At 35.2% G+C, this 420387-nt stretch carries 349 protein-coding genes, 7 tRNA genes and 2 pseudogenes; 191 read left to right on the top strand and 167 right to left on the bottom strand.

Annotated features, from left to right (window positions below; all coding sequences use genetic code 11):
- Positions 1-1271 (top strand): annotated as a pseudogene (locus tag B5X55_RS19330) (transposase); the annotation flags it as partial.
- Positions 1272-1372: 101 nt separating this feature from the next.
- Here B5X55_RS19330 and B5X55_RS07205 read toward each other — a convergent pair.
- The 3 genes from B5X55_RS07205 to B5X55_RS07195 all read right to left on the bottom strand — a co-directional run bounded on the left by B5X55_RS07205 (position 1373) and on the right by B5X55_RS07195 (position 2956).
- Positions 1373-1657 (bottom strand): addiction module antidote protein, encoded by a 285-nt coding sequence (locus B5X55_RS07205; protein ID WP_079511929.1) that lies wholly within the window; start codon positions 1655-1657, stop codon positions 1373-1375.
- A gap of 4 nt (positions 1658-1661) precedes the next feature.
- Positions 1662-1961: a type II toxin-antitoxin system RelE/ParE family toxin gene (locus B5X55_RS07200; protein ID WP_079511928.1), complete on the bottom strand. Its 300-nt coding sequence runs from the start codon at positions 1959-1961 to the stop codon at positions 1662-1664.
- 557 nt (positions 1962-2518) lie between these two features.
- Positions 2519-2956, bottom strand: a complete 438-nt coding sequence (locus tag B5X55_RS07195) for an RrF2 family transcriptional regulator (protein ID WP_317042694.1) — start codon at positions 2954-2956, stop codon at positions 2519-2521.
- 122 nt (positions 2957-3078) lie between these two features.
- Between B5X55_RS07195 and B5X55_RS07190 the strand changes: the two genes are divergently transcribed.
- From B5X55_RS07190 to B5X55_RS07150, 9 genes are all read left to right on the top strand, one after another.
- Positions 3079-3585 (top strand): c-type cytochrome, encoded by a 507-nt coding sequence (locus B5X55_RS07190; protein ID WP_079511927.1) that lies wholly within the window; start codon positions 3079-3081, stop codon positions 3583-3585.
- Between the two features lie 10 nt (positions 3586-3595).
- Positions 3596-4177, top strand: coding sequence for a fasciclin domain-containing protein (locus B5X55_RS07185; protein ID WP_079511926.1), 582 nt, complete (start codon positions 3596-3598; stop codon positions 4175-4177).
- A 37-nt stretch (positions 4178-4214) separates the two neighbouring features.
- On the top strand, positions 4215-6176 hold the full coding sequence (gene nosZ, locus B5X55_RS07180; RefSeq protein WP_079511925.1) for a Sec-dependent nitrous-oxide reductase: 1962 nt from the start codon (positions 4215-4217) through the stop codon (positions 6174-6176).
- Between the two features lie 124 nt (positions 6177-6300).
- A complete protein-coding gene (locus tag B5X55_RS07175) occupies positions 6301-6912 on the top strand; it encodes a hypothetical protein (RefSeq protein ID WP_079511924.1) in 612 nt (203 codons plus the stop codon).
- Positions 6913-6941: 29 nt separating this feature from the next.
- Positions 6942-7373 carry a nitrous oxide reductase accessory protein NosL gene (locus B5X55_RS07170; RefSeq protein ID WP_079511923.1) on the top strand — a complete coding sequence of 144 codons (432 nt, stop codon included), beginning with the start codon at positions 6942-6944 and terminating at the stop codon, positions 7371-7373.
- Positions 7374-7473: 100 nt separating this feature from the next.
- Positions 7474-8706 carry a nitrous oxide reductase family maturation protein NosD gene (locus B5X55_RS07165; protein ID WP_079511922.1) on the top strand — a complete coding sequence of 411 codons (1233 nt, stop codon included), beginning with the start codon at positions 7474-7476 and terminating at the stop codon, positions 8704-8706.
- Positions 8703-9413: an ABC transporter ATP-binding protein gene (locus B5X55_RS07160; RefSeq protein WP_079511921.1), complete on the top strand. Its 711-nt coding sequence runs from the start codon at positions 8703-8705 to the stop codon at positions 9411-9413. The genes B5X55_RS07165 and B5X55_RS07160 overlap by 4 nt, the downstream gene beginning before the upstream one ends.
- On the top strand, positions 9406-10188 hold the full coding sequence (locus B5X55_RS07155) for an ABC transporter permease (RefSeq protein WP_079511920.1): 783 nt from the start codon (positions 9406-9408) through the stop codon (positions 10186-10188). Before B5X55_RS07160 ends, B5X55_RS07155 begins: the two co-directional genes overlap by 8 nt.
- Before the next feature lie 18 nt (positions 10189-10206).
- On the top strand, positions 10207-11418 hold the full coding sequence (locus tag B5X55_RS07150; RefSeq protein WP_079511919.1) for a hypothetical protein: 1212 nt from the start codon (positions 10207-10209) through the stop codon (positions 11416-11418).
- A gap of 87 nt (positions 11419-11505) precedes the next feature.
- On the opposite strand, the gene B5X55_RS07145 is transcribed toward B5X55_RS07150, so the two are convergent.
- On the bottom strand, positions 11506-12252 hold the full coding sequence (locus tag B5X55_RS07145; protein WP_079511918.1) for a DUF4488 domain-containing protein: 747 nt from the start codon (positions 12250-12252) through the stop codon (positions 11506-11508).
- A gap of 459 nt (positions 12253-12711) precedes the next feature.
- Between B5X55_RS07145 and B5X55_RS07140 the strand changes: the two genes are divergently transcribed.
- The 6 genes from B5X55_RS07140 (at position 12712) to rimK (B5X55_RS07115) (ending at position 19523) form a co-directional block, all read left to right on the top strand.
- Positions 12712-14124: an arginine decarboxylase gene (locus tag B5X55_RS07140; RefSeq protein ID WP_079511917.1), complete on the top strand. Its 1413-nt coding sequence runs from the start codon at positions 12712-12714 to the stop codon at positions 14122-14124.
- Positions 14125-14217: 93 nt separating this feature from the next.
- The gene (gene speB, locus B5X55_RS07135; RefSeq protein WP_079511916.1) at positions 14218-15156 is read left to right on the top strand and encodes an agmatinase; all 939 of its coding nucleotides are present in this window, start codon (positions 14218-14220) and stop codon (positions 15154-15156) included.
- Positions 15143-16120 (top strand): deoxyhypusine synthase family protein, encoded by a 978-nt coding sequence (locus B5X55_RS07130; protein WP_079511915.1) that lies wholly within the window; start codon positions 15143-15145, stop codon positions 16118-16120. Before speB ends, B5X55_RS07130 begins: the two co-directional genes overlap by 14 nt.
- Positions 16121-16122: 2 nt before the next feature.
- Positions 16123-16446, top strand: coding sequence for a hypothetical protein (locus B5X55_RS07125; RefSeq protein WP_079511914.1), 324 nt, complete (start codon positions 16123-16125; stop codon positions 16444-16446).
- Between the two features lie 141 nt (positions 16447-16587).
- On the top strand, positions 16588-18114 hold the full coding sequence (locus tag B5X55_RS07120) for a bifunctional GNAT family N-acetyltransferase/carbon-nitrogen hydrolase family protein (protein WP_079511913.1): 1527 nt from the start codon (positions 16588-16590) through the stop codon (positions 18112-18114).
- 38 nt (positions 18115-18152) lie between these two features.
- The gene (rimK, locus tag B5X55_RS07115; protein WP_079511912.1) at positions 18153-19523 is read left to right on the top strand and encodes a 30S ribosomal protein S6--L-glutamate ligase; all 1371 of its coding nucleotides are present in this window, start codon (positions 18153-18155) and stop codon (positions 19521-19523) included.
- A gap of 16 nt (positions 19524-19539) precedes the next feature.
- Here the strand turns inward: rimK (B5X55_RS07115) and B5X55_RS07110 are convergent, their stop codons facing one another.
- On the bottom strand, positions 19540-20487 hold the full coding sequence (locus tag B5X55_RS07110) for an NAD-dependent epimerase/dehydratase family protein (RefSeq protein ID WP_079511911.1): 948 nt from the start codon (positions 20485-20487) through the stop codon (positions 19540-19542).
- A 63-nt stretch (positions 20488-20550) separates the two neighbouring features.
- Here B5X55_RS07110 and B5X55_RS07105 point away from each other — a divergent pair, with 63 nt between their 5' ends.
- Together B5X55_RS07105 and B5X55_RS07100 are read left to right on the top strand one after the other, a co-directional pair.
- The gene (locus B5X55_RS07105) at positions 20551-21048 is read left to right on the top strand and encodes a hypothetical protein (RefSeq protein WP_079511910.1); all 498 of its coding nucleotides are present in this window, start codon (positions 20551-20553) and stop codon (positions 21046-21048) included.
- Positions 21035-21526 carry a nuclear transport factor 2 family protein gene (locus B5X55_RS07100; RefSeq protein WP_079511909.1) on the top strand — a complete coding sequence of 164 codons (492 nt, stop codon included), beginning with the start codon at positions 21035-21037 and terminating at the stop codon, positions 21524-21526. Before B5X55_RS07105 ends, B5X55_RS07100 begins: the two co-directional genes overlap by 14 nt.
- A gap of 49 nt (positions 21527-21575) precedes the next feature.
- Here B5X55_RS07100 and B5X55_RS07095 read toward each other — a convergent pair whose 3' ends face one another.
- The 4 genes from B5X55_RS07095 to B5X55_RS07080 all read right to left on the bottom strand — a co-directional run bounded on the left by B5X55_RS07095 (position 21576) and on the right by B5X55_RS07080 (position 26000).
- The gene (locus B5X55_RS07095; RefSeq protein ID WP_079511908.1) at positions 21576-22280 is read right to left on the bottom strand and encodes a hypothetical protein; all 705 of its coding nucleotides are present in this window, start codon (positions 22278-22280) and stop codon (positions 21576-21578) included.
- A 132-nt stretch (positions 22281-22412) separates the two neighbouring features.
- Positions 22413-22787: a hypothetical protein gene (locus B5X55_RS07090; protein WP_079511907.1), complete on the bottom strand. Its 375-nt coding sequence runs from the start codon at positions 22785-22787 to the stop codon at positions 22413-22415.
- Between the two features lie 125 nt (positions 22788-22912).
- Positions 22913-23722 (bottom strand): NAD-dependent epimerase/dehydratase family protein, encoded by an 810-nt coding sequence (locus B5X55_RS07085; RefSeq protein ID WP_079511906.1) that lies wholly within the window; start codon positions 23720-23722, stop codon positions 22913-22915.
- The gene (locus B5X55_RS07080; protein WP_079511947.1) at positions 23715-26000 is read right to left on the bottom strand and encodes a M28 family peptidase; all 2286 of its coding nucleotides are present in this window, start codon (positions 25998-26000) and stop codon (positions 23715-23717) included. The genes B5X55_RS07085 and B5X55_RS07080 overlap by 8 nt, the downstream gene beginning before the upstream one ends.
- Before the next feature lie 120 nt (positions 26001-26120).
- Between B5X55_RS07080 and B5X55_RS07075 the strand changes: the two genes are divergently transcribed.
- Positions 26121-26585 (top strand): CBS domain-containing protein, encoded by a 465-nt coding sequence (locus B5X55_RS07075; protein ID WP_079511905.1) that lies wholly within the window; start codon positions 26121-26123, stop codon positions 26583-26585.
- A 60-nt stretch (positions 26586-26645) separates the two neighbouring features.
- Here the strand turns inward: B5X55_RS07075 and B5X55_RS07070 are convergent, their stop codons facing one another.
- The 6 genes from B5X55_RS07070 to B5X55_RS07045 all read right to left on the bottom strand — a co-directional run bounded on the left by B5X55_RS07070 (position 26646) and on the right by B5X55_RS07045 (position 32855).
- Positions 26646-26999 (bottom strand): hypothetical protein, encoded by a 354-nt coding sequence (locus B5X55_RS07070; RefSeq protein WP_079511904.1) that lies wholly within the window; start codon positions 26997-26999, stop codon positions 26646-26648.
- 3 nt (positions 27000-27002) lie between these two features.
- Positions 27003-27494 carry a DUF6265 family protein gene (locus B5X55_RS07065; protein ID WP_079511903.1) on the bottom strand — a complete coding sequence of 164 codons (492 nt, stop codon included), beginning with the start codon at positions 27492-27494 and terminating at the stop codon, positions 27003-27005.
- 51 nt (positions 27495-27545) lie between these two features.
- Positions 27546-27926, bottom strand: coding sequence for a VOC family protein (locus B5X55_RS07060; RefSeq protein ID WP_079511902.1), 381 nt, complete (start codon positions 27924-27926; stop codon positions 27546-27548).
- A gap of 464 nt (positions 27927-28390) precedes the next feature.
- On the bottom strand, positions 28391-30784 hold the full coding sequence (locus tag B5X55_RS07055; protein ID WP_079511901.1) for a DUF2309 domain-containing protein: 2394 nt from the start codon (positions 30782-30784) through the stop codon (positions 28391-28393).
- The gene (locus tag B5X55_RS07050) at positions 30784-32268 is read right to left on the bottom strand and encodes a proton-conducting transporter transmembrane domain-containing protein (RefSeq protein WP_079511900.1); all 1485 of its coding nucleotides are present in this window, start codon (positions 32266-32268) and stop codon (positions 30784-30786) included. The genes B5X55_RS07055 and B5X55_RS07050 overlap by 1 nt, the downstream gene beginning before the upstream one ends.
- Positions 32269-32558: 290 nt before the next feature.
- Positions 32559-32855: a hypothetical protein gene (locus B5X55_RS07045; protein ID WP_079511899.1), complete on the bottom strand. Its 297-nt coding sequence runs from the start codon at positions 32853-32855 to the stop codon at positions 32559-32561.
- Between the two features lie 102 nt (positions 32856-32957).
- On the opposite strand from B5X55_RS07045, the gene B5X55_RS07040 reads away from it, so the two are divergent.
- On the top strand, positions 32958-33881 hold the full coding sequence (locus tag B5X55_RS07040) for a LysR family transcriptional regulator (protein ID WP_079511898.1): 924 nt from the start codon (positions 32958-32960) through the stop codon (positions 33879-33881).
- 434 nt (positions 33882-34315) lie between these two features.
- Here the strand turns inward: B5X55_RS07040 and B5X55_RS07035 are convergent, their stop codons facing one another.
- The 7 genes from B5X55_RS07035 to B5X55_RS07005 are packed head-to-tail and all read right to left on the bottom strand — an operon-like array spanning position 34316 to position 42122.
- Positions 34316-34888: a pentapeptide repeat-containing protein gene (locus B5X55_RS07035; protein WP_079511897.1), complete on the bottom strand. Its 573-nt coding sequence runs from the start codon at positions 34886-34888 to the stop codon at positions 34316-34318.
- 17 nt (positions 34889-34905) lie between these two features.
- Positions 34906-38055: a WD40/YVTN/BNR-like repeat-containing protein gene (locus tag B5X55_RS07030; protein ID WP_079511896.1), complete on the bottom strand. Its 3150-nt coding sequence runs from the start codon at positions 38053-38055 to the stop codon at positions 34906-34908.
- 36 nt (positions 38056-38091) lie between these two features.
- Positions 38092-39645, bottom strand: a complete 1554-nt coding sequence (locus B5X55_RS07025; protein ID WP_079511895.1) for a M20/M25/M40 family metallo-hydrolase — start codon at positions 39643-39645, stop codon at positions 38092-38094.
- A gap of 60 nt (positions 39646-39705) precedes the next feature.
- Positions 39706-40152, bottom strand: coding sequence for an SRPBCC family protein (locus B5X55_RS07020; protein ID WP_079511894.1), 447 nt, complete (start codon positions 40150-40152; stop codon positions 39706-39708).
- A complete protein-coding gene (locus B5X55_RS07015; RefSeq protein WP_079511893.1) occupies positions 40153-41448 on the bottom strand; it encodes a Zn-dependent hydrolase in 1296 nt (431 codons plus the stop codon).
- Between the two features lie 6 nt (positions 41449-41454).
- Positions 41455-41664, bottom strand: a complete 210-nt coding sequence (locus tag B5X55_RS07010) for a hypothetical protein (RefSeq protein ID WP_079511892.1) — start codon at positions 41662-41664, stop codon at positions 41455-41457.
- A 23-nt stretch (positions 41665-41687) separates the two neighbouring features.
- Complete coding sequence (locus B5X55_RS07005; protein ID WP_079511891.1) at positions 41688-42122, bottom strand: (4Fe-4S)-binding protein; 435 nt, start codon at positions 42120-42122, stop codon at positions 41688-41690.
- Positions 42123-42352: 230 nt separating this feature from the next.
- Here B5X55_RS07005 and B5X55_RS19275 point away from each other — a divergent pair, with 230 nt between their 5' ends.
- Positions 42353-42541 (top strand): DUF5713 family protein, encoded by a 189-nt coding sequence (locus B5X55_RS19275; RefSeq protein ID WP_394332839.1) that lies wholly within the window; start codon positions 42353-42355, stop codon positions 42539-42541.
- Between the two features lie 85 nt (positions 42542-42626).
- On the top strand, positions 42627-43313 hold the full coding sequence (locus tag B5X55_RS07000; protein ID WP_079511890.1) for a GNAT family N-acetyltransferase: 687 nt from the start codon (positions 42627-42629) through the stop codon (positions 43311-43313).
- A 155-nt stretch (positions 43314-43468) separates the two neighbouring features.
- On the opposite strand, the gene B5X55_RS06995 is transcribed toward B5X55_RS07000, so the two are convergent.
- Both B5X55_RS06995 and B5X55_RS18845 read right to left on the bottom strand, forming a co-directional pair.
- Positions 43469-44230 (bottom strand): alpha/beta hydrolase, encoded by a 762-nt coding sequence (locus B5X55_RS06995; RefSeq protein WP_200811593.1) that lies wholly within the window; start codon positions 44228-44230, stop codon positions 43469-43471.
- The gene (locus B5X55_RS18845; protein WP_200811592.1) at positions 44223-44387 is read right to left on the bottom strand and encodes a hypothetical protein; all 165 of its coding nucleotides are present in this window, start codon (positions 44385-44387) and stop codon (positions 44223-44225) included. The genes B5X55_RS06995 and B5X55_RS18845 overlap by 8 nt, the downstream gene beginning before the upstream one ends.
- 360 nt (positions 44388-44747) lie before the next feature.
- On the opposite strand from B5X55_RS18845, the gene B5X55_RS06990 reads away from it, so the two are divergent.
- Both B5X55_RS06990 and recQ read left to right on the top strand, forming a co-directional pair.
- On the top strand, positions 44748-45080 hold the full coding sequence (locus B5X55_RS06990; protein WP_079511889.1) for a single-stranded DNA-binding protein: 333 nt from the start codon (positions 44748-44750) through the stop codon (positions 45078-45080).
- Positions 45081-45272: 192 nt separating this feature from the next.
- Positions 45273-47357 (top strand): DNA helicase RecQ, encoded by a 2085-nt coding sequence (recQ, locus tag B5X55_RS06985; protein WP_079511888.1) that lies wholly within the window; start codon positions 45273-45275, stop codon positions 47355-47357.
- A 5-nt stretch (positions 47358-47362) separates the two neighbouring features.
- Here the strand turns inward: recQ and B5X55_RS06980 are convergent, their stop codons facing one another.
- The 4 genes from B5X55_RS06980 to metG are packed head-to-tail and all read right to left on the bottom strand — an operon-like array spanning position 47363 to position 53841.
- On the bottom strand, positions 47363-48649 hold the full coding sequence (locus tag B5X55_RS06980; RefSeq protein WP_079511887.1) for a serine hydrolase domain-containing protein: 1287 nt from the start codon (positions 48647-48649) through the stop codon (positions 47363-47365).
- A 31-nt stretch (positions 48650-48680) separates the two neighbouring features.
- Positions 48681-49583 carry a histone deacetylase family protein gene (locus B5X55_RS06975; protein ID WP_079511886.1) on the bottom strand — a complete coding sequence of 301 codons (903 nt, stop codon included), beginning with the start codon at positions 49581-49583 and terminating at the stop codon, positions 48681-48683.
- A gap of 8 nt (positions 49584-49591) precedes the next feature.
- Positions 49592-51733: a Tex family protein gene (locus B5X55_RS06970; protein ID WP_079511885.1), complete on the bottom strand. Its 2142-nt coding sequence runs from the start codon at positions 51731-51733 to the stop codon at positions 49592-49594.
- A gap of 29 nt (positions 51734-51762) precedes the next feature.
- Complete coding sequence (metG, locus tag B5X55_RS06965; RefSeq protein ID WP_079511884.1) at positions 51763-53841, bottom strand: methionine--tRNA ligase; 2079 nt, start codon at positions 53839-53841, stop codon at positions 51763-51765.
- Between the two features lie 210 nt (positions 53842-54051).
- On the opposite strand from metG, the gene B5X55_RS06960 reads away from it, so the two are divergent.
- Complete coding sequence (locus B5X55_RS06960) at positions 54052-54231, top strand: hypothetical protein (RefSeq protein ID WP_079511883.1); 180 nt, start codon at positions 54052-54054, stop codon at positions 54229-54231.
- A 58-nt stretch (positions 54232-54289) separates the two neighbouring features.
- On the opposite strand, the gene B5X55_RS06955 is transcribed toward B5X55_RS06960, so the two are convergent.
- Both B5X55_RS06955 and B5X55_RS06950 read right to left on the bottom strand, forming a co-directional pair.
- The gene (locus tag B5X55_RS06955; protein ID WP_079511882.1) at positions 54290-55993 is read right to left on the bottom strand and encodes a DUF1501 domain-containing protein; all 1704 of its coding nucleotides are present in this window, start codon (positions 55991-55993) and stop codon (positions 54290-54292) included.
- Between the two features lie 11 nt (positions 55994-56004).
- Positions 56005-57498, bottom strand: coding sequence for a DUF1800 domain-containing protein (locus B5X55_RS06950; protein ID WP_079511881.1), 1494 nt, complete (start codon positions 57496-57498; stop codon positions 56005-56007).
- A gap of 186 nt (positions 57499-57684) precedes the next feature.
- On the opposite strand from B5X55_RS06950, the gene B5X55_RS06945 reads away from it, so the two are divergent.
- Positions 57685-58044, top strand: coding sequence for a YraN family protein (locus B5X55_RS06945; RefSeq protein ID WP_079511880.1), 360 nt, complete (start codon positions 57685-57687; stop codon positions 58042-58044).
- 89 nt (positions 58045-58133) lie between these two features.
- Positions 58134-58793: an aspartate kinase gene (locus B5X55_RS06940; protein ID WP_079511879.1), complete on the top strand. Its 660-nt coding sequence runs from the start codon at positions 58134-58136 to the stop codon at positions 58791-58793.
- On the opposite strand, the gene B5X55_RS06935 is transcribed toward B5X55_RS06940, so the two are convergent.
- The 12 genes from B5X55_RS06935 to B5X55_RS06880 all read right to left on the bottom strand — a co-directional run bounded on the left by B5X55_RS06935 (position 58790) and on the right by B5X55_RS06880 (position 74038).
- Positions 58790-60109 (bottom strand): thioredoxin-like domain-containing protein, encoded by a 1320-nt coding sequence (locus B5X55_RS06935; protein WP_079511878.1) that lies wholly within the window; start codon positions 60107-60109, stop codon positions 58790-58792. The genes B5X55_RS06940 and B5X55_RS06935 overlap by 4 nt on opposite strands.
- Positions 60110-60254: 145 nt before the next feature.
- Complete coding sequence (locus B5X55_RS06930; protein WP_143814423.1) at positions 60255-60605, bottom strand: tellurite resistance TerB family protein; 351 nt, start codon at positions 60603-60605, stop codon at positions 60255-60257.
- Positions 60589-60918 (bottom strand): hypothetical protein, encoded by a 330-nt coding sequence (locus B5X55_RS06925; RefSeq protein ID WP_079511876.1) that lies wholly within the window; start codon positions 60916-60918, stop codon positions 60589-60591. The genes B5X55_RS06930 and B5X55_RS06925 overlap by 17 nt, the downstream gene beginning before the upstream one ends.
- Positions 60919-61026: 108 nt before the next feature.
- Positions 61027-62295 carry a serine hydrolase domain-containing protein gene (locus B5X55_RS06920; protein WP_079511875.1) on the bottom strand — a complete coding sequence of 423 codons (1269 nt, stop codon included), beginning with the start codon at positions 62293-62295 and terminating at the stop codon, positions 61027-61029.
- Positions 62296-62337: 42 nt separating this feature from the next.
- Positions 62338-63351 carry a 3-dehydro-L-gulonate 2-dehydrogenase gene (yiaK, locus tag B5X55_RS06915; protein ID WP_200811591.1) on the bottom strand — a complete coding sequence of 338 codons (1014 nt, stop codon included), beginning with the start codon at positions 63349-63351 and terminating at the stop codon, positions 62338-62340.
- Positions 63352-63468: 117 nt separating this feature from the next.
- Entirely contained in the window at positions 63469-63789 is a 321-nt protein-coding gene (locus tag B5X55_RS06910) for a tellurite resistance TerB family protein (protein ID WP_079511874.1), read from the bottom strand.
- Between the two features lies 1 nt (position 63790).
- Positions 63791-67159, bottom strand: coding sequence for a transcription-repair coupling factor (mfd, locus tag B5X55_RS06905; RefSeq protein ID WP_079511873.1), 3369 nt, complete (start codon positions 67157-67159; stop codon positions 63791-63793).
- Between the two features lie 231 nt (positions 67160-67390).
- Positions 67391-68194: a TspO-related membrane protein gene (locus B5X55_RS06900; protein WP_079511872.1), complete on the bottom strand. Its 804-nt coding sequence runs from the start codon at positions 68192-68194 to the stop codon at positions 67391-67393.
- 49 nt (positions 68195-68243) lie between these two features.
- Positions 68244-68924, bottom strand: coding sequence for a ligase-associated DNA damage response endonuclease PdeM (gene pdeM, locus B5X55_RS06895; protein ID WP_079511871.1), 681 nt, complete (start codon positions 68922-68924; stop codon positions 68244-68246).
- Between the two features lie 13 nt (positions 68925-68937).
- A complete protein-coding gene (locus B5X55_RS06890) occupies positions 68938-71406 on the bottom strand; it encodes a ligase-associated DNA damage response DEXH box helicase (RefSeq protein ID WP_079511870.1) in 2469 nt (822 codons plus the stop codon).
- Positions 71406-73016, bottom strand: a complete 1611-nt coding sequence (locus B5X55_RS06885; protein ID WP_079511869.1) for an ATP-dependent DNA ligase — start codon at positions 73014-73016, stop codon at positions 71406-71408. The genes B5X55_RS06890 and B5X55_RS06885 overlap by 1 nt, the downstream gene beginning before the upstream one ends.
- Positions 73013-74038: a ligase-associated DNA damage response exonuclease gene (locus B5X55_RS06880; RefSeq protein WP_079511868.1), complete on the bottom strand. Its 1026-nt coding sequence runs from the start codon at positions 74036-74038 to the stop codon at positions 73013-73015. Before B5X55_RS06880 ends, B5X55_RS06885 begins: the two co-directional genes overlap by 4 nt.
- Before the next feature lie 102 nt (positions 74039-74140).
- On the opposite strand from B5X55_RS06880, the gene B5X55_RS06875 reads away from it, so the two are divergent.
- Positions 74141-74563 carry a hypothetical protein gene (locus tag B5X55_RS06875; protein WP_079511867.1) on the top strand — a complete coding sequence of 141 codons (423 nt, stop codon included), beginning with the start codon at positions 74141-74143 and terminating at the stop codon, positions 74561-74563.
- Between the two features lie 45 nt (positions 74564-74608).
- Here B5X55_RS06875 and fbp read toward each other — a convergent pair whose 3' ends face one another.
- Positions 74609-75619, bottom strand: coding sequence for a class 1 fructose-bisphosphatase (fbp, locus tag B5X55_RS06870; protein ID WP_079511866.1), 1011 nt, complete (start codon positions 75617-75619; stop codon positions 74609-74611).
- Between the two features lie 108 nt (positions 75620-75727).
- On the opposite strand from fbp, the gene B5X55_RS06865 reads away from it, so the two are divergent.
- The 3 genes from B5X55_RS06865 (at position 75728) to B5X55_RS06855 (ending at position 79387) form a co-directional block, all read left to right on the top strand.
- Complete coding sequence (locus B5X55_RS06865) at positions 75728-76210, top strand: GNAT family N-acetyltransferase (protein WP_079511865.1); 483 nt, start codon at positions 75728-75730, stop codon at positions 76208-76210.
- A 41-nt stretch (positions 76211-76251) separates the two neighbouring features.
- Positions 76252-77499 carry an aspartate kinase gene (locus B5X55_RS06860; RefSeq protein ID WP_079511864.1) on the top strand — a complete coding sequence of 416 codons (1248 nt, stop codon included), beginning with the start codon at positions 76252-76254 and terminating at the stop codon, positions 77497-77499.
- 70 nt (positions 77500-77569) lie between these two features.
- The gene (locus B5X55_RS06855; RefSeq protein ID WP_079511863.1) at positions 77570-79387 is read left to right on the top strand and encodes a lysophospholipid acyltransferase family protein; all 1818 of its coding nucleotides are present in this window, start codon (positions 77570-77572) and stop codon (positions 79385-79387) included.
- A 1-nt stretch (position 79388) separates the two neighbouring features.
- On the opposite strand, the gene B5X55_RS06850 is transcribed toward B5X55_RS06855, so the two are convergent.
- The 16 genes from B5X55_RS06850 to serS all read right to left on the bottom strand — a co-directional run bounded on the left by B5X55_RS06850 (position 79389) and on the right by serS (position 91483).
- A complete protein-coding gene (locus B5X55_RS06850) occupies positions 79389-79889 on the bottom strand; it encodes a GNAT family N-acetyltransferase (RefSeq protein ID WP_079511862.1) in 501 nt (166 codons plus the stop codon).
- 11 nt (positions 79890-79900) lie between these two features.
- Positions 79901-80386, bottom strand: a complete 486-nt coding sequence (locus B5X55_RS06845) for a DUF6428 family protein (RefSeq protein WP_079511861.1) — start codon at positions 80384-80386, stop codon at positions 79901-79903.
- A gap of 15 nt (positions 80387-80401) precedes the next feature.
- Positions 80402-80725 (bottom strand): ArsR/SmtB family transcription factor, encoded by a 324-nt coding sequence (locus tag B5X55_RS06840; RefSeq protein WP_079511860.1) that lies wholly within the window; start codon positions 80723-80725, stop codon positions 80402-80404.
- 79 nt (positions 80726-80804) lie between these two features.
- Positions 80805-81299, bottom strand: a complete 495-nt coding sequence (locus B5X55_RS18995) for a YtxH domain-containing protein (RefSeq protein ID WP_234999686.1) — start codon at positions 81297-81299, stop codon at positions 80805-80807.
- Positions 81300-81354: 55 nt separating this feature from the next.
- The gene (locus B5X55_RS06830; protein ID WP_079511859.1) at positions 81355-81741 is read right to left on the bottom strand and encodes a VOC family protein; all 387 of its coding nucleotides are present in this window, start codon (positions 81739-81741) and stop codon (positions 81355-81357) included.
- A gap of 31 nt (positions 81742-81772) precedes the next feature.
- Positions 81773-82228, bottom strand: a complete 456-nt coding sequence (locus B5X55_RS06825; protein WP_079511858.1) for a DUF1801 domain-containing protein — start codon at positions 82226-82228, stop codon at positions 81773-81775.
- Positions 82229-83173, bottom strand: coding sequence for a 2-hydroxyacid dehydrogenase (locus tag B5X55_RS06820; protein WP_079511857.1), 945 nt, complete (start codon positions 83171-83173; stop codon positions 82229-82231).
- Positions 83174-83183: 10 nt separating this feature from the next.
- Positions 83184-83549 carry a cupin domain-containing protein gene (locus B5X55_RS06815; RefSeq protein WP_079511856.1) on the bottom strand — a complete coding sequence of 122 codons (366 nt, stop codon included), beginning with the start codon at positions 83547-83549 and terminating at the stop codon, positions 83184-83186.
- Positions 83550-83690: 141 nt separating this feature from the next.
- Positions 83691-85043 carry a magnesium transporter gene (gene mgtE, locus B5X55_RS06810; protein WP_200811590.1) on the bottom strand — a complete coding sequence of 451 codons (1353 nt, stop codon included), beginning with the start codon at positions 85041-85043 and terminating at the stop codon, positions 83691-83693.
- Positions 85030-85896 carry a 16S rRNA (adenine(1518)-N(6)/adenine(1519)-N(6))-dimethyltransferase RsmA gene (gene rsmA, locus B5X55_RS06805; RefSeq protein ID WP_079511855.1) on the bottom strand — a complete coding sequence of 289 codons (867 nt, stop codon included), beginning with the start codon at positions 85894-85896 and terminating at the stop codon, positions 85030-85032. The genes mgtE and rsmA overlap by 14 nt, the downstream gene beginning before the upstream one ends.
- 20 nt (positions 85897-85916) lie before the next feature.
- Positions 85917-86549 (bottom strand): DUF4286 family protein, encoded by a 633-nt coding sequence (locus tag B5X55_RS19205; RefSeq protein WP_079511854.1) that lies wholly within the window; start codon positions 86547-86549, stop codon positions 85917-85919.
- An 86-nt stretch (positions 86550-86635) separates the two neighbouring features.
- Positions 86636-88423, bottom strand: a complete 1788-nt coding sequence (locus B5X55_RS06795) for a tetratricopeptide repeat protein (RefSeq protein ID WP_079511853.1) — start codon at positions 88421-88423, stop codon at positions 86636-86638.
- Between the two features lie 68 nt (positions 88424-88491).
- On the bottom strand, positions 88492-89136 hold the full coding sequence (locus B5X55_RS06790; protein WP_079511852.1) for a DUF1801 domain-containing protein: 645 nt from the start codon (positions 89134-89136) through the stop codon (positions 88492-88494).
- A gap of 83 nt (positions 89137-89219) precedes the next feature.
- A complete protein-coding gene (locus B5X55_RS06785; protein WP_079511851.1) occupies positions 89220-89546 on the bottom strand; it encodes a DMT family transporter in 327 nt (108 codons plus the stop codon).
- 111 nt (positions 89547-89657) lie between these two features.
- Entirely contained in the window at positions 89658-90062 is a 405-nt protein-coding gene (locus B5X55_RS06780) for an OsmC family protein (RefSeq protein WP_079511850.1), read from the bottom strand.
- 149 nt (positions 90063-90211) lie between these two features.
- Entirely contained in the window at positions 90212-91483 is a 1272-nt protein-coding gene (gene serS, locus B5X55_RS06775; RefSeq protein WP_079511849.1) for a serine--tRNA ligase, read from the bottom strand.
- Between the two features lie 79 nt (positions 91484-91562).
- On the opposite strand from serS, the gene B5X55_RS06770 reads away from it, so the two are divergent.
- Complete coding sequence (locus tag B5X55_RS06770; RefSeq protein ID WP_079511848.1) at positions 91563-91943, top strand: VOC family protein; 381 nt, start codon at positions 91563-91565, stop codon at positions 91941-91943.
- 4 nt (positions 91944-91947) lie between these two features.
- Here B5X55_RS06770 and B5X55_RS06765 read toward each other — a convergent pair whose 3' ends face one another.
- Together B5X55_RS06765 and B5X55_RS06760 are read right to left on the bottom strand one after the other, a co-directional pair.
- Positions 91948-93279: an HTTM domain-containing protein gene (locus B5X55_RS06765; RefSeq protein WP_079511847.1), complete on the bottom strand. Its 1332-nt coding sequence runs from the start codon at positions 93277-93279 to the stop codon at positions 91948-91950.
- 1 nt (position 93280) lies between these two features.
- On the bottom strand, positions 93281-94207 hold the full coding sequence (locus B5X55_RS06760) for a bifunctional riboflavin kinase/FAD synthetase (RefSeq protein WP_079511846.1): 927 nt from the start codon (positions 94205-94207) through the stop codon (positions 93281-93283).
- 52 nt (positions 94208-94259) lie between these two features.
- Here B5X55_RS06760 and B5X55_RS06755 point away from each other — a divergent pair, with 52 nt between their 5' ends.
- Both B5X55_RS06755 and B5X55_RS06750 read left to right on the top strand, forming a co-directional pair.
- Positions 94260-98024 carry a zinc-dependent metalloprotease gene (locus tag B5X55_RS06755; protein WP_079511845.1) on the top strand — a complete coding sequence of 1255 codons (3765 nt, stop codon included), beginning with the start codon at positions 94260-94262 and terminating at the stop codon, positions 98022-98024.
- Positions 98021-98707, top strand: a complete 687-nt coding sequence (locus tag B5X55_RS06750) for a hypothetical protein (RefSeq protein ID WP_079511844.1) — start codon at positions 98021-98023, stop codon at positions 98705-98707. The genes B5X55_RS06755 and B5X55_RS06750 overlap by 4 nt, the downstream gene beginning before the upstream one ends.
- A 1-nt stretch (position 98708) precedes the next feature.
- Here B5X55_RS06750 and pth read toward each other — a convergent pair whose 3' ends face one another.
- The 3 genes from pth to B5X55_RS06735 form a co-directional block, all read right to left on the bottom strand.
- The gene (gene pth / locus B5X55_RS06745) at positions 98709-99338 is read right to left on the bottom strand and encodes an aminoacyl-tRNA hydrolase (RefSeq protein ID WP_079511843.1); all 630 of its coding nucleotides are present in this window, start codon (positions 99336-99338) and stop codon (positions 98709-98711) included.
- An 86-nt stretch (positions 99339-99424) separates the two neighbouring features.
- A complete protein-coding gene (locus tag B5X55_RS06740; RefSeq protein ID WP_079511842.1) occupies positions 99425-100048 on the bottom strand; it encodes a 50S ribosomal protein L25/general stress protein Ctc in 624 nt (207 codons plus the stop codon).
- Between the two features lie 46 nt (positions 100049-100094).
- A complete protein-coding gene (locus B5X55_RS06735; RefSeq protein WP_079511841.1) occupies positions 100095-101036 on the bottom strand; it encodes a ribose-phosphate pyrophosphokinase in 942 nt (313 codons plus the stop codon).
- Between the two features lie 191 nt (positions 101037-101227).
- Here B5X55_RS06735 and B5X55_RS06730 point away from each other — a divergent pair.
- From B5X55_RS06730 to B5X55_RS06705, 6 genes are all read left to right on the top strand, one after another.
- Positions 101228-101307: transfer RNA gene (locus B5X55_RS06730), tRNA-Leu, on the top strand.
- 452 nt (positions 101308-101759) lie between these two features.
- Entirely contained in the window at positions 101760-104144 is a 2385-nt protein-coding gene (locus B5X55_RS06725) for a P-loop NTPase family protein (RefSeq protein ID WP_079511840.1), read from the top strand.
- Positions 104145-104861 (top strand): hypothetical protein, encoded by a 717-nt coding sequence (locus B5X55_RS06720; protein WP_079511839.1) that lies wholly within the window; start codon positions 104145-104147, stop codon positions 104859-104861. It begins immediately after the preceding gene.
- Entirely contained in the window at positions 104861-106120 is a 1260-nt protein-coding gene (locus B5X55_RS06715) for a cation:proton antiporter domain-containing protein (protein WP_079511838.1), read from the top strand. Before B5X55_RS06720 ends, B5X55_RS06715 begins: the two co-directional genes overlap by 1 nt.
- 502 nt (positions 106121-106622) lie before the next feature.
- Positions 106623-107498 carry a 30S ribosomal protein S6--L-glutamate ligase gene (rimK, locus tag B5X55_RS06710; RefSeq protein ID WP_079511837.1) on the top strand — a complete coding sequence of 292 codons (876 nt, stop codon included), beginning with the start codon at positions 106623-106625 and terminating at the stop codon, positions 107496-107498.
- 240 nt (positions 107499-107738) lie between these two features.
- Entirely contained in the window at positions 107739-108692 is a 954-nt protein-coding gene (locus tag B5X55_RS06705; protein WP_079511836.1) for a hypothetical protein, read from the top strand.
- A gap of 68 nt (positions 108693-108760) precedes the next feature.
- Here the strand turns inward: B5X55_RS06705 and B5X55_RS06700 are convergent, their stop codons facing one another.
- On the bottom strand, positions 108761-109636 hold the full coding sequence (locus B5X55_RS06700; RefSeq protein ID WP_079511835.1) for a hypothetical protein: 876 nt from the start codon (positions 109634-109636) through the stop codon (positions 108761-108763).
- Between the two features lie 145 nt (positions 109637-109781).
- On the opposite strand from B5X55_RS06700, the gene B5X55_RS06695 reads away from it, so the two are divergent.
- The 3 genes from B5X55_RS06695 (at position 109782) to B5X55_RS06685 (ending at position 115667) form a co-directional block, all read left to right on the top strand.
- The gene (locus B5X55_RS06695; RefSeq protein ID WP_079511834.1) at positions 109782-111179 is read left to right on the top strand and encodes an ADP-ribosylglycohydrolase family protein; all 1398 of its coding nucleotides are present in this window, start codon (positions 109782-109784) and stop codon (positions 111177-111179) included.
- 100 nt (positions 111180-111279) lie between these two features.
- Positions 111280-112494: a DNA polymerase IV gene (gene dinB / locus B5X55_RS06690; protein ID WP_079511833.1), complete on the top strand. Its 1215-nt coding sequence runs from the start codon at positions 111280-111282 to the stop codon at positions 112492-112494.
- A 131-nt stretch (positions 112495-112625) separates the two neighbouring features.
- The gene (locus tag B5X55_RS06685) at positions 112626-115667 is read left to right on the top strand and encodes a DNA polymerase III subunit alpha (RefSeq protein WP_079511832.1); all 3042 of its coding nucleotides are present in this window, start codon (positions 112626-112628) and stop codon (positions 115665-115667) included.
- A gap of 243 nt (positions 115668-115910) precedes the next feature.
- Here B5X55_RS06685 and B5X55_RS06680 read toward each other — a convergent pair whose 3' ends face one another.
- Positions 115911-117542: a carboxylesterase/lipase family protein gene (locus B5X55_RS06680; RefSeq protein ID WP_079511831.1), complete on the bottom strand. Its 1632-nt coding sequence runs from the start codon at positions 117540-117542 to the stop codon at positions 115911-115913.
- 241 nt (positions 117543-117783) lie between these two features.
- Here B5X55_RS06680 and B5X55_RS06675 point away from each other — a divergent pair, with 241 nt between their 5' ends.
- Complete coding sequence (locus B5X55_RS06675) at positions 117784-118806, top strand: nucleoside hydrolase (RefSeq protein ID WP_079511830.1); 1023 nt, start codon at positions 117784-117786, stop codon at positions 118804-118806.
- A gap of 367 nt (positions 118807-119173) precedes the next feature.
- On the opposite strand, the gene B5X55_RS06670 is transcribed toward B5X55_RS06675, so the two are convergent.
- On the bottom strand, positions 119174-119605 hold the full coding sequence (locus B5X55_RS06670; protein WP_079511829.1) for a BLUF domain-containing protein: 432 nt from the start codon (positions 119603-119605) through the stop codon (positions 119174-119176).
- 93 nt (positions 119606-119698) lie between these two features.
- Positions 119699-121375, bottom strand: a complete 1677-nt coding sequence (locus B5X55_RS06665; RefSeq protein WP_079511943.1) for a sulfatase family protein — start codon at positions 121373-121375, stop codon at positions 119699-119701.
- A gap of 222 nt (positions 121376-121597) precedes the next feature.
- Between B5X55_RS06665 and B5X55_RS06660 the strand changes: the two genes are divergently transcribed.
- On the top strand, positions 121598-122470 hold the full coding sequence (locus B5X55_RS06660; RefSeq protein WP_079511828.1) for a DUF808 domain-containing protein: 873 nt from the start codon (positions 121598-121600) through the stop codon (positions 122468-122470).
- A 139-nt stretch (positions 122471-122609) separates the two neighbouring features.
- Here the strand turns inward: B5X55_RS06660 and B5X55_RS06655 are convergent.
- The 6 genes from B5X55_RS06655 to B5X55_RS06630 all read right to left on the bottom strand — a co-directional run bounded on the left by B5X55_RS06655 (position 122610) and on the right by B5X55_RS06630 (position 130655).
- Positions 122610-122683: transfer RNA gene (locus B5X55_RS06655), tRNA-Asp, on the bottom strand.
- Positions 122684-122754: 71 nt separating this feature from the next.
- Positions 122755-123684, bottom strand: coding sequence for a DUF58 domain-containing protein (locus B5X55_RS06650; protein WP_079511827.1), 930 nt, complete (start codon positions 123682-123684; stop codon positions 122755-122757).
- Positions 123685-123807: 123 nt separating this feature from the next.
- Complete coding sequence (gene trxA / locus B5X55_RS06645) at positions 123808-124125, bottom strand: thioredoxin (RefSeq protein ID WP_079511826.1); 318 nt, start codon at positions 124123-124125, stop codon at positions 123808-123810.
- 239 nt (positions 124126-124364) lie between these two features.
- Complete coding sequence (gene dnaE, locus B5X55_RS06640; protein WP_079511825.1) at positions 124365-128750, bottom strand: DNA polymerase III subunit alpha; 4386 nt, start codon at positions 128748-128750, stop codon at positions 124365-124367.
- A 152-nt stretch (positions 128751-128902) separates the two neighbouring features.
- Positions 128903-129775: a carboxypeptidase-like regulatory domain-containing protein gene (locus tag B5X55_RS06635; RefSeq protein ID WP_079511824.1), complete on the bottom strand. Its 873-nt coding sequence runs from the start codon at positions 129773-129775 to the stop codon at positions 128903-128905.
- Positions 129776-129785: 10 nt separating this feature from the next.
- Positions 129786-130655: a carboxypeptidase-like regulatory domain-containing protein gene (locus tag B5X55_RS06630; RefSeq protein WP_079511823.1), complete on the bottom strand. Its 870-nt coding sequence runs from the start codon at positions 130653-130655 to the stop codon at positions 129786-129788.
- Between the two features lie 37 nt (positions 130656-130692).
- On the opposite strand from B5X55_RS06630, the gene B5X55_RS06625 reads away from it, so the two are divergent.
- The 8 genes from B5X55_RS06625 to B5X55_RS06590 all read left to right on the top strand — a co-directional run bounded on the left by B5X55_RS06625 (position 130693) and on the right by B5X55_RS06590 (position 140114).
- Positions 130693-130935 carry a hypothetical protein gene (locus tag B5X55_RS06625; protein ID WP_079511822.1) on the top strand — a complete coding sequence of 81 codons (243 nt, stop codon included), beginning with the start codon at positions 130693-130695 and terminating at the stop codon, positions 130933-130935.
- 110 nt (positions 130936-131045) lie between these two features.
- Positions 131046-131633, top strand: a complete 588-nt coding sequence (locus B5X55_RS06620; protein ID WP_079511821.1) for a 30S ribosomal protein S16 — start codon at positions 131046-131048, stop codon at positions 131631-131633.
- Between the two features lie 13 nt (positions 131634-131646).
- The gene (rimM, locus tag B5X55_RS06615) at positions 131647-132174 is read left to right on the top strand and encodes a ribosome maturation factor RimM (RefSeq protein ID WP_079511820.1); all 528 of its coding nucleotides are present in this window, start codon (positions 131647-131649) and stop codon (positions 132172-132174) included.
- A 151-nt stretch (positions 132175-132325) separates the two neighbouring features.
- Complete coding sequence (locus B5X55_RS06610; RefSeq protein ID WP_234999685.1) at positions 132326-134722, top strand: PSD1 and planctomycete cytochrome C domain-containing protein; 2397 nt, start codon at positions 132326-132328, stop codon at positions 134720-134722.
- A gap of 2 nt (positions 134723-134724) precedes the next feature.
- Positions 134725-136218: a DUF1501 domain-containing protein gene (locus B5X55_RS06605; protein ID WP_079511819.1), complete on the top strand. Its 1494-nt coding sequence runs from the start codon at positions 134725-134727 to the stop codon at positions 136216-136218.
- A complete protein-coding gene (locus B5X55_RS06600; RefSeq protein WP_079511818.1) occupies positions 136218-137252 on the top strand; it encodes an NHL repeat-containing protein in 1035 nt (344 codons plus the stop codon). The genes B5X55_RS06605 and B5X55_RS06600 overlap by 1 nt, the downstream gene beginning before the upstream one ends.
- A 2-nt stretch (positions 137253-137254) precedes the next feature.
- Positions 137255-138055: a chitobiase/beta-hexosaminidase C-terminal domain-containing protein gene (locus B5X55_RS06595; RefSeq protein WP_079511817.1), complete on the top strand. Its 801-nt coding sequence runs from the start codon at positions 137255-137257 to the stop codon at positions 138053-138055.
- Position 138056: 1 nt separating this feature from the next.
- On the top strand, positions 138057-140114 hold the full coding sequence (locus B5X55_RS06590; RefSeq protein ID WP_079511816.1) for an FN3 associated domain-containing protein: 2058 nt from the start codon (positions 138057-138059) through the stop codon (positions 140112-140114).
- Here B5X55_RS06590 and B5X55_RS06585 read toward each other — a convergent pair.
- Positions 140111-141157 carry a sugar phosphate isomerase/epimerase family protein gene (locus tag B5X55_RS06585; protein WP_079511815.1) on the bottom strand — a complete coding sequence of 349 codons (1047 nt, stop codon included), beginning with the start codon at positions 141155-141157 and terminating at the stop codon, positions 140111-140113. The two genes, B5X55_RS06590 and B5X55_RS06585, sit on opposite strands and share 4 nt — an antisense overlap.
- A gap of 38 nt (positions 141158-141195) precedes the next feature.
- Positions 141196-143961, bottom strand: coding sequence for a DUF7133 domain-containing protein (locus tag B5X55_RS06580; RefSeq protein WP_079511814.1), 2766 nt, complete (start codon positions 143959-143961; stop codon positions 141196-141198).
- A gap of 123 nt (positions 143962-144084) precedes the next feature.
- Here B5X55_RS06580 and B5X55_RS06575 point away from each other — a divergent pair, with 123 nt between their 5' ends.
- Positions 144085-145518 (top strand): sulfatase family protein, encoded by a 1434-nt coding sequence (locus tag B5X55_RS06575; protein ID WP_079511813.1) that lies wholly within the window; start codon positions 144085-144087, stop codon positions 145516-145518.
- A gap of 77 nt (positions 145519-145595) precedes the next feature.
- On the opposite strand, the gene B5X55_RS06570 is transcribed toward B5X55_RS06575, so the two are convergent.
- Together B5X55_RS06570 and B5X55_RS06565 are read right to left on the bottom strand one after the other, a co-directional pair.
- Entirely contained in the window at positions 145596-145952 is a 357-nt protein-coding gene (locus B5X55_RS06570) for a hypothetical protein (protein ID WP_079511812.1), read from the bottom strand.
- 75 nt (positions 145953-146027) lie between these two features.
- Positions 146028-146447, bottom strand: coding sequence for a carbohydrate-binding family 9-like protein (locus tag B5X55_RS06565; RefSeq protein WP_079511811.1), 420 nt, complete (start codon positions 146445-146447; stop codon positions 146028-146030).
- Positions 146448-147029: 582 nt separating this feature from the next.
- On the opposite strand from B5X55_RS06565, the gene B5X55_RS06560 reads away from it, so the two are divergent.
- From B5X55_RS06560 to B5X55_RS06545, 4 genes are read left to right on the top strand one after another with little or no spacing between them, the layout of a single operon-like run.
- A complete protein-coding gene (locus B5X55_RS06560) occupies positions 147030-147899 on the top strand; it encodes a sensor histidine kinase (protein ID WP_234999684.1) in 870 nt (289 codons plus the stop codon).
- A complete protein-coding gene (locus tag B5X55_RS06555; protein WP_079511809.1) occupies positions 147896-148609 on the top strand; it encodes a LytR/AlgR family response regulator transcription factor in 714 nt (237 codons plus the stop codon). The genes B5X55_RS06560 and B5X55_RS06555 overlap by 4 nt, the downstream gene beginning before the upstream one ends.
- Positions 148610-148648: 39 nt before the next feature.
- On the top strand, positions 148649-149359 hold the full coding sequence (locus B5X55_RS06550; protein WP_079511808.1) for a tRNA1(Val) (adenine(37)-N6)-methyltransferase: 711 nt from the start codon (positions 148649-148651) through the stop codon (positions 149357-149359).
- A 55-nt stretch (positions 149360-149414) separates the two neighbouring features.
- Positions 149415-150593, top strand: coding sequence for an acyl-CoA dehydrogenase family protein (locus B5X55_RS06545; RefSeq protein ID WP_079511807.1), 1179 nt, complete (start codon positions 149415-149417; stop codon positions 150591-150593).
- A 184-nt stretch (positions 150594-150777) separates the two neighbouring features.
- On the opposite strand, the gene B5X55_RS06540 is transcribed toward B5X55_RS06545, so the two are convergent.
- The 3 genes from B5X55_RS06540 to B5X55_RS06530 all read right to left on the bottom strand — a co-directional run bounded on the left by B5X55_RS06540 (position 150778) and on the right by B5X55_RS06530 (position 154681).
- Positions 150778-153075 (bottom strand): FdhF/YdeP family oxidoreductase, encoded by a 2298-nt coding sequence (locus B5X55_RS06540; RefSeq protein WP_079511806.1) that lies wholly within the window; start codon positions 153073-153075, stop codon positions 150778-150780.
- Positions 153076-153170: 95 nt separating this feature from the next.
- Entirely contained in the window at positions 153171-153536 is a 366-nt protein-coding gene (locus B5X55_RS06535; protein WP_079511805.1) for a DUF7009 family protein, read from the bottom strand.
- A 269-nt stretch (positions 153537-153805) separates the two neighbouring features.
- A complete protein-coding gene (locus B5X55_RS06530; RefSeq protein ID WP_234999683.1) occupies positions 153806-154681 on the bottom strand; it encodes a nucleotidyltransferase family protein in 876 nt (291 codons plus the stop codon).
- A 141-nt stretch (positions 154682-154822) separates the two neighbouring features.
- Here B5X55_RS06530 and B5X55_RS06525 point away from each other — a divergent pair, with 141 nt between their 5' ends.
- The gene (locus B5X55_RS06525; RefSeq protein WP_079511804.1) at positions 154823-156175 is read left to right on the top strand and encodes a Gfo/Idh/MocA family protein; all 1353 of its coding nucleotides are present in this window, start codon (positions 154823-154825) and stop codon (positions 156173-156175) included.
- A 121-nt stretch (positions 156176-156296) separates the two neighbouring features.
- Positions 156297-156629 carry a hypothetical protein gene (locus tag B5X55_RS06520; protein ID WP_079511803.1) on the top strand — a complete coding sequence of 111 codons (333 nt, stop codon included), beginning with the start codon at positions 156297-156299 and terminating at the stop codon, positions 156627-156629.
- 262 nt (positions 156630-156891) lie between these two features.
- Here the strand turns inward: B5X55_RS06520 and B5X55_RS06515 are convergent, their stop codons facing one another.
- The 4 genes from B5X55_RS06515 to B5X55_RS06500 all read right to left on the bottom strand — a co-directional run bounded on the left by B5X55_RS06515 (position 156892) and on the right by B5X55_RS06500 (position 162899).
- A complete protein-coding gene (locus B5X55_RS06515; protein ID WP_200811589.1) occupies positions 156892-158088 on the bottom strand; it encodes an AEC family transporter in 1197 nt (398 codons plus the stop codon).
- A gap of 119 nt (positions 158089-158207) precedes the next feature.
- Positions 158208-159398 carry a pyridoxal phosphate-dependent aminotransferase gene (locus tag B5X55_RS06510; protein WP_079511802.1) on the bottom strand — a complete coding sequence of 397 codons (1191 nt, stop codon included), beginning with the start codon at positions 159396-159398 and terminating at the stop codon, positions 158208-158210.
- Between the two features lie 27 nt (positions 159399-159425).
- The gene (locus tag B5X55_RS06505) at positions 159426-159923 is read right to left on the bottom strand and encodes a hypothetical protein (RefSeq protein WP_079511801.1); all 498 of its coding nucleotides are present in this window, start codon (positions 159921-159923) and stop codon (positions 159426-159428) included.
- Between the two features lie 30 nt (positions 159924-159953).
- Positions 159954-162899: a TonB-dependent receptor gene (locus B5X55_RS06500; RefSeq protein ID WP_079511800.1), complete on the bottom strand. Its 2946-nt coding sequence runs from the start codon at positions 162897-162899 to the stop codon at positions 159954-159956.
- Between the two features lie 529 nt (positions 162900-163428).
- Between B5X55_RS06500 and B5X55_RS06495 the strand changes: the two genes are divergently transcribed.
- Positions 163429-163902 (top strand): Lrp/AsnC family transcriptional regulator, encoded by a 474-nt coding sequence (locus tag B5X55_RS06495; protein WP_079511799.1) that lies wholly within the window; start codon positions 163429-163431, stop codon positions 163900-163902.
- Between the two features lies 1 nt (position 163903).
- On the opposite strand, the gene B5X55_RS06490 is transcribed toward B5X55_RS06495, so the two are convergent.
- Positions 163904-165295, bottom strand: a complete 1392-nt coding sequence (locus tag B5X55_RS06490; RefSeq protein ID WP_079511798.1) for a Gfo/Idh/MocA family protein — start codon at positions 165293-165295, stop codon at positions 163904-163906.
- A 232-nt stretch (positions 165296-165527) separates the two neighbouring features.
- Here B5X55_RS06490 and B5X55_RS06485 point away from each other — a divergent pair, with 232 nt between their 5' ends.
- Positions 165528-165986 (top strand): COG2426 family protein, encoded by a 459-nt coding sequence (locus tag B5X55_RS06485; protein WP_079511797.1) that lies wholly within the window; start codon positions 165528-165530, stop codon positions 165984-165986.
- Positions 165987-166091: 105 nt separating this feature from the next.
- Positions 166092-166442, top strand: coding sequence for a pyruvate kinase (locus B5X55_RS06480; RefSeq protein ID WP_079511796.1), 351 nt, complete (start codon positions 166092-166094; stop codon positions 166440-166442).
- 185 nt (positions 166443-166627) lie between these two features.
- Here B5X55_RS06480 and hutG read toward each other — a convergent pair whose 3' ends face one another.
- The 4 genes from hutG to hutH all read right to left on the bottom strand — a co-directional run bounded on the left by hutG (position 166628) and on the right by hutH (position 172525).
- The gene (gene hutG, locus B5X55_RS06475; protein ID WP_079511795.1) at positions 166628-167584 is read right to left on the bottom strand and encodes a formimidoylglutamase; all 957 of its coding nucleotides are present in this window, start codon (positions 167582-167584) and stop codon (positions 166628-166630) included.
- 65 nt (positions 167585-167649) lie between these two features.
- Positions 167650-169650, bottom strand: a complete 2001-nt coding sequence (locus tag B5X55_RS06470) for a urocanate hydratase (protein ID WP_079511940.1) — start codon at positions 169648-169650, stop codon at positions 167650-167652.
- Between the two features lie 48 nt (positions 169651-169698).
- On the bottom strand, positions 169699-170946 hold the full coding sequence (hutI, locus tag B5X55_RS06465; RefSeq protein WP_079511794.1) for an imidazolonepropionase: 1248 nt from the start codon (positions 170944-170946) through the stop codon (positions 169699-169701).
- A gap of 4 nt (positions 170947-170950) precedes the next feature.
- Entirely contained in the window at positions 170951-172525 is a 1575-nt protein-coding gene (gene hutH / locus B5X55_RS06460; RefSeq protein ID WP_079511793.1) for a histidine ammonia-lyase, read from the bottom strand.
- 84 nt (positions 172526-172609) lie between these two features.
- On the opposite strand from hutH, the gene B5X55_RS06455 reads away from it, so the two are divergent.
- The gene (locus B5X55_RS06455; RefSeq protein ID WP_079511792.1) at positions 172610-173506 is read left to right on the top strand and encodes a LysR family transcriptional regulator; all 897 of its coding nucleotides are present in this window, start codon (positions 172610-172612) and stop codon (positions 173504-173506) included.
- Positions 173507-173588: 82 nt separating this feature from the next.
- Complete coding sequence (locus tag B5X55_RS06450) at positions 173589-174146, top strand: nitroreductase family protein (protein ID WP_079511791.1); 558 nt, start codon at positions 173589-173591, stop codon at positions 174144-174146.
- Positions 174147-174148: 2 nt separating this feature from the next.
- On the opposite strand, the gene B5X55_RS06445 is transcribed toward B5X55_RS06450, so the two are convergent.
- Positions 174149-174664, bottom strand: a complete 516-nt coding sequence (locus B5X55_RS06445; RefSeq protein ID WP_079511790.1) for a DUF456 domain-containing protein — start codon at positions 174662-174664, stop codon at positions 174149-174151.
- A 144-nt stretch (positions 174665-174808) separates the two neighbouring features.
- On the opposite strand from B5X55_RS06445, the gene B5X55_RS06440 reads away from it, so the two are divergent.
- The 16 genes from B5X55_RS06440 to B5X55_RS06365 all read left to right on the top strand — a co-directional run bounded on the left by B5X55_RS06440 (position 174809) and on the right by B5X55_RS06365 (position 186787).
- The gene (locus B5X55_RS06440; RefSeq protein ID WP_079511789.1) at positions 174809-175171 is read left to right on the top strand and encodes a BlaI/MecI/CopY family transcriptional regulator; all 363 of its coding nucleotides are present in this window, start codon (positions 174809-174811) and stop codon (positions 175169-175171) included.
- Positions 175168-176610, top strand: a complete 1443-nt coding sequence (locus B5X55_RS06435) for a M56 family metallopeptidase (protein WP_079511788.1) — start codon at positions 175168-175170, stop codon at positions 176608-176610. Before B5X55_RS06440 ends, B5X55_RS06435 begins: the two co-directional genes overlap by 4 nt.
- Before the next feature lie 152 nt (positions 176611-176762).
- On the top strand, positions 176763-177284 hold the full coding sequence (locus B5X55_RS06430; RefSeq protein ID WP_234999682.1) for a hypothetical protein: 522 nt from the start codon (positions 176763-176765) through the stop codon (positions 177282-177284).
- Between the two features lie 5 nt (positions 177285-177289).
- Positions 177290-177844 carry a crossover junction endodeoxyribonuclease RuvC gene (gene ruvC / locus B5X55_RS06425; RefSeq protein WP_079511787.1) on the top strand — a complete coding sequence of 185 codons (555 nt, stop codon included), beginning with the start codon at positions 177290-177292 and terminating at the stop codon, positions 177842-177844.
- A 25-nt stretch (positions 177845-177869) separates the two neighbouring features.
- Positions 177870-178232: a four helix bundle protein gene (locus B5X55_RS06420; protein ID WP_079511786.1), complete on the top strand. Its 363-nt coding sequence runs from the start codon at positions 177870-177872 to the stop codon at positions 178230-178232.
- Positions 178233-178267: 35 nt separating this feature from the next.
- Positions 178268-179401, top strand: a complete 1134-nt coding sequence (gene hemW, locus B5X55_RS06415; protein WP_079511785.1) for a radical SAM family heme chaperone HemW — start codon at positions 178268-178270, stop codon at positions 179399-179401.
- Between the two features lie 128 nt (positions 179402-179529).
- Entirely contained in the window at positions 179530-180276 is a 747-nt protein-coding gene (locus tag B5X55_RS06410; protein ID WP_079511784.1) for a cyclase family protein, read from the top strand.
- A 2-nt stretch (positions 180277-180278) separates the two neighbouring features.
- Positions 180279-180638 carry a DUF4260 domain-containing protein gene (locus tag B5X55_RS06405; protein WP_079511783.1) on the top strand — a complete coding sequence of 120 codons (360 nt, stop codon included), beginning with the start codon at positions 180279-180281 and terminating at the stop codon, positions 180636-180638.
- Positions 180631-181257, top strand: a complete 627-nt coding sequence (locus B5X55_RS06400) for a DUF4230 domain-containing protein (protein WP_079511782.1) — start codon at positions 180631-180633, stop codon at positions 181255-181257. Before B5X55_RS06405 ends, B5X55_RS06400 begins: the two co-directional genes overlap by 8 nt.
- 17 nt (positions 181258-181274) lie before the next feature.
- On the top strand, positions 181275-181670 hold the full coding sequence (locus B5X55_RS06395; protein ID WP_079511781.1) for a Dabb family protein: 396 nt from the start codon (positions 181275-181277) through the stop codon (positions 181668-181670).
- A gap of 5 nt (positions 181671-181675) precedes the next feature.
- On the top strand, positions 181676-182218 hold the full coding sequence (locus B5X55_RS06390) for a GNAT family N-acetyltransferase (protein WP_079511780.1): 543 nt from the start codon (positions 181676-181678) through the stop codon (positions 182216-182218).
- Positions 182219-182225: 7 nt separating this feature from the next.
- Entirely contained in the window at positions 182226-182582 is a 357-nt protein-coding gene (locus B5X55_RS06385; protein ID WP_079511779.1) for an MmcQ/YjbR family DNA-binding protein, read from the top strand.
- A gap of 128 nt (positions 182583-182710) precedes the next feature.
- On the top strand, positions 182711-183328 hold the full coding sequence (locus tag B5X55_RS06380; protein ID WP_079511778.1) for an ExbD/TolR family protein: 618 nt from the start codon (positions 182711-182713) through the stop codon (positions 183326-183328).
- A gap of 4 nt (positions 183329-183332) precedes the next feature.
- Entirely contained in the window at positions 183333-183815 is a 483-nt protein-coding gene (locus tag B5X55_RS06375; protein ID WP_079511777.1) for an ExbD/TolR family protein, read from the top strand.
- A 146-nt stretch (positions 183816-183961) separates the two neighbouring features.
- Entirely contained in the window at positions 183962-185734 is a 1773-nt protein-coding gene (locus tag B5X55_RS06370; RefSeq protein WP_079511776.1) for a MutS-related protein, read from the top strand.
- A gap of 51 nt (positions 185735-185785) precedes the next feature.
- Positions 185786-186787 (top strand): metal-dependent hydrolase, encoded by a 1002-nt coding sequence (locus B5X55_RS06365; RefSeq protein ID WP_079511775.1) that lies wholly within the window; start codon positions 185786-185788, stop codon positions 186785-186787.
- 4 nt (positions 186788-186791) lie between these two features.
- Here the strand turns inward: B5X55_RS06365 and tamL are convergent, their stop codons facing one another.
- The 5 genes from tamL to B5X55_RS06340 all read right to left on the bottom strand — a co-directional run bounded on the left by tamL (position 186792) and on the right by B5X55_RS06340 (position 198701).
- Positions 186792-189116: a translocation and assembly module lipoprotein TamL gene (tamL, locus tag B5X55_RS06360; protein ID WP_079511774.1), complete on the bottom strand. Its 2325-nt coding sequence runs from the start codon at positions 189114-189116 to the stop codon at positions 186792-186794.
- A 21-nt stretch (positions 189117-189137) separates the two neighbouring features.
- Positions 189138-194120, bottom strand: coding sequence for a translocation/assembly module TamB domain-containing protein (locus B5X55_RS06355; RefSeq protein ID WP_159447528.1), 4983 nt, complete (start codon positions 194118-194120; stop codon positions 189138-189140).
- Between the two features lie 612 nt (positions 194121-194732).
- On the bottom strand, positions 194733-195836 hold the full coding sequence (locus B5X55_RS06350; RefSeq protein WP_079511772.1) for a DUF4407 domain-containing protein: 1104 nt from the start codon (positions 195834-195836) through the stop codon (positions 194733-194735).
- A gap of 112 nt (positions 195837-195948) precedes the next feature.
- On the bottom strand, positions 195949-198333 hold the full coding sequence (locus tag B5X55_RS06345; protein ID WP_079511771.1) for a M56 family metallopeptidase: 2385 nt from the start codon (positions 198331-198333) through the stop codon (positions 195949-195951).
- A gap of 2 nt (positions 198334-198335) precedes the next feature.
- On the bottom strand, positions 198336-198701 hold the full coding sequence (locus tag B5X55_RS06340) for a BlaI/MecI/CopY family transcriptional regulator (RefSeq protein WP_079511770.1): 366 nt from the start codon (positions 198699-198701) through the stop codon (positions 198336-198338).
- Positions 198702-198922: 221 nt separating this feature from the next.
- On the opposite strand from B5X55_RS06340, the gene B5X55_RS06335 reads away from it, so the two are divergent.
- Entirely contained in the window at positions 198923-199501 is a 579-nt protein-coding gene (locus B5X55_RS06335) for a PhnA domain-containing protein (RefSeq protein WP_079511769.1), read from the top strand.
- A gap of 94 nt (positions 199502-199595) precedes the next feature.
- Here the strand turns inward: B5X55_RS06335 and B5X55_RS06330 are convergent, their stop codons facing one another.
- A complete protein-coding gene (locus B5X55_RS06330; RefSeq protein WP_079511768.1) occupies positions 199596-200984 on the bottom strand; it encodes a dipeptidase in 1389 nt (462 codons plus the stop codon).
- Positions 200985-201182: 198 nt separating this feature from the next.
- Between B5X55_RS06330 and B5X55_RS06325 the strand changes: the two genes are divergently transcribed.
- The 4 genes from B5X55_RS06325 (at position 201183) to B5X55_RS06310 (ending at position 207873) form a co-directional block, all read left to right on the top strand.
- Positions 201183-205556 (top strand): response regulator, encoded by a 4374-nt coding sequence (locus B5X55_RS06325; protein WP_234999681.1) that lies wholly within the window; start codon positions 201183-201185, stop codon positions 205554-205556.
- Positions 205557-205592: 36 nt separating this feature from the next.
- On the top strand, positions 205593-205970 hold the full coding sequence (locus tag B5X55_RS06320) for a response regulator transcription factor (RefSeq protein WP_079511767.1): 378 nt from the start codon (positions 205593-205595) through the stop codon (positions 205968-205970).
- Positions 205971-205977: 7 nt separating this feature from the next.
- On the top strand, positions 205978-207675 hold the full coding sequence (locus B5X55_RS06315) for an adenylate/guanylate cyclase domain-containing protein (protein WP_079511766.1): 1698 nt from the start codon (positions 205978-205980) through the stop codon (positions 207673-207675).
- Positions 207676-207791: 116 nt separating this feature from the next.
- A tRNA-Leu gene (locus B5X55_RS06310) sits at positions 207792-207873 on the top strand.
- Positions 207874-208096: 223 nt separating this feature from the next.
- On the opposite strand, the gene B5X55_RS06305 is transcribed toward B5X55_RS06310, so the two are convergent.
- Positions 208097-209185 carry an immunoglobulin domain-containing protein gene (locus tag B5X55_RS06305; protein ID WP_143814422.1) on the bottom strand — a complete coding sequence of 363 codons (1089 nt, stop codon included), beginning with the start codon at positions 209183-209185 and terminating at the stop codon, positions 208097-208099.
- 292 nt (positions 209186-209477) lie between these two features.
- On the opposite strand from B5X55_RS06305, the gene B5X55_RS06300 reads away from it, so the two are divergent.
- The 11 genes from B5X55_RS06300 (at position 209478) to B5X55_RS06250 (ending at position 222204) form a co-directional block, all read left to right on the top strand.
- Positions 209478-210185: a Crp/Fnr family transcriptional regulator gene (locus B5X55_RS06300; protein ID WP_079511764.1), complete on the top strand. Its 708-nt coding sequence runs from the start codon at positions 209478-209480 to the stop codon at positions 210183-210185.
- A 283-nt stretch (positions 210186-210468) separates the two neighbouring features.
- Complete coding sequence (locus B5X55_RS06295) at positions 210469-210876, top strand: PepSY-like domain-containing protein (protein WP_143814421.1); 408 nt, start codon at positions 210469-210471, stop codon at positions 210874-210876.
- Between the two features lie 91 nt (positions 210877-210967).
- Positions 210968-212284: an aspartate aminotransferase family protein gene (locus tag B5X55_RS06290; protein ID WP_079511762.1), complete on the top strand. Its 1317-nt coding sequence runs from the start codon at positions 210968-210970 to the stop codon at positions 212282-212284.
- Positions 212281-213201, top strand: a complete 921-nt coding sequence (locus B5X55_RS06285) for a carbon-nitrogen hydrolase family protein (protein ID WP_079511761.1) — start codon at positions 212281-212283, stop codon at positions 213199-213201. The genes B5X55_RS06290 and B5X55_RS06285 overlap by 4 nt, the downstream gene beginning before the upstream one ends.
- A 33-nt stretch (positions 213202-213234) precedes the next feature.
- On the top strand, positions 213235-213642 hold the full coding sequence (locus tag B5X55_RS06280; RefSeq protein WP_079511760.1) for a VOC family protein: 408 nt from the start codon (positions 213235-213237) through the stop codon (positions 213640-213642).
- Between the two features lie 3 nt (positions 213643-213645).
- Positions 213646-216393 carry an aminotransferase class I/II-fold pyridoxal phosphate-dependent enzyme gene (locus B5X55_RS19200; protein WP_079511759.1) on the top strand — a complete coding sequence of 916 codons (2748 nt, stop codon included), beginning with the start codon at positions 213646-213648 and terminating at the stop codon, positions 216391-216393.
- A gap of 18 nt (positions 216394-216411) precedes the next feature.
- Positions 216412-217950 carry a biotin carboxylase gene (locus B5X55_RS19195; RefSeq protein ID WP_079511758.1) on the top strand — a complete coding sequence of 513 codons (1539 nt, stop codon included), beginning with the start codon at positions 216412-216414 and terminating at the stop codon, positions 217948-217950.
- Positions 217951-218053: 103 nt separating this feature from the next.
- Entirely contained in the window at positions 218054-219244 is a 1191-nt protein-coding gene (locus B5X55_RS06265; protein ID WP_079511757.1) for a C45 family autoproteolytic acyltransferase/hydrolase, read from the top strand.
- A gap of 16 nt (positions 219245-219260) precedes the next feature.
- The gene (locus B5X55_RS06260; RefSeq protein WP_079511937.1) at positions 219261-220619 is read left to right on the top strand and encodes an NAD-dependent succinate-semialdehyde dehydrogenase; all 1359 of its coding nucleotides are present in this window, start codon (positions 219261-219263) and stop codon (positions 220617-220619) included.
- Between the two features lie 76 nt (positions 220620-220695).
- Positions 220696-221901, top strand: coding sequence for a bifunctional alpha/beta hydrolase/OsmC family protein (locus tag B5X55_RS06255; protein WP_079511756.1), 1206 nt, complete (start codon positions 220696-220698; stop codon positions 221899-221901).
- 24 nt (positions 221902-221925) lie between these two features.
- Entirely contained in the window at positions 221926-222204 is a 279-nt protein-coding gene (locus B5X55_RS06250) for a DUF427 domain-containing protein (RefSeq protein ID WP_200811594.1), read from the top strand.
- 71 nt (positions 222205-222275) lie between these two features.
- Here B5X55_RS06250 and B5X55_RS06245 read toward each other — a convergent pair whose 3' ends face one another.
- Complete coding sequence (locus B5X55_RS06245) at positions 222276-223847, bottom strand: outer membrane beta-barrel family protein (RefSeq protein WP_394332838.1); 1572 nt, start codon at positions 223845-223847, stop codon at positions 222276-222278.
- 195 nt (positions 223848-224042) lie between these two features.
- Positions 224043-224654 (bottom strand): annotated as a pseudogene (locus B5X55_RS19270) (carboxypeptidase-like regulatory domain-containing protein); the annotation flags it as partial.
- 188 nt (positions 224655-224842) lie between these two features.
- Here B5X55_RS19270 and B5X55_RS18975 point away from each other — a divergent pair.
- The 6 genes from B5X55_RS18975 (at position 224843) to B5X55_RS18640 (ending at position 231880) form a co-directional block, all read left to right on the top strand.
- A complete protein-coding gene (locus B5X55_RS18975; protein ID WP_234999680.1) occupies positions 224843-225289 on the top strand; it encodes a hypothetical protein in 447 nt (148 codons plus the stop codon).
- A gap of 35 nt (positions 225290-225324) precedes the next feature.
- The gene (locus B5X55_RS18970; RefSeq protein WP_234999679.1) at positions 225325-225858 is read left to right on the top strand and encodes a sensor histidine kinase; all 534 of its coding nucleotides are present in this window, start codon (positions 225325-225327) and stop codon (positions 225856-225858) included.
- Positions 225855-226562: a LytR/AlgR family response regulator transcription factor gene (locus B5X55_RS06235; protein WP_079511753.1), complete on the top strand. Its 708-nt coding sequence runs from the start codon at positions 225855-225857 to the stop codon at positions 226560-226562. The genes B5X55_RS18970 and B5X55_RS06235 overlap by 4 nt, the downstream gene beginning before the upstream one ends.
- Before the next feature lie 135 nt (positions 226563-226697).
- Positions 226698-227264 (top strand): hypothetical protein, encoded by a 567-nt coding sequence (locus tag B5X55_RS18965; RefSeq protein WP_234999678.1) that lies wholly within the window; start codon positions 226698-226700, stop codon positions 227262-227264.
- Between the two features lie 338 nt (positions 227265-227602).
- Positions 227603-229495: a triple tyrosine motif-containing protein gene (locus B5X55_RS06230; protein ID WP_234999677.1), complete on the top strand. Its 1893-nt coding sequence runs from the start codon at positions 227603-227605 to the stop codon at positions 229493-229495.
- A 291-nt stretch (positions 229496-229786) separates the two neighbouring features.
- On the top strand, positions 229787-231880 hold the full coding sequence (locus B5X55_RS18640) for a family 16 glycosylhydrolase (RefSeq protein WP_234999676.1): 2094 nt from the start codon (positions 229787-229789) through the stop codon (positions 231878-231880).
- 794 nt (positions 231881-232674) lie between these two features.
- Here the strand turns inward: B5X55_RS18640 and B5X55_RS19135 are convergent.
- Together B5X55_RS19135 and B5X55_RS06220 are read right to left on the bottom strand one after the other, a co-directional pair.
- Entirely contained in the window at positions 232675-232806 is a 132-nt protein-coding gene (locus B5X55_RS19135; protein ID WP_262494152.1) for a hypothetical protein, read from the bottom strand.
- A 173-nt stretch (positions 232807-232979) separates the two neighbouring features.
- The gene (locus B5X55_RS06220; protein ID WP_079511752.1) at positions 232980-234236 is read right to left on the bottom strand and encodes a 3-deoxy-D-manno-octulosonic acid transferase; all 1257 of its coding nucleotides are present in this window, start codon (positions 234234-234236) and stop codon (positions 232980-232982) included.
- Positions 234237-234326: 90 nt separating this feature from the next.
- Between B5X55_RS06220 and B5X55_RS06215 the strand changes: the two genes are divergently transcribed.
- The 4 genes from B5X55_RS06215 to B5X55_RS06200 all read left to right on the top strand — a co-directional run bounded on the left by B5X55_RS06215 (position 234327) and on the right by B5X55_RS06200 (position 238285).
- Positions 234327-235481 carry a DegT/DnrJ/EryC1/StrS family aminotransferase gene (locus tag B5X55_RS06215; protein WP_079511751.1) on the top strand — a complete coding sequence of 385 codons (1155 nt, stop codon included), beginning with the start codon at positions 234327-234329 and terminating at the stop codon, positions 235479-235481.
- A gap of 45 nt (positions 235482-235526) precedes the next feature.
- Entirely contained in the window at positions 235527-236543 is a 1017-nt protein-coding gene (galE, locus tag B5X55_RS06210; RefSeq protein WP_079511750.1) for a UDP-glucose 4-epimerase GalE, read from the top strand.
- Between the two features lie 73 nt (positions 236544-236616).
- A complete protein-coding gene (locus B5X55_RS06205; protein ID WP_079511749.1) occupies positions 236617-237891 on the top strand; it encodes a metal-dependent hydrolase family protein in 1275 nt (424 codons plus the stop codon).
- Between the two features lie 40 nt (positions 237892-237931).
- Entirely contained in the window at positions 237932-238285 is a 354-nt protein-coding gene (locus tag B5X55_RS06200; protein WP_079511748.1) for a hypothetical protein, read from the top strand.
- Between the two features lie 34 nt (positions 238286-238319).
- On the opposite strand, the gene B5X55_RS06195 is transcribed toward B5X55_RS06200, so the two are convergent.
- Positions 238320-239423 (bottom strand): acyltransferase family protein, encoded by a 1104-nt coding sequence (locus B5X55_RS06195; RefSeq protein ID WP_079511747.1) that lies wholly within the window; start codon positions 239421-239423, stop codon positions 238320-238322.
- A 37-nt stretch (positions 239424-239460) separates the two neighbouring features.
- Complete coding sequence (locus B5X55_RS06190) at positions 239461-239976, bottom strand: alpha-ketoglutarate decarboxylase (RefSeq protein ID WP_079511746.1); 516 nt, start codon at positions 239974-239976, stop codon at positions 239461-239463.
- 116 nt (positions 239977-240092) lie between these two features.
- Between B5X55_RS06190 and B5X55_RS06185 the strand changes: the two genes are divergently transcribed.
- Positions 240093-242894 carry a 2-oxoglutarate dehydrogenase E1 component gene (locus B5X55_RS06185; RefSeq protein ID WP_079511745.1) on the top strand — a complete coding sequence of 934 codons (2802 nt, stop codon included), beginning with the start codon at positions 240093-240095 and terminating at the stop codon, positions 242892-242894.
- 20 nt (positions 242895-242914) lie between these two features.
- On the top strand, positions 242915-244141 hold the full coding sequence (gene odhB, locus B5X55_RS06180; RefSeq protein ID WP_079511744.1) for a 2-oxoglutarate dehydrogenase complex dihydrolipoyllysine-residue succinyltransferase: 1227 nt from the start codon (positions 242915-242917) through the stop codon (positions 244139-244141).
- Between the two features lie 42 nt (positions 244142-244183).
- Here odhB and B5X55_RS06175 read toward each other — a convergent pair whose 3' ends face one another.
- Positions 244184-244633, bottom strand: coding sequence for a retropepsin-like aspartic protease (locus B5X55_RS06175; protein ID WP_079511743.1), 450 nt, complete (start codon positions 244631-244633; stop codon positions 244184-244186).
- A 37-nt stretch (positions 244634-244670) separates the two neighbouring features.
- Between B5X55_RS06175 and B5X55_RS06170 the strand changes: the two genes are divergently transcribed.
- The 8 genes from B5X55_RS06170 to B5X55_RS06135 all read left to right on the top strand — a co-directional run bounded on the left by B5X55_RS06170 (position 244671) and on the right by B5X55_RS06135 (position 249821).
- Positions 244671-245438 carry a TatD family hydrolase gene (locus B5X55_RS06170; RefSeq protein ID WP_079511742.1) on the top strand — a complete coding sequence of 256 codons (768 nt, stop codon included), beginning with the start codon at positions 244671-244673 and terminating at the stop codon, positions 245436-245438.
- Between the two features lie 21 nt (positions 245439-245459).
- On the top strand, positions 245460-246491 hold the full coding sequence (locus tag B5X55_RS06165; protein WP_079511741.1) for an asparaginase: 1032 nt from the start codon (positions 245460-245462) through the stop codon (positions 246489-246491).
- Between the two features lie 71 nt (positions 246492-246562).
- Positions 246563-246650, top strand: a tRNA-Ser gene (locus B5X55_RS06160).
- Between the two features lie 77 nt (positions 246651-246727).
- Positions 246728-247477, top strand: a complete 750-nt coding sequence (locus B5X55_RS06155; protein WP_079511740.1) for a MotA/TolQ/ExbB proton channel family protein — start codon at positions 246728-246730, stop codon at positions 247475-247477.
- Between the two features lie 26 nt (positions 247478-247503).
- The gene (locus B5X55_RS06150; protein WP_079511739.1) at positions 247504-247935 is read left to right on the top strand and encodes a hypothetical protein; all 432 of its coding nucleotides are present in this window, start codon (positions 247504-247506) and stop codon (positions 247933-247935) included.
- Between the two features lie 14 nt (positions 247936-247949).
- Positions 247950-248573 carry an ExbD/TolR family protein gene (locus tag B5X55_RS06145; protein WP_079511738.1) on the top strand — a complete coding sequence of 208 codons (624 nt, stop codon included), beginning with the start codon at positions 247950-247952 and terminating at the stop codon, positions 248571-248573.
- Between the two features lie 21 nt (positions 248574-248594).
- The gene (locus tag B5X55_RS06140; RefSeq protein ID WP_079511737.1) at positions 248595-249077 is read left to right on the top strand and encodes an ExbD/TolR family protein; all 483 of its coding nucleotides are present in this window, start codon (positions 248595-248597) and stop codon (positions 249075-249077) included.
- A 75-nt stretch (positions 249078-249152) separates the two neighbouring features.
- Positions 249153-249821: a porin family protein gene (locus B5X55_RS06135; RefSeq protein ID WP_079511736.1), complete on the top strand. Its 669-nt coding sequence runs from the start codon at positions 249153-249155 to the stop codon at positions 249819-249821.
- On the opposite strand, the gene B5X55_RS06130 is transcribed toward B5X55_RS06135, so the two are convergent.
- From B5X55_RS06130 to pyrH, 6 genes are all read right to left on the bottom strand, one after another.
- Entirely contained in the window at positions 249816-250421 is a 606-nt protein-coding gene (locus B5X55_RS06130) for a hypothetical protein (RefSeq protein WP_079511735.1), read from the bottom strand. The genes B5X55_RS06135 and B5X55_RS06130 overlap by 6 nt on opposite strands.
- A complete protein-coding gene (gene rpoN, locus B5X55_RS06125) occupies positions 250421-251878 on the bottom strand; it encodes an RNA polymerase factor sigma-54 (RefSeq protein WP_079511734.1) in 1458 nt (485 codons plus the stop codon). Before rpoN ends, B5X55_RS06130 begins: the two co-directional genes overlap by 1 nt.
- Before the next feature lie 38 nt (positions 251879-251916).
- Positions 251917-253350, bottom strand: a complete 1434-nt coding sequence (asnS, locus tag B5X55_RS06120; RefSeq protein WP_079511733.1) for an asparagine--tRNA ligase — start codon at positions 253348-253350, stop codon at positions 251917-251919.
- Positions 253351-253448: 98 nt separating this feature from the next.
- Positions 253449-255836 (bottom strand): efflux RND transporter permease subunit, encoded by a 2388-nt coding sequence (locus tag B5X55_RS06115; RefSeq protein ID WP_079511732.1) that lies wholly within the window; start codon positions 255834-255836, stop codon positions 253449-253451.
- Between the two features lie 131 nt (positions 255837-255967).
- The gene (gene frr, locus B5X55_RS06110; protein WP_079511731.1) at positions 255968-256522 is read right to left on the bottom strand and encodes a ribosome recycling factor; all 555 of its coding nucleotides are present in this window, start codon (positions 256520-256522) and stop codon (positions 255968-255970) included.
- Between the two features lie 43 nt (positions 256523-256565).
- Positions 256566-257273 (bottom strand): UMP kinase, encoded by a 708-nt coding sequence (pyrH, locus tag B5X55_RS06105; protein ID WP_079511730.1) that lies wholly within the window; start codon positions 257271-257273, stop codon positions 256566-256568.
- Positions 257274-257425: 152 nt separating this feature from the next.
- On the opposite strand from pyrH, the gene B5X55_RS06100 reads away from it, so the two are divergent.
- Positions 257426-259297: a M61 family metallopeptidase gene (locus tag B5X55_RS06100; RefSeq protein WP_079511729.1), complete on the top strand. Its 1872-nt coding sequence runs from the start codon at positions 257426-257428 to the stop codon at positions 259295-259297.
- A gap of 119 nt (positions 259298-259416) precedes the next feature.
- Here the strand turns inward: B5X55_RS06100 and tsf are convergent, their stop codons facing one another.
- From tsf to rplM, 4 genes are all read right to left on the bottom strand, one after another.
- Positions 259417-260241, bottom strand: coding sequence for a translation elongation factor Ts (gene tsf / locus B5X55_RS06095; RefSeq protein WP_079511728.1), 825 nt, complete (start codon positions 260239-260241; stop codon positions 259417-259419).
- Positions 260242-260311: 70 nt separating this feature from the next.
- Positions 260312-261451: a 30S ribosomal protein S2 gene (gene rpsB, locus B5X55_RS06090; protein ID WP_079511727.1), complete on the bottom strand. Its 1140-nt coding sequence runs from the start codon at positions 261449-261451 to the stop codon at positions 260312-260314.
- A gap of 237 nt (positions 261452-261688) precedes the next feature.
- A complete protein-coding gene (gene rpsI, locus B5X55_RS06085) occupies positions 261689-262075 on the bottom strand; it encodes a 30S ribosomal protein S9 (RefSeq protein WP_079511726.1) in 387 nt (128 codons plus the stop codon).
- 1 nt (position 262076) lies between these two features.
- A complete protein-coding gene (gene rplM, locus B5X55_RS06080; protein ID WP_079511725.1) occupies positions 262077-262532 on the bottom strand; it encodes a 50S ribosomal protein L13 in 456 nt (151 codons plus the stop codon).
- 1092 nt (positions 262533-263624) lie between these two features.
- Between rplM and B5X55_RS06075 the strand changes: the two genes are divergently transcribed.
- The 3 genes from B5X55_RS06075 to B5X55_RS06065 all read left to right on the top strand — a co-directional run bounded on the left by B5X55_RS06075 (position 263625) and on the right by B5X55_RS06065 (position 267816).
- On the top strand, positions 263625-264134 hold the full coding sequence (locus B5X55_RS06075) for a lipocalin family protein (RefSeq protein ID WP_079511724.1): 510 nt from the start codon (positions 263625-263627) through the stop codon (positions 264132-264134).
- A gap of 122 nt (positions 264135-264256) precedes the next feature.
- Positions 264257-265381, top strand: a complete 1125-nt coding sequence (locus B5X55_RS06070; protein WP_079511723.1) for a DUF4249 domain-containing protein — start codon at positions 264257-264259, stop codon at positions 265379-265381.
- A complete protein-coding gene (locus B5X55_RS06065; RefSeq protein WP_079511722.1) occupies positions 265369-267816 on the top strand; it encodes a TonB-dependent receptor in 2448 nt (815 codons plus the stop codon). Before B5X55_RS06070 ends, B5X55_RS06065 begins: the two co-directional genes overlap by 13 nt.
- 7 nt (positions 267817-267823) lie before the next feature.
- Here the strand turns inward: B5X55_RS06065 and B5X55_RS06060 are convergent, their stop codons facing one another.
- The 3 genes from B5X55_RS06060 to B5X55_RS06050 form a co-directional block, all read right to left on the bottom strand.
- Entirely contained in the window at positions 267824-268162 is a 339-nt protein-coding gene (locus B5X55_RS06060) for a T9SS type A sorting domain-containing protein (protein ID WP_079511721.1), read from the bottom strand.
- 87 nt (positions 268163-268249) lie between these two features.
- Positions 268250-271078: a DNA polymerase I gene (gene polA, locus B5X55_RS06055; RefSeq protein WP_079511720.1), complete on the bottom strand. Its 2829-nt coding sequence runs from the start codon at positions 271076-271078 to the stop codon at positions 268250-268252.
- Between the two features lie 105 nt (positions 271079-271183).
- Positions 271184-272170: an isoaspartyl peptidase/L-asparaginase family protein gene (locus tag B5X55_RS06050; RefSeq protein ID WP_079511719.1), complete on the bottom strand. Its 987-nt coding sequence runs from the start codon at positions 272168-272170 to the stop codon at positions 271184-271186.
- 41 nt (positions 272171-272211) lie between these two features.
- Here B5X55_RS06050 and B5X55_RS06045 point away from each other — a divergent pair, with 41 nt between their 5' ends.
- From B5X55_RS06045 to B5X55_RS06035, 3 genes are all read left to right on the top strand, one after another.
- The gene (locus B5X55_RS06045) at positions 272212-272934 is read left to right on the top strand and encodes a copper homeostasis protein CutC (RefSeq protein WP_079511718.1); all 723 of its coding nucleotides are present in this window, start codon (positions 272212-272214) and stop codon (positions 272932-272934) included.
- A 58-nt stretch (positions 272935-272992) separates the two neighbouring features.
- Complete coding sequence (locus B5X55_RS06040) at positions 272993-274222, top strand: metallophosphoesterase (RefSeq protein ID WP_079511717.1); 1230 nt, start codon at positions 272993-272995, stop codon at positions 274220-274222.
- A 92-nt stretch (positions 274223-274314) separates the two neighbouring features.
- On the top strand, positions 274315-274611 hold the full coding sequence (locus B5X55_RS06035) for a thioredoxin family protein (protein ID WP_079511716.1): 297 nt from the start codon (positions 274315-274317) through the stop codon (positions 274609-274611).
- A 57-nt stretch (positions 274612-274668) separates the two neighbouring features.
- On the opposite strand, the gene B5X55_RS06030 is transcribed toward B5X55_RS06035, so the two are convergent.
- Positions 274669-278016 (bottom strand): glycosyltransferase family 117 protein, encoded by a 3348-nt coding sequence (locus B5X55_RS06030; RefSeq protein ID WP_079511715.1) that lies wholly within the window; start codon positions 278014-278016, stop codon positions 274669-274671.
- Between the two features lie 167 nt (positions 278017-278183).
- On the opposite strand from B5X55_RS06030, the gene B5X55_RS06025 reads away from it, so the two are divergent.
- Together B5X55_RS06025 and B5X55_RS06020 are read left to right on the top strand one after the other, a co-directional pair.
- Positions 278184-278254 (top strand) — tRNA-Gln (locus tag B5X55_RS06025).
- Between the two features lie 251 nt (positions 278255-278505).
- Complete coding sequence (locus tag B5X55_RS06020; RefSeq protein WP_079511714.1) at positions 278506-278838, top strand: hypothetical protein; 333 nt, start codon at positions 278506-278508, stop codon at positions 278836-278838.
- Between the two features lie 65 nt (positions 278839-278903).
- On the opposite strand, the gene B5X55_RS06015 is transcribed toward B5X55_RS06020, so the two are convergent.
- Positions 278904-280229 carry a cation:proton antiporter domain-containing protein gene (locus B5X55_RS06015; protein WP_079511713.1) on the bottom strand — a complete coding sequence of 442 codons (1326 nt, stop codon included), beginning with the start codon at positions 280227-280229 and terminating at the stop codon, positions 278904-278906.
- A 220-nt stretch (positions 280230-280449) separates the two neighbouring features.
- Here B5X55_RS06015 and rimP point away from each other — a divergent pair, with 220 nt between their 5' ends.
- The 3 genes from rimP to infB are packed head-to-tail and all read left to right on the top strand — an operon-like array spanning position 280450 to position 285042.
- Positions 280450-280911: a ribosome assembly cofactor RimP gene (gene rimP / locus B5X55_RS06010; protein WP_079511712.1), complete on the top strand. Its 462-nt coding sequence runs from the start codon at positions 280450-280452 to the stop codon at positions 280909-280911.
- A 12-nt stretch (positions 280912-280923) separates the two neighbouring features.
- Positions 280924-282156, top strand: a complete 1233-nt coding sequence (gene nusA, locus B5X55_RS06005) for a transcription termination factor NusA (protein ID WP_079511711.1) — start codon at positions 280924-280926, stop codon at positions 282154-282156.
- A gap of 42 nt (positions 282157-282198) precedes the next feature.
- A complete protein-coding gene (infB, locus tag B5X55_RS06000; RefSeq protein WP_079511710.1) occupies positions 282199-285042 on the top strand; it encodes a translation initiation factor IF-2 in 2844 nt (947 codons plus the stop codon).
- 55 nt (positions 285043-285097) lie between these two features.
- Here infB and B5X55_RS05995 read toward each other — a convergent pair whose 3' ends face one another.
- The gene (locus B5X55_RS05995) at positions 285098-285469 is read right to left on the bottom strand and encodes an SPOR domain-containing protein (protein WP_079511709.1); all 372 of its coding nucleotides are present in this window, start codon (positions 285467-285469) and stop codon (positions 285098-285100) included.
- Between the two features lie 231 nt (positions 285470-285700).
- On the opposite strand from B5X55_RS05995, the gene B5X55_RS05990 reads away from it, so the two are divergent.
- The 9 genes from B5X55_RS05990 to B5X55_RS05950 all read left to right on the top strand — a co-directional run bounded on the left by B5X55_RS05990 (position 285701) and on the right by B5X55_RS05950 (position 298443).
- Positions 285701-287071, top strand: coding sequence for a c-type cytochrome (locus B5X55_RS05990; RefSeq protein WP_079511708.1), 1371 nt, complete (start codon positions 285701-285703; stop codon positions 287069-287071).
- 35 nt (positions 287072-287106) lie between these two features.
- Positions 287107-290226, top strand: a complete 3120-nt coding sequence (locus B5X55_RS05985; RefSeq protein WP_079511707.1) for a TAT-variant-translocated molybdopterin oxidoreductase — start codon at positions 287107-287109, stop codon at positions 290224-290226.
- A gap of 32 nt (positions 290227-290258) precedes the next feature.
- Positions 290259-292004: a helix-hairpin-helix domain-containing protein gene (gene nrfD, locus B5X55_RS05980; RefSeq protein ID WP_079511706.1), complete on the top strand. Its 1746-nt coding sequence runs from the start codon at positions 290259-290261 to the stop codon at positions 292002-292004.
- 2 nt (positions 292005-292006) lie between these two features.
- Positions 292007-292537 carry a DUF3341 domain-containing protein gene (locus B5X55_RS05975; protein ID WP_079511705.1) on the top strand — a complete coding sequence of 177 codons (531 nt, stop codon included), beginning with the start codon at positions 292007-292009 and terminating at the stop codon, positions 292535-292537.
- Between the two features lie 2 nt (positions 292538-292539).
- On the top strand, positions 292540-293100 hold the full coding sequence (locus tag B5X55_RS05970) for a c-type cytochrome (RefSeq protein ID WP_079511704.1): 561 nt from the start codon (positions 292540-292542) through the stop codon (positions 293098-293100).
- A gap of 15 nt (positions 293101-293115) precedes the next feature.
- Positions 293116-294450, top strand: a complete 1335-nt coding sequence (locus tag B5X55_RS05965; RefSeq protein WP_079511703.1) for a quinol:cytochrome C oxidoreductase — start codon at positions 293116-293118, stop codon at positions 294448-294450.
- 32 nt (positions 294451-294482) lie between these two features.
- The gene (locus tag B5X55_RS05960) at positions 294483-295586 is read left to right on the top strand and encodes a cytochrome c oxidase subunit II (RefSeq protein ID WP_079511702.1); all 1104 of its coding nucleotides are present in this window, start codon (positions 294483-294485) and stop codon (positions 295584-295586) included.
- Between the two features lie 63 nt (positions 295587-295649).
- A complete protein-coding gene (locus B5X55_RS05955; RefSeq protein ID WP_079511701.1) occupies positions 295650-297482 on the top strand; it encodes a cytochrome c oxidase subunit I in 1833 nt (610 codons plus the stop codon).
- Positions 297483-297615: 133 nt separating this feature from the next.
- Positions 297616-298443, top strand: coding sequence for a GIN domain-containing protein (locus B5X55_RS05950; protein WP_079511700.1), 828 nt, complete (start codon positions 297616-297618; stop codon positions 298441-298443).
- Here B5X55_RS05950 and B5X55_RS05945 read toward each other — a convergent pair.
- Positions 298440-300704: an acyl-CoA dehydrogenase family protein gene (locus B5X55_RS05945; RefSeq protein WP_079511699.1), complete on the bottom strand. Its 2265-nt coding sequence runs from the start codon at positions 300702-300704 to the stop codon at positions 298440-298442. The two genes, B5X55_RS05950 and B5X55_RS05945, sit on opposite strands and share 4 nt — an antisense overlap.
- A 130-nt stretch (positions 300705-300834) precedes the next feature.
- On the opposite strand from B5X55_RS05945, the gene ruvB reads away from it, so the two are divergent.
- The 9 genes from ruvB (at position 300835) to B5X55_RS05900 (ending at position 316187) form a co-directional block, all read left to right on the top strand.
- Positions 300835-301857, top strand: coding sequence for a Holliday junction branch migration DNA helicase RuvB (gene ruvB / locus B5X55_RS05940; protein ID WP_079511698.1), 1023 nt, complete (start codon positions 300835-300837; stop codon positions 301855-301857).
- Between the two features lie 2 nt (positions 301858-301859).
- Positions 301860-302780, top strand: a complete 921-nt coding sequence (gene queG, locus B5X55_RS05935; RefSeq protein ID WP_079511935.1) for a tRNA epoxyqueuosine(34) reductase QueG — start codon at positions 301860-301862, stop codon at positions 302778-302780.
- Positions 302781-302947: 167 nt separating this feature from the next.
- Positions 302948-304267, top strand: coding sequence for an MFS transporter (locus B5X55_RS05930; RefSeq protein ID WP_079511697.1), 1320 nt, complete (start codon positions 302948-302950; stop codon positions 304265-304267).
- A 120-nt stretch (positions 304268-304387) separates the two neighbouring features.
- Entirely contained in the window at positions 304388-306682 is a 2295-nt protein-coding gene (locus tag B5X55_RS05925; protein ID WP_079511696.1) for an NADP-dependent malic enzyme, read from the top strand.
- Positions 306683-306755: 73 nt separating this feature from the next.
- Positions 306756-307337, top strand: a complete 582-nt coding sequence (ruvA, locus tag B5X55_RS05920; protein WP_079511695.1) for a Holliday junction branch migration protein RuvA — start codon at positions 306756-306758, stop codon at positions 307335-307337.
- A 66-nt stretch (positions 307338-307403) separates the two neighbouring features.
- Positions 307404-314522: a T9SS outer membrane translocon Sov/SprA gene (sov, locus tag B5X55_RS05915; protein ID WP_079511694.1), complete on the top strand. Its 7119-nt coding sequence runs from the start codon at positions 307404-307406 to the stop codon at positions 314520-314522.
- Positions 314523-314654: 132 nt separating this feature from the next.
- Entirely contained in the window at positions 314655-315035 is a 381-nt protein-coding gene (gene gcvH / locus B5X55_RS05910; protein ID WP_079511693.1) for a glycine cleavage system protein GcvH, read from the top strand.
- Positions 315028-315420 (top strand): VanZ family protein, encoded by a 393-nt coding sequence (locus B5X55_RS05905; RefSeq protein WP_143814420.1) that lies wholly within the window; start codon positions 315028-315030, stop codon positions 315418-315420. The genes gcvH and B5X55_RS05905 overlap by 8 nt, the downstream gene beginning before the upstream one ends.
- 62 nt (positions 315421-315482) lie before the next feature.
- Complete coding sequence (locus B5X55_RS05900; protein WP_079511691.1) at positions 315483-316187, top strand: energy transducer TonB; 705 nt, start codon at positions 315483-315485, stop codon at positions 316185-316187.
- 73 nt (positions 316188-316260) lie between these two features.
- On the opposite strand, the gene B5X55_RS05895 is transcribed toward B5X55_RS05900, so the two are convergent.
- Positions 316261-317139 (bottom strand): MBL fold metallo-hydrolase, encoded by an 879-nt coding sequence (locus B5X55_RS05895; protein ID WP_143814419.1) that lies wholly within the window; start codon positions 317137-317139, stop codon positions 316261-316263.
- Positions 317140-317251: 112 nt separating this feature from the next.
- On the opposite strand from B5X55_RS05895, the gene cyoE reads away from it, so the two are divergent.
- From cyoE to tsaB, 17 genes are all read left to right on the top strand, one after another.
- Positions 317252-318154, top strand: coding sequence for a heme o synthase (gene cyoE, locus B5X55_RS05890; RefSeq protein WP_079511690.1), 903 nt, complete (start codon positions 317252-317254; stop codon positions 318152-318154).
- Between the two features lies 1 nt (position 318155).
- Positions 318156-318737, top strand: coding sequence for a cytochrome c oxidase subunit 3 (locus B5X55_RS05885; RefSeq protein ID WP_079511689.1), 582 nt, complete (start codon positions 318156-318158; stop codon positions 318735-318737).
- 96 nt (positions 318738-318833) lie between these two features.
- Positions 318834-319808, top strand: a complete 975-nt coding sequence (locus B5X55_RS05880; RefSeq protein WP_079511688.1) for a cytochrome c oxidase subunit 3 — start codon at positions 318834-318836, stop codon at positions 319806-319808.
- Positions 319809-319862: 54 nt separating this feature from the next.
- A complete protein-coding gene (locus B5X55_RS05875; protein ID WP_079511687.1) occupies positions 319863-320246 on the top strand; it encodes a cytochrome C oxidase subunit IV family protein in 384 nt (127 codons plus the stop codon).
- Between the two features lie 123 nt (positions 320247-320369).
- On the top strand, positions 320370-320999 hold the full coding sequence (locus B5X55_RS05870) for a hypothetical protein (protein ID WP_079511686.1): 630 nt from the start codon (positions 320370-320372) through the stop codon (positions 320997-320999).
- Positions 320999-321724 carry an SCO family protein gene (locus B5X55_RS05865; protein ID WP_079511685.1) on the top strand — a complete coding sequence of 242 codons (726 nt, stop codon included), beginning with the start codon at positions 320999-321001 and terminating at the stop codon, positions 321722-321724. Before B5X55_RS05870 ends, B5X55_RS05865 begins: the two co-directional genes overlap by 1 nt.
- Positions 321725-321734: 10 nt before the next feature.
- Positions 321735-322265 carry a DUF420 domain-containing protein gene (locus tag B5X55_RS05860; RefSeq protein WP_079511684.1) on the top strand — a complete coding sequence of 177 codons (531 nt, stop codon included), beginning with the start codon at positions 321735-321737 and terminating at the stop codon, positions 322263-322265.
- Positions 322258-322476 (top strand): CAMCR motif-containing small membrane protein, encoded by a 219-nt coding sequence (locus tag B5X55_RS05855; protein WP_079511683.1) that lies wholly within the window; start codon positions 322258-322260, stop codon positions 322474-322476. The genes B5X55_RS05860 and B5X55_RS05855 overlap by 8 nt, the downstream gene beginning before the upstream one ends.
- A gap of 111 nt (positions 322477-322587) precedes the next feature.
- The gene (locus tag B5X55_RS05850; protein WP_079511682.1) at positions 322588-323835 is read left to right on the top strand and encodes an ABC transporter permease; all 1248 of its coding nucleotides are present in this window, start codon (positions 322588-322590) and stop codon (positions 323833-323835) included.
- Between the two features lie 75 nt (positions 323836-323910).
- On the top strand, positions 323911-325170 hold the full coding sequence (locus B5X55_RS05845; protein ID WP_079511681.1) for an ABC transporter permease: 1260 nt from the start codon (positions 323911-323913) through the stop codon (positions 325168-325170).
- Positions 325171-325207: 37 nt separating this feature from the next.
- Complete coding sequence (locus B5X55_RS05840) at positions 325208-326323, top strand: efflux RND transporter periplasmic adaptor subunit (protein ID WP_079511680.1); 1116 nt, start codon at positions 325208-325210, stop codon at positions 326321-326323.
- Positions 326324-326415: 92 nt separating this feature from the next.
- Positions 326416-327117: an ABC transporter ATP-binding protein gene (locus B5X55_RS05835; RefSeq protein ID WP_079511679.1), complete on the top strand. Its 702-nt coding sequence runs from the start codon at positions 326416-326418 to the stop codon at positions 327115-327117.
- Complete coding sequence (locus tag B5X55_RS05830; protein WP_079511678.1) at positions 327110-328339, top strand: ABC transporter permease; 1230 nt, start codon at positions 327110-327112, stop codon at positions 328337-328339. Before B5X55_RS05835 ends, B5X55_RS05830 begins: the two co-directional genes overlap by 8 nt.
- A gap of 1 nt (position 328340) precedes the next feature.
- A complete protein-coding gene (locus tag B5X55_RS05825) occupies positions 328341-329603 on the top strand; it encodes an ABC transporter permease (RefSeq protein WP_079511677.1) in 1263 nt (420 codons plus the stop codon).
- 43 nt (positions 329604-329646) lie between these two features.
- Positions 329647-330795 carry an efflux RND transporter periplasmic adaptor subunit gene (locus tag B5X55_RS05820; protein WP_079511676.1) on the top strand — a complete coding sequence of 383 codons (1149 nt, stop codon included), beginning with the start codon at positions 329647-329649 and terminating at the stop codon, positions 330793-330795.
- Positions 330796-330831: 36 nt separating this feature from the next.
- The gene (locus tag B5X55_RS05815; protein ID WP_079511675.1) at positions 330832-332190 is read left to right on the top strand and encodes a TolC family protein; all 1359 of its coding nucleotides are present in this window, start codon (positions 330832-330834) and stop codon (positions 332188-332190) included.
- 83 nt (positions 332191-332273) lie between these two features.
- Positions 332274-332954: a tRNA (adenosine(37)-N6)-threonylcarbamoyltransferase complex dimerization subunit type 1 TsaB gene (gene tsaB / locus B5X55_RS05810; protein WP_079511674.1), complete on the top strand. Its 681-nt coding sequence runs from the start codon at positions 332274-332276 to the stop codon at positions 332952-332954.
- Positions 332955-332966: 12 nt separating this feature from the next.
- Here tsaB and B5X55_RS05805 read toward each other — a convergent pair whose 3' ends face one another.
- From B5X55_RS05805 to B5X55_RS05785, 5 genes are all read right to left on the bottom strand, one after another.
- Positions 332967-333656, bottom strand: a complete 690-nt coding sequence (locus B5X55_RS05805; RefSeq protein ID WP_143814418.1) for a hypothetical protein — start codon at positions 333654-333656, stop codon at positions 332967-332969.
- Positions 333657-333763: 107 nt separating this feature from the next.
- Positions 333764-334588 (bottom strand): mechanosensitive ion channel family protein, encoded by an 825-nt coding sequence (locus B5X55_RS05800; RefSeq protein WP_079511672.1) that lies wholly within the window; start codon positions 334586-334588, stop codon positions 333764-333766.
- Between the two features lie 74 nt (positions 334589-334662).
- Positions 334663-336714, bottom strand: coding sequence for a thioredoxin domain-containing protein (locus tag B5X55_RS05795; RefSeq protein WP_079511671.1), 2052 nt, complete (start codon positions 336712-336714; stop codon positions 334663-334665).
- Positions 336715-336783: 69 nt separating this feature from the next.
- Entirely contained in the window at positions 336784-336984 is a 201-nt protein-coding gene (locus B5X55_RS05790) for a dodecin family protein (protein WP_027064938.1), read from the bottom strand.
- A gap of 71 nt (positions 336985-337055) precedes the next feature.
- On the bottom strand, positions 337056-337967 hold the full coding sequence (locus B5X55_RS05785; protein ID WP_079511670.1) for a NifU family protein: 912 nt from the start codon (positions 337965-337967) through the stop codon (positions 337056-337058).
- Between the two features lie 123 nt (positions 337968-338090).
- Between B5X55_RS05785 and B5X55_RS05780 the strand changes: the two genes are divergently transcribed.
- Entirely contained in the window at positions 338091-339113 is a 1023-nt protein-coding gene (locus B5X55_RS05780) for a PorP/SprF family type IX secretion system membrane protein (RefSeq protein ID WP_079511669.1), read from the top strand.
- 47 nt (positions 339114-339160) lie between these two features.
- Here the strand turns inward: B5X55_RS05780 and B5X55_RS05775 are convergent, their stop codons facing one another.
- Positions 339161-340336 carry a vWA domain-containing protein gene (locus B5X55_RS05775; protein ID WP_079511668.1) on the bottom strand — a complete coding sequence of 392 codons (1176 nt, stop codon included), beginning with the start codon at positions 340334-340336 and terminating at the stop codon, positions 339161-339163.
- A 203-nt stretch (positions 340337-340539) separates the two neighbouring features.
- On the opposite strand from B5X55_RS05775, the gene B5X55_RS05770 reads away from it, so the two are divergent.
- From B5X55_RS05770 to B5X55_RS05740, 7 genes are all read left to right on the top strand, one after another.
- Entirely contained in the window at positions 340540-342744 is a 2205-nt protein-coding gene (locus B5X55_RS05770) for a tetratricopeptide repeat-containing sensor histidine kinase (protein WP_079511667.1), read from the top strand.
- Complete coding sequence (locus tag B5X55_RS05765) at positions 342741-343472, top strand: LytR/AlgR family response regulator transcription factor (protein ID WP_079511666.1); 732 nt, start codon at positions 342741-342743, stop codon at positions 343470-343472. The genes B5X55_RS05770 and B5X55_RS05765 overlap by 4 nt, the downstream gene beginning before the upstream one ends.
- A gap of 9 nt (positions 343473-343481) precedes the next feature.
- Positions 343482-343997: a gamma carbonic anhydrase family protein gene (locus tag B5X55_RS05760; protein WP_079511665.1), complete on the top strand. Its 516-nt coding sequence runs from the start codon at positions 343482-343484 to the stop codon at positions 343995-343997.
- Between the two features lie 70 nt (positions 343998-344067).
- On the top strand, positions 344068-344955 hold the full coding sequence (fabD, locus tag B5X55_RS05755) for an ACP S-malonyltransferase (protein WP_079511664.1): 888 nt from the start codon (positions 344068-344070) through the stop codon (positions 344953-344955).
- 157 nt (positions 344956-345112) lie between these two features.
- Positions 345113-349879: a Calx-beta domain-containing protein gene (locus B5X55_RS05750; RefSeq protein WP_079511663.1), complete on the top strand. Its 4767-nt coding sequence runs from the start codon at positions 345113-345115 to the stop codon at positions 349877-349879.
- Positions 349880-349884: 5 nt separating this feature from the next.
- A complete protein-coding gene (locus B5X55_RS05745; protein ID WP_200811588.1) occupies positions 349885-350868 on the top strand; it encodes a PorP/SprF family type IX secretion system membrane protein in 984 nt (327 codons plus the stop codon).
- Between the two features lie 11 nt (positions 350869-350879).
- Positions 350880-352793 carry an OmpA family protein gene (locus B5X55_RS05740; protein WP_079511662.1) on the top strand — a complete coding sequence of 638 codons (1914 nt, stop codon included), beginning with the start codon at positions 350880-350882 and terminating at the stop codon, positions 352791-352793.
- Between the two features lie 15 nt (positions 352794-352808).
- Here B5X55_RS05740 and B5X55_RS05735 read toward each other — a convergent pair whose 3' ends face one another.
- The 5 genes from B5X55_RS05735 to mutS all read right to left on the bottom strand — a co-directional run bounded on the left by B5X55_RS05735 (position 352809) and on the right by mutS (position 357768).
- Complete coding sequence (locus B5X55_RS05735) at positions 352809-354059, bottom strand: NRAMP family divalent metal transporter (protein WP_079511661.1); 1251 nt, start codon at positions 354057-354059, stop codon at positions 352809-352811.
- 56 nt (positions 354060-354115) lie between these two features.
- On the bottom strand, positions 354116-354751 hold the full coding sequence (locus B5X55_RS05730; RefSeq protein WP_079511660.1) for a SanA/YdcF family protein: 636 nt from the start codon (positions 354749-354751) through the stop codon (positions 354116-354118).
- Between the two features lie 134 nt (positions 354752-354885).
- A tRNA-Leu gene (locus B5X55_RS05725) sits at positions 354886-354972 on the bottom strand.
- 45 nt (positions 354973-355017) lie between these two features.
- Positions 355018-355089, bottom strand: a tRNA-Gly gene (locus B5X55_RS05720).
- Positions 355090-355185: 96 nt separating this feature from the next.
- The gene (gene mutS / locus B5X55_RS05715) at positions 355186-357768 is read right to left on the bottom strand and encodes a DNA mismatch repair protein MutS (RefSeq protein ID WP_079511932.1); all 2583 of its coding nucleotides are present in this window, start codon (positions 357766-357768) and stop codon (positions 355186-355188) included.
- Between the two features lie 165 nt (positions 357769-357933).
- Here mutS and B5X55_RS05710 point away from each other — a divergent pair, with 165 nt between their 5' ends.
- Entirely contained in the window at positions 357934-358464 is a 531-nt protein-coding gene (locus tag B5X55_RS05710; RefSeq protein ID WP_079511659.1) for a TrmH family RNA methyltransferase, read from the top strand.
- Between the two features lie 117 nt (positions 358465-358581).
- On the opposite strand, the gene folK is transcribed toward B5X55_RS05710, so the two are convergent.
- A complete protein-coding gene (gene folK, locus B5X55_RS05705; RefSeq protein ID WP_079511658.1) occupies positions 358582-359724 on the bottom strand; it encodes a 2-amino-4-hydroxy-6-hydroxymethyldihydropteridine diphosphokinase in 1143 nt (380 codons plus the stop codon).
- Between the two features lie 72 nt (positions 359725-359796).
- On the opposite strand from folK, the gene sppA reads away from it, so the two are divergent.
- The 3 genes from sppA to B5X55_RS05690 are packed head-to-tail and all read left to right on the top strand — an operon-like array spanning position 359797 to position 365038.
- Positions 359797-361557, top strand: coding sequence for a signal peptide peptidase SppA (sppA, locus tag B5X55_RS05700; protein ID WP_079511657.1), 1761 nt, complete (start codon positions 359797-359799; stop codon positions 361555-361557).
- A gap of 3 nt (positions 361558-361560) precedes the next feature.
- Positions 361561-362277, top strand: a complete 717-nt coding sequence (locus tag B5X55_RS05695; protein WP_079511656.1) for a queuosine precursor transporter — start codon at positions 361561-361563, stop codon at positions 362275-362277.
- A 31-nt stretch (positions 362278-362308) separates the two neighbouring features.
- Positions 362309-365038, top strand: a complete 2730-nt coding sequence (locus tag B5X55_RS05690) for an AsmA-like C-terminal region-containing protein (protein ID WP_079511655.1) — start codon at positions 362309-362311, stop codon at positions 365036-365038.
- On the opposite strand, the gene B5X55_RS05685 is transcribed toward B5X55_RS05690, so the two are convergent.
- Positions 365031-365825, bottom strand: a complete 795-nt coding sequence (locus tag B5X55_RS05685) for a DUF2797 domain-containing protein (protein WP_079511654.1) — start codon at positions 365823-365825, stop codon at positions 365031-365033. The two genes, B5X55_RS05690 and B5X55_RS05685, sit on opposite strands and share 8 nt — an antisense overlap.
- 79 nt (positions 365826-365904) lie before the next feature.
- Between B5X55_RS05685 and B5X55_RS05680 the strand changes: the two genes are divergently transcribed.
- Positions 365905-367419, top strand: coding sequence for a GH3 auxin-responsive promoter family protein (locus B5X55_RS05680; RefSeq protein WP_079511653.1), 1515 nt, complete (start codon positions 365905-365907; stop codon positions 367417-367419).
- Positions 367420-367671: 252 nt separating this feature from the next.
- A complete protein-coding gene (locus B5X55_RS05675) occupies positions 367672-368229 on the top strand; it encodes a dienelactone hydrolase family protein (protein WP_079511652.1) in 558 nt (185 codons plus the stop codon).
- Positions 368230-368308: 79 nt separating this feature from the next.
- Here the strand turns inward: B5X55_RS05675 and clpX are convergent, their stop codons facing one another.
- The 6 genes from clpX to B5X55_RS05645 all read right to left on the bottom strand — a co-directional run bounded on the left by clpX (position 368309) and on the right by B5X55_RS05645 (position 373692).
- A complete protein-coding gene (gene clpX, locus B5X55_RS05670; protein WP_079511651.1) occupies positions 368309-369544 on the bottom strand; it encodes an ATP-dependent Clp protease ATP-binding subunit ClpX in 1236 nt (411 codons plus the stop codon).
- A gap of 87 nt (positions 369545-369631) precedes the next feature.
- Complete coding sequence (gene clpP, locus B5X55_RS05665; RefSeq protein WP_079511650.1) at positions 369632-370312, bottom strand: ATP-dependent Clp endopeptidase proteolytic subunit ClpP; 681 nt, start codon at positions 370310-370312, stop codon at positions 369632-369634.
- A gap of 87 nt (positions 370313-370399) precedes the next feature.
- On the bottom strand, positions 370400-371722 hold the full coding sequence (tig, locus tag B5X55_RS05660; protein WP_079511649.1) for a trigger factor: 1323 nt from the start codon (positions 371720-371722) through the stop codon (positions 370400-370402).
- 100 nt (positions 371723-371822) lie between these two features.
- The gene (locus B5X55_RS05655; RefSeq protein ID WP_079511648.1) at positions 371823-372170 is read right to left on the bottom strand and encodes a phage holin family protein; all 348 of its coding nucleotides are present in this window, start codon (positions 372168-372170) and stop codon (positions 371823-371825) included.
- 29 nt (positions 372171-372199) lie between these two features.
- On the bottom strand, positions 372200-372982 hold the full coding sequence (locus tag B5X55_RS05650) for an alpha/beta fold hydrolase (protein ID WP_079511647.1): 783 nt from the start codon (positions 372980-372982) through the stop codon (positions 372200-372202).
- Complete coding sequence (locus B5X55_RS05645) at positions 372979-373692, bottom strand: pyridoxine 5'-phosphate synthase (RefSeq protein WP_079511646.1); 714 nt, start codon at positions 373690-373692, stop codon at positions 372979-372981. Before B5X55_RS05645 ends, B5X55_RS05650 begins: the two co-directional genes overlap by 4 nt.
- Positions 373693-373784: 92 nt before the next feature.
- On the opposite strand from B5X55_RS05645, the gene B5X55_RS05640 reads away from it, so the two are divergent.
- From B5X55_RS05640 to B5X55_RS05610, 7 genes are all read left to right on the top strand, one after another.
- Positions 373785-374441, top strand: coding sequence for a CBS domain-containing protein (locus B5X55_RS05640; RefSeq protein WP_079511645.1), 657 nt, complete (start codon positions 373785-373787; stop codon positions 374439-374441).
- Between the two features lies 1 nt (position 374442).
- On the top strand, positions 374443-375324 hold the full coding sequence (locus B5X55_RS05635) for an NAD kinase (protein ID WP_079511644.1): 882 nt from the start codon (positions 374443-374445) through the stop codon (positions 375322-375324).
- Positions 375325-375437: 113 nt separating this feature from the next.
- Positions 375438-376124 carry a type IX secretion system protein PorG gene (gene porG / locus B5X55_RS05630; RefSeq protein WP_079511643.1) on the top strand — a complete coding sequence of 229 codons (687 nt, stop codon included), beginning with the start codon at positions 375438-375440 and terminating at the stop codon, positions 376122-376124.
- 7 nt (positions 376125-376131) lie between these two features.
- The gene (locus B5X55_RS05625) at positions 376132-376872 is read left to right on the top strand and encodes an undecaprenyl pyrophosphate synthase (protein ID WP_079511642.1); all 741 of its coding nucleotides are present in this window, start codon (positions 376132-376134) and stop codon (positions 376870-376872) included.
- A gap of 4 nt (positions 376873-376876) precedes the next feature.
- Positions 376877-379486 (top strand): BamA/OMP85 family outer membrane protein, encoded by a 2610-nt coding sequence (locus B5X55_RS05620; RefSeq protein WP_079511641.1) that lies wholly within the window; start codon positions 376877-376879, stop codon positions 379484-379486.
- A 103-nt stretch (positions 379487-379589) separates the two neighbouring features.
- Positions 379590-380426, top strand: coding sequence for an OmpH/Skp family outer membrane protein (locus B5X55_RS05615; RefSeq protein ID WP_079511640.1), 837 nt, complete (start codon positions 379590-379592; stop codon positions 380424-380426).
- A 54-nt stretch (positions 380427-380480) separates the two neighbouring features.
- Complete coding sequence (locus B5X55_RS05610; protein ID WP_079511639.1) at positions 380481-380990, top strand: OmpH/Skp family outer membrane protein; 510 nt, start codon at positions 380481-380483, stop codon at positions 380988-380990.
- Between the two features lie 48 nt (positions 380991-381038).
- On the opposite strand, the gene B5X55_RS05605 is transcribed toward B5X55_RS05610, so the two are convergent.
- The 4 genes from B5X55_RS05605 to gcvP all read right to left on the bottom strand — a co-directional run bounded on the left by B5X55_RS05605 (position 381039) and on the right by gcvP (position 386504).
- Positions 381039-381893 (bottom strand): glycosyltransferase family 2 protein, encoded by an 855-nt coding sequence (locus tag B5X55_RS05605; RefSeq protein WP_079511638.1) that lies wholly within the window; start codon positions 381891-381893, stop codon positions 381039-381041.
- Between the two features lie 15 nt (positions 381894-381908).
- A complete protein-coding gene (locus B5X55_RS05600; RefSeq protein ID WP_079511637.1) occupies positions 381909-382430 on the bottom strand; it encodes a methyltransferase in 522 nt (173 codons plus the stop codon).
- Position 382431: 1 nt separating this feature from the next.
- A complete protein-coding gene (locus B5X55_RS05595) occupies positions 382432-383490 on the bottom strand; it encodes a 3-oxoacyl-ACP synthase III family protein (RefSeq protein WP_079511636.1) in 1059 nt (352 codons plus the stop codon).
- A gap of 161 nt (positions 383491-383651) precedes the next feature.
- The gene (gcvP, locus tag B5X55_RS05590) at positions 383652-386504 is read right to left on the bottom strand and encodes an aminomethyl-transferring glycine dehydrogenase (RefSeq protein WP_079511635.1); all 2853 of its coding nucleotides are present in this window, start codon (positions 386502-386504) and stop codon (positions 383652-383654) included.
- A gap of 129 nt (positions 386505-386633) precedes the next feature.
- Here gcvP and B5X55_RS05585 point away from each other — a divergent pair, with 129 nt between their 5' ends.
- Positions 386634-387467, top strand: coding sequence for a UbiA prenyltransferase family protein (locus tag B5X55_RS05585; protein ID WP_079511634.1), 834 nt, complete (start codon positions 386634-386636; stop codon positions 387465-387467).
- A gap of 219 nt (positions 387468-387686) precedes the next feature.
- Here B5X55_RS05585 and B5X55_RS05575 read toward each other — a convergent pair whose 3' ends face one another.
- On the bottom strand, positions 387687-388241 hold the full coding sequence (locus B5X55_RS05575) for a sigma-70 family RNA polymerase sigma factor (protein WP_079511633.1): 555 nt from the start codon (positions 388239-388241) through the stop codon (positions 387687-387689).
- Between the two features lie 72 nt (positions 388242-388313).
- Between B5X55_RS05575 and B5X55_RS05570 the strand changes: the two genes are divergently transcribed.
- Positions 388314-388670, top strand: coding sequence for a rhodanese-like domain-containing protein (locus B5X55_RS05570; RefSeq protein ID WP_079511632.1), 357 nt, complete (start codon positions 388314-388316; stop codon positions 388668-388670).
- 225 nt (positions 388671-388895) lie between these two features.
- Here B5X55_RS05570 and B5X55_RS19265 read toward each other — a convergent pair whose 3' ends face one another.
- The 4 genes from B5X55_RS19265 to B5X55_RS05550 all read right to left on the bottom strand — a co-directional run bounded on the left by B5X55_RS19265 (position 388896) and on the right by B5X55_RS05550 (position 392923).
- Positions 388896-389117: a TMEM175 family protein gene (locus B5X55_RS19265; RefSeq protein ID WP_394332837.1), complete on the bottom strand. Its 222-nt coding sequence runs from the start codon at positions 389115-389117 to the stop codon at positions 388896-388898.
- 56 nt (positions 389118-389173) lie between these two features.
- Entirely contained in the window at positions 389174-391192 is a 2019-nt protein-coding gene (locus tag B5X55_RS05560; RefSeq protein ID WP_079511630.1) for a M3 family metallopeptidase, read from the bottom strand.
- 82 nt (positions 391193-391274) lie between these two features.
- Entirely contained in the window at positions 391275-391763 is a 489-nt protein-coding gene (gene purE, locus B5X55_RS05555) for a 5-(carboxyamino)imidazole ribonucleotide mutase (RefSeq protein WP_079511629.1), read from the bottom strand.
- A 5-nt stretch (positions 391764-391768) separates the two neighbouring features.
- Positions 391769-392923: a 5-(carboxyamino)imidazole ribonucleotide synthase gene (locus B5X55_RS05550; protein WP_079511628.1), complete on the bottom strand. Its 1155-nt coding sequence runs from the start codon at positions 392921-392923 to the stop codon at positions 391769-391771.
- A 136-nt stretch (positions 392924-393059) separates the two neighbouring features.
- On the opposite strand from B5X55_RS05550, the gene B5X55_RS05545 reads away from it, so the two are divergent.
- From B5X55_RS05545 to B5X55_RS05535, 3 genes are all read left to right on the top strand, one after another.
- The gene (locus B5X55_RS05545; RefSeq protein WP_079511627.1) at positions 393060-394166 is read left to right on the top strand and encodes an adenylate kinase; all 1107 of its coding nucleotides are present in this window, start codon (positions 393060-393062) and stop codon (positions 394164-394166) included.
- A 284-nt stretch (positions 394167-394450) separates the two neighbouring features.
- A complete protein-coding gene (obgE, locus tag B5X55_RS05540) occupies positions 394451-395452 on the top strand; it encodes a GTPase ObgE (RefSeq protein WP_079511626.1) in 1002 nt (333 codons plus the stop codon).
- Positions 395453-395518: 66 nt separating this feature from the next.
- Positions 395519-396037: a DUF4136 domain-containing protein gene (locus B5X55_RS05535; protein ID WP_079511625.1), complete on the top strand. Its 519-nt coding sequence runs from the start codon at positions 395519-395521 to the stop codon at positions 396035-396037.
- A gap of 18 nt (positions 396038-396055) precedes the next feature.
- On the opposite strand, the gene B5X55_RS05530 is transcribed toward B5X55_RS05535, so the two are convergent.
- Both B5X55_RS05530 and B5X55_RS05525 read right to left on the bottom strand, forming a co-directional pair.
- Positions 396056-397072 carry a transglutaminase domain-containing protein gene (locus tag B5X55_RS05530; protein ID WP_079511624.1) on the bottom strand — a complete coding sequence of 339 codons (1017 nt, stop codon included), beginning with the start codon at positions 397070-397072 and terminating at the stop codon, positions 396056-396058.
- On the bottom strand, positions 397072-397803 hold the full coding sequence (locus tag B5X55_RS05525) for a carboxypeptidase-like regulatory domain-containing protein (protein WP_079511623.1): 732 nt from the start codon (positions 397801-397803) through the stop codon (positions 397072-397074). The genes B5X55_RS05530 and B5X55_RS05525 overlap by 1 nt, the downstream gene beginning before the upstream one ends.
- Positions 397804-398064: 261 nt before the next feature.
- Here B5X55_RS05525 and B5X55_RS05520 point away from each other — a divergent pair, with 261 nt between their 5' ends.
- Positions 398065-400113, top strand: a complete 2049-nt coding sequence (locus B5X55_RS05520; protein WP_079511622.1) for a M13 family metallopeptidase — start codon at positions 398065-398067, stop codon at positions 400111-400113.
- 152 nt (positions 400114-400265) lie between these two features.
- On the opposite strand, the gene B5X55_RS05515 is transcribed toward B5X55_RS05520, so the two are convergent.
- The 14 genes from B5X55_RS05515 to B5X55_RS05445 all read right to left on the bottom strand — a co-directional run bounded on the left by B5X55_RS05515 (position 400266) and on the right by B5X55_RS05445 (position 420142).
- Positions 400266-406340, bottom strand: a complete 6075-nt coding sequence (locus B5X55_RS05515) for an alpha-2-macroglobulin family protein (protein WP_079511621.1) — start codon at positions 406338-406340, stop codon at positions 400266-400268.
- A 185-nt stretch (positions 406341-406525) separates the two neighbouring features.
- Positions 406526-406996 (bottom strand): OsmC family protein, encoded by a 471-nt coding sequence (locus B5X55_RS05510; protein ID WP_079511620.1) that lies wholly within the window; start codon positions 406994-406996, stop codon positions 406526-406528.
- Positions 406997-407021: 25 nt separating this feature from the next.
- Positions 407022-407510, bottom strand: a complete 489-nt coding sequence (locus B5X55_RS05505; RefSeq protein WP_079511619.1) for a MepB family protein — start codon at positions 407508-407510, stop codon at positions 407022-407024.
- 19 nt (positions 407511-407529) lie between these two features.
- On the bottom strand, positions 407530-407754 hold the full coding sequence (locus B5X55_RS05500) for a hypothetical protein (RefSeq protein WP_079511618.1): 225 nt from the start codon (positions 407752-407754) through the stop codon (positions 407530-407532).
- A gap of 137 nt (positions 407755-407891) precedes the next feature.
- On the bottom strand, positions 407892-409019 hold the full coding sequence (locus B5X55_RS05495; protein ID WP_079511617.1) for a sialidase family protein: 1128 nt from the start codon (positions 409017-409019) through the stop codon (positions 407892-407894).
- Between the two features lie 463 nt (positions 409020-409482).
- Positions 409483-410034, bottom strand: coding sequence for a methyltransferase family protein (locus B5X55_RS05485; protein ID WP_079511616.1), 552 nt, complete (start codon positions 410032-410034; stop codon positions 409483-409485).
- A 280-nt stretch (positions 410035-410314) separates the two neighbouring features.
- Positions 410315-410932: a class I SAM-dependent methyltransferase gene (locus B5X55_RS05480; RefSeq protein ID WP_079511615.1), complete on the bottom strand. Its 618-nt coding sequence runs from the start codon at positions 410930-410932 to the stop codon at positions 410315-410317.
- Positions 410933-411215: 283 nt separating this feature from the next.
- A complete protein-coding gene (locus tag B5X55_RS05475) occupies positions 411216-412553 on the bottom strand; it encodes a polysaccharide deacetylase family protein (protein WP_079511614.1) in 1338 nt (445 codons plus the stop codon).
- 226 nt (positions 412554-412779) lie between these two features.
- Positions 412780-413442, bottom strand: a complete 663-nt coding sequence (locus B5X55_RS05470) for a hypothetical protein (RefSeq protein ID WP_079511613.1) — start codon at positions 413440-413442, stop codon at positions 412780-412782.
- 187 nt (positions 413443-413629) lie between these two features.
- Complete coding sequence (locus B5X55_RS05465; RefSeq protein WP_079511612.1) at positions 413630-414532, bottom strand: NmrA family NAD(P)-binding protein; 903 nt, start codon at positions 414530-414532, stop codon at positions 413630-413632.
- Positions 414533-414734: 202 nt separating this feature from the next.
- Positions 414735-416771 carry a kojibiose hydrolase gene (locus B5X55_RS05460; protein WP_079511611.1) on the bottom strand — a complete coding sequence of 679 codons (2037 nt, stop codon included), beginning with the start codon at positions 416769-416771 and terminating at the stop codon, positions 414735-414737.
- Between the two features lie 173 nt (positions 416772-416944).
- A complete protein-coding gene (locus B5X55_RS05455) occupies positions 416945-417703 on the bottom strand; it encodes a DUF6090 family protein (RefSeq protein ID WP_079511610.1) in 759 nt (252 codons plus the stop codon).
- Between the two features lie 183 nt (positions 417704-417886).
- The gene (locus tag B5X55_RS05450; RefSeq protein WP_079511609.1) at positions 417887-419467 is read right to left on the bottom strand and encodes a phytoene desaturase family protein; all 1581 of its coding nucleotides are present in this window, start codon (positions 419465-419467) and stop codon (positions 417887-417889) included.
- Positions 419468-419602: 135 nt separating this feature from the next.
- Positions 419603-420142 (bottom strand): GNAT family N-acetyltransferase, encoded by a 540-nt coding sequence (locus B5X55_RS05445; protein WP_079511608.1) that lies wholly within the window; start codon positions 420140-420142, stop codon positions 419603-419605.
- Positions 420143-420387 lie beyond the last annotated feature (245 nt).

Here is a 420387-nt window from a genome sequence, read left to right as displayed (position 1 = left end):
ACCCTGGCACAGTACTATAAGTAGAACCCGTCAACTATTTCCAGAATCTGTTTTTGAAGAGGTTTTTACTACGGTATTAGAGAAGTGTATAGACAAAGGCATGGTGAGTGGTCACACTCAAGCTATAGATTCAGCACCTGTAAAAGCGAATGCGAGTATGGATACTTTGGAGCTCAAAGTACCGGAGGAAGAACTTGAAGAGCATCTAAAAAAGATACGTGCGATAAGTTCGATGGATAAACAAGCTCCGCACCGTAAATCTAAGAACGACAAGTCAGATAAAGGCGGTCGTAGCATTACCGCAAGCAATAAAGAGTTAGCTGCCATAGCGAGTCGTAACAAGAAATGGGCAAAAGACCAAGACCAGAGACCTGGCGCAGGTAACAAGGGCTCAAAGTATACGAGTAACAAAACACATTATAGCCCTACAGACCCAGATGCTCGAATAAGTGTAAAGCCTGGTAAGGCCAGAAAACTGAACTACCTGAGCCAGCTTAGTGTGGACACCGCGCATCATGTGATAACGGATATTAGAGCGTATCACGCAGATGGTAAGGATAACCAACAGCTACAGGATATCGTAAAGCGATTACAAGGTCGTTTATGGAAACAGGGCTTGTATTGGGAGAACTGTGTTGCAGACACCGGGTATAGTAGTGGAGAGAACTATGCATTTCTTGAGGCAACAGGACTTAAAAGTTTCATTCCACCACATGGCACCTATAAAGGAGGCCCCTCGGACATGTTTTATTGTAAAAGAACATGACCATTACTTATGCGCTCAAGGGAAGGTAATTCCATTCAAGAAGATCTTTTTAGATAGTAGAACCAAAACCAAGAAGAAGTCTTATCGTGCATCGAGTAAAATTTGCAAAGGCTGCCCGCTACGCGAGACATGTTTGGGCAAAGTAAACGAGAAACAGTTCTCGGTGACCTACTATCGAGATGAATATGAAAGGAACATCGCACGGGTTCAAAGCCCACAGGGAAGGTATATGAAGGGCAAGCGGCAAAGTACGGTAGAACCGGTTTTTGGAACACTCACCCAGTTCATGGGCCTGCGTAAAATAAATACGATTGGAATCAAGCAGGCCAACAAAGTGATGCACCTCTCTGCAATTGCCTACAATCTTAAAAAGTATCTCAAATTCGAACAAAAACGTTCCAATAGTGAAGCAGGACAGTTCGCTTTTAAGTTCTTGGTAAAAAGTGTGGTTCAAGGTGCATTTTCAGTATTGCTAAAGCATCCAAAATTGACGTTACAGTACTAAGTTGACATTTAAAAAGCCTCTTAAAGAGGCTTATATTGAACCGTTCTGTTCAGAATTTAAGCTTGCGCAACGGTTACTATTGTTGTGGTGTCGTTATTTTTTTAAGCAGACATTGGATTCACCTGAATTTGTCCTCCAATCGCTTTCAAAACTTTCATAATCGTAGCAAATTGAGGTTTAGAACCATCAGATAAGGCTTTATACAAACTCGGTCTACTTAATCCAGTTTCTTCAGATATCTTGGTCATTCCAATCGCTTTTGCAATGTGTCCAATTGCATTAATGACATCTGCATTATCTCCTTCTTCTAAAACAGTATTGAGATACTCTGCAATCATTTCTTTGCTGTCCAAATAATCTGCTATGTCAAATTTTGAAGTTCTCATTTTTCTATTTATTTAAATTGTTCCAGATTTCTTTCGCTTTTTTTATGTCTTTCTGTTGAGTCGACTTATCTCCACCAATGAGTAAAACAATTATTTTACCATCTTTTTCTTTGAAGTAAACTCTGTAACCTTTTGCGAAATTCACTCGTAATTCCCTAATTCCGTCACCGACAGGTTTACAATCCCCAAAGTGTTCGTCGCTTTCTAGTTTCTGTATTCTAAACAGAATCTTGGCCTTTCCTTTCAAGTCTTTTAACTTTCTCAGCCACTTATCAAATTCGATTGTTTTCTCAATAAAGAACATAAAACTGTATCTACTTGGATACAAATTTAAGATATTTATTTTTATTTTGGAGTGAATTTTTGAAATTTTCCTTTTGAGTGAGATAATGCACCACAACGGTTTGTGTATGAAACGTAGCGTATAAAACTATTTATTTGTTTACGAATATGGTTTCTTAACAAAGAACGAAAATGGAAAGGACAAATATGTATTGGTCATATGGCAAGACTATATGGATAAGAATTTTAAGCTGAACATGTAATATTATTACAAACAATATAACCTACAAAAAACACTTTCTATTTTATTTCACCCTTTACAATCTTTCCTTTTAATTCAATTTACATACATTTGATATGACGGAAAAAAAATCACCAAAAAAGTTCACAAATCGTCAACATTGTAATCAGTAAATTTTTATAACCCTTTAAAAATAAGGGCTTAGCGAATGAAGTTCGATTCTTGCCGAGGTCACTTTTTATTAAAATATACTAATACTAAACTTGGTATTATTAAACCCGAGAATTTTTTATAAAAAGATTGGAATGCCTTTTTGCTGTCTAGATGAAACTATAGACTTAATAGTTAAGAAATGTTTCCCCTTTTTGAACTTTTTCCGCAAATGCTGAAATGGAATTGTTGCTAAGCTCATATAAAAATTTTTTTCTAAGAGGTTGAACAAGGGTGTGCATAGGACAAGGTTTTTCGCTGTTGCAACTTGAAAGCCCTAGTACACATTCTTTTAATTTAGATAGGCCATCAATATGATCTATTACCACCAAAAGTTTCTGTAATCTATTTTCTTCTGTTAAATAAAAACCACCATTAGGTCCTTTGGTTGAAGATACTACCCCTTTACGAGATAAATTTTGAAGCAATTTTGCAAGAAAAGCCACGGGTACATCAATACCTGCAGCAATCTCTTTAACCCCTATTTTACGGTCTTTATGAGCGTCGAGAGCCAAAAACAAAACGGCATTTATTGCATACTTGCTGGCGTTTGATAACATTTCCATACGAAGGTAAGTTATTGTCGCATATTATTAATAAATCTTTTATGATGGAAAGATATAAAATAAAATAAGACCTTTATATCTTTTATTATTATATTTGCTGAAGCAACCTTAAATATAACCATATGAAAATTCGAATACATCACCCTATTTTAATCGCCTCAATCTTACTATTAATTAGTTGTGGAGGTAAAGAAGAAAAGAAAGAAGGCTTTGGTATAGATCGTTCAAAGTCTACCGAGAAATCTGCAGAAGCTGCTCCAGCGATAGATCAAGTTCCAGCATCACAACGTATTACACTTGATGATAAAGGAGTAGGTCAAATTAAGGATATTACCCTTGATGCAGAAATTAATAAAGAAATGGCTGCTGCTGGTGGAGCACTTTACAAAACTAACTGTACGGCCTGTCATAAGTTAGACAAGAGATTTATTGGTCCATCACCAATAGGTATCCTAGAAAGAAGAAGTCCTGAATGGATTATGAATATGATTCTTGATCCTAAGTTAATGACAGAACAAGATAGATGTGCTAAAGATTTATTAATTGAATTTAATGGTGCAGCTATGTCTAACCAAAATTTAACGGTAGAAGAAACCCGTTCAATATTAGAATATTTTAGAACCTTATAATCAACATATTATGAAATCAACCACTTTAAAATTATTATTCGGTTCATTTTTAATGCTGTCATTAATATACAGCTGTAAGAATGAAGCCAAGACTGACAACACGAGTACTTCTGCTGCAACAAATGAAGCGGCTGATACTCAGAAAAAAGGACAAGCCTTTATTGAAGATGATGGCTCAACACCAAACGTATTGCAAATAGCTATAGGTTCACCAGACCACACCACCTTGGTGGCCGCGGTACAAGCTGCAAGTTTGGAAAATGCTTTAGTGAACGCAGGTCCTTTAATGGTATTTGCACCCACTAATGCTGCCTTTGATGCGCTACCAGAAGGTACTGTAGAAAACTTATTGAAACCTGAAAACAAAGAAACTTTAGCGAAGATTCTAAAACATCATGTTACGGCCGGAAACTACGACAAAGAGTTTCTAAAAAAGTTTAAGAAATTAGGGCAGGCAGATGATACAAATGCCATTGTGGAAGTAAAAGGTGACGATGTATATGTTGGCGGCGCTAAAATTATTGCGAGCATACCTGCTGGTAATGGAATTGTACACGTAGTAGATAAAGTCATTTTGCCTCCTTCTAATTAAATCATAACAACTTTAATACAGATAAAATAAATACACAATGAAAAAATATACATATCAATTATTTGCGTTACTAGGGTCGGCTTTGATGCTATCTAGTTGCGGTAATCAAAACGGGAACTCATCTAGTGGAGCACTTAATTCGAGTAATGCTGAAAAAGTCTATGTAGCACCTGGTGAACACGATGAGTTTTACGCCTTTATGTCTGGCGGTTATAGTGGTAACCTTACGGTGTACGGTTTACCGTCTGGTCGTATGTTTAAAGAAATACCTGTTTTCTCACAATTCCCTACCTCCGGCTATGGTTATTCTGAAGAAACCAAACCTATGCTAGAAACTTCTCATGGATTTGTACCTTGGGATGATTCTCATCATCCAGATATTTCACAAACTAATGGAGAGTTAGATGGTAGATGGATATTTATTAATGGTAATAATACACCAAGAATTGCACGTATAAGCCTTACTACATTCGAGACGGAAGAAATTATTGAAGTTCCTAATAGTGCAGGTAATCATAGTTCGTCTTTCGTAACTGAAAATACAGAATATGTGGTTGCTGGAACACGTTTTTCTGTGCCTATTCCACAACGTGATATGCCTATTAATGAATATAAAGGAAATTTTCAAGGAGCATTATCTTTTATAAGCGTTGATCCAGAACATGGCCATATGGATATTAAATTTCAAATAATAATGCCTGGATTTAACTACGATTTATCTCATCCAGGTCGGGGAAAATCTCACGGTTGGTTCTTCTTTACAACTTATAATACTGAGGAAGCTAATTCATTACAAGAAGTTAATTCTTCTCAAAATGATAAGGATTTTATTGCTGCAATAAATTGGAAGATGGTGGAAGAGTATGTAAATAATGGTGGTGGTAAAAAAGTGCCGGCAAATTATGCACACAACCTTTATGATGAGTCTACGCATACTGCAACAAGTACAATGAAAAAAGAGGTGCTTACGGTAAATCCACTTGATGTGCCTGGGGCTGTATTTTTTCTACCTACACCAAAATCTCCTCACGGTTGTGATGTAGATCCATCAGGAGAATACATCATTGGAAATGGTAAACTTTCTGCAGATCTAACTGTGCACTCATTTGACAATATGATAGCTGCTATTGAAGGTAAAAAGTTCGATGGTGAAGCATATGGTATTCCTATCTTGAAGTTCGAGGATGTTTTGGCTGGTGTTGTTAAAAGTGGTGGTTTAGGTCCATTACATACCGAGTTTGATGGAAAAGGAAATGCCTATACTACGTTCTTTATTTCTTCTGAAGTTGTAAAATGGAAACTGGGTACTTGGGAAGTAATTGACAGAAAACCGACGTATTATTCTGTAGGACACTTAATGATACCTGGCGGAAACTCAAGAAAACCATTTGGTAAGTATGTAGTTGCGTTGAATAAAATTACTAAGGATAGATACCTACCTGTAGGCCCAGAGATGGAACATTCAGCACAGATATATGATATTTCTGGTGAAAAAATGGAGCTTCTTTATGATTTTCCAACCCATGGTGAGCCGCATTATGCAGCGGGTATTCCGGCAGAATTATTGGCTCCGAAATCTAAAAAAATCTATCGTTTAGATGAGAATAAGCATCCTTATGCAGTACTAACTCCCGATCAAGCTAGAGTTGAGCGTAAGGGCAATGAAGTGCACATCTATATGTCTACTATACGTAGTCACTTTACTCCAGATAATATCGAAGGTGTAAAAGTAGGGGATAAAGTGTATTTCCATATTACAAACCACGAGCAAGACTTTGATGTACCGCACGGTTTCGCAATGATAGGTCAGAATACTTCTGAGTTATTAATTATGCCAGGCCAAACAAAAAGTTCGGTTTGGGAACCCAAAAAACCAGGTGTTTGGCCATTTTATTGTACAGATTTCTGTTCTGCTTTGCACCAAGAAATGCAAGGTTACGTAAGGGTGTCTCCAGCAGATTCAAATATTGAGCTTTCTTGGTCTTTGGGCGAGGATTAGTCAAACTTCTTTAAGAATATTTTTCAAACGAAAAGCGGGTACGTTATTTAATTTGCCCGCTTTTTTTACAACTAAATACAACCTTCCACAACAAAATTAATGTTGAATTTTAAAGTGTGATACAATGAAAAAAGCTAGTATAATAATGATGGTAGGTCCTTTATTTCTATTAGGATTGTATATTTTTCCTTTATGGAATATTATGTTAGGTGCTCCACAATATCCAGAACCTCTAGGGATGAATATTTTTATAGATGGCATTAAAGGTTTTAATGAATTCGATATAGTCAATATCGATGGCCTAAATCATTATATCGGCATGAAAACCATACCAAAGCCAGAAGAAATGTGGGAGTTTAGTGCTTTTCCTAAAGTAATTGGTGCTATGGTGTTTTTAGGTGTATTAATTGGCTTTTTAGGGTTTATTGGTAAGGTAAGTTATAAATGGTTTATAGGATGGTTTCTTTTAATGTCAGTTTTGGGTGTTTTAGGAATGTATGATTTTAATGCTTGGATGATAGATTATGGCACTAATTTAGACCCTCACGCTATTATGAAAATGGCAAATCCTGATGGCACACCTATGACATATAAGCCGCCATTATTTGGTCATGCCAATATGTTGAATTTTCAAGTTACCTCTTTGCCAAAAACTGGTGCATGGATGATGTTTGTTGGGATGATGCTTACTGTGGTTGCTTTTCTTGTAGGTAAGAAAAATACTTCCAAAACTTAGGGTTAGCATATAATATAATTAGCAAAATCATGAAAAATTATTTCATCCTAATAAGTGCCTTTTGTCTGATGCTAACGAGCTGTAACAGTACTCCGAAAGAAATAGCGTATGGTTCAGACGGCTGTCATTTTTGTAGCATGACCATTGTTGATAAGCAGCATGCAGCACAGTTTATGACACAAAAAGGTAGAAGTTATGTTTTTGATGCTTCCGAATGTATGTTGAACCATTTAAAGGAAATTGACCCTTCAACAGTAGCTGTGTTTTTGGTAAATGATTATAATGCTCCCGGAAAGATGCTTGACGCTACTCAAGCAATCTATTTAATTAGCAAAAATATACCAAGCCCTATGGGCGAATATTTGACTGCGTTTGCTTCAAAAGAGGCTGCTCAGAAAGCACAATTAACCAATGACGGTGAACTTTTTAACTGGGCAGAACTAAAAGCAAGATTTGATTAACAATACAGAAGATATACTAAAAATCTCGGTTAAGTTTCAATACTTTTAAGCAAGTAATAATTATGCTATCCTTTAATTCTAAATTCTTGATCATTAAATTATGAGGTATTTCCTTATATTTTTTATTTCATTTTTTATTACCTCCATGGGTTGGTCTAGAACACTACCAATTTGTTCAGATTGTACTATACAATCTATTACAGAAGGGGTAAGCATGGCATCTGATTTTGATACATTGTTGATTAAAAAAGGGACCTATAAAGAGTTTAATATTCTGATAGATAAACCATTGACGTTAATAGGTTTAAATTACCCAATAGTTGATGGTGAAGACCAAGGTGAAATAATTCGAATTGTATCTGACAATGTAACTATAGATGGACTTTTTATCATCAATGTAGGTACAAGTTATACTACAGATTATGCCGCAATTAGGGTAGTAAAAAGTGAACATTTCATGATTAAAAATGTGGTATTGGAAAAGTTGTTTTTTGGTATCTATCTGGAAAAATCAAATAACGGTAAAGTATATCATAATAAAATAATAGGTGATGCGGTAGACGAGTATAACTCTGGTAATGGTATACAGCTTTGGTATTGTAAGAATGTTGAAGTCGAAAAAAATATTGTACAGCATGTTCGTGATGGCATTTATTTGGAATTTTCTGATAACATCGTTATAAAGGACAATTTAAGCACAGATAATTTGCGTTACGGACTCCATTTTATGTTTTCTAACGATGACATTTACACAAATAATACATTTGAAAATAATGGGGCAGGGGTGGCGGTAATGTTTTCGAAACGGATAAAAATGATTGGCAATACCTTTCGCAAAAATTGGGGAACTGCTGCTTTTGGAATGCTTTTAAAAGAGATTAATGATGCTGAAATATCTGGTAATATCTTTGAAGAAAACACCATCGGTATTAATATTGAAGGCTCTAACAGAATAAGGTATGAGAATAATAGTTTCCTAAAAAACGGATGGGCCGTTAAAGTGCTTGGGGCATGTTACGAAAACACATTTACCAAAAATAATTTTCTATATAATTCATTTGATATTTCCTATAACAGTAAGTTGAACGATAATGTATTCGACCAAAATTACTGGAGCGAATACACGGGTTATGATTTGGATAAGAATGGTATCGGTGATATTCCCTATAGACCAGTAAAACTCTTTTCTTATATCGTTAATAAGACTCCCGAGACTATTGTTTTATTACGAAGTCTCTTTATGGATATAATTGATTTTTCAGAAAAAGTTTCACCAGTATTTACGCCCGATAACCTTTTAGATAAAAATCCTTTAATGATGAAAACACTATGATTCAGGTCGAAAATCTATATAAAAAATTTGGAAAGAACGAGGTCCTTTCTGGTCTGAATCTCACTATTGATAAAGGTGGCATTTTTGCAGTACTAGGTCCTAATGGTTCTGGAAAAACTACTTTGATTAAAAGTATTTTGGGTATGGTGGTGCCGAATAAAGGAGATGTCAGTGTATCGGGAATAGCAATTAAGAAGAATTGGAAATATCGGCAAGAGATAGATTACTTACCTCAAATTGCTAACTTTCCAGGTAACCTAAAAGTAAAAGAACTGATTCGAATGATCAAAGACATTCGACAAAGACCTAGTGATGAGCAAACTTTAATTGAGCTTTTTAAGCTAGATTCTTTTCTAGATAAAAAATTGTCAACCCTATCAGGTGGCACCAGACAAAAAGTAAATATTGTTCTGGCTTTTATGTTCGATTGCCCTTTGCTTATTTTAGATGAACCTACTACAGGGTTGGATCCTGCTTCTTTAATTCGATTAAAAGAATTGATAAAAAAAGAAAAGGCGAATGGAAAAACCATTCTTATTACCTCACATATAATGCAGTTTGTGGCTGAAGTGGCAGATGAAATAATTTACCTTTTAGAAGGCAAAATTTATTTTAAGGGTAGTATTGAGCAATTGAAGAAAAAGACCGATCAAACCGATTTAGAACACGCCATTGCGGCCATAGCAACTACACCAGCCAATGCTTAAAATATTAAAGTATAGTTTTTACGACTTAATTCGTAGCCGATGGAGCTACGTATATTTTCTTTTCTATTTGCTTTTAGGGTTCGTACTCCTCTTTTTAAACAACGATGTTTCAAAAGCGGTTATTACACTCATGAATATTATCATAGTTCTAGTACCCCTGATAGGAACCATTTTTGGGGTTATGTATTATTATAATTCTAAAGAATTCATTGAGCTATTATTGGCGCAGCCAATTAAACGTTCCTCAATTTTTTTAGGACAATATTTAGGCGTAGCAGGTTCGTTGACGTTGAGTTTAGTCTTAGGACTTGGGATACCTTTTGTGCTTTATGGACTATTTAAAAGTGATGCCATTTTCGACTTTTCATTGCTTTTGGTTACGGGTGCATTTTTAACTTTAATATTTACAGCACTTTCATTTAACATAGCACTATCTAACGAAAATAAAATAAAAGGATTTGGTTATGCGGTATTGTTGTGGTTATTTATGGCAGTTATATATGATGGCCTTTTTCTAATGTCACTTATCATTTTTAAAGAATATCCTTTAGATACTTTTTCATTGGTTGCAACAATGTTCAACCCTATAGATTTATCAAGAACACTGATTCTTTTAAAGTTGGATATTTCTGCTCTTTTAGGATATACAGGTGCGGTTTTTAAACAATTTTTCGGAACCGATAAGGGTCTTTTTATTTCTATATTCATGTTAGTACTCTGGACGGTGATACCTATTTGGAGATTGTCTTATAAAGCAAAGCGACAAGATTTTTAAAGAGCTTAATTATTTAGAATGTTAGTATTAAAAAAGCACAGTAGAGTTGCATTAATCTATTTTTTATTGGCAGCTCTCTTAGGTGTTGTTTTAAGAGCATTTTATACAATTGAAATCCCAATCAATTACCGCTTTGTAGTACATGGCCATTCGCACATAGCATTATTGGGTTGGGTATATGTGGCATTGACTACATTGATTTATAAAACATATATAGATCAAGCCTCCTATTATTCTAAGTACCGCTACATTTTTTGGTTTACTCAAATTACTATTGTTGGTATGTTGGTGACCTTTCCTTTTATAGGGTATAAGGCTCTTTCTATTGTTTTTTCAACCTTATTTCTATTTGCATCATATAGTTTTACTTGGTTTATATTAAAACATGGTAAGAAAGAATTAAAAGACTCAAATTCGTTTAAATGTGTTAAGATAGCTTTAGGTTATATGGTGCTTTCTAGTATAGGGCCTTGGGCCTTAGGGGCAATAATGAGCACAATTGGTGCTGAGTCTATTTGGTACAGAATGGCCATCTATTTCTATTTGCATTTTCAATATAATGGGTGGATGGTTTTAGCCTTAATAGGGCTGTTACTTTATCTGCTGGAGCAAAACAATATTCAATTACCAAAAAATGTGTTCAGACGCTTTTTCTGGAGCTTTAATTTAGGAATCATATTGACATTTTCTTTATCTGCTTTATGGACTAAACCTTCTTTTTTATTCAATATTTTAGGAGGATTGGGGAGTGTTATTCAGATTATAGCAGTCTTAGGTTTAGCTAAATATATTTCCACAAAAAAGTCGACATTAAAACAATTATATTCGAATTTTCAATTTAAATTATTGACTACTGTTTCGGTATTGTTGCTAATCAAAATGATACTTCAGTTAATAACGTCAATTCCGTTCTTTGCAAACTTGGCAGCAACTTATGTTGATTTTACAATCGGTTATCTCCATTGGACATTTTTGGGTGTTGTAACCTTAAGCTTATTCTTACTCATGGATTTTTATAAGTTGTTACATATATCAAGACTAGGTTATGTAGTTTACTTAACAGGATTTATAATGACCGAATTTTTAATTTTCTATAAAGGTTTAGCGGGGTTGTTAAGCCTACAAATAGGAGATGGTTACTTTTTGACTCTAATCTTAGGTAGTTTGCTTATTCCGGTAAGCATCCTATTAATTTTAATTGCGAACATAAAAACAAAGCATTCTTTGTGAGTTATGTTTTTGAGTTTCATTTTTTATAAAAGCAATCGCTTACGCTTAAAGCGCGACAAAAGATTCTTTTAAATTTAAATCAACCATTTATTCACGTTTTGCCCATATCTCATACATAGGCTCTCCTTTACTATTATTGCCTGTATGGTGCCAGTCATTTTCATTAAGCTCATAGTTAAACTCAAGTGTAGCGCCTACCCTTGAATTGTCTTTAGAGAAAAATTCAATCTGTTCGGTATATACACCATCCTTCGAACTATAACTACCTCCGCCAGTACCTGAAAATCGAAAAGATTCTGTATCGTAAGCAATCCACTGAAACGTACCATCTTTTAGAAATTTTAAGGTTTTTCTTGAGCTTTCTTCCCCTCGCCTTTCTTGACCTGTATCAGGGCCTCTAGTTGCAAAAAGCCATTCGCCATCTAAATCTTGAGTTTTAGTTTCAATAGGTTCTAAAGTCAGTTCTTCAAACCAGTTCAATTGTAATTTTTCTCCAATCATTTTTACCGGTATACTTAGCTGCCTAATAGAATCTTGTTCGTAATTAGAGTTAAATTCTAGTAAAACGACCAATAGAGTCTTAGCATCAGTCTTCTCTATGGTAAAAAAACCACCAAATGTTTTTATGAAATTAGCGGGTTCATTTTCATAAGCGGTATAGATAAAATAATCATCAAGTATTTTAACCTGGTGTATTCGTTTTGAGCTGGTATTTTCTAAAGTGTCAACATAAATCCCCTCAGATATCTGACCATTTGCGATAAAATTGGCCGTCAAAAACAGTAAAGTGAGTAAGGAGCAACTCAATACGGTATATTTTCTCTTTTCTTTCATCGCTTTAAGTGTTTTTAATGTGTTAAAAATAAACTAGTTACATGATATTTGAAAGTATTATTACGAATTTAATACTTCAATAAAGTAGCTCATCGTAAAAAAAATGAAAACGCTTGTTTTTTCATTTTTTTTGATTTCATTTGTTCTATCCTAATACGCTATTATGAGTGTTAGAGATTTCAAGCTTTTAGCTGAACATTATGTGTGATTTTTTTATGTTTGGATTTAGGGGAAGTTGGAAATATTTTCAACAGATAGCTTATAACATTGGTTTTAGACTAGTAAAGCTAACATCCCATCCTTTTTCAACAATCGTGCAAAGTCAGCATGATTATTTCTTCATTCCTACCACACAAAAGCAAATTCTAGTTTGATTTTCCATTAGATGGTTACGTTTTCTTAACTTTCAAACTGTAGGCGAGTTGCTATATTTATAAAAAATCATTATAATTCAATTTCATGAATACCAAATACATTGATCTTATTGATCAAACTTATTATTTTCCTCAAGAAGAGTTTAATTTAGATGGTGAACACTTACAATTTCACGGTATTCCTTTACACGATTTAGTACAGGAATATGGTAGTCCTTTAAAATTCACCTACCTCCCTAAAATTTCTGAGAATATTGTAAGAGCCAAAAACTGGTTTGCGAATGCCATAGAAAAGAATGATTACAAGGGTAGGTACCACTACTGCTATTGTACAAAAAGTTCTCATTTTCAGCATGTAATGCACGAGGCTTTAAAAAACGATATTCATATGGAAACTTCATCAGCCTTTGATATCAATATTATTGAAAAACTTAAGGCAGATGGTAAATTAACGGATAAAACTTATGTAATCTGCAATGGGTTTAAGCGTGAAAAATATATAGATAATATTGCTAGGTTAATTAATAACGGCCATCAGAATTGTATACCGATTATTGATAACTATGAAGAAATAGATTTATTGGCCGACGCTATAAATGACACCTTTAAAGTGGGTATTCGAATTGCGTCTGAAGAAGAGCCTAAATTTGAGTTCTATACATCTCGATTGGGTATAGGCTATAAAAACATAGTTCCGTTTTATGAAAATCAAATAAAAGACAATGATAAGGTAGAGCTTAAAATGCTTCACTTTTTTATCAATACCGGTATTCGTGATAATGCTTACTATTGGAACGAATTAGTAAAGTGCCTTAAGGTATATGTTCGTTTAAAGAAAATTTGCCCTTCTTTAGATAGTTTAAATATTGGTGGAGGCTTTCCTATTAAAAATTCTCTGCAATTTGATTATGACTATCAATATATGATAGATGAAATATTAAATCAGATAAGTATTACATGTTCTGAGGCAGATGTGCCGGTGCCACATATTTTTACCGAATTCGGTAGTTTTACCGTAGGTGAAAGTGGTGGTGCTATTTATGAAATCTTGTATCAAAAGCAACAGAACGACCGTGAAAAATGGAACATGATTGATTCTTCTTTTATTACTACATTACCAGACACTTGGGCGATAAACAAAAGATTTATCATGTTGCCTATTAATCGTTGGAATGATGAATATGAACGTGTACTTTTAGGAGGCCTTACTTGCGATAGTGATGATTATTATAACAGTGAGCAGAACATGAACGCTATTTATTTACCAAAATATAGAAAAGATAAACCTTTATATATAGGCTTTTTTAATACGGGTGCTTACCAAGAATCAATAGGAGGTTATGGGGGTTTACAACACTGCCTTATTCCTCAGCCAAAACATATTTTGATAGATAAAGATGAAAATGGTAATTTCACTTATAAGCTCTTTAGAGGGCAGCAAAAAGCAGAAGACCTTTTAGGTATATTAGGTTATGATGTTGATGCTTCTAATGAATAAAAATAAGTAGATTTAAAAGACCGTTAAATATAGAATTACGTATATAAAATTGAAAATTTTTCTTAAAAACCACTTAACAATAGCTGAAATATCATGAGTACATCTAAGAATTATGCCGGTATTGCCGATGAATTCGCCCAACTAGAAAAATCCAAAATTATCTTGATTCCTGTTCCTTATGATGGAACCAGTACTTGGGGTAAAGGAGCGGACAAAGGTCCAGAAGCTTTTTTAGAAGCATCTGAAAACATGGAATTGTATGATATTGAAACCGATTCTGAAGTTTACAAACAAGGAATTCATTTAACTGACCCCATAACCGAAAACAGCTCGCCTGAGGCTATGGTCAATGAGGTGCATGCAATCACGAAAGACTTTATTAAACGTAATAAATTTGTTACGTTATTTGGTGGCGAGCATTCTATGTCCATTGGTTCAATTCGTGCTTTTAATGAATGTTTTGATAATCTAACTGTGTTGCAGATTGATGCACATGCAGATTTAAGAGAATCATATGAAGGCACAAAGTATAATCATGCATGTGCTGTATATGAAGCCAACCAGACTACAAATTTGGTGCAGGTAGGTATTCGCTCTATGGATGCTATCGAAAAAACATTAATGGATGAAGAAAAAACATTTTTTGCCCATGATATGGTGAATGATGAATATTGGACGGATAAGGTGATAGAAGCCATGACTGAAAATGTTTTTATAACATTAGATTTAGATGCTTTTGACCCTTCTATTATGCCTTCTACAGGTACACCAGAGCCAGGCGGGTTACTTTGGTATGAGACTTTAGAGTTTTTAAAGCAAGTTTTCGAAGATAAGAATGTGGTTGGTTTTGATATTGTAGAACTTTGCCCGAATAAAAATGATAAATCATCAGATTTCTTAGCAGCTAAATTATATTACAAAATGCTTAGCTATAAATTTGCTGGTCAAGATATTGATCAAGAGTATGATAATACCTTCGATATAGATTATAAATCAAATACGAATTCAAAATTTGAAGATGACGAAGACTAAAGGTGCAATCACCAATTTTATAGAAAAATACTATTTACATTTCAATGCTGCGGCTTTGGTAGATGCTGCCAAAGGTTATGAAGAGCAACTAAATAATGGAGCTAAAATGCTAGTTTCATTAGCGGGCGCAATGTCAACAGCTGAGCTAGGTAAAATTTTCGCAGAGGTTATTCGTCAAGATAAGGTTCAAATTATATCTTGTACTGGCGCTAATCTTGAAGAAGATATTATGAACTTGGTAGCACATTCTCATTACAAACGCGTACCAAATTACAGAGATTTAACGCCTCAAGATGAATGGGATTTGTTAGAGAAAGGTTTAAATCGAGTTACCGATACCTGTATTCCAGAAGAAGAGGCTTTTAGAAGATTACAAGAGCATATCTTTAAAATATGGAAAGATGCAGATGATAAAGGTGAGCGCTTTTTGCCTCATGAATTTATGTACAAAATGTTACTTTCTGGAGTATTAGAGGAATATTACGAAATAGACCTTAAAGATTCTTGGATGTATGCTGCTGCAGAGAAAAACCTGCCTATTATTTGCCCAGGTTGGGAAGATAGTACTATGGGTAATATTTTTGCTTCCTATGTTATGAAAGGAGAATTAAAGGCAAGTACTATGAAATCGGGTATTGAGTACATGACTTTCTTGGCCGATTGGTATACCGAAAATTCTAAAAACGGAATCGGATTCTTTCAAATTGGTGGTGGCATTGCAGGCGATTTCCCAATATGTGTAGTACCAATGTTATATCAAGATATGGAACGTACAGATACACCTTTCTGGAGTTATTTCTGTCAAATTAGTGATAGCACAACCAGTTATGGCTCATATTCTGGTGCTGTACCAAACGAAAAGATTACTTGGGGTAAATTAGATATTAATACTCCCAAATATATTATCGAGAGTGATGCGACTATTGTTGCACCCTTGATTTTTGCTTACCTTTTAGATATGTAATTATGGACAAGAACGCACATTTAAACAGAGTCATTGTAGACTTTAAAAAATTGACTCCAGAAGTTCTTAAACTTTTGGTAGATAAATATCCTGACGGTTACGATGATCGTAATATTATCTCTTTCAGAAATGGACAAGGAGAGCGTATTGAAGCTGTTGAGGTGTTAACTGCTGATACCAAGTATTTAGTGAAGATAAGCGCTAAGCTTGAGTATACTATGGAGAATTATGACGAAGATGATTATGAAGATTTCGATGATGATGATCCAGCAGCAGTAGTAGAGCCAGATCCAGAAGATATGGCCGATGGTCAAGATGAAGACTAGCTTTAATACCTAGTTAGAACTACAAAGACATTTAAATAAGATTAAAATATTCCTTTTCCGGTTTGCTATTTGTATTCCGGAAAAGGATTATATTATATACAGACATTTTAAACTTAACATCGTTGTATTTACAACACCTATATGAAAATTGATGAAATTGAAAATATTGAATTAAAGTTTTTAGATCTTGATGATTATCAAGAGCTTAAAGCAGCAATGATTTCTGCTTATGCTAGTATGCCTGGGTCATACTGGAAAGAGGAGCATATAAAATCTTTAATCAATAAATTTCCAGAAGGCCAAGTAGTCATAAAAATCAATGGACAAATTGCTGGTGTAGCGTTGTCTATAATTGTAGATTATGATGCGTTCGACGATAATCATACATACGAACAAATTACTGGTAAATATACTTTCGATACCCATAATAATGAAGGTGATGTACTTTATGGTATAGAAGTTTTTATAAAACCTAGTTTTAGGGGCTTACGTTTAGGTCGACGTTTGTATGATTATAGAAAAGAACTATGTGAGAAGTTGAACCTAAAAAGTATTGTATTTGGTGGTCGTATGCCTAACTACCATTCACATGCTTCAGAACTTTCGCCAAAAGAATATATTGCTAAGGTTCGTCGTAAAGAAATTCATGATCCAGTACTGAGTTTTCAAATCAGTAACGACTTTCATCCCGCTAAAGTAATGAAAGGGTATTTAGATGGTGATAAAGCTTCTCAAGACTTTGCTATTCTTATGGAATGGGATAATATCTATTATCAAAAACCGAATAAAAAGGCGGCTACCAAAAAATCAATTGTTCGTTTAGGATTGATTCAATGGCAAATGCGCCCTTACAAAGACTTGGAGGAACTTTTACAGCAAGCGGAATTTTTTATAGATTCTGTTTCTGGTTACAGGTCGGATTTTGCTCTGTTTCCAGAATTTTTTAATGCTCCCTTAATGGCAGGTAACAATCATATGTCTACATCCAATGCTATTAGAGAGCTCGCTAAACATACCCAAGCCATAGTTCAGAAATTTTCTGAATTCTCTATATCCTATAATATCAACATTATTTCAGGTAGTATGCCTGAAATGATAGATGGCCGCCTTTATAATGTAGGTTATTTATGTAGACGCGATGGTAGTATGGAACGTTATGAAAAGCTGCACGTTACCCCAGACGAGGCAAAGGTTTGGGGAATGCAAGGAGGTACGCAGTTCAAGACTTTCGATACGGATTGTGGTAGAATAGGAGTTTTGATTTGTTATGATTCTGAATTTCCTGAACTAAGTAGGTTATTGGCAGATGAAGGCATGGACATTTTATTTATTCCGTTCCTGACCGATACCCAAAACGGTTATTCACGTGTGCGCCATTGCGCACAAGCACGTGCGATTGAAAATGAATGCTATGTAGCCATTGCTGGTAGTGTTGGCAATTTGCCAAATGTTCAGAATATGGATATACAGTTCGCTCAATCTATGGTGTTTACACCGTGCGATTTCTCTTTTCCAACCAATGGTATTAAGGCGGAAGCTACCCCAAATACAGAAATGATTTTAATCGCAGATGTGGATATTGACCTATTGCGAGAGCTTAATCAATTTGGCGCGGTACGCAATTTAAAGGATAGAAGAACAGATTTATTTGAGTTAAAAAAGAAATAAGAAAAACTCCATACTTAAAGGAGTCAAAAAATAACAATTTGGATAATTTACAGATTATAGGTAGTGAAGAGTGGTGTGTTTTTAATGAGTTGGGTATACCAGCTATAAAAGCAAGGGTCGATTCTGGCGCAAAAACATCTTCTTTACAGGCTGCGAATATAAAAATAGTTAATAGAGGGGCTAACGAATGGGTGAAGTTTGAAGTGAGCCCATTACAAGAAAATCGGAGTATTGCAATCGAATGTCAGGCAAGATTGGTTGATCGTCGGATGGTAAAAAGTTCTTCAGGTATATCTGAAGTACGCTTGGTTATAAAAACACCGGTTACCATTGGGGATTCCACTTTTGATATTGAGCTAACATTGGCGAATAGAGATACGATGGAGTTTAGAATGTTATTGGGTAGAGAGGCACTTAATGAGCGTTTTATAGTGAACCCAGCGGTTAATTATCAATTGCAAGATTTTGATGATACCGAAGTCAATAAAATGTACGCACCTTACTTTAAGGAAAAATCTGGATTAAAGATTGCGCTTTTGGCGAGTAATCCGTTATTGTACAGCAATAAAAGATTAATGGAAGCTGCTGAGGCTAGAGGACACGAAATTGTGTTTTTAAATGTAGAGCAGGTCTATATGAAACTTGATGCCCATTCTCCTGAAATAAGATATCGTGGTGGTACTATTCTTAAAGATTTTGATGCTGTTATACCACGTATTAAACCTGCGGTTACGTTTTATGGTTGTGCATTGATTCGTCAATTTAAAAACCTAGGGGTGTATTGTCAAAATTCTGCTGAAGCAATTACCCAATCCCGTGATAAGCTTTTTGCTTCTCAGTTATTCTCCAATAACGATATTCATATTCCTATTACAGGTTTTGCAAAATCACCTATGGATACCAAAGACCTTATTAAGATGGTTAACGGTGCGCCATTAATTATAAAACTTTTAGAAAGTACCCAAGGTAAGGGTGTGGTTCTGGCAGAAACAAATAAAGCTGCAGAAAGTGTTATCAATGCTTTCAAAAGTGTGAATACTAATATTTTGGTGCAAGAGTTCATTAAAGAAGCAAATGGTCAGGATATTCGTTGTTTTGTAGTGAACGGTAAGGTTGTCGCTAGCATGCAACGACAAGCTCAAAAAGGTGAATTTAGGGCGAATATTCATCAAGGTGGTGTAGCTTCAATTATTAAGATTACTCCAGAAGAAAAGAAATTAGCCTTAAAAGCAGCTAAAGTATTGAACTTGGCGGTTGCCGGCGTTGATATTATTAGATCTAATAAAGGGCCTTTATTGTTAGAGGTGAATTCATCTCCAGGACTTGAAGGTATTGAAAACGCTACAGGTAAGGATATTGCCAATGCTATGATTGTGGCAATTGAAAAACGTTTGAAGTATAGTAATTAAGAATTTGAAAAACAGGCTAAACCCTGTTTTTCAAATTTTCTAACATCGTTTCCGTAGTCTTTTGAAGGTCAAATTCGGCCTTCCATTTCCAATCTTTTTGTGCCTTAGAGTCATCTATACTACTTGGCCATGAATCGGCAATGGCTTGTCTGAAATCAGGCTTGTAGCCAATTTTAAACTCAGGAATAACTGCTTTAATGTTTTCAGCCATTTCTTTTGGGGTAAAACTCATTGCTGCTAAATTATAAGAAGAACGTTCCTTAATATTCTTGGCAGGAGCTTCCATTATCTGTAAAGTTGCACGTATCGCATCATCCATAAACATCATGGGCAATTTAGTGTCTTCTTTTAAAAAGCACGTGTATGAGCTTTCTGATAAGGCTTTATGGTATATTTCAACAGCATAATCGGTTGTACCACCTCCAGGCATTGTTTTCCAGCTAATAAGTCCAGGGTAACGAATACTACGCACATCCACATTAAACTTGTTGAAATAATACTCGCACCAGCGTTCGCCAGATTGTTTACTGATCCCATATACGGTACTAGGCTCCATTATGGTGTTTTGTGGGGTATCGTCTTTAGGGGTATTTGGACCGAAAACGGCTATGCTTGACGGCCAAAAAACTTTATCGATTTTTTTCTCTTTTGCTAAATTCAGTACGTTAAACAACGTATTCATGTTCAAGTTCCACGCACGCATCGGAAATTTCTCTGCCGTAGCACTTAACATGGCTGCCATTAAATAAATTTCACATATATCATAATAGGCAATAACTTCCTCTAAGTTATCATAGTTGGTGGCATCGAGTATCTCAAAGGGTCCAGACTGCATTAATTCGTCGTTACCTTCTCTTATGTCACTTGCTATGACATGTTGGTTTCCGTATTTTTCACGGAGGGCTAATGTTAGTTCAGTTCCTATTTGACCACAAGCTCCAATTATTAATATGTATTTTGGCATTTAAAATAGCGTTAAATGAATATTGGATAAAGATACCTTTTCTTAAAATTTGTACATTCGCTTATGCCCAAAATTATCTTTTTTTTAATAGTAATAATTCTGGCTTCTTCATGTAAAGAAGCTGTGTCAGGAACAGAAAATGTTCAGGATTCTCAATGGCAGGTTACTGATGGTCTTCCCAATAAAGTACGTCTAGATTCAAAAGCTCAGACTATACTTAATAATTGGAAAGATTTTATGGTCTTGGAAAGCAGTTTTGATAAGATTTATTCAACTGAAAATAGAGAAGATTTCGTTTTAATAATAGATGAATTAGTTGAAAATCAAAAAAAAATGGAGGCTGGTATTTATCCAAATTCTTTTGATATCCCTCAGATAAAAGGAAGACAAAAGGTTTTTAAAACCTATGTTTTAAAAACTAAAGGTGATTTAGAATATCGCCAAAACCCAAAAGAATCTTTGGTAGAAATGATAACCGCTTTCAATGACCTTAGAAATCAGTTTAATGTGGTGGTAAATAATACGCTACCAGATGAATTACGTGCGAATGAAGAAAATTAGTGTATTAATTCTATTTATGGGTACTGTGCTTTTTGGACAGAGTGATGAAAAAATTCTAATTGCTAAAGCTTTAGACGATTGGCATGCTGCTGCCAGTTCGGCTGATTTTGATACGTACTTTGGTCTAATGACTAAAGATGCTGTATTTATAGGAACAGATGCAACTGAAAATTGGCAGCGAGATGAGTTCATAAATTATGCTAAACCTCATTTTGATAAGGGTAGGGCTTGGAATTTTATGGCTTTCGAGCGGAATATTTATTTAAATAGTGAAACGAATTTTTCTTGGTTCGATGAACTTTTAGATACGCAAATGAAAATTTGTAGAGGTTCTGGTGTTTTGAAAAAAGTAAACGGTGAATGGAAAATTGCCCATTACGTTCTTTCTATAGCTGTGCCTAATGAGAATGTTGATGCATTAGTGAAAATCAAAAGTGAAAAGGACAGTCTTTTGATGAAACAAATAAGAAATAAATAAAAAAAGCGGATTCATTGGATCCGCTTTTTTTATTTAGTAAAACTTGATGTTATTTTTTTTCTTGAGGAGCATCTTTTCTAGATGTCAAAGCTTGCTTGCTTAAACTTGCCAAATTAAAATTTGGGTCTATTTGTAAAGCTTGGTCAATTGTAGCAATTGCTTGATCAATATTATTTTTGTCTATATTGTACTGTATAAGACCTTTAATGTGCATAAAAGCTGCTTTTAAAGGAACCTCGTAAGGTTGTTGACGCTCATAAAAAGCATATTTCATGTCGTCGGTAGCATTAGCAATACCATATTCTACATTGGTCATGGCGCCTGCATTGTCACCTAATTGAACTTTTAAATCTGCCAATTCATAAGCAAGATATGCATTAGGCTCTCTGATATTTAAAATTTCAAATTGCTCTAAAGATCTTTTTGGCTGATTTAAGGCCTTTAAAGAAATAGCTTTTACCTGTACTGCTAAGTCAGAATCAGAATCTACTTTTTCAATTCCAATGGTATTTAAAGCCTGTAAATGCTGATTATCATTTGCATAGATGTATGCAAGGGTATCATTTCTTTCCTTAGAAGGCGATAATACGTTCAAATGGGTCAATGCATTGATAACACCATCTACATCTCCTTGTAGACGCATTTGGTCATAAAATGCTTGATAATGCTTTTCTAATTCTGTCTTCGTTTGTGAATATCCAAAACTGCCAGAAAATAATGTGGCAATTAATACTATCAAAACTGTCTTTTTCATCTTTTTAGTTCTATTTAAGGTGCGCTAAACTATTAAAATATTCTGTATGATCCTGTTAAGGAAAGCCTTAAATGCTAAAAAAGGAAAAGGCGCCTAATAGACGCCTTCTCAGATTAATGATTTTATAAGAGTTTAAACCAATTCAATGATATTATTAGACTTTCTAAAAGAGTTTAAAAGATGGGAGTAAAACCCAATACTTTTATTGTCTTTTTCAACACAAGAATTTAAAAATTTACTTAGACTATTAAAAAGTAAATTAGTGTAAATTATTGGTAAATAGGTATTTATCGTTTTTGGGTCATATAAACTATCATCTTGTATTACCTCCATCTTTATTCTATGTCGGTGATAATCTATGGTTACATTGGTAGCATTGTAGTACTTTTTTAATAATGCGACATGTAATTGTTCGTACTTTCTAGAACCGTTAGGATTCTTACAACTTAGGGAGATGAGCTTCTCTAATTCAACTAAAACCCTCTCCCTCAATTTTGCTTTTTTCATGACATTTTGGTTTTATATTGCTATATAAAGGTATGCCATATATTGCTAAGTACTTGAAAATCAATAATATATTAACTATTTTGCATTCGATATGTTGTGAAAATGAATATAAGTGTTGTAAAGGGTTAGTTTATCGATGTAAGAAATTCATAATTATTAATAAGAAAAGGACTACAAGTGGTTATTAATTTATAGGTTTTGTTGCTTTCCGACTCATAGTATGGTGGAGTTAACCCTCTTTTCAATGCTTCCTTAGTGTAATATTCTTCTTTGGTTGGGTGTTGTGGATATACTGCATTGAGAATCGCATTCCAATGATTATGTTCAATAAGAGATTTTATTATTCCTATACAATCATCTAAATGAATTAGGTTGATGGGTGCATTACCTCCTTTAAGATTTTCCCTCCCAGATAGCATGGTAATCGGATGCCTTTTTGGACCAATTAATCCTCCAAATCGAATAATGGTAGTTTGTATTTGTTCATCATTTAGAAATAGATTTTCACACTCCAATAATTGAACCCCAGATGCTGTATTTGGGGAAGGCTTAGTTTTTTCTGTAACCCTACCTTCAGCTTCCCCATAAACAGCAGTGCTACTAGCAAAAATTACATGCTTTACACTCGATTTCTTAATGGCACCATACAATAGCTTTATTTTTTCGATATAGCTTTCCTTTGGCCCCTTACCTCTTAAGCCAGGAGGAATATTAATGATAAGTATGGATAACGTATTTAGAAACTCCGTGATTGGTCCTTTAATACCCTCCTCAGAAATTAATATTTTAAAGGGTTGAATCCCTTTTGTTTTCAATACTTTTATTTTTTCTTCTGAAGTGGTTGTACCGCTAATTCGATATCCTGTTTTATGCAACTCTTCCGCTAAGGGAAGTCCTAGCCATCCGCAACCTATAATTCCTATGTTTTTAGTCAAATTTTACTTTTTGAATGGTTAAAATGGCATCGTTAAGTATAAAAGGCATAGGTATTTCATTCTCTTTCCTTTGAGGTATAGTGAACAAAGCATTGCTCAATAAATCATTCGATGCCTCATAAACTGTTAATTCTAATTTTGCACCTAAAGGAATTTCTAAGTTTAGTTCTGTATAAACAATATCACTGATGTAATGGGTTATTAGTTTTCCATTCCCTCTATTTTTTAAATAATATTCAGATAGTTCTATGCCGTTTACATCAGCTTTTAAAATAGCTACCTCATTAGTAAAAACTTCTAGACGATTAATAGCCCTATTAGGTGTAATGCAAATTCTTAGCTGTCTAATCGAACCAATAACCGTGTCAAATTGTATATCGATATTTGGCGTTGGCACTTCCTTTAGAGGAGCCTTATTGGTATAGGTGAAATTAGAGCCATATTTACTGCTAATCGTATTCTTGGTTAATGTACTGTCTACGTAATTTTTATTGGTAATATATTGAGATGTCCAATCAGATAGAACATTTTCATACGTTGCCCACATCGCTTTTTCTTCATCAACATTTAAGACATAAAGTAAGCTCGTAGGTTTCGGACTTTCTTTAGTGAAATTAGATTGCATATGAGCAGATGCCATAAAACCTGCAAATAGCAAAAAACTAAGGAATGCCAATGCCGCTTTTTGTCGATATTTTGTAATCAGGGGTAATAATAAAAAGAAAATCAAAGTAGTAAGTAGGGTTGTGGCAACCATCATCTTTAGACCTAGACCAACAGGAAACATTTTAACAAATGGCGATAGAATAAATAAGGCAGGGATACCCAAAAATACCAACAAAAATGGATTCGGATTCTTTTGATTGATATGAACGTAAAGAGCAACTAAAAAACTAAATAACGGCACAATAAAAAATGCTGCTCCCTTAAGATAGACTGCTAATAAACCGCAAATTATTAGCCATAAAAAAAGAGGCGCCACCAATAAATTGGCTGTTTTCACCACTTTAAATCTATGGTATGCGTAGAAACATGTGCCTAGTGAGAAAAGAGTGAATGCAATAATATAGGCATGACCATTATAGGTGAACCCATGTAAAATATCTTTATAGCTCGGATAAAGCCATTTAAGTATCGACCAACTATAAAAACCAACAATACCGTTAATGCCAAGTGAGAATAATACCGGTATAAAACCCTTTAATATGTCCTTACCATTTAACACCTTCTTTTTAAAACCAGCTATTAAAAGAATAATAAATAATAGAACTGCTAGAATTAGCATGGGCATAATCCATGTAAAAGGGTAGGAGACCATTTTGAAAAATGGCACGTTAAAATAGACATTATCATTCAAGCTTTTCAAATCTCCTAAATCAATATTGCTAAAATGATTCAGTAAAGGCATTAGATAACTGCCTTGGTGGGCCAAGGTATTTCTATCTAATCGTTCATAATTATCATTTGCAGTATGATAATCGAAGTGATCATCGATAAAAGCAAAGTTAAAACCCTCTATATCGGCATCTTCCCTAAATACGGTTAAATCGGTATCATTAGGCAACATTTTATATATGCTATAGGCCAAGGAATTTGCTACCGGAAATTCAGGATTCGCAGTAATAAATTCTGAAATTAATCGGCTATTACCACGGTTAGTTTCCATTAGCATGTAACTAGGACCACCACTGCCACGTGCTTCAAAGTTTAAAACTAGACCTACATCTTTTAGCCATTCATGTTCGTCGACAAACAAGTCTGCACCATTTAAACCTAATTCTTCAGCATCAGAAATAAGGATGATAATATCGTTTTTAGAATTTGGATTCGTTTTTAGAAAAGCTCTTACACCTTCAAGTATAGTGGCAACTCCGCTGCCTGCATCACTTGCACCGAGTGATGAATGCGGATTGCTGTCATAATGACTTAATAATAACAAAGCCTTACCAGATTCTTTCCCTTTAATACGTGCAAGAATATTTTCCGCTTTGCTAAGATTACCCCAATCACCTGCAGTGTACCCTTCTTGTATAGATGTTTCGAGACCTAATTTTTGAAGCTCAGCGATGATATATGAACGTACTTTAGCGTGAGCAGGAAAACCAACTGCATGCGGTTCTTTTGATATTTCTTTTACATGTACTAATGCTCTGTCTGTAGAGAATTCAGTTTCTACAATCGTATTATCTGCATTGTATTGAGGCAAGAGTGCACGAAAGCTCCAATAGACAGCAAGAACAACTACTAGTAAAGTTAGAATGGTTGGTGTTTTTTTCATCATTATGATATTCTTTTATAAAGTCATAAATTATTAAAAAATAAGTTGCATACGTCGACTTTTATTAGTAAAAGTGATATTTTTTAGTATCTTTAGTAATCAACCTCTAAATAAACTGTTATGGGAATCAAAAGCTTTCAAGGCGTTCGAAAGATATTTAAAAAGGAATTTGAGGCCCCAATTTTGGTAGCCGATTACATGACGACTAAGTTAATCACTTTTTCGCCAGATGAGTCTATTTTGACTGTAATGGAAAAATTTGCCAAACACCACATTTCAGGTGGGCCAGTTTTAGACAATAATGGGTTTTTGGTTGGTATTATTTCGGAAGCAGATTGTATGAAGCAAATTTCTGAAAGTCGTTATTTTAACCAACCCATTTTAGATAAAAATGTTGAAAATTTTATGACTAAATCTGTAGAGACGATACCTCATGATATTTCAATTTTTGATGCTGCAGGTATTTTTGCACAACATAACAGAAGAAGATTACCTGTTATGAAAAGAGGTATTCTAGTAGGTCAAATTAGTAGAAAAGATATTGTTATCGCAGCTCTTAAGTTAAGCGGACATAACTGGAAGTAGTTTATTTTTTTATATTTTTAATAGCTAAAGGCACTCATTAGAGTGCCATTTTTTTACTCGTTACTCTCGCTTCACAATCATATAAAAATCATTGTCTAAAGGAAGGTACCCAAGGTCATATAAAAAGTAATACGTAGTTCCTTTTTTTGTGGTGTATAGATTGGTGACATAATCAAAATCGAAACCTTTATCTATTAAACGGGTTCTTGTTGTTTTGGTTTTACCATCGGTGAGTTTGTAACTATCTAAAACCCTATAATTTTTTCGAAGTCGATTGTTGATATTTCGAATGAGATTCTTACTATCAGGGTTCACCTTATTATTATAGGCATTACGACAATAATCATTACAGAATTTTTTATCTATTCTACCAATGACTTCTTTTCCACATTCCAAACATTTTTTCTTTTCCATATTTTATTGTCTGTGGTAATTAAATTTTACCTCGTTAGAGGTGCCATCTTCTTCGCCTACCTCAACATACATGTTTATCTCTTTATCTGATATTCGTTCTATAGTGAAGTCATCGAAATAAAAGCGGTCGCCTTCTTCCTTTACTAACTTAAAATCTATAGTTTCTTCTTTTTCTTCCCAACCACTTAAGTCAGCATTAAAGTGTTTTAGTTGTAGTATTAATGTGCCGTCTGTTTCTAGAATATGCCCAAATTCATAAAAACTTATCGCGCCATCTGCCACTAATCGAAATGAAAACATCATGACGCCGCCTAATGGTGGACTCCATATTTCTTCGGCAATACCACCAAAGGCTTCTCCTTTCCAATGACCTGTTAGCCACTCAATATTTTTAAGATTAGATTCTGGACTTGTCATTCCTGGTTTGAAAGACAATGTATTTTGAGCGTGTAATAAGCACGTGGCGCTAAAGAAGAATAGCAGTATTAGTTTCATATTGAGGTATTTCTACCAATATACAAATTAAACGGTTACAAACGCCTTTGTCTACTTTTCGTAAAATTCAATAGGTAAATCATCTGGGTCTGCAATAAATGTAAATCGCTTTTGAGTGAATTCATCAATCCGTATGGGCTCAGCAATTACATTATATGATTTACAATGTGCTATGATTTTATCTAAATCATCTACTTCAAAGGCTAAATGTCTGAGTCCGCACGATTCTGGTCTCGATGGTCGTTTTGGTGGATTAGGGAAAGAAAACAGTTCAATGATGTACTCACCATGTAAAGCCAAATCAAGTTTATATGATTTACGTTCTTCTCGGTATACTTCTCTTATTACTTCCAAGCTTAATACATCAATGTAGAATTGCTTAGAAACCTCATAATCTGAACTTATGATGGCAATATGGTGTACTTTATTCATTGATTGTTTAAGCTTTTGAAGTTTCCTTTCAATAATAGTATATTGAAAAAAGTTTATGATTGGTATTCTTTTGTTCTACGGTAAACTTTTCTTTTAAATTTTCGTTCGCTATTTATGGTTTATTTTTAGGTTGTTTAAATGACGCATTACGGTTGTATATTGTAACAAGTTACAATATTTCTTTTTTTATGATGGTTTTGATTTTTAAGGTATTATATACGTTAGAAAGCGCTTATTTGTCTTTATGAAGACAAAAGTACTCATCTGTTTGGCACATTGATATTTAGTGATTTCGTAAAATTCTATAGACTTGTAGTTGTTGCTTTATTTTTTAATTAGATATGCAGTAATACTTGTTTTAAAGCAAATTAACCAAATAAAAAACCACTGCCTTAGCCGTGGTTTTTTATAAGAATACCAATCTTGAACCGGAGAAACATCTTCCCTTAATTGTGGATGATATTTTATACTAGATTCCCATCTAAAGTAATTAGCTCTATTTCAGAACGATATTTATTTTCATCAAATCGCTTTTCCTTTGTTGGAATCCATTCCATGCCGTTTTCATACCTCATTACCACATTTTGTTTCAAGGGTTCCATGACCAGTAAATATATCCACTCATTATCTAAAAGTGTTTTTAGATGTTCATTTTGTAAAAGAATTTTTTGAACCCGATCTAATGGCGCTTGTACAAGTACTGTTAGTCGAAGAGGTTGATGATACATCTTATTATCTGTTTGGCGAATAGATTGTAAGGGAAGGCCCATTTTAAGATCGCCTCCATTTCCTTGTACTACACCAAATTTACCTGTTATGTTATGGGTAATCTTTGTGCCTCCACCAAAATTCTCATTATCTACAGTAGAAAAATAATAATGATTGTTAATCCATTGAGTGACTACCATGGGTCCTTGCAGTATGCTTTCTAATGCGGTACCTTCTGTATCCATTTCCCAGTCGTAAGAGTGAAGAAAGCAGCGGCTATAAAGATTAACGTTTTTAGTAAGTTCTCTAGGGCCTATTATAAAACCTGCGTTTTTGGCTAACCCCCATTCTGGTCTAGTTTCTCCCCAGTTATTAGCTTTTTTCTGGGCTTTAGAAATACTATTTTTTTCAACACCAAGCCTATCTTGAGTTGCTGTTTTTTGTGCTTTGAATAAATCCGAATTTATTTGAAATAGTAGTTTTTGATGTGAATTAGGTACTTCAGTATCAAATATTTCAATCTTATCTGTTGTGGTATTGTGTTCTGCTCCTACAAATACTGTAGTATATGGAATGATAATTTTATATTGATTTAGGAGTGCCTTTCTAACTTCAGAAAGATTTGCCAGCTTAGCCAGCATTCGGGCATTATGTCTACCTGGACTCGCTGCACATGCACCACAATCTAGACTGGAACCGAACGGATTGTTCGCAGAATGACTACCATGGCCTATAAAAAGTACCAAGGGCGAAAAATATTTCCATCCAGTGAGTTCAAATGCGGATTTTACGATAGCAACCTTTTCATCTAAAGGAATTCCATAATTAGAGTCATCAACAGTTAATCTATTGATTTTTGGTTCACATATACGCTCAAATGAAGGTGTGTTTTTTATTTTGAATTTATAAAAATACCCAGGTACTAGAGTGCGGGCCAATATTGAAAGGCCATAAAAAAATCCAGACCCTTCTACATACCCGAAAGCTGAGGGTAGCATATTCTTCATTCGAGATAGAAAAAATTCTCCGAATTTGAAGATTTTATTTTTCTTTTTGTAAGCTAATACCTTTTCTATTTTCTTTTCTTGTGGTATTTCAGAAACTTGATACGATGAAGACACAATTGGTGGACATGATTTACGAGACAGGCCGTTGTTTAAGTCTTTATAATCCATTGCAATTCCAAAAAATCCTGCATATCCAAATGTTTCATAATTACCTTTAGTTTCCACATGTCTCCTAATAAGTTCAGATCTTGTATCTATACAAAAGACCATTTGAGCATCTGGTGATTTTACTATAGGCTGAATATTTTTTATCTCATTCGATTCCTTTTCTAAATTATGGATTAATTGGTCTTGCCAACTTTTTTCCCAGGCTTTTAACCAGAGATATTGAAGTAGTTCTATGCTGCCATTTTTTTTTAGCTCATCATTTTGTGGAAGAATCTGTATTTTTAGTTGTTGGGCTACATATAACCGTACTGCTAAATAATCCTTTATGTTTATAGGATATTTTTGTTGCCAAAGTGAATTAGATTCAGACCTGTGTTTAATATACCCTGTCCATCCAGGTAAAGCTGCTAAATGACAAACTAAAATTTCAATATAGTCATCTTTTATATAGTCTTTTAAAACATGTGCTAAGGCTTCAGAGCTTGTTTTTGGAATATCGGTATTTTTTAGTATTACCAGCTCATCATCATACAGTGCCAAGGAGCGCCACGCATCATAAAACCCTTTTTCCTTACCGGGCATATCCCATTCTGCAAGACCCTCATCCATAAAAGCGGATAGCCACTTCACCATAATTCTATCCAAACTGTGAAAGCTATTTTTTTTCTCTGTCGGTACTTGCGATTCCAATTGACGAAGGTAGAATTCTGGAGTATTGGTGAGCCCGTTCTGTTTCAGAAGGTGCAATATATTTTCCTTTGCAATTTCTCCTTTTTCCCATGCTTGTCGGTAGAGAGTAGCTTCTGGAAAAACTCTCGCATTCAAAAGTTTTTTGGCGTGTCTTAAAGCGACTTTAAAAGGCGATTTTTCATACCCCGAAAGTGGGTTGGAGGTCACAAAGGAGTACAATGGCCAAGTCTTTCCAAAAATTTTAGAGGCTTCTTCGATACTTTTTAGAATATTTTGCTGGTTCATTAGAAGTTTGATTTATAAAATAATATGGATTTTTTATAGGGCTGAGACAGGTTAAGAAGTTTTACATATAACCAGGGAATCTTGCGGTAAAACCCAAGTTTCATAATGAAAAACCCTGCTAAGAAAATAATGCCAAAAACTATCTGTAGAGAGGAAAGAGGCAAGGGAACCGCGATCATTGGCATGTCTGCTAACATAAGGGTTACTGCATTATATAGCATTGCATACGTGCCTATGCCTAAGAAAAAAAGTAAGGGGGGCAAAATGATTTTTTGAGAAATTGACAGACTTCGCTCCTTTACGATATTATAGGTTACCTGACCTACGGTAATCGCTACTATTAAGGTTAGGAAAATACTACTGTCTATTTGGGTTCCCTTTCCTGTAAGCAAAACGAAAAGTGCGGCTCCTAGAGCTCCAAATAAAATTACAATTACTGCTTGTAGCGGTCTTATCTTAATTTCTAGTGGGGTTCGCGGTTTTGAATGTGCGATTTCTTCCCCAGAAGATAGAAATAGATAGGCCTTATAAAACCCGTGTAAGATTAAGTGTACTATTGCCGCATTGAAATAACCCAACCCGCATTGCATAATCATAAAGCCCATTTGAGCTATGGTAGAGCATGCCAGTTTTTGTTTTACATTAACTTGTAAAAGCTTGGTGAACTGAGCAATGATTGCAGTAAGTCCCCCAACAATCAACAGAATATTTAATGTGTTAGATGTAAAGATTAAGGTAGAAAATAAAGCTAATAATATTCCCGAACCATTTACGAAACCAGCGTGCATTAGTGCTGATGCAGGCGTGGGCGAGGTCATGGATGAAAGTAACCAACGATGGAATGGGTATATGGCAGATTGGATAAATGCCGCAATAATGATGCAAAGAGCTGATATGAAAACGATGTGCTGTGGTAGATTCTCTAGTATAAGAATTATTTTACTTATGGTAAAGGTTCCACTTTCATAAGCCAATAGTAGTAATCCAGAGCTTAGGAATAAACTACCAGTAAGAAAATAGCGAAAAGTAAATTTTAAAGCTTCCCGCGCCTCTCCCCATTCAGAATCTACACCGATTAAGTAAGACATGAAACCGCCCATCATCAGCCAGCTAAATAGTAATAGTAATACATGATTAGACGTGACTAAAAGCATTACAGAAAGCGTAAACCCTATGCAAAGCAACATGAATTTGGTATGGTATTTAAAGCCTTGTAGATAGGTTTTTGCATAACTACTTACAATGGCACTGAAGAAGGTGACGGTTGTCCAGATTAAAATAGTGAAACCATTAATTTTCAATATAGTTCCTTTAGACCATTCAGGTATCGTAGGAAAAAAATATAAGGCGTACATAATATTTCCAATAAATAATACCCACAGAAAAAGTGGAATAATATTTATAAGTGATATAGAAAGGGGGGTATTGTTTTTTTTGTTTGTATTTAAGGTCGTTTCTTCTTGTGACTTGTTTTCAAGAATCATGTGCAGATTTTATAAGAATTTTTAATTTTTGGATGTAGCATCTATTGTTTCCTATTTTCGCCCAGCTTGGCAATAAATACGAAACTTAAAATGACGCTACATATTAAAATACGGTCTAAAAAAATGGCTCCATTTACATAGGACATTATAATTAATAATGCAAGTAAGATTATGCCCATTACCGGTAAAATAGTAGATTTTGAAAATTGCATGTTCGATTTTTTTAGTGAAAGATGTTGTTAAAAGGTTCAATAAATAGGATTTTGATTGTTTAATTCGATGTAAAATTTTTATTCAGAAACCTTGATTTCCAAAATCCCATTGATTTCATATTTTTTACCAATTTCTTTGGTATTTACTAAGAACTCTTTGGTATTTAATTTTTCTTTTAGAAGTTCTTTAATGCGACCGTCCAAAAGGTCTGTTTTACAAATGTGATTTCCTTCCCAAAGCTGTAGCCTTTGTAGTTTGTGAAAGTTGATTTTTTCATCGATGAGTGACATAATAATATCGTTCGCTTCTGAGGAAGTGAATTCACCTTTGATCAATTGAATTTTTTTTGTTGAGGATACTTTTTTTGTTTCCATTTTAAGACTTTTAAGATTAATTACTATTTGTTAAAGCAAAGATTATGTATTTTAATTATAAATTTTTATTTATATTAGTTATACTATACATAAACAAATTTTATGCATTATACGTTGCACCAACTTCAAATATTTTTAAAAATAACCCAAATACAGAGTATTACTAAAGCTGCTGAGGAGCTCCATTTGACCCAGCCTGCAGTTTCTATTCAGTTAAAAAATTTTCAAGACCAGTTTCCTATTCCCTTGACCGAGGTGGTAGGTAGAAAGCTTTATATCACAGATTTCGGAAAGGAAATAGCCTTGGCAGCGGAAAAAATACTAAATGAGGTTTATGCTATTAATTACAAAACCTTGGCATACCAAGGTTCCCTTTCAGGGAGGCTCAAAATATCAATAGTATCAACTGGTAAATATGTAATGCCTTATTTTTTATCTGACTTCATGAAGATTAATTCTGGGATAGACCTTTTTATGGATGTAACCAATAAAGCGAGAGTGATTGAAAATCTAGAATTGAACGAAGTAGATTTTGCACTAGTTTCCGTTTTGCCTAATAAATTGAAAGTAAACAGGGTGGAACTGATGTCTAATAGATTGTTTTATGTAGGTAGTTCAGATCTTAAGTTTAAGGGAACTCCAAACAAAAAGAAATTGTTTGAGGACCTGCCCTTAATTTATAGAGAACAGGGATCGGCGACTAGAAATGCAATGGAAACTTTTATTGAAACGAATAAGCTTTCTGTCCGAAAAAAGATTGAACTGACCTCAAATGAGGCAGTTAAACAAGCAGTAGTTTCTGGCTTAGGATGTTCTATAATGCCTTTAATCGGTATTAAAAATGAACTTAAATATGGGGATTTGCAAATTATACCGGTAAAAGGACTTCCCCTCGTAACTACTTGGAATTTAATTTGGCTGCAATCAAAGAAATTGTCTCCTGCTGCAAGTGCCTTACTTGAATTTTTGGAAAAACAAAAGGAAGATATTATAAAAGAGAAATTTGCCTGGATCAATAATTTTTAATCTCGCAACAAAAGTATTCTTGACTAAATTTTATTGGAATCCTTTGTATGTTGTTAAAAAGCCTTAATCTAAGGAATATTGAGTTTCTCGAATTCTTTAATCATCTATTTGAACTTTTCGAATTGCAACACCCTGGCCCTGGCGCATCCTTTTTTTTAAAATTTAGTTGATGTTAATTAGATTAATGAAATTGTGATAAATACTAACCCTATTTTGATTTTTTTAACCTCTTTTCTTCTTTTTTTTCTTTAGCTGTTTTTACCGGTGCCTTTTTTACATTTTTCTTTGCGTCTTGACCTTTTCCCATGATTTTTTATTTAATAATTATTAATATATGTTTTTATTCCTCTTTGTAATCAATTCTTCTAATGAACTTTATTTTTTGTCTCTTGCCTTGTAATTAACTTCAATTTAAGCTTTTTATAAATTACTTATCATTTAGCTATCTTAAGTTTATACTTCTGCAATAAACCGACAAGGCCATCATTTGAAAAAATGGCACCTGTCATTCTATTGTTTTCAGGGTTTATGCTATAATTTAAAGCACTGCTAAAATCTGTTTTTTCAAGATTTGCTCTCGAGAAAATAGTACGATTTAAATCGCACGAATCAAAGTTTGCTTTACTAAGGTCGCAATCTGAAAATTCTGCTTCATTCAATTTACACGATACAAATAACTGCCCTACAAGTTTTAATTCATTAAAAATCGCATAACTGAGATTACAGTCAAAGAACGATATGTCCATTAAAAACGTATTGCACGTATTAAAGGCCACTCCCATAAGTTTACAATGTGAAAACTTCACCTCTTTAAAGGTGGTATTTACAATATTCGAATTACTTAAGTTACATTCTATAAATTCACATTCCATGAATAACTGGTTGTCTAAATATCCTTCAGAAAAGGTACATCCTTCAAAAACGCAATTTTCATATTCTGCTCTTGGTAAACGAGTTTTTGTAAAATCTTCTCCTTTATAAGTTATGTCAATAATTAGAGTGTTCAATACGTCGTATCTTTATTTTATTTATTAGATATTATTAGTGCCGGAATTTCTAAACTTCTAAACGCCTCATTGTATGCTGCCATTTCAGTAGTAATGATTGCATTATGTTCTGTTTTAAACGTTTTCCATTGCGTTAAAAGGTCTTGTAATCTAACCTTGGCACCTGCTGTAACTTTTGGTTCAACTACATCTATGTAACCTCTTAAATTTAAAAGTTGAGCATTCAACTTATTTTCAAAATTGATTACATCTTGAAATGTTTTTTGATTGGGTTGTATTAAATTTTCTTCCCAAGCCGTTATACGTTTAATCAATGTATCTCCTTGTTTTAAGAGAGATTTAGCCTTCTCATTATCTTTTAGGAGTTTAGCATAATCTTTTAATTGGGTCTTTGCCGAACGCATCGAATTCACTGAATTATGTATATCAACCACAGTTGCTTCTATAGTCTTTAAAAGTTCTTGTTGCCCTGCATAATCTGTTGGACTACTTTTCACTTTCGGATTCGGTAAAATTTTCACTATAGTTTCTGTGATAGTCGTTCCTAAACTTAGTTTTAAAGTATAGTCTCCTGGGCCTACTGTAGAACCATCATGACCACCAAGTACAAACACATTATCAACAGCGGGTAAACGCTCTCTTTTAAAATCCCAAGTAAATCGATTGTAACCTTTTTTAGAAGGTAATACATCTGGTTTAGACGGGCCTCCTGGCCAAGATTTGAAGTCTTTTGGTTTTTGGTTGGTAATGGAACGAATGACTTCACCGTCTTTTAAGACCTCTAACTTTAGTTCTGTGCTATCTTGTTTTTCACTTAAATAGTAGTCAAACGTTACTCCGCTTTTAGGATTGCTCCCTAACCCAGGAATAGGTTTGTCACTTGACCCACCCATAAATAAATAAGTGTCTTTAGGTTGAAAAATAGTAACTTCTTGTTTAGGTGTTTTTATATTTTGTAACGTAGCCAAATCATCTAAAATCCAAAATGCACGACCGGCAGTGGCCACAACTAAATCATTATCTTGAATAGTTAAATCATTAATTGGAGTTACCGGTAGGTTTAATTGTAAAGGTTGCCAATTTAAGCCATCGTCCAAAGAGATGAAAAGACCTGTTTCGGTACCTGCATAAAGTAATCCCTTTATCTTTCTGTCTTCATGAACAACACGGGTAAAGGTATTGTCACCAGTTATTCCATTCGTAATCTTCGTCCAAGTGGTGCCATAGTCTGTGGTTTTAAAAATATAATTATCAAAATCCATCGACTTATACCGCATAAGCACAATATAAGCCGTTGCTGGGTCATGTGGAGATACTTCAATGCTATTAATAATTCCTTCTTTAATACCCGTTGGTGTAACATTTTTCCAAGTATTACCACCGTCTTTTGTGACATGTACCAAACCATCATCGCTACCTGACCAAATAACACCTTCTTCATGTGATGATTCGGTAAGGTAGGTAAGGGTATTATATATTTCACCACCTGCAGCTTCGTTGGTAAATGGCCCACCACCTAGACCGTGTCTGTCTTTTTCGTTTCGAGTTAAATCGGGACTAATGACAGACCAGCTTTGTCCTTCGTCTGTAGATTTGAAAACTACATTACCACCGTGATAAATCGTTTTTCTATTATGAGGTGATGTAATAATGGGTGCATTCCAGTTATACCTGTATTTTGCATTTTCGGGCGAGATACTCAAACCGAGTTCTGGATATTCTTTAATAGGTTTTGATTCTTTTGTATTGGCATCCCACTTATCAATATTTCCTTGGTAAGTACCACCATAAATCAATTGCGGATTATCTGGGTCAAAAGCTAAAAAAGCGCTTTCTCCACCGGCAACTGAATACCAATCTTTCCAATCGATACCTCCATCGTTAGTTCTTGAAGCTATGGCAACTGTAGAATTATCTTGTTGGCCACCATATACATTGTAAGGCACTAAATTATCTGTAATAACCCTGTAAAATTGTGCTGTGTTTTGATTTTCTTGGGTGCTCCAACTTTTGCCGCCATTGTTTGACACATTAGACCCACCATCATTAGAATTAATCATGCGTTGATTGTTCAAAGGGTCAATCCATAAATCGTGATTATCACCATGTGGAGTAGATAGTGGGGAAAAAGATTTTCCCCCATCAATGGATTTAGTCACTGGGGCGTTCAAAACATATACAATATTCTCATTTTGTGTATCAGCGAAAATCTCCATATAATACCACGAACGGGTAATATTGATTCTGTCCTTATTAATTAATGTCCACTTCTTACCCGCGTTATCAGATCTATAAACACCTCCTTTTTCACCTTCAGCCTCTATTACAGCAAATACCCGCTCAGGATTTGCTCGTGACACCGAAACACCGATTTTTCCCATTTCTTTTGGAAGACCTTCGGTTAATTGTTTCCAAGTATCACCGCCATCAGTTGATTTATAGATACCCGAATTTTTTCCGCCAGATTCCATCGTCCAAGGAAAACGTCTATGTTGCCACATTGCAGCATACAGTATCGTTGGGTTGGTCATATCCATAGATAAGGCAGAGGCACCTGTGATATTGTCTATAAAAAGAACATTCTCCCAAGTTTCACCACCATCTATAGATTTATAAATACCACGTTGCGATGAAGGACCATATTGTGCTCCTTGGGCAGAAATAAGAATAATATCAGGATTGGTTGGGTCTATGATAACATCAGAAATATGTCTGGTTTCACCTAACCCTATATGTTTCCAGGTTTTGCCTGCATCGGTAGATTTGTAAACACCATCACCCATAGAGGTCATTACTCCTCTAGCGGCATGCTCGCCCATACCGGCAATAACAATATTGGGATTGCTTTCAGATACTGAAATGGCACCTACGGTCGCAGTTTTCAAGAATCCGTCAGAAATATTGTTCCATGTAATTCCGTCATCCGTAGTTTTCCAAATTCCACCACCAACAGTTCCCATGTAGTAGGTCATGGGTTGACCGACTACACCGGTTGAAGCAACACTTCTTCCACCTCTAAACGGACCAATATTTCGCCATTTTAATCCTTGAAAAAGTGAATCTTCTAGTTTGATCGTTGGCTCGGTGACCTTATTTTTTCTACGTTGCGATTGTAGTGCTAGAGGAGAAATAAAGAGCAGTAGTAGTAAAAGTTTGATGGTTTTCATAATGTGGTTGATTTTTGGTCTTTTTATTTGGTTTTTTTATTCTTGACCGCCATTGCGTTCTGGAGTTCTTGGTGTTGGCCATTCTCCTTTTTCGCCAGATCTAGGGTTAATGCCTAAAACAGCTTTTTCACGTGATGTTTTTTCAGGATCTTCACAAGCCATATAGGTAAGGATTGCGGTTAGGATGGCATTGTTGCGAACATCATCGAAAACGATTTTATCATATGTATCCAAGTTAGTATGCCATGTATAGTTCCAATAATCCCAACTTAGGGAACTTAACGAAAAGGCCGGAGCACCAGCTGCAACAAAAGAAGCGTAATCAGAACCGCCACGGCCTGGTGAACCTGGGAATGTAGTTTCTATTTCATTTTTATACCCTTCAGGAACAGCTTCTAACCAACGCCCTAAATAATCATAGGCATGAAGAAAACCTTGACCTGAAAGATTAACTACACGACCAGTACCATTATCTTGATTGAAAACAGCTTGTACACCTGCAACAATTTCCGGATGGTCTTGTACAAAAGAGCTAGAACCGTTCAATCCTTGTTCTTCACTTCCCCAATGCCCAATTAAGATGGTTCGTTTAGGGTTAGGATATACTTTTTTAAGAATACGGGCAGCTTCTAACATGGTGATAGTTCCTGTTCCATTATCGGTAGCACCTGTCGCTCCATCCCAAGAATCGAAATGTGCTGATAGAATTACATACTCATCTGGGAATTCTGTTCCTGGTATAGTAGCAATGGTATTGAAAGTCGGTACTTTACCTAAGTCTTTTGATTCAGCTACTATTTTTATCTGCGGATTAGCTCCATGCTCAACCATTCGGTATAACATGCCGTAATCTTCTAGCGATATATCTACTGCAGGGATTTTCTCAGTACCTGCACTGAATATTTTATTTGCCCCAAAACCTTCAGACCATCTTGACTGGGCAATACCTACAGCACCTGCTTTTTCAAAAGCAGCATTGATATTTCTACTCGTATAGCCCGTATTATTAATATTCTGTCTCCAAATTTTTTCTAATGAATCTCGTTCAGATTTCATTTTTTCAAAAGATTCTTTGGTTGCATATTCTTCCCAGTTTTCATCTGGTCGCCCAGTAGGCTGTAACATGCTTACCATTACAATTTTACCTTTTACTGAAGGCAGCCATTTTACAAAGGCCAAAGAATCAGAGAAGCTTGGTAATGTAATTAAAGATGCAGTAACGCCTTTTTTATCTGTACTAGGGTTCCAAGCTAATTGTGTGGCATGAAGGGATGCTATGCGAGGCGATACCATATCTACATGGGTGATGCCACGTTGCCAACCTTTCCAAGTTCCCCATTGTTGATTTTCTGCAGAAATGCCCCATTTTTTATAGGTGTTAATGGCCCAATCATGAGCAGTTTTCATTTCGGGGGTTCCTACTAATCTTGGTCCGTTAAGGTCCATTAATTCGTAAGCTAGCTGTTCAAGCTGTGAATTTCCATTGCCTTCTTTTTCAATGGCCTCAATAATATCTTTTTGGGTTTGTGCAGAAACAATAGTACTGCATAGTAATAGTGTTAAAGCTAAAATAGATAGTAGTTTTTTCATTAGAATATGTTTTTTGCTTTGATTTAACTAAAATAGTGATAATAACAGGAAAGTTGGTGCTTAGAAATCCTTAGATTTTTGTAAAAATTCCACCAAATTCTTATTGATTAGATAATCCCATCCGGCTTCGCCACTTTCTCTTTTAAATTCAGGAATATCTTTAGGGTAAGGTGTAAGAACTTGACTTTCTAGTTTTAACTGTGTGGTGTTATTTTCAGTGGTTGTTAACTCAAAGATTGACAGGCCTTCGCCAGGATATTCTTCAAACTTCCATGTGTAAGAGATTTTTTTAAAAGGAATTACTTCGGTGATTTTCCAAATGTGGGTAAAAATTCGCTCCCCATTTTTTACTTCGAATTTTGTTTCAAAACCTTCTTCAGGTTTAAAATCGGGTATATTTTCAAAGTACCATTCTCGCATTTGGGTAACATTAGTCAATGCTTCCCATACTTTATTTACAGGGACATTTAAACTGATTTCAATGCGTATAGGTTCTTGATTATCCATTTAGTCAAGCTTCTTGTCCAACGCTAAAATAGTTTTCAATAATACATTGGCACCATTTGCCATATCTGAAGCGGAAGTGAATTCTTTAGGCGAATGACTAATGCCACCTTTGCTTGGAACGAATATCATTCCTGTTGGTGCAATAAGTGCCATGTCTTGAGCATCATGACCTGCACCACTTGGCATAGATTTATAACTTAGCCCAAGCGAATTGATGCTTTTTTCTATCTCGTTCTGAATAGAAGCATCCATTATTGCAGGATTAGCCGTTGTATCTAAAGCAGTAATTTTAATTTCAACACCCGATGCTTTACTAATCTCTAAAGCTCGTTTTTCAATTTCTTGATATACCTTTTCAATAACTTCAGATGAAAGGTCTCGTATTTCTAAACTGGTAACAACTTTTCCTGGAATTACATTTGGGGCACCTGGCTCCGCAGAAATTCTACCTACGGTGGCAACTTGTGCGCCCTCAAAACTTGTGGCAACTTCATTCACCGTAACTATAAATTTTGCTGCGACCAATAAGGCATCTTGTCTTGCATTCATGGGTGTAGTACCCGCATGATTTGCAAAACCATTGAATTCTACGTCCCACCATTTTAAACCTACAATACCTTCTACAATACCAATGTCAAGACTCTCTTTTTCTAGAATACCGCCTTGCTCAATATGTAATTCTAAAAATGCAGCTATATCACCTTCTTTACGAGCGACTTCTGCAAGTCTGGTGGTGTCACCACCTAATCGCATCATACCTTCGCCAATGGTATACCCTGTGGAATTTTTAACTGAAAAGGCAGTTTTTTTCAAATGGCCTGCAATTGCCCTACTACCTACAACACCACCTTCTTCATTAGAAAATATAATAATTTCTAATGGATGCTTCGTTTTGACATTGTTTTCATCGAGCACCTTAAGAACTTCTATGGCTGCCATGCTTCCAACACAGCCATCATAATTTCCACCATGTGGAACACGGTCTATATGTGACCCAAATGAAATTGGTTTTTTAGAAGCGCTTGTTCCTTTTCTAGTACCAATTATATTTCCTGCGAAATCTATATGGGTTTCTATGCCCATTTCTTTTAATTGAGATATTACCCATTGTTGTGCAGCAACATCTGCATCACTAAAAGCTACTCGTTCCGTTTCCCCATTCTCTTGTATTCCAAATTGGGCTAGTTTGGTTATTCTTTTTTCTAAACGGTCTTGGTTAACCGTGAGTTGAGCATATAGACTAATCATTGGACTAATGAGTAAAACTATAAGAAGTAGGCTTTTGTGATTTTTCATAGTATTCTAGTTGGTGCTCAATTCTTTTCTATTGTAAATACAATTGGCCATAGGTTGCTTATTTGCTAAAATTGCTAATGTATTTTCAACAGTCATGGTGCACATTTTTGTGTAGGTAGTCCCTGTATTTCTATATGTGTAGTCTAATTTATTAATTCTATTGAGTGTGTGTTCTAGAGATTCAGCACGCATCCAATGGTGCATGGCTAATTCCATTCGTGAGTTTTACTTTTATAGTTTTATCCGACAAAGTCAATTTTTCTGTGCGAACCATCGCAGAATGGTTTGTTTTCAGAAACGCCGCAACGGCAAAAACCCGTAGTACCCTCTTTAGTGACTATTTCTCCTGATGCTAATTGTATTTCTAAATCCCCTTTGATTTTTAAAGGTCCGTTGTTGGCTACAATAATTTGAGTAGCGTTAGTTTCATTTACTTTTTGTTCTTCCATTATTTCGTTTTTCATGTAATAGGTTAATGCCCCAGACGGGCATTCATTAATTTGTGATTTTAAAGCTGACGTAGTTGTAGTTTCAGGAGTAATCCAAGGTTTTTCTCTTGGTTTGTATACTTCCGGAAGCATATGAATACATACTGCAGAATGGATACATTTTTTTGGTTTCCAAACAACAATAAGTTCCCCGTTCGAATATTCTTTGGTTATTTCTTTCTCCATGATTTATTACCCGAGGTTAATTCCTTCAATTGCTTTCGGTACTTTGGTGTGGGTTAAATATATTTTGTTCTGAGCCTTAATTTATTTAATATAAACAATTGAGCCATCGAAAATTGCTTCATATATTTTTCTGATGGGTTATCAATCAAAATCAAATTCATTGAGCTTAAAAATTAAGAAGTTTTAAGGTAGGAAAAAAATGCTTCTTTTGATAGTTAAGTGGACATCTAATTGTTCAATATTGTTATTTTAATATTCAAGACCTTAATAACCTGCCCACAGCTTCAATTGATGTATTAATTGACTTGTTAGATGAATTTTATGAGAATACTAGTGAAACTGAAACAGCTACTAGGGAAATTCTAACGTTGGATTTTGAATTCATTTCTAAGGTATATGGATTTGCTGCGGATATATAAAGAATTGATTACGAATAAAGATTGTTTGAAATTAAAGTTTTAATTAACGATTAATTCTCTTTCAATCTTTTTTATATTTATTCTAATGATAGCATTAGAAGAACAACTCAAAAACCCGGTGTGGTATTCCTTAAACGAAACTCATAAAAAGTTTGTTGAAGAATATGACGGAGTTCAATTTTATAAACCAGAGGTGTGCACCTTTGGTTCTTTTTTCGATGAAACTAAAACAGCCAAAGCTTCAAATCAATATCTAAAAACTACAGATCATTTCTTTTTTGTTTCAGAGAATCAAACACCTATAATAGATGATGATAAAGTATTCTTAGAGAAGAAAATTGATGGATGTCAGATGGTATTAAATAAGCTAACAGACGTTGAAATATCCGAAGACATTGTGCTTTTAGGTCATGAATTTATAGATGAGATTTATGATTTAATTTGGTTGGTTATGCCTGGTTATTATAGAAAGGGAACTTATGAAATGGGCAAATATTTTGGGATATTTAAGTATGGTAAATTAGTGTCAATAACCGGTCAGCGAATGCAAACGAATCAGTTTATAGAAGTAAGCGCTGTTGTAACGCATCCTGAATATACCAGAAAAGGGTTAGCAAAACAGTTAATTGCGCATACTACAAAAGAAATTTTAAAAGAAAATAAGACACCTATTTTACATACGAACAAAGGTAACCTTGCAATTCCGCTTTATGAGAAATTAGGTTTTGAATTAACAAGAGATATGAATTGGTGGTTGTATCGTATAAAATAAGAACACCAATACATAGAATTGGTATTCTTGTTAATTAATCCTTTTATTTCTTTAATGAGAATTGGTTTAAATAATGTTTAATTTATTGATGATAATAGTAATCATTATTTAAACAAATTTTCTTATGATGCCTCATGTAATTATCCCGAGGTATTTTACTCTGATTTCTTTATAGGAGCTGCTTCCAAAAATTTGTTGACTTCAAGCCAGTACATAAAAGAATCGAACCAACGGTTACTTGTTCTATTGGGGTTGCCAAGGCCAAAACCGTGACCGCCATTTTGGTAAAGATGAAATTCAACGGGAATTCCTGCTTTATTCCAAGATTCGATAATGCCAAATTTCCCATTAAAAAGAAAATCATCGGTGGCAATAACATTGAACATCGGGGGGGCATTTTGTGGTACATCAACAGCTCCCATACCACCATATATAGGACCAATAAAAGCCAATTTCATGGTCTTAGAATTTAGGGTGGAATGCATGGTGAGGCCAGCACCGGCAGAGAAACCAATCATGCCTATTCTATTTATATCTACTCCCCACTCATCCGCTCGGTCTACTATCATTGCATAGGCTGCTTCTGCATCTTCCAATTGATTGGAAAGGTCACGTTCCTGCGGACTAGTTGGTCTAGTGGGCTTCACGGTACTTGAAGTTTCAGATGGTGGTGTTCGTGGGCGATTCATCCAAGAGGTAAAGTCCTCAAGCGATTCTGCAGTGGGCTGAAGACGGTATTTTAAAACAAAGGCTGTAACTCCTTGTTTTGCCAATGCTTCAGCAACTTCCCAGCCCTCGTTAGCCATAGATAGCCACATAAAACCTCCTCCGGGTGTTACAATGACCGCTGTGCCATTTGCTTTTTCTGGATCGGGTAAAAAGGGCGTGAGTGTGGCCTCTGTAATATTTCTAGCCATTGGATCTCCCCATTGGCGAAACCAAGTCTCTTAATACAGGTTGGTCATCAACCCCACCTGTATTAAGAGGAATGGCGGTTGGCTCTTCTGGTGTCTCTAGAGGTGTTATAGTTCCATCCTGAGCAGTTGCTACTGAAATTAAAAGAAGTGCCGTCATACAAATGAGGCTTTTAGGTAGGGGGTAAGGCATAATTGATATATTTAAGTGTTTTAATAACACTTAAATATATATAATGTCTATGATATTTTGAAATTTAATACTTGATTATTTTGTTAATAATATAGAATTTTTATAAAAAAGATAATTTACGTCGAAAAACAAACTTTATTATCTAGTGTAAAAAGGTATATAATTTACTGATTATTAAGTTAATAAAAGTTTTCAATTGACTGTAAACGATTACAAACGATAGTAAGTGTTTAGTGACCGAATAGTATTTGGAAGCTGTTCTAGGTTTGCAGTGTCGAGTCAAGGAGGCTTGATAGAAAGAACTGTTTAACGATAAAATTTAGTAAGATGAACGCATTAAAAAACAAAGTACAGTTAATTGGAAACTTAGGGCAAGACCCAGAAATAGTAAATCTTGAAGGGGGCACTAAATTGGCTAAATTTTCTATAGCTACCACAGATAGCTATAAGAACGCAAAAGGCGAGAAAGTAGATGACACCCAATGGCATAATATTGTAGCCTGGGGAAAAACGGCAGAGATTGTTGAGAATTATTTAACCAAAGGAAAACAAGTTGCCGTTGAGGGTAAACTAACGCATCGCTCTTATGAAACTAAAGAAGGTGAGAAAAGATATATCACCGAGATTAGGTGTAATGAGTTGTTGATGTTGGGGAAATAATCACTTTTTCATAAGCCTTCGACTGCGCTTAGGATGACATTCTGAAAAGTAATTTGTTTAGTAATGAATCCCTCCATTAAGGATGGTGAATATCTATTAACTTATTTAAAAAAAACTGAAATCGAATTATTAATGTCAGTCTGAGCGTAGTCGAAGACCTTATTGGTATATAAACTTCCTATTTTTGCACCTATGACATCAACAGTACAAGAACTACTTCCTTTATTAAAAACTCATTTTGGCTATGATTCTTTTAAGCCGAATCAATTATCCATAATTGAGGATGCTTTGAACAAAAAAGATGTGTTGGCAATTATGCCAACAGGAGGGGGAAAATCGCTCTGTTATCAATTAACGGCCTTAGCTTTAGAAGGTACGGCTATTGTAATTTCACCGTTGATTGCCTTAATGAAGGACCAGGTTGATGTATTGCAAGCCAATGGCATTGCTGCTGCATATTACAATAGTTCCCAATCAGAAGAAACTCGGCAGGCAATTTTGCAACAATTAGAAAACAGCGAATTGAAACTGTTTTATGTTGCTCCAGAAAGCTTAGGCTTCTTTGATTCAATCTTAGAAAATTTGAAGATTAGCTTATTTGCAGTAGATGAAGCACATTGTATTTCTTCATGGGGACATGACTTTAGACCTGCATATACCCAGTTGGGTAGTTTAAAGAAACGCTTTCCGAATATTCCAGTTATGGCACTTACGGCAACAGCTGATAGAACCACGCAAGATGATATTGCCGATCAATTGAAGATTCCGAATGCAGAGCGACATTTAGCTTCTTTCAATAGGCCAAATCTATACTTAGATATAAAGCCTGCACAAGACCGAATTAAGCACATTCTCGATTTTTTAGATGATCGATCCAACGAAAGCGGAATTATCTATTGTTTGAGCAGAAAAAGTACTGAAGCTATTGCTCAAAAATTACAAAAGGCTGGTTTTAAGGCTAAGGCATATCACGCAGGTATGTCATCTGAAGAACGGTCTAAGGTACAAGAAGAATTTATTACAGATAGAGTTCCCATAATCGCTGCAACAATTGCTTTTGGTATGGGAATAGATAAGAGTAATGTGCGTTGGGTAATTCATTATAACCTTCCGAAGAATATAGAAGGTTACTATCAAGAAATTGGTAGAGGTGGTCGTGACGGACTCCCAGCTCATGCTTTGCTGTTTTATAGTTTTGCCGATGTGGCACAGCTGCGTCGATTTATCACACAAAGTGAAAATGCAGACGTAGAATTTGCCAAATTGGAACGGATGCAGCAATTTGCGGAGGCGTTGAGTTGCCGCCGAATTGCATTGTTAAACTACTTTGGTGAGCAAGTAACCAAAGGATGTGGAAATTGTGATATTTGTATGAGTCCACCAGCATATTTTGATGCTACATTATTAGCTCAAAAAGTATGCTCTGGGGTTGCTCGACTACGAGAGCGTGAACCTATGGGTATGGTTATCGATGTCTTACGAGGAGCACAGAATGCCCAAGTATTAGAACGAGGATATCAAAATATTAAAACATATGGCGCCATAAAAGATGTTTCGTGGCTAGACTTACAACAGTATGTGATTCAGTTATTGAACCAAGGCGTGTTGGATATTAATTTTAGGGAAGGAGCCAGATTAGGCTTGACGCCATTGGCTAAAGAAGTGCTTTTTTCCAATAAAACAATTCAATTAGCAATCTTGCAAACCGAAAAGGAAAAGAAGAAAAGTACAGCAAAAGCAAAAACTCCAAAAACAGGACTTTTCGAAAAGCTTCGCCTTTTAAGACAACGAATTGCCGAGGATCAAGGCGTGCCGGCATATGTTGTTTTTGGTGATGCCAGTTTAAAGGATATGGAACTCAAGATGCCTAAAAATGAAAAAGAATTCATGGAGGTGTCTGGTGTAGGGCAGGCAAAATTAGAAAAGTACGCTGATATTTTTATTAAGGAAATTACTACTTATGCGCCTGCTAAAAAATCAAAGAAAGCAACGCATGAGCAAACGTTCGATTTATTCTCTGACGGATTAACAGTTTCTGAAATTGCAACTGCAAGAAACCTTTCTGAGAATACCATTTACGGTCACTTAATGAAAAAACATGCAGAAGGTGAGGAGCTTGATTTGAATCAATTCGTAAGTGCTGATGAAGTATCAAAAATAGCGAATGCAAAATCAGAATTAACTGAAGCTACAGGTTTAAAAGACTATTTTGAGTTTTTTAAAGAGCAAATGCCGTATTGGAAAATTAAGTTTGGGCTGTATTTGTTAGATTCTTAAGGCCTTTAATCATCAATACTAGAAAAAAGCATTTGCTTAAATTTCCAACTGGTCGTATCATTTACAGGGCCTTGGGTCTGTTTCATTAAAATACCGATTACTTTTTCTTTTGGGTCTGCAAAATATTGGGTATTGAAATAACCTCCCCATTCAAATGTTCCGTCACTTCCAAGGCCACCAGAAATTTCTCCTTTTTCATTTACTATTGAAAAGGCAAGGCCATGGTTTTTTGGTCCATCCCATATATCTCCAATTTGATTCCCCAAAATACTTTTTACCGTGGTTCTACTCAATAATCGCACTCCGTTTAATTCACCTTCGTTCAAATACATCTGTAAAAAAGTAGCGTAGTCTTTTGCTGTGCTTGAAAGACCTGCACCACCAGAAAAGAAAGTTTTTGCTCCTTTTATAGGATAATCAGTGTCATAAAAGGTAATAGGATATTTTATCCATTTGTCATTTTCCTTTTTTTGAACTGCTACTAATCTATTATAGTTTTCTTTCGGTTGGTAGAACCAAGTATCTTTCATGTTAAGTGGTTCGAAGATTCTCGTTTTAAAAAATTCATCAAAGGGTACACCAGAAATAACTTCGATAAAATAGCCTAACACATCAAGGCCTTCACTATAGGTAAATGCCTCTCCTGGCTCATGATGTAGTGGTAACTTTGCCAGTTTTTTTACGCTTTCGGCAATCGTAATTTTTTCTGTTGTAAATAAATCGGTGATTCCTGCTTTTGCATAAATCTTCTTGAAACGTTCATCCCCATCAATCACTCCATAACCAATACCTGATGTATGAGTCAACAAATCTCTAATGGTGATTTGGTTTTCTGCTCGTTTAGTAGTGTACGTACCGTCGGCTTCATTATAGGTATCTAATATTTGCGCCTCACCGAATTCTGGAATGTATTTTGAAATATTATCATCTAATTGAAACTTACCTTCTTCCCAAAGCATCATTACAGCGGTTGAGGTTATGGCCTTTGTTTGAGAGGCAATACGGAAAATGGCATCTTTTTCCATCGAAATGTTCGCTTCATTATCAGACATGCCGAACGCCTTGTGAAAAACTATTTTGCCATTACGTGCAATTAGTGCAACAGCCCCAGGTATATTACCATTAGTAACTTCTTCTGAAATCATGGCGTCTATTTTTGAAAGACGCTCTGTTGACATGCCTGCATCTTTTGCATTTCCTGTTTCTAATGCAGATGATTTTTGAATGGATATTGTTTGGGAGAAGGAAACTAGTGTAAATAGAGCAAAATAAATGTGAATCAGCGTTTTCATTAGTTTGGTTTTCAGGTGTTGTACTAATGTACTAAAAATATAGAGATTGCGCCAACCGAAACGTATTCGCATGTGCTTCTACAATAATTCTAATGTCTTCGGAATACCCACCACCCATACTACATTGCACAGGAATTTTATGCTTTTTGCAAGTGTCTAGAACATATTGGTCGCGAAGTTTGCAACCATGCACAGTTAGGCCTAATGTGCCAAGTTTATCACTTTTAAGAACATCTACCCCGCTGAGATAAAAGATAAAGTCTGGCTGAACAATGTCTAATAATTTAGGTAAGTTTTGTTTGAGTATAGACAGGTATAAATCATCTGTTGTCCCTTTTTCAAGTTCAATGTCTAAATCTGATTTTTCCTTTTTTAAGGGATAGTTAGACTTACCATGCATAGAAAATGTAAAGACATTGGTATCATTTTGAAAGATTTCTGCTGTACCATTACCTTGGTGAACATCTAAATCTACAATGAGTATTTTTTTTGCTAGCCCTTTATTCAATAGATATTTTGCGCCAATGGCTTGGTCGTTTAGCATACAAAATGCTTCGCCATGATCACTGAATGCATGGTGAGTACCGCCAGCAATATTCATTGAAATTCCGTAGTGAAGCGCGAAATCACAGTTTTTTAGGGTGCCATCAGCTATAATACGTTCTCGCTCTACCAAATCTTCAGATATTGGAAAACCGATTTTACGAGACATTTTTGCTGAAATCATCATATTCAACAAATCGTAAAAATATTCAGGATCGTGAACGGCTACAATATGTTTATCATTCGGAATTTCAGGCTCGAAAAAATTAGATTGGGTACAGGTACCTTCATATATTAATTGCTGTGGTAGAAGCTCATATTTCATCATAGGAAAACGATGACCTTCTGGTAATGGATGTTTATAAATAGTATGGTAGGCTATTTTAAGCATTAGCTGAACTATTTGTGCAGCTTTAGTTGAATACGCTTTCTAGGTACATCGACTTCTAAAACCTTCACAATTATTTGTTGATGTAAATGAACATGTTCATTTACATCTTTAACAAACGAATCGGAGAGATTAGAAACGTGAATCAGTCCGCTTTCTTTGATGCCGATATCTACAAAACACCCAAAATTAGTAATGTTGTTTACGATACCAGGAAGTAATTGACCACTGTGTAAATCGGTAATCGATTTAATATTTTGGTCAAAAGTGAATACTCTAGCTTTTTCCCTTCGGTCTAATCCTGGTTTTTCTAATTCTGAAAGTATGTCTTTTAAAGTGGGTAGGCCAACATTTTCAGTGCAATATTTTTTTAATTCTATTTCTTTAAGTAATGCCTTGTTGCCAATTAAAGAAAGAATTTCGGTTCCTTTATCTTTGGCCATTTGCTTTACTATAGCATAGCTTTCTGGATGTACGGCAGAATCATCTAACGGATTTTTGGCATCTTTAATACGTAAAAATGCAGCTCCTTGTTCAAAGGCTTTACCCCCTAAGCGAGGAACATCCATAATCTCTTTTCTGCTTTTGAACGCGCCTTTTTCCTTTCTTTGGATGACAATATTTTCGGCCAATTTTGGTCCAATACCTGAAACATAACTTAATAAGGGAACACTTGCGGTATTTATATTTACCCCAATGGAGTTTACACAACTTTCTACTACGACGTCAAGCGAATTTTTTAGTTTAGTCTGGTCTACGTCATGCTGATATTGCCCTACACCAATAGACTTAGGGTCTATTTTAACCAGTTCTGCAAGTGGGTCGGCCAAACGTCTACCTATAGAAACTGCGCCACGAACGGTAACATCGTAGTTCGGGAATTCATCACGAGCAATCTTAGATGCTGAGTAAATAGATGCCCCAGCTTCACTTACTACAAAAACTTCAACCGGATTATTGAATATCACTTTTTTGACAAGATGTTCAGTTTCTCTTGAAGCTGTGCCATTACCTATGGCGATAGCTTCAATCTTATAGGCATTAACTAACGAACTCAATTTTTTAATAGCACCGCTTACATCATTTTGTGGCGCATGCGGATAGATATTTTCATTATGCACTAAATTACCTTGGGCATCTAAACACACCAATTTACAGCCCGATTTAAAACCTGGGTCAATGGCGAGAATACGTTTTTCGCCTAAAGGCGCACCCAACAACAATTGTCTAAGATTATTGGAGAATACACTGATAGCTTCATCATCTGCCTTTTCCTTTGCAGCTTTTAATAGTTCGTTGGATAAAGATGGGAATAGTAATCTTTTATAAGCATCTGCAATGGCAAGTTCTATTTGCTTTGCACACGCATTATTAGATTTGATAATTCTATTTTCTATACGGTCTAGTAATCGTTCATCATCCAACTCAATTTTAACCCGGATAAATTTCTCTGATTCTGCTCTTAAAATCGCCAATAAACGGTGCGACGGACATTTATTTAATGGTTCACTCCATTCAAAATAATCGCGATACTTCTGTGCTTTTTCGTCTTCTTTTTTAGCAGTAATTACTTTTGTAGATATAATTGCAAAGCGAGCTAATTGTGACCGTATTTGATTTCTAATATCAGTTCGTTCATTAATCCATTCAGAAATAATATGGCGAGCTCCTTCTAAAGCATCGTCTTCGTTTTCAACTTCTTTGTTTACGTATTTTGATGCCGTAAATTCAATATCATCATTACGCTGCGCCATAATGATTTTAGCCAAAGGTTCTAAACCGTTTTTACGGGCTATTTCGGCTTTTGTTTTTTTGCTCTTTTTAAATGGTAGATATAAATCTTCTAACTGCGTTAAGTCTTCTGCGTTCTCAAAGCTTTGTTTGAGTTCTGCGGTCAAGGCATTCTGTTCCTCGACAGCTTTAATGATAGCTTTTTTACGTTTTTCTAGTACTTCAAACTGGTCTTTAAACTGTACAATGGCACCTACTTGAACTTCATCTAAATTGCCTGTTTTCTCTTTTCGATACCTCGAAATAAAAGGAATCGTACAATCTTGGTTTAGAAGTTCAATCGTATTTTGAATCCCTTTTTCTGGGAGTTGGGTATACTTTAAGATATAGCCAACTATTTGGGCCGAGTCCAATTTTGCCATTTATATTGTAATATTTTTAGGAGAGGTAATTAGTTTATTCCTTCTCCATTACCAACGCCATCTTCATCAGGATTAACGAATACCAATTTTCCATCGGCATTTTCGGTCATCAAAATCATTCCTTCACTATCTACACCGCGAAGGGCACGAGGTGCCAAATTGATTAAAACAGTTACTTTTTTTCCAACAATCTCTTCTGGGGTAAAACTTTCTGCAATACCAGAAACTATAGTACGTATATCTAAGCCAGTATCTACTTTTAAAACTAAAAGCTTTTTGGCTTTTGCCATTTTTTCGGCTTCGATTATAGTTCCGACACGCATGTCTAGCTTAGAAAAATCATCAAAGGTAATGGTGTCTTTTTGGGGCATTAGTTTTTTATTTTCGTTCGCATTCGCTTTTTTGGTGGCTTCCAACTTGTCTAATTGTGATTGAATCTCACTATCTTCTATTTTTCTAAAGAGCAACTCTGCTTGGTTGATTTGGTGGTCTGCAGATAGTAACACCTTGGTGGCTGAAACTGATTCCCAATTTAGGCCTTCGACTGCGCTCAGGTTGATATTGAGTATGTTTTTAAGTTTAGCAGAGGTAAATGGTAAAAATGGTTCACTTAATACAGCTAAACCAGCAGCGATTTGCAAGGCTACGTTCATGATAGTTTTAACACGCTCTTCGTCGACCTTAATAACTTTCCAAGGTTCGGCATCTGCTAAATATTTGTTTCCTAAACGGGCTAGGTTCATTAATTCTTGTCCGGCTTCTCTAAAGCGATAGCGCTCTATCGAGCTAGATATCGTATCTGGAAACTTACGAAGTTGGTCAAGGGTTTCTGTATCAACATCAGAAAAATTACCAGCGGCTGGGACTTTTCCGTCATAATATTTATTGGTCAATACAACTACTCTGTTTATGAAATTCCCTAGGATAGCAACCAATTCGTTATTGTTACGAGCTTGAAAATCTTTCCAGGTAAAATCATTATCCTTAGATTCTGGAGCATTCGCTGTTAACGTATAACGTAACGAATCTTGTAACTCAGGAAAATCAATTAGGTACTCGTGCAACCAAACCGCCCAATTCTTAGAGGTAGATAATTTGTTGCCTTCTAAATTTAAAAATTCGTTGGCAGGTACATTATCCGGTAAAATATAACTTCCTTCTGCTTTCAGCATAGAAGGGAAAATGATACAGTGAAAAACGATATTATCCTTCCCAATGAAATGAACCAATTTGGTGTCTTTGTCTTTCCAATAGGGTTCCCAATCTTTACCTTCACGGGCTGCCCATTCTTTGGTAGATGAAATGTATCCGATAGGTGCATCAAACCATACATAAAGTACTTTGCCTTCCCCACCTTCAACAGGTACGGGTATACCCCAATCTAAATCTCTAGTTACTGCTCTTGGTTCTAGACCACCATCAATCCATGATTTACATTGACCGTATACATTAGGTTTCCAGTCATCTTTATGTCCTTTTAAAATCCAATCGGTAAGAAATTCTTCATACCTGTCTAAAGGCAAAAACCAGTGTTTGGTTTCTTTAGTAGTCGGTATTGTACCTGTTATGGTTGATTTCGGATTTATTAAATCGGTGGCATTTAAACTTGACCCGCAATTTTCACACTGATCGCCATACGCTTCTTCATTACCACATTTAGGGCAAGTACCAATTACAAAACGATCTGCTAAAAATTGTTGTGCTTCTTCATCGTATAACTGGGCCGTAGTTTCTTCAATAAAATCTCCTTTTTCATAAAGATTTATAAAAAATTCTGATGCGGTTTCATGATGTATAGGTGCAGAGGTTCTAGAATAGTTGTCGAATGTAATTCCGAAATCCAAGAAAGACTGCTTAATTATCGCATGATACTTATCGATAATATCTTTAGGAGTAACGCCTTCTTTTTTAGCTTTCATTGAAATTGCAACACCATGTTCATCGCTGCCACAAACAAAGGCTACATCTTTTCCTGTTAAACGAAGATAGCGGGCGTATATATCTGCTGGCACGTAAACACCTGCTAAATGGCCAATATGTATTGGGCCATTCGTATAAGGTAAAGCTGCAGTAATCGTATATCTAGAAGGTGATTTAATATCGGACATCAAAATAAATTAAGCTACAAAAATACTGAATTTGATGGGAGAATCACGAAATACTTGCCAATTGTAATCAGCACCTAAATAGATTAAAAGGTGAAGTTTTAATTAAAACTGATGTCAAACAGTGTGACTTGTCGATTATTTATACGAAAGATTTATAAAAACTGTTTTATTGTAAGAAAAGACTTAATTAATAGTTAAAATTTTAATAATATGAGTGTTGGTAAACCAATAAAATTGCGATTCTCTGAAGGTTTAGAAAAAATAGATGTAGTCACAAAAAGTACAGAAGCTAATGTAGAAGATATAGCATTAGTTCATAAGGATAAGAACCATAGAGTAAAAAGGGAATTGTCCTTTAAAACTAAAAATAACAAATCGAAATTAGCGTAAATAAAAAGTCCCTATTCAATTTATTGAATAGGGACTTTTTATAATAGGGGGAAACAGTTTAAGCTACCATCACGGATTTACTCATCTTTTGATTCTGTACACTGATACGATAAATGTACTTTCCGGTTGATAGTTGTTCGGGCATGCGCTCTCGTATATTTATTTCGGTTGAACCTTCGAACATCATTTCGTTAAAAACAGTGCCTACTCGTTGACCGAGAATATTAAAAAGTTGGATATCTACGTGTGCCGAAAAAGGCATTTCTAAATAGATATGTGGAGTACTATCTGTTGGGTAATAAGGTTTGTGAACAACGGCATTCAATAAATCTGGATTGAAAGGTGTTTCTGCTTCTTCCCCAGGTGGTACTGGTGGTGTAACCTCACCATCACTATACGCTATTTCTGGGAATGCTTCACCACTACAACTAAAGCCTAAATTTACAGGCACATATGGTTTGTAATTTAATAAATGTGCTTCGACTAGAGGAACATCTACACATAACCATTCAGCAAGTACTGTAGCATAAAGATCTCTAAAATCCATCGTGTACTCTAAATTTCCACGTCCGTCCGGGTCATCTAATGTTGGATGGTCGCCAACAAATGCACTACCATTTAAACCTGATCCAAAGAACAGCGTTGGTGATGCCTTACCATGATCGGTACCGTTAGATCCGTTTTCAAAAATACGTCGTCCGAATTCAGAAAAAGTCATACTCAATACCTTATCGTCTTGTTGTGTAAAGGCTAAATCTTCATAAAAATTGTTGACTGCAACAGAAAGATTTGTCATTAAACGTGCGTGTGCTTGTGGCTGATTGCCATGGGTATCAAAACCACCCATTGAAATCATAAATACTTTTGTGCCCAAGTTTCCTTTTATCAATCGTGCTATAAGCGCCAATTGGCGTGCAAATCCGTTTTCTTGATATTCTACTTGATTTTGGCCTCTTTCATAGGCTTCGTGAATGAGTCCTGAGTATTCATAGGTTGTATTTGCTACTCCTCTCAAAAACTTTAGTTGATCGCCGTACATACAATTATTGAAAAGAGTATCGTCTAAGCCATAAACTACGCCTGATTCTGCGATTTCTTCTAACTGGTCGATGTTCGATGTCACGAAAGCATAATTGGTTTCGTCACCTTGAAATACTAAACTGCCGAATTGACCTATCTGAATTGCCGCCGGTGCTGCCGGTGGGTTTATTAAGTAATCTGGATAAATATTTTCAAAATGTCTACCCATCCATCCGGTGTTTAAACCGCTAAACCCTGTTGTTTCTATATCTGTGTTGGCAAAAATATCAGAACCTGTAAAATGCGAAAGACTTTGCCCTTCGTATCCAACTCCGTGTACAGCCTTAAATTGGCCTTCTTGCCACATGGGTGCCAATGCATTCATGTAAGATGGTACACCGAATTCATCGGTAAGTTTTAATACTTTACTTTCAGGAACATAAATATTTGGTCGTGCATTCGCATAACTGTCATACTGCTCTAAAGGTATAACGGTGCTTAGACCATCATTACCACCTGATAGACGTATTAATATCAAAATATTGTCAGTTTCCGCTGCAGCAATACCTGCTGATAGGGGTGAAGGGGCAGAGGCTGTAAGCATATTAGAACCTAGCATCATTGAGCCAGATCCTGCGATACCCATTGCCTGTAGAAATGAACGTCTGCTCCAAGTTTTGTGTTCGTCATCGTGGCCTTCATGTTGTAGACCTTTATATGGGGAGTGTTGTGAATTGCACATAGTTGTAGGTATTATTTTAATTGAAACTCAGGTTGTCTAGCTAAATATTGTAAAAGAAGATATACTTGAAATGGAGCTTGTGGCCAAGTAGCCAAAGTCCAAGATTCTTGGTTGCCACCTTCATAATAAACTTCTTCTATATCACTTCTAAATATGGCAAACGCTTTACTATATTCAGGCTCGTCTAGAAGTCCTTTAGGGAGAATAAAATCAATAATTAGTCTTGCAACTACATCAGGATTTGTGCTTGTCAATCCTGCATTGCCGGATATATCTAGACCTAATGTTCTAAATTGTTCATTGTCGGCCATATAAAAGTTTTCCAAAATACTTTCAATAGTTAGCCAACGCCCAATCATAAAATTGGTATTGATCCAAGATCTATCACGTTGCCATCCGGCCACATCAACTGGTTCAAAGATTTCTTGACTCAGAAGTGCACTATAGTTGACCATTTCAGCAACATTTGTATCTGTATAGCTGAAACCGGTTTCTTTTAGTGTATTGAAATAAAAATCTATCGGACTTTTAATGATTACACCAATTGCTTCGTCATCAAAGAAATGTTGACTTTTAAATAGCTGTCGTAAGACAGGTGCGATTTCAAAGTCATTAGAAACAAATGTTGCGGCCATACCATTTATTATGGTTTGTGCATTATTTGCTTCATCCTTAGAATCTGGATGCACGAAAAATTCATATAATTTGCGACAGATAAATTCTGCAATTTCTGGAGCCCTCTGGTCAAAAAGAATATTAATAACATCATCATAACCCCAATTACCGGTCTGTCCTAGAATGGTTTTGGATCCTGCATCGTGTTTGGTGGCATCAAAAGCTACTGGTGAACAGCCTATTTCAGTGCGTTCAACATAACCACTTAAAGCTTTGGCGGTTTCTATGATATCCTCTTCTGTATAGCCATTGCCTTCACCTAGTGTGAAAAGCTCATATAACTCACGACCATAATTTTCGTTAGGATTGTTACCATTATTGAATACTCCATCTAAGTAGTATAACATAGCATTGGTCAACCCTATTTCACTTACAAAAGTTTTAAAATTACGTAATGAATTTCGCTGTAGACAATCGATGTATTCATATAAATATGAATTACAATTATAGACCTCTAGTTCTGTTACAAAATGGTTGCTCCAGAAAAAGCTTAACCGATCTCTTAGATTATTATTCAATAATCCGTTCGCGTAATTTAATTGAAATTCAGATTTCTGCTGATTCTTCAATTGATTGCGTGCATCATCGTCTTCAGGATAATTGGCATTTGTCCAATTCGCCCATGTTGGTGCGGGTATTGGTGCCATGTTTAGAGCTTGGTCTACCAAACTATCAACTAAAGCTGCCGCGGATTGGCCCGTGGCTTGATTAATAGTAGCGACCGAGGCACTGAATCCTAATCTTCTGTATAAATGTGATGCTCGTAATTGGTCTAAATTGGCAGTGTACGGAGTAAGAGTAGAAGTATTACAATTAATGAAATATTCCATATTCTTAAATAGGCATTTATATTACGTTCGTAGAGTTGGGGCTTCTATTCTAAACGTTTCGAAATTTGGTATAGTATTTTAAACTATCTATTTTCGATACTTAAAATCCAAATAACGATATTTATTAACAAAAAAGCGTCGAAAGACTGGTATTTTCGATGAATTGCACAATCTTTAGTGGTTATTATGGGAAAACATAATGAATTTGGTAAGGAAGGCGAACAAATAGCGGTTGACTATCTAATAAAAAAAGGATACACTATTAATTATAAGAATTACAGATACTTGCAAGCAGAAATAGATATCATTGCTCAAAAGAATGATATATTGGCCATTGTTGAAGTAAGGTCAAGAAGATCTGATTATATCGAGAATATAGCGGAAACGGTAACACCGAAAAAAATTAAACTATTGGTTATGGCTGCAGATCATTATGTTACCGATAATGAAATTGATGTGGATGTCCGTTTTGATATCATTACAATTCTAAAAAATAAAAATCGGTTTAAGCTGGAACATTTGGAATCTGCTTTCTATCATTTTTGAATAATCTACTTGCGGAGTAGATTTTATATACAAACATTTTGTTTTATTTGTAACAAGTTGTTATATTTGCACAACAACCAAGCAGTAAAATGAAAACAATATCATCAGTCGTAGAAGAGTACATTAAGAAAAAACCATTTCTACAAAGCGCCTTAGCACAAGGTATCATCAACCTTACATCATTATCAAGAATAGTAAAACCAGAGATTGAGCACGAATTAGGAAAAGACATTCGTAATGGTGCCATAGTAATGGCTTTAAAAAGATTATCGGATGATTTGGAATTTAGGGCAACCCATAAAATTTTAAAGGTTTTAAAGAATATCGGTGAAATAACAGTTCGTTCTTCATTGACAGATTATACCTTTTTAGCATCGGATAAAATTTTAGTGCATCAAGCGAAATTATTGGAAGAAATCAATAATAATCAAGATGTCTTTTATACTTCTAGCCGTGGTGTAAATGAAATTAATATCGTGATTAGCAATGTTATGGACAAAACCGTTGAGTTGTTGTTTAAGGATGAAAAATGCACGCAGAAGGCAGAAGATCTTTCTTCAATTACCGTTAAATTACCAGCGGAGAACGTATCTGTACCTGGTATTTATTATTTCATTTTTCAGCGTTTGGCTTGGGAAGGAATTGTTCTTTACGAAGTAATTTCTACTACAAATGAATTTACTATTCTAGTGAATGACGAACAAGTAGATATAGCCTTTAAAACTATAAAGGATTTAAAAGCTCTTTAATTTTCTAGAAATTCAACCACTTCTTTATCCGATTCAGGCTTGGCTATAAAGCGTTTTTCACTATCTAAAATAAAGTAGGTGGGTGTGCTTTGAATTTTGAAGGTGTGGGCATATTCACTTTCCCATTTTCCAAGCGCAATGGCATGACTGAAATCGGGTAGGGTAGCAGATACCTTTTTCCAATTTATTTCATCATCTTCTAATCCTATGGCTAATACCTTTAAAGAATCATAACCTTTTAATTCTTTGTGTAATTCGGGTAGTTCTTTTAGACAATGTGAACAGGTACTGCTCCAAAATACCAGTAAGTAGTTTTCTGCTTTTTCCATAGTAGAAAGAGCATGTTTTTTTCCATTGGCTTCCCAAGTAATTTCGGGTGATTTTGCACCTACCCTTAGTCTTGTAGAAGATTCAATATCATCAACCATTTTCTGATTTCCATTTGCAATAGCTAATTTTTTTAAATGATTTGTGAACGTATAATCTTGCACAGGGCCCATAGAATTTGCTTCTGCTATTTCCCAAATATGATGTAAGGCCTTAGTTTGAAAGTTTATAGGTGTATTTTTAATAAAGTCAGCAGCAGTCTTTACATTTTTAATTATTTCTATATCTAACGCATTGTTGGTTGCAATATCTGATGGTAAGGCAGAGAAAACATAACTGGCAATTTTATCAGTTAGAAAATTTGAGCCTTGTAAAATAGGGTCGTTTAAATTTAAATTATCAAAATGATGTTTCTTCTTATGTTTTAGAAATGTTTCTAAATCTTCATAATCTTCAGAAAGATAAGACCTATTTGCCTTTATGAATTTATGGGCTATAGTATTGGTATGGTTTTCCTCGTAAGACTTTTGAATAGTTTTTAATTCTTTTATTATATCTGTAAACTCCTTCTTCGATTCATTTCCTTTTTCATAATACTCCATTAGCCTATCTTGGGCCTTTGTAATCTTAGAAAAATATTCATTGAACCACTTATTCTCTTCTGAATTAGTGATTGTTAATCCGTCTTGAATGTTAAAATTGAATTTTACCTGCTCCTTTTTATCATAGATAACATCAATATAAAATTCATTTTGTGGTACAGCATACACTAATCTATACATGCCGGGTTGTGCATTAATAGGCATTTCTAATGTAAATGAACCCTCTTTTACAGCTGTGTCTGCAGTGTATTTTTCGCCACCTGGGGTTAATTCATAGGCTATTAACCATTTAAAATCTTTTGCAGGAGAGAAATTACCAGAGATAGAACCTTGAGCGTTTAACCCAATTGAAATTAATAAGATGCAGTATGTATATAAAACTTTCATAGAAAAGGAAAAACAATTATTGGACCAGAATTGCTTTAAAAGAATGATATTTTAACGTCTTTTAGTGTGCTAAAGTCCTTATTAATTAACTTTTTGTTGAGATGGACGATAATGGCTAAGTTATTCGAATGGTACTTAAACGCTATTAAAACAACTCTCTACCGATTTCCATATGGCCAAGAGCTTCTGTTATTTTGATGATTTCTTTTTCATGAATGAAGCCATCAGATATGGCAACTTCGTCTAAAAGTTGAGCTAAGGTTTTCTTCTTGCTCAAAGACATTAATCTTAAGGTTTTAAAAGCTTTATCCTTATTTAAATTTCTGGCTTGCCCAATAAAAAAGCTATCAAAACTAAATCGTTCCATTAATTGAGTAAGTAAATTCATTTCGGCAGGATCTACTTTGCTGTCGGCTAATATTACATAATCTACCATTTTAACTACAGCTAATTTTTCCTCTCTTGTAAATTCCATACTGCTATTCTGTCTCTTCACCTAAACCAATATTAATAAATGTATCTATGATTAAAGCCATTTCTTTTTTGTGAACTGACCCATCAGATATGGCTACCTCATCTAAAATATTCACCAAAGCTTTCTTTTGCTCATGAGGTATATTGTAAAGAGTAACAAGCGCATTATCGTAATCTAGCTTTTTAGTTCGTTCTAAAAATGCATCATCAAAACCTAGGGTTTTTTTAAGATCATTTAGTATTTCTAATTCTCCGGGGTGAACTTTACCGTCTGCCTGTATAACCTCGTAAATCATCTTTACAAAGGCTGCTTTTACAAACTCTTCAAACTTCATGTGTTTTTTTTAAGAGTTTAAAGATAAGAAAAACCCAAGAAATTTTGAATGTACTTTATTAATGAGTTTTCCAAGGTTGTTAAAAGTTATTAAGGGATAGGTCTTATGTTATTTGTCAAACGAATATGGACCATAAACAGCATCTCTAAACTGCTTATGTAGACCTATTTGGTCATAAGGGAATAGTTGTACAAAAAGAACTGCAGTTAAGTTGTTAACTGGATCTATCCAAAATAAGGTTGAAGCGGCTCCATCCCAGTAAAACTCACCAACTACACCATTATTTTCTTCAGGTGTTTTTGGTGGTGCTACCCGCACGGCAAAGTCGATACCGAAACCAACTTGGCCTTTAGAAGGTAACCAAGAACGTTCAGTAACACTATCTGCCAATTGATTGGTCGCCATTAATTGAATAGTTTCTGGTTTTAAAATTTTAACGGAATCTAAACTACCTTGATGAACTAGCATCTGTGCGAAACGCATATAGTTGTCTAACGTTGAGGTGAGTCCAGAGCCACCTCTGGTAAGTGGCCAATGTTCGGTATAATTACTATATGTTATAGAATCTTGAACTAATTCACCTTCACCTTTTCTTATGTACAATTTGGCGAATCGATCTCTATCTTCATTAGGAATAAAATATCTGGTTTCGCTCATTTCAAGTGGGTCTAAAATGTGTTTTTTAACATATTCACCATAAGGCACACCTGCTATACGCTCTACCAATAATGCTTGTACATCAACACATGGTCCATATTCCCATTGTGTGCCTGGCTGAAACCATAATGGGACTTCTCCCATTTTCTCTCCCATTTGGGCTAAGGTATTTTCGCGATTCATAGCATCGGCTTTTATCATAAGTTCACTAAGTCCGATAATGTCTGCTCTGTTCGGAAAACCTGCGGTATGCCTTGTAATATCTCTAATGCTAACCTCTCTTTTAAGTGGTTCAGTCATTACATTTCCCTTTGAATCTACACCTGTGTAAACAGTCATGTTTGAAAATTCTGGAAGATATTTCGAGATTGGATCATCTAGTTTAAACTTACCTTCTTCGTAAAGGGTCATTAACGCTGTACCTGTTATGGGTTTGGTCATGGAATAAATTTGAACAATCGTATTCCGGTCCATTGGTTTTTTTGCATTTAGGTCTGCATAGCCAAAAGCATTGTAATATACTTCCTCGCCTTGTTCAAAAATTAGAGCCGAAACACCAGCAATGTTTTTGGTATCAACAAAATTCTTTAGTACGGAATCTATTCGAGCTTTGGCTAATGAGTTTATTATTACGGGTTCTACAATCGATTCTTTTTTTGGTGATTCTTTACAGGAAGAAACAAAAAGTAGAAATACTAATAAGAAATACAAATTTTTCATGAGTGGTTGATTGAAAGTGTAGTTACTAAAAGTACTAAATATTTATTTTGAAAGTAGTAGTATTTGTTCCCAGATTTTTGAGCTTACAGGTATACCTTCTTTTTGGTTTTTTAATCTTGTAGCTAACGTTCGTTCCCCAGGATAATAGGTCCGATCTTCTTTGCTCATTGGTGAAACGTCATGGCTATATTGAATAATTTCACTCAACAATTTTTCTTGTAATTGGCGATCAGAAAATACATTCGGATTAATGCAAAGAAACACTTGAGAAATAGCTGTTTCATCTCCTTTCTGACCAATTTTATAGGTGGAATTACCAGCAGAAAGTATGGTAGCCAACATGTCTAAAACCATAGACAATGCAGAACCTTTCCAATACCCAACAGGTAATGCACGACCAGAAGCCATTATGTCTTTAGGGTTTTTACTTAGTTGATTATTAGTATCCCAACCACCATGAAATGGTAATTGCTCCCCTTTTAAATGTAGGTTTTCCATCTTGCCAAATGAAAATTGCGAGAGTGCCATATCTAAAACTACATGACCTTCTTTTCTGGGAATGGAAACGACTAAAGGATTATTTCCTATTCTATTTTCTTTACCTCCCCAAGCTGGCATATTGGGTGCGGTATTGGTAAACATAATTGAAATGCAGCCCTGTTCGGCTGCTTGCCATCCATAAGTGCCGCCACGCATCCAATGATTTGTATTTCGTAAGGCGATTAAACCTATTCCGGAGGTTTTTGCAAGCTGAACAGCCTTATTGGTGCAAGTGATAGCGTTTAAAACCCCCGAGCCAAGGTTGCCGTCCCATCTTTCAATACTTCCCAGTGATGCTACTAGTGTTGGGGTGGAATCAATTTTTACAAGGCCTTTGGTGATATAATTTAAAAAGATGGGCACTCTATTAATGCCATGAGAGTTAATGCCGTCTAAGGTGCTTTCAGCATGTATTTTGGCTAGTATTTTGGCTTGTTCATTAGAAAAAGAATACTTGAGAAACAAGGATTCTAAAACCTTTTTCATTTCATTAAATGAAATTTTTATTTCGTTCAAAGCCAAAAAATTAATGATTAATATCTTTTGTCAATATACAAAAGTTGATTTTCCTATTTTAACATTAATGTTGCTTACCTATGAAAAACTTAAATGTAGTTTAGGGCATTAGCTACGCTATTTTATAATCCTAATTTCTGAAAAGATATGATGCATAAAATCAATTTCCTTTTCATGAATAAAACCATCAGAAATAGCAACATCTTTTAAGATTTGGGCTAGGTTATTTTTTTTATCTTGAGACATACCTTTTAAGATTTTTACGCTTTGGTCTGTGTCGATAGTACGTGCCTGAACCAAAAAATTACTGTCAAAATCAATTATTTTCATTAATAGACTTAATGCGTTTATTTCTCCTTTATGTACTTTGCCATCAGCTACGATTACAGAATCAATTACATTGACCATGGCCAATTTTTCAGATATATCAAATTTCATTTTAAACAAATTGTTTTTCCTTTATTTCGAATGGCTTCAGCGCCAAATACGCCCTATCTACAGATCGTATGTTTTCAAAAACCAATAATAAACGCAATCCGTTTCGGGTTTGTTTCTCTTTTATTTTACATTGCTGTGCGTGCGATTGTACATATTGTAAAACACGTGTAAAGGTAGGTGTCTGATAAAAGGCTGACTGTTGGTCACTAATGAAATAACCAATCATTTTGCCTTGTTTCATTACAATTTTCTCCAAGCCAATGCTATTTGAAATCCACTTTATTCGAACAGAATTCAATAAATCTGCAGCTTGGTCAGGTAATTCGCCAAAGCGGTCTACTAGTTGTTCTTCGAATTTTTGAAGCGCTTGTTCATCCTTAACTTGATTTAAATCAGTGTATAAGGTAAGCCTTTCTGTTATATTGTTAATATAATCGTCTGGGAAGAGCAATTCAAAATCTGAATCGATTTGTGTTTCCTTGACAAAAATTTTCTCATGCGGACCTTCAACTTCGTCATACAAGTCTTTAAACTCATTTTCTTTCAGTTCGTCAATAGCTTCTGCTAATATTTTCTGATAAGTTTCAAAACCTATTTCGTTGATGAAACCACTTTGTTCGCCTCCTAATAAATCTCCTGCACCTCTAATCTCCAAGTCTTTCATCGCAATATTAAAGCCACTACCTAATTCGGTAAATTGCTCAAGAGCTTCGATTCGTTTACGGGCATCGTTTGTCATTACTTCGTAAGGCGGAGTTATGAAATAACAAAAGGCTTTTTTATTGCCTCGACCAACACGACCTCTCATTTGATGTAAATCGCTTAAACCAAAATTATTGGCATTGTTGATAAAAATGGTGTTGGCGTTGGTAACGTCTAAACCACTTTCTACAATGGTGGTAGAAACTAGAACATCAAATTCGCTGTTCATGAAAGCTAGCATTAGGGCTTCTAATTTTTTCCCTTCCATTTGGCCGTGACCAACAGCCACTTTCGCATCAGGTACCAGACGCTGAATCAATCCTGCTACTTCTTTAATATTTTCAATTCGATTGTGAATAAAGAAAACCTGACCGCCTCGTTCAATTTCATAACTAACGGCATCTCTAATTATTTCTTCATTGAACCGCACAACTTGACTTTCAATAGGATATCTATTCGGTGGGGCAGTCGTAATGGTAGAAAGGTCACGAGCAGCCATTAAGCTAAATTGAAGTGTACGAGGAATTGGTGTTGCCGTCAACGTTAGTACATCAACATTCTCTTTAATAGATTTTAATTTATCCTTTACGGCAACACCAAATTTTTGTTCTTCATCTACAATTAAAAGACCAAGGTCTTTAAACTGCACATTTTTGTTGACCAACTGATGTGTGCCAATAATGATATCGACCTTACCAGCGGCTAGTCTTTCTATAGTATCTTTTTTCTCCTTTGCCGTACGAAACCTGTTCAAGTAATCTACCGTTACCGGCATGTCTTTTAAACGTTCTGTAAAAGTGCGGTGATGTTGAAATGCCAAAATTGTGGTCGGCACCAAAATGGCTACTTGTTTACCATTATCAACCGCTTTAAAGGCGGCGCGAATGGCAATTTCTGTTTTTCCAAACCCTACATCTCCACATATTAAACGATCCATGGGACGCTCACTTTCCATGTCCCGTTTTACATCTTCGGTAGCCGTACTTTGGTCGGGCGTGTCTTCATAAATAAAAGATGCTTCTAGTTCGTTCTGTAGGTAACTATCAGGGTTGTATTGAAATCCTTTTTCGAGTCTTCGTTTTGCATATACCTTTATTAGGTTAAAAGCAATTTTCTTGACTCGGCTCTTTGTTTTATCCTTTATTTTTTTCCATGCGCCAGAGCCTAATTTGTAAATCTTTGGTGGCGTACCGTCCTTACCATTAAACTTAGAAATTTTATGTAATGAATGTATGCTCACATATAAAATATCGCGCTCGCCATACATCAGTTTTATAGCTTCTTGTTTTTTGCCTTCTACATCTATTTTTTGAAGTCCACCGAACTTACCTATACCATGGTCAATGTGAGTAACATAATCACCTATTTCAAGTTTGTTTAGTTCTTTTAATGTAATGGCTTGCTTTTTTGCATAACCGTTTTTTACATGAAACTTATGATATCGTTCAAAAATTTGATGGTCGGTATAGCAAACTAATTTTTGGTCGTCATCGACAAAACCTTGAAACAATGGAAAAACAATAATTTGATAGTGAACCTGCTCGTTTACCTCTTCAAAAATGTCATGAAATCGTTTTGCCTGCTGTTCGCTGGCGCAAAAAATATAATTGGTATACCCTTGCTCACGGTAACCGTTAAGATTTTCGATAAGCAAGTCGAACTTCTTATTGAATGAAGGCTGAGGTTTAGTGTGAAACTCTACCAGAGATTCAGAGTTGCGTTTAGAATCTTGGGTTAAAAGAGTGAAATCTGAAAGGTGCTTTCTAAATTCTGTACCACCCATAAACAATTCTTCTGGCTCGGCATGTTTAATATCTTTCGAGAGTTTGGTGAAAGCTTCTTTTGCCTTTTCAAAGAAATCGTCTAAACGATCATAAAGGAAATCTGTGTTTTTTGCAAAAACTAAAGTTTTTGATGCGACATAGGTTAAAAAGCTCTGCCTTTTTTCAGTTAAGAACTTGTTGGCCATATTCGGCACAATAGTTATCGACTTTACCTTTTCTTTAGAAAGTTGTGTTTCTACATCGAAAGTTCGAATGCTATCTATCTCATCACCAAAAAATTCAATACGATACGGTTCATCATGTGAAAAGGAATACACGTCAACAATACCACCACGTACCGAAAATTCACCTGGCTCGGTTACAAAATCTACGCGTTTAAATTTATACTCAAACAAGATTTCATTTAAAAAATCTAAGGAGAGTGTGTCTCCTAATTTCATTTTTAGAGTATTCTTATCTAGTTCTTTACGCGTAACAACTTTCTCAAAAAGGGCATCTGGGTAAGTAACAATTATCGCCGGTTTTTTTCTAGAATTTATTCTATTTAATACTTCGGCACGTAAAAGCACATTGGCATTATCGGTTTCTTCAATTTGATAGGGTCTTCTATAACTACCTGGGTAAAAAAGAACATCATCTTCTCCAATTAGGCGCTCTAAATCATTAAGATAATAGGCAGCTTCTTCCTTATCATTGAATATGGCTAGAAAAGGACGGTCTACAGTCTTAAAAATATTTGCCAAAACAAACGAAAGCGATGAGCCGATTAGCCCTTTTAATTGGATATTTTTAGTTCCCGAATTTTCAGAATCGGCAATAGTATTTAGCAGTTTCCCTATTTGGGGAGACTGACCGTACTGTTGTTGGATAGAAGAATGACTCAACAATTTAAAATTTGTGCAAATATAAGAATACCTAAGAAACGGATACGATTCATTTTTATTGAAAATGCGTCACATATTGCTCCAAAAAAAGGATGCTCAACTATTAAGATCAGATTCAGGTGAGATCGTTAGAGATTTTGCTGTGATTATGAATACCTAAAGGATATACAAAGACATTTAATCATCTATTTTAATATACCTGTTATGGGTAAATGATATTAAAAGTATGGTTTAAGATTTTTGTTTTAATCGTTCTTGAAGTTTAATAACCGGATTCGTTTCCTTGTTTTTAAAGGCATGTGCTGAAATAGCTAGAAAAAGAATAATACACCCAATTAAAGCAGTGTATGCTATAGAATTATAGGAGCCTTCATGTCTAATATATATGGCAAACAAAGCCCAAATACCAACCAGTGCAAATTCACGCATATTCCTTTTCCAAATCATCAATAAATTGAGAATTATTGCCACTACAATCATACCAATTGTCCAAGCTTGTTCAGAAAGTATACCACCATTCCAATTAAGTTTACTTAAGTATGCTGAAATATTTGCAATGGAAGCGACAGAAATCCATCCGCTATAGATACAAATGGGCCACCAAACGAATGCTATCGTAGAAATGGGAGCGTCCCAACGTTCCATATTAGTGTTTAAAATAATCTTAATAAGTGAAATTAGAATACCGAACATGATAAGTACCGAAAGCCCAGTATAGTTATAAACAAAGGCAAATACCCAACAACAATTTAAAATATTGGCCAAAACGAACCAGTAGCCTGTCTGTTCTATGAATAGGCTTTCTTTTTCACTAAAAAAGGCTCTGCGAGCCTGAAATATACCATAAGCCAATAATGCTAAAAATATGATTCCCCAAATAGCAAAGGCATAGCTAGCGGGCGTAAACAGGTTTACATACCTTGAGCTAATTTCACCAATAGTGGTGCCATTAAACTCCATTATCTGAGAAATATAATTTACGGCGATTACTAAAATAACCGACATTAGGTTTAAAATGGATAGCTTTTTCTTCATAATGCTTAAAGCTAGTATGATAAATTAAAGAAAAGAATTTTTTGCAAAATTAAATGGACTTTTTTCGAAAAGAGCGCTTCTTTTTCACTTCTTTGATTGGAACAGGAAGTACTGAATCGCCTAAAAGAGCAAAAACTTCACATCCATCACAAGGTTCTAGGGTATAGGTGCCGGTAAATTCTCCAAAAGCAGGAAGAATCATTTGAGATTCCGTTTTATAAAAACAGGGTAATCTTACCGATTGTCGTCCTAATCCGCTTAATTTTATTGCGGGATGAATATGACCAGAAAAATTAAAAAATCCGTCTCGTTCTTCTGGGTGATGGGTCAATAAAAAGGAATCTAAAACTAACTCAGAAATTACCGTTATATGTATATCCTCATATTTCAATGGTGAAATAATATCATGGTTGCCACTAACTAGTATCATTTCTGAGGTTATTGTATTTACCCAATTTTCAAAAAGTTCCCATTCTTTATTTAAGGATGAATGGAATAAATCTCCCAGAAAAACCACTTTTGTTGGCTTAAAAAATTCTATTGCCATGGTCATTGCTTCAAAATTTTGCTGAACCGCATTTTGTGGTACTGCAGCCCCATATTTTCTAAAATGTGAAATCTTACCCAAATGAACATCACTAATTAACAGCATCGATTTCTCTACCCAAAAAAGTGCACCCGAGAAATGCATTTGAAAAGATTGGCCTTGAAGCTGAATGGGGTGGGTCATAAAACAAAATTACCTATTTCTTCATCAAAAGAGCAGCCATTTTTTTAATACGGTCTGCTAATTTTTCGCTCGATAATTTTTCTCGACTCATCCGGTCTGTAATCAATGGAAAAGAAAAAGGAGTAGCCTTTTCACATTGTTTCCATACCATATCTTGGGTAGCAATACGTTCTAATGAAAGACGTAAACGGTCTTCTTCTAATTGATGTTCGAAGGTTTCAGTAAACGCTTGTTGAAAAAGTAAGTTGTCGGGTTCATAATCTCGAAATACATCGAATAGTAATTGAGAGCTGCTTTGTAAATGCTTCATCTTAATACCTTTTTTAGGGTAGCCGGTAAAAACCATTCCGCTGATAATGGCAACATCTCTAAACCTACGTCGTGCCATTTCTGTAGCATTGAGACTTTTCTGTAAATCATCTAACATGAAATCTATAGTAAACAGATCATTGTCCAGAACTTGCTGAATATCTATCAGTTGGTCTGATAATAATTCAAAACCGTAATCATTGAACGCCAATGAAAAAGTGATTGGCGAAAGCAAACTTATGCGATACCCTAAAAGGCTACCCATTGCTTCATGAACAAATCGACCTTCAAAAGGATAGAATAGGTGGTGATACCCATCTCGTGTTTTAAATGTTTCAATTAAAAATTCAGAAGGTTTAGGCACAATACTTTCTCTTCGCTGACGAACAAAAAGTGGCGCTAAAGCACGAATTTCAGCGGACTGATTTTCTAATGGTTCGCTAGAACTGTACAATTCGTTTCTTAGTAATTCTGACATTTGTGCTGATAGGGTTAGACGACTCCCCATCCAGCTAGAGATTTTATTGGTTTTTTTAGTGGAGTTTTTAACCTGTACGGTCATTTCCTTAATTCTTATAAACTCCAGATTTCTGCCTGCAAAGGTGAAAACATCGCCCTTGTTTAATTTAGAGATAAAGAACTCTTCAATAGAACCTATGTACCCTCCTTTTTGGTATTTTACGGCTAAATTGACATCGCCCACAATGGTACCGATTTGGAATCGATGTCGCATCGCTACACCACGGTTGGTTACCGTGAACTTACCATCGCTTTCTACCTCTACTTTTTTGTATTCGTCATACGATTGTAAACTCTGGCTTCCCATAACCAAAAAGTTCAATAACCATCGCCATTGGTCATCAGATATGGCTTGGTAACAAAATGTTTGTTTTATTTCCTTATAAATTTCATCAGGGTAAAACCCGTTTGAAATTGCCAATGTGGTCAAATACTGCAAAAGCACATCATAGCTGTTAAGGTGCGGCATGCGGTCTTCTACTGTATTTTGTTTAACAGCTTTTTGCAGCGCGGAAGCTTCAATAAGCTCAATGGAATGGGTGGGTAAAAAATGAATTATACTTTCTTTACCAGGTTGATGACCACTACGCCCAGCACGTTGTAAAAAACGCGCAACACCCTTTGGCCCACCAATTTGTATAACGGTTTCTACTGGGGCAAAATCAACACCCAAGTCTAAACTTGAGGTGCATACCACGGCTTTTAAACCTTCATTTCTAATGGCATTTTCTACCCAAACCCTAGTTTCTTTATTGATGCTACCATGATGCATTGCCATTTCACCGGCATATTCAGGGTGTTTTTCTAATATTTTCTGAAACCAAATTTCACATTGGCTACGGGTGTTGGTAAACAGTAATGTGGTTTTGCTATTATTGATGATAGGGATAACATCTTCCAATAAGTGAAGTCCTAAATGACCTCGCCAGGGAAAAGTTTCCATTTTCTTTGGAATAATACTTTTAACCGTGATTTTTTTATTGATGTTCGCTTTAATCAATACCGAATTTTTCAGGGCTTTTGACTCGGGACCTAATAGAACATCTCGTGCTTGTTCCAAATTACCAATGGTTGCAGATATGCCCCAGATGCGTAATTCGCTTGAAATGGTTTTTATTCGAGATAATGCCAATTCCATTTGTACTCCTCGTTTGGTACCTAAAATTTCATGCCACTCATCTACTACGATAGCTGAGCAGTCTTTGAAAATTTTATCATATCCCTTAGTGGCTATTAACAATTGTAGGCTTTCTGGAGTAGTAATTAGAAGGTCGGGCATTTGTTTTTTCTGTTGGACTCGTTCCTTTGTAGTTGTATCTCCCGAGCGTATGCCGACGGTCATTTGAGTTCCTAAATCTGAAGTTACACGTTCTGCAGACTGTTTTATTTCTTGCGATAGTGCTCTTAAAGGAGTTATCCAAATAGCTTTTAAACCTTTTTTATGTTTAGTCTTATAATCTGGATTTTTCTTAATGTAGTTTAACACAATAGGAAACCAAAGCGCGTATGTTTTACCACTACCAGTAGGTGCATTTAGAAGTCCATTTTTACTCTGTAAAAAAGCCTTCCAAGTATCTTTTTGGAATTTAAACGGTTTCCATTGCTGTTCTTGAAACCAATTTTCTGCGATATTGAAAAGCTCCTCTCTATTCATTAGGGAATTAAGGCTTTTAAATCATCTAGTGAATTCGCTTCATGAATATTTTTGTCTTTTCGCCAGTGTAACATTCTTGGAAATCGCGTAGCAATCCCACTTTTATGACGTTTTGATAACGCAATACCTTCAAAAGCTATTTCAAAAACATGGTGCGGAGTAACACTTCGTACTGGTCCGAATCGTTCTAAAGTATTTTTTTTTATCCATGCATCTAATTTTCTAAATTCAGTATCGGTAAGACCAGAATAGGCTTTTGCAAACGTGACCAATTCTTTTTCCCCATTATCCTCTTCTTTCCAAAGGGCAAATGTGTAATCGGTAAAAAGATTACTTCGCCTACCATGACCACGCATGGCATAGGTGAGTACAGCATCAACAGTTAGTGGATCTACTTTCCATTTCCACCAGTCCCCTTTTTTACGGCCTACTAAATACGGAGAGTCTTTGCGTTTTAGCATTAGACCTTCACTATGTTTTTCTCTTGATTTTTCCCGTTCTTGAGCTACTTCTTCCCAAGTTGAAAAATACATATTTTCTGAAAGATACAGGGGTATTTCAATTCGGTTCTCCTTAGTGACCATAGAAAAAAGCTGCTCTAATAATTTTCTACGCTCTATGAACGGTAGCTTTCTAATATCTTTTCCTTCCCATTCTAAAAGGTCATATGCTTTTAAGATTACAGGGACTTTTTTCACTAATGCTGCTGAAACAGTTTTACGCCCTATTCTAGTTTGTAAATCATTAAAGGTGCCAATACTGCCTTTTGGAAATGATAAAATTTCGCCATCGATTACAGTGCCGGATGGTATAGTGCCAATGAATTTTTCGAATTCGGGATATTTATCGGTTACTAATTCTTCACCACGACTCCACACGAACAATTCATCATTTCTTAGAATCACTTGAGAGCGTATACCGTCCCATTTGTGTTCTGCAGACCAATCTGATACATTTCCTAAATTTTGAGGCGCGCCCTCTATGGCGTAGGCTAAGTAGAACGGATACGGCTTTGAGAGATAATCACTTTTATTTTCTTCAAGCACCAATTGTTGAAAAGTGATACTATTTGGGTCCCAATTTCCCATTAATTTGTAGGCTAAAATATCTTCATCTATTTCAGTGGCTTTCGCTAAAGCTCTTGTCATTAGTTTTTGACTTACTCCAATTCTAAAACCACCCGTTATCAATTTGGTAAAAACGAAACGTTCGTAGTAATTAAGAATTTTCCAGTTTTCATATAAATAAGATTTTTTGTCCTCTTCAGATTTTTTCTTGAGTGCAATCATTTCCTCAAGAAACCTTGTTAAGCTTTTCTCTGATGATTGTTGTGCCGTAGGTATTACTAAAGCTATAGTTTCCGCTAGGTCACCAACTATGTGATAGCTTTCTTCAAAAAGCCAAAGAGGAATATTCGCAAGGTCAGATGCCCATTCTCTCAATAAGGTTGTATTGACAGGTCTCGGTGGCCTACGGTGAGACAGAATAGCAATGGTCCACACCTTATCGACATCGCTTGCATTTAAAAAATAATCTGTCAATGCTTGAACCTTTACAATTGTTTTGTTAGTGCTATCTAGAGCTTTTATGAGGAGGGCAAAACTTTTCATGCTGTTACGGTAGATTTTGAAGCTAATGCTGCTTCTGTTTCTTCCTCTCCGTATTGAGTTGCTTCGGTACGTGCATCGTACCCTTGTTCTCTTAAATAACGAGAAAATATGTCTGTATAACCATGGGTGCATATCACTTTTTCTGCCCCAGTTTCTTTAATGCTCGAAAGTAATCCTGTCCAATCACAATGGTCACTTAGCACAAAACCTTTATCAATGGCTCTTCTACGTCTAGCTCCTCTAAAAGTCATCCACCCACTGGCAGATGCAGTAACGTAAGGTGCCATTTTACGTATCCAAGTGCTGCCATGTGCGCTCGGTGGCGCTAATACAATATTGCCTAATAGCTGTTCTTTTTTTGTGTCTTTTGTGATGAGTGTTGTTTTAGGAAAATCTACTAAAGGCCGTAATACTTCAGTCATATTTTCTATAGCGCCATGGGTATAAATTTGGCCTATATCTGTATTTAAGTATTTGAGAAGACGTTGTGCCTTACCTAAACTATATCCGAATAAAATAGAAGTTTTTCCTTCAGCTCTATTTTCAGCCCACCAATTATTTATATTCTCGAAAACTTCAACCTGTGACGTCCATTTAAAAGCGGGTAACCCGAAGGTACATTCGGTTATGAACGTATCACATTTAATAGGTTCATAAGGAGTTGAAATACCATCATTTTCTGTTTTGTAATCACCAGAAAATACCCATACCTCACCCTTATGTTCAACTCTAATCTGTGAAGAACCAATGATATGCCCAGCAGGGTGCAGACTAAATTTTACGTTGTTTATGACAAAAGTTTCTCCCCATTCTTTGCCAATAACATTAATATCTCCTAATCGATGAGAAATGATGGGAACATTTCTGTGATGGGTAATATAATTTTTATGCCCATATCGGCTATGGTCTGCATGACCATGAGATATAATGGCTTTGTCAACAGGCTTCCAAGGGTCAAGGTAAACCCTGGCCTTTTCGCAATAAATGCCGTTAGAAGTAAATTGTAAAAGTGGTGATTTCATAGCAAGGGAAAGTTACAATTTTTTGAAAACAACAAAGTTGTGTCAGATGTAAACTATGACCTCTAAAAAATTTATATTTGCTCAATAATTAAAAATTAAGATATGTCTTTTGCAGATTTATATACAAGTGGTGAGCATAGAAGAAATCTAGCCCATTTTGCAGCTCTAGCTACTTTGGCCGCCATAGATGGAGAACTAAGTATTGAAGAAAAAAATATGTTAGATCGTTTCGCAACTAAATTGGACATTACCAAATCAGAATTTGAGGAGGTAATGAAAAAGGAAAATAAATACCCAATAGATGCTTCCCACGATGCAGAAAAGCGTTTAGAAAGACTTTTTGACTTCTTTCGTATTATTTATACAGATCATGGAATAGATTATGAGGAAATGATTTTGGTAAAAAAATATGCCATTGGAATGGGCTTTACAGGTGAAAAAGCTGATAAAGTTATTGAGCGTTCAGTTGCTATTTTTGGAGGCAAAATAGATTTTGACGATTATCTGTACCTTGTTAAGCACTAACGAGCAAAAAAGAAAGTAAAAAGGGAGCATTTTGCTCCCTTTTTTTTATTGATATTGATTTAAAAATTCTTGAAGTTTTTCAACCATATTACGACTTCCGCAGAAGAACGGCACACGTTGGTGCAATTCAGTGGGTTCAATATCCATAATACGATTTACACCACCAATTGCAAGTCCATTGGCTTGTTCTGCGATAAAGGCCATAGGATTGCATTCATAAAGTAGTCTAAGTTTACCATTCTGTGTTACGCTGCTTTTTGGGTACATGTAAATACCACCTTTAATCATGTTTCTATGAAAATCTGAAACTAACGAACCTATATATCTAGAAGTATAAGGTCTATCGCCTTCTTCCATCTGACAGTATTTGATATAGTCTTTTACCCCTTGATGAAAATGGACATAATTACCTTCATTTACAGAATATATAGTACCATCTTCTGGAAATTTCATGTTGGGGTGAGATAGGTAAAAAGTACCTAGGGCAGGGTTCAAAGTAAAACCATTTACTCCGTCACCAGTCGTATAGACCAACATGGTTGAGGTTCCATAAACAACATAACCTGCAGCGACTTGTTTATTACCTGGTTGTAAAAAGTCTTCTATTGTAACAGGTGTGCCAACAGGCGTAACCCTTCTATATATAGAGAAAATAGTTCCAACAGATACGTTTACATCAATATTCGATGACCCATCTAAAGGGTCGATAAGCACAACATATTTGTTCTGATGATTATCATCATTACTGTTAATGCTTATAAAACTATCTTCTTCCTCTGAGGCAATGCCGCAAACTATTTCACGGTTTTTTAAGGTTTGAATAAATTTGTCATTTGCGAATAAATCTAATTTTTGCTGATCTTCACCTTGAATATTGGTCTCGCCGACCCCACCCAAAATATCAATTAAGCCAGCTTTATTAACTTCATGATTAACAACTTTGGCCGCTAATCGAATAGCATTGATGAGTTTTGATAGTTCTCCTGAGGAGTATTGAAATGAGTCTTGATTTTCAATAATAAACTCCCCAAGGGTTTGATTTTTTTTAGGTGACATTTTTTAGTTTATAGTTATATACAAATATCCGATATTTTGTTAAACGTTCAATTTTGGTTTTAATTTCATTTTTTAAATTTATAACTTTGTGTTTTATTTGTAACAATTATGAAATATACAATCAGAGCTGCCCAAAAAGAAGATATGAGGCAAGTGCTTCATTTAATTCAAGAATTAGCCACTTTTGAAAAGGAAGAAAATGCCGTAGAAGTGAGTGAGCAAAATCTTGTGGAAGATGGTTTTGGTAAACATAAGTTGTTTCATTGCTTTGTTGCTGAAAAGGAAGAAAAAGTTGTAGGTATGGCATTGGTCTATCCAAGATATTCTACATGGAAAGGACCTGTTATTCATTTAGAAGATTTAATAGTAACTAAAGAAATGCGCGGTACCGGTTTAGGCACTGCACTTTTAGACGAAGTTGTAAAATATGGAAACGACTTAGGTGTTAAAAGAATTAGCTGGGAAGTAATTGACTGGAATGAACCTGCAATCGGATTTTACGAAAGTAAAGGAGCGAACGTAATGCGTGATTGGGATGTTGTACAGTTAGATGAAGCGGGTATGAAAAATTATTTGAACGCAATAGCGTAAAAAAAGACAGATAGAATTAAGATTTAAGATAAAAGAAGACTATGAGGGTTTTTAAATTTGGGGGAGCATCTGTTAAAGATGCAGATGCAGTTAGAAATGTGGTAAAGGTTTTAAAAGAAGTAGGGTATGAAAATACTTTGCTAGTTGTTTCTGCCATGGGTAAGACTACAAATGCCATGGAAGATATAATAAACGCGTACTTTAATGATAAAAAAGAAATACCATCGAAGGTAGCCGAAATGGTAGATTACCACCTTGGTATTGTCTCTGAATTATTTCCAAATGCTCAACATTCCATCTACAAGGAAATTAAAATTCTAGTGGATGAAATAAATGGTTTTCTAGTTTGGAACAAATCACCTAATTACAACTTTGTGTATGATCAAGTTGTAGGATATGGTGAATTGATTTCAACCACAATTATTAGCGCATATTTCAAAGAAATTGGTATCTCAAATAATTGGTTGGATGTAAGAAACTTTATAAAAACAGATAGTAGTTATAGAGATACTGCCGTGAATTGGGAGCGTACACAAGAGAATGTTACCAAAATAGACAAGAAAGTTTTGAATATTACTCAAGGATTTTTGGGTAGTGATGATAATAATTTCACGACTACCTTGGGCCGAGAAGGTTCAGATTATACGGCAGCAATTTTGGCATTTTGTTTAAATGCAGACTCTGTGACGATTTGGAAAGATGTACCTGGTGTTTTAAATGCAGATCCACGGTATTTTAAAGAAACGCAGTTATTGAACAATATCTCGTACAGAGAAGCAATAGAATTAGCTTTTTACGGGGCAACGGTAATTCACCCAAAAACATTGCAACCATTACAAAGAAAAGAAATTCCATTACACGTTAAATCCTTTATAAATCCTACGAATAAAGGAACAACGGTTGGCAAGGGTGTTGGTATCGAGCCAAAAGTCCCGTGTTTTATTGTTAAGAAGAATCAAGTTTTAATAAAATTATCTTCGCTCGATTTTTCATTTATTGTAGAAGACAGTATCAGCGAACTTTTTAAGTTATTTCATCAGCATAAAATTAAAGTGGATCTTATTCAGAACTCTGCAATTAGTTTTTCGGTTTGTATAGATAATAAGTTTGGAGGTTTAGACGCGATGCTTCTACAATTGAAAAGCAAGTTTAAGGTGGCGTATCATGAGAATGTATCTTTATATACTATTCGTCATTTTGATACGCAATCATTAGAAACATTGCAGAATGGTAATGAGTTACTTTTAGAACAGCGAGGAACAGAAACCGTACAGCTCGTTGTAAAGTAATTTCACCTAATTTAAAAGCGAAGCTACTACTGCTATTTTCCTATATTTACAGTCTAATTGAGGATGAAATATGGGTTTAGTTACCGCTAAAGAAGTTGCCAAGGCCATTAATCTAGCCAAATATGGAGCATTAGGTACTTTTATTGGTTGGGTTTTATTAAAAGTTACCCGATTATCGGGCATCAATAGGTATTATGATTCTATTGCCCATTTAGAAGGCGAAGCCTATGCTGATGCTATTTTGGAGCATTTTGAAATCGACTACGAAATTCCTGAAGAAGATTATAGAAGATTGCCAAAAGAAGGGCCATATGTTACCATTAGTAATCATCCGTTAGGTGCTATTGATGGTATTTTGCTTTTTAAGTTAATGGTAAAGCAACGGCCTGACTATAAGATAATGGCTAATTTTCTATTACAGAGAATGGTGCCTCTAGTGCCTTTTATTTTGCCAGTAAATCCTTTTAGCGAACATAAAGATGCAAGAAGTAGTATTGCAGGTTTTAAAAATACACTTCAACATTTAAAGGACGGCCATGTGTTGGGTGTTTTTCCAGCTGGTGAGGTCTCTACGCTTAAAGAGGGTAAAATGATGGTGGATAAACCTTGGGAAGAGGCTGCCATAAAATTAATTAGAAAAGCAGATGTACCTGTAGTCCCTATATATTTTCATGCAAAGAATAGTGGGCTGTTTTATCGTATGTCCAAATTGGGCGATTCGTTACGAACTGCCATGATACCTTCACAAGTTTTTACGCAAAGAAATAGGCCTATTAAAGTTAGAATAGGACAGCCAATTTCTGTCGCTACCCAAAAGGATCAAGAAAGTTTAGAGGAATATACAGATTTGCTACGTCGCAAAACCTACATCTTGTCGAATGCATATGAAAAAGAACGTTTAATAGACCAAATACCTACATCTCTTAAACTTCCTAAGCAACCTAAGAAAATTGCAACTGCAGTACGTAAAGAGGTAATGGAAGGTGAGATTGAGAAGCTTAGGGAGAAAGATTGTCGTTTGTTGCAAAGCAAGAATTACGAAGTGTTTTTAGCTAAGGAAAAGGATATGCCTTTTATCTTAAAGGAAATAGGAAGACAGCGAGAGGTGACATTTAGAGCTATTGGTGAAGGCACCAATAAAGCGATAGATTTAGATAACTTCGATTCGTATTACCACCACTTATTTCTTTGGGATGACGAGGCCAAATGTATTGTCGGAGCTTACAGAATGGGAATGGGTTCTGAAATTTTTCCGAAACATGGTATTGACGGATTCTACGTTCAAGATTTATTTAGAGTAGAACCAGAATTATATGATATGATGCAACACTCTATTGAAATGGGTAGAGCATACATTACTAAAGAATATCAGCAAAAACCAATGCCCTTATTTTTACTATGGAAAGGTATTGTACATACTACCTTAAGATTTCCTGAACATAAATACCTAATTGGTGGTGTAAGTATTAGTAATCAGTTTTCAAATTTCTCGAAATCATTGATGATAGAGTTTATGAAATCTAATTATTGGGATCCGTATGTGGCGCAATATATAAGACCAAAAAAAGAATTTAAGGTGAAACTTAATGATTCCGATAAAGAGTTTGTATTTGATGAAACTCAGGCAGATTTAAATAAGTTTGATAGATTAATTGATGAGGTCGAGCCAGGTAATTTGAGGCTGCCGGTATTAATTAAAAAATACATTAAACAAAACGCAAGGGTTGTTGCTTTTAATGTAGATCCTCTATTCAATAATTCAGTTGATGGTTTAATGTATATAAAGATTGCAGATTTACCTGAAAGCACTGTTAAACCGGTTATGGAAGAATTTCAAGCTGAATTGGAACGAAGACTTCAAGAAGCTCAAAGCCCTGAGAAGGAGTAATTTAGTCTACACCTACCAAGCGACTTCTTCGTTCAAAAAGAACATTATCAATCCATAGTCCATTTAATTTTCCAACACGTTCGCGGCTACCTATCATTCTAAAGCCTACTGCCTCATGTATTTTAATACTGGCATGGTTGGTTGGGAAAACTCCAGATTGTAATGTCCAAATGCCTTCCTGCTCACTGGCATCTATTAAATGTTTCAATAATAATTTGCCAATACCTTTACCTCTACTAGCTTTTGATATATATACGCTGACTTCTGCTACTCCGCCATAGACGCATCTACTAGAAACAGGTGAAAGTGCCACCCATCCTAAGATAATATTGGAGCTTTCCGCTACAAACCTGCAATAGGTCATATGTGCTTTGTCCCAAGATTCAAAAGCGGGTACAGTAGTTTCAAAAGTTGCGACACCGGTAGCGATACCTTCTTTGTAAATGTCAGCAACAGAGTTCCAATCTGTTGCCGACATTTTTCTTATACTTACCTTATTCATAGGTGTAATAATTAGCAGCAGCCACTGCCTGGTGCGCATGAAGATTCCATAACTTCTTCATTTTCAGATACACCACAAGTTTCTTTTGCCTTGCAATCTGTTTTTTCAACTCCTAAATGAAGTAGTAGATTATTATCTTTTATTTGATAGGATAAGACAAATAACTGAGCAGTATGAAAAAGGGCATTGCTGTATTCGAATTTTACTTCAACATCTTTTTCCATCGGCTTTATTTTATCTACCCTATTTAAAATAGATAATGCCTTTTCGACTACCATGTAGTCTCTTTTGCCTAGTTCTTCGGGACTTTCCCATAGTTGAATAATAGTTTCTTTCCAGAAATCGGTGCCTGCTCCACAATCAACAGAATCTATGGTAATGTTTTTTACCTCTGTAATATGATAATTTGCACCAACCAGTAGACCGGGAGCATATTCAAACATTAAACTTTTTTCTAAGTTTTCGTTTAATAAGGCAAGAAATTCATTTGTTTTCATGTTTTGAAATTTTAATTAACAACAATTGTTTTTAGTGGTGTTGAAGAAGATATTAAGGAGGGTCTGTATTTCTGTCCATTTCGGTAGATTTATGCAATAACAAACCTTCTTGCCTTCAACTTCTCCTTTTATGAGGTCAATACTCTTTAGTTCTTTTAAATGTTGTGAAATGGTTGGTTGCGCCAGTCCGATTTCATCAACGATATCATTACAAATACACGAGTCTTGTTGACTTATATATTGTAAGATGGCAATACGAGCAGGATTAGATAATACCTTAAAGATAACTGCCAATTCGTTTTGCTCTAAATTGAATATTTGTGTTTTAGTAACGCCCATTTCATATTTATATATTGCAATATTACGATAATAAATTAAATAAAAAAAGTCAGATAGAATTTTACCCGACTTAATTTTTTTATAGACTTTTAAACCAATCCTGAAAATACTCCCCAACTATAGGAGTTGGAACTTTTTTTTCATTTACGGCATTAATTACACTCATAACTATTAGTACAACACATATCAAAAATGCAAAACACCCTACAATAGGGATCCAACTAAGTACGAGGGCAAGAAGCCAAATACCTAAAGTTTGCCGTATATAATAACTACCAAGATCTGTTTTATTGTTACTGTTCATAATTATAGCCACTATCCAACCGATCAAAGTTATATGAGCAATAATTGCTACAGTTTTACCGCTATCAGGATTATTGGAGTCAAAGGTTTTTTTTACATCTTCTGAAAATTCCTTTGCAGATTCTTTCGCGTTATCGTATGCTTTTTCGGTTTTGTCTTTGGCATTGTCAAAGGCATCTTCTGCCTTGTCGCCTAAGTTTTTTGCAGATTCTTTAGCTTTATCGAAAGCATCTTCTGCCTTATCTCCTAAATCTTTATTTTCATCTGACATTTTAGTGGTTATTAGGTGGTTATTAGTAGTGATAAATGTAGCAAATATTTGAACATCATAGAAATGCTTTATCAATAGGTTCCCAAAGTTCTATTTTATTGCCATCAGGATCTAGTATCCAACCAAATTTTCCGTATTCAAATTCTTGAATTTCACCGACTACAGTAACACCTTCCTCTTTTAAAACCTGTATTAGTTCTACTAAATTCTCGACCCTAAAATTCATCATAAAATTCGATGTGCTAGGCTCAAAATAGGTTGTGTCATCTTTCATTGGGCTCCATTGTGTTGAGCAGTCATTCCCCTCTTTATCTTTCCACCAAAAGGTGCTACCATATTGGTCAGTATTTAGACCTAAATGCTTATTGTACCAATCCTTTACCTTGCTAGGATCTTTTGTTTTAAAAAAAAAACCTCCTAATCCTGTAACTCTTTTTTTCATGATTACGCTGTTTTATATGTTTCGAAGTATGTTATTTCTTTACATTTTTTTCATACAAGGTAATCCACTCCTTAGTTGTCATCTTTGTGCATAATTCTGCAATTAAGGTATAAGGAATATCATTTAGGTTTTTAAACCGGATACAACTTTTACCCATGTTTAGTTTGAGTTTACAATGCTTTGGATATTCTACTACAAACCAAGCTAATAAATTAGTGTCAGCATAAATGCCAGAATGGTATAACGCTATAAAATTCTTTTGTGATGCTAAGTTGATGAATGGTAATGGTAATTCTGGATTCACATAATAACCAGCCGGATATAATGTGTGTGGTACAACATAACCCAGCATACCATAGCTCAGTTGTTCTTCAAAACCTTGAGGCAAATTTTGTAAAATAACAGCGCGTATTTTTTCAATTACTTCGCGACGTTCTTGAGGTAGTTGGTCAATATAGTCGTTAGGTGAATTTGCTGCATATTTCATTTAGGTTATAAATTTTGCTTTAATTTTATCCACTATGGTTTGGGCTAATTTTATTTTGCTTTCAACCGTCCAACCTGCTACGTGAGGTGATAGTACTACCTGGTCAGAGTTAATTAAATATTGAAAAGCATCAGGTAAATTATTGTCTGAAAACATATTCTCGAAAGAAGCTTTTTCATACTCTAATACATCTAAACCTGCACCTAAAACTTTACCAGATTTCATTGCTTCCACTAAATCTGAGGTTATGATACATTTTCCTCTAGCGGTATTTATTATCCAAATGGGTTTTTGAAATTTATTTAGGAATTCGGAGTGAACCATACCTACCGTCTCTGCTGTTTGAGGTACATGTAGACTCACTACATCAGCACGATTTTGAAATTCCATAATACCAACTTGACGCGCGTTTTCATCTTCTACACCACCTTGAATATCATAGCAGATTACCTCTTCAACATCAAAACCTATTAGTTTTTTCGCAAAGGCTTTACCCATATTGCCGTAGCCAATTATACCAACCACTTTACCTTCTAATTCTAAACCTCTATTACCTTCGCGATCCCATTTGCCACTTCTAACTTCACGGTCTGCAGTATTTAACTTATTAAATAGAGACAACAGCATACCCATGGCATGCTCACCTACTGCATTTCGATTACCTTCTGGCGCCGCCGCAAGAAATATACCGAGCGATTTGGCGTGTTTGATGTCAATATTTTCAAGTCCGGCACCTAATCGACCAATAAATTTAAGGTTCTTTGCCTTGTCTAAGAATTGAGAATCTATGGTAAAACGACTACGAATAATTAAACCATCGTACTGGTCAATTTTGCTTTCAATTTCTTTTTTAGTTGAGGTATAGTCTTCAACGTTCTGAAAACCTAATTCAGAAAATTGTTCAATAATTAGTGGGTGATTAATATCTACGTGTAATACTTTCATTTACTGGGAATTATATTTTTGGATAATCGGTTTGGGTTAATTCAGATTCAACCTTTCCCGTATGGTTTGTTGTTAATTTTTCAAATAATAATACCTGAACTTCTTCTTTGTTTTTTGTGGTTGGGCAATGCTCAATTCCTTTGGGAACAATAATTATTTCACCTTCGTTCACGACTTCGGTACGGTCTCTAAATTGCATATGCAATGTACCCTTTATAACATGAAATAGCTCATCTTCATTTTCATGTGCATGCCAAACAAATTCGCCTTTTAGCTTGGCCAACAAGACCTGCATGTTATCGACAATACCAATTTGATGTGGATGCCAATGGGCATCAACTAACTCATATTTTTCTTTAAGGTTTATGCTTTTCATTTTTTAGATTAAAAACTAGGAATAATATAAATTCTTGATACGACAAAAAAATACTTCATCACTGCTGTAAATCAATAGCGTGTATTGTACAAAGTAAGATACGTAAAGTAGCGGTTTTCTAAAAATAAGAATCCTGGTTTATTAAATACCTAAAATGAGTTTCGCAATAGAAAAGTAAATTAGAATCCCAAAAATATCATTACTGGTGGTTATAAAAGGCCCTGTTGCGATTGCTGGGTCAATACCTCTTTTGTGAAGAAATAAAGGAACGAATGTGCCGATAAAGCCTGCAACGACGATTACAGCAATAAGTGAAATAGAGATTGCCAAAGAGGTTAAGAAGTCCCCTTTCCAGACCCAAGTAAATACTAATAATAGACATGATAGAATAAACCCGTTTAATAAGGCCAGTAGCATTTCTTTAATCAAACGGTTACCGATACTTCCCTTTATATCATCGTTTGCCAAACCTTGTACGATAATTGCGCTAGATTGAACACCCACGTTACCAGCCATTGCAGCTATCAAAGGTGTGAATAAGAACAATACGGTATATGCGCGAAACATTTCTTCAAAACCACCCATGATAACGGCTGCTGCCGCACCTCCAAAAAGGCCTAAAATCAACCATGGTAAACGTGCACGGGTAAGTTCCCAAATGCTTGCATCTGCTTCAACACCTTGCGATATACCAGCAGCCATTTGATAATCACGCTCTGCTTCTTCTTTAATAACATCAATAATGTCGTCAATCGTAATACGCCCAACAAGCCTACCAATTTCATCAACTACAGGTATAGCCTCTAAGTCATACTTACTCATAATACGAGCTACCTCTTCGGGGTCTTCATTTACGTTGACCGAATCTACGTTCTTAATAAAAACGTCCTTAATATGTGTTTTGGTAGAAGTAGTCAATAGATCCTTTAAGGATAACCGTCCCTTAAGCTTGTCTTCATCATCAACTACATAAATGGAGTGAACACGGGTTACATTTTCAGCTTGTGCTCGCATTTCTTTAACACAGGTCAATACATTCCAATTCTCGTTCACTTTTACGAGTTCTTTCGCCATAAGTCCACCAGCAGAATTCTCTGCATAGCGCAATAAGTCTACGATATCTTTGGCGTGTTCCCTATCTTCAATTTTAGAAATAACGTCTTGTACTTGCTCTTTAGGGAGTTCACCAATAATATCAGCTGCATCATCAGTATCTAGTTCTTCTAGTTCGCTTGCAATTTCTTGCGAGGAAAGGTTGCCTAGTATCGCTTCACGAATATCTTCATCTAACTCAGTAAGAATATCAGAGGTTTTATCGCTATCTAATAATTTAATTAAGTAGGTAGCCTCATCATCATCAAGTTCATTAATGATTTCTGCAATATCTGCATAATGGACATCTTGAAACAATGTGGTTAGTTCAGCATCATTTTTATTTTCAATGTGCTGTTCTATGTCTTTTACAAGTTCTTCGGTAAGTTTAAAGGGTATCATCTGCTATCTTCTTCGTCAATGCTATAAAATCTGCTACGGACAGTTGTTCTGGTCTCTGGTCAAATATAGCATCTTCTTTGAGAATATCTGAAAGGGCGAAGGTTTTTAAACTGTTCCGTAAGGTCTTTCTACGTTGATTAAAGGCGGTTTTTACTACTCTTCTGAATAATTGTTCGTCGCAGGGAAGTTGAAAATTTGTTTTACGGGTTAATCGTAATACGCCCGATTGTACTTTTGGTGGCGGGTCGAATACTTCTGGCTGTACCGTAAAAAGATATTCAGTATCATAGAAAGCCTGTGCTAAAACAGATAGAATTCCATAGGTCTTACTACCTTCTTGTGCACAAATTCGTTGCGCGACCTCTTTCTGGAACATTCCTGAAAATTCAGGAATCTGATTTCTTAATTCCAGTACTTTGAATACAATCTGTGTAGAAATATTATAGGGGAAGTTACCTGTAATTCCAAATTGTTCATCACCGAACAATGTTTGTAGGTCATAATTTAAAAAATCGGCCTCGATCACCTTAAAAGAACCTTCTCCTTCCAACAACTTATGATGTTCTAACGGAAATGTTTCATTAAGGTAAATAATGGATTCAGAATCTAGGTCCATCGCCACCAGGTTAATGTCTCGTGTTAGTAGGTATTTTGTCAACACCCCGGTACCCGGACCGATTTCTACAATATTCTTGTAATCTTTTTGTAAAAGTGTATCTGCAATTTGTTTTGCGATATCTTCATCTTTTAAAAAATGCTGACCTAGATATTTCTTTGCCTTTACCGGTCCTTTTTCGTGATGCTTATTATGAGCATATTTATCACCTTTATTTTTTTGCCTTTTCGTTCCCATACTATGTTCTTAAGCCAAGCTTATTTTGCAATATATGCCCATGCATTTTTACCAGAAGCCAATTGAATTTGAATTCGTTCGTAGGCCTCCCCTTCGTAAATATCTGCTTTTTGTAATTCTTGATGAGATAGCGTATAGACTTGCCCTTTAATACGATCTTCTTTTTGTCCGGTGTGATGCACGGTTGGATATAAGCCTGCTACTTTTGTATCCGAAAGAATATAAAGTGGTAATTCATCTTCAAAACCAGTTAAGGGTCTTGAAAAAACGCCTAATTGTACTTCTCTTTCTTGTAATGTACCATAGGTGAACATATAGTGTGTGGCAGTAGCACGCTGCACAAAATATTCATCTACAACCTCTAATTCAGTTTTAAAGGAAACCAATTTACCTGCAAAATTACGTTGAATACTTTCTATTAATTTAGGAGCGTCTTCCTCGTAATATCGTTCTAAAGTAGCTTTATCCTTTACAGTGTATTGAACCGAATAGGTGAAACCTCCCATGTCTTCTTCAATCAATACTTTTGTAAATTTTGCACTTAGAAACTTACCAGTAGATAGTACTTCTGGTATATGAATTTCTTTCATCCATTTTACCCAAGCATCATGGCTGGTTTCTTCAATATTGGTGGTTACGTTATAAATGTACATATGTTAAATTCAGATTCTTCCTTAAAATTACATGTTAGATACAAAGTTAATTGAACAGTGTCTTAAATATAATTGTGAGGATGTTTTTAATTAATTGAGTCGCCTCTTAATATTCTAAAGTTCTTTCGTGCTTGTGGAAAATAATAGCTGTCTTGATAATTGTAAATTATTTTTTCATACTGTTCTTTAGCTTTTGCGGTGTCTTTGTAAACTTTTCTGTAAAGCTCGCCCAATGCATAATACGCATCATCGGCCAAAATGCCATTACCATAAAAGGTGATTATTTTTTGATAATTCAACAGGGCTTCGTCGTATTTTTTTTGTGATTCATACAGTTCAGCCTGCTTAAGTAAGGCTTCGTCTTCAATTTTTTCGCCTTTATGGTTTTCAAGAATATCATTTAAGGCAGTTATGGCATCATCGGTTTTGTTTTGATAGGACAGAAAATCTGCTCGTGCATACTTCTTTAAAGCTGTTTGTGTAGAATCTTCTAAGGAATTATCTGAAATCAACAAGCTTAATTGCATAGCATCATTTGCAATCAATTGTGAAGTTGAACTTCTTAAAACCTTTAACTGTGTCAACGCCCAATCAAAATCACCCTTGTAAAAACTTGTTTGAGCAACCTTATACCGGGCATCTTGCCCTAGAACGTCATTTTTTAATTTTTGCTGTATCTGTGAGAAATAAATAAGAGCTTCATTGAATTTTTTATCATAGACCAATATATCACCCAAAGCTAATTTTAGATACGCAGTTCCACGGTCACTTAAAGGCAGTTCAAGACTATTTTTTAAAAGCTTTTCCGCTGGTTGTGGCTCATTTTTTTTAAACGTGAGAAAATTTGCGTAGGCTACTTGAAGTTGAAGTGTTTGTGACTTGTACCCGTAAATATCTATAAGTTGGTCATATTTTTTTTGAATTGATTCTAACTGACCTTTAGAGGCGTCTATTAACTCAATATCGAGTAGGTTTAATTCTGCATCTAATTTGGTAATCTCATTGTTGGTGTTATCGATGATATAGCTAAAAATCTCTTTAGCTGTTTCGTTATCTTCAGCTTCTAAAGTATTATCACCCAAATTTTCTAAACGCACTGTAGAACTACCGTTTATACGCTTGAATATGGCTTTTTCTTGCCTAAAGGCACTGCTGTATTGATTTTGTTGCACAAAAAGCCAACTAAGTAATTCGTTCCAAACAATATCCGGATTTTTCTGAGCTCGTTCAAGTAATACTTTCTTTAATAGAATATTATTGGTATCCTCAGGATTTTCTGAAACGAAATCATCGATACTCCTTAAAATGTTCGATTTTGAAGTTTTTCCGTCCATAACCAAATTCAGATACGAATTGTACATAGCTTCAATATTACCTTGTTCGCCATAAATACGTGCTAATTGAAAGTTGAAATCTAATGCTGGGTTAAGCTGCATTGATTTTTCAAAAGCGTTAATCGCCATATCTAATAAACTATATTTTTGAAACTGAAGACCGATGGCATATCCGTAATTCGGATTTTTAGGAATAATATCTAAGGCTTGATTATAATAGGTTTGTGCCATTTCTGGCTGCTCTTGAAGGGCGTGATTGTATCCTAAATCTATCAATAAAGTAGGGTAGGGGTTTCGGTCTTTTAAACGTTCCTTGAGAAATTCACCTGCATCTTCATAACGCTCTAATTGTTGGTAGCAGGCAACTAAATCTTGTGCATATTCTGTTCGACGCGGATTTTTCTCTACTAATTTTTCGTAGAAAACCACTGCCTTTTCAAAATCGCCGTCAGCAAAATATTGCTTTGCCAAAAAATTTTCTTGAGCCCAAGCAAAAGTGGCTAGTGACAAATACGAAATAAGGAAAATTAGAAAACGCATATTCAAAGATACGTAGAATGCTATAAGATGGTGTATAGGTGACGGTAACAACGCGTGCGTAAAAAAAATTATTTAGAAGAGAGTTGATTGTGAGAGCCATCGCAATTCGGCATTCGCTTAGAAAGTCCGCAAATACAATCGTTTAATCCTTTGCCTTCAAAAATTCGCTTCGTATTTTTTTCTATTCTTGATAGTCGCGTTGAAGACTGTTTTGCTTGAGAAAAATTCAGTAAATAACCTTTCTGTCGCCCAGGTGTTAGATTGTTGAAGGCAGTTTCAAGTTCAGGGTTTTCTTTAAATTTATCTCCTAGTTCTGACGGAAAATCAAAATCAGATACCTTTTTCATTGGTATTTTTTGACCAGATTTTTCATGCTCTATAGCTTCAAGTAAATAACTTTTAATTACAGCCTCTAATTGATTTATCTCTTCTAAATTTATAAATCTAATTTGTCGACCGGCCTGTACATTTTTCGTTTGTTGAATCAGTATTTTCTTTGGGTCTTTTAAAAGTGCTCCTTTATAAAATAGAAGGGCACTATATTCCTTAAAATCATGCATCAGTGCAATGTTTTTACCCTTATAAGTATAACAAGGATGCTTCCATTTAAAGTCTTCTACCAAGTCACAGTCAAGAATTATCTCTCGAAGCCTTATAAGCTCATCTTTCCATTGGGTAAGTCCATTAAGATAATCTGTAACTTTTTTATTCATGATAATCAGATATTCTATTTATAATCTTAAAAAAGTAGACTGTAAATCTACTTAATAGTTACTGAATTTCTAATTGCTTTAATTTAATGAGATACCACCTTTAACCCAATAATAGAGCCAATGAGGGTAGTGATAAAAAGTAGTCTAAGAAAAGTAGCAGGTTCTTTGAATACCACAATACCCAGTAACACTGTTCCAACAGCACCAATACCTGTCCACACGGCGTAAGCTGTTCCTATAGGTAGAGTTTGCGTTGCCTTTACTAAAAGGGCCATGCTAATACATAGTGCAACGAAAAAACCTACATACCATAAATACATTTCGTTTCCTGTAGTTTCTTTGGCCTTTCCCAAACAGAATGCAAAGACAACTTCGAATACCCCTGCAATAATTAAAACAATCCAATTCATGTTTTGGTTTTTATTTATTGTAGTGAATATTCATTTTCAAGTTGGTTTGTTTACAGGAAAATTGAGATTTTATTCGTTGCAAAAATAGGCGGATTAAAATTTTCGTTTTTGCTATTCTGAAATTTTTTCAATAGTGCCATTTATCGCACAAGATAACTTAACAGTATTATATATTGTACCGAACTTTTCAATGTTCTTTTTAAGTAATTCTATGTTTAAATTATTGTCTTTGCTATGCACTTTTAGCACATAGTTTATCTCGTCCATTCTGGCAGGTTTTTCTAAACGTGTTGCCTTTACCGAAATTTCAGCAGATATATAATCAAAATGCATTAGAATAGAGAAACGCTCAACATTTTTAAGAATACAAGACGAGAATGAACCTAAGAATAATTCTGCTGGGTTTGGAAGGCTATTATCTGTTTCTGGGGTAATTCCAAAATCAATTTTTGACTGCTTTATGGCTATTGTAGCATTTGTTTTTGAGGCTGAGTATGCTGTTGTAAAGTATTCCATATGCGAATTATGTTTTAAACTAACCTTTAAATTTAGGTAAATTCTTATAATAAACATGCTGTGTAAACCAGTTTACAGAGCGTGTTTATTGATTGTTCTTACAACTACCATTTCAAATTGGCAGTGCTAAAAGTTAAATTAGATCAAGATTAATCAATCATTTCAAAACCACAATATGGCACCAATACATCTGGTATTTTAATGCCTTCTGGAGTTTGATAATTTTCTAAAATACCTGCCAAAACACGAGGTAAAGCTAAAGAGCTACCGTTTAAGGTATGTGCTAATTGATTTTTACCATTCTCATCTTTATACCTCAATTTTAATCTATTGGCTTGGTAGGTTTCGAAATTCGAAACAGAACTAATTTCTAGCCAACGGTCTTGCGCTGTAGAAAACACTTCAAAATCAAAAGTAAGAGCGGCGGTAAACCCTAAATCACCACCACAAAGGCGAAGAATACGATACGGTAATTTTAATTCCCTTAAAATATTTTTGACATGTTCTACCATGCCATCTAATGCTTCATATGATTTTGTAGGATGCTCTACACGTACAATTTCAACCTTGTCAAACTGATGTAAACGGTTCAGACCACGCACATGCGCGCCATAACTACCTGCTTCTCTTCTAAAACAAGGTGTGTAGCCAGTATATGTAATTGGGAAATCGCTTTCATTAACGATTACATCCCTAAAAATATTGGTAATAGGAACTTCTGCTGTAGGTATTAAATACAGGTCGTCTGCAGTAACATGATACATTTGACCTTCTTTATCGGGTAATTGCCCTGTACCGTAGCCAGATAGTTCGTTTACTAAATGGGGCACTTGAATTTCAGTATATCCTGCTTCAGTATTTTTATCTAAAAAGTAAGCTATTAAGGCACGTTGTAAACGGGCTCCTTTTCCTTTATATACAGGAAAACCTGCTCCTGCAATTTTAACTCCTAATTCAAAATCTATGATGTCATACTTTTTTGCCAACTCCCAATGAGGTAGTGCTGTAGTATCTAAAGTTGGAATATCTCCTTCTTTAAATACCTCTTCATTATCTTCTTCACTACTACCTTTACGTACAGATGTATGCGGAGCATTCGGTATTTGATACAACAAGTTTTGAAGCTCTTCTGCAGCTGCATTCAAATCTTCACCCAATTGTTTTGATTCCTCTTTTAAATGGACTGTTTTCTCTTTTAATACATTGGCCTCTTGAGCCTTTCCTGTTTTGTACAATGCACCAATTTCTTTGGAAAGGGAATTAGATTCAGCCAAGACATTATCCAATTGAGTTTGGGTTGTACGTCTTTTTTCATCCAATTGAAGAACATTATCTAAGAGGGTTTGAGCGTCAATATTTCTTTTTCCAAGGGCAAGGATAATTTCTTTCTTATTTTCCCGGATGGTCTGTAATTGTAACATTTTTGGCTGTATTTGACTACAAATTTACGTTAATCTTAGTTTTAAATTAGATACTTTTAAGGTCTAATCATCGAATAAAATGACTTTTGAACATTTTGCATTAAATGTGGTTGATATTAACGGGGTCGTTAATTGGTATTGTACCCATTTAGGGCTAACTATAGCAAACCAGCAGAAGGTATCTCCATTCATGACTTTTTTGGCCGATAGTACGGATCGCGTCGTTATTGAATTTTATAAACGAGAAGATGAATTAGCCGAAGATTTTAGTAATAGGCATCCTTTAACGTTTCATGTAGCTTTTATTTCTGAAAATGCACAAGAAGATAAGCAACGATTACTAAAGGCTGGAGCTAGTTTTTTTGAAGAAATTTTTAAGGAAGATGGTAGTCATCTGGTAATGTTACGAGATCCTTGGGGGATGCCGCTTCAACTTTGCCAGCGAACTGTTAAGTTCTAAAAAGCTACTTGAGTTCCTTAAAGTTCGAAGGCAGTATCCAATTATGGTGTTTTAATGGTTTCCAAGGTTCTGCCGCCAAGTCGGTGGTTGAATCTAAAAAGGGCATATAAGGTTTTCCGTTGATGCTGATTTGAGAATCTTCTAGATACACGGCAACGTCCATATTCTTATTTTCAAAATCCATTTTTAAATATTGGGCGAATTGCCATGCAAAATCTGGGTATGCAAACACTTTTCGTTCTTGGCTTGTCGTAAGGTAGTTTTTGGGGATTATCTTAATTAGTTGCCCGGTATTTTTGTCAACTATCTTAAAATTGCCTTTGCCAACTCTGCTGCGCAACATCATTCGCCAGCTCATACGATGACCTTCTTCTGTCCATAGAATATTATCTTCAATAACATAATGCCTAACGGGTAATAATAACTGAACAATAAAGTATATCCACATTAGTAATAGTAGGTTGTTTTTGTAATTTGGAACTACAATTTTATTAAAGCTGGTAAACGGTTCTTTTGATTTGAAGAATATACTGCGAATGGTTTCTGGTCCAAAAAAGAACACACTGAATGCTAGTGCCAAATAAGGAAATATGCCTATCTGAAATATGAAGGAATTGAATAAATGAAAAAATATGGATATTAGAAAGGCAGCTTTGCGAGTGGGTTTCCAAAGCAGAGCTGGAATAATTAGTAGGTCGAAAAGAATACCTGCCGTTCCAATAATGGTATGTACCCAAGGTTGTTGCAAAACTTCGCCGATTAACCAGTAATTTCTTCTTGGGTGCATTAATACTTCAATCATACTGAAATCTAACCAGTCTATGTATATTTTGGCAAAAGATGCGTATACGTAAACTATAAAGAGTTGAAGCACGATGGTCCATTTCACATAGCTATACATGTAGTTGGTCTCTAGCTTTGGGTTCAGTTTTACATCAATTGATTTTGCTTTTTCCGCTGGAAAAAAGCACATCAATAAAGAAATTAAAATAAGTAGATAATAGTGATTGTTATAGGCGGTCTTTTGCATTAAATAAGTTGCTGTCCATAGTAGGGTAAACGTAATTATGCTCACCCTATATTTAAAACCAAAAGCTATACATAGACCCAAAAGGCCCATAAGACTAAAATAGAAATACATGCTCGGACCAGGTAATGGGTGTAGCCAGTCAAAATCTATAAAAGGAAAATTATATTTAGGGTCTATTAGATTTCGTCTTACCCATCCTGTAGCGATTGCTCCAAAACATTCAAGAGATATTAAAATACCGAAGAATATGCGAAAAATGATTAGTGAGCTATTATCTACCTTTTGAAATAATAACTTGTTAAACATTTTATCGCAGAATATATTGAAGAGATTTTTCTTTGTCTTTCGCTAATTGGTCTTTTAAACCATCTATCGATTCAAATTTGTGTTCGTCACGTAAACGCGCTAAAATATCTACCTGTATCTTTTTATTATAAAGGTCGGCATCAAAGTCGAAAAAATTGATTTCTATAGATTTTTCTGTACCATTTACTGTTGGGTTGAAGCCTATATTCATCATGCCATAAACCGTGGCTCCATCTAGCTCACTTTTTACTATATATGCACCGTTTTTAGGTATTAGCTTATAACTCTCAGCTATAGATAGGTTTGCAGTTGGGTAGCCCAATTGCTTACCAATTCCTTTTCCTCTGACTATAGTGCCTGTAAGCATATATTCATAGCCTAAGTAACTGTTTGCTGTAACTATATCTCCATCCTCTAAGGCTTTTCTGATTTTTGTTGAGCTTACCGATACATCATCAATTTCTTGCGCAGGTATTTCATCTACGGTGAAATCTAACGCATTTCCGAAAGCTATTAGGTCTGTAATATTGGCATTTCTATTACGACCAAACCTATGATCGTAGCCGATAATGACTTTTTTAATGTTCAATGTATTTACTAGAATGTCGCGAACGAATTCTGTAGCGGTAAGTCTAGAAAACTCTATGGTAAACGGATGAATAATTAAAATATCTAATCCAAGTCGTTCTAAGATACTGACCTTTTCGTCTATTGTATTCAATAGTTTAATATCGGTATCTTTCTGTAAAACCATTCTCGGATGAGGAAAAAAGGTAAGTACTGATGATTTCAATTCCGTGCTCTTGGCATGGTTTATGATTTTGTTCAGTATTTTTAGGTGACCTATATGCACCCCATCAAAAGTGCCAATAGTAATGACTGTGGGATATTCTTCTTTGTATTTGGAAATGTTGCGGACTGTAATCACCTATGATAGAAAATAAAAAGACTTATATTTGATTTGAGATAAAAGCCCCTTAATGATTGTAAAATTACGCCTAGTTTTTTCAATTACCATACTATTTCTTTCCTTTTACGGGGTAGCTCAATCTACATATTGGAAAAATACGGAATTAACTGCACTCGCTAAACAATTTTCTAAACAACGTATAAAAGTTGATAGAGGAATCGCTTTTAGCTTGAATCAGAATCAATTTTTATATGCTCTATCTGCAAAAGAGAGTTTTAGAATTATTTATTTTCCTGATGAAAAGGGCAATCTTGTTCCTTTTAAAGTAGAAGAGGCAAAATTATTCTCGACTAAGCTTGCAGAAAAATATCCTAGTATAAAATCATATAAAGGTACTGCGTTGCATGATGCAACATTGCAGGTTCGCTTTAGTGTTTCTCCGAAAGGTATACAAAGTATGATAAGTACTCCTGGGGAAAATGGAGCGCTATTCATGCAAAAATCAGTTGACGATACGTATGTTTTATATCGAAGGACAGATCAAGAAGAGCGAGATATCGATTTTATATGTCGTACGATGCCTAAAATGATGGACTATTCTCAGACTATAACGGCAAAATTAGTAGATGATCAAACTCTCAGAACTTTTAGGGTCGCAATTTCTGCTTCTGGCGAATATACCCAATTTCATGGCGGTACAAAGGCAGATGCACTTTCGGCAATCAATGCAACCTTGACAAGAATAAATGCAATTTTTGAACGTGATTTGGCAATTACCCTTGAATTAATCGATAATACTGATTTAGTAATATATACTGATCCTGAGACTGATCCCTATACCGGAAGTTTAAGTGCTCAAGTTCAAAGTACCCTTACCAATATTATAGGTGAGGCTAATTATGATATAGGACATCTTTTTAATCAACAGGATAATACTTTAGATGGTAATTCTGGCTTTATAGGTGCGGTTTGTACAGATAATAGAAAGGGTAGTGGCTATACTACGTTGTCATCACCCACAGGTGATGCTTTTGATATTGATTTGGTAGCACATGAAATGGGGCATCAATTTGGGGCAAACCATTCTTTTTCACATATTTCTGAAGGTACCACAGTACAGGTTGAACCAGCTAGTGGTACTACAATTATGGGTTACGCTGGTATTACAGGCAGCAATAACGTAGCAACGAATAGTAATGATTATTTTCATTATGTGAGTGTCGTACAAATAAGAGATTATCTGCAAACGGTTTCTTGTGGACAAACTCAGGTATTGACCAATTCACCACCAACGTTACTTCCTTTGTCTAACTATAGCATACCTAAAGGAACACCCTTCGTATTAACAGGTGTGGCAAATGATGTTGATGCTTCAAATATACTAAGTTATACTTGGGAGCAGATAGATAATGGGGTCGTTACCCAAGCAACTTTCGGACCCAATAATCCGGCAGGGGCCAATTTTAGGTCATTACCTCCTAGTACTTTACCGGATCGTTATTTTCCGAATTTGAATCTAATTTTGAGTGGGCAATTGACACAAACAACGCCTACAGTGGGAGAAGCTTGGGAAACACTTTCGAATATTGGTCGTGAATTTAATTTTTCGTTGATGGTGCGCGACAATGCTTTAAACGGTGGCCAATCAATTTCAGATGAGTTACGGGTGTCCGTAATAAATGAAGCAGGGCCATTTTTAGTAACCTCACAAATTACAGAACTTTCCTTTGAAGCAGGTTCGGTACAAACGATTTCTTGGGATGTAGCCAATACCAATATTGCACCCATTAGTGCTGAAACGGTATCAGTATTTTTGTCTACAGACGGCGGTTTTACCTATCCTATAACATTACTTGAAAACACTATAAATGATGGAAATCAAAGTGTTATTATCCCAAATATTTCGGCCAGTGCAGGTCGTATTATGGTAAAAGCTGATAATAATATCTTCTTTGCTGTTAACGCTGCTGATTTTTCTATAACACCGTCAGAAATCGTATTGAATTTTGAGCAGGTGGTATATGATGTGTGCAAGCCAAACGATATTAGTGTTCCTTTTACATATGAGATGGGCTTAGGCTTTAATGAGGAGAGTACGTTCAGTGCTATTGGAACGCCCGCAGGCTTAACGGCGCAGTTTACTCCTGTATCTGCTGATGCTACTAATACACCTGTTATTATTGATTTTGTAGGTATTTCGAATTTAGCTGTTGGTACATACCCTATACGAGTTTTGGCAACTTCTGCGACGGTTACTAAAGAGGTTATTCTACAGTTAAGAGTATACGATGATAATTTTGAAGCGGTGCAATTATTGGCTCCTGAAGACGGTTTTGTAGATGCTTCAAAGGATATTATTTTACAATGGAATGCGGAAATGGGCAACACATTGTATGATGTGGAAATTTCGACTGATGCTGGTTTTTCAAATATTATAGAATTTGCTACTGTGAGTACAGCTACCTATTCCCCGGTACAAATAGATAATAATAGTCAGTATTTCTGGAGGGTAAAACCGAAAAATGATTGCGGAGAGGGAGTTTTCAGTACAGTATTTAGCTTTTCTACCATACAGTTTAATTGCACGACAAAAGATGATATAGCATTGCCTATTTCTATTTCAAGCAGTGGTACACCGGTAATCAGTTCTAAAATTGTATTCTATGAAGACTTGCCTGTGGCCGATATGAATGTTGTAATAGACCTTGATCATACTTTTTTGGCAGATTTGGTCATTAGTCTAACATCACCAGCGGGTACTGTAGTTACTTTGGTTTCTAGTTCTTGTGGTGAAGCACGAAATATAAATGCCACTTTTGATGATGATAGTCCATCGTTCAATTGCTCGATTGACCCAGGTATTAGTGGTATGGTAAAACCGTTAGGCAGTCTAAGTGCTTTTAATGGAGAATCTATACTTGGAGAATGGGTTTTAGAAGTTCGAGATAACGCACCTTCAGATGGTGGTAGCTTAAAAGTCTTTGCTCTTGAAGTTTGTGTAGAAGGTGATTTTAGGCCAGATGATGATAACGATGGAGTTTTTGATGACGGAGATGACCTTTGTCTTGGTACGCCAGATGGTTTAGAGGTAAATGCCTCAGGATGCTCAGTTTACCGCTTTCCGGCTGAAAATTTCACCGTAAGTTTGGTAAGTGAAACATGTAGTGAGAATAATGATGGTTCATTATCTGTAATTCCTAAACTTGCCCTTGATTATCAGATAAGAGTATTAGGGAATGGACTTGATTTAACTCAGAATTTTTCGAATTCCTTTAATTTGGCAAATTTAAGTTCTGGAACGTATTCGCTTTGTATTACTGCAACAGACGGAAGCATTTCTTACAATGAATACTGCTTAGAGATTCAAATAACAGAACCTGAGCCGCTAAGCGTCACATCTAAAATGGCTTTAGATGGCACGCAGATTACCCTTGAGTTGGAAGGCTCTTCTTTCTATACCATAGAGTTAAACGGAATTTCTATACAGACCGAGGCTTCAAGTGTGGTTTTAGATTTAGGAAAAGGATGGAATACATTAAAGGTGTTTACCGATATTCCTTGCCAAGGAATTTATGAAGAGCAAGTAAGCTTTTTTGAGAAACCAATAATTTTCCCAAACCCTGTAATAGATTTTGTTCAAGTTTATTTGGGCAATACCGAAGAAGATATAAATGTGAGTATTTTTAGTGCTGATGGAAGATTGATTTCCAGTTCTAGTGAATATGTACAACAAGGTGTAATAGAGTTGAATTTAAGTTCATTGTCTACCGGTATCTATTACCTGAAATATGAAGGTAAGACGATAAAAGGAACCTCTAAAGTAATTAAAGAATGATGCGGTTTTTGTTTTTAGGTATATGTATGATGATGGCTTTTACGGGTTGTAAAAAGAAGCGTACGCCTTCCCCGCCAGAAGCTGTGCAATTGGTATTTCCAGAACAAAATTCTGAATGCACTACTGGTCTTAGCTTAGGACAAGAAACGAGTCAGGTAGAATTTAGGTGGTCTACAGCAGATAATACTGAAACATATGAATTAAGAGTAACCAATACTTCTACAGGTACTGTGCAGACTATTGCATCATCTAGTAATTCAGCAAAATTACCATTAGCAAAAGGCGAGCAATTTTCTTGGATAGTGCGCTCAAAAAATAATCAGGTAGACCAAACGGTATCAAGTGAGGTGTGGAATTTCTATAACTCTGGTTCAAGAACTACGTTTGCACCTTTTCCTGCAACGAATGTGAGTCCAGCGTCTTCAGAAAATGTATTTAAAGATATTAACAACGAAGTTACCTTGTCTTGGACAGCATCAGATTTAGATAATGATATTGTTAGTTACGAAGTTTATTTTTCGGTAGAGGCAATTCCGGTCGACTTAATTCGAACACTTCAGCCTACAGTTAATAGTATAAAGGTTTCAGTCACGGCAGATACTGTTTATTATTGGAGTATAATTGTAATCGATGCTGAAGGCAATAAATCTAATTCAGGAATTTATAATTTTAGAGTACTATAGTTTACGTGTTATTATATTGATTCATAGTGCGAGCAATACCCGCTAGTACAAATGAATTGATTATTTCGGTTGATTTTTTTAATCGCTCTGGTAACAATGCTTTTTCTTCGTCGTCCCATTGTCCTAATACGTATTCTACTTGTCTGCCTTTGCCAAAATCTGCACCTACACCAAAACGATATCGGTTGTAGAGAATAGTTTGTAGAAATAACTCTATATCCTTTAAGCCGTTATGGCCGCCATTACTTCCTTTTGTTTTAATACGTATAGTACCAAAAGGTAAATTGATGTCATCTGTAATAACAAGAACATTGCTTTGTGGAATATTTTCTTTATCCATCCAATACTTCAATGCTTTGCCGCTACGGTTCATATATGTTGACGGTTTTAAGCAAATTATGGTTCTGCCCTTGATTTTATATGATCCTATATCACCAAGTTTTGCTGTTTCAAAAGTAAAGTCGTTTGCTTGTGCCACTTCATCCAATACCTTAAAACCAATATTGTGACGGGTCTCCGCATATTCATCGCCTATATTACCAAGGCCAACAATTAAATATTTCTTCATGGGGTCTTTCTCGTCTTGAATTATGCCGTGTTTTGTAAATAATGATTTGAAAAAACCGAACATAGCTTGTTAGAATTATGGGGTAAAAATACAAAAGCATCCCGATACACGTATCGAGATGCTTATTAGTAAATCTTAAAAAAAGAGGTCTATTCTTGAGCAGTTTCTTCTGCTGCACCTTCAGCACCTTCTTCTCCTTCTTCATCTTCATCATCAAGAACAACCGCGGTACGAGCAGTTTTAACTTGTACAACAACAGTAGTATCAGGATGTAGAATGCTGAAATCATCATTTAACAATGAACCAACAGATATGTTTTGACCGATTTTCAATTTAGAAATATCGATATCAAAGAAATCTGGTAATTTGTCTGGTAATGCTTTAATAGCCAGTTTACGTTTTCTAAATAATAAACGTCCACCATTACGAACACCTGGAGAATTTCCTTCTAAACGAACAGGAATGTCCATAGTAACCATTTTATCATCGAACAATTGATAAAAATCAATGTGTATGATGGCATCAGTTACAGGGTGAAACTGAATATCTTGCATAACCGCTCTAACAGAAGCTCCACCATCCAATTCAATTGCAACTGTATGTGCATTTGGAGTGTAAACCAAGTCTCTGAACGCTAGTTCATCTGCTGAAAAGTGTAATGGTTTATCCCCTCCGTATACTACGCAAGGAACCTTTCCAGCATTACGTAGGGCTTTCGTTGCCTTTTTGCCCACGCTTTCTCTTTCTGATCCTTTAATTGTAATTGACTTCATTATATGTATTAAAAATTAATATTCTACTTTAAATTTTTCTTCTGATCTACATTAAGAACTTAGAAGAAATAGAGTTATTGTTGTGAACCTTGTCCATAACATCTGCAAATAGATTCGCACAACTTAATACTCTTACTTTATCACTTTTTATTTCTACTGGAATAGAATCGGTGATAATTAATTCTGTTAGTTTCGATTTCTCGATTTTCTCATAGGCATCACCTGACAGTAAGCCATGTGTTGTAATAGCTCTTACGCTAATAGCACCACGCTCCATCATTAAATCTGCTGCTTTCGTCAAAGTACCTGCTGTATCGACCATATCATCAACGAGAACAACATTTTTCCCCTGTACGTCACCAATCAATTCCATGTGAGAAATAACATTTGCTTTTGCTCTTTGTTTGTAACAAACAACTACATCAGAATCTAATGCTTTAGAATAGGCGTATGCTCTTTTAGAACCTCCCATATCTGGTGAGGCTATAGTAAGGTCTTTTAATCCAAGATTTTTCAAATATGGTAAAAACAGGGTAGATGCGAAAAGATGGTCTACAGGCTTTTCGAAAAAGCCTTGTATTTGATCAGCATGCAAATCCATGGTAATAATTCTAGTAGCTCCTGCTGTTTCTAGCATTTTCGCAACAAGTTTCGCTGCTATTGGCACTCTAGGTTTGTCTTTTCTATCTTGTCTTGCCCAGCCGAAATAAGGCATTACTGCAGTAATGTGACGTGCAGATGCTCTTTTTGCAGCATCAATCATTAGCAACATCTCCATTAAATTTTCTGAGCCTGGGTGTGTAGAACCTATAATAAAGATTCGTGTACCTCGGATAGATTCTTCAAATGAAGGCTGAAATTCCCCATCGCTATAACGGGAAAAAATCACATTGCCCAGCTCCATTCCATATGCCTTAGCGATTTTTTCGCCTAAGATTTTACTTTGGGTGCAAGCAAATATTTTCGGTTGTGGAACTTGGTATGGCATGTCTTTAATTGTTGTTTCCCAAATAGTTGCTTCGATAAATTGTTGAAGTTCTAATTTTAAGGAGGTGCAAATTTAAAAATTAAATTTGGTTGCTAACGCATAAATCTTGATATTTTTGGTGATAGAAAGAAAATAATTATTTAGTTTTGCAGTCCTATTTTTATGGGATGTCGTTTCTTAACGGCAATTATGCTCGAGTGGCGGAACTGGTAGACGCGCTGGATTCAAAATCCAGTTCTTCGGAGTGCGGGTTCGATTCCCGCCTCGAGTACAGAGTAGAACCCTAACAATCTAAATTTTAGAATGTTAGGGTTTTTTTTGTTTTTTAATTATTTTGTTGAAAACATTTAAGACAAGATGTATATGCGCCTATGGCATTGATACTAGGCCAATTTAATAGAGGAATATCTTCTTCAACCAGAAAATTAGAGATTCTTGCGATGATTACGCCTGTATTTGCTGAAGCAAATAAATATTCGTCACCTTTTATCACAATTATCAGTTTTTAGATTAAAACCTTATTTTAATTATGGTTTTTGAGAAGTAATAAACTTATTGAAATTTTTTAATTACAATAAGTTTAATTTAGAGCAAACATGCTTTCGGGTAGTCAATTAAAAAGATAATATTATCGTATGTTTTTTTTTCAACTATTTTTAAGGAACTTTTTTCATACCAAGCGTAAAAAGAAATTAATATCAATGCAATAAAAGTACGATCTCTATGACCGAAAATGAAGTAGCATCACCTAGTTCTATTTTGAAAGAAGCAGTTCATGATTTAATGAACGATTTAACCCATTATAATGGTATTTTGCTTGAAAATAGGTCTCAAAGGGAACTAATAGAGGTTATTAATAAAAAATTCATTGAAATTTGTAAGCACTACCAGTCTATTGGACAGAATGAACTTGAACTGCTTGAAAGAGAAGCATATGAAATAGGTGAGGTGGCGTATTTAATGCATTATCGATTACCTAATTTTTTTAAAGATATCATGTTTATTCATCGAGATGTGCTTTTACAATTACAAATAGCTAAGCATAAACACTTAGAGGGCGTTGTTTCTAAAAAGGCCCTTGAAAACCATAGTGTCTCATCACAAAATATACTTTTTGAAGCCGTAGAGTTTTTTATTAAAAAATTTAAGGAAGAAGAAATTTTAACAGAAAGGTTAAGCCAGAGAAAAAAGGGAATCGATTCAAAAGTGAGGCATCACCAAAATCCATGGAACACCTACACAAAACAGTTTGAGATAATATTGGGTCAATTGGATAATATAAATAATAATGATTCAATTGTCGACCAGTCAATACGTGTTTTCCAAGAGCTATCAAATAATACAAATGAGATAACAGCCATGTCTGTTACTGAGTCTGAAGCTATTATAAAAGAACTTAAGTTAAGTATTTCTAATATTGAAAAAATAGTAGGTAAGGAAGATATTAGCCATATTATACATGCTCTTGAAAAAATAGAAACTAGTATCGACACGCCAAAAAACTATCAAGAAAGTTTTACGCAGTCTATTGCCTTTACATCTAATAACTTGTCAAGAACCAATATTCCTGTAGCTACAGAAGGTGGTTTACTTCTAGAAAAAAGAGTGGATTTTGGAAAATCGGCTAAAAAATGGTTGGATTTTAATATTCTGCCAGAAGTAATAGCCCTTTGGGATTATAAATCTGATTTAATCGCGTTTGCGAAACACAGTATACTTAACTTAAAAGGGAGCCTGGTTGTTGCTAAAAATCAAGAAAGTATCTCTGGTTCAACTATAGATTCACAGTCATTTAAAAGTATCGAAGAGACTTTTGATGCGAATTTAAAAGCGCAGAGAAAACTATCTAATACTATTTCGAATAAGTTGAAAACGGAGTTTTTAGCAACATCTATTTATCATCAAGAGGAGTTTTTAGAGGTTTCACTACAGAGTTCCCTTACTCAGTATACCTCTGAGACCAACGATCGTTTCACTAATTGGATGGGACGCTTAAAAGGATTTTTCGGCAATGTTAATACCGCTTATGATAAAGTTGTATCTGTAAAAACTAGCGATGTGCTTGATACCGCTACAGAATGTATCGCACATAGAATGTTCAAAGAGGAGAATGCACAATATGATATGCTTTTTTTGAACAAAAGTTTTTTGGGTGACCATTTTTTGACGGATAGAACGAATGAGGAAATAATATTTGATAAGTGTCTTGCTCATTGGGATCAAGGTTTTCATAAATCTATTTTAATTGTAGGGGATGACCATAGCGGTAAATCAACTTTCATAAATAAGGCGGTTAAAAATAGATTAAGAAAAGAGGTGGTAGTGCTAGCTCCTGACAGTACTATTTCCTTTCAGGGAAGAAAATTTAAAACCACAAAAAACCTCAATGAAGCTTTACAAGAAATTAAAAAATCAAGATTCAATTCAAAACCTATTGTAATAATTGATGACTTGGAATTTTGGCAAGATAAAGCACATAGTTTTTTAGATAATGTAAGGGCAACCCTAAAGTTTATTGAATCTGAATCTGATGATATTTTGTTGATAATTTCGGTCTCTAAACTAATGCAGCTGCATTTAGACCATCGTATATCTTTTTCCAATTCCTTTTCTACATATATAGATGTATCAATAAGTTCAACTACTGAGGTATTTAATGCAGTAAGACTAAGGCATGGTGCTTCACATAGAAAGTTAGTAGATGATAATGATGAGCTTCTTTCACCTCGTCAATTCGAAAGGCTGGTTCATAGACTCTGTAAGAAATTCGATAATAACTTAGGTGAAGTTTTACAAGCATGGACTTACGGTACCAATCTAACCACAGATAATAAAGTAGTTTACGTAGAAAGTACGCATTACTTGCCAGATTTTTTCACTAACGAAGAAGCCATACTACTTAAGTATGTTTTATTATATTTCATAATAGATGAGCTTACTATAAAGGCATTTCTTGGCAAACGATATGACGATGGTTATGAATCAGGATTAAAGCGTTTGGCTAATACGAAGGTTTTAGTGCGTAATGAAAAAGGGTATTTATCCCTTAATACTGTAGTCTCACACGAAGTCCGAAAAAGTTTAATATATAGAGGAATTTTAAAATAAATGGAAACAATAGAATCTTTCAATACGTGGAAAGGCTTGTTTTACTTAACAACAGGGCTATTTATACTCTATTGGTTAATAAAAACGCTTCAAGTAGTGATACAGCAATTTTCGCGAAAAAATCTGTTCACAAAAAGAGGCTTAAACCTTTTGCAAAATATTCTTTCAGTATATAAACCAGTGGCATTTCTGCTAATTATATTAGACTTTATTGCCATAAATTATGTGGTTCATGGTCTTTTTTTAGTCATTATAGGGGCTTTGGCTTATATGCCAATACGTAATTATATCAGCGGACTTTTATTAAACATGAATCCTTTGGTTACACAGGGGTCAATGATAACTATTGATAATTTCAAAGGAGAGATTAAACAACTGCTGCCCCAAGGTATGGTAATAAGTACCGAGTCTGGCCAAAGCTTTTTAGAATATGTGGCGATAGACAAATATGGTTTCTCTATAACTTCTAAAGATACAGGTATATATAGACATACGCTTTATCTCAATACAGAATTAACCAAAGAACAACTACTAGATTTTCTTTTTGCAAATCCGATATTGAATTTTCAAGAACCGCCATCGGTACGGGAAAGTGAGATACAAAATGTTCTAAAATTACAGTACACCTTAGAAGAAGGTGCGAATGATGAGGACTTTATGGCATTCTTGGCCGAAAATAAAATAAGCACAACCTTAACTCAAAACAACAAAGCATAATGGACATATTATCTTCTTATAATCTCATTATCGAGGTATCTATCATTATTATATTATCATTTTTATTCAATAGAATCTCTAGTAAGACCAATATACCAGCGGTATTAATGCTGATAATTCTAGGTGTTGCTATTCAATATGGTTTAAAATATGCAAATGTCGGTGATATAGACTTTTTTCCCATTCTAGAAGTATTGGGTATTGTAGGTCTAATTATGATTGTGCTTGAAGCAGCATTAGAGTTAGAACTGAAGAAAGAAAAACTGATGCCCATCTTAAAATCGTTGGTTATAGGTCTATTTGGCTTAGTAGCATCCGCATGGATCGCAGCATTAATTTTATATCAATTTATACCAGAAATGAGCATGCAGTCTGCATGGTTATACGCAACGCCGCTGTCTATTCTATCAAGTGCCATTATAATACCGAGTGTTACCGGGTTAAAAGAGCATAAAAAAGAGTTTCATGTGTATGAAAGTACATTTTCAGATATTTTGGGGATTATGATGTTCTATTTTTTAACTGGTGGCTTAAACCCAGAAGAAGATGCAGGCGTAGTTGGGTTCTTTGGTAATTTAATACTTACGGTTGTAATTGCCCTTGTAGCTAGTTATGCCATTATCCTTATTTTTCAAAATATCAAAAGCCATATTAAGCTATTCTTGCTGATTGCCGTGTTATTGTTGTTATATGGTCTTGGAAAAAAAATGCACCTATCCTCATTAATAATCATATTGATATTTGGCTTGGTCATTGCAAACATGAAGTTGTTCTTCAAAGGCAAATTGTCAAAGTATCTCAAGTTTAAACAAGCGCATCATATTTATCATGAGCTTCATACGATAACGGGTGAAACAGCTTTCGTTGTGCGTACTTTTTTCTTTGTAATATTCGGACTGAGCATTGCCATTACGTCTATATTTAATTTGAATGTGGCACTTATAAGCTCGCTTATCATTCTCTCTATATACGCTATTCGATTTGTGCTATTGTTCATTTTTGTTGGTAAGGATATATTACCTCAATTGTTTATAGCACCAAGGGGATTGATTACGGTGTTGTTATTTTACGCGATACCGGTAGAAGCACAAGTGGCTACTTTTGACCAGGGTATTCTTCTTTTTGTAATTATAGGCACTAGTTTGATAATGACCTTCGCCATGATTTATGACAAGCGTAGGGCAGGCACGGCAATCAACGCCGCAAATAGTAAAAAGGTAGGAACCGCAAAATGGAAAGCACCCACAATTAGCGAGTAAAAGTAAATAGCGGACTATAGTAACCGTAACAACAGTAGGTTATGGGATACTCGATATACCTACAGGTAAAGGAACTTCTGAGATGACTAAAATTTAAGTGCAAGAAAATACCTTTAAGCCTTATGTTTGCCATAAATGTGGTGCTGACAATCACCCAGTTAGTGCAAAATACTGTCATGGTTATCGAGAAGAACGGCTTAATTAAAATCTAAAAATAATAGCATCATTCCATTTTCTTAAAGAGATGTACATATTTATAACCGCTAAAAATTTAGTTTTAAAAGTGGCTTTTGAATATATGAGTATATAAATATAAACACTCATAATAAAGATTATCTTGGCGATTACTAGTCCTAAAAGTTAAGGGATAATAAAGTTAACTTGATTTTCGACCTTTAGGCTTGTTCTGAAGTATTTTGATTAAATTATTTTTTCAAATTTCAAGTGTCGAAATTCTAACTTTTAATTCAAATTAATAACCTAAATAAAGCAAAAAAGTAATATGAAGATTGTAGTTCTATCACAAAATCCAAACTTATATTCTACCAAGAGATTAGTTGAAGCCGGAGAGAAAAAGGGTCACGAAATGGTAGTTGTAGATCATACCAAATGTAATTTGGTTATTGAAAAGAAAAAACCAAGTATTATTTATAAAGGGCAAGAAATTACTGATGTAGACGGTGTTATACCTAGAATTGGGGCTTCTGTGACTTTTTTCGGTACAGCTGTTGTAAGGCAGTTCGAAATGATGAAGGTTTTTACCGCAACTGAATCTCAAGCATTGGTTAGATCTAGAGATAAACTAAGAAGTCTACAGATTTTGTCTAGAGCGGGCTTAGGGCTACCAAAAACTGTTTTTAGTAATTACTCAAAAGATGTAAGTCAAATTGTTGAACGTGTAGGCGGGGCTCCCTTAGTTATTAAACTTTTGGAAGGAACTCAAGGTTTAGGAGTGGTGTTGGCAGATAATCAAAATTCAGCAGAGTCTATTTTAGAAGCATTTAATGGGCTACAAGCTCGTGTAATCGTACAAGAATTTATAAAGGAAGCCAAAGGTGCAGATATAAGAGTATTTATAGTTGACGGTGTAGTAGTAGGTGCTATGAAGAGACAAGGAAAAGAAGGTGAGTTTAGGTCAAATCTTCATAGAGGTGGTAGTGCGAATATCATAGAATTAACTGATGAAGAAGAAAATGCGGCACTTAAGGCAGCTCGGGCTATGGGCTTAGGAATCGCAGGGGTAGATTTGCTACAGTCAGCCCGTGGTCCTCTAATATTAGAGGTGAATTCTTCACCAGGCTTAGAAGGCATTGAAAATGCAACTGGCAAAAACATTGCAAATCATATTATTAGATATGTTGAAAGAAATGCCGAATAACAATATTGGAATAAGTGGTAATTAAAAGAAAAGGGATACTGTTAAATTTAGATTATTCAAAATTGCATACTAGAACTATAATATAGGCGTAATTTGATGGTAGAATTATATGTCCAATATATTGAAAACATGTGTGTTAAAACATTTTTAAATTTTAATTTCCGTGTTAAAATTTAATATACTTTCGCACACTTTTTACCAGCAAAGAAAACTATGTAAAAGTGGTAAATTGAATATAATATGGATCAGTATATTATCTACTTAGGTTTTTTTATAGCAGCCTATGCTGTTATTGCGAATGATGTAATTCAGACATTGGGCACATTTATCGCTTCGAACTCGGGTGTAAAATGGTGGTTACTTTGGGCATTTGCGGGGTCAATATTGACATTGACTTTAGTATACGGCTGGTATGTAAATGTAGGTGATGTATCGTATGGGAGGTTGTCAGGTATTCCATTACCTGACTCTATGCCATGGTGGTACCTACTTGCACCTATTTCATTATTGGTAATTACACGTTTTGGAATTCCTGCAAGTACCACATTTATGATTTTGAGTGTTTTTTCTTCTAGTCAGTTGATAGAAAAAATGATTTTAAAGTCTGTCTTGGGTTATTCCTTGGCCTTCGTTTCTGCCTTCGTTCTATATTTATTAATAACCAAAAAATTTGAATCTCCAGCCTCTATACGATTGATGGATAAAAAGAAGCAAAAGCCATATTGGTTGGTTGCTCAATGGTTTTCTACAGGGTTTTTATGGTCACAATGGCTTATACAAGATTTCGCCAATATTTATGTTTTTTTACCTAGAAGCCTTTCGGTGTACGAGCTTATTGTTTCTTTAGGTTTGATTTTGTTGATTATGGCCTATATTTTTAACGTAAAAGGAGGCAAAATACAAAGCATCGTAAATCAAAAGTCGAACACTCAACATATACGCTCAGCTACTATAATTGACGCGTGTTATGGTCTATTGTTGTTATTTTTTACGACAATCAATACAATACCAATGAGCACAACTTGGGCATTTATAGGTATTTTGGCAGGAAGGGAAATAGCAATTAGCTATCGTCTTAAAAAAGACGAGCTTAATAAAACATACCGTATCATCGTCAAAGACTTTGCTAAAGTAAATATCGGGCTATTTGTAAGTATTTTAATAGCCTATTTTATTCAGTTTCTAAAAGGGTAGGCTACAATTGTAAATATATCAGATTTGTTCTTTAACAATTGGGTATGCTTATGAGTTATGAGATTGTATTACTTAACACTAATCAATACAGCTTCACAACTTTGAAGGTCTGAGTTAAGAACAATATTCTCAGATTTTTTACCATCTGATATTTCAATTGACACGGTGTTAGGTGGGGAGTCTCCTAAATTGTGTGCATAAAGAAATAGGTCGTTAGATTTTTTAGGGTCCAATTTTACGTTAAATTCTTTTTTCCAATACGTTAAATAATATTTGGAAACAACTGACACGCCATTAAGGTATATAGAAACAATATCACCATCTTGTCTCCCATGATCCCAAATCTTTATAGTTATATTTTCTGAATCGAATTGTAATTCCTTGGTGTATGAAATTTTTCTACCCTCAAAAATTTCTCTTAAGACCGGTTTCTTTTCAGTTTGGGTTACTTCGGTATTTTTAGTAGCAATTGCTTTTTTAGGTTTTGATTTTTTCTGACTTGGAACTGAACTGATGTTTGCTAATTGTTGTTTTTTCTTTCGCTCATCAGATGCCGCATTGGTTATGGTAAAGAAGGGAGTCACTCTTTTGGCTATCTTAAATTTATTGTCTGGAAATAATTCTATGGCAACAACTTGATATCGACTGCCTGAGCCAATATTCTTAGCAAGCTCAATGCCTTCTTCAAAACCATCATTTTTAAAAGTCCCTAATTCTTGAACTACCATTTCATTTCGTACCAGAAAAAAACGGATAGTTTTACTTGTGTCAATATTTATGGTGTTCCATTCTAAAGTAATTTTATCAGGAATGTTCCAATTTGTACCTGTATCGGGTTTGGTAAGGTTAATTACAGAATTTTCACTATCCAGATTACCTTGTCCAAATGAAGTTGCTGTAAACAGGCTTAAAAGACATAAAATTAAAAAAGGGCTTTGACGCATATATAAAGTCTTGTTTCAAAGATAGTATTTAACCTTAATATGTTACCGTGCTTTAGTAGATTGCAATTTACTTGGTATTTATTAATAGAAACTATAATCAGATTATATTATTTACTTAGCTTTATTCTGTATGAAATTGTTCACTATGATATTATATTTAAATAGATTTTCAAGAAAAATTAGCTTTTACTTTTTAGGATTATTAATAGTAATTTCTGCAATTTCCTGTAAGGATAAAATGGGTTCTACAGGAAAAATGTCACACGATATAGTACAAGATTCTTTGTTGGATTATAAAACCTATCAACCAAAAAGCATTGATATTACAATCTCGAGATCAGCATACAAGAATAAATTATATGGTTTTTGGTTGGGCCAATGTATTGCCAATTGGACAGGTTTGATTACCGAAATGGATAAAATTGGAATTCCCAATAGTGAGGGTAAAGGAGAAGGTTTTTATACTCGTGATAACTGGGGTAAACCCGATGAACCTAATTTATGGGGCTCAAATAACTATTCTAAGACAATTGATTTTTTATTCGCTGATCAAGACAGTATTTGGGGGGCAGATGATGATACTGATATTGAATATATGTACCAGCAGTTGCTCTATGAAAATAAGACATCAATCTTAACGGGTGAAATGATTAGGACCGGATGGTTAAAGCATATTAAAAAAGAAGAAGAAAATTATTTATGGGTTTCAAATCAGCAAGCGCTTGATTTAATGGAGGAAGGTATGCTACCGCCAGAAACAGGATTACCTGAGAATAACCAGTATTATGAAATGATTGATGCTCAACTGACTACCGAAATATTTGGTTTTTTCGCTCCTACGCGCTCAGATGTAGCACTGAAAATGGCGCATTTGCCCATACAAACCGTTGCTAGAGAAAACGCAGAGTGGATTTCTAATTTTAATGTAGTTATGTATGCTTTGGCTCCTTTGGCAGATGATGATAAATCTATTAAAGCGAATTTAAATTGGATGGCTGCAGAAGCCCGTAAGCAATTACCCAATGATTCATACTCAGCTAAAATGTTCGATTTTGTAAGAGGGGAATATGAATCTGGAGTTACATGGGAAGAAGCTAGAGATGCTTTACATGAGAAATATCAAATTCGTCAAGAAGATGGGTATTTATGGGCTACTAAAGATGAGACTTGTAATGGTTGTTTTGCGGCAGGTATTAATTTTGGGGCAAGTATTGTTAGCTTATTATATGGTGAGGGCGATATAAAGGAAACTATTAAAATTGGAACTTTATGTGGATGGGATTCTGATAACCCTACCGCAACATGGGGTGGATTATTGGGTTTTATGTTAGGTAAAGAAGGGGTTGAAAAGGCTTTTAATAGAAAATTTGCTGATAAGTTTAATATTCATCGCACAAGAATCGGGTTTCCAAACGACGGTATTGATGATTTTGACCATATGGCTACAAAAGGAATTTATATCATTGACAGGGTAGTGCAAGAAGAACTTGATGGTGGGGTGGATTTAAATAATGATGTTTGGTACATACCTCAAAAAAACTGACTTCGCTATTAAAATATAATAATGTTAATATTAGGAATAAATCCTAATTATTGGAAATAATCCATAATTTAGCTATCCCGATTTTTTTGGAGGGATAGTTATGAGCAAGACCATACTTCACATAGATTTAGATACATTTTATGTATCCGTAGAGCGACTCAATAATCGTGAGTTGCAAAATAAACCCTTGCTAGTGGGTGGTACGGGAGACCGTGGTGTGGTAGCGGCATGTAGTTATGAAACCCGCGGGTTTGGAGTGCATTCTGGTATGCCCATGAAAATGGCCCGCGAACTATGTCCCGAAGCTTTTGTGATTCGTGGTAATGCAGGGGAGTACAGCAAGCACTCAGATTTGGTGACGGAAATCATCAAAGAGTATGTTCCCGTATTTGAAAAATCGAGTATCGATGAGTTTTATGCAGACCTTTCTGGTATGGACCGTTTTTTTGGTTGCTACCAGTATGCCTCTGAAATGCGGAAGAAAATCATCAGAGAAACCGGACTCCCCATTTCCTTTGGCCTATCGGCAAACAAGGTTGTTTCTAAAGTAGCAACAAATGAGGCCAAGCCTAATAATCAATTGAAAATTGATGAAGGATTGGAGAAACCTTTTTTAGCGCCACTTTCTATAAAGAAAATCCCTATGGTGGGTGATAAAACCTACCAGACCTTGCGAAATTTGGGTTTACGACAAGTACGAACCGTACAAGAAATGCCTATGGAGGTCATGCAGCGGGTATTGGGAGCCAATGGAGGTGTTATTTGGAAAAGAGCCAACGGTATAGATAATACGCCCGTAATCCCATTCTGTGAACGAAAATCGATTTCAACCGAACGTACATTTGATAAGGATACTATTGATGTAAATAGACTGCGAGGTATTCTCATTGCCATGACCGAGAATCTAGCGTATCAATTACGACGAGGTGAAAAGTTGACAGCGTGTATTTCAGTAAAAATTCGATATTCTGATTTTAACACCTATTCAAAACAACTACGCATTCCCTATACGAGTGCCGACCATATTTTGATTCCCAAGATTTTAGATTTATTCAAGAATTTATATAACCGTAGGCTATTGGTACGGTTGATAGGCATACGTTTTAGTCATTTGGTTACTGGTAATTATCAAATTAATCTGTTCGATGATACCGAAGAAATTCTAAGTCTTTATAATGCGATGGATGAAATTCGTAAACGCTATGGAGATAAGAGTGTACTACGAGCATCGGGCATGGGAGCCAAAACTATTGGGCGAATGCATAATCCTTTTAACGGCCTGCCACCTGTTGTGCTAGCACACCGGAAGCTTTAGTTTTTGAAGCGCATTGCGCAAAACGCCTAGCGCCCAACGCAAAAAGACCAACCACCAAAAACCAGCGTTTAGCGAATAGCGAACAGCGCCAAGCGAATAGCACAAAAAACAAAAAACGAACAACAAAAAACGTGTACCTAAACTGCCATACATATTACAGCCTTCGCTACGGTACCTTTTCAGAACTGGAGCTCTTGCAATTGGCAAAAGAGCATCACGTGACGCAATTGGCATTGACAGATATCAACAATACATCTGCCTGCTTAAACTTTGTTCGTAAGGCATCGGAATATGATATACGGCCTATTTTGGGTATTGATTTTAGAAACGGAGTAGAGCCTTGTTTTGTAGGTATTGCAATGAATAATGAAGGATTTTTAGAGCTCAATAATTTTCTATCAGACCATATTCATCAAGGAAAGAACATCCCAGAAATAGCTCCGAAGTTTGAACATGCATATGTTATTTATCCGTTTGAAAAAGTGCTTCAGAATGAAAAGAAAAGCTTTGCAGAAAATGAGTTTATAGGAGTTTCTGTTAGCGAATTAAAGCGACTCCGTTTTTCGAAATTATTGGAGCAACGAGACAAAATAGTATTGTTGCAGCCCGTAACGTTTAGAAATAAACGCGATTTTAATGCGCACCGATTGTTACGTGCCGTTGATAATAACACCTTGCTCAGTATGTTGTCGGTTACAGAACAGGCGAGTGAAGATGAAAAAATGTATTCTATCCCTAATCTGGCGGCACATTTTTCTGAACATAGTTTTATTCTAGAAAATACACAGCGGTTGATGGATTCTTGCTCCATTCATTTTGATTTTTCTGAAGGCCGAAAACCACAGAACCTTCAAACTTATTTAAAAACAAAGGAAGAGGATGAGGTTTTTTTGGAAAAACTCTGTCAAGAGGGCTTGCCCTATAGATATCCAGAAATTGATCAACCAATTTTAGACCGTTTAGCAAAAGAACTCTACCTCATTAAAAAGATGGGTTTTGTCTCTTATTTTCTCATTAATTGGGATATTATTTCGCACGCACGAAAGCAGAACTTTTTTTATGTGGGGCGGGGTAGTGGTGCCAATAGTATTGTAGCTTATTTGCTTTTTATTACCGATGTAGATCCAATGGAGCTCGACCTGTATTTTGAGCGGTTTATTAATCTGTATCGCGTTAATCCACCAGATTTTGATATCGATTTTTCGCACAGGGATAGACCTTTAATGACCGAGTATATTTTTAACCGATTTGAGAATGTAGCGCTGTTAGGTACCTATGTTACTTTTCAGTCGCGCGGTGTTATACGTGAACTGGGCAAGGTATTTGGCCTTCCTAAAGATGAAATCGATTTGCTCTGCGATGGTACTATTCAAGCGGGTCGTCTAGATACTATTTCGGCTTTAGTGCTAAAATACACGCAGTTGCTACACGGCATGCCCAATTACCTGAGTATACATGCGGGCGGAATTTTAATTACCGAGAAACCCATTCATTGGTTCTCGGCGACCAATATGCCTCCAAAAGGATTTCCTACCACACAGTTCGATATGGTGATTGCGGAGGATGTCGGACTCTATAAATTCGATATTCTCGCACAACGCGGATTATCTAAAATAAAGGAGACATTGGATATTTTGGAGCGTGACCGCCCAGAGGAATTCTCCAAGTTTGATATTCATGATATTAAGGCGTTTAAAAAAGACCCTAAAATCAATAACATGGTGAAAATGGCGCAATGTATGGGTTGTTTTTATGTGGAATCGCCCGCTATGCGCATGTTGTTGAAGAAGCTAGAAGTGGATACCTACTTGGGGCTGGTGGCTGCGAGTTCTATCATTCGCCCAGGAGTTTCTAAAAGTGGAATGATGCGAGAGTATATTCTACGCCATCGTAATAAAGGTAGGGCAGAGGAGTTGGCGCACCCAGTGATGTTAGAAATTATGCCAGAAACTTATGGGGTTATGGTATACCAAGAAGATGTTATTAAAGTAGCACACCATTTTGCAGGTTTAGATTTGGGTGAAGCTGATGTGTTGAGACGTGGAATGAGCGGTAAATTTCGTTCTCGGGAAGAGTTTCAAAAAGTTCAGGACAAGTTTATGGATAACTGTAGAAAGAAGGGGTATGAAGAAAAGCTCATTAAAGAAATTTGGGACCAAGTGGCTAGTTTTGCTGGTTATGCCTTTGCAAAGGGCCACTCAGCTTCGTACGCGGTAGAGAGCTATCAGAGTTTGTTTTTGCGCGCCTATTATCCGTTAGAATATATGGTGGCAGTACTTAACAATGGAGGGGGATTTTATAGGCCTGAGTTTTATGTACATGAAGCTCGTATATTGGGTGCTACCATACATCCGCCTTGCGTAAACAAAAGTAATGCTGGTAATCGAATATATAATACCGATTTATATTTAGGCTTAGGTTATTTACGTGAATTGGAAGAACGTGTTATGGAGCGTATTTTGAAAGAGCGCTATGCTAATGGAATTTTTATTTCGTTGGAAGATTTTCTAGACCGCTTGATTATTTCCATAGAGCAAGTAAGTATTTTGATACGAATTGACGCCTTTAGGTTTACGGATGCTAATAAACACGAGTTGTTATGGAAAGCACATCTTTTTTTGAACAAGACAAAAAAAATAGACCATCCCAAACTTTTTGCACCACGGCAGCAACATTTTGAAATTCCCTCATTATACAGTACCAATTTAGAGGTTGCTTTTACGCAACTAGAGTTGTTGGGCTTTAGTTTGTGTAGCCCGTTCGAGCTCTTGTCAGAACCGCTATTGAATAGCACGGGCAGTAAAGATTTTGAAAGATTCCTGAATAAAAATATCGATATCTATGGCTATTTGGTGACTGTTAAACGCACTAAAACACATACAAATAAGGCGATGTATTTTGCAACACTAATAGATCAACAAGGGCAGGTTTTTGACACCGTATTGTTTCCGCCGGTAGCTGCTAAATTTATGTTTAGAGGTAGAGGTATTTACCGATTCTATGGTAAGGTGGTAAGCGAATTCGGCTTTTTAAGCATAGAAGTTATCAAACTACAAAAACAAGATTTTGTTCAAGATCCAAGGTATGCCGATATGAAAACCAGCGTCAAAGTTTTTGACCAAAAGAAAATGAATGACCAAGAAGAAAATAGATTAGGGAATCAGCTTGCTTAAAAAGCGTCAAGTACGTATCCTAAAATCCAGAATAATATAAGAAATACAAAAAAGGTTCCTATACATCCACATTTACCACCTCCAATTTTCTTTGCGCCATACCAGGCACCAATAATTTGAATGATTTTTTTCATGGGGGCAATTTACGGGTTTTGGTGGTTACATTTAAAACAAAATGTAACTCAAAAAACATAATTGGTATTTCTTTTTAAGAAACCCAATACCAATTATAAAACTATCCTTTTAATTGTTTTTATAGGCTTTATCTAAAAACTCGTAACGTGCATCATTCTCGGCTTCTATTAATTTGCTTTCTGTATCGATTACCATAACAGAAGGTCTACTGTCTTTTGGTTCTGCGGCTTCCCAATTTGGTAAACCTTCTCCATTCGGGTTGCCAGTTTTAATAAAATTAGCGAAATAGGTCATCATGTCTTTAGAAACCTTAAAGTCATCTGCAGTCCAAGCATAGTCTTTTACCAAGTGTAAATTTCCCATACAGTATTCAATTTCGCAAGCATGTGGCGCACCAACTGCTTTTGGCATTGGTGGTGCTTCAGATCCTTTTTCTACTGTTCCTCCAGCTAAACCTGAAGCAAGGTTGTTATCAACAAGAGATGGTCTTAATTTGCTGTATAAATAACGGTATACAGGTTGGTTGCTATTTTTTCTATGAAGATCAAACCATTTCCAGGTACTGTAAGATATGAATCGGTCAGAAGCTAATGCCGTGGCCGATAATTCAATTTCTTTTTCTGACCCATGTGGGTACAATTCTAATACCTTGGCATATTCCTTAGGGTAAGCTTCTTTTACCTTGTTCACATAATTTTCTTCGGAATAAGGACCTTGGGTAAATGCCATACCGGGGATTTCGGCAGAATTCCAACCAAGTAATAAGGGTACCATGGCTTGTTCTTTACTTTCGAATATTTCAGGAAGGGTCTTAGGTAAAAAATAGCCATCTAATACAGCAGAGAACCCAAATCTTTTTGAACTATTGTATAATTCATATACTTCTCTTGTGCTCAATTTACGTAATTCCGCAAGTGTAGGATATCCAATACTTTTAGCAAATTCTAATCCTGTTTTTTCAGCTTCTTTTAAAGTCACCGGAGACATTGTAGGGTTTATTGAAGCACCGCTTTCCCCTATTGCACCAGCAATTAGATTTTTTGATAATGGCGAAGCCATTTGTTGACTTGCGCCAATTGATCCAGCCGATTCGCCAGCAATGGTTACTTTATTCGGGTCGCCACCAAAAGCAGAAATATTTTTATTCACCCACTTTAACGCTGCGTTTTGGTCTAATAAGCCATAATTTCCTGATGCTTTATATGAGGCCTCTGCACTTAATTCTGGATGCGCTAAAAAACCAAATATATTTAAACGATAATTAGTAGTTACCACAACGATACCTTCTTTAGCCATGCTCTCACCATCATATCGTGGCTCAGATGCATCACCGGCAACATTACCACCTCCGAAGAAGTAAACAAGTACTGGTAAATCTTTAGTATCCATGTTCGCCGGTGTCCAAACATTTAAATAAAGACAATCTTCACTAACTCCATTTGACCTAGAATTCATATCACCAAAAACCATAGTTTGCATCGGTCTTGGTCCAAAGGCTTTGGTTTCCTTTATACCATCCCAATTATCTAGCGGTTGTGGAGCTTTCCAACGAAGTTCACCTACTGGTGGTTTAGCAAATGGAATTCCGAAATAACGCTGAATACCATTATGGGTGTCATAATTACCTTCTATAGTTCCGTTTTCAATTTTTACTTGAACAGGAAATGAGTTGGTCTCTTGCGCTGGGGAATAGTTGCTAGATAGAATTAGAATGAATATTAGAATTTGTATGTTTTTCATTTGGATAAGTTTTCTATTGTCTCAATATGTAACAATAATACATTTATTATTTTAAATATTTGACCATCTGTTAATTAAAAACATTCTTATGAACGCGTGTTAGAAAAACAAAAACCGAAAGATATTTCTGAAATTATTTTTTGATTGTATAGGTTCTTCTTTTGTTTGATATCGCTAACCTGCTATTTAGTAGAATGTATTATCTATAAAAAACCTAAATTTAGATGCTAATCTGAATCTTATGAAATCGATATTATTTTGCTTTTTCTTGACTTTTTCAATCTTTAGTTTTTCACAACAGGATGATTTGTCAGAATTAAACGATTTGGTAAAACCACGTATGCGGGTGATTATCGATAATGATTTAGGGGGTGATCCAGACGGACTTTTTCAATTAGCACACCATTTGATGTCACCATCGGTAGAGATACGTGGAGTAATTGCTTCTCATTTATATGAACGAGGTTTTGGGGGTCCAGGAACTTCTGAGTATGCGAAAGAGAAAGCGTTAGAGATTCTAAAGATTTTAAAATTGGAAAACTCGATACAGGTCTACACTGATAAAAGTGAAAGCATGACTGATGTTAAGAAACCAATAGACAGTGATGCCGTACAGGCAATTATTAAAGAAGCAATGCGAACAGATACAGATTTGCCTCTTTATGTAGTTTGTGGTGGTGGTTTAACCAATATCGCAAGTGCATATTTGTTAGAGCCTAAAATTGCAGATAAAATAACCTTAGTATGGATTGGTGGGCCAGAATATACAGACATTGCCATACCACCACCAGGATATACCACTTTAGAATACAATTTGGGTATTGATATTAAAGCTGCTCAGGTCATTTTCAACACCTCTAACATAATGTTATGGCAAGTGCCTAGAAATGTATACAGGCAACCGATAATGTCTGACGCTGAACTTTTAACAAGAGTTAAAGGAAAGGGTGAATTGGGTAACCATTTATATGGGGTAATGAAAGAAGCTTTAGGTAAAATGAATACATGGAATATACCTATTGGTGAAGTTTATATTTATGGAGATAACCCCCTAGTGCTATTGACCGCTATTCAATCTTCTTTTGAGCCAGATCCATCTTCAAGTACTTATGTGGTTAAGCAAGCGCCAAGAATTAATGATGTTGGAGTTTATGAAACTAACCTAAACGGTAGAATTATTCGAGTTTATCAACAATTAGATAACAGACTTCTATTCGAAGATTTTTATGCTAAATTAGAGTTACTATCAAAACAGAAAAATTAAGTAGTTCGTCCACTCAAATTCTCTAATAGTTCCATAAACAATAATACATCTTCAGCGGGGCAGGGGTTTTCGCCTTTGCTAAGAAAATAGTCTACGGTCACTTTTATCATTAGCTATTGACCATGTTTTGGGTTGTTGACCTGTTATAAAGGTGCACAGCTTTTTAATTCTGCAACATCGCCACAGCCAATTATACCCCAATGTATTTGCTTTATACAAGCTAATTATAGATCAAACCAAATATAATAACCATTAAGTTTTAGCGATCACTTACTTACTCTTCTTTGAGAAACACCACAAAGGGTAATTAATATAGTTATTAGGTCTGTAGAAGCTTAAAAAAGAGATATAGGCTTTGTCTGAGCAGCTAAGCTAGCACACTTACCGATAATTCATCCATCAATCTGAACAATTGACTTTTTGATGATGCACTGAGCGTTAAATTATTGTCTTTAAATAATGTCAATGTTTTAATTATAGTAGTTTCAACGACACTATTACTGAACATTACTTCTACGATACTTTTCATACCCCAATCTGGAAATCTTCTTTCCTCTAAGTTATTTTCTTCAATGGCCATTATTAACCGATGTCTTGGGTCTAACTTAATTGTTTTGATTAATTCATCAATATGCTGCTCATCTCCTTCAACATATTGTAGAAAATGTTTGTCTTTATAGTATAAATATCCACTTATTCCATTACTATTATTATTCTGCACAGAAGATAAAGAGAGTTCTTTTAGTTCTTGAGCCGTAAATGAATTTAGTGCTTCACTAATGTATAAGACTGATTTCATGGTAAGAATTTACTAATAATTAAACTATTTTATCTTAAATTTATTTCAACACCACATGACTTAAATAGAGCTATAACAGAAAATAGTTAATCTTTACTTATTCTCATTGCGTTTTTTAATAATCTCACCTAGCTTCCCTTTATTGACTCCGAAAATGCCATTTTTCTCTACATCGTCCATAAAGGTATTTATGTATTCTTGGTTCAATTCATCACTGTCACCATACTTTTTTCTTACTTCTTCTAACTCGTTATGCAGTTTCTCTTTAACAGAAGAATAAGCAGGGTTATCATATTCATTCGTTAATTCTTTAGGGTCTTTTAATCGGTCTATTAATTCCCAATGATCTAAGTCAAAATAGTAATGAATTAATTTGTATTCTTTGGTGATAATAGCATAATGTCTATTAACCATATGCTCTGCTGGATATTCGTAATAATGATAGTAAACAGCTTCGCGATTCCAGTCTTCCATTTTACCAGTAAGAATAGGCATTAGGCTTTCCCCTTGCATATCTGTTGGTTGTTCTACACCGGCTGCATCTAAAAATGTTTGTGCGAAATCTAAGTTCTGAACCATTTCATCTGATGTTGTGCCCGGCTTTACTTTGTTGGGCCATGCAACAAGAAGTGGGGTTTTAAACGATTCATCGTACACAAAACGCTTGTCGAACCAACCATGTTCCCCTAAATAGAAACCTTGGTCAGAGGTGTAGACGATGATGGTATTTTCCATTAAATCATTTTCTTCTAAATAATCTAACACCCTACCTACATTTTCATCAACAGATTTAATAGTGCCTAGATAATCTTGCATATAGCGTTGGTATCTCCATTTCATTTTGTCTTCATCGCTGAGTGAAGGGTAGTTGTTTTTAAAATCTTCATTTATTTTATCGTAATGAGCTCTAAATTTGACCATTTGCTCAGCATTCATTCTACCTACCGAATTTTCAAATCTTCTTTTATCGATGCCTATTTCTGGTTCGTTCATTTCATCGATGGTTTCAGGGTAAATTTTATTATCCCCTGTCCAGCTTAAATGTTTTAGTATACTCATTTCAGCCTCTGCCGCAGCAGGGCGACCCTCATAGGTATCGAAAAGTGTTGCCGGTACTGGAAAGGTTCTATTGGTAAATTCTTCCATATGGCGTTCGGCCATTAACCAAGAACGGTGTGGTGCTTTGTGTAAATACATTAATAAAAAAGGATCTTCTGGTTTGCGTTCGGTCTTTAGCCAGTTTAAAGTCATATCGGTTATAATATCAGTCACGTACCCTTTTACATTGATTTCACCTTCATTTTTTGTAATGAAATCAGGATTGTAATAGGCGCCTTGACCTGGCAGGATTTTGAATTGGTCAAATCCCTTAGGGTTATTTCCAAAGTGGAGTTTTCCGAACATTGCCGTTTGGTAGCCTGCCTTTTGAAGAATCTGTGGAAAGGTGACATTAGTAGTGTCAAAAGGAAAATGATTGTCAATTTTACCATTGATGTGAGAATGCTTTCCTGTAAGAATTACGGCTCTAGAAGGTGCACATATAGAATTGGTTACACTTGCATTGGTAAACAGCATTCCCATTTTTGCAATACGATCTATATTCGGTGTTTCAATCAAACTATTGTCGTATGCAGAAATTGCCTGATACGCGTGATCGTCAGACATTATGAAAACAATATTAGGTCTAGTTTGTAGAATTTCTTCTTTCTTAGAGTTACAACCTATGCATAAAAGAGAAGTAATTCCTAATAGGTATATGAAATTTTTCATGAAAGGTCTTGGTTGTTTAATTAGAAAATTAAGGTACATAAAATAGAGCAATCTTTATTAATAGGTATGCTTTGATATGTTTCGTTCTTTAGTTGGATATTAGATATACCTATAATAAAAATAGGCTGATAGCTCTTAAAAATGGGTCTCAAGTTACCATTTATACGGATAGAATTCTAAAATATGATTTGGATAAATTTTTTTTGACCAAAATACAAAACAATGGCTTCAGGATTTTTTGCGATTTTAGATGATGTAGCAGCACTGTTAGATGATGTTGCGGCAATGAGTAAAATTGCAACTAAAAAAACTGCAGGTATACTTGGCGATGATTTAGCGGTAAATGCAGAAAAAGCTTCTGGTTTTGTTTCTAAACGTGAGCTGCCTGTGTTGTGGGCCATTACAAAAGGGTCTCTTCTCAATAAAATTATAATTCTACCAATAGCCTTTTTATTAAGTGCCTTTTTACCTTGGGCAGTAACGGTGGTATTGGTGTTGGGCGGAGTCTACCTTGCTTTTGAAGGTGCCGAAAAAATTTACGAATTTTTTGTACCCCATGAGCATGCCCATGCTGTTGCAGAAATGGAAGAAATAAGCGAGGAAGAAATTTTGGAAATGGAAAAGACAAAGGTAAAATCGGCTATAGTAACCGATTTTATTTTAAGTATAGAAATTGTAATCATTGCTTTAGGCGCAGTGATTAAAGAACCTTTAGTAACTCAAATTGCTGTAGTTTCTGTGGTAGCATTATTAGCAACGGTAGGTGTTTATGGTATTGTGGCACTAATTGTTCGAATGGATGAATTCGGATTTAGATTAATTAACCTCAACAAAGAAGATGATAGTATCTCAGATAAAATAGGGCACTTTTTTGTTAATGCATTACCTAAGGTGATTAAAGCGCTTTCGGTAATCGGAACAATTGCCTTGCTACTAGTTTCTGGTGGTATTTTTGTTCACAACATTGATTTTTTTCATCATCTTTTGCCTAATGTGCCAAGTATACTTGTGGAGTTTGGTGTCGGCTTGGCTGTCGGCTTTGTTGCACTACTGTTATTTATGGCCTTTAAGAAAGTATTTTTTAAAACCACCTAGAGTTACGTTGTTTTTTACAAAGTGATTTAATAAAAAACCTTTAGTGTTATATAGCTACTTAACTAGTCGCTTTAGTTAGTGTTATTCCTAAGAAATTTTTATAAACGAAAAAAGCTCTCAATTTCTTGAGAGCTTCTTGCGGTCTGGACGGGACTCGAACCCGCGACCCCCTGCGTGACAGGCAGGTATTCTAACCAACTGAACTACCAGACCGTAGCGTTTAGCGAGTGCAAATATATGTTGTTTATTGAATTGCACAAACATTTTCTTTAAATTTTTTTAGTCTAAAGAAATTTATTTCGTTCAACTAAGAACGTGTTAAGTACTGTATAGAAATCACTTTTAATATCAATATCCACATATTTAATTTTATATTGAGCGCATTTCATCTTAATATCAGCAATATAGCTGCTTATTTGCTCATGGTAGGCATCTTTGATATTGTCTGCATAAAGGTCTAAATGCTCACCTGTTTCAACATCAATAAATCGTTTTGGAGTATTTTCAAAATTGAAAAATAATTCATGTTGCTTGTCCATCGGGTGAAAAAGGACCACATCATGCTTATTATATTTCAAATGGCGTAGTGCTTTGAACAGTTCTTCGTCATCTTTTTCGGTTTGAAACATGTCGGTAAACAAGAATATTAGGCTACGACGTTTTATATTTTCTGCAATCTGATGTAGGTAGGTATACGTCTTCGTTTCTTTTGGTGGGTTCTTTGTTTTACCAATCTCACTTAATTGCGCCAATAACATTTGAAAATGACGCTCGCTTCCCTTTTCTGGAGCATAGTAATTATAACTGTCTGAATAGATACTTAAGCCAACGGCGTCTCGTTGTCTTTTAAGAACGTTCATCAAAGCTGCTATAGCTAGAACACTAAATCCGATTTTATTTAATGAATCGATGCTTAGATTTTCAACCTCGGGATAATACATAGATGCCGAATTATCTAAAATCATGTGGCACCTGAGGTTGGTTTCTTCCTCGTAGCGTTTCGTATAGAGCTTATCCGTCTTTGCAAATAGTTTCCAATCGATATACTTTGTGCTTTCCCCGTTATTGTAGATTTTGTGCTCTGCGAATTCTGCAGAAAAGCCATGAAACGGACTTCTGTGTATACCACTAATAAACCCTTCTACTACTTGATTGGCAAGTAGTTCAAGATTAGAGAATAAAGATGATTTATTTAATTCTGATTGTAAGTTCACGAGATTAAAGATAGTAATTGCCCCCTACCTTCCAAAGGTTGAACTGCTAAGATTTAGGTAAAAAAAAGAGGATGACTTGTTAGACATCCTCTTTTTAAGAAAATTATATTGTATATAAACAGCTTATAAAACAGCATCAATAGCATCTGTGTAAACTTTCTTAGGTGAAACACCTACTTGTCTGCTTACAATTTCGCCATTTTTAAACACCAATACTGTTGGTATGTTACGTACACCGTACTTTGCAGCGAATTCTTGATTTGCATCAACATCAACCTTACCTACGACAGCTTTACCTTCATATTCGGTACTAACTTCGTCAATAATAGGACCAACCATTCTACAAGGACCACACCATGCTGCCCAAAAATCTACTACTACTGGTTTATCGCTTTTTAAAACTACCTCGTCAAAAGTAGCATCTGTTATTTCTAATGCCATCTTATTTACTTTTATTGATTATGCAAATTTAGTCAATTATTCTTCCGATTCCTTACGGGGTCACGATTCGTTTTACCTATAAAGGTATCAAGCTAATTTATCAATATATATATAGCTAGTTTTCACGTATCCTTATCTAAATTTAAGTTATACGGTTGCTATTAGGCTTGTACATGATAGAGCTGTGTTGTTAACGAGATAAAGACTCAATTTAGTATTGTTGTTTTAATTCAGTTCGTCTAATTCAATTTATAATGTACATTTTGTTCTTCAAGCCGATGTAATAATTCAGTCGAGATTTGTACTTTTTGTCTTCTGCTCGATAAATTGACCTTTATTTTTTCCTCCATCTCATACACTATAAAATTAATAGGATGCTCTCCTTTATGATTTACAAGTGTGTCTTTTAACTGCAGTACTTTGTTTTCTTCTAATTCGGTGATGTTTAATTTTATGGTCAATTTTCGTGCATAGGTTTCCATAACCTCTTGCAGCATCATAAAACTGTTGAATTGCATTCTTGGGTCACCTTTCTTGCCCGTGTCTTTATTTGTCCAACCCTCGCGAACAAAGAGCTTCACATAAGCGAAAGAATTGATCATTAGAAAATGACGGAATTTTAAATATTCTTCCCCAAAAATTCGAAATTCAAAGGAGTCTGTATAATCTTCCATGGTAAATGCGGCCCAACCTTTTCCATTTTTAGAAACTCTATGCTGAACATCGGTGATAACGCCTGCAAAGGTGAGTTCTCTGTTCACATAACTCGGCAAATCTGTAGCACAGGCAACATTGGCATTACAGAAAGACTTTATTTCTGTTTTAAAATCATCTAGCGGATGACCAGAAATATAGATGCCTACTACTTCTTTTTCCCTACGCAACTTTTCCATGGTTCCCCATTCCTCGCAAGGGGGCACCATAGGTTCAGGAATTTGTACTTCACTGGCATCGCCAAATAAACTTACTTGTGCTGAGTTTTCGTTTTCTTGAAATTTTGCTCCGTATTTGATAACCTTTTCCAAAAAGGTAATTCCATCACCCTCATCATGAAAATATTGGGCTCTATGTGAGGTGCCAAAAGAATCAAAACCACCTGCTACCGCTAAATTTTCAAATGCTTTCTTATTCGCTGCCCGAAGATCTATACGTTTTGTTAAATCAAATACCGATTTAAAAGAACCATCTTCCTGACGGTTCTTTACAATGGTCTCTACAGCTCCACGGCCAACACCTTTTACGGCGCCCATGCCAAAACGAACTGCCCCTTGTTTGTTTACTGCAAATTTGTAATACGATTCATTCACATCTGGTCCAAGTACATCTAAGCCCATGCGTTTACATTCTTCCATGAAGAATGTTACTTGCTTAATATCGTTCATATTATTGCTTAATACGGCTGCCATATATTCGGCAGGGTAGTGAGCCTTTAAATAGGCGGTCTGATAAGCGATATATGCGTAGCAGGTAGAGTGACTTTTGTTGAATGCATAAGCAGCAAAGGCTTCCCAATCTTTCCAGATTTTCTCTAAAACTTCTGTAGGGTGCCCATTTGCAGCGCCACCTTCTAAAAATTGGGGTTTCATTTTTTGCAGTACCGCAAAGATTTTTTTACCCATCGCTTTTCGTAAAACATCGGCATCACCTTTAGAGAAGCCTGCCAGTTTTTGCGACAAAAGCATCACTTGCTCTTGGTATACGGTAATACCATAAGTTTCTTTAAGATATTCTTCCATGTCTGGAAGGTCATAAGCGATTTCTTCATTACCGTTTTTACGGGCAATGAAACTAGGTATATATTCCATCGGACCAGGGCGATACAAGGCATTCATGGCAATAAGGTCATCAAAAACGGAAGGCTTCAAATCCTTCATGTGTTTTTGCATCCCGGGAGATTCATATTGAAAAACCCCTACCGTTTCTCCACGTTGGAAAAGTGCATAGGTCTTTTCATCATCCAACGGAAAATCATCAGGAACTAAATCAATACCATGTTTTGCCTTTACAATTTTTACGGTATCCTTGATTAAGGTCAAGGTTTTTAATCCCAAGAAATCCATTTTTAGTAAGCCAGCACTTTCAACAACGGAGTTATCGAATTGGGTTACATATAAATCGGAATCTTTGGCCGTGGCAACGGGGACGAAGTCGGTAATGTCACTCGGTGTAATAATCACCCCACAGGCATGAATACCGGTGTTACGCACAGAACCTTCTAATATTCTGGCCATTTTAAGGGTCTGCCCTTCTAAGTCATCACCGTCATGTATGTTTAAAAGCTGATGTATTTTTTCTAAATCATCGGCCCTAAATTTTTTCTTTAAATCTGCTTCACTTTGTCCAAAAATTTTGCTCAATTTGGACATGGTAGGAATCAATTTCGCTATTCTATCGGAATCACTCAAGGGTAAATCAAGTACACGAGCCGTATCTCTAATTGAAGATTTGGCGGCCATGGTACCATACGTGATAATCTGCGCTACTTGATTAGAGCCATATTTTTTGATTACATAGTCCATTACCCTACTACGGCCTTCGTCATCAAAATCAATATCAATATCGGGCATGGACACACGATCCGGATTCAAGAAACGTTCAAAAAGTAAATCGTATTTAAGGGGGTTAATATTGGTAATTTTTAAGCAATAGGCTACTACAGAACCGGCTGCCGAGCCACGACCCGGGCCTACCGATACATCCATATTTCGGGCTTCACGGATAAAATCTTCCGTAATTAAAAAGTATCCGGGGTATCCTGAGTTTCGAATCGTATCCAATTCAAAATCGATACGTTCCCTTATTTCTGGTGTAATTTCTGGATATCGTTTCTTAGCGCCTTCATAAGTGATATGTCTTAAATAGGCATTTTCACCACGATTTCCTCCATCTTTAGCATCTTCAGGGTCTTTAAATTCTTCTGGGATATCAAAAACAGGTAAGAGTACATCACGTGCTAATTCATACGGTTCAATCTTATCAAGAATTTCCGATATGTTTAAAATAGCATCGGGTAAATCCTTAAAGAGTTCTTTCATCTCATTTTGAGACTTAAAATAGTACTCTTGATTCGGTAGTCCGTATCTGTACCCTCTTCCTCGACCAATTGGCGTAGCTTGTTTTTCTCCGTCTTTTACGCAGAGCAGAACATCATGTGCATTGGCATCTTCTTTAGCGCAATAATAGGTGTTGTTTGTAGCGACGAGTTTTACCTCATGTTTTTTGGCAAATTCTAGTAACACCTTGTTTACTCTTTCTTCATCTTCCTGGCCATGGCGCATGAGTTCCATATACAAGTCGTCACCAAATTCTTGTTTCCACCATAGTAAGGCTTCTTCAGCTTGGTGTTCACCGACGTTCAATACTTTTCCGGGTACTTCACCATACAAGTTACCGGTCAATACAATGATATCCTCCTTGTATTTTTGGATTACTTTTTTGTCGATACGCGGCACGTAGTAAAACCCGTCCGTATAAGCGATAGAAGACATTTTGGCCAAATTGTGATATCCTTTTTTGTTTTTGGCCAATAAAACAATCTGATATCCGTAATCCTTAACACTTTTATTGGTATGGTCTTCACAGACAAAGAATTCACAGCCGATAATTGGTTTTACTTCTTTTGCCGTAGGTTCCTCACCTTTTTCAATTGCTTCAGCATTCTTAGCTTGAACAGATTTGTTATACGCACCTATTTCTTTTACGAAATGGAACGCGCCCATCATATTGGCATGATCAGTTATTGCAACTGCCGGCATTTCTGCATCACCAGCGGCATTTACCAAATCTTTTACGGAAATAGTAGATTGTAATACCGAAAATTGGGAATGGTTATGAAGATGGGCAAAGGTCGCATCTTCTAAGGTCTTTATATTTTCTTTTATCTCTTCTTGAGAAACGCCACCGGTATCTTTCGCCCACAGCGCATCTGAAATTTTCTTAGATGCTTTTTTGAGATTGATATGCTTAAGACCGATGAGTTCGATTTCTTTCGGATTAGCTTCCGAGAAATTTTTGAAATAATCAGGCTGAACATCTAATTGTTCGGTAGTGTATTGTTGTTTTCTGACCAACTCTAAAAAACACCGAGTTGTAGCCTCAACATCTGCCGTTGCATTGTGCGCTTCCCCAAAAGGTTCGCCGAATAAATACTGATGTAGCTCTGTAAGAGTGGGTAATTTGAATTTACCGCCACGGCCACCAGGAATCTGACACAATTTAGCAGTGTGTTCAGTACAAGTATCTAAAACAGGAAGTTCTTGCAACGGATTTTCAACACTTAAACGGTGAAATTCTGCACCCATAATATTAAGGTCGAACTTTACATTCTGCCCAACAATAAATTTGGTTTTGGACATTGCAATATTGAACTTCTCTAAAACTTCTGCTAACGGAATACCTTTTTGTTCTGCCAACTCGGTCGAGATACCGTGAATCTGTTCTGCATCGAACGGAATCGTAAAACCGTCTGGTTTTACCAAATAATCTTGATGCTCAATCAACATCCCCATGTCATCATGCAATTGCCAAGCAATTTGTATGCAACGTGGCCAGTTGTCCGTGTCAGTAAAAGGAGCATTCCAATTTTTAGGAAGACCGGTGGTTTCGGTATCAAAGATGAGGTACATAGCGAATTTTATGAGTGTTCAAAAGAGGCCTGTTCATTGGCCTAAAAAGTGCTTATAAAATTACTAAAAAGTAAGGTGTTGAAAAAGTGGAGTTGCTAGGAGTTATTAACGACCTTGATCTAATTGTTTATAGTAAGAAACCTTTTCAGACTTTAATTGCTTAAAACCAGTTCAAGGGCTAAGTGATTGTATTTGTTTCTATATTTTTCTAATTCTGTTAATTTCCAAATTCTATTCCATCTTCCATACCGGTAATACCAGCTGTCTTTTTGAGTTTCTAGTTGCATAAAACCAATTTCTGGTTGAATGGCACCCCACATTCTTCTATACTTTTGAAAAGGTATCCACTCAACTGCAATAAAAAAACCTTCCTTAGGGAAAGCTATTTTTAATGCTTGTAAATTTATTTTAGTAACTTTTTTGCCTTTGCGTGCGGTTACGATGATGTTGTCTTTGAAAAGATAACCTTCTGGTTCTCCTTTACTATTAACAGTGTACAATTTTAAAATAAATTTTGCATCTTCCATATCACTATGGGTTGCAATGCGTACTTCATTTAAATAGGGTGTCTTTTTATAATATGGTTGATATCTAAAATATTTTGCAAATATCCATTGTTCTTTAAATCCCGGCAAGTAGAAGCCTAATTTAGAGTGTTGAATTTTTCCAACTTTTTGGGTTAGTTTTTTTCTTTTTGATGTCGCTAAGACTACAACTTCCTCCAAGTATGTTATTTGCGGTATAAGTTGAATGGTATTGGTTATTTGATTACTAGCTATTTTTTTGGTTATGTAACCAACTGCAGAAAACACTATTGTTTTAGTACCGTTAAAGCTGCCAAGTTTAAAGCTTCCGTCTGTATTGCTCATTGTACCAAGATTCCAGTCTTGTACCCAAATATTTACATAAGGGATTGGGTCTTTGGTTATCGAGTCTAATACAATAGCCTTTATTTGAGAAAATAGCGTGTTGGTATAAAGGAAAATAATTAATATTCTGACAGGTAAAGATGGACTCAAAAACATAGGGAATAATTTAATTGCTTAAAACTAGCTCCATGGCTAAATGGTTATACTTCTCTTTATAATGTTTATGTTCACCTCTATTCTTCCAAATTTTCACCCATCTACCGTAGCGGTAATGCCAACTTCCTGTATGGGTTTCTAATTGCATAAAACCCATTTCGGGTTGGTATGAGTCCCAATAGTAGCCGTCTTCCTTAAGATAAAGCCATTCTATAGCGATAAAAAAACCTTCTTTAGGTATTTTTAGGTTTAACGAAGACAGGTCAATCTTTGTTTTATGTTTTCCTTTTTTTGCGGTTACAATTATATTTTTTGGGTAGATATAGCCTTCTGGTTCTCCGTTTTTATTGACGGTAAATAATCTAACATTGAATTTGGCATCTTTAATTTCACTATTTGTGGCAATTTTTATCTCATTTAAAAACGGTGTTTTTTGGTAATCTTCATCGTACTGATAGTATTTAGCGAACATGGTTCTAGCGCTTTTAGATCCTGGTAAGTAGGCCCCCAATTTTGACCTATCTATTATACTCGCAAGTTTAAAAAGTTTCTTTTTTTTAGATGGCGCAAATACAGTAGCTTCTTCCAAGTACTCCACTTGTGGTGCCATAGTTATGCTATCGCCAATTTTATCTACGTATACTCTTTTAGTTACATAGCCAACCGCAGAAAGCACCAATGTTTTATTTCCATAAGTTTTAGGTAAGCTAAATATTCCTTGAAGATTAGTCATTGTACTTACATCTTGGTCTATTACCCAAATATTTACATGCGGTATGGGGTCTTGAGATATAGAATCTATGACAGTGCTGTTAATTTGTGAATATAAAAAGTTTGTGAAAAGAATAATAAAAAGAATAATGAAGTTTTTGCTTGTCATTTGTTGTTAGCTTATTAATATTCAAAAGTAAATAATTATGATACGTAAATTCACTATAAATCATAAGGTAAATCTTATTAATGATAATATAATATGGCAGACAAATACCTCCTTGTTTTACCAAAAAGAGGATAGTGAGTGGGGTTTTGAAGTAGAGGTGAGCAATATTTTTGACACTAAATTTAAACAACAAAGCTCCTTTTCTGATTTTTTAATTACCGATCAACGCACATTTATTTTGCCAAGAATGGTAATGTTGAAGGTTTCGTATAAACTGTAAAAATTATGTTGTGTATTTGTCAAAATCAGCTATATTTGCACCCGCTTAAGAGTAAGCGAAATAAAAAGAATTAATAACCAAGGGTCGGGCACCCTACAAATTAATGTGATATGCCAGTAAAAATTAGATTACAAAGACACGGTAAAAAAGGAAAACCATTCTATTGGGTAGTTGCTGCAGATGCAAGAGCTAAAAGAGATGGTAAATTCTTAGAGAAATTAGGGATCTACAATCCTAATACAAACCCTGCAACAATTGAACTTGATATTGATAGTACAGTAAAATGGTTGCAAAACGGTGCGCAACCTACAGATACTGCAAAAGCTATTCTTTCTTATAGAGGTGTACTTTTAAAGCATCACTTATTAGGTGGTGTTCGTAAAGGAGCTTTAACAGAAGAGCAAGCTGAAGAAAAATTTAACACTTGGGTTTCTGAAAAAGAACAAGCTATCGCTGATAAAGTAGGTGGTTTAGATAAAGTAAAAGCTGACGCTAGAGTTGCTGCATTAAAAGCAGAGAAAGAAGTAAATGATAAGCGTGCTGCTGAAGCTGCTGCTGCATTACTTCCTGAAGTTCCAGAAGGCGAAAGTGCTGAAGCTGAAGTAGAAGCTGTTGAAGCTGCTGGTGAGCCAGAACAAGTTGTTGAAGCTGCAGATGCAACTCCAGAAGCTCCTGCTACTGAAGAAGATAAAGCATAATTTACAAGAAACGATGCAAAAGGAAGATTGTTTCTACCTAGGTAATATCGTTTCGAAATATAGTTTCAAAGGTGAGGTGCTAGTAAAACTAGATACTGATGACCCCGAGATATACGAAAACATGGAATCAGTATTCGTTTCTTTAGGAAACAATCTGGTTCCATTTTTTATTAAAAGATGTCGGCTTCATAAATCTAATCTACTTCGTATAGATTTTGAAGAAGTAAAATCTGAATCAGATGCAGACCGTATTATGAAATGTGGTCTTTACTTACCACTAAATCAATTGCCAAAACTTACAGGTGATAAATTCTACTTTCACGAGGTTATTGGTTTTACCATGTTAGACGATGTTCATGGTGATATTGGTATTATTCAAAGTATTAACGATAGTACTGCACAAGCCTTGTTCGAGGTTCAAAAAGATGACAAACAATTGCTTATTCCTCTAAACGATGAAATTATTACCAAAGTAGATCGTGAGAATAAGACCATACATGTAAGTACACCAGAAGGTTTGGTCGACCTATACCTGTCTTAAAAATCAAGACCTAATTCCTTTTATTTATAGTTTTAACGATATATCTGTTATTAATTGTGATAATCATAAAATTTTCACATTTAATTTGCATGATTAATAGTATTATTTAGAGGTCTTGTATCGTTATTGGTCGAATTTTAACTATTACTATATGGTAAAGTTCGTAAGTTCAGTATTGTATTGTAACATGCATGCTATGATAAGTAATTTTAAGAAGTCTTCCGTTATATTTATTGTAGCAATTTTCTGTTGTGTTGCTTTAGTGAGTTGTACCTCTAAATCTGAAAAAACAATTGCTTTAGCAGAAGGGGATAACAATAATCAAGTTCCTGAAAAAATAGATTTCACGTTTCATGTAAAACCAATTTTGTCGGATCGTTGCTTTAAGTGTCATGGTCCTGATAAGAATGCTGTTGAGGGAGGTTTTTCGCTTCATTCTCCTGAAGAAGCGTATAAAGTGTTGGGGGAACTCAAAGATCACTTTGCCATAGTACCAGGTGATGTTTCTAAAAGTGAATTGGTAAATAGAATTTATGCAGAAGATTCAAACCAATTAATGCCTCCGCCAGAATCTAATTTGGTTCTTGAAGATTACGAAAAGGCGATATTACAAAAATGGATAGCACAAGGTGCGGAGTATAAAACGCATTGGGCATTTATTCCACCAGTTCAGCCAGAAATTCCTGTGCATGAAGGTGATAGTATTTGGGGGAATAATGAGATTGATGCCTTTGTTTTAGATAAATTTAAAGAAAAAAACCTGAGCCCTAGTGATGCTGTAAGTAGTGAAAAGTTGCTGAGAAGAATTACGTTTGATCTTACTGGTTTACCTCCAACTTTAGAACAGGTAGAAAAATTTGCTGCTAATCCATCAAAAGAGAAGTATGAAGAAATCATAGATTCATTGCTCGTATCGGTCGACTATGCTGAAAATATGACTGCAGAATGGATGGACATTGCTAGATATGCAGATACGCACGGTTATCAAGATGATTTTGAGCGTACGATGTGGCCATGGAGAGACTGGGTTATACATGCTTTTAAGGAGAATATGCCTTATGATCAATTTGTGACGTATCAGTTGGCAGGTGATTTATTGCCAAATGCCAATTTAGAACAGATTTTAGCCACAGGTTTTAATAGAAACCATAAAATTACAGCAGAAGGTGGAGTAATTCCTGAAGAGTATCGGGTGGAGTATGTGGAAGATAGAACCACAACATTAGGTACTGCATTTTTAGGTCTTACCTTAGAGTGCGCCCGTTGTCATGATCACAAATATGATCCTATAAGTCAGAAAGAACATTTTCAATTTTATAGTTTTTTTAATACTATTCCTGAGCAAGGTTTGTTGGCCAATGCAGCAGAATTACCTACCCCATACATAACGGTTACTTCAAAAGAAGTTAAAGACGTTTTAGGTTTTATCAATTTGCAAAAAAGTGAGCTGAAAGAAGTACCGGTAATGGTTATGAAAGAAATGGTAAAGCCAAGGTCTTCCTATATTTTAGATAGAGGAATTTATGACCAATATGGCGCGGAGGTATTTCCTGATACACCAAAATCTATACTACCTTTTGAGGGATACTCTAAGGATAGATTAGGGCTGGCAAAATGGCTTTTTGAAGATGAGCATCCGCTAACCGCAAGAGTAGCTGTAAATAGGTTATGGCAGCGGATGTTCGGTAATGGAATTGTAGCAACATCATTTGATTTTGGAAATCAAGGTTCATTGCCCACACATCCTGAGTTATTAGACTTCTTAGCTATTAAATACCGTATTGAAGGTTGGGATACCAGAAAAATGTTGAAATATATTGCGATGTCTGCAACCTATCAACAAGATACCAAAACTACCAAAGAGAAATTGGAGCAGGATCCAGAGAATAAATATTTAGCACGTGTCTCTCGTTTGCGTTTATCTTCTGAAGCTATACGTGATCAAGCTTTGGCCTTTAGCGGATTGTTGAATAGAGAGGTGGGTGGGCCAAGTGTTAAACCATACCAACCTGATGGGATTTGGGAAGAAACCACTGGTGGCGGAGGTGGAAGTACAGCTTCATATACACTAAGTGAAGGTAATGATGTGTATAGAAAGAGCTTGTATACGTTTTGGAAACGTACCGTACCACCGCCAAGTATGATGACCTTTGATAGTAGTTCTAGAGACTATTGCTCAGTAAAACGACAAGAGACAAATACACCATTACAAGCCCTAGTTCTTCTTAATGACCCACAAATGGTTGAAGCAGCACGGGTAGCTGCAGTAGGTGAGATGGTTGCGAATCCGAATTCGGAGAATGAACAGATAAAGAAACTATTCTATAAGGCTACTTCTAGATTGCCTAATGAAGTTGAGATTAAATCATTGGTTGCCTATTATACCGAAATGTTAGAAAAAGTTGAAAAAGGAGATATCTCAACCGATGAGTACTTAAGTATTGGAAGAAGTAGTGTGCCTTCAGACATAAATAAAAAGAAGTTGGTTGCAATGACGTTAACGGCGCACACGATTTTGAATTTAGATGAAACTATAAATAGAGGCTGATTATGAGCGAAAAGAAAATAGTTGAAGAGCGATCGCTAATATTGAACAGAAGGTCTTTTTTGGGAAAAGCGGCAATGGGCGTTGGCGGTATAGGATTAGCGTCTTTAATCGGGAATAATTTATTCAGAAAAGGGTCTAATGGTTTATATACAGCCGATAGTGGAGCTGGTGGAGTAAAGGGTGTTTTAGATTCTTTGCATCATCCGTCTAAGATAAAAAGGGTTATCTATCTTTTTCAAAGTGGAGGTCCTTCTCAACTTGAATTGTTCGATTATAAACCATTATTGAATCAACGCAGGGGAGAAGATTTACCAGAATCTATACGTAACGGACAACGATTAACTGGTATGACATCGGGACAAGATAGGTTCCCGCTTGTGGGGTCTAATTTTGGCTTTCAACGGCATGGTAAAAATGGTACATATGTAAGTGATCTGTTACCCTATACCGCTAAGATGGTTGATGATATTTGTATCATAAAATCTATGTATACCGAAGCAATAAATCATGATCCAGCAGTGACCTTTTTTCAAACAGGATCACAACAGCCAGGTAGGCCAAGCATTGGCTCTTGGTTGAGTTATGGTTTGGGTAGTGAGAATGAGAATTTGCCAGCTTTTACGGTTTTACTTTCTAGAGGTTCGGGTAGGCCAAACGGGCAACCACTATATACGCGACTATGGGGAAATGGGTTTTTGCATTCTCTTCATCAAGGTGTTCAGTTTAGAGCTGCCAAAGATCCGGTGCTGTATTTGAATGACCCTAAAGGGACTACTGCAGATGTGAAAAGGTCTATGCTAGACAAATTGGCCGAACTTAATGATCAACATTATCAAGAATCGGGTGATCCTGAAATACAAAGTAGAATTGCACAGTATGAAATGGCATACAGAATGCAAACCTCGGTTCCTGATGTAATGAATACTGATGGTGAGCCAGATTACATCTATAAAATGTATGGTTCAGATGCTAAAATTCCAGGTACTTTTGCAGCAAACTGTTTGTTGGCTAGAAGATTAGCCGAAAAAGATGTTCGTTTTATACAATTGTACCATATGGGATGGGATCAGCATGATAACCTTCCTGGTGCTATTCAAAAACAAGCGAAAGACGTAGATCAAGCTTCTGCAGCGTTGGTAGCAGATCTAAAACAACGTGGGTTATTAGAAGATACCTTGGTGATATGGGGAGGCGAATTTGGCAGAACTAATTATTCTCAAGGTTTGCTTACAGATACTACTTATGGTAGAGATCATCACCCAAGATGTTTTACCATGTGGATGGCCGGTGGTGGTATAAAACCGGGTATGGTTTATGGCGAAACAGATGAATTTGGCTATAATATTGTTAAGAACCCTGTGCATGTACATGATTTTCAAGCAACAATGTTACACCAACTTGGTATCAACCATGAAAAATTTACCTATAAATATCAAGGTAGACGATTTAGGCTAACCGATGTAGAAGGTAAAGTAATCAATGATATTTTAGCATAATGGAGAGAAGAAAATTTATTATAAATACTGCTGCTGCCTCGGCTGGGATATTGACGTATTCTTCGGTAAGTGCAAACCTGTTACGTTATAAAGATGCTATTATTGGGCATGGTAGTCACCAGTATAAAATTGATTTAAATTGGGGCGCGTTGAATCCGAATTACTACCCAGTGAATGATTGTCATGAGATGGTACAAGACTCTAAAGGTCGGATTTTGCTCTTAACGAATCATATTAAAAACAATGTGATTGTTTATGACCGGTCTGGTAAATTGTTAGAAACCTGGGGGACAGATTATCCTGGCGCTCACGGTTTAACCTTGAACGTTGAAAATGGGGAGGACTTTCTCTATATATCAGATAACACCCGTCATGAGGTTATAAAGACGACTATTGACGGTAAGGTAGTTCAAGTTTTTACCTATCCGAAAGAATCCGGAAAGTATAGTTCAAAAGAACAATATATACCGACAGAGACAGCTATTGCCGAAAATGGGGATGTCTATATTGCTGATGGTTATGGTGCACAATATATAATGCGGTACAATGCCCAAGGAGAATTATTACAAACTTTTGGGGGTAAAGGCGACGAAAATCATCTATTTCAGAATGCTCATGGTATTTGTATTGATACAAGAAATGGTAAAAATCCTGAGCTTTTAATCACGGCTAGGAAACAGAATAAACTAAAGCGTTTTACCATGGAAGGTGAATTTATAGAAAGTATAGATTTACCTGGGGCATTCATATGTAGGCCCGTAATTAAAGGGGATAACGTTTACTTGGCAACGATATGGTCTGGTGATGGGTCAGATGGCACTGGCTTTATTTCAATTTTGGATAAACACAATAAATTAATTTCAGCACCAGGTGGTTGTGCTCCCTTATATGAAAAAGCCGGACTGAGACCAATGTATCAAGCTATCAAAATTTTTACCCACCCTCATGATGTTTGTGTTGATGATGATGAGAATTTGTACGTTGCACAATGGAATTCAGGAAAGACCTATCCAATAAAGCTAAATAGAATCTAGCCATGCGCACTATCTATTCACTTTTGGCATTAGTCATGTTATGTCAAGCATGTATTTCTCAGAATTCTATTAATGCGTCTACGGAAATTTTTCCATTATCAGCTCCGCAATTAAATGTGTCTTCTGTATTTTTTGACTCCATAACGACTGTGCGAATTAGTTTTGACTTTCCGAATGCTGTTATAAAATATTCATTTAATGGCGGTGCAGTTAATCAAAGTTCTAAAATATATACTGCGCCATTAGAATTAACCGAAAGTGCAGTAATAAAAGCGAAAGTTTATCATCCTGATTATTTAGAGAGTGAAGAGGTCCAAGTAGAGGTGGTGAAAACTTCTACCGAGAAAACGATTGAAGAGATAATACTTACGCCAAGCGCAAGTGAGAATTATCCTGGTTTAGGTGCTGCAGGTTTGGGAGATTTTATTAATGGTGCAGAGCAATTTGGTGGAGATAAACAGTGGATGGGTTTTCAAACTGATACCATTTCAGCTGCGATAAAATTGAACTCAAATATTGAGGTGTCAAACCTTGTTCTTAGCGTACTTACGAATCAGTCTAATTGGATTTTTGCTCCCGCCAAAATCGAAGTATTTAATGAAGGCGAAAAAGTTGGTGTACTATCGAACCCAAATAGTGCGATTGAAACTTCAAGTGGTGCTACATTTTTAAGTGTTCCTATTACAAAAGGTACCTATAGTGAATTTACTGTTGTAGTCTATCCTCTTGCTGAAATACCAGAATGGCATCAAGGAAAAGGTAGTACACCATGGTTATTTATAGACGAAATTATAATTCAATAGAATGATTCAATTAGGAATACAAATAGGTCATCTTCACCCACTTTTCGTGCATTTACCCATCGGTATTATTTTGTTGACGTTTTTGCTCGAAGTGTATAGTAGATTTATAGCTAAGAAATCATTTGATGAAGTTATTGAGTTTACACTATTGGTTGCTGGCGTTACAGCTATACTGTCTTTAGGTACGGGCTGGTTGTTGAGCGAAGAAAGTGGCTATGATGAAGATGCTATTTTTCTACATAGATGGATGGCTGTTGCGTTTACCATTACCACCATACTTCTGTATTTGGTAAAAAGAAGTAAGCGAAATGGGGTGAACAAAACATATATTCCTTTGTTCCTAGTTGTTCTTGGTTTAATTAGCCTTACAGGTCACTTCGGCGGAAACATGACCCACGGCGAAGATTATCTGTTCGTAGAAGAAAAGGAAGAGATTGTCATCACCAATGTGCAAGAGGCTCAAGTATATGCTCAAATCATTCAACCTATTTTAGATGATAAATGTATGAGTTGTCATAATGCAAGCAAGGCGAAAGGTGGCTTGGTAATGAGTTCTCCCAATGAAATGATTAAAGGTGGGGACAATGGCAGACTATTAGACACTCTAAGTGGAAGTACTGGTTCGCTATTTCTTGAGCGTGTGCATTTACCTATAGAAAATGAGGACCATATGCCACCGAAAGGAAAAGTTCAATTGACAGATAATGAAAAAGCCTTATTAGAATGGTGGATGGAAAATAACCATTGTTTTGATTGTAGGGTGATGGAATTATCTACAGAAGAAAGAATGGCTGCAGTGCTAACTTCGTTAGAGCAAGATACATCTACAATAGCAGTCTTGTCAAAAGAAGCAAAAGAGGTTCCTAAAGATTGGCTACAAGGTATGAGAAATGCTGGTATACCTATACAGACACTTTCTGGAAAAAACCAATTGTTGGCAGTGAATTTGGCGGGTATAGATTCCATCACAAAAGACCAATTGAAAGCATTGGAGGAATATGCTCCAAATATTGTCGAGATAGACCTTGGTTTTAGCAATTTCAATGATGAGTTAATGTCATACATTAGGCCATTTAGAAATCTTTTGAAACTAAAACTACAGAATACTAAAGTGACAGATGCTATTGGTAAATACCTTGTTGATTTTGAACTGTTAGAGTCATTAAATCTTTATGGAACTTCGGTTACCGATAAATTAATACAAGAATTAAAAAGGAATAAAAAGTTGCAAAATATTTACCTCTGGAAAACAGATGTTACTGATGACGGTTTAGTTCAATTGCAACGGAACCTACCTAATCTTACAATTCAGCAATTAGAGGCAGATTTATTTGAAGCGACAGTACTAGATCCGCCAACTATTTTAAGTGATGCCAGTTTTTTTAGTGACAGCCTAGTACTTACAATTGAAAATCTTTTTGAAGGAACTGATATTTATTACACGCTTGATGGCTCTGTGCCAAATTCATCTTCTACAAAATATGAGGCTAATATTATTTTAAATAATACTGCTAGTGTGAAAGCCATTGCAGTTAAGAAAGATTGGGAGCCTAGTTTTGTGACTGAACGAACCTTTATTAAAAATAATATAGCATATACCGATGTAAACTTACTTACTACTCCAAACGAAAAATATAAAGGTCAAAAAGGTAAAACCTTAATAGATCAAAAACGAGGTTCTATCAATTTTGTTGATGGTAATTGGTTAGGTTTCGAGGGTAAGCACTTAAATGCTATAATAGAACTCAAAGAAAAGAATACTATTTCGAAAGTTTCGATAGGGGCATTATCGGCACCTGCTAGTTGGATTTTTTACCCAACTGCCTTTGTTATTTCATCTTCTAATGATGGTGTTAATTTTAAAGAAATTGGAAGAAAGGACATGGGTATTGAAAGCCCTAATGCAGAAGTAAAGCTAGCTTTTTTCGATATGGAGTTTACACCTACCGATGCTAAGTATGTGAAATTACAAATACAAAGTCCACTAAAAAACCCAGATTGGCATACCAATCCGGGTGGTAAAAGCTGGATTTTTATTGATGAGGTTGTACTTAATTAACTTTCTAAAGCTTTTTTAGCATAGGCTAGACATTTCTTAACTTCTTGAACCGCATCAGACCCTTCTGGAATATCATATTCTAATTCAATAGTTGCCGGGAATGTATATTTATTGTCTCGCATTAATTGTAGTACTTCAACAATAGGTGTGTCACCGGTTCCCCATAATACATTGCCTTTATCATGTTCAGGAGTTTGTCTATCTTTTAAGTGCATACTCTTGATATGGCTGTGTTTTTCCTTTACAATTTCTAGAGGGGCTTCGTTTCCTGCAGCTACAAAATGGCCTAGGTCTAGGTTTAAAGCATTATGGCTAGATTGTTCTAAGGCTGTATCCCAAAAGGTAGGAGTTTGTTGTTCATGACCATGGTAAGCTACAAAAACATCATGTTTTTCTGCCATTTGACCCAATTTTAACGTGTGTGCGTCATCGCTAGGGTGTTCTAAAGTTACATGACTAGCACCTAGAGCTTTAGCTGCTTTCATGCCCCAATTGATTTCTTCGTCAGTATTGTCTTTTCCAAAGGCATTTGGCTTAAAAGCATAAATGTTTACACCAGCATCATTATACATTTTACGAAGCGCTACAAACTTGTCCATCGAGACCGTTGCACGCCAGGCCGCAACGGTTTTACTATATGCCTCTAATTTCGATTGCATTTCTATAAATTCCTTTTCCTCTTCATCATTCAGTTCATTGTTCCTTTTCCGTCTCATTAGACCATAAAAAGCCATTCTGTTTACGGGACTCTCTGGTTTTCCTGCATATTGTTCTGCAGGGTCTCCCATAAGTTCTACTGCATTTATTCCAGTATCTAAAATATATTGCAATGTAGCTTCAGCGCTTTGGTCTGGCATAGTTCTAAACGAGTAGGTGATAAGACCCAATTGAACGCCCTTAATTTTAGAATTTGGTTGTGTCGTAAAATTTAGAAAACTAGGTGCTCCAAAAACGGAAGGTCCTAATAGGGTTGCACCAGCAATTAGCGCTGTTGAGTTTTTAAGAAAAGACCTTCGTTGTTGAATTGAATTTTTTGGTTTCATTATGATAGGTTTTGGTGCTGTGAAAAATTGAAATACGTTTATTTAGATAGTTCCTTTTGTGTATTTAGAGCATATAGTTTTAACTGTCTTATACGCCATGGAATTTCATTCTCATCTTTTACGGTAGAGGTCAATTTAAATTTTAAAAATTTTGTCGTAACCGGATTGAAATCTAATTTAAAATCTTGGTCTGTTCCTTCACCTTTATCCAACACAACCCAATTTTTTCCATCCTTTGAAGTCAATATTTCATAAGAATTTGCAAATGTTTGTAATGGCGGTGGTGATCCTTCTCTCCAACCTCTTGATATTGGAGGGGAATTGAATTGTAAACCAGTAAGTTCTAAAGCATTTGGAAATTCAATTTGAAACCACATTCCTTCCTTTTGATTTTCACCGGTAGTCCATCCCTCAAAATTAAATGCACTTTTTGGCGAAGCTGTTCCTCCAATTCGATTAGGCGCTGTGTGACTTGCTGTAACCTTCCAATCAGGTTGTAATGGTAATGAAGTCGGTACAGATTGAATTAACTCATTATATCTATAGGTTCCTTTTTGGTTAAGGGTTTTCGATCTTACTTCGGCTACATATTCACTGGTCACGGTTGAAGCTTCGTTAGATAGGTTGTTTCTAATATAGGAGGCTATCGCAGCAACCCAATCATCAGATTGTTCTTTATTACCTACCATAATACCAGCAGCATACGTTTTACCATCTAAAGGACCTTCTAGACCATGAAGAATGGTTTTAATAATATATTCTGGATGTTCTTGTACCCTTATGGATCCAGATAAAGGTGGGGCCATTACGGTTCCATTTCCTAATGGAGTTCCTGTGCCATCGTTGCCGTGGCATTGTACACAAAGTTCATTGAATATCACTTTGCCTTTTTCCAAACTTTCTTGCTGTACCTCACTCAAAAGAACTTCATTTCGATTCCAACGATTTTCTTGTTTTAAAGGGGTTAATATTTGAGTGCCCACTGTTTGTATTCCTTTAGCTTGATTGGTTTTTACAATCTTGGAAAGAGCTTTTTGATAATTGGGTACCTCAAGAAACTTAACGGTTAACATGGCTTGTAGGGCTACATCTACATTGACATCCTCCAATAATTTTAAATAGGATGTTGCTAGACTTTTATTCCCAGATTTATACAATGTTTCGCTAGCGCGGATTGCTTGTCTTCTTATTTTAGGATCAGGGTCTTGAAAAAGTGTTGTCAATAGGTCTGTTTGTAGCGCTCCAAGACCTTCTAGACACCAAATGGCATGGGTTCTAGCAAATTGATTTTTATTCGATAATGCCACCTTTCGTAGTTCTGGCACGGTACTCTGGTCACGTGAAAGAACAATTAATTGTTGGGCCTTGTCTCGCCACCAACCGTTAGGGTGTTCCAAATACGTTATTAATTCACCCGGAGTTTTATCGAACATTTTAGGTTGGGTCTTGTCACGTTCTTTACTATCATGGGTAATACGCCATATTCTACCTAGTCCGATCACTTTATCCAATTGGTATTGTTCTATTTTGGTTCTCAGATAGGTTCCTTTTTGTGCCCATTGCCCTTCTTGAATAATACCATGATACATATCAGTAATATATAAAGTGCCATCGGGAGCGGTGGTCATGTCTACAGGTCTAAATAATGGGTCTGTAGAACGAAGAAATTCAGATTGTTCTTCTTGATAGGCATTGTGTAAGGTGGTTAAACCTTCAGAAACTACCGGATTAATTTGCCTTACGATTCTCGCAACGGGTTCGCCATAAAAATACTGACCATATAATTCAGATGGTAAACGATCACCACGGTAAATATCATTACCTGCTGAACCGGTGACACTGTTCAATGATCCATCTGCCGCTCTTATCTGATCCATACCTCCTTGCATGTCTGCAATTTTAACAGCAGCGCCATAGGGTACTTTAAACCCTTCTGCCAATTCGTTTTCAATAGTGTAATTTCCATAATGAATGGGAAATTGAAAATGAGATGGTACTCCGCTAGCACCTCCTTGAAACCATAATTTTCCATCATCATCATGCGTAACACCCCATTGTGCTCTATTGTAGCCAGTTTTTTCCCTTATTACGCCATTTGGTGTTTCTTTAACTCTAAATGCATTTACCGTGCTGTATAGCCAATTGTCCATTCCATAATACATAAATGCTTGTTGATGCTCTACATTGCCAGACCTGCCATATTTATTGGTAAAAAACTCTTTTTTATCGGCTTTACCATCGCCAGTAGTATCTGTATATTTATACACATTGTCGGTATCCGATTCCATAGTTAAAATACAATCCTTACCGTATGGCAATACAAACCGCGGAAAAATTAAACTATCAACAAATACGGTTCCTGTTTCGTAGATGCCATCATTGTCTTTATCCTCCCATCTAGAGATTCTGCTTTTTGGGTCTAAAGTACCATCAGAATCTGCAGTTAGCATATAGGTTCTTAATTCTAATACATACATTCTACCGTTTCCATCAAAAGAAATAGCTCCTGGCTGTTCAATTTGGGGTTCTGTTAGAATGGGTTCAATATGATATCCTTCAGGAAGTAAGAACTTTGCTGCTTCTTGTTCTGGGAAAAGGGGAAGTACAGGAGATTTTGGTTCAAGGTCTATCCCTGCCCAATCTTCATTTTCTGGGTCTGCATCTTCTGGAAGAGTTAAAACTGGAAGTGAATCTGACATCGAGTTAATAACAACATCTACGGGTTTTGGGCTTGTTTTTTCTCTGTTACAACTAAACAATAGGCCAGAAATAATAATTGTACTAAAAAGTAGTGATGTTTTCATTTAAGATAGTAATGATTTAAATACAACAAAGGCGATTTTCTAATCTTTGAAATTATTAAAATTTACTTTGTTAGCTTCATTTAATTTTTAGTATTTACTTTTATTATTGTTAAAAAAAATGTAATGATTGGAAAAATTCACTTTTTGCTGGTATTATCATTATTTATTTGGCAAAAAACATCTGGACAGAAACCTGAAGGTCAACAAGATTTATTGCCCAATATCATTTTAATTTTCACAGATGACCAAGGGTATAATGATGTAGGTGTATTTGGGGCCGAGGATATTGCTACGCCCAATCTTGATCAAATGGCTAAAGATGGGGCGAAGCTCACGAATTTTTATGCCGCTCAGGCGGTTTGTTCAGCTTCACGAGCTGCTATTCTAACAGGTAGTTATCCCAATCGCATAGGTATACATAATGCTCTTATGCCAAATAGTAAGAAAGGACTTAACCCTAAAGAGACTACTCTTGCAGAAATGCTAAAAAATAAAGGCTATGCAACAGCGATATTTGGGAAGTGGCACTTAGGTGATGCGGCTGAGTTTATGCCGACTAAGCAGGGATTTGACGAGTATTTCGGAATTCCGTATTCTAACGATATGTGGCCATTACATCCTCAGCAAGGCCCAATATTTGATTTTGGTCCTTTACCATTATATGAGAACGAGAAAGTAATCGATACCCTGACAGATCAGACAAACTTAACAACATTGATTACCCAGCACAGTGTTGATTTTATTGAACGGAATAAGGATAATCCATTTTTCTTATATGTTCCGCATCCTCAACCTCATGTTCCTCTTTTTGTTTCCGATAAGTTTAGAGGCAAGTCGAATAGAGGTCTTTATGGTGATGTGATTATGGAGCTAGATTGGTCGGTTGGTGAAATTATAAAGTCCGTAGAGAAAAATGGCTTAACCGAGAACACAATTATAATTTTTACATCAGATAATGGACCATGGCTGGCATACGGTAATCATTCAGGTAGTGCATATCCTTTTAGAGAAGGTAAAGGTACTGGCTGGGAAGGTGGCCAACGAGAACCTTTTATAATTAAGTATCCGAAAGAAATTGAAGCAGGGGTTACAATAGATGCTCCATTAATGGCTATCGATATTTTCCCATCCCTCGCAGAGGTAACAAACTCTGAACTTCCTGATGAGGTAATAGATGGTAAAAGCGCATGGAGTTTATTGACGGGTAAAACAAATGAAAGTCCGCAGGAAGCTTATTTCTTTTATTACCGAGTTAATGAGTTATTCGGAGTGCGTTATGGAAAATGGAAGTTATATTTTCCACACACGTATAGAACAATGAATGGTCAAACACCTGGAAAGGACGGCTTGCCAGGTGAATATAAAATGGTTGATTTAAAGCAAATTGAATTGTATGATTTAGAATCAGATGCTAGTGAAACAAATAATGTGGCTGCAAGCAATGCTAAAGTAATTGCCACAATCAAGAAACTAGCAGATGATATGCGTACAAGGCTAGGGGACTCTTTAATGGGTATGGAAGGTCTAGAAAATAGAGCACCCGGAATTAAAGAGTGATTTATCAATTATGGATATAATAAATTAGTACTTCTGTATTTCGAAAAACTGAAGTTCATCATCATTATTCACTACCATTACATAATCTTTTTGACATCTTTGGCGGCATAAAACCCTATTTTAGAACCTCGTTTTGCTGTAAAGTAACGCTTACCATCAACTAAGAGAAGAACACCTGTTCCTGCGTCGTTTCTAGGTGTTTCTATTTCTGAAACATATAGATTTCCAATTGCCAAAACATCAAGCGCACCATCGTCGTTAAAATCCCTTATAAGCATATCGTTAAGTTTCGATAGTTGTGCTATATTGGGTAAATCTTTTACTTTAAAAGTACCGTCACCCATATTTTCCATATAAACAGAAGCAAATGTATCTGTGCGGTAATGAAGCGAATGGTTTAGCTTTTCTTCTCCGTAGACATCTTCTATTTCCATGAAGGCGAAAGCATCATATTTTTCAATTTTTTTCTTTAAATCTGGTATTTGCTAAGATGAGCATGAGAAGCCCCGCTATGGGTAATGCTTCTCTTTATTATATAAACCCAATACGATATCGCTATTTCCGTTTGCGTCAAAATCATTATTGTAAAAAATAATAGTATCCTTTTGTTTTAATGTAGCCCAGACATGTGGTTCTTTCAATTCAGCAAAAAAGTATAGGTAGCTTTCATCCCAAATCATTTTTATTTTAGTGGTATAGATAGGCTTTTTACTACCTTCAATATCTATAAAATTATTCGTCCACTTAGCTTTATTCCAAGAAGATTCATCCATTTTTCCGTCAATAATTAAAGTTTCGTTAGTCTTTTGAGCAACAAAGGTTTGAGGTGTATTTTGGGCCAATAGAGAGATGCTCCCTATATACAAAAGAAACAATACAATTGCCACGGTCTTTTTTGTCTTTATCGAGTTGTATTCAAAAATTGCCATGCCTCAATTGGTTGGTTATGTTGATTTTTTTTAGATACTAAATAAAACTTTCGAGATATGCGTGAAAATAAATTTCACTTTTGGTTCGATACAATTTTAATTTATTTGGCTGAATTCGTGGAAAATTATTGTAATCCTAAATTCATTAAAGTTAAAATTGTAGACTTGCAATTTGTTCCATTTTTAAATTGAATTTAAGCCTATTGTGGTTTTTAATTACTTTTAGCAACAAATAGCAATTTATTACATTTCATAATTTCCCTTGAATATTTTTAAAGTTAGCGAGTGTGGGAATAAATTTAGCTTAACAACATCAGATTGATGTCCAACGTCAATTATGGATATAAAAAGGAATGACTTTTATCTATGCATCATAAGATATTAAATTTTTTACGGAGGCCTAAATTTTTTGGTGACAATGATATTAAACCATTGCACCATGTTTTATTTTGGTCGATTTATTTTGTGTTCAACACTTTTCGGTGGAGTTTTATTCACGATGATTTTTTACTTTCCTTCAGAACTAATTTAATAGGTTTTCCTATTCATATGTTTTTGGCTTATTTAAATGCGTATTATTTAATGCCAAAATTTATTTACACAAAAAAGTATGTTCAATATACCGCCTATATTCTTTTGGCATTGTTCATTATGCTTTTGTTTAAATACAATTTAACGTATTACTTGGTTAGCACAGATGTAATGCCCGAGGCGCCCGAGGCTGTAAATACGCTTACCATCGGTTATGCTATTCAGACCATGATTGGCGAGGTATATGTTATTTCCTTTTTTACGGCTATAAAGCTAACTATAGATTGGTTACGTGAAAGTAGTAAGCTTCACGATTTAGAAAAGCGGCAATTGAAAACTGAGTTACGTTTTTTAAGGTCTCAAGTATCTCCACATTTTTTCTTTAATACACTCAATAATATATACTCTTTAACCCTAGAGAAGTCGGATCAAGCACCTGAGGTTATTCTTAAATTATCTGAACTAATGCGGTATTTGTTGTACGCAACAAAGAAACAAAGACAAGATTTAACCAGTGAGATTAATTGTATTAAGAATTACATAGATTTGGAGCGTATTAGATTTGACGATAGTCTTAAGATAGAAATGAATATTTCAGGAGATCTTGACAATTGTAAAATTGCTCCTATGTTATTAATTCCTTTGGTGGAGAACTGTTTTAAACATGGTGCAAGTAAGAATATCGGTGAAATGAAAATTGATATCGATTTGCAAGTCATTGAAGGTTTTATGATTTTTAAGGTGTCAAATACAATACCTAATCCCCATAAGAAATTTCAGTATCCGGTAAAGTCAGGTGGTATTGGTCTTTCTAATGTAAAAAAGCGTTTAGAACTTGGGTATGCTAAAAGCGATTATGAGCTATCTATTTTCGATGAGAATAAAATGTTTAATGTTATTTTAAAGCTTAAGGTAATATGATTTTGAAAGTGATTGTTGTAGATGATGAACCATTGGCGGTTAATGTAATTAAAAACTATATTCTTAAGGTAAAAGAGTTGCAATTAGAAGGAACATTTTCTAATGCCATGGATGCCTCTACTTTTTTAAGGGACAACCCTGTTGATATTATGTTTTTAGATATTAATATGCCTTACCTAAATGGGTTAGAATTTTTGAGCACACTTCATCAAAAACCTTTTGTGATTATGACAACGGCACATGAAGAACATGCCTTAAAAAGTTTTGAGCTCGAAGCAATAGATTATCTAGTAAAGCCAATATCCTTACCAAGATTTTTTAAATCTGTAGATAGAGTTATAGGTCTTAAACAAGGGGTGAATAAGATTGTTAATGGTAAAGACGAAAAGCCTTCAATTTTTGTTAAGGTCGATAAGAAGAAATTACAGAAAATATTTCTAGATGAAATAATGGTGATAGAAAGTCTTAAAGATTATATCAGAATTATAACTCCCACGGCAAAGTACATTATTCATAAAACCTTAAGCAGTTTTACTGATGAATTGCCTGGCGATAATTTTATACGTATTCATAGGTCTTACACGATTGCTGTCGATAAGGTTAGTGTAGTTGAGGGTAATAGCGTTGAAATAGGCGGAATACGATATACTATTGGTAGAAGTTATTTAAACGATGCAAAGAGTAGAATTTTGAAAGATTTGAATGAGTAGTGATAGGATATTATCGGCCATTTTTAAAGGGATTCTCTAATGAGCGAGCTATTTCGATTTAAACAATTTGAAATCAACCAAGATCGTTGTGCTATGAAAATTGGTACGGATGGTGTTTTACTTGGCGCTTGGGCTGATATCAAAAATGCTGAATCTATATTGGATATTGGCGTAGGCACTGGCGTTATTGCTTTAATGCTCGCACAAAGAAGCAACGCTGAAGTCATAGATGCTATTGAAATAGATTCGAATGCGTATGAGCAATGTGTAGAGAATTTTGAAAATTCTTTATGGGGTGATAGACTTTATTGTTATCATGCTGGTTTAGATGAGTTTATTGAAGAAATTGAAGATTTATATGATGTAATTGTGTGTAACCCTCCTTTTTATACTGAAAGCGTTACTTCAGGTGATTTACAAAGAGATCAGGCTAGACAAAATGAATTTCTCCCTTTCAATGAACTACTAGAAGCGGTTTCAGTACTAATTTCTGAAAATGGAATCTTTAGTACTATAATACCTTTTAAGGAAAAAGATGATTTTATACGAATGGCTGCAACCTTTGATTTATTTCCCAGTCGTTGTTTGCATGTAAAAGGTAACCCTGCTGCAGAAGTAAAAAGGGTGTTGTTAGAGTTTACTAAGCTAGAAAAAGCATACGAGGTATTAGATTTAACCATTGAAAAAGAGAGACATGTGTATACAATGGATTACATTAAACTAACAAAAGATTTTTATTTAAAAATGTAACTATAGGGTTGCATAATGTTATATTTCTTTAATTATCTTTGATAAAAGCAATGTTATGAGACCTGATTTATTTGAAGCACCAGACTATTATAATTTAGATGATTTATTTTCAGAAGAACATTTATTGGTACGTGATGCAGCGCGCCAATGGGTAAAAAGAGATGTGTCACCTATAATTGAGGAATATGCACAAAAAGCAGAATTTCCAAAACAGATTATTGGTGGTCTTGCAGAAATTGGTGCCTTCGGACCATATATTCCTGAAGAGTACGGTGGTGCTGGTTTAGATCAAATTAGTTACGGCCTCATCATGCAAGAAATTGAGAGGGGAGATAGTGGAGTACGGTCAACAGCATCGGTGCAATCTTCTTTGGTGATGTATCCTATATTTACTTACGGCACTGAAGAACAACGTAAAAAGTATTTACCAAAATTAGCAACAGGGGAATGGATGGGGTCTTTCGGATTAACGGAGCCAAACCATGGTTCTAACCCAAGCGGCATGGAAACCAAATATAAAGATATGGGTGATCATTATCTTTTGAATGGAGCCAAATTGTGGATTTCAAATTCACCATTCTGTGATATAGCAGTGGTATGGGCAAAGAATGAAGAAGGTCGTATACACGGTCTAATTGTAGAGCGTGGGATGGAAGGTTTTACAACACCAGAAACACATAATAAATGGTCATTAAGAGCTTCGGCAACAGGTGAATTGATTTTCGATAATGTAAAAGTTCCTAAAGAGAATTTATTACCTAATAAATCAGGCTTAGGAGCACCTTTAGGATGCTTGGATTCTGCTAGATTTGGAATTGCATGGGGTGCTATTGGGGCGGCAATGGATTGTTATGATACTGCATTGAGATATGCAAAAGAGAGAATTCAATTTGGGAAGCCAATTGCTGCAACACAATTACAACAAAAGAAATTAGCCGAAATGATTACTGAAATTACCAAGGCTCAATTATTAGCTTTTCGTTTGGGGCAACTAAAGAACGAGGGGAAAGCAACAACTGCACAGATTTCAATGGCAAAAAGGAACAATGTTGAAATGGCCATAAATATAGCGCGTGAAGCAAGACAGGTTTTAGGCGGTATGGGTATTACTGGTGAGTATAGTATTATGAGACACATGATGAATCTAGAAAGTGTGATTACTTATGAGGGTACTCATGATATACATTTGTTGATTACCGGTGCTGATATTACAGGTATGCCAGCTTTTCAATAAAATAACATTTTACTTTAATAGCCATAACATGCATTGATAAATCTCAATCTATCTTTGAGTAGCACGAAATAAGATGTGTGCATGTTTATGATATAACTTAGCCGATGGAAACATTGGCTTTTTTATGCTTTATGGTTTAAAATAAGTATGTACGTAACAACCGAAAATAAAGTATTATAGACTACTATTTCTTTACCAATCTCACCTTTATTGATTTACTTATTGGAGTTTTACTGCGATCTGCAAAGTGATTATAGGGTACCAAAACGTTTGTTTCAGGAAAGTAAGAAGCCAAATTGCCCGATGGTATATTATAAGGTACTACTTTGAAATTATGGGCAACTCTTACGGTGGTATCATACGTACTGGTAATATCAACGATGTCTAATTTTTTGAGACCTACGGCTTTCATATCATTACTATTCATGAAAATAACTCTTCGTGCATTGTACACGCCACGATAGCGATCATCTAAACCATATATAGTAGTGTTGAATTGATCATGCGAACGTATGGTCATTAACATGTATTCATCTTTTGCCAATTCGTGAAGTGGTAACTTGTTGATAGATATCTGAGCTTTTCCATTAGGTAGCATGCTAAAATCTAAATCACGTACATTATTGGGTAAGTAGTACCCTGCACCTTCTGAGCGTTCTTTGGTTTTATTAAACCCTTTAGCTACTTGGTCTATTTGTGTTCTAATTAGTTCGTAGTCATCACCTAAAGATTTCCAATTCATAGCGTGGTTCTCGCCAAAGAAAGCATGACCTATATTGGCGATAATTTCTGGTTCACTCATGATAGTGTCTGAAGCAGGCTTTAAAATACCTTTAGATTTTTTCACCCTTCCCATGCTATTTTCAACAGTGAAGTGACGGGGCATACCGTTTTTCATATCTTTTTCTGACCTGCCTATCGTTGGCAGAATCAATGCAGTTTTACCGGTAATTAAATGTGTTCGGTTCAACTTGGTACTAATTTGTACGGTAAGGTCACATTTTTGTATACCCTTGGCGGTGTATTCCGTATCTGACGCAGCCATTACAAAATTACCGCCAAGGCACATGAAAATTTTGGCCTTTCCTTCATACATAGCTTTCATTGACCCTACAACATCTACTCCTTCGTGATCTGGTGGGGTAAAGCCTAAATATTTTTTAATACGTTCGTTCATTTCTTTGTCAACGAAATGCTGAATGCCTACACTTCGGTCGCCTTGTACGTTACTGTGCCCACGAACAGGACAAGTGCCGGCATTTGGTTTGCCGATAGCACCTTTTAATAGCAGTAGATTTACGAATTCACGAATGTTTTCGACTCCATTTTTATGTTGGGTAAGCCCCATGGCCCAACAGACAATGATTTTAGATTTGTTGGCTAAAAGAGCAACGGTTTCATCTATTTTATCTTCAGGTACTCCGGTTAGCTTTAATAGTTCTTCCGATGAATAGGTGTCTAAATCAGAAATAAGCGCATCGTAACCATTGGTATATTTTTGAATAAAATCATGATCAAATACATTTTTATGTTCTTTATCTAAGACTGCTAGTTTCTTTAATATTAATTTTATTAATGGAATATCTTGATTGATGTTTACAGGTAGATGTATATCTGCCATGTCTTCCCCACCGCCAATCCAACCTTTTATATTTTGAGGATTTTTAAAATTCACTAATCCTGATTCCTCAAGTGGATTTATGCTTATAACCCTACCGCCATTCTGTTTGCATTTTTCTAAAGCAGAAAGCATTCTAGGGTGGTTTGTGCCCGGGTTTTGACCTGCAATAAGTATTACTTCGGCTTCATAAAGATCTTCCAACGTAGTTGAACCTTTGCCGATACCTAATGTTTCACCAAGCGCTACACCACTACTTTCATGGCACATATTTGAGCAATCGGGTAAATTATTGGTTCCTAATGCACGGGCGAACATTCCATATAAAAACGCAGCCTCATTACTTGATCTGCCAGAGGTATAGAAAATCGCCTCATCAGGATTGTTTAATTTCTTTAATTCCGATGCAATTAATTCAAAAGATTCATCCCACGAAATAGGTTCATAATGAACGCTGCCAGGTTTAAGAACCATTGGTTCTACCAAACGCCCAAATTTGTTCAGTTGAAAATCTGTTAACTGAGATAATTCTTCAACGGAATTTTTTTGAAAAAAATCAGCACCAATATGACTTGTAGTTGCTTCATCACCCAATGCTTTTGCGCCATTTTCACAGTATTCTGACACAGGAGAAGGATGTTCTGGATCTGGCCATGCACAACTAGGGCAGTCGAAGCCATCTTTTTGGTTCATGCTCAGTAATGTTCGCATTGAACGAAGCACACCCATTTCCTTAAAAGTATGTTTTAAGGCTTCGCGTACCCCTAAATAACCTGCTGCATGTGTAACAGGTTCTTTTAATTCAATTTCAAGAAAATCTTCAGACCCTCTAAAAGATACTTTTCGTTGCGTTTTTGACTCCATAAACTAAACTTAAGAATTGTAACAGTAAACTTTAGACTCGTTTCTGTTAAAAAGTGTTCGTAACAAAACAACACTTTATTGGCTAAGCAGAAAATCTAAGCTAATTTGGGGTTTGGGTAATTATCCGATTGGTCTTCTATAGTGTTATCTAGACAAGTGAAATCTTTTTCTAAAAGTAAGTATAAATCGTTTTCTTGAGATGTTTTCAAGACATTGTCAAAAGTGATGATGTCGTTCGCATACCAAGATTTTCCTGTTGCATCTGGCATTTCTAAAATGATACCATTGTTTTCAAAACGTACACTTAGGTTGTTAATATTTTTATTTAGAGTAACGCCGTAACTGAATTTTAAATTTCCAAAATTGGTGCTATCATAAATCTTCCCGTTTTCTGAAAGCTCTTTGACTTCTGTTTGGGTTAATCTAAACCGAATGGAATCACCCTTTATTCGAATTTTCATAGCTATGATTTTGGTTTACAACAAAAATAGCCCATCTCACAACAAAATATAAGAGGTTGACATCAATTAGTTTCTAATAGTCAACCTTCCTCGTAAGTTTACTATGTAATAAAAAACGAATTAAAATTTTTTCATTTTCATATAGTGTTCTCGTAAAAGAGTCCAATCTCAAAAGATTGGACTCTTTTTAGTTTACCCCATTTTAGAGCAAAATAAAACCCCATTAGAACTGCCGCTTTAATGGGGTTTTCATTATTATTCAATAGAATCTACCAAATAGGGGCAGGGTATTTACCTGAGTCAGATTTCTCTTTAAGGCTGTTCATTGCTTTTTCTTTATCACTTGCATAAGTAACACCGAACCAATCGCCGCCAGAAGGTATACATTTTACTTCTATCTCATTTGCCTGCAGCATCTCTTGTATCATTAATGGGATATACAGCTCACTGTTCGCAATACGGTTATCGTCATTTAAAAACAATCTGAATTCAGATTCAATCTTATCGAAAATGGAAGGTCTACAAACCCAAAAGTTCATACTTGCCTGTTCATCTCCTGTGAAAGATAAATTTGTGTCCTCATCAACAATTTTATCTTCTTTCTTTATTAATTTAAGTCGTTCTTGAACGGAAACTAAATTTTCACCTTTAACTTCACAAACACCTCTAGAAACAGAGCCGTGTTCAGATAATGTATCTTTTAAAGTATACCCTAAAAGTGCATATGCATTATCATCCGATTTTATGAAATCAGCAGCTCTCTTATAGGCAGATTGACCATAAAAATCATCAGCATTTATAACTACAAACGGACCATCGATAACATTTCTTGCAGTCCAAACTGCATGAGCGGTGCCCCATGGTTTTTTACGCTCACCAGTGAACGTAACTCCATCAGGTAAATCTGTAATCTCTTGAGCAAGAACATTTAATTTTATGGTTTTAGGTAGTCTTTTTGAAAGGTGTTCTTCCAAAAAAGACACATTTTCTTTTTTGGTGATGACTACAATCTGTTCGAAATTATTTTGGATGGCGTCATAAATAGCGAATTCCATTAAAAATTCACCGTTTGGACCTAAATCATCGAATTGTTTAAGTTTTCCATATCTACTGCCACTACCAGCAGCCATTAAAAGTAATGTCATGATTTTTGTATTTAAAAGGTCAAAAGTATGAAATGCTATGATAAATCATCCTCCAATTTAGATGTATCACCATTAAAATTGACGATTAGTTAATATTAGTCAAGTAGTTTTTATAAATTCAAGGATTATAATTTTTTGAATATGAGCTCGAGAAGAAATTTTATTAGAAATGCATCAATTGCAAGTATGGGATTAGTGGCAGTACCAGGTTTTGCCCGAAATAGTTTTAATGCTGCGGATAAATTGAATGTTGGATTGATTGGAGTCGGATTAAGAGGTACCAATCATCTTCAAAACCTTTTATTAAGGAAAGATGTGAACATCACTGCGATTTGCGACGTTGACCCAGAACGTATAGCTATTGCTAAAAAACATATCGCAGAGGCAAAAGGGAAAGTTCCAAAAGTATTTGGCTCAAATGATATGGATTATAAAAATCTTTTGGCCTTGGCAGATGTTGATGCAGTAGTAATTGCGACACCATGGCTTTGGCATACTCGTATGACGGTAGATGCTATGGAGGCAGGAAAATATGCTGGGGTAGAAGTGTCAGCTTCAAATACCTTAGAAGAGTGTTGGGATTTGGTCAATACTCATGAGCGTACTGGCACCCACATGATGATATTAGAAAATGTAAACTATCGTAGAGATATTTTAGCCGTGCTTAACATGGTGAAACAAAATGTTTTTGGTGAGCTGGTTCATTTTAGGTGTGGCTATCAACATGATTTAAGACATGTTAAATTTAATGATGGAAAAACGGCCTACGGTAAAGGAGTAGAATTTGGAGAGAAAGGTATTTCTGAGTCTAAATGGCGAACTGAACATTCAGTGAAACGAAATGCAGATGTCTACCCAACTCATGGTCTGGGTCCTATCGCTGTAATGGCGGATGTTAATAGGGGAAATCGTTTTGTATCGATGACCTCTCATGCCACAAAAGGTATAGGATTACATAATTATATTGTAAAGGAAGGTGGTGAAACTCACCCGAATGCAAAAGTAAAATTCAAGCAGGGCGATGTAATCACCTCTACCATAAATACAGCCAATGGCGAAACTATAATTATCACTCACGATTGTAATTTGCCCAGACCTTACTCATTAGGGTTTAGGGTTCAAGGCGCTAATGGACTTTGGGAAGTAGACGGAAGTCGAATTTATGTTGAAGGAGAATCTGAACCTCATACTTGGAGCGAAGCTCAACCATGGATAGAAAAATATGATCATCCACTGTGGAAAAAGTATGGCGAATATGCTCTAGATGCCGGTCATGGGGGTATGGACTTCTTTGTAATGAATTCATTTATTGAATCTGCGAAACAAAACATTGCACCTCCTTTAGATGCCTATGATGCTGCTGCATGGAGTGCTGTTACACCACTTTCTGAGGTATCTATAGCAAATAATGGTGAACCTCAGGATTTTCCTGATTTTACAAGAGGACTTTGGATGAATAGAAAACCTTATGATTGGATGAAAGAAAATTACTAAAATTTATTTTTCATGACTGATAAATTATCACAATCTTAGTTTAAGATTAAAATATTAATAATTTAATATTTTATTATATCTATTATTAAGATAAATTTAAATATAATTTAATATATATGTAATGAAAATAATATTATATTTTACAGTAATTTTTACTTTTTTAAGTGTGTCATGTGCTTTAGCCAATGATACTGAGCCGAAAAATACCAAGGCATTAACCAGTCAGATTTACAATCTATTTGATGAAGAGAATGTTCCAGACCAGATTAGGGGGCAAAAAGCAGAAGTTCGTTTAGCTGTTGACGATAAAGGTTTGGTTAGGATATTATCTATATCTACCAATTCGAGTATGCTTTCTAAGTATATTAAGGAGAATATAGATTTTCAAGAACTTCGAAAAGGTAGTTATGATGAAGATATTGTGTATCTCGTACCTATTGAAGTAGCTAAATGAAACAATTCTTATGTAAATGAGTCAAATTATCTAACATTTAAAAGGAGTAGTTTGAATTAAAAAAGTTGGCTTGGCGAGTATATTTATACAAGTTGAGCTATTTTTTTGTTTTATAGTTGCCAGAGTTATGAGCCTTAATTTTTTTTAGTAATTTTTACAATCGCTCTAGAACGTTTCATGGCATGTGTTCTTATTGTTTTTGAAAGATATTTCTGATTTTATATGTGGCCTTTGGATGAAAGAAACCTAGTTAAAGTTCGATTTAGCTAGCCTTGGCATCGCTAATTGATTTTTTTTCATTAGTAGGCATAAAATCATCTTTTGCAATGGTCATATGTGATTTTTTTTTCAAAGTTTTACGGGTTATTTTTCTCTCTCTATCTAACATGAAGCTTGTAGTCTTGAAAATATCTGGAGTAAAAGAAATAGCTAGAATCGATGCTCCTAAACCAAGCAATATTAGCGGATTGATGAAGAACTCGCTAAAAGAGAAAATACCGATAATCAATAATGTAGAAAAAGGTAAAGAACATGCTAATATGTTTAGCCCGAAGTTAACATCGAAGGTCGGATTCGGCTGCGCGTCTTTCTCATCCATAGATTGAATGGCACTCATATGTGCGAATGGCCAAAAACTACATGCGCTTTGAGGAAAAACAACTAACAGTAGAATCATTGCCGGAGTTAAAGTTGGTATAGCGAATGCAAATAGACCGCTTATTAAAAAAGCAAGACCCGCTCTACGGAATAGCATAGATATGATTAACTTAAATTCACCAGAATTGATTCTAACGGCCATGCCTATAAATAATAAGACTAATGGCGTCATCAAATCTTTTATGCTTAATGCAGTGTTTTGAAAAAAGGTTGGTAATGAAGAAAGGTTTAATCCGAAACCTAACATAATCAAACCTACTACAATGACCATATTAATAGGTTCGTTAATTAATGAAATAAAAAGACCTTTTAGTTTACTTTTAGATGACTCTTGTTTTTCATTGACCGAGTTCTTACGGTACCAATGCATGGCTAGCATGTATAGCAGTATAAGGACAAAAATTTTGTTCCCTATATCTGCTAATGCAGCTAAAGCCAAAGTGTCGTCTCCTAAATAAGCTACGATAAATGGAAAACAGGATAAGCCTGGTGCCGTCGAGGGCAATAACATCATTAACGTTCTCTTTTTACTTTTCTCTTCTTTATGTAACGATGCTGCAAGAAAATATTTTGTAGCTAATAACATTAACAAATTAAAGGTTAAAGCGGCTAAGGGAAATACTAATAATGTACCATTTAGTTCTATTTTCAGCAGAGCTACGAAAATAGTCGCAGGTAATGCCACACTCAATATTAAGACCTTAACTCCTTTTAAATCTTGCTTGGCTACTTTTTTTTGTAAAAGCAACCCAAGGCCAATGATTAATATTAATTCCAGTGTTTTTTGTAAAGCAAAATTCATCTTCTGAGGGATTTAGTTTGAGCAGGGTTCTCTAAAAATGAATAGTCCGAAGGAGTTGAACTAGAGACTGTTGTATAAAGGCAATTATCCTTTCACCCAACTCCTAGACTAATTCAAACTTAAACTAGCACTTTTTCAAGGGCAGCGGTAAACAACTTCATTTCATCCATAGTACCCATGCTCACACGGCACCAGTTTTTTCCGTAGATTTCAAAAGCTCGCACACCAACACCTTCGGCGGTCATTTTTTCTAAGAAAGGTTTACCGTCCATTTCTATTGGGAAAATTATAAAGCTTGTAGAAGAAGGTACATATTCAAAGCCTAAACGATCAAGGTTTTCGTACACGTATTCTCTACATTCTTTATTCAGTTTTCTAGATTTGTCTTTAAAGGCAACATCTTCCATACTGGCCATTGCAGCATAAACGGAAGGAAGTGAAATACCCATACCACCACGTGTTATTTTTTGAATGATATCTAAGGTTTCTGGTTGTGCTACTACATAACCTACGCGTAAACCTGCCATACCTTGAATTTTAGAAAACGTACGGGCAATGATTACATTTTTACCTTCATTGATTAACGACACCATACTCTTTTTGGCACTATCTTCTAAGAAACCTAAATAAGCTTCATCAACGAAAATTGGAGTCTTTTCAGATACACGTGAACAGAAATCAATTAGTTCTACATGGTCGGTCATACTCCCAGTCGGGTTGTTGGGGTTGCAGATGTACACTAATTTTGTATCGTCATCAACTGCCGCTTCCATGGCTGCTAAATCGTGAGACCAGTCTTTTTTAAGTGGAATGGGTTTCCAAGTGGCACCAGTTGCTTCAGCAACTTTAATTAGTGACATATAAGCGGGATCTGCAGAAACAATATTACCTCCATGTTGAAAGAAAACCATTGCTGTTTTCTCCAATAAATCAGATGAGCCTGGCCCCATCATAATATTTTCTTGCTTTACACCCTCTTCAATAGCAATCTTATCCATTAATTGGTATAGCTCTTTCCATGCGTAACGGTTACCTTTTGGTGCATATTCTTGCATAGCTGCAACGGCCATCGGCGATGGGCCATACGGATTTTCGTTTGCATTTAATTTTGCCGCAAGCTCTAGAGGTTGGGTTGGTGCATATGGTAAATACTCTTTAAAAAAAGGGGTATACGGTATATTCCCTTTTGTATCTACTACCGTTGGTTGTGAGGGGAAAGCCCCATAGGTCAAATAAGGTGCTGCCATGACTCCTGCTGCTGTGAGAACGCCTTTTTTAAGCCAATCTCTTCTGTTTACATTTGTTTTCATTTTGTGCTATATTTAAGTTTATACTATTCAATTAGATTCTACAGGATCAGCATTACTACCAAGGTCACCTGTTGCAACCAGTGTATCGTCGGTAGTACTCAGATAGATATCAATATGACTATCCATTGATGAAATGGAATCATAGAAAGAAGTATCTGTTATAACATAGAATTTACTAGTGTCTAGCTCACCTGTTTCGCCAGAAACATTATCTAATGTTATCATGGTCGTTCCTCCTGAACCAACTGCACCATCTATAATCAATGCAGGGTGCAATAGACCAGGAACTGTGTTGTAAAGTGAAATTTGTACTAGGGTTTGGTCTAAGGTGCTTTTCCAAAACACGATTCTGCCATAAACATTTGACCCATCGGGATCAGTTGAATCAATGGTATATGCTGTATAGGTAGTTAACTTGCCACCACCATCGGCAGTGGTTAATATTGCTTCTAATCGTTCTTGTTCGCAAGAGAAAAAGCCAATTGTTACTACTAAGATTACTATATGTTTAATGTATGTTTTCATAATTATCTTTTCTTAAAGGGTTACCTTGCTTTATAGTGTGAACGTTAATCTTCCAAAATAGTAAGAGCCTGAAGACCCTTGCTGATAATTAGAATACAAGTTGAATGTTCTAAGTTCATATCTAATGATTTCTGGATATTCATTGAACACATTATTACCACCAACGGTTAGGCTTAGATTGTCTGATACCTTGTAGGTGACACCTAGATCTACCGTAAATTCTGGAGTAAAATATTGATCAGCGTACCCTGTAGAACCATCTAATAATGTTCTCGATCTACTATCTCTTGTTTGAACAGAACCATAACGGGTTCCCCTTAACATGGTAGAAAATTTACCTATTGAATAATTTACGGTACCAATTAGTTTGCTGCTAGGCGTTCCTGTTTCAAATTGACCTATAAGACCCCTATTCACATAATTATCAGCCAATTCTTCATCAGTTAAATTGGTGTTCAAATCTGGTAGATTAATGTTTTCAAATTTATTCTCTCTAAAAGTTCCTGAAAGAACTACGCCTAATTGACCTGCGCCTAAATTAGTGTTGTAATTGGCTACTGCCTCAATACCTTTGGTGCTAATGTCACCTCCGTTAATTCTGAAGCTTGCAAGTCCGCTTCCAATGATTGGTGCTAAAGCAGGAGTGGTGCCTGCATTAAATTCACCAGTTTCAAAAATTCTATCGAAAATATCAATTTTGTAGGCGTCTAAGGTGAAGTCTAATTTTCCAATTTTAGTAGTAAAACCTAGGCTAAAGTTTCTAGAACGCTCTTCTTGTAATTGACCTATACCCAATGCACTTGCCGCAGAACTGCTATTTTGGTAAAGTGTTCCATCAAAAGGAACCAGGTTTACGAAGAAAGTATAGCTATGCGAATAGTTTAGTTCCTGTAATGAGGGAGCTCTAAAACCACTACTGTAAGAACCTCTTATTGCAAAATTATCGCTGATAGAATATCTACCAGCAACTTTACTGGTAATTACATTTCCAAAATCAGAATAGTTTTCTAAACGTAAGGCACCAGAGATAAGAAATTTATCGGATACATCTAATTCTAAATCAACATAAGCTGCCATAACAGATCTGAAACTATTACTCTCGTTTTCAGGGGCAAAACCTCTAAAGCACTGACAGTTCAATGCATAGTTTTTCACTAACTCTTGACTTACACCTGCATATGGTAAAACAACTGCAGCACCAGAGTCATCTACAATGGGTGAACCGTTCAAGTCTTCAAGTGGGAAACCATCAGGACCAATTAATGCTTGGTTGTCTTCTGTAGCGGTTATAACGCCAGCAGTACCTGCTGTCCAACTTTCTTCTTGTCCGGCTTCGATGGAATAGTTTTCAACCCTTAATTCACCTCCAAAGGCAACATTCAATCCTGAAAGAATGTCTTCATAGTAGTTGGTGAAATCTAGATTAAGTGAGTTTTGTAAGAAGCTATGTGTTCCTAGGTTCATTTCAGTAGGAGAACTTTCTCCAATACTTGCATTCCAAGTATTGAACATACCGTATTTCGCTGAATTGGTTCCGAAGGTGTTGCTTAAATCAAATTCGTAATCTCCTAACTCGCCGGTAATACCTGTAGCCAATGACAAGTTGTATTGGTCTGTATAAATTTGAGGCCTAAATCCATTTGGATAAAGGGCGTAACTTGTTCGGTCTGCTTGTGCAGCCCTTCTATAAAAACAGCTATAGGCATCTGAATACTGATATCCAAAATCACCAAAGGCGTAGAAGTCCGTGGTATCTGTTAATGGAATTTCCATATTGAAACTAAAACCCATTAATGTTTTTGCTGGTTGTCCTGAATAGGTAGAAACATCTACTTGTTCAATACCCCTAGCATCCATTAGTCCTTCAACGGTGGTCAATGAGCTAATTAAACCAATATCACCACTGCCTTGGGCTGCAATAAGTTCAGGATTTGTTATAATTGGGTTGCCGTTTACACCCGCAGTACCGTTATTTAAATATAAATCGTTATAAAGTGGCGCTCTATCAATTTCTAAAACTGTTGGTCTTATTGTTCTTTCTGATTGACTTACAAGAACTGAGGCATTGAAGTAACCTCCATTTTCAAATCCGACTCCATAATTCCCATCGAATTGAAAATTGTAGCCATCCCAATCTCCAGAAGATCTGTTAAGCGCTTTTTCTGCGTCTGTTAAATCAGAATCGCCAAAATCAGGTGAGGCATTTGGGTAAGCACCGCCAGTTAGTGTTCCGGTAAATTCGCCAGTTCCTTTTTTAAGAACCACGTTTACAACACCGGCAATCGCATCGGAACCATATTGGGCGGAAGCGCCATCACGTAATATTTCTATTCTGTCAATACCGATAGAAGGTATAAACTTCATATCTACAGCATTTGAAGGTGTACCCGTTTGTGATGCGGCAAGAATAGCTGAGGTATGTCTTCTTTTACCATTTACCAAAACCAACATTTGGTTAGGAGCCAAACCTCTTAAAGAAGGCGGACTAACAAATGATGATAAGTCACCACCACCACTTGTATATGCGGTAAATGATGGAGCGGAAGCTGCTAGCATTTGTGAAAGATCTTGCTGCGGCATATTTATCGCATCTTTCTTAATATTGATTACGTCTACAGGTACGGGAGTGTTCAATTTTGTTCTTGCAGCACCTCTTGTGCCAAGTACAATGGTTTCTGTCAACTGTTGTGCTGACTCTTCAAGGGTTACATTCAATGTAGTTTTACCGTTCGCAGGAACCTGTAATTTGGCATAGCCTATAAATGAGTAAATCAAAACAGCATCAGAGGTGGCAGAAATGGAGTACAAACCATCAAAATCTGTAATGACTCCTTTAGTAGTTCCTTTAACTATCACATTTACGCCTGGTAATGGGCCTTGCGAATCTGATACTTTTCCGGTTATTGTTATTTCCTGTGCATGGACTACAAATAGTGTGTGTAGCATTAAAAAGGAAAGCGTTAGAATTTTCTTCATAATCGAGTGAGTTTAGTTATTGCTTAATGGTTTACATACCGTATAAACGCTCATATTTACATATGAAAACTATGGGGGTACGTTATTCGTAAAAGAAAAGTTCCGGAAACTTTACAATCAAAATATCATGTTATTTGAGGATAATTTGACTTAGACAATATTATAGATTGTTGAAGAATAATAAAAATAGCATCGTTTTGTAACTAATTGTAAACAAGCTTATTGTGTTCTTTTTTATTGAATAAAAATCATTTTTTTTGATTAAAAATGATAATATTTCGATTTTTTGAAATCCTAATAATACGATTGTGAAGATTTGATATTATTTGCTGCGAAGATGCTTTTTATGCAATCATCAGTAGGATTATGAAATTTTAAACAAAAGCTCAATTATTGGTATTTTTATTGCAATATTAATACGTAAAATGACATAACTATAAATTAAATTTGTTAAAAAAGGCTAAAGACCTATAATAGTTTAATGAATGGTCAATTTTAATTGTTGTGAGAATTTAATCGAACGTATCAGATGAGAAATAAATTAGACCATGTAGATTTTAATATTTTGAATATTCTGGCGGAAAATGCACAAACCCCTTATACCGATGTAGCCAAAAAATTGATTATTTCTCCAGGAACGGTGCATATGCGAATGCGAAAAATGAGGGAGATGGGTTTAATAACCGGAGCAACCCTTAGTTTAGATTACGCTAAGATGGGTTGGAAAATGACTATTTTCTTAGGAATTTTTTTAAGTGAGATTAACCTTTTTAAGAAGGTCATGAAAAAGTTAAATGAAATTGAAGAGGTGGTTAAAATACACCACGTAACCGGTAAATACGATATTTTTATAAAGATGCATGCTAGAGATAGTTTTCACTATAAACAAGTCTATCAAGATGAAATTCTTAGCATTACGGGTATACGTGGTATAGAATCATTCATTTCAATTGAAGAGAATGTGGAACGCCACATTCAATTCAATGAAGTAATAGAAGATTAATTTACATTAATTTCATTTCTGTAGGGTTCCAATTAACGGGTTGTTTTCTAGAATAACTTTCGTTAGCCAAAAGTGCTGCTCCTGCGGCTCTAAGTCCAAATTTCGGGTCCTGTATTACTTTACCATTACTTCTTATGCTCGTAAAGAAATTATTGAAATGGTCATAATGACCTCCTTTATAATCACTCGGTGCTTCCCAAGTGGTTGTACCTGTAGACAAACTAGATCTTCTAGGTTCTAAGTTTTTAGCAGCATATTCGTTTTTGATCTTTTGTTGCATTTCCTCGGTAAACGAAATCAATGAATATCCACTAGGGGTCATACTTAATTTTGAACGATTTACGGTGACGGAGTTCTGCCCTATTTCCATTTCACCTTCGGTGCCTATAAGTTTAAAGCCACCACCTCCACCACTACCTGCAATAAAGTTTATACGGAAAGCTGCATTAAAAGGCGCATGAGTTTCAGTTTTAGGATAATCATATAGGGTTATGGAAACATCGGGTACATCTCTACCATCTTTCCAATAACGTAGTCCACCAGTTGCTAAAGCTCTATTTGGCCCATGTGAACTTATGACATAATTTAAAGTAGAAAATGCGTGAACGAATAAATCTCCCGCAACTCCGGTACCATAATCTTGATAGTTTCTCCATCTAAAAAATCTTTTTGGTTCGAAAGGTACTTTCGGGGCGTTGCCTAAAAAGGTGTCAAAATCAACGGTATTCGTGTTTGCATCTGGTGGTATAGGGTATTGCCATGCACCCTCAGCAGAATATCTGTCGTTATACATATCTAACATCACAATATCTCCAATAGCCCCATCTTCATAAAGTTGCTTTGCTTTCTCATTACCGAGCGATGACATTCCTTGGCTACCAACTTGGCATATTTTACCTGAGTTTATTTGTGCCTTTATAATTTCTTGACCTTCATTAAAATTTTGCACCATTGGTTTTTCACAATACACATGCTTGCCAGCATTAAGTGCTGCAACTGCTATAGTTTGATGCCAATGATCAGGTGTTGCAATAATTACGGCATCTATATCTTTACGATTTAATACCTCTCTATAATCACGGGTCACAAAAATATCTTGCCCCCAAAGTTCTTTTGCTCTTTCAAGTCTTCCGGTATATAAATCGCATGCTGCGACCAACTTTACCCCATCAACTTTCAGGGCAGCTTGCGTGTCGAATATTCCCTGAATTCCTGTACCGATCAAAGCAATATTTATTTGATCGTTCGCACTAAACTCTTGATGGGTGTAGCTTCTACTTAAAATTAAACGGTTGTTACTAGAGGCTGCCAATAAAAAAGGACTTGTACTTAAGGCAGCTGAGGTTAGCGAAGCGCGTTTTATAAACGATCTTCTTGAATTTTTTTTGCTCATGTTTTGGTTCGGTATTGGTAGTTGTTGTCAACTTTTAAAAATAGCAATTTTAAAATTGAATATGGGTATGCCTACTTCATTTATAAGACCAACTAATAATAGCTATGTGTTGTTGCTTATAAAATATGGAAGCTGTTGGTCTTGATAATTCGAATATCATCATTATTTATGATTTAAATGGCAAAGAATTTTTATAGAAGGGCGTAATTTTGCAGTCGCTAAAAATAGACTTTTGTTGAAAGATTTGATTATAGCAGCACTTTGGAGCATCTCACCATTAGGGGAAGCTAAAGTTGGTATACCCTATGGTTTGCTAAATGGGGTTAATATTTATTTGGTGTTAGTGGTGTGCTTTTTAGCAAATGTCATGGTGTTTCCTATCATGATGTTTTTTTTGAATACAATCAATAAATACTTACTTCGCTGGCATTTATATAAGAAAGCAGCACTATTCATTGCACGTAGGGCAAAAATGGGTTCTGGTGATCAAATAAGAAAATATGGTTTTTACGGACTCATATTTTTCGTAATGCTACCTGTTCCTGGTACAGGAGTTTATGCAGGTAGTATCGCCAGTTACCTTTTTAAAATTGAGCGTAAAAAAGCCTTTGTTGCTAATACGATTGGTATCTTTTTGTCTTCTGTAATCATTTGGGTCACTACTTTGCTGACCATGAAAGGAATGGCATAGTATGATAATTGTGTTTCTTGAGCTACTATCATTTTGTGAATAACTAAACATCTTAAAAATTTCATTACCAACATAAGCCCTTTAAATTTGCAGCTTTTTTATGCTATGAATGACCTTAAAATTGGTGATAAACTTTATAATGTTGAGCAGAATGGATTCAACGATTTTGCTAGATATTCATTTTCTGAAGTGGCACGTTTAACTGAAACTTTGGCTGTATTAAAAAATGGAGTAAGGCTTATAAATAGACCAAAACAATCTTATATTATGGAAGATGTTGGTTATTCGGTTTCACGTAATAAAGGTTCGCATTGGCATATCGTTTCTTTAAATGCAATTCGTAATGCGCAAATTGAAAATGAGAAGATTAAGATTCATGATTGGTTTGCTTCTAAGCAATTTTCATTGAAAGAAAAACAACAGGTATATAAACTTTTTAATACTAAAGAAGTTTAATAATAGGCTACTAAAAATAGTTGTTGTAAGAAATTAACATGCTATACATTTATTTAAAAACCTTTATTATCTTTGTGGCGTTGTGTTGTGTCTCGAAGAATATTTGAGACAATTGTGTTTATCGGTTTATGCCGATAGTACCCAATGAAAGGCTTTCCATAATGGGAGGCTTTTTTTGTTTTCCGCTATACTTTATGAATAACATAATGAACTAGAGAGGCTGCTAATTTAGCGGTCTGGTCATCTACATCATAATTCGGATTAAGTTCTACCACATCTAACCCCAATAATTTACCTGATTCAAGAATTAGTTTTAGACTTTTAAGTACTATGTCTGGGGAAAATCCCATTGGTGATGAGGCGCTAACGCCCGGTGCGTAAGCTGAAGAAAAACCATCTAAATCAATTGTAGTGTATAGATAATCAACATCTTCTATAAATTGCATGAGTCGTAATTCTACATGTTCTAAATAGGTCATGCAGAAATACTTTTGCTCTAAATAATTTGCGTGATGGGTCTCTGCAAATTCAAATAGGTCTTTTGTATTCGCATCTTTTCGAATACCTAAGGCCATATACTTTATAGACTCATTCTTTGCTTCATGTTCCGTGGCTATTTGGTAAAAAGGTGTTCCTGAGGTATTACCATTGATATTTGGTCTTAAATCGAAATGGGCGTCAAAATTAATGATTCCTATCGTTTTGCCTTCTGGTAAGTATTGAGACAAGCCGTTGTAATGCCCATAAGCAAGATCGTGACTACCACCAAGAATAATAGGAATTGCATTGTTATCTAAAAAGAATTTAACGGCAACTGATAAATCACTTTGTAGTGATTCTAAATCTTCATCGTTACATTCTAGATTTCCGAAATCGATGAGCTGCGTGTTATTGTCAAGATGATTTGGCATTTTTCCCAATTGCTTCCGAATAGCATCAGGTCCCAATGATGAGCCAACCCTGCCGTGGTTTCTTCGTACACCTTCATCACTACTATAACCTAATAGAGCTATAGTCTTGTTTTGGTTAGACTGAAACGGTGATTTGATACTCGAAAGAATAATTTTTTCATTCAAGTAAAGTTGTTGGTCAGACGACCTTCCAATCCAATTATCCTTTCTAGGAAGCTTATAATTTGACATGTTATATCAACAAATTAGGGGTGAAATGTAATGAATTATAGCATGAAATTTACACTAGAATTCGATTAAAACAAGTTCTCTAAATATTTGTCTTCTACTAAATTAGGAAAAGTAACTTTGAGAGTCGGGGTTCTTTCCATTTCTCGTTGAATAGCGAACATTGCTTCTTTATTTCGGGCCCAGCTTCGGCGAGATATCCCATTGTTTACATCATAGAAAAGCATGTTTTTTAGTTTACGCTCTGCATCGTTTGAACCATCTAACACCATACCGAAACCACCATTGGTGACTTCACCCCAACCAACACCACCACCATTATGTATAGATACCCAAGTAGCACCTCTAAAACTATCGCCAATAACATTGTGTATGGCCATGTCGGCAGTGAATTTACTGCCGTCTGTAATGTTACTAGTTTCTCGGTAAGGAGAATCTGTACCACTTACGTCATGGTGGTCTCTACCCAAAATGATAGGGGCAGATAGCTCTCCATTAGCAATTGCCTCATTAAAGGCCAAAGCTATTTTTGCTCTACCTTCCGCATCAGCATATAATATTCTGGCTTGAGAACCTACAACCAACTTATTTTGTTCGGCTTCAGATATCCATTTAATATTATCTTTCAACTGTTGTTGAATTTCTACTGGAGCTTCTTCTTTTATTGCTTTTAATACCCGTAGGGCAATTGCATCTGTTTTTCGTAAATCTTCAGAATTTCCAGAGGAACAAACCCATCTAAAAGGACCGAAACCATAATCAAAACACATTGGTCCTAGAATATCTTGTACATAAGATGGATATTTAAAATCAATACTATTTTCTGCCATTACATCGGCACCAGCTCTCGAAGCTTCTAAAAGAAAGGCATTTCCATAGTCAAAGAAATAAGTTCCTTTTTTAGTGTGGAGGTTAATGGCATCTGCATGTCTACGTAATGATTCTTGAACTTTAGCTTTAAAAGCTTTCGGGTCTTGATTCATCATTACATTAGCATCCTCGAATGAAAGTCCGACAGGGTAATATCCGCCGGCCCATGGATTATGTAAAGATGTCTGGTCAGAACCTAAATGAATATAAATATCTTCTTTATAAAATCGATCCCACACATCAACAACATTACCAATAAATGCCAAAGAGATTACTTCATTATTCTCTTTCGCTTCTTTGGTTCTTTTGACCAGCGTATCTAAATTTTGAATTAATTCATCTACCCAACCTTGTTCAAATCTTTTTTTGGCGGCATGTGGATTAACCTCAGCACAAATGGTAATACAACCTGCAATATTACCCGCCTTTGGTTGAGCTCCACTCATGCCACCTAAACCTGCAGTTAAAAATAACTTACCTGCTGAAGATTCGGTCGTTTTTAATACTTTTCTAAATGCGTTCATTACTGTTATAGCGGTGCCATGAACAATGCCCTGCGGACCAATATACATAAAGGAACCAGCCGTCATTTGACCGTACTGAGTTACCCCAAGTGCATTGTATTTCTCCCAATCATCGGGTTTAGAATAGTTCGGAATCATCATTCCGTTTGTGACTACCACGCGAGGAGCTTCTTTTGATGAAGGAAAAAGACCCATTGGATGACCAGAATACATATGCAAAGTCTGTTCTTCGGTCATTTCCGATAGATACTGCATGGTAAGCAGGTACTGAGCCCAATTTTGAAAAACGGCCCCATTACCACCATATGTAATTAGTTCTTGAGGATGTTGTGCAACTGCAGGATCTAAGTTATTCTGAATCATAAGCATGATTGCAGCTGCTTGAGAAGTATGAGCCGGATAGTCAGATATTGGCCTAGCATACATTTCGTAGGTAGGTTGAAAACGATACATATAAATACGCCCAAAAACCTGTAGTTCTTCAGCAAATTCAGGTGCTAGTGTCGCATGCCATTCAGTAGGAAAATAGCGTAGTGCATTTCTAATTGCTAATTGTTTTTCAGCTATAGATAGTATTTGCTTTCGATTCGGAGCATGACTTACATTTGAAGAACGTTCCTTTTTTAGAGGAAGTTCAGCGGGTATTCCGGTTTGTATCTCTTGTTTAAAGTTCATCATACTGTTTTTTATTTTTCCTAACTCCTAACTCCTAACTCCTAACTCCTAATTATGCTTATCATAGACTAGGTTGCCATCCTTCCAAACCATGCAAGGTTTTAAGTTGCCTTGGTTGTAGAGAATATCTTGGTAATTATCACTGTGGAAAACGGCGAAATCTGCTAAAAGCCCTTCTTCTAGTTTTCCGCGATCAGAAAGGTTTAAAGCTGCGGCTGCTCTAAAGGTGATTCCTGATAAAACCTCTGCATTGGTCAATTTTTGAAATGTACCCAAAATACTGGCTTGGGTGAGTAAATCGCCCATGGGTGCAGAACCAGGGTTGTGGTCGCTCGCTATTGCTAAAGCGGCACCAGCATCTAATAATTTACGTGCAGGAGTGAAATCACATCCTAATCCGATAGAAGCTCCTGGTAAGGCAACGGCAATGGTATCGCTATTGGCAAGTATCGCAATTTCATTTTCAGTGCTTGCCTCCAAATGGTCAGCACTAAGTGCTTTATAATCGACAGCTACTTTACTGCCAGCAGGCGTAAATTGGTCGGCATGAACGGTAATATCGAATTGCATAGCACTTGCTGTATTAAAATAATCTTTAATGTCTTCGGCTGAAAATGCACTTTCTTCAATGAATGCATCAATACGGTTAGCCAACTTTTCTGACTTAAGAATCGGAAATAAACGCTCTGCTATTTCTGATAGATATGCGGTTTCTGTTCCTTGAAAATCTTTGGGTAGCATATGCGCAGCTAAACATGTGGGTATTAAATCTGGCATCGCGGTAATATTTGCCTCTTTAATGGCCCTTAGCATTTTTAGTTCTTCATCTACAGAAAGACCATATCCACTTTTTACCTCTATAGTGGTGGTGCCGTTTTTTAAATGGCGATTAGCAAGTTTTATGGTGCTTTTGGTCAATTCTTCTTGTGTGGCTTTTCTAGTTTGCGTAACCGTATCCCAAATACCACCACCCGCATGTGCGATTTCTAAATAAGATTTACCTGCATTTCGCATAGCATAATCCTTTGCGCGTGACCCTCCAAAACAAATATGTGTATGAGCGTCGATGAAGCCCGGTACACAAACATGATTTCCTTTTAGGGTTATTGTTTCTCCAATTTTATCGCTTTCTTTTAAAAGTTTAAAATCTCCTATTTTAGTAATAGTCGAACCGGTAATAATGATACCGCCATCTGAAACTATGTGCAATTCACTATCCTTAACGGCACCTTTTAAAGGTATGCCGGTCATGGTAATAATTTGTTTGAAGGGGCCTATTAATGTTGCTTTTTCCATATTTTCAATATACTTCGAATTCTGTTGAAAATTTAGTTTTTAAAGAAATGTTGTGTTCCTTTTGAACCCGATCTACAACTTTTATGATGGTTTTATTCTGAATCATTTCAATTCCTTTTTCAATATCGTCGGCGAAAATGCGGTCTTTTACAGCAAAGGCGACTTGTTCTCTAACTGCATTATGAACTTCATCTAAGAAAACTCCAGATTTTAATGGTTTTCGAAACTCAAAAGCTTGTGCTGCAGTAAGTAATTCAATAGCTAGTATTTTCTCGACATTTCCAATAACCTGTAATGCTTTTCTACCTCCAATGGATCCCATACTAACATGATCTTCTTGGCCTAGAGATGTTGGAATACTATCTGCGCTTGATGGAAAACAGAGTCCTTTGTTTTCACTTGCCAAAGCTGCCGTAGTATACTGTAAAATCATATAGCCAGAATTGATGCCAGTATCGTTCATGAGTAATTTAGGCACACCAGGGCTATTTCCTTCTAAGGCTAAATAAATGCGTCTATCAGAAATATTACCTAATTCAGATGCTGCTAAACACGCGTAATCTAAGGCCATGGCTAAAGGTTGTCCATGAAAGTTACCACCACTAATGGTCAGTTCTTCATCTATAATAACCGGATTGTCTGTTACAGAATTCAATTCAACTTCTACCAATTCTTTTAGGTGTAGCCAAGCGGTGCGAGAAGCACCATGTACTTGCGGTATGCAGCGAATGGAGTAGGGGTCTTGTACCTTTTCGCAATCAACATGGTCGTCCATGATTTCAGACCCTTTCAATAATTTCTTCACTCTTTTTGCAACATGAACATTGCCTTTAAATGGTCGTAAGGCATGAAGTTCATTGTAAAATGGTTTTACCGAACCCTGTAACCCTTCAATCATCATGGCGCCAATAATATCGGCTTGTGCTAATAATGAATGTAATTGCGAAACTACCTTTACGGCATGAGCCGCAATAAATTGTGTGCCGTTTATTAATGCTAAACCTTCTTTTGGACCTAAGGCTATAGGTTCGAGTCCGGTTTTTTCAAACAAGGTTGCTGTTGTAATAATTTCATTTTTATATTCCACCTTACCCATTCCAATTAAAGGAAGAAATAGATGAGATAAAGGCGCCAAATCACCCGATGCACCTACTGAACCTTGAGACGGAACTATAGGAATAGCATCATTCTCAATATGCCAAATAATTCTTTTTAAGGTTTTCAGGGCAATACCTGAAAAGCCTTTTGCTAAGGACTGTGCTTTAAGAATTAGCATCAATTTTGCTATATCTTTCTTTATTGGGTCACCAACACCAACACTATGACTTTGAAGAATATTGGTCTGAAGAATATTCGTTTCTGATTTTGAAATCTTGGTAGTGCATAAGGGTCCGAAACCAGTGTTTATACCGTAAACAGGGTGTCCTTTGTCTACTATTTTCTGAACGATGCTCCAGCTTTTTTCTATTTTTATCTCGGTTTCATTAGAAAGAATCACAGAAATTTTGTTCTCAGTAATTTCTAATGCTTTCCCTGCGGTAAGCCAATCTTCTCCTAGTTTAAATGTCTGTTTACTCATAACATTGATGTCTCAAGATTTAGGTTAAAATTAATACCTATTTTTAATACTTGGTAATATCAATTTTGTCATTAATTCATAACCATGAGTAATCAAATAGAATTGCGGCACTTAACTTATTTTCTTGCGGTCGCCGAAGAACTACACTTTAGAAAAGCGGCTGAAAAATTATTTATTTCTCAACCGGGATTAAGTAGGCAGATTAAGCAAATGGAGGATATTTTGGAAACTCAATTATTTGAACGTAATAAGAAGAAAGTTTCTCTGACACCCGCTGGTCATTTTTTAAAAAAAGAAGTAGAATTCATTTTCAATCATTTAGAAAAAGTTGAACGGCAATTAAAATTAGTCGGTGACGGTAATAGCGGCGAATTGCGAATTGGGTTTTTAGGTTCGGCAATGCAAAAGGTGATTCCTCAACTACTTTTGAATATTAAAGAGACATATCCAAAAGTAAGAACCTCTTTAGAAGAGCTTTCAAATTTCGCACAGGTAGATGCGGTATTGAATGATCAATTAGATATGGGTTTTGTACGTGTTGCTAGAGTACCAAATACGTTACATATGAAAACGGTTTTCAAGGATACATTTTCATTAGTTCTACCAGAACGATACCCTTTACTTACTAGAGAGTTTAAGGGAATGCATCAATTTGCAAATGATGATTTTATACTTTTTAATCAGACATATAGTCCGTTGTATTATGAAACAATAATGAGCATTTGCCAAGATGCAGGTTTTGCTCCTAAAGTTTCGCATAAGTCGGTTCATGCCCATACTATTTTTAAGTTAGTAGAAAATCATATGGGTATCGCTATTGTGCCTACAGCTTTGCAGAACGGATTTCAAATGCGTGTAAAGTTTATTGAACTTAAGAATATTCCTCAGCGGGCAGAACTATCGGTTATATGGAAAAAAGAGCATACGAATCCGGTATTGAAAAATTGTATGGAATTGCTATTGGTAAGTAAGTACTATTAAGATAAAAAGCTATCTTTTTTTTTTATTTATCTAACAAATAGTTTACTGCCTATGTCTTAATTTTACAAGATAAAATGATAGTATGGTATTTGATATAATAAAGAAGAGAAGGTCAATATTTCCAGTACAGTATAATGAAACTCCTATTGCGAAGGCTGACATAGAAAAAGTACTAGAGGCGGCCAACTGGGCACCCAACCATAAGTGTACAGAACCTTGGCGGTTTAAAGTACTACAAGGAGATGCAAAAAGTCGATTAGGAACATTCTTGTCTAAGAAATATGAGGAGGTTGACCCTAGGCCAAAATCGATAAAAATTAAAAAGCTACAGGAGAATCCACAAAGGGCAAGTGCGGTTATTGCTATTTGTATGCAGAGAGACCCTAAAGAATCTTTACCAGAATGGGAAGAAGTGGCTGCAGTAGCTATGGCTGTTCAAAATATGTGGTTGTTATGTACAGAAATGGGTATTGGTAGCTATTGGTCTTCACCCGGACTCATAAAATACATGGATGAGTTTTTAACCTTAGAGGAAGGTGAAAAATGTTTAGGATTCTTTTACATGGGGAATTTTGATGGAGACCTCCCAGAAGGAAAGCGAAATCCGATTGCTTCAAATACAGATTGGATTACTGAATAAGGTTAACTAAAGAAAGGAAACAGTGCAGCTTTGTGTTGCCAGGCTTCAGATATGAACATGCCTAAGTATACAATGGCGACTAAGAATTTCATAAAAGTGCCCGTTAAAAATCCAAGGAATGAACCAAAAGCCGCTTTCGTAGCGGTTTTTTTGTCTGCCTTATTTAAAAGTTCACCCACTAAAGCACCAATAAAAGGCCAAATGATAATGCCAAAAGGGCCTAGTATAGGAAAGAAAAGTGCAACCACCAACCCAGCAGTAGTGCCAATTACGCCAGCTTTTGTGCCACCAAATTTTTTAGTTCCTATGGCTGGTATCACATAGTCTAAGGCAAAAACTAGTAGGGCAATGGCTAAAGTAATTCCTAAAAAAGCCCAAGTCATATCGATTACGCTTGTAGAATGAAGTAGAAGTAATCCCACCCAACTAATTGGCGGCCCAGGTAAAATGGGTAAAAAACTACCTATTATGCCCACGAGCATTAGTATAAAGCCAAGTATCAATAAGAAAATATCCATTGTTTAAAGTACGTGTTTCGTATTAGACTAAGATAGGTCTCTAAAGTTACAAGAGAATAACCGAATATTATTTTTTATAACTAAAAAAATAGTTTAAACTAAATATTTAGTTATATTTGAATATCAAACTAAAAGATTAGTTGAATGAAACAGTTGACAAAAGCCGAAGAAGAGATTATGCAAGTTGTATGGCAATTGCAAAAATGTAATGTTGCGGCAGTTATAGAAAAATTACCTGAACCAAAACCGGCGTACAATACGGTTTCTACCATAGTACGTATTCTTGAAAGCAAAGGCTTTGTGGATCACGAGCAAGAGGGGAAAGGGTATTTGTATTTTCCTTTGGTGCAAAAAGCCGATTACAGCAATCAGTCTATTAATAAACTGGTAGACGGTTATTTTCAAGGTTCTTTTAAAAGTATGGTGTCTTTTTTTATGAAGAAGAATGATATGAGCTTGTCTGAATTGGAATCAGTATTAAATGAAATTAAAAAGGAAAAGCCATGATACAATACATTCTTGAGTGCATTGCCTTTCAATTACTATTCTTAGTCATCTATGACTTTTTTTTAAAGCGAGAAACTTTTTTTCAATGGAATAGAGTGTATTTACTAGGTACATTTTTACTATCCCTGATTTTGCCATGGGTAAAAATTGAAGCATTTAAGCAGCAAGTTCCGCAGACCTTTGCTGGGTATCCTGATTTTTTATGGAATTTAAATGCTGTACAAGTAGTAACTATTGAAGATTCTTTGGGTTGGCAATTAACTTGGCAAGAGGGTATTTTTTATTCAGGAATGTTTTTAGCGCTTTTGTTTTTTGTATTTAAACTAAGACAAGTATATCTATTAAAAAAGCACGGCGAACAAGTTCAATTTCCAAATTTCACGCAAGTAATCATCACCAATAGTAGCATCGCCTTTTCATTTTTCAAATCTATTTTTATTGGTGACAAGGTGCTAAAAATGAAACATGATACCATTATTGAGCATGAGTTGGTGCATATAAGGCAAGGTCATACTTGGGATTTATTATTCTTTGAGCTCATGCGAATTATTGGGTGGTTCAATCCCTTGGTATACGTGTATCAAAATCGAGTTTCAGAATTGCACGAATTTATCGCAGATGCTCATGTGGCTAAAGAAGACAAATCAGAGCAATATCAGCAGTTGTTATCTCAAGTTTTTCAAACCGAACATATATCATTCATCAATCAATTTTTTACAAAATCATTAATCAAAAAACGAATCGTCATGTTACAAAAATCGAAATCAAAAAAAGTGTTTCAATTAAAGTATTTATTGCTACTGCCATTAGTGTTTGGGATGTTGGTTTATAGTTCTTGTGAAATAGAAAAGAAACAATTGGAAGAATTGTCAGAAAGTGCCGATGAAGTGATACATAAAGAAGACTCACTTATAACAATGTACAATGATTTAGCCACAGAAAGATGGCGCTTGTTAAAATCGGCGGATGAGAATAACCCTATAATAGTCAATTTGGATAATGAATTGAAGAAACTAAAAGCACGTATAGATAACGAAGATAAAAAAAACGCAACCACCGTTAAATTTGAAGTAAAAGAATATAGTGATGACACTGAAGTTCCTTTTGCCGTTGTTGATGAAGTTCCAATTTTTCCAGGTTGTGAAGATGCGGCAGATAAACGTGCTTGTTTTAATGACAAGATACAGTTGCATATTGGCAAGAACTTTAGTTATCCGAAAGAAGCTCAGGATAAAGGAATAGAAGGAAGAGTAAGTGTTATGTTTATGATTACATCGGAAGGAGTAATTGATAATATAGAAATGCGTGGGCCAGATAAATTGTTGGAAGATGAGGTAGAACGAATTATTAAGAAGCTACCAAAAATGACTCCAGGAAAACATAAGGGTAAATTGGTGAGTGTACCTTTCTCTATCCCCGTAAATTTTAAATTGCAATAATTTAAATAAAGGTCTTTACCAATACAGTGAAGTAATCTGTTTGTTTGAAACACGTAACAAACAGGTTGCTTTGTCGCTAAAAAACTTCTTGTAAAGACGTATATCTGGTGTTTTGATGTTTGTTTTTACTTTTTACGACGGGTTATCATATTATGTCTCCTCAAAAAAATCGTAATTTCACCCGTAGAACAGGTGTGATGAAACGATATGTATACTTTCTTCTTTTTATACTTATAAGTTCTTGTTCGTTCTTTGAATCAAAACAAAAACGAACTCAAGAGCTTATAAACGAAGAATTACGTCATATAGATTGGAATAGTGTTGACTCTTATCCTTTTTTCTACACCTGTGATGAAACGGCTACCAAAGCTCAACAGAAGATATGCTTTGAGGAAACTTTAATCTCTCATTTTCAAGAAACCTTAAATGATTTTGAATTTACACTTACCGATAAGGAAAGTGAAACGGCAGCGGTTATTTTTGTAATTGATACCTTGGGTAGAATTAATGTCACCGATATAGAAAAAGATGCTTCGGTATTAACCCAAATGCCAGAATTTGATGGTGTCATTACCCAAAGCTTAAAGAATCTTCCTAAACTTGCACCCGCTTTAAAAAGGGGAATTCCGGTGAATACTAAATACCGAATACCTGTTCAATTAAATACAAACTAAGCACTTTGGCGAACGAGAAAATTATATTGGGTATTGACCCTGGTACAACTATTATGGGTTTCGGACTCATTAAAGTAGTGGGTAAAAAAATGGAGTTTATTCAAATGAACGAACTGCTACTTCAAAAATATAATGACCCATACACAAAATTAAAGCTCATTTTTGAGCGTACGATTGAGTTAATTGACACCTATCACCCCGACGAAATTGCCATTGAGGCTCCTTTCTTTGGTAAAAATGTTCAATCAATGCTTAAATTGGGTAGAGCTCAGGGTGTAGCCATGGCTGCGGGACTTTCACGACAAATACCAATTACCGAATACCTTCCAAAAAAAATTAAAATGGCGATTACCGGTAACGGAAACGCCAGTAAAGAACAGGTGGCAAAAATGCTACAAAGTGTATTAGGATTAAAAACACTACCAAAAAATCTAGACAGTACCGACGGACTAGCAGCTGCCGTTTGTCATTTTTATAATGAGGGTAGAGTTGAGGTTGGTAAAAGTTATACTGGCTGGGATGCTTTTGTGAAGCAGAATGAGAAAAGGGTGAAAAAATAAGATAATAATCAATGAACAATTATCAATGAACAATGAAAATCCATTATTGAAAAAATCTTATGATTTTGCTTTGCAAATTGTTAAACTCTATCAGCTTATTACCAAAAATAAAAACGAATACGTTTTATCAAAACAACTCTTAAGGTCTGGAACTTCTATTGGTGCTAATATAGCCGAAGCTAATGGTGCCATTTCTAAAGCAGATTTTTCTGCTAAAATCTCAATTGCTTACAAAGAAAGTTTGGAAACAAAATACTGGTTGAACCTACTTATGGATTCAGAATATATTGAAGTAACTACGGCGAAGAAATTGATTAATAATGCAGACGAGCTTTCTAAAATCATGTTTTCGATTTTAAAATCCACAAGAATAAAAAAAGGAGCATAATTGCTCATTGATAACTGTTAACTGTTTATTGTATCATGAGCGGAATTTATATTCACATTCCTTTTTGTAAGCAAGCTTGTCACTATTGTGACTTTCATTTTTCTACCTCGATGGGGAAGAAGGATGCAATGGTGAATGCGATATGTAAGGAACTGGAATTGCGAAAGTCGGAGTTTGAAGATGAAACTGTAGCTACAATTTATTTTGGTGGTGGTACACCATCTGTTTTGCAATCGGATGAAATAGAGCTAATACTGAACTCGGTTCGCACGAATTATACTATTATCGATAATCCTGAAATCACCTTAGAGGCGAATCCTGATGATTTATCTGAAGAGAAAATAGTGCATTTGGCAGCGAGTTCTATAAACCGATTAAGTATCGGTATTCAATCATTTTTTGAAGAGGATTTAAAGCTGATGAATAGAGCGCATAATGCTGCAGAGGCTGAAAAAAGTTTGCAGTTGGCAAGGCAACATTTCGATAATATTTCTATTGATTTAATTTATGGAATGCCTAACATGAGTCTAGCGCGTTGGAAAGAAAATATTGATAAAGCTCTTGGATACGGAATTCCGCATATATCTAGTTATGCATTAACCGTAGAGCCCAAAACGGCCCTTGCCAAATTTGTGGAAAAAGGATTGGTTTCACCTGCCAGTGATGAAGAAGCACAAGAGCATTTTAACCTCTTAAACGAAACCCTATTAGATGCAGGATTTGATTGCTATGAAATTTCCAACTTTGGAAAACCTGGTTATTACTCAAAAAATAATTCCGCGTATTGGCAGCAGAAAAAATATATAGGTATAGGTCCGTCTGCACATTCATTTGACGGTGTACGTAGAGGGTGGAACATAAATAACAATCCGAAGTATATTAAATCGATTGAGAAAGATATTCTTCCTATGGAAGTTGAGGTTCTTTCTGCGACAGATAAATACAACGAATATATAATGACAGGCCTTAGAACTATTTGGGGAGTATCTTTAAGTAGAATTGCAACCGAATTTGGCCCAAAGTTTAAGGAATATGCCTTGTTACAAGCCGATAAATTTATTGAAGAACATCTTTTATATTTAGATGATGAAACCCTTAAAACAACAAAAAAAGGCATGTTTTTAGCAGACGGTATTGCTGCAGATTTGTTTATGGTCAATCTTCGATAAACTTTTGGACATGAAAGTTTCTCGATTCGAATAACTTTACTTGAACCGTTTAAAAAGTTGTAATTTTCTTAATTCAAAATACAACGTTTAATCAACCATTCAACTGCACACGTATTGACAGTAGTAAAATGAAGACCACCATATCCTATAAAACCAAAGAATACCACATTGACCTTTCGAAGCCGTTAGATATTTCGATTGCAGTTAGGGGTACTAAAGAGAATGTAAATTCTTGGTATATTGATAATCCGAAAATTGAACCACATTGCGACAGTGATTTTGTAGGTAGTATTTCGGCAGGATCAAGTACTAATTTTTATGATATTTGGTTTAATCCGCATTCTCATGGTACACATACGGAATGTGTAGGGCATATATCTAAAGAACATCAATCTATAAACCAGAATTTACATCAGTTTTTCTTTTTAGCTGAGGTTATTACTATAGCTCCTTCAGAAGAGAACGGTGATTTGGTCATTACAAAAAATCAGCTAAAAAAGCTGTTAGAAGATAAAGCCCCTAAAGCTCTTGTAATTCGTACGATGCCGAATTCTGAGACCAAATTAAAGAGGCAATATTCTAATACTAATCCTCCATACATTATAGAGGATGCGATGGAGTATATTCGAGATTTGGGTGTAGAACATCTGTTAATTGATTTGCCATCTGTAGATAAAGAAAAAGATGATGGGCAGTTATTAGCACACAAAGCATTTTGGAATTTTTACGGAGAGGTACGATTAGGCGCAACAATAACGGAATTTATCTATGTAAAGGATGCTATCGCTGATGGAAGCTATTTTTTAAACCTACAAGTAGCCCCATTTGAAAACGATGCTAGCCCTAGTAGACCAGTACTTTATAAAATAGAATAATCATGAAAAACGTATTGAAATTAGAAGAAGTTGCCTTAATGGGTCTGGGTATATTTATGTTCGGCTTATTAGGTTATCAATGGTGGTGGTTACCTGTATTGATTTTAACTCCCGATGTATCGATGTTGGGCTATCTCTTAGGGGCTAAGATTGGTGCGCTGTGTTATAATATATCTCATCATAGGGCTGTAGCTATACTATTGTATTTCGTAGGAGCCTATTTTATGTTGCCCATAGTAGAATTAATAGGTACAATTCTTTTTATACATATAGCCATGGACCGTATCTTTGGCTACGGACTTAAATATGATAAAGGGTTTAAGTTTACTCATTTAGGTGAAATAGGAAAGAAAAATGGATAATGTTTTTGATACGTTTCTTGGCTTAGTTTTAGGTGCTATTGGTACATATTGGGTTTTTACATTTTTTAGAGGAAAGAAAACCAAAGAAATTACTACACACCAGTCTACAGTGCTTTTAGAGAAAATGAAGAGTGTTTGCAAACTCATATCTGTTGAAGGGGAATTTGCTGAAATCTACAAGTATGAGAATGTAAAGGATTTTATGAGTTTGGTAAGCAGTAAGAAAAAAGCATTGATTGTTATTAAGGCAAAGGCCCATATAGGGTATGATCTTAGTAAGTTGATGATGCATGCCGATGAAGATAGAAAACTGATAGTGTTAGATAATTTTCCTCAACCAGAGGTGTTGAGCATAGAACCAGAATTGGAGTTCTATGATATAAAGAGTGGATTTTTCAATTTTTTCGTACCTGAAGATTTAACCAAGTTAAACGCAGAGGCGAAAAAACATATTCGTGAAAAAATACCTGAAAGTGGTTTAATGGATACCGCTCGAAAAGAAGCTTTAGAAACCGTATTGATAATGGAGACAATTGTCGAAACTATAGGGTGGAAGCTAGATTATTCTGCATTAAAAATACCACAACAACAAATAGAAAAATTAGAGAACCAACGTTAAACAATTAAAATTTAAAAATGAAAAACATAATTTGTATTCTTGCAATAACACTAATGACCAGCAGTGTTTTTGGTCAAAATAAAAATGAAATGAAAGAATTCGATTCCAATTTTTCCCATACCGTATTTTTCTGGTTGAAAAATCCTGATAATACAGCAGACCGCGCCGCATTTGAAACCTCTTTAAAGAAGTTCTTAGACAATTCAGGCTATGCGAAGACTAAGTTTATAGGCACGCCACCAAGATCTAGTAGAGATGTTGTTGATGGTTCATTTACCTATTCTCTGATTCTTACTTTTGATTCGGCTGAATCTCAGAAAGAATATCAAGATGAAGCACCTCACAAGCTATTTATTGCGGAATCTGAAAAATTGTGGACTAAAGTAATCGTTTACGATTCTACTAGTATCTAAACGATATGTTCATTTTTCGAGAGGCTGAACCCAAAGATGCCGACCGTATTGCAAATTTGCATGCTCAGAATTGGCAACAGAATTACCGAGGTTCATTTAGTGATGAATTTTTGGATAATGAGGTTTTAGATAATCGATTATCCGTTTGGCAGGAACGTTTCCATAATCCAAAAGAGAATCAGCATATTGTTATTGCTGAAGAAGACGGCGAATTACTAGGTTTTATTTGTGCCTATTTTGGTCATGATACTCAATTTGGAACATTACTTGACAATTTACATGTAAGCTTAAACATCCAAGGTAAAGGGTTAGGTACTCAATTAATGGTTTCGCTTGCAAAAGAAATTCTAAAACGGAACAAGGAAAAGGGTTTTTATTTGTGGGTGTTAGATAGCAATGCAGCTGCAATTTCTTTTTACGATAAATTGGGTGGTGTGGCAGTAGAAATAGTTGAGTCGAGTGAAATAGGTGATAAGCCTTTTTTCAAAATTCGTTATGTATGGAATGATGCCGATGTGTTTTTAACGAGGGTAGTAGCTGGTAAATAAGATTTAAATGAACGTCGAAGAATACCGAGAATATTGCATTTCAAAAAAAGGTGTAACGGAATCTTTTCCTTTCGATGAGGTTACGCTAGTATTTAAAGTCATGGGTAAAATGTTTGCGCTTTGTGGGTTGGATCATGTGCCGTTACGTATCAATTTAAAATGTGATCCTGACAGGGCTATTGAACTTCGTGAAGAACATGATGGTATCATCGAGGGTTGGCATATGAGTAAAAAACATTGGAACACTGTCTACCTAGATAGAGTATCCAATAAACTTGTCATTGAATTAATCGACCACTCTTATGATTTGGTCGTCTCTAAATTCACCAAAAAATTAAAGGCAGAACTCGATGCGTTGCAATAGAGGCGTAGTAAGCTAGGTTTAATTCTTAAAAGGAGTCTGTTTACTCACCCAAAAGTACCATACACTCATTTTCACTTTTTCCTCTTTGTAGATTTTTGGTACTTAATAGTGTATTAAATGCACTGCTTATGAAAAATCACAGAGTACCTCAAGAAGTCAATGCCGGTTCTATGGCAGACATCGCTTTTTTATTATTGATTTTTTTCTTGGTCACCACATCTATAGAAAATGATGCAGGTCTTAATCGTCTCATGCCTCCCGATAATAATGAAGCCATTGCTGATATTAAAGAGCGAAATCTTTTTGAAATCAGTATAAATGACACTGACCAAATAATGGCAAATGGAGATATTATTGAACTTTCAAGTCTAAGGAAAAATGTAATAGCATTTATAGATAACGGTGGGCTACTAGTACAAAGTGAGGAATATTGCGACTATTGCAAAGGAGAAAGACTGGCAGATTTGTCTGAACACCCATCAAAAGCTATTGTATCTATAAAATCGCAAAATAATACAAGCTATCCTGTTTATGTGGCTGTTCAAAACGAGGTTATTGGTGCTTATAACGCCTTACGAAATAGGGAAAGTCTTAGGTTGTTCAATACAACTTATGAAGCCATAAATTATGATTATTACAATGACGGAATCACTAATACTCAAAAAGAAAAATTAAAAGAACGTCTTGAAATTATTAGAGTACTTTATCCGCAAAAAATTCTAGAACCACAAACCGTAAATAACTAAGACCATGATAAAATTCAACAAAAAAAGATCTAGTAGAAGCTTACCTCCTGTATCAACGGCATCCTTACCCGATATCGTTTTTATACTTCTCTTTTTCTTTATGACGATTACTGTTATGAAGAATCAAAACTTATTGGTAGAGAACACCTTGCCAACGGCAACTGAGACCGAGAAGTTGGACAAGAAAGACCGAATCATAGAAATTTATGTGGGTAAGCCTACTAATGATGGGAATGCAAATTTGGGAGAGGAACCTAGAATTCAAATGGATAATAAATTTATTACTGTAGATGAAGTCGGTGATTATGCACTGCAAGCCTTGACATTAATGCCAGAGCATTTAAGAAGAGTTGCAACAGTATCTATAAAGGCAGATGTTGGGGTGAAAATGGGAATCATTGAGGATCTTAAAAATAAACTACGTAAGGTGAATTTGTTGAAAATAAACTATACAACTAATGAAGGTGCTGTTCTCGATAATCTATAGATTTAAATGAAACCTCTTAAAACTATTTTATTTCTAAATTCTTAGAAATTGTAGCGGTGATAATAGATACACTTTAAAACTATTTTCCATTTATAGAAACCATTTTCTAAGGTTATCTTTACAATTCCTAAAATAGTTTGATTTTCATGAAGAATTTAGAGGAGTTTTATACCCAGAAAGTTAAAGGGTTTGATAAGGATATAGATGAATTAAACCAGAAGTTATTTTCATTTAGTGCACTACGCTTAATCATATTTTTAGGAACTGTAGTCGCGGTTTATTTTGCATCGGTCAATGCGAAATATGTAATCGGTGTTTTATGTGTTGGCATTCCCCTTTTTCTATTTTTGGTTACCAAATATTCAAACCTTAAGTATCTAAAATCTAAGAAAGAAGAATTAAAAAAAATCAATTCACTTGAGCTTAAAGTTCTAAAAAGGGATTATTCATTATTACATAATGGTAAAGAATTTGCCGAGGACACCCACTTTTTCAGCCAAGATATAGACCTGTTCGGTGAAGGTTCTTTTTATCAATTTTCTAATCGTACCAAACTAGTTGAGGGCAACCGGTTATTGGCTGATATCTATAAAGAGAATTCGATTTCAGATATAAATTCAAAACAAGATGCAATCTCAGAAATGGGTGAGAAGGTCGATTGGCGTCAAGAATTTTCAGCTATGGCTGCATTGACGAAAACAGAAACTTCTACCCATACTATTGCTACATGGTTAAAAAACTACCAACCTTTTGTGCCAAAAGCCATGAGCTATATTCCTATGGTTTTCTCGGTGATTTCAATTGGTATTTTCATTGCCTATTTCTTAGATCAAATACCTGAATCGTTTTTAATTACTTGGTTGGTTTTAGGTATAATTATAGTTGGGGTATTTACCAAAAAAGTAACTAGTTTAGGGCATAGCGCTACCAAAATGAAATCTACTTTTGACCAGTACAATCAATTATTAGACATGATTGAGGCAACAGATTTCACTTCTGTTTTATTAAAGAAGCAACAGGCAAATATCTTGAGTAAGGGAGAAAAAAACTCAAATGTTCTTAAAAAATTCGCATCGCTACTTAGTAATCTTGATCGCAATAATAACTTGTTGTATCTGATTTTTGCCAATGGTTTCTTTCTACGTTCATTAACTGATTGTTTAGCGATTGAAAAATGGATTAGTAATCATGGTAACGCAGTTGAAAGTTGGTTTGATACCATTGCTTTTTTTGATGCCTATAGCAGCTTAGGAAATTTCGCATTTAACCATCCTTTGTTTTCTTATCCTGAGATTACCAATGATGATGTAGTGTTGAAAGCAAAAAATGCAGGACACCCATTATTAGACCCTGCAAAAAGTGTTTTAAATGATATTACTATTGAAGGTGGGCAGTTTTTTATTATTACTGGAGCTAACATGGCTGGCAAGAGTACTTTTTTAAGAACAGTCTCCTTACAAATTATGATGGCAAATGTTGGGTTGCCTGTCTGTGCTGAAACGGTTAGTTATTCCCCAATAAAATTGATTACAAGTATGCGTACTACTGATTCATTAACCGATGATGAATCATACTTTTTCTCAGAGCTAAAAAGACTTCGATATATCGTAGATGAAATACAGACCGACCGCTATTTTATTGTGTTGGATGAAATTTTAAAAGGAACGAACAGTACGGATAAAGCTCTGGGTTCAAGAAAATTTGTTGAGCGATTGGTGAAAAGTAAATCTACCGGTATAATCGCTACGCATGATTTAAGTTTATGTGAAGTTGCCAATGAATATTCGGCAGTAAAGAACCATTATTTCGATGCGGAAATCATTGATGACGAACTGCATTTCGATTATACTTTTAAAGACGGAATTTGCCAAAATATGAATGCTTCTTTTCTCTTAAAAAAGATGGGTATTATAGAGTAATAGTTAGTAGAAATGAAGATTTTGATAATATTTGAAGTATAAAATTTATAGATGGATTCATTAACCCAAATAGTACTTGGCGCAGCAGTGGGGGAGGTTGTACTTGGTAGAAAAGTCGGGAATAGGGCAATGCTGTATGGTGCCATTGCGGGCACCATTCCTGATTTGGATGTGCTTACACGCTTTTTTATGGATACCGTAACTGCGACTGAATGGCATAGAGGATTCAGTCATTCAATTTTCTTTTCGATACTATTTGCACCAGTTTTTGGTTGGCTAGTTTGGAGGTTGAATAGCAAAGAAGACGCTTCTTGGAAAGATTGGTCTTGGCTTATGTTTTGGGGGCTTTTCACTCATCCTATTTTAGATGCTTTTACTACATGGGGAACACAACTTTTTTGGCCTTTAAAAACCCGTCTTGCCTTTCAAAGCGTATTTGTCATTGACCCCTTATATACTGTGCCTTTTATCATCTTCTTGATTTTGGCACTATTTCAAAATAGAACAGCGCTAGAGCGAAAAAGGTATGTGAAACTTGGGCTAATAATAAGTAGTTCATACTTATTGTTGACATTAGTATTAAAAGGAATCGCTTTCGGAAAATTTGAAAAGGCACTTGAAGTTCAGGGTATAGCTTATAATCAAATGAATACAAGGCCTGCACCTTTTAATACTATTCTTTGGATGGCCAATATCGAAACAGAAGATGCCTACTTAATGGGTAACTACTCTTTTTTTGACTCTAAACCCATTGTGTTTACAGCATACCCAAAAAATCACGAACTATTGGGAAGTTTAAAATCAAAAGATAAGATAAAAAGACTCATACAAATAACCGAAGGTTGGTATACCATTTCAGAAAAAAAGGGCCAGCTCTATTTTAATGACCTAAGATTCGGATTAATTAGTATGGATGAAACTGTTACTCAATTTGCATTCAGTTACAAGCTTGAACCCATTGGTGAAGATATCATCGTTGAAGAAATGCCGAAATTTAAACGGGATGCTAAACATCTTATGGCATCTTTATGGTTACGTATTTGGGGGAATTAAATTATTAAAATGGATATCCAATGGCAAAATTCAATGTCATGTTATTATCAATATTTCCAAAGAAGGGTACATTCCATCTATTGTTTTCAGGTAAGTAAGGTACTCGTAGCGGTGAAGCTAAGTCAAGCCGAATAACAAAATTCTGAATATCTAATCGAAGTCCAAAACCTACCCCAGCCGCAACTTCTTTCAGCCAATCTTTTTCAAACTTGCCATCTGTAAAAAGGTTTTGTGAAAAGCTGCTCGTTAGTTGGTCATCTTCAATATCTGAATAATTACCGGTGAGCCAAACGTTACCAGCGTCAATAAAAAAGGCGCCTTTTAAATATGAGAATAAGGGAAACCGATATTCTACATTGGCTTCTAATTTTAAATTACCAGATTGGTCAAAATAATCAGTTGTTGCATTTTCAGTTTGTGCATTAAAATTACCTGGTCCTAAAGAGCGTATGTTAAACGCTCTTACGCTATAAGGTCCGCCAGAGTAAAACTGTTTTACAAAGGGTAAGGTTTGGCTGTTACCATAAGGTAAGCCCCAACCCGCATAAATACGAGAAACCAAAGTACGCTCTTTTTGCCAGCGCATATAAAAACGAAAATCGGCATCAACCTTGGCATATTGTGCATATTCTGAGCCGAAAATTGTTTTTGAACTACCACTTACAAGATTTAGCATGTTGCCAGCCAAATCAAAATTTGTTGCAAAATAAACAGGATATTCTTTATTAATGTTCGAGACTTCGTCGTAGGTGAAATTATATAAAAGACCAGCAATAAACTGTTGCTCAAAGCTTAAACTTAAGAAGGGGTTATCATCAAGTATAGTTTGAAACTCATCGGTTACATTGGTTAGTCGAGAATAATTTATACTAATGGGGTCTAACTGATGATATACATATTGGTTTTCTTTCCATGTATATCCAAAGGAGCCATTTACTGAATTTAGCGTGAACAATTGGCTTCGTTGAAGAAAGTCTAGCCCTAAAGAAATTTTAGTTTTAGGTACAGCATATTTAAATCTACTTGGTGAAAATGGAATGGACCTAGGTATAATAAGGTCTGCGCTTATACCACCTGCAATACTGCTTAAACTCGAATTATTTCCGCTAGACAACTGAGATTCGTAAGAAAAATTAGCTGAAACACTAAAAGTTTCACCTCCGTTAAAAACATTTCTATTGCTATGGGTCAATAGAATTCCGGGGCCTGTAAATCCGTTAGATTTAGTTATAGCTTGTAATTCGGCTCGTATAGAGCGCTTTGTTAATGGCGCTAAATAGATATTGGCCGCTAAAGAACCACTATCACCATCTGTGGCAGTGGTGTCAAGCTCGGTATATTGAATATTTACATACTTGTAACTCCCTAATGCCGATAACCGGTTGCTAGTTTGTTTTGATATGCTAGCATCATACAAATCGCCTTCATTGAATAGCAAATAAGATTTTAGTAATTCTGGTTTGAAATACAATTCATTTTGAACAAAATCAATACTGTCAACTTGTGTGACATTATTTTTTATCAAAGGCAATGTATCTCCTTCAATGGAGTAATTTGGGTAAACCGTGATAGAATCAATTGTATAGGGGATAGAAGCACGAGCGGGTACATCTTTCTTAAGCCTTAGAAAAAGGTCAAACTTTTTGTTTTTATATTGATTGGTATCTGCTTCAAATATCAAGAGGTCTTCTTGGCTATTGTAATAACCACGTTGTTTAAGTCCGTTGTTTAATCGAACTCTTTCCGCTTTTAATAAATCGAGGTCGAAACGGTCTCCTTTAACTAGTGCCGTTTCGGGTAGCATTTTTTCTATTTCCTTATAAATAGGTAATGAATCTGATTCTAGATTATAATTCTCCAATACATAAGCTTCGGGTAAACTTGCCGAATAATTCACGGAAGCAAATTTGCCGTCAATAGTCGTTTCAGAATCTGAACGACTATAGAAGAAACCATTATTATCTAGTCTATTTAATATCAATTCTTCTACCCGTTCAGTATTTACATCTGAAAAATAAACAGGCTCTTCACCAAATGATTTATTTAAGAATTTGTAGAAGAAGCCAGGTTTTTCACGTTGCGCCTTGTAATGAAAAAATAGGGCGGGTTTCATCCCTAAAAAAGTAGCGTTTGGGCTTGGTTCTATGAGATTGAATAATTCTGTTTTAACCTCTTTAATGTCTTTTAAATCACTTACTGTTTCTAGTTCAAGTTCAGCGCCAGTGTATAATTGTTCTCCTTCGGGTATGTACTTCTCTATACCACATGAATAGATAAGCAAGAAAACCAAACTGAATACTGTTTTATATGTATAGTTGTTATTTTTCAATAGTGTGAAATCAATTATTCTTTACTTTTTCTTTTTCTGCTCTTCTTCTTTTGAAGTTTTTTTTACGATATTTTCTTTTTTCAACGGATTAAATAATTGACTGAATTTATTGAACTCACGGTCAAAAATAAAGGCCACCCCAGTAACGATTAATTGACCATCAATAACGTTCTGATATTCCTGTCTTCTAAACCCTTTTAATCTATAGGTGCCTTCTTCGGTTAACAAATACTCTAAAGTTACATTACCGATTAAAGGTGTTGCAGTATCGCTCGACGAAGCACTACCCTCTACATCTACGGCACTACCTGCGGTAACTATCAATCTATCGTCAAAAAGCTTTTTGCTCGCGTTTATATTCAGCTGTGTACGGCTTTGGGCTGTACCACTTTGATAATCATCAAAGCTATCTAAATCAAAGCCTAGTTCAAAACCGGTTTTACCTAATAGTTTGTTCGAAATGGAAGTTAGTTCACTAGAAAGAACTTTGTTTACATTATTTCGTGCAATAGATATTGCACCCCCAGAACTACCATCACTACCTGTAGTAGGGTAAAATCGATTGAGAGCCAATAATGAAAATACCTGCTTATTCAATTCAGATTCTTGTTGGTTCAGTTGTTGAATGCGGCCATAGACAGCACCACCAAAATTACCTCTAGCATTTTCGGGCATATCCAATGCAAAAGACAGTTCGGGCTGCATAAGTTGACCATCTATATTTAAATAGACCAAAAAGGGTGTAGATTGTTGGTAAGAGCCCGATACGTTACTGTCTTGACCATAACTAATAGAAGACATTAAAGAGGCGGCCGAAGTTTCTATTTCATATATAGCCGTCACATCCATTTTAGCATCATAGGGGTCACCACTCCAAACAATACTACTTCCTTTTTGTAATTTGAATTCTCGACTCACCAAATTATATAAACTGGTTCTGTAAAAACCTGAATTAAGTTCTAACCTGCCCGATAAACGAATATCTTGGTTTGGGTCGATATTTAGGTTGAGGGTTGCATCACCAGAAGCCTGTAATTTATCTTGTGTCTTTTCATCTAATACAATAGTAAATTTAGCTTCATTGCCAATTTCTAAGGTGGTGTTGATATCCATACCAGCGAAGAATGAATTTGACGTCTCACCTTCATTACGTGTCAATATAGCGTCAGTGTTTTCTTTATTTACAAAAATGACAACCCCATCACGTTCTTGTATATCTAATTGGTCTTGTGGCACTAAATAAGTTAGGTCGGTAATATCTCTAACTCTGAGTTTACCATTTATTATGGGTAGTTCTAAATTGCCGCCAACCTTTAAATTAGCACTAATACTTGCGATGCCATATACTAGTTCATCATCACCCTTTTTAGAATCTAACACTCTAAATTTATCGGCCTTTACGGTTAGGTCAAAACCAGGATTGAGCATGTTTTTCGTTATAATTCGGCCATCTAAGGTTAGAGAGCCTTGGTTGACATCATCTATTTTGAAGCTATCTAACGTTATCTCATCTTGATTTATATCTATTGCTTGATTATTAATTACTAAAGCAGTCTTGTAAGAAGATAAGCTTAGTCCAAAATCATTAAAGTTCAGCCTTCCAGAATATTTCGGTTCTGAAAGTGTTCCTCTTAGTAGTAGGCTTCCATCAATATATCCTTTGGCATCTGTAAGTTGTTCCTTGGCAAACCCCTGTATTATACTAGCTTCCAATTTTTGAATATAAAGCTCCATGTTTAGTTCAGCGGAAGTTTCTTTTGCAGTATAATCACCAGTTAAGGTTAAATTTGCCGCGCCATCTTTTAATGCTAAATCAAAGCCATATTCAGACAGTGATTTAGAAGAAGCGTCTAGCGTTAACATGCCTAACGGATTAGATAATACTTGAAAATCTTTGATGTCTATATTGGCCGCCAAACCAGTTGCTGCATACGGATTAAGAATTACAAAATCGCCTTCTACCTTACCTTTGGCCAATGCTTCATCTGGATTGAAAAAACTAAGAAAGGTCTGTAATTGAAAATTTTCGAAAAGTATGCCAATATGGTCCACTTTCATTTTAGGAATCTTGGTAGAAATTTCCAGTTTTTGAGAATTTCTGCTAAGTAAAACATTCTGAAAATCGGCGTAGGATTCTGCAATTACTATATTATTATCTTCAGGTATTTCCCATTGTTTATTGTTGAGTGTCAAATTCTCAGGATAAATATGCAGCTTCAGTGTATCTTTTTGAAATACTAATGAGGATGAAATATGCAATACTTGAACCGTGTCGTTTTTAGAGTTAAAATCTAAAACAAGTTGTTTGTTTTTAAGACTTCCCTCTAAGTAAGTCTGTTTTAAGTGTATCGGGTCATAAATTAATTCCGCTATACCTGCTGAGAATTTAAGGTCAACGGAATCTGCTTTTACAAAAGCATTTAAACTATCGACAGAGCTGCCAGCGTATGCTATATGAGGTACTTTTACTTCGGCTGAGATTAGTTGCGTTCTTGAATTGAAGCTGGCGTCTATATTCAAAGAATCTAAGTCTTTTATTCCATTGAAAAACACTTTCGATAAAACAGGGGTTGGCACTATCGCGAGTGCCAGTTTTGCCTCGATGCTATCTTCTGGCTCAAAGGCTAAAGTGTCATTTGTGAAGTAGTGTTCTATTTGTTTTTTAAGGGCATCTGTAATACGATTGGGTGATGCATTCGATGAAAGTTCCCCATTTAGAAAGTCGCTGCGAATAGAAACATCTGTGATTGAATCTTCAATATGTGCTCTTAACGATACTGTTGAAATTTGATATTGCTCGTTATCGGCAATGGCAATACCATCGTTAATATTAGCCTTAATAGTAAAGTTTGAAGGTGTTCCCGTATAAGCTCCGTCTATGTTGGCTGCAACTTTAATGTTATTCTTTGTAAATCCCAACTTTTGCAAATCTGCTCCAATAATATTCGAACTAAAGGTTATGTCATTACTTTCTGATTCTAAAACAAGAGTAGATATGGCATTCATGTTTAAATTAGGATCATTGATATTGGCTGTAACTTTTCCGTTACCATCTTTCATATTACCAGAAACATCAATGGTTTTATAGTTATAACCAGCGTATTGAAATTGTGAAATGACTCCTTCAATATCTGCGTTGATAGTACCTAAAGTTGTTCCCGAACCTGAGCCTTTTAGGCTAAGGGATAATTTGCCCAATTGTTCGTTTTGAAGAAGTTTATTTAACTGCAAACTATCGACCGAAACTGCACCATTAAAACGTATCATTTTACCAAAATTAATCTTGGCATTAATCTGAGCAAATCCTTCAGGAATATTGATGTCCAAATCGGACTTTACCCAAGTTGTTCCTCCAGATAGGCTGCCTGTGGCAACTATGGTTTCTGGAACTGAAATTCCGATTTCTTTTGACGATATTAATTTATAAATATCATTTTTGGTGCTCGAAAAGTTAAGATTGTTCAAGTTGTATTGAAGTGAATCTACATTGGTCAGATTGCTAATTGATCCTTTTGCGGCTAATTTAGTGTTAGGTCCCCATTGTAATTGGGTGTTTAGATTATCAACTTTCTTTAAGTTTCCTTCAGCTTTAAAAAAGCCTGTTATGTTATGTTTTGATAAAGAATCTAAGTATTTATTTTGGGCAAGTTCGGGTGCAAATTTTAGTACATCCCCAAGGTCTAAAATTAGATTTGAAATTGAGGCGGATAAGGTACCGTTCTTCGGATTTTTTATTACCTCCTTCAATGATTTAAACTGAACCATCAATTTTGCATTAGCTGAACTCTGATTCAGATTGAAAGATAAATCTGATAAAGTGGCATTGGTGTCTGTTAAGCCTGCTTTAAAAACCAATTGATTTAATTGAATACCGCTAGGCTCAGAAAATGAAAACCTTGAAACTTGTAGATTTAACTTTTCTGGTTGATATTCAAAATTGTTTGCTAGTAGATGTAATTGTAGAATTTTAAATGCATTTGAATCAAATAGATTTTCTTTTTGTTGGGTGTCGTTTAGCGTATAGGTAAACGAGTTTTTCTGAATTTCTATATTTTTGGCCGCTAAAATGAATTTTGGCCATTCAAAGCTCGTATCTGCGTTGGTGTTCTGTAATGTAGTTTCCTCAGTTGTCAGATTTAGTTTAATGTGCGACTCATTAAATATTAGGTCTTCTGTTTCGTATTGATTTTCGGGAACATTAGCCAAAATATTAGTCAGATTAATTGTTCCTAATTTTAAATCGGTATTGAGGCCATCTGGTTTACTATTGTAATTGACCAAAAGATTAGTTACGCTAAATTCATCGACTTCAATATAGGGCAACAACGTTCTAGTAGTGTCTTCACTCACAGGAAATGGATGTGACTGTAAATAGCTGAATTGTGTGTCATTTAAAGAGAATTCGTCTATCGAGAATTTCATCTTTTCCAAATCAAATTCATTAACATCAACAGCTAGTTTCCCTAAAATAAGTTTTATGTCTGTTCCTAAGTAAGCATCATTATAATTCAACTTCCAATCAGATAAATTCAGATTTCCCAATGAAATTTTCATGGGTTCGGCAGTTGCAGCGCTACTGTCATTGGTAGTCGTAAATGCCTCAATTAGAAAAGAGAAGTTGAAGTCGTCTATCTTATTCGTTCTACTGATGTTTGCAACTACACCATTTGAAATTAGCCCATCTGCCGATAATTGATTCTTAAATAGTACTGGATAAATAGGAATGTCTGCTTGAAGTGATTCAGAATAAAAAAGAGTATCACCTTTTACATCTTCTAGGTATATCTTTTCGGCTTTTAAATCTCCAGAGAAAGTTAAAAATAGATTACCAACCACAACCTTTGTATTCGTCTTATCTGAAATATACTTGGTTACTTTAGAAACAATGAGGTTTTGAGCCCAAGGGGTTCTAATTACCAAAACCAAAATAAAAAATAGGATTAAAACACTGAGAATAATCTTCCCGAAGAGTTTTAGATATTTTTTAATTTTTAAATTTTTCATGGTCATATGGTTAACATTTTAAGCTTGAATAATAACATTCAACTCTGAGCTTTGATAAACTAAGATTTAAGCTGTGCCATAAAACCTGTTGCAATTATAATTAGTAGTATTATTATGATAACCAGGTTGTAAAACCTTCTCTTCTTTTTCTTGGTTTCTTTAAGTGATGCCATAATGTTGCAAAGTTAAGACTACTGTGCTATAATTTTAACTTATTTAGAATTTAGATTATCTACATAGCAATTGAGTTTTTTGATAAAATCACCTCTATTATTAACCATAATATTTTATTCATCGATACTTGTCTTCATTCTAACTACATTAAAGTGGGTTTCAACTATAAGGCATAATTAAACACTAATGAAGAAGATACCTTTGGAGCGTAGAAAATGTTTAACTAATAATTTCACCAAAGTATAATACATATCAAATCCATTAAAAATATGAAAAGATGTTTAGGTTATTTTGAAACAGCAAGTCAAAATGAAATTTATGAGATCAGTAATTTTAATATTACTAGTACAGAGCTTATTTTAGAGGCTATAGATATATAATAATTGTTTAGGTAGTTCCCCCAAATCTTTAAAGGACCAATAGCGATATTGGTCCTTTTTATTTTAGCCCTTTCACCTGTATAACGTGAAAACTATCTGTTTGTAAGCGTAACAATTCTTCTGCTTTTTTCTTTTTGTAGCCATACAATTCTTCTTCCCCTTTTAAATCTTCATAAATTTTTTGGTTAATATCACCATCTGTTGAAACAATTAACTTGCGCTGTGCAACTTTTTGTGCAACCCAAGAAGACAAAATACTTTCTTCTTCTTCTAATTTTATATCATACTCACCTTTTGGGGCTAATAGTTTAGCAATAATCGGAGAAGTCTCAATTGCCAAAAATAATAGGAAAATAAAGAATGATGGCAACCAAGGCAGTTCGTCTAAAGCAGTAATTCTTGCCATTAATCCGTCAAAACCATCAATAATCGGTTGGGAGTTTTTTACGACTTCTGCATACTCGGTATCTAAAGCAGAAATTTCAGTTTCAATACCTATAATTTTTTCAGCATTTGCTGTTTTTAATTCGTTTAATTCGGCCAATGCAGCATCGTGCTTTTCGCGTTTTTCTGCATAAACAGGACCTTTTCCTAATAATTTGGTGCCTGCAGTGCCTTCTGCCTCATTGATGTACACATCGTACAAGGTATTTGTTTCAGACTCTTTGGTTACTATTTCTGATTTTAAGGCATTTATTTCTTGATTTAGTTGCTCAACTTTCGGGGTATATTGTAACGCTAATTGGTCTTTGTTGGCTAAGGTCAATTCATTTTTTTGCTCTAATAAAACCTGATTGATTTCCTTTTCAAATATTTTCATTTCCAGTGGTTTGGAAATCACTATTGCAATTATTATCGCTAATAATATACGTGGAGTAGCTTGAAAGAATTCTTGACTAAAACTATTTCGTTTTTTTATGGTACTAACAATGAATCTATCTAAGTTGAAAATCAGTAGACCCCAAATGAGACCGAAGAATACGGCAGTATAAACATTGTCGAATACCGTAAAAAGTGCATAACTACTGGCAATAAATGCCATAACTGCTGTGAAAAAGACGGTAGCCCCTATACCAGCGTATTTGTTTTGTTCCCCTTTAGAACAGGTGTTTAAAAGTTCGGCATCTGCCCCAGAGCAAAGAATAAAAAATTTTTGTAGCATTTTGATTTGTTTTTGATTGATGATGTTGTGTAATGTGTGAACGTAACTATTTCATTTTTGGTACGCAAAAAGCCCTCGAAAAGAGGGCTTTAACATATGTTTGACGTTATTTTTATTCGATTGTTACAGGGTCTTTTGTAATTCGAACAATTTGCTTGCCGTTTTTGTTGCGCGATTCAATATTCAGCTCTTTGTTATTCTTCAATAAATCAATAGCCTTATCTGAAGAGACAATTTTACCCTCATACATAAAAGTGGCTCCTTTTTTAGCTGCGTTAATAACATAGTCTAAAGGCGAAGGCGGTGTTGGTGGCGCAGGTGGTGGCGGAATTGAAACATCATTTTTATTGGTATAAATTTTAACTTTAGGTTTCTTGTTTGAATAGGGAAGAGTTTCTACATATATATTCTTTTTGTTTTTGACGATTTGAAGCCCTTCCTTGGTGGAAACTTCTTTTCCATTAAAATAAAACTGCGCATCTCTTTTAGCAAGCGATTGCAAGTCTTCCATAAGATTGGGGCTATTCGCAGATTTTTCATCTACGTTGTGCCTATAAACCCTTACATTTTCTACGGCAATAATATCTTGATTTTCTATTACCTCGTCTACGGCAGTTTGAATTATTTCAATTTTCTCTGTTAAAGGTGGTGGTGGAATATCATTTTTCTCACCTTTTTTAACTCTAGGCGCCATTGGTGCTTTTGGAGAGTTTACTACAGAAGGTTCAATTCTTGTTAAGGTGTTGGTGTCATATGGGTCTTGTTCTTCGATTATTCTTTTTATTGTTTTTGCAGCTTCTTCCCTTTTATTTTGTGCTTCTGGAACTTGTGGTGCAGGTGGAGGTTCAGGAAAATCAGGAAAAGGTTGTGCGCTCGCTTTTTGTTCTTCAGACATTAATACATAGATATGTTTTAATTGATCGACATCAGATTTTACTATGCGAATGTTTCCATCTTTGGCCATCATGGTATTATACTTTTTGGCTAAATCGTTATAGGCTGTAATTTGTTTTTTCGTTGCACCTTCCTGATTTGCCTTTGGCAAACATTCAGGAAAAGGTTGCGCTGCCTCTTTTTGAGCCGGACTCATATTACGGTAGATGGTTTCTAATAGGTATAAATCTTTTAAAGGGATGATTCTTTTTTCAATTGGGATGGCATTGTATTTTTTTGCGAGGTTATTGTATTCACTGATTTTATTTGACCGTAAGATTATTTTATTTGTATTCAGAATAACAGTTTCAGGAGTAATTTCTATTTCGTCTTTATAATCTGCAGCATTCATAATATATTCTGAAGTGCAAAATTTTATTTGCTTAATATTTGCTTTTCTAATTTCGGTTGTAATAGAAAACATAAATTCAGATTCTAAGGTATCTTCTGTTAAACCTTCAACACGTACATTTTCAAGTTTAATATTAGGTTGAATTTCTTTTTCTATTGCTACCGCTAAATCTTTTAAAAGAACGGGGGTATTGTGTATTAAAATTTCAGAATTCTTTTTAATATATAATTCAATAATTTGTTCTTTTTCTTTGGTATAATTAAGTTTTAAGGCATTCACATTTTCTAGCTCTTTTTTGATGCCACTTAATAGAGTTTGTTGTTCTTGAGCAGAACCTTCTTTTTGAATCTCAAGTATTTCTTTCTCACTAAAGCCTAGAAGTAAAATGGCGGCTATTGGAATAATAAGAAAGCTTTTAACTAGGGACACTTTTCTTGATGTTTCTTTTTTCATGACAGTAAATCGTTTTTTGATTGATGAATAATTGATGGCATTTGCTAATTGTGGTTCTGCGGCATTTGATGAGAATGCCAATAATATTTTTTGATAGTCGCTTTTTTCTAGTCCGTTGTTTAATACGGCACTATCCGCTAAAAATTCGTGATTTAATTTTATTGATTTTTTAAATAAATAGATAAGTGGGTTAAACCAGAATACTATTTGAAGTATTTCCAGTACTAAAATATCTATGCTGTGCTTTTGTTTTGCGTGAGTTTCTTCATGTAATAAAACAGCAGGCGGTATTTCATTTGCTTCAAATTTCTGTTTGTTTAAAAAGATATAATTGAAAAAGGTGTGTGGTACAATTTGTAGCGATAATAATACCTTTATAATGCTATTTGTCTGCTGCTTAGGATTGTTTTGTATAGTATTTTTAATCTGATAAAGATTCTTAAAGAACTGAAGGCTAAAGAATAACACTCCGAGACCGTATATACTTAGTAGAGACCAATAGGTATAGTCGATAGATTCTATACTAGGTGCGTGGTAAGTTTCTAAACTATAATCTTCTGTTGGCGTAAAGGAAGTCGAAATTGGTTCTATGTAGATTACCTCAGTAAAAACTACGGCTGGTATTACTAAACTAATAACTATTGCAGCCAATAGAAAATAGCGTTTAAAGAAATGCATGCTTTCCTTTTCCAAAAACAATTTGTAAAAGATCAGAAAGATGGCCATACAGGCAGCAGATTTTATAAGGAATAGGATCATGGCTATTTCTTTAGAATTTCACTATCAATTAATTTCTTCAAATCTTCCAATTCGGTTTTGCTCAAATTGGTTTCTTGAGTAAAAAACGAAGCGAACTGACTAGCGCTATCGTTGAAAAAGTTTTTAATGAGTCCGTTTACGTGTTTTGAGAAGTAGTCTTTCTTTTTCACTAGTGGAAAGTATTCTCTACTTCGTCCAAAATTTTTGTAATCAATAAAGCCTTTATCGGTCATACGTTTAAGAAGTGTTGCTACCGTTGTGGTGGCAGGTTTAGGTTCTGGATAAACGTCTAGCAAATCTTTCATAAAAGCTTTTTTCTGTTTCCAGAGAATATTCATTAATTCTTCTTCCGATTTTGACAACTGCATTTTCTACAAGTTTAGAATTTGTTCTACAAACATAGAATAAATATTTTAATTCTACAAACGTAGAGTTTAAATACTTGTTTTTGCCTTAGGGATAGAAGTGAAAAGCCCGCATTCGCCTTTTACGAAGCGTACTTGTAACGAATAGCCCGACCCCAATTCTTTGGGGAAAGGCCCGACCACCCCATGAAAAAGATGTAAGTTTGTTTTTAAAACAACCAATAATGAGTGTATTATCTGATTTGGAAGCACGTAGCGGTTCAACTTGCGAACTTTGTACGGGTACCAATAATTTAGAAGTTTTTGAAGTGGAGCCAGTTACTATAAGTGGAGTTGACTCTAGTATTTTGGCGTGTGAAACGTGCCGCACACAAATTCTAGACCCTGAGCAAATGGATGCTAACCACTGGCGCTGTCTTAATGATAGTATGTGGAGTGAATACGATTCTGTAAAGGTCGTTGCATGGCGTATGTTATCGCGTTTAAAGTCTGAAGGATGGCCTAAAGACCTTTTGGATATGATATATTTGGAGCCAGAGGCTTTAGATTGGGCGAAAGCTACAGGTGAAGGAATGGCAGAAGCCGATAAAATTATTCATATAGATGTGAACGGTGTTATTCTAGAGAACGGAGATAGTGTTGTTCTTATTAAAGATCTTAAAATAAAAGGTTCTAGCCAAGTTGCCAAACAAGGTACTGCGGTTCGTAGAATTTCATTAGACCGTGAAAATGCAGAATTTATTGAAGGTAAAGTAGGACCTACGCTTACTGTTATCATTACCAAGTACGTGAAGAAAATATAAAACGTCTTTGCGAGTAAAACGAAGCAATCTGTTAGTTTGGTAAATGAAACTGACAGATTGCTTCTTCGCTTAAAAGCTCGCAAAGACGTTTATTTTATTTATTCATTTCAGTAAAATACTGATAGAAATATGGAATTGTCTCAATGCCTTTAAAATAGTTCCAAACTCCGAAATGCTCGTTAGGTGAGTGGATAGCATCACTATCCAAACCAAAGCCCATTAGAATTGTTTTACTACCCAATTCTTTCTCAAACAAAGAAACAATAGGAATGCTACCACCACTACGTTGTGGAATAGGTTTTTTGCCAAAGGTAGTTTCATAGGCTTTTGATGCCGCCTGGTACGCAATGGTGTCAATTGGAGTAACATACCCTTGACCGCCATGGTGCGGTTTTACCTTTACGGTTACCCCTTTTGGTGCAATAGATTCAAAATGTGTTTTGAACAATTCCGTAATCTTCTTCCAATCTTGATTGGGTACCAAACGCATTGATATTTTTGCAAATGCCTTGCTTGCAATGACAGTTTTGGCACCTTCACCAATGTATCCGCCCCAAATCCCGTTCACATCTAACGTAGGTCTAATGGAGTTACGTTCATTGGTAGAATAGCCTTTTTCACCGTAAACAGATGCTATATCAAGGGCATTTTGATATTTATCTAAACTAAAGGGAGCTTTTGCCATTTCGGATCTTTCCTCATCGGATAAATCCTCTACGTTATCGTAGAACCCTGGAATCGTGATATGATTGTTCTCGTCATGGAGGCTAGCAATCATCTTCGTCAGAATATTGATAGGGTTTGCCACGGCACCACCATAGAGCCCAGAATGCAGGTCTCGGTTTGGCCCAGTGACTTCAACCTCCACATAACTAAGTCCGCGTAGGCCCGTTGTGATGGAAGGTACATCATTGGCGATCATTCCCGTATCTGAAATCAATATGACATCATTGGCCAATTTCTCTTTGTTTTCGGCCACATAGATACTCAAGTTGTTGCTGCCCACTTCCTCTTCGCCTTCGATCATGAATTTTACATTACAAGGTAACTGGTTGGTCTTCACCATCAATTCCAAAGCCTTTACGTGCATATACATTTGCCCCTTATCGTCGCAGGCACCTCTGGCGTAAATAGCACCTTCTGGATGAAGGCTGGTTTTTTTGATAACGGGCTCAAAGGGCGGTGAGTGCCATAGATCGACGGGATCTGCAGGTTGCACATCATAATGGCCGTATACCAGTACCGTAGGTAAGTTGGTGTCTATTATTTTTTCACCGTAAACAATAGGATACCCTGCAGTTTCATGAATTTCTACAACATCGCAACCGGCTTCTTCAAGTCGTTTTTTTACAGCTTCGGACGTATCCAGCACATCTTGTGTGAACGCAGTATCTGCACTTATGGAAGGTATTTTTAGTAGTTCAATGAGTTCATTTAAAAATCTTTCTTTGTTTTGAGCAATGTAATCAGTAATATGTTTCATAGATTTTTTTGGAAAGTTTTAAATGTACGAAAAAGAAGCTTTTTAAATAATTATGTTCCATAAGGGATAAGAAAAAAATAGTAGTTTACTAACCATGGCCTTTTTTACAGTAAACAAACAAAGCGTGTGCATATTTATTTTGTATATTTAGGATTAGCAGGTTACCCCCCTTCACTTGCATTAACTATACCAACGAACATGCAAATAAACCACAACCGTATCGTTTTAGGCAAAAGCCTTTGTCTAGGCTTTTTTTTCATTTTTTCATTTTTTGCTCAAATTCTTGCCCAGGAGAAAGTGGGTAGACCCTTGATAACTACTTATAAATATCAAGAATATGGTGCCGATCCAATTAGTTGGTGGGGATTGGAGGATGATAATGGGTTCATGTATTTTGCAAATGGGAATGGGGTTTTGCAATTTGATGGGGTGAACTGGGAATTAATTGAAGTGCCCGGTTTCGGTACAAGAAGTTTTGCAAAAGATGATAATGGAAGAATCCATGTTGGTGGTGCGGGTGAATTTGGTTATTTAGCTACTTCGGAATCTGGAACCATGAAGTATGTTTCTTTGATTGACAAAATTCCAGAGGAACACAAGAATTTTGCTGATGTTTGGGAGATTGATTACTATAAGGGAAGAGTTATTTTTAGAACTGAATTCAAACTCTATTGTTGGGACGGTAAATCGATGAAAGTAATTTCATCAGAGAATGGGTATCACGTAGGCAACATAGTAAATGACACCTATTATCTAAGAATATGGGATAGGGGCCTTTGTATTCTCAAAGATGATGATACATTTGAGTTAGTTCCTAATGGGGAACAATTTGCCAGCGAACGTATTTATACCATGCTACCGTATGATGACAAGATGCTCGTTGGTACTAGAACCCAAGGTTTTTTTCTATATGATGGTAAGGAGTTTGTTCCATTCAAAACTGAAATAGACGAACAGGTTAAAGGAGAACTATATCTACCAGGTGCTACCCTGAAAGATGGGCGATATGTATTGAATACCAGAAATGATGGGGCTTATATTATAGACCGTGACGGAAAGTTACTTCAAAAGTTTACTACAGCCAATGGCTTACCCGACGGCACTGTCAACTATGTTTATGTAGATTCTAGGGGGGTATTATGGATGATGCATTTTAATGGAATCTCCAGTGTGAACTTAAATTCAAATTTTACCATTTTGGATTCTAGTATGGGTCTCAAAACCGCTGTATTTACAGCCAATCGCCATAAGAACATCCTTTATTTAAGCAATAATATTGGAGTGGCATATTTCGATGAGGAAACAAATAGCATTATCCAAATTCCCGGGACTTTTGGTCAAGGAGGTAATTTTTTTGAGTTTCGAAATCGGCTATATGTTGGAACCAATGGTATGGGGTATATTGAACTTAAGAATAAGACTTTTAGTTATGTTAGAGAAAGTGTAAATTATGATTTTAGGGCACGAATAACCACACAATCAAAAAAGGATAGCAACCGAATTTTTGTGGAGCACCAGCAGGGTTTAGTAAGTTTGTATTTCAATGAGGAAACCCAGCAGTTTGAGGAAGAATCAAGTACGAATAAGGTAGTATTGGGAGGGGGAACGATTATAGAAAAAGAAGATGGTTCGCTATGGATGGATACAAACCTAGATGCCCAAGTAGTAAAGATTATTCCTAAATATTTTGAGGACAAGTTAGATTTAAATAATTCAGAATTCATTTTATACGGTGAAAAGGAAGGTTTGCCAGATTCTGACATTGGAATTTTTGATAATGAGGGTGAAATAGGTGTATTTGCTAGCAAAGCTAAGGAAACCTATGTACTTAATGAAGCTGCCGATCGGTTTGAAAAAAAGAAGTTTTTTTTTGATAAGTTCATTAACTGGAAGAATCCAGGTTCAGCAACCAAGAGAACTAAAGATGGAAAAATTTGGTTTAACGTTGGATCAGGTGTAATGTTTGCGGAAAAGAATAGTCTTGGGGAATTTAAAATAAATTCAGATGTTTTTAAAGAACTTAAGAACACAAGGATTTACACCATATATCCCGAAGATTCAGAACCAGATGGCTCAAGAGTAGTATGGTTTTCAGGGCCTGATGGGGTTATACGGTATGAAGGTAATCTGGAAAAACCGATTATTCCGGAGTTTCAGGTGGCTATTAGAAAAATGACGATTGCTGGAGATTCATTGGTTTATGGAGGGAATATTGATTTTCCAGAAAAACTGAATATTCCTTTTGATAGGAATTCGGTAACCGTAAACTATGCGGCGCCCTTATTTATAGGTCAAAAAGAAATAAAGTATAGCACTCAATTAAGTGGTCTAGATGACACTTGGTCAGATTGGTCTAAGCAAACTTCACGGGAATACATTAACCTGCCCGCTGGAGATTATACGTTTAAAACAAAAGCCCAGAATATCTACGGGGATATCACCGATGAAACCTCCGTATCTTTTTCAATAATCCCTCCTTGGTACGCTACCTGGTGGGCCTATCTCCTCTACGGCTTGTCTTTTTTAGCGGTAGTATACCTTGTCGTTAAAGCACGAACAAGTATTCTTTTGAACCAACGAAAAATATTGGAAGATACGGTTGCTGAAAGGACCAAGGAGGCAAATCAACGCTTGAAAGAATTGGCAACTGTTAATCAAGTAAGTCAGGCCCTTACTGAAAAATTACAATTAAATGATCTGATCCAATTGGTTGGGGATGAAATGAAAAAATTGTTCAAATCGGATATTACGTATTTGGCCATTCTCGACCCCGAGACCAACATTATTAGCTTTCCATACGAAGATGGAGATGATATGCAACCCATGAGTTACGGGGAAGGATTGACCTCTCAAATTATTAAGACAGGAGAGCCATTATTAATCAATAAGGATGCGGATATTTCTGCGGAATATGATAAAATCGGAGTTAAGCATTCTGGCAAGCTTGCCGTTTCCTATTTGGGCGTCCCTATACCAGTTGAGGATTCGGTTATTGGTGTACTTAGTGTCCAAAGTACCCAGCAAGAAAGTAGGTTTACTGAGGAAGATAAAAAGCTGCTCAAAACAATTGCGATTAACGTTGGTATTGCATTGCATAATGCAGAGCTGTTTGAAGAGGCGAAAGAGGCCAAAGCAAAGGCTGAAGATGCCAATGAAGCAAAAAGCGCCTTTCTTTCAACGGTAAGTCATGAACTGAGAACACCGCTTACCTCTGTATTAGGTTTTGCCAAAATTATCCGTAAACGTTTGGAGGATAAAATATTCCCGGCCGTAGACGTTAGTGATCAAAAGATTAAACGTACCATGAAGCAAGTGAGCGAAAATTTAGATGTGGTGGTCTCAGAAGGGGAACGATTGACCAATCTAATTAATGACGTATTAGATCTTGCTAAAATAGAATCTGGAAAGATGGAGTGGAACATGAGGCCCATTTTTCTTCAAGATGTCATCAATAGGGGAATAGCGGCTACTTCATCCTTATTCGAGCAAAAGGGTTTAAAGCTTAAAAAGAAAATACCGGAAGACCTGCCTATTATAAAAGCAGATGAAGACAAGTTAATTCAAGTGGTCATCAATCTGCTTTCGAATGCCGTGAAATTTACTAAAAAGGGAACGGTAAGCATTGAAGCTTACCAAGAAAAGGGACAGCTAATTTTTGAGGTTCAGGATACCGGGATTGGTATAGCCGATGAAGACAGGCATAAGATTTTTGAGCGCTTTAGACAAGCGGGCGATACGCTAACGGATAAACCCCAAGGAACAGGGTTAGGCCTTCCTATTTGTCGGGAAATTATAGAACATCATGGCGGAATCATTTGGATGAAGAGTGAATTCAATGTGGGGAGTACTTTCTTCTTTTCCTTACCCGTTTTAGGGGAAGCTGCTATACAAGAACCTATACAATTGGATCGGATTCTTAGAAGTCTAAAGAAGCAAATTAGTCACAGTTCAAAGAAAAAGGCAGATGGTAAGCCTACCATATTAGTAGTGGATGACGACACTCCCATACGCTCGTTATTACGCCAAGAACTTACCGATACTGGATATCGAGTGCGTGAAGCGGCCAATGGGAAAGCTGCTTTGGATATGGTACGGTTAGAGAAACCAGACCTTATTATTTTAGATGTCATGATGCCTGAAATTAATGGGTTCGATGTTGCAGCAGTTTTGAAAAATGACCCGGCTACCATGGATATTCCCATTATAATTTTATCCATTGTACAGGATAAGGAGCGTGGTTTTAGAATAGGGGTAGATCGATATTTGACCAAACCTATAGATACGGAAAAATTGTTTCATGCAGTCGATGAATTATTGGAACAAGGGGTTTCAAAAAAGAAAGTATTGGTAGTAGACGAAGATGCGTCAGCGGTAAAAACATTGACGGATGTCTTAAGTGCTAGAGGGTATAAGGTGATGGAAACTACTTCTGAAAATTTATTGGCAACAGCAAGTGAATCAATGCCCGATATAATCATGTTAAATTCTGTTTACAATGGGAATAAAAACTTCATCAAGGATTTAAAAGTTCAAAAGGGTATGGAGAATGTAATGTTCTTTGTTTATGAATAAAAGGGATGTCCCAGCCAATTAAGTTAAAAAACAGCTATGAGTAAAAAAATATTGATTGTTGACGACGAACCCCATATAAGAATGCTAATTGAGCAAACTTTGGAAGATTTGGAAGATGATGGTGTAGTACTCTTATTTGCTGAAAATGGAGAACAAGCGCTGAGTATCATTGAAAAAGAAAAGCCTAGTCTTGTCTTTTTAGATGTGATGATGCCAAAGTTGAATGGAATGGAGGTTTGTTATAAAGTAAAAAAGGAACTTAAGCTTACAGATATATACATTATACTGTTAACTGCTAAAGGTCAAGAGGTTGACCGTCAAAAGGGATTGGATATGGGTGCAGACCGCTATATGACAAAACCCTTTGATCCCGACGAAATGTTGTCCATAGCAGAGGAAATAATTAAACTTTAAATTTAGCATGAGTGAAAACGGCATCTCTTTATGGATTAGGGCCTTAAAATATGTGCTCCAAAGGGACAAAGATTCCATATCCTTGTTAAAGCAAACCGCTTCCTTTTTAAATATAGAATTGCTGGTTTTGGATCATGATAGCAAGGTACTTTGGGGTGATGCCGAGAAGGAGTATTCTTATTCCGTTGACTTGGTTTGTGATAGATTAAGATTGGGCGTAGTCAAATGTAGTAATGCAAGTGGTTCCTTTTTGGTTGACCTGATTAAAACGTTGTTGACCAAAGAGTTTGAAAAGAAAAGGATTGGAAAGGAAGTTTTAAGCCTATATCGTGAAATTAATATGATATACGGTTTAAGTGAAATGATTTCCGAAAAAATTGATACGGCATCTATTGCCGAGATAGCATTACAGGAATCCTCCCAAATTATCGGTTCAACACACGGTCTCTTTTTAATGTATGACCCCGATGAAGACGAGGTCACTAAACTAGCTTCTTTTGGGGATAACCCCAATAGTGAGAGAAACATTAAAGACCAGAATGAAGTACTTAAAAGCTTAATTTTAAAGGGTAATGCCGCCATTGTCCCTGAGAATAGAATTAAGGATAATTTGTCTATCCAACATTTAAAGGCGGTGATGTATGCCCCTTTAAAAGTGAAGCATAGAACCTTAGGAATGGTCATTTTAGGACATAAGGAAAAAAAGGAATTTACCGCTGCAGAATTAAAATTGCTGACCACGATAGCCTTACAAACGGCAGCGGCCATAGAAAGTGCGCATTTATATCAGAAAGGGCTGAAAGAAGCCAGGGATAGGGAAGAGGCCATAAGGGTGATACATGAGGTGACCCAAAAATTTGTTCCCTCGGAGTTTATAAAATCCTTGGGCAAAGCTAAAATAACGGAGATTTCCTTAGGGGATCTTACCGAAAGGGAAGTTACCGTGGTATTTGCAGATATCAGGGAGTTCACCACTATTTCTGAAGGACTTTCTCCAAAAGATAATTTCTTGTTCGTTAATGGTTTCAATAATCGTATGGGACCTATTGTGAGAAAAAATGAGGGGTTCATCATGCAGTATTTAGGAGATGGTTTCATGGCTTTATTTCCTAAAGGTCCTCAAAGTGCGCTAAACGCATCGGTAGAAATGCATAAAGTATTGCATGAATACAATAAGGAACGGGTATTGAAAAAGAGGTTGCCAGTTAAAATTGGTGTAGGTATGCAAAATGGTAATCTAATAATGGGTATTACAGGAGATAGTAATCGTTTGGATGCAGCCATTATTTCGGATACTGTTAATACGGCTGCAAGAATTGAGGGCCTTTCCAAACATTATGGCACCTCCATTTTGTTAACAAAAGAGTGTAAGGATAAACTAACCAACCAACAAGCATTTAATTTTAGGTTCCTAGGGCCTGTGCAGGTAAAAGGAAAACAAAAATCGATAGATCTTTATGAATGTATCAATGGCGATGATGATTCGTTGTTTGATCATAAGCTTCAAACAATGTCGACTTTTAATGATGCGATGAGCTATTATTTCAATAAGGAGTTTGCAATGGCTGCTGTTGCTTTTCAAGAAATTTTTAAGTTGAACACAATGGATCAAACGTCAAAATTATTCTTAAACAAATCAGCGCACCTTATCACCCAAGAAATAGAAGATAATTGGAAAGGAATAGAGCTGATGAATACCAAATAAAGGTTAAAACGATTAGATATTTTTAGTATTTCGATTCGTAGTAAAAGTTTTCGGCAAGTCCGTTTTTAAATTCAAAAATTGCTTTATATTTGCACAGCCAAATAAAATTGGCAAAGGCAGGCGTGGTGGAATTGGTAGACACGCTAGACTTAGGATCTAGTGCCGCAAGGTGTGAGAGTTCGAGTCTCTCCGCCTGTACAACGAAAGCCTCTTGAGAAATCAAGAGGCTTTTTTGTCTTCTCTGATGAATATAATTGATAGCTTTTAGTAATTTTTAAATTACTGTTCAACTGAAAAAAATTATTAAAAGGTATATTCTCGAATTCTTTATATTTTCTTACTTCTTATATAAACTTTGCTTTCTTGTTAATATGGCGTTTTAGGTAACCTTTTTTGAAGATTAAAACTAGCTAATTATTTATTAACTCTTTTTTATTCGGTAGGTAATATTACGATTGGTAATGACGGTAGAATTAGTATTTACAGTTGCCAAAACAACTATTCTGTCAGAAATACAACCATTATCTGATGCTTCAACATAAAAGCTAGTAGATGTGGAAATGGTAGGTGTAGTAAAAGACGGTCCGGTTCCTAAAGAAGAACCTCCAGAAGGGTTTACATACCAATTTAATGTTCCTGAAGATGCAGATGCTTCTAAAACAACGGTTCCAGGTCCATTTCTGAAGCCGGGCGTTGTACTTGTAACTATTGGTGTAGGCAACACTATAATACTCAAAGTTTTAGTATTTGTATTTCCAGCCGAATCTCTAATTGTCACGGTATAGTCATAATCACCTGCAATAAGACCAGAAATTACTGGATTTTGGATAGTTGAGGTATATCCGTTTGGCCCTGTCCATAAATAAGATGCGTTTGAGGAACCTGTACCAGATGGATTCGAATATAAATTCAATAAGTCTCCCTCACATATTGGGCTATTTGAAGTAGGTGTAACCGACAATGTTCCGCCCTCTTCATTTAAATCTGTAAAACTAAATTGCGCCCCAGCAGCACCGTTACATGTGGAATAGATAGTGGTGCCTATAATTAATCTTTTTGCAGCATTACATGGTTTGTCTGTAACAAGTTCACCCCCAGTATCAATCTTGAAATTGGCCCCTGCTGGAAGTGATAAACTTACGTTGGAAATCCATTCGGCTATGCCGCCATTTGCAATGGTGATTACTTGAGTATTTAGGGATGAGGTACCACTTACAAAAAAATTATCTAGTGCTCCTGTTCCATCCCCTACGGTTACCGAGTTTATGGTATTTGGAATGTTTGATGAAATAGAGACAGAATTGCCTCCTATAATAAGTACGTCATTAGTGCCGGTAATTTGCCCTGGGTAATATGTTGCTGGAATCCATGCAGTGCCATTATAAGTATTCCAAACACCAATACTTGTCCAATTTCCAGAGCCGACAGATTTATAGTCTCCAATTTGTTGTGCATTTAAATTCGATAAACCTAAAATGACAGTTATAATTGAGAGTATGAATAATTTCATTTGCTGGTATTCCATTTTCAAATAGCAAAATATTACTATTTGAATTCGTATAAAAGTAAATGTTGTATAATTGAAATAAGATGTGGTCATAATTCATTAAATCAATTTTGTAAATAATCACATAATGTAAACTGTGCTTTAATGAATTGTTCACTGGCTCTAAGAATCAGAAAAACCGACTAAAAGTTGGCTTTTCTAATTTTAGGCTTTACTTCGCAAAGAGTTTGTTTTAGAGTTTGGGCTAATCGCTGGTATTATATAATTTGATTAACTTTACACTAATCCCAAAGGCATGACACCCCAAAACATCGACTACCAAAGATATTTACAGGAACTTCAACAATCTCCTTTTTTAAAGGATTCTAGCACTAAGTCACTTAATCGCCTCTTAAGTCAAATGACGGTGGAACATTGGAGTGCAAAAAGTTTTAAAAACAGTCTTGAAGTGGCTTCCACTTTTCACTTTATCGTTTCTGGTAGGTTAAAAGTATTTAAATCTAATCCTGATTCTGGAAGAGAACATACCGTATTTGTTTTATCTGATGGGGATGTTTTTGATGTACTATCTCTTTTAGATTCAGAACCACATGATGTTTATTGGGAGGCTTTGGATGTATTAGAGGTATTAAAAATTCCCATGGCTCAAATGCGATTGTGGATCAATGAATACCCTGCAATGCACAAAGCAATATTGTATTATTTAGGAGATCGTATGCGACAATTAATGGATGTTGCCACTGATGTCACCCTCCATAGCACCTTAGTACGACTAGCCGCATTGCTCCTTAAAAATATTAACGGCGAAACCAATAAACTGCAATTGATCAATAACTTACCCAATGATGAAATTGCAGGTTTAATCGGTACTACCAGATCTGTTGTTAGCAGGCATATACAAGAATTGAAACGTTGCGGTGCTATTTCGGTAAGTCGCAAAAAAATAAACGTAAAAAATTTAGAAGTGCTTCTTTCGATTGCGGAGGAAAACTATATTCCATAATTTTTTTTTTGAACATCCACTTTCTATTGCTCCTTAAGTATTTCTAAATATTTTCAAAAAATATTTAGAAGTGGTACCTAGGGGGCTGTTCTGGCTTCAATTACAACCTACCTTTAAAACGTAAGCTGGATAATTATTCTCCAAACTCCCTATTTTCCTTATATCCCATTACTTTTCCACTCTTAGGATGTTATGAAAATTGCGTTGTCTCAGTCATTCAGATTTAAAAAATTTACCAGCGACAAGACCTAATATACACGTTCACAAGAAAGTTAAAAAAAGTATGCCATTTTCATTACCGAATTTATTAAGAAGAAAAAGACGCGACACAAACCCGGTTGTCATAAAATCTTTTAACCGAAAATTTCCAAAGGCAAAGAATATTCTATGGCAACAAATCGATGTTTTTAAATGGCATGTAAATTTCACCTTAAAAGATGACAAATATTCTGCATTGTTTAATAGTGAAGGAGATTGGATGGAAACAATTACTCTAATTCCAATCAATAAAGTTCCTGAGGCTTTGCAACTAACATTTGAGGAAAAATATAATAGAGATGATCTACAAAAAGTCTTTTATGTTGAGACTCCTGCTCAGAATATATATGAGATGAATTTAGACAATGGCCTGTACGCGTTTAAAGTTCTTTATGATATTACAGGTAAAATTGTTGGGACCCTAATAGCATAAAACGAAAGTAATTTTAAGATTCGTTTAATTATGTATAGACCATATAAATAAATTATTAAGCCTAAATTTTAGGAAAACAGAACATTTTGAAATGATAAAAGAAGTAACTAAATCACAAGATCTCTTCAATAGAAGAAAGAAGGTCGTGGCAAATGGAGTAGGTGTATTTAATACCGCTACGGTTATGGAAGCCAAAGGAGCCATAATAATAGATGTTGATGGAAGAGAACTTATCGATTTTGCAGGAGGAATAGGTGTTGTAAATGCAGGGCATTGTCCAGAACCTGTTGTAGAGGCGATTCGTGAACAAGCAGGTAAGTATTTGCATACTAGTTTTAATGTTGTAACCTATGAACCCTACATACAGCTATGTGAAGAATTGGCAGAGATTTTACCACATGGGGATAATACAAAAGTAATGTTGGTAAGTACAGGGGCAGAAGCTGTTGAGAATGCTATAAAGATTGCACGTCAAGCTACCAAAAAGTCTGCAATACTTTGTTTTACTGGAGCCTATCATGGACGAACTATGATGGCTATGACGTTGACCAGTAAAGTAAGTTATAAGTATGATTGTGGCCCTTTTTCTCCAGAAGTATATAGACTTCCTTTCCCTAATTTCTATAGGTATCGAGGGACCCGTGATATGGATAAATTTGTAGAGGACGAACTCAAAAGGCTTTATGAAAGTGCCCTAAATTTGGTAGACCCTAAAAGCGTTGCAGCCGTCATTATAGAACCAATTCAAGGTGAAGGTGGGTTTAATCCAGTACCTCAAAAATACTTAGAAGGTTTAAGAGGTTTTTGTGATGAGCATGGAATTTTACTAATCATGGATGAAATCCAGAGCGGATTTTGCCGTACTGGGCACTGGGCAAGTTGGCAACATTACGGTGTACAACCTGATATTAGCACGTATGCGAAGTCCATGGGGTCTGGTCTACCTATTGCTGCAGTAGTTGGCCGGGCTGATATTATGGATGCTGCGGCTATTGGTTCTATTGGCGGTACATACATCGGTAGTCCCATCTGTTGTGTTGCAGCATCCGCGACAATTAAATACATGAAGGATATTAATTTGAACGAAAAAGCCATCAAAATAGGTAATGTAATCATGGATAGATTACAACATTTAATGAAACAACATTCTGAGATTGGAGATGTAAGAGGTGTAGGCGCTATGGTAGCGATTGAATTTGTTAAAAATGGAGATCCTAGACAGCCTAATTCTGAAATATGTCCTCAAATAGTGAAAGGCTGTGCCGAAGATGGGTTGGTCATTTTAAGTGCAGGAACTTATAAAAATGCATTACGAATTTTATCACCCTTAGTAATTACAGAAGAACAATTAGAAAAAGGGTTATCTATCCTAGAAGTCCAAATTAAAAAAGCTATAAAAAATATATGAAACCATTCGCAATTGCAGGAATACAAATGAAGGTATCGGCTGTCGCTTCCAATGTGGAAATGATGAAGCTCAAAATTGATATAACCATGAATCTATACCCGTGGATAGAGATGATTATGTTTAGCGAACTATGTGCATACGGTCCTTTGACGCATACCGCACAACCAATCCCGAATAATTTTGAAGCAGAAATGCAGGCCAAAGCCAAAGAATATGGAATTTGGTTACTTCCAGGTTCTATATTTGAAAAAAGTGATGATAAAATTTATAACACAGCAACAGTTATAAATCCTAAGGGGGAAATTGTAACTCGTTACCGTAAAATGTTTCCTTTTTATCCATATGAAACAGGTGTGACGCCGGGTGAGCATTATTGTGTTTTTGATGTGCCTAATGTAGCACGATTTGGGGTGTCTATTTGTTATGACATGTGGTTTCCAGAAACCATTCGTACGTTGGCAACCATGGGTGCCGAGGTTATTATGCATCCAACAATGTCAGGAACTATAGATCGAGAAATCGAATTATCTATTGTAAGAGCTATGGCTTCAATCAACCAATGTTATTTATTTGATGTAAATGGGTTAGATACTGGCGGATGCGGTCGGTCAATCGTCTGTGGACCAGATGGTAGAGTATTACATCAATCTGAAGGCACCGAAGAGATTATCCCATTAGAATTGAACATTGAAAGAGCCAGAAGAAGTCGTGAATTAGGGATATTACGTTTGGGGCAACCTTTAAAAAGTTTTAGAGATCACCTGAAATCAAGTCATTTTGGTATCTATCAACCCAATTTGGCAACGCCATATCTTGATTCTTTAGGGCCACTTATTAAACCGTCCAGATTGGATAAAATCACAGCACTAAAAATCAAAGAAAACGAATTAGAGCAAAAAGTCTCGACTATCAAGTAAAAAGCATGATGGTGTAATTTAAATCAGAAAAATATGGGTGGAGTTCCACTAGGTAAGAAGAAAAAAGCAATAGCAATTAAAGATTATGTGAGTTGGTTCGAAATACCAGCGGTCGATTTTCAACAAGCCGTTTATTTCTATAACCAGATTTTCGAAATTGAAATGGTACAAAACATAACAGATGTAAATGCAATGGCCTTTTTTCCGGTAACAACCGGTATTGGTGGGGCGGTCATCTCAGGAACAGGTTCTATACCGAGTGATAAGGGACCTCTGATTTATTTGAATGGTGGCGACGATTTAAACAATGTATTAAACAAAGTGGAACAAGCAGGCGGACGTATAGTGATGCCAAAAACCTTCATAGGAGAAGACGAAGGATATTTTGCCATTTTCATCGATTGTCAAGGAAACAAACTTGCTTTACACTCAAAAAACTAGAACGTGACTCAAAATAAAACAAAAAGTGCACCCTATTATAACATCGGTCAACTACGGGTAGATTATTGGAATCAATTAAAAATTGAAACTTCTGAGCTTACCCGATGCCATAAAGGGTCGGTAAATGAAAAAACGCACAAACTAAAAATCAAAGAGTTACTAAAAGACTTAAAAGGGGTAGAATGTTTTTTTGCTTCTCCGGGAAAAGAGCGTTTACACAAATTAGATAAAGCATTTGCCGCACATGAATATGCATCCCTTTCCCATTTGGTGGCCGAAACTACAAAGCAATTAGTTGGGGATAGTTATAAAGGAAATTCTGACTTTGTTGATTTTGATGAACATAGTATGGAGTCTGCCGAAGAGCACGACCAACAAAATAGCGTTAGAAAAAATCATTTTGAGGTTCTTTTTGTAGATAATATTTCTGAACAAGAAGAACATACACTGAAGCATAGTTTAAGAAATTTACGCTCACACAGTGATAAATTTACTTATGGGGTAGTAGTTCAACGATCTTTTCAAGATGCGATGATCAGCTTGCTTTTTAATCATAATATACAAGCCGTTGTTATACGTTATGCGCCTCCATATCACTCAAGCAAGATTACACCTCTCATCAAACCCTACATAGAGGAAGTTACAAAACTAGACTTTTCAACAAAACCAGAAACCGAATTAGGACCGATCATGGGGCAATTGATCAAACAGTTCCGCCCCGAATTGGATTCTTACTATGTTACCGACACTTCTTTAGGTTATCTTAAAGACAGCACTATAAAAGGCTTTAGACGTATTTTTTATCAGACCGAAGATATACAGGAGCTGCATCTTACTATTATGAGAGGAATCGCGGAGCGTTACGAGACGCCCTTTTTCTCTGCCTTGGTAGAATATAGCCAAAAACCGACAGGTGTATTTCATGCTATGCCAATATCCCGAGGAAATTCAGTTTTTAAATCGAGATGGATTAATGATTTTGGTGATTTTTATGGTCGTAATATGTTTTTGGCAGAAACTTCGGCAACAACAGGAGGACTAGATTCACTATTACAACCAACAGGCCCTCTAAAAAAAGCACAGGAAATGGCAAGAGATGCCTACGGTTCACAACATACTTTTTTTGTGACTAATGGAACATCTACAGCCAATAAAATAGTAATGCAGGCTATTGTTCAGCCAGAGGATGTGGTGCTTATTGACAGGGATTGTCATAAGTCGCACCATTATGGTTTGGTGCTTGCAGGGGCTTATCCCGTTTATCTAGATTCGTACCCAATAGAAGAATATTCCATGTACGGGGCTGTTCCTTTAGAACAAATCAAATCTAGATTACTGCAGTTAAAAGAGGCAGGAAGACTTGACAAAGCAAAAATGTTGCTATTGACGAATTGCACTTTTGATGGCCTAGTTTATAATGTGGAGCGGGTCATGCAAGAAGTACTCGCAATAAAACCAGATATGGTCTTTTTATGGGATGAAGCATGGTTTGCCTTTGCTGGTTTCGCGAATAACTATAAGCAACGTACCGGTATGGTTACTGCTAAAAAACTGTATGAAAAGTATAATAGTGCCAAGTACCGAAAACAATACAATGACCATATTAAGGGATTGAACAATGGGGACCAATCATTATTACCCGACCCCGATAAGGTTAAGATAAGGGTATATGCCACCCAAAGTACGCACAAAACCTTGAGTAGCTTTAGACAAGGTTCTATGATTCATATTTGGGATGAAGATTTTCGCAGAAAAAGTGAGAATACTTTCTTAGAAGCTTATATGACCCATACCTCTACTTCACCAAATTATCAAATGTTGGCCTCATTGGATGTAGGTAGGCGACAAGTGCAGCTAGAAGGGTTCGAATTGGTTGAAAAAAGTATTGAAATGGCTATGGTTTTAAGGGCTAAGGTTACTGACAACCCTCAATTGAGCAAATACTTTGATGTACTAACCGTACATGATTTTATTCCGAATAAATATCGAGAAACCGGCCTTAAAGAATACTATTCAAAGAATGAAGGTTGGAGCCGAATGAACGAGGCGTGGGAAAAAGATGAATTTGTTTTAGACCCTACCAAAATCACCTTGTATATCGGAAAGACAGGGGTTGATGGCGACACCTTTAAGAACAAATACTTAATGGATAAATTCAATATCCAAATCAATAAGACCTCTCGCAACACGGTGTTATTCATGACAAATATTGGAACCACCAGAGGCAGTATCACCTATCTTACTAATGCCCTTTTAAAAATTGCGGATGAACTAGATGAAGAAATTAAATCATTGAGCGATAAGGAACGAGAGATACGTGATAAAAGGATACATTCATTAACCAAAGAAGTGCCACCTCTACCCGATTTTAGTTATTTCCATCATTCATTTCAAGCTGTGCCAGGAGTTCCAGGAGGTAATTTACGGGAGGCTTATTTCTTAGCATACGACGAAGAAAATTATGAATATGTTCCCTTGAACGAATGTTTATCAGTAATGGGTACAGGAAGAAAATTGGTTGCTTCCACCTTTGTAATTCCATATCCTCCAGGTTTTCCCGTGTTGGTTCCAGGTCAAGTAGTCAGCAATGAAATTATTAATTTTCTGACTGTACTCGATGTGAGCGAAATACACGGTTACCGTTCTGACTTAGGCCTAAGGGTATTTAAGGAAAGAATATTGGATCGTCATAAAATCACCACTTCAATGGGCGGTATGTCTATTGGGAAAAAGAAAAAGCAATTAATCTAATCATTGAAAATAAAAAACATGAGCGCTAAAAAAGCAGTAACAACTACCAAAGCCGCCAAAAAATTGACTAAAAAAATAGTCCCAGCTAAAAAAGTAGCAACTAAAGAGGTGCTTAACGGCGTATCCGATATAAGAAGATTCTTTTACAAAAACGAGATACCACTTTATTTCATCAGTGCCACCAATTTCAATATGCTAGGCGCAGATGAATGGATCAAAGGCTTTAAATTTATCTGTCATATCGAATGTTTTGATGGGCAACATCCAAATGTTTTTTCTCCTAAAGAGGAAATTCCACATGATGAATTCACAAGCATTGAAGACATTAATAACTATTTGTTGCAACATCCTGAAGTTCAAGATTATTTGACCACTAGAAAAAAAGGGAAGAGTGCAGGAAAGGCCATGTTTTTAATGTTCGATGAAAAGACCGAGAAGCTTGCAAAAAAATTAGGTCTTCAAGTGATGTTCCCTACTGCCAAGATGCGAACCTTTATGGACAACAAGGTGAATACCAACCGTATTGCCGAAAAGGCAGGTGTACCTTGTGTACCTTATGTGCTCACCCCCGTCACAGATTATGCACATTTACAAAAAGTTTCTAAAGTACTTGGTACTGATTTGGTAATTCAAACACCATTTGGTGATTCGGGGCATACCACTTTTTTTATCTCTAATGAGGAGGAATTCAAGAAATATGAGGAGGAGATTGTAAAGGAAAAAGAAGTTAAAGTAATGAAACGTATCAATTGTAAAGGTTCTGCAATTGAAGCCTGTGTTACTAGACATGGTACAATTGTCGCTCCTTTGATGACCGAACTTGTTGGTTTTAAAGAAATGACACCTTACAAAGGCGGTTGGTGCGGTAATGAAATCTACCCCAATGCTTTTAGCCCTGAAATTCGGAATAAGGCGACAAAATATACCCAACTTTTCGGTGATCAGTTAAGAAAAGAAGGATACAAAGGCTATTTTGAACTTGATTTCCTAATAGATCAAGATAATGGTGAAATTTATCTTGGAGAATTGAACCCTAGAGTAACGGGTGCAAGTTCGATTACTAATCACGCTGTATTTGCACTAGCGGATGCTCCTCTTTTCATATTCCATATTTTGGAATGGATGGATGTAGAATATGATCTGAACGTGAAAGAACTAAATGCTAGATGGGCAAAACAAGAGAATATTGACGATTGGAGCCAATTGATCATTAAACATACGGAGGATACGATTGAATATGTATCTGAAGCCCCAAAATCGGGAATTTATAAAATGTATGATAATGGCCATATACAATATGATAGAATGGACACCCATAGACGAGCGGTAGAGACTGAGAAAGAAGCATTTTTTCTTCATATCGCAAAAGAAGGAGATTATTTATATGAGGGAGCCGATTTAGGTATATTGGTATCAAGAGGGCGTATGATGAACGATGACTTTCAACTTAATGCACGGGCAAAAGATTGGATAAAGGCCATTCGAGGAAAATACACTTCGCAAATAGTGGAAGATAAACGTGAAAAAATAGTGCTTACCGGTAGCTTAACAAAATAAGCTGTACTATTTAATACAGATAATATTTGCAGCGAAATAGCATTCGCATTGATTATTTAAATTGCCCATAAATTTTTATGGGCTTAATTTTTAAAAACACACTATGCAATTGAACTTTAGTACGGTCTCTGAACCTACTTTGGCAGGTCCAAAATGGAAAGGACTATTTGATACGTTCTGGCCAGGGTACCGAACTTGGTTTTTGTCAAAAAACGCAGTAAACCAACCTGACCTAAAGACTTCACAAGATGCTTTAAAAAAATATATGCCTAAAATGTGGCCAACGTATGAGCATCTATGCATATTATCAAACGCCGATTCGGTTATAGCTCGTTTTCTAACAGGATTTCAGCCGCCAGCATATATTAGTGCTTGTGCGCAAGCAGTTATTAAAGCAGATGAATTTCAACTAGTACGCAACTATGATTACCATCCAGATTTGCTCGAAGGAACAATATTACTTAGTAAATGGAACGATAATAGAGTAATGGGTACTTCTGATTGTTTAATTGGAATAGTTGATGGAATGAACGATGCAGGGCTTTGTGTTTCCCTTACATTCGGTGGCCGTAAAGAAGTTGGTTATGGATTTGGAATCCCTTTTATCTTAAGATATGTTTTAGAGTTTTGTACGAATACAGCTGAGGCGGTAAAAGAGTTAAAAAGAATTCCATCGCACATGTCATATAATGTGACTGTAGTTGACAAAACAGGAGCTTCAAAAACAATAATGTTGGCCCCTGACAAAGCACCATTAGTAACCAATGATGCATTTGCCACAAATCATCAAGGTGAAATAGATTGGCCGGAAAATGCTCAATTTAACCAAACAAAAAAACGTTACAATTTTATTAAAAATTACCTTAAATCAAAAAATATCAGTGCTAATGAATTAGCAAAAGCCTTCTTATATTCTCCGCTGTACAATACCAAATTTGAAGAAGGATTTGGAACGTTATACACATCAGTTTATCAACCAGCAAATCTAATTATGAAAGTGCTCTGGCCAACTATAAAGATTGAAAGAAGCTTCGATAATTTTGCGGAAGAACATATCCTAATACATTACAATTCTTCTGGGCAGCCAGTTATTCCAGTTAACATTTTGGAAACAGTTGCTGTTGAAGGTGATGGTTACCATTGGCAAGACGCCGTTGTGGATTCACTGGTTAAGGGAATGGCAGGTAGAAAAACTAAACAAAAACAACAGGAGCTTCGTGATCGTTTAATGCCAGGCGGTGAAATAGCTTGGGAAGTAATTGTAGATTATTGGAACGAGCCTGTTGAAAATTAATAAAGTCTATATGAAAATGGAATTCAAAAGTAGTAATCCTTACAATGGAGAGGAAGTTGGCGTATATACAGCGCTTACTAAAGAGGCTTTAGTCGAAAAACTGAACAAAAGTCAAATAGCATTTAACGCTTGGCGAAAAGTACCCCTTTCCGAACGTTGTAGTTTACTGAAAAAAGCAGGTCAAGTATTACGGGATAACATAGAAGAATATGCCCAAATGATTACTTTAGAAATGGGAAAACCTATTAAAGAGTCTAGATCTGAAGTAAATAAATGTGCATGGGTCTGTGATTATTATGCTGAAAACGCGGAAACCTTTTTAGCAAATGAAATAATAAAAACCGATGCTGCTCAAAGTTTCGTAAGTCATGACCCTATCGGGAGTGTCTTGGCGATTATGCCATGGAACTTTCCATTCTGGCAAGTCTTTAGATACGCAGCACCTACTTTAACAGCAGGTAATACTGGATTATTGAAACATGCTCCAAATGTTTTTGGTTGCGCCAAACAGATTGAAGAAGTCTTCATTAGAGCTGGTTACCCGCGTTATGTGTTCCAAAACTTGATCGTGCATCACGATCAAACCGAAACAATTATTTCACACGATACTGTAAAAGCACTAACACTTACAGGAAGTGAAAGGGCAGGTTCTGCCGTTGCTGAGATTTCAGGAAGACATATCAAAAAATCAGTACTGGAACTCGGTGGAAATAATGCTTTTATTGTTTGGGAAGATGCAGATATAGACGCCTCTGTAAAAATTGCCTTGACCGCTCGCATGCTCAATTGCGGACAAAGTTGTATTGCTGCTAAACGATTTATTTTAGTAGAAGGTATTTATGAAGAATTCGTCACAAAATTCACCAATGCTGTAAAAGAATTAAAATCAGGTGACCCAATGGATGAAAATACTACCATTGGTCCACTTGCTCGTTTAGATCTTGCAAATCAATTAAACGCACAAGTGAAAGAATCAGTGGCGCAAGGTGCTAAACTTTTATTGGGTGGAACTCAAAATGGTTGTTATCACGAACCTACTGTTTTAGGTGATGTAGTACCTGGTATGGCAGCTTTTGACCAAGAAACTTTTGGACCTTTGGCAGCTATGATTAAAGCAAAAGATATTGACCACGCATTTGAACTTTCTGAAAAATCTAAATATGGACTTGGTGTAACAGTATGTACAAAAAATACCGAAAAAGCTTTAAAATATGCCCATAAGGTAAGTGATGCGGCCTATTTCATAAATGAGTTAGTGAAGTCAGACCCTAGGTTGCCTTTTGGGGGTACCAAGAAATCAGGTTATGGACGTGAACTAGCAAAAGACGGTATGATGGAGTTTGTGAATCGAAAAACTATTTATGTTAAAGGTTGATTAGCGGTGCTTGTAAGTTTTACCCTTTATTTACCTCTAATACTAGTATTAAGTTAACAGTATAGAAAGAAAAGGTATGAGCTTCGAAAAAGTTACGTTCACAAATTCTCAAGGAAAACAGCTTGATGCACGATTAGAATTCCCAACGAATCAAGTAGCACATACATATGCTGTTTTTGCGCACTGTTTTACCTGTAATAAGAACTTTTCTGCTGTTAGGAATATTTCTAGGGCATTGGTCAACAAAGGTATCGCCGTACTCCGTTTCGATTTTACGGGGCTGGGGCAAAGTGAAGGTGATTTTGAAGAAACCAATTTTTCATCCAATGTTTCAGATTTAGTACATGCCGCAAATTTCTTAGAAGACAATTATAAGGCTCCCTCTTTATTGGTGGGGCACTCTTTAGGTGGGGCAGCCGTCATTTTTGCCGCTGTTGAATTAGATTCTGTTGCGGCTGTTGCAACCGTTGGGGCACCATCATCCCCAGCTCATGTGCAGCATTTATTTAAATCTAGTGTTGATGAAATAAAAGAGACAGGGAAAGCAAAGGTTAATATTGGCGGACGAGACTTCACCATTAAAAAAGACTTTTTAGATGATATAGAATCTAAACCTATGAAAGGGATTCTGAAGAATATGCGAAAACCATTTTTGGTTATGCATTCACCACAAGATACCATTGTAGGAATTGAAAACGCAAAAGAACTTTATCAATTTGCCCATCATCCAAAAAGTTTTGTTTCCATAGATAAAGCAGACCATCTGTTGATGAATAGTGAAGATTCCACTTATGTAGGGAATGTAATAGCAGGTTGGGCAGAACGCTATTTAGAAATACCAAAAAGGCAAAAGTTGAAAACGGCTCACCAAGTCGCCGTAAGTATAGGTAACGAAGGTTTTACAACGGAAATAGTATCAGGAAACCATTTGTTGATAGCCGATGAACCTACAGGTTTTGGAGGAAATGATTTTGGTCCATCCCCTTATGATTATGTGTCTTCCGGGTTAGGGGCTTGTACCGCCATGACATTGAGAATGTATGCAACAAGAAAGAATTGGGATTTACAGAAGGTAGTTGTGCATGTTGACCATGGTAAAGAGCATGCTCCCGATTCTGAAAATACTTCAACGGTTAAAAAAATTGATACCTTCAAAAGAAAAATAGAAGTGTTCGGTAATTTAGATGAAAAACAACGAAATAGATTATTGGAAATTGCCGATAAATGCCCAGTACACAAAACACTTTCTTCGGAAGCTCAAATTATAACTGAATTTATATAGAAAGATTGAAAAAGGAGAAGTATGATAAAAGCAATTTGGAATAATACGGTAATAGCAGAAAGTGATGACACTGTTGTAATAGAAGGGAATCATTATTTTCCGCCGAAAGATATAAAACAGGAGTTTTTTAAAGCTAATGAGACCCATACAACGTGTCCTTGGAAAGGAGTTGCTTCTTATTATGATATTGAAGTCAATGATTCTGTTAATAAAGATGCAGCCTGGTATTATCCTGAAGTGTCACCGTTAGCCAAGAGCATTAAGGGATATGTTGCATTTTGGAAAGGTGTAGCGGTAAAATAAGGTTGGTTCTAATTAGCGTTCAGGCGAACATCGATTATGGTATGTATAATAGTATGCTTTACTTTTGTGACTTAAAAATGTTTTTGTCCCGAGAATTCCATAGCCTCGCCTCTTCCAAAACCAAAACTTACACCAAAGGTTACAAAGCGGCCTTGTTGGCTAAAATCTCTTAAATAGAAAGTTGGTTGGTTAGTGATACTCTCTTGTATACGAGAAGCAAATACATCACGAACGCTAAGACTTAAAATAGCCTTTCCCTTTAATATTTTCTTTCGTGCTCCAAAATCCATAAACAAGTTGTCTGAAATTTCTTGTTGTAGCGTTCTGTAGTCCGATTGATAATGACCTATAAATTCTAAATCAAAATCTGCAGGTAATTTTAATTTATTGGTAAGTCGCGTCGACCATTGGTCGCCTTTGAAGTCAAAAGAATTTCCGTCAAAATCTCCTTCTCGTGTAAAATGGCTATAATTAAAATCGTTAGTAAAAGATAACCAATTGGTAGGGATATATTTGGCGTTAAACTCGACCCCCATAGTATTGTTGATACCAATGTTCTCTGGTCTCGAAATGCTTACATTATTTTCAAATTCTACAACGCGCTCTACCACATCTTCAGTATGTCTATAGAAAACTCCTAAGTTCATTGAAACCTTACCAATTTTATAAATACTGGTAAGCTCGTAACTATCAGTAAATTCTGGTTGTAGGTTTGCATTACCTGTGCGGATGCTAAAATTATTACGGATGTTGTAGAATGGATTCAAATCCCACATTCTTGGGCGGAAAATTCGTTTGGAGTATCCGGCTTGCAGTGAAAGATTATCACTGAATTTATATGAGGTATGACCACTAGGAAAAAAGTTGTTATACTTCTGATCATTACTGACATTAGTATTCTGTAATAAGGTGCTTAAATCGGTATCCTCAAATCGCACTCCTAATTTTAATCCCCATAAATCACTTTCATAGGCTGTTGTGGCATAAACCCCTAATACCTTCTGTGTCCATTCAAAAACATTGGTTAAATCTGGATTTTCGACAAAACGTGAACCATCAAAATCACTGATAGCAAAATCGTTTTCTACATCATTGATTTGATATTGAGTACCTGTTTCAATGGTGTATTTTTCGGCCCAAGGATGGGTGTAGTCTGCCTTAAATGTGTAATCAGCCTGACTAAAATCTGTTCGAGACTGTTGTTGCATATCGTCACCATTACCGAACGTAGTTGTATTTGTAAAGTCTGATGATTGGTCTTTTGCGAATAAATTACCTGTGGCGCTAAGCAGTAAAGATTGTTCTTCATTACCTTCAAAGTCCTTTTTGTATTGTAGTTCGTATGAATATTTAGGGTTGGTTGCTGTGGTAAGTTCACGGCGTTGGAAAGCATCTGTTTGCGTGTTCCCAGAATCGAATGTGCTGAACAAGGCATCAGAATGCTCTTTTTCCCATTCATAAGCGAAATTTCCTGAGAGGGTAATAACGTTTAAGTCATTGATGTGATAGTCTGTACCAAGAATAAGATTAAAAAATGTTTCGTTCTTATCACTTTGTCCAAAACTACTAATATAAGTATCATCAACCAAGTTGCGGTTTTCAGTCTCGTTGTCACTAGGGAAAGTTCTTCTACCAAAACCCATTTGGCTAAATAGGTTGAATTTTTCGGTACGTCTATTTAGACTTAAGCCGATGCTATGGTTGTTAGGTATACCAGTATTTAAGGTAACAGCCCCATTCAATCCTTTTTTCTCTTCTTTTTTCAGAACAATATTAATGATACCAGAAGTACCTTCGGCATCATATTTTGCAGACGGATTGGTAATAACTTCGATGCGTTCAATCATGTCTGCAGTCAACGTCCCTAATGCATTGCCTTGTTCATTGGCGATGACCGAAGGTTTTCCATTGATTAGCATTTGAACCCCTTGGCTACCACGTAAACTTATTTGGCCTTCTATATTCACGTTTACCGATGGCACATTATTTAATATCTCTAAAGCACTCGCACCTGTACTACTTAAATCGGCACCTACATTAAATATTCGTTTATCTAGTTTAAAAGTTGTTTGTGAAATTTCACCTTCTACGACTACTTCATCTAATTGCTGAGAATCTTCGGATATGGTCACAGTGCCTAAGTTGATTTTACCATCAATAATGTTCGGATTGTCAAATCTCTTTGTGGTAAACCCTATAAAACTAACCTCGATATAGAATTTTGGCGCACTGGTTTCCAAAATAAAACTACCGTCCTCGATTGTAGTTGTTCCCACGATTGGCTTTTGGTCTGCAGAATTTCCAACCAATACGGTTGCGAATTCTATTGGGCCACCATTATTGTTTTCGACTATTTTACCGGTAATTGTAGTGATACCAGCTTGAGCAGTTACTAGATTGATTCCGAAAACCGAAATTACCAGTAATAAAAAGAAATAAGAGTTGCGCATTCTAAAGAAGTATTGAAATTTAATTCTCAAAGATGGTATAAACAATACATTTAAGAAACCTATTTTCTGCAAACGACTGTGGTTGTAGTGCGAACGACATAATTATTTTGTGTGATGTTTACCTTGTCAAATCTGTCGATGGCAGTTTTATTAAAAAGTAAGTTGTTGTAAAATGCTACTTTTAACATATGGCACAAAAATTTTCATTTTTAAATAGCACTTACAAAGAAGTGGTTTTTCAAATAGTGCTGCATATTGTATTGTTTCTTTTTTTTTCTTTTGATAAAAATCAACCCGAAATTCAGGCATTTAAGATAATTGCATTTTTAAATTATGCCTTGGGCGCTTTGGTTATAAATTATATTTTACTGCCTTATTTTTTCTACCGTAAAAAATATTTTTTGTTTTTTCTATATGTTGTTTTAGTAGTCAGCGTAATTATCATGTTAGAGGAGTTAGTGCTGGAGCGAGTTTTTTATCCCACGACACGTGGCCGATATTTCCCAGGTGTCATATATAGCCTATTAGATGTAATGCCTGTGATTATGATTTTGGCCGGATTCAAATTTGCTTGGGACGCTTCTAAAAAACAACTTGAGGTACCTCGGTTAAAGAAAGTGAACTATTATTTCTGAAATCTCAAATCAACCCACATTTTTTGTTTAATAATTTGAACAATCTCTATTCTTATGCCATTGAGCAATCACCAAAAACACCTTCTATTATTTTAGAGCTTTCATCGGTACTTAGATATATGTTGTATGACTGTAGGGAGAAGTATGTTGCGCTTCAAAAGGAAATTGCGCACCTCAAAAACTTTACCCAATTAAATGAAATGCAGATAGAGGAAAGGGGTAAAGTCACTTTTAAGACCGAGAATATTAATATTAACTACCGAATCGCTCCTTTAATCCTTTCAGTATTTATAGAAAATGCTTTTAAGCATAGTACAGCGAGTCAATCAGAAGATATTTTTATAGATGTAAAGGTCAAGATGGACGATAAGGGTGGGCTAGATTTCGAATGTAGAAATTCTTTTCTACCCGTAACCAATACCGATAATCTTTCTAATGGTATTGGTATGCAGAATGTAAAAAAGCGTTTGCAACTATTATACCCAAAGGCTCATGAATTGTACATACAAAATGAGCAGGATGTTTATTATGTACATTTGAAATTACAACTAACCCAAGGTGAAACATGATAAATTGCATCATCATTGAAGACCAACCGCCAGCCCAACGGGTATTGAAAAAATACATAACTGATATTGGATATTTAGAATTAAAGGCAACTTTTGCCGATGCTTTATTGGCGATAAATTTCTTAAAGAAGGAACCTATAGATTTGATTTTTTTGGACATTCATTTACCTAAAATTTCAGGTATCGAATTTCTGAAAGTGCTGAATAATAAGCCCAATGTAATTTTAACCACGGCTTTTTCTGACTATGCTCTTGAAAGTTATGAATATGATGTTGTAGATTACCTCTTAAAACCTTTTTCATTTGAACGATTTGTACAAGCAGTTTCTAAAGTGCCTTCAAAAATAAAGAAGGGTATTAGCCCCCAAATTTCTATAGAAGAAAATAAATTTCCTGATATGATTTTTATTAAATCGGGGTACGAACATATTAAGATAGAAGTGGCAGATATTCGTTTTATTCAATCGGATGCTGACTATACTGAGATAATCACTTCAGCACGTAAATATGTGTCACAAGAACCATTAAGATATTGGGAAGAATATTTGGATTCAAAAAAGTTTGTGAGAATTCATAAATCTTACATTTTGAATATTTCGAAAATTCAAAAAATTATTGGTAATCAAGTTCAATTTGAGGGTAATATAAACCTTCCTATTGGTCGCGCTTATAAGGAAGGTTTTATGAAGCTTGTTTTAAAATAATTCCTAATTCTCGTTATTATAGTTTTTTTGCGAACAGATGAAGGTCATGATTCGAGAAAATCTACATCAAATAGTTTCAAACATCACTGGTTTTAAAATGTTATATTTAAAACAATAAATTTAGATAACCATTAGATGGTATTGAGACCGTTTTATATTCTTTGTATCTTTTTCATACTTGGCATAACTGCACAAGAACTCCCCCCAATTCAAAATTACACACCTATTGAATATGCTGCTGAAAACCAAAATTGGTCAATTACACAATCTATAGACAAGAATATCTATGTAGCGAACAATGGAGGTTTGCTAGAATTTAATGGGGCGGTTTGGAAATTATACCAATCTCCTAATGGAACACCATTAAAATCTGTAAAGATTATAAATGACCGGGTGTATACAGGCAGTTATATGGAATTTGGTTATTGGATAAAAGATGATTTTGGGGTTTTAATATATAACTCGATTTCTTCTAAATTAGAACAGCCACTTATAGAAGATGAGCATTTTTGGAATATATCAGAATTTAAAGATTGGGTACTGTTCCAATCATTAGACCGTATCTATATTTACAATACTATTAATGGTTCTTTTGACATATTGGATGCTAAAACTACCAGAGCGGCAGTTCTTGAAGTTGGGAATAAAATTTATTTTCAGAAAATTGGCGAGGGAATTTTCACCATTGAAAATCAGTTTTAGTTTCAGATAACGATATCTTTAAAACTGATATTATTATTGGGGCATTTTCAATAGAAAATAGGATTCTATTTGTTACCGAACAAAGTAAATTTTATTTTCTTGACGATGCTGTTCTTACTAGGTGGAATATTTCAGCAGATATAGCTTTAGCAAACGTAGAAGCATATAGTGCTTTACGATTAAATGATGGCTCATTTGTTTTAGGTTCTATCTCAAATGGAGTTTATCATGTAGATGATGAGGGTAGTATTCTAAGTCATATCAATCAAGAAAAAGGCTTAAACAATAATACCGTTCTTTCTTTATTTCAAGATGTTGACCAAAATTTATGGTTAGGATTGGATAATGGATTAAGTGTTGTAAACTTAGATTCTCCCTTTGGGGAATATATAGATCATAATGGAGTCTTAGGTGTAGTTTATACTGCTGTATTATTTGATGATATTTTATATTTAGGAACAAATCAAGGCTTGTTTTATAAGAGAAAGGATGAGGATGTCGGTTTTCAGCTTATTGATGGTACTCAAGGGCAAGTATGGTTATTAAAAACAATAAATGGTACACTGTTTTGTGGTCATCACAAAGGTACTTATGTTGTTGAGAAAGGGAAGGCTAAACAAATATCGGACTTACCGGGTACTTGGGATATTCACACAATAGAGTCAAACTCGAATCTATTGTTACAAGGAAATTACAAAGGGTTGAGTATTCTTGAAAAGACAAATGGTCAATGGCGCTTTCGTAATAAAGTTGAAGGATTTAATAGCTCCAGTAGATTTTTTGAATTTATAGATGCAGAACATATTCTTGTGAATCATGATTACAAAGGTATTTTCGATTTAAAAATTGATACGGGATATAATAAGATTATAGAGGTAATCCAAAAAGAGTCTAAAGGAACAGGGTCAAGTCTTCTTAAGTATGATGATGAAGTAATTTATACTACAATAAATGGAGTATTTACATTTATAACTGATCAACAAGATTTTAGTAAGGATTCTATTTTAACGAGTAAGTTTTTTGATATAGATGAAAGTATTATTGGCATACTTAAGCCAACAAATAATTCAGAAAAAATTTGGGGTTTTACCAATGATAATATTATTTGCGTTTCGCCAGGCATATTAAGTGATGTTCCACAACGTTTAAAAATTCCAATTCCAAATTTCTTCAGAAGAAGCATGGGCATTTTGGGTTTTGAATCGATTGTGCATTTAAATGATGAGGTTTATTTAATAGGTATAGCTAACGGTTATGTTACCCTCGATTTAAATAAGGTAAAACAAAAGGAATATCAAATCTCAATAAATTCAATTTCTAAAGAATTTTATGATGCACCTAATATCAATATTAAGCTCGAAGAATTTAAAGAATTTAAATCGTCTGAAAATAACTTGAAATTTCTTTTCAATGTACCTGAGTTCGATAAATATACCGAGGTGGAATATCAATATCGATTAGAAGATGTTTATAAAGAATGGAGTATTTGGTCAACGAATTCTGAGGTTTCGTTCAAAAACTTGCCTTATGGAACTCATACTTTTGAAGTTAGAGCTAAAGTGGGTAATAATCTCTCAAAGAATACTACTTCTTATGAATTTATGATTCCTAAACCGTGGTATTTATCTTATTTGGCTGTTTTTTGCTATTTAGTATTAAGCATGTTTCTTTTAATTTTTATTCATAAGCTATATAAAGGATATTACAAAAAGCAACAAAATCAGCTTTTGAATGAGAGTAAAAAGAGGTTGAAACGTAAAAAGTTGAAAAACCAAAAGAGGATTGTTCAAATTAAAAATACTCAGCTACAAGAACTTATAGAGAGTAAGAATCGTGAATTGGCAATATCTACTATGAGTATTATAAAAAAGAATGAATTCTTAAATTCTATTAAAGAACAATTAAAGGGAAGTAGTGTTGATTCTCAAGTAAAATCTGTTATTAGAACAATTGATAGAAATATTAACAATGTTGACGATTGGAAATTTTTTGAGAATGCATTCAATAATGCCGATAAAGATTTTTTGAAAAAAGTAAAAAATGTTCACCCAGAACTCTCTGCAAATGATTTACGTTTATGTGCTTACTTGCGATTAAACTTGTCGTCTAAAGAGATTGCCCCTCTCTTGAATATATCTGTACGAAGTGTAGAGGTAAAGAGGTACCGATTACGTAAAAAAATGAACTTATTACGTGAAGATGGCTTAACAGAATATATCATGGATTTATAACCCCCTCTACATAGTCTCTTTTTACCACAACATTACTACAACATGACTTAATTATATAGTTAAAAGTTATTATAATGTTAAGATGGTGAAATAGGCTTCATTGACTATCTATTATTGAGAATATCACTTTATTTTGGCTTTTTTATTGACCTGTATGTTTTTTGTATGGGCTATTATTTCGGAATTGATAATCAGCTAAATTAAATTGCATCAATCTTGTACCTAAAAAGAAACACAACTATGTTACTGTATTTAGATACTTGTAAATGATTAACTCAAATAAAATTAATTATGAAAAACTTGAAGTACATTTTTTTTGCATTTCTAATGGTATTGGTCGGTTGTGAAGACGATGATGCATTTGGATCTGTAGCATTATCTAATCTTACCGTAAACACAGAGGTTAGTGATGACGGATCAGGCACAGTTATATTTAAGCCTTCTGCTTCTGGAGCAAAGTCTTATAATTATAATTTTGGAGATGGAACTACTGCAGAATCTCTTACAGGTTTTATTTCTAAAACATATAGGACAGTTGGAGAAAATATCTTTACCGTAACCATAACTGCAAATGGTTTTGATGGGACAACTATGACGGAAACTGTTGAAGTTTCAATAAATATCCCTGTAACGAATTCAGACCTGGTAAATTTACTTACAGATGGCACTTCTAAAACATGGTTCTTGGCGGCAGCACAACCTGGTCATTTAGGATTAGGTCCTGCACGAGAAGGAATAGATGGTGATTGGTGGTATCCTAAATGGTATTCTGCTAAGGCTTTTGAAAAGTGCGGCAGTGATATTTCTGATTGTTTTTGTGATGACGAGCTTACTTTTTCTGTAGATTCTAATGGAGATGTAACGTATGTTTTAGATAATATGGGTCAAACATTTTTCAATGTTGGGCATACGGCTGTAGTTGGTGGAACTTCTGACGAAGATTTTTGTTATGATTATGATACCTCTGGAGAAAAGGCAGTTACTATTTCCTCTGTAGAGGGTAATGTTCCAGAAGCTGAAACTACGGGAATGCAAATGGAATTTGCTGATGGTGGTTTTATGAGCTACTATGTAGGGTCATCAACTTATGAAATCTTATCATTAAGCGAAAACTTATTATATGTTAGAACATATGATACGATGAATCCTGATTTGGCTTGGTATATTAGATTTACTTCAGCTCCTTCGACAGGTGGTGGTGATGAGAGTTTACAGACTATTTATACAAATCTTGTGTGGTCTGATGAGTTTGATGTTAATGGAGCACCAAATCCTGCTAACTGGACCTACGACATTGGTGCAGGTGGTTGGGGTAATGGTGAAGCTCAGGAGTATACCGATAGTGCCGATAATGTTATCGTTGAAGACGGTTTGCTTAAAATAACAGCTCGTGGCTCTGGAGTTGCGGGTGGTGCAGTACATTATTATGATGATGTTACTTTGGTAGCAAGTGGTGGTGGCGTATCAGTAGTCGAGGATTTTGAAGGAACGGCACCAGCTTTTACTGATTTTGGAGGTGCTTCAACTGCAGTAATTAGTAATCCTGATGCATCTGGTGAAAATACATCGACAAATGTGGGAGAATCAACAAAAAATAGTGGAGCAGAAGTTTGGGCAGGTTCTTTTTTCGATGTTGCCGCACCATTAGATTTAACTACATACTCAAGTATGGAAATTAAAACTTGGTCACCTGCGGTGGGTGCAGTTGTTAGATTAAAGCTTGAGAATCAAGCAAATCCAGATGAATTTTTTGAAGTCGATGCAACTACATCTGTTAATGAAGAATGGGAAGCCTTAACATTTGACTTAAGTTCAGCACCTGCATTTACTTATGATAGAGTTGTTTTATTCTTTGATTTTGGGGTTAGTCCGACAGGAAGTGCTGCATATACTTCTGCAAGAATTAAATCTGAAAATTTATTTGAATTTACATATGGTAGAGTTGAAATTAGAGCTAAACTACCTTCTGCAGGTGGTACTTGGCCTGCACTTTGGGCTTTAGGAGCTAACTTTGATGAAGTGGGTTGGCCTGCAACTGGAGAAATAGACATTATGGAACACGTGGGTAACAATAGCAATACAGTTAGCAGTGCTTTGCACTTCCCTGGTAATTCTGGAGGTTCAGCGGTTGTTGGTGCTACTCCTGTGTCAAGTGCTACATCAGAATTTCATAATTATACGGTAGAATGGACGCCTGAAAGTATCAAGTTTGTAGTAGATGATGAACTTATTCATAATAGTTTTGTTAACTCAGCGAGTACGCCGTTTAATAGTGATTTCTTTTTAATAATGAATATAGCTATGGGTGGCACACTTGGTGGCGCTATTGATGGTGAATTTATTCAAGATTCAATGGAAGTTGATTATGTAAGGGTATACCAATAATAATTATTATAAACTATATAAAGGCTATTGTATTCATTTACAATGGCCTTTTTTTATTCTGGTTTTATTAGTGATTAAGGTTTGAAGATGATATTATTCAAATAGTATTATGTGAATAATAATTGTAAAGGTAATCTAGCATAGATAGTAGATAATATGCTTGTTTTATTGATGCTTTAGAATGTAAACCTTTGCATCATATAATTGCTAAGAATTAAAATCATGAAGAATATAAAAATTTACCCAACAATATGGCAGACTATTCCTTTCTCTTTAGATATGGTTGATATCTGGAAAAGAAAGACAAAGAAGAAATTAAAACAAGTAAAATAAAATGATTTGGTCTTTAACAAGACGTTAAAGACTATAGAATTATTACAAAATAAAAAGCCCCTTTTGTAAGGGGCTTTTTTAAAGTATTTTTTTTAACAATATGGGCTGGGTTAAAAAAAGTTAAACAATCCCTATTAGGGACAAAAGAATTCCAACTGCAACGACTGCTAAAAAGGCGTTCATCGCAATAATTAATACAGATAGATAAGAATCTACCCCCGTTTTAAATGATAAATTATTCATAACATTACCTGCTTTAAAGTTATACTACTAAAGCTAGTCGATGTTTGCAACATTTAAATAGACAATGTTGTAAAGCCTTAAAAATTTGTTGTGAAGTCTTACTTTGTTGATGTTTGGTAATTCTTATAATGTATTTAATCTATCAAAATGGTATTTTATCGACATTTGTTTAAAATGTACGTGATAAATAAAAGCATTTTAGATGTTGTCAATTTAAATTATTCGATTAAACCAATCCAATCTGCTATGGCGGCTAGAGGTACAGAAAGGAGTATCAGTATTAAGCAACCAATCATTAATTTTAAAAAACCATTGAGCATTTTAACTCCTGAAGTTAGTTGTTGTTCCATAATCATAGTTCTATTGTTCTGTACTCAATATAAGGATATTGACGCTAAGGTGCTGTAAAATAGGAGTGTAAAATCGACAAAAGTATCAAATCACCTTTGTAAAGTAAGATTTTGCATTCTTTTAAATTAATTTTTGGAGAATAATCTAGATAATATCTTGGCAGGCAAAGGATTTAATGCTTACTAACACTATTCCTTAAAACTGAGGTTATAACATTCATAACCTTCTCAGTTGCACCAACTTTCTCTTTAATATACTGGTAGTTTATAAGTCCAGTAGATTTCTTAAACTTCTCGTTTTCAAAACAAGAATTTAATTGCTTATTAAATTCGATAGTGTTGTTAATAGCTAACACACCTTTTAATTGTACCAAATCCTCTGCTTCTATAAAGCCTTCTAACTTGGGGCCTATAATAACCGGTATACCAAATATAGCAGGCTCTAATGTGTTGTGTAAACCAGTAGCAAAGCCACCACCTACATAGGCTACATCTGCATAACTATATATTTTTGTCAAAATACCTATAGTATCTATGATAATAACTTCATATTTTTCAAGTTCTGAATTTTCAAGTTCTGAATAACATAGTACTGGTTTGGTAATAGCCTGTTTAATTGTTTCAATGTGTTTTGCTTTAATAGTGTGTGGCGCAATTACAAATTGAATTGAATGAGTATTTTGATTTATATAATCTATAATGATTTTTTCATCTTCTGGCCAAGTACTGCCAGCTACAAAACAAAATTTATTCTGTTTGAAACGATTCATGAAATCTAGCGAATTATCTCGTTCAAGAATTTCGTTTACCCTATCAAAACGAGTATCACCTGTAATGGTGATATTATTAAATCCAATAGATTTCAGTAAATCATTTGAGTTTTCATTTTGAACAAAAAAGTGCGAAAACTTTGTTAACGCTTTTCGCATGAACTCGCCATACCATTTAAAGTAAATTTGATTTTCTTTAAATAATGCTGATACAAGAAAGGTAGGTATGTTCTTTTTCTTTAGAGCTAATAAGTAGTTGGGCCAAATTTCATATTTAATAAAAATCACCACAGTTGGATGTGTAGCCTCTATAAATAAGTCAACATTCTTGTTAGTGTCGAGGGGCAGATAACAAATAACATCTGCCACTTTACTGTTTTTTTTCACCTCATAGCCCGATGGTGAAAAAAAGGTGAGTATTATTTTATGAGAAGGATACCTACGCTTTAATTCTTCTAATATCGGAAGGCCTTGTTCGTATTCGCCTAAAGATGCAGCATGAATCCAAATAACTTTATCCTCTTTAGATATATATTTTTTTAATATTGAAAATGTATCCTTTCTACCATTTACAAAAAGAGATAGTTTGGTGTTTACCAAGGCTAGTACTCTAAGAATAGCAGAAGCAATTAAGACAAGAAGATTATAAAGAAAGTACAAACCTATGCTTTTGGGCTAAATTACGTTTCTTTCCATAAAATTAGTGTCGTCTGTTTCGTATTTTTGTATCACTTCATGTAATTTCAACAGATGAAAAAGATACAAATGGTAGACCTAAGTGGTCAATACCAAGAAATTAAAGATCAAGTCAATACCTCCATAACTCAAATACTAGAAACATCGGCCTTTATTAATGGCCCAGAAGTTCATGCATTTCAAAAGGAGTTAGAAACCTACCTTGGTGTAAAACATGTAATTCCTTGTGCAAATGGTACAGATGCATTACAAATTGCAATGATGGGTTTGGGTTTAAAGCCAGGTGATGAGGTTATTACAGCAGATTTTACTTTTGCCGCAACAGTAGAGGTTATCGCTTTATTGCAATTAACACCGGTTTTGGTTGATGTATATCCTGACACTTTTAATATTAATATAGAGGCTTTAGAAAAGGCAATAACTCCTAAGACAAAAGCAATTGTTCCTGTTCACCTTTTTGGGCAATGTGCTAATATGGATGCCATTCTTGCATTAGCTGAAAAGCATAACTTATTTGTGATAGAGGATAATGCACAAGCAATAGGTGCTAAATATTTATCTAAAAACGGTAAAAAATCTATGGCGGGTAGCATGGGTCATGTAGGTGCAACTTCCTTTTTTCCTTCAAAAAATTTAGGATGTTATGGTGATGGTGGCGCTATTTTTACCAATGATGATGATTTGGCGCACATTATTAGAGGAATTGTAAACCATGGTATGTATGAAAGATATCATCATGATGTAGTGGGGGTTAATTCTAGATTAGATTCTATACAAGCTGCTGTTTTGAGAGCTAAACTTCCAAAACTAGATGGGTATTGTGAGGCTAGAAGAAATGCTGCGCGTGCATATTCAAGAGCGTTTAAAAACCAACAACATATCGTTACTCCAGTTACCGTAAATAATTGTGAGGGTATTTGTGATGTGTGTGATTGTCATGTTTTTCATCAATACACCTTAAAAATAACCAATGGAAAAAGAGACGCGTTGGCGAAGTATTTGAACGAGAACGATATTCCTTGTGGTGTATATTATCCGATTCCGCTTCATAATCAAAAAGCTTATGTAGATGAGCGATATAGGGAAGAAGATTTTCCGGTTACTAATCAATTAGTGAAAGAAGTAATCTCATTACCAATGCATACAGAATTGGACGAGGAACAGATTAACCATATTACAAAGATGGTTATCGGTTTTGTTAATGGATAAAGTACGAAGTTTTTATATTTGGTTTAAGTTGAAACAACATATTAAATGAAAGTATTAGTAACAGGAGGTTTAGGGTTCATTGGGTCACATACAGTTGTAGAACTTCAGACTAAAGGTTTTGAGGTTATCATTATAGATGATTGCTCGAATTCTGATGAAAAAGTTCTTATAGGTATTGAAGCCATTACCGGTAAAAAGCCTCTTTTTGAAAAGCTAGATTTAAAGGAAAAGCATAGCGTTGAAGATTTTTTTCAAAGACATCAAGATATTACTGGGGTTATTCATTTTGCTGCGTCAAAGGCAGTTGGGGAGAGTGTTGAAAAACCATTGCTGTATTATGAAAATAATATAGGTACACTTATTTATATTTTAAAGGAGCTTTGTAAAAAAAATAAAGCAAGTTTTATTTTTAGTTCTTCATGTACTGTTTATGGTCAGGCAGATAAAATGCCTATTACTGAGGATGCTCCTGTTAAGGTAGCCGAATCTCCTTATGGGAATACAAAGCAAATGGGTGAGGAAATTATTGCGGATACCTGTAAGGTTACCCCTAGCTTAAATGCTATTGCATTACGTTATTTTAACCCAATGGGAGCCCACCCAAGTGGAGAGATTGGTGAATTACCTAAAGGAGTTCCGCAAAACTTAGTACCATTTATTACCCAAACAGGAATCGGCTTAAGAAAAGAATTATCTGTATTTGGCGATGACTATCCAACCCCAGATGGTACTTGTATTCGTGACTATATTTATGTGGTCGATTTGGCTAAGGCGCATGTTGTTGCTTTAGAGCGTTTGTTTCAAGGAAAGAATGAGAAAAACTATGAAGTTTTTAATGTTGGCACCGGTACAGGAAGTTCTGTATTGGAAGCTATTCATAGCTTTGAAAAAGTTTCAGGTAGAAAGTTGAATTATAAAATTGTTGATAGAAGACCAGGTGATATTACTTCGGCATATGCTGATACAACCAAGGCGAATACTGTTTTAGGGTGGAAAGCTGAATATACTTTAGATGAGGCCATGAACTACGCATGGATCTGGGAACAGAAAATTCGTGATTGAAATTCTTAATCTCAAGGACTTGAATAAGGGGAAATATGGTTATATTTCCCCTTATTACTTTAAACATTATCTCATGAAAAACTTGAACCTAATAATTTGTTTGTTCGTTACTACCATAATTTCTGCACAAGATATTTATATTCAATGCGGGACGATTTATGATACTAACTCTGGAAATCTTATTAAGGATAAAACCATAGTGGTTTTTAAGAACAAAATTAAATCTATTGAGAATGGTTTTATTTTTGGAACAGATGCAGATAGGATAATCAATTTAAAGGATAAAATTGTGTTACCTGGTCTTATCGATATGCATGTTCATATAGAAGGAGAGTATAATGCAAAATCCTATATAAAAGAATTTACGGCAAATGAAGCTGATATAGCTTTAGAGTCAACGGTTTATGCTAAACGTACATTGATGGCAGGTTTTACTACGGTGCGTGATTTAGGAGGTACGGGTGTAAATATTGCGCTTAGAAATGCTATTAATGGAGGCCTGGTAGATGGACCGCGAATTTTTACTGCAGGCAAGGCGCTTGCTACTACAGGCGGGCATGCAGACCCTACTAATGGTAGGCGAAATGACCTAATGGGAGATCCGGGTCCAAAAGAAGGAGTCGTGAATTCTGTGCCAGACGCAAAAAAAGCGGTGAGACAACGATATAAAAATGGAGCTGACGTCATTAAAATTACTGCAACAGGTGGAGTTTTAAGTGTTGCTAAAAGTGGTCAAAACCCGCAGTTTACACTAGAAGAGATAAAAGCGATTACAGAAACTGCAAAGAATTATGGTTTTACTGTTGCTGCGCATGCCCATGGAGATGAAGGTATGAAAATAGCGGTTATGGGTGGTGTCAATACCATAGAGCATGGTACATTAATGAGTGAGGAAACTATGGATCTGATGATTAAAAGCCAGTGCTATCTGATTCCAACTATAAGTGCAGGAAAGCAAGTTGCTGAAAAAGCCCTTATTCCTGGTTTTTTTCCAGAAATTGTTGCTAAGAAAGCTTTAGAAATAGGGCCTAAACATATTGCTACTATGGCAAAAGCTTATAAAAAAGGTGTTCCGATGGGTTTTGGTACTGATGCAGGTGTATTTCCTCATGGTAAAAATGCGATTGAATTTGGGTATTTGCTAGAAGCAGGTATTCCGGCAAAAGAATCATTAAAGCAAGCAACAATTATAAATGCACGTTTATTGGGTATGCAAGAAAAATTAGGAGAGATTAAACAAGGGTATATAGCAGATATTATTGCGGTTGAAGAAAATCCTGATCAAAATGTGAAAACATTGGAGAATGTAATTTTTGTAATGAAAGATGGTGTTGTTTATAAGCAATAGAATTTTAAAATCGCTTAATATTTTTTTATAAAATGAAAGAATGAAGTTGAACGCAATCAATAGTAATGAAGTGTTGACTTTGGCTAATGAATCTAAGCTACTTTCAGATTTAAAACATCAAATAGAGAAAGATTTTGGTCTTGCTAATATTTCATTGAAATTACCACTGAAGTTTGATGCCCAAACTTTCGTATCTACTATTCGAGAGAAAGTATATTATCTGATGATAGAACATTTTTCTGAATACCTTAATCTTCTATATGTAGTTGATATACCTGAAAGTCAATTTAAGCAAATTGCAATTACTGATGCCGTAGAGGTTGCAGATCAAATGACTTTTCTCATCTTAAAACGCGAATACCAAAAAGTATGGTATAGAAATAAGTATAGGTAAGCAGAATTTGTAATTCAAATTCTGCTTGCTCAATCTAGACTTTTATATAGATACCTTTCTTGTCCATAAGGTAGCCAACGAACCAGCAAGTCAGCATAATCCATAAGGCAAAAAATAGTGACCCAAAGTAGTCACCACCTATCGCAATGAAAATATTATCTGCAATCCAGTTGTAGGCGCTTGTTCCTTTCATTGAAATTACGGCTAACGTAATAATAAACAATTCTGACAATAAGTATATGAATAAGGTGTTTCTGCCAAAAATCTCAAAAAAATAGGTCCACTTACCAGGTTTTCTCATGTCTAGTAAATATATTAAAATAGCTATGATAAATAAATCGATTCCACTAGTCAATAATACGAACGAACTAGACCAAAGTTTTTTGTTGAATGGCATAATTAAATCCCAAGCAAAACCAGCTAGAACCAATATGGCCGCAAACATTAGTAATTTTGCGATAGTTTCAAAGTTTTGGCCATTCTTCTGAATAAATTTCCCCGTTAGGTATCCAGCAATTACATTAACGATAGCGGGTAGCGTACTCAATAATCCTTCAGGGTCAAAAGCGACACCACCGTTACCGTGGTACATATGGTTTGCCCCAATTAAAAATTTATCAAGTTTTATTACCGCATTACCCATTAAAGTTAGGTCGCCAAAGACAACAAGTAAAATGTTGTAGCCAATTAAGGCTAATATGCTGAAAATGATAACAGTTTTTGTTTTAAAGTAATGAAGTAGAAGAGATGCGAATAAATAGCACAGTGCAATACGCTGCAGTACACCAAAAATTCTAGTTTCTGCAATAGGTTTTATTGCTCCATTTTCAAAAAAAGGAAACCAATACATTAAAAAACCTAAAAGAAAAATAATTGAAAAACGCTTAAAGACCTTTTTAAAGAAAGCGCCATCTCCAATTGCTTCATATTTTTTCATGCTGAAGCTCATGGCGTTCCCCACTACAAACAAAAAAGTAGGAAAAACTAAATCGGTTAAGGTGAATCCGTTCCACTCTGCATGTTTTAAGATTCCGAAACTTGTATTGCCGTTGCCAGGAGAGTTAACAATAATCATAAGGGCAACATCCATTCCCCTAAAAACATCTAAGGAGAGATATCTGTTTTTCAATGTATTCATAATGGTTAGGTTGGTCGGTGTTGAAGGTAACTAAAAATTAAAAATATACGCGTACAAATGGCATCAATGCATTGCCATAAATGCTTTTTTTATGATTATAAAGTAAGTCATATCGTAAGCCAAAGGTTACATTGGGCGTGCTATAGCCTATTCCGACAAAGAAAGCAGGTAGCCAATAATTATCCTCAATAGTTACTGTTTGGGTATATAATGTTCTGTTGATGCGTAATTGTTCGAATTCGGTTGAAAGCTGAAGTTTGGGTATGGGGTTAAAAAGGGATAATACGCTTCCGCCGTAGGCTAAAAATTTATCATCGCTGAACTTTGCGTAATTAAAATTTAAACTTGTACCTACCGCTAATTGGTCATTAAATTGGTATATCACGCTTGGTGAAATTGAACCATTAAAGCCATTGTTTGTGAATCCCAAACCAATGCCTCCACCAAATCGAACGTTGTTCCAAAAATCAGAATTGTTAGTTGAATTTTGGGCAAAAGAGTAGATAATATTTAAGGTGATGAAAAGTGTAAAAAGTATTTTTTTTAAGCCCATATGCGGATTTTGTTTTAAAGTTTCATTTTTTTCAATAATACACTACATTCTTCCGTTAGATATGGTAAATGTTGTAAATTTGTACAAATTTATTCTAAAGATACAGAAAGTAATTCATGGATAAATATTCCTTTTTGAATACCGCTCATACCTCTTTTTTTTCAGAGCTATATGATAAGTATTTAGTGAATCCGGACAGTGTAGAGCCTAGTTGGAGAGCCTTTTTTCAAGGTTTTGACTTTGGTCTAGAGAGTTCGCTAGATGAACTAGATATTGATGAAAATCGAACTACAGCTATAGTAAATGGCAACAAAAGTGAAATGCCAGAATCTCTTCAAAAGGAGTTTCAGGTAATTCGTTTAATTGACGGTTATAGAAGTAGAGGTCATTTGTTCACAGAGACTAACCCGGTTAGAGAGCGAAGACATTACGAGCCAACTTTAGATATTCAAAACTTTGGTTTAGAAGAATCTGATTTATCAACAGTTTTTAATGCGGGTGATATTATCGGCATTGGGCCAAGTTCGTTAAATGATATAATTACACACCTACAGAGTATTTATTGTGATGCTATTGGTGTTGAATATATGTTTATTCGTAAACCTGAAAAGGTGAAATGGATACAAGATTGGATTAATGTTAATGACAATCATCCAAATTTTGACCCAGATCGAAAAAAGCATATTCTTAAAAAATTAAATCATGCTATTTCTTTTGAAACTTTTCTTCATACGAAGTACGTAGGACAGAAAAGATTTTCTTTAGAGGGGAACGAATCTTTAATACCTGCATTAGATGTAATTGTTGAACGCGCGGCAGAAATGGGCGTGAAACAGTTCGTTATGGGTATGGCGCACCGTGGCAGATTAAATGTACTAACTAATATTTTTGGTAAATCGGCGAAAGATATTTTTAGTGAGTTTGATGGTAAAGATTACGAGCAAGAGATTTTTGATGGCGATGTTAAGTATCATTTAGGGTGGACGTCGGATAGAAAATCAGACAACGGCAATAAAATTAAGATGAACATTGCGCCCAATCCGTCACACTTAGAAACAGTAGGTGCCGTAGTTGAAGGTATAGCGAGAGCAAAACAAGATACTCATTATCAAGATGATTTTTCTAAAGTATTACCAATTGTTGTTCATGGTGATGCTGCAATTGCTGGCCAAGGCCTGGTATATGAATTGGTTCAAATGGCCAATCTTGATGGGTATAAAACAGGCGGCACGATACATATAGTAGTTAATAATCAAATAGGGTTTACTACTAATTATTTAGATGCTAGAACATCTACGTATTGTACTGATGTTGCAAAAGTTACTTTAAGTCCAGTACTTCATGTAAATGCAGATGATGCAGAAGCAGTTGTACACGCCTCTCTTTTTGCATTGGAATATAGAATGCGATTTGCTGGTGATGTATTTATCGATTTGTTAGGATACAGAAAATATGGTCATAACGAAGGTGATGAACCTAGGTTTACACAGCCTAAATTATATAAAGCGATAGCAAAGCATAAAAATCCAAGAGATATTTATGCAGAAAGATTAATGAAAGAGGGCGTTATTGATGAAAGCTATGTCGCTGAACTTGAGAAACAATATAAAGACTCTCTTGAAGAAAAATTAGAAGATTCAAGAAAAGAGGATAAAACAGTAATCACGCCTTTTATGGCTGATGAATGGAAAGGCTTTGAAAATGTGCGTGAATGGGAGATGATGGAAGCCATTGACACCACTTTTGATAAAGATAAATTAACTAAAATCGCTAAAGTTCTCACAGAACTACCTAAGGGTAAAAAGTTCTTGCGAAAAGTTGAGAAATTGGTTAATGATCGTCATAATATGTATTTCGAATCTGATAATCTAGATTGGGCAATGGGCGAGTTATTAGCCTATGGCTCTCTTTTAGAAGAAGGTTTTGCTGTGCGTATCTCTGGTCAAGATGTTGAGCGTGGTACTTTTTCGCATCGTCATGCCGTAATGAAGGTTGAAGAAAGCGAAGAAGAGGTTGTCCTTTTGAACATGCTTTCAGAGCAACAAGCTAAATTTCAAATTTACAATTCACTTTTATCAGAATATGGTGTCGTAGGTTTTGATTATGGCTATGCCATGGCCAGTCCTAATACATTAACTATTTGGGAAGCTCAATTTGGAGATTTCAGTAATGGAGCCCAAATCATGATTGACCAATATATTTCTGCTGCTGAAGATAAGTGGAAGCTTCAAAACGGATTGGTAATGTTATTGCCTCACGGTTATGAAGGTCAAGGTGCTGAACATTCTTCAGCTAGAATGGAGCGTTATTTACAATTATGTGCTAAGGATAATATGTATATAGCAGATGTAACTACACCTGCACAGATGTTTCATATCTTAAGAAGGCAAATGAAGGCGAATTTTAGAAAGCCTTTAATCATATTTACACCTAAAAGTTTATTAAGACACGCTAAAGCGGTTTCAAAAATTTCTGAGTTTACTGAAGGTGGTTTTCAAGAAGTTATTGATGATGAAACGGCCGATGCTAAGAAAGTTAAAAGTTTAGTCTTCTGTACTGGTAAGTTTTATTATGACTTATTAGTAGTTAAGGAAGAGCAAAAAAGAGATGATATAGCTTTAGTTAGAGTTGAGCAATTGTTTCCTTTGCCTGCAGAGAAAATGAAGGAGGTAATGGCGAAGTATAAGAATGCAGATGACTTTGTTTGGGCTCAAGAAGAACCAAGAAATATGGGGGCATGGAGTCATTTATTAATGCACTTTAGTGAGGTTCAAAAATTCAGAGTAGCTTCTCGACGTTTTTATGCTGCCCCTGCTGCAGGTAGTGCGGTTAGGTCTAAAATGCGTCATCAACAGGTAATAGATTACGTCTTTGACAAGTCAAAGGATAATATGTTCAAACCCAAAGATTTAAAATAACATATCAAATTATAGAAAGAATGATTCTAGAAATGAAGGTCCCTTCACCGGGAGAATCTATCACGGAGGTAGAAATAGCGGAGTGGTTAGTTCAAGATGGGGATTACGTAGAAAAAGATCAGGCAATTGCTGAGGTAGATTCAGATAAGGCTACTTTAGAGTTGCCAGCTGAAGCAAGTGGTATTATCACCTTGAAAGCTGAAGAAGGAGATGCTGTAGCTGTAGGTGCCGTTGTATGTTTAATTGATACTAGTGCTGCAAAGCCAGAAGGTGATGATAAGGGTGCTGCTTCTGCATCAAAAAATGAGGAAGTTAAAAAAGAAGCCATAGCTGAAAAAGCTCCGCAACCAGTTCAACCTAAAAAAACGTATGCGTCAGGAGTTCCTTCACCTGCTGCAAAGAAAATTTTAGACGAAAAGGGTGTTGATAAAAATACCGTATCAGGTTCGGGTCGTGATGGTAGAATCACCAAAGAAGATGCTGTGAATGCTGTTCCTTCTATGGGAACTCCTACTGGTGGTAATCGTGGTGAGACAAGGTCAAAATTGTCTATGTTACGTAGAAAAGTTGCCGAACGATTGGTTTCTGCTAAGAATGAGACCGCTATGTTAACCACTTTCAATGAAGTGGACATGAGCGCCATCTTTGAACTTAGAAATAAGTACAAGGAAGATTTTAAAAGCAAACACGGGGTAGGGTTAGGTTTCATGTCTTTTTTCACTAAAGCAGTTGTTAGAGCCTTAGAGATGTACCCAGCTGTTAACTCTATGATAGATGGTAAAGAAATGATTTCTTTTGATTTCTGTGATATCAGTATCGCAGTATCAGGGCCAAAGGGATTAATGGTGCCTGTTATTAGAAATGCAGAGAATTTAACTTTTAGAGGTATTGAGGCAGAAGTGAAAAGACTTGCTATTAGAGCACGTGAAGGTGAAATAACTGTAGATGAAATGACAGGTGGTACCTTTACAATTACTAATGGCGGTGTTTTTGGTTCAATGTTATCGACACCGATTATTAATCCACCACAGAGCGCAATTTTAGGTATGCACAATATTGTTGAGCGACCTATCGCACGTGATGGTGCTATTGCAATTGCACCAATAATGTATGTTGCGGTTTCTTATGATCACCGTATCATCGATGGTAAAGAGTCAGTAGGTTTCTTAGTGGCTATTAAAGAGGCGTTAGAAAGCCCTGAAGCTTTATTAATGGATAATAATGTAAAGAAGGCTTTAGAAATGTAAATTTCTAAAATTTAGATAGAATTAAAAAAGCGCTGAGAATTCTCAGCGCTTTTTGTTTTTTAAATAAAGATATTGGTTGTCGTAGTCAATTATTGCTTTCGATTTTTTTAGAATATCTGCCCCTATTATTCCGTCTACGGGTTCGGCATTATGAGCTATTAATGCTTCATTGACATGTTTGAGGTCGAATAAAACAATTTTAAGTTTTTTTAATTGCCAAGAGTGTAAATCTATAACGTTTTTTTTTGAGATAAGGGTCTCCATGTTCGTAGCTCCTGCTCCAGCAGCCTTTATTTTAGATTCTTGAGATACAAGATTGAAATGTTCAATGCGGTTCATGCCAACACATGTATTCGATGCGCCTGTATCTAATATAAATCTACCTTTAATGGAGTTTATTTTTGCATTAATTTCAAAGTGGTCTGTTGCTGTTAAAACTAAGGGGATAGAGACATAATTTTTCTTCTTTAAAAATTTTTTGAGGGTACTCATGGCTCATTTTTTTCAAAGATAAGTCTATTTTTGTGGCATGATGATAACCGACACACATACGCATTTGTACAGCGAAGCTTTCGATGAAGATAGAAGTATTATTATTCAAAATGCGATTGATATAGGGGTTGGGCGTTTTTTTATACCGGCCATTGATTCTACATATACACAACGCATGCTTGATTTAGAAAAAGATTTTCCAAAGCATGTATACTTAATGACGGGTTTACATCCTACTCACGTGAAAGAAAATTTTCGAGAGGAACTTTCTCATGTAGAAGAAATGTTGACTACTCATAAGTTTTATGCAATTGGTGAAATAGGAATAGATTTATATTGGGATAAAAAATATTTAAAAGAACAGCAAATCGCCTTTAAATCTCAGATTCAGCTCGCGAAAAAAAATAAACTACCTATTGTTATTCATTGCAGAGATGCATTTGATGAGGTTTTTGAAATTTTGGAAGATGAGAAAGGAGAAGATTTAAGAGGAATTTTTCATTGTTTTACTGGTACATATGAACAAGCACAAAAGGCTATATCTTATAATTTGAAATTGGGGATCGGTGGCGTTGTAACTTTTAAGAATGGTAAAATCGATACGTTTTTAAAGGAAATCGCTTTAAGGCATATTGTATTGGAAACAGATTCTCCTTATTTGGCTCCTGCTCCATATAGAGGTAAAAGAAATGAAAGTTCATATATTGTTAATGTTCTCGAGAAATTAGCTGATATTCATCAGATTTCTAATGAACAAGTAGCGTTAGTAACAACCAAGAATTCGGTAGATGTTTTCGGAATTTAGTAATTATTTAAAAGAGAAAGTTTGAGCTCAGCTAAAAGCAGTATTTTATTAATTTATACGGGCGGTACCATCGGAATGATGAAAGATTATACTTCTGGCGCGTTGAAGGCTTTTGATTTTTCGCAGTTATTGAAGAATATACCAGAGCTTAATCAGTTAGATTGTACGATATCAAGCTATTCTTTTGAGCGTCCTATAGATTCATCGAACATGAATCCTACCCATTGGGTTGCAATTTCAGATATCGTTGCTGAAAAGTATGATGAATATGATGGTTTTGTGGTGTTGCATGGTAGTGATACAATGAGTTATACCGCCTCTGCACTTAGTTTTTTGCTAGAAAATTTAGGAAAGCCAGTGATATTAACTGGCTCCCAATTACCTATTGGTGATTTGCGAACCGACGCTAAAGAGAACTTAATTACGGCCATTCAAATAGCAGCTTTGAAAAAAAAGGGCAAAGCTGTAATTCAAGAAGTAGGGCTTTATTTTGAATATAAGTTATATAGAGGAAATAGGACAACTAAAATAAATGCAGAACATTTTCAGGCATTTGCCTCTTTAAATTATCCGCAACTAATTGAATCGGGCGTCCATTTGACAGTTTTTAATGAATATTTATTGCCGCAAAAGAAGAAATTAGGCTTAAAATCTCATAGAAATATGGATGATAATGTCGCTATTTTAAAAATTTTTCCAGGAATTAACAAAAATGTTATCGATGCCATGCTGGGAACGAAAAATTTAAAAGCACTTGTTTTGGAAACATATGGTTCAGGAAATGCACCGATGGAAGAGTGGTTTTTGGAGCGGTTAAATAATGCTATAATAAATGGTATTCATATAATTAACGTTACACAATGTTCTGGAGGTGCAGTTATGATGGGTCATTATGAGACCAGTTCAAGGCTTAAGAAAATGCAAGTTATTAATGGTAAGGATATTACGACCGAAGCTGCAATTACTAAGGCAATGTATCTATTGGGTTCTGGTGTATCACAAGACTTATTTAAAACTGTTTTTGAGACTTCTTTGCGTGGTGAAATGATGTGAAATTAACACTGATTTAATTTCTTTAACTAATATTTTTTTTGTTATTTGCCCACCCTTAAAAAGGGTAATTTAGAGAGGTGGCCGAGTGGTCGAAGGCGCACGCCTGGAAAGTGTGTATACCCCAAAAGGGTATCGAGGGTTCGAATCCCTTCCTCTCTGCAAGTAAGTTTTACTTTTTTTATATTGTTTTTTTTTTATCTTTAACCCTATTAACTAACTAATTTAAGTTCGAAAAAATGAAAAAATTATTCCCAAGCCTAGCAATCGCTGGGGCATTTGTAGCAGGTACAAATATGGCAAGCGCTAAAGTAGCTGCAGTAGCTATACTACTTCAAGACGCAACACCAGAAGCAGAGAGAGGTTTTACTCAAATGTTAAAAGAAATGTTTATCACTGGTGGTGCCGGCTTTATGGGTATCGTTCTTTTATGTTTGATTCTTGGTTTAGCAGTTGCTATCGAAAGAATTATCTATTTAAACATGGCAAGTACAAATACTGCTAAGTTGAAACAACAAGTTGAGGACGCATTAGCATCAGGCGGTGTTGAAGCTGCTAAAGAAGTTTGTAGAAATACAAAAGGTCCTGTTGCTTCTATATACTACCAAGGTTTAGATAGAGCTGGTGAAAGTGTAGAGTCTGCTGAAAAAGCGGTTGTTGCTTACGGTGGAGTTCAAATGGGACAATTAGAGAAGAACGTTTCTTGGTTGTCATTGTTTATCGCTATTGCACCGATGCTTGGTTTCATGGGTACGGTAATTGGTATGATTCAGGCCTTCCAAAAGATTGCTGCTGTTGGTAACTTAAGTGCATCTCTTATTGCAGGTGATATTCAAGTTGCATTATTGACGACAGTATTTGGTCTTATTACGGCTATTATACTTCAAATTTTCTATAATTATATCATTGCTAAAATTGATAGTATTGTTAATGATATGGAAGATTCTTCGATTTCTTTAATCGATATGTTGGTAGATCACAAAAAATAAGTAACACTTTTTATACCTAAAATATTATGCAAAAAATTGTAAAAATAGCATTGGTAGTAATAGGATTACTTGGTGCGGTTCTATGGTTCATGCTTCCTGAAAGGGATATGCCTGCTGCTGAAGCAGCTCAAAGCGGAGCTATGAACTTTATGTTTATTATAACTTATTTCCTTTTAGCGGTTGCAGTTATAGTTAGTTTAGTCTTTACCTTAAAAAACTTATTCGCTAACCCACAAGGATTGAAAAAAACCTTGTTTGTTGTAGGTGGTCTTTTATTGGTAGTTGGTATTTCTTATGTTATGTCGAGTGGGACGGACGTTGCTCCTGAATTCTTGGCCATGACAACTGAAAGTACAGTTAAGAAAATTGGTATGGGATTAAATGTTTTCTTTATCCTTACTATTATCGCTGTAGCTTCTTTGGTATTGCCAGCAATTAAAAATATGTTTAGTAAATAATTAAATAAAGAACTATGGCTAGAAGAGCAGGAGCACCAGAGGTTAGTGCTGGTTCGATGGCGGACATAGCTTTCCTTTTACTTATCTTTTTCTTGGTAACAACTACTATTGAAACAGATGCAGGATTGGATCGTATGCTTCCACCAATGGAACCACCTACAGAGGAACCACCAATTATTAAACAAAAGAACATCTTTACGGTGAATATTAACCGTAACGGTCAGTTGTTGGTAGAAGATGAAATTCTTCCAATTGATAAATTGCGCGAAAAAGCGATGGCGTTTTTAGATAACGGTGGAGCACCTCAAGGTAGTCCAGATTATTGTAGCTATTGTAAAGGAAAGCGTAATGCTGAATCTTCAGATAACCCATCAAAAGCAATTATTTCTTTAAAGAACGATCGTGAAACAAAGTATGGCACCTATATAACAGTTCAGAACGAATTGGTAGGGGCGTATAATGACCTTCGAAACAGGGAGTCTAAGAGACTGTTCGGTAAAGAGTATGTTGAAATGGAAGCTGAATATTTAAACCCTGAAACTGAAGATTCTGTTAAAGATGAATTGAAGGAGAAGGTAACTCGTATTCAGGGATTATATCCACAAAAATTATCTGAAGCTGAAACTTCAAAAGAATAATTAACAACTAAAAGTAACACTATGTCAAAATTTGCAAAGAAAAAAGACGGAGAGATTCCAGCGGTTTCCACTGCTTCACTTCCTGACATTGTATTTATGCTTTTGTTTTTCTTTATGACGGTAACAGTTATGAAGGATAGTTCTTTGAAAGTAGAAAACGTACTTCCAAATGCTAGTGAAGTTAAGAAATTGGAAAAGAAAGATCGTGTAATCTATATTTATGTTGGTAAGCCAACTAGAGAATATGAGAAAACTTTTGGTACAGAGCCAAAAATTCAATTAAACGACAAATTCGCTAGTGCATCTGAAGTAGGTGATTATATTTTGATGGAAAGGGCTAAGAAGCCTCAAGAACTTCAAAATGTATTGACCACTTCGCTTAAGGTTGATAAGAACGCTAGTATGGGGTTGATATCCGATATTAAACAAGAGTTAAGAAAGGTAAATGCTTTAAAGGTGAATTATACTACCTATGAAGGAGATGCTTTTAATAATCTACAATAGTTAGTTAGTAGAATTCTAATTTTCAAAACGCTTCAAATTTATTTGAAGCGTTTTTTATTTCATTAACTTTACTAAATGCGATTTGTACTTCTATTTATTCTTTTACCTCTTTCTTTCTTTGGTCAGGATGCTAATGATAGCTTAAGAAGTCAGCGCTATTTTGAAGATCAGTTTTATTTAGGTTTGTCATATAATTTTCTATTGAACCATCCTGAAGGTTCTAATCAACGGAATTTATCTTATGGTCTACAAGCTGGCCTAATTAAAGATATCCCCTTAAATCGTTCAGGAACAAAGTCTATTGGTATTGGTGCTGGGTTGGCCTTAAACAGTTATTACTCCAATCTTGTGGCTAACTTATCTAATGATGAAATCACATATAGTATAAATGATAATATTACAAGAAGTAAATTAGAAACCCACCTTATTGAGTTTCCATTAGAATTTAGATGGCGAAATTCAACAATCGAAGAGTATAAATTCTGGAGAATTTATACTGGTATTAAGGCTGCTTATATAGTAGGGGCGAGGTCTAAATTTGTTTCGGATACCACCAGTGATGGATTTTATAATACAGATTTATCAAGATTTCAATATGGTCTAACTTTGAGCTTTGGATATAATACCTTTAATCTAAATGCGTATTATGCACTAACAGACCTTTTTAATGGTAGTGCAACTGTAAATGGAGAAGTACTTCAATATCGCCCACTTCGTATTGGACTTATATTTTACATTCTATAGCCAGAACCTTACGGTTAACAGCTGAGATATAAGGCCGATAAAAACACCAATAATAAGTTCTATTCTAGTATGTGCTTTTAAATAGAGTCGCGCAGTTAAAACAGCACCTGTAAGTACAATGAAAATACTAATTGCGATTATTAAATTGATTTCGAAATGTATACTTAGGTTGATAAGATACATAAGTAACCCGCTTACCCCAACAGCATGTAAACTTGTTTTAAAGTTGAATAACAACAATAACAAACAGGCTACGGTGGCGCCTAATAGACCGGTGAAGTAAAAGTATAGCTCACTGACATAATTGTTAGGTATCACCTTATATAAGATTAAAAGTAGTATTGACGCATGGATGTAAAGAGGGTATTTACGTTCTGTTGCCGTTTCTAAAAATATTGAATTAACCAATCCTACGTTTTTCAATATAAAGAAGGTCACAATTGGGATTATGACGGTTAAAATGAAAATGGGTAATATGCTTGCGCTTTGTATTTCTAGAGGTGTGTATTTTGGAGTGATTAGGAAATAAGCAATAGTACCTCCAATAGTAATGAAAAGTGGATGAAGTAGGTATGATATTAAATTTGAAAAAACCTTCATTAAATTTCCTTTCTCATTCGGGCAACAGGTATATTAAGCTGTTCCCTATATTTAGCAACAGTTCTTCGGGCAATGGGATAGCCTTTTTCTTTTAAGATAGCTGCAAGCTTATCATCGGTTAGAGGCTTCTTTTTTACTTCGTTTTGAATTACAGTTTCTAGAATTTTTTTTATTTCTTTTGTTGATACGTCTTCACCTTGTTCATTTTTCATTGATTCAGAGAAATATTCCTTTATCAATTTTGTGCCGTAAGGGGTATCTACATATTTACTATTTGCAACTCTCGATACAGTAGAGACATCCATTCCAATTTCATCAGCTATATCTTTTAAAATCATAGGGCGCAAGTTTCGTTCGTCGCCAGTTAAAAAATATTCACTTTGATAATGCATAATAGAATTCATTGTAATAAACAATGTTTGTTGACGTTGTCTTATTGCGTCGATAAACCATTTTGCAGCGTCTAATTTCTGCTTAATGAACATTACTGTGTCTTTTTGAGATTTAGACTTGTCCTTGGCCTCTTTATACCCTTTTAGCATGTTGCTATATTCTCTTGATACATGCAACTCTGGTGCATTACGGCCATTAAGGGTTAATTCTAATTCACCTTCAACAATTCGAATGGCAAAATCAGGTACAACATGTTCTACAATTCTATTGTTGCCTGAATAAGAACCACCTGGTTTCGGATTTAATTTTTCAATTTCGCTTATAGCTTCTTTTAATTCTGTCTCTGAAATATTGTGTTTTTGAATTAATTTCTGATAGTGCTTTTTGGTAAAGTGCTCAAACGATTTTTTCAGAATAGCGGTTGCCAATTCTACACTTGGGGTAAGCTCTTTGCGTTCTAATTGAATAATTAAACATTCTTCTAAAGAACGAGCACCTACACCTGGCGGATCTAGGTCTTGAACGATAGCTAGAATTTTCGTTATGGTTTGTTCATCGGTATAAACGTTTTGAGTAAATGCCAAATCATCCATGATATCAGCAATTGGTCTTCTGATATACCCGCTTTCATCTACGCTACCAACTAGAAATTCAGCAATGGTCCATTCATCATCACTTAAATAAAAGGTATTTAATTGATTTATTAGATATTGATTAAATGATATGCCGGCTGCATAAGGCACACTTTTCTCCTCGTCATCGGAACTATAATTGTTTGCTTTGGTGCGATAATCAGGTATTTCATCATCACTTAAATAGTCATCGATATTGATGTCTTCTGTGTTGATGGTTTCATTATCAGAATCATCTTCATAGATATCATCATACTCATCAGAGGCCGTTTCTAATTCTTCCTTTCCCGTTTCAAGAGCCGGATTTTCCTCTAATTCTTGTTTTAACCGTTGTTCAAAGGCCTGCGTTGGCAATTGAATCAGCTTCATCAATTGAATTTGCTGAGGAGATAATTTTTGGGAAAGTTTAAATTGTAGGTGTTGTTTCAGCATTACTTTTTTCTAGTACTTGTAAAAGTAACTAAATCCGCTTAGAATTCTGCATTCTGCGGTGTTCTAGGAAATGGGATAACATCTCTAATGTTACCCATGCCTGTTGCGAAAAGAACTAATCGTTCAAATCCAAGTCCAAAACCACTATGCTCCGCAGTGCCGAATTTTCTTAAATCTAAATACCACCAAAGTTCTTTTTCATCGATACCTAAGTCTTTGATTTTCTCTTTTAGAACGTCTAAGCGTTCTTCTCTTTGCGAGCCTCCAACTATTTCGCCAATACCAGGGAATAAAATATCCATAGCTCTAACGGTTTTACCGTCTTCATTTAAACGCATATAGAAAGCCTTAATTTTTGCAGGATAATCAAATAAAATCACCGGACAATTAAAATGTTTCTCAACAAGATAACGCTCATGCTCACTTTGTAGGTCGGTACCCCATTCTTCAATAGGATATTTAAATTGTTTCTTTTTGTTCGGCTTGCAGTTTTTAAGAATATCGATTGCCTCTGTGTAACTTACTCTCTTGAAATTATTATCAACAACAAATTTTAATTTTTCTATTAAAGGCATATCACTGCGCTGTGCTTGTGGTTTGCTTTTTTCCTCGTCTAATAATCTTTTTTCTAAAAATTCTAAATCCTCTTGACAATGTGTCAAAGTGTATGAGATAACATTCTTTATGAAATCTTCAGCTAAATCCATGTTTGCATCTAAATCAAAAAAAGCCATTTCTGGCTCAATCATCCAAAACTCTGCTAAATGCCTAGATGTATTTGAATTTTCAGCTCTAAATGTTGGGCCGAAAGTATATACCTTGCCTAAAGCCATAGCGTAAGCTTCAGCTTCCAATTGCCCTGAAACGGTTAAGTTGGTTTCTTTTCCGAAGAAATCTTCTTTATAATCTACGGATCCGTCTTCTGTTAAAGGCGGATTTTTTTCGTCTAATGTTGTTACTCTAAACATTTCACCTGCACCTTCGGCATCTGAACCTGTAATTATGGGAGCGTGAAAATAATTAAAACCGTTTTCTCTAAAATAATTGTGAATAGCGAATGATAGGGTAGACCTAACTCGCATTATTGCTGCAAACGTATTGGTACGAATTCTTAAATGCGCTTTTTCTCTTAAAAATTCTAAAGAGTGTTTTTTAGGTTGAATAGGATATTCCTCTGGGTCAGCGATACCTAATACTTCTAATGCTGAAACTTGAATTTCAACCGATTGTCCTTTACCCTGGCTTTCTACAAGCGTTCCGGTAATTTTTAAAGCTGCTCCTGTATTTACTTTTTTCAGTAATTCTTCGTCAAAATTTTCGAAATCTACCACACATTGAATTGTGTTTAATGTTGAGCCATCATTTAAAGCAATGAACCTATTGCTTCTAAAGGTTCTTACCCAACCTTTGATAGTGATTTCTTGAAGTAAATTTTTACTTAATAAAAGTTCTTTTATAGTAGCTGAACGCATGCTTGTTGAATTGAAAATTAAAACGTCAAAGATAGGATTTTGTTAAAAAATAATTGACTTATGTTATGATATAAAACAATGACCTAAATGAATTTCAATTAATTGTTATTTTCATCTTGTGGCAGTATGTCTATCTGTGGTTTTTTAAGTGTTTGCTTGTTGGCTATACTTTTTTCTAATGATAACAATAATGAAGGTAAAAGAATAAGGTTCGCAAGCATTGCAAGAAGCAGTGTTGCGGAAACCAATGAGCCTAGAGCAACCGTACCTCCGAAGTTAGAAATAACAAAGACCGAAAATCCGAAAAACAAAACTATTGATGTATAGAACATACTTACGCCAGTTTCACGTAAGGCATTGTATACCGATTTTTCAATTCGCCAATTGTTCGCTGTTAATTCTTGCCTATACTTCGCTAAGAAATGTATAGTATCATCCACTGAAATTCCGAATGCAATACTGAATACTAAAATTGTAGATGGTTTTATAGGTACTCCAACAAAGCCCATAATACCTGCGGTAATTACCAAGGGTAATAAATTTGGAATCAGGGAAATGATAATCATTCTAAAAGACCTAAAAAGGTAGGCCATGAAAAGAGCAATTAAGCCAATAGCCAATGCGAGGGACATTATTAGATTTTTAACCAAGTACTTTGTTCCTTTTAAGAATAAGAGTGCGCTACCGGTCATATAGACATTGTAGCGTTCGGCTGGGAATATTTTGGAGATATGCTCCGTCAGGCGCTCTTCAATCTGTTCCATACGGGTAGTATTTACATCTCGCATGAAAGTCGTTATCCTTGCAGTTTGTCCAGTACTGTCTACAAACGTTTTCAATAGGTCGCTGTTGTTAGAAGATTTTCTTGCAACATCCATAATGAAAGTATTCTCTTGACTTGTCGGTAATTGATAATATTTTGGTAGGCCATTATAAAAAGCCTGTTTAGAATACTTCACTAAATTAACCACTGAAACTGGTGAAGAAAGTTCTGGTATATCTTCAATAACTTCCCCTAGTTGATTCATTCGTTTTAGGGTAGCTGGTTTTAAAACCCCTTTAGGTGTTTTTGTGTCCACCACTATTTCAACTGGCATAATCCCTTTAAATTCTTTTTCGAAAAATCTTATGTCATGAAAAAACTCGGCATTTTTAGGCATATCCTCAATCGGACTTCCAGATATTTTAATTTGATAAATACCTATAATACTTATGACCAATAAGGCAATGGAAACAATATAAACAGATATTCTTCTATGCCTTACAATGCGTTCCATCCAACTAACAAAAGCGTCAATCCACTTTTTGTTTAAGTGTTTTAAATGTTTGGTTTTAGGTAAAGGCATAAAACTATATGCTATGGGAATGATTAGTAAAGAAAGAACAAATATGCCTATGATGTTGATAGAAGCAACGATGCCAAATTCTTTTAAAAGCTTACTGTCAGTAATTATAAAAGTAGCAAACCCAGAGGCTGTTGTAATATTTGTCATTAAAGTGGCATTTCCGATTTTGGAAATAACTCGCTGTAATGATAAAGCTTGATTACCATGCTTTTTAACCTCTTGTTGGTACTTATTTATTAAAAAAATACAGTTCGGAATACCAATAACTATAATTAATGGTGGAATAAGGGCGGTAAGTACCGTAATTTCATATTGCAGCAAGCCAAGAAGGCCAAAGGCCCACATTACGCCAATAATTACTACACACATAGATATTACTGTAGCTCGAATACTTCTAAAGAAAAAGAAAAAGATTAATGAAGTAACACCAAGAGCGGCTAGAATAAATTTACCGATTTCATCGATAATATTCTGGGAATTCATGGTTCTAACATACGGCATGCCAGAAATGTGAACATCTAAATTTGTTTCTTTTTCAAAATTTGTGACTAACGTATTTAAATCTTGTAGAATAAAGTCTTTTCTGACTGAAGTGTTTACAATATCCTTATCTAGATTTACAATGGTTCGTATTGTTTTACTTTCCTTATTATATAGAAGATTTTCATAAAAAGGAAGATTGTTGAATAAATGGTTGGTAACGCTGTCAATTTCTTTTTGAGAATTTAGTTCTCCCGTAATTAACGGGCGCATTTTAAATTCTTGCTTCTCATTATCCTTAATCAGTTCTTGTAAATTGTCAGTTGAGAGTACAAAATCTACTTCAGGAAATGCAGCTAATTGCTTACTAAGTTTGTTCCATCTATTGAAATTGACTGGATTAAAAAGAGCACTATCGCGAATAGCAAAAACAACGGCATTGCCTTCTTCCCCGAACTTGCTAAGAAAATCTTGATATTCTTGGTTTACTGGATGGTCATCGGGCAATAGGTTGGTTTGCGAACTTGAAAATCGCATATATTGCCACTGCATGGCCATGAAAATTGTAAATCCAACAATGAGAAAAATGATTAGGATTCTGTTTCGCAGAATAATGTTTGCCGTTTTAGGCCAAAATCCTTTAGTAAGTTTAGCTACCATAACTGTTTTTGCAGGTGTCAAAGGTAACCAATAGGTGCATTTGTTCCTAAATAGAAAAGTTTAAAATTAACTGTAAATAAAAAAAGCTACCGATTTAAGGTAGCTTGGTCTTTTTAACGAATGGGTTAAAACTATACTTTCATGATTTCTGCTTCTTTCTTCGCAAGAAAGTCATCAATCTTTTTTGTGTAAACATCAGTTATATCTTGAACATCTGCAGTGGCATTCTTCTGAAGGTCTTCTGAGATATCAAGATCTTTAATTTCTTTATTTGCATCTTGCCTAGCGCTACGTACGCCTACTTTAGCGTGTTCTGCCTCTGCTTTAGCTTGTTTTGTAAGTTGTATTCTTCTTTCCTCTGTAAGTGGCGGAACATTTATAATAATTAAATCACCATTGTTCATAGGGTTGAAGCCCAGGTTGGCATTCATGATTGCTTTTTCAATCTCTTGAAGCATTCCTTTTTCCCATGGTTGTACAGAAATAGTACGACCATCGGGAGTGTTAACATTGGCTACTTGTGATAAAGGTGTTTGCGAGCCATAATAATCAACTAGTATAGATGATAACATGGCAGGGCTAGCTTTTCCTGCTCTAATTTTTAAAAATTCACGCTCTAAATGGGCCATTGCAGCATCCATTCCTTCTTTTGTTGAGTCTAAAACAAATTGTACTTCTTCGTTCATAAAACAATAATATTACTTTCTCAAAACATAAACTGTACCAAAATTACACGTTGACGGTAGTGCCAATGGTTTGGCCGTCAACAATTTTAAGTAAGTTTCCTTTTTTGTTCATATCAAAAACTACGATTGGTAGTTCATTTTCTTGACTTAATGTAAAAGCGGTCGTATCCATAACTTTCAATCCTTTCTTAAGAACATCATGAAAAGTTATTGAATCAAATTTAGTGGCATTTTTATCCTTTTCAGGATCAGCTGTATATATACCATCAACGCGAGTGCCTTTTAAAATTACATCAGCTTCTATTTCAATAGCTCTTAAAACAGCAGCAGAATCTGTAGTAAAATAAGGGTTTCCAGTTCCACCACCAAATATTACAACTCTACCTTTTTCAAGATGTCTCATTGCTCTTCTACGTATAAAAGGTTCAGCAACTTCATTGATTTTAATCGCTGATTGCAATCTTGTTTGTACACCGTTCATTTCTAAAGCGCTCTGTAAAGCTAGGCCGTTAATAACGGTGGCTAGCATTCCCATGTGATCAGCTTGTACTCTATCCATTCCTGTTGCAGCACCTGCTAATCCTCGAAAAATATTACCCCCACCAATTACAATAGCTATTTCAATGCCTTTTTCTACTACTTCTTTAATCTCTTCTGCATATTCATTAAGTCTGTTAGAATCAATGCCATATTGCTTTTCACCCATTAGGGCTTCGCCACTTAATTTTAGAAGAATTCTTTTGTAGTGCATCTTAATTTTTTATTTGCCATCAAAAATAATGAAAATATTCGATGGGGGTGGTCAATATTTCTTGGAAGCAAAACATAATTCTTTCTGAATGGTATATCGTAGATTATATATCTTTGGAATCCTTAAATTAACAGGTAAATAAGTTATTAATTATGAGAAAAATAATAATTGTCTTTGCTCTAGCTGTGCTGTTTAATGCATGCGGAACAGGCAAATCATTGTTGTCGGATGATAATAGCCCGATTTTAACTACGATAGATTTGGTCAATGTTGTTGATGATCTTGTTAGGGTTGAAATTAATCCTATGGCTTTTACAACTGAAACGGTATTGTTTAGAATACCTAAAACCGTACCTGGTACTTATAGTTCTGATAATTACGGTAAGTATATTCAAGATTTTAAGGCACTAGATTATAAAGGGAATGAACTTGAGGTTGTTAATCTTGATGATAATTCGTGGAGTATTTCGAATGGAGTTCAACTGGATAAGATTGAGTATTTGGTGAATGATACGTATGACACTGAAAACGAAGTTGCTGATGCTGTATTCTCACCAGCTGGCACCAATATTTCTAAAGGCAGCAATTTTATGCTTAATCTACATGGATTTGTTGGTTATTTTGATGGTTTTAAAGAAAGACCTTATAATATCTTAGTACATAAACCTGAAGCACTAATTGCTACTACGTCCTTATCTCTAGAACCGAACAGAAAACCTGATGCACTTTGGGATGGTTTCATGGCTAAACGATATTTTGATGTGATAGATAACCCAATTATGTACGCTAGGCCTAACACTGAGGCTTTTGAAATTAATGGGATAACCGTTAGGCTAAGTCTTTTTTCTCCTAATGGAGTTTATAAAGCAGCAGATTTAAAGGAAAGGATGGTTTCAATGATGGGTGCTCAAAAGAAATATTTGGGTGATGTAGACACTACCAAAGAATATAATATTTTGTTGTATCTATCAGATGTAAATGTGCCTGATGCCCGTGGATTTGGAGCTTTAGAACACCATACATCTACTGTTGTTGTTTTGCCTGAGGCCATGCCAATTGAAAGGTTGGAGGAGGCTATGGTTGATGTCGTATCTCATGAATTTTTTCATATAGTAACACCTTTATCGGTTCATTCTAAAGAGATACAATTCTTTAATTTTAATAACCCTAAAATGTCTCAACATCTATGGATGTATGAGGGTACCACTGAGTACTTCGCGAACTTGTTTCAGGTTCAACAGGGATTAATTTCAGAAGATGAATTTTATGATAAAATGCTAATGAAGATTGACAATTCTAAATTTTATGATGATAATATGTCTTTTACAATTATGAGTAAGAATATTTTAGAGGAACCTTATGAAGCTAATTATGCTAACGTCTATGAAAAAGGTACTTTAATTAATATGTCATTAGATTTATTGTTGCGTGAGAAAAGTAATGGAGAAAAAGGCGTGCTTTGGCTATTGAAGGAGTTGTCTAAGAAATACGGAGTCAATGTTCCTTTCGATGATGATATATTGTTTAAGGAGATAGTAGAAATGACATTCCCTGAGGTAGATGTTTTTTTTAAAAATCATGTAATTGGCGATACTCCTATAGATTATGAGCTTTATTTGAAAAAGGTTGGTTTAAACATCTTGGATGTGGAACAGCAAACAGGATACTTTTTTGATGGTCAAGTGCCGTATATTGATATCGATATAGAGAATGATAGTGTGGTTTTTATAAGAGAGGGAATTAAATTAAACTCTTTTTTCAATGATTTAGAATTAAAGGGTGGTGATGTTTTAAAGGCAATTAATGGTGAAGAGATTACTATTGAAACGCTACGACCTATTATAGGAGAAAGTTTTAGCTGGACTCCTGAAAAGGTTATTGAAGTTATTGTACTAAGAAATGGGGAGGTTGTTACCGTTGAAGGACCTGTTGGTTCTCCTATCAAGGTCGTCAAAAAAATAACCTCTGAAAAAGATGCAACTGAATATGAAATCTCTTTACGAAATGAATGGCTAAAAAATTAGGTTCATCCTAGATGTTAGCGCTTAAACATTTAATAATCTGAGGGTTTAATTGGAGTAAATAAAAAAACCGTCTACTTTTAACAGTAAGACGGTTTTTTATTGAGTTAGTTGTACTGTAATTAACCTAATGCAACTCTCTTAAATCCTGTTACTTCTAATTTAGAATCAACTGATTTTACGTATTGAGAAACACTTTGTTTGCTATCTTTAATGAAATCTTGATTAATCAAGGTGTTGTCTTTAAAGAAACGCTTTAATTTACCTTTTGCGATATTGTCTAGCATTTCTTCTGGCTTACCTTCTTGACGTAATTGATCTTTTGCAATTTCAATTTCTTTATCGATTACCGATTGATCAACACCATCTTCATTCAGTGCAACTGGGTTCATAGCTGCAGCTTGCATAGAAACATCTTTTGCAACTTCTTCTGCACCATCAACCGCAGCTGAAAGTCCTGTTAGAACAGCAATTTTATTTCCTGCATGAATGTATGAACCTACAAAAGGAGCACTTAATGTTTCAAAACCTCCGATTTCAATTTTCTCACCAATAACCCCTGTTTGTTCAATAAGTTTTTCTTGAACAGTCATACCTTTGTAATCGGCGGCTAAGAATGCATCTTTAGAATCATAATTGATTGCTAAATCTGCTAATTCAGTTGCTAACGTTACAAAAGTTTCGTTTTTAGCTACGAAATCAGTCTCGCAATTAAGTGAAATGATAACACCAGTTGTATGAGCATCATTTACTTTAGCGATAGCAGCACCTTCAGAAGAATCTCTATCGGCTCTTTTTGCTGCTACTTTTTGACCTTTTTTACGAAGAACTTCAATTGCAGTTTCAAAATCGCCTTCAGCTTCAACTAAAGCATTTTTGCAATCCATCATTCCTGCACCCGTCGTTTTTCTTAATCTATTAACTTCTGCGGCTGTAATCTTTGCCATTTCTTTTACTTTTAGTGTACCCTTTTTAGGGGGTTATTCTTAATTTATTTATATAAAAAAATGTAGCTGCTTATTCTACACCACCTTTAGTGTTGTCTTGCCATTCTTTAAGCTCGTCCCATTTACCATCAGCGGCCATTTTAGCCTGCTTTGGCCAAGAGGTAGGATCTAAATGAGCCATTCTTGAACTTGCTTCTGTTAAGATTTCTTTGATTTTTTCAGCATCTCCTTTAGAAAGATCAGCAAAAGTAGCAATACCTGCAGCAGCTAAAGCTTCAGCAGCTTTAGGTCCGATACCTTCAACTTTAGTTAAGTCATCTGCCTCAACTTTTGCTTTTTTAGCAACTGCTTCTTCGGTAGCCTCAACCTCAGCTTCAACGTTTGTTGCTTTAGCAACTACTGGAGCTGGTTTAGTATCAACCTTTTCAGGAGATGGTGCCGGTGTATCAGCGGCTTCTTTTTTCTTAGGAGCTTTTTCTTTTTTATCATCAGATTTACCTTCAGCAGCATCACCTTTTTCAGACTTACGTTCTGCAAGACCTTCGGCAACCGCATTGGTAACTTCTGTCATAATGATGTCAATTGACTTAGAAGCATCATCATTAGAAGGTATTAAATAATCTACATCTCTAGGGTCACAGTTGGTATCAACCATTGCGAAAATAGGAATGTTTAATTTTTGAGCTTCTTTAACTGCAATGTGCTCTCTCATTGTATCAACGATGAATAATGCACCTGGTAAACGTGTCATTTCAGAAATGGAACCAAGGTTCTTCTCTAATTTTGCACGTAAACGATCTACTTGAAGTCTTTCTTTTTTAGAAAGAGTTAAGAATGTACCATCCTTTTTCATACGATCGATAGAAGCCATTTTCTTTACAGCTTTACGAATAGTAACGAAATTAGTCAACATACCACCTGGCCATCTTTCAGTGATGTAAGGCATGTTTACTTTTGCTGCTTTTTCAGCAACTATGTCCTTGGCTTGTTTTTTGGTAGCTACGAAAAGTATTTTTCTACCTGATGCTGCAATCTTACTAAGAGCCTCATTGGTCTCGTCTAGTTTCGCAACTGTTTTGTAAAGATTGATAACGTGAATACCGTTACGCTCCATGTAGATGTAAGGAGCCATGTTTGGATTCCACTTTCTTGTTAGGTGGCCAAAATGCACACCTGCTTCTAATAATTGTTTTACTTCGACTCTCGCCATTTTAAATTTAGTTTACGTTCTTATGAATTAGCAATGGTAAAGTGGTATTTGCAATTGTGCAAAAGCCTTCACCATTTAGATGCTAAACTAATTTACCCTTAATTATAAGTAATTAAAGGATTTTTAATTGTCCGTAAAGGACTTTCAATGAACTTGTTAATAATCTGGATTTTCCAGTGTGATAAAATATATAAAACAGGCACCCAAAAAGGGTGCCTGGTAATTTTGTGATTCGAATTAACGTTTCGAGAATTGGAATTTCTTACGAGCTTTCTTCTGTCCGAATTTCTTACGTTCAACCATTCTTGGGTCTCTTGTTAATAAGCCTTCTGGCTTCAAGATAGTTCTGTTCTCTGGATCAATTTCACACATTGCTCTTGAAAGAGCAAGGCGAATAGCTTCTGCTTGACCTGTAATACCACCACCGTAAACATTTACTTTTACGTTATAAGTATCTAAACTCTCAGTTAATGTAAAAGGTTGTTTTACTTTATATTGAAGTGTTGCAGTTGGGAAGTATACACTTAAATCTTTGTTGTTGATAGTGATGTCTCCATTTCCATCAGAAAGATATACTCTAGCTACAGCGGTCTTTCTACGACCAATTTTATGAATTACTTCCATCTTATTTAATGTCTTTTAAATTAACAACGGTTGGTTTCTGTGCTTCCTGACCATGCTCAGTACCTGCGTAAACTTTAAGGTTTCTGAAAAGTTCTGCGCCTAATCTATTTTTAGGTAACATCCCTTTTATTGCTTTTTCAAGAATACCTTCTGGGTTCTTATCCAATAATTGTTTTACGCTAGTAGAACGTTGGCCACCTGGGTAGCCTGTGTATCTTAAATAAGTCTTATCAGACCATTTATTTCCTGAAAGAACAAATTTCTCCGCATTGATAATAACAACATTGTCACCACAATCAACATGAGGGGTGAAACTTGGCTTATGCTTTCCTCTTAACAAATAGGCGACTTTTGAAGCCATGCGTCCTAATGTTTCTCCTTCGGCATCTACCAATAACCACTCTTTGTTTACAGTTGTTCTGTTGGCCGAAACGGTCTTATAACTTAATGTATCCACTACTGCTATTTTTAACTATTATTTTAATCAATCCCGTCAAAGGGGCTGCAAATCTACGATTATTAACTTGAATTGCAAATACTTGTTTCTTTATTTTTTACATTTTTATTATAAATGCAATTTCTGAAGTCTTTAATACAAATACTATACGGTTAAACTCATCTGTTTTAATGCTAAATACGTAACATCAAATATTTTTTTGCGTCACTCTAGTATCATTAGAAATCTATCAAAGAACGCATTATTATGTTTAAAAACCTTTACCTCAACCTATCTTAATTTATTTTGTGCATTACTCATACCTATGCTCAAAAAGACACCTTAAAGATTATTAAGGAAAACAATACAGCGACAATTCCTGTGGGAGAGTCAATAAGCATTAGATGGAATTCTTTCAGATAGCAAATGGGATAATGGTCTTTGGGATGGTGATTTTACAGTTTTTGAACCTAATGATTGTATGTTGCCCAGCCAGGCTACCAAGTTTAAAATTACGTATGACGATAAATATTTATATGTTGGTATTAGATGTTTAGATAGTGTGCTTAGTAATATTAATCAAGGTACGTTCAGCACTTCCATCCGATTTAATTATAGTTAAAATGCGAATTTATCAATTCAATATTACGGACAACCTTTTATTTCTACAAGCACGTACATCGATTTTAATTTTGTAAATAATCCGATAGCGGAAAACCTTAATTGAACGAGTAACAATATTCTCTCATGATTAAATTAGTAGTTCAGATATTGGAACTCCACACTTTAATAGATGAAGATATAGATGGAATAGTTGATTATGAAATTAAAACCCAAATTTTTCATTAGTTCAGTTTAGGTCGAATCTTGTATTAAGGTCAGAGTATATTCCTGGTACAGAAGTCTTTTTGGTATTGTCACAGGGTGTTGTAGGGTCAGTAAATCCTTATGAAACTTTAGGTAATAATTTAGATGCCCAAATACTTGGACAAAAGAAAGAGAATACGTTCCTAATAAAAGCTACCTATTCGTTTTGTGCTATAAGAGAAATTTGGTTTTGAAATAATATGTGAATAATTTCGTTTTTAAAATAGTTGATAAACAAATTTAACGATGACGTATAAACATATTTTATTCTTTTTAGGTATTGCTCTAGTGCTGATTTCTTGTAGTTCAGACAAAAATGATGGCGAAGCAGAAGTGCAAGTTGCTAGTACCGCTATTTTAGGAACCTGGGATGCTACAGAGCTTGTAATTGATAATGCAACAGCGTCGGATAACACAAAATTTGCAAAAGGGATTCTGGATCTTTTAACGGATAAAGATTGTTATGTAGTTACCTTGACATTTAATGAAGATTTGACCGCTAGCGCTTCTAATTCAGCAAACTACGTAGAAGTAAATGCGACTGGTACGGGTTTAGATATTCCTTGTCCAACTGAGGCTGACCTCGAATCAAGTACCTATACTTTTGATGGTACTACAGTGACGACTACTAAAAGTAACGGCGAAGTTTTAAACATTAATGTTTCTATAGATGGAGATGTTATGACAGTTGATGCTGCTGATTTGGAAATCCCGAACTTTTCGGATGACGGACAAATGCTTTTCGTAAAAAGGTAAAATAAAATTTTATTCTAGATTTAAGCCCTCGCAATTATATGTGAGGGTTTTTTTACAAAAGAACTCTATGTGATATTTAATACTATCTTTAAAAACACAATAGTGCTTTTTTCAATATTTCAATGAATAAATTAATTGTCAAGTTCCTTTTTTTAGTATCGCCATTTTTTCTTACAAGTTGTATTGATCCGGTTGAACCTGAGTTTGAGTTTAAAGAAGGGTTGGTTTTTATAGAAGGTATAGCTACTACTGTAAAAGGTGGCTCTTATGTGATAATTAATAAATCGGTAAATGAATTTGGAATAAACAAAACAAAATTTGAAAATGGAGCATCTGTTTCATTTGTAAATTCTTTGACGGGCCAAGTAATTGAATTAGTTGAATTAGAAGGAGCATATGTGCCTTCTATTGAATTTAAAGCTAATGTGGGTGAGCAGTGGGAAATAGATGTCGCCTTAGAAGACGGCAGGCAATACCGTTCCCAACCTGAAACCGTATTGGAACCTGTTCCTATTTCAAATATAAAGGCTACCTATAATCCTGAATTGCAATATAATGACGGAACAGGCTCTTTTGAACCTGGTCATGCTATTTCAATAACTTTTAATGACCCGGTTGATCAAGAGAATTATTATTATTGGACATTCAAGTCATATGAAAATTTACTTGTTTGCCAAGTATGTTTTGATGGTATTTACCGTGATGGAATATGCGGCCCCACTAGTATATCTACACCAGATTATTTCAGTTACACTTGTGACACAGATTGCTGGAAAATTAGATACCCTGAAAGTATATCTTTATTTGATGATAAATTTTCAAACGGAAAAACTACTACTGATTTAATTGTCGCAAATGTACCATTATATACAAAGGAAAATATCGTGGTTGAAATTCAGCAGTTATCGTTGACTCCAGATGCATTTGATTATTATAAAGTCTTAAAGGACTTGGTTGATAACAACAGTGGTTTCAATGCACCGCCACCAGCAGCTTTAATTGGTAATATATATAACCCAAACGATCTAAATGATTTCGTATTTGGTAGGTTCACTGCTGCCGCAACTTCAAGCGTTGATATTTTTATTAAAAGAGGTGATATTCCAGAAAATTCATTGGACCCTCAAAAGCCATTGAGCATTGAGCCAACATTTATGTCTCCTTACCCACCCCCAGCAACCATAGAAGCTCCTTGTAATGAAGGAAGATTTAAAACAGCGATACAGCCAGAAGCATGGATGAATTAAATCAAGATAAATATCCTTTTACTAGAAAAGCCAAAAACCTTATTTTGGGTTTAGTATTTACGGTTTTATGCTCAAGTACAATAGAAGCTCAAGAATTTCTTTTGGTTGTCGAGGTGATAGATGAGTTGACCCAGCAGCCATTGGAAAGTGCGGAAATTATTATAGATCAATGTTCATGTGGTGGTATCACAAATAATAATGGTATTTTCTCTATTAATCTTCCTCAAAATTCCTATTCTGTACATATTAATTATATTGGTTTTAAAAGTGAGACGGCTAATGTCAACTTAATTTCGAGGAAGAAAATTACAATTAACCTTGTTGAAGAACAAGAGCAGCTTTCTGAAGTTGTAGTGAGAGCTAAGCGCATTAACGATAATTTGGAATTACCCCAAATGGGCGCGTTGCAATTAAAAACACAAGAGTTGAAAAAAATACCATCAGGTCTTGGCGAAGCAGATGTACTTAGAAGCATGACCCTATTAGCAGGGGTTAATAATGCAGGTGAAATTAGTAATGGTTTATCAGTAAGGGGTGGTGCCCTAGATCAAAATTTATTGTTGTTAGATAATGCGCCGGTCTTTAATCCAACCCATCTATTTGGTCTTTTTTCAGTATTTACACCAGATGTTATTTCAAGTGTTGACTTGTATAGAGCTAATATTCCTGCACGATATGGAGGTAGAATAACTTCAGTGTTAGATTTAAAAGTGAAAAACCCATATGTAGACAAATTTAAATTGAGTGGAGGTATAGGTATTGTTTCAAGTCGTTTGAATATTGAAACACCTATAATTAAAGATAAGCTAATGATGACCCTTGGCGGGCGAGCCGGTCTCACAGATTTTTTATTGCCTTTGGTTTCAGAAAGATTAAAGGATACCAAGGCTAAATTTTATGATAGTACTTTAAAATTATTATATCTGCCAACAGAAGATGATCAAATAACCTTTACTGGATTTTATAGTAAAGATTTTTATCAATTGGATTTGATTACCCAAATACAGAATATCAATGCGAAAAATAACCAGTATGATTTTAAAACTCTTAATGGTACGCTGAATTGGAGACATTCTTTTAATGATAAAAGCAATCTAAGAACATTCTTGGTAATGAGTGATTATTCGCCCAAAACTATATTTCCTGAAGTTGACAATCCAAATGAAATTGTATTTGAATCGAAAATTAACTATCAGAGTTTTTCTTCAGAATTTTCTAAGGAAATAAAGTCTAATCTAGATTACTATGTAGGTGTTCAGGCTAATAAGTATCAGATTAGGCCAGGTGAATTGCGCCCAGGTAATGGTAATAGTGTGGTAGCGGTATCTTTGGCTGAAGAAAACAGCTATGAATTTTCGGGTTATGGTAATGTTAATTTTAAGCCAGTAACTAATGTTGCTATTTCAGCTGGTTTAAGATTTAGTCATTATGTCCTTGTGGGTCCTTATAGGCAAGCGCAATTAGACCAAACTACGGGTTTGCTGTTGGGTGTTACTGACTTTGAAAAAGGTGCAGGAGTGAAGACTTATAATGGATTAGAACCAAGATTAGGAGCGAATATAAAACTAAACGAGACTACATCGATAAAGGCAAGTTATGCGAGACTAAACCAATATCTTCAAAATGTTTATAATTCAACAACGCCTTTACCTACCTCTAGGTGGAAAACTTCTGATTCAAATATAAAACCTCAAATAAGTGATACTTATGGATTGGGAATCTATAAGAATTTAGGTAATAATGAAGTTGAATTGGGTTTAGAAGGGTATTATCGTGATTCTAAAAATAACTTGACCTTTAAGCCTGGTGCAGATTTCTTTCTTGAAGAATTTTTGGAACGAGATGTTATTCAGGGTGAAGGTAGGGCATATGGAGTTGAGTTTAGTATAAAGAAATCTAGCGGTAAGGTTAACGGATGGTTAAACTATACATGGTCTAGAAGTTTGTTGAAATCCGATAATGAAAATCTTGGGGATCGAATAAATAATAATAATTGGTATGCCTCAGATTTTGATAGACCACACGTAGTAAATTCAACTATAAATTTTGAAGGAGATAAATATAATACATGGAGTTTTAATTTCACAGGCCAAACAGGAAGACCTTATACTGTTGCAAATAGTGTTTTCAAATTAGAAAATATTGATGTTCCAATTTTTATTGAACGTAACAACGCAAGACTTCGGCCATACCATAGATTAGATTTCTCTTGGAATATTAAGTATGGTGAGAAAGTGAATAAAAGATGGATTGGTGATTGGACATTTACAATCTATAATGTTTATAGTCGTCGAAATCCTTTTAATATATATTATTCTCAACGTCAACCTGGTGTTGATGCCGATGTTTTTTTAGGCAGCCCTTTAGGTTCTTATGAACTTTCTATTTTAAATAGCCCACTATTTGCTTTGACTTATAATTTTGTTTTTCAATAGCAGATTTTTATTCCTTAAAAAACTTACGATGTATATTTTGATGTTCCGTTTGAATGGTTATTAAATATATCCCTTTCTCTAACTTATTTATAGGAATATTAAGTGCGTTATGGTTGATGACCCACTGATGAGAAATAACCTGCGTGCCATATATATCTGTAATAATAATCGATGCGTTGGGTGAATTATTAAGACCTAAAACATTTATAACATTGGTTGCAGGGTTGGGAAATACTTTAATTTTTATAGTGTTTTTAATGTCAACACTTATTTCATGTTTGTTTGATTGAGAAAAACCTACATGAATAGTGGTTATGAAAATGAAATATAATAATACGTTTTTCATGGTACTTTACTATAGTAAGTACCAAACGTTTTTTTAAATGTGTTTCTTGTAATTTTAAGAAGGTTTAACATCTAAAAGAAAATAGTGTCAATGTGCCACCAACCAATTTTCTCCTACACCTACTTCCACATCTAGAGGAACGTCTAATTTGTAGGCGTTCTCCATTTCAGACCTAATCAATTTTTTTAATTCTTCTAATTCTGGATTGTAAATATCAAATACCAATTCATCATGTACCTGTAAAAGCATTTTAGATTTGTAATTACCTTTCTCAAGCTTTTTGTGAATGTTTATCATGGCAATTTTGATGATGTCTGCAGCACTACCTTGAATGGGTGCGTTAACAGCGTTTCGTTCTGCAGCACCACGAACAATAGCATTACTACCGTTAATATCCTTAAGATATCTTCTTCTGCCTAAAACTGTTTGTACATAGCCATTGTCACGAGCAAAATCTACTTGTTCGCTCATGTAGTTCCTCAGTTTTGGATAGGTCTTGTAATACGTGTCGATAAGCTCTTTTGCTTCGCTTCTTGATAAGTCTGTTTGGTTACTTAAACCAAAAGCTGAAACCCCATATATAATACCGAAGTTTACGGTTTTAGCATTACTACGTTGTTCGCGGGTTACTTGATCTAAAGGAACATCGAATACCTTTGATGCGGTAGAAGCATGGATGTCCTCACCATTTTTGAAAGCCTCTATCATAGTAGTTTCATCACTCAAGGCAGCAATGATTCGCAGTTCTATTTGAGAATAATCTGCAGCTAATAAGGTGTAATTTTTATCCCTTGGAATAAATGCTTTACGTACTTGGCGACCACGTTCGGTACGAATTGGTATGTTCTGTAGGTTTGGATTATTACTACTTAAACGACCCGTCGCAGCAACCGTTTGCATATAGTCTGTGTGTACACGACCTGTTACGGGTTCTACTTGTTCTGGCAAAGCATCTACATACGTGCTTTTTAATTTAGCTAAACCTCTATAATCCAAAACATTTTGAATAATCTCATGGTCTTTTGCTAAATATGACAACACATCTTCTGCAGTTGAATATTGACCTGTTTTTGTCTTTTTAGGTTTTTCTACTAGCTTGAGTTTGTCGAATAAAATTTCTCCTAGTTGTTTTGGTGAACCAATATTAAATTCGGCCCCAGCGTTTTCATAAATTTTCTTTTCGAGTGTGGCAATATCATTGTTTAAATCAGAAGAAAGTGAATGTAAAAATTCTTCATCTAGATTGATACCTTCCAATTCCATATCGGCTAATACACGTAATAAGGGGATTTCAATATCTTGAAATAATTTTTCGGTGTTTGCTTCTTTTAATTCTGGTCTAAAATGTTGTGCCAATTGAAAAGTGATATCGGCATCTTCTACGGCATACTCGGTTTGTTTTTCTAAAGGAACGTCTCGCATACTCAACTGGTTCTTACCTTTTTTACCGATCAGTTCTGTAATAGATATAGGAGTGTAGTTAAGGTAGGTTTCAGCCAATACATCCATATTATGGCGCATATCAGGATTGATAAGATAATGCGCTAACATAGTATCGAAAAGTGGTCCTTTAACATCAACGTTATATTTGTCTAAAACCTTGATATCATATTTAAGATTCTGACCTATTTTTTCAATTTTGTCAGCTTCAAAGAAAGGGCGTAGTTCTTCAATAAGTGCTTGCGCTTCTTCCTTTTCTTCAGGGAAAGGAATATAATACCCTTTAGTAGCTTCCCAAGAAAAAGCAATTCCTACTAATTCTGCTGTTAAAGGATTTAGTCCTGTGGTTTCGGTATCAAAACAAACCGAAGTTTGCTTCATTAAATTTTGAATAAACAATTTCATAGCCATACCTGGCGCAACGCTTTGGTATGCATGAGCTACATCTGAAATTGTTTGCCTGCTAGAAAAATCTTTAACTGTTGCTGGCGCGTCTCCACTACCTCCAAATAATGAAAATTGACCTGTTCCTGCATCCTGCGATTCTTTTTTCAGAGCACTAGATACTTGTGTTACCGTTTCTGCAGTTTCATTAGAAAACAGTTTTAAAAACTGGTCTTTTAATCTTCTAAATTCTAGTTCTTCAAATATTTCTTGAACCTTTTCAAAGTCAGGCTCAGAAAGTTCGTAATCTGATGCATTAAAGGTTACGTCACAATCTATACAGATAGTTGCCAATTTTTTCGAAAGGATACCCAATTCTTTATTTTCTTCAATCTTTTCTTTCATTTTCCCTTTCAGCTTATCCGTATTTGCTAAAAGATTTTCCATACTACCGAACTCCGCAATAAATTTTTTGGCAGTTTTATCGCCAACACCTGGTAGACCAGGAATGTTGTCACTGGCATCACCCATCATGCCTAGGTAATCTATAACTTGTTCTGGGCGCTCTACTCCAAAACGTTTCTGAATTTCTGGAATTCCCCATATTTCAATACCATTTCCCATACGTGCTGGGCGGTACATGAAAATATTCTCAGAGACTAATTGTCCGAAATCCTTATCAGGTGTAACCATAAATACTTTGTAATCTTCCTTTTCCGCTTGTTTAGATAGGGTTCCTATAATATCATCTGCTTCCCAACCTTCTAACACAACACTAGGTATGTGCATGGCTTTTAGAATATTCTGGATATAAGGTACTGCCAAACGAATAGCATCTGGCGTAGCGTCACGGTTTGCTTTATAAGCTTCATACATTTCAGTACGTTCTACACTTCCGCCTTTATCAAAACAAACAGCCAAATGATCTGGCTTCTCTCTTCTGATTACATCGAGCAAAGAATTCATGAATCCCATTATCGCAGACGTATCCATGCCTTTAGAGTTGATTCTAGGATTTTTTATCAAGGCATAATAGCCACGAAATATCAATGCATATGCGTCTAGCAAGAAGAGTCTTTTTTGATCTGCCATTTTTGAATATTAAATATGAGGGTTTAAAAGTACAAATTGAAAGGGAAACTAACCCAAGGATTAGTCGTGTGGTTAGACATTAGAATTTATTTAAGTCAACCTACCCTAACTTTTTAAATAACTATCTGATGGGTTATTTATATGACCATCTTTGGTATATGTTCTATAGGTGAACCCTGGGTGAATACAATAACCACCTGTTTCTCCTTTTTTATTAATGGCAATAAAGCCAATTTGAAAATCTTGTTTGTCTTTATTTTTTGCAATAATTCGTTTAACACCTTCTTCGCAAGCTTCTTGTGGTGACTTTCCTTGTCTCATTAATTCAACGATAAGAAAACTACCAACCGTTCTCACTACTTCTTCACCTACACCTGTAGCGGTTGCTCCACCAACTTCATTGTCTACAAATAATCCGGAACCTATGATTGGAGAGTCTCCAACTCTACCAGCCATTTTGTAGGCCATGCCACTAGTGGTACAAGCTCCTGAAATATCTCCCTTTTCATCAATAGCTAACATGCCTATGGTGTCATGATTTTCTATATTTATTATAGGCTTGTATTGTGAGGTTTCTTTCCATTTTATCCATGCTTCTTTTGACTCTTCAGTCAATAAATCGGTTTTTTTAAAACCTTGCTCGTAAGCGAATTGTTCTGCTCCTTTACCAGCAAGCATAACATGGGGCGTTTCTTCCATTACCTTTCTAGCTACAGATATAGGATTCGCAATATTCTGCATTGCTAAAACAGCTCCGCAATTACCATCCTTATCCATAATGCACGCATCTAAGGTGACATTGCCATCACGGTCAGGTCTACCACCATTACCAACGGTACTATTTTTTAAATCGTTTTCTTCGACCATAACGCCTTGGTGAACGGCATCTAGAGAGCTACCGCCATTTTTTAATACTTCCCATGCTTTGGCGGTCGCGTTACCGAAATCCCATGTGCAAATAGCGATAGGTATAACTCCGATAGAATTTGTTTCTTTAGAAGTTGTATGTTCAGTATAAGATGCTAACAAAGGAGCTGACATTATTCCTGCGGCTACTGTGCTTGAATTTCTAAGGAACTTTCTTCTTTTCATGGGTTGGGTTCTTTACTTTTAACAAGCCTAAATATAAGAATATGCTAGTAGAAGTTTGTGCTAATTCGTTAGAATCTGCCTTGGTCGCTGAACATGCTGGTGCAGACCGTATTGAGTTGTGTTCTGAGTTGGCAGTAGGGGGCTTAACCCCATCTTACGGATTGTTGAAAGCGGTAAAAGAACAAGTGAGTATTCCTGTTCATGTGTTGATTCGCCCTAGAAGTGGTGATTTTACGTATTCGGATGCAGAGTTTGACATTATGTTGACTGATATAGCGCTATGCAAGGAACTAGGTTTTGAAGGAATCGTTTCTGGTGTGCTCAATAAAAATTTTACTTTGGATGTAGAACGGACTCGAAAGTTAAAATCTTCAGCCGGTCATTTAAAGTTTACATTTCATAGAGCATTTGATTGGGTCAAAGACCCATTGAAAGCACTTAAACTATTAGATGATTTACAGATAGATTATATTTTGTCTTCTGGTCAGCAAAAGTCTGCGCCCTTAGGTATTGATTTATTGTCTGAATTAGAGCAGCAAAATTCTCGTGTTCAAATAATGCCTGGTTCAGGAATCAATTCAAGTAATGTTGATGTTTTTATTAGTAGAGGGTTTAACGCATTACACCTATCTGGTACAGCAATGATTCAAACTTTAACAAAGTCACCACCAATTTCAATGAATTCGAGTGGCTTCTTAAGCGATGATTATGTAGCCATAACGCAACTGCAAAATATTAAGGCGGTAGTTGCGAAGGTTAAATAAATAGCAATTGAGTGCGTATACCAGTGACATACAGATATCTTTGTGTAAAAAAGAATCTATGACACGTTGGATTATTTTCATCTTGGTTTATATAGCACTGGGTTTTTATGTAATACAGGCCTTAAAAACAATTGCTAAGCAGCCATGGTGGTCTTATTTATATATTATTGTGTCGTTTGCGGTAATGGTCAATTTTATATATCAATTTACGGTAGGTGATGATACTAGTAGAGTTTTAAATGCGCCTAAAAGCTATGCATTTGGGTTTTTATTGACAATACTTACCTTCAATATCATAACCATTATCTTTTTATTTTCTGAAGATTTGTACAGAATCACTTCCGGAATTTATCATAAAATTTATGGGGTAGACAAAGAATTTGGTCTGCCGGCTCGTAGGCGATTTTTGAGTTTAATCGCGCTTGGTGTAGCTTCAATACCTTTTGGTGCGCTTCTTTATGGCATGTATAAAGGTAAATACAACTTTAAGGTTTTAAAATATACTTTAGAGTTTGATGATCTTCCTGATGGTTTTGATGGTTATCAAATCACTCAAATTTCAGATATTCATAGCGGCAGTTTTGATGATAGAAAAATGATTGAGTATGGTGTTAACTTGATTAATAAGCAAAAAAGTGATGTGCTTTTATTTACGGGAGATATGGTTAATAATATGACCTCTGAAATGCTTCCATGGGCAGATTTATTTAGTACGCTACATGCAAAGGATGGTTTGTATTCGGTATTGGGCAACCATGACTATGGTGATTATATACCTTGGGAAACAGAAGAGCTTAAAAAACAAAACCTTGAAGATTTAAAGGCATTGCAAAAGAAAATGGGTTTTGATTTGTTGTTGAATGAACATAGATATTTGCAAAAAGGCGAGGATAAAATAGCGTTGGTAGGAGTTGAAAATTGGGGTAAAGGCGGATTTAAAAAAGCCGGAGATTTAAAAAAAGCCGCTTCTCAAATCAATGAGAATGATTTTAAGATACTAATGAGTCATGATCCATCGCATTGGGAGATGGAAGTGATTAAAGATTCTTATCATTACCATTTGACTTTAAGTGGACATACCCATGGGATGCAATTTGGTATTGAAATTCCAGGATGGATTAAATGGAGTCCTGTTAAATGGAGATATCCTTATTGGGCAGGTATTTATAAAGAAATGGGGCAATTTATTAATGTAAATAGAGGTTTTGGCTTTTTGGGATATCCAGGAAGAGTAGGAATATGGCCTGAAATTACCGTCATTACATTGCGAAAAAAGGCATTAACATGATTTTAACCCTTTTAGAGGTCTACAAATGCGTTGCCTAGGGTAGTATTTTAACAATTTTTATTACATTTGGCTAACATAGTAAAGCATTTTATATGTCCAAATTTGGTGAGCTTATAGATTTACACGTACCAGTTCTTCTCGATTTTTATGCAGAGTGGAATGAACAGTCTACCGCAATGCATCCTGTATTGCGAGATGTTGCTGCTGCTTTAGGTGATAGGGGTAAGGTTATTAAAATTGATGTGGATAAAAATAAGGAGCTTTCTCAAGCTTTGCGTGTTAAAGGTCTGCCTACCTTAATGATCTACAAAAAAGGTGAAATGGTGTGGCGCCAAAGTGGCGAGCAAGATGCCAATACCCTTATTGGTATTCTTAAAGAGTACGTTTAAATTACTTGAATATATTTGATTAGCTAAATATAGCCTTGGGCTTTCGCCCAAAGCTTATTATTGTGCTGTAATACCAACAGTGTCATGTAATCTGTCGGTATTTGTGTTGTCTGCTTGTATCGTATCTAAAACAGGTAATGTGTCTATTAGGTCTGGGTCAGATTCTAATCCGCCCTCTGGTAGTGGCATATCATCCTCATCTTTATAGAAATGTTGAAATTTATCAATATACTCGTTAAATATTAACGTCTCTTTCTCAGCCATTTCTTCAGTGTCGTTGGCGATGATTGTATCTATATTACGTCTATACGCTTCCATATCGGCAATAATGTCATCAATGCTACCGTATTGCTCATCTAAACTCACTGAGGCGTAATATTCTAATCGTTCTTGATATTTCTTCTTCAATGTTTCGAAAAGTTCACGGGCTTTCTGGCTTTCACCAACTTTATAGTATCCATCGATAAATGGTTCTATAAGCGTATAGTATCCGAATTTTTCAACCGGCATATTTATGATGGATATTTCGATAATATCTTTTGCCTTGTCCATTTTATTCTCTTTGATTAATGCTTCCATCAATCGAGCTAAATTGCCTCTAAAGGATACACTTTGTATACGTGTTTGTGTGTCGTGATAAATATCACCACCTGCATTACCCCAATCCCATTTCTTAACAATATCATACATTAAATCGGTATCGATACGACCTAATTCAAACGCATTAGGGCGCTCAGTACGAATAGGAACCAATTTGTATGCTAAACCATCTAATTGCAAATAGTCTTTCATCCATAGGTATTCTGCATCATCAAAACTTCCTCCAGAAAAATACAGCGGTCTTTTCCAATCATTGTTAGCTAAGATATCTAACATCATCATACTCTTTTTGGTAATAGCGCCAGGTAAATCAATGTCTATGAAATCAACGATTAAATGTGCATCCTTTTCTTTTACAAGACCACTACTTAATACATTTTGTTTGTTAACAGGAACCCTTATTTTTTTAGTAGGGTAGTACACCATATTTTGAGTGTCTTCAGAGTACTGACTTAAATCTGCACCATTTTGTTCAAAAAGATACTTCAGTTTTGTTCTAGGCTTATCACTGTCGATCCAGTTAATGAAATCTTTAATAGGCCATCTATTTTCAGTAATACCTTGGTGGTAAAGTACGTCACGTGAACCCAATCTATATTTTTCATGAGAAATTTGAGAAGGTATTGGAGCGCTTTCATAGGCAGCAACCTTCATTTGGTCAACATACCAGTCTGTTTCAAAAAGGCTTGTGCAGACGATACGTACATCGGTTCTATAGTGCTCTATTTCTTGAGCATACCAAATAGGGAATGTGTCATTATCACCAATAGTAAAAAGAATGGCTCCAGCATCTTCTTGACAAGAATCTAAATATGCTTTTGCAGAGGAATTCGCTGTAAAACGATTAGATCTATCATGGTCATCCCAGTTTTGTACTGCCATTACTGTTGGTACTGCAAGTAGGGTGACAACAACAACAACAGGAGCTAGTATTTTCGGTGTTATCCAATCTTTAAAACTGTCGTAAAGGCCATATACGCCCAAACCTATCCATAGTGCAAAAATATAGAAAGAACCAACCAAAGAATAATCACGTTCACGCGGCTGAAAAATACCAGGGTTCGTGTAGAATTGAATGGCTAAACCGGTAAAAAGGAAGAAAATTAATAATACCCAGAATTGTTTTTTGTCTTTTGAGACTTGAAAAACAATACCAATTATGCCTAAAAGTAGTGGTAGAAAGAAGTAGGTATTTCTGCCAGGATTATTCTGAATATCGCTCGGTAAATTATCTTGACTACCTAATCTCCAGCTATCTAAAAAATTGATACCGCTTAACCAATTTCCATTATCGTTGTAGCGACCTTGTACATCATTTTGTTTACCTACAAAGTTCCACATGAAATAACGTAAATACATGTAATTGAATTGAAATTCAACCATATATTTAACATTGTCCCAAACAGTTGGAGGCTGAACTTCTATATACTCATCAAAACGTTTTAAGAAACTAATGTATTGATCTGCACCGATTTCACCATTTGCAAAACCTATTTTAATCTGCTCTGCTGCTTGTCTTAATTCTTGATTGGGTTGTGTGATTCTAAAATCAAGTGCCCCAAAATAACGCATGTAATTTTCTGCATTTTGTGAACTCCACATTCTAGGTAAAAGCCCTTGATGTTCAGGATTAGGCCCTTGAACAGCATTTTTATACTTATTGACAATGATGTATTTACCTAGTGTGTAATCCTTTTCATATTTTGGTTTACCATCTTGATCTTCACCAGCTGCAGCAAACATATCTGAATAGTAAGTGCCATATACAGGGCTATCTACACCTGGGTATTGCTCTCGGTTGTAATATGCTAAAAGTGCTCTTGCGTCTTCTGGGTTATTCTCATTTATAACCACTTTGGCATTTGCTCTTATTGGTAACATTAGCCATGATGAAAATCCTAAGAATAAAAACATCATACATAAAACGATAGTATTCCCTGTTCTAAAATTATTCTTACGAGTGTAATTCAAGCAAAAATAGAAAGTAGCAATGAATAATAAGCCAATAATAATTGACCCCGAATTGAAGGGTAGTCCAATGCTATTGATAAAAAATACTTCTCCCCACCCAAAAAACTGAAGTATATAGGTTAGTGAGAATTTATAAACCAACATTAAAATTGCTATTACAATGATATTGGCTAATAAGAAATTTTTAACTGTTGTCTTTTTATAGGTTTTAAAATAATACAATAGACCTATTGAGGGTATAGCCAAGAAGCCCATGAACTGAATACCGAAAGTAAGACCTACAACAAAGGAGATTAAAATAATCCATCGATTACCACGTGGGTCCTCTAAATTATCAGTCCATTTTAAGCCTAGCCATAATAATAAAGCCATAATGAAACTTGCCGTTGCATAAACCTCTGTTTCCACTGCGTTGAACCAAAAACTATCAGAATAGGTAAAGGCAAGAGAGCCAACTAAGGCACTTCCAAAAACAGCAATCGCTTTACTGTTGGTAAACGGACCATCTTTATCGATAAGTTTTCTGGTGATGTTGGTAATTGTCCAGAACATGAATAAAATGGTAAATGCACTTGAAACACCTGAAACTAAATTCACCATCATGGCAACTTTATTAGGTTCAAAGGCGAACATAGAGAAAAATGCTCCTATCATTTGCAGTAAAGGAGCTCCTGGTGGGTGCCCCACCTGTAGCTTTGCAGCTGTAGCTATATACTCGCCAGCATCCCAAAAACTATTTGTGGGTTCTACGGTAATATAGTATGTAATAAGGGCTATGAAAAATACGGACCATCCTAATATGGTGTCCCACTTGTGGTAGTTCTTTGAAAACATGAAGCTTGGGTTAAACCTAAGTGGCGAATTTACTAATTTATATAGATAAGTTTGCACTATTTTTATAAACCTTTAACAGGGTAAAAGCACTATTTTTTCATTATTACATTAAAAAATGTTTGGTGAAACCAAACTTTGTTTTAAATTTGCAGCCTCTTAGAAGGTATTGGCCCATGGTGTAATGGTAACACTTCGGTTTTTGGTACCGTCATTCAAGGTTCGAGTCCTTGTGGGCCAACTAATGAGAACAAAGAAAATCCCGATGTCATTATGATATTGGGATTTTTGCTTTTACCAACCTATGTATTTGCAAAGACTACGGTGTTTTTGGTTTTTAAATGAATTTAGTTATGAGAGTTAATGTGAAGAAATGGCTTTCCATATGTCAGTATTTTTGTACATTTAATCTAATAACGTTACTAATTCATCGGAAAAGAAACCATTTCGATGTCGATATGTCATAATTTAGTGCCCTAAATAACTTGACCTATGAATCTTTCTCCAAAAATTTTAAAAATTTTATTGATTATTGTGTTGCTTGGATTTGGTATTGGATTTTACTTGCAAGATTTGAAGCACGAAGAAAGTACTGCCCATGCTTGGAAAGCGAACCGTTATAATTTAGATAGGTTCAATAAAATAATGGAGTACAATAATAAAATGAATTCCACTAACTGGAGGGTTTTACGAGATAGTATCGATCAGCAGTTGGATACACTTATGATTCTTCGCTTTAGAAAAGAAGTAGATAGTATGAACAATGATCAGCTTGAAGCTCATAGCAATCAGGTAGAGGTGCATGCTTCATATGGTCCTCAGTAGTTATAGGTAGTCTTAAAACTTAAAATGAGCTAATCTTTTTAAGTTATTTCATATTCTATTTTTTATCAAATAGGATCTTCTCTTGAAGTTTGCTGGGCTTTTTCAATACGTTGGTCGTTAGATAATTCCATTTCAGAATCGCGTAATGCATCTTCAGCTAAATTGCGCTCTAATATTTCCTGGTCTATTTCATCTAGCATTGTTCCCATTTTTCGTTTATCACGAATCATAGCCCATGTCATAACTAAGCTCGTAGCTATAATTACAAATAATAATATTCCCGATTCAAATCCTTCTACTTGGGCTTCCATGGGTATCGCGTAAAAAAGTAATACAGTTATTAAACCTCTTGGGGCAATAAATAGTTGTGGTAGTATATCTTTTCCAACGAAAAGTATAAGAACAATAAAGCGTATGGCGTAAATAGAGGCAATAATGAGTAAACTCACTATTGCTACATTAACACTTAATAAGGTTGCAAGCACAATGGTGATTCCGAATATCACGAAAAAGAAGGTTCGAACAACAAATGCGGTTTCTAAAGTTATTATATGTAGTTCATGATATATTTGTTGCATCCGTTCAGATTCCAAGAAAATTTTTGTCTTCCCTGGAAAAAATAAGTTCACATTCTTAACTATTAAACCGAATACAAGAATAATAATCAATGAAGATAGGTGCATTTTTTTTCCAATTGCATAGAGTAGTAGTAAGACCGATATGAGTAAAAACTGTTTTGCTTGGCTTTTAATGCGTTGAAATATTAATATGATGGCATAGCTGGCAACAATTGCAATCACGATAGTTAGCACTAAATTTCCTGCAAAACCTGCTATACCCGCATCCTCTGCTGGATTTAGTTTACCTGTTAAGAAATAGAACATCATAATACCCATGATGTCAGAAAATGTACTTTCATAAATATGAAATTCTTTTTTAGCTTCTGTAAGTCCGCCAACACTAGGTATAATTATTGCGCTCGAAAGAATAGATAGTGGTGTAGCATACAGCCAGGCAGATTGCATGGTCATGTTGGGTATGAATTGATATAGAATTAGAGCTGCAATATAGGCTGAAGCAATCAAGCCAATTAAAGCAATCGCCATAGATTTTATAATAGGCCATAATTTTTCTTTCTTTAATTCTAGCTCTAAGGCTGCCTCAAGAACAATCATAATTAAACCTACGGTTCCTAATATTTCTAATGAACCTTTAAAATCAGGTATTTCAGGAATGAAAAACCCTAAGCCTATCTTTATAAGTATGCCTAATACGATAAGCATCAAAACTGCTGGTATATTCGTTTTTTTTGAAATGCCATTAAATAAGAATGACAATACAACAATTAGCGATGCGCCAATAATAAGATTATAAGAGGATAGAATTTCCATTTGGTTGTGTTTTGGTTGACATTCAGTTAAAAATAATATAAATACTAGCTGTGCTTATTTTTAAAGCGGTAAATTTTTATTTGATTGTTTTTGTGTTGAATGAATTAGGAAGTGAAACGGTATTGTAGGAAATTAAATTTATTGTATATTTGCAGTGCTGAAAGGATATAAAAGTATTCATGAGGGGACAATTAGTCCCCTCTTTTATTACTTATTATTTATGCTAAAGGAAAAAGTAAAAGAATTATTGGAGCAAGGTCTTGAAGAAGACCCATCCCTATTTTTGATTGATTTTACCATGGGTGCTGACAATAGTATTCACGTGGTAATAGACGGTGATCAAGGGGTTACGGTAAGTGACTGTATGAAAATCAGTAGGGCTATTGAGCATAATTTAGATAGAGACGAACATGATTTTTCTCTAGAAGTTGCTTCGGCAGGTGCTTCAGCTCCATTAGTAATGCCGCGTCAATATTTAAAAAATGTTGGTAGAAAGCTTGAAGTTCAAACAAAGGATCAAAAATTCGAAGGTAATTTAACCTCTGTAAATGAAGGCTGCATTGTTTTAGAGTGGAAGGCAAGAGAGCCTAAGCCTATTGGAAAAGGTAAGGTGACTGTTCAGAAAAAAGAAGAAGTAAATTTTTCAGATATTATTAAAGCAAAAGTTGTATTAAAATTTTAATTGTAATTACCAATGGAAAATATTGCGTTAATTGAATCTTTCTCAGAGTTTAAGGACGATAAGTTCATAGACAGGGTAACATTGATGGCTATTTTGGAAGATGTTTTCAGAAATGCACTTAAGAAGAAGTTTGGTTCAGATGATAACTTTGATATCATTATTAACCCAGATAAAGGGGATTTAGAAATTTGGCGTAACCGTATCGTTGTTAATGATGGTGAAGTTGAAGAGCCAAATGAGGAGATTTCATTATCTGCAGCTCGTAAAATTGAGCCAGATTTTGAAGTTGGTGAAGATGTGTCTGAAGAAGTGAAATTAATCGATTTAGGGAGAAGGGCTATTTTGGCATTACGTCAAAACCTTATTTCAAAAATCCATGAGCATGATAATACAACTATTTATAAGCACTTTAAGGATTTAGAAGGTGAGATTTATACTGCAGAAGTGCATCATATTCGTCATAAGGCTATAATTTTGTTAGATGATGAAGGAAATGAAATCATACTTCCTAAAGACAGACAAATACCATCTGATTTTTTCCGTAAAGGAGATAATGTTAGAGGTATTATAGAAAGTGTGGAATTGAAAGGTGCTAAGCCTACCATAATAATGTCAAGAAGTTCACCTAAATTTTTGGAGCAATTATTCTTCCAAGAAATACCTGAAGTTTTTGATGGTTTAATTACTGTAAAGAAGGCAGTTAGAATCCCTGGAGAGAAAGCAAAGGTAGCTGTTGATTCATATGATGATCGTATTGATCCAGTAGGTGCCTGTGTTGGTATGAAAGGTTCTAGAATACACGGTATTGTTCGTGAATTGGGTAATGAGAATATAGATGTTATTAACTGGACGGCTAACCCACAATTATTTGTTACTAGAGCTTTGAGTCCTGCGAGAGTTTCATCTGTGAAATTGAATGAAGAGAAGAAGACTGCTCAAGTTTACCTGAAGCCAGAGGAGGTTTCCAAGGCTATAGGTAGAGGAGGTCACAATATTAGATTGGCAGGTCAGTTAACTGGTTATGAGATAGATGTGTTCCGTGAAGGGGTGGAGGAAGATGTTGAGTTAACAGAGTTCTCTGATGAAATTGATGCTTGGATTATTGAAGAATTCAAGAAGATTGGAATGGATACAGCTCGAAGCGTCTTAGAGCAAGATGTTGCTGATTTAGTGAAGCGTACAGATTTAGAAGAGGAAACTATTTTAGAAGTTGTGCGAATCCTAAAAGAAGAATTAGAAGATTAGCTATATATTAGCGATTAAATAAAAGAACGGGAATCAGTATTTATGGCAGACAATGCAAAAATAAGGCTTAATAAAGTTCTTCGTGAACTTAATATTTCCTTGGATAGGGCAGTGGACTTTCTTAATGGGAAAGGACATGATGTGGAAGCGAGGCCTACCACAAAAATTTCCGACGATGTTTATCAAGTATTACTTGACGAGTTTCAAACGGATAAGAGTAAAAAGGTTGCATCTAAGGAAGTTGGAGAAGAAAAGCGTAAGGAGAAAGAGGCAATTCGTGTTCAATTGGAAAAAGAGCAAGAGGATCGTCGCTTGGCACGTGAGCGTAGAAATACCGAGGCTGAACAAAGTGTTATGGTTGGTAAGGTAGAGCTTGCTGGGCCTAAAATGGTGGGTAAAATTGACCTTAATCCTAAAAAGAAGAAGGAAGAGCCTGCGAAAGTAGAACTTGCGAAAGTAGAGCCTGAGAAAGTAGAGCCTGCGAAAGAAGAACCAAAAGTAGAGGAGAAGGTTGAGGCAAAAATAGAGGTTAAAGAAACCCCTAAGGTTGTAGAAGAAAAACCTAAAGTAGACCCTGTTGTTCAAAAAATAGAAGTTAAAAAGGTAGAACCTAAGGTTCAGGAGCCTAAAGTAGAGGTTGCTAAAAAGGTAGAGGTTAAAAAAGTGACTCCCCAAAAACCTGAAGTAGAGGTTAAGGCAGAATCTGATGAACCTAAGACTATTGAGACGCAATATCAAAAGCTTACTGGCCCTAAAATTGCTGGTGAGAAAATTGATCTTAGCAAGTTCGAAAAGCCAAAGAAAAAGAAAGAGGAAAGAAAACCTGCTGATAAAGCGGGTATTGATCGTAAAAAGAGAAGAAGGAGAATTGTTACAAAGAATCCTTCTGGACCAGGTCAAACAAGAACAGCTCCTAATACTGGAGATCGAAATAAAGGTAGAGGTCGATTTGTAACTGTTGCAAAAGTAGAGCCTACTGAAGAGGATGTACAAAAACAAGTACGTGAAACCCTAGAAAAACTTCAAGGTAAATCTAAAAAGGGTAAAGGTGCTAAATATAGAAGAAGCAAAAGAGATCAGCACCGTGAGCAAACGGAGAAGAATCTTGAACAACAAGAATTAGAGAACAAAGTGCTTAAAGTTACTGAGTTCGTTACGGCAACTGAGGTTGCTACTATGATGGGTGTTTCTACCACTGAAATTATTTCGGCTTGTATGTCTTTGGGTATAATGGTAACAATGAATCAGCGTTTAGATGCTGAAACCTTGTCTATTGTGGCTGAAGAGTTTGGTTATGAAGTTGATTTCGTAACGGCTGATATTGAGGAAAGTATAGTTGAGATTGCTGATGCTCCTGAAGATTTGAAACCAAGAGCACCGATTGTAACTGTAATGGGTCACGTGGATCACGGTAAAACTTCGTTATTGGATTACATTCGTAAAGAGAATGTTATTGCTGGTGAAAGCGGAGGTATTACTCAGCATATTGGTGCCTATGGGGTTACTTTGGAAAATGGAGAGCGAATAGCTTTCTTAGATACACCAGGTCACGAAGCGTTTACAGCTATGCGTGCTAGAGGTGCTCAAGTTACCGATATCGCTATTATTGTAGTTGCTGCAGACGATGACATTATGCCACAAACAAAAGAAGCTATCAGTCATGCGCAAGCGGCTGGTGTGCCAATTGTTTTTGCTATAAATAAAATTGATAAATCAACAGCTAACCCTGATAAGATTAAGGAAGGTTTAGCACAAATGAATTTGTTGGTAGAAGATTGGGGTGGTAAAATTCAATCTCATGATATCTCTGCAAAAACAGGTTTAGGTGTTAAAGAATTATTAGAAAAAGTATTGCTTGAGGCTGAAATTTTAGAGCTTAAGGCGAATCCTGATAAACGTGCATCTGGTACAGTTGTAGAGGCCTTTTTGGATAAAGGAAAGGGTTATGTGTCTACGGTTTTAGTTCAGTCGGGTACCCTTAAAATAGGTGATTATGTATTGGCCGGTACCACTAGTGGTAAGATTAAGGCAATGCAAGATGAAAGGGGAAATATAGTTAAAGAAGTAGGTCCTTCTCGACCAATATCTATATTAGGTCTTGATGGTGCTTCACAAGCTGGGGATAAGTTCTATGTATTAGATGATGAACGTGAGGCTAAGCAAATCGCTTCTCGAAGATCTCAATTACAACGTGAGCAGTCGGTAAGAACGCAACGTCATATTACACTTGATGAAATTGGAAGAAGAATCGCGTTAGGTGAGTTTAAAGAACTTAACATTATTCTTAAAGGTGATGTTGATGGTTCTGTTGAAGCATTGACTGATTCGTTCCAGAAATTGTCTACAGATGAGATTCAAGTAAATATTATACATAAAGCGGTTGGTCCTATTACAGAGTCAGACGTATTGTTAGCTTCTGCTTCCGATGCAGTGATTATTGGTTTTAATGTAAGACCAATGGGAAATGCTAAGGCAATTGCTGAGAAAGAGGAAATAGACATCCGTATGTATTCTATTATATATGCAGCTATTAACGATCTTAAAGATGCCATGGAAGGTATGTTGTCTCCTGAGATGAAAGAGGAGATTTCTGGTACAGCTGAAATAAGAGAGACATTTAAGATTTCTAAGATTGGAACTATTGCTGGTTGTATGGTGACTAGTGGAAAAATCTTCAGAAATTCTAATATTCGATTAATACGTGACGGCGTTGTAATATACACTGGTACTCTATCTTCTTTAAAACGATTTAAGGATGATGTTAGAGAGGTTGCTAAAGGATACGATTGTGGACTTCAGGTTAAAAACTATAATGACATCATAGAAGGTGATATAGTTGAAGCATTCCAAGAAGTAGCTGTTAAGAAGAAATTGAAATCTAAATAAGAATTTAGAAAATATAGGTTAAGCTAGACTTAACCATTCTCAAAAAAAAATCGACCTAATTGGTCGATTTTTTTGGTTTTAATAACATTGCGTCGGGATATTTAATCCTAACCTCGTTGAACTTTCTTTCAGCATCTAGTTTAGATGTGAATCGACCAACACGTACACGATAGGTAGGAGAGTCAAAATCAATTTTTGATGGTAGATCAGGAAAATCTTCTTCAACATTTGCTTTTATACGCTGTGCTTTTGCATAGTCTCCAAAACCAACTTGTATCCTATAGTATTCGTTATTACTTAATGAAGATTTATATATCTCGAGTAATTGATCAATTTTTTGATCTTGTTGAATGTTCACTTTAGCGCCTTGTGAATAACTGAAATGAGTAAAACATGCAAAAAGCACCATTGTACTTAGTATTTTCATAACCTTTATATAGTTTTATTTTGAATCATTACAAAAGTAAATTATTAAGGATCAAACAAATAAATCAGAGTTTATTTAGAATATTTCTAAATTGTAAATTATAAATACATTAACATTTTCCAAATAAAGTCTATGTCGTATTTTTGTCTCCGATTTAGGCATTTGATGAATATTAATAGGTTTCATCTATGACCAAAATCATGCCAAGATTCCGATAGAAATATTCGATATATGAAAAAGGTTCCATACCGAAATCAGTTTTCTAAAATTTTAGGTTTAGCCCTAATTGTATTTTTGCTTTTCGCAAGTCCATTAACTGCACAAGATGCTGTTGTTGATGTAATAGCAACAGAAGCTGCCGCTGGCGGTGGTGATGCTGCAAAAGGTAAAGCTTTGTTCAATCAGAACTGTGCTGCATGTCATGCGTTGAATCGCAAAATGACTGGGCCTGCATTAGCAAATGTAGAAAGTAGATTGAATGAAGATGAAGGATTGGAAAAAGAATGGTTGTACCGTTGGATAAAAAATAGTCCAGGTTTAATCAAATCTGGTGATGCTTATGCTAATAAGGTGTATGCGGAATACAATCAGGCTGCAATGACTGCTTTTCCAACTTTATCCGATGGTGATATTGATGATATTTTAGCGTATACAGCTGCTCCGGCACCTGTTGCTCCTGCTGCCGCTGCTGGTGAGGTTAAATCTGGGTCTAGCGAGACCTCAAATTCAGCTGGTGTGTCTAATGAGATTATCTTAGGTGCTCTGGTATTGGTTTTTGGGTTGCTTGTTATTATGTTGTTGCTTGTTAATAAAACATTGCAACGTATTGCGCAGGCTAATGGTATTGTTGTTGAAAAGGAAAATGCTGAAAAAAGAACTCCGATTTGGAAGGCCTTTGCTCAAAATCAATTTTTAGTATTGGTAACCTCAATATTCCTTTTGTTGGGTAGTGCTTATTTTGCTTACGGGTGGATGATGCAGGTAGGTATTGATCAAGGTTATGCGCCAATTCAGCCTATTCATTATTCCCACAAGATTCATGCTGGCGATAATAAGATTGAATGTAAGTATTGTCACTCTTCAGCTAGGGTATCAAAACATTCAGGAATTCCTTCTTTAAATGTTTGTATGAATTGTCATAAATCTATTTATGAGTATGTTGGTAATCCAGAAGGTCCGACTAAGGAAGATATAGAGAATGGTTATACTAACGAATTTTATACAGGAGAAATCAAGAAATTGTATAAAGCTGTTGGATGGGATGAAGAGGGTCAAAAATACACTGGCGAAAGTCAGCCTGTGGAATGGGTTCGTATTCATAACCTTCCTGATTTCGCATATTTTAATCATTCACAGCATGTTTCAGTTGCTGGTGTTGAATGTCAAACATGTCACGGTCCTGTTGAGGAAATGGAAATAATGTATCAATATTCTCCATTAACAATGGGTTGGTGTATAGATTGTCACCGAGAAACAAATGTTAAGGTAGAAGGTAATGAGTATTACGAAAAAATACATGCTGAACTTTCTAAGAAGTATGGTGTAGATAACTTGACAGCTGCTCAATTGGGTGGTCTGGAATGTGGAAAGTGTCATTATTAATAATAAATTAAAGAAGCTAATTACAGATAATACGTATGGCATCAAACAAAAAATATTGGAAAAACGAAGCGGAGTTAGATCCTAACGATTCCATTGTTGAGGCGCTAAAACAGAACGAATTTGTAGAGCAGATTCCTGTTGATGATTTCTTGGGTGACAAGGAAACTTTGTCTTCCACAAATACAAATCGTAGGGATTTCTTGAAGTATGTAGGTTTTAGTACAGCTGCGGCTTCTTTGGCTGCATGTGAAGGTCCGGTTATAAAATCGATACCTTATGTTGTGCTTCCAGAAAATATAGTTCCTGGTGTAGCTAATTTTTATGCAACCACAATTGCCAATGGTTTTGACTTCGCGAGTATTTTAATAAAAACACGAGAAGGTCGACCAATCAAAGTAGAAAACAATACTTTGGCTAAAGTTGGCGGTTCTGCTAATGCAAGAGTTCAGGGTTCTGTTCTTTCTTTGTATGATAGTACTAGATTGCAGGGTCCGTTGGCAAATGGCGAGCCTGTTGAATGGGATGTGTTGAAGGCTGCAGTTAAATCTAAAATGAGCGGACTTAAGGGTTCTTCTAAAAAGATTGCTTTTCTTACTCAAACTTACGCTAGTCCATCCACAGATCGTTTGTTGGCTGATTTAATGTTGGCAAATGAAAATGTAGTTCATGTAACTTATGATGCGATTTCTGAGGATGCTGCTTTAACGGCATTTGAGAACAGGTATGGCGAACGTGCTTTAGCGGATTATGATTTCGAAAAAGCAGGTTTAATTGTTTCTTTTGGTGCTGATTTTATTTCAGATTGGCAAGGTGGAGGTTACGATTCTGGTTATTCTAGGGGTCGTGTTCCTAAGAAAGGAAAAATGTCTAGACATGTGCAGTTAGAGGCGAATATGTCTTTAACCGGTGCTAATGCTGATAAGCGTATGGCAATGAAGCCAAGTGCGCAAAAAGTGGTATTGGCTAAGTTGTACGGTAAATTGAATGGTACTTCTGTTGGTGGTAACACTTCAGAATATGATGCAGCTGTTGATATGTTGGCTGCCGAAATTAAGAAAGCTGGCTCAGATGCTGTTGTGGTAACTGGTTTAGATGATGTTAACGCCCAGACTGTTGTTTTGGCGATTAACGAAATGTTATCAAGTAAAGCGTTTGATGTTGCGGCTCCTAAATATATTAGAAAGGGTAATGTTAAGGCTGTAAATTCTTTAGTTGCTGATATGAAGGCAGGAAGAATTGGAGCATTGATGATTGATGGTGTGAACCCGTTGTATTCTTTGCCGAATGCAGCAGATTTTAAAGATGGACTTTCTAAAGTAGATCTTACTGTTGCTTTTTCAACAAATTGGAACGAAACTACTGAAGCTGTACAATATGTTGCTGCAACAAATCACTATTTAGAATCTTGGGGTGATATTCAGATTAAAAAGGGGCATTACAGTTTAATGCAACCGACTATAAAAGAATTATTTGATACGAAGCAGTTTCAAACAGTTATATTAGAATTGTTAGGAAGTGATCAATCGTATTATGAGTATATAAAAGAAACTTGGACTGCAAATGTGTTGAACGGTGCAAACTGGAATCAAGCATTGCAAGACGGTGTTTTTAGTGCTGAAACCATGGTGGTTGATACTGATGGTGCCACTCAAAATGCTATTTCCTCAGAAGATATGTCTGAAGTTGTAGGTGTAGCGCCAATAGCCTCCGCAATTCGTAGTTTGGTAAATACAACTAGTGATGGAATGGAGCTTACTTTGTATTCAAAAGTAGGTATGGGTGATGGTCAGCAGGCTAGTAACCCTTGGCTTCAAGAATTTCCTGATCCTATAACTAGAGTTTCTTGGGATAACTATGTTACTATTTCAAAAGCTGATGCTGCTGAGTTAGGTGTTGAGAATGTGAATGTCGCTAATGGCGGTATGGATGGTAATTATGTTAAACTTACAGTAAATGGTGTAAGACTAGAGCAGGTTCCAGTAGTTGTTCAGCCTGGTCAAGCGAAAGGTTCAGTTGGTCTATCATTTGGTTATGGAAAGAAAGTGGGACTGAAAGAGGATATGCAGACAGGTGTAAATGCCTTTATGTTGTATGATGGTTTTAGTGCTAATCAATCTGTAAGTGTAGAGAAAGTTTCAGGTAATCATGAGTTTGCTTGTATTCAATTGCATAAAACCCTAATGGGTAGAGGTGATATTATAAAGGAAACAACTTTAGAAATATTCAATACAAAAGATCACTCAGAATGGAACGAAGTTCCTATGGTTTCTTTAGACCATCAAGAAGTTCCGGCTACATCAGTTGATTTATGGGATAGTTTTGATCGTTCTATTGGTCATCATTTTAACATGTCAATTGATTTAAATGCATGTACGGGATGTGGATCTTGTGTTATAGCATGTCATGCTGAAAATAATGTTCCTGTTGTTGGTAAGGCAGAGGTAAGAAAGTCAAGAGATATGCACTGGTTGCGTATTGATAGGTATTATTCTTCTGAAGAGACTTTTGAACAAGATGATACTAAAAAAGATGAATTTGATGGCTTAACTGGCGAAAAAGGTTCATTGAGTGGTTTTGGTGAATTAGAAGATCCATCAGAAAATCCACAAGTTGCTTTTCAACCTGTAATGTGTCAGCATTGTAATCATGCACCTTGTGAAACTGTTTGTCCTGTGGCGGCAACTTCGCATGGTAGACAAGGTCAGAATCAAATGGCTTATAACAGATGTGTTGGTACAAGATATTGTGCAAACAACTGTCCTTATAAAGTACGTAGATTCAACTGGTTCTTGTATAATAACAATGACGAGTTCGATTTTCATATGAATAATGATTTGGGTAAAATGGTATTGAACCCAGATGTGAATGTTCGTTCAAGAGGAGTTATTGAGAAATGTTCTATGTGTATTCAGAAAACACAAAAGACCATTTTAGATGCCAAACGAGATGGACGAGTAATTGAAGATGGAGAGTTTCAAACCGCATGTTCTTCTGCTTGTAGTAATGGAGCCATTGTATTTGGTGATGTTAATGATGAGAAGAGTAAAGTGGCAGAATTAAAGGAGAGTGACCGTATGTATCATTTATTGGAGCATGTAGGTACTCAGCCAAATGTTTTTTACCATGTTAAGGTTAGAAACACCAACGAAGCTTAAATAATAGTAGAAAGTAATTATAACAAAAGTCTATGGCGTCGCATTACGAAGCTCCTATACGAAAACCCCTAGTTATTGGAAACAAAGGCTACCACGATGTTACTGTGGATATTGCTGCTCCTGTTGAAGGAAGAGCAAATAAGCATTGGTGGATAGTTTTTTCCATTGCCTTAGTGGCATTTCTTTGGGGAATAGGTTGTATAATTTATACGGTCTCAACCGGTATCGGTACATGGGGTCTTAACAAAACCGTTAACTGGGCTTGGGATATTACCAACTTTGTTTGGTGGGTAGGTATTGGTCATGCTGGTACATTAATTTCAGCGGTTCTTTTATTATTCCGCCAAAAATGGAGAATGGCAATTAACCGTTCTGCTGAAGCAATGACCATTTTCTCTGTTATTCAAGCAGGTCTTTTCCCAATTATACACATGGGTCGTCCTTGGTTAGCATATTGGGTATTACCTATACCAAATCAATTTGGTTCATTGTGGGTAAATTTTAATTCACCATTACTTTGGGATGTATTCGCCATTTCAACGTATCTATCTGTTTCTTTGGTATTCTGGTGGACAGGTTTACTTCCAGATTTCGCAATGATTAGAGATAGGGCTGTTTTGCCTTTTCAGAAAAAAATATATAGTTTATTAAGTTTTGGATGGACAGGTCGTGCGAAAGATTGGCAACGATTTGAAGAGGTTTCATTGGTACTTGCGGGTTTAGCAACGCCATTGGTATTATCTGTACACACTATTGTATCTTTTGACTTTGCTACCTCGGTTATACCAGGATGGCATACAACAATCTTTCCACCTTATTTCGTTGCTGGTGCTATTTTCTCAGGATTCGCAATGGTGAACACATTATTGATAATAATGAGAAAGGTTTGTCATTTAGAAAATTATATAACTATTCAGCATATTGAGTTAATGAACATCGTAATCATGCTTACAGGTTCTATTGTAGGTTGTGCCTACATTACCGAATTGTTCATGGCGTGGTATTCTGGTGTTGAATATGAACAATATGCATTCTTGAATAGAGCTACCGGACCTTATTGGTGGGCTTATTGGTCAATGATGACTTGTAATGTATTCTCTCCACAGTTCATGTGGTTTAAGAAGCTTAGAACTAGTATTATGTTCTCTTTCTTTATTTCTATTGTTGTAAACATTGGAATGTGGTTCGAAAGATTTGTGATTATCGTAACCTCTTTGCATAGAGATTACTTACCATCATCTTGGACAATGTTCTCTCCAACATTTGTAGATATCGGTATATTCATTGGTACTATTGGGTTCTTCTTTGTATTGTTTCTTTTATATGCTAGAACATTCCCTGTTATTGCTCAGGCAGAAGTAAAGTCTATTTTGAAGGCTTCTGGTGAAAAATATAAAAAACTAAGAGATGCTGGTAAGCCTTTATATCAAATTTCTACCTTAAAGACTGTAGCGAAAGAACCGATTACTGATGATGTTATCATGGGTGAGGTTAAGCTACCTGTTGATGATAAAGTGGGGGTATCTGATTTGTTAAGTGCAGTTGGTACATTTGATGCGACAACAGAACAAGCAGATAACTTGAAAAAGGTGAAAGGTATTGGTCCGCAAATGGAAGCAACCTTGAATAAATTAGGAATTTACACATTTGCCCAAGTAGCTAGAATGACAGAGCGTGAATATAACTTGTTAGATTCAATTACAGGTTCGTTCCCAGGTAGAGCTCAGAGAGATGATTGGGCAGGTCAGGCAACTATATTATTAAATAACAAAAGATAAATATGGCATCTAAAGTTATACATGCTTTTTACGACGATGATGATGTACTTATGCTTGCCGTTAAAAAGGTAAAAGCAGCGAAACATCATATTGACGAAGTATATTGTCCTTTTCCTGTGCATGGATTGGATAAGGCAATGGGATTGGCCCCAACTAGAATTGCGATTACATCCTTTATGTACGGTTGTGTTGGTCTTGCGGTGTCAATTCTTATGATGAATTATATCATGATTGAAGATTGGCCTCAAGATATTGGTGGTAAGCCAAGCTTTAGCTATATCGAGAACATGCCGGCATTTGTACCGATTATGTTTGAATTAACGGTATTTTTCGCAGCTCACCTAATGGTTATTACTTTTTATCTTAGAAGTAGATTATGGCCTTTTAAAGAAGCGGAAAATCCAGATGTAAGAACAACGGATGACCATTTTTTAATGGAAATTGAGATCCATGATAATGAGCAGGAATTAAAGGATTTATTAATGGAAACAGGAGCTGTTGAAATTAATGTATCAGAAAAAAACAGTCATTAAATATGAACAGTTTTAAAAACATAGCAATACTATTTGCTTTAGTCGTATTGGTTACATCTTGTCATAATGATAAGTCACGTAATTATCAATATATGCCTAATATGTACGAGTCAGTTGGTTATGAGACTTATGGTGAGGCAGCGTTTTTGCCGAATCAATCTGAAGCCTTGTTGCCTCCTGCGAATACTATAAACAGAGGGTGGTTGCCTTACGAAATAGAAAATTCACCTGAAGGAAAAGAGTTGGCTAGATTGCAAGGAAGTCCATTAGATTCTATTAATGTTGATGAAAACTTAACAAAAGGTGGCCAATTGTATTCAATTTATTGTGCAATATGTCACGGTGATAAAGGTGATGGTAAAGGTACCTTGGTAAAGAGAGAAAAGATATTGGGTGTTCCAAGTTATGCTGATCCAGTTAGGAATCTAACAGTAGGTACTACATATTATACAATCCATTATGGATTAAATTCTATGGGTTCTTACGCTTCTCAAATGAATACAGAAGAGATGTGGCAAGTATCGGAGTATGTAATGCAATTGAAACAAGATTTAACCAAATAATAGGTAAACAATACTATGTATACGTTTTCAAATAGACTTAAAATAGCTTCCATTGTTCTAATGATTGTAGGTGCATTAGGAATCATTGGCGGATTTGTTATGGCTCCTGGAACTATAGCAGAGGCAAAGGCCATGGTAGCAAGTCATGACGAAGGTCATGGTGATGCACATGAAACAGAAGCTGCACATGCACCAAAAGAAAATGATCATGCCGTTGCTGATACTCATGGTGAAGAACATGATTCTTCTCATGATCAACATCTATTAGATCAATTAAAAAATAGGCCTTGGGCTGCACTATATGTAGCGGCATTCTTTTTTATGATGATATCGTTGGGTGTTTTAGCCTTTTATGCTATACAACGTGCTGCGCAAGCAGGTTGGTCACCATTACTCTTTAGAGTGATGGAAGGAATAACATCTTATTTGGTTCCTGGAGGAATTATTGTTTTTGTTATACTTCTACTTTCGGTATTACATATGAATCACTTATTCATCTGGATGGATGCTGATGTAGTTGCACATGATGCTTTATTGCAAGGTAAATCAGGATACTTAAATCCTACTTTTTTCTTGATTAGAGCTGCGATATTTTTGGCTGGGTGGATAGGTTATAGAGAGTATTCAAGAAAATTGTCATTAGCACAAGATGAGTCTGATGATAACTCAAATTTTAAATTAAACTTTAGAATTTCTGCTGGTTTCCTTGTATTCTACTTGATATCTGAATCTATAATGTCTTGGGATTGGATAATGAGTGTTGAACCACATTGGTTTAGTACGTTATTTGGTTGGTACATTTTTGCAAGTATGTTCGTATCTGGTATCACTGTTATAGCAATGGTAACTATCTACTTGAAATCGAAGGGTTATTTGCCAGACGTTAATAATAGTCACATTCATGATTTAGCAAAATTTATGTTCGGTATTAGTATTTTCTGGACATATCTATGGTTCTCACAGTTCATGCTTATATGGTATTCTAATATACCTGAAGAAGTGACGTATTATATAACTAGAATTGCAGATTATAGGTTGCCTTTCTTTGGTATGGTAGCTATGAACTTTTTGTTCCCTGTTCTTTTATTGATGAATAGTGATTATAAGAGAATTAATTGGTTCGTTATTTTAACAGGAATAGTAATCCTTGCTGGACATTATATGGATATATTCAATGCTATTATGCCATCAACAGTTGGTAAGAACTGGTATATTGGAATTCCTGAAATTGGTTCAGTATTATTTTTTGCAGGATTATTCATATTCTGGATTTTTAGAGCGCTTTCAACTGCTCCCTTGCAACCTAAGAGAAACCCGTTTATTGAGGAAAGTAGACACTTTCATTATTAATAGATAAGTAAAGTATAACATTTATATATACGATGACGACATTATTGACTTTAGCTGTTCTTGTTCTTGTAGCGATTGCCATTTGGCAGTTGACTAAAATATTCGAATTATCACAGCTTAAAACTACCCAGCACCAAATAGCTACAGATAGCGACAATAAGAATAACGGTTATATGTTATTCGCATTTTTAGTTTTCATATATGGAATAACCATTTTCAGTTTTTGGAAATATGGAAAATTCTTATTACCAGAAGCGGGTTCTGCCCACGGTGAGGAATATGATTATTTGATGTTGGTTTCTATGGTAATTATCTTTATTGTTCAAACTTTAACTCAAGCTTTATTGCATTATTTTGGTTATAAGTATAGTGGTAAAAAGGGTCAGAAAGCATTATTTTATGCTGATAATGATCGTTTAGAATTTATCTGGACCATTATACCAGTTATCGTTTTAGCGGGTCTAATTTTATGGGGACTTTATACATGGACAACTATAATGGATGTCAATGATGATGATGACCCTTTAATTGTTGAGCTCTATGCCCAACAATTTAACTGGACAGCTCGATATGGCGGTGGTGATAATGTTTTAGGTGGTGCTAACGTAAGAATGATTGATATAGATAAGGCAAATGTTCTTGGTTTAGATGAAGCAGATTCTTATGCTCATGATGACGTTATAGTTAAGGAACTTCACCTACCAGTTGGTAGGAAAGTAAACTTTAAAATGCGTTCGCAAGATGTTTTGCATTCTGCTTACATGCCTCATTTTAGAGCGCAAATGAACTGCGTTCCTGGTATGATAACCGAATTTTCTTTTACACCAATATTCACAACGGAAGAGATGAGATTAAATCCAGATGTTGTAGATAAAGTAAAAAGAACAAATAAAATTCGTGCTGAAAAATCTGCTAGTACTGGAGAAGTTATTGATCCATGGGAGTTTGACTATATTTTACTTTGTAATAAGATTTGTGGAAAATCTCATTATAACATGCAAATGAAAATTATAGTAGAATCTGAGGAGGATTATAATGAGTGGATGAAAGGTCAAGCAACCTTTGCTGAAACAGTAATGAAAGATGATTCACAATCCGCTTTTAATACGGTAGAATCTGTACCAGTAGAGGAGTAATTTTATATTACTCGAATAGAAAAGGCTATAATAAGAAAATTAATAAAAATAAAGATTACGATTATGTCAGCAACAGCACATGCACATGTAGATGATCACGCACATGACGATCATGGACATCATCATCATAAAGAAACTTTTGTAACAAAGTATATCTTTAGTCAAGACCATAAAATGATTGCTAAACAATACCTTATAACGGGTGTATTGGTAATGGGTTTTATAGGTATAGCGATGTCATTATTGTTTAGAATGCAATTAGCTTGGCCAGGAGAGTCTTTCGCTATTTTTGAATCTATTCTTGGTAAATGGGCTCCAGGTGGTGTTATGGACGCAGATATTTATTTGGGTTTAGTTACGATGCATGGAACCATAATGGTCTTTTTTGTTTTAACTGCGGGTTTAAGTGGTACTTTTAGTAATCTGTTGATTCCATTGCAAATTGGGGCACGAGATATGGCATCTGGTTTCCTTAACATGGTTTCATTTTGGTTGTTTTTTGTTTCCGCTGTTATAATGGTTATTTCATTATTTGTCGAAGCTGGTCCTGCAGCTGCGGGTTGGACCATATATCCACCTTTAAGCGCTTTGCCTATGGCTCAATCAGGTTCTGGTATGGGTATGACTCTGTGGTTAACATCTATGGCTATTTTCATTGCTTCTTCTTTATTAGGTTCTTTGAACTATATAGTTACTGTTATTAACCTTAGAACTAAAGGGATGTCTATGACTAGACTGCCATTAACAATTTGGGCTTTCTTTGTAACAGCGATTATTGGTGTAGTTTCCTTCCCTGTTTTATTATCTGCAGCGTTATTGTTGATTATGGATAGAGGTTTTGGTACTTCTTTCTTCCTTTCTGATATATTTATTCAAGGTGAAGTCTTACATTATCAAGGTGGTTCACCAGTATTATTTGAGCATTTGTTTTGGTTCTTAGGGCACCCAGAAGTATATATTGTGATTTTACCAGCTATGGGATTAGTGTCTGAGATTATGGCAACTAGTTCACGTAAACCAATATTTGGTTACCGAGCAATGATTGCTTCTATATTGGCAATTGCCTTTCTATCAACCATTGTTTGGGGTCACCACATGTTTATTTCGGGAATGAATCCATTTTTAGGGTCTGTATTTACTTTTACAACCTTATTAATTGCAATACCATCAGCGGTAAAGGCATTTAATTGGATTACCACACTTTGGAAAGGTAATTTGCAATTAAATCCAGCGATGTTATTCTCTATTGGTTTTGTATCCACTTTTATTACAGGTGGTTTAACAGGTATTATTTTAGGGGATAGTACATTAGATATCAATGTTCATGACACCTATTTTGTAATTGCACACTTTCATTTAGTAATGGGTATCTCTGCACTTTATGGTTTGTTTGCCGGTGTGTATCATTGGTTTCCAGTAATGTTTGAAGGAAAAATGCTAAATAAGAATTTGGGTTATGTACACTTTTGGGTTACGGCAATATGTGCTTATGGTGTATTTTTTCCAATGCACTTTGTTGGTATGGCAGGTGTACCAAGAAGATATTATGAAAATACCGCTTTCCCAATGTTTGACGAGCTTACAGATATACAAGTATTAATGACTGTATTCGCTATCATTGCTGGAGCTGCTCAATTAGTTTTCGTTGCTAATTTTATCTATAGTGTTTTCTATGGTAAGGTTGGACCAAAGAATCCTTGGAAATCTAATACATTGGAATGGACAGCAGAACAAAAGCATATTCATGGTAACTGGGATGGTGCGATACCTGAGGTTCACAGATGGTCTTATGATTATAGTAAAGTTGATGAAAATGGTGAATATATAATTCCAGGTCAGGATTTCGTTCCCCAAAACATTCCACTGCAAAAAGATGAAGAGGAAATGAGTCATTAGAAAATAAAAATTAGTAAAAAACTCAACTGATATAAGTTGGGTTTTTTTTTGCTAACCTCTTAAGATATTGCTAAGTTGTTTTTAGATTACATAAAAAGCAATATCTTCATTTTTTTAAATTAAAGTATAGATTATGAAAAAGTTCGCCCTTCTATTAATTGTTTCGGTTATTTCCTTTCAAGCGTTTTCTCAACGTAAACCAAAAATTAAGGGCAATAAAAATGTGATAGAAGTTAGGGAAGATTTAGAACCTTTTACTGCTATAGAACTTACCGATGATTTAGATATCGTACTTCAAAAGTCTTCTCAAGAGGGGTATGCATTAGAATTAGATGATAATCTACTAGATGTTCTTAAATTTAAAGTGGATAATGGTGTTTTGAAAATATCATCATTCTATAATATAACATCTAAACGAAAGCTTGATATCACTATTTTCTTTCAAGAAATTAGATCTGTGAAAATGCTAAATGGAAAGATTAGTATGAAAGATGTCATTTCAACAGATCGTTTAAAGGTTCACACATCTGGTACTTCTAGGTTAGAGTTAAACGCAACAGCTGATATTATTGATATTACGATGGAAGAAATTAGTTCTGGTGATTTTAATTTGGCAAGCGATTCTCTAAATGTAATTTTGAAGGATAGGATTGATGTAAAACTATATACTACCGGTGCCAATAATAGTTTATATATGTATGAAAATGCTTCAGCTAAGGTTGAAGGCACTGCTGACATCTTAATGGCCAAATTATATGGTAATAGCTCATTGAAAGCGTCTGATTTAGAGGCAAGCGATGTTCTTTTGATTACAGAAGACTCGCCTGATGCTGAAATTAGAGCGTTAAGTAATTTTCAATTGAGTTCTAAAGGCGGTTCTAAAACCAAGCTTTATGGCGACCCGAAGATTACAATTTCAGACTTTTTAGATACCTCTAGATTAGAAAAGGAAAAAAACTAGTTCGCTATCGGCGCGGTTAAGCAATGGTCAGGTATTCCGAAACCATCTACTAAGCTATCGAGTTGTGGTCTCATTTCTGTACAAAGTCTTTCAACGCGTTGTCGTATAGCTTTTGATTTAGAGCTTCCAATATAACCTTGCTCTAAATACCAAGAGGCATCTTTTCTTATTTCAGAAAGTGCATAGAGTGTTCCTAATTTTTCAAAAAGAGCTTTATGATGTGGGTCTATAATAGTGCTATTGTGCTCTATAAACGATTTGTATGCAAGTTCAACGCTATATGCTTTGCCAAGTGTCATTAAGTGAGTTTGTACTTTAAGAAAGGCTTGATAAGATGGAATTCCTTTTTTAATATAACCTCTAATTCTCATGGCTATAGTATAAGTCAATCTTCGTGTTCTGTGTTCTAAAGCATGAACATGAAACTTCGGATTGTACAAATGGTCTTTGTCAGTTTTGTTGATGTAAAGTGGGTTTATGTTTGATAGCTTATCGCTTATTTGAGAGCTCAATAATTTCAATACGGTTGAAAACCCAGCGCTATTAAATTCTGCTTTAAAGTCAGATAGCACGCCTTTGGCAGCTAATTGTAATAAAACATTATTATCCCCTTCAAAAGTGGTAAATATGTCTACATCACCTTTTAAATCAGCAATACGGTTCTCTAAAAGATAACCTTTACCTCCACAAGCCTCTCTACATTCTTGTATGGTATCGTTTGCATACCATGTAATAATAGATTTGAGTCCGGCAACTTGGGTTTCTACCTGCCTTTTGTCCGGTTGAGATTCATCACAATATACTTTCATCATTTTGTCTAAGGTGATATGGTAGACATATGCACTTGCTACTAATGGTGTCAAGCGTAATTGATATGATGGATAATCCATCAACAAATCTTCTTGTATTTTGACACTATCATTAAACTGGCGTCTTTTTAAAGCGTGTTTAATAGCCACAGTTAGTGCGTATTTGGCACCACCAAGGCCAGCCCTAGCTACGCAAATTCTACCACCTACTAAAGTGCCTAACATGGTGAAAAATCTTTTATTCGGATTTTTTATTTCTGAATAATAATCTCCGTCACCCAGAATTGTTCCATATTTATTTAGCAAATTTTCTTTAGGCACTGATACCTGATTAAACCATATTTTCCCATTATCAACACCATTTAGGCCTAATTTATAACCATTATCTTCAACTTCTATTCCTGGTAGTAATTCATGGTCTTCATTTCTTAGTGGAACTAAAATCGCATGAACTCCTTCATTTTTTCCGTTAACGATTAGTTGGGCGAAAACAGAAGCCATTTTAGAATGCAAAGCATTACCGATGTATTCTTTATTATCATTTTTACCGGGAGTATGAATAACCAGTGTTTCTGTAATATGGTTGTAAGTTGCTGTAGTTTTTATTCCCCGTACGTTAGATCCATGACCTGTTTCCGTCATTGCAAAACATCCTAAAAGATTAGCAGACCCAGTATCCACAAGGTACTTATCATGATGTTTTTTGGTTCCTAATTTTTGAATACTACCCCCAAAAAGTCCGAATTGAACACCAAATTTTATGGCCAAGCTCCCATCAACAAACATCATGTTTTCAAAAATGGTGGCGTAACCTTCCATGTCGTTTTTTCCTCCATAGGTTTCTGAGTACGCCATAGCGCCATAACCTTTATCTGCTAGAAACTCTACTTGCTTTAAAACATGATTTCTAAACTCTTCTTTATTTCTGCGTATCTCCCAAGAGAATATAGGGTCTTTCAACACGTGTCTAAAATTATCGACCACCTCCGCGTGATTACCCTTTAAAATTCTGTCAATTTCTATTGCCGAGTATTGAGCAGAGTTTTTATCTACATCGATATGTACATCGAATAAATGGTTGTAATGATTTGGTTGAATACCAAGATTGACTTCTATTTTTTTGATATGGTTATTCAGTGCTAAACCGTTATGATAATGCGAAGCTACTTTCTGGCTAAATGCTGCTAATGGATAGGTCTCATTCTCTACTAATTTAACACCGCTGTTAGTAATGAGTTGTTTCCAAGACTTGAATACTTGATTTTTTGGCGGGTTTTTTACATCTAACCATTTGTGTAGTTGTTTTTTATCACTTTGGGTTAAAGTGCTGTCCTCAGCTATAGCATTTTCAACGACATTAATTTCAGATGCCGATAACAGGTCATCAGACCAGATAATATAAAATATGGCGATATATTGAAGAACTTCTGCAGTGTAATTTTCTTTTGTCATACTATGAAATTACAATATTTATGCCTAATTCGAGTAAGTAATTAATGCGCTGATTGTCTATTTGTTAAATTGAATTTAGAAAACCACTTACTAAAGAAGTTATCTAGTGTTTGTATATCTTTGTGAGTATATGAATGAGCATTTAGACCCATCTTCAGAAGGTTTCTCAAATGAGGAATTGGATATTGAAAGAGCATTGCGCCCGGTTAATTTTGACGATTTTACAGGTCAAGAACAGGTGCTTGAGAATCTTAAGGTGTTTGTTGAAGCAGCCAATAGAAGGGGTGAGGCTCTTGACCATACTTTATTTCATGGTCCTCCAGGATTAGGAAAAACAACTTTAGCCAATATTTTAGCTAATGAGTTGGGGGTAGGTATAAAAATTACTTCAGGCCCAGTTTTAGATAAACCCGGTGATTTAGCAGGATTACTGACTAATTTAGATGAACGTGATGTATTGTTCATTGACGAAATACATAGATTAAGCCCTATAGTTGAGGAATATTTGTACTCTGCTATGGAGGATTTTAGAATTGATATAATGATTGAAACTGGGCCTAACGCCCGTTCTGTTCAAATAAATTTAAATCCTTTTACGTTGATAGGAGCAACTACGCGTTCCGGATTATTGACTGCGCCAATGCGAGCTAGGTTTGGTATTCAAAGTAGACTACAATATTATTCTACCGAATTACTTTCTACCATAGTTGAGCGAAGTGCCGAAATATTGCGTGTTCCTATTACCCAAGATGCTGCAATTGAAATTGCGGGAAGAAGTAGAGGTACACCTCGAATTTGTAACGCGTTATTGAGAAGAGTACGAGATTTCGCTGAAATTAAAGGTAATGGATCTATCGATATGGAAATTTCAAAGTTCAGTCTTAAAGCTTTAAATGTTGATGCTCACGGTTTAGATGAGATGGATAATAAAATTTTAACTACAATTATCGATAAATTTAAAGGTGGACCGGTGGGTATTTCAACATTGGCGACTGCCGTATCTGAAAGTTCAGAAACCATTGAGGAAGTGTATGAGCCTTTTTTAATACAACAAGGTTTTATTATGAGAACTCCTCGTGGGCGGGAAGTAACTGAGCTTGCTTATAAACATCTCGGTCGTGTAAAGGGCGGCATTCAACCAGGATTATTTTGAGTATTGATATAAAATCTAAATGGACCAATAGTATTAAAGCCGAAGCCAAACGCCTCGGTTTTTTATCATGTGGTATATCCAAATCAGATTTTTTGGAAGAAGAAGCGCCAAGATTAGAAAAATGGCTCAAAAATAATATGCATGGCGAAATGGGGTATATGGCTAACCATTTCGATAAACGCTTAGATCCGCGTTTGTTGGTCGAAGGCTCTAAATCTGTGATTTCACTGCTTCTAAATTATTTTCCAGATGAGACTCAAGTAGCTGATTCCTATAAAATTTCTAAATATGCTTATGGTCAAGATTACCATCATATTATTAAATCGAAACTAAAACAGCTTCAAGAATTTATTACTGAAGAGATAGGCGAAGTTAATGGGCGTGCTTTTGTAGATTCTGCACCTGTTTTAGATAAAGCATGGGCTGCCAAAAGTGGCTTAGGTTGGATTGGTAAGAATAGCAATTTATTAACCCAGCAAGTTGGGTCTTTTTATTTTATTGCGGAACTAATCGTTGATATAGAATTGGAGTATGATCATAAGGTGACTGACCATTGTGGTACATGTACAGCTTGTTTAGACGCTTGCCCTACGCAAGCAATTGTTGAGCCTTATGTAGTGGATGGTAGTAAGTGTATTTCCTATTTCACAATAGAATTGAAAAATGAGTTGCCCATTGATGTTAAAGGTAGTTTTGATGACTGGATGTTTGGTTGTGACGTTTGTCAAGATGTTTGCCCTTGGAATCGATTTTCAAAACCCCATAAAGAACCGTTATTCAACCCTAATCCTGAATTACTCTCAATGACAAAAAAAGATTGGGAAGAAATTACAGAAGATGTTTTTCAAAAAGTCTTTAAAAAGTCTGCTGTAAAGCGAACCAAGTTTTCAGGTCTAACTAGAAATATCGAGTTTTTAAAATAAATTAGTTTACTCAAACGTTTTCGAAAGCTTTTATTTCTTATAAAAGTGGCGCTAACACTTAATTATATTATATTGCTTGTAGGTTAATATTGTGTAATTCTAAAATTATACAAGGTTCTAATAAGAATACTGTAATTCCTTTTCTAGTTAAAGATTAATAAACGTAAATGAAAATAAAAAAACCGAGTCTTAGTTTTTGGCAGATCTTTAATATGAATGTCGGGTTTTTAGGAATTCAATATAGTTTCGGACTTCAGCAAACAGCAATTAATCCAATATTCTTATACTTAGGAGCACCTGAAGATATGCTGCCGATTCTAAATATTGCTGGTCCGGTAACTGGTTTGATTATTCAGCCAATAATCGGAGCAATGTCAGATAAGACATGGTCAGAACGATGGGGTCGACGTAAACCCTATTTTTTAATTGGTGCAATTTTAGGTAGTTTGTGCTTATTCGCATTTCCTACGAGTCCGGTGTTATGGTTTGCAGTAGGCCTTTTATGGATTTTAGATGTAGGTAACAACATGGCTATGGAGCCTTATCGTGCTTTTGTAGGAGATAAATTACCAGAAAAACAATTGAGCTTAGGGTATCAAATGCAAAGCTTATTTGTAGGAGCTGGTATACTTTTAGCAAATGGTTCTATTGTTTTATTTCAATACTTATTTGGTGGGGAGTCTGTAGAGGTGGCAGGTTCAATCCCTACTTGGTTGTATTACTCATTCTATATAGGAGCAATTCTTTCAATTACTACGATTTTGTGGTCTGTTTTAAAAACACCTGAAATTCCACCTACTTCCGATGAACTAGCAGACATTAACCAAGCAAAAGCTAAACCTTTTGCCGAACGATTGGCATTACCTTTTATTGAAATTTCAGAGTCGATTAAGAAAATGCCGAAATTCATGTGGAAGCTTGGTGCGGTGTATCTTTTTCAATGGTATGCTTTGTTTATTTATTGGCAGTATACAACGCCATTATTTAAACTAACTATGGGGTATTCTACCGGCGAGGCGGCATCTCAATCCGCACAAATGAGTTTAACTTATAATATAGTGACTATGCTTGTGGCTTTAGCTTTGGTGCCTTTGACTTTAAAGTACGGTGGTAAAAAAGTATATGCCTTAAGTTTGGTCGGTACCGCGATTGCTTTATTTTCTATTCCTTTTATTCAAGACCCCATAATGGTATTAGTGCCAATGGTTCTTTTTGGTGTTGGCTGGGCAGCAATGATGGGTATACCTTACACCATGGTTTCTAAAGTGGTGCCGCAAGAAAGGCGTGGTGTGTATATGGGAATATTAAATATGATGATTGTAATTCCTATGGGTGTCGAAACACTCACATTCGGCCCTATTTATAAGTATTTATTAGGCGGAAATGCGGTTAATGCTATGTTGTTTGCTGGTGCCTTTTTTGTTCTTGCAGCCTTTTTTGCTATGCGTTTGAATGTAGATAAAAAGGAAGAAGCCTTGGAATTATAATTATATTAATGCTTGCCGGTTTACCTTAGGGTATTGTATTATATTTTTAATATAAAACTAGTTTCTTTTTACGCTTCTATAAAGATTACCTTTAAATTTGTTTTTTTAAAATAGAAGAGCATGAGCAATGAAAAGCTAAGAAGGGAAGCGCTTATTTATCACGCAAAACCACAACCTGGTAAGATAAAAATTGTACCAACAAAACCTTATAGTACGCAACGAGATCTTGCTTTGGCTTATTCACCAGGTGTTGCAGAACCATGCTTGGAAATAGTGAAGGATAAAGAAAACGTTTACAAGTATACTTCTAAAGGTAATTTAGTAGCCATTATATCGAACGGTACTGCTGTTTTAGGTCTAGGTAATATAGGTCCTGAGGCTTCTAAACCTGTGATGGAAGGTAAAAGTCTTTTATTTAAGATTTTTGCCGATATCGATGGTATCGATATTGAAGTGGATACTGAGGACGTAGATAAATTTATAGAAACTGTAAAGATGATTGCCCCAACTTTTGGAGGAATCAATCTTGAGGATATAAAAGCTCCTGAGGCATTTGAAATAGAGCGTCGATTAAAAGAGGAGCTCGACATTCCTGTGATGCATGATGACCAGCATGGAACTGCCATTATTTCTGCAGCGGCTTTGCTTAATGCATTAGAGATCTCCAATAAGAAAATGGAGGATGTCCGTATTGTAATCAGCGGTGCTGGTGCGGCTGCTGTTTCATGTACGAAATTGTACAAGGCCTTTGGTGCGAAGGCAGAGAATATTGTCATGCTAGACAGTAAAGGTGTCATTCGAAAAGACGCTAAAAATCTTTCAGAATCTAAGAAAGAGTTCGCTACAGATAGAAAAATAGATACGCTTGATGAGGCAATGGTGAATGCAGATGTATTTGTTGGGCTATCCATTGCGAATGTGGTATCACCAGCGATGCTAACTTCTATGGCAGAGAATCCGATTGTATTTGCTATGGCAAACCCTGATCCTGAAATCGCCTACGATTTGGCTGTTGCTACCCGTAAGGATATCATAATGGCTACGGGAAGATCTGATCATCCAAACCAAGTGAATAATGTGTTAGGTTTTCCATTTATTTTTAGGGGAGCTTTAGATGTTAGGGCAACCGCAATTAATGAGGATATGAAAATGGCTGCTGTGAAAGCTTTAGCCAATTTAACTAAACAGCCTGTGCCAGAGCAAGTAAATATTGCATATGGTGAAACTAGGTTGACTTTTGGAAAAGAATATATTATTCCGAAACCTTTTGATCAACGTCTAATTTATGAGATACCCCCAGCTGTTGCAAAAGCGGCAATGGAAAGTGGCGTAGCAAAGGCACCTATTCAAGACTGGGACAAGTATCGAGAAGAATTAATGATGCGTTCTGGCAATGATAATAAAGTTGTTCGTTTATTGCACGGTAGAGCTCGTTCTAATGCTAAGAAAATTGTATTTGCAGAGGCAGACCATTTAGATGTTTTAAAGGCAGCTCAGATTGTACACGAAGAAGGTATTGCTATACCTGTACTTTTAGGAAGAAAAGATGTTATTTTAGAATTAAAGAAGGAATTGGAGTTTGATGCCGATTTGGTAATCATTGATCCAATGTCAGAAGAATTTGATGAGCGTCATATACGTTATGCTACTAAATATTGGGAAAGCCGTAAACGAAGTGGAGTTACTTTTTACAGTGCAAAAATAAAAATGCGTGAGCGTAATTATTTTGGTGCTATGATGGTTTTAGAAGGTGATGCCGATGGTATGATATCGGGTTATTCAAGAGCTTATCCAACAGTGGTGAAACCAATTTTGGAGGTAATTGGAAGGGCAACTGGAGTGAAAAAAGTGGCTACTGTAAATATTATGATTACTGAAAGAGGTCCTATGTTTTTAGCAGATACTTCTATAAATATTGATCCAAATGCTGAGGAGCTAGCAGATATTGCACAAATGACTGCAAATGTAGCTTCTAACTTTGGGTTTGATCCAGTTCTGGCGATGTTAAGCTATGCTAACTTCGGGTCTTCTTCACATCCGAATTCAAGAAAAGTTAGGGAAGCAGTTCGAATATTGCATGAAAATAAGCCTAACTTAGTTGTTGACGGTGAAATTCAGATAGATTTTGCACTCAACAAGGAATTGCATCAAAGTAAATTCCCGTTTTCAAAACTTGCAGGAAAAACAGTAAACACATTGATTTTTCCGAATTTAGAATCGGCTAACATTACGTATAAATTGCTTAAAGAATTAAATAAAGCAGATTCAATTGGTCCAATTATGGTAGGTTTGAGAAAATCTGTGCATATCATGCAATTAGGGGCAAGTGTTGATGAAATCGTTAACATGGCTGCAGTTGCCGTGATTGATGTGCAAGAGCGTGAAAAACGCAAAAAGGCAAAAGAGACTAAATAAGTTAAGATTTTAAGTAAAATAGAAATAGGGAGATAAGTGTTTAACTTTATTTCCCTATTTAATTTAAGGGCATATGATACATCACTTAAGAGGTAAACTGGTAGAGAAGAATCCAACACATATTATAATTGAATGTGGTGGCGTTGGTTATTTTGTGAATATATCATTAAATACGTTCTCTAAATTACCAGAACAGGAGAACGTTTCCATATTTACCCATCTTCAAGTGAAGGAAGATTCTCATACTTTATTTGGTTTCATGGAGAAATCTGAGCGTGAAATTTTCAGGTTATTATTATCAGTTTCTGGTATTGGCTCAAGTATTGCCAGAACAATGCTTTCTTCAATGTCACCGTCTCAAATTAGAGATGCAATTGCTAATGGCGATGTCCCCACCATTCAAGCAATTAAAGGAATTGGAGCAAAAACTGCCCAACGTGTAATTTTAGATCTTCGAGATAAGGTATTAAAAGTCTATGATATAGACGAACTTTCACTAAGCGCAAACAATACAAATAAAGATGAAGCGTTATCTGCTTTAGAAGTTCTAGGCTTCGCACGTAAACAGGCAGAACGGGTTGTCGATAAAGTGCTTAGTCAAGATTCTTCCTTAAGCGTAGAGAATATTATTAAACTCGCGCTGAAAAATTTGTAATAAGTTTAAAAAATCGGGGCAATTAAAAATCTTAAAACTTCTTTTAAGTATATCTTTCTATTCTGTATGTTTTTTGGTTCCATGGCGGTTGTTATGGCGCAAGAAACAGAGGAACAGGAAATTGATTCTGTAAAGACAGGATTTAATCTTGGTCGTATACTTCTTGATAATCCAGAAAGTATCGTTTCTAAATATATTTACGACCCTAAACTTGATCGTTATATCTATAATGAAAGCGTTGGCGATTTTAATATAGGATATCCAATAATTCTAACTCCTGATCAATATTTTGATCTTATAGAGAAAGAAGGGATTAAGTCTTATTTTAAAGAAAAGTCCGATGCTTTTTCTGGTAGAAAAGCCGGTAGTGAAGAGGCGCGTAAAAACTTACTCCCTAATTTTTATGTCAACAATGATTTTTTCTCTTCCATTTTTGGAGGTAATACTATAGAAATTATCCCACAAGGTTCTGTAGCTATGGATTTGGGTGTTATTTGGCAGAAAAACGACAATCCGTCACTTTCACCTCGTAATAGAACCAATCTTTCGTTCGACTTTGATCAACGTATTAGTCTTAGTATGTTGGGTAAAATTGGAGAACGATTACAGGTAACAGCGAATTATGATACCGAAGCTACTTTTGATTTTCAGAATATTGTAAAGCTTGATTATACACCAACAGAGGATGATATAATTCAATCTATCGAAGTGGGTAATGTGAATATGCCATTGAATAGCTCTTTAATACAAGGAGCGCAGAGTCTTTTTGGTGTAAAGACCAAATTGCAGTTTGGTAAAACTTCGGTTACCGCCGTGTTTTCGGAACAACGTTCGCAAAATAATACAGTTGTTGCTCAAGGTGGAGGAACTTTAAATGAATTCTCATTGACCGCATTAGACTATGATGAGAATAGACACTTTTTCTTATCACAATATTTTAGAGATAATTATGATCGTGCACTTTCAACATATCCATATATCCAAAGTCAGGTGCAAATTACACGTATAGAGGTTTGGGTTACGAATAGAAGTCAACAAACACTGAACGTTCGTAATGTTGTTGCGATTCAAGATTTAGGTGAGGCTAATAGAGACAAAACTAGAGTTGGAATAAATAATGGTAGTGGTGCAAATTTCTTTAATGGAGTTGGCGATTTAAGACCAAGAAACAATGCGAACGATTATGATCCAGCTTTAATTGGAAATGGCGGTGCATTAAATGATAACATTAGAGAAATAGCAACCGTAGAAGGCGGTTTTAATGCTGCAAGTTTTTCTGGAGGGTATAATCCTAATCAAGGTTTTGATTATGCATTATTAGAGAATGCCAGAAAGTTAGAGCAGGGTAGAGATTTTGAGTATAATACCCAATTGGGCTATATTTCTTTAAACCAAAGATTAAGTAATGACGAAGTACTGGGTGTCGCCTTTCAATATACTTTTCAAGGTGAAGTTTTTCAGGTTGGTGAATTTGCGAATGGCGGGTTAGAAGCTACCACAGTTTCTCAAGGTGCAAACCCTATTATTGAAAACAATACGCTAATACTAAAATTATTAAAAAGTAATATAACGAACATCAACGATCCTATTTGGGATTTAATGATGAAGAATATATATGCTACAGGAGCATTTCGTTTAAGCGAAGACGATTTTAAGATGAATATTTTGTATTCTGATCCTACGCCAAGAAACTATATTACACCTGTTGAAGAAGGACCCGGCTCGGGTTGGCCTGAAGGCTTAGAAGAGCGTATTCTTTTGAATGTCTTTAATTTAGACAGATTAAATGTTTATAATGATATTCAACCAGGGGGTGATGGCTTTTTTGATTTCGTAGCCGGTCAGACTATAGATGTACAAGGTGGTCGTATTATTTTCACGAAAGTAGAGCCGTTTGGTCAATTTCTATATGAACAATTAGAGAACGGTAATAGTGGTCAATATAATAATACATCTGGGTATAATGCTAACCAAGAGCAATATGTCTTTAGAGACATGTATGAACTGACGAAGGCTGCCGCATTACAGGATCCAGAAAAAAATAAGTTCTTATTAAAAGGTAATTATAAATCAGAAGGTAGTAATGGTATTCCTATTGGTGCATTCAATGTTCCTAGAGGTTCTGTACGGGTTACTGCAGGAGGTCGACAACTGCAAGAGGGAATTGATTATACCGTAAATTACCAAGCAGGAACCGTACAGATATTAGATCCTAGTTTAGAGGCTTCTAATGTTCCTATTAATATTTCTGTAGAGAACAATGCAGTGTTTGGCCAACAAACACGTCGATTTACAGGTGTAAATGTTGAGCATCAAATCAATGAAAAATTTGTACTGGGTGGTACCTTGTTAAACTTGAATGAGCGCCCGTTAACACAGAAATCCAATTACGGGGTTGAACCAGTTAACAATACTATTTTCGGACTAAACGGTAATTTTTCTACCGAAGTGCCTTGGTTGACACGCATGGTAAACAAACTTCCGAATATCGATACCGATGTTCCATCGAATGTATCTATAAGAGCTGAGATGGCCATGTTGAAACCTAGCTCACCTAAAAATGCAGATTTCAATGGGGAAACAACAACGTACTTAGATGATTTTGAAGGTGCTCAAGCATTAATAGATATTAGAGCTTCGCTTGGTTGGTCGATATCAAGTATGCCTTTAGAATTTGGTAATGGAGGTCAGCTTTTCGGTAGTTCACCTACTGATGTAGACAACTTATTAAATGGTTATGGCAGAGCTAAATTATCATGGTATACCATTGATCCTATCTTTTATACCAATCAAAGACCTGCAGAAATAAGTGATGATGACGTTTCTACAAACCCTACACGTAGAATATATATCGATGAGGTTTTTCCACAGACCGATGTCGCTCAAGGCCAAACTCAGGTGCAAACTACCTTAGATATGGTGTATTATCCATCAGTTAAGGGACCTTACAATAACAACCCAGACTTTGCAATTGATGCACCTAGTGAAAAATGGGGTGGTATGATGCGCTCGTTGAGCAGTACCGATTTTGAGCAAAGTAATGTGGAGTTCGTTCAGTTTTGGGTAATGGATCCATTTGTAGATGGTATTGCATCAGGGTCAGGTGAACTAGTGCTAAACTTGGGTAATATTTCAGAGGATATTTTGCGTGATGGTAAAAAACAATATGAAAATGGATTACCGGGCGTAGATAGTAACGATTTTATAGCTCCTACTTCATGGGGTGAAGTACCCGCAACACAATCTTTAGTATATGCATTTGATGCCAGTGAGCCTAATAGACGTTTGCAAGATATTGGTTTTGATGGATTGAATGATACTAACGAAAGTTCAGTTTTCACGAATAATGATGGTAGTGATCCAGCCTTGGATAATTACGCTTATTATTTGAATAGAGAAGGTAGTATTTTAGAAAGATATATAGATTTCAATAGTCCTGAAGGTAACTCGCCTGTTGCTGTCACCAATACAAATAGAGGTTCTACTACGTTACCTGATGTTGAAGATATCGACCGTGATTTAACTATGAATACGGTGAATAGTTATTATGAATATCGAATAGCGATTAAACCTAACACATCAATCAATGATAAGTATGTAACCGATATTAGAGAAGGTGTAGCTAGCGGCACCAGAATTCCAAATGGAGATGATGTAAATTATAGATGGATTCAGTATAAAATTCCATTAAGTGATTTTAGTGATGCTGTTGGTGGAATCACAGATTTTAGGTCAATAAGCTTCATGAGAATGTACATGACAGGTTTCAATAACCCTACAGTTTTACGTTTTGCAACGTTAGATTTGGTTCGAGGAGATTGGAGAACGTATACTAGAACATTACAAGATGCTGATATTGATAATAATCCGGCAGATGATGGTACGACTTTAGATGTAAATACCGTAAATATTGAAGAAAATAGTAATAGAACACCTATACCTTACGTGTTACCACCAGGAGTAATAAGGGAACAATTAAACAATAACAATACTATTATTCGTCAAAATGAACAATCTCTTTCTTTATTAGTCGAGAATTTAGAGCCTCGCGATTCACGTGGTGTGTTCAAAAACTTAAATATTGATATTCGTCAATACAAGAATTTAAAAATGTTCTTGCATGCTGAAAAGATTGTAGATAGTGATTACGCCGATACGTCGACACCTTTGGTTGGTTTCTTGCGTATGGGTACCGATTTTACACAAAACTTCTATCAGATAGAACTACCATTAGAATTTACTCCGTTTACGGGTGTTTCAGAAAGTGAGATTTGGCCAGAGGCGAATCAAATGAATATTGCACTTAGTGATTTAAATAAAGTAAAGTCTCTTTGGATATCAGATGGTGATTTAAGTGAGATTCGATTTTTTGAAGTGGAGAATGGGGAAGTTATTCCTGTAAATGAATTTGATGTACGTACACCAGGAAGAATACGTATTGGAATAAAAGGTAACCCTTCATTAGGTAGTATACGTACCATAATGGTTGGTGTGAAGAACCAAGATAATCTACCTGCTAGGGGTGAGGTGTGGTTCAATGAACTTCGTCTTGCCGGATTAGATAATAACGGCGGATGGGCTGCCATTGCTGCCATTGATGCCAATATTGCAGATTTTGCCAATATTAGCGCTACAGGAAGTAAAAGTACTTCTGGTTTTGGCTCTATCGACCAAATGCCAAATGAACGTGCTCGTGAAGATGCAATATCTTATGATGTTGTCACCAATGTTAATGTTGGCCAACTACTTCCTAAAAAATGGGGAATTCAGTTGCCGTTCAACTACGGCATATCAGAGCAGGTAATTACTCCTGAATTTGACCCTGTATATGATGATTTAAAACTAGAGGATAGAATAGCTGCTGAAGATACTCAAGAAGGAAAAGATGATGTTTTAGAGCAAGCGGAAGATTATACAAAGAGAACGAGTATCAATTTAATAGGAGTTCGTAAAGATCGTGGCGATGAGGCTGACGCCAACTTTTACGATATAGAGAACTTTACATTTAACTATAGTTATAACGAAACGGATCATCGCGATTTTGAGATTTCACAATTAAGAGACCAAACGGTAAATACAGGTTTTGTCTACAACCACAGTTTTGAGCCGTTGGAGGTTGCGCCATTTGCTAAAAACGACTCTTTATTTACTGGAAAATATTGGAAATGGTTAAAAGATTTAAACTTGAATTTATTACCATCGACCATTGGTGTAAACTCTAATATAAATCGACAATTTAATGCACAACGATTTAGAGATGTTTATCAGGAGAATGAGGACAGAATTCAATTACCAGAACTGCAACAACGTAATTATCTATTTAATTGGCAGTACGCTGTTAATTATAACTTAACGAAATCGTTACGATTAAACCTAACGGCATCGAACAATAATATAGTTCGTAATTACCTTAATGAAGATGAACCATTAGAATCGGTAGATAGAATTAACAATGCACTAGGGCTATGGGATGGTTTCTTTGATATTGGTGAACCAAACAGGCATTCGCAACAGATGCAGTTAAATTATGAAGTTCCTTTTGCAAAAATACCGGCTTTAGATTTTATAAGTACACAATATACCTACACCAGTAATTTTGATTGGCAAAGAGGTGGAGATGCTATTTTAGCAGTGGTAGGTAGTGATGTTAATACTGTTCAGAATGCAAATACGCATACCATTACATCATCATTGACCTTGCAAAAATTCTATGATATGATAGGGCTTAAAAAGCGCGCAGCACCAACAGAAACTGCTACCGGGCCTATTAGAAGGGATAAAGCCGGAGTGCCAGCAGAGGATCAAGAAAAAATTAAGGGTAAGACAAGTGATATGTTTAATACTGTAGTTGATATAGTTACTATGGTAAAAAGATTAAACTTTAACTATAGCGAGAATAATGGTACAGTGCTTCCAGGCTATACGCAGTCTGTTGGGTTTATTGGTACTGCTAGGCCAACAATTGGGTTTGTTTTCGGTAGTCAGGCAGATGTTCGTTTTGAAGCCGCTAGAAATGGATGGCTAACTGGTTTTGAACAGTTTAATGAACAATTCATCCAAAGAACAAATAAGCAGTTAAATATTACAGCTACGGCACAACCAACAAAAGATATTACTATTGATTTGGTGGCTGACAGACAATTTTCAGACAGTTATCAAGAAAATTTCAATGTTACAGATCAAGAATATAATGTTCAATTAGGTAACAACTATGGTAGTTTTAGCATTTCTACCATGATGATTGGTACCGCATTTGGTAAGAGTGATGAGTTCGATTCAGATAATTTTACTCAGTTTAAAGAAAATAGAATTACAATAGCCAATAGATTAATTACTGATAGAGGCCAAGCGGCTGGTACATTAGATGATGATGGTTTTCCTCAATTATATGGCAAAACACAGCAAGAGGTTTTATTGCCTGCGTTCTTTGCTGCGTATACAGGCCAAGATGCTAGTCGGGTTAATTTAGATACTTTTAGAGATATACCAATACCTAACTGGAGTATAAAGTATACCGGGTTGATGAAGAGCAAATGGTTTAAAAAGAAATTTAAACGTTTTTCACTAAGTCATGGGTATCGTTCTGCATATAGTATTAACTCGTACCAGACGAATCTTGAAAAAGTTCAGTTACGTAATGATGGTTTGCCTCAAGTAGATCCTGAGAATGGCGATTTGTTGTCAGATTTGATTTTGAATAACGTAGTGCTTACCGATCAGTTTAATCCGCTAGTAAGAGTAGATTTTGAGATGAAAAACTCGATTAGTATTTTGGCTGAGGTTAGAACAGATAGAGCTTTATCATTAAGTTTTGATAACAACCTTATGACTGAAATTAATGGTAAGGAATATACGGTAGGTATGGGGTATCGTTTTAAAGATGTCAAATTCGTAACCAATATTGGTGGAAATAAGACGAGATTAAAAGGAGATTTAAATTTGAAGGCCGACGTAACATTGCGTGATAATATTACGATTATTAGAAATCTAGATATAAACAACAATCAAATAACCTCTGGTCAAAATTTAATGTCACTTAAATTTACTGCTGATTATGCACTAAGTAAGAATCTGAATGCGTTGTTCTTTTATGATCATTCCTTTTCGAAATTTGCTGTATCGACCGCATTTCCTCAAACTACGATTAATACAGGTTTTACCATACGCTACAATTTCGGTAATTAATAGGATGTTCCTAAATCTATAAATCTTGTATTTACCAACAATTTGAAGGAAACTATTACAACGGTTAATTTTTTGATAAGCTAATTGGAAAACGATACATTTGCCGAAGTAAAAAAATAATAAACATTTATAATGAATATACCAGCTGAATTAAAGTATACAAAAGACCACGAATGGGTGAAGATTGACGGTGATATTGCAACCGTTGGTATTACAGATTTTGCCCAAGGTGAACTAGGTGATATTGTATATGTCGAAGTAGACACCTTAGATGAAACTTTAGACCGTGAAGCAATTTTTGGAACTGTTGAGGCTGTAAAAACAGTTTCAGATCTATTTTCTCCTTTATCTGGTGAAATAGTTGAATTCAACGAGTCGCTTGAAGATGAACCAGAAAATGTTAATTCTGACCCTTATGGTGCAGGTTGGATGGTTAAAATAAAATTTAGTGATGCCAGTGAATTGGATGATTTATTGAGTGACGCAGCATATAAAGAGATTATAGGTGGGTAAAAACCTTATTTATAAAGTACTATTCATAAGCTGGATGATGTTTGTAACATTTTTCAGCTTATTTTCTTTTTCAGATTTAGATACTTCTAGGTTCGATATTCCGCATATGGATAAGGCGGTTCATTTTACCTTTTATTTTGTAATGGTTTTATTGGCTTTTTTGGCAAGTATCAAGAAGGAGTTGCAAGTAAATGGCATGCTTAAGTTGCTGTGGTACATTGTTTTATTTGCAATAGTTTACGGCATAATTATTGAGGTTATACAACATGTAGCTACTGATAATAGACATGGTGATCCGCTAGACGTATTGGCCAATTCTATCGGAGCTATAGTAGGAATGTTGGTCATACGATTTTTGTTTTTTCGAAAGCCATCGTTAAAATGAAAATATTAATTGCATTTTTATAGATTATTTAGTTAAATTAGCAATCACTAAATTGAATATATATGGAACCTAAAAAGAATCCTAAGGCGGATTTAACGAAGAACAGTAGTCTTTATTTTGTTATCGGATTGTTCGCGGTAATGCTATTTACTTATGTGGCATTTGAGTGGAAGACTTATGATGAAGTCAATGATTATGATATTTCTATGAATGTGGATGACCTTTTAGATGAAGAGGTTCCTATGACCGAACAGATTAAAACTCCACCACCTCCACCGCCACCAGCTGCACCTGAAATTATTGAGGTTGTAGAAGATGAAGAAGAGGTTGAAGAAACGGTAATTGAGTCTACTGAAACTAGTCAAGAAGAAGAAATTGTTGAGGTTGATGATGTAATCGTTGATGAAATTGAAGAGGATGTAGATGTACCTTTCGCTGTAATTGAAGATGTACCAGTTTTTCCAGGTTGTGAAAATGAGAGCGATAAGAGAGCTTGTTTCAATTCAATGATTCAAAAGCATATTGGTAAAAACTTCCGTTACCCAGAAATAGCTCAAGAAATGGGTGTTCAGGGCAGAGTTAGTGTTATGTTCGTTATTCAAAAAGATGGTAGCATCGGTAACATTAGAATGCGTGGTCCAGATAAAAACTTAGAGGCTGAGGCTGCTAGGATTATTGGTAAGCTACCTAAAATGACACCAGGTAAGCAAAGAGGTAGAGCAGTACGTGTACCTTTTAGTATTCCAATTAACTTTAAATTACAATAGTTTATAAAGCTATTTTATAATATAAAAATCCCAAGCTATTAGCTTGGGATTTTTTTGTTTTTAATAGTAATTGCTACTTTTTTAAACTTGTGTAGAATGTACTTCTCAATTTTTCAGGATTGATAAAGCCAGTTCCATAATCAGTGTCATATGTACCAGAAATGGAAGTGTCCGTTTTAATTTGCTCTAATGTTTTTCCTGATTCTATTGCTTTTAAGGTGTTATTTTTAATATCTTCTAACATGGTAATGTAGGTGGTAAGTTCTTTTTTATTTGATGGTCGTCCGTGACCAGGTATTATAACCGTGTTCTCATCGATTAGCATTAAAGCCTTCTTTTGTGCGTTAATATAACCATCAACGCTTCCGCCGTTATCTAAATCAATATAAGGATAGCGTCCTGAAAAGTAAGTGTCACCCATATGTAAGACATTATTTTTCATGAAGTATATCATGGCATCACCATTGGTATGAGCGTTATGTACGTGAAATGCCATAATAGTTTCATCATCTTGATACAGTTTAAGCTCTTCAGAAAAACTTATTTCTGGTAGAATGTCTTTGCTAAGCTCAGGTTTTTCGGTAATTCGCTGCTCTAGGCTCTTTCGAACATTATCTTGGGCGATTAAAGTTGTTGTATTGGTATTGAATTCTGCATTGCCGCCAGTGTGGTCTCCATGCATATGTGTGTTAAATAAATAGGTTACAGGCTGTTTGGTAATGGTTGCTATCGCTTGCTTTATTTTGGGACTTAGCCGTGCAAACTGATCATCAATCATATATGTATTGGTGGTATTTACATAGAGTCCGATATTGCCACCTTGGCCGGTAAGCATATATACTTCATTAGTAAGAGTATCTACAGTAATTGTGACGTTATCTTCTTGGCTCCAAGAAATTGCAGAGATAAGCATAAGTGTCACTAGCGTGAAAATAGATATTAAGTGTTTCATTTTTAAGAGATAAGAAGTTATTTGAGTTACTCTCAAATATACTAGAAATAAAGGTTTAAGGTTGCAGAAATATGACTAGGGGGTTATCTTTGCAGATCTATTTAAATGAAATATGAAAACGGCCGTTAGTTCGACAAAAAGTAATGCACTAGCATTAATTTTTGCTGATTTTAAGGAGATTACCAAAGCTAGATTGGCAATTAGTGTCGTTTTTTCTTCGATTGCTGGGTATTTTTTAGGTGCTTATGAAATTCAATGGTTACAAGTAGTGCTCTTGGCATTTGGCGGTTATTGCATGGTTGGTGCAAGTAACGCGTACAATCAAGTAATAGAAAGAGATTTAGACGCATTAATGAAGCGTACTAAAAATAGGCCTATTCCTACAGGTAGAATTTCGGTTAAGTCAGCTATGACTATGGCAATTGTTTTAACATTGCTCGGTGTATTGGCATTATATCTTTTGAATCCTAAAACGGCAATGTTTGGGGCTATTTCTATATTTCTTTATACCAGTGTGTATACTCCGTTGAAAACTATAACGCCATTAGCGGTATTTGTCGGAGCAATTCCTGGAGCAATTCCATTTATGTTAGGTTGGGTTGCTGCTACTGATGATTTTGGTATTGAGCCAGGAACCTTATTTATGATCCAATTTTTTTGGCAATTCCCTCATTTTTGGGCTTTAGGATGGATGTTAGATGATGATTACCGAAGTGGCGGATTTAAAATGTTGCCAACTGGTAAAAAAGATGCCGCTACTGTACTTCAAATAATCATGTATACGATTTGGATGATGGTAGTATCGGTAATACCTGTTTTTGGTATTACGGGTAGATTGCAATTATCAGTCATAGCGGCAGTAATTGTATTTTTGATGGGAGCTGTGATGTTGGGCTTTGCCTTTAAGTTGTATTCAAAAAGGGACAATGCTTCTGCGAGAAAATTAATGCTAGCAAGCGTCAGTTATATAACTCTGATGCAAATAGTATATGTAATAGATAAATTTTTAGGTTAATATGGATTTGACACAAGGAACAGAGGAAGAGAAAAATGCCAGGGCAAAAAAAATGATGCTGTGGTTTGGTATCGTAAGTTTGTTAATGGGGTTTGCTGGTTGGACCAGTGCGTACATTGTCAGTAGCTCAAGAGAAGATTGGTCTAGTGATGTAGCTTTACCCCAGTTTTTTATATATAGTACTATTGTTATTATCATTAGTAGCTTTTGTTATATGTTGGCGAAAAATGCTATTAAAGAAGGGCAGTCTAGTAAGGGTACTCTTTGGTTATGGATAACTTTCGCGCTTGGTATCGTATTCATAGTACTCCAATTCTCTGGTTTTTCAGAAATGGTAGCGCAAGGATATTATTTTACAGGCCCAACAAGTAGTATAAAAATGTCTTATGTATTTCTTATAGCTATGGTGCATATTGTTCACGTTGTAGCAGGAATGATTTCACTATTGGTCGTATTATATAACCAAAGTAAAGGGAAATATAGTAAAGGAAATTATTTAGGAGTTACCTTAGGGGCAACTTTTTGGCATTTTTTAGATTTGTTATGGGTCTATTTGGTGATATTTATGACCTTTGTTAAATAAAAAGTGTCTGAAAATAAGTTTTGACTCAAATTGCGCTTTTATATAGTTCAAAAAAATGTAAATTTGCTAAAGTTTTATTAAAACGATAATCAGTATATGGATTCTACGGTGACAACGGGAACGGAAACAAGCGTATGGGGTGGAGGCAATCAACCCTTAGGAGCAAGCTACGGCAAGTTAATGATGTGGTTTTTCCTTGTGTCGGATGCGTTAACTTTCTCAGGATTTTTAGCAGCTTACGGCTTTTCAAGATTTAAATTTATAGAAACATGGCCAATTGCCGATGAGGTATTTACCCACGTTCCATTTTTTCATGGTAATTACCCCATGATTTATGTTGCTTTCATGACCTTTATTTTGATTATGTCATCGGTAACGATGGTATTAGCGGTTGATGCTGGTCATAAAATGAAGCAAAATGCAGTTATTTGGTATATGTTCGCTACCATTATTGGAGGTGCAATATTCGTTGGTTCACAAGCATGGGAATGGGGAACTTTTATTAAAGGTGATCATGGCGCTCTAGAAACTAAAGGTGGTAGAATTTTACAATTCGTAAAAGCAGATAGTGGAGAAAGAGCTTCATTGTCAGATTTCGCTGTTTCATTACCAGGTGAAAGAGTCATACACGAAAGAAAGAATGGTCTATGGTTCTTTGATGAACCAACATTAACTAGTTTTTCTTTAGAAGAGGTTGTTGAAGGCTTTAAGGCAGATCCTAATATTTTAATTAGGACAGAATTAATTAATGAAGAAGGGGAGAAAACCCTTTTAGATAGACAAGCTTCATTAGCGAAATTAGCAGATGCATCACAAGTTGTTGAAGGTGCCAACTTAATTCATAATGAGTACGGCAGCAGGTTATTTGCAGATTTTTTCTTCTTTATAACTGGTTTTCACGGTTTTCACGTTTTTTCTGGGGTGATAATTAATATCATCATATTCTTTAATGTTATTCTTGGTACATATGAACGAAGAGGACATTATGAAATGGTTGAGAAAATTGGGTTGTACTGGCACTTTGTAGATTTAGTATGGGTTTTCGTATTTACCTTTTTCTACTTGGTTTAATCTTACTAAAAGATTGAAGAATTGCGATAGATTTATTTAATAGATTATAGTAAAATGGCACACGGACATAAATTAGAAATTTTTAGAGGACTTGTAAAGTTCAAATCTAACACACAGAAAATCTGGGGAGTATTAGTTTTCTTGACTATAATTACAGCTGTAGAAGTTGTTTTAGGTATTATGAAGCCAGAAGCCTTAACAGATACTCATGTATTAGGCATGAAGTTGCTAAACTGGATATTCATTATACTTACCTTGGTTAAAGCGTATTATATTGCTTGGGACTTTATGCACTTACGTGACGAAAAGTCTGCCTTAAGAAGAGCTATTGTTTGGACACCAATATTCTTGGTGTTGTATTTAGTATTTATTCTACTAGTTGAAGCAGATTATATTTACAACGTATATAAAGATGGCTTCGTTAGTTGGAATTTCTAAGCTAGAATTAACAGAATTAAAAGACGGTTTTATAACCGTCTTTTTTATTTTTGTATAGTTTCTATTTTAATAGAAATTCAATCGAGGTTAACTAATTTGACCGATAATTTTTTTTCTTGATTTATGAAAAAGGCCTTTGTTCTTATTGTCTTGTTTGTGCTTCCAATCGTTGCCTATTTATTCTTTGCTTCAGGGGTTAATAACTTTGGTAGATTGCCAGTACTTACTGAAAATGTTGAGGAATTAAATTTTTCCAAAGAAGTAAGGTTCAAAGATAAAATTAGCGTTTTAGGTTTCTTAGGTACAAATGTAGATTCGAGAAAAGGAAACGCATTTAATCTAAACCAAAAGATTTATAAACGATTTCATGAATTTAATGATTTTCAGTTTGTTATGGTCGTACCAATTGGCACTGAGGATAAAGTAGATGAAATTAAAAAGGAGCTTGCAACCTTGTCAGAAATTAATAAGTGGAATTTCGTATTTGCTACTCAAGAAGATATAAAGAACCTTTATTCTAGTCTCAAAACAGATATTCAATTAGATGATAAATTGGGAACTCCCTATGTTTTTATAATTGATAAAGATTTCAAACTTAGGGGTAGGACTAAGGATGAGGATGAAGACACGAAATATGGTTTTAATTCGAATTCTGTTGCTGATTTGAATAATAAAATGATAGATGATGTAAAAATAGTTTTAGCAGAATATCGTCTGGCCTTAAAAAAGAACAAAACTGAAAGAACTGAATAATGAATAAGAAGTATACGTATGTCTGGGTTTCATTAATAGTTCTGATTTTCGGAATAATTGTTATTCCACGAATAGTGGAAAGATTATCATCAAATACAGTCGTAGAAAACGACCGACTTAATGTATCCGTTAAAAATGAGAAATTGGGGTATATTTTATTAGATGGTAAAAAGCGGAAAGTACCTTCTTTTGAATTCATCAATCAAGACAGTGTTTTAGTTAGTGATAAGGACTATTTGGGTAAAGTATATGTGGTAGATTTCTTTTTTACGAGATGCCCTAGTATATGTCCTGTAATGACCACAAACCTTGTCAATGTTCAAAGACAATTTAAAGGAAATAAAAAATTTGGTATTGCTTCATTTAGTATCACTCCAGATTTTGATACACCACAGGTATTAAGAGCCTATGCTGAGAAATATAAAATTCAAAACTCTGGTTGGAATTTATTGACGGGTGATAAGGATGCCGTTTATGAATTAGCAAATGCTGGCTTCAATATATTTGCTGCAGAAATGCCAGATGTTCCAGGTGGTTTTGAACATTCTGGGTTGTTTGCATTAGTAGATAAGGATGGCTTTTTAAGGTCTAGAATAGATGAATTTGGAAATCCTATTGTGTACTATAGAGGTGCTATTTTAGAGAAAGAAGGGGCTAATGATCAGGGCGAGACCGAAGAGATAGGTATTTTAAAAAGTGATATTCAAAAGTTGTTAAAAGAGTAAAGTTTTAAATATGCAAGTGAACGTGTCAGACGAACGAAAATTTAATCGATTGATAACAGTTGTTTCAATTGTTATTCCTGTGGTAGTTGCCATACTTTTTGGGGTTAAAATTCCTAATGTAGAACCATTGTCATTCTTGCCTCCAATCTATGCTACTATAAATGGCGTTACTGCTGTTTTGTTGTTGGTAGCTGTATGGGCAATTAAAAATGGTAATGAGAAACTTCATCAAAATTTAATGACAACGAACATTGTTTTGTCTTTGATGTTTCTGGTAATGTATATTGCATATCATATGACTTCAGATTCCACTTCTTTTGGTGGTGAAGGCGTTATCCGTTATCTATATTTTTTCATCTTAATAACACATATCGTATTATCCATTGCATTAATTCCTCTTGTGTTGCGTACGTATACAATGGCATATTTAAAGAAATTTGAAGATCATAGAGCATTGGCGAAATACACTTTTCCTGTTTGGTTGTATGTTGCTGTTACTGGTGTCGTGGTCTACCTAATGATATCTCCTTATTATGTGTAGTAAACGGACAATAATTATACTTGTAGCGGTGCTAATAGTAGTGCCATTTGATGCTGATGCACAATGTGCTATGTGTAGAGCGGTATTAGAAAGTGAATCGTCGGGTAAAGCTGCCGAGGGTATTAATAACGGTATTGTTTATTTGATGGCTATACCCTATGTTTTGGTCGCTGGCTTATTCTATTTTATCTATAAAAAAATGCGGACATAAACCAATTTTTGTAATTTTCACCTTAATAGTGTAACATTCTTCCGTTTGATTAGTCTTATGATTGTGTAATACTTGTATTGCATTCATCAATCAATCAAATTAATCAATCTCATGTTCGATCTAGAACGTTGGCAGGAAATCTTCGATACTATTCGCAAAAATAAATTGCGCACCTTTCTCACAGGACTTTCCGTGGCTTCAGGAATTTTCATTCTAGTTATTTTATTGGGTTTCGGGCAAGGCATGCAAAATGGTATTGCCAAAGAATTTGAACAGGATGCAGCAACTAGTGTTTGGGTTTGGCCAGGAGTTACCACAATTGAATATAAAGGGATGAACCCTGGTAGGCCTATTCAATTACGAAATGAGAATTATGAGTTTGCAGCAGTTTTATTAGAGGATCAAATAGAGAATAAATCTCCAAGGCTATTCGTGCGAAATTCATTTGTCAATTATGGGAATGAATCTTTAGCATATAATGTACAAGGTGTATCTCATCAATTTCAATTCATAGAAAACGAATTTATTTCGCAAGGTAGATTTTTGAATCAGCAAGATGAGGATACCAAGGCAAAGGTTGCCATTATCAGTAACAAAATAAATCGTGAAGTATTTAAAGAATTAGAGAGCCCCGTTGGAGAGTTTTTAGATATATCTGGGATATCATTTAAAATTGTCGGGGTATACGGTGATATTGGGGGTGAACGTGAAGAAGACCGTATTTATATTCCTATAAGTACCGCCCAACAAGTTTTCAATGGAGCAGATAAATTAAATAACTTGTCTTATACATTACCGCCAGCAGAAGATTTTGAAGCTGCAGTAGCACAATCAATCAAGTTTAAGAATGACCTTAAGTCTTACCTTCAAAAAGCACATACCGTAGCTCCAGATGACACAAGTGCAATTCAGATTTATAATCCTATGGAGGAAGCTAAGCGTTTTTATTCTCTAATGGGTGGAATCAAATTTTTCTTTTGGTTTGTAGGTGTGTGTACTATCATCGCTGGTATTGTTGGAGTAAGTAATATTATGCTAATAGTGGTGAAAGAACGAACTAGAGAAATTGGTATTCGAAAAGCATTGGGAGCTAAACCATGGTCAATTGTTGGAATGATTTTGCACGAGGCTATTTTTATAACTGCAATTGCAGGCTTTAGCGGACTCATATTAAGTATGGGGTTATTGGAGATTGTTGGCCCACATGTTGAAGTAGATTATATTTTAAACCCTTCAGTGAATTTTAATGTTGCGCTCACTACTGTTTTTGTTTTGATTTTCGCAGGTGCTATAGCAGGATTTTTTCCTGCATGGAGAGCCGCGAAAATTCATGTTATTGAGGCTTTAAGAGACGAGTAATTCCTATTTGAAATTGTGTTAGGATTGATTGTTGATTAGTTCAATCCTTAAACTATTAATTAATAAAGTTAAACCATGTTCAGCAAAGACCGTTGGAAGGAAATTTTAGAAGTGTTGTCCAGTAATGTTTTTAGAACACTGGCTACTTCTTTTGGTGTAGGGTGGGGCATCTTCATTCTCATCATACTTCTTGCTGCGGGCAAAGGTTTAGAAAATGGAATACGGGCAGATTTTGGAGATATCGCAACCAATACTATGTTCATGTGGTCAAGAAATACCACAATACCATACAAGGGCCTACCAAAAGGTAGACGCTTTAGTTTTAAGTTAGAAGATGTACAGGCTATAAAAGATAATGTGCCAAATCTCAGGTTTATATCTCCTCGAAATCAATTAGGTGGTTTTGGTGGTGGTAATAATGTCGTGCGCGGCTTAAAAACAGGTGCTTTTAATGTATATGGAGATTACCCACAGATTATTAGGCAAGAACCAATGACCATTACCTCAGGAAGGTTTCTTAATCTAAATGATATTGATGATAATAGAAAAATTGCTGTCATAGGTGATGGAGTTAAAAATGAACTCTACGATAAAGGCGAAGACGTTCTAGGTACCTACATGAAAATTCAAGGGGTAAATTTTATGGTGGTAGGCACTTATAAAAAGAAAAGTAATGATGGCGATGGTGAAGAGGGGCAAAAAGAAATATTTGTACCCTTTACGGCCTTTTCACAAGCATTTAATATGTCTAACGATGTTGGCTGGATGGCAATTACGGCTAAAGACGGTAGTTCAATTTCAAACATGAAGGAAAAAATTGTGGGTGTGGTGAAAGAGAAAAGAAAAATACATCCAGATGATAAGCGTGCGGTAGGCTATTTTGATTTATACGAGCAATTTAATAGGGTAGAAAGTTTGTTCGGTGCATTGCGTTGGGTCGCTTATTTTGTTGGTGTTCTTGTATTATTGTCAGGTATCATAGGGGTAAGTAATATCATGTTGATTGTGATTAAAGAAAGAACTAAAGAAATTGGTATTAGAAGGGCATTGGGAGAAGCGCCTTGGTCTATTAAAAAACAAATTTTAATGGAATCTATATTCTTGACCATTATATCGGGTATGGTCGGAATCATTTTCGGTGCAGCTTTTATTTACGGGGTAAATGCAGTGCTTGATTCTGTGGGTCCAGTAGATATGTTTGTAAACCCCAGTGTAAGTTTGGGTGTGGTGGTAAGCGCATTGGTCATTTTAATATTCTCAGGATTGTTAGCAGGCTTCATACCTGCTCAAAGTGCTATCAAAATAAGACCTATTGAGGCATTAAGAACAGAATAAATTTATCGATTAGAAAAATATATAACCAATCAAAAAAATGAAAAAATCAACAACAATTATCATTTTACTTATTATCGTACTGGCCTTTGGCGGGTCTATGTTTTATTTATATCAAAAGAATGCAGAGGACCCTGTAGTTTATTTAACCGAGGAACCTTCGAAGCAGACAATCATTAAGAAAACAATGGCTACGGGTAGTATACTTCCGTTAGAGGAGGTTTTAATTAAACCAAATATATCTGGGGTAATTGAGGAGGTATTTGTTGAAGGTGGCGATTTTGTGAAATCGGGCGATTTGCTATGTACAATTAAGGTTGTTCCCAATCTTAATGCTTTGAATGATGCAAGAAATACTATTGACGAAACTAAAATTAATTTAGATGATCAACTACGGAATTTGGGCCGCCAAAAAGGACTGTTCGATAAAGGTGTTATATCAAAAGTGGATTTAGAAAGGGCAGAGGTAACTTATAATCAGGCAAAACAATCATATACTGCGGCTAATAAAAGATACGATATTGTTAAAACAGGTACAACTGCAGGGTATGGTAATGCTGCCAATACTCAAATTAGAGCAACGGTTAGCGGTATGGTTCTAGAAGTTCCTGTAGAAGTAGGTAATCAGGTTATTGAAAGTAATAATTTTAATGAAGGAACTACTATTGCAGCGATTGCAGATGTTGATAAAATGATTTTTGAAGGTAAGGTTGATGAGTCTGAAGTTGGTAAAATTAAAGAAGACCTTCCATTAGAAATAACTGTTGGAGCAATTGAAAATAAAGTTTTCGATGCCGTATTGGATTATATAGCTCCTAAAGGAAATGAGGAAAATGGCGCGATACAATTTGAAATTAAAGGAACTCTGAAAAAGCAAGATTCAATATTTATTAGAGCTGGTTTAAGTGCCAATGCATCTATAATACTTGCTCGTGCAGATAGTGTTTTAGCTGTTAAGGAGGCTTTGGTTCAGTTTGATGATAAAACTAAAAAACCGTTCGTAGAAATTGAAATAGGAGAACAACAATTTGAAAGAAGAGAAATAGAACTGGGTATTAGCGATGGTATTCATGTTCAAATAATTTCTGGAATTAAAGAAGGTGAAAAAATAAAAGTTTGGAACGAAGTTAAGCCAGATGAATTGGCTGAAAATTAATTTAAAAAAACACATAAATTCCTGTAACAATTTAAACACTGGTTAGTCTAAAGCATAGACAGTGTAGAAAATTGTCTAAAACAACAACCAACATGATTCAAATTAAAGATCTTCATAAGTCCTATAAAATGGGCAAGAATTCACTTCACGTACTTAAAGGAATAAATTTTAATGTTGAGGAAGGTGAATTAGTAGCTATCATGGGTTCTTCCGGTTCTGGAAAATCTACGTTATTGAATATTTTGGGTATGTTAGATGAATTAGATGAAGGTTCTTACACGTTGGATGGAGTCCCTATAAAAAATTTAAATGAAACCAAGGCTGCACAGTATCGCAATAAATTTTTAGGTTTCGTATTTCAATCATTCAATCTTATTAATTATAAAAGTGCTGCTGAGAATGTTGCTCTGCCATTGTACTATCAAAAAGTGCCTAGAAAGGAACGTCAAGAAAAGGCATTGAAATATTTAGCCCAAGTTGGACTTAAAGAATGGGCTAATCATTTACCTAGCGAACTTTCTGGTGGTCAGAAACAACGTGTTGCAATTGCAAGGGCTATGGCCGCGGAACCTAAAGTGTTATTGGCAGATGAGCCAACGGGTGCTTTAGATAGTACAACTTCTTATGAGGTTATGGATCTAATTCAAAAGATAAATGATCAAGGGAACACGATATTGATTGTTACCCATGAACCTGATATTGCAGACATGTGTAAGCGAATTGTTCATTTAAAGGATGGTGTTATTATAGAGGATAAGAAAATAGAACAAGTTAGAGCTGCAAAATATGTTTAGTAGAGATAATTGGAGAGAAATATTTCAAACCATCCAGAAAAATAAGTTAAGGACTTTTTTATCTGGTTTTACGGTGGCTTTGGGAATTTTAATTTTTGTAGTGTTATTTGGTTTTGGTAATGGCCTTATAAATACCTTCCAATTATTTTTTGAGGATGATGCGCAAAATATAATTACATTTTTTCCAGGGCAAACCACAATGCCGTATAAGGGATATAAATCTGGTCGGCAGATAGAATTTGATAAATCTGATTTATCCGATATTGAAAAAGACTTTCCATTGTTTTTAGAATATGTAACTCCTAGAATTAGTAGGTCTTACTTAACTAAATATAAAAACGAATCTAATAATTATTCTACAAGGGGTGTTGCGCCTTCACATCAATTTGCCGAGAAAACCATTATCATGAAAGGTAGGTATCTAGATCAATTAGATATTCAGAAAAAAACTAAGATTGCGGTAATAGGAAGGTTGGTTGAAAAAGATTTATTCGGTCAAGAAGATGCGATTGGTAATTATATTGACCTAGGTGGTAGTGTTTTTAAAGTAGTAGGTGTGTATCAAGATGATGGTGGTGATGATGAGGAGCGTAGAGTTTATGTGCCCTATACCACATTACAATTGATAGAAAAAAATACAGATAAGGTAGATCAAATTATTGTTGCTTTTCGACCTGAGTTAGGGTACACAGGGGCTATCGCATTAGAAAAAAGTCTTTCCACTTTTTTTAAAGAAAAGAAATTTATTAAACCATCTGATCAAAACGGTATATATATACGAAACGTTGCAGAAGGGTTAAAGCAAACACAACAATTAGCAAGGGTTTTACAGCTAATCGTTTCTTTTGTTGCATTTGGGACTATTATAGCAGGAATTATAGGTATAAGTAATATTATGGTTTTTGTGGTGAAAGAGCGTACTAAGGAATTGGGCATAAGAAAAGCATTAGGGGCAACCCCTAAATCTGTAATAAGTACCATTCTTCTAGAATCTATATTTATAACTACCATATCGGGTGTTGTAGGTATGATAATAGGTATAGCTATTTTAAGTTCTTTAGATAAAACTTTAGAAGACTTCTTTATTACTAACCCTTACATAGATTTGCCAGTTGCAATATTTGCAACTGTCGTACTAATAATTTTTGGCGGCGTTGCAGGGTATATTCCGGCAAAAAGAGCGGCACGTATTAAACCTATTGTAGCACTAAGAGACGAATAATATGGGATTTTTATTTGATAGAAATACATGGCAAGAGATTTTTGGTTCAATTAGTAAGAATAGAACCAGAACAATTATTACCGTTATTGGTGTGCTTTGGGGCATATTCATATACATAGCGCTATCTGGAGCGGCAAAAGGCTTGGACAATGGTTTTGACAAGGTTTTTAAAACTGTGGCTATCAATAGTATGTTCGTATGGGCTCAAAGTACCAGCATGCCGTATGACGGTTTTAAAACCGGTAGGCCTCTTCAATTAAAATTAGAAGATGTTAAAACTATACAAAATAGAATTCCTGAAGTTCAATATATAGCACCAAGAATTACTCAAGGTCAATTTGGATCAGAACCTGTATATACTGTTCGTGGTCAAAAATATGGTAGTTATGTTTTAAATGGAGATTATCCTATTTACACTAAAATATCTACAAAAAAAATATATGATGGAGGTAGATTCATCAATCAAGAAGATATAGATCAAGCTAGAAAAGTAATTGTAATTGGAGAGCGGGTTGAACAAGAACTGTATAATAAAGATGAGAACCCTGTAGGAACTTGGATTAGGGTTGGTAGCGTTTATTTTCAAGTAATAGGAGTGCATAAACTTGCACAAGGGGTGAGTTTTGATTCTGATAGCGCTATGTTTATACCCTTTACTACATATCAAAAACTTTATAATTCTGGCGATAATATTGGTTATATGTGTATTGCTGCCTATGATGATGTTGATGTAGTACAGGTAGAAAAAGATATTAAAACCTTACTGAGAAATATTCATAGAGTAGATCCTAAAGATGAACGTGCGTTTGGTTCTTTCAATTTAGGAGAGGCATTTTCTAAAACAATGGGTTTTGCCGACGGACTAACATTTATGTCTCTTGTAGTGGGTATTGCTACAATTTTAGCTGGGGTAATTGGTATTGGTAACATATTGCTGATTTCTGTAAAAGAGCGTACAAAGGAACTAGGAGTACGAAGGGCTCTAGGGGCAACACCAGCGGAAGTTAGAAATCAGATTGTTATGGAATCAGTTTTTTTAACAGTAATAGCTGGTATTCTAGGAATCATATTAGGAGCAGGTGTACTAGCACTCATTAATTCATTAACTAAGGATATAGATTTTCCATATACAAACCCAACGGTTCCAATTCCTTATGTGATAGGAGCCCTGGTCATTATGGTCGTATTGGGCACTTTGATAGGGTTAATTCCTGCACAGAGAGCAGTTAGTATACGACCTATTGAAGCTTTAAGAGAAGAATAATTTATAACAATAACCAAATATTAAACGATAAACATCTATTAAAATGAACAAATTTGTAAAATATACATTAATTGGCCTAGTAGTTCTTGGGGCTTTGTGGGCGGCAGTATTTTTTATCAAAAGTAACAGTAAATCATCCATTACCTATGAGACTTCCAATCCCTTTATTGCGAATATTGAGAAGAAAACGGTTGCTACAGGAAAGTTGATTCCTGAAGATGAAATTGAGATTAAACCACAAATTTCAGGAATTATTGAAAAAATTTATCTTGAAGAAGGTGTTGAAGTTAAAGCTGGTGATTTAATTGCTCTCATAAAAGTTGTTCCTAACGAGCAATCATTAAATCAAGCAAAAGGTAGAGTGAATAGTGCCAACATATCGCTAAGCAACGTTAAAATAGAATACGATAGAAATAAAACTCTTTTCGACAAAGGAGTTATTTCTAGTCAAAATTTTAACGATTTAAAGTTGCGTTTTGACCAAGCACAGCAAGAATTACAAAATGCACAGGCAGATTATCAGATTATTCGAGTAGGATCATCAGGAGGGTCTTCAAGCGCAAATACGAATATTCGAGCTACTGTTGATGGTACTATTCTAGAAATCCCTGTAGAAGTGGGTGATCAAGTTATTCAAAGTAACACTTTTAATGATGGGACAACGATTGCGACTATCGCAGATTTGAGTAAAATGATATTTGAAGGAAAAGTTGATGAGGGCGAAGTAGGAAAATTAAAAGTTGGCGCACCACTAAAAATAAATTTAGGTGCTGTAGAAGGAAAAGAGTTGAATGCAAAATTACGATTTATAGCACCAAAAGGTATTGAGGAGACTGGTGCGGTTCAATTTAAGATTGAAGGAGATGTAGAAAATTCAGAAGATATTTTTATCCGTGCGGGGTATAGCGCTAATGCATCTTTGGTATTAGAAAGAAAAGATAGTGTTTTGGTGATTTCAGAAGCGTTGCTACAGTTCGATAGACAAACAGATAAACCTTATGTTGAGGTGTTGGTTGGTTCTGCCGAGGAACAAAAATTTGAACGTAAGGATATAGAAATAGGAATATCTGATGGAATTAATGTTGAGATTATTTCTGGGTTAACGAAAGATGATAAGGTTAAACAATGGAACAAAACCGAACCTATTAAAAAAGGTGACGAGAAAGATGCTGAAAACGAATCGGTAGAATAAAGAATCAATCAAAATACAAATCAAAACAATCAAAAAATGAAATTTAAAATAACCGTCTTTATATTTTTGTTTGGCATGATGATTACCATGGCACAACAAAAGAAATGGACTTTGGAAGAATGCGTATTCTATGCTGTCGAGAACAACCTTACGGTTGAACAATTCGAATTGGATTTAGAAAATGCAAATATTGATCAGTCTGATGCGTTGGGTAATATGTTGCCTACGTTAAATGCTTCTTCAAGTGCATCAAAAAATGTTGGTTTTACGATTGTTAGTACCTCTAACCAGCCTGTTGCAGGTAATCAATCTACTGTTAGTGTTGGTGGAAATATTAGTTCTAATATTACGCTATACAACGGGTTAAGAAATTTTAAGCAATTACAACGTGCCAAATTAAATGCAATTAGTAATCAGTATAGATTAGATAATCTGAAAGATGATATAAAGTTGAGTGTTGCTAATAATTATCTTCAAATCTTATCTAATAAAGAAGCCTTGGCAGTTTCAAGAGCACAATATGCTATTACAGAACAAGATTTAAAACGAACAAAAGAATTGGTTGAAGCTGGTGTAGTTCCTAAAGGAGATTTACTTGATTTAGAGGCAACTGCTGCTGGGCAAGAACAACAAATGGTCAATAATGAAAGCTTGGTGTTGATTTCAAGAATAAACCTGGCTCAACTTTTGCAAATAACGGATTACGATAATTTTAATATTGCGGATGAATCTTTCGAAATTCCACCATCGGATATATTGAATAATTCTGCTAAAACAATTTTTGCGAAAGCATTAGAATTTAGAAATGATATTAAATTTTCTAAATCTACTGTAGACTTAGCGGAGAAAGATTTAGAGATTGCAAAAGGCGCTTATGCCCCAACCTTAACTGGATTTTTTCAATATGGAGCAAGATATTCTGATGCTACTCAACCTTTACCGGATGGAGCTGGGGGTGTATTTACACCTGGATTCATAGACCAACTTTGGATTTTTGATGGAATCTCTTATGGGGCACAATTAAATGTACCGATTTTTAATGGTTGGAGTACCCGTAATAGTGTACAACGTTCACGTATAAATTTAGAAAAATCTAAACTTCAGTTTGAACAAGACAAGTTAGATTTGGAAACAACCGTTAACCAAAGGTATGTTGATGTTACAACGTTTGCAAAAGCATACTATGCCGCTGAAAAAACTTTAGAGGCTAGAAGATTGGCTTACGATTATGCAAAAGAACGTTTCGATGTAGGGCTAATGAATTCATTTATTTTCAGTCAAGCGCAGTCGAGGGTTGACAATGCAGAGGCTGATGTAATTCGTACTAAATATGATTATATCTTTAGATTAAAAATATTGGAATTCTATTTCGGTATCCCTATTTCTTTAGATTAGTCGAATCAATTATAATTTAAAGGCCTGTAACATTTTAATGTGTACAGGCTTTTTCATTTTATAGTAAGTAATACCTTTGCATCATGGGCGTAATATTAAATCTTGAAACATCATCTACAAATTGCTCGGTATGCTTGGCGAAAGACGGAGTTATACTGGCGATGAAAGAATTAAATTCTGAAAACTATTCTCATGCTGAAAAACTTCACGTATTTATTGAAGAGGTAATGAATGAAGCTGCTTTGAAAATGCAAGATTTAGAGGCTATAGCAGTGAGTAAAGGACCAGGTTCTTATACGGGATTAAGAATTGGAGTTTCTGCTGCAAAAGGCTTGTGTTATGCTATGGATGTGCCGCTTGTTTCTGTTTCTACATTAAAAAGTATGGCCTCTCAATTAAAGAGTGTTGACGAAGATGCTCTAGTAATTCCAGTTTTAGATGCTAGACGTATGGAAGTGTATTCTGCGGTTTTTGATAACCATCTTAATCAAGTAAGGGAGACGAAGGCAGAAATTATAGATGAACAATCATTTGAAGCGTATATTGGCTCAACTTCTGTTCATTTTCTGGGAAGTGGTGCCGAGAAGATTAAAGGAATTTTTAATTCTGACAATCTTACGTTTCACCTTGATGTTGTACCATCGGCAAAAGAAATGGCATTGATATCATTCGATAAATTTAAAAACAAAGATTTTGAGGATGTTGCTTATTTCGAGCCTTATTATTTAAAGGACTTTGTTCTACAAACAAAGAAGGATAAGTAATAAATAAAAAACTTATAACGTTTTATTATCCATTTCCTGGGTATTGTAAAAGTTTATCAATATGATAATATCACTTTCTGAGCGCATATTCAATTCATTTTTCTTAATAAATTGTTTCAATACTTCAGAACTATCATTTAAAAAACTTAGAATTTTTCTTTTTGACAGTTTAGTTTCAATTGCGGGTTCATCACCTTTTTGCATATAATACATTGAAATATCTTGATACTTTGCAGGTTTAAATGTATCGTACCCGTTTTCTGGATTTTCGGCTTGTGTAAATATTTTCTTAGGTTTTATTAAAAGTCTGACATATCCTTCATTTAGAGGGTTGAAATACCCCAATTTATTTTCACCTGTTTCGCGATACTCCCTAACCATATAAATTGTACCATCTATATCGGCGACAATGTTGCTTCTTCTCAACAAAGTTCTTGCTATATCATTTTCATTTTTTATTTCAATTGCATCACGGTATGCATCATATCTCATTAAAGCATCACTTGTATGTTTACCATTAATTATAGTTTTTCCTTTTTTAAAAATCTCATTTATATATGGCGAACCCTCAATAGGTACTTCAAAAAAAGACATTCCCATTTGCGCAGGAGTCATTAGACCACTTGACCTTCCAATGGTCTGTACCCCCTGGGAAAAACAGATATTGGAAACAAAAAAAATAAAAATTAAAAGCTTGTTCATAACCATTGATTTTACTTTAATATAATAAATAATAAATTGAAAATCAATTAATTACAAAAAAAAATCCTCTAGTGATTAAGGATTTTAGTTTACTGTTATAAGAAATTTTAATTTTTCATTTGGGTAATTACACGTTGTGGGAATGGTATTTCAATACCGGCAGCATCAAAGCGATATTTTGTTTCTTCCAAAACATGAAAATGCGCAGCCCAAAAATCTGGATTATTTACCCAAAAACGAAGGGTCAAATTCACCGAACTATCTGCCAATTCGCCAACATATACTTCAGGAATAGGCTCTTTAAGTATGGTCGCGCTGTCATTACATATCGCCAATAATATATCTTTGGCTTGTTTTATGTTAGAACCATACCCTATACCCACATCAATTTTATCTCTTCTGGTATCTAATGCATTGTAATTAATAATGGTGTTGTTAGAAAGTTGACCATTTGGAATGACAGCAACCTGATTTCCGAAAGTGCTTAATTTTGTAGTGAAAATAGAGATCTCCTTTACGGTACCATCTACACCTTGAGCGGAAATCCAATCCCCTATTTTAAAAGGTTTGAATATTAATATTAATACACCACCCGCAAAATTGGCTAATGATCCTTGTAGCGCTAAACCAATTGCTAGCCCTGCAGAAGCGAGTACTGCAACTAAAGAAGTTGTTTGAACGCCTAATTGGGTGATTACAAGTACAAAAAGTATCATTTTCAACGCTATATTGATAAAGCTTTGCAGAAATGATTCCAAGGCTAAATCATAGTCTTTCTTTAAAAAGAATTTGTGTACCATTTTATTAATGAAACGTATGACGTATGTACCTGCAAATAAAAGAAAGAGCGCAATTACTAAATTGGGCAATACGGCCCACATCCAATCTAATGCCTTGTCTGCATGTTCTTGAAGGTTCAAAATTTTATCCATATTCACTATTATTTTTATTCTTTACTATTTAACTATTGTGGTAACCGCGGCAATGATTAGTGACTGAGCAATTTTTAGAATTTGGTATTGATTAAGTTCAAGGCTTTATTGGTTTCCTCAACAGGCAACTGACAGCTACCGTGTTTACAGACATAAATCAGTGTTTTATTCATAACATACCTATTCATAAATAATGGTAAGTTGCTAGTTTTAGAATTTGAAGCGGCAAATATAACGTTTGGCAAGTAGTTCTTCATTAAGGTTTTGCATATGGGTTCAAAATTTTCACCAATAACGACTATTTCATAATAATCTTGATCCATTAATAGTGAAAGGTGAAGCCAATTGGCGTGATTTTGTGGATTTTCAGTGATTGATTTCCGCATTGTATTCATGATTTGATTCAATCTTATTTCAAAACTTTCTTCTGGAAAATATTTAGAAAGCTTTAAAAGATTATGAGCCATTATAGAATTGGATGAGGGTATCACATTGTCAGCTACTTCTAAGGTTTTTCGAATTAAAGATTCTCCTTTATTAGAAGTGAAGAAAAATAAACCTGTAGAGGTGTCTGAAAAATTATCGATTACGTAGTTGGTTAGTTTTAAACTGTGGTTTAACCATGTTTCATTATAACTTACTTCGTATAAACTTATAAAACCATCAATTATAGCAGCATAATCTTCAAGAAAACCAGAAATAGTGCTTTTGCCGTTTTTGTGATTATGATAAAGACCACCCTCTTTATCAACTAAATTGTTTAGAATAAAATGCGCGTTCTGCTGGGCCATTTCTAAATATTCTTTGTTTCCCAAAAACCTATAGGCATCTGTAAGGCCTTTTAGGGCTAAACCATTCCAAGAGGTTAGAATTTTATCATCAAGCCTTGGTTTCTCTCTTTTATCGCGTTCTTGCTTTAATAATTTTAAACATTTTGTTATTGTGCTGAAAACTGCTTCCTCCGTCAAATCATGTTTATTAGCAATGTCCTTGGCTTCTGCATCTCTAATTAACACGTAGTTATCTTCTTCCCAATAACCATAAGAATTGATACTATAAAAATCAGCAAAAAGTGGGTAGTTATCCGTGAGAATTTCTCGAAGTTGTTTTTCTTTCCAAACATAGAACGCTCCTTCAACCAGTTTTTCTGTTTCCGATAAACTATCAGCATCAAGAGAAGAGTAAAAACCATTACTTACATCTAAAAGTTCTTCTTTAATAAAAGAAATAGACTGCTGTACTACATTTTTATAAAGGATATTCTTAGTTGTAGCATATGCTTTTGCATAGAGACTGATTAATAATCCGTTATCATAAAGCATTTTTTCAAAATGGGGAACATGCCATTTAGTATCTACAGAGTATCTTGAGTAGCCACCGCCTACATGGTCGAATATACCGCCCCAGGCCATTCTGGTTAATGTGGTATGCACATATTCATTAATCGCTTCATCTTTTTGTGAGTGTCCATAATGTAAAAGGAAATTCAAATTAACGGGCATCATAAATTTAGGGGCTCTCTTGTAGCCACCTAAAAATGTGTCGAAATAAGTAGACCAATCTTTTACTATATCATTTATTCTAGAAATGGATATGATGTCACTATTCTCCTCAATTGCTATGGTATTTATTTCTTTTAATCCATGAGCCATGTTTTCAGCATAGCCAATAATTTTTTCAGGATTATTTTCATATAATTCTTGCAACTGGTTTAGCACTTGAATCCATTCTTGTTTTTTTACAAAAGTTGCGCCCCAGAAGGGTCTTCCATCAGGTAATGCCAAAATATTTAGAGGCCAACCGCCACTGCCAGTCATCATTTGTAAAGCATCCATGTAAATGTGGTCAATATCTGGTCTTTCTTCACGGTCAACCTTAATATTAATAAAATGAGAATTCATGGCCTTCGCTACATCTTCGTCTTCAAAACATTCATGTTCCATAACATGACACCAATGACAAGCAGCATAACCTATACTTATTAATAGTAGCTTTTTTTCATCTTTTGCTCTTTTCAGAACTTCAGGGTTCCATGCCTCCCAATTTACAGGGTTGTGGGCATGTTGCAGTAAGTACGGACTACTTTCGTTGATTAGGTTATTAGTAAATTTTGGATGCTTAGCCATTAGATTACTGATTTGATTTTAGGACAAAAAAAAGCGCCAAAAGGCGCTTTTGAAATAGTTTGATTTTTGTTATTTTACTTCGAAAGTGATTTTAACATTGACTCTGTAATTTTTGATTTTGCCATCTTCAACAGTTGCACTTTGCTCGTTGATATAAACCGATTTAATATTTTTCACCGATTTAGAGGCTTCAGAAACTGCTTTTTTTGCTGCATCTTCCCAACCATTATCAGAATTTGCTAATATTTCAATAACTTTTAAAACTGCCATAATGATGTGTTTTTAGATTCACTACAAGTTACACAATTTGAAGGCAAAATATTATTAATTTCAAGCATTTATTAACCGTTTAGGGCTACAACCTCATTTACTTTGTCACCCATCATATTTTTAAGCATAGTTTCTATACCGTTTTTTAAGGTATATGTAGAAGACGGACAACCACTACACGCACCCTGTAATATTACGTTTACAGTTTTGCTCTCCTTATCATAAGATTTGAACATTATATTACCTCCGTCACTTGCAACTGCTGGCTTCACGTATTCCTCCAAAATATCCACAATTTCTTGAGATGTTTCATCAAGTGTTATTGTGCTTTCTACAGAAACCGTTTCAGAAACTTGTGCTTCGGTGCCAATCGATTTTGCATTATCGGCAACAATCTCTTTTCCGTCAGCTATAAAGTTTCTAATTACCTCTCTTACTTCTACTGTAATATCATCCCATTCAGCAACTTCGTATTTAGAAACAGAAACATAATTTTCATCAATAAATACTTGTTTCACGAATGGAAATTGAAATAATGTAGTCGCTAATTTAGAATCTCGAGCTTCATCTAAATTTTTGAATTCAAAGGCAGAGCCAACTATTTTTTTACTGGCAACAAACTTCATTGTAGATGGGTTTGGTGTAACCTCTGCATATACAGTAACAGGTATTGGTTTATCTAAATCCTCTTCCAAAACTATTGGTTCTCCTGCGTTTAAGTACTCGACCAATTGTTGCGCAACCTCATCTTTCACATCTTCCCACTTAACAATGTCATATCGTTCTAGGCCAATGAAATCACCAGAAATATATACCGTTTTTATAAATGGTAAATAGAATAATTGTTGTGCCAAAGGTGAATTTTTGGCTTCGTCAATATTTTTATACTCGTAGTTTTTGCGTTGAACTAATAGATGATTAGTTTCGAACTTTAGTATATTGGGATTATTAGTCTTAACAACTGTAATAGAATACTCTTTCATTTCTCAAATAATTTATGCAAAAATACGAAGGAAATCTTAGTTTAGTCCTACATAATAATGTTGAGGTTAACCCGTTATACACTTTATATTATCAAAACTAAGGTCTAGTTTATAATCCCAAAGATGAGATACCATATTCTACTATTGTTTACCGTGTTAATGATAGGTTCAAAATCTATAGCACAGGAGGGCATTCCTGTTTATTTCGATTATTTGTCAGATAACTACTATTTGGTATTTCCTTCTATGGCAGGTATTGGTGAAGGAGGTAAAATAAGAGCGACTGCCAGAAAGCAATGGTTCGATGTAGATGATGCCCCTAGTTTACAAACAATAAATGCACATTTTAGAATTGGTGATACGCCAAGTGGAATGGGAGCCATTCTTTTTAATGATGCAAATGGTTACCACTCACAAACAGGATTGAAATTAACATATGCTCACCATTTAAGAATGGGGAGTAGTGACATGAGAGTCTTAAATCAACTTTCTTTTGGATTAAGTGCTACAATTTTGCAAAGTAGTTTAGATGAAACTGAGTTTAGATCTGTTACGCCGGATCCTGCTGTTTCTGGAATAAAGTTAAGCGCATCATATACTAACGTTGATATTGGTATTTCATATAATTTTCAAGAATTCTACACTCATTTTGCAGTAACCAATGCAATGACAGGTAGTAAAAGAAATGTATACTACAGAGATAGGCAAGATAATCCTGATCAATTAGTTATTGATAATATTAGAAGATACCTCATTTCTACTGGTTATGTATTTGGTAAAAGTGAATGGCAAGTTGAACCTTCCGTTCTTTTTCAGTTAACCGAATTTACTAAAGAGAAAACCATGGATATCAATGCCAAGGTGTATAAGGATGTTGATTTTGGACGTATTTGGGGCGGACTTTCGTATAGAAGAAGTTTTGATGGTGCACAATTTCAAACGGCAACTGGTTTTGGAGAACAACGTTTACAACTCGTGACACCTATAGTAGGAGCCAATATTAACAACTTTATGGTGTCTTATAACTATTCTTATCAAATGGGAGATATTCGTTTTGATAATGGAGGATTTCATCAGATTACCATTGGTTATGATTTCGGACAGACCGAACGTAAGTACGATTGCTATTGTCCGGCAGCTAACTAAAAAAAAGGCCCGTTTAAGTTAAAACAGGCCGATTAGATTTTCGAAGATTAATCCCAACTAAAGTTTTTCGATGCAGCTTGTTTTTTAATGGCTTGAACCATTGCATTTTCTAGCTCACCTGAGTTATTGCTTTTTTGATTTTCGGCGATATAGGCTAATCGCTTAGAATTGTACTCTTTTATTTTGTTTTGAATTTCTTCTCGCTCATTTTTCTTCGATTCAACGTACAGCTTGATTTCGTTTTCACTTTTTCCTTGTAGTTCCTCAGGCAACTCGTCTTTCTCGACAGAGCTGATTTCAAATTCGGCATCATCATAAGCATCAACCAAATCCCATTTTTTATTATTGTAAAGTCTTGAGCTTTTACTTACGGCTCTTTTTACAGCAACAGCTTCTTGCATTGCTAGTGCATTGCTATCTTGTACCTCCTGTGCGATAATTTTTGATTTGCCCAAAGAACCATAAGAAATGTAAGTCGTGTTAAGTTTTGAATTTAGTTTTATAATGATTTCATCATATGGGGTACTTATATGAGTAACTTTTTTATTGTGGTCAATGGCCATATATTCGCCACCTGTTAATGATGCACCCTCTTTCCAATTCGTATTGATGCCCAGTTCGTAGTTTCCGCAGAAAATGGTATTAACAACAACATCTTTCTCGTTGGCATTTGTTAATGCAGTTCTATAATTATATTGACCTTGGTCAAATGGTTCATTACCCGCAATAAATATCATGCGTAATAAATCTGGGTTTTTATTCCAAGGCAACTGATGTAATGATGTTTGTAAAACCTTTCCGCAATATTCTTCACCCCCATTAGTGGTTAATGAAAATAATTTCTCAGAAATTTCATCAAGGTCACTGCTAAATGCTAAAACCTGCTGAATATACCCTTCTTCTGCAGAAAGATTATCATTACCATATTGATACAGTGCAATTTGTAAATTAGGTCTAGCATCATTGCCACATTTGGCAAGGCTGAATTCATTTACAATATCCCAAAGCTGCGACTTTGCTTGGTTAATTAAACCGTCCATACTATTACTAGTGTCAAGTAATAATGCAATTTGTACAATATTATCTTTTTTTATTTCCAAAGGGGAATGAGCATATGCAATTAGTTCAATTTGTTTTTGTTTAGGCTCGTCTACACAACCAAGTACAGTTGTTATAGCAAACAGAAGTAATCCCGAAGTTGTTATTTTTCTTAATGTTTTCATTATTGTAGTTTTAAATTCTAGCCTAAAACTAATGGCAATGTTTCTTTAAAAATAATGGTAATGAGTATACGCACCTTTTGACTTAGTTAAGTTGTTCGTTGAGTTTGTAAACTAATGAAATTGGGGGTTAAATGCCCTTTTTTGGCGTTTAATCTATTTTTTTGTAACATATAAATCAGCTAAGTTTACAGTAATCATAGCGAATGAAAAATTTAATATTCTACATAGTTATATGCTTTGTATTGGGGACTTTAACAAGTCATTCTCAAATACAAAATGATGCTGTAAGGTTTAATTTGAAGGGTAGGGTCGAAGCTAAGAATACCGGTAGGCCTATTTCTGGTGTGTCTATTTCTAATAAGATTGGGAACTTAGTGGTAACTAACGGACTTGGAGAATTTGAGATAAAAACCAAAATAGGTGATGTACTGATAATTGAGCATGAAGACATAGTGACTTTACGATATAACGTAAAGAAAAATGATGATGTTCTCATATTAGTAGAAGATTTTGAAACTTCATCAACAAGTGCTCGGTTAAAATCATCGCCTGATATTTCTTTAGAACATCAAGCTTTGCTAGATTCCGCCGATAAATATAAAGCGCAGGATATTGAAAGAAGTATTGACTATGTAGCACAATCAATATCCTTACTAGGTAAAAGGGGTAGAAAGAAAGAATTGGCAAGATCACTATCTAAACTTGGTGAAATTTATCAATATCATAAGCAATTAGATTTAGCTATTGATAATTATGAGGATGCTTTAGATGCCAATAAGACAATTTCAACGTCATTATTGTTAGCTAAGGCTTATAATTTAACCTCAAGGTTTAAAGAAACTGCAAATCTATTAAATCCTTTATTGGAAATTAAATCAATTCCTCCATACCAAAGTGTACAACTTTATGAGTTGTTAGGTGATGCGAAAAAGGGCGACGGAAAAATTTCAGAAGCAATTCAGTTATATAATAAAGGGCTCTTAATTGCTAATAAGAATCAGATTACGTCGAAAATGACAGATCTTAATTCTAAAATCGCCGACACGTACTCTTTAAGTAATCAAACGATAGAAGCTGAAGCATACTACGGAAATTCACTTGAATTAGCGACGCAGCAAGCACCTAAAAGAGCTTTACAGGAAAAGGAAAAAGTGGCTGATTTTTACAATGCCAAAAACCGGTATAGTGAAGAAATTACCATGCGAAAAAATAGTCTGCAAGATTTAAAAAAACTTAACTCACCTAATGCAGGCGTTACTAAGTTAGAACTTGGTGATACAATTACATCGCAACGAATTAATTATAAAATAGCTAATGCTTATATCTCTCAAGATAAGTATAACGAAGCAATCCCTTTTTTGGAAAGAAGTATTGTTGAGGCTGGTTCTGAAGATGATCTTGTTGTACAAAAAGATGCCACCAGAAAGCTTTCTGAGGTGTATAAAGAGAAAGGTGATTTTACTAAAGCCTTAGACACCTACCAATCTTATGTCGCTTTGGTCGATTCATTATACGTGCGTAAAGAACAAGAAATATCTAGGGCCAATAGATTTAATAGAGAAATTGCTAGCGCTCAAAATAGACTAACGGGCTTAGAGCAAGAGCGAGAGTTGTCGCAAAGTAAATATAACTTGGCATTAACAGAACAAGAGTTGGTAAAAGAGAGCAATGCGCGGCAACAATGGATTATTTATTCATTAATTTTCGGATTGCTATTAACACTTCTAGCAGCATTCTTCTTTTATAGAAGTAATCGGCAGCAAAAATTGGCCAATAATTTATTGGCGTTAAAATCGTTGAGGTCACAAATGAATCCGCATTTCATATTCAACGCATTGAATTCGGTGAATAATTTTATTTCTAAAAGCGATGAGCGTAGCGCAAATAGGTATTTAAGTGATTTTTCGACTTTAATGCGCTCTGTACTCGAAAATTCTGAAGAAGATTTTATTCCCTTAGAAAAAGAGTTGCAGCAATTAGAACTGTATATGAAATTAGAACATTCACGGTTTGAAGATAAGTTTGACTATAAAATTATTGTTGATGAACAAGTTCAAATTTCTATGTATCAAATACCACCTATGCTTTTACAGCCTTACATTGAAAATGCTATATGGCATGGTCTAAGGTATAGGGAAACTAAAGGTTTGTTATCAGTTTATATAAAGGAAAATGGCAGTAAATCAATTGCGATATGTATTACTGACAATGGTATAGGGCGCAAGAAATCTGCATCTATTAAAACTCAAAATCAAAAGAAACAAAAATCTAAAGGCATGGGTATAATTAAAAAACGTGTTGCGATTTTAAATGATATGTATGCCGATAAGGTTGATATTGAGATATCGGACTTAGAAATAGATGGTTCAGGTACCAAAGTGCTTTTCATACTAAAAAAAGAAAAATGAGCTTAAAAGCAATTTTGGTCGAAGATGAGACCAATAGTAGAGAGATTCTTAGAAATTACATTAATAAGTATTGTCCGAGTATAGATTTGGTCGGTGAGGCAGCATCTATTAAAGAAGCTTTAGTGTTGATTGAGAATAACATTATTGACCTTGTATTTTTAGATGTCGAGATGCCTTTTGGTAATGCTTTCGATTTATTAGATCAGCTACCCGATAGAACTTTTGAAACAGTTTTTGTTACTGCTTATGATCATTATGCAAAAGACGCTTTAAATAATCATGCTGCATATTATTTGACTAAGCCAATTAATATTGATGAATTAATTATTGCCGTTAATTATGTTGAAGGTGTGCGGGAAAAAGAAGCGAGTTTAGAAGGTGAGGTATTAGCAACCAAGTCAAAAGGGGTTGAAGGTAAATTGACGTTGCCTCAGCAAGACGGATTTCAAATATTGAATGTTTCAGAAATTCTATATTGTAAGGCCGATGATAATTACACAGAAATATATTTGCTGAACAAAAAAATATTGGTAAGTAAGACTTTGAAGTATTTTGAAGATGCTTTGGCTGAATTTCCTTTTGCCCGAGTTCATAAATCTTTTTTAGTCAATGTAAACGAGGTTGTGAAATATAGAAGAGGTAAAGGTGGTAGTGTGGTGATGTCTAATGGAAAAGAAGTGATGGTTTCCGCATCTAAAAAGAAAGATTTTCTGTCTTATTTTAATTAAATAACGAATATGATAAAAGGTGTTAGAGGTAAAGAACCTGTAATAGGGGATGATTGCTTTATTGCTGAAAATGCAACTATTGTAGGTGAAGTTATAATGGGTAAGCAATGCAGTGTCTGGTTTAATGCTGTGCTAAGGGGCGATGTACATTTTATTAAAATGGGCGATAAGGTAAATGTACAAGATGGGGCTGTTATTCATTGTACGTATAAAAAATCGCCAACAACTATCGGTAATAATGTATCTATTGGGCATAATGCTATTGTGCACGGGTGTACTGTTCATGATAATGTGTTGATAGGTATGGGTAGCATTATTATGGATGATTGTATCGTAGAGAGCAACAGCATTATAGCTGCCGGAGCTGTTCTTACAAAAGGTACCCATGTGCCATCAGGAAGCATATTTGCGGGTATGCCGGCAAAGAAAATAAAAGATATTAGTCCCGAATTAAGTTCAGGAGAAATAAATAGAATAGCGGAAGCGTATACCATGTACTCAGGTTGGTTCAAAGAGTCAGAATAGAGGCTGTTCGTAATTTCAATATAGCAATCTATCTAAAATACGTACTTTTGATGCACCAAAATTAAAAGTTATGAACGCATACGTTTTTCCTGGGCAAGGTGCTCAATTTGTTGGAATGGGACTTGATTTATATGAGAAATATCCTATTGCAAAAGAGTTATTTTTAAAGGCAAATAATATTTTAGGTTTCGATATTACTGAAGTAATGTTCAATGGTACTGCCGAAGGATTAAAAGAGACTAAAGTTACACAACCAGCCATATTTTTACACTCCGTTATCTTGAGTAAGGTAATGGGTGCTTCATTTAAGCCAGATATGGTTGCGGGTCATTCCTTAGGGGAGTTCTCGGCGCTTGTGGCAAATAATACGTTAAGTTTTGAAGACGGGTTAAAATTAGTGTCGCAACGTGCTTTGGCAATGCAAAAAGCTTGTGAACTAAAACCTTCTACAATGGCTGCCGTTTTAGGATTAGAAGATGGTGTCGTAGAAAAAATATGTAAAGAAACAGCAGGTGTAGTAGTTGCTGCAAATTATAATTGCCCGGGTCAATTAGTGATTTCTGGTGAGATAGCTGCTGTAGAATTAGCATGTGAGAAATTGAAAACAGCTGGTGCTAGAAGAGCGTTAATGTTACCAGTTGGTGGAGCATTCCACTCGCCTTTAATGGAGCCGGCAAGAGAAGAACTTGCGGCGGCAATAGATAATACTAATTTTGCAAGCCCAAGTTGTCCAATCTATCAAAATGTACCTACAACTGCAGTAAATAGTCCGGCAGAAATTAAGAAGAACCTAATGCTGCAATTAACAGCGCCAGTTAAATGGACGCAAAGTGTACAGCAAATGGTAAAAGATGGGGCTACAGTATTTACTGAAATTGGACCTGGGAAAGTATTACAAGGTTTGATTAAAAAAATTGAGCCAACGGCACAAACTCAGTCACCAATACTGGATATCTAAGCTTTTATACTTCTAGTTTACCATTCAACCTAAAAATCCTTTTTTCAACTGTTTGTGAGCGGTTTACATTGATTTTTTCGTAATATTGAGACCCATATTTTTCATTGAAGAATTATAATTATTCTTCAATGAAATTGATGGAAATGAAAAGAACGCTATGAAAATGAAATTACATTCTATTTTCCTAAACATTACTAAAATAATCGACTTTAACCTGTCTATATTAGTTTTTAGTTTATTTTTTCTATCTGTTTCTCTAGGAGGAATTTTTGGGCAAACAGTTTCTATTGCAAATAATGCCGACGCCTTAGAGGGAAGTGCTACTCCTGGAAATTTTAGGGTTTCCGTGGCGTCTCTTTCTGATTTTGGTACAGTTACCGTGAAATATATTGTTTTAGCCAGCAGTACTGCTACGGCAGGTGTTGATTATACAGCTTTAAGCGGAGAAGTAGATGTTACTTATACTGCGTTTATTAGTAATGCGTTAATTAATGTAAATACAGCTTTCCAGGATGTGTTATTGGAGGGGACAGAAACAGTAGTTGTTGAAATAGTACCAGATGGAGCCTATACTTTAGGTGCCAATAAAACTGCAGCTGTTAATATTGTAGATGACGATACCGCAACTTTAAGTGTTACAGATATATCAGCAAACGAAGGCAATGGTTTGGTGTTCAGTATTGTGGCCGATAAAGCTGCATTATTTAGTTATACGGTTAACGTTAATTTTCAAGATGGTACAGCAATTGGTGGAGCACCAGGTTTAGTGGAACCAGAAGATTATAATAATGTTATGCAACCTATAAATTTCCCTATAGGCTCTACAAACCGGCAATTTACGGTTCCAACGTTAAATGATAATGTTGTTGAAAATAATGAAACTTTCAATGTTATTTTGAGTGCAAATAATGCCAATGTTGACGCAAGTGATACTGCAATTGGAACTATTAATGATGATGATGTGGGCAATATAACAATCGAAGATATTACCGAAATCGAAGGGAATAAAATGGGTTTTAGGGTAACAAATAATATTTTGGTGCCAAATGCTTTTACGGTTACGGTTAATTTTGTTGATATCAGCGCAACGGGTGGTGATGTAGATTATAAAAGTGATCCGAAAACTTTAAATTTTAGTGGAGCTGCAGGTCAAGGTAGAGATTTTGATGTTGATACTTATGATGATAATTTGATTGAAGGAACAGAAACATTTACGGTAACGCTTAGCTCGAATGAAGCCCTTGTTGATGATTCGGATACAGCAATAGGAACTATTTTAGACAACGATGTTTTTAGAGCATCGATATTAGCTACAGATAATTCAGCAACCGAGGCCAACACAGTAACCGATACCGGTACGTTTACTGTTAGTTTAGATGAGGTTAACTCTACAGGTTCACCCATTACAATCAATTATGTGGTAGGTGGTTCGGCAGTTTCAGGAACCGATTATACTGCTTTATTAGGAACCGTTCAAATTTTAAATGGGCAACAATCAAATACAATTGTAGTAACCCCAATTAACGATAACTTAGTAGAAAACACGGAGACAGTAATTGTTGAATTGACCGCAGGCTCTTTATATGATTTAGGAAATTCAGGATCTAGAATAGGTACGATTTCTATTTTAGATACGGATACGTTTACGGCTACCATAGAGGCCACTGCTGCAACAGCTAACGAAAGTCCGAGTACCAATGGTACGTTTACTGTAGATTTAGGAGCCGTAAATAATACGGGTGCATCGATAGCAGTAAATTATACAACCGCAGGAACTGCTACACCAAATTCAGATTACACAACTCTGAACGGTACGGTTCAAATTGCGAATGGTCAAAGAGTGAATACAATAACTGTAACACCTATTAATGATACTACGGTCGAAGAAAATGAGACGGTTATTGTATCGCTTAGTACAGGTTCTCGATATACTATAGGTAATCCAGGTAATGCAATAGTTACTATAGTGAGTGATGACGCAAACGTTGCTCGAATTACGGCTATTGATGCTACTGCAGCTGAGAGTAATGGTGCAGCAGCAACGGGCGAATTTACAATTAGTTTAAGTGCCCCAAACAATACGGGCAGTACAATGACAATTAATTATGTAGTAAGTGGTACAGCAGTTAACGGCACCGATTATACAGCTATAAGTGCTAACGCTATTGATATTCTTCCAGGAGAACAGTCTGTCCCAATTATAATAGATCCATTTAACGATTTAATCCAAGAAGGTGTTGAATCAGTGATAATTACTTTGGCTTCAGGATCAGGTTATGTATTGGGGGCAGCATCTACACGCTCTGCTACAGTGCAAATTAATGATAATGACCAAGCTATATTAGAAGTAACGAGTATTCCATTTAATGAAGATGATCCGTCTGGGGTATTAGTTTTTAATGTTGAGTTAAGTATTGCTGTTGTTGGTGGTACACAAGTATCTTATTCCTTTTTTGATGATTCCGCTACAGGAGGCGGTACAGATTATACTGGTACTCCCGGCACCTTGATTTTTACGGGTACAGCAAATGAAACTAAGACGATTACGGTGCCTATTAATAATGATGCAGTTTTAGAAAATACAGAAACCTTTGAAGTTCAATTAGGCTTACCGACCAATAATGTACAGCTAGTAAATGGAGGTACAGCAATAGGTACAATAAATGATGATGATAATTGTGTTGCTGCGCCAGTTTTAGATGCATCTGTTTCTCCAATTTATTGTGTAGTTGATACGGGTAGTGCTTTTTCAGCCAATCTATTTGATTTCACTACGAGTATTGCTCCTAGCGGTACCGTTCTGACATGGAGTAGAGTTTCAAATCCGCTAACTATAACTTCTCACTTAAGCCCTGCAGAAGCTCAAGATATTAGCACACCGGCCTCCTATTATGGCTTTTTCTATGATGCGGCAAATAATTGTGCGAGTGGTAATATTGAAGTTCAAATTGTTCGAAATATCATTCCTCAGTTGGTTACTATTAACGGAAATGAACGTTGTGGTCCAGGAACATTATTGTTAAGTGCTATACCAAGTGATGGGGCTTCAGTTAATTGGTATAATTCATTAGAATCCGATACGCCGATAGCTTTTGGTGAAACATTTACAACTCCACCCTTAACAGTAACAACTACATATTATGTGGAGGCTACCGAAAACGAATGTACTACCGAAAGGCAGCCAGTAATTGCTAGAATAGGATTTCAAGCTACTGCCGGTACTGCTCAAAATGCTTCTATTTGTAATATAGCAACCAACGGCCTTACCAGTTTAGATTTAGATAGCAGGCTTACAGGGGCTGACCCTGGTGTATGGATTTTTGTATCAGGTCCTGAAGATGTGAATATAAACTCTACCAATGTTGTTGATTTTGAAGGGTTGGCTTCAGGAGCATATATTTTCAGATTTACAACTACGAATTCAACGGCGCCATGTGTCAATCCTACAATAGATATTACCATTAATGTTAGTGATTGTGAATCGGATGATGATAATGACGGACTTTTAGGCGGTCAAGAAGTTGCCTTAGGCTTAGATCCTAACAACCCAGATACTGACGGTGATGGTATTGAAGATGGTGAAGAAGTTGGTGCTGATATAGCCAACCCATTAGATGAGGATAATGATGGAATAATAGATGCTTTAGATTCAAATACTGATGACGCCGATAATGATGGTGTAAATGACCAACAAGATCCTGCCAACGATAACCCATGTATTCCCAACCGATTTAATGGTAGCTGTGATACTGATGGGGACGGTTTATCAGACTTGGATGAACAAACCAATGGCTCTGACCCAGATGATCCTTGTGATCCTGTTGCAACGCCAAACTGTGATGATCCTATAGATTTAGAAGTTTTGAAATCTGTTGATAATATAAATGCGCAAATCGGTGATACCGTTGTTTTTGAAATAATGGTCACTAACTTATCTGATAGAACTGTTAGAGCAATTGTTATTGGGGACTTATTAGAACTAGGTTTTGATTTTGTGTCTAAATCCTCTGTTGATTATGATGAAATTTCAGGTATTTGGGACATAGCAGAACTAGAAGCTGGTTTGTCTGTAGTACTTAACATAACAGTTACTGTTTCTGAAGAAGGGCCATATGAAAATACGGCAACCTTATTGGAGTCGATACCATCAGATAACAATCCAGCAAACGATGAATCTACCGTAACTTTAAATACAGAGGTTCCAGAAGGTATTGATCTAGAAGTTATAAAAAATGTTGATAATAAAACTCCATTACTAGGAGAGCAAATAACATTTACCATTCGTGTAGAAAATAAATCTGTAAATGGAGACATAATTAGTAATATACAGATTGATGATATACTTCCAGAAGGGGCAGATGCTGGTTTTATTTACATAAGCGATGTTTCTACCGCAGGAGATTTTAATGAGGCAACAGGAAGGTGGACTATTGAATCACTTGAAGTAGGAGAACAAAATGCAGTAACATTAGAAATTACGGTATCAGTGCCAATTGAGGGGGCTTTTACTAATATAGCCACATTAGTTAGGTCATCGCCAACAGACAGTAATGAGGCAAATAATAGTAGTACTGTAGATGTTGAGGTTAGTATACCTACACCTGCAGACCCTGGGTTCCTTTTTAATCAGTTTTCACCGAATGGGGACGGAACAAATGATGTGCTAAGAATTAACCTTAGGGATTCAGAGGCTCAAGTCGATCAAGGAATAAATTATAAAATTGTTATTTATGACCGTTATGGAAATCTAGTTTTTGAAGGAGCTAATTTAGTTGCATCTGGAACTCAGACTACCGTTGATGTTTGGGATGGAAACTATAAAGGAAAAAAAGTACCTAAAGGAACTTATTTTTATATTATGAATTATAGTATTAATAATGAACCTGTGATTCTTGATAAGGGTTGGATACAGCTTATTAGATAAAATATATGATGGATTATAACTTAAAAAAATCGAGTTATACTGTAGCTTTTCTGCTATTTTCTCTGTTAAGCTTTCAAGCATTTTCACAGAAAGAACCACAGTATACTCAATACATGTACAACATTGGTAGCTTTAACCCCGCCTATGTGGGTACGGTAGAAACGCCAGAATTATCTGGCCTATATAGAGCGCAATGGATAGACATACCGGGTGCTCCAAGAACATTTCGTTTTGGTGCGAACTTGCCTTTTAAAAATGAAAAAGTAGGGATCGGACTTAATATAATAAGTGATCAATTAGGGCCGGTTTCACAAACCTATGCTGATATTTCTTATTCATATCAGGTAATGGTAACCGATGAGACAAAATTGTCTTTTGGTATTGATGCAGGTGGGTCATTTTTAAATGTTGACTTTACAAAAGGTACTTTTGAGAACCCTGGTGAAGACCTTAATGGTGAAATGCTAAGTAAGTTTTACCCAACCGTTGGTGCGGGTGCTTTTCTATATTCAGATAACTGGTATCTAGGGGCTTCAGTGCCGAATTTTTTAACTGAAGGTGTATATAATGAAGAAGTGGCTTCAATAGTTGAAGACAAGCTACAATTCAATTTAATTGGAGGTTATGTATTCGACCTTTCAGATAATCTAAAATTTAAACCAGCTTTCTTGATAAATACGCTTAAAGGCTCTCCGGTTAACGTGAACTTATCTAGTAATTTTTTAATTTCAGACGTATTTACTGCTGGTGTCTCTTACCGTATAGAGAACGCCTTTAGTGGTTTGGCAGGTCTTCAAGTTTCAAACTCATTATTTGTAGGTTATTCATATGATTATAACACCAATTTACTTGGCGAGTTTAATAATGGGTCACATGAGATTATTCTTAAATTCTATTTAGGTAGAGACGGAGCCAAATCTACAAAGGATGGTAATGATAAAAATGTAAAAGGTAAACCTAAACAAATTGATTCACCTCGATTCTTTTAAAGTGCACTAACATGAGATTTAAATTAATCATAGTATTACTAGTTTTCGTTCCATTGATGGTTTCAGCGCAGGATAAAAAATCTAAAGCTGATAATCTGTATTATAGCTATCAATACCAACAAGCAATAACGGAGTATAGAAGTGAAATGGAAAAGAATCCGTTAACGAACCATCAGTTATTAAACCTAGCCGATTCTTATTTTAATACTGGTAGCTTTGATAATGCGTCAGAACTTTATTTGGAAGTGAACAAGAATGATACTATTATGTCGGTCAATCGATTTAATAAGATGCTTCAAAGTCTATCTAAAAACTCAGAGAGAGATAGGGTAAAGACTTTTTTAAGGTCGAAAGCTGATATGTTGTCGCCAGAGCTTTTAGAGAACGCAGAGTTTAATTATAGTCTTTTAGAAATTCCTAAAGAAAGTGATAAGAGTACAATAGTAAATGTGGCTATAAATAGTCCTCAAGGAGATTTTTCACCTACTTTTTATAAAAATGGTTTGTTGTTTAGTAGTAGTAGAATACAAAATGCAAAAAAAATATATGAGCCTTCAGGAGAATCATATTTAGATATCTATTTTGGAAAATTAAATGCTAGTAATGAATTGTTTGATGTTGAGGTTTTTGATAAAATACCTGCCACAAAGTTTCATAAGTCGACTCCTTTCTATTCTGATAAATTATCAACTTTTTTTTATATACTGTCTAACACTGAAGATGATGAGCTTAGATATGATGAAAATGGCAAAAATGCATTGGCTATTGGTACGTTAACCGATACTGGAAGATTTCGATTTATATTAAAAGATCTAAGTACATCTTTTTATTATCCATATTTCGATGACAAGTCTGAACGATTGTATTTTGCTGCCAATTTCGATGACAGTTACGGTGGTACAGATTTGTATTATGTATATACAAACAACGGGCAAATAATGTCTGCGCCTATTAATTTAGGTCCGAGAATTAATTCACCAGGAAACGAAATTGCTCCTTTCATTTTTGATGGAAGTTTATATTTTTCTTCTGATGTTTTTTACGGACTAGGGGGAATGGATGTTTATAAATCAAATATTATTGGAATTGATTCGTATACCATACCTGTTAATCTTGGTGAGGGTGTCAATTCAACATCTGATGATTTTGGTTTTATAATTAAGAATGATGTGAATAATAGCTATTCAGGGTATTTCTCATCTAATCGTAAAGGAGGTAAAGGTGGAGATGATCTTTATCGGTTTACATTAAAGAACTTACCAGGTTTAAAGACATTTTCTTTAGGTGGAAAGGTTGTTGACTTAGTGAAAAAAAATGGGGTAAGTGGTGCGCAAGTGAGGTTGTTAAATCATAAGGGTGAAATGTTAAAGGAGGTAAGTTCTACAGCGACAGGTGATTTTAGAATTGAAATTCCTTGGCAAAAACAGGTGACTATACAGGCTTTAAAGGATGGATATTCTATTTTTTCAACATCCTATTCAGAAGAAGGGATGGAAGAGATTCAAAGGACTTCTTATATGTTAGGCCTTGCTAGGTTAGAGGATTTGGTTTTAGAAAGTGAAGGTAAAACTATTTTAAAACTTGATAAATTTTACTTTGATAAAGGAAAAGCTGTTTTAAATGCACAAGTAGAAGCAGAACTAAATAAGGTAGTTGATGCAGTATCGCGTTTTCCTCAATTAAGATTAAAGATTGAAACATATACAGACAGTAGAGGTAGTGATTCTTATAATAAGAAGCTATCACAAGATAGATCTAATGTTATAAAAGATTATTTGTTGAAGAATGGTTTAACCTCTAATAATATTGTTGATGCAATTGGTTATGGTGAAGAGATGATTAAAAACAACTGTACCAATGGAGCCTATTGTTTAGATTTTCTACATAAGCAAAATGAACGTACCTTAATCGTGGTTGTAGATTAATGCGAATGATTTTTTTTAGAATATTACGATGTAAAAATAATACAGCGAAAAACACGATAAGAATAGAATACCTGCATAGGTCAGTATTTTTAACTTCTTACCAGGCCAGAAACTTGGGTCAAGATCACTACTAGTTACATTCTTCAAATTCATATACCCAACTATTGGGGCTACAATAAATGAAACGAAAGTAGCCAAAGCCACCAGCTTACCCATATTTGCGCTAAATGCTGCAATGACTATAAAGTTGATAATGGTTAAAAGCATTACTCCAATACCAAATGCTAATTTGGTGCTGAATATTTTAGTTTTCGGATTCAATAGAGATACAATGTCTAGACTTACTCTGGTTAATGCATCATGTGCAGTTAAACATGTACTGAACATTGTTGCAAATGCAGAAATTGCGATGAAAATGTATGCCCAAGAACCAATATGATTAGTAAATAATAAAACCACTTGGTCGGCAAAACTTACTGCATTGTTGCTTAGTTGAATGTTGGTTCCGTATAAGGTAAACCAACCTATAATCATAAAAAAAACAGCTAATATGGTCGTTATGCCATATCCGATATTAAACTCTTGAAGTGATTCTTTTAAACTTGGTTTGTCTTGATTTTTCCATTTTTCTATACTCCAAAGACTTATCCAACTTGAGGCTTCAACCGCTGTAGGCATCCAGCCCATTAAACCAATTAAAAAAAGTATACCAAACTCGTTGAAAATAGGTGTTGGTTTGAAATTTGGAACATGAGTAACAGGACCTTGGATTAGGACTAATACCGTTGTGATAAGCAATGCGATGAAGAGAATGCTAACCACGAATTTTAGACTGATTTCTAAGAACTTATATTTTCCAAAAATTAGAATAATACTTATAATTAAAAATAAACCTAGTGCTACAATAGAAATAGACGTATTGGTGATGTTGAATAGATTAATAAACAATCCCGCAGTTACGGTGTAAAGAGCTGCTAGAATGGTAAATGTGGTTAGTAGTGTAATACCTGCATAGAACCATAAATAACCCTTGCCGCGATGTAGATATCCTTCAATTAAGGTTTTATTGGTAACGCTTGTATATCGTACTCCAAATTCAAAGAATGGATATTTGAGGATGTTAGCTAGAATTATAGGTATCACCATAATCCAGCCATATTGTGCACCTGCTTTTGTAGATAGTACTAAATGGGAGGTGCCGATTGCCATACTTGCAAATAACATTCCAGGTCCTAAATTTCTTAATATTATTTTAAGTTTTGACACGCTTTGTAATTTGGTTGCACCAATAAATGTAAACTATTTAGGGTAAGTGGTCTTGATTATTTTATTTCAATAGTAGCTCCATAAAATTTTGGCTGGGTGTTTAATATCATATCAATAAAAACTTTCACTCGTGCCAAATATTCTCTGAGATGAACTTTGAATCCTTGAGAGGTAGATAAGTCTTGGGCGTTGAAACCTATAGCTTTTAGTCCTTTTTGATGGGCAATATATATTGCTCTCTCATTATGGAATTTTTGTGAGATTACAGTAACGTTGTCAAGTCCGAAAATAAATTTTGCCCGAACCATAGAGTCTAATGTTCTAAAACCTGCATAGTCTAAAAAAATCACCTCTTCTGGGATTCCTGCTTTTATTAAATCTTTTTTGATGGTATTTGGTTCATTGTAATAAATGCTACCATTATCACCACTCACTAAAATAAATTTGATTTTGCCAGCTTTATATAACGCTACTGTTGCATCTATGCGATAGGTGTAGTATGGATTTGAAGAACCGTTAGATATTCTATTAGAAGTCCCTAATACAAGTCCTACTCTATTGGGTGGTATAGTATTAATGTCAGAATACGTTTTGTCTTCAGTGGTGCTTGAAATAATAAAATTGCAGGCCAAAATAACTAGTAAGAGCACTAGACATAACGCACCTAAAATTTTAATAATTTTTCTTAGCATGTAAAAAAGTCAAGTTTAAAGGTAAGAAATACCAAATGACTTTAAGTTCTATTAAATTAAAAAGTAACGGGGTTAATCTTGAGAAATAGATTAAAATAAAAAACCCTTGAAAATCAGAAGATTAACAAGGGTTTTGGTACTCGAGGCGGGACTTGAACCCGCACGCCCCAAAGAGCACAGGATTTTAAGTCCGGCGTGTCTACCAATTCCACCACTCGAGCATATTTGGCATTTGAATAAAAAATGCTGGCTAGCAACATTTTCTGAGCGAAAAACGGGATTCGAACCCGCGACCTCCACCTTGGCAAGGTGATGCTCTACCCCTGAGCTACTTTCGCAATTTTTAAGAACGTGCATCTCTTAAAAGATGCGGGTGCAAATTTAATACAATTCTGTAAAAACCAAAGTAAAAATGAGCAAAAGAATAAAAAAATTTATGAGGTCGCCTTCTTGTCCTTGGTTAACAGCCTTTTAATTTCATTTAACTTCATTAATGCCTCTACTGGAGTAAGGGTGTCAATGTCTAAATGTGTGATTTCTTCCTTTATTTCTTCTAATAAAGGATCATCTAAGTTGAAAAAACTCAATTGCATTTCGTTTGAAGTGGTTTTAAGTTGATCACCGATTTCTTGGTTAACGTGCTTATTTTCCAACTTTTTTAAAATCTTATTCGCTTTTTGAATTACTTGTTGTGGCATGCCTGCCATTTTTGCAACGTGAATACCAAAACTATGCTCACTGCCGCCAGGAACTAATTTTCTAAGAAATAGAACGGTATCTTTCAATTCTTTGATGGCTACATTGAAATTCTTAATGCGATTAAACGTGTTCGTCATTTCATTAAGTTCGTGGTAATGTGTAGCAAACATCGTTTTTGCCCTGGCTGGGTGCTCATGTAGATATTCTGAAATTGCCCAGGCAATTGAAATACCATCGTAAGTGCTGGTTCCTCTTCCTATTTCATCTAATAAAACCAAACTACGTTCTGATAGGTTATTAAGTATTGACGCCGTTTCGTTCATTTCAACCATAAAGGTTGATTCGCCCATCGAAATATTATCACTGGCACCAACACGGGTGAATATTTTATCAACGACCCCTATTTTAGCACTTTCAGCAGGCACAAAACTTCCCATTTGTGCAAGTAGTACAATTAAAGCTGTTTGTCTTAATAATGCCGATTTACCACTCATGTTCGGTCCGGTAATCATTATGAACTGCTGGTAAGATCTATCTAATTGCAAGTTGTTAGCGATATATTGCTCACCTAAAGGCAGTTGTTTTTCAATAACAGGATGCCTTCCATCGGTAATTTGCAAATCAGTTGAATCATTAAGCTCTGGGCAGTTATATGAATTTTCTTTAGCCAATTGAGCAAATCCACAAAGACAGTCAAGTTGTGCTATTAGGTGTGCATTGTTTTGAACTGGGGAAATATATTCCTGCATCCAAACGACCAACTGCGAAAATAGTTGTTGCTCTAATGTTGAGATGCGATCTTCTGCTCCTAGTATTTTTGCTTCATATTCTTTTAATTCATCTGTAATGTAGCGTTCTGCATTGACCAAGGTCTGCTTACGTGTCCAAGTATCTGGTACTTTGTCTTTATGCGTATTTCTTACTTCAATGTAATACCCAAAAACATTGTTAGAAGCAATTTTAAGTGAGGTTATGCCGGTTGCGGCAGTCTCTCTCTCTAGCATGCTGTTTAAATAATTTTTACCAGACGTTGCCAACCCTCTAAGTTCATCTAATTCTTCAGAAAAACCTTTTGCGATGGTACTACCCTTTAAAATATTAACAGGCGCCTCTTCACTTAGCATTTCTTTTATTTTTTCTCTTAATAAGTCGCAAGATTGTATTTGGTCTCCAGTTAACGCTAAAGATTCATTTTTAGAAGCTGTTGCTAATTGCTTAATTGGTATTAAAGCTTCAAGTGAATTTTTAAGTTGTACAACTTCTTTAGGGTTGACTTTACCTGTTGCAACTTTAGAGATTAAGCGCTCTAAATCGCCCATCTGTTTAATGTGGTGCTGAAATTTTTCTAGAACTACGTCTTCGTTATATAAGAAAGAAACTATTTGTTGCCTCCGTTTTATCTTTTCTAGATTTTTAAGTGGTAAAGCAAGCCATCGCTTTATCATTCGCCCTCCCATTGGGGAGATAGTTTTGTCAATGACATCTAAAAGAGTGACAGCATTTACATTTGTTGAATGGTATAGTTCTAAATTTCTTATAGTGAACCTATCCATCCATATATAATCATCTTCGACGATTCGCTGCAATTTTGTAATATGCTGTAATTGGCGATGCTGCGTTTCTCCTAAATAATGTAATATAACACCAGATGCAATAACACCATATTTTAAATGATCAACTCCAAAGCCTTTTAATGTTTTGGTGTTGAAGTGTGAATTAAGGTTTTCTAAAGCATAATCTTCTTGAAATACCCAATCTTCTAAATAAAATAAATGATGGTTTTTGCCAAATACTTCGGTAAATTCTTTTTTATGGGCTTTAGAGATTAAAATTTCATTAGGGGAAAAATTCTGTAATAGTTTATCGATTTGTTCTTCACTACCTTCCGATGTTAAAAATTCACCTGTAGATATATCAACTAAAGAAATTCCAATTTTTTTTCTTCCAAAATGAATTGCACAGAGAAAATTATTAGTCTTTGAATGAAGTATATCATCATTCATCGCCACTCCCGGGGTTACCAATTCAGTAACTCCTCTCTTAACAATCGTTTTGGTTTGTTTAGGGTCTTCTAGCTGATCGCAAATCGCAACACGTAGCCCTGCCTTTACTAATTTCGGTAAATAAGTGTTTAATGAATGATGGGGAAATCCGGCTAATTCTGTTCGTTCACCACCATTATTTCTATTAGTAAGAATGATTCCTAAAATACGAGAAGCCTTAACGGCATCTTCACCAAAAGTTTCGTAAAAATCACCTACTCGAAAAAGCAATAACGCATCAGGATATTTGGTCTTGATGGTATTGTATTGCTTCATTAAAGGGGTTACCTTTTTTATCTTGCTTTTATCCGCCACTTTATCTTTATCTCATTAATTTTGTATCTATACGAAAGTATGATTTTATCCATCGATTTTAAATCATTGTTGATATTTGCGGATAAGTTTATCACATTAATTTGCTGCTAAAAATTAAATAAAAGCATGAGGAAACTACGAAATGAGGAGCTTGATAGAAAGGGTGTAGAAGAATTTAAACTTGCTGGTAAGACTCCGATAATTATTGTTTTAGACAATATTCGTAGTTTGAATAATATAGGTTCGGTTTTTAGAACAGCAGACGCTTTTTTGGTTGAAAAAATATACTTGTGCGGCATAACCGCTACGCCTCCTCATAAAGATATTCATAAAACTGCTTTGGGAGCTACCGAAAGTGTTGATTGGGAGTATGTGTCTGAGACTATTGATTTAGTTGAGAAGTTAAAAACTGAAGGATGTCATGTGATATCGGTAGAACAAGCTGAGAATGCGACTCAATTAAATAAATATATTCCCGCGAAGGATGAAAAACAGGTTTTGATCTTTGGTAACGAAGTGAAAGGTGTTGCACAAAATGTAGTTTCAGCAAGTGATGAGATTTTAGAAATTCCCCAGTTTGGAACAAAGCACTCTTTAAATATTTCGGTAAGTGTTGGTGTTGTAGTTTGGGATTGCTGGAATAAATTAAATGCATAAAAAAACCTGGTCAATGACCAGGTTTTCAAGTATAGTTTGAGTTAGTTAGTTGCACTTATGCTGGTACAATAAAGTAAATCCTTTTCATTTACGCAAGAAATAACACAATATATTGCGTTATAGTGATGATAATGCGAAATCTTCAATCTTAGTTAAAATAGTTTCATAATCTCTATTATGGCTCACGAAATCTAAATTACTTACATCTATAACTAGTTGATTTTCTTTAGGATAGGTCTTTAGAAAGTCAAAATAACCTCTATTTATTCGTTCAAGGTAAGAGAGTTCAATATTTTGTTCATAATCTCTACCACGCTTTTTTATTTGCTCTAAAAGTCGTTCTGTGGTTTGGTACAGATAAACGTATATTCTTGGTTTTTTAACCTCCTTGTACATGAAATTGAAAACTTTGCGGTAAAGCTCAAATTCGTTTTGCTGCAAGGTGACCTTTGCGAAAATTAATGATTTGTATATGTCATAATCGCTCACCATAAAACTTTTAAAGAGGTCAAGCTGATTTGTGTCTTCTGTAAATTGTTGATAGCGATCGGCCAAAAAAGACATCTCTAGCGGAAAAGCATACCTAGCTTGGTCCTCATAAAAACTAGGTAGAAACGGATTTTCGGCAAATCGTTCCAATATTAATTTAGCATTAAAATCATCAGAAATTTTTGTTGCTAAGGTTGTTTTACCAGCGCCAATGTTACCTTCAATAGCCAAATAATTAAAACTGGCAAAAAGTGAATGTCGGTTTATGAAGAGTTTTATGGTTCTTTTAGTAAGGATGCTTTTATCTTTGCATTCTTGTAATAGATTTCTTGTGTCCTTATTAAAAATGGGGTGATAGAATTGTGGCGAGATATCTGCCAAAGGCTTTAAAATAAATTTACGGTCTTGAAGTTTAGGATGCGGTATGGTTAAACTCGGTGTTCTAATAACTTCCTTTTCATAGTAGATAATGTCAATGTCGAGTGTTCTGCTTTGATAGCCTTCACTATTATTTCTTAGTCTACCAAAGTTTGCTTCAATTTCTAAAATTGTAGCTAACAGGTTTTCTGGTGTTAATAATGTTTGAATTTCTAAACATGCATTTAAAAAATCTTCTGCTTCAAAACCCCATGAAGGTGTTTCATAAATAGCGGAGACCTGTCTAATTTCTCCGGCTTTCTTTCCTATTTCGAAAATAGCTTTTTGTAATAGAAGTTCCCTGTTTCCTAAATTACTTCCAATAGATAAATATGCTGTTTTGTACACTCCCATAATATTGGGACAAAATAACTAAAACATATTCACATTAGTTATCTTTGTTAACTATTTAAAAGAAAGATTTGCATGAATTTTTTGAGAAATTTCTTAGCCTCTATTTTGGGTTCCCTATTCGCATTCGGAATCTTATTTGTTATGTTTTTAATATTTGTCACGCTTGTAAGTAGTGGCGAAGATACTGTTGCGGTGAAAAGCAATTCAATATTAGAGCTTCAGTTACAGCGTCCTATTTCAGATTATACGGGAACAAATGAGCTTGATCCATTTGCTGGTATTTTTGAACAGTCTCAAGGTTTAGATGAAATCTTGCATGCTATTGAAGTAGCTAAAAATGATGAACGTATAAAAGGTATTAGTATTAATAACAACTTTATTATTGCTGGCTTGGCGCAAACACAAGCAATTAGAGGGGCGTTAGAAGACTTTAAGTCTGATGGTAAGTTTATTTATGCCTATGCAGATTTTTATATGCAGCGCGATTATTATTTGGCAAGTGTGGCAGATTCAATTTTTATGAACCCTGTGGGCGTGTTAGATTTTAAAGGATTATCTACTGAAGTGCTTTATTTCAAAGAATTACAGGAAAAATCGGGTGTTAAAATGGAGGTGATTCGCCATGGTAAGTATAAAAGCGCGGTAGAACCTTACTTAGAGAATAACATGAGTGAGGCAAATAGAAGTCAGTTGACTTCATTACTTCAATCGCTGTGGAATTCTATGGTGACCGATATTTCAAATACAAGAGGCATTTCAGCATCTGATTTAAATAGTATAGCTGACACCTTAGGTGGTAGAACACCTAAATATGCAAAAAAATCGGGGCTTGTAGATGATATTGTTTTTTACGATGAATATGAAAATAAATTGTCTAATGCCTTAGATATAAAAAAAGAGGATAATATTAATATTAGCACATTAGATGATTATGTGAAATACTCCAATAAGAAAACATTGAAATCTGGTGATGATAAGATTGCGGTTGTCTTTGCTCAAGGAGAAATTTTTTATGGGGAAGGTGGTCCAAATATTATAGGACAGGGAATTATTAATGAGGCTTTAATTAAGGCAAGGGAAGATGAAAGTGTTAAGGCAATTGTATTAAGAGTTAATTCACCGGGCGGTAGTGCTTTGACTTCAGATATTATTTGGAGGGAAGTAGCGCTTACTAAAAAAGTAAAGCCAGTTATTGTCTCTATGGGTAACGTAGCAGCATCTGGTGGTTATTATATAGCTGCAGGTGCAGATAAGATATTTGCTGAGCCAACTACAATTACTGGTTCAATTGGTGTTTTTGGTACTGTACCGAATATAACAGAATTGGCTGATAATATTGGAATAAATGCAGAACAGGTTGGTACCAATAAGAATGCCATTGATTATTCTTTGTTTGAACCGATGCAAGAGAGTTTTAAAAATCAAATTCAAGAGAGTATTGAAGATACGTACCAAACATTTTTACAACGTGTATCTGAAGGTCGTAATATGACCATGGCACAAGTAGATAGTGTTGCTCAAGGTCGCGTTTGGAGCGGTACTGAGGCTTTGGAAATAGGTTTGGTAGACGAATTAGGGAATTTAGATGACGCTATTTCTGCGGCTGCGGAAATCGCTTCTTTAAAGTCTTATAGTGTTAAAAAATTTCCTAGATATAAAAGTGGCTTTGAGCGCTTTATGGAAGATTTAGAAGGCGCTAGTTTACAATTAAAAGATAATCTGCTGAAAAATGAAATTGGCGATGAAGCTTATATGATTCTTAAAGAGTTAAAGTCTTTCAAAGAACAAAAAGGCATACAGGCAAGAATGCCTTTTGCTTTGGATATCAAATAAACGATGACGTTAAAGGATAGGAAACTAGCACAACGTATTTATTTATATTTAGGGGCACTGTTTATTACCTCCTTAGTAGTATCGAATCTTATTTTTCAAAAATTTTTTTATTGGAATCCTTTTGGTGATTTTACGGTATTTGGAGTTTCGCTTTTTGAGGTTTCGGTAGGTATTTTGCCTTATCCTATAACCTTTTTAATCACTGACCTTATTTCTGAAATATATGGTAGAAAAATGGCAAATCAGATAGTCACTGCCGGTATTTTTGCCTCTTTCTTTTCTATGGGTATTATTTTGTTGGCAGAAGTGGCTCCTGCAATACCCACTTCACCAATAGATGACCAAACGTTTACTCAAGTTTTTGCTTTATCACCCATTGCTGTTTTAGCTTCAATGATTGCCTATTTATTAGCGCAATATGTCGATGTTGCGATTTATCATTTTTGGAAAAAATTGACCAAAGGAAAGTATCTATGGTTGCGTAATAATTTTTCTACATTTCTTTCGCAATTTCTAGACACGTTTACCGTTGTGGGACTGTTATGTGTCTTCAAAGTACTACCATGGGAACTATTTTTCGGACTAGTGGTAAGCGGATTTATTTTTAAGATTTTTATAGCATTCTTTGACACTCCTTTTCTCTATTTCTTCGTATATATAATGAGAAAACGTTTTAATCTAAAGCCAAATGAAGAATTGGACTTAGATATAATAGAATAATAGTTTAAATAAAATAGTATAAAAATATACCATGGGTAAGAAAATATTGAAAATTGTAGGTGTAATTCTATTGTTGATAATAGCAGTGCTAATTGCCGCACCTTTTTTCTTAGAGGCAAAAATTGGTGATATTATAAAAAATAATGTCAATAATAATGTGAATGCTACACTAGATTTCTCAGATGCAAATTTGAGTTTATTTAGCAGTTTTCCTAATGCAGAGGTGAAATTTAAAAATGTAGTTTTAATCAATAAAGCTCCTTTTGAGGGAGATACTTTGTTTAAGGCCAATACGCTAGATTTAACAATGGGCATTATGCAATTGTTTAAAGGCACTGAAGATGCGATTGCTATTAATAATATTTATTTAGACGGTGCATTGTTGAATGTAGTCTTTGATAAAAATGAGAATGCCAATTATGATATCACAGTAGTTTCAGAAAACACAACGGTTGAAGAATCTAATAGTGCCGAAGGTTTCTCTTTTGATTTACAATCATATGAGATTTCAAACTCTAAAATTTATTATACAGATAAGTCAATGGGTATAACTTTAAAGTTAGATGATTTTCAACATAAAGGAACAGGCGATTTATCTCTAGCAACTTCAGTGTTAGACACACATACCGATGCTTTGGTTTCGTTTGAAATGGATAGTGTAAATTATCTGAATAAAAACAAGGTGAAATTAGATGCTTTAATAGGCATAGATTTAAACCAAAACAAATATTCCTTTTTAAAGAACGAAGCTCTAGTTAATCAGCTTCCTTTAGTATTTGATGGTTTTGTTGTTGTGAATGATGAAAATCAAGTAATAGATTTAACCTTTAAAACCCCTTCTTCAGATTTTAAAAACTTTTTGGGGGTTATGCCAGAAATATATTCTAAGAATATTGAAAATGTTACTACCACGGGTGATTTTATTGTAAATGGTAATTTTAACGGTATTATAGATGATACTCACATTCCTAAATTTAATATTGAAATTAAATCGGATAATGCATCTTTCAAATATCCAGATTTACCTAAAGCTGTGCGTAATGTCTTTTTTGATATTCAATTAAATAACAAAACTGGTATTACAGAAGATACCTATGTAGATATAAATAAAGCTTCATTTATGATTGATGAAGACAAGTTTAATCTTACGTCTAATATTACCGAGCTTATGGGTAATACTAAAGTAAAGGCTCATGTAGACGGGGTGATGAACTTGGCTAATATTTCAAAAGCATATCCTGTGCCGGCCGGTTATGATTTAAAAGGTCTTTTAAAAGCAGATATTACAACAGTTTTCGATATGGCTTCTGTTGAAAAAAAGCAATATGAGAAAACGAACACTAATGGTGATTTAAGTGTTGCGAATTTTGAATATAATTCTGAAGAACTGGCGAACCCCGTTAAATTTACTAAGGCAAGTTTAACTTTCAATCCGAAAACAGTTACGTTAAATAGTTTAAATGGTACAACAGGTAAAACTGATTTTGACGTAACGGGTACTATTAACAACCTTTTAGGGTTTATGTTTAATGACGAAAAGGTTGAAGGGAATTTTAATTTAAAATCTGAGCGGTTTGCTTTAAATGATTTTATGGTCGCTGAAACTGAAACCACATCTGCAACTAGTAATGGTGAAGGTGGTGGAACGGTTCAAACGGAAAAAATTAAAATTCCATCATTTCTTGATGCAACCATAAATGCCAACGCCAAACAAGTAATGTATGATGATATTGTTTTAAGTGATGTTACCGGTGTTCTAAAGATAAAAGACGAAACTGCTACTTTAAGTAACATGTCTTCTGGTTTGTTCGGAGGTAAAATGTCTTTTAATGGAGAAGTATCTACCAAAAATGAGATTTCGACTTTTGCCATGAAATTAGACTTAAATCAATTAGGTATTCAAGAAACGTTCAATTCTATTGAATTGTTTCAAACCATTGCACCAATAGCGCAAATATTAAAAGGAAAACTAACTTCTGACATTTCGTTGTCTGGTAATTTAACCGATGATTTATTGCCTGATCTTTTATCCTTGAGTGGAGATCTGTTCGCAGATTTAATGACTGATGAAATTAGTACGGAATCATCACCAGTATTGAATTCGCTTGTTTCTAAGTTGAATTTTATTGATTTAAAACAACTAAACCTAAAAGACTTAAAAACATCACTTTCATTTAAAGATGGTATAGTTACTGTAAAGCCATTTACGATTAATTATAAGGATATTTCCATAAATATTGATGGTAGCCATACATTCGATAAAAAATTGAACTACAAGGCCACGATGCAGGTGCCTGCTAAATATCTAGGTTCTGAAATCACTAAATTAATAGCTAAAATTGATGACACCGCATTGACAGATTTGAAAATACCTGTTATTGCTAATATTGGAGGATTATATAATAGTCCGCAAGTAACTACAGATTTAACTTCAGGAGTAAAAGAACTAACGACAAAATTGATTGAGGTAGAAAAGCAGAAACTTATTAATAAAGGTACCGATAAGGCTAAAGATTTAATAGGTAGTATTTTAAGTGGTAATCAAACTAAATCAGATTCAATTAAAAAAGATACAACTTCGAATAAACAAAAGGCTAAGGACATTTTAGGCGGAATACTTGCTACTAAAAAACCAAGCGATAGTGCAACTGTTAAGAAAGACTCAGTTCCTGTTAAAAACGAAAAGGAAGTGGTAAAAGAAAAAGCGAAAGATATCTTAGGTGGTTTGCTAGGTAAAAAGAAAAAGGATACAGTTAATTAACTGTTAGGCCTACATAATAACCCTCACTGCCTCTAATATTAAATACGGTGTTGTCTTCGAATATTAGATACTGCCCTTTTATTCCTTTTAATTTACCTTCAAATAAAGGTGTTTTATCAAGGTTAAGACTTTTTACTTTACTCGGATATTGCAATACAGGGAACTCCATCTGGGTTTCACTTTTATTGTCTAAATAATAAGGAAGTGCTTCTTCTGGAATGTATTGTTTTAATTTTTCGCGCCATTCTATAAGGTTCTCATCTACAACGTTATTGGTCAGCATAGTACGCCAATTAGTTTTGTCACCAACATGATTTTTTAAGGCAACTTCTGTAATGCCTGCAAGATACCTGTTGGGTACTTCTACGATTTCAATAGCTTCATGTGCACCTTGGTCAATCCACCTTGTGGGTATTTGGCCTTTTCTGGTAACACCAACTTTAACATTACTTGAATTGGCTAAATAGACGATGTGTGGTTGTAATTGCACTTTTTTCTCATACACTAAATCTCTATCTTCTTGGTCTAAATGGGCTGTGCTCAATTCTGGACGCATTATCCAATCTCCAGCAGATGGTATTTCAAAGAAACATGTCTTACAAAAACCTTGTCTGTAAATAGGTCTGTCATTTCCGCAGTTTAGACATTGAAATTTTATAAATTCTATTTTTAAATTTTTATCGAGGACTTGATTTACATTTAGAAAATCAGATTCAAACAACATATAATATTGTATAGGATGACCTATTTCTGTTTGCATTTTTTTTAGTACTCCTTCGTATTGCATGTTTAGTCAGCTTATTGAATAGTCAATTTGAAAATGATACTTAGATACGCTATTTTTAGCAACACAAAGATACCGATAAATGCCAATTCCTTTATTTAATTCCATTGCCTCTTGGTTATTGAAGAAGCGATATCATCAGATAGAACTTTTTTTAAAGTACCCAGAAGAGGTTCAAGAAGAAGTTTTATTGCAATTGCTTGAGTTTGCAGAAGACACTGAAGTAGGTAGAAAATATGAATTCGATTCTATTGAATCATATAATACATTTAAAGAACGTTTACCGATAGTATCTTATGAACAAATTGAACCAATAATTGAGCGTACTCGAAAAGGTGAACAAAATCTTTTTTGGCCTACTAAGGTGAAGTTGTTTGCTAAAAGTAGTGGAACCACAAATGCAAAAAGTAAGTTTATTCCTGTTAGTAGTGAGGCTTTAGAGGATTGCCATTATAAGTCAAGCAAAGATTTACTTTGTCTTTATTTAAACAATAATGAAAATTCGCAATTGTTTACAGGTAAAAGCCTGCGTTTAGGAGGCAGTAAAGAGCTCTATGAGGATAATGGCTCTTTGTTTGGGGATTTATCGGCCATTCTTATCGATAACATGCCATTATGGGCAGAATACAGTAGTACGCCCAGTAATAAGGTTTCTTTGATGAGTGAATGGGAGAGTAAGCTGATGGCGATTATTCATGAAAGTATGCATGAGAATGTTACTAGTCTTGCCGGTGTTCCATCATGGATGTTGGTTTTGATGAATAAAGTTTTAGAAGAAACAGGTAAGGAGAATTTATTTCAAGTATGGGGAAATTTAGAGGTTTACTTTCATGGCGGTGTAAACTTTAATCCTTATAAAGAACAGTATAAAAAAATACTTCCAAATGAAAATTTCAGGTATTACGAAATATATAATGCTTCAGAAGGTTTTTTTGCTATTCAAGATAGAAATAATGAGGAGGATCTTTTACTAATGTTAGATTATGGTATTTTTTATGAGTTTATTCCGATGGATGTTTATGGCACTTTAGAGCAAGAAGCTATTCCGTTATGGGAAGTTGAACTAGGAAAAAATTATGCAATTATCATTACCACCAACTCTGGCTTATGGCGCTATAAAATTGGGGATACAGTTAGGTTTACTTCCAAAAGTCCGTATCGAATAAAGGTAACTGGGCGTACCAAACATCATATTAATGTTTTTGGGGAAGAGTTGATTATTGAAAATGCCGAGGAAGCGTTAAAAATAGCTTGTGCTAAAACCAAGGCTGAAATTATAGATTATACTGCCGGACCTGTTTTTATGGTTAATAAAGAAAAAGGAGCTCATGAGTGGGTAATAGAATTTAGAACCTTGCCAAAAGATTTTAATTCGTTTGTAGGTGTATTTGACAATGCATTGAAATCACTCAATTCTGATTACGAGGCAAAACGATTAAATAATATTACATTAAACTTACCCTTGGTGCATATTGCTCGTAAAGATTTATTCTATGATTGGTTAAAAGCTAATGATAAACTTGGAGGGCAGCATAAAATACCAAGACTTTCCAATAAACGTGATTATTTAGAGGAATTATTACAAATGAACAAGTAATTACCTCTATACACACCTTTTTTTAGTCTAATCACAACAAATTTTTATTTTGGCTCAATAGTTGAATTAACTTTACTATGGTTTAAGAGGCTAAGTGATAGCTAGTTGAATGGCTGCTTTTTAGTATGAGATTCTCGCTAAAAGGGACTACATCGATATTTTTAAGCCAGTAAACAATTAAATGTTGTTAACTGAAGCTAAAAATCCAACTTGCTGTAGGAAAACTTAACCAAACTATAAAATACTATTATTATGGCACAGAAATTAGTGATTGTTTCAGATATGTGGGGCGCTAAGAAAGGGTTGTGGATTACTTCATATTTAGGATATCTTCAACAGTATTTTGATATTACCTTTTATGATAGCCAACAATTGGCTAACCTCGATATTTTAGTGCATTCAGAAGAAAATATTCATAGTGCCTTTGTTGATGGTGGTATTGATACAGCTGTTTCTCATTTATTGAAAAAAGAGAAAGAACCATGTTATTATCTTGCTTTTAGTATAGGAGCAACGATTGTTTGGGAAGCTGCAAAAAAAGGATTGCCTGTTAAGTCGTTTTATAGTGTTTCGGCTACAAGAATTCGTTTAAAAAATGAAAGGCCAAATGTTCCATTTCAATTGGTATATGGTGAAAATGATCCATTTAAGCCAAGTGATGAATGGGCTGATAGATTAGGTGTCGATATGGAAGTGGTTTCCAATTATGGGCATACACTTTATTCTGATGAGAAAATCATTCAAAAAGTGTGCTTAGACTTATTGCAAGAAGTAACACAAATAGCTCCACAAATTAAGAAAGTGGTCTAGTATAATATATAGGTTTAGAATATAAAAAAAGCGTGGATATTTATCCACGCTTTTTTTATATATAATATTCAGATCATATTTAAGAAACTGCTTTTAACTTTTTTACGGTGTCGTAAGATAACTTTTCTTCAGCATAAGGCTTCGTTACTTTGAATGTTGTATCTCCTGTGCTAGGCATCTCGAACATTGCATCCGTAAAGATTGCTTCGCATAATGATCTTAAGCCTCTAGCGCCAAGCTTGTATTCAATTGCCTTGCCTACAATATAGTCCAATGCTTGTTCGGTGATTGTGAAAGTAATATCATCCATTGCAAACAGTTTCTCATACTGTTTGATGATGGCATTTTTAGGTTCCGTTAAAATAGCTCTTAATGTCTTTTTGTCTAACGGATTCATATGTGTAAGAACAGGAAGTCTACCAATAATTTCAGGTATAAGTCCAAATTCTTTTAAATCTCTAGGTATTATATATTGTAACATATTGCTAGTGTCCAAAAAGTTGTCAGATTTTGAAGCACTATAACCTACAGCTTGCATATTCAAACGTTTTGTAATTGCACGTTCAATACCATCAAATGCTCCACCTGCAATGAATAGTATGTTTTCAGTATTGACTTCTATAAATTTTTGATCAGGATGCTTTCTTCCACCTTTAGGGGGAACATTGACTACGGTACCTTCTAATAATTTTAGAAGTCCTTGTTGTACCCCTTCACCAGATACATCCCTTGTTATTGATGGGTTGTCACCTTTGCGAGCTATCTTGTCTATTTCATCAATAAATACAATTCCTCTTTCAGCTTTTTCAAGATTGTAGTCTGCTGCCTGCAAAAGACGAGTTAAAATACTTTCTACATCTTCACCTACATAACCAGCTTCGGTCAACACTGTAGCATCAACTATAGCTAATGGTACATTAAGTAATTTCGCAATAGTTTTCGCCATTAAGGTTTTACCTGTACCCGTTTGCCCAACCATTATAATATTACTTTTTTGAATCTCTATGTCATCTTCTTTTGAAGATGGTTGAAGTAATCTTTTGTAATGATTATAAACAGCTACAGACATCACTTTTTTTGTTCGTTCTTGCCCAATTATAAAGGTGTCTAAAAACTCCTTAATCTCTTGAGGCTTTTTTAAGACTAGTTCGGAAGAAAGATCATTTGTCTTTGTCTGTTTTGATTCTTCAGCAACAATGCCGTGAGCCTGCTCTATGCAACGGTCACAAATGTGTGCGTCAAGACCTGCAATCAACAAATTGGTTTCTGGTTTTTTTCTACCGCAGAATGAACATTCTAAATTTTCCTTTGCCATTATCTTACTTCTCTATTCTATTCCTTAACGATTGAAAATCGTTTTTGGTTTAAAAATCATTTATTTATTTGATTCAAGTAGTCGAAATTATTTCTTATCCCTTACTAAAATTTCATCAATCATACCATACTTAAGGGCTTCGTCAGCTTTCATCCAATAATCACGATCGCTATCGTCACGTACTTTTTCAATATCGGTGTTAGAGTGTTGAGCTATGATTTGATATAATTCCTCTTTTAACTTTAAGATTTCTCTTGCGGTAATTTCAATATCACTAGCTTGGCCTTGAGCACCGCCCATTGGTTGGTGGATCATTACACGAGAATGTTGTAAGCCACTACGTTTTCCTTTTTCACCAGCGCATAATAAAACAGCACCCATTGAAGCGGCCATGCCTGTGCAAATGGTAGCGACATCAGGCGTAATAAATTGCATAGTATCATAAATACCTAAACCTGCATATACACTACCTCCTGGCGAGTTGATGTAAATTTGAATATCTTTTTTAGCGTCAACACTTGCTAGAAACAATAATTGTGCTTGTATGATATTTGCAACTTGATCATTGATACCCGTACCCATGAATATGATACGATCCATCATTAAACGCGAATAAACATCCATAGCAACAACATTCATAGACCTTTCTTCAATAATGTTAGGCGTCATGTTTGTTGGGTACATGCTGCTCATTATTGTGTCGTAATATGTACTGCTAATACCTTGATCGTTTATAGCGAAATTCTTGAATTCTTTTCCGTAATCCATAAATTATATGTCTATTTTTTAGAGTAAAAAAAGGTGCCGAAAATTTCATTTCCGGCACCGTAAAGATACTTAATTTATTGTTTGGAATTATCCGTAAACTTCTTTCACGAAATTTTCGTAGGTAACTTCCTTTGTCTTTAGGTTTGCTTTTTCTTTGTAAAGATTCAATAATTTTTGACTCATCAATTGTTCTGAAAGTCTTTTTACTTCATCTTGGTTACCAAGAACACGAGCAGCAATACTATCTAATTCTTCTTCTTTTGGGTCTAATTGACCAAATTGAGCCATTTGTGAACGAATAAATCCTTTAGAAAATTCTTTTAACTCATCGAATTGAACCTGTAGCTCATTGTCGCGAATAATTTTGCCTTCTATAAGTTGGTAACGTAATCCTTTTTCAGATTTTGCATACTCTTCAACTGCTTGCTCTTCAGAGATAGGCTCTTCGCCTGTCATCTGAATCCATTTAGTTAAGAAACCGCTCGGCAGTTCAAATTTGGTGTTATCAATAAAGTATTCTGTAACGTCGTTCAATAATTTTTGATCAGACTGCTGCTCGAATTGTTTTTCAGAATCTTCCTTAATGCGTTCTTTTAATTCCTTCTCAGATTTTACGCTGTCAGGTCCAAAAAGTTTATCGAACAAATCTTGGTTCAACTCAGCAGCTTCTCTTTCATTTATTTCCGAAATTGTAAAAGTAACCTCAGTATCCAAAGATTCAGCCTTTTGCTTATCAATGCCTAAAGCACTTGATAGCATATGGTCTTCATTGAATAATCCTTTAGTTTTTAAAGTGATAACATCACCAACTTTTTTACCTTTCAATGCATCTAAAGCTTTTTTGCTTTTTAGCTTGTCGGTTTCTAACATGGTCTTGTTGTCAATTTCTTCAGCTTCGTTAGAGAAAGTGCCACTTACTTCATCATTTTTGCTAACTACATCTTTACTTACAAGCTTACCGTATTGTTTTTGAATACGTTCTACTTGCTCATCTATCATTTTCTTGTCAGCAACAATCTTGTATTGAGTTATTGCTTTTTTAGTTTTCAATGAAACCTCAAAGTTTGGAGCTAAACCCAATTCAAATTCAAAAGCTAGTTCATCTTGGTCCCAGTCAAAATTATCTTGTTGTTTTGGAAGTGGATTTCCAAGAACATCTAATTTTTCTTCGGTAAGGTATTTGTTAAGATTGTCTTGCAACAATTTATTTACTTCATCAACCAATACTGCTTTGCCATATTGTTTTTTAATAAGACCCATTGGTACTTGGCCCTTTCTAAAACCAGGTATATTGGCTTGCTTTTTATAATCCTTTAAAATGGAATCTACCTTATCTTGGTAATCGTCTTTTGTGATAGCAACTTTAACTACTGCATTTAAATCGTCTATCTGCTCTTTCGTAATATTCATTCCTTATTATCTATTTGCATGTATAAAATGGGATGCAAAAATACTATATTTTGCAAAGTCAACCAATTTTTTAAAGTATTGAATTTCAAATCAAAAGCAACTAAGACTTGTCGTCATTTAGCAATGAAAAAAAGATGGATTGTAAAAAGGATAACAATAGGCTAAAAATCAATGCCCACCAAATATTGCTAACCGAAAAACCGTTAATAAGCTTATCGGCAAGTAGAATAATTATAGCGTTTATAATTAGCAAGAAAAGGCCAAAGGTAACTATGGTAACGGGTAGTGTTAAAATTACCAAGATGGGTTTTACTAAAAAATTAAGTAAACTTAGAACAACGGCTACTATAACGGCAGTCATAAAAGTATCTACAGAAACATTGGGTAATACATTTGCTAAAATGATTACAGATAAAGCGCTTAAAAGTATTCTTAGAATTAGTTTCATAGTTATTGATTTTAATGTGATTAATTATTTTAATTTATTGTTTTATTGAAAAAGCTTAAAGATTTTCCAAAGAATTCTTCAGGATTTTCTGCGTGTAGCCAGTGACCTGCCTTGCTAATAGTTTCTACTGTAGCTTTTGGAAAATGGCTGCTAATTATTTCAATATCATTTTTCGTTACATATTCAGATCGGTCGCCTCTTAAGAAAAGAGTAGGGCCGTTGTAACGATCCGTGCTGTTGATGTTATCGCCTATTTCTTCCATTTTCTCGCTCAAAACTTCTAGATTGAACCTGAAGCACAGTTTTTTGTCTTCATTTCTAAACAGGCTTTTTAGTAAAAATTGTCTTGTGCCAAAATCTGAAATATACTTTGTTAGTTGGTCGTCTGCATCTTTTCGCGATTTTAAATTATGGGTATCAATAGCATTTAAGCCATCAATTATTATTTGATGATGCGGAGGATAAAATTTTGGTGCAATGTCGGCAATTAATAATTTGCTAATTCTTTCGGGATGACTACAGGCGAATTGCATAGCCGTTTTTCCTCCCATGGAGTGACCTATTAGGATAGTGCTTTCAATTTTATGATGATTCATATAATTAAGTAAGTCATTTGAAAGAATATCATAATCAAAGTCGGGAGAATGAAAGCTTTTGCCATGATTGCGTTGATCAATCAGGTGGACTTGAAATCCGTTTTCAGCGTATAATGCACCTAATGTTTTCCAATTGTCGAGCATCCCTAAAAATCCATGTAAAATGCATAAGGGTTTGCCTTCCCCTAAAATTAACGAATGTAAAATTTGCTTCATTTTAATTTATGTAAATACATGTTCACAACATTGTCAAGTCCTAAGTATAATGCTTCACTAATTAGGGCATGACCAATAGATACCTCTAGTAAATTAGGTATATTTTTTGCAAAATATTGAATATTGTCAAGGCTTAAATCATGGCCTGCGTTAATTCCTAGGCCTAATTCTTTGGCGCTCTTTGCTGCCTCAATGAATGGCCGTATTGCTTTTTCCTTATTTAGTTCGTAATCGGTAGCATAACTTTCGGTGTACAATTCTATGCGATCTGTGCCCACCTCTTTTGCTCCACGAATCATTTTCGGATCAGGATCTACAAAAATAGAGGTGCGTATGCCTGCTTGTTTAAAGGTTTTGATGACATCGGTTAAAAAATCTTTATACTTAATTGTGTTCCAGCCTGCATTTGAAGTTATAGCTTCAATAGAATCTGGTACTAAAGTGACTTGCTCTGGCTTAACTTCAAGTACTAAATCAATAAATTTTGGAATTGGATTACCTTCAATATTAAACTCGGTTTTTACAATAGTTTTCAAATCTCTAGCGTCTTGATAGCGAATATGACGTTCATCTGGTCTTGGGTGTATGGTTATACCTTGTGCTCCAAAGCTTTCTAAATCTCTTGAAACCTTTAATAAATCAGGCACATTGCCGCCACGAGCATTTCTAAGAGTTGCTATTTTGTTTACGTTAACGCTAAGTTTTGTCATTATGTCTTATTTACCTTTTAAGAGCATCAAAAATACAAATAAGGCACGCCTTTTGATATTATTAATTGTTATTTTGCGTTATAATCAAGCCTATGCATATTCAAGAACATATCATTACTACTATTCCTGTATTTGAAATAAAGGATACTTTCGAAAAAGTATTAGATTTTTTTCAAGATACGACCTACTCACATGTAGCTGTCGTAGAGGAAGGGCGATTTTTAGGTGTTTTCTCAGAAAATGATGCAGAGACATTGCTTCCAGACACTAAAATTGAGGAGTTTAGATATGAGCTTCAAAGCTTTTTTGTTCGAGGCGAAACCAATTGGCTTGATATTTTAGAAGCGTTTGCTCGAAATGAAGCAAATCTTTTGCCTATTTTGAATGAAAAAGAAGAAGTAGTAGGTTATTATGATCTAACTGATATAGTTACTGTTTTTATTGATACTCCGTTTTTTACTGATCCGGGTAGTATTCTGGTTGTTGCAACAGGCATTAAAGATTATTCATTCAGTCAAATTGCCCAAATTGTAGAGAGTAATAATGCCAAACTTATAGGAGGCTTTATTACCGATACACAGAACGATATTATTCAGGTTACTTTAAAAATCACTACTGATAACTATAATAAGGTTGTTCAGACTTTTAGGAGATATAATTATCATATTCTTTTTGGTAATAGTGATGATCAGTTTCTTGAAGACCTTAAGGAGCGTTCAGATTATTTAGATAAATACCTTAACGTATAGTATGAAAGTAGCTATATATGGTCAAACATATCAAGATAATGCAATAGAGTATCTAGTAGAGTTATTAGATGAGTTGCATAAAGAACCTTCAGAAGTATTTATAGAAAAAGACTTTTATGAGCTGTATAGTAAATTAGAATCTTCAGAAATTTTTCCAACTTTTACCATGACTAGTGGGCTGAATTCCACTTTCGATATGTTTGTTAGTTTTGGTGGAGACGGTACAATTTTAAGAGCAACAACATTTGTTAAAGATTTGGGTATTCCCATTGTAGGGGTAAATACTGGTAGATTAGGTTTTCTTTCCACTTTTAAAAAAGAAGATGTTAGAAAAGTGGTTCAGGAATTTAAAGAAGAGGCTTATACTATTGTTGAGCGTAGTTTAGTTCAATTAAATACTAAGGAGCTTGACGTTGAATTTGGCGATCTCAATTTTGCGCTTAACGAAATTACGGTGAGTAGAAAAGACACTACCTCGATGATTACCGTAGAAACGTATTTAAATAATGAATATCTAACTTCGTATTGGGCTGACGGATTAATCATTTCAACACCAACAGGTTCTACAGGGTATTCTTTAAGTTGTGGAGGCCCTGTAATTGTGCCAACGGCCAAATCATTGGTTTTAACGCCAATTGCACCGCATAATCTTAACGCTCGGCCACTCGTGATTTCGGATGATACTGTAATACGGTTAAAAGTATCTGGACGAGAGGAAAATCATTTGGTGTCTTTGGACTCTAGAATTGCCTCATTGGAAAATGGGCAAGAAATTACAATTAGTAAGGCGCCCTTTACTATTAAAATGATAGAGTATACTTCAGAAAGTTTTTTAAAGACCCTAAGAAATAAGCTGCTTTGGGGTGAGGATAGGCGAAATTGAGCCTGGTTTTAAACAATAAATGACCTTAATAGCTGTTTATCTTTTGAGAACAAGAAAATTATCTCACTTTCTATTTTTAAAAGAGGATGGGTTATAATTGTAAATAATAATTTATGCGTTACATAACGTTGTTAATATTGCTTTTTTCGTTTAGCGGACTTAAAGCACAAACCTATGAGGCAGGTGTTTTTTTAGGTGGGGCTAATACCATCAGCGATGTGGGAAGAACAAATTATATTTTACCTTCTGATATAGCTTTTGGTGGTTTGTTTAAATGGAATATTAGTAAAAGGTATGCATGGCGAGGTAGCTTAATGTACGGTAAGTTTACGGCAGATGATAATAAATCAAGTTCTACAGCAAGGCAGCAAAGAGGTTATGTGGTTGATAATTCTGTTTTAGAAGGCTCTGTCGGTCTTGAGTTTAACTTTGTAGATTATAATCTTCATAAATTGGGTCCGGCTTTCACGCCTTATTTATATACAGGTATCACCTATTTTAGATATGATTATGAATATTTTAATGGAGGTATTTTGCAAGAAATCGGACAAAAAGATGGTGCATTGGCTATACCAATGACGGCAGGTTTTAAGTATCGTATCAATCAGTTTCTTATTTTTGGGGCTGAAATAGGTGCTAGGTACACCTTCACCGATAACTTAGATGCCAGTAATCCTAAGGGGTCAAATTTTGAAGAATTCCAATTTGGAAATATTTTTAGTGATGATTGGTATGTTTTTTCTGGGTTAACATTAACCTATACATTTGGACGAAAGCCTTGTATGGATTGTTTTGAGTAAAATAAAAATGGACGAGATAAACGGTATTGATAAAACAAATGTTCCTAAGCATCTTGCTATTATTATGGACGGTAATGGTAGGTGGGCTAAAGAACGTGGTAAATTAAGAGTTTTTGGTCACGAGCACGGGGTTAAAACCGTAAAGATTGTTGTAGAGCAGTGTGCTCAATTGGGAATCGATTTTTTGACTTTGTATACATTTTCTACTGAAAATTGGAATCGACCAAAGGTTGAAGTGCAAACTCTTATGCGCTTATTAGTGTCTTCTTTGAAGAAAGAACTTAAAACTTTTAACAAAAATAATATACGTTTAAATACTATAGGTAATATTTCTGCTTTACCATCTAAAGCCTATAAAGAGTTAATTGAGGTTATGGGTCAAACTAAGCAAAATACAGGCATGACGCTTACTTTAGCTTTAAGTTACGGCGCTCGTGAAGAGTTGCAATCTGCAGTAAAAGCAATAAGTGCCAAAGTTAAAAATAATATAATTTCAATTGAAAATATTGACGAAACCATTATTAATAACCATCTTTACACGCACAATTTGCCAGACGTAGACTTGCTTATCCGTACTAGTGGAGAACATCGGATCAGCAATTTTTTATTATGGCAGATTGCATATGCAGAGTTATATTTTATTGATGTATTTTGGCCCGATTTTAGGGAACATCATTTGGTAGAAGCCATAAAAAATTACCAGAACAGAGAACGAAGATTTGGAAAAACTAGCGAACAACTCACTTAAAGATATGACTAGGTTCATATCCTTGAACCACATTTTAACTACCTTTTTATTATTAACTACCCTTATTGCCACCGCACAGGATGCAACCTATGAGGATGGCAAAAGCTACATTCTTGGTGGCTTAGATGTTACAGGGTTACAAAGTTATAATGAGCAAACGGTAAAAACATATACTGGCCTTAGGGTGGGTCAACCTATTACCTTACCTGGTGAGCAAATTAGTGAAGTCATCAAAAAATTATGGGGACTTGAACTTTTTAGCGAAATTGAATTTTATATAACCAATATTGAGGATAATACAGTTTTCCTTGAATTGAATATAATAGAACGCCCAACGTTAACTAACGTTGTTTTTTATGGTGTTAAAAAAGGGAAAATAGAAGGTCTAATTAAGGATACTGATTTAAAGAAAGGTAAGAAAATTACAGAAAGCCTTATTTCAAACTCTAAAAATTACATTGCTAATAAATACAAGAAGCAAGGATATTTAAATGCCCAAGTAAATATAGCTACCGCTAAAGATACTTCTGACACCAATACCCAAAGTATGGTGGTTAATGTAAAGAAAGGGGATAAAGTTAAAATACGTAATATCATATTTGAAGGTAATGAGCAATTAGGTGATAAAAAACTTCGAAAAGCTTTAAAAAGCACCAAACAGAAAAAGTTTGGTAGGTTTTGGAAGAAATCTAAATTTATTCAAAAAGATTACGAAGATGATTTAGGATTGTTGGTAGATAAGTTTGCTGAAAATGGTTATCGAGATGCTAGGGTTATTTCAGATTCTGTTATTAAGGTTGACGATAATAATATAGACCTACGAATAAAGGTTGAAGAAGGTGATAAGTATTACTTTGGTAATATTGATTTTGTTGGGAATACGGTATATACTGATCGTCAATTGAATCAAGTATTAGGTGTTAAAAAGGGTGATACATATAATGGCGTATTGTTGAGAGAGCGAATTGCAGACAATTCTAAACCAGACCCTACCGATGTTACCAGTTTATATCAGAACAATGGTTATTTGTTCTCGACGATAAATCCTGTCGAGATATCTGCTGCAAATGATACCATTGATTTTGAAATTAGAATAATAGAAGGTAAAGAAACTTTTCTAAATCATGTAACGGTTTCTGGTAATGATAAAACTAATGATCATGTAATTTATCGTGAACTAAGAACGCGACCTGGTCAAAAGTATAACAAGTCAGATATTATTAGAAGTATTCGTGAATTAGGTCAGTTAGGCTTTTTCGATGCGGAACAAATTACACCAGATGTTTTGAACGCCAACCCTAATGAGGGTACGGTTGATTTAGCATGGAGCTTAGTTGAATCCGGATCAAGCCAAATAGAATTACAAGGTGGTTATGGTGGTGGTGGTTTCATCGGTACTTTAGGGCTTTCTTTTAGCAATTTCTCTATTCAAAATTTATTTAAAGGCGAAAAGTATAAGCCGGTGCCTATGGGTGATGGTCAAACATTTGCATTGCGTTTGCAAGCCAGTAGAACCTTCAGGGTGTATAGCCTAAACTTTTCAGAGCCATGGTTGGGGGGTAAAAAACCAGTTCGTTTTAACTTGAGCGTTTCAAGAACTCAGCAATTTGCAGCCTCATATGGTAATGGTAGAAATAGTAATATTCAAGTTAATAAAGATCAGCAATTCTCTATTACGGGTGTTACGGCTGGTCTAGCTAAACGTGTTCAATGGCCAGATGATTTCTTTACTATTTCTCATTCGCTTAGCTATCAGTTATATGATTTTAGAAACTATAATATTGGCCTTTTTAATTTTGGTAATGGTAAGGCAAATTCGTTAGCGTATACTTTTGGTATCTCTAGAAATGCAACGGATGGTGGTCGTATATTCCCTAGAGGTGGGTCTAATTTTGAAGTTACAGCAAAATTTACTCCTCCATGGTCAGTATTTAGTAATAAGGATTATAGAGAGTTGCAGAATAGGTCAAAAGAGTTAGATGATAAGAAAAATATTCAGGGACTAACTGCTGCTGAAAATGTTGAACTAGAGAATATTGACCAAGAACGATTTAGATTATTAGAATATTATAAAGTTAAGTTTAAAGGGGACTGGTATACCACTTTAGTGGATAAATTGGTTTTACGTAGTAATGCAGAATTTGGGTTCTTAGGTAGCTATAACAGTGCTGTTGGTAATGTTCCTTTTGAAAGATTTTATGTTGGTGGTGACGGACTAGGAAACTTTACTTTAGATGGTCGTGATGTTGTAGCATTAAGAGGATATGATAATCAATCTATTACTCCATACGCTGATGGTGCAACCTCACCAGATGGTGCTCTGATTTACAATAAGTTCTCATTAGAATTACGTTATCCATTAACTTTAAAGCCTTCAGCGTCTATATATGGTCTGGCATTTTTAGAAGCTGGTAACGCATTCAACAATTTTCAAGACTTTAATCCGTTTCAATTAAAACGATCGGCCGGTGTGGGGCTGCGAATCTTTATGCCAGCATTTGGCTTGTTGGGTATTGATTTTGGATACGGGTTTGATGAAGATCTTAAACCACAATCTGTAGGACAAGGTCCAAGTGGATGGCAAACACACTTCATTATTGGTCAACAGTTTTAATTTTAATTGAAATATAATAATCGTGTAATATGCTAATCCTTTCATTTTAAAAGTTTTAGTAAATTTGGCACGATATTTTCTATAGGATTAATCGATATCAACAATGAGTTCAAAAACAAAAGTTCTTTTATTAGTTTCGGTCTTCTTTATGTCTGTCGGGAGTTTTGCCCAAAGGGGTGTGCGAATGGCTTACGTAGACATGGAGTATATCCTAGAAAACGTTGACGAATACCGAGATGCTACCGAGCAGTTAGAAGCAAAAGTACAACGGTGGAAAGTTGAGATAGAGCAGAAGCAAAGTATTGTGGAGCAGATGAAGAAAGATTTAATGGCTGAAAAAGTATTATTGACGCCAGAGCTTATTGCAGAACGAGATGAGGAGATTCAGATTCTTGAAAAGGAAATGATTGAATATCAACAAGACCGTTTTGGGCCACAAGGAGACTTAGTTCTGCAAAAAAGAAGGCTTATTCAGCCTATACAGGATCAAGTGTTTAATGAGGTGCAGAAAATAGGTGTAAATAAAAAGTATGATTTTATTTTTGATAAATCTGCGGATGTTGTAATGTTGTACTCCGAAAAAAGACATGATATCAGCGATTTGATATTAAGGGGTATAGCTCGAACAAGAAAAGTGAGTGCACCAAGTAAGAAATTAGATGACCGAAGTAGGTTAGATGATTTTGAAGGAGAAGAGGAGTCAGAGGAAGTTAGTGAGGCGTTACAAGAACGTTTAGATAAAGCTAATGAGGCTTCTGAAGCAAGAGAGAAAAGTGCGGCAGATATAAGGTCTGAGCAGTTGAAATTAAGAGAAGAAAGAAAGAAGGCGTACGAGGAGCGAAGAAAAAAATTGTTAGAGGAGCGTGAAGCTAAGAAACAAGAAAAATTAAAGGAGAGAAATAGCGATACCGATAATAAAGATAATAACGGTACTATTTAAATAGGTTTAACAACCATAAAAATTAACACTCAAATTAGAATTAAATTTTAACTCATGAAACAAGTAAAACAAATTGTAGTAGCCTTATTGTTGTTCGTAGCAACGACAAGTTTTGTAAATGCCCAAAGTAAGGTAGCTCATATAGATGTTACTCAATTATTATCGGCTATGCCTGAAATGAAGGCCGCAGAAGCTGAGCTTAAGAAATTACAAGAAACTTACAATGCAGATATTCAGGCGTCAATGACTGAATTGCGTAACAAGTTTACTCAGTATCAAAATGAAGCAGCAGCTAAATCTAAAGAAGAGAACGATAAGAGAGCTGTTGAACTTCAAGGTTTTGAGAAGAACATAGGTGAGGCTCAACAAGCAGCACAACAAGAATTTCAAAAGAAACAAGCTGAATTGTTCGCTCCTATTTCAGAAAAGGCAAAAACGGCTATTGAAAAAGTTGCGGCAGCACAAGGTTTTGACTACGTAATGGATGCGCAAGCTGGTGGTGGTTTAATCGTTGCAAAGGGTAAAGACCTTTTAGCTGATGTTAAAAAACAATTAGGTTTCTAATACAGACCTTTAAAGTAAAGAAAAAGCCATCTATTTAGATGGCTTTTTTTATGCATATATTTTCTTCTTAATATTTTTCCAGCGTAATTGTCTTATGAATTTTCCTTCTTCCTTATTTACTAAATAGGAATCATTCTTTAGAGCTGCGGTCATGAAACCCGCTATATTGTTCCAGAAAGACTTAATCGATTTATTCTTAGTTGCCATTTTAATAGAAGCTATGCAGGTAATTAAAAAGCCATAGCGCATGCTGTACATTGCTTTTCCTTGAAGTCTTTTTGCATTCTTGTTATACGCTTTTCCAGTGGGCCTTAAATGCTTTATTTTAAGGTTAGGGTCAGTTTGTATAAGAAAGCCATTAAACTTTGCAAGTAGCTCATCTACTGTATCCCAACCCATAGCATTTTTTAATCCACCTATACCTTTAAAACAAGTGCTAGAGTAGGCTTTAAAAGCTCCTCTTACATGGTCTTTATCCATAGGGTGATTTATAATCCATTTACCAGTGGAATTTTTCTCATAAATGAATCCGCCGCATATTCCTAATTTGGGTTCATTTCTAAAATGAGTGCTAATTATTTCAAAATAGTTATTTGGTAGAATAATATCGGCATCTAATTTTACAATAAAATCAAAAGATACATCTAAGAGGTTGAAGCCTTCATTGAATGCATTGATTACTTTACTACCAGGCATATGCTGTGTAGAAGAAATAATATTCAATTTTTGAAAAATAGTATGTTTTGAGGTAAAACTATTTATTATGCTATCGGTACTATCGGTGGAGTTGTCATTAACAAGAATAACCTTTTTCGGTGGTAAAGTTTGACCTAAAATAGAGTTTAAAGTACTTTCTAGATAAGCCTCTTCATTATGTATAGGAATAACTATATAGTAATCCATTTTAAGGGTGGTCTATTACTTTCTTGTAGCGTAAACTATATAATATCTTGGAGTAAACAATCTCAATAATGGTCGTAGACCTATTTTTTTAACGGGATTGGTCCATTTTTGTGAGTCCTGTATTTCCCAGCCTGCCTTTTCTAAAAGCCAATCGAATTGCCAATCTTCAAATTCATGGTAATGCCTATCCCATTTATCGGTCTTGCTTCTGTATGCTGGCGAAAACCATAATTTTAGAGGTATACTGGCAACTAGCTTTTTTGCTTTTATGTTTGATAAGATATGTAAGGGGCCGAGTAAATGTTCGAAAATCTCAAGAGCAGTTACTACTTTGGCATCGGTATTTAAAACAGAAGAGAAATCAAAATCTAAATCTTCACCAGTTGTATTTTCAACCTTATAGCCATCTTGCTCCATTATTTCAGTAAATGGATTTTTAACGCCTAAATCTAAAATTGATTCATTCGTATCAATGTGTTTTCGCAAAAAATGCAAGGTGTGTTCGAAGCGTTTATTCGGAAAGCTATTTTCGTACATGTTAGATTCTGTAAATCATTGCATTGACGTTCATTCCGGCGCCAACACTTGCAAAGATAACAACATCTCCCTTTTTAACTTCTTGATTTTCTATTTTACCTTGTTTTATGAGGTCGAATAATGTGGGAATAGTGGCAACTGAGCTATTTCCTAATTTAGAAATACTCATAGGCATTATGCCTTCAGGTATTTCTTTATCGTATAATTTGTAAAAGCGTTTAACAATAGCTTCATCCATTTTCTCGTTTGCCTGATGAATGAAAATTTTCTTAACCTCATCAATTTTAATTCCGCTTTTATCTAAACAAGAGGCCATCGCTTTAGGTACATGGGTTACGGCAAACTCGTATATTTTACGACCAAACATTTTAATATAGTAGGTGTTATCTTCTTGGCTTTTATTATAGGTATTGCCAAAAAAAAGATAATTGGCTTCATCCATTGCATAGGTGCCAGATTCGTGAGCTATAATTTCTCCACCTTTATTTGTTCTCTCTATTATTGCTGCACCCGCACCATCAGAATAGATCATGGAGTCACGATCATAATCATCTACAACCCTAGATAATGTTTCTGCGCCGATAACTAAACACTTATTGGCGATTCCACTTTTAATAAAAGCATTAGCTTGTATCATGCCTTCTAGCCAACCTGGGCAGCCAAAAATTAAATCATACGCAACGCATTTTGGATTTTTAATTTGAAGTTGATGCTTAACTCTTGTAGCTAAACTTGGTAACGTATCTCCTTGGGTTTGGCCATGAACAAGGTCGCCAAAATTATGTGCAACGATAATGTAGTCTAATGTTTCTTTTTCTATTTGCGCACTCTCAATGGCCTTTTCAGCAGCAAAGAATGCTAGGTTAGATGTTGTAAACTCTTTTGAGGCATATCTTCTTTCTTCAATACCGGTAATAGCTTTGAATTTTTCAATGATGACTTCATTGGTATGTTTGAAGGTAGAGCCATCAAGATTTAGAAATTCATGTTTATTAAAATCCTTATTGGTAATGGTCAAGGTGGGAATATAACTTCCTGTACCCGTAATTGCTATGCTCATTTTAAATTATTGAATTGCAAATAAATATAATCATCTTGTAAAACTTTTGTATGCGTGCATAATAAATATTACGATGTTCAAGCTTGATTCCTTCCGATGAATATTATTAAAAAAGCCTTTTCAAATTGCTAAAAAGGCTTTGTGATAAAGGGTTTTCGTCTTTAATTCGTTTCCATGTAAGCTTCTATGGGTGCACATGTGCATATCAAATTACGGTCTCCATATGCGTCGTCTACTCTTCGAACAGATGGCCAAAATTTATTTTCTCTAATATAAGCAAGAGGAAAAGATGCTTTTTGCCTTGAATAAGGGAATAGCCACTCATCTGAGGTAATCATTTCTAAAGTATGCGGGGCATTTTTTAGAACGTTGTTAGGTTCATCTGAATTAGATTCATCAATCTCTGCACGAATAGAAATCATTGCTTCACAAAATCTATCAAGTTCTGCCAAGTTTTCACTTTCTGTAGGTTCAATCATTACAGTTCCTGCTACTGGAAATGATACGGTTGGAGCATGAAAACCATAATCCATTAGTCGTTTTGCTATGTCAGTAACTTCAATACCATTATTCTTGAATGGTCTGCAGTCTAAAATCATCTCATGTGCCGCTCTACCTTTTTCACCAGTGTATAAAACCTCAAATTTACCTTCTAGCTTATGCTTAATGTAATTTGCATTTAGAATAGCGATTTTGGTTGATTGTGTCAATCCCTGTTCACCAAGCATTTTAATATAGCTGTATGAAATTAAACAGGCTAACGAGCTACCCCATGGTGCTGCCGATATAGCAGTGATTGCTTTTTCACCACCTGTAGCAATTACAGGGTTACTTGGTAAAAATGGAACTAGTTGTGGGGCGACGCATATTGGGCCAACTCCTGGTCCGCCTCCTCCATGAGGTATTGCGAATGTTTTATGTAAATTTAAATGGCATACATCTGCACCAATAGTTGCTGGGTTGGTTAAGCCAACTTGTGCATTCATATTCGCGCCATCCATATAAACCTGACCGCCATGATCATGAATTAATTTCGTAATCTGTTTTATCGAAGACTCAAAAACGCCATGAGTTGAAGGATAAGTAACCATTAATGCGGCTAAATTATCTGAATAAAGTTTAGCTTTTTCTTCTAAGTCAGCAACATCTATATTTCCTTTTTCATCAGTTTTGGTTACAATAACTTTCATGCCAGCCATTACAGCTGATGCAGGGTTTGTACCATGTGCCGATGAAGGTATTAAGCAAATATTACGGTCAGAATCACCTCGAGATTCGTGATAAGCTCTTATAACCATTAAGCCAGCATATTCACCTTGTGCTCCTGAGTTTGGTTGAAGCGATGTATCTGCAAATCCTGTGATAACAGATAAATCTTTTGCAAGTTCTTTTAATACTGTTTGGTAGCCTTCAGCTTGTTCAATCGGTACAAACGGATGAATATTACCCCAATTAGTCATGCTAAGTGGTAGCATTTCTGTTGCGGCATTTAATTTCATGGTACAACTACCCAATGAAATCATGCTGTGATTTAAAGCTAGATCTTTACGCTCTAATTTTTTGATATAACGCATTAATTCAGTTTCCGAATGGTAGGAATTGAACACCTTATTTTCCATAAAAGAACTAGTTCGTTGAATGTTCTCAGGAACTGAAGTTTCATCTAGTAAATTTGTAATCGCTATTGTTTTTTTATTGAGGGCTTCAGAAAATATAGAAACAATTTGATTGAGGTCTTTTAATGATGTGGCCTCGTTTATTGCGATAGAAATAGTACTGTTGTCTACATAAAGAAAATTAACCTCATTTTTTTCAGCAATAGGCTTTATTTTTTTAGTGTCGGCCTTAATTGTGATGGTATCAAAAAAGGCAGAGTTTATTTGATATATGCCCAAATTCTCTAAAGCGTCTACTAATGTCACTGCGGTTGTATGAATCTTTGTTGCGATATATTTCAAGCCTTTCGGTCCGTGGTAAACACCATACATCCCTGCCATAACAGCTAATAATACTTGTGCAGTACAAATATTTGAAGTTGCCTTGTCTCTTTTAATATGTTGTTCTCTGGTCTGCAAAGCCATTCGTAAAGCGGGTTTACCATCGATATCTTTAGTAACCCCGATTATTCTGCCAGGTATACTTCTTTTATACTCTTCTTTTGTGGCAAAAAATGCTGCATGTGGTCCGCCATAACCTAATGGAATACCAAAACGTTGCGTTGTACCTACTACTACATCAACACCAAATTCACCAGGTGGTGTCAATAAAACCAAACTCATGATATCGGCAGCAACGGCTACCTTAACTTCATTCACTTTGGCTTTGGCTACGAAACCTGAGTAATCGTTTACTTGACCGTGTTTGCCAGGGTATTGCAATAATGCTCCATAATAATCATTACCGAATTCAAAGTCTTCATGATTTCCAACCACTAATTCTATACCTAAAGGAATAGAACGTGTTTTTAAAAGTGAAAGTGTTTGAGGCAGTATTTCTTCGGAAACAAAGAATTTTAGAACATCGTTTTTCTTTTGATCACGATTTCTAACATCATACAACATAGTCATTGCTTCTGCGGCTGCTGTACTTTCGTCTAGCAATGAGGCATTGGCCAGTTCCATACCAGTAAGATCTGTAACGATAGTTTGAAAGTTAAGAAGTGCCTCTAATCTACCTTGAGCAATTTCAGCTTGGTAAGGAGTATAGGCGGTGTACCATCCCGGATTTTCTAGAATATTTCGCTTAATGACTGAAGGTATTAAGCTTTCGTGGTATCCTAAACCGATATATGATCTAAATACTTTATTCTTTTTTGATAGCTCTTCAATATGTGCTAAAAATCTATGCTCACTCATCGGAGCATCTAATTTTAAGGGTTCTTTAAGGCGAATATCTTCTGGTATGGTCTCGTAAATAAGCTGTTCCAGATTATCAACACCTACTGTATTGAACATTGAGTTTAAATCTTCTTCCCTAATGCCGATATGGCGCAGAGCAAACACGTCAGTCTTCATAGATGCTATTGTTATATAATGTACAAAATTACCACTTTTATGTGTGTAAATTATGATTGTAAGTGATCAGTAGGGTGAAAGTTTTTAACCAAAACAAGGGGTTATAAACACTTTAACTACTTTTGTTCAATGGCCCTTATTAAAAGGATTTTTGATTTTTACTTAGATGCTAGCATTCATGTGGCTTTAGCTATATTTAGTTTGGTTCATGTAACCGCACTTACCTTAAACAGAAATGTACCTCAAGAACTTTATATTTTTATATTTTTTGGGTCTATCGGCTGTTATAACTTTGTAAAATATGGCGTTGAAGCAGAGAAATATATCCTAGTAGCCAATAGGTATCATAAAAATATTCAATTTTTTAGTTTTGGATGTTTACTTATATCCTTTTATCAGATGTTCTTTTTGTCTGAAAGAGTTTTGATTTCACTTTTTGTTTTGATTGCTATTACGGGTTTGTATGCTTTGCCTGTTTTACCGAAACATAAAAATTTCAGGAGTTTAAGTGGATTAAAAATTTTAATTGTAGCAACGGTATGGGCAGGAACAACCGTTATATTACCTGCCATCTCACAATTAGAGGTAATTACCTGGAATGTAAAGGTTGAAGCCTTTCAACGTTTTATGCTGGTGCTTGTAATGTTAGTTCCTTTTGAAATTCGGGACTTAAAATATGATAGTGTAGCATTGAAGACTTTGCCGCAGCGAGTAGGGGTGAAGGGGGCAAAGATAATTGGATATGGTTGGTCAATTATTTTTTACGCAGCCACATTTTTAAAAACAAATTTGGATTTTATTAGTGTTGGTGTAAACACAATTCTATTATTAATTTTATTAGGGATAATTCTTAAAACTGAATTGAATCAAAAGAAATATTTTTCCTCATTTTGGGTGGAGGCTATTCCTTTATTTTGGTGGTTACTTATAATTGTAGGTAATAAATATTCTATTTTGCTTTAGAACAAGAATCTTTCATTTTCTTTTTGTCTTCTTCAGACAATACAACAAGTTTCGCTTGTTTACATAGCGAGGTCAATTTTTTATTTTTTAAACTATGTTTTGCGCAAGTGTTGCACATAAGTAAATGAAACTTTAATTTTATTTTCTCCCAAATTGAAGCTTCTTTGTATTGAGCTTTATCGCAAATTTTTGCCGCTTTTTCGCATGAAATCATCATAATTAAAACCAATTTTGATTTAAACAACCCATTAAACCTGTTCTGGCTCTATGAATCATTACCCAAAGGTTAGACGCATTTATTCCAAGAGAATTACAAATATCTTCGGTTTCCATTCCTTCAATAGTTTTCATAATAAAAACCTGAGCTTGTTTCTTTGGTAATTTAGAAATGCAGTTTTGAATAGCAAGGCCCAATTCTTCGTTTTCAATAGCATCATTTTCGAAATTGCTATTAGGATCAGCGATGCGTTCTTCTAACCAATCGCCCTCTGCATCAGTTTGTGAGCTATAACTCATTCGTACCTCTGCTTTTCCTTTTTTTGAATTTATTTTACGATAATGATCAATAACCTTTCTTTTTAAAATAGCAATAAGCCAAGTGCGTTCTGCAGCATCTCCTTTAAAATTTTTAGCTGATTTTAAACCTGCTATAAAAGTGTCTTGCACAAGATCTTTTGCGATTTCAGAATCATTAACCCTTGTAACGGCATAATTGAAAAGGTAGTCCGCATAAAGATCTACCCATGTATCAGGATGTAGTTGGTGTGTTTCCATTTTTTATTCTGCACTTCAAAAGTAAATTAATTTTGGGGATTATGATTACTTTTGGGTATAATCGATCAAGTCATGAAAAACATTATATTTTTTATTCTATTGATAAGTGCTCAACTCGGACTTGCACAAATGGAATCACGACCTATTACTGAATTTAAAAGCTTTGACTCAACTAAAGAAATTCTTATTGATGTCAGAACACCAAAAGAATTTGATGAAGGTTGTATTGAAGGTGCACTTAATATCGATTGGTTTTCAGCTGACTTTAATCAACAAGTGGCATCGATTGATAAGGATAAAACCATTTATGTTTATTGTAAGAAAGGTGGTAGAAGCTTAAAATCTCAAGCTAGATTAAAAGAACTTGGATTTTTACATGTAATTAACCTTGAAGGTGGTTATGATATGTGGCATTTATCTAAGGATTAATTATCAGTTTACTCTTATAATTACACTGCATTTTTTTAATAATGAAACAGTTCTAGGATGCTAAAACCGTTTCATCTCTAATTTTTTTATAATATCGATTACCTATAGCCTGAATAATAAATATCAACACAAAAACTACACGTGCTGTTATAGGTAAAAAAGGCACAAAAATAGCGGCTAAAGTCCATACTAGAACAGCATTGGTAGACATGAATTTCAACCAAATTAGTTTTCTTTGATATGCCGTACATAGCTAAATACTCGTAGGTGTGAAACCCAGTAGATGGCTATTACTATAAAGCTTACCAAGAACCCAATGAAACTGGGTATTCGATTTGATAAAACGGATAAAAAATCACTTTGATTTAGCTCGTCGCTGCTCGGCACATCTATTTCTAAAACAAGGTGCGTCATCGCAATTGAAAAGGCGGCATCGTAAAATGCTATTACTCTATTCTTTTCATAGATGAACTTGTGAATGGCTATTGTTTGTTTGGCTAAAGTTATAGTAATCCTGCTCGTTCTAATAACGCTTCAACCTTAGGTTCAGACCCTCTAAACCTTTTATAAAGAACCATTGGGTTTTCAGTTCCTCCTTTTGATAGCACATTATCCTTAAACTTAGTGGCCACCTCTTTATTGAAAATACCTTTCTCTTTAAAATAGGCAAAGGCATCTGCATCTAATACTTCTGCCCATTTGTAACTGTAGTATCCAGAGGAATATCCGCCCTGAAAAATATGGGAAAATGCTGTGCTCATACAAGTTTCTGGAGTTTCTGGGTAAAGGCTAGTATTTTTAAATACTTCGTCTTCGTGTTGCTTAACGTTTGTAATATCTGTTGGGTTGGTGCCGTGCCATGACATGTCTAATAAGCCAAAGCTAAGCTGGCGAAGTGTTTGCATCCCTTCTTGAAATGTGGCTGACTCTTTTATTTTTTTTACCAGTTCCATAGGTATGGTTTCACCGGTTTGGTAATGTGTTGCAAATAATTCTAACGCTTCTTTTTCGTAGCACCAATTTTCTAAAACCTGGCTTGGTAATTCTACAAAATCCCAAAAAACAGATGTTCCTGATAAACTAGGGTAGGTCGTGTTGGCTAACATACCATGTAAACCGTGACCAAATTCATGAAATAATGTAGTTACCTCATTAAACGTCAATAAGGAAGGTTTGCTTTTAGTTGAAGGAGTGAAATTGCACACATTTGATATGTGTGGTCGAACATTCTTTTCATTTCTTTTCCATTGCGATTTAAATGATGTCATCCATGCACCACCTCGTTTGCCCGCCCTTGGGTGAAAATCTGCATAAAATAAGGAAACGAAGTTTTTGTCATTATCGTAAACCTTGTAGGTTTTTACCTCGTCGTGGTATTTCTCTATATCATTCACTTCTTCAAACTGAAGTCCGAATAAGTTTTCGGCAACTTTGAAAACTCCCTTAATAACATTCTCTAGCTTAAAATAAGGTTTTAGCTTTTCATCATCAAGGTTGAATAATTTTTGTTTTAATTTTTCTGAATAAAAACTACTATCCCATTTTTCTAAACGTTCAATTCCATCTAATTTTTTTGCAAAATTCTCTAGCTGCTGAAACTCACGTTCTGCTGCTGGTTTTGCTTTTTCAAGTAATTCATTTAAAAATGAATGTACTTTCTCAGGAGTCTCTGCCATGCGTTCTTCTAGAACAAAATTAGCATGTGTTTTATATCCCAAAAGATTCGCTCTTTCGTATCTCAATTTTGCAATTTCAAGAACATTTTTTTGATTGTCCAATTTATCATTATGAAAAGCTTTACTGCCGAAAGCCATGGAAAGCTCTTTGCGTAACTTTCGGTTTTTAGCGTATTTCATAAAGGGAATATAGCTTGGGTAATCTAATGTAATCAACCATCCATCTACTTTTCCTTTAAATACGGCTAATTGTGCTGCAGCCTCTTTTTCGCCTTCTGGGAGTCCGTCTAAATCTGCTTCATCCGTTAAGTGTAATTGGTATTTATTGGTTTCTGCTAAAACATTTTCTCCGAAAGTCAATTTCAATTTTGCCAACTTAGCATCTATGGCTCGTAAACGTATCTTTTTTTCTTCAGATAAATTGGCGCCGTTTCTGCTGAAGCTTTTGTATTTCTTATCTAGAAGTGTGTCTTGCTCTGCGTTAAGGTCTAATGAGTCCTTTTTAGCGAAAACTGATTTTACCCTTTTAAAAAGCGCTTCGTTTAAAGTAATATCATTCCCAAACTCTGATAGTAATGGTGAAATTTCTTGAGCGATATTTTGAATTTCTTCATTCGTTTCGGCAGAATTCAAATTAAAGAATACACTTGATATGCGGTCTAGTTGTTGACCAGAAAATTCTAATGCCTCAATTGTATTCTCAAAAGAAGGAGCATCAGTATTTAATGTTATGGCATCAATTTCTTGTCTAGCATCTTCAATAGATTGAAGAAATGCAGGTTTGAAATGTTCATTTTTTATTTGTGAAAATGGAGCTGTATCGAATGGGGATAATAGTGGATTCATTTAAATGGAATTGAAATATTAGATTTGAGTATTATGATTTGCTTGTATTAGTAAAATATAAATTTCCTTTTAACGCTAAGGTTTATTTACCGTTCACCTCTTTAGCACCTTCAATAACTTTTTGTTTCAAACCTTCTTTATAAAATATAATTTTATCTAATACGCATTTGTCTGAACTGCCTATAATTTGAGCAGCAAGAATACCTGCATTTTTTGCTCCGTTTAGTGCAACTGTTGCAACTGGTACGCCGCCTGGCATTTGAAGTATAGAAAGAATAGAATCCCAACCATCAATAGAATTGCTGCTTTTTACAGGTACGCCAATCACAGGTAAGGGAGACAATGAGGCCACCATACCTGGTAAATGAGCAGCGCCACCAGCACCAGCAATAATTACCGAGTAACCATTAATATGTGCGTTTTTGCTAAAATCGAATAATTTTTCTGGTGTTCGGTGTGCAGAAACAATGTCTACATCAACTTCTATGTCAAAACCTTTTAAAATATCTATGGCTTCCTGCATTACGGGCATGTCACTTGTACTTCCCATTACTACGGCTACTTTACTCATTTTTTTTATTTTGAAATCACTTGAATAGTTTCCTTTACTTTCTGCGCGATACTCCTCGCTTTGTCCAAATCATTATTAACAATGGTCACATGACCCATTTTTCGAAATGGTCTTGTTTGTGCTTTTCCATAAATATGCGGGGTAACACCTTCCATGGCCATTATCTCAGCTATGTTTTTGTAGACTACATCGCCGGTATAGCCTTCTTCACCAACTAGGTTTACCATAACACCCGCTACTTTGCTATCTGTGCTTCCTAGTGGTAAGCCTAAAATGCTACGTATATGTTGTTCGAATTGATTGGTATAGCTAGCTTCAATGCTGTAATGACCACTATTATGTGGTCTCGGCGCCACTTCATTCACTAAAATTTTATCGTCTATGGTCTGAAACATTTCAACGGCAAGTAAACCTGTAAGTCCAATTTTTTCGGCAACTTGTAATGCTAACGATCGCGCTTTTTCAGCAACTTTAGCATCAATTCTAGCCGGACAAATCACATATTCTACTTGGTTGGCTTCTGGGTGAAATTCCATTTCTACAACAGGGTAAGTTTTAATTTCTCCTTCAGAGTTTCTAGAAACGATGACCGCTAACTCATTTTTAAACGGAATCATAGTTTCTGCAATACATTCTCCTGCAGGTAGTCCTTTTAAATCAGCTAAGTTTCTAACTACTTTTACTCCTTGCCCGTCATAGCCAAATTGAGCCACTTTCCATACAAACGGTAATTTTAATCCACCATTTGCAATGCTATCCTCAATTTCACTCAAGTAAGCAAAACGTTGAAAATCTGCTGTGGGTATTGCGTGGTCTACATAAAACAATTTTTGCTTTGCCTTGTTTTGAATAATTCGCAATGCTTTTGGCTGTGGAAAAACCTTTACACCTTCCTCTTCTAATTTTTCTAAAGCATCAAGATTTACATTTTCTATTTCGATGGTAAGTACATCAACATCTTTCCCGAAATTATATACAGTGTCATAATCGAGAAGGCTGCCTTTAACAAATTCATTACATGAAATGCGGCTTGGAGCTTCAGAAGAATTATCTAAAACCTTGGTGTAAATATCCCATTTTCGAGTTTCATACAGCATCATTTTACCAAGTTGGCCACCACCTAAAATGCCTAATTTGAAATCTGAAGAAAAGTAATCCATAGATATGTTGCTTTTAGTAGTAAAAAAAACGCCTTAAGTACCACAAAAATACGGTTAAATCTTAGAAACCAATTCCTTTCTAATTAAAAACACAAGGCAATACCTTATCTTTGCAAACCTTGATAATTTAAGAAAATTGATACAAATTCACGACAAGTTTTTTAAACGTTTTCTAAGCGAATCGGAAATTCAACAGGCCGTAAAATCCGTCGCTGATAAAATTGCTGCAGATTATAAAGACGAGACGCCAATTTTTGTGGGCGTTTTGAACGGTTCATTTATGTTCGTTTCTGACTTAATGAAGGCCTATCAGCATCCATGTGAAGTTTCGTTTGTAAGGTTAAGTTCTTACCAAGGCTTAACATCTACAGGTATTGTAGAAACTTTATTGGATGTTCCAGAAAATATTGAAGGTCGCAGTGTTATTATCATAGAAGATATTATTGATACAGGGCGTACCTTGCAAAAATTGGTTCATCTTTTTTCAAAAACCAATGTCAAGGAATTTAAAATAGCTAGTCTTTTTTATAAGCCAGATGTGTACAAAGGTGAATATGCCATTGATTATTTTGGCCTGGCCATACCAGATAATTTTATCGTAGGTTATGGTCTTGATTATAAAGAGCAAGGAAGAAATTTAAAAGAAGTATACCAACTAAACCAGAAACATATGATCAATCTTGTACTCTTTGGTAAGCCAGGAGCCGGCAAGGGCACACAAGCAGAATTCCTAAAAGAAAAATATAACCTCAAACATATTTCTACAGGTGATGTGTTTCGCTATAATATCAAAAACGGAACACCGTTAGGAACTTTGGCTAAATCATATATGGATAAAGGTGATTTGGTACCTGATGAGGTTACCATAAGAATGTTGAGGGAAGAAGTTGAAAAAAATCCTGAAGCTGACGGATTTATCTTTGATGGATTTCCAAGAACTGCAGCACAAGCTGAAGCATTGGATAATTTCTTAGAATCGAAGGACATGGGAATTAATGCTACTATTGCTCTAGAAGCGAATGATGAAATTTTAATAGAACGTCTTTTAGAACGTGGTAAAATTAGTGGTCGTAGTGATGATCAAGATGTCGCCAAAATTAGAAATCGTTTCGACGAGTATAATCAAAAAACTACTCCTGTAAAGGAATTTTACGAAGCACAAGATAAATTTCATAGTGTAAACGGTATCGGTTCTATAGTAGAAATTACGGAGCGTTTAACTAAGGTGATAGAGGCTTTATAATTACTGCCTATTAAACCGATTACAAAACAGACGTAAATGCCAGATGAAGTAATAAGACCAAAAGACGGTTTAAAGAGTTGCATGTTTACAGTAGGTTTTGCAATATTGACATTTGTAATAATTGCTATAGTGTACTTGATTTATGTGTTTTACATAGATGACTCTCTAGATTTTGGCCTATAGCACAACGACAAGATGTTTTCATTTACAATGTAGTTTTGTGAAAATGTATAACACCTTGTAACTCTTTATAAAGGGGTTTATTGAAAAATTAATATTATACCATGACAGAAGGTAATTTTGTAGATTATGTAAAAGTGGGTTTGACTTCTGGTAAAGGAGGCAAGGGGTCTGTGCATTTACACAGAGAAAAATTTATTACCAAAGGTGGCCCTGATGGGGGTGATGGTGGTCGTGGAGGTCATATCATTGTTCGAGGTAATGAAAACCTTTGGACACTGGTAAACTTTAAATACAAAAAACATTTTAAGGCCGGTCATGGTGAACATGGCAGTAAAAGCCGGAGCACTGGGGCTGACGGTGAAGATGTATACTTAGATGTTCCTTTAGGTACCATTATTAAAGATTTTGAGACCAAAGACGTGCTTTTTGAAATCACGGAGCATGGTGAGGAGAAAATTTTGTTGAAAGGTGGAATGGGCGGTCGTGGTAACTGGCATTTTAGAACTTCTACTAATCAAACTCCTAGATATGCACAACCTGGTGTTGATGGTCTTGAAGGCGAGTTTTTATTAGAATTAAAAGTACTGGCCGATGTTGGTTTGGTAGGTTTCCCAAATGCTGGTAAATCAACCTTATTGTCCGTTATAACTTCAGCGAAACCAAAAATTGCCGATTATGAGTTTACTACCTTAAAACCGAACTTAGGAATTGTGGAATATCGCGATTTTAAGAGTTTCGTAATGGCCGATATTCCCGGTATAATTGAAGGAGCAGCAGAAGGTAAAGGTTTAGGTCATTATTTCTTAAGACATATTGAGCGTAATTCAAACTTACTTTTTTTAATACCTGCAGATAGTAAAGATATAAGTAAGGAATACGAGATTTTGTTAGATGAGTTAAGACGTTACAATCCTGAATTGCTTGATAAAGACCGTTTAATATGTATCTCTAAAAGTGATATGCTTGATGATGAGCTCATGGATGAAATGAGAGAGGAATTAAACAAAGATTTAAACGGTACTCCGTTTATGTTTATATCATCAGTTGCTCAAATGGGTATTGTTGAATTAAAGGATAAGCTTTGGGCAATGCTTAACTCTTAATCGAATACCTGTTTAAAAACTCGAATTAAGCTTTATTTTTCTTTAATTTTAAAGAAAGACAATATCATGAGAATCTACTTTTTTAGTGTTCTATTACTTCTTTTGACTTCTTGCGGAGTCGCTCGAGTTAATTATGACTATGATAACCAGACCGATTTCACTTCATATACTACCTATAATTATTTTGCTGACATGGAAACCGGTCTAAGTCAATTAGACGAGAAAAGACTAATGGATGCCTTAGATGCTACTTTAGGTGAAAAAGGATTCATGTTTGCAGAAGAACCCGATATTTTTATCAATATTAAAAGTTCTGTATTTAAGTCTCAGCAAGGCAACAATGTTGGTGTTGGACTTGGTGGAGGCGGTGGTAACATAGGCGGAGGAGTTTCTATTGGAATTCCCGTTGGTGGGCCAAAATTAACCCGAGAATTACAATTAGATTTTGTCGACTCGAATAAAGACATGTTAATTTGGCAAGCAATTAGTGAAAGTCCTTTTCGGGAAGGAGACACACCAATTGAAAAACAGGAAAAACTTCAGGCGGTAGTGACTAAGATATTTAGTAAATATCCTCCGAAATAAGCTATTTAATCACTTATGTTAACGGGCATTTTTCACTTTAACAACGTAGGTTACTACAAAGTCGTTATCTACTAAAATATGCACATCGTGTAAACCTGTTTTTTGAAATCGATGAAGCAAACTGATTTCATCTTGGTTTCGTAGGATGTTAGGTTGAATTGTTTTTTGTCGACCTCCAGTATTTATTAATAATTGAAATTTATCTTCTTTGAAATTATCAGGCAAATTTAATTTGAATGTAACTAAATCTCCCTTTTTAATATAGACATGCATCTTTTGAGGGCTTAAGGGAATAATTGATGCTAAAAAAGCTTCCTTATAAATAACAGGACCTTCAATAAACGCAGTAAAACTTTCCGTGTCATTTAGCTGTATTTCTTCTTTATTAATTGAAAAATGATTTTTCGCAAACAATTCGGGCTCTGCTAAAAAATATCCATCGAAATAATCAGGTTCAAACCTCGAGTTTCCATCCTCTAGAATAGTTTGCCCAGCAGACCAAGTGGCATCACAGATATACCATATATTGTTTATTTCAATTCTATTCCAGGAATGATTTGGTGCACTATCTTCTTTTAATAGCAATGTTGGTGTGCGTCCATAACCATTAATAATTTCACAATTGAAGCCAGCAAGATTGGCCATCTCTTTAACCAAATACGCATACCCTGTACACGCTGTTTTTCGCTCGTTAGGTAGCCTATCGAAGACTATTGGTGTTATATTGTTATTCCAATCTAAAAAGGCTTGCCTGTTGTTGACAAGCCTCTTTCGTTTATTACGAATTTTTACATATGAAGAATAATCATTCTCAATATTTGAACTTATCCACGTATAAATAGCCCTAAATTTCTCAACATCGGTATCTAATGGTGCTGTTAAATTATAAACAAGCACAGGTAAATTCATTAAACTTTCTCCTTTATGAATTTCGGCAACACTATCAGCTTTTTTGAAATTGATGTCATTAAAACCTGAACGCTGAGCGAATGAGAAATAAAATGATACTAACAAGAATACAAAAGCTATTTTCATTATTTGAAGATGGAAATGAACTTTTGAAATACATTTCTTTTGCTACTATAATTCCCTTCGATTACAATATCACCCATTAGTTCAACATCATAGGTGTTAAAGGTAATATTAACGTCTATGGAAGAAGATTTGCTGGCGGTAACTTTATATGTTTTGGTTTCATAACCAATATAACTAAACACCAAAACATCATTAACCTCTAGTTCTTGCGGAAACTCATACTTTCCATCAATATCTGTCTGTATACCTATAGTAGAGCCCTTTAATACTACATTAACTCCTGGTAACGGTTCATTGGCTTCATCGAGAACCGTGCCCTTCACTAAAAAATATTCTTGTACGGTTTCAATAATTGCAATTTTACCCAGAGTTTCTGTAGATACTACCTCAATGCCAGTTTCAATATCTGCTGTTTCTTGACCGTTAATTTGGGTGGTACATAGCGCCAATAGCGATAGGGTCATCATTCCTATTCCTTTCGATATTATGTTATTATGTATCATGGGTAAAGAATTGATTTCGTAAGAGGTGAGTTGCGACGATTTAAATACTCCGCATGTTTTATTAGATGTCTTGCTAAAATGACGAATAAGTTCTTCATTCGATGCTTTGGTAAAATCTATAACTTCCTTTTGGCAGTTCGTGCAAAAACCTCCTTTTTCGGTTTTACTAAAATTAGTGAATTTTTCGGTGCAGGGTTCTTTTACGGAAATTGTTAAGGTGCTTTTCATAATGTAGTGGTTTTTATTATTACCTCTAAACTATCATGAAACGGTCATTTTAGAAATAAGGAATGAGGGTATTGGTACTTTCAATTAGTAAACAATACTAATAGGGTTAGGTTTATAACGTTCCACAAACTTTTATTAATTTTAGGTCATTAAAGCCCAATATTTTATTAGGCTAAATGGTGATATGGTTATTAATTTTATTGATTTTTGTAACAAATCTTAAATTAAACGTCATATATCAATACGTTAATTAACACAACTATGAAAAAAATTTATTTGTTAGCTGCTGGTTTGGTGGCATTATCCTCTTGCAAAGAAGAAGCCAAAACTACCGCTGAGGTAGACAAAATACCTGGTATCGTTTTAGCTAATATGGATACTACACAAAATCCTAAATCAGATTTCTATAACTACGTAAATGGAAACTGGATGAAGTTTACTGAAATTCCAGATGATAGAACAAGTTGGGGTGGGTTCAGTGTACTTCGTAAATCTACAGATGATGATGTTTTAAAAATATTGGCAACTGCAAAGGAAAGTGGAAATTATGCAGCAGATACAGATCAAGCAAAAGCATTGGCGATTTTTGATACTAAATTAGATTCAGCTGCAAGAAATGAAGCTGGTATTACTCCTTTACAACCTGCATTGGAAGCTATCGCTTCAGTGAAGAATTTAAAAGATTTACAAACTGTTCTAGCTACTAATGCAGCGGTTTCTTCCCCGTTTTTAAGTATTGGAGCTGGTGCCGATTTAAACAACAGTAGTATGAATGCTGTTTATTTAGGTGCTAATGGCTTAGGACTCCCAGATCGTGATTTCTACTTAGAGCAAGATGAAAAATCTATCGAAATTCGTGAGGAGTATAAAAAGCACATCTCAAAAATGTTGCAAAGGTTAGGGGATACCGAAGCAGATGCTACAAAAGCTGCCGACAAAATTCTTGCTATGGAAACCAAACTTGCCGAACCTAGATTAGATAAGGTAGAAAGAAGAGATGCCAGAAATTATAATAACCCGAGATCTATTGCCGATGCTGACAAGATGTTATCAACGATAGACTTAAATAAATTTATTTCTGATTTAGGGATTACTAAAAAGTTCGATACGCTTTTGGTTACTCAGTTGAGGTATACCGAAGCATTAGACAAATTTTTGAAGGAAACACCAATAGAGGATATAAAGAGTTTGGTGAGATGGGATACTTTTAATAGTGCTGCGGGCAGATTAACTACCGATATAGAAACAGCTGATTGGGAATTTTATAGCAAATATTTAAGTGGTGCTAAAGAACAACGTGCGGCAGATGAACGTGCCTTAGCAACGGTGAATAATACTGTTGGTGAAGCTTTAGGCCAGTTGTATGTTGATGCTAAATTTCCGCCAGAGGCAAAGGCAAAAGCGGAACTGATGATTGCGAATGTAATAGAGGCTTTCAAAGAGCGCATTTCAGTATTGGATTGGATGAGCGATTCAACCAAAACAAAAGCAATAGAGAAGTTAGATAAGTTTACGGTGAAAATAGCCTATCCAGATAAATGGGAAGATTATTCTACTATGAATGTATCGAAAGAAAAATCTTATTTCGAGAATATGACAGCCGTAGATAAATGGGGCGAATTAAAAAATTTTGCTGAAATAGGGGAACCTGTAGATAAGACGGAATGGGGAATGTCTCCACAAACAGTAAATGCATATTTTAATCCTCTTAATAATGAGATTGTTTTTCCTGCAGCTATTCTACAGCCACCTTTCTACAATTATACAGCTGATGAGGCAGTAAATTATGGCGGAATCGGTGCCGTTATCGGACATGAGATTTCACATGCATTTGATGATAGTGGTTCTCGTTTTGATGCGGATGGCAATTTAAAAAACTGGTGGACAGATGAAGATTTGAAAGCCTTTACTGAAAGAGCCGATGCTTTGGCAGTACAGTATGATAGTGTTTCGGTATTAGAAGGCGTTAACGTAAATGGTAAATTCACCTTAGGTGAGAATATTGGTGATTTAGGTGGCTTATTAGGTGCTTATGACGGACTGCAAAGATACTATGCAGAGAATGGTCGTCCTGAAGATATTGATGGTTTTACGCCTGAGCAACGCTTTTTCATGTCTTGGGCAACAGTTTGGAGAACTAAGAGTAGAGATGAAGCCTTAAGAACACAAATTAAGACGGATCCACATTCTCCAGGAATGGTTAGAGCAACTCAACCACTTTTAAATATTCAAGAGTTTTACGATGCTTTTGGTATTAAAGAAGGTGATGCCATGTACCTAGCTCCTGAAAAGAGAGTTCATATTTGGTAAATCTTAGTATATAGTATTAGAAAGGGCGCTACTCTGTAGCGCCTTTTTTTATGCTCTTTTTTTAATTGCTTAGTATCACATTGAGCGTTGTCGAAATGCCTTAAGATGTAGAGTGATACTGTTCTCGACTAAGGCTCATAACGGCGTTTATTCTATTGACCTTCCACGGTTACACGAACCCCTTCACTATGACTGCTAAATTCTGGCGCATACATGCTTTGTATGGTAGTGATACCATTACTGAAATTACCGGCGTTGTTTACACGAACATCGTATTCAAATACATAAACTCCTTTAGGTAAATAGTCAAAAAAGAAATTGGTACTTGCATCTTTCGTGCTTTCATAATACCCCAAACCATCTTGCCATTTATATCTGGAGATAACATTTACAGGTTCAAACCCTGCCGCGCGCATATCTTTCATGTGAATGAATTCCATATCTCGGTCAGACTTTAATTCGATGCGAACTCGAACAAGGTCACCTACTTTTAAATCAGAACCTTTTGTGATTTCTGAAATTACTTCACCTGTAGCCGTGTTTTTTTTCAAGAACAATTTTTTGGTTAGTTGTAGCGGTGTTTCAGCAGATGTAATCTTGTCTAAATCCTCAAAATATTGCCAGTATAAAGCACCCCAAGCAATACCATTACCCTTCTTGGTGATTTGTACTTCACCCATTTTAGGTTGTATTTCGCTACCATTCCAAGATGTTTTGAAATAGCCTGTACCCGCTTCCACTTTAACATCCTCTAATATTGAAGGGTTTATTGCTTGTCCTCCTACCAAAACTTCGACAACGTCAGTAACTGATAGCCAATCATTGCCTTGTAATAATAAAGCATATATAGCTTCGGTAGTTGCCTTGGTGGTACTCCATTGATTGGTTTGCTTGTTTTTGAGTAACCAAATTTTAAGATTGTCAATCGTTTCTGTATCTGTTGGGCGAATTTCAGAAAAAGCTTCGATTAATAATGCTTGGGTTTCAATAGGGGCTTGGTACCAAAACCAAGAGCTCGTATTTTTCTTCCAGTACATGCCTATTTTATCACTAGTAACACTGTTTTCTTCTAAAGCACGTAAAATTTTGGTGGCGGTTTTTATATCCTCCTTACGATATAAGGTCAATCCTAACATTCCCTGAGCATACAAACCCCGCTTTTTCCAATACTTTTGTGCTTGAGTGAGGTAATATGCTGTTATTTCATCAACTTTTTTAGAGGTTTTAATTTCCTTGAAAAAGCTTCTCATATATAAATAATGAACCTGGGTTGCACTCAAATGGTCGTCATTTATGTTCTTGGCACGGTTCTTCATTTCTTCATACTCCTTCACGAACTCGTTATCTAAATAGGCTACTGCTTTATCAATCATTTCAGATTGGTTGCTGGTCATAGAAGAAGCAACATTTAAATGATTCAAATGGCCTAAGCCAGTAATGATATGTTGGGTAATATATCTATTATTTGGTCCGCCATTAAACCAAGACCAAGCACCGCTAGAATTTTGGTTTTGCATTAATTTGTCTAAAGCCAATTCTTGCTCACTCCGCATTTTGTTCATGTTGAACAATAGCCCAATTCGTTTCTTTTGCTCGCTTTCAGATTGGGCATCACGTAACCACGGTGTTTCTTGAATTAATAGGGATTTTAATTCCTCATTTTTTTCAAGATTACTTAGTAAGGCATCTGAATTTGCCCATTGTTCAAACACTTCCTTAATTCTAGGATTACTCGTAGCAATATGGCTCGCCAACGTATTTGCATAATACTTAGAGAACGTCTGCTCATTACACTCATAAGGATACTCCATCAAATAGGGTAGTGCTTGTATCGCATACCATGCCGGATTTGAAGTTATTTCTAAAGTCAGTTTGTGGTGTTTGAGCGTAGCAGAAGACACATTCTTCAATTTGTCTAAGCTAAATGTTTTAGTCTGGTTGCTGAGAACCCACATAGGCATCGACTCGGTTACTAAAGTACGGTTTGTTAATACCGGCAACATATTTTGTTCGCCATCGCCAAAATCTCCTGCTTTTGCAATAATCTTATATTGAATTGTTTGTAGCCCTGCAGGTATTTTTAATTGCCATGAAACTTGTGTGTTGCCCATAGCGTTTACATCAAAAGGCTTCTCATTAATAGGAAAAGGCGTTTCGCCTGCGGGAATTTCAATCAACAGGGATAAAATATCTAGACCAGTTTGCGCATCTACCAGTTCTAGTTTAGCTTGTCCCGAAAGTGCTTTTTTAGTAAGATTGGCAATTTTAGTGCTGATGATAATTTCATCTCCTTCGCGTAAAAAACGAGGAGCATTCGGTATTACCATCAACTCTTTTTGAGTTACGGTACTTAGGCTTTTAGTTGTGCTTTCTAAATCTTTATTATGTGCAAGAAGTTGTAAATTCCATCGAGTTAATGCCTCTGGTGTCGTGAAACTAAAACTTACATTCCCATCTTTATCGGTTTGTAGTTGTGGAAAGAAAAATGCAGTTTCTTGAAGGTTTTTTCGAATAGTCACCGAATCAAAGTCCGTTTTTGTTTTGTTAGTTTCGGGTTCAGTAATTTGTATGCCGGACGCTTTTCCTTGTAGGGCATTTTCAATATTAGTAGTGCTAGAACCTGTGATTACAACTTCATCCAAATTTGCCGAGTCTTCAATTATTTCTAGATCCATTGGCGCAGCAGACCTTGACATTTTACGCGATTTATAAAACATACCGTAGGTACCAATACGTAGTTCAAACCAATTGAATGAATCAAAAGTTAGATCAGAATAATTATAACCCCCATAACTTTGATAAGTATTGAAATTGCTTTGTGAAAAGCTATTAGAAGCATTTGTTCTATGTGTGGAGTAATACGTTGGTCGAGATAACGGATTAAAATTCCAACTATGATAAGCGAACTGGTCTAATGAAGCATCATACATGCTTGCCAAAAGTTCTGCTGATACTTTATCGCCTTTGGGTCCCTTTATTTTAAATGACCATGTTTCATCTGTTCCAGGTGTTAATTTGTCTCTGAACGTAAGGGTTTCAATTTCTAAATCGCTGTCTGGGTAGGGTACCTGTATTGGCTGACTTTGTACTTCAAATGAATTGTTGAATGAATAACTATAGTTAATGGCAAAACCACCTAAATCCTTTTCAGTAACGGGTACGGTTATGGTTTTTGAATTGTTGTGTAGGTTGATGAGCATCGAATCTACTACTTCATGGTTCTTTTCGACACTAACCATAATGTTGAGGTCTTTGGCATTCGATAAAAAAGTAATTTTTGCGTTCTCACCAATTGAATACTCATTCTTATCCGTTTTAATCTGAAATAACTGATTGTCTGCTAATTCGTCTTCGTCTCCTGTTAAGGTAATAAGTACGATATCTTTTAATGCTTGTCCGAATTTATCTTGAGATTCTAGTTCCATCACATATTTGCCAGAATCCCAATTTTTAATTTTTGCAAGCGATATTTCTGAAGTCTTACCGGTGTCAAAAGATGCTTTCCAAACCATTTTACCTTTCTTCCAGTTTAATGGGTTGTCTTCATCCTTATATGCATCATACGGATACAAATTTTTAAACCCTTGTTTTGTGAAACCTGCATAGTCTGGAGCAGGCCATGGTCTAGGTCGTAAAACGTGACCCGGTGCCTGTAGTTTAAATAATTTTATTACACCAGTCGCAGCAACAGAGCCTCCATTTAAATTAGTGCTAGATATGTTGAATGTAGCATCTTTTATTTGCTTGTCGAGAACATCTGGTATCATCAATTTTACATTCAGGGCATGATACCCTACGTAAACATTTGTGGTGGTGCTACGTGTTTCGCCGTTGACATCGGTTACATCTGCCGTAACTTCATAATTAAACGTAGGTAGATTGCTTTTTTCAATGCTTGAATCGGGCAACGCCTTAAATACAATATCATAATTACCTGACGAATCGGTGGTGGTTTCCCCATGTGTTATTTCTTGCGGAGTGATATTAAAATAAGGTCTTGACCAATAATACCATCTAGGTAAGTTTACGATTCTTTTTACGCGATATGCTACTTTCGCATCTGTAATAGAACTACCAGTATATGCTGTTGCTTTACCAGAAACGTTAATGCTGTCATTCACTTTGTAAGTTTCCTTAATTGGATTAAAGGAAGTTTCAAATTTTGGACGCTTATATTCTTCAACGGAGAAGCTTGTATAGCCATCTATGTTGCTTTCATCTGAATAGATGTTAATAGAAAACATACCAGTAAGACTGCTTGCAGGGAGTATAAACTCTCCTGAAAACGAACCAAATTCATTGGTGACTAGCTCTTGGGTTCCTATCTCTTGGCCATTTACATCATGAAGTTCTACTTGTGCAATGGTTTTCTTTAATAAACTTGATTTTTCATTTTCCTGTTGTACCGTAATACCCTTGAAGTATACAGGTTGCCCTGGTCTATAAATACTACGGTCGGTAAAAAGAAAACAAGTGTTATTTACTGTGGCCGTGTTCTGAGTATAGTTTCTATTGATATAATAATCGCCAAAATAGGCTATCTCTTTATCCTTTTTAATGGTGATATAAATACTACTTCTACTATCCTTATTTTTGTTAATTGAAAATTTACCTTGTGAGTCGGTCGTAAAATTTTCACTTTTTGTAGGGGAATTGTAATTCTTGCGATAGTTGAAAATTACTTTAGCACTTTCAATTGGCTTACCGTTGTTACGGTCAATTACCTGATATAATTGATGTGTAGTTGATTGGGTCTCACTAAGTGCAAAATCGGTTGCTTGCACGGTTTGGTAACTAAAATAGGAGTCGCTCTTATCTTTAGATTGCGCTAAAATGGCGTAATAACCATTCGTCAGTGCGGGCATAGTAATTTCGGTACTATGGGTTTGAAAATCGTTTTCAGTTGTAAGCGTAGAATTCCATGTTGTTTCAATAGGTAGATTTTTAAGAAAGGATAGTTTTTTCGCTTCGGGATATAACTCATTAAGTGCTTGTACCTCTTTTTGAGAAATTCTATAGGCTGTTAATTGAATATTTTCATAGTTCTTATACGTAACTAATAGTCTTCCAATGGTGTTATTTGGAATGTGTTTCTCGGTCAATAATTGAATAAACGGTGTTTCAATTTGAGATTTTAATATCTGACACTTTTCTGCTGCTCTACTTTTAGGAAAAGTAGCAACTACCTTATCACACAATGCAATGGCTTCTTTTAGTTTCCATTGATGCTCTTTACTACTTTGTGGGTTGTATGTTCCACCCATTTGTTGGTAACGGTTAGCTATTTCATAGGTGTATAAACCTGAAAGCGGACTGTTTTTAATGTTTTCTGCGGAGTTTTGTAGCACTTCAATTAATAAGTTATCCTTGTCGGAAAAGGTTGCAAATTGATGTATAAAAAGTAATCGTTCAATATCTACTAACACTAATGGTCGTATATCTGCATTGCCAAAGTGAAAAGAAACTAACTGCTGATAAATCTTCAATGCTTTTGATTGCAATGATGTGGTATTGTTGGTTTCAGAATTTATAAAACTAAAGGAATATGCTTCACATAATACCTCTGTTTCGTCAATTTCAAAGGCATCTGCGGGCTTTTGTATGCTATTCTCACTAGTAGTATAAAAGCTTAGTGCAGTATGCGCTAATAAGTCGAATAACGTAGGCCTAAATTCTGAAGATTCTTTTACTTCATTTAAGATTACATTAAAGTTAGAAATCGGTAATTTCTGTAATGCAACTGGGTTTTCTAGCGATGCTTGAAAATGAATATCAATTTCTTGAAAAAGGGTGTTTAAATCCCAAGTTCTGAAATCAACGGTGTCTACTTTTGTTTCAGTGCTTGTACGATTATAAAACTTGTATCTGTTTTGCTGAAAGTATTGCCAATAAATATTAGCCAAATAATTATGAAGTATGTTTTTCGATGCACCTTCGGCAATCCCTATCTCCGCTTTAAAATCATTAACGATATTTAATTCAGCATTTTCCTCTAAAATCAATGCGAATTTTGATTTATAAAGAAGTGATTTAATGATTTGAGTTTTGTTTTTTTCAAGATGCGCTTTTTTTGATATAGTTTCAATCAGCTCTAATGCTGATTTAGATAAATCTTCGCCCTCAAATTTTTCAACTTGTTCCCAAAGAGACTCATATGAATCGTTTTGTTGAGCATTACCAAATTGCGCAAACATGAATATACCAAGAATTAAATGTAGCTTTTTCATAATAGTAAAATTACAATACAAAACTGTGCCAATTAAATATTTGAAACAATGAAAAATTAGGGAATGCTACTTTTCGGTTAGTAAAAGGTGAAATCTTCTACAGGTATTTCGAAATGTTTTGAGGAGTCTTTTGTAAGAATAAATTAATCAACGGAATAGCAATTATAGATTTAGCCAGAGTCTTCCTATTCTACCGTAGTATTAGGTTTGTGTTCAATTTTGAAGTTGCATGAATTTGCGATAAAACACATTTTATTCGCTTCTTCATGTAACTGGTTTGCTTTCGTCGTCATATTTAAATTTGTAATAACAACTTTAGGATGCAGTGTAACTCTAGTAAATTTTCCACTTCCATTGTTGGTTTCTTCCATAACACCTGTTGCATGGTCTACATACTCCGTAACTATTATATTATGCACAGAACATAAATGTAGATACCACAACATATGGCAAGCCGATAGCGAGGAAAGAAAAAGGTCTTCGGGGTTATATCTTGTTCTATCTCCAAGAAAAGATGGGTCAGATGAACCTTTTATTTCGCCGTACTTTCCATTTGCAGTAATCGTATGATTTCGGTTGTATGATTTGTAGTCTAATGTACCATTGCCTTCATTACCTGTCCATTCTGTTTTTACTTCGTAATTGTGTTTTTTCATTTTTGTTTAATAAATAGTAGAGGTATTAATTTGTTTGATATAATTTTTTAACCCGTTCTAAATCTATTAAATTATTAATTTCATAAAAATAATTTAATTGCCATTGTTGAGTGCGTTCCACTTGCTTGTTTTTTACAATGTCCCAATTTGGATATACTCGAAATGCTCTTTTTCCTTCTTTCTTTTCCGTTGAAATAATTCCCTTTTCAATTAATGTCGTTTTTGGAAAAACAAACTGTCCTAACTTGGTATCGGTTCGTACGGTAACAACAAAAAAATCAATATGATCACCATCATTAAAGGGCTCAATAGACCCATTACCATCTCGCTTCCAAAAAGTCACGAATTGACCCGCTTTTTTGGGTGTTATTTTAGCAGTTCTGTTTATAACTCTGCGGCTATTAAGCTTAAATCTGCAAGCATCATATTCTTTACTTTCTGCCTCGTATTCGACGTCAGTAATTTTAAAAAAACATTTGGTGTAAACCTCGTCACAGATTTGATTAGTTGTCATAAAAAAGACTGCACTTAATTCATTCTATAATTTCGTAGTCGATGCTTAGTTTACGAAGAGCTCTTAATGCAGAACCAGAGTTTTTGTCTTCTACGTCAATGGCTACAGGGTCACCTTCTAAAAGTATATCGGTAAGCTCATTTGACAAAGAATCAGTAAGGTTCAATGAAATTTCTGTAATACACTGTGATATTGCTCTTCTATCTGGTCTCTGAGCATCACAAGACAATAAGTTTAATTTCATAGTAGTGGTTTATTATTGCAATATACGGGGTAAAAACTTTTTACAAGCCTGAACTTACTTTTCAATAACGATAGTTTTGTTTGAAATTAAATTTTGTTACCATCTACCCATTGACCTGTATTTAATTAAACCAAGCGTTATTCAGATTGTGTTTTTTTGTAATGATCATTACCGTCAGTTAACCATTCTAATGTGAGACGGACAAACACATTTTCTTGATAATTATCCTTTTCAAAAAATAAACCAATATCACCATTAGAAAGTATACTCATTGAAGAATACGCTGAGCTTCCAGTATAGATTGTTTTTCCATCTGTCCAACTTTTTCCTTCATCATAGCTTATTCTTATTGTCATATTACTTCGTTCATCTTTCGTTTTTGCATTTGAAAAAAGAATTCTGTTTTTATCAGCGCCGTCTTCAATAGCCGTATATCTTATAATACTAGCATTGCAGCCTGGGTCAATAAGGGTGAAATCGGGTTTAGAAATCCATGTTGCACCCTCATCAGTTGATGTGTGAACAAACCTATGTCCTTTTCCATTTACACGACTATTCACCATCCATGTGCCATCTGATAACTCGATTATTTTTGATTCATCTCCTGGTATAATGGGAGTGTCTATTAGATACCAATTCTCACCATGGTTATCACTTCCAAAAAGATGAAGACCACTTTTTAAATCGACCAGCGTATGTAATAATTTTCCATTAGTTGTTTGTATACCCCGTCCTGAAGTAATAAACTTAAAATCATTATGCCATTCGGGCTTTGTAATTTGTGAAGTTATATCGACCGGTGAACTCCATGTTTTCCCATTGTCTATGCTCTTAGTTACTTTTAGATAATAGACATCTTTTTCATTGTCTATATCCATAAAATTGTAGAATAGGAAAATTGTTCCTGTGACTTTATCTACTATCATAGATGGGTCTGAAGCCGATTTACCAAAGGGATAATCAACTACGGTTTCAATTTTTGACCAAGATTCGCCATTATCAGCACTTCTGCGAATAACTATGTTAATATCCTTACTCAGTTTTAAGTCACCACAAGAGGGTACTCTTTCATCAATGGCTGCAACCAAATCTCCATTGGGTGCAGTAATAATCGCTGGGATTCTATAGCATGAAACACCAGGCTGCATTGAAGTATTAAATAAGGCTTTAAAATTAAACGCTTCATTTTTAATAATAACGTTATTATTCTGCGAGTATGCTATTAAAGATATCCATGAAAAAAGTATTGTAAGTAGTGTTTTCATTTTTGATAGAATGAGTTATAATGAATGGCAACTATTTGGTAAATAAATATTTCGTTTTCGCCTGCCTGCTGGCAGACTGGATTGCTCAAGCCATTTAATTTGGTGATTTTGAAACTATCTGCTATTTGTGTGGTTAGCATTTGTTTTTTATGGATTTTCGTTCATTACCACTGAATTTACCACAAAGTCATGGATAGCTTTTTTCTTTTTATTTCCAGTTACAGTTAATAGCGAAAACCAGCCTAAAGATATTTTGATTATAAATCGAAGTAGGGCAGATGTGAAGCCAATATGGTTTTCTCCGTCTATATCTTTCCTTACAGTAATTTTACTGAATGGATGTCCAATGGTACCTCTATAATGGCTGGTAAAAAAGGGGTCATATAGAAGAATTCCATCAATTACTACTGCTTTTATTCGATCAGGTAAAATTGCGTATTCGTTTTTTATAAAAATGCTAACGTTACGATAGACTCAGGCCGACGTTTAGGAGGCTTGACGCTCTATCGATTGTTGTGACTCGTTTTTTTTTAATCCATCTATTTACTTTTTCCATGTATTTTTGAAATTTTTCCCCATGTTTCTGTATTAAATACTCCTCCTCCAATCTTATTTTTATCTCTACAGATGGATAACTTAAAACAAGGCAACATAAACTTAAAGCATTTGGAGCTATAAAAAAGAAACCCATAAAAGAAATTAACAATCCTAAATAAATTGGGTTACGAGAATACCGAAAAAGTTTGTTTGTAATTAATTCTGTTCTTTCTTTTTCATCAATGCCAATTCTCCATGAATCCCCCATTTGAAACTGTGCAATAATCCCAATAACGCATCCTATTAGCATTATTACTATTCCAAATTGTTTTAATCCATTGATTTCAAGGTATTTTATTGGAACTAAATATTCATAAAGGCTCCCCCCAATTAAATAAATTATGGAAATTACAGGTATCAATGTTGCCCCTAAAATCATTGTTTTTTCATTAAATCCCTTAATTCCCGTGTCACCCATTTTCTTGAATGGATTTATACCTGTGTTTCGATAAAGAATTAAAGACCTAATTGCTAAAGCAATTCCTGTATATAAAATTACGTAACCTATTATTGCTATTTTGTAAATTATATTTGGTTTAATTCATTTCTAATGAGGCACAACGTCTCGACCATGAGTAGTTGCGCGGGTTAGCACTTAACTTTGCAAGTACAAACCAAGTTGGAAATTCTGCAGGATTTTCCTAGTAGACTATAACAAAGCAATTAGTTTTACATGGAGTTAGCCACTGGCTTTTCATTCAGTTCAATTGTCTTTTAAAACTACAAAACAGGAAGTTCTGCGTTGTTTTAAATGGTGTCAAATGGTCTTCTGTAATGCATTTTATTTTGTCAAACCCGTCTTCTAGTTCCATCGTTAATTGTTCTTCGTTGTATTGTTTTATTTCGAGACCACTACATTTTTCAGGACCATTTTTTGAAAAGGTTCCAATTGTCAGGAATCCGGTCACAGATTTTCTTGCAGTTTTTATATATTTTGATATTTGTTCAGTCGTTGTAAGAAAGTGAAAGGTTGCTCTGTCATGCCAAACATCAAAAGTCATATTGGGTTCAAATTCTGTAATGTCGCTTACAATCCAATTTACTTTATTTGCTTTTTCTCCAAGTCGGTCTTTAGCTTTTTCGAGTGCTTTAGCCGAAATGTCAAGTACAGTGACATTTTCAAATCCTTCATCAAGCAAGTAATCCACAAGTTTACTATCTCCACCTCCTATATCTATTATTTTCGCAGTTTTCGGTAGTCCGAATGAATGTATAAAGTCAAGCGAAGTTTTAGGCGATTCTTGTGTCCAACTTACTTGGTCTGGGTTTTTAGTTTCATAAACTGTTTCCCAATGTTTCTTTCTATCTAAATTCATTGTTATGTGTCTTTTTTTAGCTTGTGGCTAACGGTCCAATTATGGGGCGTTAGGCGTTTTAAATCAGCTCCGTTTAAAACCTCTATATGTTTTATTAAATAAAGACTAGTTTAAATTTACTTCAATTTACTTCAATTTACTTCAATTTACCTCAATTCGCCCAATGACCTATATTTATTGTTGGCTGCCGTGTTTGATTCATCAATTTTTCCATCAAATAAATCGCATCAATCAATTCGGAATAGGCAGGAACAGCTTTCTGTTGAAATAAATTTACAAAACGTTAAATTTCGATTGACTCCGCAAGTATTATTTCATCTTCACCAGGCATAAGAGAATAAAGTACATAGGGTCCCAGGGCATCTTTTTGAATCTTAAGCCTGAGCTGAGTTTCTTGCTCATTTTTTTTATTAAGTACGGTAGCTTTCCATGCCCTTGGCACATAAGTTTTTAAAGTAATTGGAACATTATAAACTTCAGGATCAAGGTCGTAGGAAATATTTACTACAATAGCATCATCTTGTACCACGCTATTTATCACCGCATTTTTTCTTTCTCTGATATACTTTGTAACGTCAGCAAAAGTGGCCACCCACAAGTGATCTTTCCGGTCATTTATATAGTTGAAGTATTCTTCCAGTTCCTCTCCGGTTTTGGATTCCCAGCCAATACCGTCTATTCCATGAAATACGAGTACTAACCAGATATTATCATGTGCCATGCAGGTGTCTACCCACGATTTCATTACTTCCATAGAGACATTGGTAAGCGGGCCTCTTTGCCATTGTACGTATTCTTTTTCTGATTCACCAGGTTGTCTTTTACTAGATCTGTTGAGTTCATCAAGATAAGATTCTGGCATTCGGTTTCGCAACGCTGGATATATTTTCTGTGCATATTCCATCACACGCTCGTTTTCTGTGCCATAAGGACACTCGGCAGAAAAGGTATATTTCTCCCCCAAAAAATGCTGAATATCTGCTTTACTTTGTTCTAGCTCATAGAATAGATTATCCTCGTCCAATATAGCTAATCGGGCATGAGTTACGGTATGGCTGGCGATTTCATGACCTTCGGAAGCGAATCTTTTGTAATCTGCCCAGGTAGTGGTGTCAACAGCATTGTTATGAAAAACAACGTCATCCGTATTTTTCAAATAACCGTTTCTAATTTGTTCATAGCCTTCATCTATGAGTTCATAAGCTTCAGTAATCTTCCCAGATTCAAAAAGGGAACCTGCATTCGAATGGTATTCAACAGCTTCACTTGTACCGGTATAGGCAATCAAAGAGGCCCTTTCAAAAAAGTTGTCCTGGTTAGTTTTACTGGAAGCGGTTTCCTTAATTATTTCATCAGCTGGCCTTCCGATAAATTGGCCCTTGCCTGATCCATTTACTTTTCCTGTAATGATATAAAATGTGCCCGGTAAGCCTAGTTTGTTCATGATCGGTCTGGCCACTGTAAGTTGATTGATGATACCGTCATCATAAGTTATGGATATGGCCGTTTGCTTATCTCCAGGCCATTTGGTTATAAACGTGTGGCCTACGTTTTCTTCCATTTTGGTATTACAGGAGAGAAAAAATAATACTATTCCGAAGAAGGCAATTCTATTTTTCATAATATCTGGTGTTGATTTGCACTGAGCCGAATTTCATGTTTTTACTTTTTCTATTTTAAAAGCCAAATTTAAAAATTTGGTGGTCTTTGTAAATATGTACAGACCTTTCGATTTAGCGCTTATTAGCTATGTTTTATAAACCGTGTTGTGCTATCGTTATTGTTCTTTTAGAACATTTTTTATAGACGATATTAACTTTAGTCCTTTCTCAGTCAAATCCTTGGATTTAAATATAATTGGCTAAAGTCAATTCTAGGTCAACTAGCTTTCTAAATTCTACAGAGTTAAGAGCAATCATCATTTCTTTCTGGTGATAGGCTGAAATATAAGTAGGATTATAAAAATCAAAAGGTCTCACGTCATTAATAAATTTTGCATACCCACTTGTTTTATTATTTATGTCTACAATAGCAGCTTCTATGCTCCAATAATATTTTTTCACTTCATTTTTTAATGAATCATTTGTGATAAGTTGAAAATTCCCTGTATTTACAAGTTCATCATAGGTCTTGGTTGATAAAAAAGTAATTCCAGTTGATATTACAGCGCCATACGATACCTTGTTTAAAAAAACCAAAGTGTCTTGGTCTTGGATTTTCTGCTCACAATAGTTTTTAGCCAATGTTAGTCCTTCTATTTTTCGGAAATAATTATCCTTTAAGAAGTAATTAGAGAATCCATTATTCCCCTGAAGTTCTTTCTTTATGTTATCCAAATATTTGTATTCATTCTTCTTGTTAATTCTGTCTTGATCCCAGCTATTAATAAACAATGCTATCAAAATCCCGATAACCACAAGTACAATTTCACCAATGGCATAAAGAAGATATTTACTGAACTTGTTTTCGGCAAGTATTTTTTGGCGTATGTGTCTAAAGAATTTTATCATTGGTTAGTAGTCGGTTATAATAAAGAACAACGTTTGTTATATGGAAAGCTACGTGTTTTAAGCACTTAATTTAGCAAATACAAACCGAATATAAAATCCGTAAAGATTTTTGTGGGTAGGCTAGCACTAGCAATTAATTTTATACGGTGTTAGTATTAGTTTTCGTTCTTAATATCAAATTTTATTATCAAACAATTTCATGTTTTGATAGTAGGTATTTAACCGATTTCCATTTAATATCTTGGTAACGATTGTTATCCGTATTTTGTAAAGTTGCTCTTTTGTCCATCATGTTTCGCATATATTGCATTCCTTGCCAAGCTGGATAAATTTCTGTCTTTCCTGGTGCAATTATTTTTGTTATTTTTATAAGTAAGCTTAGTAATCTAAGACTTCCTGTTCTGAGTAGACGAAATTTTTGTCCAGACAATTCATTCATCACTTCTCTTATTTCTCTTGGACTTATTTGGTCACCCGCAATTCTCAGATAACGTGGCGTAGATTCATCAAGAGCTACATTGGCTGTAAACGTTGCCGTGTCGTCTAAAGTTGTGAAACCCATTTTATGGTCAGCATTTCCCCAATAAAGCACTAATTTTTTTTTGAAGATTATCATGGGAATTTCATTTGTAAGCATATCCATAAATGCACCATTAAAAATGGTGGTAGCAGAAATAGAAGTGGAATCCAAATATTGATGAAAAGTCCTTCTGAAATCTAGGTTACGATTTTCTCCATGTGTAAATTTTGTGAAATCTAACGAATAGTCGGAAGGAATAAACCTAGGTACTCCGGCTAAAATAGCACCATCTAATAATGTTTTTTGGGTTTCAATAACCACATCTTCTAGACCTGCCAATGCAGAAACAACACAGGAAGCACCGCTACAAGCAGAAGATATTTCTTGTTCGTTGGTCATGTCTAATGGGATGATTTTAGCACCCATTCGTTTAAGATGACTTATTTTTTCATTGTCGCTAGTTGAACGAACTAAAACTCTTACTTCAGTTCCTTTGTCAAGTAAAGCCTTCACTATTCTACCTCCAAGATTTCCTGTCCCACCTGCTACTACTATAATTTTTTTATTCATTTATTTTATTTCTTGTCTTTATCAGATGGGTGGGAGTGTATAATTACTGCTAACGGTTTCGACAATGAGTAGTTGCATGGTTTAGCGATTATCTTTGCAAGTACACACCAAACTAAAAATCTAATAGGATTTTATAATTAGGCGAGAACAAGCAATTACTTATAGCCAATGTTGACCTTTCGTTTTCTTTTTTGCTATTAATTCATCTATCAATTCGGTAGGTTTTCTTATCAGTACCAACACCTTTTATGGTTAATGATTTCCATTCTTTTGGGAGAATAGGGTTTTTTTGAATAATCCCATCATCGGTGATATCTAAACCGGCAAAACCAAAGAGAACACTTTGTAACATTCCACCCGCACCCGTTGCAAAATATGAAAAATTAGAAGTTGCCACCTCAGATAAGGCACCAAAAGGAGCTTGCTGATTAGGTACATAGCTTTCCTTAAAAAGGCGGTAAGCATTAGTTGCGTCACCTTGCCTAGCATATAAAACCGAAAAGATAGATTTACCCATTGCAGGACCTTCTTTTGATAACTTCGGCTCGTAATATTTTAAATCATTAAGTATAGACACTTTGTCATTTATTATATGGAGCGGAAAAGAAAGTAAGTTTACATCCGCTTGTTTAATAATTTCTCCATTATAATTTTCGTGTTCTTTAGTGGTACCATCTTCAAATTTTAGGATTTTTATTTGTTTTGACACCAATTGCCACTCTGGGTTTGGCGTTTCTCCAATTTCGATGGCCGCTTTGACGGTAAATTTTAAAGCTGTAATCGCTGCCCCATTAGTAAAGGCGTTATCATTAACATTTGGCGCAAATTCATTAGCCCCAACAACATTGTTGATAGAGTAAGTGCCATCTTTATTTTCTTTAACTCTGCTTACCCAGAAATCCGCCACTTCCTTCATTAAAGGATAACCTTTTTGGATAAGCCACTTTTTATCTTGGGTAACACGATAATAGTTCCAGAATGCAATTGCTATGTCTGCCGTTATATGATGCTCAAAAGGACCCGTAAGTGCAAAAGGTGGTGTAGCTTCCTCGCCTGTATCATCACTCTCCCAAGGGAACATTGCGCCTTGATAACCATAATTTAATGCTCTCTTCTTTGCGGGTTCTAACCTGTCAGAACGATAATTAACTAAAGAGCGAGCAATATCTTGATTAAACATCAGTAATGGTGGAAACATCCAAAGTTCGGTATCCCAAAATATATGACCGTTATAAGGTGTTTGTAACGAGAGACCCATAGGCGCAATACTTAGATCAGAATCACCACGACCAAAAGCATACAAATGATATAATGCTAAACGAACATCTTGTTGCGATTGTAAATCGCCTTCAATGATAATATCTCCTTCCCATAATTCACTCCATTGCGCTTTATGCTGCGCTAGTAATACTTCTTTAGAATTCAACAAATTGAAGATTACCATTCTTTCTGATTCAGATTTTGGGTCAGAAAAATCTTTGGTAGTACATTGCGCACCAGTCCATGCAAAATCCAAACTTTCATTTTTCTTTAGGCTATAATCAAATGATATGGTGTTTTCATAATCTGAGATAACCTTATGATTTAGTTCTGGTCTTTGATGTTCCCTAGAAGAATTTATGTTGTGCCAAATAAATGTACCCGATGTGCTAACAAGATGTTTGCCAAATGGACTTTGAGCAACGGATTGCAAAATTGGCATGGTAGTTTCAACATCCTTTAATATTTGAAATGTGTTTTTAGGAGTTTGGTATTGTTTTGGTGTTAGTATTTTTCCTGTAACTTTTAAATCAATTTGTTGAATAGCCTTGACACTAATATCTATATATCCAGTATACTGCAGATTACGAAGGGCATAAACCGTACATGAAATTTTAGTTTTGTCTTTAAACTCGAAGCTTGTGGTTAATGCAGCACTTTTCATATCCATGGTTTGTTGCCAATTAGAGATATTATCTTCTGTGATTTTTTCGCCATCAATATACATATCAAGGTTACCGAAATTCATACCGTGAAGAATCTGACTTACCTTTAAGTCAGGGTCAACATCATAGACATTATTTAGAACAACGTGCTGTATTTGAAGAGGTTTTGAGGAGCTAAGCATTCCTATTCTACCATTTGCAATGGCAATACCAGTATAATCTGAATTTTCATTCGTACTTATATGCCAGCCGTCATTTTGAGCGGTTATTATTGAACTTATAATAAATAATAACAGGAAAAGTATGTTTTTCATTATTGTTTGTTTTTTAAATGAATGCCAACGGTCTTCTTTACTTTACAACCGTATAATTTCGTTGCGTGGTTTAAGCACCTAATTTAGCTAATACAAACCAAATAGAAAATCCGTTAGGATTTTTTTAAGTAGGCGACTACTAGCAATGAATTATACATGCTGTTGTGCTTTCGTTATTTAATTTTTGATTTTAATTCACTATCAATAGAGAGAATTAGTGCTTCTACCTGTTTCAACAACCTACGATAATGAAATTTGGATAAAAGATTGAGTCTATTTTTAAAGGATTTTAAAAAATACTTAAACTCTTGATCGGTTTTTAATGCTTCATAATCTAAAGGCGTTAAACGCGGTTTAAAATTAGGCTCATTAAAATCATAAACATAGGATTCCTCAAATCGAGGCGAAAATAATTCACGAAGAGCACGTTCAGCTTCTTCTAAAAATATTAGAGATTCATTTTTTAAAAAAAAACTATATTGAGAGTCGTAGACATTAATAATTTCTTCTCTTAAATTATCGTTTTTAATCAAATTTATTCCCTTAGATTTAAGCGTCTCGAAAGCGCTAGTAGAATGGACAAATATTACAGGGAACATCATATGTCCAATATAATCTGGTATAGAATCTCTATAAGGAAGATTATTTTCTAAGCTATAAATAACTTTATTGGCTGAAGCAATACTAGATTGAATGCTTTTTTTGTTAAATTTTAAATCTGTAAGATCAGCTTCTAGGCCAATTTTTAATGCTTTTAAGATGTGTATTTCCTCTTTAGATTTAATGAGGTTTTCATTCCAATTATTAATCTGAAGTGCAATAAGAATCCCAATAACCACAAGAATAATTTCCCCAATTGCATAAATCAGATATTTGCTGAATTTATTTTCAGTTAAGAGACTTTGTCGAATTTTTCTAAAGAATTTTATCATTGGTTATTGGTTGGTCATAATGAAAGCTAATGTGTTCGTGTATGGTTAGTTGCGTTGGCTAGGTCTAAATTAGTAAAAGAAAACGAACCAGAAGAAAATCCGTAGGATTTTCAGAGCACACACAGAACGAGTAATTAATTATATGTTTTGTTGTAGCATGTTTCTCCTTGTTCTGGGTTATTCTTAAATCTTTTTTAGCACATTTTTCCCAGTAATTGCCATTGAAGATAATATGCCAGAGAAAAGTGCGCCTCCAACTCCAGCAGTTACAATATCTTGTCCTGTTAAATAAAAGTTTTTGATAGGTGTTTTTGGTTTTAAAAAGGGTTGTCTATATCGAGAAGGACTGTGGTCTAAACCATAAATCTCTCCTTTGTCATAATTTACAAAATGTTGCGTTGTAAGCGGTGTCGATAATTCGTAACAATTTACTTTTCCTTCTACTTGTGGTAATAGTTTATAAACTTCTTTTAATAATCGTTGTGCAATTTCTTCTTTTTTAGCTTCATAATCTTCACCTCTTTTTTTCCATGGTGTACCTTCCCATTTTTCGAATGTTTCGTATGGAACTAATGTAATTACATCAATAGTGCTTTTGTCAGGATAGCGGTTGGACCAATCAGGATCCTTTGCAGATGGAAAAGAAAGATATACTAATGGAAATGGTCTAGAGATATCTTCTAAATAGTTGTTAATACAGGTATCATGGTCTCCATCTTTAGGGTAAACCCAATAATTGGTTTTTGGTATACCAAGTTCTTCAGGTGTTCCTTCCAAACCAATATATAAACTAGCATGTGCCACTGATCGGTTAACTTTTTTTAATTGCTCCTTTAAAAAGTGTTTCTTTATTGTCTTTAATGGTAATAACTTGTTATACGTTGTCATTATTCCTGCATTACTAACAATGTTTGCTGCTCGAAATAGTTTTCCATCTTTCATACGTACACCAACAGCCGTATTTTTTTCAATAATTACTTCTTCTACCTCGGCACTTACTAAAATGGTTCCACCAGAAGCAGCAATTACTGGGTCAATTTTTTTTACAATTTGAGAAGATCCTCCAACAGGAAAGCTACCGCCATCAAAATAATGCCGAGCAACAGAAGCATGCATGGAAAAGCTGCTTTGTTTTGGAGGTAAACCATAATCGCCATATTGAGCAGTTAATACTTTTATTAGAGTTTCGTTAGTTGTTAATGAACTTAGAACTTCATAGGTTGTTTTGTCTGAGTATTTGTAAAATGGTCTTTTAAGAAACTTACCGAACAATGTATTCCATAAAGGTGAAATGCCTTTACTTATATAATAGTTTTTACTTGTTTTTACAGCTTTAAAAACTAAATCAACGTAGGTTTTAATTGCTTGTTCTTCCTCTGGGAAATAAGCAACCATTTGTTTTTTGAAATTTTTAACTCCTTTCAGAAAATCATAATAATCGTCTCCTATAATCACACGATCATATACATCGCCCATATCTGCCCATTTTAATTCACCATTGGTGATATAATCAAACAGTTTTTTTAAGAGACTAGTTTCGCGTTGCATTTCTCCTATATAATGTATTCCAACATCCCATTCGTAACCTTTACGTTTAAAGATATGTGTAAAGCCACCAGGAGTATAGTGCTTTTCTAAGACTAGTACTTTCTGACCTTCTTTTGCTAAAATTGCAGCAGTTGCAAGTCCGCCCATTCCTGAGCCTATAACAATAGTATCATATTTTTCTTGTAGTAACGGCCTCTTTTTATAGGATTGAATCATTTGGTGTTTTCTAACCCGATAGAACGGTTTGTGTATGGTTAGTTGCGTGTTTGCGTGCGAGGATTTTGCGCAGGAAAATCAGACGTAGTAAACTTGAAACTACCTTTGGTTAAGCCCAAAATTGAGCAATTATTTTTATACATTGTTAGCTGCTGGCTTTTTTTTATTCAGTTCCAATTTCATCATTATGTCAGTCTGTTTATCATCACCAAGTTTGAAAATGTGTTTGTCAAATGAAACAAATCCATTTTTTTCATAAAAGCGGATTGCTCTTGGATTTTGTTCCCAAACTCCCAACCAAACATTTTCTACATCTTTCTCTTTGGCTAATTCAAGCGCTTTTTCGTAAAGAATTTGTCCGACTTTTTTTCCGTGAAATTCTTTCAGCACGTAAATCCGCTCAATTTCAAGTGCGTTTTTGATTTTTATTTCAGTTTGTGATTCTCCGATATTGACTTTTAAATATCCGATTGTTTTTTCATCAAGTTCCGCAAAGTAAAATTCAGCATTTTGGTCGGTCAGTTCCGCTTTTAGTTTTTCGGTCGAAAATTCATTTTCCAAATATTCTTTCATATTCTCTTCGCTGTTATCGGAAGAAAAAGTCTCGGCAAAAGTCAGTTTCCCGATTTCTTTTAGTTTCTCAACGTCTTGAATATTTCCTTTTTTTATTTTCATTTATTTTTCGCGTGGTTTTTTCAGCTTGCAGCTAACGGTTTGTATAAGATTAGTTGCGTTGATTAAGTAACTAATTTAGCAAATACAAACCAAACAGAAAATCCGATAGGATTTTCCAAGTAGGCGAGTACTAGCAATTAATTATACACGGCTTAAGTTTGATTCTCAGTAAATTGTTGATATAACTAGAAAGAACAAAAGAGAGAATTAAGGTTACTATATACGGTGAAGCTTTAGACTTCGAC

It is taken from the genome of Maribacter arcticus (assembly GCF_900167935.1).
GTDB lineage: Bacteria > Bacteroidota > Bacteroidia > Flavobacteriales > Flavobacteriaceae > Maribacter > Maribacter arcticus.
This window is presented reverse-complemented; position numbering and strand designations above follow the sequence as displayed.

Excerpts from the sequence above, each read along its gene's own strand:
- B5X55_RS05795 (WP_079511671.1), bottom strand. The coding sequence starts at position 336,714 with ATGGCTAAGCATCCAAAATTTACTAATAACCTAATCAACGAAAGTAGT.
- B5X55_RS05680 (WP_079511653.1), top strand. The coding sequence starts at position 365,905 with ATGCCAATTCCTTTATTTAATTCCATTGCCTCTTGGTTATTGAAGAAG.
- B5X55_RS05790 (WP_027064938.1), bottom strand. The coding sequence starts at position 336,984 with ATGGCAGTTTTAAAAGTTATTGAAATATTAGCAAATTCTGATAATGGT.
- B5X55_RS07140 (WP_079511917.1), top strand. The coding sequence starts at position 12,712 with ATGAATACCAAATACATTGATCTTATTGATCAAACTTATTATTTTCCT.
- pth (WP_079511843.1), bottom strand. The coding sequence starts at position 99,338 with ATGTTCGGTTTTTTCAAATCATTATTTACAAAACACGGCATAATTCAA.
- B5X55_RS07015 (WP_079511893.1), bottom strand. The coding sequence starts at position 41,448 with ATGAAAAATCACAAAAGCCTACTTCTTATAGTTTTACTCATTAGTCCA.
- B5X55_RS05760 (WP_079511665.1), top strand. The coding sequence starts at position 343,482 with ATGATAAAAGGTGTTAGAGGTAAAGAACCTGTAATAGGGGATGATTGC.
- B5X55_RS05945 (WP_079511699.1), bottom strand. The coding sequence starts at position 300,704 with ATGACAAAAGAAAATTACACTGCAGAAGTTCTTCAATATATCGCCATA.
- B5X55_RS06260 (WP_079511937.1), top strand. The coding sequence starts at position 219,261 with ATGGAATTCAAAAGTAGTAATCCTTACAATGGAGAGGAAGTTGGCGTA.
- B5X55_RS06865 (WP_079511865.1), top strand. The coding sequence starts at position 75,728 with ATGAAATATACAATCAGAGCTGCCCAAAAAGAAGATATGAGGCAAGTG.
- B5X55_RS06480 (WP_079511796.1), top strand. The coding sequence starts at position 166,092 with ATGAATGACCTTAAAATTGGTGATAAACTTTATAATGTTGAGCAGAAT.
- B5X55_RS05730 (WP_079511660.1), bottom strand. The coding sequence starts at position 354,751 with ATGCTAAGAAAAATTATTAAAATTTTAGGTGCGTTATGTCTAGTGCTC.
- B5X55_RS05585 (WP_079511634.1), top strand. The coding sequence starts at position 386,634 with ATGGCCCTTATTAAAAGGATTTTTGATTTTTACTTAGATGCTAGCATT.
- rimP (WP_079511712.1), top strand. The coding sequence starts at position 280,450 with ATGCTAAAGGAAAAAGTAAAAGAATTATTGGAGCAAGGTCTTGAAGAA.
- B5X55_RS06035 (WP_079511716.1), top strand. The coding sequence starts at position 274,315 with ATGTCCAAATTTGGTGAGCTTATAGATTTACACGTACCAGTTCTTCTC.
- B5X55_RS06235 (WP_079511753.1), top strand. The coding sequence starts at position 225,855 with ATGATAAATTGCATCATCATTGAAGACCAACCGCCAGCCCAACGGGTA.
- B5X55_RS06580 (WP_079511814.1), bottom strand. The coding sequence starts at position 143,961 with ATGAAAACATCACTACTTTTTAGTACAATTATTATTTCTGGCCTATTG.
- B5X55_RS06395 (WP_079511781.1), top strand. The coding sequence starts at position 181,275 with ATGAAAAACATAATTTGTATTCTTGCAATAACACTAATGACCAGCAGT.
- B5X55_RS05445 (WP_079511608.1), bottom strand. The coding sequence starts at position 420,142 with ATGAAAATAAAAAAAGGAAATATTCAAGACGTTGAGAAACTAAAAGAA.
- B5X55_RS05640 (WP_079511645.1), top strand. The coding sequence starts at position 373,785 with ATGCATATTCAAGAACATATCATTACTACTATTCCTGTATTTGAAATA.
- B5X55_RS05570 (WP_079511632.1), top strand. The coding sequence starts at position 388,314 with ATGAAAAACATTATATTTTTTATTCTATTGATAAGTGCTCAACTCGGA.
- B5X55_RS05900 (WP_079511691.1), top strand. The coding sequence starts at position 315,483 with ATGGAACCTAAAAAGAATCCTAAGGCGGATTTAACGAAGAACAGTAGT.
- B5X55_RS06595 (WP_079511817.1), top strand. The coding sequence starts at position 137,255 with ATGCGCACTATCTATTCACTTTTGGCATTAGTCATGTTATGTCAAGCA.
- B5X55_RS18845 (WP_200811592.1), bottom strand. The coding sequence starts at position 44,387 with ATGACGGCACTTCTTTTAATTTCAGTAGCAACTGCTCAGGATGGAACT.
- B5X55_RS06075 (WP_079511724.1), top strand. The coding sequence starts at position 263,625 with ATGACGTATAAACATATTTTATTCTTTTTAGGTATTGCTCTAGTGCTG.
- B5X55_RS06955 (WP_079511882.1), bottom strand. The coding sequence starts at position 55,993 with ATGTGCAATTCACAACACTCCCCATATAAAGGTCTACAACATGAAGGC.
- B5X55_RS05865 (WP_079511685.1), top strand. The coding sequence starts at position 320,999 with ATGAATAAGAAGTATACGTATGTCTGGGTTTCATTAATAGTTCTGATT.
- B5X55_RS05775 (WP_079511668.1), bottom strand. The coding sequence starts at position 340,336 with ATGAAAACATTAAGAAAAATAACAACTTCGGGATTACTTCTGTTTGCT.
- trxA (WP_079511826.1), bottom strand. The coding sequence starts at position 124,125 with ATGGCATTAGAAATAACAGATGCTACTTTTGACGAGGTAGTTTTAAAA.
- rpoN (WP_079511734.1), bottom strand. The coding sequence starts at position 251,878 with ATGCTGAAACAACACCTACAATTTAAACTTTCCCAAAAATTATCTCCT.
- B5X55_RS06285 (WP_079511761.1), top strand. The coding sequence starts at position 212,281 with ATGAAACCATTCGCAATTGCAGGAATACAAATGAAGGTATCGGCTGTC.
- B5X55_RS06625 (WP_079511822.1), top strand. The coding sequence starts at position 130,693 with ATGATACGTAAATTCACTATAAATCATAAGGTAAATCTTATTAATGAT.
- B5X55_RS07110 (WP_079511911.1), bottom strand. The coding sequence starts at position 20,487 with ATGCCAAAATACATATTAATAATTGGAGCTTGTGGTCAAATAGGAACT.
- B5X55_RS06980 (WP_079511887.1), bottom strand. The coding sequence starts at position 48,649 with ATGAAAACGCTGATTCACATTTATTTTGCTCTATTTACACTAGTTTCC.
- B5X55_RS05835 (WP_079511679.1), top strand. The coding sequence starts at position 326,416 with ATGATTCAAATTAAAGATCTTCATAAGTCCTATAAAATGGGCAAGAAT.
- B5X55_RS06505 (WP_079511801.1), bottom strand. The coding sequence starts at position 159,923 with ATGAAAACATACATTAAACATATAGTAATCTTAGTAGTAACAATTGGC.
- B5X55_RS06520 (WP_079511803.1), top strand. The coding sequence starts at position 156,297 with ATGAAAATAATATTATATTTTACAGTAATTTTTACTTTTTTAAGTGTG.
- odhB (WP_079511744.1), top strand. The coding sequence starts at position 242,915 with ATGATTCTAGAAATGAAGGTCCCTTCACCGGGAGAATCTATCACGGAG.
- obgE (WP_079511626.1), top strand. The coding sequence starts at position 394,451 with ATGACAGAAGGTAATTTTGTAGATTATGTAAAAGTGGGTTTGACTTCT.
- nusA (WP_079511711.1), top strand. The coding sequence starts at position 280,924 with ATGGAAAATATTGCGTTAATTGAATCTTTCTCAGAGTTTAAGGACGAT.
- B5X55_RS06945 (WP_079511880.1), top strand. The coding sequence starts at position 57,685 with ATGGGAAAACATAATGAATTTGGTAAGGAAGGCGAACAAATAGCGGTT.
- B5X55_RS06910 (WP_079511874.1), bottom strand. The coding sequence starts at position 63,789 with ATGAAATTTGATATATCTGAAAAATTGGCCATGGTCAATGTAATTGAT.
- B5X55_RS06295 (WP_143814421.1), top strand. The coding sequence starts at position 210,469 with ATGCCATTTTCATTACCGAATTTATTAAGAAGAAAAAGACGCGACACA.
- B5X55_RS06455 (WP_079511792.1), top strand. The coding sequence starts at position 172,610 with ATGAGTAATCAAATAGAATTGCGGCACTTAACTTATTTTCTTGCGGTC.
- B5X55_RS06490 (WP_079511798.1), bottom strand. The coding sequence starts at position 165,295 with ATGAGCAAAAAAAATTCAAGAAGATCGTTTATAAAACGCGCTTCGCTA.
- infB (WP_079511710.1), top strand. The coding sequence starts at position 282,199 with ATGGCAGACAATGCAAAAATAAGGCTTAATAAAGTTCTTCGTGAACTT.
- fbp (WP_079511866.1), bottom strand. The coding sequence starts at position 75,619 with ATGTCACCTAAAAAAAATCAAACCCTTGGGGAGTTTATTATTGAAAAT.
- B5X55_RS06950 (WP_079511881.1), bottom strand. The coding sequence starts at position 57,498 with ATGGAATATTTCATTAATTGTAATACTTCTACTCTTACTCCGTACACT.
- B5X55_RS06325 (WP_234999681.1), top strand. The coding sequence starts at position 201,183 with ATGCAAATAAACCACAACCGTATCGTTTTAGGCAAAAGCCTTTGTCTA.
- B5X55_RS06785 (WP_079511851.1), bottom strand. The coding sequence starts at position 89,546 with ATGAATTGGATTGTTTTAATTATTGCAGGGGTATTCGAAGTTGTCTTT.
- B5X55_RS06665 (WP_079511943.1), bottom strand. The coding sequence starts at position 121,375 with ATGAAAAATTTCATATACCTATTAGGAATTACTTCTCTTTTATGCATA.
- B5X55_RS07120 (WP_079511913.1), top strand. The coding sequence starts at position 16,588 with ATGAAAATTGATGAAATTGAAAATATTGAATTAAAGTTTTTAGATCTT.
- B5X55_RS06770 (WP_079511848.1), top strand. The coding sequence starts at position 91,563 with ATGACTTTTGAACATTTTGCATTAAATGTGGTTGATATTAACGGGGTC.
- B5X55_RS06555 (WP_079511809.1), top strand. The coding sequence starts at position 147,896 with ATGATTTTGAAAGTGATTGTTGTAGATGATGAACCATTGGCGGTTAAT.
- B5X55_RS05870 (WP_079511686.1), top strand. The coding sequence starts at position 320,370 with ATGAAAAAGGCCTTTGTTCTTATTGTCTTGTTTGTGCTTCCAATCGTT.
- B5X55_RS06845 (WP_079511861.1), bottom strand. The coding sequence starts at position 80,386 with ATGAAAACAAATGAATTTCTTGCCTTATTAAACGAAAACTTAGAAAAA.
- folK (WP_079511658.1), bottom strand. The coding sequence starts at position 359,724 with ATGGGAGTGTACAAAACAGCATATTTATCTATTGGAAGTAATTTAGGA.
- B5X55_RS06300 (WP_079511764.1), top strand. The coding sequence starts at position 209,478 with ATGACACCCCAAAACATCGACTACCAAAGATATTTACAGGAACTTCAA.
- tig (WP_079511649.1), bottom strand. The coding sequence starts at position 371,722 with ATGAATATTACGAAAGAGCAGATAGACGATTTAAATGCAGTAGTTAAA.
- B5X55_RS05500 (WP_079511618.1), bottom strand. The coding sequence starts at position 407,754 with ATGAAATTAAACTTATTGTCTTGTGATGCTCAGAGACCAGATAGAAGA.
- B5X55_RS06450 (WP_079511791.1), top strand. The coding sequence starts at position 173,589 with ATGGTATTTGATATAATAAAGAAGAGAAGGTCAATATTTCCAGTACAG.
- B5X55_RS05885 (WP_079511689.1), top strand. The coding sequence starts at position 318,156 with ATGGATTTGACACAAGGAACAGAGGAAGAGAAAAATGCCAGGGCAAAA.
- B5X55_RS06565 (WP_079511811.1), bottom strand. The coding sequence starts at position 146,447 with ATGGCAATTTTTGAATACAACTCGATAAAGACAAAAAAGACCGTGGCA.
- B5X55_RS05620 (WP_079511641.1), top strand. The coding sequence starts at position 376,877 with ATGACTAGGTTCATATCCTTGAACCACATTTTAACTACCTTTTTATTA.
- B5X55_RS06365 (WP_079511775.1), top strand. The coding sequence starts at position 185,786 with ATGGATTCATTAACCCAAATAGTACTTGGCGCAGCAGTGGGGGAGGTT.
- B5X55_RS06525 (WP_079511804.1), top strand. The coding sequence starts at position 154,823 with ATGAGCTCGAGAAGAAATTTTATTAGAAATGCATCAATTGCAAGTATG.
- sov (WP_079511694.1), top strand. The coding sequence starts at position 307,404 with ATGTTTTTTGGTTCCATGGCGGTTGTTATGGCGCAAGAAACAGAGGAA.
- B5X55_RS06830 (WP_079511859.1), bottom strand. The coding sequence starts at position 81,741 with ATGAAAAAAAGAGTTACAGGATTAGGAGGTTTTTTTTTTAAAACAAAA.
- B5X55_RS06660 (WP_079511828.1), top strand. The coding sequence starts at position 121,598 with ATGGCTTCAGGATTTTTTGCGATTTTAGATGATGTAGCAGCACTGTTA.
- B5X55_RS06385 (WP_079511779.1), top strand. The coding sequence starts at position 182,226 with ATGAACGTCGAAGAATACCGAGAATATTGCATTTCAAAAAAAGGTGTA.
- B5X55_RS06510 (WP_079511802.1), bottom strand. The coding sequence starts at position 159,398 with ATGAAAACAAATGTAAACAGAAGAGATTGGCTTAAAAAAGGCGTTCTC.
- B5X55_RS06175 (WP_079511743.1), bottom strand. The coding sequence starts at position 244,633 with ATGAGTACCCTCAAAAAATTTTTAAAGAAGAAAAATTATGTCTCTATC.
- hutG (WP_079511795.1), bottom strand. The coding sequence starts at position 167,584 with ATGTCAAATTATAAGCTTCCTAGAAAGGATAATTGGATTGGAAGGTCG.
- B5X55_RS06215 (WP_079511751.1), top strand. The coding sequence starts at position 234,327 with ATGAAAAAGATACAAATGGTAGACCTAAGTGGTCAATACCAAGAAATT.
- B5X55_RS06205 (WP_079511749.1), top strand. The coding sequence starts at position 236,617 with ATGAAAAACTTGAACCTAATAATTTGTTTGTTCGTTACTACCATAATT.
- B5X55_RS06755 (WP_079511845.1), top strand. The coding sequence starts at position 94,260 with ATGATTGTAAAATTACGCCTAGTTTTTTCAATTACCATACTATTTCTT.
- pdeM (WP_079511871.1), bottom strand. The coding sequence starts at position 68,924 with ATGACCCACCCCATTCAGCTTCAAGGCCAATCTTTTCAAATGCATTTC.
- B5X55_RS06740 (WP_079511842.1), bottom strand. The coding sequence starts at position 100,048 with ATGAAGTCAATTACAATTAAAGGATCAGAAAGAGAAAGCGTGGGCAAA.
- B5X55_RS06410 (WP_079511784.1), top strand. The coding sequence starts at position 179,530 with ATGAAGACCACCATATCCTATAAAACCAAAGAATACCACATTGACCTT.
- B5X55_RS05485 (WP_079511616.1), bottom strand. The coding sequence starts at position 410,034 with ATGGGTGACACGGGAATTAAGGGATTTAATGAAAAAACAATGATTTTA.
- nosZ (WP_079511925.1), top strand. The coding sequence starts at position 4,215 with ATGAAAAAATATACATATCAATTATTTGCGTTACTAGGGTCGGCTTTG.
- rimK (WP_079511837.1), top strand. The coding sequence starts at position 106,623 with ATGAAGATTGTAGTTCTATCACAAAATCCAAACTTATATTCTACCAAG.
- B5X55_RS05475 (WP_079511614.1), bottom strand. The coding sequence starts at position 412,553 with ATGAAAAATAGAATTGCCTTCTTCGGAATAGTATTATTTTTTCTCTCC.
- frr (WP_079511731.1), bottom strand. The coding sequence starts at position 256,522 with ATGAACGAAGAAGTACAATTTGTTTTAGACTCAACAAAAGAAGGAATG.
- B5X55_RS06790 (WP_079511852.1), bottom strand. The coding sequence starts at position 89,136 with ATGAATAAAAAAGTTACAGATTATCTTAATGGACTTACCCAATGGAAA.
- B5X55_RS06130 (WP_079511735.1), bottom strand. The coding sequence starts at position 250,421 with ATGAAGGTTTTTTCAAATTTAATATCATACCTACTTCATCCACTTTTC.
- B5X55_RS06735 (WP_079511841.1), bottom strand. The coding sequence starts at position 101,036 with ATGCCATACCAAGTTCCACAACCGAAAATATTTGCTTGCACCCAAAGT.
- nrfD (WP_079511706.1), top strand. The coding sequence starts at position 290,259 with ATGGCGTCGCATTACGAAGCTCCTATACGAAAACCCCTAGTTATTGGA.
- B5X55_RS06495 (WP_079511799.1), top strand. The coding sequence starts at position 163,429 with ATGAGAAATAAATTAGACCATGTAGATTTTAATATTTTGAATATTCTG.
- B5X55_RS06620 (WP_079511821.1), top strand. The coding sequence starts at position 131,046 with ATGCCAGTAAAAATTAGATTACAAAGACACGGTAAAAAAGGAAAACCA.
- B5X55_RS07190 (WP_079511927.1), top strand. The coding sequence starts at position 3,079 with ATGAAAATTCGAATACATCACCCTATTTTAATCGCCTCAATCTTACTA.
- ruvB (WP_079511698.1), top strand. The coding sequence starts at position 300,835 with ATGAATGAGCATTTAGACCCATCTTCAGAAGGTTTCTCAAATGAGGAA.
- B5X55_RS06700 (WP_079511835.1), bottom strand. The coding sequence starts at position 109,636 with ATGCGTCAAAGCCCTTTTTTAATTTTATGTCTTTTAAGCCTGTTTACA.
- porG (WP_079511643.1), top strand. The coding sequence starts at position 375,438 with ATGCGTTACATAACGTTGTTAATATTGCTTTTTTCGTTTAGCGGACTT.
- B5X55_RS06725 (WP_079511840.1), top strand. The coding sequence starts at position 101,760 with ATGACCGAAAATGAAGTAGCATCACCTAGTTCTATTTTGAAAGAAGCA.
- B5X55_RS06585 (WP_079511815.1), bottom strand. The coding sequence starts at position 141,157 with ATGAAACCAAAAAATTCAATTCAACAACGAAGGTCTTTTCTTAAAAAC.
- B5X55_RS06050 (WP_079511719.1), bottom strand. The coding sequence starts at position 272,170 with ATGAAAAGAAGAAAGTTCCTTAGAAATTCAAGCACAGTAGCCGCAGGA.
- B5X55_RS07080 (WP_079511947.1), bottom strand. The coding sequence starts at position 26,000 with ATGAAAAAAACACCAACCATTCTAACTTTACTAGTAGTTGTTCTTGCT.
- sppA (WP_079511657.1), top strand. The coding sequence starts at position 359,797 with ATGAATTTTTTGAGAAATTTCTTAGCCTCTATTTTGGGTTCCCTATTC.
- B5X55_RS05535 (WP_079511625.1), top strand. The coding sequence starts at position 395,519 with ATGAGAATCTACTTTTTTAGTGTTCTATTACTTCTTTTGACTTCTTGC.
- B5X55_RS06575 (WP_079511813.1), top strand. The coding sequence starts at position 144,085 with ATGATTGGAAAAATTCACTTTTTGCTGGTATTATCATTATTTATTTGG.
- cyoE (WP_079511690.1), top strand. The coding sequence starts at position 317,252 with ATGAAAACGGCCGTTAGTTCGACAAAAAGTAATGCACTAGCATTAATT.
- B5X55_RS06940 (WP_079511879.1), top strand. The coding sequence starts at position 58,134 with ATGAAAACAATATCATCAGTCGTAGAAGAGTACATTAAGAAAAAACCA.
- B5X55_RS05985 (WP_079511707.1), top strand. The coding sequence starts at position 287,107 with ATGGCATCAAACAAAAAATATTGGAAAAACGAAGCGGAGTTAGATCCT.
- speB (WP_079511916.1), top strand. The coding sequence starts at position 14,218 with ATGAGTACATCTAAGAATTATGCCGGTATTGCCGATGAATTCGCCCAA.
- B5X55_RS07150 (WP_079511919.1), top strand. The coding sequence starts at position 10,207 with ATGTTAGTATTAAAAAAGCACAGTAGAGTTGCATTAATCTATTTTTTA.
- B5X55_RS06015 (WP_079511713.1), bottom strand. The coding sequence starts at position 280,229 with ATGGAAATTCTATCCTCTTATAATCTTATTATTGGCGCATCGCTAATT.
- B5X55_RS05625 (WP_079511642.1), top strand. The coding sequence starts at position 376,132 with ATGGACGAGATAAACGGTATTGATAAAACAAATGTTCCTAAGCATCTT.
- B5X55_RS05455 (WP_079511610.1), bottom strand. The coding sequence starts at position 417,703 with ATGATAAAATTCTTTAGAAAAATTCGACAAAGTCTCTTAACTGAAAAT.
- B5X55_RS06705 (WP_079511836.1), top strand. The coding sequence starts at position 107,739 with ATGGATCAGTATATTATCTACTTAGGTTTTTTTATAGCAGCCTATGCT.
- B5X55_RS06150 (WP_079511739.1), top strand. The coding sequence starts at position 247,504 with ATGCAAAAAATTGTAAAAATAGCATTGGTAGTAATAGGATTACTTGGT.
- B5X55_RS06335 (WP_079511769.1), top strand. The coding sequence starts at position 198,923 with ATGAGTGTATTATCTGATTTGGAAGCACGTAGCGGTTCAACTTGCGAA.
- B5X55_RS05770 (WP_079511667.1), top strand. The coding sequence starts at position 340,540 with ATGAAAAATTTAATATTCTACATAGTTATATGCTTTGTATTGGGGACT.
- clpX (WP_079511651.1), bottom strand. The coding sequence starts at position 369,544 with ATGGCAAAGGAAAATTTAGAATGTTCATTCTGCGGTAGAAAAAAACCA.
- B5X55_RS05575 (WP_079511633.1), bottom strand. The coding sequence starts at position 388,241 with ATGGAAACACACCAACTACATCCTGATACATGGGTAGATCTTTATGCG.
- B5X55_RS05880 (WP_079511688.1), top strand. The coding sequence starts at position 318,834 with ATGGATTCTACGGTGACAACGGGAACGGAAACAAGCGTATGGGGTGGA.
- B5X55_RS06135 (WP_079511736.1), top strand. The coding sequence starts at position 249,153 with ATGCGATTTGTACTTCTATTTATTCTTTTACCTCTTTCTTTCTTTGGT.
- B5X55_RS06540 (WP_079511806.1), bottom strand. The coding sequence starts at position 153,075 with ATGGAGTCAAAAACGCAACGAAAAGTATCTTTTAGAGGGTCTGAAGAT.
- B5X55_RS05505 (WP_079511619.1), bottom strand. The coding sequence starts at position 407,510 with ATGACAACTAATCAAATCTGTGACGAGGTTTACACCAAATGTTTTTTT.
- B5X55_RS06815 (WP_079511856.1), bottom strand. The coding sequence starts at position 83,549 with ATGAAAAGCATAAACCTTAAAGAAAAATATGAGTTAGTTGATGCCCAT.
- B5X55_RS07165 (WP_079511922.1), top strand. The coding sequence starts at position 7,474 with ATGAGGTATTTCCTTATATTTTTTATTTCATTTTTTATTACCTCCATG.
- B5X55_RS06140 (WP_079511737.1), top strand. The coding sequence starts at position 248,595 with ATGTCAAAATTTGCAAAGAAAAAAGACGGAGAGATTCCAGCGGTTTCC.
- B5X55_RS06315 (WP_079511766.1), top strand. The coding sequence starts at position 205,978 with ATGAGTGAAAACGGCATCTCTTTATGGATTAGGGCCTTAAAATATGTG.
- B5X55_RS05780 (WP_079511669.1), top strand. The coding sequence starts at position 338,091 with ATGAGATACCATATTCTACTATTGTTTACCGTGTTAATGATAGGTTCA.
- B5X55_RS06680 (WP_079511831.1), bottom strand. The coding sequence starts at position 117,542 with ATGAAAAACATACAAATTCTAATATTCATTCTAATTCTATCTAGCAAC.
- B5X55_RS05450 (WP_079511609.1), bottom strand. The coding sequence starts at position 419,467 with ATGATTCAATCCTATAAAAAGAGGCCGTTACTACAAGAAAAATATGAT.
- B5X55_RS06530 (WP_234999683.1), bottom strand. The coding sequence starts at position 154,681 with ATGACATTACTTTTAATGGCTGCTGGTAGTGGCAGTAGATATGGAAAA.
- B5X55_RS05765 (WP_079511666.1), top strand. The coding sequence starts at position 342,741 with ATGAGCTTAAAAGCAATTTTGGTCGAAGATGAGACCAATAGTAGAGAG.
- B5X55_RS07195 (WP_317042694.1), bottom strand. The coding sequence starts at position 2,956 with ATGGAAATGTTATCAAACGCCAGCAAGTATGCAATAAATGCCGTTTTG.
- fabD (WP_079511664.1), top strand. The coding sequence starts at position 344,068 with ATGAACGCATACGTTTTTCCTGGGCAAGGTGCTCAATTTGTTGGAATG.
- B5X55_RS06330 (WP_079511768.1), bottom strand. The coding sequence starts at position 200,984 with ATGAAACATATTACTGATTACATTGCTCAAAACAAAGAAAGATTTTTA.
- B5X55_RS06400 (WP_079511782.1), top strand. The coding sequence starts at position 180,631 with ATGGATAATGTTTTTGATACGTTTCTTGGCTTAGTTTTAGGTGCTATT.
- B5X55_RS06935 (WP_079511878.1), bottom strand. The coding sequence starts at position 60,109 with ATGAAAGTTTTATATACATACTGCATCTTATTAATTTCAATTGGGTTA.
- B5X55_RS06185 (WP_079511745.1), top strand. The coding sequence starts at position 240,093 with ATGGATAAATATTCCTTTTTGAATACCGCTCATACCTCTTTTTTTTCA.
- B5X55_RS06975 (WP_079511886.1), bottom strand. The coding sequence starts at position 49,583 with ATGCTTAAAATAGCCTACCATACTATTTATAAACATCCATTACCAGAA.
- B5X55_RS05875 (WP_079511687.1), top strand. The coding sequence starts at position 319,863 with ATGGCACACGGACATAAATTAGAAATTTTTAGAGGACTTGTAAAGTTC.
- B5X55_RS05805 (WP_143814418.1), bottom strand. The coding sequence starts at position 333,656 with ATGAACAAGCTTTTAATTTTTATTTTTTTTGTTTCCAATATCTGTTTT.
- B5X55_RS05635 (WP_079511644.1), top strand. The coding sequence starts at position 374,443 with ATGAAAGTAGCTATATATGGTCAAACATATCAAGATAATGCAATAGAG.
- B5X55_RS06795 (WP_079511853.1), bottom strand. The coding sequence starts at position 88,423 with ATGCGTTTTCTAATTTTCCTTATTTCGTATTTGTCACTAGCCACTTTT.
- B5X55_RS06890 (WP_079511870.1), bottom strand. The coding sequence starts at position 71,406 with ATGAATAGAGAGGAGCTTTTCAATATCGCAGAAAATTGGTTTCAAGAA.
- B5X55_RS07145 (WP_079511918.1), bottom strand. The coding sequence starts at position 12,252 with ATGAAAGAAAAGAGAAAATATACCGTATTGAGTTGCTCCTTACTCACT.
- B5X55_RS05960 (WP_079511702.1), top strand. The coding sequence starts at position 294,483 with ATGACGACATTATTGACTTTAGCTGTTCTTGTTCTTGTAGCGATTGCC.
- B5X55_RS07090 (WP_079511907.1), bottom strand. The coding sequence starts at position 22,787 with ATGAAAAAAGCAAAATTGAGGGAGAGGGTTTTAGTTGAATTAGAGAAG.
- B5X55_RS05530 (WP_079511624.1), bottom strand. The coding sequence starts at position 397,072 with ATGAAAATAGCTTTTGTATTCTTGTTAGTATCATTTTATTTCTCATTC.
- B5X55_RS06020 (WP_079511714.1), top strand. The coding sequence starts at position 278,506 with ATGAATCTTTCTCCAAAAATTTTAAAAATTTTATTGATTATTGTGTTG.
- clpP (WP_079511650.1), bottom strand. The coding sequence starts at position 370,312 with ATGGATTACGGAAAAGAATTCAAGAATTTCGCTATAAACGATCAAGGT.
- B5X55_RS06245 (WP_394332838.1), bottom strand. The coding sequence starts at position 223,847 with ATGGGTTTTGGTAGAAGAACTTTCCCTAGTGACAACGAGACTGAAAAC.
- B5X55_RS05800 (WP_079511672.1), bottom strand. The coding sequence starts at position 334,588 with ATGGATAAAATTTTGAACCTTCAAGAACATGCAGACAAGGCATTAGAT.
- B5X55_RS05990 (WP_079511708.1), top strand. The coding sequence starts at position 285,701 with ATGAAAAAGGTTCCATACCGAAATCAGTTTTCTAAAATTTTAGGTTTA.
- B5X55_RS06190 (WP_079511746.1), bottom strand. The coding sequence starts at position 239,976 with ATGGGCTTAAAAAAAATACTTTTTACACTTTTCATCACCTTAAATATT.
- B5X55_RS05830 (WP_079511678.1), top strand. The coding sequence starts at position 327,110 with ATGTTTAGTAGAGATAATTGGAGAGAAATATTTCAAACCATCCAGAAA.
- B5X55_RS06390 (WP_079511780.1), top strand. The coding sequence starts at position 181,676 with ATGTTCATTTTTCGAGAGGCTGAACCCAAAGATGCCGACCGTATTGCA.
- B5X55_RS05970 (WP_079511704.1), top strand. The coding sequence starts at position 292,540 with ATGAACAGTTTTAAAAACATAGCAATACTATTTGCTTTAGTCGTATTG.
- B5X55_RS06550 (WP_079511808.1), top strand. The coding sequence starts at position 148,649 with ATGAGCGAGCTATTTCGATTTAAACAATTTGAAATCAACCAAGATCGT.
- ruvA (WP_079511695.1), top strand. The coding sequence starts at position 306,756 with ATGATACATCACTTAAGAGGTAAACTGGTAGAGAAGAATCCAACACAT.
- B5X55_RS05465 (WP_079511612.1), bottom strand. The coding sequence starts at position 414,532 with ATGAATAAAAAAATTATAGTAGTAGCAGGTGGGACAGGAAATCTTGGA.
- rpsB (WP_079511727.1), bottom strand. The coding sequence starts at position 261,451 with ATGGCGAGAGTCGAAGTAAAACAATTATTAGAAGCAGGTGTGCATTTT.
- hemW (WP_079511785.1), top strand. The coding sequence starts at position 178,268 with ATGAGCGGAATTTATATTCACATTCCTTTTTGTAAGCAAGCTTGTCAC.
- purE (WP_079511629.1), bottom strand. The coding sequence starts at position 391,763 with ATGAGTAAAGTAGCCGTAGTAATGGGAAGTACAAGTGACATGCCCGTA.
- pyrH (WP_079511730.1), bottom strand. The coding sequence starts at position 257,273 with ATGCACTACAAAAGAATTCTTCTAAAATTAAGTGGCGAAGCCCTAATG.
- B5X55_RS07055 (WP_079511901.1), bottom strand. The coding sequence starts at position 30,784 with ATGAACCAGCAAAATATTCTAAAAAGTATCGAAGAAGCCTCTAAAATT.
- B5X55_RS07005 (WP_079511891.1), bottom strand. The coding sequence starts at position 42,122 with ATGGAGAAAGAAATAACCAAAGAATATTCGAACGGGGAACTTATTGTT.
- B5X55_RS05480 (WP_079511615.1), bottom strand. The coding sequence starts at position 410,932 with ATGAATTTAGATAGAAAGAAACATTGGGAAACAGTTTATGAAACTAAA.
- B5X55_RS06920 (WP_079511875.1), bottom strand. The coding sequence starts at position 62,295 with ATGAAAAATTTGTATTTCTTATTAGTATTTCTACTTTTTGTTTCTTCC.
- B5X55_RS07075 (WP_079511905.1), top strand. The coding sequence starts at position 26,121 with ATGGGAATCAAAAGCTTTCAAGGCGTTCGAAAGATATTTAAAAAGGAA.
- B5X55_RS05495 (WP_079511617.1), bottom strand. The coding sequence starts at position 409,019 with ATGAAAACACTACTTACAATACTTTTTTCATGGATATCTTTAATAGCA.
- B5X55_RS07105 (WP_079511910.1), top strand. The coding sequence starts at position 20,551 with ATGCCCAAAATTATCTTTTTTTTAATAGTAATAATTCTGGCTTCTTCA.
- B5X55_RS06850 (WP_079511862.1), bottom strand. The coding sequence starts at position 79,889 with ATGAATAAGGTAAGTATAAGAAAAATGTCGGCAACAGATTGGAACTCT.
- B5X55_RS06470 (WP_079511940.1), bottom strand. The coding sequence starts at position 169,650 with ATGAACTTTAAACAAGAGATACAAACCGGAATACCCGCTGAACTTCCT.
- B5X55_RS07200 (WP_079511928.1), bottom strand. The coding sequence starts at position 1,961 with ATGTTCTTTATTGAGAAAACAATCGAATTTGATAAGTGGCTGAGAAAG.
- B5X55_RS06060 (WP_079511721.1), bottom strand. The coding sequence starts at position 268,162 with ATGAAAAACGTATTATTATATTTCATTTTCATAACCACTATTCATGTA.
- B5X55_RS06305 (WP_143814422.1), bottom strand. The coding sequence starts at position 209,185 with ATGAAATTATTCATACTCTCAATTATAACTGTCATTTTAGGTTTATCG.
- B5X55_RS07040 (WP_079511898.1), top strand. The coding sequence starts at position 32,958 with ATGCATTATACGTTGCACCAACTTCAAATATTTTTAAAAATAACCCAA.
- B5X55_RS06750 (WP_079511844.1), top strand. The coding sequence starts at position 98,021 with ATGATGCGGTTTTTGTTTTTAGGTATATGTATGATGATGGCTTTTACG.
- B5X55_RS18995 (WP_234999686.1), bottom strand. The coding sequence starts at position 81,299 with ATGTCAGATGAAAATAAAGATTTAGGAGATAAGGCAGAAGATGCTTTC.
- dnaE (WP_079511825.1), bottom strand. The coding sequence starts at position 128,750 with ATGTACCTCATCTTTGATACCGAAACCACCGGTCTTCCTAAAAATTGG.
- B5X55_RS06610 (WP_234999685.1), top strand. The coding sequence starts at position 132,326 with ATGGTAAAGTTCGTAAGTTCAGTATTGTATTGTAACATGCATGCTATG.
- mutS (WP_079511932.1), bottom strand. The coding sequence starts at position 357,768 with ATGAAGCAATACAATACCATCAAGACCAAATATCCTGATGCGTTATTG.
- B5X55_RS06345 (WP_079511771.1), bottom strand. The coding sequence starts at position 198,333 with ATGATCCTATTCCTTATAAAATCTGCTGCCTGTATGGCCATCTTTCTG.
- B5X55_RS05650 (WP_079511647.1), bottom strand. The coding sequence starts at position 372,982 with ATGAAGCAAATTTTACATTCGTTAATTTTAGGGGAAGGCAAACCCTTA.
- B5X55_RS07060 (WP_079511902.1), bottom strand. The coding sequence starts at position 27,926 with ATGAATAAAGTACACCATATTGCCATCATAAGTTCAGATTATGAGGTT.
- B5X55_RS18975 (WP_234999680.1), top strand. The coding sequence starts at position 224,843 with ATGGCACAAAAATTTTCATTTTTAAATAGCACTTACAAAGAAGTGGTT.
- B5X55_RS06100 (WP_079511729.1), top strand. The coding sequence starts at position 257,426 with ATGAGAAAAATAATAATTGTCTTTGCTCTAGCTGTGCTGTTTAATGCA.
- hutH (WP_079511793.1), bottom strand. The coding sequence starts at position 172,525 with ATGAGTAAACAGACATTTAAACTAGGAGAAGATTGGCTTACCGCAGGG.
- B5X55_RS06430 (WP_234999682.1), top strand. The coding sequence starts at position 176,763 with ATGTCTCCTCAAAAAAATCGTAATTTCACCCGTAGAACAGGTGTGATG.
- B5X55_RS05710 (WP_079511659.1), top strand. The coding sequence starts at position 357,934 with ATGAGGAAACTACGAAATGAGGAGCTTGATAGAAAGGGTGTAGAAGAA.
- B5X55_RS05515 (WP_079511621.1), bottom strand. The coding sequence starts at position 406,340 with ATGAAAAAGCTACATTTAATTCTTGGTATATTCATGTTTGCGCAATTT.
- B5X55_RS06630 (WP_079511823.1), bottom strand. The coding sequence starts at position 130,655 with ATGACAAGCAAAAACTTCATTATTCTTTTTATTATTCTTTTCACAAAC.
- hutI (WP_079511794.1), bottom strand. The coding sequence starts at position 170,946 with ATGGAAAAAGCAACATTAATAGGCCCCTTCAAACAAATTATTACCATG.
- B5X55_RS06925 (WP_079511876.1), bottom strand. The coding sequence starts at position 60,918 with ATGAAGTTTGAAGAGTTTGTAAAAGCAGCCTTTGTAAAGATGATTTAC.
- B5X55_RS05550 (WP_079511628.1), bottom strand. The coding sequence starts at position 392,923 with ATGGATTACTTTTCTTCAGATTTCAAATTAGGCATTTTAGGTGGTGGC.
- B5X55_RS06350 (WP_079511772.1), bottom strand. The coding sequence starts at position 195,836 with ATGCTACAAAAATTTTTTATTCTTTGCTCTGGGGCAGATGCCGAACTT.
- B5X55_RS05845 (WP_079511681.1), top strand. The coding sequence starts at position 323,911 with ATGTTCAGCAAAGACCGTTGGAAGGAAATTTTAGAAGTGTTGTCCAGT.
- B5X55_RS05645 (WP_079511646.1), bottom strand. The coding sequence starts at position 373,692 with ATGACAAAACTTAGCGTTAACGTAAACAAAATAGCAACTCTTAGAAAT.
- B5X55_RS06825 (WP_079511858.1), bottom strand. The coding sequence starts at position 82,228 with ATGAAATATGCAGCAAATTCACCTAACGACTATATTGACCAACTACCT.
- B5X55_RS05615 (WP_079511640.1), top strand. The coding sequence starts at position 379,590 with ATGAGTTCAAAAACAAAAGTTCTTTTATTAGTTTCGGTCTTCTTTATG.
- B5X55_RS05605 (WP_079511638.1), bottom strand. The coding sequence starts at position 381,893 with ATGGATTACTATATAGTTATTCCTATACATAATGAAGAGGCTTATCTA.
- B5X55_RS06515 (WP_200811589.1), bottom strand. The coding sequence starts at position 158,088 with ATGAATTTTGCTTTACAAAAAACACTGGAATTAATATTAATCATTGGC.
- B5X55_RS06960 (WP_079511883.1), top strand. The coding sequence starts at position 54,052 with ATGAGTGTTGGTAAACCAATAAAATTGCGATTCTCTGAAGGTTTAGAA.
- B5X55_RS07095 (WP_079511908.1), bottom strand. The coding sequence starts at position 22,280 with ATGAAAAAGACAGTTTTGATAGTATTAATTGCCACATTATTTTCTGGC.
- B5X55_RS06535 (WP_079511805.1), bottom strand. The coding sequence starts at position 153,536 with ATGAAAATTCGAATAAAGGGTGATTCCATTCGGTTTAGATTAACCCAA.
- B5X55_RS06635 (WP_079511824.1), bottom strand. The coding sequence starts at position 129,775 with ATGTTTTTGAGTCCATCTTTACCTGTCAGAATATTAATTATTTTCCTT.
- B5X55_RS06045 (WP_079511718.1), top strand. The coding sequence starts at position 272,212 with ATGCTAGTAGAAGTTTGTGCTAATTCGTTAGAATCTGCCTTGGTCGCT.
- B5X55_RS18965 (WP_234999678.1), top strand. The coding sequence starts at position 226,698 with ATGGTATTGAGACCGTTTTATATTCTTTGTATCTTTTTCATACTTGGC.
- B5X55_RS07205 (WP_079511929.1), bottom strand. The coding sequence starts at position 1,657 with ATGAGAACTTCAAAATTTGACATAGCAGATTATTTGGACAGCAAAGAA.
- B5X55_RS06065 (WP_079511722.1), top strand. The coding sequence starts at position 265,369 with ATGGATGAATTAAATCAAGATAAATATCCTTTTACTAGAAAAGCCAAA.
- B5X55_RS07045 (WP_079511899.1), bottom strand. The coding sequence starts at position 32,855 with ATGGAAACAAAAAAAGTATCCTCAACAAAAAAAATTCAATTGATCAAA.
- B5X55_RS06500 (WP_079511800.1), bottom strand. The coding sequence starts at position 162,899 with ATGAAGAAAATTCTAACGCTTTCCTTTTTAATGCTACACACACTATTT.
- B5X55_RS06570 (WP_079511812.1), bottom strand. The coding sequence starts at position 145,952 with ATGGAAATAGAAGATGTCTACGGAGAAGAAAAGCTAAACCATTCGCTT.
- B5X55_RS06560 (WP_234999684.1), top strand. The coding sequence starts at position 147,030 with ATGCCAAAATTTATTTACACAAAAAAGTATGTTCAATATACCGCCTAT.
- asnS (WP_079511733.1), bottom strand. The coding sequence starts at position 253,350 with ATGCGTTCAGCTACTATAAAAGAACTTTTATTAAGTAAAAATTTACTT.
- B5X55_RS07100 (WP_079511909.1), top strand. The coding sequence starts at position 21,035 with ATGAAGAAAATTAGTGTATTAATTCTATTTATGGGTACTGTGCTTTTT.
- B5X55_RS06715 (WP_079511838.1), top strand. The coding sequence starts at position 104,861 with ATGGACATATTATCTTCTTATAATCTCATTATCGAGGTATCTATCATT.
- B5X55_RS05690 (WP_079511655.1), top strand. The coding sequence starts at position 362,309 with ATGGGTAAGAAAATATTGAAAATTGTAGGTGTAATTCTATTGTTGATA.
- B5X55_RS06840 (WP_079511860.1), bottom strand. The coding sequence starts at position 80,725 with ATGGGCGTTACTAAAACACAAATATTCAATTTAGAGCAAAACGAATTG.
- B5X55_RS06420 (WP_079511786.1), top strand. The coding sequence starts at position 177,870 with ATGAACAATGAAAATCCATTATTGAAAAAATCTTATGATTTTGCTTTG.
- B5X55_RS06600 (WP_079511818.1), top strand. The coding sequence starts at position 136,218 with ATGGAGAGAAGAAAATTTATTATAAATACTGCTGCTGCCTCGGCTGGG.
- B5X55_RS06780 (WP_079511850.1), bottom strand. The coding sequence starts at position 90,062 with ATGGAATACTTTACAACAGCATACTCAGCCTCAAAAACAAATGCTACA.
- B5X55_RS05955 (WP_079511701.1), top strand. The coding sequence starts at position 295,650 with ATGTCAGCAACAGCACATGCACATGTAGATGATCACGCACATGACGAT.
- B5X55_RS06320 (WP_079511767.1), top strand. The coding sequence starts at position 205,593 with ATGAGTAAAAAAATATTGATTGTTGACGACGAACCCCATATAAGAATG.
- B5X55_RS05610 (WP_079511639.1), top strand. The coding sequence starts at position 380,481 with ATGAAACAAGTAAAACAAATTGTAGTAGCCTTATTGTTGTTCGTAGCA.
- B5X55_RS06875 (WP_079511867.1), top strand. The coding sequence starts at position 74,141 with ATGTCTTTTGCAGATTTATATACAAGTGGTGAGCATAGAAGAAATCTA.
- B5X55_RS05895 (WP_143814419.1), bottom strand. The coding sequence starts at position 317,139 with ATGAAACACTTAATATCTATTTTCACGCTAGTGACACTTATGCTTATC.
- B5X55_RS07070 (WP_079511904.1), bottom strand. The coding sequence starts at position 26,999 with ATGGAAAAGAAAAAATGTTTGGAATGTGGAAAAGAAGTCATTGGTAGA.
- polA (WP_079511720.1), bottom strand. The coding sequence starts at position 271,078 with ATGGCAGATCAAAAAAGACTCTTCTTGCTAGACGCATATGCATTGATA.
- B5X55_RS06855 (WP_079511863.1), top strand. The coding sequence starts at position 77,570 with ATGGGTTTAGTTACCGCTAAAGAAGTTGCCAAGGCCATTAATCTAGCC.
- B5X55_RS06880 (WP_079511868.1), bottom strand. The coding sequence starts at position 74,038 with ATGAAATCACCACTTTTACAATTTACTTCTAACGGCATTTATTGCGAA.
- B5X55_RS06340 (WP_079511770.1), bottom strand. The coding sequence starts at position 198,701 with ATGCAGTTGTCAAAATCGGAAGAAGAATTAATGAATATTCTCTGGAAA.
- B5X55_RS06670 (WP_079511829.1), bottom strand. The coding sequence starts at position 119,605 with ATGAAATCAGTCTTATACATTAGTGAAGCACTAAATTCATTTACGGCT.
- B5X55_RS06765 (WP_079511847.1), bottom strand. The coding sequence starts at position 93,279 with ATGTTTAACAAGTTATTATTTCAAAAGGTAGATAATAGCTCACTAATC.
- B5X55_RS06440 (WP_079511789.1), top strand. The coding sequence starts at position 174,809 with ATGAAACAGTTGACAAAAGCCGAAGAAGAGATTATGCAAGTTGTATGG.
- B5X55_RS05860 (WP_079511684.1), top strand. The coding sequence starts at position 321,735 with ATGCAAGTGAACGTGTCAGACGAACGAAAATTTAATCGATTGATAACA.
- recQ (WP_079511888.1), top strand. The coding sequence starts at position 45,273 with ATGACATCAACAGTACAAGAACTACTTCCTTTATTAAAAACTCATTTT.
- serS (WP_079511849.1), bottom strand. The coding sequence starts at position 91,483 with ATGTTACAATTACAGACCATCCGGGAAAATAAGAAAGAAATTATCCTT.
- B5X55_RS06900 (WP_079511872.1), bottom strand. The coding sequence starts at position 68,194 with ATGAAGAAAAAGCTATCCATTTTAAACCTAATGTCGGTTATTTTAGTA.
- rsmA (WP_079511855.1), bottom strand. The coding sequence starts at position 85,896 with ATGGGAACGAAAAGGCAAAAAAATAAAGGTGATAAATATGCTCATAAT.
- B5X55_RS06605 (WP_079511819.1), top strand. The coding sequence starts at position 134,725 with ATGAGCGAAAAGAAAATAGTTGAAGAGCGATCGCTAATATTGAACAGA.
- B5X55_RS19135 (WP_262494152.1), bottom strand. The coding sequence starts at position 232,806 with ATGGAACAACAACTAACTTCAGGAGTTAAAATGCTCAATGGTTTTTTA.
- B5X55_RS05995 (WP_079511709.1), bottom strand. The coding sequence starts at position 285,469 with ATGAAAATACTAAGTACAATGGTGCTTTTTGCATGTTTTACTCATTTC.
- gcvH (WP_079511693.1), top strand. The coding sequence starts at position 314,655 with ATGAATATACCAGCTGAATTAAAGTATACAAAAGACCACGAATGGGTG.
- dinB (WP_079511833.1), top strand. The coding sequence starts at position 111,280 with ATGAGCAAGACCATACTTCACATAGATTTAGATACATTTTATGTATCC.
- B5X55_RS05685 (WP_079511654.1), bottom strand. The coding sequence starts at position 365,825 with ATGCAATACGAAGGAGTACTAAAAAAAATGCAAACAGAAATAGGTCAT.
- B5X55_RS07000 (WP_079511890.1), top strand. The coding sequence starts at position 42,627 with ATGATAGCATTAGAAGAACAACTCAAAAACCCGGTGTGGTATTCCTTA.
- B5X55_RS05930 (WP_079511697.1), top strand. The coding sequence starts at position 302,948 with ATGAAAATAAAAAAACCGAGTCTTAGTTTTTGGCAGATCTTTAATATG.
- B5X55_RS07025 (WP_079511895.1), bottom strand. The coding sequence starts at position 39,645 with ATGAAAAAACTACTATCTATTTTAGCTTTAACACTATTACTATGCAGT.
- B5X55_RS06355 (WP_159447528.1), bottom strand. The coding sequence starts at position 194,120 with ATGAAAAATTTAAAAATTAAAAAATATCTAAAACTCTTCGGGAAGATT.
- metG (WP_079511884.1), bottom strand. The coding sequence starts at position 53,841 with ATGTCCGATATTAAATCACCTTCTAGATATACGATTACTGCAGCTTTA.
- B5X55_RS06675 (WP_079511830.1), top strand. The coding sequence starts at position 117,784 with ATGAAATCGATATTATTTTGCTTTTTCTTGACTTTTTCAATCTTTAGT.
- B5X55_RS05655 (WP_079511648.1), bottom strand. The coding sequence starts at position 372,170 with ATGAAACTAATTCTAAGAATACTTTTAAGCGCTTTATCTGTAATCATT.
- B5X55_RS07160 (WP_079511921.1), top strand. The coding sequence starts at position 8,703 with ATGATTCAGGTCGAAAATCTATATAAAAAATTTGGAAAGAACGAGGTC.
- B5X55_RS05975 (WP_079511705.1), top strand. The coding sequence starts at position 292,007 with ATGGCATCTAAAGTTATACATGCTTTTTACGACGATGATGATGTACTT.
- B5X55_RS06405 (WP_079511783.1), top strand. The coding sequence starts at position 180,279 with ATGAAAAACGTATTGAAATTAGAAGAAGTTGCCTTAATGGGTCTGGGT.
- B5X55_RS07030 (WP_079511896.1), bottom strand. The coding sequence starts at position 38,055 with ATGAAAACCATCAAACTTTTACTACTACTGCTCTTTATTTCTCCTCTA.
- B5X55_RS18640 (WP_234999676.1), top strand. The coding sequence starts at position 229,787 with ATGAAAAACTTGAAGTACATTTTTTTTGCATTTCTAATGGTATTGGTC.
- B5X55_RS06145 (WP_079511738.1), top strand. The coding sequence starts at position 247,950 with ATGGCTAGAAGAGCAGGAGCACCAGAGGTTAGTGCTGGTTCGATGGCG.
- rimM (WP_079511820.1), top strand. The coding sequence starts at position 131,647 with ATGCAAAAGGAAGATTGTTTCTACCTAGGTAATATCGTTTCGAAATAT.
- B5X55_RS06860 (WP_079511864.1), top strand. The coding sequence starts at position 76,252 with ATGAGGGTTTTTAAATTTGGGGGAGCATCTGTTAAAGATGCAGATGCA.
- B5X55_RS06885 (WP_079511869.1), bottom strand. The coding sequence starts at position 73,016 with ATGAAAAGTTTTGCCCTCCTCATAAAAGCTCTAGATAGCACTAACAAA.
- tsf (WP_079511728.1), bottom strand. The coding sequence starts at position 260,241 with ATGGCAAAGATTACAGCCGCAGAAGTTAATAGATTAAGAAAAACGACG.
- gcvP (WP_079511635.1), bottom strand. The coding sequence starts at position 386,504 with ATGAAGACTGACGTGTTTGCTCTGCGCCATATCGGCATTAGGGAAGAA.
- B5X55_RS06445 (WP_079511790.1), bottom strand. The coding sequence starts at position 174,664 with ATGGATATTTTCTTATTGATACTTGGCTTTATACTAATGCTCGTGGGC.
- B5X55_RS05840 (WP_079511680.1), top strand. The coding sequence starts at position 325,208 with ATGAAAAAATCAACAACAATTATCATTTTACTTATTATCGTACTGGCC.
- B5X55_RS06590 (WP_079511816.1), top strand. The coding sequence starts at position 138,057 with ATGATTCAATTAGGAATACAAATAGGTCATCTTCACCCACTTTTCGTG.
- B5X55_RS06990 (WP_079511889.1), top strand. The coding sequence starts at position 44,748 with ATGAACGCATTAAAAAACAAAGTACAGTTAATTGGAAACTTAGGGCAA.
- B5X55_RS07050 (WP_079511900.1), bottom strand. The coding sequence starts at position 32,268 with ATGATTCTTGAAAACAAGTCACAAGAAGAAACGACCTTAAATACAAAC.
- B5X55_RS06545 (WP_079511807.1), top strand. The coding sequence starts at position 149,415 with ATGAGACCTGATTTATTTGAAGCACCAGACTATTATAATTTAGATGAT.
- B5X55_RS06265 (WP_079511757.1), top strand. The coding sequence starts at position 218,054 with ATGCAATTGAACTTTAGTACGGTCTCTGAACCTACTTTGGCAGGTCCA.
- mgtE (WP_200811590.1), bottom strand. The coding sequence starts at position 85,043 with ATGATACCCTTTAAACTTACCGAAGAACTTGTAAAAGACATAGAACAG.
- B5X55_RS07125 (WP_079511914.1), top strand. The coding sequence starts at position 16,123 with ATGGACAAGAACGCACATTTAAACAGAGTCATTGTAGACTTTAAAAAA.
- B5X55_RS07185 (WP_079511926.1), top strand. The coding sequence starts at position 3,596 with ATGAAATCAACCACTTTAAAATTATTATTCGGTTCATTTTTAATGCTG.
- B5X55_RS06380 (WP_079511778.1), top strand. The coding sequence starts at position 182,711 with ATGAAAAATCACAGAGTACCTCAAGAAGTCAATGCCGGTTCTATGGCA.
- B5X55_RS05965 (WP_079511703.1), top strand. The coding sequence starts at position 293,116 with ATGTATACGTTTTCAAATAGACTTAAAATAGCTTCCATTGTTCTAATG.
- B5X55_RS06155 (WP_079511740.1), top strand. The coding sequence starts at position 246,728 with ATGAAAAAATTATTCCCAAGCCTAGCAATCGCTGGGGCATTTGTAGCA.
- B5X55_RS06995 (WP_200811593.1), bottom strand. The coding sequence starts at position 44,230 with ATGGCTAGAAATATTACAGAGGCCACACTCACGCCCTTTTTACCCGAT.
- B5X55_RS05785 (WP_079511670.1), bottom strand. The coding sequence starts at position 337,967 with ATGAAAGAGTATTCTATTACAGTTGTTAAGACTAATAATCCCAATATA.
- B5X55_RS06375 (WP_079511777.1), top strand. The coding sequence starts at position 183,333 with ATGATAAAATTCAACAAAAAAAGATCTAGTAGAAGCTTACCTCCTGTA.
- B5X55_RS05850 (WP_079511682.1), top strand. The coding sequence starts at position 322,588 with ATGTTCGATCTAGAACGTTGGCAGGAAATCTTCGATACTATTCGCAAA.
- B5X55_RS05470 (WP_079511613.1), bottom strand. The coding sequence starts at position 413,442 with ATGATAAAATTCTTTAGACACATACGCCAAAAAATACTTGCCGAAAAC.
- galE (WP_079511750.1), top strand. The coding sequence starts at position 235,527 with ATGAAAGTATTAGTAACAGGAGGTTTAGGGTTCATTGGGTCACATACA.
- B5X55_RS05950 (WP_079511700.1), top strand. The coding sequence starts at position 297,616 with ATGAAAAAGTTCGCCCTTCTATTAATTGTTTCGGTTATTTCCTTTCAA.
- B5X55_RS06195 (WP_079511747.1), bottom strand. The coding sequence starts at position 239,423 with ATGAATACATTGAAAAACAGATATCTCTCCTTAGATGTTTTTAGGGGA.
- B5X55_RS06720 (WP_079511839.1), top strand. The coding sequence starts at position 104,145 with ATGGAAACAATAGAATCTTTCAATACGTGGAAAGGCTTGTTTTACTTA.
- B5X55_RS05460 (WP_079511611.1), bottom strand. The coding sequence starts at position 416,771 with ATGAAAAACATACTTTTCCTGTTATTATTTATTATAAGTTCAATAATA.
- B5X55_RS05525 (WP_079511623.1), bottom strand. The coding sequence starts at position 397,803 with ATGAAAAGCACCTTAACAATTTCCGTAAAAGAACCCTGCACCGAAAAA.
- B5X55_RS05595 (WP_079511636.1), bottom strand. The coding sequence starts at position 383,490 with ATGAGCATAGCAATTACGGGTACAGGAAGTTATATTCCCACCTTGACC.
- B5X55_RS07175 (WP_079511924.1), top strand. The coding sequence starts at position 6,301 with ATGAAAAAAGCTAGTATAATAATGATGGTAGGTCCTTTATTTCTATTA.
- B5X55_RS05740 (WP_079511662.1), top strand. The coding sequence starts at position 350,880 with ATGAGATTTAAATTAATCATAGTATTACTAGTTTTCGTTCCATTGATG.
- B5X55_RS05855 (WP_079511683.1), top strand. The coding sequence starts at position 322,258 with ATGTGTAGTAAACGGACAATAATTATACTTGTAGCGGTGCTAATAGTA.
- B5X55_RS06200 (WP_079511748.1), top strand. The coding sequence starts at position 237,932 with ATGAAGTTGAACGCAATCAATAGTAATGAAGTGTTGACTTTGGCTAAT.
- B5X55_RS07010 (WP_079511892.1), bottom strand. The coding sequence starts at position 41,664 with ATGGAATTAGCCATGCACCATTGGATGCGTGCTGAATCTCTAGAACAC.
- B5X55_RS06170 (WP_079511742.1), top strand. The coding sequence starts at position 244,671 with ATGATGATAACCGACACACATACGCATTTGTACAGCGAAGCTTTCGAT.
- B5X55_RS05815 (WP_079511675.1), top strand. The coding sequence starts at position 330,832 with ATGAAATTTAAAATAACCGTCTTTATATTTTTGTTTGGCATGATGATT.
- B5X55_RS05695 (WP_079511656.1), top strand. The coding sequence starts at position 361,561 with ATGACGTTAAAGGATAGGAAACTAGCACAACGTATTTATTTATATTTA.
- B5X55_RS07170 (WP_079511923.1), top strand. The coding sequence starts at position 6,942 with ATGAAAAATTATTTCATCCTAATAAGTGCCTTTTGTCTGATGCTAACG.
- B5X55_RS05925 (WP_079511696.1), top strand. The coding sequence starts at position 304,388 with ATGAGCAATGAAAAGCTAAGAAGGGAAGCGCTTATTTATCACGCAAAA.
- B5X55_RS19195 (WP_079511758.1), top strand. The coding sequence starts at position 216,412 with ATGAGCGCTAAAAAAGCAGTAACAACTACCAAAGCCGCCAAAAAATTG.
- B5X55_RS06370 (WP_079511776.1), top strand. The coding sequence starts at position 183,962 with ATGAAGAATTTAGAGGAGTTTTATACCCAGAAAGTTAAAGGGTTTGAT.
- B5X55_RS05745 (WP_200811588.1), top strand. The coding sequence starts at position 349,885 with ATGATGGATTATAACTTAAAAAAATCGAGTTATACTGTAGCTTTTCTG.
- B5X55_RS06970 (WP_079511885.1), bottom strand. The coding sequence starts at position 51,733 with ATGGCAAAATTGGACTCGGCCCAAATAGTTGGCTATATCTTAAAGTAT.
- B5X55_RS06115 (WP_079511732.1), bottom strand. The coding sequence starts at position 255,836 with ATGGTAGCTAAACTTACTAAAGGATTTTGGCCTAAAACGGCAAACATT.
- B5X55_RS05820 (WP_079511676.1), top strand. The coding sequence starts at position 329,647 with ATGAACAAATTTGTAAAATATACATTAATTGGCCTAGTAGTTCTTGGG.
- B5X55_RS07065 (WP_079511903.1), bottom strand. The coding sequence starts at position 27,494 with ATGAAACTAATACTGCTATTCTTCTTTAGCGCCACGTGCTTATTACAC.
- B5X55_RS06040 (WP_079511717.1), top strand. The coding sequence starts at position 272,993 with ATGACACGTTGGATTATTTTCATCTTGGTTTATATAGCACTGGGTTTT.
- B5X55_RS07020 (WP_079511894.1), bottom strand. The coding sequence starts at position 40,152 with ATGGATAATCAAGAACCTATACGCATTGAAATCAGTTTAAATGTCCCT.
- B5X55_RS19205 (WP_079511854.1), bottom strand. The coding sequence starts at position 86,549 with ATGTACATTTATAACGTAACCACCAATATTGAAGAAACCAGCCATGAT.
- B5X55_RS05825 (WP_079511677.1), top strand. The coding sequence starts at position 328,341 with ATGGGATTTTTATTTGATAGAAATACATGGCAAGAGATTTTTGGTTCA.
- B5X55_RS05600 (WP_079511637.1), bottom strand. The coding sequence starts at position 382,430 with ATGTACGAAAATAGCTTTCCGAATAAACGCTTCGAACACACCTTGCAT.
- B5X55_RS05520 (WP_079511622.1), top strand. The coding sequence starts at position 398,065 with ATGAAAAAAATTTATTTGTTAGCTGCTGGTTTGGTGGCATTATCCTCT.
- B5X55_RS06280 (WP_079511760.1), top strand. The coding sequence starts at position 213,235 with ATGGGTGGAGTTCCACTAGGTAAGAAGAAAAAAGCAATAGCAATTAAA.
- B5X55_RS06695 (WP_079511834.1), top strand. The coding sequence starts at position 109,782 with ATGATATTATATTTAAATAGATTTTCAAGAAAAATTAGCTTTTACTTT.
- B5X55_RS06290 (WP_079511762.1), top strand. The coding sequence starts at position 210,968 with ATGATAAAAGAAGTAACTAAATCACAAGATCTCTTCAATAGAAGAAAG.
- B5X55_RS05510 (WP_079511620.1), bottom strand. The coding sequence starts at position 406,996 with ATGAAAAAACACAATTACGAAGTAAAAACAGAATGGACAGGTAATGAA.
- tsaB (WP_079511674.1), top strand. The coding sequence starts at position 332,274 with ATGGGCGTAATATTAAATCTTGAAACATCATCTACAAATTGCTCGGTA.
- B5X55_RS05750 (WP_079511663.1), top strand. The coding sequence starts at position 345,113 with ATGAAAATGAAATTACATTCTATTTTCCTAAACATTACTAAAATAATC.
- B5X55_RS07155 (WP_079511920.1), top strand. The coding sequence starts at position 9,406 with ATGCTTAAAATATTAAAGTATAGTTTTTACGACTTAATTCGTAGCCGA.
- B5X55_RS06255 (WP_079511756.1), top strand. The coding sequence starts at position 220,696 with ATGAGCTTCGAAAAAGTTACGTTCACAAATTCTCAAGGAAAACAGCTT.
- B5X55_RS07130 (WP_079511915.1), top strand. The coding sequence starts at position 15,143 with ATGACGAAGACTAAAGGTGCAATCACCAATTTTATAGAAAAATACTAT.
- B5X55_RS06070 (WP_079511723.1), top strand. The coding sequence starts at position 264,257 with ATGAATAAATTAATTGTCAAGTTCCTTTTTTTAGTATCGCCATTTTTT.
- B5X55_RS06820 (WP_079511857.1), bottom strand. The coding sequence starts at position 83,173 with ATGAAAGTATTACACGTAGATATTAATCACCCACTAATTATTGAACAA.
- B5X55_RS06030 (WP_079511715.1), bottom strand. The coding sequence starts at position 278,016 with ATGTTTTCAAAGAACTACCACAAGTGGGACACCATATTAGGATGGTCC.
- B5X55_RS06435 (WP_079511788.1), top strand. The coding sequence starts at position 175,168 with ATGATACAATACATTCTTGAGTGCATTGCCTTTCAATTACTATTCTTA.
- B5X55_RS05675 (WP_079511652.1), top strand. The coding sequence starts at position 367,672 with ATGGCACAGAAATTAGTGATTGTTTCAGATATGTGGGGCGCTAAGAAA.
- B5X55_RS05560 (WP_079511630.1), bottom strand. The coding sequence starts at position 391,192 with ATGAATCCACTATTATCCCCATTCGATACAGCTCCATTTTCACAAATA.
- rpsI (WP_079511726.1), bottom strand. The coding sequence starts at position 262,075 with ATGGAAGTAATTCATAAAATTGGTCGTAGAAAGACCGCTGTAGCTAGA.